The organism is Variovorax paradoxus (assembly GCA_016806145.1).
GTDB lineage: Bacteria > Pseudomonadota > Gammaproteobacteria > Burkholderiales > Burkholderiaceae_C > Variovorax.
Map to the genome: position 1 here is coordinate 222956 of CP063166.1, position 451386 is coordinate 674341.

The 451386-nt window shown below is 70.1% G+C and carries 434 protein-coding genes and 1 tRNA gene (2 of these 435 only partly in view); 282 read left to right on the forward strand and 153 right to left on the reverse strand.

Features of this window, described 5'->3' with window-relative positions:
- The 3 genes in view from INQ48_01085 to INQ48_01095 are tightly spaced (at most 19 nt apart) and all read right to left on the reverse strand, a layout consistent with a single transcriptional unit that may run on beyond the window.
- Positions 1-661 carry the 5' portion of an amidohydrolase family protein gene (locus INQ48_01085; GenBank protein ID QRF57889.1) on the reverse strand. Its footprint begins 539 nt before the window's first position, so the window shows 661 of its 1200 coding nt (coding positions 1-661); it begins with the start codon at positions 659-661; the stop codon falls past the left edge of the window.
- Positions 607-1377 carry a TetR family transcriptional regulator gene (locus tag INQ48_01090; GenBank protein QRF57890.1) on the reverse strand — a complete coding sequence of 257 codons (771 nt, stop codon included), beginning with the start codon at positions 1375-1377 and terminating at the stop codon, positions 607-609. The genes INQ48_01085 and INQ48_01090 overlap by 55 nt, the downstream gene beginning before the upstream one ends.
- 19 nt (positions 1378-1396) lie before the next feature.
- Positions 1397-2170, reverse strand: coding sequence for a ferredoxin--NADP reductase (locus INQ48_01095; protein ID QRF57891.1), 774 nt, complete (start codon positions 2168-2170; stop codon positions 1397-1399).
- Between the two features lie 305 nt (positions 2171-2475).
- Here INQ48_01095 and INQ48_01100 point away from each other — a divergent pair, with 305 nt between their 5' ends.
- The 28 genes from INQ48_01100 to INQ48_01235 all read left to right on the forward strand — a co-directional run bounded on the left by INQ48_01100 (position 2476) and on the right by INQ48_01235 (position 38143).
- Entirely contained in the window at positions 2476-4101 is a 1626-nt protein-coding gene (locus tag INQ48_01100) for a 6-hydroxynicotinate reductase (protein ID QRF57892.1), read from the forward strand.
- A 149-nt stretch (positions 4102-4250) separates the two neighbouring features.
- On the forward strand, positions 4251-5144 hold the full coding sequence (locus INQ48_01105; protein QRF57893.1) for a UPF0280 family protein: 894 nt from the start codon (positions 4251-4253) through the stop codon (positions 5142-5144).
- 21 nt (positions 5145-5165) lie between these two features.
- Positions 5166-5810 (forward strand): amino acid synthesis family protein, encoded by a 645-nt coding sequence (locus INQ48_01110; GenBank protein QRF57894.1) that lies wholly within the window; start codon positions 5166-5168, stop codon positions 5808-5810.
- 46 nt (positions 5811-5856) lie between these two features.
- On the forward strand, positions 5857-6441 hold the full coding sequence (locus INQ48_01115; protein QRF57895.1) for an amino acid synthesis family protein: 585 nt from the start codon (positions 5857-5859) through the stop codon (positions 6439-6441).
- Between the two features lie 75 nt (positions 6442-6516).
- The gene (locus INQ48_01120) at positions 6517-7722 is read left to right on the forward strand and encodes an ABC transporter substrate-binding protein (protein ID QRF57896.1); all 1206 of its coding nucleotides are present in this window, start codon (positions 6517-6519) and stop codon (positions 7720-7722) included.
- A gap of 202 nt (positions 7723-7924) precedes the next feature.
- The gene (locus INQ48_01125) at positions 7925-9853 is read left to right on the forward strand and encodes an ABC transporter permease (GenBank protein QRF57897.1); all 1929 of its coding nucleotides are present in this window, start codon (positions 7925-7927) and stop codon (positions 9851-9853) included.
- Between the two features lie 61 nt (positions 9854-9914).
- Positions 9915-10679: an ABC transporter ATP-binding protein gene (locus INQ48_01130; protein QRF57898.1), complete on the forward strand. Its 765-nt coding sequence runs from the start codon at positions 9915-9917 to the stop codon at positions 10677-10679.
- Positions 10676-11419 carry an ABC transporter ATP-binding protein gene (locus INQ48_01135; protein QRF57899.1) on the forward strand — a complete coding sequence of 248 codons (744 nt, stop codon included), beginning with the start codon at positions 10676-10678 and terminating at the stop codon, positions 11417-11419. Before INQ48_01130 ends, INQ48_01135 begins: the two co-directional genes overlap by 4 nt.
- 78 nt (positions 11420-11497) lie before the next feature.
- A complete protein-coding gene (gene pncA / locus INQ48_01140) occupies positions 11498-12223 on the forward strand; it encodes a bifunctional nicotinamidase/pyrazinamidase (protein ID QRF57900.1) in 726 nt (241 codons plus the stop codon).
- A gap of 79 nt (positions 12224-12302) precedes the next feature.
- Positions 12303-13463 carry an ABC transporter substrate-binding protein gene (locus INQ48_01145; protein ID QRF57901.1) on the forward strand — a complete coding sequence of 387 codons (1161 nt, stop codon included), beginning with the start codon at positions 12303-12305 and terminating at the stop codon, positions 13461-13463.
- The gene (locus INQ48_01150; protein ID QRF57902.1) at positions 13441-13947 is read left to right on the forward strand and encodes a (2Fe-2S)-binding protein; all 507 of its coding nucleotides are present in this window, start codon (positions 13441-13443) and stop codon (positions 13945-13947) included. The genes INQ48_01145 and INQ48_01150 overlap by 23 nt, the downstream gene beginning before the upstream one ends.
- The gene (locus INQ48_01155) at positions 13944-17693 is read left to right on the forward strand and encodes a molybdopterin-dependent oxidoreductase (GenBank protein QRF57903.1); all 3750 of its coding nucleotides are present in this window, start codon (positions 13944-13946) and stop codon (positions 17691-17693) included. The genes INQ48_01150 and INQ48_01155 overlap by 4 nt, the downstream gene beginning before the upstream one ends.
- Positions 17694-17898: 205 nt before the next feature.
- Entirely contained in the window at positions 17899-19089 is a 1191-nt protein-coding gene (locus tag INQ48_01160) for a fumarylacetoacetate hydrolase family protein (protein QRF57904.1), read from the forward strand.
- Positions 19090-19269: 180 nt separating this feature from the next.
- Positions 19270-20361 carry a type VI secretion system protein TssA gene (gene tssA, locus INQ48_01165; GenBank protein QRF57905.1) on the forward strand — a complete coding sequence of 364 codons (1092 nt, stop codon included), beginning with the start codon at positions 19270-19272 and terminating at the stop codon, positions 20359-20361.
- A gap of 61 nt (positions 20362-20422) precedes the next feature.
- Positions 20423-20992 carry a type VI secretion system contractile sheath small subunit gene (gene tssB / locus INQ48_01170; protein QRF57906.1) on the forward strand — a complete coding sequence of 190 codons (570 nt, stop codon included), beginning with the start codon at positions 20423-20425 and terminating at the stop codon, positions 20990-20992.
- A gap of 33 nt (positions 20993-21025) precedes the next feature.
- Positions 21026-22531 carry a type VI secretion system contractile sheath large subunit gene (gene tssC, locus INQ48_01175; GenBank protein QRF57907.1) on the forward strand — a complete coding sequence of 502 codons (1506 nt, stop codon included), beginning with the start codon at positions 21026-21028 and terminating at the stop codon, positions 22529-22531.
- A 45-nt stretch (positions 22532-22576) separates the two neighbouring features.
- Positions 22577-23059 carry a type VI secretion system tube protein Hcp gene (locus INQ48_01180; GenBank protein ID QRF57908.1) on the forward strand — a complete coding sequence of 161 codons (483 nt, stop codon included), beginning with the start codon at positions 22577-22579 and terminating at the stop codon, positions 23057-23059.
- 262 nt (positions 23060-23321) lie between these two features.
- Positions 23322-24188, forward strand: a complete 867-nt coding sequence (locus INQ48_01185) for a virulence protein SciE type (GenBank protein ID QRF57909.1) — start codon at positions 23322-23324, stop codon at positions 24186-24188.
- Positions 24188-24745 carry a type VI secretion system baseplate subunit TssE gene (gene tssE / locus INQ48_01190; GenBank protein QRF57910.1) on the forward strand — a complete coding sequence of 186 codons (558 nt, stop codon included), beginning with the start codon at positions 24188-24190 and terminating at the stop codon, positions 24743-24745. Before INQ48_01185 ends, tssE begins: the two co-directional genes overlap by 1 nt.
- Positions 24745-26625 carry a type VI secretion system baseplate subunit TssF gene (gene tssF / locus INQ48_01195; protein ID QRF57911.1) on the forward strand — a complete coding sequence of 627 codons (1881 nt, stop codon included), beginning with the start codon at positions 24745-24747 and terminating at the stop codon, positions 26623-26625. Before tssE ends, tssF begins: the two co-directional genes overlap by 1 nt.
- Positions 26622-27806: a type VI secretion system baseplate subunit TssG gene (gene tssG / locus INQ48_01200; protein ID QRF57912.1), complete on the forward strand. Its 1185-nt coding sequence runs from the start codon at positions 26622-26624 to the stop codon at positions 27804-27806. The genes tssF and tssG overlap by 4 nt, the downstream gene beginning before the upstream one ends.
- Positions 27803-30541 (forward strand): type VI secretion system ATPase TssH, encoded by a 2739-nt coding sequence (tssH, locus tag INQ48_01205; GenBank protein QRF57913.1) that lies wholly within the window; start codon positions 27803-27805, stop codon positions 30539-30541. Before tssG ends, tssH begins: the two co-directional genes overlap by 4 nt.
- A gap of 15 nt (positions 30542-30556) precedes the next feature.
- Positions 30557-32938, forward strand: a complete 2382-nt coding sequence (locus tag INQ48_01210) for a type VI secretion system tip protein VgrG (GenBank protein QRF57914.1) — start codon at positions 30557-30559, stop codon at positions 32936-32938.
- Positions 32939-32988: 50 nt separating this feature from the next.
- Positions 32989-33378, forward strand: coding sequence for a hypothetical protein (locus tag INQ48_01215; protein QRF57915.1), 390 nt, complete (start codon positions 32989-32991; stop codon positions 33376-33378).
- 13 nt (positions 33379-33391) lie between these two features.
- Positions 33392-35983, forward strand: coding sequence for a DUF2169 domain-containing protein (locus INQ48_01220; protein ID QRF57916.1), 2592 nt, complete (start codon positions 33392-33394; stop codon positions 35981-35983).
- The gene (locus INQ48_01225) at positions 35980-37029 is read left to right on the forward strand and encodes a pentapeptide repeat-containing protein (GenBank protein QRF57917.1); all 1050 of its coding nucleotides are present in this window, start codon (positions 35980-35982) and stop codon (positions 37027-37029) included. Before INQ48_01220 ends, INQ48_01225 begins: the two co-directional genes overlap by 4 nt.
- Positions 37030-37082: 53 nt before the next feature.
- The gene (locus INQ48_01230; protein QRF57918.1) at positions 37083-37748 is read left to right on the forward strand and encodes a DUF3540 domain-containing protein; all 666 of its coding nucleotides are present in this window, start codon (positions 37083-37085) and stop codon (positions 37746-37748) included.
- 14 nt (positions 37749-37762) lie between these two features.
- A complete protein-coding gene (locus tag INQ48_01235; GenBank protein QRF57919.1) occupies positions 37763-38143 on the forward strand; it encodes a DUF4150 domain-containing protein in 381 nt (126 codons plus the stop codon).
- A gap of 25 nt (positions 38144-38168) precedes the next feature.
- Here the strand turns inward: INQ48_01235 and INQ48_01240 are convergent, their stop codons facing one another.
- Genes INQ48_01240 through INQ48_01250 form a run of 3 tightly spaced genes read right to left on the reverse strand, consistent with a single transcriptional unit; the run spans position 38169 to position 41649 of the window.
- Complete coding sequence (locus INQ48_01240; GenBank protein ID QRF57920.1) at positions 38169-38999, reverse strand: serine/threonine-protein phosphatase; 831 nt, start codon at positions 38997-38999, stop codon at positions 38169-38171.
- A complete protein-coding gene (gene tagH, locus INQ48_01245; protein QRF57921.1) occupies positions 38992-41190 on the reverse strand; it encodes a type VI secretion system-associated FHA domain protein TagH in 2199 nt (732 codons plus the stop codon). Before tagH ends, INQ48_01240 begins: the two co-directional genes overlap by 8 nt.
- Before the next feature lie 45 nt (positions 41191-41235).
- The gene (locus tag INQ48_01250) at positions 41236-41649 is read right to left on the reverse strand and encodes a TssQ family T6SS-associated lipoprotein (protein ID QRF57922.1); all 414 of its coding nucleotides are present in this window, start codon (positions 41647-41649) and stop codon (positions 41236-41238) included.
- 125 nt (positions 41650-41774) lie between these two features.
- Here INQ48_01250 and tssJ point away from each other — a divergent pair, with 125 nt between their 5' ends.
- The 6 genes from tssJ to INQ48_01280 all read left to right on the forward strand — a co-directional run bounded on the left by tssJ (position 41775) and on the right by INQ48_01280 (position 51656).
- The gene (gene tssJ, locus INQ48_01255) at positions 41775-42290 is read left to right on the forward strand and encodes a type VI secretion system lipoprotein TssJ (protein QRF57923.1); all 516 of its coding nucleotides are present in this window, start codon (positions 41775-41777) and stop codon (positions 42288-42290) included.
- Positions 42291-42479: 189 nt separating this feature from the next.
- The gene (gene tssK, locus INQ48_01260; GenBank protein ID QRF57924.1) at positions 42480-43862 is read left to right on the forward strand and encodes a type VI secretion system baseplate subunit TssK; all 1383 of its coding nucleotides are present in this window, start codon (positions 42480-42482) and stop codon (positions 43860-43862) included.
- Positions 43863-43912: 50 nt separating this feature from the next.
- A complete protein-coding gene (locus tag INQ48_01265) occupies positions 43913-45220 on the forward strand; it encodes a DotU family type VI secretion system protein (GenBank protein QRF60567.1) in 1308 nt (435 codons plus the stop codon).
- A gap of 1 nt (position 45221) precedes the next feature.
- Entirely contained in the window at positions 45222-48902 is a 3681-nt protein-coding gene (tssM, locus tag INQ48_01270; GenBank protein QRF57925.1) for a type VI secretion system membrane subunit TssM, read from the forward strand.
- The gene (tagF, locus tag INQ48_01275) at positions 48899-49618 is read left to right on the forward strand and encodes a type VI secretion system-associated protein TagF (protein ID QRF57926.1); all 720 of its coding nucleotides are present in this window, start codon (positions 48899-48901) and stop codon (positions 49616-49618) included. Before tssM ends, tagF begins: the two co-directional genes overlap by 4 nt.
- A 28-nt stretch (positions 49619-49646) precedes the next feature.
- Positions 49647-51656, forward strand: a complete 2010-nt coding sequence (locus INQ48_01280; GenBank protein QRF57927.1) for a serine/threonine protein kinase — start codon at positions 49647-49649, stop codon at positions 51654-51656.
- Positions 51657-51744: 88 nt separating this feature from the next.
- Here INQ48_01280 and INQ48_01285 read toward each other — a convergent pair whose 3' ends face one another.
- On the reverse strand, positions 51745-53283 hold the full coding sequence (locus INQ48_01285; GenBank protein ID QRF57928.1) for a YifB family Mg chelatase-like AAA ATPase: 1539 nt from the start codon (positions 53281-53283) through the stop codon (positions 51745-51747).
- Positions 53284-53497: 214 nt separating this feature from the next.
- Here INQ48_01285 and INQ48_01290 point away from each other — a divergent pair, with 214 nt between their 5' ends.
- The 9 genes from INQ48_01290 (at position 53498) to glcF (ending at position 63186) form a co-directional block, all read left to right on the forward strand.
- Complete coding sequence (locus tag INQ48_01290; GenBank protein ID QRF57929.1) at positions 53498-54376, forward strand: hypothetical protein; 879 nt, start codon at positions 53498-53500, stop codon at positions 54374-54376.
- Between the two features lie 64 nt (positions 54377-54440).
- Complete coding sequence (gene glnK / locus INQ48_01295) at positions 54441-54779, forward strand: P-II family nitrogen regulator (protein ID QRF57930.1); 339 nt, start codon at positions 54441-54443, stop codon at positions 54777-54779.
- Positions 54780-54808: 29 nt separating this feature from the next.
- The gene (amt, locus tag INQ48_01300; GenBank protein ID QRF57931.1) at positions 54809-56236 is read left to right on the forward strand and encodes an ammonium transporter; all 1428 of its coding nucleotides are present in this window, start codon (positions 54809-54811) and stop codon (positions 56234-56236) included.
- 263 nt (positions 56237-56499) lie between these two features.
- Entirely contained in the window at positions 56500-57429 is a 930-nt protein-coding gene (locus tag INQ48_01305) for an SMP-30/gluconolactonase/LRE family protein (GenBank protein ID QRF57932.1), read from the forward strand.
- 14 nt (positions 57430-57443) lie between these two features.
- Positions 57444-58337: a LysR family transcriptional regulator gene (locus INQ48_01310; GenBank protein ID QRF57933.1), complete on the forward strand. Its 894-nt coding sequence runs from the start codon at positions 57444-57446 to the stop codon at positions 58335-58337.
- Positions 58338-58472: 135 nt separating this feature from the next.
- The gene (locus tag INQ48_01315; GenBank protein QRF57934.1) at positions 58473-59975 is read left to right on the forward strand and encodes an FAD-binding protein; all 1503 of its coding nucleotides are present in this window, start codon (positions 58473-58475) and stop codon (positions 59973-59975) included.
- A complete protein-coding gene (gene glcE, locus INQ48_01320) occupies positions 59975-61102 on the forward strand; it encodes a glycolate oxidase subunit GlcE (GenBank protein QRF57935.1) in 1128 nt (375 codons plus the stop codon). The genes INQ48_01315 and glcE overlap by 1 nt, the downstream gene beginning before the upstream one ends.
- 9 nt (positions 61103-61111) lie before the next feature.
- Positions 61112-61924 (forward strand): DUF1275 domain-containing protein, encoded by an 813-nt coding sequence (locus tag INQ48_01325; GenBank protein ID QRF57936.1) that lies wholly within the window; start codon positions 61112-61114, stop codon positions 61922-61924.
- 26 nt (positions 61925-61950) lie between these two features.
- The gene (gene glcF / locus INQ48_01330; protein QRF57937.1) at positions 61951-63186 is read left to right on the forward strand and encodes a glycolate oxidase subunit GlcF; all 1236 of its coding nucleotides are present in this window, start codon (positions 61951-61953) and stop codon (positions 63184-63186) included.
- Positions 63187-63190: 4 nt separating this feature from the next.
- On the opposite strand, the gene INQ48_01335 is transcribed toward glcF, so the two are convergent.
- Positions 63191-63418 carry a hypothetical protein gene (locus INQ48_01335; protein ID QRF57938.1) on the reverse strand — a complete coding sequence of 76 codons (228 nt, stop codon included), beginning with the start codon at positions 63416-63418 and terminating at the stop codon, positions 63191-63193.
- Between the two features lie 185 nt (positions 63419-63603).
- Between INQ48_01335 and INQ48_01340 the strand changes: the two genes are divergently transcribed.
- Complete coding sequence (locus INQ48_01340; protein QRF57939.1) at positions 63604-64026, forward strand: carboxypeptidase regulatory-like domain-containing protein; 423 nt, start codon at positions 63604-63606, stop codon at positions 64024-64026.
- 3 nt (positions 64027-64029) lie between these two features.
- Here the strand turns inward: INQ48_01340 and INQ48_01345 are convergent, their stop codons facing one another.
- The 3 genes from INQ48_01345 to lplT form a co-directional block, all read right to left on the reverse strand.
- Positions 64030-64521, reverse strand: coding sequence for a glutathione peroxidase (locus INQ48_01345; protein ID QRF57940.1), 492 nt, complete (start codon positions 64519-64521; stop codon positions 64030-64032).
- A 10-nt stretch (positions 64522-64531) separates the two neighbouring features.
- A complete protein-coding gene (locus tag INQ48_01350; protein QRF57941.1) occupies positions 64532-65422 on the reverse strand; it encodes a DMT family transporter in 891 nt (296 codons plus the stop codon).
- 126 nt (positions 65423-65548) lie between these two features.
- Positions 65549-66853, reverse strand: coding sequence for a lysophospholipid transporter LplT (gene lplT / locus INQ48_01355; GenBank protein QRF57942.1), 1305 nt, complete (start codon positions 66851-66853; stop codon positions 65549-65551).
- Between the two features lie 177 nt (positions 66854-67030).
- Here lplT and alr point away from each other — a divergent pair, with 177 nt between their 5' ends.
- Genes alr through INQ48_01385 form a run of 6 tightly spaced genes read left to right on the forward strand, consistent with a single transcriptional unit; the run spans position 67031 to position 73850 of the window.
- A complete protein-coding gene (gene alr / locus INQ48_01360; protein QRF57943.1) occupies positions 67031-68140 on the forward strand; it encodes an alanine racemase in 1110 nt (369 codons plus the stop codon).
- Positions 68137-68874 (forward strand): hypothetical protein, encoded by a 738-nt coding sequence (locus INQ48_01365; protein ID QRF57944.1) that lies wholly within the window; start codon positions 68137-68139, stop codon positions 68872-68874. Before alr ends, INQ48_01365 begins: the two co-directional genes overlap by 4 nt.
- A 16-nt stretch (positions 68875-68890) precedes the next feature.
- Complete coding sequence (locus INQ48_01370) at positions 68891-69883, forward strand: LysR family transcriptional regulator (protein ID QRF57945.1); 993 nt, start codon at positions 68891-68893, stop codon at positions 69881-69883.
- 40 nt (positions 69884-69923) lie between these two features.
- Positions 69924-71597, forward strand: a complete 1674-nt coding sequence (locus tag INQ48_01375) for an AMP-binding protein (protein ID QRF57946.1) — start codon at positions 69924-69926, stop codon at positions 71595-71597.
- Positions 71598-71611: 14 nt separating this feature from the next.
- A complete protein-coding gene (locus INQ48_01380; GenBank protein QRF57947.1) occupies positions 71612-72820 on the forward strand; it encodes an acyl-CoA dehydrogenase family protein in 1209 nt (402 codons plus the stop codon).
- Positions 72821-72854: 34 nt separating this feature from the next.
- Positions 72855-73850 carry a tripartite tricarboxylate transporter substrate binding protein gene (locus INQ48_01385; protein QRF57948.1) on the forward strand — a complete coding sequence of 332 codons (996 nt, stop codon included), beginning with the start codon at positions 72855-72857 and terminating at the stop codon, positions 73848-73850.
- Between the two features lie 123 nt (positions 73851-73973).
- Here the strand turns inward: INQ48_01385 and INQ48_01390 are convergent, their stop codons facing one another.
- Entirely contained in the window at positions 73974-74858 is an 885-nt protein-coding gene (locus tag INQ48_01390) for a LysR family transcriptional regulator (GenBank protein ID QRF60568.1), read from the reverse strand.
- Positions 74859-75006: 148 nt separating this feature from the next.
- On the opposite strand from INQ48_01390, the gene INQ48_01395 reads away from it, so the two are divergent.
- Together INQ48_01395 and INQ48_01400 are read left to right on the forward strand one after the other, a co-directional pair.
- Complete coding sequence (locus INQ48_01395) at positions 75007-75948, forward strand: DMT family transporter (GenBank protein ID QRF57949.1); 942 nt, start codon at positions 75007-75009, stop codon at positions 75946-75948.
- A 28-nt stretch (positions 75949-75976) separates the two neighbouring features.
- Positions 75977-76681, forward strand: coding sequence for an alpha/beta hydrolase (locus tag INQ48_01400; GenBank protein QRF57950.1), 705 nt, complete (start codon positions 75977-75979; stop codon positions 76679-76681).
- A gap of 12 nt (positions 76682-76693) precedes the next feature.
- Here the strand turns inward: INQ48_01400 and INQ48_01405 are convergent, their stop codons facing one another.
- The 18 genes from INQ48_01405 to INQ48_01490 all read right to left on the reverse strand — a co-directional run bounded on the left by INQ48_01405 (position 76694) and on the right by INQ48_01490 (position 93176).
- Entirely contained in the window at positions 76694-77671 is a 978-nt protein-coding gene (locus INQ48_01405; GenBank protein ID QRF57951.1) for a 2-dehydropantoate 2-reductase, read from the reverse strand.
- A gap of 26 nt (positions 77672-77697) precedes the next feature.
- Positions 77698-78498 carry a class II aldolase/adducin family protein gene (locus tag INQ48_01410; protein ID QRF57952.1) on the reverse strand — a complete coding sequence of 267 codons (801 nt, stop codon included), beginning with the start codon at positions 78496-78498 and terminating at the stop codon, positions 77698-77700.
- Positions 78499-78516: 18 nt separating this feature from the next.
- Positions 78517-79506, reverse strand: a complete 990-nt coding sequence (locus INQ48_01415) for a Bug family tripartite tricarboxylate transporter substrate binding protein (protein ID QRF57953.1) — start codon at positions 79504-79506, stop codon at positions 78517-78519.
- A 34-nt stretch (positions 79507-79540) separates the two neighbouring features.
- Positions 79541-81277, reverse strand: a complete 1737-nt coding sequence (locus INQ48_01420) for a dihydroxy-acid dehydratase (GenBank protein QRF57954.1) — start codon at positions 81275-81277, stop codon at positions 79541-79543.
- Positions 81278-81314: 37 nt separating this feature from the next.
- Positions 81315-81779 (reverse strand): ester cyclase, encoded by a 465-nt coding sequence (locus tag INQ48_01425; GenBank protein ID QRF57955.1) that lies wholly within the window; start codon positions 81777-81779, stop codon positions 81315-81317.
- Between the two features lie 19 nt (positions 81780-81798).
- Positions 81799-82629, reverse strand: a complete 831-nt coding sequence (hpaI, locus tag INQ48_01430; GenBank protein ID QRF57956.1) for a 4-hydroxy-2-oxoheptanedioate aldolase — start codon at positions 82627-82629, stop codon at positions 81799-81801.
- 17 nt (positions 82630-82646) lie between these two features.
- Positions 82647-83450, reverse strand: coding sequence for a 2-oxo-hepta-3-ene-1,7-dioic acid hydratase (gene hpaH / locus INQ48_01435; GenBank protein QRF57957.1), 804 nt, complete (start codon positions 83448-83450; stop codon positions 82647-82649).
- Positions 83451-83466: 16 nt separating this feature from the next.
- On the reverse strand, positions 83467-83874 hold the full coding sequence (locus INQ48_01440; protein QRF57958.1) for a 5-carboxymethyl-2-hydroxymuconate Delta-isomerase: 408 nt from the start codon (positions 83872-83874) through the stop codon (positions 83467-83469).
- Positions 83875-83887: 13 nt separating this feature from the next.
- On the reverse strand, positions 83888-84715 hold the full coding sequence (locus INQ48_01445) for an extradiol ring-cleavage dioxygenase (protein QRF57959.1): 828 nt from the start codon (positions 84713-84715) through the stop codon (positions 83888-83890).
- Entirely contained in the window at positions 84712-85047 is a 336-nt protein-coding gene (locus INQ48_01450; GenBank protein ID QRF57960.1) for an aromatic ring-opening dioxygenase subunit LigA, read from the reverse strand. Before INQ48_01450 ends, INQ48_01445 begins: the two co-directional genes overlap by 4 nt.
- 2 nt (positions 85048-85049) lie before the next feature.
- Positions 85050-86024 carry a tripartite tricarboxylate transporter substrate binding protein gene (locus tag INQ48_01455; protein ID QRF57961.1) on the reverse strand — a complete coding sequence of 325 codons (975 nt, stop codon included), beginning with the start codon at positions 86022-86024 and terminating at the stop codon, positions 85050-85052.
- Positions 86021-87487, reverse strand: a complete 1467-nt coding sequence (gene hpaE / locus INQ48_01460) for a 5-carboxymethyl-2-hydroxymuconate semialdehyde dehydrogenase (GenBank protein ID QRF57962.1) — start codon at positions 87485-87487, stop codon at positions 86021-86023. The genes INQ48_01455 and hpaE overlap by 4 nt, the downstream gene beginning before the upstream one ends.
- Before the next feature lie 13 nt (positions 87488-87500).
- Entirely contained in the window at positions 87501-88484 is a 984-nt protein-coding gene (locus INQ48_01465) for a tripartite tricarboxylate transporter substrate binding protein (protein QRF57963.1), read from the reverse strand.
- Positions 88485-88563: 79 nt separating this feature from the next.
- The gene (locus INQ48_01470) at positions 88564-89316 is read right to left on the reverse strand and encodes a fumarylacetoacetate hydrolase family protein (GenBank protein ID QRF57964.1); all 753 of its coding nucleotides are present in this window, start codon (positions 89314-89316) and stop codon (positions 88564-88566) included.
- On the reverse strand, positions 89313-89975 hold the full coding sequence (locus INQ48_01475; GenBank protein QRF57965.1) for a fumarylacetoacetate hydrolase family protein: 663 nt from the start codon (positions 89973-89975) through the stop codon (positions 89313-89315). The genes INQ48_01470 and INQ48_01475 overlap by 4 nt, the downstream gene beginning before the upstream one ends.
- Complete coding sequence (gene hpaR / locus INQ48_01480; protein ID QRF57966.1) at positions 89972-90403, reverse strand: homoprotocatechuate degradation operon regulator HpaR; 432 nt, start codon at positions 90401-90403, stop codon at positions 89972-89974. Before hpaR ends, INQ48_01475 begins: the two co-directional genes overlap by 4 nt.
- An 89-nt stretch (positions 90404-90492) precedes the next feature.
- Positions 90493-91479, reverse strand: coding sequence for a tripartite tricarboxylate transporter substrate binding protein (locus INQ48_01485; protein ID QRF57967.1), 987 nt, complete (start codon positions 91477-91479; stop codon positions 90493-90495).
- Positions 91476-93176, reverse strand: a complete 1701-nt coding sequence (locus INQ48_01490) for an FAD-dependent oxidoreductase (GenBank protein ID QRF57968.1) — start codon at positions 93174-93176, stop codon at positions 91476-91478. Before INQ48_01490 ends, INQ48_01485 begins: the two co-directional genes overlap by 4 nt.
- 74 nt (positions 93177-93250) lie before the next feature.
- Here INQ48_01490 and INQ48_01495 point away from each other — a divergent pair, with 74 nt between their 5' ends.
- Positions 93251-94177, forward strand: coding sequence for a LysR family transcriptional regulator (locus INQ48_01495; protein ID QRF57969.1), 927 nt, complete (start codon positions 93251-93253; stop codon positions 94175-94177).
- Between the two features lie 4 nt (positions 94178-94181).
- Here INQ48_01495 and INQ48_01500 read toward each other — a convergent pair whose 3' ends face one another.
- Positions 94182-95099 carry a LysR family transcriptional regulator gene (locus INQ48_01500; protein QRF57970.1) on the reverse strand — a complete coding sequence of 306 codons (918 nt, stop codon included), beginning with the start codon at positions 95097-95099 and terminating at the stop codon, positions 94182-94184.
- 112 nt (positions 95100-95211) lie between these two features.
- Between INQ48_01500 and INQ48_01505 the strand changes: the two genes are divergently transcribed.
- The 4 genes from INQ48_01505 to radA are packed head-to-tail and all read left to right on the forward strand — an operon-like array spanning position 95212 to position 99418.
- Positions 95212-95985: a class II aldolase/adducin family protein gene (locus INQ48_01505; GenBank protein ID QRF57971.1), complete on the forward strand. Its 774-nt coding sequence runs from the start codon at positions 95212-95214 to the stop codon at positions 95983-95985.
- A gap of 37 nt (positions 95986-96022) precedes the next feature.
- Positions 96023-97024, forward strand: a complete 1002-nt coding sequence (locus INQ48_01510; protein QRF57972.1) for a tripartite tricarboxylate transporter substrate binding protein — start codon at positions 96023-96025, stop codon at positions 97022-97024.
- On the forward strand, positions 97021-97974 hold the full coding sequence (locus tag INQ48_01515; protein ID QRF57973.1) for a D-2-hydroxyacid dehydrogenase: 954 nt from the start codon (positions 97021-97023) through the stop codon (positions 97972-97974). Before INQ48_01510 ends, INQ48_01515 begins: the two co-directional genes overlap by 4 nt.
- A 52-nt stretch (positions 97975-98026) precedes the next feature.
- Positions 98027-99418: a DNA repair protein RadA gene (radA, locus tag INQ48_01520; protein QRF57974.1), complete on the forward strand. Its 1392-nt coding sequence runs from the start codon at positions 98027-98029 to the stop codon at positions 99416-99418.
- Between the two features lie 86 nt (positions 99419-99504).
- Here the strand turns inward: radA and INQ48_01525 are convergent, their stop codons facing one another.
- Positions 99505-99732, reverse strand: coding sequence for a hypothetical protein (locus INQ48_01525; protein ID QRF57975.1), 228 nt, complete (start codon positions 99730-99732; stop codon positions 99505-99507).
- A gap of 147 nt (positions 99733-99879) precedes the next feature.
- On the opposite strand from INQ48_01525, the gene INQ48_01530 reads away from it, so the two are divergent.
- On the forward strand, positions 99880-100311 hold the full coding sequence (locus tag INQ48_01530; GenBank protein ID QRF57976.1) for a glycerate kinase: 432 nt from the start codon (positions 99880-99882) through the stop codon (positions 100309-100311).
- On the opposite strand, the gene INQ48_01535 is transcribed toward INQ48_01530, so the two are convergent.
- Positions 100308-101240 (reverse strand): LysR family transcriptional regulator, encoded by a 933-nt coding sequence (locus tag INQ48_01535; GenBank protein ID QRF57977.1) that lies wholly within the window; start codon positions 101238-101240, stop codon positions 100308-100310. The two genes, INQ48_01530 and INQ48_01535, sit on opposite strands and share 4 nt — an antisense overlap.
- A gap of 16 nt (positions 101241-101256) precedes the next feature.
- A complete protein-coding gene (locus INQ48_01540; protein ID QRF57978.1) occupies positions 101257-102315 on the reverse strand; it encodes an asparaginase in 1059 nt (352 codons plus the stop codon).
- Between the two features lie 284 nt (positions 102316-102599).
- Between INQ48_01540 and INQ48_01545 the strand changes: the two genes are divergently transcribed.
- On the forward strand, positions 102600-103913 hold the full coding sequence (locus INQ48_01545) for an MFS transporter (GenBank protein QRF57979.1): 1314 nt from the start codon (positions 102600-102602) through the stop codon (positions 103911-103913).
- A 45-nt stretch (positions 103914-103958) separates the two neighbouring features.
- Positions 103959-105170: an amidohydrolase gene (locus INQ48_01550; protein QRF57980.1), complete on the forward strand. Its 1212-nt coding sequence runs from the start codon at positions 103959-103961 to the stop codon at positions 105168-105170.
- A gap of 140 nt (positions 105171-105310) precedes the next feature.
- Here the strand turns inward: INQ48_01550 and INQ48_01555 are convergent, their stop codons facing one another.
- Positions 105311-106288 carry a recombination-associated protein RdgC gene (locus INQ48_01555; GenBank protein QRF57981.1) on the reverse strand — a complete coding sequence of 326 codons (978 nt, stop codon included), beginning with the start codon at positions 106286-106288 and terminating at the stop codon, positions 105311-105313.
- A gap of 214 nt (positions 106289-106502) precedes the next feature.
- On the opposite strand from INQ48_01555, the gene INQ48_01560 reads away from it, so the two are divergent.
- From INQ48_01560 to INQ48_01570, 3 genes are read left to right on the forward strand one after another with little or no spacing between them, the layout of a single operon-like run.
- Positions 106503-107456 carry a branched-chain amino acid transaminase gene (locus INQ48_01560; protein QRF57982.1) on the forward strand — a complete coding sequence of 318 codons (954 nt, stop codon included), beginning with the start codon at positions 106503-106505 and terminating at the stop codon, positions 107454-107456.
- Between the two features lie 5 nt (positions 107457-107461).
- Entirely contained in the window at positions 107462-107671 is a 210-nt protein-coding gene (locus tag INQ48_01565) for a zinc-finger domain-containing protein (protein ID QRF57983.1), read from the forward strand.
- 42 nt (positions 107672-107713) lie between these two features.
- On the forward strand, positions 107714-108838 hold the full coding sequence (locus INQ48_01570; GenBank protein ID QRF57984.1) for a DUF2827 domain-containing protein: 1125 nt from the start codon (positions 107714-107716) through the stop codon (positions 108836-108838).
- Here INQ48_01570 and INQ48_01575 read toward each other — a convergent pair.
- From INQ48_01575 to INQ48_01615, 9 genes are all read right to left on the reverse strand, one after another.
- The gene (locus tag INQ48_01575; GenBank protein QRF57985.1) at positions 108835-109872 is read right to left on the reverse strand and encodes an NADP-dependent oxidoreductase; all 1038 of its coding nucleotides are present in this window, start codon (positions 109870-109872) and stop codon (positions 108835-108837) included. The genes INQ48_01570 and INQ48_01575 overlap by 4 nt on opposite strands.
- A gap of 109 nt (positions 109873-109981) precedes the next feature.
- Positions 109982-110617: a TetR/AcrR family transcriptional regulator gene (locus INQ48_01580; GenBank protein ID QRF57986.1), complete on the reverse strand. Its 636-nt coding sequence runs from the start codon at positions 110615-110617 to the stop codon at positions 109982-109984.
- A 54-nt stretch (positions 110618-110671) separates the two neighbouring features.
- Positions 110672-111943, reverse strand: coding sequence for an O-antigen ligase family protein (locus INQ48_01585; protein QRF57987.1), 1272 nt, complete (start codon positions 111941-111943; stop codon positions 110672-110674).
- An 81-nt stretch (positions 111944-112024) separates the two neighbouring features.
- On the reverse strand, positions 112025-113209 hold the full coding sequence (locus tag INQ48_01590) for a HAMP domain-containing protein (GenBank protein QRF57988.1): 1185 nt from the start codon (positions 113207-113209) through the stop codon (positions 112025-112027).
- Positions 113210-113292: 83 nt separating this feature from the next.
- Positions 113293-114015, reverse strand: a complete 723-nt coding sequence (locus INQ48_01595) for a response regulator transcription factor (GenBank protein ID QRF57989.1) — start codon at positions 114013-114015, stop codon at positions 113293-113295.
- A gap of 66 nt (positions 114016-114081) precedes the next feature.
- Positions 114082-115731 carry an NAD(P)/FAD-dependent oxidoreductase gene (locus tag INQ48_01600; GenBank protein ID QRF57990.1) on the reverse strand — a complete coding sequence of 550 codons (1650 nt, stop codon included), beginning with the start codon at positions 115729-115731 and terminating at the stop codon, positions 114082-114084.
- Positions 115732-115744: 13 nt separating this feature from the next.
- Positions 115745-116566: a beta-ketoacyl synthase chain length factor gene (locus INQ48_01605; GenBank protein ID QRF57991.1), complete on the reverse strand. Its 822-nt coding sequence runs from the start codon at positions 116564-116566 to the stop codon at positions 115745-115747.
- Positions 116563-117768, reverse strand: coding sequence for a beta-ketoacyl-[acyl-carrier-protein] synthase family protein (locus INQ48_01610; GenBank protein ID QRF57992.1), 1206 nt, complete (start codon positions 117766-117768; stop codon positions 116563-116565). Before INQ48_01610 ends, INQ48_01605 begins: the two co-directional genes overlap by 4 nt.
- Positions 117769-117895: 127 nt before the next feature.
- Positions 117896-119293, reverse strand: coding sequence for an AmpG family muropeptide MFS transporter (locus INQ48_01615; GenBank protein QRF57993.1), 1398 nt, complete (start codon positions 119291-119293; stop codon positions 117896-117898).
- A gap of 71 nt (positions 119294-119364) precedes the next feature.
- Between INQ48_01615 and INQ48_01620 the strand changes: the two genes are divergently transcribed.
- From INQ48_01620 to INQ48_01695, 16 genes are all read left to right on the forward strand, one after another.
- Positions 119365-120219, forward strand: a complete 855-nt coding sequence (locus INQ48_01620) for a M48 family metallopeptidase (GenBank protein QRF57994.1) — start codon at positions 119365-119367, stop codon at positions 120217-120219.
- A gap of 230 nt (positions 120220-120449) precedes the next feature.
- On the forward strand, positions 120450-122177 hold the full coding sequence (gene atzF / locus INQ48_01625; protein QRF57995.1) for an allophanate hydrolase: 1728 nt from the start codon (positions 120450-120452) through the stop codon (positions 122175-122177).
- 38 nt (positions 122178-122215) lie between these two features.
- Positions 122216-123217: an ABC transporter substrate-binding protein gene (locus INQ48_01630; protein QRF57996.1), complete on the forward strand. Its 1002-nt coding sequence runs from the start codon at positions 122216-122218 to the stop codon at positions 123215-123217.
- 4 nt (positions 123218-123221) lie between these two features.
- The gene (locus INQ48_01635) at positions 123222-124052 is read left to right on the forward strand and encodes an ABC transporter permease (protein QRF57997.1); all 831 of its coding nucleotides are present in this window, start codon (positions 123222-123224) and stop codon (positions 124050-124052) included.
- Entirely contained in the window at positions 124049-124882 is an 834-nt protein-coding gene (locus INQ48_01640; GenBank protein ID QRF57998.1) for an ABC transporter ATP-binding protein, read from the forward strand. Before INQ48_01635 ends, INQ48_01640 begins: the two co-directional genes overlap by 4 nt.
- A 14-nt stretch (positions 124883-124896) precedes the next feature.
- Positions 124897-125112 carry a DUF4089 domain-containing protein gene (locus INQ48_01645; GenBank protein ID QRF57999.1) on the forward strand — a complete coding sequence of 72 codons (216 nt, stop codon included), beginning with the start codon at positions 124897-124899 and terminating at the stop codon, positions 125110-125112.
- Positions 125109-126536: an AtzE family amidohydrolase gene (locus INQ48_01650; GenBank protein QRF58000.1), complete on the forward strand. Its 1428-nt coding sequence runs from the start codon at positions 125109-125111 to the stop codon at positions 126534-126536. The genes INQ48_01645 and INQ48_01650 overlap by 4 nt, the downstream gene beginning before the upstream one ends.
- 22 nt (positions 126537-126558) lie before the next feature.
- Positions 126559-126945, forward strand: coding sequence for an oxalurate catabolism protein HpxZ (hpxZ, locus tag INQ48_01655; protein ID QRF58001.1), 387 nt, complete (start codon positions 126559-126561; stop codon positions 126943-126945).
- 63 nt (positions 126946-127008) lie between these two features.
- Positions 127009-128127, forward strand: a complete 1119-nt coding sequence (locus INQ48_01660; protein QRF58002.1) for a BMP family ABC transporter substrate-binding protein — start codon at positions 127009-127011, stop codon at positions 128125-128127.
- A gap of 25 nt (positions 128128-128152) precedes the next feature.
- Positions 128153-129229, forward strand: coding sequence for an ABC transporter permease (locus INQ48_01665; GenBank protein QRF58003.1), 1077 nt, complete (start codon positions 128153-128155; stop codon positions 129227-129229).
- Positions 129226-130149, forward strand: a complete 924-nt coding sequence (locus INQ48_01670; GenBank protein ID QRF58004.1) for an ABC transporter permease — start codon at positions 129226-129228, stop codon at positions 130147-130149. Before INQ48_01665 ends, INQ48_01670 begins: the two co-directional genes overlap by 4 nt.
- A gap of 43 nt (positions 130150-130192) precedes the next feature.
- Positions 130193-131194, forward strand: coding sequence for a formamidase (locus INQ48_01675; protein ID QRF58005.1), 1002 nt, complete (start codon positions 130193-130195; stop codon positions 131192-131194).
- Positions 131191-131901 carry a cysteine hydrolase gene (locus INQ48_01680; protein ID QRF58006.1) on the forward strand — a complete coding sequence of 237 codons (711 nt, stop codon included), beginning with the start codon at positions 131191-131193 and terminating at the stop codon, positions 131899-131901. Before INQ48_01675 ends, INQ48_01680 begins: the two co-directional genes overlap by 4 nt.
- Positions 131902-132235: 334 nt before the next feature.
- Positions 132236-133801 carry an ABC transporter ATP-binding protein gene (locus INQ48_01685; protein ID QRF58007.1) on the forward strand — a complete coding sequence of 522 codons (1566 nt, stop codon included), beginning with the start codon at positions 132236-132238 and terminating at the stop codon, positions 133799-133801.
- Between the two features lie 13 nt (positions 133802-133814).
- On the forward strand, positions 133815-134483 hold the full coding sequence (locus tag INQ48_01690; protein ID QRF58008.1) for a cysteine hydrolase: 669 nt from the start codon (positions 133815-133817) through the stop codon (positions 134481-134483).
- Positions 134484-134581: 98 nt separating this feature from the next.
- A complete protein-coding gene (locus tag INQ48_01695; protein ID QRF60569.1) occupies positions 134582-135283 on the forward strand; it encodes a GntR family transcriptional regulator in 702 nt (233 codons plus the stop codon).
- 21 nt (positions 135284-135304) lie between these two features.
- Here INQ48_01695 and INQ48_01700 read toward each other — a convergent pair whose 3' ends face one another.
- Positions 135305-136267 (reverse strand): tripartite tricarboxylate transporter substrate binding protein, encoded by a 963-nt coding sequence (locus tag INQ48_01700; protein ID QRF58009.1) that lies wholly within the window; start codon positions 136265-136267, stop codon positions 135305-135307.
- Positions 136268-136301: 34 nt separating this feature from the next.
- On the reverse strand, positions 136302-137552 hold the full coding sequence (locus INQ48_01705) for a flavin-dependent oxidoreductase (GenBank protein ID QRF58010.1): 1251 nt from the start codon (positions 137550-137552) through the stop codon (positions 136302-136304).
- Between the two features lie 72 nt (positions 137553-137624).
- On the opposite strand from INQ48_01705, the gene INQ48_01710 reads away from it, so the two are divergent.
- Positions 137625-138524 (forward strand): LysR family transcriptional regulator, encoded by a 900-nt coding sequence (locus INQ48_01710; GenBank protein ID QRF58011.1) that lies wholly within the window; start codon positions 137625-137627, stop codon positions 138522-138524.
- 229 nt (positions 138525-138753) lie between these two features.
- Here INQ48_01710 and INQ48_01715 read toward each other — a convergent pair whose 3' ends face one another.
- On the reverse strand, positions 138754-139647 hold the full coding sequence (locus INQ48_01715) for a LysR family transcriptional regulator (protein ID QRF58012.1): 894 nt from the start codon (positions 139645-139647) through the stop codon (positions 138754-138756).
- Between the two features lie 155 nt (positions 139648-139802).
- Between INQ48_01715 and INQ48_01720 the strand changes: the two genes are divergently transcribed.
- The 10 genes from INQ48_01720 to INQ48_01765 all read left to right on the forward strand — a co-directional run bounded on the left by INQ48_01720 (position 139803) and on the right by INQ48_01765 (position 149850).
- Entirely contained in the window at positions 139803-140648 is an 846-nt protein-coding gene (locus INQ48_01720) for an isochorismatase family protein (GenBank protein ID QRF58013.1), read from the forward strand.
- Between the two features lies 1 nt (position 140649).
- A complete protein-coding gene (locus INQ48_01725; protein ID QRF58014.1) occupies positions 140650-141690 on the forward strand; it encodes an ABC transporter substrate-binding protein in 1041 nt (346 codons plus the stop codon).
- A 40-nt stretch (positions 141691-141730) separates the two neighbouring features.
- Positions 141731-142522 carry an SDR family oxidoreductase gene (locus INQ48_01730; GenBank protein ID QRF58015.1) on the forward strand — a complete coding sequence of 264 codons (792 nt, stop codon included), beginning with the start codon at positions 141731-141733 and terminating at the stop codon, positions 142520-142522.
- Positions 142523-142538: 16 nt separating this feature from the next.
- Complete coding sequence (allB, locus tag INQ48_01735; protein ID QRF58016.1) at positions 142539-144008, forward strand: allantoinase AllB; 1470 nt, start codon at positions 142539-142541, stop codon at positions 144006-144008.
- Positions 144009-144019: 11 nt separating this feature from the next.
- Positions 144020-145159, forward strand: coding sequence for a ring-opening amidohydrolase (locus tag INQ48_01740; protein ID QRF60570.1), 1140 nt, complete (start codon positions 144020-144022; stop codon positions 145157-145159).
- An 8-nt stretch (positions 145160-145167) separates the two neighbouring features.
- Complete coding sequence (locus INQ48_01745; GenBank protein ID QRF58017.1) at positions 145168-146052, forward strand: ABC transporter ATP-binding protein; 885 nt, start codon at positions 145168-145170, stop codon at positions 146050-146052.
- On the forward strand, positions 146049-146831 hold the full coding sequence (locus INQ48_01750) for an ABC transporter permease (GenBank protein ID QRF58018.1): 783 nt from the start codon (positions 146049-146051) through the stop codon (positions 146829-146831). Before INQ48_01745 ends, INQ48_01750 begins: the two co-directional genes overlap by 4 nt.
- A 21-nt stretch (positions 146832-146852) precedes the next feature.
- Entirely contained in the window at positions 146853-147269 is a 417-nt protein-coding gene (locus tag INQ48_01755; protein QRF58019.1) for a DUF3830 family protein, read from the forward strand.
- Between the two features lie 26 nt (positions 147270-147295).
- Positions 147296-148339, forward strand: coding sequence for an ABC transporter substrate-binding protein (locus INQ48_01760; GenBank protein ID QRF58020.1), 1044 nt, complete (start codon positions 147296-147298; stop codon positions 148337-148339).
- A gap of 89 nt (positions 148340-148428) precedes the next feature.
- Positions 148429-149850, forward strand: coding sequence for an amidohydrolase family protein (locus INQ48_01765; GenBank protein ID QRF60571.1), 1422 nt, complete (start codon positions 148429-148431; stop codon positions 149848-149850).
- A 214-nt stretch (positions 149851-150064) separates the two neighbouring features.
- Here the strand turns inward: INQ48_01765 and xth are convergent, their stop codons facing one another.
- Positions 150065-150868 carry an exodeoxyribonuclease III gene (xth, locus tag INQ48_01770; GenBank protein QRF58021.1) on the reverse strand — a complete coding sequence of 268 codons (804 nt, stop codon included), beginning with the start codon at positions 150866-150868 and terminating at the stop codon, positions 150065-150067.
- Positions 150869-150879: 11 nt separating this feature from the next.
- Between xth and pyrE the strand changes: the two genes are divergently transcribed.
- On the forward strand, positions 150880-151563 hold the full coding sequence (gene pyrE, locus INQ48_01775; protein QRF58022.1) for an orotate phosphoribosyltransferase: 684 nt from the start codon (positions 150880-150882) through the stop codon (positions 151561-151563).
- A gap of 12 nt (positions 151564-151575) precedes the next feature.
- Positions 151576-152289, forward strand: a complete 714-nt coding sequence (locus INQ48_01780; GenBank protein QRF58023.1) for a DUF4124 domain-containing protein — start codon at positions 151576-151578, stop codon at positions 152287-152289.
- 79 nt (positions 152290-152368) lie between these two features.
- On the opposite strand, the gene gatB is transcribed toward INQ48_01780, so the two are convergent.
- From gatB to gatC, 3 genes are read right to left on the reverse strand one after another with little or no spacing between them, the layout of a single operon-like run.
- A complete protein-coding gene (gene gatB, locus INQ48_01785) occupies positions 152369-153883 on the reverse strand; it encodes an Asp-tRNA(Asn)/Glu-tRNA(Gln) amidotransferase subunit GatB (protein ID QRF58024.1) in 1515 nt (504 codons plus the stop codon).
- A 1-nt stretch (position 153884) separates the two neighbouring features.
- Positions 153885-155399: an Asp-tRNA(Asn)/Glu-tRNA(Gln) amidotransferase subunit GatA gene (gene gatA / locus INQ48_01790; protein ID QRF58025.1), complete on the reverse strand. Its 1515-nt coding sequence runs from the start codon at positions 155397-155399 to the stop codon at positions 153885-153887.
- The gene (gene gatC, locus INQ48_01795) at positions 155396-155695 is read right to left on the reverse strand and encodes an Asp-tRNA(Asn)/Glu-tRNA(Gln) amidotransferase subunit GatC (protein QRF58026.1); all 300 of its coding nucleotides are present in this window, start codon (positions 155693-155695) and stop codon (positions 155396-155398) included. Before gatC ends, gatA begins: the two co-directional genes overlap by 4 nt.
- Before the next feature lie 224 nt (positions 155696-155919).
- Here gatC and INQ48_01800 point away from each other — a divergent pair, with 224 nt between their 5' ends.
- The 10 genes from INQ48_01800 to INQ48_01845 all read left to right on the forward strand — a co-directional run bounded on the left by INQ48_01800 (position 155920) and on the right by INQ48_01845 (position 168482).
- A complete protein-coding gene (locus tag INQ48_01800) occupies positions 155920-156963 on the forward strand; it encodes a rod shape-determining protein (protein ID QRF58027.1) in 1044 nt (347 codons plus the stop codon).
- An 84-nt stretch (positions 156964-157047) separates the two neighbouring features.
- The gene (gene mreC, locus INQ48_01805; protein ID QRF58028.1) at positions 157048-158058 is read left to right on the forward strand and encodes a rod shape-determining protein MreC; all 1011 of its coding nucleotides are present in this window, start codon (positions 157048-157050) and stop codon (positions 158056-158058) included.
- On the forward strand, positions 158055-158576 hold the full coding sequence (gene mreD, locus INQ48_01810; protein QRF58029.1) for a rod shape-determining protein MreD: 522 nt from the start codon (positions 158055-158057) through the stop codon (positions 158574-158576). The genes mreC and mreD overlap by 4 nt, the downstream gene beginning before the upstream one ends.
- Positions 158573-159340, forward strand: coding sequence for a hypothetical protein (locus INQ48_01815; GenBank protein QRF58030.1), 768 nt, complete (start codon positions 158573-158575; stop codon positions 159338-159340). The genes mreD and INQ48_01815 overlap by 4 nt, the downstream gene beginning before the upstream one ends.
- Before the next feature lie 26 nt (positions 159341-159366).
- Positions 159367-161337, forward strand: a complete 1971-nt coding sequence (mrdA, locus tag INQ48_01820) for a penicillin-binding protein 2 (GenBank protein QRF58031.1) — start codon at positions 159367-159369, stop codon at positions 161335-161337.
- A gap of 232 nt (positions 161338-161569) precedes the next feature.
- A complete protein-coding gene (gene xylF, locus INQ48_01825; protein ID QRF58032.1) occupies positions 161570-162592 on the forward strand; it encodes a D-xylose ABC transporter substrate-binding protein in 1023 nt (340 codons plus the stop codon).
- 136 nt (positions 162593-162728) lie between these two features.
- Complete coding sequence (locus INQ48_01830) at positions 162729-163919, forward strand: ABC transporter permease (protein QRF58033.1); 1191 nt, start codon at positions 162729-162731, stop codon at positions 163917-163919.
- A gap of 2 nt (positions 163920-163921) precedes the next feature.
- Complete coding sequence (locus tag INQ48_01835) at positions 163922-164722, forward strand: sugar ABC transporter ATP-binding protein (protein QRF58034.1); 801 nt, start codon at positions 163922-163924, stop codon at positions 164720-164722.
- A 24-nt stretch (positions 164723-164746) separates the two neighbouring features.
- On the forward strand, positions 164747-165901 hold the full coding sequence (locus INQ48_01840) for an ROK family transcriptional regulator (GenBank protein QRF58035.1): 1155 nt from the start codon (positions 164747-164749) through the stop codon (positions 165899-165901).
- A gap of 175 nt (positions 165902-166076) precedes the next feature.
- Complete coding sequence (locus INQ48_01845) at positions 166077-168482, forward strand: membrane-bound PQQ-dependent dehydrogenase, glucose/quinate/shikimate family (protein QRF58036.1); 2406 nt, start codon at positions 166077-166079, stop codon at positions 168480-168482.
- Positions 168483-168486: 4 nt separating this feature from the next.
- On the opposite strand, the gene INQ48_01850 is transcribed toward INQ48_01845, so the two are convergent.
- The 4 genes from INQ48_01850 to INQ48_01865 all read right to left on the reverse strand — a co-directional run bounded on the left by INQ48_01850 (position 168487) and on the right by INQ48_01865 (position 172275).
- Positions 168487-169482, reverse strand: a complete 996-nt coding sequence (locus INQ48_01850; protein QRF58037.1) for a tripartite tricarboxylate transporter substrate binding protein — start codon at positions 169480-169482, stop codon at positions 168487-168489.
- 43 nt (positions 169483-169525) lie between these two features.
- Positions 169526-170398 carry an isocitrate lyase/PEP mutase family protein gene (locus INQ48_01855; protein ID QRF58038.1) on the reverse strand — a complete coding sequence of 291 codons (873 nt, stop codon included), beginning with the start codon at positions 170396-170398 and terminating at the stop codon, positions 169526-169528.
- Between the two features lie 81 nt (positions 170399-170479).
- Positions 170480-170995 (reverse strand): 3-isopropylmalate dehydratase, encoded by a 516-nt coding sequence (locus INQ48_01860; GenBank protein ID QRF58039.1) that lies wholly within the window; start codon positions 170993-170995, stop codon positions 170480-170482.
- Positions 170992-172275: a 3-isopropylmalate dehydratase gene (locus tag INQ48_01865; GenBank protein ID QRF58040.1), complete on the reverse strand. Its 1284-nt coding sequence runs from the start codon at positions 172273-172275 to the stop codon at positions 170992-170994. The genes INQ48_01860 and INQ48_01865 overlap by 4 nt, the downstream gene beginning before the upstream one ends.
- A 111-nt stretch (positions 172276-172386) precedes the next feature.
- Here INQ48_01865 and INQ48_01870 point away from each other — a divergent pair, with 111 nt between their 5' ends.
- Positions 172387-173235 carry an IclR family transcriptional regulator gene (locus tag INQ48_01870; protein ID QRF58041.1) on the forward strand — a complete coding sequence of 283 codons (849 nt, stop codon included), beginning with the start codon at positions 172387-172389 and terminating at the stop codon, positions 173233-173235.
- Position 173236: 1 nt separating this feature from the next.
- On the opposite strand, the gene INQ48_01875 is transcribed toward INQ48_01870, so the two are convergent.
- Positions 173237-174505 (reverse strand): helix-turn-helix domain-containing protein, encoded by a 1269-nt coding sequence (locus INQ48_01875; GenBank protein ID QRF58042.1) that lies wholly within the window; start codon positions 174503-174505, stop codon positions 173237-173239.
- Between the two features lie 142 nt (positions 174506-174647).
- Between INQ48_01875 and INQ48_01880 the strand changes: the two genes are divergently transcribed.
- Entirely contained in the window at positions 174648-176786 is a 2139-nt protein-coding gene (locus tag INQ48_01880; GenBank protein ID QRF58043.1) for a PQQ-dependent dehydrogenase, methanol/ethanol family, read from the forward strand.
- Positions 176787-177092: 306 nt separating this feature from the next.
- Here INQ48_01880 and INQ48_01885 read toward each other — a convergent pair whose 3' ends face one another.
- On the reverse strand, positions 177093-178076 hold the full coding sequence (locus tag INQ48_01885) for a helix-turn-helix transcriptional regulator (GenBank protein ID QRF58044.1): 984 nt from the start codon (positions 178074-178076) through the stop codon (positions 177093-177095).
- 186 nt (positions 178077-178262) lie between these two features.
- Between INQ48_01885 and INQ48_01890 the strand changes: the two genes are divergently transcribed.
- Positions 178263-180389 (forward strand): carboxypeptidase regulatory-like domain-containing protein, encoded by a 2127-nt coding sequence (locus INQ48_01890; GenBank protein QRF58045.1) that lies wholly within the window; start codon positions 178263-178265, stop codon positions 180387-180389.
- A gap of 84 nt (positions 180390-180473) precedes the next feature.
- On the opposite strand, the gene INQ48_01895 is transcribed toward INQ48_01890, so the two are convergent.
- Positions 180474-181451, reverse strand: coding sequence for a tripartite tricarboxylate transporter substrate binding protein BugD (locus INQ48_01895; protein QRF58046.1), 978 nt, complete (start codon positions 181449-181451; stop codon positions 180474-180476).
- A 263-nt stretch (positions 181452-181714) separates the two neighbouring features.
- On the opposite strand from INQ48_01895, the gene INQ48_01900 reads away from it, so the two are divergent.
- From INQ48_01900 to INQ48_01910, 3 genes are all read left to right on the forward strand, one after another.
- On the forward strand, positions 181715-182896 hold the full coding sequence (locus INQ48_01900; protein ID QRF58047.1) for a M48 family metalloprotease: 1182 nt from the start codon (positions 181715-181717) through the stop codon (positions 182894-182896).
- A gap of 116 nt (positions 182897-183012) precedes the next feature.
- Complete coding sequence (locus tag INQ48_01905) at positions 183013-184479, forward strand: NAD-dependent succinate-semialdehyde dehydrogenase (GenBank protein ID QRF58048.1); 1467 nt, start codon at positions 183013-183015, stop codon at positions 184477-184479.
- 125 nt (positions 184480-184604) lie between these two features.
- Positions 184605-185183: a type 1 glutamine amidotransferase gene (locus tag INQ48_01910; protein ID QRF58049.1), complete on the forward strand. Its 579-nt coding sequence runs from the start codon at positions 184605-184607 to the stop codon at positions 185181-185183.
- Positions 185184-185291: 108 nt separating this feature from the next.
- On the opposite strand, the gene INQ48_01915 is transcribed toward INQ48_01910, so the two are convergent.
- Positions 185292-186458, reverse strand: a complete 1167-nt coding sequence (locus tag INQ48_01915) for a citrate synthase (GenBank protein ID QRF58050.1) — start codon at positions 186456-186458, stop codon at positions 185292-185294.
- An 83-nt stretch (positions 186459-186541) separates the two neighbouring features.
- On the opposite strand from INQ48_01915, the gene INQ48_01920 reads away from it, so the two are divergent.
- Positions 186542-187654 (forward strand): citrate synthase/methylcitrate synthase, encoded by a 1113-nt coding sequence (locus INQ48_01920; protein QRF58051.1) that lies wholly within the window; start codon positions 186542-186544, stop codon positions 187652-187654.
- Between the two features lie 75 nt (positions 187655-187729).
- Entirely contained in the window at positions 187730-188755 is a 1026-nt protein-coding gene (locus INQ48_01925; GenBank protein ID QRF58052.1) for a hypothetical protein, read from the forward strand.
- On the opposite strand, the gene INQ48_01930 is transcribed toward INQ48_01925, so the two are convergent.
- The 7 genes from INQ48_01930 to INQ48_01960 form a co-directional block, all read right to left on the reverse strand.
- On the reverse strand, positions 188746-189993 hold the full coding sequence (locus INQ48_01930; protein QRF60572.1) for an AMP-binding protein: 1248 nt from the start codon (positions 189991-189993) through the stop codon (positions 188746-188748). The two genes, INQ48_01925 and INQ48_01930, sit on opposite strands and share 10 nt — an antisense overlap.
- Before the next feature lie 346 nt (positions 189994-190339).
- Positions 190340-191152: an ABC transporter ATP-binding protein gene (locus tag INQ48_01935; protein ID QRF58053.1), complete on the reverse strand. Its 813-nt coding sequence runs from the start codon at positions 191150-191152 to the stop codon at positions 190340-190342.
- A 150-nt stretch (positions 191153-191302) separates the two neighbouring features.
- Positions 191303-192634: an ABC transporter substrate-binding protein gene (locus tag INQ48_01940; GenBank protein ID QRF58054.1), complete on the reverse strand. Its 1332-nt coding sequence runs from the start codon at positions 192632-192634 to the stop codon at positions 191303-191305.
- Positions 192635-192698: 64 nt separating this feature from the next.
- Positions 192699-193763 (reverse strand): branched-chain amino acid ABC transporter permease, encoded by a 1065-nt coding sequence (locus tag INQ48_01945; protein ID QRF58055.1) that lies wholly within the window; start codon positions 193761-193763, stop codon positions 192699-192701.
- A gap of 3 nt (positions 193764-193766) precedes the next feature.
- Positions 193767-194696, reverse strand: coding sequence for a branched-chain amino acid ABC transporter permease (locus INQ48_01950; GenBank protein QRF58056.1), 930 nt, complete (start codon positions 194694-194696; stop codon positions 193767-193769).
- An 88-nt stretch (positions 194697-194784) separates the two neighbouring features.
- The gene (locus INQ48_01955) at positions 194785-195567 is read right to left on the reverse strand and encodes an ABC transporter ATP-binding protein (GenBank protein QRF58057.1); all 783 of its coding nucleotides are present in this window, start codon (positions 195565-195567) and stop codon (positions 194785-194787) included.
- Position 195568: 1 nt separating this feature from the next.
- Positions 195569-197542 (reverse strand): AMP-binding protein, encoded by a 1974-nt coding sequence (locus tag INQ48_01960; protein ID QRF58058.1) that lies wholly within the window; start codon positions 197540-197542, stop codon positions 195569-195571.
- 85 nt (positions 197543-197627) lie between these two features.
- Between INQ48_01960 and INQ48_01965 the strand changes: the two genes are divergently transcribed.
- Together INQ48_01965 and INQ48_01970 are read left to right on the forward strand one after the other, a co-directional pair.
- Entirely contained in the window at positions 197628-198416 is a 789-nt protein-coding gene (locus INQ48_01965) for a Crp/Fnr family transcriptional regulator (GenBank protein ID QRF58059.1), read from the forward strand.
- Positions 198413-198883: a hypothetical protein gene (locus INQ48_01970; protein QRF58060.1), complete on the forward strand. Its 471-nt coding sequence runs from the start codon at positions 198413-198415 to the stop codon at positions 198881-198883. The genes INQ48_01965 and INQ48_01970 overlap by 4 nt, the downstream gene beginning before the upstream one ends.
- Positions 198884-198895: 12 nt before the next feature.
- Here the strand turns inward: INQ48_01970 and INQ48_01975 are convergent, their stop codons facing one another.
- The gene (locus INQ48_01975; GenBank protein QRF58061.1) at positions 198896-200329 is read right to left on the reverse strand and encodes a sigma 54-interacting transcriptional regulator; all 1434 of its coding nucleotides are present in this window, start codon (positions 200327-200329) and stop codon (positions 198896-198898) included.
- A gap of 275 nt (positions 200330-200604) precedes the next feature.
- On the opposite strand from INQ48_01975, the gene INQ48_01980 reads away from it, so the two are divergent.
- The 11 genes from INQ48_01980 to INQ48_02030 all read left to right on the forward strand — a co-directional run bounded on the left by INQ48_01980 (position 200605) and on the right by INQ48_02030 (position 211536).
- Complete coding sequence (locus INQ48_01980) at positions 200605-201522, forward strand: 3-hydroxyacyl-CoA dehydrogenase family protein (GenBank protein QRF58062.1); 918 nt, start codon at positions 200605-200607, stop codon at positions 201520-201522.
- 92 nt (positions 201523-201614) lie between these two features.
- Positions 201615-203432, forward strand: a complete 1818-nt coding sequence (locus INQ48_01985) for a tannase/feruloyl esterase family alpha/beta hydrolase (GenBank protein QRF58063.1) — start codon at positions 201615-201617, stop codon at positions 203430-203432.
- Positions 203433-203478: 46 nt separating this feature from the next.
- Positions 203479-204249 (forward strand): ABC transporter ATP-binding protein, encoded by a 771-nt coding sequence (locus INQ48_01990; protein ID QRF58064.1) that lies wholly within the window; start codon positions 203479-203481, stop codon positions 204247-204249.
- Positions 204249-204956: an ABC transporter ATP-binding protein gene (locus tag INQ48_01995; protein QRF58065.1), complete on the forward strand. Its 708-nt coding sequence runs from the start codon at positions 204249-204251 to the stop codon at positions 204954-204956. Before INQ48_01990 ends, INQ48_01995 begins: the two co-directional genes overlap by 1 nt.
- 210 nt (positions 204957-205166) lie before the next feature.
- On the forward strand, positions 205167-206366 hold the full coding sequence (locus tag INQ48_02000) for an ABC transporter substrate-binding protein (GenBank protein QRF58066.1): 1200 nt from the start codon (positions 205167-205169) through the stop codon (positions 206364-206366).
- A 45-nt stretch (positions 206367-206411) separates the two neighbouring features.
- Positions 206412-207287: a branched-chain amino acid ABC transporter permease gene (locus INQ48_02005; GenBank protein QRF58067.1), complete on the forward strand. Its 876-nt coding sequence runs from the start codon at positions 206412-206414 to the stop codon at positions 207285-207287.
- Between the two features lie 11 nt (positions 207288-207298).
- Positions 207299-208288, forward strand: a complete 990-nt coding sequence (locus INQ48_02010) for a branched-chain amino acid ABC transporter permease (GenBank protein QRF58068.1) — start codon at positions 207299-207301, stop codon at positions 208286-208288.
- A gap of 98 nt (positions 208289-208386) precedes the next feature.
- A complete protein-coding gene (locus tag INQ48_02015) occupies positions 208387-209835 on the forward strand; it encodes a hypothetical protein (GenBank protein QRF58069.1) in 1449 nt (482 codons plus the stop codon).
- A 92-nt stretch (positions 209836-209927) separates the two neighbouring features.
- The gene (locus INQ48_02020) at positions 209928-210692 is read left to right on the forward strand and encodes an SDR family NAD(P)-dependent oxidoreductase (GenBank protein QRF58070.1); all 765 of its coding nucleotides are present in this window, start codon (positions 209928-209930) and stop codon (positions 210690-210692) included.
- 11 nt (positions 210693-210703) lie between these two features.
- Positions 210704-210961, forward strand: coding sequence for a hypothetical protein (locus INQ48_02025; GenBank protein ID QRF58071.1), 258 nt, complete (start codon positions 210704-210706; stop codon positions 210959-210961).
- A 95-nt stretch (positions 210962-211056) separates the two neighbouring features.
- Positions 211057-211536, forward strand: a complete 480-nt coding sequence (locus tag INQ48_02030; GenBank protein QRF58072.1) for a hypothetical protein — start codon at positions 211057-211059, stop codon at positions 211534-211536.
- 70 nt (positions 211537-211606) lie between these two features.
- Here INQ48_02030 and INQ48_02035 read toward each other — a convergent pair whose 3' ends face one another.
- Positions 211607-212590, reverse strand: a complete 984-nt coding sequence (locus tag INQ48_02035; protein ID QRF58073.1) for a tripartite tricarboxylate transporter substrate binding protein — start codon at positions 212588-212590, stop codon at positions 211607-211609.
- A gap of 347 nt (positions 212591-212937) precedes the next feature.
- Here INQ48_02035 and INQ48_02040 point away from each other — a divergent pair, with 347 nt between their 5' ends.
- From INQ48_02040 to speB, 8 genes are read left to right on the forward strand one after another with little or no spacing between them, the layout of a single operon-like run.
- Positions 212938-213771 carry a transporter substrate-binding domain-containing protein gene (locus INQ48_02040; protein ID QRF58074.1) on the forward strand — a complete coding sequence of 278 codons (834 nt, stop codon included), beginning with the start codon at positions 212938-212940 and terminating at the stop codon, positions 213769-213771.
- 50 nt (positions 213772-213821) lie between these two features.
- A complete protein-coding gene (locus tag INQ48_02045) occupies positions 213822-214487 on the forward strand; it encodes an amino acid ABC transporter permease (GenBank protein ID QRF58075.1) in 666 nt (221 codons plus the stop codon).
- Complete coding sequence (locus tag INQ48_02050; protein QRF58076.1) at positions 214484-215149, forward strand: amino acid ABC transporter permease; 666 nt, start codon at positions 214484-214486, stop codon at positions 215147-215149. The genes INQ48_02045 and INQ48_02050 overlap by 4 nt, the downstream gene beginning before the upstream one ends.
- 20 nt (positions 215150-215169) lie before the next feature.
- Complete coding sequence (locus INQ48_02055; GenBank protein QRF60573.1) at positions 215170-215964, forward strand: amino acid ABC transporter ATP-binding protein; 795 nt, start codon at positions 215170-215172, stop codon at positions 215962-215964.
- Entirely contained in the window at positions 215961-217298 is a 1338-nt protein-coding gene (locus tag INQ48_02060; GenBank protein ID QRF58077.1) for a M20 family metallo-hydrolase, read from the forward strand. The genes INQ48_02055 and INQ48_02060 overlap by 4 nt, the downstream gene beginning before the upstream one ends.
- Before the next feature lie 7 nt (positions 217299-217305).
- Positions 217306-218034 carry an urea carboxylase-associated family protein gene (locus tag INQ48_02065; protein QRF58078.1) on the forward strand — a complete coding sequence of 243 codons (729 nt, stop codon included), beginning with the start codon at positions 217306-217308 and terminating at the stop codon, positions 218032-218034.
- 40 nt (positions 218035-218074) lie between these two features.
- Positions 218075-218719, forward strand: a complete 645-nt coding sequence (locus tag INQ48_02070) for a cupin domain-containing protein (GenBank protein QRF58079.1) — start codon at positions 218075-218077, stop codon at positions 218717-218719.
- Positions 218720-218732: 13 nt separating this feature from the next.
- Positions 218733-219677 (forward strand): agmatinase, encoded by a 945-nt coding sequence (speB, locus tag INQ48_02075; protein QRF58080.1) that lies wholly within the window; start codon positions 218733-218735, stop codon positions 219675-219677.
- Positions 219678-219734: 57 nt separating this feature from the next.
- Here speB and INQ48_02080 read toward each other — a convergent pair whose 3' ends face one another.
- From INQ48_02080 to INQ48_02100, 5 genes are read right to left on the reverse strand one after another with little or no spacing between them, the layout of a single operon-like run.
- Complete coding sequence (locus INQ48_02080; protein QRF58081.1) at positions 219735-220316, reverse strand: superoxide dismutase [Fe]; 582 nt, start codon at positions 220314-220316, stop codon at positions 219735-219737.
- A 48-nt stretch (positions 220317-220364) separates the two neighbouring features.
- A complete protein-coding gene (locus tag INQ48_02085) occupies positions 220365-221051 on the reverse strand; it encodes a transcriptional regulator (protein ID QRF58082.1) in 687 nt (228 codons plus the stop codon).
- A gap of 50 nt (positions 221052-221101) precedes the next feature.
- Positions 221102-222550, reverse strand: a complete 1449-nt coding sequence (locus INQ48_02090) for an efflux transporter outer membrane subunit (protein QRF58083.1) — start codon at positions 222548-222550, stop codon at positions 221102-221104.
- A gap of 17 nt (positions 222551-222567) precedes the next feature.
- On the reverse strand, positions 222568-225678 hold the full coding sequence (gene mexI, locus INQ48_02095) for a MexW/MexI family multidrug efflux RND transporter permease subunit (protein QRF58084.1): 3111 nt from the start codon (positions 225676-225678) through the stop codon (positions 222568-222570).
- Positions 225675-226781: an efflux RND transporter periplasmic adaptor subunit gene (locus INQ48_02100; protein ID QRF58085.1), complete on the reverse strand. Its 1107-nt coding sequence runs from the start codon at positions 226779-226781 to the stop codon at positions 225675-225677. The genes mexI and INQ48_02100 overlap by 4 nt, the downstream gene beginning before the upstream one ends.
- Before the next feature lie 285 nt (positions 226782-227066).
- Here INQ48_02100 and INQ48_02105 point away from each other — a divergent pair, with 285 nt between their 5' ends.
- A complete protein-coding gene (locus tag INQ48_02105) occupies positions 227067-227393 on the forward strand; it encodes a helix-turn-helix transcriptional regulator (GenBank protein ID QRF58086.1) in 327 nt (108 codons plus the stop codon).
- Between the two features lie 22 nt (positions 227394-227415).
- Here INQ48_02105 and INQ48_02110 read toward each other — a convergent pair whose 3' ends face one another.
- On the reverse strand, positions 227416-227832 hold the full coding sequence (locus INQ48_02110) for a DsrE family protein (GenBank protein ID QRF58087.1): 417 nt from the start codon (positions 227830-227832) through the stop codon (positions 227416-227418).
- A 126-nt stretch (positions 227833-227958) separates the two neighbouring features.
- Between INQ48_02110 and INQ48_02115 the strand changes: the two genes are divergently transcribed.
- From INQ48_02115 to fusA (INQ48_02200), 18 genes are all read left to right on the forward strand, one after another.
- Positions 227959-228924 carry an MBL fold metallo-hydrolase gene (locus INQ48_02115; protein ID QRF58088.1) on the forward strand — a complete coding sequence of 322 codons (966 nt, stop codon included), beginning with the start codon at positions 227959-227961 and terminating at the stop codon, positions 228922-228924.
- Positions 228921-229391, forward strand: coding sequence for a hypothetical protein (locus INQ48_02120; protein ID QRF58089.1), 471 nt, complete (start codon positions 228921-228923; stop codon positions 229389-229391). Before INQ48_02115 ends, INQ48_02120 begins: the two co-directional genes overlap by 4 nt.
- A 155-nt stretch (positions 229392-229546) precedes the next feature.
- A complete protein-coding gene (locus INQ48_02125) occupies positions 229547-229858 on the forward strand; it encodes a c-type cytochrome (protein ID QRF58090.1) in 312 nt (103 codons plus the stop codon).
- A 19-nt stretch (positions 229859-229877) separates the two neighbouring features.
- The gene (soxC, locus tag INQ48_02130; GenBank protein ID QRF58091.1) at positions 229878-231221 is read left to right on the forward strand and encodes a sulfite dehydrogenase; all 1344 of its coding nucleotides are present in this window, start codon (positions 229878-229880) and stop codon (positions 231219-231221) included.
- The gene (locus INQ48_02135; protein QRF58092.1) at positions 231205-232263 is read left to right on the forward strand and encodes a c-type cytochrome; all 1059 of its coding nucleotides are present in this window, start codon (positions 231205-231207) and stop codon (positions 232261-232263) included. The genes soxC and INQ48_02135 overlap by 17 nt, the downstream gene beginning before the upstream one ends.
- 49 nt (positions 232264-232312) lie before the next feature.
- Positions 232313-232768 carry a thiosulfate oxidation carrier protein SoxY gene (gene soxY / locus INQ48_02140; protein QRF58093.1) on the forward strand — a complete coding sequence of 152 codons (456 nt, stop codon included), beginning with the start codon at positions 232313-232315 and terminating at the stop codon, positions 232766-232768.
- Positions 232769-232818: 50 nt separating this feature from the next.
- On the forward strand, positions 232819-233130 hold the full coding sequence (gene soxZ / locus INQ48_02145; protein QRF58094.1) for a thiosulfate oxidation carrier complex protein SoxZ: 312 nt from the start codon (positions 232819-232821) through the stop codon (positions 233128-233130).
- A gap of 9 nt (positions 233131-233139) precedes the next feature.
- Positions 233140-233943 carry a sulfur oxidation c-type cytochrome SoxA gene (gene soxA, locus INQ48_02150; GenBank protein ID QRF58095.1) on the forward strand — a complete coding sequence of 268 codons (804 nt, stop codon included), beginning with the start codon at positions 233140-233142 and terminating at the stop codon, positions 233941-233943.
- Positions 233944-233954: 11 nt separating this feature from the next.
- A complete protein-coding gene (soxX, locus tag INQ48_02155) occupies positions 233955-234620 on the forward strand; it encodes a sulfur oxidation c-type cytochrome SoxX (GenBank protein ID QRF58096.1) in 666 nt (221 codons plus the stop codon).
- Between the two features lie 22 nt (positions 234621-234642).
- Positions 234643-236370, forward strand: a complete 1728-nt coding sequence (soxB, locus tag INQ48_02160; protein QRF58097.1) for a thiosulfohydrolase SoxB — start codon at positions 234643-234645, stop codon at positions 236368-236370.
- A gap of 50 nt (positions 236371-236420) precedes the next feature.
- Positions 236421-237530 carry a YeeE/YedE family protein gene (locus INQ48_02165; GenBank protein ID QRF58098.1) on the forward strand — a complete coding sequence of 370 codons (1110 nt, stop codon included), beginning with the start codon at positions 236421-236423 and terminating at the stop codon, positions 237528-237530.
- Positions 237531-237546: 16 nt separating this feature from the next.
- The gene (locus INQ48_02170; protein QRF58099.1) at positions 237547-238653 is read left to right on the forward strand and encodes a MerR family transcriptional regulator; all 1107 of its coding nucleotides are present in this window, start codon (positions 237547-237549) and stop codon (positions 238651-238653) included.
- 50 nt (positions 238654-238703) lie between these two features.
- Positions 238704-239411, forward strand: a complete 708-nt coding sequence (locus INQ48_02175; GenBank protein QRF58100.1) for a phytanoyl-CoA dioxygenase family protein — start codon at positions 238704-238706, stop codon at positions 239409-239411.
- 61 nt (positions 239412-239472) lie between these two features.
- Positions 239473-239874 (forward strand): PaaI family thioesterase, encoded by a 402-nt coding sequence (locus INQ48_02180; GenBank protein QRF58101.1) that lies wholly within the window; start codon positions 239473-239475, stop codon positions 239872-239874.
- Positions 239875-240105: 231 nt separating this feature from the next.
- Entirely contained in the window at positions 240106-240243 is a 138-nt protein-coding gene (locus tag INQ48_02185) for a hypothetical protein (GenBank protein ID QRF58102.1), read from the forward strand.
- A gap of 25 nt (positions 240244-240268) precedes the next feature.
- Positions 240269-243028: a DUF4118 domain-containing protein gene (locus INQ48_02190; protein QRF58103.1), complete on the forward strand. Its 2760-nt coding sequence runs from the start codon at positions 240269-240271 to the stop codon at positions 243026-243028.
- 8 nt (positions 243029-243036) lie between these two features.
- On the forward strand, positions 243037-243729 hold the full coding sequence (gene kdpE, locus INQ48_02195; GenBank protein ID QRF58104.1) for a two-component system response regulator KdpE: 693 nt from the start codon (positions 243037-243039) through the stop codon (positions 243727-243729).
- A gap of 730 nt (positions 243730-244459) precedes the next feature.
- Entirely contained in the window at positions 244460-246448 is a 1989-nt protein-coding gene (gene fusA, locus INQ48_02200; GenBank protein QRF60574.1) for an elongation factor G, read from the forward strand.
- A gap of 46 nt (positions 246449-246494) precedes the next feature.
- Here the strand turns inward: fusA (INQ48_02200) and INQ48_02205 are convergent, their stop codons facing one another.
- From INQ48_02205 to INQ48_02230, 6 genes are all read right to left on the reverse strand, one after another.
- The gene (locus tag INQ48_02205) at positions 246495-247625 is read right to left on the reverse strand and encodes a zinc-binding dehydrogenase (GenBank protein QRF58105.1); all 1131 of its coding nucleotides are present in this window, start codon (positions 247623-247625) and stop codon (positions 246495-246497) included.
- A gap of 112 nt (positions 247626-247737) precedes the next feature.
- Positions 247738-248340 carry a dual specificity protein phosphatase family protein gene (locus tag INQ48_02210; GenBank protein ID QRF58106.1) on the reverse strand — a complete coding sequence of 201 codons (603 nt, stop codon included), beginning with the start codon at positions 248338-248340 and terminating at the stop codon, positions 247738-247740.
- Positions 248337-248828 carry a hypothetical protein gene (locus tag INQ48_02215; protein ID QRF58107.1) on the reverse strand — a complete coding sequence of 164 codons (492 nt, stop codon included), beginning with the start codon at positions 248826-248828 and terminating at the stop codon, positions 248337-248339. The genes INQ48_02210 and INQ48_02215 overlap by 4 nt, the downstream gene beginning before the upstream one ends.
- Positions 248825-249994 (reverse strand): galactosyldiacylglycerol synthase, encoded by a 1170-nt coding sequence (locus INQ48_02220; GenBank protein ID QRF58108.1) that lies wholly within the window; start codon positions 249992-249994, stop codon positions 248825-248827. The genes INQ48_02215 and INQ48_02220 overlap by 4 nt, the downstream gene beginning before the upstream one ends.
- Before the next feature lie 364 nt (positions 249995-250358).
- Positions 250359-251804, reverse strand: a complete 1446-nt coding sequence (locus tag INQ48_02225; GenBank protein QRF58109.1) for a nicotinate phosphoribosyltransferase — start codon at positions 251802-251804, stop codon at positions 250359-250361.
- Between the two features lie 71 nt (positions 251805-251875).
- Positions 251876-252949 (reverse strand): bifunctional nicotinamide-nucleotide adenylyltransferase/Nudix hydroxylase, encoded by a 1074-nt coding sequence (locus INQ48_02230; GenBank protein QRF58110.1) that lies wholly within the window; start codon positions 252947-252949, stop codon positions 251876-251878.
- Between the two features lie 206 nt (positions 252950-253155).
- Here INQ48_02230 and INQ48_02235 point away from each other — a divergent pair, with 206 nt between their 5' ends.
- The 6 genes from INQ48_02235 (at position 253156) to INQ48_02260 (ending at position 258295) form a co-directional block, all read left to right on the forward strand.
- The gene (locus tag INQ48_02235; protein ID QRF60575.1) at positions 253156-253956 is read left to right on the forward strand and encodes an rRNA pseudouridine synthase; all 801 of its coding nucleotides are present in this window, start codon (positions 253156-253158) and stop codon (positions 253954-253956) included.
- Between the two features lie 38 nt (positions 253957-253994).
- A complete protein-coding gene (locus tag INQ48_02240) occupies positions 253995-255056 on the forward strand; it encodes an AlkZ family DNA glycosylase (GenBank protein ID QRF60576.1) in 1062 nt (353 codons plus the stop codon).
- Between the two features lie 195 nt (positions 255057-255251).
- Entirely contained in the window at positions 255252-255908 is a 657-nt protein-coding gene (locus INQ48_02245) for a response regulator transcription factor (protein ID QRF58111.1), read from the forward strand.
- On the forward strand, positions 255905-257287 hold the full coding sequence (locus INQ48_02250) for a two-component sensor histidine kinase (GenBank protein QRF58112.1): 1383 nt from the start codon (positions 255905-255907) through the stop codon (positions 257285-257287). The genes INQ48_02245 and INQ48_02250 overlap by 4 nt, the downstream gene beginning before the upstream one ends.
- Positions 257288-257410: 123 nt before the next feature.
- Positions 257411-257749: a DUF4148 domain-containing protein gene (locus INQ48_02255; protein ID QRF58113.1), complete on the forward strand. Its 339-nt coding sequence runs from the start codon at positions 257411-257413 to the stop codon at positions 257747-257749.
- Between the two features lie 204 nt (positions 257750-257953).
- Positions 257954-258295 carry a hypothetical protein gene (locus INQ48_02260; GenBank protein ID QRF58114.1) on the forward strand — a complete coding sequence of 114 codons (342 nt, stop codon included), beginning with the start codon at positions 257954-257956 and terminating at the stop codon, positions 258293-258295.
- A gap of 75 nt (positions 258296-258370) precedes the next feature.
- Here the strand turns inward: INQ48_02260 and aqpZ are convergent, their stop codons facing one another.
- On the reverse strand, positions 258371-259111 hold the full coding sequence (aqpZ, locus tag INQ48_02265; protein ID QRF58115.1) for an aquaporin Z: 741 nt from the start codon (positions 259109-259111) through the stop codon (positions 258371-258373).
- 183 nt (positions 259112-259294) lie between these two features.
- Positions 259295-260302 carry an NAD(P)-dependent alcohol dehydrogenase gene (locus tag INQ48_02270; protein QRF58116.1) on the reverse strand — a complete coding sequence of 336 codons (1008 nt, stop codon included), beginning with the start codon at positions 260300-260302 and terminating at the stop codon, positions 259295-259297.
- Positions 260303-260400: 98 nt separating this feature from the next.
- On the opposite strand from INQ48_02270, the gene INQ48_02275 reads away from it, so the two are divergent.
- Positions 260401-261309: a LysR family transcriptional regulator gene (locus INQ48_02275; protein ID QRF58117.1), complete on the forward strand. Its 909-nt coding sequence runs from the start codon at positions 260401-260403 to the stop codon at positions 261307-261309.
- Between the two features lie 62 nt (positions 261310-261371).
- Positions 261372-262412, forward strand: coding sequence for an ABC transporter substrate-binding protein (locus INQ48_02280; GenBank protein ID QRF58118.1), 1041 nt, complete (start codon positions 261372-261374; stop codon positions 262410-262412).
- Positions 262413-262457: 45 nt separating this feature from the next.
- Here the strand turns inward: INQ48_02280 and INQ48_02285 are convergent, their stop codons facing one another.
- The 6 genes from INQ48_02285 to INQ48_02310 form a co-directional block, all read right to left on the reverse strand.
- Positions 262458-263099, reverse strand: a complete 642-nt coding sequence (locus INQ48_02285; GenBank protein ID QRF58119.1) for a hypothetical protein — start codon at positions 263097-263099, stop codon at positions 262458-262460.
- Positions 263096-263899, reverse strand: coding sequence for a hypothetical protein (locus INQ48_02290; GenBank protein ID QRF60577.1), 804 nt, complete (start codon positions 263897-263899; stop codon positions 263096-263098). The genes INQ48_02285 and INQ48_02290 overlap by 4 nt, the downstream gene beginning before the upstream one ends.
- Before the next feature lie 23 nt (positions 263900-263922).
- A complete protein-coding gene (locus tag INQ48_02295; protein QRF58120.1) occupies positions 263923-264402 on the reverse strand; it encodes a hypothetical protein in 480 nt (159 codons plus the stop codon).
- Positions 264403-264407: 5 nt separating this feature from the next.
- Complete coding sequence (locus tag INQ48_02300; GenBank protein ID QRF58121.1) at positions 264408-265031, reverse strand: hypothetical protein; 624 nt, start codon at positions 265029-265031, stop codon at positions 264408-264410.
- Positions 265031-265645 carry a hypothetical protein gene (locus tag INQ48_02305; protein QRF58122.1) on the reverse strand — a complete coding sequence of 205 codons (615 nt, stop codon included), beginning with the start codon at positions 265643-265645 and terminating at the stop codon, positions 265031-265033. The genes INQ48_02300 and INQ48_02305 overlap by 1 nt, the downstream gene beginning before the upstream one ends.
- A gap of 64 nt (positions 265646-265709) precedes the next feature.
- Positions 265710-267974 (reverse strand): hypothetical protein, encoded by a 2265-nt coding sequence (locus INQ48_02310; GenBank protein ID QRF58123.1) that lies wholly within the window; start codon positions 267972-267974, stop codon positions 265710-265712.
- A gap of 278 nt (positions 267975-268252) precedes the next feature.
- Here INQ48_02310 and htpG point away from each other — a divergent pair, with 278 nt between their 5' ends.
- The 4 genes from htpG (at position 268253) to INQ48_02330 (ending at position 273853) form a co-directional block, all read left to right on the forward strand.
- Complete coding sequence (htpG, locus tag INQ48_02315) at positions 268253-270289, forward strand: molecular chaperone HtpG (GenBank protein QRF58124.1); 2037 nt, start codon at positions 268253-268255, stop codon at positions 270287-270289.
- Positions 270286-270957 (forward strand): hypothetical protein, encoded by a 672-nt coding sequence (locus tag INQ48_02320; GenBank protein ID QRF58125.1) that lies wholly within the window; start codon positions 270286-270288, stop codon positions 270955-270957. Before htpG ends, INQ48_02320 begins: the two co-directional genes overlap by 4 nt.
- 4 nt (positions 270958-270961) lie before the next feature.
- Positions 270962-272005, forward strand: coding sequence for a tripartite tricarboxylate transporter substrate binding protein (locus tag INQ48_02325; GenBank protein ID QRF58126.1), 1044 nt, complete (start codon positions 270962-270964; stop codon positions 272003-272005).
- Positions 272006-272167: 162 nt separating this feature from the next.
- Positions 272168-273853 carry a hypothetical protein gene (locus INQ48_02330; GenBank protein QRF58127.1) on the forward strand — a complete coding sequence of 562 codons (1686 nt, stop codon included), beginning with the start codon at positions 272168-272170 and terminating at the stop codon, positions 273851-273853.
- Here INQ48_02330 and INQ48_02335 read toward each other — a convergent pair.
- From INQ48_02335 to INQ48_02350, 4 genes are read right to left on the reverse strand one after another with little or no spacing between them, the layout of a single operon-like run.
- A complete protein-coding gene (locus INQ48_02335; GenBank protein ID QRF58128.1) occupies positions 273826-274974 on the reverse strand; it encodes a hypothetical protein in 1149 nt (382 codons plus the stop codon). The genes INQ48_02330 and INQ48_02335 overlap by 28 nt on opposite strands.
- Positions 274975-274977: 3 nt before the next feature.
- The gene (locus tag INQ48_02340; GenBank protein QRF58129.1) at positions 274978-275742 is read right to left on the reverse strand and encodes a hypothetical protein; all 765 of its coding nucleotides are present in this window, start codon (positions 275740-275742) and stop codon (positions 274978-274980) included.
- Positions 275732-276718 carry a hypothetical protein gene (locus INQ48_02345; protein QRF58130.1) on the reverse strand — a complete coding sequence of 329 codons (987 nt, stop codon included), beginning with the start codon at positions 276716-276718 and terminating at the stop codon, positions 275732-275734. The genes INQ48_02340 and INQ48_02345 overlap by 11 nt, the downstream gene beginning before the upstream one ends.
- An 11-nt stretch (positions 276719-276729) precedes the next feature.
- Positions 276730-277752 (reverse strand): glycosyltransferase family 2 protein, encoded by a 1023-nt coding sequence (locus INQ48_02350; protein ID QRF58131.1) that lies wholly within the window; start codon positions 277750-277752, stop codon positions 276730-276732.
- A gap of 114 nt (positions 277753-277866) precedes the next feature.
- On the opposite strand from INQ48_02350, the gene INQ48_02355 reads away from it, so the two are divergent.
- A complete protein-coding gene (locus INQ48_02355; protein QRF58132.1) occupies positions 277867-279204 on the forward strand; it encodes a UDP-glucose/GDP-mannose dehydrogenase family protein in 1338 nt (445 codons plus the stop codon).
- On the opposite strand, the gene INQ48_02360 is transcribed toward INQ48_02355, so the two are convergent.
- From INQ48_02360 to INQ48_02370, 3 genes are all read right to left on the reverse strand, one after another.
- Positions 279187-280338, reverse strand: a complete 1152-nt coding sequence (locus INQ48_02360) for a CoA transferase (protein QRF58133.1) — start codon at positions 280336-280338, stop codon at positions 279187-279189. The genes INQ48_02355 and INQ48_02360 overlap by 18 nt on opposite strands.
- Before the next feature lie 317 nt (positions 280339-280655).
- Positions 280656-281642: a tripartite tricarboxylate transporter substrate binding protein gene (locus INQ48_02365; protein ID QRF58134.1), complete on the reverse strand. Its 987-nt coding sequence runs from the start codon at positions 281640-281642 to the stop codon at positions 280656-280658.
- A 42-nt stretch (positions 281643-281684) separates the two neighbouring features.
- Positions 281685-283364 carry an acyl-CoA dehydrogenase family protein gene (locus tag INQ48_02370; protein ID QRF58135.1) on the reverse strand — a complete coding sequence of 560 codons (1680 nt, stop codon included), beginning with the start codon at positions 283362-283364 and terminating at the stop codon, positions 281685-281687.
- Positions 283365-283454: 90 nt separating this feature from the next.
- On the opposite strand from INQ48_02370, the gene INQ48_02375 reads away from it, so the two are divergent.
- The 3 genes from INQ48_02375 (at position 283455) to INQ48_02385 (ending at position 285773) form a co-directional block, all read left to right on the forward strand.
- Positions 283455-284351, forward strand: a complete 897-nt coding sequence (locus INQ48_02375; GenBank protein ID QRF58136.1) for a LysR family transcriptional regulator — start codon at positions 283455-283457, stop codon at positions 284349-284351.
- A 257-nt stretch (positions 284352-284608) separates the two neighbouring features.
- On the forward strand, positions 284609-285322 hold the full coding sequence (locus tag INQ48_02380) for an AP2 domain-containing protein (GenBank protein ID QRF58137.1): 714 nt from the start codon (positions 284609-284611) through the stop codon (positions 285320-285322).
- 55 nt (positions 285323-285377) lie between these two features.
- Complete coding sequence (locus INQ48_02385; protein QRF58138.1) at positions 285378-285773, forward strand: hypothetical protein; 396 nt, start codon at positions 285378-285380, stop codon at positions 285771-285773.
- Here INQ48_02385 and INQ48_02390 read toward each other — a convergent pair.
- From INQ48_02390 to INQ48_02420, 7 genes are all read right to left on the reverse strand, one after another.
- Complete coding sequence (locus tag INQ48_02390; protein ID QRF58139.1) at positions 285764-286813, reverse strand: serine/threonine protein kinase; 1050 nt, start codon at positions 286811-286813, stop codon at positions 285764-285766. The genes INQ48_02385 and INQ48_02390 overlap by 10 nt on opposite strands.
- 35 nt (positions 286814-286848) lie before the next feature.
- The gene (locus INQ48_02395) at positions 286849-287967 is read right to left on the reverse strand and encodes a DUF2855 family protein (protein QRF58140.1); all 1119 of its coding nucleotides are present in this window, start codon (positions 287965-287967) and stop codon (positions 286849-286851) included.
- Between the two features lie 188 nt (positions 287968-288155).
- On the reverse strand, positions 288156-288581 hold the full coding sequence (locus INQ48_02400) for an organic hydroperoxide resistance protein (protein ID QRF58141.1): 426 nt from the start codon (positions 288579-288581) through the stop codon (positions 288156-288158).
- 106 nt (positions 288582-288687) lie between these two features.
- Complete coding sequence (locus INQ48_02405; protein ID QRF58142.1) at positions 288688-289137, reverse strand: MarR family transcriptional regulator; 450 nt, start codon at positions 289135-289137, stop codon at positions 288688-288690.
- A gap of 95 nt (positions 289138-289232) precedes the next feature.
- Positions 289233-290570, reverse strand: a complete 1338-nt coding sequence (locus INQ48_02410) for a serine hydrolase (protein ID QRF58143.1) — start codon at positions 290568-290570, stop codon at positions 289233-289235.
- Positions 290571-290606: 36 nt separating this feature from the next.
- Entirely contained in the window at positions 290607-291422 is an 816-nt protein-coding gene (locus tag INQ48_02415) for a crotonase/enoyl-CoA hydratase family protein (protein ID QRF58144.1), read from the reverse strand.
- Between the two features lie 31 nt (positions 291423-291453).
- Positions 291454-292302, reverse strand: a complete 849-nt coding sequence (locus INQ48_02420; GenBank protein ID QRF58145.1) for a 3-hydroxybutyryl-CoA dehydrogenase — start codon at positions 292300-292302, stop codon at positions 291454-291456.
- Positions 292303-292480: 178 nt separating this feature from the next.
- Here INQ48_02420 and purT point away from each other — a divergent pair, with 178 nt between their 5' ends.
- From purT to INQ48_02470, 10 genes are all read left to right on the forward strand, one after another.
- Positions 292481-293683 (forward strand): formate-dependent phosphoribosylglycinamide formyltransferase, encoded by a 1203-nt coding sequence (purT, locus tag INQ48_02425; GenBank protein QRF58146.1) that lies wholly within the window; start codon positions 292481-292483, stop codon positions 293681-293683.
- Between the two features lie 172 nt (positions 293684-293855).
- Positions 293856-294809: an alpha/beta hydrolase gene (locus INQ48_02430; protein QRF58147.1), complete on the forward strand. Its 954-nt coding sequence runs from the start codon at positions 293856-293858 to the stop codon at positions 294807-294809.
- Positions 294810-294931: 122 nt separating this feature from the next.
- On the forward strand, positions 294932-295807 hold the full coding sequence (locus INQ48_02435) for a helix-turn-helix transcriptional regulator (protein QRF58148.1): 876 nt from the start codon (positions 294932-294934) through the stop codon (positions 295805-295807).
- Between the two features lie 19 nt (positions 295808-295826).
- Positions 295827-296702 carry a branched-chain amino acid ABC transporter permease gene (locus INQ48_02440; GenBank protein ID QRF58149.1) on the forward strand — a complete coding sequence of 292 codons (876 nt, stop codon included), beginning with the start codon at positions 295827-295829 and terminating at the stop codon, positions 296700-296702.
- A 2-nt stretch (positions 296703-296704) separates the two neighbouring features.
- On the forward strand, positions 296705-297781 hold the full coding sequence (locus INQ48_02445; protein QRF58150.1) for a branched-chain amino acid ABC transporter permease: 1077 nt from the start codon (positions 296705-296707) through the stop codon (positions 297779-297781).
- Positions 297778-298599, forward strand: a complete 822-nt coding sequence (locus tag INQ48_02450) for an ABC transporter ATP-binding protein (GenBank protein QRF58151.1) — start codon at positions 297778-297780, stop codon at positions 298597-298599. Before INQ48_02445 ends, INQ48_02450 begins: the two co-directional genes overlap by 4 nt.
- Entirely contained in the window at positions 298596-299369 is a 774-nt protein-coding gene (locus tag INQ48_02455; GenBank protein ID QRF58152.1) for an ABC transporter ATP-binding protein, read from the forward strand. The genes INQ48_02450 and INQ48_02455 overlap by 4 nt, the downstream gene beginning before the upstream one ends.
- 5 nt (positions 299370-299374) lie before the next feature.
- Positions 299375-301258 carry a long-chain fatty acid--CoA ligase gene (locus INQ48_02460; GenBank protein ID QRF58153.1) on the forward strand — a complete coding sequence of 628 codons (1884 nt, stop codon included), beginning with the start codon at positions 299375-299377 and terminating at the stop codon, positions 301256-301258.
- A 62-nt stretch (positions 301259-301320) separates the two neighbouring features.
- Entirely contained in the window at positions 301321-302481 is a 1161-nt protein-coding gene (locus tag INQ48_02465; protein ID QRF58154.1) for an ABC transporter substrate-binding protein, read from the forward strand.
- A 72-nt stretch (positions 302482-302553) separates the two neighbouring features.
- Positions 302554-303015: an EVE domain-containing protein gene (locus INQ48_02470; protein ID QRF58155.1), complete on the forward strand. Its 462-nt coding sequence runs from the start codon at positions 302554-302556 to the stop codon at positions 303013-303015.
- Between the two features lie 9 nt (positions 303016-303024).
- Here INQ48_02470 and INQ48_02475 read toward each other — a convergent pair whose 3' ends face one another.
- Together INQ48_02475 and INQ48_02480 are read right to left on the reverse strand one after the other, a co-directional pair.
- Positions 303025-303660, reverse strand: coding sequence for an NAAT family transporter (locus INQ48_02475; GenBank protein ID QRF60578.1), 636 nt, complete (start codon positions 303658-303660; stop codon positions 303025-303027).
- 11 nt (positions 303661-303671) lie between these two features.
- On the reverse strand, positions 303672-304421 hold the full coding sequence (locus INQ48_02480) for an SDR family oxidoreductase (GenBank protein ID QRF58156.1): 750 nt from the start codon (positions 304419-304421) through the stop codon (positions 303672-303674).
- 139 nt (positions 304422-304560) lie between these two features.
- Between INQ48_02480 and INQ48_02485 the strand changes: the two genes are divergently transcribed.
- Entirely contained in the window at positions 304561-305172 is a 612-nt protein-coding gene (locus tag INQ48_02485) for a 2-hydroxychromene-2-carboxylate isomerase (GenBank protein ID QRF58157.1), read from the forward strand.
- Between the two features lie 77 nt (positions 305173-305249).
- The gene (locus INQ48_02490; protein ID QRF58158.1) at positions 305250-305933 is read left to right on the forward strand and encodes a dienelactone hydrolase family protein; all 684 of its coding nucleotides are present in this window, start codon (positions 305250-305252) and stop codon (positions 305931-305933) included.
- A 45-nt stretch (positions 305934-305978) separates the two neighbouring features.
- Here INQ48_02490 and INQ48_02495 read toward each other — a convergent pair whose 3' ends face one another.
- Positions 305979-306881, reverse strand: coding sequence for a LysR family transcriptional regulator (locus tag INQ48_02495; protein QRF58159.1), 903 nt, complete (start codon positions 306879-306881; stop codon positions 305979-305981).
- Positions 306882-306997: 116 nt separating this feature from the next.
- Between INQ48_02495 and INQ48_02500 the strand changes: the two genes are divergently transcribed.
- Together INQ48_02500 and INQ48_02505 are read left to right on the forward strand one after the other, a co-directional pair.
- Positions 306998-307372: an alpha/beta hydrolase gene (locus INQ48_02500; protein ID QRF58160.1), complete on the forward strand. Its 375-nt coding sequence runs from the start codon at positions 306998-307000 to the stop codon at positions 307370-307372.
- 206 nt (positions 307373-307578) lie between these two features.
- Positions 307579-307947: a DUF4148 domain-containing protein gene (locus tag INQ48_02505; GenBank protein ID QRF58161.1), complete on the forward strand. Its 369-nt coding sequence runs from the start codon at positions 307579-307581 to the stop codon at positions 307945-307947.
- A gap of 100 nt (positions 307948-308047) precedes the next feature.
- Here the strand turns inward: INQ48_02505 and INQ48_02510 are convergent, their stop codons facing one another.
- Both INQ48_02510 and hemB read right to left on the reverse strand, forming a co-directional pair.
- Positions 308048-309235 (reverse strand): magnesium transporter CorA family protein, encoded by a 1188-nt coding sequence (locus tag INQ48_02510; protein ID QRF58162.1) that lies wholly within the window; start codon positions 309233-309235, stop codon positions 308048-308050.
- Between the two features lie 59 nt (positions 309236-309294).
- Complete coding sequence (hemB, locus tag INQ48_02515; GenBank protein QRF58163.1) at positions 309295-310311, reverse strand: porphobilinogen synthase; 1017 nt, start codon at positions 310309-310311, stop codon at positions 309295-309297.
- 343 nt (positions 310312-310654) lie between these two features.
- On the opposite strand from hemB, the gene INQ48_02520 reads away from it, so the two are divergent.
- The 23 genes from INQ48_02520 to INQ48_02630 all read left to right on the forward strand — a co-directional run bounded on the left by INQ48_02520 (position 310655) and on the right by INQ48_02630 (position 327830).
- Positions 310655-311083: a CopD family protein gene (locus INQ48_02520; GenBank protein ID QRF58164.1), complete on the forward strand. Its 429-nt coding sequence runs from the start codon at positions 310655-310657 to the stop codon at positions 311081-311083.
- 5 nt (positions 311084-311088) lie between these two features.
- Positions 311089-312207, forward strand: coding sequence for a VanZ family protein (locus tag INQ48_02525; protein QRF58165.1), 1119 nt, complete (start codon positions 311089-311091; stop codon positions 312205-312207).
- Positions 312208-312258: 51 nt separating this feature from the next.
- A complete protein-coding gene (locus INQ48_02530; GenBank protein ID QRF58166.1) occupies positions 312259-312615 on the forward strand; it encodes a (2Fe-2S) ferredoxin domain-containing protein in 357 nt (118 codons plus the stop codon).
- Between the two features lie 86 nt (positions 312616-312701).
- Positions 312702-313340, forward strand: a complete 639-nt coding sequence (locus INQ48_02535; GenBank protein QRF58167.1) for an alpha/beta fold hydrolase — start codon at positions 312702-312704, stop codon at positions 313338-313340.
- A 45-nt stretch (positions 313341-313385) separates the two neighbouring features.
- The gene (locus INQ48_02540) at positions 313386-314555 is read left to right on the forward strand and encodes a D-alanyl-D-alanine carboxypeptidase (GenBank protein QRF58168.1); all 1170 of its coding nucleotides are present in this window, start codon (positions 313386-313388) and stop codon (positions 314553-314555) included.
- A 233-nt stretch (positions 314556-314788) separates the two neighbouring features.
- A complete protein-coding gene (gene rpsL / locus INQ48_02545) occupies positions 314789-315166 on the forward strand; it encodes a 30S ribosomal protein S12 (GenBank protein QRF58169.1) in 378 nt (125 codons plus the stop codon).
- A 155-nt stretch (positions 315167-315321) separates the two neighbouring features.
- Positions 315322-315795 carry a 30S ribosomal protein S7 gene (rpsG, locus tag INQ48_02550; protein ID QRF58170.1) on the forward strand — a complete coding sequence of 158 codons (474 nt, stop codon included), beginning with the start codon at positions 315322-315324 and terminating at the stop codon, positions 315793-315795.
- Positions 315796-315890: 95 nt separating this feature from the next.
- Complete coding sequence (fusA, locus tag INQ48_02555; GenBank protein ID QRF58171.1) at positions 315891-317990, forward strand: elongation factor G; 2100 nt, start codon at positions 315891-315893, stop codon at positions 317988-317990.
- A 142-nt stretch (positions 317991-318132) separates the two neighbouring features.
- On the forward strand, positions 318133-319326 hold the full coding sequence (tuf, locus tag INQ48_02560; GenBank protein QRF58172.1) for an elongation factor Tu: 1194 nt from the start codon (positions 318133-318135) through the stop codon (positions 319324-319326).
- Between the two features lie 21 nt (positions 319327-319347).
- Entirely contained in the window at positions 319348-319662 is a 315-nt protein-coding gene (gene rpsJ / locus INQ48_02565; GenBank protein ID QRF58173.1) for a 30S ribosomal protein S10, read from the forward strand.
- 161 nt (positions 319663-319823) lie between these two features.
- Entirely contained in the window at positions 319824-321386 is a 1563-nt protein-coding gene (locus tag INQ48_02570) for a hypothetical protein (GenBank protein ID QRF58174.1), read from the forward strand.
- A 14-nt stretch (positions 321387-321400) separates the two neighbouring features.
- Positions 321401-321934, forward strand: a complete 534-nt coding sequence (locus tag INQ48_02575; protein QRF58175.1) for a hypothetical protein — start codon at positions 321401-321403, stop codon at positions 321932-321934.
- Between the two features lie 247 nt (positions 321935-322181).
- Positions 322182-322862 carry a 50S ribosomal protein L3 gene (gene rplC / locus INQ48_02580; protein ID QRF58176.1) on the forward strand — a complete coding sequence of 227 codons (681 nt, stop codon included), beginning with the start codon at positions 322182-322184 and terminating at the stop codon, positions 322860-322862.
- Positions 322862-323482, forward strand: a complete 621-nt coding sequence (rplD, locus tag INQ48_02585) for a 50S ribosomal protein L4 (protein QRF58177.1) — start codon at positions 322862-322864, stop codon at positions 323480-323482. Before rplC ends, rplD begins: the two co-directional genes overlap by 1 nt.
- Positions 323479-323814, forward strand: a complete 336-nt coding sequence (gene rplW / locus INQ48_02590) for a 50S ribosomal protein L23 (protein ID QRF58178.1) — start codon at positions 323479-323481, stop codon at positions 323812-323814. The genes rplD and rplW overlap by 4 nt, the downstream gene beginning before the upstream one ends.
- A 2-nt stretch (positions 323815-323816) precedes the next feature.
- Positions 323817-324641: a 50S ribosomal protein L2 gene (gene rplB, locus INQ48_02595; protein QRF58179.1), complete on the forward strand. Its 825-nt coding sequence runs from the start codon at positions 323817-323819 to the stop codon at positions 324639-324641.
- Between the two features lie 10 nt (positions 324642-324651).
- Complete coding sequence (rpsS, locus tag INQ48_02600; protein ID QRF58180.1) at positions 324652-324930, forward strand: 30S ribosomal protein S19; 279 nt, start codon at positions 324652-324654, stop codon at positions 324928-324930.
- Positions 324931-324939: 9 nt separating this feature from the next.
- On the forward strand, positions 324940-325272 hold the full coding sequence (rplV, locus tag INQ48_02605) for a 50S ribosomal protein L22 (protein ID QRF58181.1): 333 nt from the start codon (positions 324940-324942) through the stop codon (positions 325270-325272).
- Between the two features lie 15 nt (positions 325273-325287).
- Entirely contained in the window at positions 325288-326199 is a 912-nt protein-coding gene (gene rpsC, locus INQ48_02610) for a 30S ribosomal protein S3 (GenBank protein ID QRF58182.1), read from the forward strand.
- Positions 326200-326265: 66 nt separating this feature from the next.
- On the forward strand, positions 326266-326682 hold the full coding sequence (gene rplP, locus INQ48_02615; GenBank protein QRF58183.1) for a 50S ribosomal protein L16: 417 nt from the start codon (positions 326266-326268) through the stop codon (positions 326680-326682).
- 55 nt (positions 326683-326737) lie between these two features.
- On the forward strand, positions 326738-326947 hold the full coding sequence (gene rpmC / locus INQ48_02620) for a 50S ribosomal protein L29 (protein ID QRF60579.1): 210 nt from the start codon (positions 326738-326740) through the stop codon (positions 326945-326947).
- Positions 326948-326956: 9 nt separating this feature from the next.
- The gene (gene rpsQ / locus INQ48_02625; GenBank protein ID QRF58184.1) at positions 326957-327226 is read left to right on the forward strand and encodes a 30S ribosomal protein S17; all 270 of its coding nucleotides are present in this window, start codon (positions 326957-326959) and stop codon (positions 327224-327226) included.
- Between the two features lie 97 nt (positions 327227-327323).
- On the forward strand, positions 327324-327830 hold the full coding sequence (locus INQ48_02630) for a peroxiredoxin (protein QRF58185.1): 507 nt from the start codon (positions 327324-327326) through the stop codon (positions 327828-327830).
- 46 nt (positions 327831-327876) lie between these two features.
- Here INQ48_02630 and INQ48_02635 read toward each other — a convergent pair whose 3' ends face one another.
- Positions 327877-328464, reverse strand: a complete 588-nt coding sequence (locus INQ48_02635; protein QRF58186.1) for a GNAT family N-acetyltransferase — start codon at positions 328462-328464, stop codon at positions 327877-327879.
- Complete coding sequence (locus tag INQ48_02640) at positions 328461-329147, reverse strand: cytochrome b/b6 domain-containing protein (GenBank protein QRF58187.1); 687 nt, start codon at positions 329145-329147, stop codon at positions 328461-328463. The genes INQ48_02635 and INQ48_02640 overlap by 4 nt, the downstream gene beginning before the upstream one ends.
- Positions 329148-329315: 168 nt before the next feature.
- Here INQ48_02640 and INQ48_02645 point away from each other — a divergent pair, with 168 nt between their 5' ends.
- Positions 329316-329762 (forward strand): cytochrome c, encoded by a 447-nt coding sequence (locus INQ48_02645; protein ID QRF58188.1) that lies wholly within the window; start codon positions 329316-329318, stop codon positions 329760-329762.
- A gap of 76 nt (positions 329763-329838) precedes the next feature.
- Here the strand turns inward: INQ48_02645 and INQ48_02650 are convergent, their stop codons facing one another.
- Entirely contained in the window at positions 329839-330336 is a 498-nt protein-coding gene (locus INQ48_02650; protein QRF58189.1) for a TlpA family protein disulfide reductase, read from the reverse strand.
- A 103-nt stretch (positions 330337-330439) separates the two neighbouring features.
- On the opposite strand from INQ48_02650, the gene INQ48_02655 reads away from it, so the two are divergent.
- From INQ48_02655 to INQ48_02730, 16 genes are all read left to right on the forward strand, one after another.
- Positions 330440-331003: a hypothetical protein gene (locus tag INQ48_02655; GenBank protein QRF58190.1), complete on the forward strand. Its 564-nt coding sequence runs from the start codon at positions 330440-330442 to the stop codon at positions 331001-331003.
- Positions 331004-331046: 43 nt separating this feature from the next.
- Positions 331047-332297 (forward strand): MFS transporter, encoded by a 1251-nt coding sequence (locus INQ48_02660; protein QRF58191.1) that lies wholly within the window; start codon positions 331047-331049, stop codon positions 332295-332297.
- Complete coding sequence (locus tag INQ48_02665; GenBank protein QRF58192.1) at positions 332294-332749, forward strand: PTS fructose transporter subunit IIA; 456 nt, start codon at positions 332294-332296, stop codon at positions 332747-332749. Before INQ48_02660 ends, INQ48_02665 begins: the two co-directional genes overlap by 4 nt.
- Entirely contained in the window at positions 332718-332987 is a 270-nt protein-coding gene (locus INQ48_02670) for an HPr family phosphocarrier protein (GenBank protein QRF58193.1), read from the forward strand. Before INQ48_02665 ends, INQ48_02670 begins: the two co-directional genes overlap by 32 nt.
- A gap of 12 nt (positions 332988-332999) precedes the next feature.
- On the forward strand, positions 333000-334796 hold the full coding sequence (ptsP, locus tag INQ48_02675; protein QRF58194.1) for a phosphoenolpyruvate--protein phosphotransferase: 1797 nt from the start codon (positions 333000-333002) through the stop codon (positions 334794-334796).
- Between the two features lie 123 nt (positions 334797-334919).
- Positions 334920-335288: a DUF4148 domain-containing protein gene (locus tag INQ48_02680; protein ID QRF58195.1), complete on the forward strand. Its 369-nt coding sequence runs from the start codon at positions 334920-334922 to the stop codon at positions 335286-335288.
- Positions 335289-335468: 180 nt separating this feature from the next.
- Positions 335469-335933: a Spy/CpxP family protein refolding chaperone gene (locus INQ48_02685; GenBank protein ID QRF58196.1), complete on the forward strand. Its 465-nt coding sequence runs from the start codon at positions 335469-335471 to the stop codon at positions 335931-335933.
- Between the two features lie 83 nt (positions 335934-336016).
- Entirely contained in the window at positions 336017-336490 is a 474-nt protein-coding gene (locus INQ48_02690; GenBank protein QRF58197.1) for a DUF4260 domain-containing protein, read from the forward strand.
- A complete protein-coding gene (locus INQ48_02695) occupies positions 336484-336885 on the forward strand; it encodes a hypothetical protein (GenBank protein ID QRF58198.1) in 402 nt (133 codons plus the stop codon). The genes INQ48_02690 and INQ48_02695 overlap by 7 nt, the downstream gene beginning before the upstream one ends.
- Before the next feature lie 38 nt (positions 336886-336923).
- A complete protein-coding gene (locus tag INQ48_02700) occupies positions 336924-337619 on the forward strand; it encodes a response regulator transcription factor (protein ID QRF58199.1) in 696 nt (231 codons plus the stop codon).
- The gene (locus INQ48_02705; protein QRF58200.1) at positions 337616-339022 is read left to right on the forward strand and encodes a HAMP domain-containing histidine kinase; all 1407 of its coding nucleotides are present in this window, start codon (positions 337616-337618) and stop codon (positions 339020-339022) included. Before INQ48_02700 ends, INQ48_02705 begins: the two co-directional genes overlap by 4 nt.
- A 117-nt stretch (positions 339023-339139) precedes the next feature.
- Positions 339140-340189 (forward strand): NADP-dependent oxidoreductase, encoded by a 1050-nt coding sequence (locus INQ48_02710; GenBank protein ID QRF58201.1) that lies wholly within the window; start codon positions 339140-339142, stop codon positions 340187-340189.
- A 198-nt stretch (positions 340190-340387) separates the two neighbouring features.
- A complete protein-coding gene (locus tag INQ48_02715) occupies positions 340388-340924 on the forward strand; it encodes a fimbrial protein (protein ID QRF58202.1) in 537 nt (178 codons plus the stop codon).
- A gap of 202 nt (positions 340925-341126) precedes the next feature.
- The gene (locus INQ48_02720) at positions 341127-341897 is read left to right on the forward strand and encodes a molecular chaperone (GenBank protein QRF58203.1); all 771 of its coding nucleotides are present in this window, start codon (positions 341127-341129) and stop codon (positions 341895-341897) included.
- 17 nt (positions 341898-341914) lie between these two features.
- A complete protein-coding gene (locus INQ48_02725; protein ID QRF58204.1) occupies positions 341915-344620 on the forward strand; it encodes a fimbrial biogenesis outer membrane usher protein in 2706 nt (901 codons plus the stop codon).
- Entirely contained in the window at positions 344617-345609 is a 993-nt protein-coding gene (locus INQ48_02730) for a type 1 fimbrial protein (GenBank protein ID QRF58205.1), read from the forward strand. The genes INQ48_02725 and INQ48_02730 overlap by 4 nt, the downstream gene beginning before the upstream one ends.
- 37 nt (positions 345610-345646) lie before the next feature.
- Here INQ48_02730 and INQ48_02735 read toward each other — a convergent pair whose 3' ends face one another.
- The 12 genes from INQ48_02735 to INQ48_02790 form a co-directional block, all read right to left on the reverse strand.
- On the reverse strand, positions 345647-345970 hold the full coding sequence (locus INQ48_02735) for a hypothetical protein (protein ID QRF58206.1): 324 nt from the start codon (positions 345968-345970) through the stop codon (positions 345647-345649).
- Positions 345971-346084: 114 nt separating this feature from the next.
- Positions 346085-347239, reverse strand: coding sequence for a citrate transporter (locus INQ48_02740; protein QRF58207.1), 1155 nt, complete (start codon positions 347237-347239; stop codon positions 346085-346087).
- Positions 347236-348480 carry an MFS transporter gene (locus INQ48_02745; GenBank protein QRF58208.1) on the reverse strand — a complete coding sequence of 415 codons (1245 nt, stop codon included), beginning with the start codon at positions 348478-348480 and terminating at the stop codon, positions 347236-347238. Before INQ48_02745 ends, INQ48_02740 begins: the two co-directional genes overlap by 4 nt.
- A gap of 19 nt (positions 348481-348499) precedes the next feature.
- Positions 348500-349255, reverse strand: a complete 756-nt coding sequence (locus INQ48_02750) for a hypothetical protein (GenBank protein QRF58209.1) — start codon at positions 349253-349255, stop codon at positions 348500-348502.
- 147 nt (positions 349256-349402) lie between these two features.
- Positions 349403-350761 (reverse strand): sigma-54-dependent Fis family transcriptional regulator, encoded by a 1359-nt coding sequence (locus INQ48_02755; GenBank protein QRF58210.1) that lies wholly within the window; start codon positions 350759-350761, stop codon positions 349403-349405.
- Positions 350746-352206: a HAMP domain-containing histidine kinase gene (locus tag INQ48_02760; GenBank protein ID QRF58211.1), complete on the reverse strand. Its 1461-nt coding sequence runs from the start codon at positions 352204-352206 to the stop codon at positions 350746-350748. The genes INQ48_02755 and INQ48_02760 overlap by 16 nt, the downstream gene beginning before the upstream one ends.
- A gap of 37 nt (positions 352207-352243) precedes the next feature.
- Positions 352244-353776 (reverse strand): acyl--CoA ligase, encoded by a 1533-nt coding sequence (locus INQ48_02765; GenBank protein ID QRF60580.1) that lies wholly within the window; start codon positions 353774-353776, stop codon positions 352244-352246.
- Positions 353777-353963: 187 nt separating this feature from the next.
- A complete protein-coding gene (gene lipA / locus INQ48_02770) occupies positions 353964-354947 on the reverse strand; it encodes a lipoyl synthase (GenBank protein ID QRF58212.1) in 984 nt (327 codons plus the stop codon).
- Positions 354948-354958: 11 nt separating this feature from the next.
- The gene (lipB, locus tag INQ48_02775) at positions 354959-355654 is read right to left on the reverse strand and encodes a lipoyl(octanoyl) transferase LipB (GenBank protein QRF58213.1); all 696 of its coding nucleotides are present in this window, start codon (positions 355652-355654) and stop codon (positions 354959-354961) included.
- The gene (locus INQ48_02780) at positions 355651-356883 is read right to left on the reverse strand and encodes an MBL fold metallo-hydrolase (GenBank protein ID QRF58214.1); all 1233 of its coding nucleotides are present in this window, start codon (positions 356881-356883) and stop codon (positions 355651-355653) included. Before INQ48_02780 ends, lipB begins: the two co-directional genes overlap by 4 nt.
- A gap of 13 nt (positions 356884-356896) precedes the next feature.
- Complete coding sequence (locus INQ48_02785; protein ID QRF58215.1) at positions 356897-357208, reverse strand: DUF493 family protein; 312 nt, start codon at positions 357206-357208, stop codon at positions 356897-356899.
- Positions 357205-358101: a D-amino acid aminotransferase gene (locus INQ48_02790; protein QRF58216.1), complete on the reverse strand. Its 897-nt coding sequence runs from the start codon at positions 358099-358101 to the stop codon at positions 357205-357207. Before INQ48_02790 ends, INQ48_02785 begins: the two co-directional genes overlap by 4 nt.
- A 127-nt stretch (positions 358102-358228) precedes the next feature.
- Here INQ48_02790 and INQ48_02795 point away from each other — a divergent pair, with 127 nt between their 5' ends.
- The 20 genes from INQ48_02795 (at position 358229) to INQ48_02890 (ending at position 379016) form a co-directional block, all read left to right on the forward strand.
- Positions 358229-358702 (forward strand): ATP synthase subunit I, encoded by a 474-nt coding sequence (locus INQ48_02795; protein ID QRF58217.1) that lies wholly within the window; start codon positions 358229-358231, stop codon positions 358700-358702.
- Positions 358703-358726: 24 nt separating this feature from the next.
- Complete coding sequence (gene atpB / locus INQ48_02800; GenBank protein QRF58218.1) at positions 358727-359623, forward strand: F0F1 ATP synthase subunit A; 897 nt, start codon at positions 358727-358729, stop codon at positions 359621-359623.
- Positions 359624-359684: 61 nt separating this feature from the next.
- A complete protein-coding gene (gene atpE, locus INQ48_02805; protein QRF58219.1) occupies positions 359685-359948 on the forward strand; it encodes a F0F1 ATP synthase subunit C in 264 nt (87 codons plus the stop codon).
- Between the two features lie 34 nt (positions 359949-359982).
- A complete protein-coding gene (locus tag INQ48_02810; GenBank protein ID QRF58220.1) occupies positions 359983-360453 on the forward strand; it encodes a F0F1 ATP synthase subunit B in 471 nt (156 codons plus the stop codon).
- Positions 360454-360460: 7 nt separating this feature from the next.
- A complete protein-coding gene (locus INQ48_02815; GenBank protein QRF58221.1) occupies positions 360461-360991 on the forward strand; it encodes a F0F1 ATP synthase subunit delta in 531 nt (176 codons plus the stop codon).
- Between the two features lie 50 nt (positions 360992-361041).
- Positions 361042-362595 (forward strand): F0F1 ATP synthase subunit alpha, encoded by a 1554-nt coding sequence (locus INQ48_02820; protein ID QRF58222.1) that lies wholly within the window; start codon positions 361042-361044, stop codon positions 362593-362595.
- Positions 362596-362616: 21 nt separating this feature from the next.
- Positions 362617-363492 carry a F0F1 ATP synthase subunit gamma gene (gene atpG / locus INQ48_02825; GenBank protein QRF58223.1) on the forward strand — a complete coding sequence of 292 codons (876 nt, stop codon included), beginning with the start codon at positions 362617-362619 and terminating at the stop codon, positions 363490-363492.
- A gap of 88 nt (positions 363493-363580) precedes the next feature.
- Positions 363581-363988: a hypothetical protein gene (locus INQ48_02830; GenBank protein QRF58224.1), complete on the forward strand. Its 408-nt coding sequence runs from the start codon at positions 363581-363583 to the stop codon at positions 363986-363988.
- Positions 363989-364141: 153 nt separating this feature from the next.
- Positions 364142-365542 carry a F0F1 ATP synthase subunit beta gene (gene atpD, locus INQ48_02835; protein ID QRF58225.1) on the forward strand — a complete coding sequence of 467 codons (1401 nt, stop codon included), beginning with the start codon at positions 364142-364144 and terminating at the stop codon, positions 365540-365542.
- A gap of 12 nt (positions 365543-365554) precedes the next feature.
- Entirely contained in the window at positions 365555-365974 is a 420-nt protein-coding gene (locus tag INQ48_02840; protein ID QRF58226.1) for a F0F1 ATP synthase subunit epsilon, read from the forward strand.
- Positions 365975-366226: 252 nt separating this feature from the next.
- Positions 366227-367396, forward strand: a complete 1170-nt coding sequence (locus tag INQ48_02845) for an ROK family protein (protein ID QRF60581.1) — start codon at positions 366227-366229, stop codon at positions 367394-367396.
- A complete protein-coding gene (locus INQ48_02850) occupies positions 367393-368910 on the forward strand; it encodes a sugar ABC transporter ATP-binding protein (GenBank protein ID QRF58227.1) in 1518 nt (505 codons plus the stop codon). Before INQ48_02845 ends, INQ48_02850 begins: the two co-directional genes overlap by 4 nt.
- Before the next feature lie 23 nt (positions 368911-368933).
- Positions 368934-369944: an ABC transporter permease gene (locus tag INQ48_02855; GenBank protein ID QRF58228.1), complete on the forward strand. Its 1011-nt coding sequence runs from the start codon at positions 368934-368936 to the stop codon at positions 369942-369944.
- Between the two features lie 70 nt (positions 369945-370014).
- Complete coding sequence (locus tag INQ48_02860; GenBank protein ID QRF58229.1) at positions 370015-370977, forward strand: substrate-binding domain-containing protein; 963 nt, start codon at positions 370015-370017, stop codon at positions 370975-370977.
- A gap of 84 nt (positions 370978-371061) precedes the next feature.
- Positions 371062-372225: a Gfo/Idh/MocA family oxidoreductase gene (locus INQ48_02865; GenBank protein ID QRF58230.1), complete on the forward strand. Its 1164-nt coding sequence runs from the start codon at positions 371062-371064 to the stop codon at positions 372223-372225.
- A 49-nt stretch (positions 372226-372274) separates the two neighbouring features.
- Positions 372275-372985: a phosphatase PAP2 family protein gene (locus tag INQ48_02870; protein ID QRF58231.1), complete on the forward strand. Its 711-nt coding sequence runs from the start codon at positions 372275-372277 to the stop codon at positions 372983-372985.
- An 88-nt stretch (positions 372986-373073) separates the two neighbouring features.
- Positions 373074-373619, forward strand: coding sequence for a DUF3617 family protein (locus INQ48_02875; protein QRF58232.1), 546 nt, complete (start codon positions 373074-373076; stop codon positions 373617-373619).
- A 98-nt stretch (positions 373620-373717) separates the two neighbouring features.
- Positions 373718-374764 (forward strand): ligase-associated DNA damage response exonuclease, encoded by a 1047-nt coding sequence (locus INQ48_02880; GenBank protein ID QRF58233.1) that lies wholly within the window; start codon positions 373718-373720, stop codon positions 374762-374764.
- Positions 374761-376416 carry an ATP-dependent DNA ligase gene (locus INQ48_02885; GenBank protein QRF58234.1) on the forward strand — a complete coding sequence of 552 codons (1656 nt, stop codon included), beginning with the start codon at positions 374761-374763 and terminating at the stop codon, positions 376414-376416. The genes INQ48_02880 and INQ48_02885 overlap by 4 nt, the downstream gene beginning before the upstream one ends.
- Positions 376413-379016, forward strand: coding sequence for a ligase-associated DNA damage response DEXH box helicase (locus INQ48_02890; protein ID QRF58235.1), 2604 nt, complete (start codon positions 376413-376415; stop codon positions 379014-379016). Before INQ48_02885 ends, INQ48_02890 begins: the two co-directional genes overlap by 4 nt.
- 4 nt (positions 379017-379020) lie before the next feature.
- Here the strand turns inward: INQ48_02890 and trxC are convergent, their stop codons facing one another.
- Entirely contained in the window at positions 379021-379470 is a 450-nt protein-coding gene (gene trxC / locus INQ48_02895) for a thioredoxin TrxC (protein ID QRF58236.1), read from the reverse strand.
- A 77-nt stretch (positions 379471-379547) separates the two neighbouring features.
- Here trxC and pdeM point away from each other — a divergent pair, with 77 nt between their 5' ends.
- Positions 379548-380264 carry a ligase-associated DNA damage response endonuclease PdeM gene (gene pdeM / locus INQ48_02900; GenBank protein ID QRF58237.1) on the forward strand — a complete coding sequence of 239 codons (717 nt, stop codon included), beginning with the start codon at positions 379548-379550 and terminating at the stop codon, positions 380262-380264.
- A gap of 9 nt (positions 380265-380273) precedes the next feature.
- Here the strand turns inward: pdeM and INQ48_02905 are convergent, their stop codons facing one another.
- Genes INQ48_02905 through INQ48_02915 form a run of 3 tightly spaced genes read right to left on the reverse strand, consistent with a single transcriptional unit; the run spans position 380274 to position 382327 of the window.
- Positions 380274-380792: a TPM domain-containing protein gene (locus INQ48_02905; protein QRF58238.1), complete on the reverse strand. Its 519-nt coding sequence runs from the start codon at positions 380790-380792 to the stop codon at positions 380274-380276.
- A 2-nt stretch (positions 380793-380794) separates the two neighbouring features.
- Complete coding sequence (locus tag INQ48_02910) at positions 380795-381718, reverse strand: TPM domain-containing protein (GenBank protein ID QRF58239.1); 924 nt, start codon at positions 381716-381718, stop codon at positions 380795-380797.
- A 15-nt stretch (positions 381719-381733) separates the two neighbouring features.
- Positions 381734-382327 (reverse strand): LemA family protein, encoded by a 594-nt coding sequence (locus INQ48_02915; protein ID QRF58240.1) that lies wholly within the window; start codon positions 382325-382327, stop codon positions 381734-381736.
- Between the two features lie 53 nt (positions 382328-382380).
- Here INQ48_02915 and INQ48_02920 point away from each other — a divergent pair, with 53 nt between their 5' ends.
- Positions 382381-383157: a hypothetical protein gene (locus INQ48_02920; GenBank protein ID QRF58241.1), complete on the forward strand. Its 777-nt coding sequence runs from the start codon at positions 382381-382383 to the stop codon at positions 383155-383157.
- Between the two features lie 4 nt (positions 383158-383161).
- Here INQ48_02920 and INQ48_02925 read toward each other — a convergent pair whose 3' ends face one another.
- The 7 genes from INQ48_02925 to INQ48_02955 form a co-directional block, all read right to left on the reverse strand.
- Complete coding sequence (locus tag INQ48_02925; protein QRF60582.1) at positions 383162-383836, reverse strand: cysteine hydrolase; 675 nt, start codon at positions 383834-383836, stop codon at positions 383162-383164.
- Between the two features lie 2 nt (positions 383837-383838).
- Positions 383839-384771 (reverse strand): ABC transporter permease, encoded by a 933-nt coding sequence (locus INQ48_02930; protein QRF58242.1) that lies wholly within the window; start codon positions 384769-384771, stop codon positions 383839-383841.
- Positions 384768-385901 carry an ABC transporter permease gene (locus tag INQ48_02935; protein QRF58243.1) on the reverse strand — a complete coding sequence of 378 codons (1134 nt, stop codon included), beginning with the start codon at positions 385899-385901 and terminating at the stop codon, positions 384768-384770. Before INQ48_02935 ends, INQ48_02930 begins: the two co-directional genes overlap by 4 nt.
- Positions 385894-387420 (reverse strand): ABC transporter ATP-binding protein, encoded by a 1527-nt coding sequence (locus INQ48_02940; GenBank protein ID QRF58244.1) that lies wholly within the window; start codon positions 387418-387420, stop codon positions 385894-385896. Before INQ48_02940 ends, INQ48_02935 begins: the two co-directional genes overlap by 8 nt.
- Before the next feature lie 20 nt (positions 387421-387440).
- Positions 387441-388538 (reverse strand): BMP family ABC transporter substrate-binding protein, encoded by a 1098-nt coding sequence (locus tag INQ48_02945; protein ID QRF58245.1) that lies wholly within the window; start codon positions 388536-388538, stop codon positions 387441-387443.
- A gap of 83 nt (positions 388539-388621) precedes the next feature.
- Positions 388622-389008 (reverse strand): VOC family protein, encoded by a 387-nt coding sequence (locus INQ48_02950; GenBank protein ID QRF58246.1) that lies wholly within the window; start codon positions 389006-389008, stop codon positions 388622-388624.
- Between the two features lie 5 nt (positions 389009-389013).
- On the reverse strand, positions 389014-390015 hold the full coding sequence (locus INQ48_02955; protein QRF58247.1) for an isopenicillin N synthase family oxygenase: 1002 nt from the start codon (positions 390013-390015) through the stop codon (positions 389014-389016).
- A gap of 216 nt (positions 390016-390231) precedes the next feature.
- Here INQ48_02955 and rutR point away from each other — a divergent pair, with 216 nt between their 5' ends.
- Positions 390232-390927, forward strand: a complete 696-nt coding sequence (rutR, locus tag INQ48_02960) for an HTH-type transcriptional regulator RutR (protein QRF58248.1) — start codon at positions 390232-390234, stop codon at positions 390925-390927.
- 10 nt (positions 390928-390937) lie between these two features.
- Here rutR and rutF read toward each other — a convergent pair whose 3' ends face one another.
- The 6 genes from rutF to rutA all read right to left on the reverse strand — a co-directional run bounded on the left by rutF (position 390938) and on the right by rutA (position 395226).
- Positions 390938-391474 (reverse strand): pyrimidine utilization flavin reductase protein F, encoded by a 537-nt coding sequence (gene rutF / locus INQ48_02965; protein QRF58249.1) that lies wholly within the window; start codon positions 391472-391474, stop codon positions 390938-390940.
- Between the two features lie 11 nt (positions 391475-391485).
- Positions 391486-392082: a malonic semialdehyde reductase gene (locus tag INQ48_02970; GenBank protein QRF58250.1), complete on the reverse strand. Its 597-nt coding sequence runs from the start codon at positions 392080-392082 to the stop codon at positions 391486-391488.
- Complete coding sequence (gene rutD, locus INQ48_02975) at positions 392079-392885, reverse strand: pyrimidine utilization protein D (GenBank protein ID QRF58251.1); 807 nt, start codon at positions 392883-392885, stop codon at positions 392079-392081. Before rutD ends, INQ48_02970 begins: the two co-directional genes overlap by 4 nt.
- A gap of 5 nt (positions 392886-392890) precedes the next feature.
- The gene (gene rutC, locus INQ48_02980; protein ID QRF58252.1) at positions 392891-393283 is read right to left on the reverse strand and encodes a pyrimidine utilization protein C; all 393 of its coding nucleotides are present in this window, start codon (positions 393281-393283) and stop codon (positions 392891-392893) included.
- Positions 393284-393308: 25 nt separating this feature from the next.
- Positions 393309-394019, reverse strand: coding sequence for a pyrimidine utilization protein B (gene rutB, locus INQ48_02985; GenBank protein QRF60583.1), 711 nt, complete (start codon positions 394017-394019; stop codon positions 393309-393311).
- A 94-nt stretch (positions 394020-394113) separates the two neighbouring features.
- A complete protein-coding gene (gene rutA, locus INQ48_02990; protein ID QRF58253.1) occupies positions 394114-395226 on the reverse strand; it encodes a pyrimidine utilization protein A in 1113 nt (370 codons plus the stop codon).
- A 218-nt stretch (positions 395227-395444) separates the two neighbouring features.
- Between rutA and INQ48_02995 the strand changes: the two genes are divergently transcribed.
- From INQ48_02995 to INQ48_03005, 3 genes are all read left to right on the forward strand, one after another.
- Positions 395445-395897, forward strand: coding sequence for a nuclear transport factor 2 family protein (locus tag INQ48_02995; protein ID QRF58254.1), 453 nt, complete (start codon positions 395445-395447; stop codon positions 395895-395897).
- An 89-nt stretch (positions 395898-395986) separates the two neighbouring features.
- Entirely contained in the window at positions 395987-397015 is a 1029-nt protein-coding gene (locus INQ48_03000; protein ID QRF60584.1) for an alpha/beta fold hydrolase, read from the forward strand.
- A gap of 4 nt (positions 397016-397019) precedes the next feature.
- Positions 397020-397556, forward strand: coding sequence for a DUF2946 family protein (locus INQ48_03005; GenBank protein ID QRF58255.1), 537 nt, complete (start codon positions 397020-397022; stop codon positions 397554-397556).
- Between the two features lie 99 nt (positions 397557-397655).
- Here INQ48_03005 and INQ48_03010 read toward each other — a convergent pair whose 3' ends face one another.
- The 4 genes from INQ48_03010 to INQ48_03025 form a co-directional block, all read right to left on the reverse strand.
- Positions 397656-398297: a cytochrome c5 family protein gene (locus tag INQ48_03010; GenBank protein QRF58256.1), complete on the reverse strand. Its 642-nt coding sequence runs from the start codon at positions 398295-398297 to the stop codon at positions 397656-397658.
- Between the two features lie 139 nt (positions 398298-398436).
- Positions 398437-399993: an efflux transporter outer membrane subunit gene (locus INQ48_03015; GenBank protein ID QRF58257.1), complete on the reverse strand. Its 1557-nt coding sequence runs from the start codon at positions 399991-399993 to the stop codon at positions 398437-398439.
- Positions 399980-403147 (reverse strand): efflux RND transporter permease subunit, encoded by a 3168-nt coding sequence (locus INQ48_03020; protein QRF58258.1) that lies wholly within the window; start codon positions 403145-403147, stop codon positions 399980-399982. The genes INQ48_03015 and INQ48_03020 overlap by 14 nt, the downstream gene beginning before the upstream one ends.
- 18 nt (positions 403148-403165) lie before the next feature.
- The gene (locus INQ48_03025; protein ID QRF58259.1) at positions 403166-404461 is read right to left on the reverse strand and encodes an efflux RND transporter periplasmic adaptor subunit; all 1296 of its coding nucleotides are present in this window, start codon (positions 404459-404461) and stop codon (positions 403166-403168) included.
- A 178-nt stretch (positions 404462-404639) separates the two neighbouring features.
- On the opposite strand from INQ48_03025, the gene INQ48_03030 reads away from it, so the two are divergent.
- The 4 genes from INQ48_03030 (at position 404640) to INQ48_03045 (ending at position 407805) form a co-directional block, all read left to right on the forward strand.
- Positions 404640-405311: a TetR family transcriptional regulator gene (locus INQ48_03030; protein QRF58260.1), complete on the forward strand. Its 672-nt coding sequence runs from the start codon at positions 404640-404642 to the stop codon at positions 405309-405311.
- 42 nt (positions 405312-405353) lie between these two features.
- Positions 405354-405428, forward strand: a tRNA-Arg gene (locus tag INQ48_03035).
- Positions 405429-405656: 228 nt separating this feature from the next.
- Positions 405657-407042, forward strand: coding sequence for a sensor histidine kinase efflux regulator BaeS (gene baeS / locus INQ48_03040; GenBank protein QRF58261.1), 1386 nt, complete (start codon positions 405657-405659; stop codon positions 407040-407042).
- Positions 407043-407109: 67 nt separating this feature from the next.
- Entirely contained in the window at positions 407110-407805 is a 696-nt protein-coding gene (locus INQ48_03045; protein QRF60585.1) for a response regulator, read from the forward strand.
- On the opposite strand, the gene INQ48_03050 is transcribed toward INQ48_03045, so the two are convergent.
- Complete coding sequence (locus INQ48_03050) at positions 407787-408572, reverse strand: helix-turn-helix transcriptional regulator (GenBank protein QRF58262.1); 786 nt, start codon at positions 408570-408572, stop codon at positions 407787-407789. The genes INQ48_03045 and INQ48_03050 overlap by 19 nt on opposite strands.
- Before the next feature lie 117 nt (positions 408573-408689).
- Between INQ48_03050 and INQ48_03055 the strand changes: the two genes are divergently transcribed.
- Complete coding sequence (locus INQ48_03055; protein QRF60586.1) at positions 408690-409508, forward strand: sulfite exporter TauE/SafE family protein; 819 nt, start codon at positions 408690-408692, stop codon at positions 409506-409508.
- Between the two features lie 94 nt (positions 409509-409602).
- Positions 409603-410331, forward strand: coding sequence for a glutathione S-transferase (locus INQ48_03060; GenBank protein QRF58263.1), 729 nt, complete (start codon positions 409603-409605; stop codon positions 410329-410331).
- A gap of 11 nt (positions 410332-410342) precedes the next feature.
- Here INQ48_03060 and INQ48_03065 read toward each other — a convergent pair whose 3' ends face one another.
- Positions 410343-410843: a hypothetical protein gene (locus INQ48_03065; GenBank protein QRF58264.1), complete on the reverse strand. Its 501-nt coding sequence runs from the start codon at positions 410841-410843 to the stop codon at positions 410343-410345.
- 95 nt (positions 410844-410938) lie between these two features.
- On the opposite strand from INQ48_03065, the gene INQ48_03070 reads away from it, so the two are divergent.
- Entirely contained in the window at positions 410939-411832 is an 894-nt protein-coding gene (locus tag INQ48_03070; GenBank protein QRF58265.1) for a LysR family transcriptional regulator, read from the forward strand.
- Positions 411829-412380, forward strand: a complete 552-nt coding sequence (locus INQ48_03075) for an RNA 2'-phosphotransferase (protein QRF58266.1) — start codon at positions 411829-411831, stop codon at positions 412378-412380. The genes INQ48_03070 and INQ48_03075 overlap by 4 nt, the downstream gene beginning before the upstream one ends.
- Position 412381: 1 nt before the next feature.
- Here INQ48_03075 and INQ48_03080 read toward each other — a convergent pair whose 3' ends face one another.
- A complete protein-coding gene (locus INQ48_03080; GenBank protein ID QRF58267.1) occupies positions 412382-412939 on the reverse strand; it encodes a MarR family transcriptional regulator in 558 nt (185 codons plus the stop codon).
- Positions 412940-413012: 73 nt separating this feature from the next.
- Positions 413013-415682, reverse strand: coding sequence for a pyruvate dehydrogenase (acetyl-transferring), homodimeric type (gene aceE / locus INQ48_03085; protein ID QRF58268.1), 2670 nt, complete (start codon positions 415680-415682; stop codon positions 413013-413015).
- A gap of 326 nt (positions 415683-416008) precedes the next feature.
- On the opposite strand from aceE, the gene INQ48_03090 reads away from it, so the two are divergent.
- The 4 genes from INQ48_03090 to INQ48_03105 all read left to right on the forward strand — a co-directional run bounded on the left by INQ48_03090 (position 416009) and on the right by INQ48_03105 (position 421267).
- Complete coding sequence (locus INQ48_03090) at positions 416009-417775, forward strand: 1-deoxy-D-xylulose-5-phosphate synthase (GenBank protein ID QRF58269.1); 1767 nt, start codon at positions 416009-416011, stop codon at positions 417773-417775.
- A gap of 242 nt (positions 417776-418017) precedes the next feature.
- Entirely contained in the window at positions 418018-419904 is a 1887-nt protein-coding gene (locus INQ48_03095; protein ID QRF60587.1) for a sensor histidine kinase, read from the forward strand.
- 33 nt (positions 419905-419937) lie between these two features.
- Complete coding sequence (locus INQ48_03100) at positions 419938-420681, forward strand: ABC transporter ATP-binding protein (protein ID QRF58270.1); 744 nt, start codon at positions 419938-419940, stop codon at positions 420679-420681.
- On the forward strand, positions 420674-421267 hold the full coding sequence (locus tag INQ48_03105) for an energy-coupling factor transporter transmembrane protein EcfT (protein QRF58271.1): 594 nt from the start codon (positions 420674-420676) through the stop codon (positions 421265-421267). Before INQ48_03100 ends, INQ48_03105 begins: the two co-directional genes overlap by 8 nt.
- Here the strand turns inward: INQ48_03105 and INQ48_03110 are convergent, their stop codons facing one another.
- Positions 421268-421753, reverse strand: a complete 486-nt coding sequence (locus tag INQ48_03110; protein QRF58272.1) for a hypothetical protein — start codon at positions 421751-421753, stop codon at positions 421268-421270.
- A gap of 286 nt (positions 421754-422039) precedes the next feature.
- On the opposite strand from INQ48_03110, the gene INQ48_03115 reads away from it, so the two are divergent.
- From INQ48_03115 to mnmA, 6 genes are all read left to right on the forward strand, one after another.
- Positions 422040-422420 carry a helicase SNF2 gene (locus INQ48_03115; protein QRF58273.1) on the forward strand — a complete coding sequence of 127 codons (381 nt, stop codon included), beginning with the start codon at positions 422040-422042 and terminating at the stop codon, positions 422418-422420.
- A gap of 538 nt (positions 422421-422958) precedes the next feature.
- Positions 422959-423564, forward strand: coding sequence for a hypothetical protein (locus INQ48_03120; protein QRF58274.1), 606 nt, complete (start codon positions 422959-422961; stop codon positions 423562-423564).
- Positions 423537-425405 (forward strand): VanW family protein, encoded by a 1869-nt coding sequence (locus tag INQ48_03125; GenBank protein ID QRF58275.1) that lies wholly within the window; start codon positions 423537-423539, stop codon positions 425403-425405. The genes INQ48_03120 and INQ48_03125 overlap by 28 nt, the downstream gene beginning before the upstream one ends.
- Positions 425402-427075: a TFIIB-type zinc ribbon-containing protein gene (locus INQ48_03130; protein QRF58276.1), complete on the forward strand. Its 1674-nt coding sequence runs from the start codon at positions 425402-425404 to the stop codon at positions 427073-427075. Before INQ48_03125 ends, INQ48_03130 begins: the two co-directional genes overlap by 4 nt.
- Before the next feature lie 44 nt (positions 427076-427119).
- Positions 427120-428112, forward strand: a complete 993-nt coding sequence (locus INQ48_03135) for an LLM class flavin-dependent oxidoreductase (protein ID QRF58277.1) — start codon at positions 427120-427122, stop codon at positions 428110-428112.
- A 64-nt stretch (positions 428113-428176) separates the two neighbouring features.
- The gene (gene mnmA, locus INQ48_03140; GenBank protein QRF58278.1) at positions 428177-429289 is read left to right on the forward strand and encodes a tRNA 2-thiouridine(34) synthase MnmA; all 1113 of its coding nucleotides are present in this window, start codon (positions 428177-428179) and stop codon (positions 429287-429289) included.
- A 6-nt stretch (positions 429290-429295) separates the two neighbouring features.
- On the opposite strand, the gene INQ48_03145 is transcribed toward mnmA, so the two are convergent.
- Both INQ48_03145 and INQ48_03150 read right to left on the reverse strand, forming a co-directional pair.
- Positions 429296-429778, reverse strand: coding sequence for an NUDIX hydrolase (locus INQ48_03145; protein QRF58279.1), 483 nt, complete (start codon positions 429776-429778; stop codon positions 429296-429298).
- Between the two features lie 103 nt (positions 429779-429881).
- Positions 429882-430607: a response regulator transcription factor gene (locus INQ48_03150; protein ID QRF58280.1), complete on the reverse strand. Its 726-nt coding sequence runs from the start codon at positions 430605-430607 to the stop codon at positions 429882-429884.
- A 448-nt stretch (positions 430608-431055) separates the two neighbouring features.
- On the opposite strand from INQ48_03150, the gene INQ48_03155 reads away from it, so the two are divergent.
- The 10 genes from INQ48_03155 to INQ48_03200 all read left to right on the forward strand — a co-directional run bounded on the left by INQ48_03155 (position 431056) and on the right by INQ48_03200 (position 442255).
- Positions 431056-432198, forward strand: a complete 1143-nt coding sequence (locus INQ48_03155; GenBank protein QRF58281.1) for a Re/Si-specific NAD(P)(+) transhydrogenase subunit alpha — start codon at positions 431056-431058, stop codon at positions 432196-432198.
- A gap of 24 nt (positions 432199-432222) precedes the next feature.
- Positions 432223-432552 carry an NAD(P) transhydrogenase subunit alpha gene (locus INQ48_03160; GenBank protein ID QRF58282.1) on the forward strand — a complete coding sequence of 110 codons (330 nt, stop codon included), beginning with the start codon at positions 432223-432225 and terminating at the stop codon, positions 432550-432552.
- Entirely contained in the window at positions 432549-433973 is a 1425-nt protein-coding gene (locus tag INQ48_03165) for an NAD(P)(+) transhydrogenase (Re/Si-specific) subunit beta (protein QRF58283.1), read from the forward strand. The genes INQ48_03160 and INQ48_03165 overlap by 4 nt, the downstream gene beginning before the upstream one ends.
- Positions 433974-434077: 104 nt before the next feature.
- Positions 434078-435757, forward strand: coding sequence for a long-chain-fatty-acid--CoA ligase (locus INQ48_03170; GenBank protein ID QRF58284.1), 1680 nt, complete (start codon positions 434078-434080; stop codon positions 435755-435757).
- 50 nt (positions 435758-435807) lie between these two features.
- Complete coding sequence (locus tag INQ48_03175; GenBank protein QRF58285.1) at positions 435808-436812, forward strand: ABC transporter permease subunit; 1005 nt, start codon at positions 435808-435810, stop codon at positions 436810-436812.
- A 4-nt stretch (positions 436813-436816) separates the two neighbouring features.
- Positions 436817-437725, forward strand: coding sequence for an ABC transporter permease subunit (locus INQ48_03180; protein QRF58286.1), 909 nt, complete (start codon positions 436817-436819; stop codon positions 437723-437725).
- Positions 437726-437742: 17 nt separating this feature from the next.
- Positions 437743-438771 carry an ABC transporter ATP-binding protein gene (locus INQ48_03185; GenBank protein ID QRF58287.1) on the forward strand — a complete coding sequence of 343 codons (1029 nt, stop codon included), beginning with the start codon at positions 437743-437745 and terminating at the stop codon, positions 438769-438771.
- Positions 438765-439805 (forward strand): ABC transporter ATP-binding protein, encoded by a 1041-nt coding sequence (locus tag INQ48_03190; protein ID QRF60588.1) that lies wholly within the window; start codon positions 438765-438767, stop codon positions 439803-439805. Before INQ48_03185 ends, INQ48_03190 begins: the two co-directional genes overlap by 7 nt.
- Before the next feature lie 44 nt (positions 439806-439849).
- Positions 439850-441481 carry an ABC transporter substrate-binding protein gene (locus tag INQ48_03195; protein QRF58288.1) on the forward strand — a complete coding sequence of 544 codons (1632 nt, stop codon included), beginning with the start codon at positions 439850-439852 and terminating at the stop codon, positions 441479-441481.
- A gap of 39 nt (positions 441482-441520) precedes the next feature.
- Positions 441521-442255, forward strand: coding sequence for a 5'-methylthioadenosine/adenosylhomocysteine nucleosidase (locus INQ48_03200; protein ID QRF60589.1), 735 nt, complete (start codon positions 441521-441523; stop codon positions 442253-442255).
- Here the strand turns inward: INQ48_03200 and corA are convergent.
- A complete protein-coding gene (corA, locus tag INQ48_03205) occupies positions 442248-443234 on the reverse strand; it encodes a magnesium/cobalt transporter CorA (GenBank protein QRF58289.1) in 987 nt (328 codons plus the stop codon). The genes INQ48_03200 and corA overlap by 8 nt on opposite strands.
- Before the next feature lie 231 nt (positions 443235-443465).
- Between corA and INQ48_03210 the strand changes: the two genes are divergently transcribed.
- The 4 genes from INQ48_03210 (at position 443466) to INQ48_03225 (ending at position 448021) form a co-directional block, all read left to right on the forward strand.
- Complete coding sequence (locus tag INQ48_03210; GenBank protein ID QRF58290.1) at positions 443466-445598, forward strand: ATP-dependent helicase; 2133 nt, start codon at positions 443466-443468, stop codon at positions 445596-445598.
- Positions 445599-445954: 356 nt separating this feature from the next.
- Positions 445955-446284 (forward strand): ribosome-associated translation inhibitor RaiA, encoded by a 330-nt coding sequence (gene raiA / locus INQ48_03215; GenBank protein QRF58291.1) that lies wholly within the window; start codon positions 445955-445957, stop codon positions 446282-446284.
- Positions 446285-446492: 208 nt separating this feature from the next.
- The gene (locus tag INQ48_03220; GenBank protein QRF58292.1) at positions 446493-446960 is read left to right on the forward strand and encodes a PTS sugar transporter subunit IIA; all 468 of its coding nucleotides are present in this window, start codon (positions 446493-446495) and stop codon (positions 446958-446960) included.
- A 101-nt stretch (positions 446961-447061) separates the two neighbouring features.
- Entirely contained in the window at positions 447062-448021 is a 960-nt protein-coding gene (locus tag INQ48_03225) for an HPr kinase/phosphorylase (GenBank protein ID QRF58293.1), read from the forward strand.
- Between the two features lies 1 nt (position 448022).
- On the opposite strand, the gene fur is transcribed toward INQ48_03225, so the two are convergent.
- Positions 448023-448442: a ferric iron uptake transcriptional regulator gene (fur, locus tag INQ48_03230; protein ID QRF58294.1), complete on the reverse strand. Its 420-nt coding sequence runs from the start codon at positions 448440-448442 to the stop codon at positions 448023-448025.
- Between the two features lie 87 nt (positions 448443-448529).
- Between fur and INQ48_03235 the strand changes: the two genes are divergently transcribed.
- From INQ48_03235 to INQ48_03250, 4 genes are all read left to right on the forward strand, one after another.
- Positions 448530-449093, forward strand: a complete 564-nt coding sequence (locus INQ48_03235; GenBank protein QRF58295.1) for an outer membrane protein assembly factor BamE — start codon at positions 448530-448532, stop codon at positions 449091-449093.
- Between the two features lie 106 nt (positions 449094-449199).
- On the forward strand, positions 449200-450045 hold the full coding sequence (gene dapB, locus INQ48_03240) for a 4-hydroxy-tetrahydrodipicolinate reductase (GenBank protein QRF60590.1): 846 nt from the start codon (positions 449200-449202) through the stop codon (positions 450043-450045).
- Between the two features lie 28 nt (positions 450046-450073).
- A complete protein-coding gene (locus tag INQ48_03245; protein QRF58296.1) occupies positions 450074-450781 on the forward strand; it encodes a MotA/TolQ/ExbB proton channel family protein in 708 nt (235 codons plus the stop codon).
- 13 nt (positions 450782-450794) lie between these two features.
- A complete protein-coding gene (locus INQ48_03250; GenBank protein ID QRF58297.1) occupies positions 450795-451262 on the forward strand; it encodes a biopolymer transporter ExbD in 468 nt (155 codons plus the stop codon).
- A gap of 18 nt (positions 451263-451280) precedes the next feature.
- Here the strand turns inward: INQ48_03250 and INQ48_03255 are convergent, their stop codons facing one another.
- On the reverse strand, positions 451281-451386 hold the end of the coding sequence (locus tag INQ48_03255) for a glycogen/starch/alpha-glucan phosphorylase (GenBank protein ID QRF58298.1). 2378 nt of this gene lie beyond the right edge of the window; the window shows 106 of its 2484 coding nt (coding positions 2379-2484); its start codon lies off the right edge, out of view — the gene reads right to left on this strand; it ends in the stop codon at positions 451281-451283.

The following is a 451386-nucleotide window of genomic DNA, read 5'->3' on the forward strand; positions in this document are numbered from 1 at the left end:
CGAGCACCACGTCCTTGTCGATCAGGCCCGAGCCCGGGATCGATGGGCCGCCGGTGTGGATCGTGCTCTGGATGCCGTACTTGCGCGCCCAGGCCACCATCTCCTTGGCCTCGTAGCCGGCCTTCACCGAACCCAGGCCGACCTCGCCGAGCAGGCCCACGCCGGCCTCGGCGAGCTCCTTGAAGTCGCTCTCGACCATGCCCTTCTCGATCACCGGCGCGCCGGCCAGCACCTTCACGCCGCCGGGGCGGAAGTTGTCGAAGGCGCGCTGTGCCGTGATGGCCAGGGCCTTCAGGCCCACGATGTCCTTGGGGCGGCCGGGCAGGTGCACTTCGCCGGCCGAGATCATGGTGGTCACGCCGCCGTGCATGGTGGAGTCGATCCAGCCGAGCTGGCCCTGGCGCGGCGTCCAGTCGCCGAACACCGGGTGCACGTGGCTGTCGATCAGGCCGGGCGCGACGCAGGTCAGGCGCGCGTCGATGACGGTCTTCGCGCCCTCGAGGTCGCAGTCCTTCTGCTTGCCGATGGCGACGATCAGGCCGTCGTTCACCACGATGGTGTCGGCGTCGAGGATGGGCTTGTCGATGTCGCCCGAGAGCAGCAGCCCTATGTTCTGGATGACGACCTTGCCCGACTTTCCGCTGCTCGCGATTTCTGCCATTTCGTGTTGTCCTCGTCGTGGGGGGGAGTGTTGTTGTCCTGCAGATCGTCCGCGCGCACGGTGCGCAGCACGGTCTCGATCACGAAGTCTTCCCAGTGCCGGATCGCGTCCGGCGACTCGAGCGGCTCGCCCAGGAAGGCCGTGAGCGTGTGGCGGTTGGAGGTGTAGAAATAGCCGGTGGACGCGATCAGCAGGTAGATGTCGCGCGCCACGAGGTCCTTGCGGAACAGCCCCTGGGCCGCGCCGCTCGCGAGGATCTCCGAGATGATCGCCACCGCCCGCGACGAATACTCGCGCGCGCGCAGCGACTTCGAGATGTGCCGGCCCTTGTGCAGGTTCTCGGTGTTGAGCAGCGTCACGAACTCGGGGTTCTTGCGGTAGTAGCCGAGCACGAAGCGGATCACTTCGGTGAGCGCCTCCACCGGGCGCGAGGCGTCGAGCGCGATCGCGGCCTCGGCGTCGTCCATGCGCTGGTAGATGCCCTCGAGCACCGCGATGAACAGGCCTTCCTTGCTGCCGAAGTAGTAGTAGATCATCCGGTCGTACGACTTGGCGGCCTTGGAGATCTTCTCCACGCTGCCGCCGTCGTAGCCGTACTTGGCGAACACCTTGGTCGCCGACTTGAGGATGCTGTCGCGCGTGGCCTGGGCCGCGGCCTCGCGCACGCCGGTGCGGCGCTGGGGCTTGGGCTTGGTGATGGAGCGGCTGTCGGCCATCGAGCGCGCGGCGTCCTGCTTACTTTTCCGCGAAGGCGCGTTCGACGACGAAGTCGCCCGGCGTCGAGGTGTTGCCTTCCTTGAAGCCGCGTGCCTCGAGGATGTGCTTGAGGTCGACCAGCAGGCCCGGGCTGCCGCACAGCATCACGCGGTCTTCGGCGGCGTTGATCGGCGGCATGCCGAGGTCGTCGGTGAGCTTGTTGCTCGAGATCAGGTCGGTGATGCGGCCCTGGTTGCGGAACTCCTCGCGCGTGACCGTGGGGTAGTACAGCAGCTGCTTGGCGACCATCTCGCCGAGGAACTCGTGCTTGGGCAGGTGGTCGGTCACGAGGTCGTGGTAGGCCAGCTCGTCGACCTGGCGCACGCCGTGCACCAGGATGACCTGCTCGAACTTCTCGTAGGTCTCGGGGTCGCGGATCACGCTCATGAACGGGGCCAGGCCGGTGCCGGTGCCGAACAGGTAGAGGCGCTTGCCGGGCAGCGTGTAGTCGATCAGCAGCGTGCCGGTGGGCTTGCGGCCCACGATGATGGTGTCGCCCACCTGGATGTGCTGCAGCCGCGAGGTCAGCGGGCCGTCTTCCACCTTGATGCTCAGGAACTCGAGATGCTCCTCGTAGTTCGGGCTCACGATGCTGTAGGCGCGCAGCAGCGGCTTCTCGTTGACGCGCAGGCCGATCATCGTGAAGTGGCCGTTGGAGAAACGCAGCGCCGGGTCGCGCGTGGTGGTGAAGGTGAACAGGCGGTCGGTCCAGTGGTGGACGCTCAGGACCTTCTCTTCGCTGAATGCACTCATACGGAACTCAATAGTGGTGAATGACGGGGGGTTGGCTGAGCCGGGATGCACGCCCTTGGGGCGCCAGGTGCCGGCCGGCTCCGAACCCTCCATTGTCGTTGGTCGGAAAAACCCCGATGAACATCGCGAGAAAACACCATTGCAAGCATCGGGCCCGTTTGCTACATTGACTCTCAATGTAGTGAATGCAACATGAAAGTGTAGGGGATGCTACACAAACGAAAGGCCCCGCACAAGCGCACATGCGGCACGTTTGTTGCAAACCCCGCCACAACGATTTGCAGCCAACAAGAGGTCGCCCCCCGATGACGGAACACACGAAGACAGACGGATTGCCGGGCATGGACGTGCCGGTGGTCGCCGAGGCCGGCCCCGGCGGTTTCGGCAAGGCGCCGTTGCGCAACGAGCGCATGAGCGCGGCCAAGGTCGAATGCAATGCCTGCCCGGTGTTGTGCCAGATCTCCGACGGGCGCACCGGCGCCTGCGACCGCTATGCCAACCGCGAGGGCGTGCTGGTGCGCGTCGATCCGGTGGTGCTGCTGCGCCGCCAGCTCGCGAGCGATGCGCCCGCGCTGGTGGCGTTCGACCGCACGGCGGCGGCCGAAGACGGCAGGGCCAAAGAGTCATCGCCCGACTGGAATGGCGACCTGCTGCATGCCGACGAGGTCTTCGTCACCGGCGTCGGTTCCTCCACCACCTATCCCGACTACAAGCCCGCGCCCTTCATCGTCGCCTCCAAGGCGCAGGGCGTGGACATGGTCACCGTGGTCACCGAGGGCATCTTCAGCTACTGCAGCTTCAAGGTGAAGATCGACACCGACCGCTTCCTCGGCGCCGAGCAGGCCAACGTGCGCTACCGCGGCGAGGTGGTGGGCCACGTCACCACGGCCGAGTACGGCTCGCAGATGCTGTCGCTGGGCGGCGTGCACCACCTCACGGGCGGCAGCAAGAAGGAAGGCCGCATGACGGCCGAGCTGATGCAGCTGCTGGGCAACAAGAAGGCCATCGAATGCACCATCGACGGCGGCGCCAGCCTGGTGATCCAGGCCGGCAAGGCGCCGATCGTCAACGGCGTGGAGGAGCAGCGCATGCGCGTGGGCTGCGGCTCCGCCGCGGTCGGCATCTTCGCGCGCCAGTTCGCGGGCGTGGCCGACGAGGTGGTGGTGGTCGACGACCACATCACCGGCGTGCTGACCGAGCACCAGGCCGGCCGCTGCCTCGACATGCCGCCCTCGGGCATCCAGATGCTGGGCCGCAAGTCGACGCCGGGGCGCTACTTCCAGGTCGCCAATCCGGGCAACGGCTGGGGCGGCACCGACATCGCCGATCCGCTGTCGATCATCGAGGGCTGGGAGGAGGGCGTGGCCAAGCCCGGCCTGCGCCTGCTCATGACCTCGACCACCGGCGAGCATGCGCAGTGGTACGTGCTCGACGACGCGCTGCAGCCCGTCGAGCAGCCGATGCCTCCCGAGGTGAAGCGCATCGTCGAGCGCATCGGCGAGAACTGCGAACCCTCGCTGTGCACCGTGCTGTTCCTCGGCGGTGCCGGCGGCAGCCTGCGCGCGGGCGTCACCGAAAACCCGGTGCTGCTCACGCGCGCCATCAAGCGCGCGCTGGTCAACGTCACCTGCGGCGGCGCGCCGGCCTATGTGTGGCCGGGCGGCGGCATCACGGTGATGGCCGACGTCATGCGCATGCCCGACAACAGCTTCGGCACCGTGCCCACGCCCGCGATCGTCGCGCCCATCGAGTTCAGCATGCGGCGCGCCGACTACGAGGCGCTCGGCGGCCACATGGAGCATGTCTTCCCGCTCGAGCAGGCGCTCGCGCGCGGTGCGTGGCAGGAAGACGGCGCACCGCTCGCGCGCCAATGGCTCGTCATCGACGAAGCCAACCCGTGGCCGCTGGGCCACGCGCCCATGCTGGGTTGAGCGATGCCTGTCTTGCAGCTGGCAGTGGCTCTTGCTCCTTCCCCCTCTGGCGGAAGGCCGGGATGGGGGCAGGCCCCGCGTCCCATGGAGGCGCCGCGTGCCCTCACCCCAACCCTCCCCCAGCGGGGGAGGGAGAAACACCCGCAGCCATGAGCGCCCAACGCACGGCGCTCGACGAGCACCGCTGGCACTTCAACCACGGCCCGATCGACATCGTGGCCGAGGCGCACGGCGACCGCTACGCGGTGGCGGCCGCGCACGATGCGGCCTGGGCGCGCTTCGCGCACGTGCTCGACGAACTGGTGCACGAGCTGCCGCTGCTGCGCCTGCCGGTCACCGACAAGATGCGCCCGCGCGGCGTGGTGGCGCGCCGCATGTGGGATGCCTGCGCGGCGTTCGCGCCGACCTTCATCACGCCGATGGCCGCGGTCGCGGGCTCGGTGGCGCAGGAACTGATCGCCTTCTACCAGCGCCCCGGCATCGAGCGTGCCTGGATCAACAACGGCGGCGACATCGCCGTGCATCTCGCGCCGGGCCAGACCGCGCGCGTGGGCGTCTACGCGGACCTCGCGCGCTTCGACTGGCGCGATGCCAATGGCCTCGTCGACACCGACGGCCAGTTCGAACTGCGCGCCGACCAGCCGGTGCGCGGCGTCGCCACCAGCGGCTGGCGCGGGCGCAGCTTCTCGCTCGGCATCGCCGACAGCGTGACGGTTCTGGCGGCCACCGCGGCGCAGGCCGATGCGGCCGCGACCGTGATCGCCAACGCGGTCGACGTCGACAGCGATGCGATCCGCCGCGTGCCCGCGAGCGAGCGCAAGGACAACAGCGACCTCGGCGACACGCTCGTCACCGTCGACGTGCCGCCACTGCCCCCCGCGCAGGTGCGCAGCGCACTCGATACGGGCGCGGTGTGCGCCCGCGTCCTGCAACAAGGCGGGCTCGCATGGGCCGCTCTGCTCGTTTGCCAGGGGCAGTGGCGGCTGGTCGAGCCCTTATGCTCGAAGCTAGGCTTCCGTGCAGTTGGTTCAGTAATTGCTTAACGAAAAGCAAGGTTCTTTTTCATGATCGATATCCGCCGAGTCTTCACCCAGGTCGAGCACATCCACCACGAGTTCGGGCCGCGTGCCCAGACGCCGCTGGTGCGTGGTGCCATCGCCGCCGTGCTGACCAATCCCTTCGCGGGCCGCTACGAGCCCGACATCCTGCCGATGATGAGCCTGCTCGATCCGGTGGGCCTCGAGATGGCGCACAAGCTGCACGCCGCGATGGACGTGCCGCTCGAGCAGCTCGCCACCTACGGCAAGGGCGCCATCGTCGGCGCCGCGGGCGAGCTCGAGCATGGCGCGCTGTGGCACGTGCCCGGCGGCTATGCGATGCGCGAGCTGCTCGGCTGGAAGGGCGACCGCGTCGCCTATGCCAAGGGCACCGTCGACGAGAAGAAGACCGGCCAGCCCGGCAATGCGCTGTCGATCGTGCCCTCGACCAAGAAGGTCGGCGCGCCCGGCGCCACGCTCGATGTGCCGCTGACCAACATCAACGCCAGCTACGTGCGCGGGCAGTTCGATGCGATCGAAGTGCGCGTGCCCGGCGCGCCCGCGGCCGACGAGATCGTGTTCATCCTCGCGATGAGCACCGGCTACCGCGTGCATGCGCGCGTCGGCGGCCTGCTCGCCGAGAACATCGCCAAGTGGGACGGCCTGCGCTGAGCCCGTGTACGAAGAGACAAGAAGAGAAGCCAAAGGAAATCCAGACATGACCGCCAACATCCGCAAGCTCGTCGTCCAGGTCGACGAAACCCGCAAGGAAATGGGCCGCGACATCGCGCCGCCCACGCGCCGCGCCGTCGCCATCGCCGTGATCGCCAACCCCTACGCGGGCCGCTACAGCGAGAACCTCGACGAGCTGATCGCGATCGGCGAGGAGCTCGGCGCGCTGCTGGGCCAGAAGGCCGTGAAGGCGCTGGGCATCGAGCCCGGCCAGGCGCAGAGCTACGGCAAGGCCGCGATCGTCGGCGAAGGCGGCGAGCTCGAGCATGCGGCCGCGATCCTGCATCCCAAGCTCGGCGCGCCGCTGCGCGTGGCGGTCGAGAAGGGCGCGGCGCTCGTGCCCTCGGCCAAGAAGCTCGGCACCCTCGGCACCGCCATCGACGTGCCACTGGGCCACAAGGACGCGGCCTTCGTGCGCAGCCATTTCGACGCCATCGAGGCCCGCGTGTCCGACGCCCCGCGCGCCGGCGAGATCGTGGTGGCCGTGGCGGTCACCGACAGTGGCCGCCCACTGCCGCGCATCGGCGGCCTGCAGGCCGGCGAGATCAAGGGCGAAGACGGCCTGCGCTGAGGCGACACTCCACCTTTCCACCGATTTCCTTCGTTCCCCTTTCCGTTTTTCTCGAACCCCACCAGGAGCTTCCCGATGATCCCCTTGCGCCATGTTTTCAGCGCGGCTTCCGTCCTGACCCTGACCTGCGCCCTCGTCCCCGCGCACGCCCAGGGCGTGATCAAGATCGGCGAGATCAACAGCTACAAGGCGCAGCCGGCCTTCCTCGAGCCCTACAAGAAGGGCATGGAACTCGCGGTCGACGAGATCAACGCCAAGGGCGGGGTCAATGGCCGGAAGATCGAACTGATCAGCCGCGACGACAACGCCAACCCCGGCGATGCGGTGCGCGTGGCCGAGGAGCTGATCTCGCGCGAGAAGGTCGACGTGCTCGCGGGCGCCTTCCTCTCGAACACCGGCCTGGCGCTGACCGACTTCGCGAAGCAGAAGAAGTTCTTCTATCTGGCCGCCGAGCCGCTGACCGACAAGATCGTCTGGAGCAACGGCAACCGCTACACCTACCGCCTGCGTCCCTCGACCTACATGCAGGTCGCGATGCTCGTGCCCGAGGCCGCCAAGCTCAAGAAGAAGCGCTGGGCCATCGTCTATCCCAACTACGAGTACGGCCAGTCCTCGGTCGCGACCTTCAAGACTCTGCTGAAGGCCGCGCAGCCCGACGTGGAGTTCGTCGCCGAGCAGGCGCCGCCGCTGGGCAAGGTCGATTCGGGCAGCGTGGTGCAGGCGCTCGCCGATGCCAAGCCCGACGCAATCTTCAACGTGCTGTTCGGCGCCGACCTCTCGAAGTTCGTGCGCGAGGGCAACACCCGCGGCCTGTTCAAGGACCGTGAAGTGGTCAGCGTGCTGACCGGCGAACCCGAGTACCTCGATCCGCTGAAGGACGAGGCACCCAATGGCTGGATCGTGACCGGCTATCCGTGGAACGGCATCAAGACGCCCGAGCACAAGGCCTTCCTCGACGCCTACCAGGCCAAGTTCAAGGACTACCCGCGCCTGGGCTCGGTGGTCGGCTACAGCGCCATCCACTCGATCGCGGCGGGCATCCAGAAGGCCGGCAGCACCGACACCGAGAAGCTGGTCGCGGCCTTCAAGGGCCTGCAGCTCGACAGCCCCTTCGGCAAGATCAGCTACCGCGCGCAGGACAACCAGTCGACCATGGGCGCCTACGTGGGCAAGACCAAGAACGACGGCGGCAAGGGCGTGATGGTCGATTACGTCTACCTCGACGGCGCCAAGTTCCAGCCGAGCGACGACGAAGTCAAGAAGATGCGCCCCGCCGACTGAGGTCGGAGCGCTTCCGGTTTTCGCCGGCAGACCGTTCACGCCGAGCTCGTCGAAGCGCCGCACCCCGGCTTCGACAGGCTCAGCCCGAACGGTTGACGTGGATCGCAGGCCATTCGATGCGAATGGCGCCTTGTCATCGTGGCCGAAGCGGTGCGCGACGCACTTCGACGCACCCCAGTTTCCAGTTCCTCGGGATCCTTGAATGAGCTTTTCAGGCTTCGTTGTTCAGTTGCTCAACGGGTTGGCCGGCGCCTCGTCGCTGTTCTTCGTGGCGGCCGGCCTCTCGTTGATCTTCGGCGTGACGCGCATCGTCAATTTCGCCCATGGGTCCTTCTTCATGGTCGGCATCTACCTCGCGTACACGCTGGTCGACAAGCTCGGCGCGAGCCTGGGCTTCTGGCCCGCGCTGCTGATCGCGGCGGTCGCGGTCGGCGTGCTCGGCGCGCTGATCGAGGTGCTGCTGCTGCGCCGCATCTACAAGGCGCCCGAGCTGTTCCAGCTGCTCGCCACCTTCGCGCTGGTGCTGGTCATCAAGGACGCGGTGCTGTGGCTCTGGGGCCCCGACGAGCTGCTGGGCCCGCGCGCGCCCGGCCTCAAGGGCTCGGTCGAGATCCTCGGGCGCCAGTTCCCCTCCTACGACCTGTTCCTGATCGTGGTCGGCCCGGTGGTGCTGGGCCTGGTCTGGCTGCTGCTCACGCGCACGCGCTTCGGCACGCTGGTGCGCGCCGCCACGCAGGACCGCGAGATGGTCAGTGCGCTGGGCGTGAACCAGGCGTGGCTGTTCACCGCGGTGTTCGCGCTCGGCGCGCTGCTCGCGGGCCTGGGCGGCGCGCTGCAGCTGCCGCGCGAGCCCGCCACGCTCGAGATGGACCTCAACACCATCGGCGCCGCCTTCGTGGTGGTGGTGGTCGGCGGCATGGGCTCGCTGCCCGGCGCCTACGTGGCCGCGCTGCTCATCGCCGAGATCAAGGCCGTGTGCATCTGGCTCGGCGTGGTGCAGATCTTCGGCATCGACGTGTCCTTCTCCAAGCTCACGCTGATGGTCGACTTCCTCGTGATGGCGGCCGTGCTGGTGTGGCGCCCGTGGGGCCTGTTCGGCCGCGCGCAGGCGCCGAGCCGCTACGTCGGCATGCAGGAGGAACCGCTGCGCCGCCCCGGCAACCTCTACCTGGCCGGCGCCGCGGTGCTTGCGCTGGTGCTCGCCGCGCTGCCCGTGCTCACGGCCGGTTCGCCCTACACGCTGGTGCTGATGATCGACCTGCTGATCGCGGCCCTTTTCGCCACCAGCCTGCACTTCATCATGGGCCCGGCCGGCATGCATTCGTTCGGCCATGCCGCCTACTTCGGCCTCGGGGCCTACGGCGCCGCGCTGCTCGCGCGTTCGCTGGGCCTGCCGATGGAACTCACGCTGGTGGTCGCGCCGCTGGTGGCCGCGCTCGGCGCCTTCGTCTACGGCTGGTTCGCGGTGCGGCTGTCGGGCGTGTACCTCGCGATGCTCACCCTGGCCTTCGCGCAGATCACCTGGGCCATCACCTACCAGTGGGACAGCTTCACGGGCGGCAGCAACGGCCTCACGGGCGTCTGGCCCTCGGCCTGGCTGTCGGACAAGCGCGCCTACTACTGGCTCACGCTGGTGCTGGTGTCGGCCGGCGTCTGGTGGCTGCGCCGCGTGCTGTATTCACCCTTCGGCTACACCCTGCGCGCGGGCCGCGACTCGGTGCTGCGCGCCGACGCCATCGGCATCGACGTCAAGCGCATGCAGTGGGCCGCTTTCGTCATCGCGGGCGCGGTGGCGGGCCTGGCCGGCGCGCTGTTCGCGTTCTCCAAGGGCAGCATCTCGCCCGAGACGCTGTCGGTCGGCAAGTCGGTCGACGGCCTCGTGATGGTGCTGCTCGGCGGCATCCAGACGCTCGCGGGCCCGGTGGTCGGCGCCGTCACCTTCACCTGGCTGCACGACACCGTGGCGCGCAACACCGACTACTGGCGCGCGATGCTCGGCGCCATCATCCTGATCCTGGTGCTGCTGTTCCCGCAGGGCATCGCGGGATCGATCAAGCAGCTCGTGGAGCGCCTGCGCGCGCCCAAGGAAGAGAAGGCCGCCGATGCCAAGCTCGAGGAGGTGAAGGCATGAGCGCCGCGCCGGGCCGTCCCAAGCAAGCTCGCACCGCAGTGCGAAGCACGGAGGTATTTCAATGAGCCTGCTCAAGGTCAACAACCTCGGCAAGTCCTTCGGCGGCGTGAAGGCCGTCGACGGCATCAGCTTCGAGCTGCCCCCGGGCGAACTGCTCGCGCTGATCGGCCCCAACGGCGCCGGCAAGTCCACCACCTTCAACATGGTCAACGGCCAGCTCAAGGCCGATCAGGGTTCGATCACGCTCGACGGCCAGGAGCTCGTGGGCCGCAGGCCGCGCGAGATCTGGCGCATGGGCGTGGGCCGCACCTTCCAGATCGCCGAGACCTTCGCCTCGCTCACCGTGGTCGAGAACGTGCAGATGGCGCTGCTCTCGCACGACCGCAAGCTGTTCTCGATGTGGCGCCGCGCCGCCGAGCACAAGCGCGACGAGGCGTTGGCGCTGCTCGACCAGGTCGGCATGAAGTCGCAGGCCGACCGGCCCTGCAGCGTGCTGGCCTATGGCGACGTCAAGCGCGTCGAGCTCGCGATCGCGATGGCCAACAGTCCCAAGCTGCTGCTGATGGACGAGCCCACGGCCGGCATGGCGCCGAAGGAACGCAACTCGCTGATGGCGCTGACCAAGCAGCTGGTCATCGACCGCGGCATGGCCGTGCTGTTCACCGAGCACAGCATGGACGTGGTGTTCGCCTATGCCGACCGCATGATCGTGCTGGCGCGCGGCCGCCTCATCGCGCAGGGCAAGCCGCTCGAGATCCGCGACCACCCGAAGGTGCAGGAGGTGTACTTCGGCAGCGGCAAGACCTTCGAGAAAGCAGCGGCATGAATACGACGAACGCCTCCGAACCCCTGCTCCAGGCCAAGGCCCTGTGCGCCTGGTACGGCGCCGCCCAGATCCTCTACGACGTCGACCTCGAGGTGCGGCGCGGCGAGGTGGTCGCGCTCATGGGCCGCAACGGCGCCGGCAAGTCGACCACGCTCAAGGCGCTGATCGGCATGCTCGGCAAGCGCCGCGGCGCGGTGCGCTTCCTGGGCCACGACATCTCGAAGAGCGAGCCGCACCACGCGGCGCGCCTGGGCCTGGGCTTCGTGCCCGAGGATCGGCGCGTGTTCACCGACCTCACGGTGATGGAGAACCTCGAGGTCGGCAAGCAGGCCGCGCGCCGCTGGGCCGACGGCAGCGAGGCGCCGCTGTGGACGCCCGAGCGGCTGTTCAAGCTGTTCCCCAACCTCGGCGAGATGCCGAACCGGCCCGGCGGGCGCATGAGCGGCGGCGAGCAGCAGATGCTGACCGTGGCGCGCACGCTGATGGGCAACCCCTACCTGGTGCTGCTCGACGAACCGTCCGAAGGCGTGGCGCCGGTCATCGTCGAGCAGATGGCGAACATGATCCTCGAGCTCAAGGCGCAGGGCGTGAGCATCCTGCTGTCGGAGCAGAACATGCACTTCGCGGAGCTGGTCTCCGACCGTGCCTACGTGCTCGAGAAGGGCCAGATCCGCTACCACGCCACCATGGCCGAGCTCGCGGCCAACGAGGAAGTGCGGCGCGCGTACCTGAGCGTCTAGTTGTACGAGTCGAATGCGTCCGCGGGCGCATTCCTTGCAGGGTTTCGTTTCCATCAACGCAAGCACGGAGCACAGACCATGAACGACACGCACCGCAGACGCTTCCTCCAATCCACGGCCGCCCTCGGCCTGCTCGGCGCCTCGGGCGCGCTCTTCGCCGCCGGCGCGAAGATCAAGCCCGGCGACAAGGCCGTGCTGATCGTGGTCGACGTGCAGAACTGCTTCATCGACGGCGGCACGCTGCCGGTCAAGGGCGGTGCCGACGTGGTGCCGGTCATCAACCAGCTGGCCGCCTCGTTCCAGAACATCGTGGTCACGCAGGACTGGCACACCCAGGGCCATGCCTCGTTCGCGAGCGCGCACGCGGGGCAGAAGCCCTTCAGCAGCATCAAGCTGAACTACGGCAACCAGGTGCTGTGGCCCGACCACTGCGTGCAGGGCACGGACGACGCGGCGCTGCACAAGGACCTCAAGCTGCCGACCGCGCAGCTGATCATCCGCAAGGGCTTCCACGCCGACGTCGACAGCTACTCGGCCTTCGAGGAGGCCGACCGCAAGACCTCGACCGGCCTGGCCGGCTATCTCAAGGCGCGCGGCATCAAGACCGTGTTCGTGACCGGCCTGGCGACCGACTTCTGCGTCGCCTGGACCGCGCTCGATGCACGCAAGGCCGGCTTCGATGCCTACGTGATCGAGGACGCCACGCGCGCCATCGACCTCAACGGCTCGCTGGCCGCGGCCTGGAAGCAGATGAGCGCCAAGGGCGTGAAGCGCATCCAGTCGGCCGACATCCAGGGCGCCTGAGAAGACGACAGGGACGCCCGGCGCTGCGCGGGCCCCCGCCGCGCATCGACACACCACAACTGCGAGACAAGACGACCCCATGACGATTTCCCTCTCCAGGCGCTCCCTGGTGGCCGGCGGCGCGGCCCTCGCGCTCGGCCCCGGCCTGCTGTCCGCCGCGCGCGCCGAGAACGGCGTGAGCGACGGCGCCATCCGCATCGGCCAGTCGGCCGTCTTCAGCGGCCCGGCCAAGGACTTCGGCATCGACTACCGCGCCGGCATCAAGCTGCACTTCGACCGCGTCAACAAGGGCGGCGGCATCAACGGGCGCCGGCTCGAGCTGGTGAGCTACGACGATGTCTACGAACCCGCGAAGACCGCACTCAACACCGCGAAGCTGATCGACGAGGACAAGGTGTTCGCGCTCACCGGCTACGTCGCCACCGGCAACCTCGCGGCCGCGATGCCGCTGGCCGAGAAGGCGGGCGTGCCGATGTTCGCGCCGCTGGTGGGCACCACCTCGTTCCGCACCAAGACCAACCGGCTGCTGTTCCACGTGCGCGCGGGCTACGACCTCGAGCTGCGCAAGATCATCAGCCACCTGTCGACCATCGGCATCCAGTCGATCGCGGTGGTGCACCAGGACAGCGCCTTCGGCAAGTCGAACCTCGCGACCTGCGAGGAACTCGCGGCCGACTACAAGGTGAAGGTGGTCAAGACCTTCCCGCTGGCGATCGCCGCCGAGGATGCGAAGCCGGTGGTCGCGGGCCTGGCCGAGGCCAGGCCGGGCGCGGTCGTGATGATCATGGCCGGGCGCCAGGTCGAGGTCTTCATGCGCGACTACCGCGCGAGCGCGGGCGGCGCGCCGCTGTACACGCTGTCGGTGGGCATCACCGACGCGGCCGGCTCGGCGCAGCGGCTCGAGGGCAAGCTCGCGGGCCTGGTCACGGCCAGCATCGTGCCGCCGCCGCAGGCCGTGCGCGTGCCCATCGTGGCCGAGTACCAGCGCGACCGCGCCGAGTTCGGCGAGAAGATCGACAGCTACACCGCGCTCGAGGGCTACATCGTCGCGCGCGTGATGGCCGAGGGCCTGCGCCGCGGCGGCAAGGCGCTCACGCGCGAGAGCTTCGTCGCGGGCCTCGAGAGCATCGGCAGCACGCGCTTCGGCGACTTCCCGATCGAGTACGGGCCGAGGAACCACAACGGCTCGAACTTCGTGGACCTGGAGATGTACACCCGTGACGGCCAGCTGCGGCGCTGAGGGCCGTGCCGAACCGCTGCAGCTGAGAGTCAACGGCCGCGCGCAGGCGCTCGCGGTGCCGCGCGAGGCCTCGCTGCTGCAGGTGCTGCGCAACGACCTCGGCCTCAACGGACCCAAGTACGGCTGCGGCCTCGGCCAGTGCGGCGCCTGCACGGTGCATGTCGACGGCATGGCCGCGCGCGCCTGCGTGATCCCCGCGCACGGCGTGGCGGGCCGCGCCATCACCACGCTCGAGGGCCTGGGCACGCGCGGCGACTGGCACCCGGTGCAGGCCGCCTTCGAGGAGGCGCAGGCCGCGCAGTGCGGCTACTGCCTCAACGGCATGGTGATGCAGGTGGCGGCATTGCTGGCGCGCGAGCCGGGCGCCAGCGAGGCGCGCATCCGCAGCGAGCTCTCGGGCAACCTGTGCCGTTGCGGCACGCACATCGAGATCCTCGACGCGGCGCAGCGCGCGGCCCGCCAGCTGCGGGCGACGCAGCCATGACACGGCGCGCCGACCTGCCGCGCACGCGCGCGGAGTTCCTCGCCGCCGAAGGCGTGCTGCTGGTGGTGCGCGAGACCCCGCCGGCGCCGCCGCCGGCCAAGGGCCAGCCGGCGTTCATCGCGGGCAATCCCGCCGAGGGCGACGAGGTGCTGCTCGCGGTGTGGGACGACGGCAGCGCCTCGGCGCTCAACGGCCACGTCGACCTCGGCACCGGCATCCAGACCGCGCTGGGCCAGATCGTGGCCGAGGAGCTCGAGCTCGGCATGCCCTGCGTGCGCGTGATGCTTGGCGACACCGCGCGCGCGCCCAACCAGGGCGCGACCATCGCGAGCGCCTCGATCCAGATCCACGCGCAGCCGCTGCGCCTCGCGGCCGCGCAGGCGCGCGCCTGGCTGCTCGCGCGCGCGTCCGAGCAATTGGGCGTGGCCGTCGAGGCATTGCAGGCGCGCAACGGCATCGTGCGCGTGGCCGAGTCGCCCGACCGGCACCTGAGCTATGCCGAACTGGTGGCGGGCCAGCGCACCGTGCTCAAGCTCGATGCGAAGGCGCAACCCAAGGACCCGGCCGACTACCGCGTGGTCGGCACGCGGCAGGCGCGCGTCGACATCCCGGCCAAGCTCGCGGGCGAACTGGTCTTCGTGCACGACATGCGCGTGCCGGGCATGCTGCACGGCCGCGTGGTGCGCCCGCCCTATGCGGGCGCCGACCACGGCGACTTCATCGGCAACACGCTCGAGTCGGTCGACGAATCGTCGATCGCCCACATTCCCGGCATCCGCGCGGTGGTGGTGATCCGCGACTTCGTCGGCATCGTGGCCGAGCGCGAGGAGCACGCCGAGCAGGCGCTGCGCGAACTGCGCGTGCGCTGGAAGCCCTGGCCCGGCATGCCCGGCCTCGACGACCTCGCGCAGGCGCTGCGCGACAACCCCTCGACGCAGCGCCTCTTGGTCGACGAGGGCGACGTCGACGGCGCGATCGCGCGCGCGGCGCATCCGATGCCGCGCACCTATGTCTGGCCCTACCAGATGCATGCCTCGATCGGGCCCTCGTGCGCGCTGGCCGAATGGCAGCCCGAGGACGGCAGCGGCATGCAATTGCGCTGCTGGGCCGGCACGCAGAACCCGCACGTGCTGCGCGCCGACCTCGCGAAGCTGCTCGGCGTGCGGGACCTGCAGGTCGACGTGGTGCGCATGGAAGCCGCGGGCTGCTATGGCCGCAACGGCGCCGACGACGTGGCCGCCGATGCCGCGCTGCTCGCGCGCGCCGTGGGCGCGCCGGTGCGCGTGCAGCTCACGCGCGAGCAGGAGCATGCGTGGGAGCCCAAGGGCGCCGCGCAACTGATGGAGATCGATGGCGGCCTCGCGGCCGATGGCAGCGTCGCGGCCTACGATTTCCAGACCTCCTATCCGTCGAACGGCGCGCCCACGCTCGCGCTGCTGCTCACGCGCGCCATCGAACCGGTGGCGCAGGCCTACGAGATGGGCGACCGCACCGCGCGCCCGCCCTACGGCTACGACAACCTGCGCGTGAAGGTCAACGACATGGCGCCGATCGTGCGCGCCTCGTGGCTGCGCGGCGTGTCGGCGCTGCCGAGCTCGTTCGCGCACGAGTCGTACATCGACGAGCTCGCGACCGCGGCCGGCGTCGACCCGGTGCAGTTCCGGCTGCGCCACCTCGAGGACCCGCGCGCGATCGAGCTGGTGGAGGCCACGGCGCAGAAGGCCGGCTGGCGGCTGCGCACCGGCCCGCAGGAGAACGCCGATGGCGGGCTCGGTGCCGGCGGCGACATCCTGTTCGGCCAGGGCTTCGCCTATGCGCGCTACGTGCACAGCAAGTGGCCCGGCTTCGGCGCCGCCTGGGCCGCCTGGGTGGCCGACGTCGAGGTCAACCGCCGAACCGGCGAGGTGCATGTGCGCCGCGTGGTGGTGGGGCACGACGCGGGCCTGCTGGTCAATCCCGCGGGCGTCGAGCACCAGGTGCACGGCAACGTGATCCAGACCACGAGCCGCGCGCTCAAGGAGCAGGTGCAGTTCGCGCCGCAGTCCGGGCCGGCCGAGGGCGGCGAACGACTGCCGGGCGTGCTGCCCTCGGGCGTGGTCGCGAGCCGCGAATGGGGCAGCTACCCGATCATCAACTTCCGCGAAGTGCCGGTGATCGAGGTGATGCACATGCCGCGCCCGGGCGAGCCGTCGCTGGGCGCGGGCGAGTCCTCGTCGGTGCCGGGCACGGCGGCGATCGCGAACGCGATCTTCGATGCGACGGGCGTGCGCTTCAGGGCGCCGCCGTTCACGCCGGAGACGGTGCTGGCGGAGTTGAATCGGGGGCTGTTGCCTTCCCCTGCGGGAGACGGCGGGGCGGGGGGGGCGTCGCGGGTCGATGGTGATGCCGCGGTGCCCCCATCCCGGCCTTCCCCCAGAGGGGGAAGGAGCAAGGCCATCTGGCCACGGGGCAAGGGTTTGTGGGCCACGGGCGCGGCGCTCGTGGTCGGCGGCATCGGCGTCGTCGCGGGCCTGCTCGGCTGGCGCTCGTCGATCGCGCCGGTGTCGCTCACCGCGCCGGTCTACAGCGAGGCCACCATCGAGCGCGGCCGCGTGCTCGCGGCGCTCGGCGACTGCGCGGTCTGCCACACCGCGCCGGGCGGCGCGCCCAACGCCGGCGGCCGCGCGATGGACACGCCCTTCGGCACGCTCTACACCACCAACCTCACGCCCGATGCCGAGACCGGCCTCGGCCGCTGGTCCTTCAGCGCCTTCCAGCGCGCGATGCGCGAGGGCGTGTCGCGCGACGGCCATCACCTCTATCCGGCCTTCCCCTACACCGCCTTCGCGAAGACCAGCGACGACGACCTGCAGGCGCTCTATGCCTACTTCATGGCGATGCCCGCGGTGCGCGCCGAAACGCCGAAGTCCGAACTCAAGTTCCCGTTCAGCCTGCGGCCGCTGATGGCCGGATGGAACGCGCTCTTCCACGATCCCGCGCCGCTCGCGCCCGTGGCCACGCAGAGCGCCGAGTGGAACCGCGGTGCCTACCTCGTCAACGGCCTCGGCCATTGCGGCGCCTGCCACACGCCGCGCAACGCACTCGGCGCGGAGCAGGGCGGCAGCGCCTTCCTGTCGGGCGCGATGGTCGATGGCTGGGAGGCGCCGTCGCTCACGATGCGCTCGAAGTCCGCCATGCCCTGGGATGCCGAGTCGCTCTACCGCTACCTGCGCGACGGTCATTCGCCGCGCCACGGCATCGCGGGCGGCCCGATGGCCGAGGTGGTGCGCGAGCTCGGCGCCGTGCCCGATGCCGACATCCGCGCGATGGCGACCTACCTCGTCTCGTTCAATCCCGAGCCCCTGCCCGAGGCCGCCGCGCAGGCCGAGGCGCGGCGCATCGTCGACACCGCGGCGCGCACGCAGGGCCGGCTGCTCGGTCCCGCGCAGCGCATGTTCGACAGCGCCTGCGCCGCCTGCCACCACGACGGCGACGGTCCCACGCTGCTGGGCGTGAACACGCCGCTCGCGCTCAACGGCAACCTCGCGAGCGCGAAGCCCGACAACCTGCTGCGCACCATCCTCGATGGCGTGCGCCATCCCGCGACGCGCGACATCGGCTTCATGCCGGCCTTCCGCGACGCGCTCGACGACCGCCAGATCGCCGAGCTCGCGGGCTACATGCGCGCGCGCTTCGCGCCGCAGGAGCCCGCCTGGCCCGACCTGCAGGCCGAGGTCGCGCGCGTGCGCGCGGCGCCGGGGCACTGACAGCCGAATACGGGCAGCCGAACGCAGAAGGAATACCAAAGGAGCGCAGAAGTCGCAGAAGAGCAAGCCAATTTTTCTGGCTGTTCTTCTGCGACTTCTGCGCAACCTTCGCGACCTCTGCGTTCGGCTGTCCGCATTTCGCCTGCGCCCGCACGGCGCTACGATGCCCGCGCATTCCTTCCAACCACCAGAGACAACCAACGCCATGCCACTCGATCTCCAGACCGCCACCAGCCTCCCGCAAGACGCCGACCGCGCCACCCTCGTTGGCCGTCTCTGGCAACCGGGCGTGGGCCCCGTGCTCGTGGCCGTGCAGGGTGACGGCCTGCACGATCTGTCGCGGCTCGCGCCCACGATGAGCGACCTGCTCGAGCGGCAGGAGCCGCCCGCCGAGGCCGTGCAGCGCTTGCTGCGCAGCGGCCAGGCACCGCGCATCGCCGCGCTGGCCGAGGTGCTCGCCAACAGCGACGGCGGCGCGCGCGACGAGGACCGGCCCTGGCTGCTCGCGCCCTGCGACCTGCAGGCCGTCAAGGCCAGCGGCGTGACCTTCGTCGCGAGCCTGCTCGAGCGCGTGATCGAGGAACAGGCGCGCGGCGACGCATCGAAGGCCGAGGCCACGCGCGCTGCGCTCGGCGGCGTGCTCGGCGACAACCTCGCCGACATCGTGCCGGGCTCGCCCGAGGCGATGAAGGCCAAGGAGGTGCTGATCGCGCAGGGCGCATGGTCGCAGTACCTCGAGGTCGGCATCGGGCCCGACGCGGAGATCTTCACCAAGGCGCCCGTGCTCTCGTCGGTGGGTACCGGTGCCGACATCGGCATCCACGCGGCCTCGGTGTGGAACAACCCCGAGCCCGAGGTCGTGCTCGCTGTCAACAGCCGCGGCGAGACCCTGGGCGCCGCGCTCGGCAACGACGTCAACCTGCGCGACTTCGAAGGCCGCAGCGCGCTGCTGCTGGGCAAGGCGAAGGACAACAACGCCTCGTGCGCGATCGGTCCGTTCATCCGGCTGTTCGATGCGCACTTCGGCATCGCGCAGGTGCGCCGCATCACGGTCGCGCTCGAGGTGCGCGGTCCCGAGGGCTTCGTGCTCGAGGGCTCGAGCTCGCTCGCGAAGATCAGCCGCGATCCGCTCGACCTCGTGGCGCAGGCCATCGGCATCCATCACGACTATCCCGACGGCCTCATGCTGTTCCTCGGCACGATGTTCGCGCCCACGCAGGACCGCCACGGTCCGGGCCAGGGCTTCACGCACACGGTCGGCGACATCGTGCGCATCGCGGCGCCCGAACTCGGCGCGCTCGTCAATCGCGTCGCGCATGCCGACAAGGCCCCGCGCTGGACCTTCGGCATCGGCGCGTTGATGCGCAACCTCGGCGCGCGCGGCCTCCTGCATTGAGTTCTGTCATGGTGCCGTCATGCACCGTTAAGCCGTACTGTGTAACGATCTTTGAAGATGTACTTCTTTGTGATTCATAGACGGCACGATGACCTCAGATGTAGTTGACCGGCTCCTCGCTTCCACTCAAGATAACTAAAGATTCGTTAATGTTTTGATTGGTTGAACGAGGGAGAACGGGTGTCGCAGGCAGAGATCGAGCTTTTGCAAAAGCCCGTCGAGGGTCCGCTTCCGTGTGGTGAGGATCTGGAATACGACGCCGATTTCATGGCGTTGCAGCAGGCGACGCTCGGCAAGCGCGAGCAGCAGTTCGGCAACACGATCATTCCGGCCGAACCGCCCGACTGGACCAAGGTCGAGCGCATCGCCAAGCAGCTGTGCGAGCGCACGCGCGACCTGCGCGTGCTGGTGCCGCTCACGCTCGCGTGGACCGAGAGCCGTGGACTGCCGGGCTACGTCGAAGGGCTGCAACTGGTCGACGTGGTGCTGCAGACCTTCTGGGACGACGTGCATCCGCGCGTGGTCGAGGGTGGCGACGAGGACCCGCTGCCGCGCATGAATGCACTGGCCGCGCTGGCCGAGAGCGAAGGCATCGGGCGCAGCGTGCGCGATGCGCGATTGCTCGACGACGGCGGCGTGACGATGACCTTGCGGCAGGTCGAGGCGCTGCTCGATTCGAGCAAGGCCGACCAGATCGACTACCCGGGCGGCGTGGGCCGCCTGCGCGAGGCCGCGCGCCGCGCGCACGACAACGACGCGCCGCCGATCGTCGCGCTGCGCGCCGCGCTCGCGCTGCTGCAGCGCATCCGCGAGACCTCGGAACGCGCGCTGGGCCAGAGCTGGGCCCCCGATTTCTCGCGACTCGAACGTTCGATGCGCACGGTGGCGCAGCTGCTGCCCGAGAAGGCATTGCAGTCCGTCGCCGAAGTGCCGCCGAGCGAACGCCAGAGCCCTTCGGCGAGCGATCCGGCCGCGCCGGCCGCGGCGCCCATGGCGGCGGCGACCGCTGCAAGTGGCGGTCCCGGCCTACGCGCGATCGGTATCAACGATATTGAAATAACGAGCCGCGAAGATGTGCAGGTGTTGTTGGAAAAGGCTTGCCGGTACCTGGAGCGCGCGGAGCCCAGCCATCCCGCGCCCCTGCTGATACGCAGGGCGCAGAAGCTGCTCGCGCTCAACTTCTTCCAGATCATCGAGGAGCTCATGCCCGAGGGACTGCAGAAGCTGGAAAGCCTGGCCGGACGGCCACCGGGGTCCGACGCATCGGAGTAGGCGCCGGCGACCGGCGCACGCGGTCCGCACGCATTCGATCGAAGAATCAAGAGGAAGCTTTATGGCAGACAACCGTGTCAGGAACAGTGGTCAGAAGTTCATCGCGCGCAACCGCGCGCCGCGCGTGCAGATCGAGTACGACGTCGAGATCTACGGCAGCGAACGCAAGATCCAGCTGCCCTTCGTGATGGGCGTGATCGCCGACCTCGCGGGCAAGCAGGTCGACCCGATGCCCGACCTCGCCGAGCGCGAGTTCATGGCGGTGGACATCGACAACTTCGACGACCGCATGAAGTCGATCAAGCCGCGCGTGGCCTTCCAGGTGCCCAACACGCTGACCGGCGACGGCCAGCTCAACGTCGACATCACCTTCGACAGCATGGACGACTTCTCGCCCGCGCGCATCGCGCGCCAGGTCGACGCGCTGCAGCAGCTGCTCGACGCGCGCACCGAGCTGTCGAACCTGCTGTCCTACATGGACGGCAAGAACGGTGCCGAGCAACTGATCGCGCAGGCGCTGCAGAACCCGGCGCTGCTGAAGTCGCTGGCCACCAGTCCGAACCCCGCGGTGGCCAGCGCCATCGACGCGGCCGCGGAGAAACCGGCGGGCACGCCGGGCACCGCCGAGTAAGCGCGAGCCGATCACGTCGACAGGACCATCACCATGAGTACCGTGCAAAAACAATCCGCGCGCGCCCAGCAGACCGTCGAGGCGCTCGAGCCGAACGAGTTCTCCGACCTGCTCCAGCGCGAGTTCAAGCCCAAGACCGACCAGGCGCGCGAGGCGGTGCAGAACGCCGTCAAGACGCTGGCGGTGCAGGCGCTCGAGAGCTCCGTCACCATCTCCAACGATGCCTATCGCACGGTGCAGGCCATCATCACGGAGATCGACCGCAAGCTCTCGGAGCAGATCAACCAGATCCTGCACCACGAGGACTTCCAGCAGCTCGAGGGTGCCTGGCGCGGCCTGCACTACCTCGTGAACAACACCGAGACCGACGAGCAGCTCAAGATCCGCGTGATGTGCGCCTCCAAGCGCGAAGTCGCGCGCTCGCTCAAGCGCCACAAGGGCATCGGCTGGGACCAGAGCCCGCTGTTCAAGAAGATCTACGAGGCCGAGTACGGCCAGTTCGGCGGCGAGCCCTTCGGCGCGCTGATCGGCGACTTCCACTTCGACCACAGCCCGCCCGACGTCGAGATGCTCGGCGAGATGGCGAAGATCGCCGCGGCCGCGCACTGCCCCTTCATCGCGGGCGCCTCGCCGACCGTGATGCAGATGGAGTCGTGGCAGGAACTCTCGAACCCGCGCGACCTGACGAAGATCTTCCACAACACCGAGCACACCGCGTGGCGTTCGCTGCGCGAGTCGGAGGATGCGCGCTACATCGGCCTGGCGATGCCGCGCTTCCTGGCACGCCTGCCCTACGGCGCGCGCACCAACCCGGTCGACGAGTTCGAGTTCGAGGAAGAGACCGACTCGGCCGCGCACAACCGCTACACCTGGGCCAACTCGGCCTATGCGATGGGCGTGAACATCAACCGCTCGTTCAAGCAGTACGGCTGGTGCACCTCGATCCGCGGCGTGGAATCGGGCGGCGCGGTCGAGAACCTGCCGACCCACACCTTCCCGACCGACGACGGCGGCGTGGACATGAAGTGCCCGACCGAGATCGCGATCAGCGACCGGCGCGAGGCCGAGCTCGCGAAGAACGGCTTCATGCCGCTGGTGCACCGCAAGAACTCCGACTTCGCGGCCTTCATCGGCGCGCAGTCGCTGCAGCAGCCGGCCGAGTACTACGACGCCGACGCCACGGCCAACGCGAACCTGGCGGCGCGCCTGCCCTACCTGTTCGCCTGCTGCCGCTTCGCGCATTACCTGAAGTGCATCGTCCGCGACAAGATCGGTTCGTTCCGCGAGCGCGAGGACATGGAGCGCTGGCTCAACGACTGGATCATGAACTACGTCGACGGCAGCCCCGGCACCTCGTCGCAGGACACCAAGGCGATGAAGCCGCTGGCCGCCGCCGAGGTCCAGGTGGAACCGATCGAGGACAACCCCGGCTACTACGCCGCCAAGTTTTTTCTCCGGCCGCACTACCAGCTCGAAGGGCTCACGGTGTCGTTGCGGCTGGTTTCGAAGCTGCCGTCCAACAAGAAGGACAGCAGCTAATTCAACAGTGCTCCGATGGGGCACGCACAACTCCGGGGGTTAATGATGGCAGTAGACATGTTCATGCGCGTCGAAGGCGCGAACGGCGAATCCAAGGACTCGAACCACAAGGACTGGACCGACATCAAGTCGTTCGCGTGGGGTGCGACGCAGCCTGGAAACATGGTGAGCGGCGGTGGCGGCGGCGTGGGCAAGGCCAGCTTCAACGACCTGCAGGTGCTCGCGCGCATCGACAAGGCGGCACCGTCCGTCATGAAGAACTGCGCCAGCGGCAAGCACCTGAGCAAGGTCGAGGTCTCGGTCTGCAAGGCCGGTGGCGGACAGATCGAATACACGCGCGTGACGCTCGAGGAAGTGCTGGTCACCTCGGTGCAGTACACGGCCGAGCAGGGCAGCGACGCGGTGTTCGTGCAGTACGCGTTCCAGGCCGCCAAGGTCAAGCAGCAGTACTGGGAACAGACCGACAAGGGCGGCAAGGGCGCCGAAACCCAGCTCGGCTGGAACATCAAGGAAAACAAGGAAGCCTGATCTTCCGCGGGCCCGGCCGGGCTCGCGGGCGGCGCCTCGGTGCCGCGGGCGAGCCGGTCTCCGGCTGACGGTCCTGGGGCCGCCAGCCGAAGGCCGAGCGGCGAAGGCGGTGCATGGCGCCGCCATCGCACGGTAAAGGCCACGGCCCCGCGAAGCGGGCGTCGGCAGGCCACGAGCGATATCCAACCACCGACCACGGCGGCGGCTCTGGCGTCACAGGGCCGGGACCGTGCATTGGCGAAACGACAGAGGAGGCTGCTTCATGGGCGATGCGTTTGCAGGGCTGGGCGAGCGCTCGGTGGCCGAGCACACCGAGGGGATACAGCGGCAGATCCGCGCCGATCCCCAGAACGCCAGCCTGCGCCTCGCGCTGTGCCACTTCCTCGCGCTGCGCGGCGAGTGGCAGCGCGCCGAGGACCAGCTCAAGGCAGCCGTCAAGTTCGATCCCTCTTTCACGCCCGCGAGCGCCACCTGCTCGATGGCGCTGGCCGGCGAACGCCAGCGCAGCGCCTTCTGGGCCGGCGATGCCGCGCGCGCGCCCGCCGTGCTCGGCGAAGGCGCGGACTGGGTCGATGCCCTGCTCGCGGCCGCCGCGCTGCCGGCCGACCAGGCCGACGAGGCGGCCCGGCTGCGCGAATCGGCGCGCGATGCCACGCCCGCGCTGCGCGGCCTGCTGCAGGCCGTGGACCGCTCGGGCGACGCGACGGGCGAGCCGGTCGACGGCGAGACGATCGAGCGCATCGACATCGACTGGCTCTGCGACGGCGACGCGCGCCTCGGTGCCGCGCTCGAAGTCATCACGCCCGCGGGCTATGGCTGGCTGCCGCTGCCCTCGGTGCGCCGCCTGACGTTCCAGCGGCCGCAGCACCTGGTCGACCTGCTGTGGTCGCCGGTGCAGGTCGAGCTGGCCGATGGCCGCGCGCTGGCCGTGCTGGTGCCGGTGCGCTATGCGGGCGATCTGGCCACGCTCGAGGACGGCCTCGCGCTTGCGCGCCGTACCGACTGGCTGCCGCTGGCCGGCGAGGCCGCGTTCGCGGGCGCGGGCCAGCGCACCTTGATCAGCGACGCGGGCGACCATGCGCTGCTCGAGCTGCGCGGCATCGAGTTCACCGCGGGGGAGGCCGCCTGATGGCCACGGCCGGCGCCTCCGCCTGGTCGGGGCTCGATGCCGAGGGCGAGCAGGAGAGCGTCGCGCGCGACCGGCTGCAGCCGGTGCTGCTCGACCGCCTCACCGACAAGCAGCCGAGCAACCGCCAGGAGCGCGCGGGCGCCTTCCTGATGAGCGGCAAGCTGCTGCGCGACTCGGTGCTGCGCGACCTGCAGTGGCTGCTGAACACCACCAACTTCGGCACCGCGCATTCGATCCAGAACCTGCCGCGCGCGCGCCGCTCGGTCGTCAACTACGGCGTGCGCGGCTGGGCCGGCGGGCGCATGTCGGAGGTCGACTTCGCCGACGTCGAGGCCGCGATCCGCACCGCCATCATCGACTTCGAGCCGCGCATCATGAAGGACAGCATCGACGTGCGCTGCGTGACCGACGCCACCGAGCTCGAGCACCACAACCTGCTCGCGCTCGAGATCCGCGGCACCCTGTGGTCGGTGCCCTACCCGATCGAGTTCATCCTGCGCTCGGAGCTCGATCTGGAAAGCGGCCACATGATGCTGCGCCCCACCGGAGGCCTCTGATGGACGCGCGGCTGCTCGACTACTACAACCGCGAACTCACCTACATGCACGAGCTCGGTGCCGAGTTCGCGCAGCGCTATCCGAAGATCGCGGGCCGCCTGGGCATGCGCGGCATCGAGGTCAGCGATCCCTACGTCGAGCGGCTGCTCGAAGGCTTCAGCTTCCTCACGGCGCGCATCCAGCTCAAGATGGATGCCGAGTTCCCGCGCTTCTCGCAGCGGCTGCTCGAGGTGGTCTATCCGAACTTCCTCGCGCCGCTGCCGGCCATGGGCGTGGTGCAGATCGACGGCAACCTCAACGAGGGCTCGCTGAAGGCCGGCTACGAGCTGCCGCGCCACACGATCCTGCGCGGCCGCATGATCAAGGGCGAGCAGACGGCCTGCGAGTTCCGCACCGGCCACGCGGTCACGCTGTGGCCGATCCGCATCGCCGAGGCCAGCCTCGGGCCGGTGCCGGCCGAGATCCTGCATGCGCTGCCGATCGTCGCGCGGCAGGCCAAAAGCGCGATCACGATCAAGCTCGAGGCCGTGGGCGGCGCGCGCTTCGCCGAGATGCCGCTCGATCGGCTCGAGTTCTTCCTCTCGGGCGCCGAGCTGCATGCGCTGCGCGTGCTCGAGCTGGCCGTGCACCACTCGATCGGCACCGTCTGCCGCAGCGGCCCCGGCACCGCGGGCCAGGGCACGCGCATCGTGCCGCTGGGCGAGGAGGCGATCCGCCACGAGGGCTTCGAGCCCGACCAGTCGCTGCTGCCCTACGACGCGCGCTCGTTCCAGGGCTACCGGCTGCTGCACGAGTACTTCGCCTTCCCCGAACGCTACCTGTTCTTCAGCGTCAACAAGCTGCGTGCCGCGGCCGCGGCGATGAGCGGCAACACGATGGAGATCGTGATCCTGCTCGACCGCGCCGACGGCGACCTCGAGCGGCTGGTCGACGCGCGCCAGTTCTCGCTGTTCTGTACGCCGATCGTCAACCTGGTGCCGCGCCGCAGCGACCGCATCCCGGTGGGCCCGGGCCAGCACGAGCACCATGCGGTGATCGACCGCACGCGGCCGCGCGACTTCGAGATCTTCACGGTCGAGCGCGTGGTCGGCCACATGAGCAACGGCTCCGAGGAGCGCGAGTTCCGGCCCTTCCTCGGCTCCTTCGCCTCCGACGACGGCGACTTCGGCGCCTACTTCTCGGTGCGGCGCGAACCGCGGCTGGTGTCGGACCGCGCACGCGCGCAGGGCACGCGCACCAGCTACACCGGCAGCGAGATCTACGTCTCGCTGGTGGACCAGCACGACGCGCCCTTTCCGCACAGCCTGCGCCACATCACGCTCGATGCGCTGTGCACCAACCGCGACCTGCCGCTGTTGTTGCCCACGGGCCTGGAGTCGGACTTCACGCTGCGCGTGTCGGCGCCGGTGCGCGCGATCCGCATCCTGCGCGGTCCCTCGCGGCCCTATCCGGCGCTGGCCGAGGGCGCGCTGACCTGGCGCCTCATCAGCCACCTGGGCCTGAACTACCTGAGCCTCACCGACGTCGATGCCGAGCAGGGCGCGGCCGCGCTGCGCGAGATGCTCGACCTCTACGGCAACCTCGCCGATCCCTCGGTGCGCCGGCAGATCCAGGGCGTGCGCTCGATGAAGCTGGCGCCGGTGTTCCGCCGCCTGCCCGAGCCGGGCCCGATCGTCTTCGGCCGCGGCGTGGAGATCGCGCTGAAGCTCGACGAGACCGCCTTCTCGGGCGCGAGCCCGTACCTCTTCGGCGCCGTGCTCGAGCAGTTCTTCAGCCGCCACGTGTCGCTCAACGCCTTCACCGAGTTCGCGCTGTCGAGCCTGCAGCGCGGCGACATCGCGCGCTGGACGCCGCGCATCGGACGCCGACCCGCCGTATGAACAGCACCACCGACCTCCGCGAGGACACGGGCGCCGCGCAGCAGGCGCCGGCGAGCGACGCGGCGGATCGGGAGCTCGACCACGAGGCGGGGGCCGCCGCCGCACCGCCGCCCGCGCGCGGCCTGCCGCAGGTCGATCCGGCGCTGTGGGCCGGCCTGGTCGAGCAGCCGTTCGAGCACGACCTCTTCATGCTGCTGCGTCGGCTCGACGCGCACGGCGACCATCCGCTGCTGGGCCGCGCGCCGCGCCCGCTCGACGAGCCGCTGCGCCTCGGCCAGGAGCCCTCGATGGCCTTCGCGCCCTCGAACGTCTCGGGCGTGGACGACAGCCGCGACGGCCCGCCGCAGATCTCGATCTACGGCTTCGGCCTGTTCGGCCCCAACGGTCCGCTGCCGCTGCACCTGACCGAGTACGCGCGCGAGCGCAAGCGACATCACAACGACCACACGCTCAGCGCCTTCGCCGACCTGTTCCACCACCGGCTGATCCTGCTGTTCTACCGCGCCTGGGCCGATGCCCAGTCGGTCAACAGCCTCGACCGGCCCGACGGCCACCGCTTCGTCGAGTACGTCGCGAGCCTCATGAACATGGGCCAGCCCGGGCTCAAGGAACGCGACCGCATCGCCGACCATGCGCGCACCCACATGGCGGGCCACCTGGTGCGCCAGACGCGCAATCCCGAGGGCCTGATCCAGATCCTGCGCCTGTACTTCGACCTGCCGGTGCGCATCGAGGAGTTCGTGAGCGACTGGGTGACCATCGACGAACCGCAGGTCAGCCGCATCGGCCTGTTCGGGCGCAACCACCGGCTCGGCGCCGGCGCGACCATCGGCCTGGCCGTGCGCGATGCGCAGAGCAAGTTCCGCCTCGAGCTCGGGCCGCTCACGCTCGAGCAGTACCGCGCCTTCCTGCCCGGCAGCCGGCGGCTGCAGCAGGTGGTCGACTGGGTGCGCCAGTACGTCGGCATCGAATTCGCGTGGGAGCTGCGGCTCGTGCTGCGCAAGGAGGAGGCCGGCGGCATGCAGCTCAGCGGCGGCCAGCGCCTGGGCTGGGGCAGCTGGCTCGGCACCCGCCTGTCCGACACCGATGCCGGCGACCTGGTGTTCGCGCCCGAGGCCCTGCATTCGCGTTCCGCATCCACCGCTTCCCACACCTCCGCTTCCTTCACCCAGGCCTCATGACCGACATCCGCCGCGTCTCGCTGTTCTCCAAGCTCAATCCGATGCTCTACAAGGCATTGGAGACCGCCACCGCCTTCGCCAAGCTGCGCGGCAATGCCTACGTCGAGCTCGTGCACTGGCTGCACCAGATCCTGCAGCTGCAGGACAGCGACCTGCTGCGCATCGTCAAGCGCGCCGGCCTCAACCTCGACGCGGTCGAGCAGGACCTGGTGCGCGCGCTCGACCGGCTGCCGCACGGCGCGACCTCGATCAGCGACATCTCCGAGCATGTCGACAGCGCGGTCGAGCGGGCCTGGGTCTATGCCAGCCTGCGCTTCGAGGCGACCTCGATCCGCGGCGCCTACCTGCTCGCGGGCATCGTCAAGACGCCGGGGCTGCGCCAGGTGCTCTCGGGCATCTCGCGCGAGTTCGACAAGCTGGTGCCCGACGTGCTGATCGCGCAGCTGCCGACCTGGACCGAGGGCTCGCCCGAGGACGACTACGACGTCGCGCCCGAACCCGTGGCCGGCGGCGCGCCGAACCCGGCCGGTGCCGCGCCGCAGGCCGCGGGCGGCTCGGCGCTCGCCAAGTACGCGAGCGACCTCACGGCCAAGGCGCGCGCGGGCGAGCTCGATCCGGTCTACGGCCGCGACGACGAGATCCGCCAGATCGTCGACATCCTGATGCGCCGGCGCCAGAACAACCCGCTGCTCACGGGGGAGGCCGGCGTCGGCAAGACCGCGGTGGTCGAGGGCCTGGCGCAGCGCCTGGCCGCGGGCGACGTGCCGCCCTCGCTGCGCGAGGTCTCGCTGTGGGTGCTCGATCCCACGCTGCTGCAGGCCGGCGCGGGCGTGAAGGGCGAGTTCGAGCAGCGGCTGCGGCAGGTGATCGACGAGGTCGAGAAGAGCCCGAAGCCGATCGTGCTGTTCGTCGACGAGGTCCACACGCTGGTGGGCGCGGGCGGCACCGCCGGCACCGGCGACGCCGCCAACCTGCTGAAGCCCGCGCTCGCGCGCGGCCGGCTGCGCACCATCGGCGCCACCACCTGGTCGGAGTACAAGAAGTACATCGAGAAGGACCCGGCGCTCACGCGGCGCTTCCAGACCATCCAGGTGCAGGAGCCGACCGAGCCCAAGGCCGTGATCATGCTGCGCGGCATCTCGGCCGAGCTCGAGAAGCACCACGGCGTGCTGATCCTCGACGCCGCGCTCGAGGCCGCCGTGAGCCTGTCGCACCGATACATTCCCGCGCGCCAGCTGCCCGACAAGGCCGTGAGCCTGCTCGACACCGCCTGCGCGCGCGTGGCGCTGAGCCAGCACGCGCTGCCGGCCGCGCTCGAGGACCTGCAGCGGCGCATCGAGGTGCTGGGCATCGAGTCGGGCATCGCGCAGCGCGAGGCCGCGATCGGTGTCGGCGAGGCGCAACGCGTGCAGGACATCGCGGCGCAGATCGATGCCGCCCAGGCCGAGCTCGCGACGCTCGAGCAAAGGCGCAGCGAGGAGCGCGAACTGGTCGAGCGCATCGTGGCGCTGCGCCGGCGGCTCTCGCCGGCAGCGGTGCCGGTGCAGGCCGAGGAGGTCGACGAGGATGGCGATGAAGAAGACAGCGCGGAGGCCGCACCGGCGCCCGTCGAGACCGAGCCCGAGCCCGAAGCCTCGCCCGAGCAGATGCGCGCCGAGCTCGACGCCGCGCAGCGCAAGCTTTCGCAGCTGCAGGGCGAATCGCCGCTGATCCTGGCCGCGGTCGACGCGCAGGCCGTGGCCACGGTGGTGGCCGACTGGACCGGCATCCCGATCGGGCGCATGGTGCGCGACGATGCGCAGTCGGTGCTGCGGCTCGGCGAGATCCTGTCGCAGCGCGTGGTCGCGCAGACCGATGCGCTCGACACCATCGCGCGGCGCATCCGCACCGCGCGCGCGCGGCTGGACAACCCCAACAAGCCGGTCGGCGTGTTCCTGCTGTGCGGCCCCTCGGGCGTGGGCAAGACCGAGACCGCGCTCGCGCTGTCGGAGGCGCTGTACGGCGGCGAGCAAAACCTCGTCACCATCAACATGAGCGAGTTCCAGGAGTCGCACACCGTCTCCACGCTCAAGGGCGCGCCGCCCGGCTACGTGGGCTACGGCGAGGGCGGCGTGTTGACCGAGGCGGTGCGCCGGCGGCCCTACAGCGTGGTGCTGCTCGACGAGATCGAGAAGGCCCATCCCGACGTGCACGAGATCTTCTTCCAGGTCTTCGACAAGGGCTGGATGGAGGACGGCGAGGGCCGCCACATCGACTTCCGCAACACCGTGATCATCATGACCTCGAACGTCGGCACCGACCTGGTCATGCAGCTGTGCGAGGACCCGGTGCTGCGTCCCGACCCCGAGCCGCTGGCGCAGGCGCTGCGCGAGCCGCTGCTCAAGGTGTTCGCGCCCGCGCTGCTCGGCCGGCTGGTGGTGGTGCCCTACTACCCGCTGCATGCCGACGCGCTGCACCGCATCATCCGGCTGCAGCTCGACCGCGTGGCCGCGCGTCTGCAGGCCAACCACGGCATTACCTTGGGTTACACCGACAGCGCCGTGGAGCTTGTGGCGCGCCGGTGTACGGCCATAGAGTCGGGTGGACGGATGATCGATGCGATCCTCACGCACACCATCCTGCCGCGATTGAGCGAGGAAGTCATCGGCGCCACGGTCAGCGGGCGCAAGCTCGCGGGCGTCGAGCTCTCGGCGCAGGGCGACGACTTCCACTACGCGTTTTCCGAAACCAGCTAAGCGAAGGGAGTCGTCATGGCCCGCGTCGTCACCGCCCACACACCGCTCGGGGAAGACCAGCTGCTCTTCCGCTCGATGCACGGCAGCGAGGGGCTGTCGCAGCTGTTCGAGTTCGAGGTCGACCTGCTGAGCCCGAACACCTCGGTCGACATGAAGGCCATGCTCGGCAAGCCGCTCACGCTCGAGATCAAGACCCTCACCGGCACGCCGCGCTACCTCAACGGCCAGATCACGCGCTTCACGCTGATCGGGCGCGACGCGGCCTCGTCGCGCTACATGGTGTATCGCGCCTCGGTGCGGCCGTGGCTGTGGTATCTCACGCGCACCAGCGACTGCAAGATCTTCCAGAACAAGTCGGTGGTCGAGATCCTCGAGGAGGTGCTCGGCGAGTACGGCTTCGCGCTCGAGAAGAAGCTCACGGCCTCGTACCGGCAGTGGGACTACTGCGTGCAGTACCAGGAGACCGACTTCGCGTTCGTGAGCCGTCTCATGGAGCACGAGGGCATCTACTACTTCTTCAAGCACGAGAAGAACCAGCACACGCTGGTGCTGGCCGACGACATGAGCGCGCACGAGACGCTGCCCGAGTACCCGAGGATCAGCTACGTCTCGACCGACCGCGTGGGCGACCCGGGCCGCGAGGCCATCGACCAGTGGGAGGTGACCGAGGAGATCCGCCCCGGCACCTACGTGGTCGACGACTTCGACTTCAAGAAGCCCAAGGCCGACCTGCTCACCACGCGCAGCCAGCCGCGCGGCAACGACCATGGCCAGTACGAGATGTACGAATGGCTCGGCGGCTACAGCGATGCCGGCCAGGGCGAGCACTACGCGCGCATCCGGCTCGAGGAGGCCCAGGCCCAGGCCGAGCTCGACATCGGCCACGCCACCGTGCGCGGCATGGCGCCCGGCTACCGCTTCACGATGCAGAACGCGCCGCGCGACGAGGACAACCGCGAGTACCTGATCGTCTCGGTGCTCTACAACCTGCGCGAGGGCGGCTACGCCTCGGGCAACGGCGATGGCGACTACGGCTTCCAGTTCGGCGTGCAGCCGACCTCGTTCCCCTACCGCGCGCCGCGCGTGACGCGCATCCCGACCACCAACGGGCCGCAGACCGCCACCGTGGTGGGACCGGCCGGCGAGGACATCTGGATCGACAAGTACGGCCGCGTGAAGGTGCAGTTCCGCTGGGACCGCTACGGCCAGCGCAACGAGGACAGCTCGTGCTGGGTACGCGTGTCGAGCGCCTGGGCCGGTTCGAACTTCGGCGCGGTCAACCATCCGCGCATCGGCCAGGAGGTGGTGGTCGACTTCATCGCCGGCTGCCCCGACCGGCCGCTGATCATCGGCCGCGTCTACAACGCCGACCAGATGCCGCCGCTGGAGCTGCCGGCCAAGGCCACGGTCAGCGGCTTCATCAGCCGCACCATCAAGGGCGACGGCGAGCTGGCCAACCACTTCGTGATCGACGACGACCCGAGCAACGAGTCGATCAAGATCCATGCGCAGAAGGACTTCGTCATCGAGGTCGAGAACGACGAGACCCACACGGTGGAGGGCAACCGCACCACCCACGTCCACAAGAACGACGAGCTCACGGTGGACGAGGCGCGCACCACCACGGTCAACAACGGGCTCGACCATGCGATCTACAAGTCGGGCTCCAAGCTCGAGGTGACGAAGAAGGCCGAGCACTTCTTCAACAACAGCATCGAGATCACGACCAAGGAAGGCGCCAAGGAAACGGTCGAGACCGGCATGTCCGAGGTCAACGTGCTGGCCGGGCTGCGCCACGAGACCTTCGACCAGGGACTGCTGGTCGAGGTGAAGAGCGGCATGACCGAGACGGTCAAGGGCGAGTCCAAGCTCACGGCCGTGGATGCGCTGCGCACCGAACGCTACAACGCCAACTGGGACCGGAAGGTCACGGGCACGGCGGTCGACCACATCACCTCGACGCTCACCGAGACCATCGACGGCACCCACACCTCGACCGTCACCGGCGGCGACTATGTCGGCTCGGCCAAGGCGGTGTCGATCACCTCCACCTCGGGCGACATCAAGATCACCGCGGCGGGCAACGTGATCGCCGAGGGCGAGCACGTCAAGCACATCAACCGCGCCACCAAGTGGGACACGGCGCCCTACCGGCTGACGGCGACCGGCGCCAACGTGGCATTCAACGGCGTCAACACCAGCACCTCGGGCCTGGCCAACTTCAACTCGCTGCTGCAGCTCAGCAGCAACGGCCTCAAGGGCGAGATCTTCGGCGTCGGCTACGCGATCGGCGCGTTCACCAGCACGCAGACCTCGGCGCAGGTCAGCAACAAGGCCCTCGACATCAAGATCGGCGGCCTCAAGACCTACCTGCAGCTGCTCTGGATGTGCATGTGAGCCTGCGTCCGCGCGGCGGCGAAGGCAACGAGAAAGGACCCGGAACAAAGATGGCGTTCGAAGGCTACCTCTGGATCGCGATACCGCTGGCGGTCCTCGCGCTGATCGTGCTCGGCGCCGTCGGGGTGCGCAGGATGCAGGCCTTCAACCTCGAGGTGCTCCTCGAGCGCGCGATGCCGGCGCGGGTGCTCGCCGAAGGCGTGCCCGCCACCGCGGTCGTGCGCGCGTCGACCGATGCCGAGATCCGCGTCGAGCGCATCTACATCCTCACCCGGCTGACGCTCGACATCCAGGCGAACGGCCCGGTGCCGGCCTTCGAGGCCGAGGTGCTCGCACCGATCTCGCCGGTCAAGCTGCCCGATTTCGCGACCGGCCGGCGCATCCGGGTGAAGGTCGATCCGGCGACCCGCCGCGTGGCCATCGACCAGGCGCTCAAGTAGGAACGGCGGCGCGGTGAAGACGGTCAAGCCCTTTCGTCTCAGCATCCTGACCCGGCCCTATCGCTGGCAGCGCAGGGACACGCTCGGGGTCAGCGTGCTCGCGATGTTCAGCCTCGGCGCCGACCCGAAGCTGATGCCCGAGCAGGAACTCTGGCAGGTCGCCAGCGAGGAACTCGATCCCGGATGCGTGCTCGACCTGGGCCTGCCCAAGCTCGCGCCCGAGATGCTCGCCAGCGGCTACTGCTACACCGCGCACCAGGACGACAAGACGCGCGCGGCCGCGGGGCTGCGCGTCGCGGGGCTCGAGCGCTCGCTGCTGGTCCATGGCGACCGCTACTGGCTCGATGGCCGCAGCACCAGTCCCCAGCCCTTCGACCGCATGCGCATGGATTGGCGGCATGCCTACGGCGGCGCCGACCTCGCCGACAACCCGATGGGCATCGGCCGCAGCGACGAGATCGTCAATGGCGTGCGCACGCGCCGCCTGCCGAACGTGGTGGTGCCGGGCCGGGACATGAGCGCGCCGGACCAGCCGGTCGCGCCGGCCAGCCTTGCCGGCATGCCGCCCGACTGGCCGCAGCGCATGAAGCTCATGGGCTCGGCCTATGGCAAGGGCTGGGTGGAGAACGACTTCCCGGGCCTGGCGAGCGACGTGGACTGGCACTTCCTCAACGCGGCGGCGCCCGAGCAGCGCTGGCCCGATGCCAGCGCGCTGCCGCTGGGCGCGCCCTACGAGATCACCAACATGCATCCGCGCGAGCCGGTGCTGCGCGGCTTCCTGCCCGACTGGACCGCGCGCTGCTTCGCGAGCTTTCGCCAGGACGGCGCGGAACTCGCGGAGATCGCGCTGCGGCCGACCACCGTGTGGTTCTTCCCGCATCTCGAGCGCGCCGTGCTCGTCTGGCATGGCGGCATGCCGATCGCCGAGGACGATGCGGCCGACGTGAAGCACATCATGCCGGCGCTCGAGCTGCCGGACGCACCGCGGCCGCTGGCGCACTACCAGGAGGTGCTCCGGCGCCGCATCGACCCGGCCCAGGCGATCCACGTGGTGCGCGACAGCGACCTGGTGCCGAAGTCGGTGCTCGGCGAGTGGGAGGCTGCGAAGCTCTTCGATCCCTGGAGCCGTCCGACCGCGCGCAACATGCGGGCCGGCCAGCAGCGCGAGTACGACACGCAGCGCGCGCAGCTGGTGGCGATGGGGCTGGAGCCCGACGACTACCTGCCGCGTCCGCCGGACGCCGAGATCCTGCCCGACCTCGACGACATGCCCGACTACACGCAGCGGGTGCAGGAGCGGATCGAGGACTCGGTGCGTTCGCGCAAGCAGCTCGAGGCCGACAACGAGGCGCGCCGGCAGGAGGCGGGCTTCGATGCCGGGCCGACGCCGGGGGCGCCCGCGAGCCGCTTCGATCCCGATGCCTTCATTCGCGAGATCGAGCGCGCCGACGACTTCGCGCGCGAAGCCGGCGGCGCGGCGGCGGCACCGATGTTCTCGGCGCAGCAGCGCGCGCAGATGATCGAGCGCGTGCATCGCAGCTACCTGCACGCGGCGCACCTGTCGGATCCCGCGCCCGCGCCCACCTCGTTCCGTGCCGCCAAGATCCGGCGCCGGCTCGAATCGGCGCCGCCCGGCGAGCGCCGCTTCGCGCGCATGAACCTCATCGGCGCGAACCTGTCGGGCATGGACCTGCGCGGGGCCGACTTCTCGGGCGCGATGCTCGAGGATGCGGACCTCTCGGGCGCGCGGCTCGATGGCTGCGATTTCTCGCAGGCGGTGCTGGCGCGCGCCAACCTGTCGGGCGCGATCGGGCCCGCCGCGCGCTTCGATGGCGCCAACCTGGGGGCCGCGCGCTGCGTCGGATCCGACTTCTCGGGGGCCAGCTTCGTCGAGGCGAACCTCGACAAGGCCATGCTCGAATCGAGCGTGTTCGCCGGCGCGACCTTCGAGCGCACCGGCTTCCACGAGAGCGTGCTGCGGCAATGCGACCTGCGCCGCACGCGCTGGATGCAGGTGCCCATGTTCAGGCTCCAGCTCGACCAGCTGGTGTTCGACGAGGCGGACTTCTCGCGCGTGGTCTGGCTCGAGTGCCGCATGGCGGACGTTTCGTTCGCGGGCGCGAAGCTGGTGCAGTGCGGCTTCGTATCGCTCGACGGCGGCGCGGGCATCGCCTTTTCCGAGGCGCGCCTGGAGGCCTGCAGCTTCGCCCACGGCAGCTCGCTTCCGGGCGCGCTCTTTCGCGCCGCCTCGCTGACCCATTGCGGCCTGCGCGGCGCCGGGCTCGCCGGCGCGGACTTCACGCAGGCCCGGCTCGACGGCTGCGACTTCTCCGCGTGCGATCTGCGCGGCGCGCGACTGGAACGCATGGCCGCGGGCGAGAGCCTGTTCGTGCGCGCCGACCTGTCGGGGGCCTCGCTGCGCGGCGCCAACCTCATCGATGCCAACCTCTCGAAGTCGAACCTGCTCGGCGCCGACCTCGCGCAGGCCAACCTGTTCCGTGCCGACGTCTCGCAGGCGCTGCTCGACGGCACCACGCACATGGACGGCGCCTACACCCAGCATGCCAAGGTCTGGCCCGCGCGCGGGACGGGAGGCGGCGCATGACGCGCGATGAGCTCGTCGACAAGGTGCGCCACGGCGTTCCGCTCATGGGCGCGCGCCTGTCCGGCGCCGACCTGTCGGGGCTCGATCTCTCGGGTGCCATCCTGGAAGGCGTCGATCTTTCCGGGGCGGCCCTGGCGGGTTGCAGCCTCGAGGACGCCACGCTGTCGAATTGCCAACTCGCCGGCGCCGATCTCTCGCAGGCCTGCCTCGAGGGCGCGCGCATTCACCGCTGCGACCTGAGCGAGGTACGCGCGCCCGGCGCGCGGATCGACGATGCCGCGTTCGTGGAGTCGCAGCTGGCGCGGGCGCTGTTCGAGACCGAGCGCATCGCCCGCGTGCAGTTCTTCCGCTGCGGCCTCGAGCAGGCCGTGCTGAAAGGGGCCTGGATCGAGCGCTCCACCTTCGCCGAATCGCGCATGGACGGCATGGACCTGTGCGGCGCGCGGCTGGAATTCGCGGTCTTCCACCGGGCCGACCTGCGCACCGTGGCATGGACCGGCGCGCGTTGCGAGAGCTCGGTCTTCATCGAGTGCGACCTCTCCGGCCAGCGCCTGGCCGGGCAGCGCTTCGCGCTGTGCCAGTTCACCGACAGCAGGCTCGACGAGGTCGACTTCACCGGGGCCGACCTGGTGCAGAGCAACTTCAAGGGCGCCTCGCTCGCAGGCGCGTGCTTCGCGGGCGTGGATGCCAGGCAGGCGCTGTTTCCCGAGGCCGATGCGCGCGGCGTGAACTTCCGCGCCGGCCGCTTCGAGCGATCGATCTGGGTCCGGGCCCGGCTTGATGGCGCGGACCTGCGCGAGGCCGACCTGTCGTTGAGCGTGTTCCAGCGCGCGCGCTGCGCCGGCGCGGACCTGCGCGGTGCGCGGCTCGACGATGCCGACCTGTCGTATGCCGACCTCGGCGGCGCCGACCTGCGCGACGCGCATTTCCTGCGCACCCGCCTGCACCGCGCGGAGCAGGCGGAAACCCGCTTCTCGACACGCGCCGGCATCATCGAGCACGACATCGAACTGCACAAGGCGCAGGCGTGGTCCGACGCGCCATGAGGCCGCGGACCGCGAGATTCGCAAAGCATCCGAAAGCACAAAGGAGTAACGAGATGAATGTCGTCGCATTGCGTTCGCCGGCCACCGCCGCTTCGGTTTCCATCCACCTGCTGGGCAAGGTCCTGGCCTGCGAGCCGCACGGGGCCATCCTCGTCGAGGACGAGGGCGGCGGCCAATGGACCTGCCGCCGCGCCGCCAGCTGCCTGCTGCAGCCCGCGCCTGGCGATACGGTGCTGTTCTCCGGGCCCGACGCGCAGCGCGTGTTCCTGATCGCCGTCGTCGAGCAGGCCGATCCACGGGCCAGCCGCATCGAGGTGCCCGGCGACCTGGTGCTGAGCGCACCGGGCGGGTCGATCGCCGTCGACAGCGCGACCGACCTCCGGCTGCACAGTGCCGGCAAGCTCGACATGGCGGGCGCGCAATGGCAGGTGCGGGCCGAGCAGGCCCAGCTCCAGGTCGCGGAGATGCGCTACGTCGGGCAGGCCGTCGATGCGACCGTCGGGCGCGTGCGGCTTCTTGGCAAGCTGTTCGAGACGATGGCGGACCGGCTGCTCAGCATGGCGCGCAGCACGCTGCGCGTGGTCGACGAGACCGAGCAGGTCCGCGTCGGCCACCTCGATTGCGAAGCCAGCCACGCGGTGCGCATCCATGGCCACCACACCGTCGTGACCGGCAAGGAACTTGTCAAGGTGGACGCGGCCCAGATCCACATGGGCTGAAGGAGGGACCGACGATGTTCGCCAACTGCCAGCTCATGGGAATGGATATCGCGTTTCCCGACGTGTGCCGCACGCCCGTGCCCTTTCCCTTTCCCAACATGGCGCTCGGGCCGATGGCCATTCCCAACGCCTGGAACATCCTGTTCATGGCCATGCCCGCGCACAACATGGCCACCTTCACGCCGATCACGCTGGGCGACCAGCCGGGCGTGCTCGGCGGCGTGATCTCGCAGACCTTCATGCAGCAGTCGCGCCACCTGACGGGCGCCTTCACCGTGCTGGTCAAGGGCACGCCGGTCACGCGCGTGACGAGCATCTCGCTGCAGAACCGCTGCAACATCGTGGGCATGCGGCTGGTGCCGAGCCAGTTCAAGATGCTGGTGCTGGCGCCCTGAGCCGCGCGAGGGGCGCGCCGCGCCTTCAGCCGGGATGGCGCGGGGGCTGCGCCGTCCCCGCCAGCGTCACCTGCTGCGGAAAGCCCACCCACACCGCGAGCGCCGAGAAGTTGTCGCGCGACTCGTCGGCCTTGGCCTCGGCCGCGCGGCGCAGCAGCGCGAGCCATTCCTCGGCGCTGTCGGCCAGTTGCAGCGAGCGCTCCATGACCTGCTGCGAGATCAGTTGCCACAGCCCGTCGGTGCACAGCAGGAAGGCATCGCCGTCGGCCAGCCGCTGCGTGCCCGAGACGGTGGCCTCGGCACGTTCGCGCGCGCCGAGCGCGCGGTAGAGCAGGTTGCTCTGGATCAGCGCCTGCGCGCCGTTGGCCGGCGCGGCCTCGCCGTGGGCCATGCCTTCGCGCGAGCGCTGCGACAGGCTGTGGTCCTCGGTGCGTTCCATCAGCACGCCGCGACGGAACCAGTAGAGGCGGCTGTCGCCCACATGGGCCCAGCGCGCCTGGCCGCTGCTGCGGTCGACGAACAGCGAGACGAAGGTCGCGCTCATCTTTCCCTGCTCGGCCTGCGCGCGCTGGCGCGCGAGGATCGCGTCGTTGGCGCGCGTCACGCACTGCTGGATGTCCTCCGCGGCCACCGAGGGGTTGGCGACGAAGGCGTTGAGCGCGGTGTCGACCGCGGTGCGCGCGGCCTGCTCGCCGCCGGCATTGCCGCCGACGCCGTCGCTCACGACGAAGCAGCCGAACCAGTCGTCGAGGTGGTAGCCGATCGCATCCTGGTTGCCGCTGCGCTCGCCCACGCAGGAGAACTGCGACGTGGACAGCGGGACGGCGAACGGGGTCGTGCGGGTCGCTTCAAGCACGGCGTGCCTCCTTCAATCGTTCCATTTCCCGGTCGTAGGCCTGCTGGAAGGCCCGGCCGAACACGGCCTGGAAATCGTCCTCGACGGCAGCCGTGGTCTCGGCGTGCAGCTGCTGCAGCTGGCGCCACAGGCGTGCGTCGCGGCCGCCGGGCAGCAGCTTTTCGCCGAGGCCGCCGTCGTGCGGCGTGTCCTTCTTGAGCGCCTCGGGATCGAAGCGCTGCAGCACCATCAGCAGCGCGGCGCGCATGCCCGCGACCATGCCGAGCTGGTGCGACTGCAGGTCGCCGAGCGCGTCGTGCACCGCGGCCTCGGGCGGCAGGAAGCCCGGCATGCGCGCGCCGAACATCTGCATCAGCACCGCGCGGCCGTTGGGCAGGATCTTGAACGGGTTGTTCTCCTCGTCCACGATCATCGTGATCTCGGCGCGCACCTCGCGCTTGAGCATCGCGCGCGAGGACAGCAGCTCGATGGTGCCGTCGGTGAAGGCGCGCATCAGCCGGCCGAGCCTGCGCATCATCTCGGCATCGAGCTGCTGCTGGCCCGCGACGTCGGGCACGCCGGCGCCATCGAGGAAGGCGCGGAACAGCGCCTCGCAGGAGGCCGCGGGCAGCGCGGGCGCGGTGTCGGTGGCGGGGCTCGAAGGGGCGGTGACGGCGACCGGTTCGGGGCTCGCCTTCGGCGCGACGACTTCGGCCGGCACCTCGACCGGCACTTCGATCGCGGCCGGCGCGGGCGCCACCACGGGCGTGGTCACCGGGGCCATGGTCGGCAGCGCCGCGGGCAGCGGTGCTTCGGCGGGCGTGGCGGGTGGGTGCGTCGGCATGGCCGCGAGCACGGCCTCGACGGGCGCGCTCTGCATCGATGCGGTGGGCGGCGCGGCGACCGGCGTCGCGGGTGCCGCCTCGCGTTCGGGCTCGGGCTCGACCATGCGCGCGGGCGGCTGCGCCACGGGCAGCGGCATCGGCGTCGGCGGACGGAACTGGCCCGACACCTCGTGCGCATGGTTGGGCTGGGTGTAGCCCGGCACCGCCGGCCGCTTCTCGAGCAGGTCCATCGCGGGATGCACGTCCTCGAGCGCGGGCGCATGCGTCAGCGCGGTGGGCCGCGGATCGGACAGCGGCGAAGGCGCGTCCCGGTCGGCCGCGAACAGCGACAGCGGATCGATGCCGCGCTTGAGCGCGAAGTCGGACACGTCGGTGGTGGCGCCGGGGTTCAGCTGCGCCAGCGGATCGGCCGGGTTCCTGCGCGCCTGCGAGGGCAGCTCGAAGGGCTCGTGCGCGAACGGGTCGGGCATGGGCTCGGGCGTGGTGTCGGCACGGCGCGGCGCGTTGGCGAGGATCGCATCCCAGTCGGCCGCGGTGGGCATCGACGAGCGCGCGGCCGGTGCGGGCGCGGGCGCCGCGGGGGGCGGCGGCACCGGCGATGCGAAGGCGGCGGGCGGCGGCGCGAATGCCGGCGATGCGGGCGCGAAGACCGGCGCGGCCACGGGCGCGGGCGGCCGTTGCGCCGGCGGCGGCACCGGTTGCGGCACGGGTTGCTGTAGGGGCGCCTCGCGCGGCGGCGCGGCATGCGTGTCGCCGATCGGCAGGGCGCCCGCGCCGAACAGGTCGGAGAACACGTCGGACACCGGTGCCTGCGGCAGCAGCGCATCGAGCGGCGCGGCCGCGGGTGGAGGCGCTGGCGGATAGGCCGGCGGCATCGAGGTCGGCAGCGATGCGGCCTGCGCACCGAAGTCCGGTGTCGATGCGAGGCGCGAGCTCACCGGTGCCGCGGCCAGGCGCGAGCTCGCGGACTCGACCGCGGGCGGCCACGCGACGGTGGGTTCGACAGCGGCCGGCGCGGGCGCGATGGCCGACGCCGCGCGGCTCGTGCCGGCATTCGCGGGCGTGGCCTCGAGCACGTAGCTGCCGATCGTCACGCGATCGCCCTCGGCGATCGGCGACTCCTGGTCGTGACGCAGCGTCTGTCCGTTCACGCTGATCGGCAGCACCGCGCTCATGTTGCGCAGCACCGCGCGGCCTTCGTCGTCGAAACGCACCGTGGCCTGCAGGCGCGAGATCTGCCGCTGTTCGTCGGGCAGCACGAGGTGGTTGTCGGGGCTGCGGCCGATGGTGCCGCCGGGCGCGGCGAGCAGGGCCGACGGACCCGCGGCCACCGGCCGGCCCGCATGTTCGATCACCGTCCAACGCATGGCATCTCCCAATTCATGACACGGGCTCCTGGCGTGGGAGGCCCGTCAGCGCTTCATCTTCTTGGCGGCTTCGAACGCGGGGCCCCACACGGGATGCTTGCGCTCGGCGATGCTGAGATCGAAGGAAGGGAAGGCATCGAGGATCTTGAGGAACTGCGTGCGGCACTCGGGCAGCTGGTTGGCCACGCAGTAGCTGAAGGCCTCGAGCTTCATCGCGGCGAGCCGCGTGTTGGGCTCGGCCGCATCGAACACCGACACGCCGCCGCTCTTGAGCGTGGAGATGGCCTTCGCGTAGTCGCCATCGTCGTAGGCCTGCTGCGCGCGTTCGAGCGTGGTGCGCGCGACCTGCTGGCTCAGGCGTTCGGGTTGCGGCGGTCCTGGATCGGTGGCCTTCGGGGTGGTGTCGCAGCCTGCGACCAGAAAGAGCGGGATCACCAGAGCGCACAGCAATGACTTCAATCTTCTCTCCTGCCTTGCAAAGTTAAGCCTGGATACTGTGCCGCATCGATATGACGGCACGTCGGCCGACATCGTCGCTGCATGACGTCTCGATACTATAGGCGCGAACTTCGATGGGAGAACCCATGCATCGACGAACCCTGCTGCGAAGCGCGATCGTGACCTCGCCGCTGCTCGCCGGACTCGGCGGCTGTGCATCGACGGCCAAGTCCATGCCCACGCCCTACGCGGTGTCGATCAAGGTCGACGACGGCGTCAACCCCGATGGCCGCGGACAGGCCGCGCCGATCCTCGTGAAGGTGTTCGAGCTCAAGTCCTCGGGCAACTTCGAGACCGCCGACTACTTCGCACTGCAGGACCGCGATCGCGAGACGCTCGCGGCCGAACTCGTGAATGCCGACCAGGCCATTCTTCGCAGCGGCGAAGAGCGCGTCTTCAAGCGCGAGGCCGGCCTCGATTCGCGCGCCATCGGCGTGATCGCGGGCTACCGCAAGCTCGAGAACGCACGCTGGCGCCTCGTGCTGCCGCTCAAGGAGCCCAAGCAGACGAACCTCTACAAGGTCTGGCAGTTCTCTCCGAGTGAACAAAAGGTTCGCATCGTGATCCGCAAGACCGGTATCGAACTGTTGCCGACTACGTGATTTCGTAGCACTTGCGCGCACGCCCTAATACGAAAGTGCGCTGCACGTAGGCCAAGGCCTCGACGCTGCAAAAACGGTGCAAAACGTAAACATCGCCGTGTAGCATCGACACGCAATGCGCCCATGCAGGGAGGGCATCTCGACGATGGACCGCCCGCAAGAGAGTGGCCGCACTCCAGGAGGTTTTCTTTGGTGACAGTTCGCAATCCGGGCGCCATCAGCAGAACAGGCGCCCATCCGCAGGCGTTGGCGAATCGCGTGGTGTGGTCCGAGGGCATGTACCTGCGGCCGCAGCATTTCCAGCAACTGGAGCGCTACGTCGAGCAGTACGTGACGCGCCGCACCGCGGGGCTGCAGGGTGCGTTCTGGGGCTGGCTGCACCTGGACATCGATCGCGACGCGCATGCGCTGGGCCGCGTCTCGCTGCTCGGCGGATCGGGCGTGATGCCCGACGGCACGCCGTTCTCCTTCGGCGTGGAGGACGCACCCGTTCCCTACGACGTGCCGAGCGACCTGACCGACGAACTGGTGGTGCTCGCATTGCCGCTGCGCCGGCCCGGCAGCGAGGAAGTCATCTTCGCGGAAGACACGACCTCGGCCGCGCGCTTCCACGTGGTCGAGCGCGAAGTCGCCGATGGCAACGCAGTTGCATTGGGCCCGGCGGTGCTGCAGCTCGCGGCGCCGCGGCTGCGGCTGGTGCGCGCCTCCTCGCTGACCGCGGAGTGGCAGGCGATCGGCGCGGTGCGCGTGATCGAGCGCCGCACCGACCACAAGCTGGTGATCGACGCCAACTACATCCCGCCGGTGCTCGACGTGTCGGCGCAGCCGATGCTGCGCAGCATGGTGGCCGAGCTGCACGGCCTGCTCACGCAGCGTTCCGAGGCGCTGGCCTCGCGCCTGTCGCAGCCGGGGCGCGGCGGCGTCAGCGAGGTCTCCGACTTCCTGCTGCTCGAGCTCGTGAACCGCTACCTCGCGCTCACCTGGCATGCGCAGCAGGCGGTGCAGGTGCATCCCGAGGAGCTGTTCATCGACTGGTTCAAGCTGGCCTGCCACCTCGCCACGCACACCTCGCCCACGCGGCGGCCCGTGGTGTGGCCGGTGTACGACCACGACAACCTCAACGAGAGCATCCGCCCGCTGATGGAGGAGCTGCGCCGCTCGCTGTCGGCCGTGCTCGAGCAGAGCGCGATCGCGATCGAGCTCGAGGAGCGCAGCCACGGCGTGCGCGTGGGTCGCATGCCCGACCCGGTGCTGGTGCGCAACGCGGGCTTCGTGCTCGCGGTGCATGCCGACCTGCCGGCCGACGCGATCCAGCAGCGTTTCCCCACGCAGGTGAAGATCGGCTCGGTCGAGCGCATCCGCGACCTGGTGCAGCTGCAGCTGCCGGGCGTGACCGTGCGGCCGCTGCCGGTGGCGCCGCGGCAGATTCCCTACAACGCGGGCTACCACTACTTCGAGCTCGACAAGAGCGGCGACATGTGGCGCCAGCTCGAGAAGTCGGGCGGCGTGGCCATGCACCTGGCCGGCGAGTTCCCCGGCCTGGCCATGGAGTTCTGGGCCATCCGTCCGTGAGCGATCGCATGAACGGCATCAACGACGTGGCCGTCGGGCCGGGCGGCTTCGTGCCGCCGAATCCGGGCGGCGGCACCAGCGGCGGCGCCCATGGCGGCAACAACCCGCTGAACGCCCCGCGCGGCCTCGGCGAGCAGCCGCAGGCCTTCACCGCCTTCCACGACACGCGGCGCCCGCATGCGGGCGACACCGCGCTGGCCGGCAACAACCCGCTGGTGGCCGCGGCCAACCCGCTACTCGACCTGATCCCGCAGATCCGCGCCACCGGCCACCACGACTCGCCCGCGCAGTTGCGCGAGCACCTGGTCGACGAGGTGCGCCGCTTCGAGACGCGCGCGCAGCAGAGCGGCATCTCGCCCGAGGTCATCATCGGCGCGCGCTACTGCCTTTGCACCGCCGTCGACGAGGCGGCCGCGCTCACGCCCTGGGGCGGCAGCATCTGGTCCTCGCAGAGCCTGCTGGTGATGTTCCACAACGAGACCTGGGGCGGCGAGAAGTTCTTCCAGCTGCTCTCGCGCCTGGTGCAGAACCCGCAGCAGCACCTGCACCTGATCGAGCTCATCTACTTCTGCCTCGCGATGGGCTTCGAGGGGCGCTTCCGCGTCATCGACAACGGCCGCTCGCAGCTCGAGACCCTCAAGCAGCGCCTGCTGCAGATCATCCGCCAGACGCGCGGCGAGATCGCGCAGCCGCTGTCGCCGCACTGGCAGGACACCAGCGCGCCCGTGCGCCGCACGCGCAACTGGCTGCCGGTGTGGGCCGTGGGCGCGGTGGCCGCGGTGCTCCTGATGATCGCCTTCGCGCTCCTGACCTTCAACCTCGGCGGCACCTCCGACGGCGCCTTCTCCGCGATCAACGCGGTGCGCCTGCCGCAGACGCAGCGCGCGGTGGCGCAGCCCGCGCCGCAGCCGCGGCTGCAGCGCTTCCTCGAGGCCGAGATCCGCGAGGGCCTGGTGAGCGTGCGCGACGAGGCCGACCGCAGCGTGGTGATCCTGCGCGGCGACGGCCTGTTCGCCTCGGGCGCCGACAAGGTGCTCGACCGCTACGTGCCGGTGCTCAACCGCGTGGCCGAGGCGCTCAACGCGGTCGAGGGCAGCGTGCTGATCAACGGCTACTCCGACGACCAGCCGATCCGCAGCGTGCGCTTCCCGTCGAACTGGCACCTGTCGCAGGCGCGGGCCGACTCGGTGCGCAAGATGATCGGCGCGCGCATGACGCGCCCCGACCGGCTGCGCGCCGAGGGCCGCGGCGATGCCGACCCGATCGTGCCGAACGACTCGCCGGCCAACCGCGCGCGCAACCGCCGTGTGGAAGTGACCTTGCTGGTCGCGCCGGTGGCACCGCAGGGAGGACGCTGAGATGCTGCGCGCGTTCTTCCGTTTCCTGATCAGCCGCGACCTCTGGGTCTTCTTCGGCCTGGTCGCGCTGGCCTTCCTGATCTGGATCATCGGCCCGGTGATCGCGGTCGGCCGCTACCGCCCGCTCGAGAGCGAGTTCGTGCGCATCGTCGTGATCGCGCTGATGTTCGCGATCTGGCTGGTGCGCGTGGCCTACCGCAAGTGGCGCGAGCGCCGCCTCAACGCGCAGCTGCTGAACCAGCTGCGCACGCCCTCCAGGAAGGAGAAGGAGGCCAAGCCCGAGGAGGCGCCCGAGATCAAGGAGCTGCAGACCGGCTTCAACGACGCCACCTCGATCCTGCGCAACATGCGCTTCGGACCGGGCGAGGAGGGCAAGGCCGCGGGCCGCTTCTCGATCTTCGACCGCCAGTACCTCTACCAGCTGCCCTGGTACATCTTCATCGGCGCGCCGGGCTCGGGCAAGACCACGGCGCTGGTCAACTCCGACCTCGACTTCCCGCTCGCCGACCAGCTCGGCAAGGCCGCGGTGCGCGGCATCGGCGGCACGCGCAACTGCGACTGGTGGTTCACCAACGACGCGGTGCTGATCGACACGGCGGGGCGCTACACCACGCACGAGAGCAACCGCGAGACCGACGAGGGCGAGTGGAAAGGCTTCCTCGAGCTGCTCAAGAAGTTCCGCCCGCGCCAGCCGATCAACGGCGCGATCCTCACCATCAGCATCGCCGACCTGCCGCTGGCCGACGACGCGCAGCGCGCGCGCCACGCGATGGCGCTGCGCAAGCGGCTGCTCGAGCTGCGCAACGACCTGGGCATCAACTTCCCGGTCTACGTGATGGTGACCAAGGCCGACCTGCTGGCCGGCTTCAACGAGTACTTCGGCGGCCTGAGCCGCGCCGAGCGCGCGCAGGTCTGGGGCTTCACCTTCCCGATCGATGCGAGCGCCGCCAGCGCCAAGCCCGCCAAGGGCGACAAGCGCGCGGGCACCGCCACCACGCTCGAGGGCAGCGACCTGCGCGAGCGCTTCCAGCAGGAGTACCGGCTGCTGCACCAGCGGCTCGACGAGCGCCTGCCCGAGCTGCTGGCCGCCGAGCCCGATCCGATGCGCCGCGCGCAGGCCTACCTGCTGCCGCAGCAGTTCGCGAGCTTCGAGGACATCCTCGGCACCTTCCTGGCCGACGTCTTCAATCCGTCGAAGTTCGAGACCGCGCCGATGCTGCGCGGCGTCTACTTCACCAGCGGCACGCAGGAGGGCACGGCCTTCGACCGCGTGATGGGCGCGATCAAGCGCTACCTGCAGGTCAACGCGCCGCCGGCGCCGCCGCCGGGACCGGGCAAGAGCTACTTCCTCAAGGAGCTGCTGCAGCAGGTGATCTTCCGCGACGCGGGCGTGGCCGGCACCAACCTGCGCTGGTACCGGCGCAAGCGCGCGGCCGACCTGGTGGGCTACAGCGTGATCGGCGTGCTGCTGGTGGCGCTGCTGGGCGCCTGCGTCAACAGCTGGCACAACAACAAGCAGTACGTGGCCGAGGTCGACGGCAACGCGAAGTCCTTCAACCGCGCCGCGGCGCGCGGCGAGCTGCCGACCGTGGTCGACTCGAGCGGCGACCTCGCGAGTTCGCTCTTGATCCTCGACCGGCTGCGCGACCTGCCGAAGTCGGAGAAGTTCGACATCGGCGATCCGCCCGTCAGCTACCGCTTCGGCCTCTACCAGGGCGAGAAGCTGCAGGCCGCGACCGACGGCGTCTACCAGCGCGCGCTCGAGAGCGTGCTGCTGCCGCAGGCGGCGCAGCGCGTGGAGCAGTCGCTGCGCGAGGCCTCGAAGAACAACCCCGAGTACAGCTACGAGGCGCTCAAGGCCTACCTGATGCTGTACGACGCCGAGCGCTACGACGCCGACTTCCTGCAGGCCTGGCTCTTGACCGACGTGGACCGCAAGGTCGGCGCCGCGCTCACGCGCGAGCAGCGCACCAACCTCGAGTCGCACCTGAAGGCGCTGTTCGGCGGCCGCGTCGTGAGCTCGCCGTTCGCCAAGGACGAGCGCCTGATCACCGAGACGCGCGAGCGCCTCGCGGGCGTGCCGCTGGCGCAGCGCTCGTACGCGCGGCTGCGCCGCATCCTGCTGCAGACCAGCCAGCCCAATGCCTTCACCATCGCCGAGGCCGGCGGCGCCGAATCGGCGCTGGTGGTGCGGCGCGCCAGCGGCAAGCCGCTGACCGACGGCATCCCCACGCTGTTCACCTACCGCGGCTACTGGGACATCTTCGACAAGCGCATGGCCGAGACCACGCTCGCGCTCGAGCAGGAGGACCGCTGGGTGCTGCAGATCCGCGCGCCCGGCATCACCGACATCACCTCGCGCGAGCTGCTGCTGCGCGAGGTGCGCCGGCTCTATCTCACCGACTACATCCGGGTCTGGGACGACTACCTGGCCGACATCCGGCTGGCCGACAGCCGCTCGCTGCTGCAGAGCATCCAGATGACGCGCGTGCTCTCGACCTCGGAGTCGCCGATGTCGCGCATCATCCGCGGCGCCGCGCGCGAGACCGACCTGCTGCGCAACCACGACGAGGCCGCGCGCAGCCTGCTCGACCAGGCGCAGAACCGCGTGCAGACCACGCGCGAGCGCATCGAGCAGCTGATCGGCCAGCCCGACGGCAGCCAGCGCCGCAACACCGTGCCCGACCGGCCCGAGTCGCTGGTGGACAACCACTTCGAGCCGCTGCGCCGCATGGTGACCGCGCCCAAGCAGGGCGGGCAGGCGCCGATCGATGCCACCGCCGCGCTGATCAACGAGCTCTACAACTACCTCACGGCCACCGACACCGCGCTGCGCAGCGGCAACATCCCGCCGACCAGCGACGCCGTGACCAAGGTGCAGGCCGAGGCCGGCCGCATGCCGGTGCCGTTCCAGGGCATGCTCAACGACCTCTCGGCCACCGCCTCGTCGAAGGCGGCCGCGGTCACGCGCCAGAACATCGGCCAGAACGCGGCCGCCACCATCGGCAACTTCTGCAACCAGGCGATCGCGGGGCGCTATCCGTTCTCGCGCGGCTCGAGCCGCGACGTGGCGGCGGGCGACTTCGCGAACCTGTTCGCGCCGGGCGGGATGATGGACGACTTCTTCCAGAAGAACCTCATGACGCAGGTCGACACCTCGAGCAACCCGTGGACCTGGAAGCGCGGCGTCGACGGCAGCGCCTCGGGCCGCTCGGCCTACCTCGATTCGTTCCAGAAGGCGCAGGCGATCCGCGACGTGTTCTTCACGGGCATGGCGGGCGGTCGCACGCCCTCGTTCTCGATCGACATCCGGCCCGAGGACATGGACGCCGGCCTCACGCAGATGACGCTGGACATCGATGGCCAGACGGTGCGCTACGCGCACGGGCCGCAGGCGCCCACCACCGTCAAGTGGCCCGGTCCGCGCAACAGCAACCAGGTGCGGCTGCAGGTCACGACCTCGAGCGGCACGCCGGCCGGCGGCATCGTCACCGAGGGCCCGTGGGCGCTGCACCGGCTGTTCGACAAGGCCTCGATCTCGCCGGGCGGCTCGAGCGAATCCTTCAATGCCAGCTTCGACCTGCAGGGCCGCAAGGTGGTGCTCAACGTGACCGCCAACAGCGTCTACAACCCGCTGCGGCTGTCGCAGATGAGCGGCTTCTCGTGCCCGGGGCGCTCGTGACGAACTCCGGCGCGGCGGCGCAGCCGGCCTGGGTGCCGGGCGACGAGCAGGTCGGCTGGTACGGCAAGCTGCCCGCGGCCGGCGACTTCCTGCACCGGCGCATGTCGCGCGAGCTGCAGGCCTGGTGGGACCGCTGGATGCAGAACGGCCTGGGCGCCTTCAAGCGCTGGCCCGATGCCATGACGCGCCACTACGCGGTGGCGCCGGTGTGGAACTTCGCGATCCCCGCCACCCAGGGCGTGAACGCCGTGCAATTCGGTTGCATCGCGCCGAGCTGCGACCGCGTGGGCCGCTACTACCCGGTGTGCGTGAGCCTGCAGGTGGATGCGCGCGCCTACCGACCCGCGGTGCTCGAGGGCGCGGCCGCCTGGTACTGGCGCTGCGGCAACGCCATGCTGCAGGCGATCCGCCATGGCGTGGCGCCCGAGCAGTTCGACGCGCAGGTGCTGGCCGCGGGCCATGGCGGCTTCCAGCCGGCCAGCGGCGGCTCGGACGACATTCTTTCGATCCTCGGGCCTACGTCGGCGGGCGAGGGTGCCCAGCAGCGGCTGGGCTGGCCGGAGCTTCCACTGTGCTTCGACGCGTTCGGAAGCACGAGCTACTGGTGGACCAACCAGGCCGACGGCTCGCCGCTGCGGACCGCGGCGCATGGTGGCGGGCTCAACACGCCGCTGTTCTCGAAGCTTTTTTCCCAGGGGCACGTGCCATGGACCTGAGAGTCCCGATGCAAGAGGAGGAACAAGAATGACGACGGAAGGACGCGCCGGCCCTCCGGTGGACGCCGACCCGCAGGAGCGGCCCCACCCGCTGGCCATCGGCCACCGGCTCGACGAGTTCGAGCTGCTCGAGGTGATCGGCGAAGGCGGCTTCGGCATCGTCTACCGGGCCTACGACCACTCGCTGCAGCGCGAGGTCGCGATCAAGGAGTACATGCCCTCGATGCTCGCGCGGCGCATTGGCGACGACAGTGTGCACGTGCGTTCCGACCGCCTCACGGCCACCTTCCAGGCCGGGCTGCGCAGCTTCATCAACGAGGCGCGCACGCTCGCGCAGTTCAGCCATCCCGCGCTGGTGCGCGTGCATCGCTTCTGGGAATCGAATTCGACCGCCTACATGGCGATCCAGCTCTACAAGGGCCGCACCCTGCGCCGGCTCGCCGACGAGGAGCCGGGCACCATCTCCGAGACGTGGCTGCTCGGCATGCTCGGGCCGCTGCTCGGCGCGCTCGAGACGCTGCACCGCAGCGGCTGCTTCCACCGCGACATCGCGCCCGACAACATCTTCATCCAGCAGGACGGCCTGCCGGTGCTGCTGGACTTCGGCGCCGCGCGCAAGTCGATCGCCGACCTGGTCGACGAGGTGGCGGTGATGGTGAAGTCGGGCTACTCGCCGATCGAGCAGTACGCCGACGACAACACGCTGCTGCAGGGCGCCTGGACCGATCTCTACGCGCTGGGCGCGGTGCTCTACCGCGCCGTCACCGGCCATCCGCCGCCCTCGGCCGTGGTGCGCAGCGTGCAGGACGCCTATGTGCCGCTCGCGAGCCTGAACCGGCCCGACCTGAGCCCGGCCTTCTGCGCCGCGGTCGACCACACGCTGGCGGTGCACAGCAAGGACCGCACGCAAACCGTGGCGGCCTTCGCGGCCGAGCTGGGCCTCACCAAGCTCGGCGACATCTACGTGAGCGGGCTCGCGGCGCCGGCGCCGGTGGTGCCCGCCGTGCCCGTGGCGTCCGTCGCGCCCGTCGCGCCGCCGGTCGAGCCCTATGTGCCGGTCTCGGCGCCCGCGCCCTTCGAGGCGCCGCCGCCGGTCGCGGCGGTGCCGCCGCCGGCCGCCGCGCCGCGCGCGCGCGCGGGCGCACGGCCGTCCGCGAAGAAGAAGTCCTCGCTGCCGCGCTGGGGCCTGGTCGGCGTGCTGGTGCTGGCGCTGATCGCCGTCGGCAGCTGGATCGGCCTGCGCATCACGCAGTCGCCGCCGCCCACTTCGACCGCGATGGTTCCGCCGGTGCCGCCGCCGGGCGCGCCGATGTCGAACCCGGCCTCGCCGCCGGCCGTGATGCCGCCGGCCGCCTCGGCCTCGGCCACGGTGGCGGCCGCCTCACAGCCGCCCGCGGCCGATGGCGGCGCCGCGGCCGCGCCCACCGGCGGCAATTCGCCGACCGCCGTGCCGCCGGCCACCGCGCCGGGCAGCAACGGCGCACTGAGCCCGCTCGACAACGTGCCCGTGACGCCCACGAGCCCGCCGCCCGAGCCCGCGCTGGCGATCAGCGAGGCCGAGGACTGGAACCTCGCGCAGGCCGAGAACACGCGCGAGGGCTACGAGGCCTACCTGCGCCGCTACCGCCGCGGCCCGCATGCGCGCGACGCGCGCAACGCCATCGCCGAACTCAACCGGCTCGCGCAGCCGGCCAGCACGCAACCGGTGCTGCAGGGCACCGTGCCACCGGGCACGGCCGGGGTGCCGGGCGCGCCAGGTGCGCCGGGCGCGGTGCCCCCGGTCGCGGGCGGCACGGCGGTTGCGCCCGTGCCGGGCGCCGCGGCCGGCATGGGCCGCGTCACGCTCAACATCCGGCCCTGGGGCCAGGTCTTCGTCGACGGCGCCGACCGCGGCGTGAGCCCGCCGCTCAAGTCGCTGTCGCTGCGCCCCGGCATCTACAACATCGAGGTGCGCAACGGCGACCTCGAGGTCTACCGGCAGCGCGTGACGGTGCAGGACAGCAAGTCGGCGCCGGTGGTGAGCCACGAGTTCAAGTAGGCGAGCGGCCGGTCGTCGTCGCCTGCCGGTGCGAGCAGGTGGTGGCGAACGGCCTGCGCCGTAGCCCATCCGCGCGTCGCGCGAGGCGCTACAGGCCCTTCTGCAGCGCCCGCCGGTACTGCACCGCCTCCGCCACATGCGCGGTCTCGATGACCTGTGACCCCGCGAGGTCGGCGATGGTGCGACCCACCTTCAGCGCGCGGTGCGTGCTGCGCGCCGACCAGCCGAGCCGGGCGGCGGCCGTGTGCATGAAGCGGCGCGCCTCGTCGCCCAGCGCCGCATGGCGGTCGATGTCGGCGCCCTGCAGCGCCTGGTTGGGCCGGCCCTGGCGCTCGATCGCGCGTTCGCGCGCGGCGACCACGCGCGCGCGGATGGCGGCGGTGGCTTCGCCCGCGGGCGCGTCGAGCAGCTGCGGCGCCGATATCGCGGGCACTTCGATGTGCAGGTCGATGCGGTCGAGCAGGGGGCCGCTGAGCTTGCGCTGGTAGCGCGCCACCTGGTCGGGCGTGCAGCGGCAGGCCTTCGCGGGGGCGCCCAAAAAGCCGCAGGGGCATGGATTCATGGCGGCCACGAGTTGAAAGCGCGCCGGAAAATCCGCCCGCCGCGCGGCCCGCGCGATGGTGATGGTGCCGGTCTCGAGCGGTTCGCGCAGCGCCTCGAGCGCGGCGCGCGAAAACTCGGGGAACTCGTCGAGGAACAGCACGCCGTGGTGCGCCATCGAGATCTCGCCGGGCCGCGGCGGCGAACCGCCGCCGACCAGCGCCACCGCGCTCGAGGTGTGGTGCGGCGACGCGGTCGGCCGGTGCATCCAGCGCTCGGTCGAGAAGCGTCCGCCGAGGCTCGCGATGGCCGCGCTCTCGAGCGCCTCGTCGATGCGCATCGGCGGCAGCAGGCCGGCGAAGCGCTGGCCCAGCATCGACTTGCCCGAGCCCGGCTCGCCCATCATCAGGAGGCTGTGGCCGCCGGCCGCGGCGATCTCGAGCGCGCGCTTGGCGCCGGCATGGCCCTTCACGTCGGCCATGTCGGCATAGGCGGGGGCGCTGGCTGGCGCCGACGCCCGGGCGCGCGACCAGCCGTCGTCCTCCGCGTCCTGGTCGGCCTGCGCATCGGCCGGCAGGAAGCGCCGCACCACGTCGAGCAGATGCCTGGCGCCATGGACCTCGGCGCCGGGCACCAGCGCGGCCTCGGCGGCGCTGGTCGCGGGCAGCACCAGCCGGGTGGCGATGCCGCGCGTGTGCAGCGCGAGCGCCATCGCGAGCGCGCCGCGCACCGGCCGCAGCTCGCCCGACAGCGAGAGCTCGCCCGCGAACTCGTGGCCCGCGAGCCGCGCGCCCTCGATCTGGCCGCTGGCCGCGAGGATGCCCAGCGCCATCGGCAGGTCGAAGCGGCCCGAGTCCTTGGGCAGGTCGGCCGGCGCGAGGTTCACGGTGATGCGCTTGTTGTGCGGGAACTCCAGCCCGGCGTTCTGGATGGCCGAGCGCACGCGCTCGCGCGCTTCCTTGACCTCGGTTTCGGCGAGCCCGACCAGCGTGAAGCTCGGCAGGCCGTTGGCCAGATGCACCTCGACCGTGACACTGGCCGCTTCCAGCCCGAGCAAGGCGCGGCTTTGCACCAAAGACAGACTCATTCCGTGCTTCCTCCCTATATTGGTGCGCCCGATTTCGGTCGTCGCGGGCGTCTTGTTCTTTTTTCAGTGCAAGCCACAAAGCATTGCGCTTGTAACTATTTTTGGCTGTCTTCCTGGGGTGCGCCGCAACCGGTCGCCGGGGGATGTGCACTTTGGCACGCTCCCTGCTTTGAGGGTCATCAGGTTCCACAACACTACTTGCGAGGAGTTCCCGATGACGCACCGTTCCGCCGCCCAGGCCCTGATCGTCCTGGCCACCGCCCTGACCACGTCGGGCGCCGCCCTGGCGCAGGCCACCCCAGACGCTGCGGCGGCGCCTGCCGCGGCACCCGCTGCTTCCCCGATCACGGCCAACATCTCGCTGACCACGAACTACAAGTTTCGCGGCCAGGACCAGGACATGATCGGCCGGGACGACTACGCCAAGACCCGCGGCCTCAAGCCCGCCATCCAGGGCGGCTTCGACTACGCCTTCGGCGAGAGCGGCTTCTACGTCGGCAACTGGAATTCCAGCGTCAACTGGCTCAAGGGCAACAGCGTCGAGGTCGACCTGTACGGCGGCTACAAGTTCAAGGCCGGCCCGCTGGACATGGACGTCGGTGCGCTGACCTACATCTACCCGGGCAACTCCGTGGGCAACACCACCGAGCTCTACGGCGCGGCCACCTATGCGAACGAAACCTTCGGCTCGTTCACGGCCAAGTACTCGCACACGGTGTCGAAGGACTACTTCGGCTACGCCGGCAACAAGCTGGGCTCGGGCCTCAAGGGCCGCAACACCGGCTACCTGAACCTGAGCTACAGCAAGGAGATCGTGCCCAAGGTCACGCTCAAGGCCGCCGTGGGCTTCACGCGCTTCTCGAGCGACATCCGCCACAACACGGCCGCCAAGAACTACGTCGACTACAACGTCGGCGCCACCTACGACTTCGGCGGCGGTCTCACGCTCACCGGCTCGGTGCAAGGCGCGAACAAGAAGGACGCGTTCAACGTCGCGGCCGGCCCGCTGTACGACTTCGGCTTCTACACCGTGCAGCAGGTCTACTCGCCCAACAAGCCGCGCTTCATCCTCACGCTGACGAAGACGCTGTAAGCGCAACACAACGAGGCGCGGCCCATGCTGCCGCGCGAATTCTTTCCATCCAAAGGAGCAACTCATGAAGCTGGTCACAGCCATCATCAAACCGTTCAAGCTCGACGAAGTGCGCGAAGCCCTCTCGGCCATCGGCGTGCAGGGGATCACCGTCACCGAGGTCAAGGGCTTCGGCCGCCAGAAGGGCCACACCGAGCTCTACCGCGGCGCGGAGTACGTCGTCGACTTCCTGCCCAAGGTCAAGATCGAGGCGGCCGTCTCGGATGACCTCGTCGAACGCGTGATCGAAGCCGTCGAGGGCGCCGCGCGCACCGGCAAGATCGGCGACGGCAAGATCTTTGTCTACAACCTCGAGCAGGTCGTGCGCATCCGCACCGGCGAAACGGGCCGCGAAGCCCTTTGATCGAGTCCAGGCCCGAAAGAACAACGTCCATGAAAAAACTGCTTGTCTCCCTCGCGCTCGGCTTGAGCGTGCTTGCCGCCGGCACCACCGGCTTCGCGCAGACGCCCGCGCCCGCCGCCGCCGCTTCGGCACCGGCCGCCGAGGCTCCGGCTGCCGCCGCGCCGGCCGCCGCAGCCGCGGCCGCACCGGCTGCTGCCGCTCCCGCCGCCGCGCCGGCCGCGGCCCCGGCACCCAAGGTCGATTCGGGCGACACCGCCTGGATGCTGACCTCCACGCTGCTCGTGATCCTGATGACCATCCCCGGCCTCGCGCTGTTCTACGGCGGCCTGGGCCGCTCGAAGAACATGCTGTCGGTGCTGATGCAGGTCTTCGTGATCTTCTCGCTGATCAGCATCCTGTGGGCCATCTACGGCTACAGCCTCGCCTTCACGGGTGAAGGAAGCTTCGTCGGTACCTTCGACAAGATCTTCCTCAAGGGCGTGTCGCAGGAGACCTTCGGCGCGCTCACGACGATCCCCGAGTACGTGTTCGTCGCGTTCCAGGGCACCTTCGCCGCCATCACCGTGGCGCTGATCGTCGGCGCCTTCGCCGAACGCGCCAAGTTCTCGGCCGTGCTGCTGTTCTCGGTGCTGTGGTTCACCTTCGCCTACGTGCCGATGGCCCACATCGTCTGGGGCGGCGGCCTGCTCGGCAAGGACGGCGCGCTCGACTTCGCGGGCGGCACCGTGGTGCACATCAACGCCGGTGTGGCCGGCCTGGTCGGTGCCTACATGGTCGGCAAGCGCGTGGGCTACGGCAAGGAAGCCTTCACGCCGCACTCGCTCACGCTCACCATGGTCGGCGCCTCGCTGCTGTGGGTCGGCTGGTTCGGCTTCAACGCCGGCTCGGCGGGTGCCGCCAACGCCGCCGCTGGCCTGGCCTTCGTGAACACGGTGCTCGCCACCGCCGCCGCCGCGCTGTCCTGGATCCTGGGCGAGAGCCTGCACAAGGGCAAGGCCTCGATGCTGGGTGCCGCTTCGGGCGCCGTCGCCGGCCTCGTCGCAGTGACCCCCGCCGCCGGCTTCGTCGGCCCGATGGGTTCGATCGTGCTGGGCCTGCTGGCCGGCCTGGTCTGCCTCTGGGGCGTGGGCGGTCTCAAGCGCATGCTCGGTGCCGACGACGCGTTCGACGTGTTCGGCGTCCACGGCGTGGGCGGTATCCTGGGTGCCATCCTGACCGGCGTGTTCGCGGCCCAGGGCCTCGGCGGCACCGGCGGCCTGACCCCCGACACCTTCTCGATGGGCGCCCAGGTCTGGATCCAGATCAAGAGCGTGCTGTTCACCATCGTCTGGTCCGGCGTCGTGGCGTTCATCGCCTTCAAGATCGCCGACCTGGTGCTCGGCCTGCGTGTGACCGAAGAGGAAGAGCGCGAAGGCCTCGACATCTCGTCGCACGGCGAAACCGCCTACAACCGCTGATCGGACAAGCTCCGACACGCGACAAGGACACCGCGGGTTCCTCGCTCCAGAGGAAGGGACCCGCGGTCCACCACCAGACCACCACCCTGTTTTTCCAAGGTCCTTCCAAGGTTTCCTGAAGCCCATTTTTTCAGCGAGAGTCTCCTTTGGATGTTCAGCCCGCAAGCACTCCGGTGCGAGCGGGCTTTTTTTTGTCCCCTGCCCGGCGTGGCCCGGTGCGGTCCGACAGCGGCGTACCGCGGCGCGGGGGCACAATCCCCGCCATGTGGACCCCCCTGGACAACAGCCTCAGCGCCCTCGGCGAATCGCCGTTCTGGCACCCGCAGGAACGCTCCCTGTACTGGCTCGACATTCCCGGCCGCGCGGTGCTGCGCACGCGCGGCGAGATCGGCGCCGGCAGCGCGGTCGAGCGCTGGGACCTGCCGACCGAGCCCGGCTGCATGGCGCCCGCGCGCAGCGGCGGCCTGGTGATCGCGCTGCGCGACGGCATCTACCGCGCGCGGGAATGGGGCGGCGCGCTGACCGCGATCGCGCGCGTGGAGCACGACGCGGCCACCATGCGCTTCAACGACGGCAAGTGCGACGCGTTCGGCCGCTTCTGGGCCGGCAGCATCAACGAGGCGAAGGACCGCGCCAATGCCGCGCTCTACTGCCTCGACGCGCGCCGCGACGGCGGCCAGTCGCCGATGCTCTCGCAGATGGCCGATGGCGTGACCACGGCCAACGGCCTCGCGTTCTCGCCCGATGCGCGCACGCTCTACTGGGCCGACACGCCGGCCCACGCGGTGCGCGCCTGGGACTGGGATGCGGCGCACAACACGCTCTCGCGCGCCCGCGTCTTCAAGCAGTTCGACGCCAAGCCCGAGGGCTGGTCGCCCGGCTCGGCACTGGCTTACGGCGGGCGGCCCGACGGCGCCACGGTCGATGCCGAAGGCCACTACTGGGTCGCGATGTTCGAGGGCGCGCAACTGCTGCGCCTCGCGCCCTCGGGCGAGGTCGTGGCGGCCTTCGCGCTGCCGGTGCAATGCCCGACCATGCCCTGCTTCGGCGGCGACGACCTGCGCACGCTGTTCGTCACCACCGCGCGCAAGGGCAGGCCCGAGGCCGAGCTGGCGCGCAAGCCCGCCTCGGGCATGGTGCTGTCGACGCGCGTCGAGACGCCGGGACTGCCGGTCCACTTCTTCGAGGATTGAACCCCGGCGTTCGCATGGCCCTGCAGCACATCCCGCCGATCCAGTGCCTCGTGACCTTCGAGGCGCTGGCGCGGCTGCGCCATGCGGGCCGCGCGGCCGACGAGCTCTGCGTGACCGCCAGCGCGGTCAGCCACCGCATCCGCCAGCTCGAGTCGCACGTGGGCTTCAAGCTGTTCGGCCGCGGCGACTTCAGCCTCACGGCCGACGGCGCGGCCTACCTCGCCAACGTGCGCACCGGCCTGGCCGCGCTGCAGGCGCATGCGGGCGGCGGCAACGCGGAGGTGGGCCAGCGCGCCGCCACGCGGCTGCGGCTCGCGGTCACGCCGACCTTCAGCCGCCAGTTCCTCATGCCGCGGCTCGAGCTGTTCCGCAACATCTATCCCGACATCGACCTGGTGCTGCAGGTGTCGATCCCGCTGCTCGACGTGACCGCCGAGCCGGCCGACCTCGAGGTGCGCTACGGCGGCGGCAACTACGCCGACTGCGAGCACCGTCCGCTGCTCGAGGAGCTGGTGGTGCCGGCCTGCAGCCCGAGCTACCTCAACGAGTTCGGCCCGTTCCACGGCTTCCGCACCGCGGCCGAGATCGCGGCCGCGCGGCTGATCCGCAGCCCGCTCGAGCCCTGGGGCACCTGGTTCGCGAGCTGCGGCATCGACCAGCCCGAGCCGCGGCTGGGCTCGCAGTTCAACGACCTGGGCCTGGTCTACGACGCGGCCGCCAGCGGCTTCGGCGTGGCGCTGGTGCGCCAGAAGATGGGCGCGGCCTGGTTCGAATCGGGCCGGCTGGTGGCGCTGTCGGAGCACGCGGTGCGCTCGCCGCACCGCCACACGCTGTGCTGGCAGCCGGGCGCGCTCGAGCGCTGGGAATGCGCGGCCTTCGCCGACTGGCTGGTGCAGGCGCTGCGCTGAGCCCGTGCGGCGCGGCGAAGATTCCTCAAGCCCGCCGCAAAAATCCTTCAACCCGGAGGCCGCGCATTTCCTTAGAGTGGGGGGGCCGGCCCCCGCCAGGCTTCCGCGGAAGAACACCGAGAAGAGACTTCGCCCATGAACGCGCCCCCGAGCCCGACGCAGCATGCGTCGCTCCAGAAGACAGAACGCCAGTCGCAGGTCGTGCGCGCGCTGCAGGCCCACCTGCCGGCGCATGCGCTGATCTGGCATGCCGAGGACACCACGCCCTACGAGTGCGACGGCCTCACGGCCTACCGCCAGCGGCCGCTGGTGGTGGCGCTGCCCGAGACCGAGGCGCAGGTGGCGGCCGTGCTGCGCACCTGCCACGCGCTGGGCGTGCCGGTGGTGGCGCGCGGCTCGGGCACGGGGCTGTCGGGCGGCGCCATGCCGCACGAGATGGGCGTGACGCTCTCGCTCGCCAAGTTCAACCGCATCCTGAAGATCGACCCGGTCGCGCGCACCGCGCTCGTGCAGTGCGGCGTGCGCAACCTCGCCATCAGCGAGGCGGCCGCGCCCTACAACCTCTACTACGCGCCCGATCCCTCGAGCCAGATCGCCTGCTCGATCGGCGGCAACGTGGCCGAGAACTCGGGCGGCGTGCACTGCCTCAAGTACGGCCTCACGCTGCACAACGTGCTCCAGGTGCGCGGCTTCACGGCCGAGGGCGAGCCGGTGACGTTCGGCGGCGAGGCGCTCGATGCCGCCGGCCTCGACCTGCTGGCGCTGGTGATCGGCAGCGAGGGCATGCTCGCGGTCACCACCGAGGTCACGGTGAAGCTGGTGCCCAAGCCGCAGCTGGCGCGCTGCATCATGGCCAGCTTCGACGACGTGCGCAAAGCCGGCGACGCGGTGGCCGCGGTGATCGCCGCGGGCATCATCCCCGCGGGGCTCGAGATGATGGACAAGCCCATGACCGCCGCCGTCGAGGACTTCGTGCATGCCGGCTACGACCTCGACGCGGCCGCCATCCTGCTGTGCGAATCCGACGGCACGCCCGAGGAGGTGGAAGAGGAGATCGGCCGCATGACGGCCGTGCTGCGCGGCTGCGGCGCCACCGCCATCGCGGTCAGCAACAGCGAGGACGAGCGCATGCGCTTCTGGAGCGGGCGCAAGAACGCCTTTCCGGCCTCGGGCCGCATCAGCCCCGACTACATGTGCCTCGACTCCACCATCCCGCGCAAGCGGCTGGCCGACATCCTGCTCGCGATCCAGGCGATGGAGCAGAAATACGGCCTGCGCTGCTGCAACGTGTTCCACGCGGGCGACGGCAACCTGCATCCGCTGGTGCTGTTCGATGCCAACGACCCCGACGAGCTGCACCGCTGCGAGCTGTTCGGCGCCGACATCCTCGAGACCAGCGTCGCGATGGGCGGCACCGTCTCGGGCGAGCACGGCGTGGGCGTCGAGAAGCTCAACAGCATGTGCGTGCAGTTCACGGCCGCCGAGAACGAGCAGATGTTCGGCGTCAAGCGCGCCTTCGATCCCGAAGGGATGCTGAACCCCGGCAAGGTGATCCCCACGCTGCAGCGCTGCGCCGAGTACGGCAAGCAGGTGGTGCGCGGCGGCCGGCTGCCGCATCCCGAGCTGCCGAGGTTCTGATGAGCGGCATCGACCACGCACTGGGCCAGGCCGTCGAGCGCATCCGCGCCGCGGCCGCCGACGGCACCGCGCTGCGCATCCGCGGCGGCGGCAGCAAGGATTTCTACGGCGAGGCGCCGCGCGGCGAGCTGCTCGACACGCGCGCGCTCGCGGGCATCGCGAGCTACGAACCCAGCGAGCTGGTCGTGACCGTGCGCGCGGGCACGCCGCTGGCCGAGCTCGAGGCGGCGCTGGCCGAGAAGGGCCAGTGCCTGGCCTTCGAGCCGCCGCACTTCGCGGCGGATGCGACCGTTGGCGGCATGGTCGCCGCGGGCCTCGCGGGCCCGTCGCGCGCCAGCGTGGGCAACGTGCGCGACTACGTGCTCGGCGCCATGCTGGTCAACGGGCGCGGCGAGGTGTTGAGCTTCGGCGGCCAGGTGATGAAGAACGTGGCGGGCTACGACGTCTCGCGCGTGCTCGCGGGTTCGCTCGGCACGCTGGGCCTGATCGCCGAGGTCAGCCTCAAGGTGCTGCCGGTGCCGCCGGCCGAGGCCACGCTGGAGTTCGCCTGCGACCAGGCCGATGCGCTGCGGCTGCTCAACGAATGGGGCGGGCGGCCGCTGCCGCTCAACGCGAGCTGCTGGTTCGACTACGCGGGTGCCGGCGCGCTCTACCTGCGGCTGCGCGGCGCGGTGGCGGCGGTCGAGGCCGCGTGCGCGCACCTCGGCGGCGAACGCAAGGACAAGGAGCGCGCCGCCGCCGACTGGCGGTCGCTGCGCGAGCAGAGCCTGCCGTGGTTCGACACCGCGGCCGGGCCCGACGCACTGTGGCGCCTGTCGGTGCCGCAGACCGCGCCGGTGCTGGGGCTCGAGGCATTCGGCGCGCCACTGGTCGAATGGCATGGCGGCCAGCGCTGGTACAAGGCACCGCCCACGCCGGTCGCGGCCGCGCGCATCCGCGAGGCCGCGCGCGCGGCCGGTGGGCATGCGACGCTGTTCCGCCTGCCCGCGAACGGCGAGGCGCACGAGGCCGCGGTGCCGCGCTTCGACCGGCTCGAGCCCGCGGTCGAGCGCATCCACCGCGCGCTGATGCGCGAGTTCGATCCGCACGCCGTGTTCGACCGCGGCCGGCTCCACGCCTTCGACTGAACGACCCCCATGCGGCGCCTGCGCTTCCTCACCGGCCGCCATCGCGCGCCCTCGACCAACCACATGCTCGGCCTGCTGCTCGCGTTCAACGCCGGCGCCGTCAATGCGGGCGGCTTCCTGGTGCTGCACATGTACACCTCGCACATGACCGGCTTCACCTCGCAGGTGGCCGACGGCCTGGTGCTCGGCAACACCACGCTGCTGCTCAATGCGCTGGGCGCGATCCTGGCCTTCGTGGCCGGCGCGGCGGTCTCGGCGCTGCTGGTCAACTGGGCGCGCCAGCACCACCTGCGCAGCGTCTACGCGCTGCCGCTGCTGCTCGAGTCGGCGCTGATGCTGCCCTTCGGCCTGATGGGCGCGATCACGCTGACCTGGCACACGCCCTTCGCGGTGCCGCTCACGGTGCTGCTGCTGTCCTTCATCATGGGCCTGCAGAACGCGGTGGGCTCCAAGACCTCGGGCGGCCGCATCCGCACCACCCACATGACCGGCAACCTCACCGACCTCGGCATCGAGCTCGGCAAGCTGCTGTACTGGAACCGCCGCGCGAAGCCCGGCGAAACCCCGGCGGGACCGGTGCGCCACAACGGCGCGCGGCTGCGGCTGTTCGCGGGGCTGGTCGGCATGTTCGTCACGGGCGGCATCGTCGGCGCGGCCGGCTTCACCTACGTCGGCTTCGTCTGCGTGGTGCCGCTCGCGGCGCTGCTGCTGGCGCTGTCGCTGCCGCCCTTCATCGAGGACGTGCGGCGCTCGGCCCACCTGCGCCAGCTGCTCGGCGCGATCCGCCCGCGGCGCAAGAACGACGCTTCCCCCGGCCCCTGAGACAACGACAAGAACCGATCCCCACGATGCAAACCGAGCTCGCTCCCGAATTCCGCGGCACCGACGACGGCCGCGAGGCCGAGGCCATCCTGCGCAAGTGCGTGCACTGCGGCTTCTGCACCGCCACCTGCCCGACCTATCAACTGCTCGGCGACGAGCTCGACGGCCCGCGCGGGCGCATCTACCTGATCAAGCAGGTGCTCGAGGGCCAGGCGCCCACGCGCAGCACGCAGCTGCACCTCGACCGCTGCCTGACCTGCCGCAACTGCGAGAGCACCTGCCCGAGCGGCGTGCAGTACGGCCACCTGGTCGACATCGGCCGGCGCATCGTCGACGAGAAGGTGCCGCGCCCCGCGATGGAATCGGCCACGCGCTGGGTGCTCAAGGAAGGCCTGCCCTCGCCGCTGTTCGGCCCCGCGATGAAGCTGGGCCAGTCGGTGCGCGGCCTGCTGCCCGCCGCGCTTCAGGCCAAGGTGCCCGCGAAGCAGGCGGCCGGTGCCTGGCCCACGGCCACGCATGCGCGCAAGGTGCTGATGCTCGCGGGCTGCGTGCAGCCGGCGATGATGCCGAACATCAACACCGCCACCGCGCGCGTGCTCGATGCGGGCGGCATCCAGGCCGTGCTCGCGCCCGAGGCCGGCTGCTGCGGCGCGGTGAAGTTCCACCTCAACGACCAGGAGGGCGGCAAGGCGCAGATGCGCGCCAACATCGACGCCTGGTGGCCGCTGGTCGAACGCGACGAGGTCGAGGCCATCGTGATGAACGCCTCGGGCTGCGGCGTCACCGTGCGCGAGTACGGCCATGTGCTGCGCAACGACCCGGCCTACGCGCTGAAGGCGGCGCGCATCAGCGAGCTCACGCGCGACCTCGGCGAGCTGCTGCCCGACCTGGTGCCGGTGCTCAAAGCCCGTGTGCGCGCCACGCCCGGCACCATCGCCTACCACCCGCCCTGCACCCTGCAGCACGGCCAGAAGCTGCGCGGCGGCATCGAGACCCATCTGCGCGCCCTGGGTTTCGACGTGCGCGTGGCGATGAACGAATCGCATCTGTGCTGCGGTTCGGCCGGCACCTACTCGGTGCTGCAGCCCGAGCTCGCCTACCCGCTGCGCGACCGCAAGCTGGGCCACCTGAAGCAGCTGCAGCCGGTGGCGATCGCGTCGGCCAACATCGGCTGCATCACGCACCTGCAAAGCGGCAGCGGCGAGCTGCCGGTGCGGCACTGGGTCGAGCTGCTCGACGCGGCGCTGCAGCCGGCTGCGTGACGGCTCAATCGCAGCGGTAGGTGACTTCGCCCTGCGGCGCGCGGCCCGTGGTCGGCGGCACGAAGCGCAGCGGCGCGCCGAAGTTGCGGCAGTAGGCCTCGGCCTCCTCGGGGCTCGGCGAACGCAGCACGCCGTCGCCGAGCATGGTCACGCGCGGCGCTGTGCGCGTCGCGCAGCCGGCGAGAACGGCCGCCAGGGCCAGGACGATGAGCGGGGCGGCGCGATGGCGCATGGCGTGAACGGCGCCGGGACGGCGGCGTGGAAGTGCGGGAGCCGCCGACTGTAGCGGGTCCGGGCTTGCCGACGCTGCCGGCCGCCTGCGCCCGCGCCGCACACGCTGCCGCGCCCTGGTCCGACTCGCCCGACTGTGGCGCCGCCGCATCATTTCGGCATCCACAGCGCCAAGGAGTACGTCCCATGTCCCGCTCTTCTCTCACCCGTGCCGCGCTCGCGGCCGCCTTCCTGTCGATCGGTGCCGGTGCCTTCACCAGCGCCCAGGCCCAGTCCGCCATGCCCGCCTGGAAGGGCGAGGGCGCCACGCGCTACGTCTGCGGCGGCATCGGCTCCGACGAGTCGAACGCCATGCGCGCCGCGATGAAGGAACATCCGCTGGCGTTGCTGTTCGCGCGCGCCGACGGTGCCTACCTGGCCGACCTGCAGGTCGAGATCAAGGGGGCGGATGGCGCCGCCGCGCTGTCGCTGCGCGCCTCGGGGCCGGTGTGCCTGGTCGACATTCCCGCGGGCCGCTACACGGTGGTCGCGACCACCCAGGGCGGCGAGTCGAAGAGCCAGGCCGTCACGGTCGGCAGCGGCTCGACGACCGCGAGCTTCAGGTATTGAGCGTCAGGCGGAGGCGGCCAGCGCCGCCTCGATGTCGCGCGAGAGCGAGGCCGGCGTGTCGAGCGGCGCATAGCGCTTGAGCACCTGGCCGTCGCGCCCGACCAGGAACTTGGTGAAGTTCCACTTGATGGCGGTGCTGCCCAGCAGGCCCGGCTTCTCCTTCACCAGCCATTGGTACAGCGGCGCGGCGGCGCTGCCGTTGACGTCGATCTTCTCCATCATCTGGAAGCTCACGCCGTAGTTCTTCATGCAGAAGGCGCCGATCTCCTCGTTGGTGCCCGGGTCCTGGCCGCCGAACTGGTTCGACGGGAAGCCCAGCACCGCGAGGCCCTGGTCCGCGTACTTCTCGTGCAACTGCTCGAGGCCCGCGAACTGCGGCGTGAAGCCGCACTTGCTCGCGGTGTTGACGATGAGCAGCACCTTGCCCTTGTAGGCGGAGAGATTCACCGGCTGGCCGTCGATCTGCCTGGCCTCGAAGTCGTAGACGCTGGTCATGGGGATGTCCTCAGGGGGTCGAAGGAGCGCGATCTTCGCTCGCGGCGGGCGTTCGCGCAAACGAGGACCAGACCGCGGCCGCCACGATCAGCGCGCCGCCCGCGAGGATGCGCGAGTTCATCGTGGCCGCGCCCAGCGCCACCGACGACACGCTCGCGAACAGCACCTCCGACAGCATGATCACCGCCGTGGCGCTGGCCGCCAGCCGCGCGGCGCCGTACTGCAGGCAGACGTTGGCGATCACGAAGCCGAAGCCCAGCAGCGCGGCCCAGCCGATCCAGCCCGGCGCTGCGGCGGTGGGCGGCGCGAAGGCGCCGAGCGCCGTGCCGGCCAGCGCGGTCGTGCCCGCCACCACCGCGCAGCCGCAGAACATCGCGAGCGCGCGCGATTCGCCGGGCGCCGCGCGCAGCTGGCGCAGCACGATGTTGGTGACCGCGAAGCCGAAGCCCGCCGCCACGCCGAGCCAGTCGGACAGGCTCGAGGGCACGGGCCAGTCGGTGCCCGGCGTCTTGAGCACCACCGCCACGCCGGCCAGCGCCAGCGCCACGCGCGCCAGCGATCCGCCCGTGGGCCGCTCGCCCAGCACCGCCCAGCCCAGCAGCACGCTCCACAGCGGCATCAGGTAGAACAGCAGCACCACGCGCACCACGTCGCCCTGCGTCACGGCCCAGTTGAAGCCCACGTTGGTGAAGCCGGCCGCGAGGCCCAGCAGCACCAGCATCGGATGGCCCGCGAAGCCGGCCCAGGCGCCGCGGCGCAGCAGGCCCACCACGGTGGCGATCGCGAGGTAGATCAGGCAGGTGGTCCACACCGGATGCAGGCCATGGCCTTCGATGTGGCGGAACGGAAACCACGACAGCCCCCAGACGAAGGCATTGAAGATCAGGGCGAAGGCGGGCATCGGGCGGGCAAACCGCCGAGCATAGCGGTCCCTCGGTGCGGCCGCCGCCGGGCCGCCCCAAGCCGGGCCGCGTCTCCCCCTCGGGGGTGGAGTTACACGACCGAAGGGCGTGAAAAGCCGGGGGGCTCAGTGATGCTTGTCGCTGCGGGCGATGGCCAGCAGGTGCTCGACTTCCTCGGGATACTTCTTGAGGTTGTTCTCGTGCCAGCGCTTGATGATCCACATGCAGCCCGCCACCACGAGGCCGAAGGCGCTGATCGCGCCATAGGCCGACAGGCCCAGCCCGGTGCACACGCTGTAGAAGCCGCCGAGCAGCAGGATGCAGGCCTGCTCGTTGAAGTTCTGCACCGCGATCGAGCGGCCGGCGCCCATCAGGTTGTGGCCGCGGTGCTGCAGCAGCGCATTCATCGGCACCACCAGGAAGCCGCCGAGCCCGCCCAGGATGATGAGGAAGGGCACCGCCAGCCACACGTTGCCGATGAAGTTCATGCAGATCACCATCAGCCCCATCGCGATGCCCATCGGGATCACGCGCGTGGCCATGTCCAGCCGCATGCGCATCGAGGCCACGATGGCGCCCACCGCGGTGCCGATGGTCACCACGCCCGTGAGGGCCGAGGCCTGCGTGGTGTTGTAGCCCAGCGCCAGCGAGGCCCAGGCCAGCACGATGTACTTGAGGTTGCCGCCCGCGCCCCAGAACAGGGTGGTGGTGGCCAGCGAGATCTGGCCGAGGCGGTCGCGCCACAGGCGCGCGTTGCAGTGCCAGAAGTCGGGCAGCAGGCCGACCAGGTTGCGCGCCAGGCTGTGCTCGGGGTTGGAGCGCATCGGGCGCATCTCGACGCCGGTGTGGGGGATGCGCGTGTTGAACCAGGCCGCGATCATGTAGACCACGATCAGCACCGTGAGCGCGGCCTCGGCCGGCGAGTCGATGCCGGTGTCGAAGAAGGGCATGTCGAAGGCCAGCAGCTTGCTCGACACCGTATGGCCCACCAGCGTGCCGCCGAGCACGATGCCCAGCAGGATCGAGGCGATCGTCAGGCCCTCGATCCAGCCGTTGGCCTTGACCAGCTGCGAAGCCGGCAGCAGCTCGGTGAGGATGCCGTACTTGGCCGGCGAGTAGGCCGCCGCGCCCAGCCCGACGATCGAATAGGACAGCAGCGGGTGCGAGCCGAACAGCATCATCAGGCAGCCGAACACCTTGATGGCGTTGCTGATGAACATCACCCGGCCCTTGGGCAACGCGTCGGCGAAGGCGCCCACCAGCGGCGCGAGCACCACGTAGAAGACCGCGAAGATCGGCACCAGCGCCGCGCGCTGCCATTCGGGCGCGCCGGCGCTTCGCATGAGATCGACCGCAACGACGAAGAGCGCTTGGTCGGCCAGCGACGAAAAGAACTGGGCCGACATGATCGTGTAGAAACCGCGCTTCATCGATGGGCTGGCTGGCCAGGGGGTCGCTGGCAGTAGTGAAAAAGTGTCGCCCGGAAGGCGAATGGGCGGTTATAGCATGGGGGTACGACAGCTCCTGCAGGCGGCTTCTGCGTATTCGACCCCATTCCCGAAGATGCTAAAACGTGGTCTGCAATTCGTTTTCAAAGACCCTTCGCCATGCCCCGCCCCATTCTCGCCACGGTTCACACCGACAGCTTGCGCCACAACCTCGAACGCGTGCGCCGCAATGCGCTCGATTCCCGCGTCTGGGCGGTGGTCAAGGCCAATGCCTACGGCCACGGCATCGAGCGTGTCTACGAGGGGCTGCGCGGCGCCGACGGCTTCGCGCTGCTCGACCTGGCCGAGGCGCAACGCGTGCGCGCGCTGGGCTGGCGCGGGCCGGTGCTGCTGCTCGAGGGCGTGTTCGAGGCGCGCGACCTCGAGCTGTGTTCGCGGCTCGACCTCTGGCACACGGTGCACTGCGACGAGCAGATCGACATGCTCGCCGCCCACAAGACCCTGCAGCCGCACCGCGTATTCCTCAAGATGAACTCGGGCATGAACCGCCTGGGCTTCACGCCCGAGCGCTTCGCCGCCGCCTGGACCCGCCTCAACGCGCTGACCCAGGTCGACGAGATCTCGCTGATGACCCACTTCAGCGACGCCGACGGCGAGCGCGGCATCGCGCACCAGGTCGAGGCCTTCGAGCGCGCCGCGCGCGACCTGCCCGGCGAGCGTTCCATTGCCAACAGCGCCGCCACCCTGCGCCATGCCGACAGCACGCGCGCCGACTGGGTGCGCCCCGGCATCGTGCTGTACGGCAGCGCGCCCGACTTCCCGGCCAACGATGCCGCCCACTGGCAGCTGCAGCCCACCATGACGCTGTCGACCAGGCTGATCGGCGTGCAGACCCTGCAACCGGGCGACACCATCGGCTACGGCTCGCGCTTCACGGCCGAGGCGCCGCTCAGGATCGGCATCGCGGCGGTCGGCTATGCCGACGGCTACCCGCGCCACTGCGACACCGGCACCCCGGTGCTGGTCAACGGCGTGCGCACGCGCATGGTCGGGCGCGTCAGCATGGACATGATCACGGTCGACCTCACGCCCGTGCCCGACGCGCAGTTCGGCTCCGAGGTGACGCTGTGGGGCCGCTCGGCCGCCAACGGCGCGGTGCTGCCCATCGACGAGGTGGCGCGGGCCGCGGGCACCGTGGGCTACGAGCTGATGTGCGCGGTGGCCCAGCGCGTGCCCTTCGCGCCCGAGGCCGTCGACCACGACCGATGAAGGTCCTCTCCAACTGGCGCTCGGTGCGCCTCTGGGAGACGCAGGTCGAGCGCGACCTGCACCGAAACCACAGCCTGCGCACGCACGGCATCCTGATCGGCAGCTTCACGCTGCTGCTGATGTGGGGCGTGTCGGCACTGCAGATGCACCTGCTGGGCGTGCAGTCGCTGGCGGTGCGCTACCTCATGACCCTGGGCGTGGGCTACCTCGGCTACCTGCTGGTGCTGCGCTGGTGGGCACAGCGGCTGGTGGAAGGGCGCCCCGACCTGGCCGACGCGGTCGATGCGGCCGATGCCGGCGAGCTGGCCCTCGACGCGGGCAGCGCGCTCGCGCGCTCGGGCGCCAGCGCGGACGGCGGCCTGCTGTCCGATGTCGCCAGCGGCGCGCTCGATGTCGCCGGCGGTGCCGACGAGGGCGCCGTGGTGGTCGTGCCGGTGGTCGCGATCTTCCTGATCTGCATCGCCGTCGTGCTCGGCGCCGGCTCGCTGGTGCTGCTGTATTTCAGCTGGGACGCGCTGCTGGCCGTGGCGATCGAGGTGGCGTTCTCGTACGTCTCGGCGCGCGCCGCGGTGCGCGTGGCGCGCGAGGGCTGGCTCATGGCGGCGGTGCGGCTGACCTGGAAGCCGCTGCTGGGCGCGGTCGCCTGCGCGGTGATCCTCGGCGCCGCTATCGACCACTTCCTGCCCGAGGCGCGCAGCCTGCCCGAGGCGGTGCGCATGCTGCTCGGGCGCTGAGGCCGGAGCCCGCGCCGTGGACCTGCGCACCCTGCGCTACTTCATCGCCGTGCTCGAGGCCGGCAGCCTCTCGCGCGCCGCGGGCACGCTCTACATCGCGCAGCCGGCGCTCACGGCGCAGATCAAGAAGCTCGAGGCCGAGCTCGGCGCGCAGCTGTTCGAGCGTTCGCACGCCGGCGTCACGCCCACGCCCGCGGGCCTGCAGCTCTACGAGGACGCGCGGCGCCTGCTGTCCGATGCCGATGCGGTGCGCGAGCGCATCCAGCGGCTGCCGCAAGGCCCCGAGGGCTCGGTCACGGTGGCCGTGCCCTTCCTGCTGGCCTCGCTGCTGCTCGGGCCGGTGCTGGCCGAGCTCAAGGCCTCGCATCCGCGCATCCGCGTGTTCGTGCTCGACGACCTGAGCCTGATGGTGAGGAAGGCCATGCTCGACCGCCGCGCCGACGTCGGCCTGCTGGTCGACACGCCGCAGGTCGAGGGCCTGGCCTGCCGCCCGCTCGCGCGCGAGGCCATCTTCGCCTGCGGCTTCGACCGCGACGGCAGCGTGGCGCCGCGCCTGCGCGCCGGCCGGCGCGGCAAGGCCCGGAGCGCGCCGCGGCCCGAGATCGATTTCGCCGACGCGGCCCGGCTGCCGCTGGTGCTGCAGTCGCGCCGCTTCGCGATCCGCCAGCGCGTGGAGGAGGCCGCGGCCACGCTCGGCGTGGCGCTCAACCTCGCGCACGAGCACGACTCGGCGCGCGTGATCCGCTCGCTCTACGTCTGCGGCGCCGGCTTCACCTTCACGCCGGCCTGCGCGCTGTCGGACAACCCGCCCGCGGGCGAAGGCTGGATCGCGGCGCGCGTGGTGCGGCCCGCGCTGCAGCGCAGCTACTTCATCGCCACGCCGGCCGACCGCGCGCCCGATCCCGCCGCGCGGGTGGTGGCGCGTTCGCTCGTGCGGCAGGCCGCGCGGCTGATCGCCGAGGGCCGCTGGGAGGCCGAGCTGCTGGCCGAGGTCGAGCCCGAGGCATAGCGCGACGCGTTTCTCGCGAGCCGGGCCATCAATGCGATTGATGGCTCGGCATCAGCAAACGGTATTTCCTGTGCCGGGCCGCTTTGGCGGACAGTGGCGCATCGCATGCACGAACGCATGCCTGCATCAGGAGACACCCTTGCCCCAGACCACCCCCCGGGTCGCCAACGTCGGCGAACTCGTTTCGCGCTGCGCGCGCCTGCACGGCCCGCGGATCGCGCTGCGCACCGAATCGCGCAGCCTCAGCTACGAGGCGCTCGACCGCCGGTCGAACCGGCTCGCCAACGCGCTGCTGGGGCTGGGCCTCGCGCGCGGCGACCGCGTCGGCATCTACCTGCCGAACTGCATCGAGATCGTCGAGGTCGAGCTGGCCTGCTACAAGGCCGCGCTGGTCAAGGCGCCGTTCAATGCGCGGCTCTCGCCCGCCGAGGTCGGCGAGATCGTCGCCAACAGCGGCGCCGCGCTGATCGTCACCACGGCCGAGCGTGCCGAAGCCTTCCTGCCGCACCTGAAGGGCGACGCGCGCCCGCTGCTGCTGTTCGTCGACGCGCCCGAAGGCGACGCCGCTTCCTACGAGGGCGCGCTCGGCCGCGCCAGCGACGCCTTCGAGGCCGCGCGCGTCGAGGCCGACGAGCTCGCGGTGCTGCACTACACCTCGGGCTCCTCGGGCGTGCTCAAGGCCGCGATGCAGACCTTCGGCAACCGGCTCGCGCAGCTGCGCAAGTTCCTCGTGCGTTCCGAGGGCATGCGCGAAGGCCACCTGCTGGGCCTGGTCGGCCCGGTCACCCATGCCTCGGGCATGCAGATCGTGCCCGCGCTGTGCAGCGGCGCCACCATCCGGCTGTTCGCGGGCTTCGAGCCCGGCCGCTTCCTCGCCGACATGAAGGCCGAGCGCGTGACCCACACCTTCATGGTGCCGACCATGATCAACATGCTGCTGGCCGAGCTCGAGGGCCGCTACCGCCCGCTGCCCGACCTGCAGCGCCTGGGCTACGGCGCCGCGCCGATGGCGCCCGCGCGCATCCTGCGCGCCATGGACGTGTTCGGCCCGGTGCTGTCGCAGGGCTACGGCGCGGGCGAGACCACCTCGGGCGTGTGCGGCCTCGGCGTGGAGGACCACCTGTTCGCGCGCGCCGCCGCGCCCGGGCGGCTGGCCTCGTGCGGCCGGCCCTTCCTCGAGTCGCTGGTGGAGATCGTCGACGACGCGGGCCAGCCCGTGGCGAGTGGCGAGATCGGCGAGATCGTGGTCAGCGGCCCCGACGTGTTCGCCGGCTACTGGCGCGCGCCCGAGCTCACGGCCGAGGTGCTGAAGAACGGCCGCTACCACACGGGCGACCTCGCGCGCGCCGACGACCAGGGCTTCGTCTACATCGTCGATCGCAAGAAGGACATGGTGATCAGCGGCGGCTTCAACGTCTATCCCTCGGAGGTCGAGGCCGTGCTCTACCAGCACGAGGCCGTCGCCGATGCCTGCGTGTTCGCCGTGCCCGACGACAAGTGGGGCGAGGCCGTGGCCGCGCACGTGGTGCTCAAGCCCGGCCACGCGCTCGACCTGGGCGCGCTCGATGCCTTCTGCGCCGAGCGGCTCGGCGGCTTCAAGCGGCCGCGCCGCGTGGAGTTCGTGGGCGCGCTGCCGAAGAACCCGAACGGCAAGGTCGCGCGCAAGGCGATCCAGGCGCCGTACTGGGCCGGCCAGAGCCGCATGGTCAACTGAAGGCGGGGACGGACATGAACGCATCCCTCCCGTCGTCCGGCGCCCATGCGCGCCCCTTCGAAGGCTCCGCGCGCGCGGCCGAGCTGATCGCGCGCATCGAGGACTTCCTGCACGGCGAGCTCGCCGACCTGGTGCGCGCGCACGGCATCGACCACGAGCACGGCGCGAGCCGCGAGCTGCTGCGGCAGGTCTGGCGCCGTTCGCAGACGCTGGGCTTCTACGGCATGACCCTGCCCGAAGCCATGGGCGGGCTCGGCCTCAGCGTGCTCGACCACGTGCTCGTCAAGGAAGCGATCTACGCGAGCGGCTCGCCGCTGGCGCCGCACGTGCTCGGCGAGCTCAGCGGCCCGCCGCGCGTGGGTGCGCTGGTGCGCAAGGCCACGCCGCACCACATGGAGCGCTTCATCGTGCCGGTGGCGCGCGCCGAGAAGGCGATCTGCTTCGCGCTGACCGAGGCCGAGGCCGGCTCCGACGCGGGCGCGGTGCAGACACGCGCCGTGCGCGAGGGCGAACACTTCGTGCTCAACGGCCGCAAGCGCTTCATCTCGGGCTCGCCCTTCGCCGACTTCGCGGTGCTGATGGCTTCCACCGCGAGCGACCCGGCGCAGCGCGAGGTCAGCGCCTTCTTCGTCGACCTCACGCAGCCCGGCGTGCGCGTGGAGGCCGGCTACAAGACCATGGCCGGCCAGTCGCACACCGGCGACATCGTGCTCGAGGACTGCCGCATCCCGGTGGCGAACCTCGTGGGCGAACCGGGCCGCGGCCTGGCGCTCGCGCTCGGGCGCATCACGGTCAATCGCCTGCTGCACTGCCCCGCGATGGTGGGGCTGGCTGCGGTGGCGCTGCGCGATGCCTGCGAGTACGCGGGCCAGCGGCGCCAGTTCGGCCGCGCCATCGGCCAGTTCCAGGCGATCCAGCACCTGCTCGCCGACATGGCGACCGAGCTGGCGGCCGCGCGCGCGCTGATGCTCGCGACCGCGCGCCAGATCGATGCCGGCTCGGAGGCGCGCGCCGAGGCCTCGATGGCCAAGCTGTTCTGCTCCGAGTCGGCCTTCCGCATCGCCGACCGCGCGGTGCAGATCCACGGCGGCGAGGGCATCGTGCAAGGCCGGCGCGTGGAGTTCCTGTTCCGCATGCTGCGCATGTACCGCGTGCTGACCGGCACCAGCGAGATCCAGCGCAACACCATCGCGCGCGAGCTGCTCGGCGAGCTCTCGAGCTGAACGCCTCGACCAAGAACGACAAGGAGACAACGACATGTGCTTCACGGATCGCCGCCGCTTCCTCGGCACCGCTTCCGCCGCGCTGGCCGCCTTCGCGCTGCCGGCCGCCTCGCGTGCCCGCGCGGCCGCCGCGGCCTGGCCCGAGCGCCCGATCAAGTGGGTCGTGCCCTACCTCGCGGGCACCGGCCCCGACATCACGGCACGCGTGCTCGCCGAGGCCGTGGGCCCGCTGCTGGGCCAGCCGGTGGTGATCGAGAACAAGGGCGGTGCCGGCGGCAACATCGGCGCGCGGCTGGTGGCGCGCGCGCCGGCCGACGGCTACACCTGGATCTACTCGGCCGCGCCGATGGCGGCCAACATGCGCATGTACCGCAGCCCCGGCTACGACGCGCTCAAGGACTTCCGCCACCTCATGCGGCTCACCACCTCCGACATCGTGCTGGTGGTGCATGCCGACGCGGGCATCGCGAGCCTGTCCGATCTGGCCGCGAAGGCGCGGGCCCAGCCCGGCAAGCTCGACTACGCCTCGGGCGGCGTCGGCACGCCCTCGCACCTCGGCGTGGAGCTGCTGCTGAGCGCGCTCGGCGCGCAGGCCACGCACGTGCCCTACAAGGGCGCTTCGGAACTGGTCAACGCGATCCTCGGCCGGCAGGTGGTGTTCGGCACGCCGATCCTGTCGGTGGCCTATCCGCAGATCCAGGCCGGCAAGCTCAGGGCGCTCGCGATCGCGGGCGCGCGTCGCAACCCCTCGCTGCCCGAAGTGCCCACCCTGGCCGAGCTCGGCGTGAAGGGCGTCGAGCTGACTTCCTGGGGCGGCATCTCGGTGCCGGCCGGCACGCCCGATGCGATCGCCGAGCGCATTCGCGTGGCCTTCGAGAAGGCGCTCGCGCAGCCCGCGGTGCAGGCCACGCTGGCCGAGAACGGCGGCCTGGCCAGCCCGCAGGGCGCCGTCGACTACACGCGCGGCTTCACGCAGGAGATGGCGCTGACCGAGGCGATGATGAAGCAGGCGGGCTTGCAGCCGCAGTGAAAGCGAACTTCCGGACGCAGAGGACGCGAAGGTTTCGCGAAAGACGCGAAAGAGAAGAAATTTCTGCGGTTTCTTTTGCGCTCTTTGCGAAACCTTCGCGTCCTCTGCGTCCGGTTCCCGCATTCAGCCCTCGGTCTCTAGCCGCGCTACCAAGTGGTCGATCAGCACCCGGCACTTGGGCACCGTGAAGCGGTTCGGCGGATAGAGGATCCACGCATGGCCGTGGTAGTTGCCGCGGAACTCCCAGTCGCCGAGCACGCGCGCCACGCGGCCGTCGCCCAGGGCCTGCTGCGCCGAGAAGGCCGGCACGCAGGCCACGCCCAGGCCGGCCGTCGCGGCCTCCATGCGCATCTCGCTGTGGTTGGCGATGTAGCGGCCGTGCACCGTCACTTCCACGTCGTCCTCGCCGGGGCGGCTGAAGCGCCAGTGGTTGTCGCGTTCGTGCTCGCCCAGCGACAGGCAGCTGTGGGCCGCGAGGTCGCGCGGGTGCGCGATGGCCGCGTGGCCCTCGAGGTACGCGGGCGCGGCCACCAGGATGTGCGCCACCGCCATCAGCCGGCGCGCCACCAGCCCCTCGGGCGGCTCGGTGGTGAGCCGCACCACGAGGTCCACGCCCTCGCGGATCGGATCGATGTCGCGGTCCTCCACGATCAGCTGCACGTCGACCGCGGGATGGCGCGCGAGGAAGTCCAGCACCAGCGGATGCAGCACCCGGCGCGCGAAGGCCTTGGGCGCGCTCAACCGCACCAGCCCGCGCGGCTCGGCCGAGAAGCGCTGCGCCAGCGCCATCGTGTCCTGCGCCGCGGCCGCCAGTTCGCGGCAGCGCTCGAAGGCCTCGGCGCCGGCCTCGGTCAGGCGCAGCTGGCGCGTCGTGCGCTGCAGCAGCTGCACGCCGATCTCCTTCTCGAGCCGCTTCACCTGCCGGCTCGCGGCCGAGGGCGTGATGCCCAGCAGGTCGGCCGCGGCCGAGAAGCTGCCGAGCTCGGCCACGCGCAGGAAGGCCACCATCTCGGGCAGTACCTTGAGGAATGAATTCGGTCCCACGGTGCAACAGTCCTGTTCCTGCGGATGGCTACCCGCCGCGATCGAGGCCCGGAACAATTCCGCCTCGGTCCCCGCGCATGGCGCGCGGGCATCGGCATCGAACAGGCGGAGTATGGATTCAAAGCGCGCGGGCGGCATCGCCCTCACCCCCGGCGGCATGCCGGCCCGGCCCGGCTTCGGCATGGCCGAACTCATGCTGCTGCTGGTGGCGGCGGTCTGGGGCGGCAGCTACGCGGTCGCCAAGCAGGCCACGCTGCAACTGCCGGTGCTCGAATTCATCGCGCTGCGCTTCGGCCTGACCTTCCTCGTGCTGCTGCCCGCGCTGCGCCCGCTGGTGGGGCCGCAGTGGCGGCAGGGGCTCGCGGTGGGCGGGCTGCTGGGCGCGAACCTGCTCGCGATCTTCGTCTGCGAGACCTTCGGCGTCTCGCTCACCAGCGCGAGCAACGCCGCCTTCCTGATCAGCCTGTGCGTGGCCTTCACGCCGCTGGCCGAATGGTGGCTGCTCGGCGAGCGGCCCGCGCCGCGCGTGTTCGCGGCCGCGGCGATCTCGCTCGCGGGCGCCGCGCTGCTGTCGCTGAGCGCGCATGCCTCGGCCAGCTCGGCCGGCCTGGGCTGGGGCGATGCGCTGATGGTCGCGGCCGCCGTGCTGCGCGCCCTCATGGTCTGCCTGACGCGCCGCCTCGCGGGCCGCCATGCGCTGCCGGCGCTCACGCTGACGGCGGTGCAGGCGGGCACCATGGCGCTGGGCGCGGCCGTGCTGGCGCTCGCGGTGTCGGGCGGTGCCTGGCATGTGCCGCCGGCCACGGCCTCGTTCTGGTGGGGCATGGCCTACCTCGTGCTGCTGTGCACCGTGTTCGCCTTCTTCGCGCAGAACCATGCGGCCTCGCGCACCAGCCCGAGCCGGGTGTCGCTGCTGATGGGCAGCGAGCCGGTGTTCGGCGCGCTGATCGCGGTCTGGGGCTTCGGCGAACGGGTCGGCCCCGGCGGCTGGATCGGCGGCGCGATGATCGTCGCGGCCGCGTGGTGGGTCACGCTGCCGCCGCGCCGAGCTTGAGCCGCCCGGCATGGCATCCTCGGCGCGCATGACCGATTTCTCCGTGGCCCATGGCCCCCACACCCTGCGGGGCTCGATCCTTCCGAATGCTTTGGGCGAGCCGCCCCGCGTGCTGGCGCTGCATGGCGGCGGCGTCCAGGCCTCGCGGCGCGGCATCCGCTACCTGCTCGACGGCCTGGTGCACGGCGGCGTGCCCTGCGCCTCCTTCGACTTCTGCGGCCATGGCGAGAGCGGCGGGCAGCTCGAGGGATCGAGCCTCGCGCACCGTGTGGCGCAGGCGCGGACCGTCGCCGAACGGGTGGCACCGGGCCGGCCGCTGTCGCTGATCGCCAGCAGCATGGGCGGCCACATCGCCTGCGCGCTGATCCCGGTGCTGAACCCGTCCGCGCTGGTGCTGTTCTGCCCGGCCGCCTACGTGGCCGAGGCCGAGGACGCGCCCTTCGGCCCGCGCTTCCAGGGCGTCCTGCGCGCGACCCGCGATGAGGACTACGCAGCCTCGCCGGCCTTCGCCGCGCTCGATCGCTTCGAGGGCCGGCTGCTGCTGGTGCTCGGCGGCGAGGACGCGGTCATTCCCGCCGCGGTGCTCGCGCAGTACACGCAGCGGGCGCGGCGCGCGAAGAGCGTGGAAGTGCTGCGGCTCGCGGGCGCGGGCCACAAGCTGCACGAATGGCTGCCCGCGCATCCGCGGGACCACGCGCGCGTGCTCGAGGCCGCGCTGCGCACGCTGGCGTAGCGCCGGCGCCGCTCAGTACAGGCCGAGCTGCCGCGTCTTCAGGCGCGCCAGGCCCAGCAGCGCATCGGTGAACGGCGTCGCCACGGCGGTCAGCTCGCCGAGCTCGCGCACCACGGTCACGAGGGCGTCGAGCTCGACCGAGCGGCCGGCCTCCACGTCCTGCAGCATCGAGGTCTTGAAGGCGCCGAGCTTGCGCGTGACCGCGTGGCGGTCTTCCGGGCTCTGCGCGATCTCGATGCCGATGCGCCGGCCGATCTCCTTGGCCTCGAGCATCACGGCCGAGATGAAGCCGCGCACGTAGTCGTCGCCCATGATCAGGTCGGTGGTGGCACCGGTCAGCGCGCTGATCGGGTTCACCGTCATGTTGCCCCAGAGCTTGAACCAGACGTCGCGCTGGATCTGCGGCGACAGCGTGGTCTCGATGCCCGTGGCCTGCAGCAGCTCGACCAGCTGCTTCACGCGCGGCGTGGCCTCGCCCGAGGGCTCGCCCACGATCAGGCCGTTGCCGAAGTGGTGCCGCACCACGCCGGGCGCGTCGAGCGAACAGCTGCAGTGCACCACGCCGCCGATCACGTTGGCCGCGGGAATGGCACGCGCGATCGCGCCGTCGGGATCGACCGCGCCGAGGCGGTGGCCCGCGATGGGGCCGCCGAAGCCGCCCTCGAGGAACCACCAGGGCACGCCGTTCATCGCGGTCAGCACCAGGGTGTCGGCGCCGATCAGCGGCGCGATGCGCTCGGCCACGCCGGCCAGCGCCGGCGCCTTGACGGCGATCACCACCAGGTCCTGCACGCCGAGTTCTTCCGGGTCGGCCACCGCGTTGACCGGCACGCGCGTGCGCACGTCGCCGCGCATCAGCGAGAGGCCGTCGCGCCGCAGCGCTTCGAGCGTGGCGCCGCGCGCCACCACGTTGAGGCGCTGGCCCGCTTGCGCGAGGCCGACGCCGATCCATCCGCCGATCGCGCCGGCGCCGTAAATGCAGATCTTCATGAGTCGATCGTAGTGGTCAGTCGCGCTCAGGCGCGGTAGGAAGGATCGATGCGGTCGACCTGGCGCACCAGGGCATTGAACACGTCCTGGCCGGCGCCGTGCGCGGGGCTGAACTGCAGCGCGTCGCGCGTGCAGCGGCTTGCGATCTCCTCGCTCACGGGGATCGCGGCGCCCATCGAGAAGGTCGCCATCTGGATCTCGCAGGCGCGCTGCAGGGTCCAGAGGATCGCGAAGGTCTGCGGCAGGGTCTGGCCCCAGGCCAGCAGGCCGTGGTTGCGCAGGATCACGGCGTTGCGGTCGCCGATGCTCTTGAGCAGGCGCGGGCCCTCGTCGGCGTGGATGGTGATGCCCTCGAACTCGTGGTAGGCCACCATGCCGTGCAGCTGCGCGGTATAGAAGTTGGTCTGCTGCAGGCCGCCCTGCAGGCAGGCCACGGCCACGCCCGCGGTGGTGTGCGTGTGCATCACGCAGTGCGCGCCCTCGAGGCCGTCGTGGATCGCGGCATGCACCGTGAAGCCGGCCGGGTTGACCGGGAAGGTCGAGCCGTCGAGCACGCGGCCCTGCAGGTCGATCTTCACCAGGTTGCTGGCCGTGACCTCGCTGTAGTGCAGGCCGAAGGGATTGATCAGGAACTGCTTCTCGCCACCGGTCACGCTGTCGGGCAGCCGCACCGTGATGTGGTTGTAGATCATCTCGGTCCAGCCCAGCATCGCGAAGATGCGGTAGCAGGCCGCGAGCTCCTCGCGCGCGGCGCGCTCGTCGGGATGGATCGAGGGATGGACCAGGGCCGACGCGGACGACGGCGTGGTGGTGGCGAGAGGGGTCATTGCAGTTCCTTCATGGGGTTAGCCTTCCGCGGTGAAGCCGACTTCCTTGACGATCGGCGCCCACTTGGCGGTGTCTTTCTTCAACAGTTCGGTCAGCTCGGCGGGCGTGGAGGACATGGCTTCCAGGCCGAAGGTGCCGAGGCCGTCGACCACGTCCTTCTGCGCGAGCGCATTCTTCATCGAGGCATTGAGCCTCGCGACCAGCTCGGGCGAGGCCTTGGCCGGCAGGAAGAAGGCGAACCACTCGCTGTGCGCCATGTCCTGGATGCCCTGCTCGCCGAAGGTCGGCACGTCGGGCGCGAAGCGGCTGCGCTTGGCGCCCGAGACGCCGAGGATGCGCACCTTGCCCGTGGGCAGGTGCTGCGTGATGTCGCCGATCGGGCCCGACACCGCCGAGATGTTGCCGCCCAGCAGGTCGAGCATGGCCGGCTGCGTGCCGCGGTAGGCCGCGTGCTTGAGCTCGACGCCGCCCTTCTTGCCGAGCAGCGCGCCGATGAAGTGCGGCGTGGAGCCGGCCGCCGGCGAGCCGTAGTTGGCGCCGGCCGGGTTGGCCTTGGCCCAGGCCAGGAATTCGGGCACGGTCTTCACGCTGGCCGGCACGGCCGGGCCGACCGCGAAACCGAAGTCGAAGATGCAGCCGATGGTCACGGGCGTGATGTCGACCATCGGGTCGTACGGCAGCTTCTTGTAGATGTGCGGGTAGATCGTGAGGATCGAGGTCGGCGTCTGCAGGATCGTGGTGCCGTCGGCCGGGCGGCCCTTGACGTAGCTGACCGCGATCTGGCCGCCCGCGCCGGTGCGGTTCTCCACCACCGCCGCGCGCGCGTAGTCGGGGCTCAGCTTGGTCGCGACCCGGCGGCAGATGGTGTCCGAGGTGCCGCCGGCCGCGAAGCCGGTGACGATGGTCGCGGTCTCGATGCCGGCCTGCGCGAAGGCGCGCTGGCCGATGCCGGCGAGCAGCGCGGAGGCGCCGGTGGACTGCAGCAGCTGGCGGCGGGTGAAGCTCATGATGGTTCTGTCTCCGGGTAACGGTGGTTGGGGGTCAGGACTCGTCGCGCAGCCAGGTGACCGCGCCCGAATGGGTCACCGCGCCCTGGTGGGCAGGACGCACGGTGAGCGCGTATTTTTCCAGCAAGCCACCGCGCGGGACCCCCGCGTTTACTCCACGTCCGGCGAGGCGCCGCGCGATCTCCTCGTCCGTCAGTTCCACCGAAATGGTGCGCGCCGCCGCGCGCGCGTCGATCGCGATCAGGTCGCCGTCGCGCAGCGCCGCGATCGGACCCCCGTCGGCCGCCTCGGGCCCGGCATAGCCGATGCACAGGCCGCGCGTGGCGCCCGAGAAGCGCCCGTCGGTCAGTAGCGCCACCTTGTCGCCCATGCCCTGGCCGTAGAGCAGGGCGGTGATGCCCAGCATCTCGCGCATGCCGGGGCTGCCCCGGGGGCCCTCGTTGCGGATCACGATCACGTCGCCCGCTTCGTACCGCCGGTTCTGCACCGCGGTCTGCGCCTCTTCCTCCGAATCGAACACCCGCGCCGGGCCGCGGTGCACCAGCGTCTGCAGGCCGGCGGTCTTGAGCAGCGCGCCATCGGGGCAGAGGTTGCCCTTGAGCACCGCCAGCCCGCCGTCGCGCGTGATCGGGTTGCCGGCCTCGCGCACCACGCGGCCGTCGGGCGCCAGGGCGTCGGCCAGTTCCTCGGCCATGGTGCGGCCGGTGAAGGTGAGCACGTCGCCATGCAGGAAGCCCTGCTCGAGCAGCGTGCGCAGGATCACGCCGGCGCCGCCGATGTAGAACACGTCGCGCGCGAGGTAGCGCCCGCCCGGGCGCAGGTCGGCGATGAGCGGCGTGCGCGCGAACACCTCGGCCACGTCGTCGAGGTGGAAGCGGATGCCGGCCTCGTGCGCGATCGCCGGCAGGTGCAGCGCGGCATTGGTCGAGCCGCCCGTGGCCGAGACCACGGCGCAGGCGTTCTCGAGCGCCTTGCGCGTGACGATGTCGCGCGGCAGCGGGCTGTCGCCCATCACCGCCTTCATCAGCGTCTTCGCGGCGCGGCGCATCAGCGGCGCGCGCTCGCTGAACACCGCCGGCACCATGCTCGAGCCGATCGGCGCGAGGCCCAGCGCCTCCGACACCATGCCCATGGTGTTGGCCGTGAACTGGCCCGCGCAGGCGCCGGCCGTGGGCAGGCAGGCGCGGCTCATGGCGTCGAGCTCATCGTGCGTGGCCGTGCCGGCCAGCACTTGGCCGATGGTCTCGTAGGTATCGACCACGTTGAGGTCGCGCCCGTCGGGCCCGGGCATCTGGCCCGGCAGTGCCGAGCCGCCGTGCACGAACACGCTCGGCACGTTGCAGCGCACCATGCCCATCATCAGGCCCGGCAGGTTCTTGTCGCAGGCGCCGATCGCGAAGATGCCGTCCCACTGGTGGCCGCGCACCGAGGCTTCCACGCTGTCGGCGATCAGCTCGCGCGAGATCAGCGAGAAGCGCATGCCCGAGTGCGCCATGGTCAGCCCGTCGCTGACCGACACCACCGGGCATTCGTGCGGCGTGCCGCCGCCCGCGTAGATGCCGGTCTTGGCGTGCTGCGCCTGCTCGCGCAGGTTCAGGTTGCACGGGCTCATCTCGCCGCCGGTGTGGAACACGCCGACGTGCGGGCGCTCGATGTCCTCGTCGTCCTGGCCCAGCGCATGCAGGAAGCTGCGCGTGGTCGCGCGGATCGTGCCCTCGCGGATGGTGGCGGAACGGAAGCGCGGCGGCTTGGGATCGGTGGGCGTGGTCATCGGCTGGCGGCGGGCTGGCTCGGGTGGGGGAAAAGGGTCAGAACATGCCGTTGCTGTTGGCGGCGGTCTCGGGCACCGGCTGGATCACGTCCCAGTGCTCGACGATCTTGCCGTTCTCGAGCTTGAAGATGTCGACGATCGCATTGCCGCGCGTGCCCGGTTCGCGCACCGCGTGCACGTGCAGGATCACGTAGTCGCCCTCGGCGAAGCTGCGCTTGATCTCGCTCTTCGAGTTCGGGAATTTCTCGCGCAGGAAGGCGATGAACTTGCGAAAGCCCTCGGGGCCGTCGGCCGCGGTCGGGTTGTGCTGCACGTAGCGGTTGCCCACGTACTTGAGGGCGGCCTCGGCGTCCTTCTGGTTCAGGCCCTTCTCGTAGAAGGCCAGCACGGCCTGGCGGTTGGCTTCCTGCTGGGCGGCGGGGCCGGGGGCGGGGAGTTGGGCGCAGGCCGCGAGGCCCAGCACGGCGGCGGCGACGATGAACTTGAGGGCGAGGCGGCGCATGCGGACTCCTGTCGTTGCTTCAGTAGCTGCTGGGAGCAGGCGCGGCCGGGGCGGCGCCGTTCCTGAACTTGGCGGCGAGCTGGCGCGCCGCCGCCGCCAGCACGATGGTGTCCACCCCCACGGCCACGAAGGTGGCGCCGGCCGCGAGCCACTTGCGTGCCTGCTCCTCGGTGGTCGAGAGGATGCCCGCGGCCTTGCCGGCCTTCTGGATGCGCGCGACCGCGTCGGCGATCACCGCCTGCACCTCGGGATGGTTGGGCTGGCCCACGAAGCCCATCGAGGCCGACAGGTCGGCCGGGCCGATGAACACGCCGTCGACGCCGGGCGTGGCCGCGATCGCGTCGAGGTTTTTCATCGCCTCCACCGTCTCGGCCTGCACCAGCAGGCAGGTCTGGGCATTGGCCTCGTGCAGGTAGTTCGGATAGGCCTGCCAGCGCGAGGCCCGCGCGAGCGCGCTGCCCATGCCGCGGATGCCCTCGGGCGGATAGCGCATGCCCTGCACCATGCGCGCGGCCTGCTCGGCGGTGTCGACCATCGGCACCAGCAGCGTCTGCGCGCCGATGTCGAGGTACTGCTTGAGCAGCGTGGTGTCGCCCACGGGCACGCGCACGATCGGCTGCGGCCGGGTCGCGCCCTCGGGCAGCGCCGACCAGGCGCTCGAGATGCCCTGCAGCTGCGCGAGCACCGAGCGCACGTCGTTGGGCGCGTGCTCGCCGTCGACCAGCAGCCAGTCGTAGCCGGTGCCGGCCAGGATCTCGGCCGCGTAGCCGTCGGCCAGGCCGACCCACAGGCCGATCTGGGCGCGCTTCTCGGCCATGGCCTTCTTGAACAGGTTGATGGGGGTGTGCATGGAGGATTCCGAAGAGGTCAGACGAGGCGGAACGACACGGCGCCCAGCGGGCCGTAGTCGGCATGGAAGGTGTCGCCGGGCAGCGCGGTGGTCGGGCGCGTGAACGAGCCGCCGAGAACGACCTCGCCGGCCTCCAGGTGTTCGTCCCAGGGCGCCAGCTTGTTCGCGAGCCAGGCCACGCCGGTGGCCGGATGGTTGAGCACCGCCGCGGCCACGCCCGATTCCTCGATCACGCCGTTCTTGTAGAGCAGCGCGCTGACCCAGCGCAGGTCGACCGCGTCGGGCTTCACGGGCCGCCCGCCGATCACGATGCCGGCATTGGCCGCGTTGTCGGCGATGGTGTCGAAGACCTTGCGCGGCGCCTTGGTGTGGCGGTCGAACTGCTCGATGCGCGCATCGATGATCTCGATCGCCGGCACCACGTAGTCGGTGGCCGCGAGCACGTCGAAGATGGTCACGCCCGGGCCCTTGAGCGGCTTGCCGAGGATGAAGGCCAGCTCGACCTCGATGCGCGGCGCGATGAAGCGCGCGAAGGGGATGTCGCTGCCCTGCTCGAAGAACATGTCGTCGAGCAGCGTGCCGTAGTCGGGCTCGGTGATCTGGCTCGACTGCTGCATCGCGCGCGAGGTCAGGCCGATCTTGTGGCCCTTGGCCACGCGGCCCTCGGCGATCTTCTGCTTGACCCATGCGCGCGAGATCGCATAGCCGTCCTCGATGGTCATCTCGGGAAAGCGCTTGGAGAAATGCTCGACCTGCACGCGCGAGCGTTCGCTCTCGTGCAGTTCGGCCGCGAGCCGGGCGATGGTGTCGGAAGAAAGCATGGCGGTGTGTGTGGGGTCAGCTCTTGTTGAACAGGGGATGCAGGTTGCTGTGCTTGCCGTCGTAGACCTGGCCGGGGCTCTCGTCGATCTGCAGCGTGATGCCGATGTGGCGTTGCGAGAAGACGGGCTCGAAGTGGCTTCGCACCCTGGCCAGCAGCGCGTCGCCGGCCTTCTTCTTCACCGCCTCGGAGCGGCCCGAGGCCATGCGCAGGTTGAGGTAGACGAAGGCGTAGTCGGCCTTGCCGTCGGCCACCGCGTAGTGCGCGGCCGGGTAGGCCAGCACGCGCGTGCCGCCGGTCGGGAACACCGGCTTGCCGGCTTCGTCGCGCTGCTCGAGCATGGTGTCGGCCAGCGTGCGGCACAGCGCCGACATGTCGGTCTCGGCCTCGATGTTGGGCGTGTAGAGGATCACCAGGTGCGGCATGGTCGTGCTCCGTTCAAACCACCGACATCGTCGCGGCCGTGCAGGTCACCGCGAAGATCGGAATGGCCTTCATGTGGAAGATCTCCCCCTGGCCGCGCGCGGCCGCGGCCACGCTGAGGAAGGTGCGGATCTCGAAGCCGCCCTGGCCGGCTTCGCGGTAGGTCGCCTCGTCGCCGTAGTCGTCGAGCGACAGCAGCGCCTCGCGGTCGTTGGCGCACCAGCGGCGCATGAACTCGGCGTCCCACTCGGCGTTGACCTTGCCCGAGTCGGGCGTGGCCGGCCAGTGCGAGATGCCGCCGGTGCCCACCAGCGCGATGCGCTCGGGCACCTTGTCGCAGGCGCGGCGCAGCGCTTCGCCGAAAGCCCAGGCGCGGTGCAGCGGCGTGAGCGGCGGGCCCTGGCAGTTGATGTTGACCGGGATGACCTTGGTGTCGAAGTCCGGCGTGAGGAAATTCAGCGGCACCATGATGCCGTGGTCGAACTTCCACTCCTCGGCATAGGCCACGTCCACCGTCTGCATCACCTCGCGGATCAGCCGCTGCGACAGCGCGGCATCGCCCGGGATGGTGTGCTTCTCGATGCCGAGCCACTTCGGATCCTCGATCGGGCCCTCGTAGCTGTCGGCCATGCCGATCGCATAGGCCGGCATGTTGTTCATGAAGAAGTTCGCGAAGTGCTCGGCCGCGATCACGATCACCGCGTCGGGCTTCGTCGCGCGCATGGCCTCGCCGAAGCGATGGAACTGCGCGTGGAACTCGTCCTTCACCGCCGGGTCGGCGAGATGCGCGCGGCCGGTGATGCCGGGGGCGTGGCTGCACACGCCTGCGAATACGAGACTCATACGCCCGCCACTTTCTCGTCGGTTCCGGTTGTCATTGCATAGATGCCGGCGCGCACCGGTCCGTACTTGCGCACGCCCTCGCGCATGGCTTCGAGGTAGTCGGCCCACGGGATGCCCAAGAGCGGCGCGAAGTGCATCAAGAGCTGCCCGTTGCAGCCCAGCACGTAGAGCTTGCCGACGTCGCCGCTGTCGATGGCCTCGCGCTCCTCGTCGCTGAGGTCGTAGCCGCCGAGCAGCGCCTTGCGCGTGTCGCCGCCTTCGGCATAGCGCCGCTGCACCTCGGCATCGCGGTTGAGCGCGAACAGGAATTTCTGCATCGCATAGAGGCTCATGATCAGCCCTCGATCTGGATGTTGGCCTTGCGGATCACGTCGCCGTACTTCGCGATCTCGCTCTGGACGAAGACCGCGAAGCGCTCGGGCGTGCCCGACAGCGACGCGATGCCGCCCTTGCGGAAGGCCTCGGTCACCACCGGTCCCGCGAGCGCGCGGTTGACCTCGGCGTTCACGCGCTGCACCACGGCGTCGGGCGTGCCGGCGGGCGCCAGCAGGCCGTTCCACGAATTGGACTCGATCGCCACGCCCTGTTCGGCCAGTGTGGGAATGTTCGGCGCGTACTGCGAGCGCTGCGCGGTCGCCATGCCCAGCGCCACCAGCTTGCCGCCCTCCACATGGCCGCGGAACTCGGGCCAGTTGCCGAACATCATCGTGACCTGGCCGCCGAGCAAGTCGGTCAGCGCCGGGCCCTGGCCCTTGTAGGGCACGTGCACGATGTCCAGGCCCATCTGCAGCTTGAGCATCTCGCCCGACAGGTGGGCCGAGGTGCCGTTGCCGAAGGAGGCGAAGCTCAGCGTGCCGGGCTTCGCCTTGGCCTGGTCGCGCAGGTCGGCCAGCGTCTTGAGGCCGCTGCCCGGATGGGTGGCGAGCACATGCTCCGACATGCCCATCAGCGCCACCGGGCGCAGGTCCTTCAGCGTGTCGTAGGGCAGCTTGCGCACCAGCGTTTGATTGGCCGCGAAGCTGTTGGCCACGCAGACGAAGCTGTAGCCGTCGGGCGCGGCCTTGGCGACCGTGTCGACGCCGATCACCGTGCCCGCGCCGGGCTTGTTCTCGATCACCACGGGCTGGCCCAGCGTCTTCGCGAGCTCGGTGCCGACCAGCCGCGCGACGAAGTCGGTGGTGCCGCCGGGCGGGAAGGGCACGACGATGCGCACCGGCCGGGCCGGCCACGCGGCCTGGGCGCGCGCCAGCATGGGCAGTGCCGCGAGCGCGGCCGTGCCTTGCAGCAGCGTGCGGCGACCCAGGCTCATGCCACGCCCCAGTGCGGGATGTGGTGCGAGCCCATCGACACCGCCACGTTCTTCGGTTCGCAGAACACCTCGTAGCTCCAGGTGCCGCCTTCGCGGCCCGTGCCCGAGGCCTTGGTGCCTCCGAAGGGCTGGCGCAGGTCGCGCACGTTCTGGCTGTTGACGAAGCACATGCCGGCTTCCACCGCGGCGGCCACGCGGTGCGCCTTGCCGATGTTCTCGGTCCAGACGTAGCTCGACAGGCCGTACTGGATGTCGTTGGCGAGCTCGATGGCATGTGCCTCGTCGCGGAACGGGATCAGGCAGGCGACGGGGCCGAAGATCTCGTCCTGCGCGATCTTCATGCGGTTGTCGACGTCGGCGAACACCGTGGGCACCACGTAGTTGCCCTTCTTCACGCGGTCGGGCAGGTTGCTCGGTGCTTCGAGGCCGCCGCACAGCAGTGTGGCGCCTTCCTTCGGGCCCAGCTCGATGTAGCTGCGCACCTTGGCCAGGTGGGCCTGCGAGATCATCGGGCCGACGATGGTCTTCTCGTCGAGCGGGTCGCCCACCGTGATGCGCCTGGCGCGCTCGGCGAACTTGGCGGCGAAGTCGGCGTAGATCGACTGCTGCACCAGGATGCGCGAGCCGGCCGTGCAGCGCTCGCCGTTGTTGCTGAAGATCATGAACACGGCCGCGTCGAGCGCGCGGTCGAGGTCGGCATCGTCGAAGATCACGAACGGGCTCTTGCCGCCGAGCTCCATGCTGAACTTCTTGAGGCCCGCGCTCTTCACGATGCGGTTGCCGGTGGCGGTGGAGCCGGTGAACGAGATCGCGCGCACGTCGGGGTGCGCCACCAGCGGCTCGCCCGCTTCCTTGCCGTAGCCGTGCACCAGGTTCAGCACGCCGGGCGGAATGCCGGCCTCGAGCGCCAGTTCGCCGAGGCGCGCGGCCGACAGCGGCGACAGCTCGCTCATCTTCAGCACGGCCGTGTTGCCGAAGGCCAGGCAGGGCGCGACCTTCCAGGTGGCGGTCATGAAGGGCACGTTCCACGGGCTGATCAGCGCGCACACGCCGACCGGGTGGAACAGCGTGTAGTTCAGGTGCGTGGGCGTGGGATAGGTGTGGCCGTCGACGCGCGTGCACATCTCGGCGAAGTAGTAGAAGTTGTCGGCCGCGCGCGGCACCAGCTGCTTGCCGGTCTGCGCGATGACCTGGCCGCAGTCGTTGGTCTCGGTCTGCGCGATCTCGGGCACGTTCTTCGCGATCAGGTCGCCGAGCTTGCGGATCAGCTTCGCGCGCTCGGGCGCGGGCATGCCGGCCCACTTGGGAAAGGCTTCCTTGGCGGCGGCCACGGCCGCGTTCACCTCGGCCTCGCCGCCGGAAGCGACTTCGGCCAGCACTTCCTGCGTGGCGGGGTTGACGGTCTCGAAGTAGTCCGAGCCCTTGACGGACTTGCCGCCGATGAGATGGTCGATCTGTTGCATGAGGGAATCCGGTTCAGTCCAGTTTGATGTCGCGTGCCTTGATCAAGGCATGCCATTTCTTGCGCTCCGCATCGGTGTAGCGCGTCATTTCGGTGGCGTCGGCGGGGCGGGCCTCCCAGCCGGCGTCGTAGAGCTTCTGGCGCACGCCGGCATCGGCCATGGCCTTCTGCAGCTCGGTGCCGAGCTTGGCCTGCACTTCCTTCGGCGTGGCCGCGGGCGCGACCAGGCCCTGCCAGGTGTAGGCCTCGACGTTGGCGAAGCCCAGCTCCCTGGCGGTGGGAATGTTCGGCAGCTGCGGCACGCGCTCGGCCGACATGGCGAGCAGCGGCACCACCTTGCCGGCCTTGACCGCGCTCACGCCGCTGGGCAGGTCGAGCATCATCAGCGCGACCTGGCCGCCCATCAGGTCCTGCAGCGCGGGCGCGCCGCCCTTGTAGGGCACGTGCAGCATCGACACGCCGGCTTCGCGCTGGAACAGTTCGTAGGCGAGGTGGTGCGGACTGCCGGTGCCCGGCGTCGCGATGCTGTACTTGCCGGGCGAGGCCTTGAGCGCGGCCAGCAGCGCCTTCGCGTCGGCAATGCCGGCATTGGGCGCGGCCGTGATGATCAGCGGCGAGCGGCCCATCATGCCGACCAGCGCGAAGTCCTTCTCGGCGTCGTAGGGCAGCTTCTTGTAGAGCGCGGGGTTGTAGACCAGCACGCCGTTGTCGGCCGAGAACACGGTGTAGCCGTCGCCGGCCGAGCGCGCCACGTTCTCCGACGCGATGATCGCGCCGGCGCCGGGCCGGTTGTCGACCAGCACCGGCTGGCCCAGCTGCTGCGACACCTGCGCGCCCACGGTGCGTGCGAGGAAGTCGGTGCCGCCGCCGGCCGGATAGCCGACCACCCAGCGCACCGGCTTGGCGGGATAGGCGGTCTGCGCGACGGCGAGGGCCGAGACGGCCAGTGCCATCGTTGCGGCCGCCACGGATTGGAGGAGCTTCTTGCCGGTGATCATGTCGTGTCGTCTCCGCTGATCTCTTGTGTGTACGAAGGGAAAAGGAAAGCGCGCCGTGCGGACGCGCGGGGGAAGGAAATCAGGCCGCCGCGATGGTGTTGACCAGCGCGCCGATACCCTCGATCTCGGTCACGACCTCGTCGCCGGGCTGGCAGTCGACCACGCCGTCGGGCGTGCCCGTGAGGATCAGGTCGCCGGGCGACAGCGTCATGAAGCGGCTGAAGTACTCGATCAGGAAGGGCGCGTCGAAGATCATGTCGCGCGTGTTGCCCTGCTGCGTGACCTGGCCGTTGACCGTGGTGCGCAGCGCGAGCGCCATCGGGTCGGCCACGTCCTTCGCATCGACCAGCCAGGGGCCGATCGGCGTGCAGGTGTCGCGGTTCTTCACGCGCAGATTGGGGCGGTACCAGTTCTCGAGGTAGTCGCGGATCGCGTAGTCGTTGGCCACGGTGTAGCCGCCGATGAAGTCGTAGGCATCGTCGCGCTTCACGTGGCGCGCGGTCTTGCCGATCACGATCGCGAGCTCGCACTCGTAGTGCATGAACTGCACGCCGGCCGGGCGGAAGGTCTTCTGGCGATGGCCGATCAGCGCGCTCTGGCCCTTGACGAAGACCAGCGGCTCCTCGGGCGCCTTGAACTCGAGTTCCTTCGCATGGTCGGCGTAGTTGAGGCCGAGCGCGAGGATGGTGCGCGGGCGCGGCGTGGGCGCGAGCGGCGGCAGCCAGTCGACGGCGTCGAAGCCGACCATGCGGCCATCGGCCAGCCGCAGCGCGCCGTCGTGTTCGACGGCCTCGTGCACGGCGTTCTCGTAGCGGATGCGTGCGTGCTTCATGCGGCGGCTCCCGTCTCTTCTGCAACCAGGGTGTTGGTGAGCGTCTCGAAGCCCGGCGCCGAGATCTCGATGCGGTCGCCCACGCGTGCCAGCGGCCGGCCCGCGCCGCAGCCGAGCATCAGCACGTCGCCGTGCGCCAGCGTCATGAATTCGCCGACCTCGGCCAGCAGCTGGCGCGCGGGGCGCACCAGCGTGGAGAAGTCCAGCGTCTGCTGAAGCTCGCCGTTGATGCGCACCTCGACGCGGAACGCCGCGGGATCGTCCACCTCCTGCGCGTCGCGCAGCGCGGGGCCGATGCCGAGGAAGCCGTCGAGGCATTTGAACTTGACCGGCGGGCGGAAGAAGCTCGCATGCGGCACCGACAGGTCGTTCATCGGCACGAAGCCTTCGATGTCGCCATCGGCGCCGACCACCATGCCGATGCTCGCGCCCACCTCGACCTCGGGCACGTTCGCCGGCACCGGAATCGCGGCGCCATGCGGGCTCCAGGTGTTGGCGGTCTTGACGTAGAGCACCGGCGCCTTGGGCGGCGCCTTGTAGGGCGGGGCGCTCATCTGCGGCGCGAGCGCCTCCACCTCGGCGCGGAAGTTGAGCAGCGTGCCGTAGACGGTGCCGGCGGGAAGGAAATGGGAAGGTGAAGGTGAAGAAGGGGGGCTCATGGCTGTTCCAGTGCGATCAGTTCGTCGAGCAGCTCGTAGAGCTGGCCGAGCTTGTCCTTGCCCAGGGATTGCTCCATCCACTGGTAGTGCGCCTCGATGCTCGAGGACAGCTTGGTCACCAGCTTCATGCCGCGCGGCGTGGCCTCGACCACGGTGCGGCGCTGGTCGGCCGGGTCGCGGCTGCGCGTGATCAGGTCGTCGCGCTCCATGCGTGCGAGCACGCCCGTGAGGCTGGGCCCGAGGATGAAGGCCTCGCGCGCCACGCGGCCGGTTTCGACCGCGCCGTGTTCGCCGAGCACGCGCAGCACGCGCCACTGCTGGTCCGACAGCGCATGCACGCGCAGGCTGGGCCGGGTGTGGGCCATGACGGCTTCGCGTGCCTGCAGCAGCAGGCGCGGAAGGTTGCGGTGGGTGAAGGCGGTGCTCATGTCGATCGATTTATTTAACATGTTAAATGATCGGCAAAAAAACACGGCTACGGGATAACCCTGGCCCGCGCGGGCCAGGGTGGCTTGCGTCAATCGACGGTCGCGCCCGAGGCGCGGATCACCTGGCCCCAGCGCTCCGATTCGCTGCGGATGTAGGCCGCGAGCTGCGCGGGCGTGCTCGAGCCGGGCTCGAAGCCGTCGTTCTCGAGCTTCTGGCGCAGCGCGGGCTGGGCGATCACCTTCGCGATCTCCTGGCTCAGCCGCTCGACCACCGGCGCCGGCGTGCCCGCGGGCGCGACGATGCTCTGCCAGGCCACGGCCTCGAAATCGGCCGTGCCCGGCAGCCGCGACTCGGCCACCGTCGGCACGTCGGGGAAGGTGGGCTGGCGCTTCTTCGAGGTCACGGCCAGCGCGCGCAGCTTGCCGCTGCGCACGTGCTGCAGCGCCGGCGCGATGTCGGTGAACATCAGCTGCAGCTGGCCGCCGAGCAGGTCGGTGAGCGCGAGCGCGCTGCCCTTGTAGGGCACGTGCGTCATCGCGGTGCCGGTGGCGAACTTGAACATCTCGGCGCCCAGGTGCTGCGGGCTGCCGTTGCCGGCCGAGCCGTAGCTCAGGCCCTCGGGTCTGGACTTGGCGAGCGCCACCAGTTCGGCCAGCGTGCGCGCGGGCACCGAGGGATGCACCACCACCATCAGCGGCACCGCGCCGATCAGGCCCACGGGCGCGAAGTCCTTCGCCGGGTCGTACGAGAGCTTCTTGTAGAGCCAGGGATTGATCGCGAGCGTGGTGCTGGTGGCCACCAGCAGGGTCGAGCCGTCGGGCGCCGAGCGCGCCACCTGCGAGGCGCCGATGGCGGTGCCCGCGCCGGGCTTGTTGTCGACGATCACGGTGCGGCCGAGCGCCGTGCCGAGCTGCTGCGCGATCAGCCGGCCGAGCATGTCGGTGGTGCCGCCGGGCGCGTAGGGCACGACGATGGTGATGGGCTTGTCGTTCTGCGCCAGCGCGGCGAGCGGGCCGGCGGCGCAGGCGGCGGCGGACAGGGCACCGAGCTGGCGCAGGGCGTGGCGGCGGTTCATGCGGATGTCTCTCTTTCTTCGTTGGATTCGGAAGCAGCGGCTGGCGTGGCGCCGCGCAGCAGGTCGACCAGCGCCTCGGGATCGGCCGGCACGGCATCGCCGCGCCAGGCCACGTGCTGGTCGGGGCGCGAGATCACGAGCGCGCGGTCGTAGAGCGCGGCGGCCTCGGGGCCGTCGATGTCGAGCACGCGCAGCGGCAGCCCGCGCGCGGCGGCGGCGGCCGCGAGCGGTGCCACATCGAGCGCCGGGTCGCGCCGCAGCAGCACGTAGCCCTCGCCGAGCGCGGCCATCGCGTCGTAGAGCGAGCGGCCGTCGGCCAGCCACAGGTGCGGAACGCGGCAGCCGGGCACGGTGGAGGGCTTGAAGTCGTACATGGTGTAGGCCGGCGCGGCCTCGCCGTCGTAGGCGATCAGCGGCGAGGCGTCGTAGAAGTAGCCGAAGTTCAGCCCGCCGCAGCAGTACTGCTGCACGTTGAGGTCGTACAGCGCCTGGCCGCGCGCGGCGCGCAGCGCGTCGCCCTCGGGGCCCGGTGCCTCGATGCCCTCGGGCACGCCCTCGCGCTGCTTCTGCAGGGCCAGCGCATGGTTCATCGCGAACTTCGAGACCTGCTCGGTGATCGGCTGGCGCTCGGCCTCGTGCGCGCCGAGCGCGGCCTCGGCGAGCCAGCCGCGCAGGTGGCCCGCGAGCAGCCACGACAGGTTCATCGCGTCGGCGATGCCGGCGTTCATGCCGTAGCCCGCCATCGGGATCCACAGATGGGCGGCGTCGCCGCAGATGAAGACGCGGCGGTCGCGGAAGCGCTCGGCCACCAGGCGGCGGCCGATCCAGTCCTCCTTCGAGATCACCTCGTACTCGAAGTCCGGGCCCACGCCGAGGATCTGGCGGATCGCCCAGTCGCGGTCGATCGATTCGAAGTCGGTCTCGTCGGCCAGCAGGTAGTTGTGCAGCAGCCAGGTCTCGCGCCCGTCGATCGCATAGACGTTGCCGCAGCGCCGCGGATTGAGCGCGAAGGTGGCCCAGGCCGGCTTGTTCTTCAGCAGGCCCAGCAGCGCGGGCGCGCGGAAGTAGGTCGACTGCACGCGGCCCACCACGTCGGTGCCGCGCAGGTTGGCGCCGATCTTCTTGCGCACCGTCGAGCGCCCGCCGTCGCAGCCGATCAGGTGGCTGCAGCGGATGCGCACCGCGCTGCCGTCGTCGAGGTCGACGCCGGTCGCCCACACGCCTTCGTCGTCCTGCTCGAAGTCGTCGATGCGCGTGCGGTTGCGGATGCGCAGGCCCGGCGTCGCCTCGGCATGTGCGAACAGCACCGGCTCGAGGAAGATCTGGTTGATGCGGTGCGGCGGTTCGGCCGTGGGCCACCAGGTGTCGGGCCCGCCGGTGGCGGTGTAGCGCTCGCGCCGCGCGGGGATCGGGATGCGCGAGAGCTCGGGGCCCGTCACCGTGGTGCGGTAGGCCACGTCGTTCGGATAGTCGGCCGGCAGGCCCGCGTCGCGCAGTGCCTGCGCCACGCCGAGCCGGCGGAAGATCTCCATCGAGCGCGCCGACACGTGGTTGCACTTCACGTTCGGCGGCTCGCCGCGGTGGCGGATCTCGGTGACCAGCACGTCGATGCCGCATTGCGCGAGGTCGATGGCCAGCGTGAGGCCGACCGGCCCGCCGCCGACGATCAGCACCTGCGCCTGCAGTGGTTCTGTCATGGGTTCGTTTGTCTCTCGTTGTGGACGGCGGCCATTACAGTGCCGAAGTGCCATCCGACAGAAGTGAAACTTTCATGGCCATTCATAAAAAGCCTTTATCAATGCGCGGCCTGCCCTCGGTGCGCCAGCTGCGCGCCTTCGCGGCCGTCTATCACAGCGGCCAGCTGTCGAGCGCCGCCGCGGCGCTGTCGCTCACCCAGCCGGCGGTCAGCGTGCTGCTGCGCGAGCTCGAGGACCGGCTCGGCGTGCGGCTGTTCGACCGCACCACGCGCAGCCTGCACCGCACCGCCGCGGCCGACGAGGCCATCGGCCATGCCGAGCGCGTGCTGGCCGAGCTCGACGCGCTGGGCAGCGGCATGGCCGAGCTCGCGGCCGGGCGGCGCGGCCGCCTGCGCATCGCCGTCACCTCCACCATCGCGCAGACGCTGATGCCGCGCGCGCTGCGCCGCTACACGCAGCAGCATCCGGATGTGAAGGTGGCGATCGACGACTGCGCGCCGAGCCAGTTCGTCGAGACCGTGCTCAGCGGCCAGGTCGATTTCGGCGTCGGCACCCTGCAGGCGCGCACGCCGGGCCTGGACGAGCGCGTGTTCGTGCACGACCACCTCGCGGTGATCGCCGACCGCGACCTGCCGCTGCCCGGCGGCGCCGCGGGCATCACCTGGCGCCAGCTCGCGGCGCTGCGGCTCATCACGGTCAAGCCGGGCTACGGCGTGCGCAACAGCATCGACGCCGCGGCCGCCGAGGCCGGCGTGCGGCTCGAGATCGCCTACGAGGTGACGCTGTTGACCACCGCGCTCGCGATGGCCGCGGGCGGGCTCGGGCCGGCGCTGCTGCCGGCGTCGATCCTCGCGCATGCCGATCCCTCGCGGCTGGTCGCGCGCCGGCTGATCCGGCCGACCGTGGCGCGCAACATCGCGGTGGTCACGCGGCAGGGCCGCTCGCTATCGCCGGCCGCGGCGGCCTTCGCCGACCTGCTGGCGGGCGAATTCGCGATCTGAGGTTTCAGGCGCGCGGCCGTGCCAGGTAGGCCTGCATGGTCTCGATGAAGGTCTTGGCCGCCACCGAGAGCGTGCGGTCGCGCTTGGCGACCACCGAGATGTTGCGCGTCACCACCGGCGCGTGGATCTTGCGCGCCACCAGCTCCTTGAAGCCGCACTGCGCCACCAGCTCGGCCGGCACGATCGACGCGCCCAGGCCCGAGGCGCTCATCGCGAGCGCGGTGGTCAACAGCGACACCTCCTGCTGGATGTCGAGCGCCACGTTGGCCGCGCGCGCGGTGCGGTCGATGGCATTGCGGATGCCGTAGCCGGCCTTCACCGTGATCAGCGCATGGCCCGCGAGGTCGCTCCAGCGCACCTGGCGGCGCCGCGCCAGCGGATGGCTGGGCAGGCACACCAGCGCGAGGTGGTCGTGGATCAGCGTGCGCTGGCTCAGCGCCGCCACCTCCTGGTCGGGCGAGCCGATGCCGAAGTCCACCTGCTCCGAGAGGATGCGCGGCACGAACTGCTCGGTCTCGCAGTCGACCAGCTGCACGCGCACGCCCGGATGCAGGTCGTTGAAATGCCGGATCACCGGCGGCACCAGCGTCAGCGCGATGGTCGGCGTGACCGCGATGCCGATGCGCCCGCTGGGCGTGGCCTGGCCGCGGAATCCGGTCTCGAGCGAGCGCACGTCGCGCAGGATGCGCTCCGCGATCGGCAGCATCTCGTGCGCGGCCTCGGTCGGGCTCAGCGAGCGCGTGGTGCGGTCGAACAGGCTGGTGCCGGTGGCGGCCTCGAGCTGGCGGACCAGCACGCTGACGGCCGAGTGCGTGAGGTAGAGCCGGTCGGCCGCGGCGCTGAGCTTGCGCCAGCGATAGACCTCCACGAAGGCGCGCAGCTGGCGCAGGCTGGTGCCGGGGATCGAGCCATCGTGATTCATGAATTTATTTCGACGCTTGCAAAATAAGTTTCGATTCTCTCGCGCTGCGTCCTCCGCTCCAATCGCGCCCATGTCCTGCATCCGGAGGGCGCCAACGACAACAGGAGACTCGATGAACGGCTCGGGCTTTTCATTCGCGCACACGCGCGCCGCCGTGTCCGACGCGGAGTGGCAGCAGCGCGTCGATCTGGCGGCGGCCTTCAGGCTGGCCGGCTACTACCGCATGACGGACCAGATCTACACCCACCTCACGGCCAAGGTGCCGGGCACGCAGGCGCATTTCCTCATCAACCCCTACGGCGTGCTGTTCGACGAGGTCACGGCCTCCTGCCTGGTCAAGGTCGACATCGACGGCGAGGTGGTGTTCGACCCGACCGGCATCGGCATCAATCCCGCGGGCTTCCTGATCCACAGCTGCATCCACCGCGCGCGCCCCGACCTGCATGCGGTGCTGCACACCCACACCGCCGCCGGCATCGCGGTGGCGGCGCAGCGGCGCGGGCTGCTCAACCTGTCGCAGCACGCCATGCGCTTCCATCGCCGCATCGGCTATCACGACTACGAAGGCGTGGCGCTCGACTTCAGCGAGCAGGACCGGCTGGTGCGCGACCTCGGCCCGCACAACGTGATGATCCTGCGCAACCACGGCCTGCTGGCCGCGGGCGACACCATCCGCGAGGCCTTCGAGCGCCTCTACTACCTCGAGCGTGCCTGCGAGGCGCAGGTGCGCGCGCAGTCGGGCGGCGCCGAGCTCATCGAATGCAGCGACGAGATCGCCGAGAAGGTGGCGCAGGCGCTCGACCGGCCGGGCCGCTCGGCGCGCGACAACGACTGGCCGGCGCTGCGACGGTTGCTGGACCGCATCGATCCGTCGTACGCGACCTGAAGCCTGCAGCCCCACCGAGAACGACAGGAGACACACGATGACGAAGAAGAAGACCGTTGGATGGCCGCGCCGCGCGGCCGCGCTGCTGGGCATGGCCGCCGTGGCCTTGCAACTGGCCGCGGGGTCCATGACCGCGAGCGCGCAGACCGCCTGGCCGAGCAAGCCGATCCGCTGGGTGGTGCCCTACACGCCCGGCGGCGGCACCGATCAGAGCTCGCGCATCATTGCCGAGAAGCTCTCGGTGGCGCTGGGCCAGCCGATCGTGATCGACAACCGGCCCGGCGGCAACACGGTGATCGGCGCGGCGGCCGCCGCCGCTGCCGCGCCCGATGGCTACACCGTGTTCTTCGCGGCGCTGTCGACCATGGCCGTGATCCCGAACCTCTACGACAAGCTGCCCTATGCGAGCGACGCGCTCACGCCGGTGACGCAGCTGGTGCACTTCCCGCTGTTCCTGATGGTCGAGGCCGGCGGGCCGCTCGACACCATGCCCAAGTTCCTCGCGGCGGCGCGCAGCCAGCCGCTGCTGTTCGCGATCGGCGGCAGCGGCAGCGGCGGCCACCTGGGCTCGGAGCTGATGAAGCGGCAGCTCAAGGCCGACATGACGGCGGTGCCGTTCAAGGCCATGGTGCAGGCCGCGCCCGAGGTCGCCACCGGCCGCGTGTCGTTCATGTTCGCCGACCTGCCGGCCGCGTTGCCGCACGTGCAGGGCGGCCGCGCGAAGATCATCGCGACCGCGGGCAAGACGCGCTCGTCGCTCTATCCCGACGCACCGACCCTGGCCGAGGCGGGCGTGGGCGAGATCGACTTCGACACCTGGGCCGGCCTGGCCGTGCCCAAGGGCACGCCGCAGCCCATCGTCGACCGGCTGGCGCTCGAGCTCAACAAGGTCATCGCCGATCCGGCCGTGCGCGCCAAGCTGGCACTCATCGGCGTCGAGCCCGCGCCGTCCTCGCAGGCCCGCTTCACCGAGTTCATCGCCTCGGAGAATGCCAAGTGGCGCGCCGTGATCCAGGCCGCCGGCATCAAGCTCGAATGACGGCGCCGCCGCTGCGCTCGCTGCTGGTCTTCAACGGCGAGGCCGGGTTCTATGCGCAGGCCCTGCGCGCGCGTTGCCCGGCGCTGGAAGTGCACGCCACCACCGAGCGCGCCGAGGCGCTGCGCCTGCTGGCCGAGGTCGAGGCGCTGGTGGTCTCGGGCCCGTGGGTCGACGACGCGATGCTCGCGGCCGGGCCCGCGCTGCGCTGGGTCCATGCGCTGACCTCGGGCACCGACACCATCACCGGCTCGCCCGCGCTGCGGCCCGGCACGCTCGTGACCTCGTCGCGCGGCGTGCATGGGCCGCAGATGTCCGAGCTCGCGCTGCTGATGATGATGGCGCTGGCGCGCGACCTGCCGCGCATGCTGCGCGACCAGCGCGAAGGCGCCTGGAACCGATGGGCCCAGCCGCTGCTGTGGCGCCGGCACGCGGTGCTCATCGGCACCGGCCACGTCGCGCGCGAGCTGGCGCGGCGCTGCCAGGCGATGGGGATGCGGGTCAGCGGCATCTCGGCCACGCCCGCGCCTATCGACGGCTTCGATGACGTGCAGGGGCGCGAGCGGCTGCCGCAGGTGGTGGCGCAGGCCGACTTCGTGGTGGTGCTGACCGCGCACGATGCGCGCACCCATCACCTGATCGATGCGCCGGTGCTCGCGGCGATGCCGGCGCATGCCTTCCTCGTCAACCTCTCGCGCGGCGGCGTGGTCGACGAGCACGCGCTGCTCGCGGCGCTCGAGAACGGGACCATCGCCGGCGCGGGGCTCGACGTCTACGAGACCGAGCCGCTCGCGGCCGATCATCCGCTGCGCCGGCTGCCGAACGTGATCGCCACGCCGCACATCGGCGGCCTCAGCGACGTCTATGCGCGGCAGGTGCTGCCGATGCTGCTCGACAACGCGGCGGCCCTGGCCGCGGGCGACGTGGGCGCGCTGGTCAACCGCGTGTGCTGAACGGGCGTCCCCGCGCCGCGGTGGCGCGGGGCCACGCCCTAAACTCCCGGCCATGGCCAAGGACAAATCCATCTACGTCTGCAGCGAATGCGGCGGCACCAGCGCCAAGTGGCTCGGCAAGTGCCCGAGCTGCGGCGCCTGGAACACACTGATCGAACAAGCGGCCGGCAGCGCGAACGCCCCGGCCAACAACCGCTTCGGCACGCAGTTCGCGTCGCTCGCCGGGGCCTCCGAACTCGCGGTGCTCTCGGAGATCGAGGCCAGCGACGTCGCGCGCACGCCCACCGGCCTCGACGAGCTCGACCGCGTGCTCGGCGGCGGCGTGGTGGCCGGCGGCGTCACGCTGATCGGCGGCGACCCGGGCATCGGCAAGTCGACCCTGCTGCTGCAGGCGGTCGATGCGCTGCAGCGCGCGGGGCAGAACGCGCTCTACGTCACGGGCGAGGAGAGCGGCGCGCAGGTGGCGCTGCGCTCCAAGCGGCTGGGCCTGGACCACTCGCAGGTGCAGGTGCTGGCCGAGATCCAGCTCGAGAAAATCATTGCCACGCTCGACGCCACGCGCCCGGCCATCGCGGTGATCGACTCGATCCAGACTGTCTACTCCGACCAGCTCACCTCGGCACCGGGCTCGGTGGCGCAGGTACGCGAATGCGCGGCGCACCTCACGCGCTTCGCCAAGACCAGCGGCACGGCCGTGGTGCTGGTGGGCCACGTCACGAAGGAGGGCGCGCTCGCGGGGCCGCGCGTGCTCGAGCACATGGTCGACACGGTGCTGTACTTCGAGGGCGACACGCACTCGAGCTTCCGTCTGGTGCGCGCGATCAAGAACCGCTTCGGCGCGGTCAACGAGATCGGCGTGTTCGCGATGACCGAGCGCGGCCTCAAGGGCGTGGCCAACCCGAGCGCGATCTTCCTGAGCCAGCACACCGAGCCGGTGCCCGGCAGCGTAGTGCTGGTCACGCTCGAGGGCACGCGGCCGATGCTGGTCGAGATCCAGGCGCTGGTCGACGACGGCGGGCCGAGCCCGCGCCGGCTGTCGGTGGGCCTGGACCGCGACCGGCTCGCGATGCTGCTGGCGGTGCTGCACCGCCATGCGGGCGTGGCCTGCATGGACCAGGACGTGTTCGTCAACGCGGTCGGCGGCGTGCGCATCAGCGAACCGGCGGCCGACCTCGCGGTGATGCTGGCCATCACCTCGAGCCTGCGCGGCAAGCCGCTGCCCAAGGGCTTCATCGCCTTCGGCGAAGTGGGCTTGGCGGGCGAGGTGCGGCCCGCGCCGCGCGGCCAGGAGCGGCTGCGCGAGGCCGCCAAGCTGGGCTACAGCATCGCGGTGGTGCCCAGGGCCAATGCGCCGCGCAAGGGCACGAAGGACATCGAGGGCCTGACGATCCACGCGGTGGACCGCATCGAGGAGGCGATGGACGTGGTGCGCGAGCTCGAGTGAGCGCCCAAAAAAAACGGGCCGTCATGGCCCGTTGAAAAAACGCCCGGCGCATCGGTGGCGGCGCGCCGGGCGGGCTCCCTGCCCTCCTACCCCCTGATTCGTGCGTCGATGCGCGGCGTGAACGCCGGTCCGCCGTCGCGCCGGCATTGGCCGCCGGGCGACGGGGCCGGGTTCATCGCGTTCCGGCCGTCGCCGACGGCCTCTCCCTGACAACGTGGGCCGCCGCGGCCACCTGGTTCGCGCCGGGTTTCGCCGGTGCCGCGCAGGGCGGCGAGGCTGAGCCGGACGAAGGTGACGGAGCGTGGAATGTTCATCTGCGGTGTCCGCGGGGCCCGGGCCGATGCCCGTGCGGCGAAATGTGCCCGCGATGGCCCGCGGCGCGCGCGGCTTTGTGGCCCGGTAGCGCGAGATGCGCCCGGCGGTAGCCAGGTCGGCTACCCCGCCGCGCCGGCGCGGCGACAATGCGGGCCATGAATTTCCAGAAGTTTCTCGTGCCCGTGGGGGCGCTCGTCGTGCTCGGCGTGGCCTGGCGCAGCTATGGCTGGGGCGGCGTGGCCCTGGCGGCCGGCGCGATCGTGATGTTCCTGCTGATGCATTTCAACCGCGTGATGCAGGTGCTCAAGCGCGCGGCCGACCGGCCCGTGGGCACGGTGGCCAGCTCGGTGATGCTCAACGCCAAGCTCAAGCCGGGCGTGACGCTGATGCACGTGGTCGCGATGACGCGCGCGCTCGGCGAACTGCGCTCGCCGCAGGACCAGCAGCCCGAGCACTACCGCTGGACCGATGCCGGCGGCTCGTACGTCGACACGGTGTTCAACGGCGGCCGGCTGCAGAGCTGGACGCTGACGCGGCCGCCGGCGCAGGACGACGAGGCCGAGACGCCCGCGGCCTAGGCGCCGCGCGGCGCGCGCCACGGCGGATTGATGCGCGCATGGTGGCGCGCCTCCTTCACGAACTCGGTGCACACGTGCGTCATCAGGTCGGCCGAGCGGTAGACCAGGTAGACCTCGAAGTCGGGCAGCTCGTCGGTGATCGGCAGCCGCTCGAGCGCGTCGCCGCTCAGCCGCAGCGGACCGGCGCCGTGGAACACCGCGTCCGACCACATGCTGACCAGGTCGGTCTGCGTGGCGAGCTGCAGGCCCAGCAGGTTCGAGGCGCTCTGCACCATGCGCCGCGGCATCTCCAGCCCGTGCAGGCGCATGGTGCTGACCAGCGGGCTGAACGGATCGTCGACCGGGTCGAGCACCAGCCAGTCGGCATCGAGCAGCGGCCGCAGCTTGCGCACGCGGCGCAGCGGATGGCCGGCGCGCACCGAGATGTGCATCGCCACCGAGAACAGCGGCTCCCACTGGAACACGTTCGAGCCCGGCCCGCTGCAGGTCGAGATCAGGCCGAGGTCGAGCCGGCCCTCGCGCAGGCCCTCGAGCATCTGCTGCGGCCGCATCTCGAAGGCGCGCAGCGCCACGTTCGGAAAGCGCTGGCGGAACGCGGCCATGGCCTCGGGCAGCGGGCCGTTCGAGGCCACCGCGGTGAAGCCGATGTCCAGCCGCGCCTCGTCGTGGCCGCGGATCGCCTCGATGTCCTCGAGCGCATGGCGCAGCTCCTGCTCGACCACGCTGGCGCGCTTGACCAGCGCCGCGCCGTAGGGCGTGAGGCTCACGCCGCGCGTGGAGCGCGACATCAGCGTCACGCCGAGCTCGCGCTCGAGCTCGGCGATCGCCTTCGACAGCGCCGGCTGGGTCGTGTGCAGGCCGCGCGCCGCCTCGTGGATGCTGCCGTGCTGCGCTACCGCGAGCAGCACGCGCAACTGCTGCAGCTTCATCGCGTGGAGGCAGGCATCAGCGGTCGAAGGCCGCCTGCAGGCCGGCCTTGTCGCTCACGCCCTGGTGCAGCTTGAGCATCAGCAGCAGGCGCGCCTTCTGCGGGCTCAGGTCGCCGGCCATCACGGCGCCGGCGTCGAAGGTGGTCTTGCCGCCGCCCACGAAGCCGTACAGCGGCATGGTGCGGCCGTTCGGCACGCGGGTGGCGATCACCACCGGCACGCCGCGCGACAGCGCGTACTTCACCGCCTCGTACATCGAGACGTTCATGTTGCCCATGCCCACGGCCTGCACCACGATGCCCTTCGCGCCCTGGTCCACCGCGTAGCGCAGCAGCGAGCCGTCGGCGCCGCCGAACATCGCGAGGATCTCCACGCGCGGCATCTCGGCGCTGCCGATGTCGATGTGCTGGCGGCGCAGCGCGGTGCGCGAGAACACCACCTTGTCGTCCCAGACCTCGCCGATGAAGCCGAAGTCGCCCGACTTGAAGGTCTCGACGTTGCCGGTGTGGGTCTTGGTCACCGCGCGCGCGGCATTGATCTGGTTGTTCATCGAGAGCATCACGCCCTGGCCCACGGCCTCGGGCGTGGTGGCGATGCGGATCGCGTTGAGCAGGTTGCGCGGGCCGTCGAAGTCGCTCGAGGAGGCATTGCGCTGCGCGCCGATCAGGATCACGGGCTTGTTCGACTTGACCGTGAGGTCGAGCCAGTAGGCCGTCTCCTCCATGGTGTCGGTGCCGTGCGCGATCACCACGCCCGCCACCTCGGGGCGCGCGAGCGCGTCGTCCACGGCCTTGGTCAGGCGCGTCCACCACTTGGGCTCGACGTAGTTGGCCGACATGGCCGAGAAGTTGTTGACCTCGATGGTGGCGTACTTGCCGGCATCGGGCACGGTCTGCATCAGGTCGTCGCCCGAGATCGCGGGCACCACGCCCTTGGTGACGGGGTCGACCTTCATCGCGATGGTGCCGCCGGTGGCGATGAACTGCACGACGGGCTTGGTGCCCTGGGCCGAGGCGGCCATCATGCAGCAGGGCGCGAGGGCCAGCATGCACAGGCAGTGGCGAATGAGCTTCATGGTGTTGTCCTTGTTCTGGAGGCGGCGGTGCGCCGACGCGCCATTGTGAAGGCCGCACGCACGCGAAAGGCGCGCAATGCGCCGTCTCGGTAGTTCCACCGATGGCTTCGCGGCCCCGCTTCTGCGGGGGATGCCTTTTGGTTATCGGCATGAAAATTTGTGATTCCTCGCCGCGGCGCTTTGCCTGAATACTCCGCCGCCACGGGTTCGGGGCGCCATTCGCCGCATGAAGTTCGCGCTTCGCGAATCCGTCGTCCGCACAACAACGCCCCTGTGGAGATCGAATGAGCGAAGCCGCCGTCCTGCCTGCCAGCCCCGTGCTGGCTTCTTCCCCGCCCGCCACCGCCACCAAGGGCGGCCAGAGCCAGTTCCGGCTGATCGCCGCCTGCTCGATCGGCAACGCGCTCGAGATGTACGACTTCACCGTCTACAGCTTCTTCGCGCTGCTGATCGGCAAGCTGTTCTTTCCCTCCGAGAGCGCCTTCGGTTCGCTGCTGCTCGCGGTCGCGACCTTCGGCATCGGCTTCGTGATGCGGCCGCTGGGCGGCGTGATCATCGGCAACTACGCCGACCGCAAGGGCCGCAAGGCCGCGATGACGCTGACCATCGCGCTGATGGTGGCCGGCACGCTGTGCATCGCGCTCGCGCCCACCTATGCCTCGGCCGGCGTGTTCGGCTCGCTGATGATCGTCGCGGGCCGGCTGCTGCAGGGCTTCTCGCTCGGCGGCGAGGTCGGCGCCGCGACCTCGATGCTGATGGAGGCCGGCGGCGTCAAGGGCCGCGGCTTCCGCGTCAGCTGGCAGCTCGCGAGCCAGGGCCTGTCGGCGCTGGCCGGCGCGCTCACCGGCGCGCTGCTGTATGCGCTGCTGCCGCAGGCCTCGCTCGAGAGTTGGGGCTGGCGCCTGCCCTTCCTGCTGGGGCTGCTGATCGCGCCGGTGGGCCTGTACATCCGCTCGCACCTCGAGGAAACGCACCAGGCCGAGAGCCATGAGTCGAGCCCGATCGGCCGGCTGCTGCGCGCCCATGGCGGCACCGTGTTCAAGGGCATCCTCGCGACCACCGCGGGCACGGCCACCATGTACCTGGTGGTGTTCTTCATGCCCACCTACATGATCCGCGTGCTCAAGATGCCGCCCTCGCTGTCGCTGCTGTCGGGCTGCGTCACCGGCATCACGCTGTTCGTGGTGTCGCTGGTGGCGGGCCGGCTGGCCGACCGGCTCGAGCGCCGCAAGCCGCTGGCGATCGGCTCGCTGCTGTTCAGCCTGGTCGCGGTGGGCCCGGTGTTCTGGCTCATCAGCCACCATCCGAGCGTGCCGCTGGTGCTGTGCCTGTCGGCGCTGCTGACCGCGAGCGTGAACATCGGCACCACGCCGATGTTCCTGATGCTGCTCGAGATGCTGCCGATCGGCGTGCGCGCCAGCGGCATCTCGGTGATCTACAGCGTGGGCGTCACGATCTTCGGCGGCTCCTCGCAGTTCATCGTGACCTGGCTGCTGGCCCAGACCGGCAACCCGCTCTCGCCGGCCTTCTACATGATGGCCTGCGGCGTGCTGAGCATCGGCGCGCTGCTGAGCCTGCGCGAACGGCGCGTCGGTTGAGCGCCGCCTTCCTCTCCCACCTTTTCCGCGAAACGACTTCCTTCCATGACCCGCGAACTCAGCCTCCAGACCACCAAGCTCCTGTCCCGCCTGCTGCCGCCGATCGAGATCGACACCGAGGCCTTCGTCGACATCCGGCGCCGGATCCATGCCGAGCCCGAACTCGGCTTCGAGGTGAGCGCGACCAGCGAACTGGTCGCGCGGCTCCTGCGCGAATGGGGCTACGAGGTGCACACGGGCATCGGCAAGACCGGCGTGGTGGGGCAGCTCAGGCTCGGCAGCGGCACGCGGCGCCTGGGCATCCGCGCCGACATGGACGCGCTGCCGATCGTCGAGGCCACGGGCCTGCCCTATGCGAGCCGGCAGCACGGCCGCATGCATGCCTGCGGCCACGACGGCCACACGGCGATCCTGCTCGCGGCGGCGAAGGCACTCGCCAAGAGCCGTGACTTCGACGGCACGCTGAACCTGATCTTCCAGCCCGACGAGGAGAACCTCTGCGGCGCGCGCGCGATGATCGCGGACGGCCTGTTCGAGCGCTTTCCCTGCGACGCCGTCTATGCGCTGCACAACGCGCCCGGCGTGCCGGCCGGCAGCTTTATCGTGCAAGCGGGGCCGGTCACGCTCTCGTCCGACGTGGCCGACGTGACGATCCAGGGCAAGGGCGGCCATGGTGCGATGCCGCACCGCGCGCAGGACCCGGTGGTGGCGGCCGCCGCCACCGTGACCGCGCTGCAGAGCGTGGTGGCGCGCAACGTCGCGCCCGACGACACGGCGGTGCTGTCGGTCGGCTTCATCCGCGGCGGCGCGACCCACAACGTCATTCCGCAATCGGTCGCGCTCGGGCTCAACGTGCGCGCGGCCCGGCCCGAGACGCGCGCGCTGGTCGAGTCGCGCATCCGCGAGATCGTCGCGCTGACCGCGCAGGCGCATGGAGTGGAGGCCAGCATCGATTACCGGCCGCTGGTGCCGCCGGTGGTCAACACCGAGGCCGAGAGCCGGCTGATGACCGAGGTGTGCGCCGCGCTGGTGGGCGCGGACAAGGTGGCGGCCACGGTGCCGCGCGGCTTCGCGGGCAGCGAGGACTTCGCCTGGATGCTGGCCGAGCTGCCCGGCTGCTACGTGCTGCTGGGCAACGGCGAAGGCGAGTTCGGCGGCTGCATGGTGCACAACCCCGGCTACGACTTCAACGACGAGGTGTTGCCGCTGGGCGCGGCCTGCTGGGTGCGGCTGGCACAGACCTACCTGGTGGCTTGAAAACGGGATCGGACAGCCGAACGCAGAAGGAAGCCAAGGAACGCGAAAGTCGCAGAAGCAGACTTCTGATTTTTCTTTGGCTGTCCTTCTGCGACCTCTGCGAAACCTTCGCGACTTCTGCGTTCGGCTGTCCGAATTCTTTAGAAGGGCGCGTCTTCCTCTTCGGCCGTGGCCACCGCCGCAGCGGCCTTCGGCGCTTCCTCGGCCGGCGCCGCGGTGAACGCCGCCTCGCCGCCGAGCGCGTCGAGCAGCGCCGGCACCAGCTGGCCCAGCTCGCCGGTGGCAATCGCCACGTCGGCGTCGAAGTTGTCTTCCTTCTTGCCGCCGCCGGCGCCTTCGTCGGTGCCCTCGAGGAACACGATCTTGCGGATCTGCAGGCCGTGCGTGAGCTCGAAGGACACGCGGTCGTCCCAGGTCAGCGCGAGGCGGGTCGGGCGCTTGCCGTCGGCGATGTGCTGCTTGACCTCGTCGATGTCGAGCGGGTGCTTGGCATAGCGCACCACGGCCTTCGATTCGTCGGTGGCCTTGAGCTCGCACTCGCGGTCGATGGTGAAGCCCGCGGGCGGCTCCTGCGAGGCCAGCCATTCGGACATGGCGGCGGCCGGCTCGATCTGGGTGTTGAGCTGCATCGTGCCGAAGCCGGTGAAGTTCTGCACCAGGCTGCTGACCACCTCGTCGGCGCGCGCCGCGTTGGAGCTGTTGACCACCAGCCTGCGCTCGGCCTGGTCGACCCACACCGTGACGCGCGCGGTGCGCGTGAAGGCCATCGGCAGCAGCTCGTGCGTGATGTCCTCCTTGAGGTCCTTCTTTTCCTTCTTGCCGGGCTTGCGGCCGGTGGTGGCCTCGATCTGCGCGCAGCGCTCGTCGAGCTTGCGGCGCACCACCGAGCCCGGCACCGACTTGCTCTCGATCATGTACTCGAGCAGCCACTGGCCGTCGATGGATTCCACCAGCGGGCCGTGGGCCTCGCCGCGCGGCTCGACCCAGCCGGCCGACTTCTCCTGCGAGGCGCCGCAGGGCTCGAAGCGCTGCTTGCCCAGGCCTTCCTCGGCCTTGGCCAGCGTTTGCGACCAGCCGGGCTCGATGCGGTAGACGATGACGTTCTTGAATACGGACACGGAGAATCTTTCCCTTCAATCGCTTGTTTGGCGGAACCGGCCATTGTCGCGGCCCCGGGCCGGTTCGCGCCACCGGCGGTGCATGGCCCGGGGCGCCGGTCAGGCAAGAGCGGCACGGCGCCGTAAAATCGGCGGCTTTGGCGGCCTTCAGGCCGCACCCCACAGCCTCCCCCCGCTGAAGGCTTTCTGCAAAAGCTCCCAAAGGAATCAGGAAATGAGCTCGATCCCCCCCTCGCTCGACGACCGTGACGGCAAGATCTGGATGGATGGCGAACTCGTGGACTGGCGCGACGCCAAGATCCACGTGCTGAGCCACACGCTGCACTACGGCTGCGGCGCCTTCGAGGGCGTGCGCGCCTACAAGACGGCCGACGGCGGCACCTCGATCTTCCGCCTGGCCGAGCACACGGAGCGCCTGTTCAACAGCGCCAAGATCCTGCGCATGAAGATTCCGTTCACGCAGGAACAACTCAACGAGGCCCAGAAGCAGGTCGTGCGCGAGAACAAGCTCGAGAGCTGCTACCTGCGCCCGCTGATCTGGATCGGCTCCGAGAAGCTCGGCGTGAGCCCCAAGGGCAACAAGATCCACGCCATGGTCGCGGCCTGGTCCTGGGGCGCCTACCTCGGCGAGGAAGGCATGAAGCGCGGCATCCGCGTGAAGACCTCGAGCTACACGCGCCACCACGTCAACATCACGATGACGCAGGCCAAGACGGTCAGCAACTACACCAACTCGATCCTCGCCAACATGGAAGCGCTGGACGACGGCTACGACGAGGCGCTGCTGCTCGACGCGAGCGGCTTCGTGTCCGAGGGCGCGGGCGAGAACGTGTTCGTGGTCAAGAACGGCGTGGTCTACACGCCCGACCTGTCGGCCGGCGCGCTCAACGGCATCACGCGCAACACCATCCTGCACGTGTGCAAGGACCTCGGTATCGAGCTGGTGCAAAAGCGCATCACGCGCGACGAGGTCTACATCGCCGACGAAGCCTTTTTCACCGGCACCGCGGCCGAAGTCACGCCGATCCGCGAACTCGACCGCGTCGAGATCGGCAACCGCGGCGACGGCGGCGCGCGCGGCCCGGTCACCGAGAAGATCCAGGCGGCCTTCTTCGACATCGTGAACGGCAAGAACCCCAAGTACGCCCACTGGCTCACGAAGGTCTGAAGAACATGTCCACCACTGCAGTCGTCGAACTCCTCGCGAAGGAGCTCAACCACCAGGGCGGCGTGTTCTGCCCCAGCCCCAAGGCCGACATGAAGCTCTGGAACAGCCACCCCAAGGTCTACCTGGACGTGGCGCGCACCGGCGAGGCCAGGTGCCCGTACTGCGGCACCACCTACCGGCTCAAGGCCGGCGAGGTGGTTTCCGCGCGGCACTGACGCGGCGATAGAAGAAGAGACCGGGGGAGGCCCGGAACATCCATGAAGATCAACGTCGCGATCACGATGGAGATCCGGGCCGATGTGCAGCAATCGATCTGGTTCAACGGCGCCAACCAGCACTGCGTGTACCTCTACATGCTGCTGAAGCGCTCGCCGCTGGTGGGCGAGGTCTGGCTGGTGCACGGCGATGGCGTCGCCGCCTATGCCGAGGGCATGATGCTCGGCGAGCTGGCCGGCGCGCTGCGGCCGCTCTCGGCGGTGGTCCACCAGACCGACCTGCTGATCGAGATGAACGCCTTCGTTCATCCGACGCATGTCGAGGCGGTGCGCCAGCGCGGCGGGCATTGCGTGTCCTACCGCTTCGGCAACGACTACGTGGTGGCGGTCGAGACCATCAACTTCCAGGCCAATCCCTGGCTGCCGAACCCGCACCGCGTGCAGTTCGACGAGCTCTGGACCAACCCGCAGCACGCCCACACCTGCAAGAGCTACTTCGAGGCCGTGTACCGCGCACCGGTGCATGTGCTGCCGCACGTGTGGTCGCCGTATTTCCTCGACCGGAGCCTGGCCGCCAACCCCGAACTCAAGGCACGCTTCGGCTACCGCAACCAGGGCCGGGCCAAGCGCATCGCCTTCTTCGAGCCGAACCTCAACGTGGTCAAGAGTTCGCTGATCCCGATGCTGGCGGCCAACGAATGCCATGTGCGGCGGCCCGAGCTCGTGCAGCACGTCTACATGACGAACACCTTCGACAAGAAGGAGAACACGGCCTTCAAGCACATCGCGCTGGGGCTGCGCATGGTGCAGGACGGCAAGGCCACGGCCGACCCGCGCGGGCCCTTCGTCGAATGGGCCGCGCACCACACCGACATCGTGGTCTCGCACCAGTGGGAGAACGGGCTCAACTACCTGCTGTACGAGGCGCTGTACGGCAACTACGCACTGGTGCACAACTCGCCGTTCCTGCGCGAGGTGGGCTACTACTACCCCGAGTTCGAGGTCTTCGAAGCGGCCGCCGCGATCGAGCGCGCGGCCGAGACGCACGATGCGCAGCTGGATGCGCAGGCGCAGGCCAACGCGGCCTTCCTGCGCACGCTGGCTCCGGCGCATGCGCCGAACATCGAGGCGCACGACGCGCGCATCCGCGCGCTGTTCGCCAACTAGCCCTCGTCGGCCACGCGCACCACGCGCTTGCCGAAGTTGCGCCCCTGCAGCAGGCCGATGAAGCCGGCCGGCGCGTGCTCCAGGCCCTCGACGACGTCTTCCATCGGCCGGACCTCGCCGCGTTCGATCCAGTCGTCCATCTCGCGGCGGAAGGCCTCGAAGCGATCGCCGTAGTGGTCGAGGATGACGAAGCCCTGCATGCGGATGCGCTTCTGCAGCAGCGACGCCATCAGCAGCGGCAGGCGGTTCGTCCCCTGGGTTTCGCCGTCGGCGTTGTAGTCGGCGATGTGGCCGCAGACCGGCACGCGCGCGCCGATGTTGAGCAGCGGTAGCACCGCGTCGAACACCGGTCCGCCGACGTTCTCGAAATAGACGTCGATGCCCTTGGGGCAGGCCGCGGCGAGGCGCTCGGCCAGCGCGGGATCGTGGCGGTCGAGGCAGGCGTCGAAGCCCAGCACCTCGACCGCGTGGCGGCACTTGTCCGCGCCGCCCGCGATGCCGACCACGCGCGCGCCCTTCAGCCGGGCGATCTGCCCGACCATCGCGCCGACCGCGCCGGTGGCCGCGGCCACGACCACGGTCTCGCCGGGCTTCGGCTGGCCGATGTCGAGCAGGCCCACGTGGGCGGTGAAGGCCGGCATGCCGAGCGCGCCGAGCGCGAGCGAAGGGCGCGCCATGTCGCCCAGCGGCATCAGGTCCTGGCCGTCGGACAGCGCATAGTCCTGCCAGCCGGCGTTGCCGAGCACGAGCTCGCCGGCGCGGAACTGCGGGTGCTTCGAGGCCACGACGCGGTTGACCGTGCCGCCCACCATCGGCTGGCCCAGCGGCACCGAGGCCGCGTAGATCGGCGCGACCTCGTCCATCAGCTGGCGCATGTAGGGGTCGAGCGAGAGGTACAGCGTGCGCAGCAGCACCTGGCCCTCGGCGGGCGCGGGCACGGCGCCCTCCTCGAGGCGGAAGTGCGCGGGCGTCGGCAGTCCGCGCGGGCGAGCGGCGAGGACGAGGCGGCGGTTGACGGTGTCGCTTTGGGGCATGGGCAGGAGCTCCTGGGTGGTGGAAGGGCGATGACCTGTCAGGTAATTAGACCGGTCGTCTAGAAATGGGCCGCAAAAAAGGCGGGAGCGACATCGGTCGTCCCGCCTCTCAGCCGACCGGGGTGGGAACGGGCGCCAGACCCAGCGCCTGCCGGGTGCCGGCCATGGTGCGGTCGAGCGGTGCGCGGTCGCGCGCGATCTTCGCGAGCAGGCTGGCGCCGAGCCAGCTCTGGTAGAGCGAAACGGCTTGGGTCTGGGCCTGGCTCTGCGCGGGATCGCCGGCCTCGGCGGCCGGCAGCGAGCCGTCGGCGCGGCCGGTCTCGATGCAGCGCGCGAGCCGGTCGGTGATCTGGCGGATGCCGCGGTCCAGCGCCGCGCGCATGGTCTCGGACAGGTCGCAGACCTCGGCGCCCAGCTTCACCACAAGGCAGCGGCTCTGGGCGTCGTCGCCGGTCTGCGAGTCGAGCCAGTCCTGGAAGTAGGCGACCAGCTGCTGCGCGCCCGTGCCCGACTCGGCCAGCAGGGCGTCGGTGCGCGCGAGGTAGTCGCTGAAATAGGCCTCGAGCACCGCTTCGCCGAAGGACTCCTTCGAGCCGAAGTAGTGATAGAACGAGCCCTTCGGCACCTTGGCCAGGCTCAGCACCTCGGCCAGCCCGACGGCCGTGAAGCCTTTGCGCAGCAACAGCGGATGCGCCACGTCGAGGATGTGGCGGCGAACGTCGGGAGGCGTGGCGACGGCAGTCATGGCGCCGGACTCTAGCGCCGATTAGACCAGTCGTCTAGTGCCGGGATTTCGTAGTCAGCCCGGTGCCGCCGCGCGCTTCGAGGCCTCGGATTCGCCGCCGATCCGCCGGCCCGGCCAGAGGTCGCGCCAGGGCTCGGGGTCCTGCCGCTCCTGCGCCAGCCGCAGGTAGACCATCGCGATCCACAGCAGCGCCAGCCCGATCTGGGCATCGCGCAGCGCCGAGTTCACGCAGGAGGCGATCAGCGCGATCAGGGTCGCGGCCAGCGCATAGCGGCCCGCGATGTCGGGCCGTTTCCAGGCCTGCCAGACGGCCGCGACCATGATCGCGAGCAGGCTCAGCAGCCCCGGCAGGCCGCCCTGCGCGCCCATCCAGAGGAAGTCGTTGTGCGGCATGTTCGAGTCGGCGAACAGCGCGGGGCCGCGCTGGTGCCACTGCTCGGTCCAGCCGCCGATGCCCCAGCCGGTGAGCGGCCGGTCGGCGATCATGCGGCCGGTGTCGCGGTACATGAAGTAGCGGATGACCATGCTGCCGTGGAAGATCTCGCCGGCCTGGGCCTTCTCGACTTCCTGGATGCCGACCTCGACCTTCTGCTGCAGCTGCGGCAACTGGTAGAGGCCCGCGCCGAGCACCACGGCGCCCACGATCAGCGCCGCCGACAGCGCCTTCAGGTGGCTGCGCCACTGGTGGATGCACACCAGCGGCAGCACCAGCATCAGCGCCAGCACCGAGGTGCGCGAGGTCAGCGGCAGCGCCACCACCGCGACCAGCAGCAGCACCAGCGCGAAGGCCGGCAGCGCGCGCAGCGGCCGGTGCGCGGCGATCCGCGACAGGCCCCAGACCGCCGCCGTCGCCGCCACCACGCTGAACAGCAGCGCATTGCTGATCGACTTGTTGCCGACCTCCATCACCACGCCGCGCAGCGGCGCCCAGATGTGGAAGCCGCCGACCGCGTAGAACACCACCACCAGCAGCAGGTTGAGCGCCGAGACCAGCAGGAAACCGCGCAGCGCCCACATCGCCTCGTCGCGCGCGAGCGCCATCGCCATCAGCAGCGTGGCTGCGATGCGCAGCCCGTGCACCAGGTTCGAGGGGGTCTCGGGATAGTGCGGCCGGATGGCCAGCACGATCAGGGTCCAGGCCACATAGGCCACGACCGGCCACCACAGCGGATTGGCGCGCAGCCGCGCGATGCGTTCGCGGCCGTTGCCCGCGACCAGCAGGGCGACCAGCAGCAGCAGGGCCGAGAGGTAGGTGACGCCGACCGGCATGTACACCGCGAGCCCCCAGAACATGGCCGCGGGCCGGACGATGTGCGATCTCTGCATAGGGCGCGAATTCTAGGGGGCCGGATTCCGGCGCAACCTGACTTCGGCCCGGGGCGCGCGGACTTCCGGCCGCGCCGGGCCTCAGCCGCGCGGCAGCCGGACCACGAAGCTCGCGCCGCCGCCGGGCCGGTCCTCGCAGCGCACCGTGCCGCCGTGGCGCTCGGTGATCGACTTGACCAGCGCCAGCCCGAGGCCGACGCCGCCGTTGCGCTCGCTCGCGCCCGGCAGCCGGTAGAACGGTTCGAAGATGCGCTCGCGCAGCGCGGCCGGCACGCCCGGGCCGCGGTCGTTCACGCGCACCGTGGCCTGGCCGTCGGCGCTGCCGAGCTCGACCGAGATCTCGCCGGCGCCGTAGCGGCGCGCGTTCTCGAGCAGGTTGCGGATCACGCGGCGCAGCAGCCGCGAGACGCCGGGCACGGTCAGCGCCGCGTTGTCGGTGCCCTCCACCAGGTCGAGTTCGGCGTCGACGCGCGCGCATTCCTCGGCGGCCAGGCCGGTCAGGTCGACCGCCTCGATGGTGCCCATGTCGGCCTCGCTGGCGTCGAGCCGGCTGGCCAGCAGGATCTCGTCGATCAGCTGGTCGAGCTCGGCGATGTTGCGCGAGATCTCGGCGCGCGCCGCGGGGCTCGGCTGGTCGCCCATGAGCTCCAGGCTCATGCGGATGCGGGTCAGCGGCGAGCGCAGCTCGTGCGAGGCATTCGCCAGCAGCGACTTGTGCGAGCGCACCAGCTGTTCGATGCGCACCGCCGATGCATTGAAGCGCTTGGAGAGATCGGCCACTTCGTCCTGCCCTTCCTCGGTGACGCGCACCGACAGATCGCCCTCGCCCCAGCGCTGTACGCCGCGCTGCAGCGTCTCGAGCCGCTTGGTGAGCCGGCGCACGATCGGATAGACGCCGAGCGCCACCGCCACGCCGACCAGCGCGATCATCCAGCCCAGGCCGAAGGGCGTGCGCCAGGGCGCGAAGCCGCTGGTGCCGGTGGCGCGCTCGCGCGGCGCCACGCGCAGCGTGATCTCCTTGCCGTCGCTCAGGGTCACGTCGAATTCCAGCCCCTGGCCTGGCACGCGCAGTGCCTTGCCGGCGCCGATCTGCTTGTCCTGCGCGTCGAGCACCACCACCTCGCGCGGCACCGGCGCCAGCCGTTCGCGCTCGGCCTCGGCCGCCACGCGCACGATCCAGTTGGCCATCAGCGTGAGGATCACCACGCCGCCGACCACCGCGAGCCAGATGCGCACGTAGAGATGGCGGGAGTACAGATTGATCATGGGGAGATGTGGGGCGGCGGCTTTCGGGCCGGCGCTTTTTGAAAGAGGTGCCGCAAGCGAGACGGAAATGACCCGTCGGCTGTTCAGTCCTGCTGCTTGGCGAACACGTAGCCCACGCCGCGCACCGTGAGGATGCGCTTGGGATTCTTGGCGTCGACCTCGATCGCCGCGCGGATGCGGCCCATGTGCACGTCGATCGAGCGGTCGAAGGCCTCGAGCTCGCGGCCGCGCACGGCTTCCATGATCTGGTCGCGCGTCAGCACGCGGCCCGCGCGCTCGGCCATCGCGACCAGCAGGTCGAACTGGTAGGAGGTGAGGTCGGCCACCTGGCCGGCCACCGAGACGGTGCGCGCGTTGCGGTCGATCTCGAGCGTGCCGAAACGCATCATCGACGCCGCCTCGGCCTCGGTGCTGCTCTCGCCGCGGCGGCGCAGCACGGCGCGGATGCGCGCCAGCAGCTCGCGCGGCTCGAAGGGCTTGGGCAGGTAGTCGTCGGCGCCGATCTCCAGGCCGATGATGCGGTCCATCGGGTCGCCCTTGGCGGTCAGCATCAGCACCGACACCTTGGAGATCGCGCCCGGCAGCGCACGGATGCGGCGGCAGACCTCGAGGCCGTCGGTGTCGGGCAGCATCAGGTCGAGGATGACGAGGTCGGGCGCGTGCTGCTGCAGCTGCTCGAGGCCGCTGGCGCCGTCGCCGGCATGGTTGAAACCGAAGCCCGACTGGGTGAGGTATTCGCCGACCATCTGCGCCAGGCGCTGGTCGTCTTCGATCATCAGGAGTTGAGGGGTGCTCATGCGCTTCATGGTGGTCCACCGGGAGCAAGCTGGCTTGAACGCTCCGTAAAGTTGCGTAAACCTCGTGCGGCCATGTCAACCGGCCGGCACGGCGAAGAGCATGGTCTCGTCTTCGCGCGGCGCCGCCGAAAGCCGCTCCGCGCCGCCGTAGTCGGGCTGCGCGAGCAGGGCCTCGAGCGCGGCGGCCTCGAGCGCCGGATCGCAGTCGCGCGCCCGCGCGAGGATCTCGCCGGCCAGCCGGCGCAGCTGCGCGGTCGAGGCGCGGATGCGTGCCTTGAAGGCCGCGTCGTCGAGCCGGTCGTTGAGGCTGCGGTTGAGCTCGGCGAACCACGGCATCGAGGCCTGGTCGAGCATCGCCGCGCGGTTGCGCTTCTCGCTCGCGCCCGACCAGGCGCGCAGCAGCGCCTGCACCGCGAGGTTGAGGCGCTGGCAGTGCTGCAGCTCGTCGCGCACGCTGCCCAGCAGCGCCAGGTCGGTGAGCCGGCCCTGGAAGAAGATCTGCGACAGCACGCCCCAGTAGTAGGCGTAGTCCCAGATCACCTTCACCGGCAGCACCTCGGGATCGCCGAACAGCGGGTACTGGTCCTGGTAGAGCGCCAGCGTGCTCTCGTAGAACGAGTGGTAGATCTGGTCGTAGAGCTGCGCGCGCGCCTCGATCGAGCGGCCGCGCCGGTCGTGCGCGATCAGGTCGGTGATGTAGGTGTTGCCGATGGCGATGAAGTCGCTGCCCGGCGAATAGAAGGGGTCGAGGAACAGGCCGGCCTCGCCGGTCAGCGCCCAGCGCCGGTCCGAGAACACCTGCTTGCAGCCGTACGAGAAGTGGCGCAGGAACGCGAAGTCCTGCAGCAGGTGGCGCTTGCCGTCGAGCGCCTCGTAGAGCCGCGGCTGGTAGGTGGCGAACCAGTCCATCGCCTTGTCGAAGGTGTCGATGGTGGCCAGCGGATGCAGCTTCTGGTCGGCCACGATGCCCACCGAATGCGAGCCCGAGGCCAGCGGGATCAGCCACACCCAGTAGCCCGCGCCCACCAGGTGGTTGGTCGACAGCCAGCGCGCCTGCGGGTCGCAGCGCGCGCGCCAGGCCTCGTCGTCGCTCCAGTGGTCGATGGTGATGCGCTCGCCGATGCGGAACCACACGGCGTTGACGTCGTGGTCGTTGGGCTGCGCCAGCCCCAGCTTGCGCTTGAGCAGGCCCGCGCGCCCGCAGGCGTCGATCAGCCAGCGCGCCTCGGTCTCGCGCGTTTCGCCGCCCTGGGTCCATTGCAGCCGGTGGTGGGTGGCGCCGTCCTCGGCCAGCTCGATGCGGCGCACGAAGGCGTCGTCGGCGAAGTGCACGCCGTGGCGCGCGGCCTCCTGCGCGAGATAGTTCTCGAGGATGCCGCGGTCGATCTGGTAGCTGGGCACCGCCAGGTAGCGGCTGGCGCCGATCTCGGTCACGCCGTCGATGTCGCGCCGGCCCTCGCTGAAGAAGAAGCGGAAGCCGAACTTGCGCAGCTGCTCGTTGTGGAAGTGCGGCTTCAGTCCCAGCACGGTGTCGAAGTAGTGGGCGCCGATCTCCACCGAGGATTCGCCCACCTTGTGCGCCGCGTGCGGCACCGGGTGCGCGCGGCGCTCGAGCACGAGCACCGAGATGTCCTCAAAGCGCTGGCGCAGCTGCAGCGCGAGCGTGAGCCCCGCCAGGCCGCCACCCATGATCACTGCGTCGTAGCGGGGGGCGGTCGGCTTCATCCGGTTTCCTTGGTCAGTGTCCGCCGGGCCGCAACTGCAGCTTCAGCGAGAGGGTGGGGGACAGCGGCAGCGCCACTTCGGCGCCGGCCGGGCCGTCGAGCCGCGCGAGCGCCTCGAACAGACCGAGCGCCTGCGCCATCGGGTTGAACTGCGCGAGCGTCTTCGCCGCGTCGGAAGTGGGCGCCGTGCCGGCCGGGTCGCCGCTGGCCAGCGACCAGTCGAGCGCCGCCACCGTGCGTTCGGTGGGCTCGGGCGCCAGCACCAGCGCCAGCGCGAGCTGGCCCTGGCTGCCCGTCACGGCCGCCAGCGGGCCGGAAGCGGGCGCGTCGTAGCCCACCAGCAGCACGGCTTCCCGGTCGGCCGCGCACTGCGCCGCGGCCTCGAGCAGGGCGGCGCCGAAGCTGCTGTCGTAGGCCGAGATCGAATTGCTCGCGGCCATGCAGCCGGTGCCGATGGTCCAGTAGCCCACGGCGGCGTTGTGCACCGAGTTGTGGAAGCGCGTGGGCGACAGCACCGACGGATCGGTGGCGAGCGTGCTGCACATGTAGTCGTTGATCGACAGGTCGCCGTGCGCCGAGACGAACACGCAGGGCAGGTCGACGGCCTGCCGGCCCGACCCCGCGATGGCAGCCGCCGCGACCTCGAGCGCCAGCGCCACGGTGTCGGGCGCGCGGCGGCGCTCGGCCGGGGCCAGCACCTGCGGCGACGGGCGCTTGGCCGGCGGATCGGTGAGCGCGCCCTCGCCGCGGAAGGCCGCGCGCGCGGCCTCCCAGCCGGGCAGGGTGGGGGTCCAGAAGGCCGGACCCTCGAGGTAGATCGTCGGCGTGGTGCTCATGCTCCCGCCGCCTTGCCGAACACCAGCGCGCAGTTGTTGCCGCCGAAGCCGAAGGAGTTGGAGAGCGCGTAGCGCACCTCGCCGTGCGCCGGCGCGAGCCGGATCTGCGGGCCGAAGCCCGGGTCCAGCGCGGCCGAGTTGACCGTGCCCGGCATCAGGCCGCGCTCGATCGCCAGCAGGCTGATCACCGCCTCGACGATGCCCGCGGCACCCAGCGTGTGGCCCGTGAAGCCCTTGGTCGAACTCGCATGCGTGCGCGCCGGGAAGCGGCGCGCCACCAGCGCGCCCTCGACCTCGTCGTTCTTCTGGCTCGCGGTGCCGTGCATGTTGATGTAGTCGATCGCCTCGGGCGCGAGGCCGGCGCGCGCCAGCGCCTCGTCGAGCGCGCGCTCGGCGCCCAGGCCCTCGGGATGCGGCGTCGACATGTGGTGCGCGTCGCTGGCCTCGCCATAGCCCAGCAGCTGCAATCCGGTGGCGGAAGCCGCGTCGGCGCGCTCGAGCAGCGCGAAGCCCGCGGCCTCGCCCAGGCTGATGCCGTCGCGCTCCGGATCGAAGGGCCGGCAGGGTCCGCCGGACACCAGCTCGAGCGAGTTGAAGCCGAACAGCACGCTGCCGCACAGCGTGTCGACGCCGCCGACCACGGCCGCGTCGACCAGGCCCAGGCGGATCAGCCGCTCAGCCGAGGCGAACACCTTGGCGCTCGACGAGCAGGCGGTGGAGATGGTCTCGCTCGGCCCCTCGAGGCCCAGCACTTCCTGGACGAACATCGCGAGCGAATGCGGCGTGTGGACCGCCGGGCGGCGCTGCGCGGGCGGGAAATGGCCGTCGGCGTCGAGCTGGGTGTAGGCCAGTTCGGTCTCGCCGATGCTCGAGGTCGAGGTGCCGAGGATCAGCGCGATGCGCGCCGCGCCATGGCGCTGGCGCGCCGCGGCCACCGCCTCGAGGAAGCCGTCGGCTTGCAGGCCGAGCCAGGCCAGCAGGTTGTTGCGGCAGTCCCAGTGCGCGAGGGCATCGGGCAGGCGGAGCTCTTCGAGGCCGTCGACGCGGCCGATCCAGGTCGGCAGCGGCGCGGGGCCGAAGTCGTTGGCGCGCAGGCCGCTGCGCGAATGTTCGAGCGCTTCGGCAAGCGGCTCCTTGCCGACGCCGACGGCCGAGGTGGCCGTGTAGGCGCTGATCTGGAGGGGGGGAATGCGGGCGGGCACGGTGTGGACGTGGCTGGGCGGTGACGCGGTTGGAGGAGTAGTTCTTGTGCTCGGGTCTGGGGAAAGCAGCGCAAAGCCTACCAGTTGCGGGGGTGGGGCCGTGTCGGCGGTTTCCTATGGGGCCGGGTCAGGATTTCCCGCTGTCCGCACGCGCGGCCAGCGTGCGCGAGGCCAGCGCCACCAGCACCAGCACCGGCACGCCGAGCAGGGCGGTGGCGCAGAAGAAGGTGCCGTAGCCGTAGGCGTCGACGAACACGCCCGAGTAGCCGGCGATGAACTTCGGCAGCAGCAGCATCAGCGAGCTGAACAGCGCGTACTGCGTGGCCGAGTAGCTGATGTTGGTGAGGCTCGAGAGGTAGGCGATGAAGGCCGCCGAGGCGATGCCGCCCGCGAGGTTGTCGGCCGAGACCACGGCGATCAGCGCCGTCAGGTCGTGGCCGCGCGAGGCCAGCCAGGCGAACAGCAGGTTGCTCGCCGCGCTGAGCACCGCGCCCAGCATCAGCACCCGCATCACGCCCAGGCGCATCGACAGCACGCCGCCGACGAAGGCGCCCACCAGCGTCATGACCACGCCGTAGATCTTGCTGACCGTGGCCACCTCGTCCTTGGTGAAGCCCATGTCGACGTAGAAGGGGTTGGCCATGATGCCCATCACCACGTCGCTGATGCGGTAGATCGCGATCAGCGACAGGATCAGCACCGCCTGCCACTTGTAGCGGCGGATGAAGTCGGCGAAGGGCTCGACCAGCACGTCGCGCAGCCATTCGGCGGCATTGCGCGGCGCCGACAGCGCGCGCTGCGCGGGTTCGGGCGACAGCAGCACCGTGAGCACGCCCACGATCATGGAGCCGGCCATCACGAGGTAGGCCGTCTTCCAGGCGCCGTTCTGGTAGGCCGCGCCAGCTGCCGCACCCGCCGCTGCCGCGACCGGTGCGACCTCGGCCCAGGCCGCCACCCACAGCACCCCGGCCCCGGCCCAGATCATCGCGAGCCGGTAGCCGGTCTGGTAAGCCGCGGCCAGCGCCGCCTGCTTGCGGGTTTCGGCCGACTCGATGCGGAAGGCGTCGAGCGCGATGTCCTGCGTGGCCGAGCCGAAGGCCACCAGCAGCGCGCACCAGATCATCGGCATGAGCCCCTGGCGCGGATCGTTGACCGCCATGCCGACCAGCCCCGCGATCACCATGCCCTGCGCCAGCAGCAGCCAGCCGCGCCGGCGCCCGAGCAGCGTGGTCAGCGGCGGCAGCGGCAGCCGGTCGACCAGCGGCGCCCAGACCCATTTGAAGCCGTAGGCCAGGCCGACCCAGCTCAGGTAGCCGATGGTGGCGCGGTCGATGCCGGCCTCGCGCAGCCGGAAGCTCAGCGTGCCCAGCACCAGCAGCAGCGGCAGCCCGGCCGAGAAGCCCAGCGCCAGCATGCGCAAGGTGGCGGGTTCGAGGTAGACCTTCAGGGCGTCGCGCCAGGGCGGGGAACCGGCGGCGGTGGATTCGGCGGGCGGGACGGAAGACATGTGGGGGCGATTGTCCATGAGCGCCGCGCCTGCAGGCCGCCGGGTCATCCACCAAGACGTCTTCATTTGTTCCTATCATCCGGCCCCATATGTGCACACGCTGCGATCGCTTTGCCCCGGTTCCCTCCCATGCCTCGGCCTGGCAGCCGAGGCGCGCCTTCCTGCTGGCCGCGGCCGGCGCGGTGCTCAGCGGGCCGGCGCTCGCGCAGGTCGACGTCGGCAATGCCTCGGTGGCGCGCAACCTGGTGCCGGCCGACCGCATCGAGGCCGCGGGCGGCCAGCAGTACGGCGAACTGCTGCAGCAGGCGCGCGCCAAGAACGCGCTCGCGGGCGACGGCAATCCGCAGCTGCAGCGGCTGCGCGCCATCGCCAACCGGCTGATCCCCTTCGCCACGCCCTGGAACAGCCGCGCGCGGCAATGGAAGTGGGAGGTCAACCTGATCGGCAGCAAGCAGATCAACGCCTTCTGCCTGCCGGGCGGCAAGATCGCCTTCTTCACCGGCATCCTCGACCAGCTCAAGCTCACCGACGACGAGGTCGCGATGGTGATGGGCCACGAGATGGCCCATGCGCTGCGCGAGCATGCGCGCGCCCGCATGGCCAAGAGCGCGGGCACCGGCGCCGCGCTCTCGATCGGTGCGCAGCTGCTCGGCCTGGGGCAGGTCGGCGACCTCGCCGCGCGCGCGGGCACCCAGCTGCTCACGCTCAAGTTCAGCCGCGGCGACGAGACCGAGGCCGACCTCGTCGGACTGGAACTCGCGGCGCGCGCCGGCTACGACCCGAAGGCCTCGGTGTCGCTGTGGAACAAGATGGCCACGGCCTCGAAGAACCAGGGCGGGCTGAGCTTTCTCTCGACCCACCCGAGCGGGCCGGACCGGATCGCCAAGCTGCAGGCGAATCTGCCGAAGGTGGAGAACCTGTACCGGGACGCCAAGAAGAGCTGAGGTCTTCCTCCTTCCCCCTCTGGGGGAAGGCCGGGATGGGGGCACCGGGCGGTGGACAAGGCCTGCAACGATGGCGAGGCCCGGTGCCCCCACCCCAACCCTCCCCCAGCGGGGGAGGGAGCCATACATAAATACCTGAGCGGCTGATGCCATAAGCGCGTCGGCAGCGGCGCGCGCACGCTGGCACGCCGCTTGCATCTCGACTTGTACACAAGTTTGGATGCCTGATCATGGTGCATGACGAGAAAGACCCGGCCGCCGCGGCGTGGATCCTGCGTTTCGCGCAGCCGCTGACGCGCGAGAACGACGACACGCGGGAAGCCACGCCCGCTTCCGCCCCCGCCCCGCTCGCGGGCCTGCGCTTCGCCGTCAAGGACAACATCGACGTCGCCGGCGTCCCCACCACCGCCGCCTGCCCGGCCTTTGATCGCCTGCCGGCCGTCCATGCGGCCGTGGTGCAGCGGCTGCTCGATGCCGGTGCGTCGCTGCTCGGCAAGACCAACCTCGACCAGTTCGCCTGCGGCCTCAACGGCACGCGCTCGCCCTATGGCGAGGTCGGCAATGCCTTCGATGCACGCTATGTCTCGGGCGGCTCGAGCTCGGGCTCGGCGCGCGTGGTCGCCACCGGCGAGGCCGACTTCGCGCTCGGCACCGACACCGCCGGTTCGGGCCGCGTGCCCGCGGGCCTCAACAACATCGTCGGCCTCAAGCCCTCGCGCGGGTTGCTGAGCACCGCCGGCGTGGTGCCGGCCGCGCAGAGCGTCGACTGCGTCTCGATCTTCGCGCGCACGGTCGCGCTCGCGGTCGAGGTGCTGCAGGCCGCGCTCGGCTTCGATGCGCGCGACCCCTATTCGCGCGACATCGCGCTCGATGCCAAGCCCTTCCCCGCCGCGTTCCGCTTCGGCGTGCCCGACCGCCTCGCCTTCTTCGGCGACACGCTCGCCGAGGCCGCCTTCGCCGATGCGCGCCGGCGCCTCGAGGCGCTGGGCGGCACGGCCGTCGCCGTGCCCTTCGCGCCGCTGGCCGAGGCCGCCGCGCTGCTCTACGACAGCGCGCTGGTGGCCGAGCGCTATGCCGCGGTGCGCGCCTTCTTCGATCGCCACGAGGCCGAGGTGGTCGAGCCCGTGCGCGGCATCCTCGCGCAGGGCCGCGGCTACAACGCCGCCGACGTGTTCGAGGCCCAGACCCGGCTGCGCGCGCTCGCGCAGCAGGCCGAGCCGATGTGGCGCGACATCGACGTGCTGCTGGTGCCCACCGCGCCCACGCACTACACGCGCGACGCGATGCGCGCCGACCCGGTGGCGCTCAACCGCAACCTCGGCGCCTACACCAACTTCGTCAACCTGCTCGACTACGCCGCGCTCTCGGTGCCCAGCAGCCTGCGGCCCGACGGCCTGCCCTTCGGCATCACGCTGATCGGCCGCTGCGGCAGAGATCTCGCGCTGGCCGAGCTGGGCCAGCGCTACCACCATGCCACCGGCCTCGCGCAGGGCGCGACCGGCGAACCGCTGCCCGCGCCGCGGCCGATCCGTGGCCCCATCCATGGCCTCGTGCCGGCGCAGGCCGCCACGCTGCCGATCGCCGTGGTCGGCGCGCACCTCAGCGGCATGCCGCTCAACGGCCAGCTCACCGAGCGCGGCGCCGTGCTGCGCGAGGCCATCCAGACCGCGCCGCGCTACCGCCTGTACGCACTGCCCGGCACCGTGCCGCCCAAGCCCGGCCTGCAGCGCAGTGCCGAGGGCGGCGCCGCGATCGCGCTCGAGGTGTGGGACCTGCCGCTGGCCGAGGTCGGCGGCTTCCTCGCGCTGATCCCCGCGCCGCTGGGCCTGGGCAGCGTCGAGCTGGCCGACGGTCGCTGGGTGCACGGCTTCATCTGCGAGGGCCATGCGCTGGCCGGCGCCGAAGAGGTCACGCGCCATGGCGGCTGGCGCGCCTACCTCGCGAGCCGCGCCGCCTGAATCCCTGTTGTCTTCGAACCCCGACCGAGGAGTCTTCCATGTCCATCTCCGACCTTCCTTCCTCCGCCTCGCGCCGACAGGTGCTGCAGGCCGGCGCCGCCGGCCTCGCGGTGCTCGCCGCGCCGGCGATCGTGCGCGCCCAGGCGACACCGAAGATCCGCGTCGGCTTCTGGCCGGTGGCCGCGGGCCTGCCCTTCTTCGCAGCGGTCGAGCGCGGCTTCTTCAAGGAAGCGGGGCTCGACGTGGAACCGCAGAAGTTCGCGGGCGCCCAGCAGGTGATGGAAGCCATGCTCGCGGGCCGCTGCGACGGCAGCGCCAACGGCACCGGCTCGGCCAACCTCGCGATCGGCGAGATCGCGCAGCCGGGCCTGTTCAAGATCTTCTGCACCAACCCGAGCAACGCCAAGTTCGTGCTCGACGAGTTCATCGTCGCCAAGGACAGCCCGATCAAGGCCATGGCCGAGCTCGCGGGCAAGAAGGTGGCCTCGGGCCCGGGCATCCAGAACGTCACGCTGTGCAAGACCATGCTCGAGCGCGCGGGCGCCAAGGGCGTGTCGGTCAGCGAGCTGCCGATCGGCCAGCACGTGGCCGCGCTGGTGGCGGGGCAGGTCGATGCCTGCTACACGCTCGAGCCCACCGGCACCGTGGGCCGCATGAACGGCACCACGCGCGTGCTCGAGGCCGGCGTGGTCGCGCGCTACATCCTCGGCGACCCGATGGCGCCGTGGCATGGCGGCGCCGCCAGCCTCACGACCGAGTTCCTCAAGAAGAACCCCGACGCCGCGAAGAAGTACATCGCCGCCTATGCGCGCGGCGTGGAGCTGGTGCGCAGCCAGCCCGACGAGGCGCGCCAGTACATGAAGGGCTACACCGCCATCGAGGGCAAGCTCACGGCCGAGGTGCCGCTGGCCTCGTACATGCTCTACAACGAGTTCAAGCCCAGCGACGTCGCCTACTTCCAGAAGTTCTACGACCTGTTCACCGAGAAGGGGATCTTCGAGAAGAAGGTCCTGGTGGACAGCCTGCTCTACAAGGCCTGACGCCATGGCCGACAGCAGCACCACCGCCTCCCCGTGGGCGCCGCCCGCGGGCAACGCCGCCGCCTCTGCGGCACCGAAGGCGCCCGCCTGGGAGCGCTGGCTGCCGGCCATCGGGCCGGTCGTCCTGTTCATCGTCTGGGACCTGGTGGTGCGGCTCGGCTTCATCAAGCCGATCCTGCTGCCTTCGCCGGCCGACACCGTGGCCGCGCTCATCACCGGCCTGGCGGGCGGGCCGCTGCTGCTCGACTTCGCCGTCACCGTGTGGCGCACCGTGCAGGCCTTCGCGATCGCCGCCATCGTCGGCATGCCGCTGGGCGTGCTGCTGGGCAGCAACGAGCGCGCCTACCGCAGCGTCGAGTTCCTGATCGACTTCTTCCGCTCCACGCCCTCGTCGGCGCTGATCCCGCTGTTCCTCTTGATCTTCGGCGTGTCCGACATCAACAAGGTGGCGATCGCGGCCTTCGGCGCGCTGCTGATCGTGGTGTTCAACAGCGCCTACGGCGTGATCAATGCGCGCAAGCAGCGCGTGATGGCGGCGCGCGTGATGGGCGCCTCGCGCTGGCAGATCTTCAAGGACGTGCTGGTGTGGGAGAGCCTGCAGCCCAGCTTCGTGGGCCTGCGCTCGGCGGTCTCGATGGCGCTGGTGATCGTGATCGTGGCCGAGATGTTCATCGGCTCCGACAACGGCCTGGGCCACCGCATCATCGACGCGCAGCAGGTGCTCAACGTCAAGAGCATGTATGCGGCCATCCTCGCGGCCGGCGCGCTGGGCTACGTGCTCAACATCCTCTTCCTCGTGGCCGAGCGCCGCATCGTTCACTGGAGCGGCCGATGAAAGCCACGCCCGACATCGTCGTCAACGGTCCGGTGTATGCCGACGTGCCCAAGCCGGTGTTCAAGCCCGGCCCGGCCGGCACCCACATCACCATCCGCGGCCTCACCAAGTACTTCGCGGGCTGGCCGCTGTACGAGAACTTCGACCTCGACATCCCCAAGCACCGCATCGTCTCGGTGTTCGGTCCCAACGGCTGCGGCAAGTCCACGCTGATCAACATGATCGCGGGGCTGATCCCCATCGACAGCGGCGAGATCCTGTTCGACGGGAAACAGCGCAAGGACACCAAGATCGGCTACGTGTTCCAGAACTACCGCGAGGCGATGTTCCCGTGGATGCGCACCATCGACAACATCGCCTATCCGCTGAAGCTGGAAGGCCGCAGCAAGGCCGAGGTCGATCGCCGCATGGAGGAGCTGGTCGCCTCCTTCGACGTCAAGTTCGACCTCAAGCGCTTTCCCTACGAGCTCTCGGGCGGCCAGCAGCAGACCGCGTCGATCATGCGCGCGCTCGCGCCGAACCCCGAGGTGCTGTTCCTCGACGAGCCCTTCTCGGCGCTCGACTTCGAGATGACGCTGTTCATCCGCGAGAAGCTGCAGGAGGTGTTCATGCAGACCGGCACCACCATGCTGCTGGTCTCGCACGACCTCGAGGAGGCCGTGTACCTGGCCGACGAGGTGCTGCTGCTGACCAAACGCCCGACCAAGGTGGCCGAGATCCTGCGCTATGGCGATGCGCGCCCGCGCACGGTCGAGACCCTGAGCACCGAGAGCTTCGTCGCGATGAAGAAGCTCAGCCTCGACATCTTCCAGCGCGAAGTGCGCCGTTGAAAGGGGACGACGCCATGACGCCCGAACAGATCGAACGCCACGTCGACGCGGCCGCGGCCGCGCTCGGCCTGCCGCTCTCGCCCGCCCACCGCGAGGGCGTGCTGCGCTACTTCGCGCTCGCGGCCGGCTTCGCGGCCACCGTCGAGGCGGTGCCGCTGTCGGTGCACGACGAGGCCGCGGTGCAGTTCGTGCCCGTGGCACCGGCTTCGCCCTCGGAGGCCGGCCGATGAACGCCGCCAGCCTGATCGCCAGCGACGCGAGCGCCATGGCCGAGGCGGTGCGCCGCGGCGAGGTCAGCGCGAGCGCGCTGGCCGAAGCCAGTCTCGCGCGCATCGAGGCCACCGACGGCCGCGTCAACGCCTTCACCGCCGTGCTGCGCGAACGCGCGCTGCGCCGTGCCGCGCAGGTCGATGCCTCGCTGGCTTCGACCACGGCCGAGCGCACGCGCGAACTGCCGCTGCTCGGCGTGCCCTTCGCGGTCAAGAACCTGTTCGACATCGCGGGCATCGCCACCCTGGCCGGCTCGAAGATCGAGCGCGAGGCCGCGCCCGCGAATGCCGACGCGCTGCTGGTGCGCCGGCTCGAGCGCGCGGGCGCGGTGCTGGTCGGTGCGCTCAACATGGACGAGTACGCCTACGGCTTCACCACCGAGAACAGCCACGAGGGCCCGACGCGCAATCCGCACGACCTCTCGTGCATCGCGGGCGGTTCCTCGGGCGGTTCGGGCGCGGCCGTGGCCGCGGGGCAGGTCGCGCTCACGCTGGGCTCGGACACCAACGGCTCGATCCGCGTGCCGGCCTCGCTGTGCGGCGTGTTCGGCCTCAAGCCCACCTTCGGGCGGCTGCCGCGCAGCGGCAGCTATCCCTTCGTCTCGAGCCTCGATCACCTCGGGCCCTTCGCGCGCTCGGCGCGCGACCTCGCGCTGGCCTACGACGCGATGCAGGGGCCGGAGGATCCCGCCGGCCGGCGCGACCCCGGTTGCACGCAGCGCGCGGTCGAACCGGTGGCGCCGCTGCTGGTGCGCGGCACGCAGGGTTTGCGCATCGGCGTGCTCGGCGGCTACTTCCGCGCCAACGCCGGCGCCGAGGCCAACGCCGCGGTCGACCGCGTGGCCGATGCGCTGGCCGCGCACGCCAGCGTCGAGCTGCCGCTGGTCGAGGCCGGCCGCGCGGCTGCCTTCCTGATCACCAACGCCGAAGGCGCGGCGCTGCACCTCGACGACCTGCGCCGCCGCGCGCACGACTTCGAGCCGCTGTCGCGCGACCGCTTCCTCGCGGGCGCGCTGCTGCCCGCCGCCTGGATCGCGCGCGCCCAGCGCGTGCGCCGCGCCTATGCCGAGGCGGTGGCGCGCGTGTTCGGCCGCTTCGACGTGCTGCTCGCGCCCGCCACGCCGAGCGCCGCCACGCCGGTGGGCGCCGAGCGCTTCGAGATCAACGGCCAGAGCCTGCCGGTGCGGCCCAACATGGGGCTGCTCACCCAGCCGATCTCGTGCATCGGCCTGCCGGTGTGCAGCGTGCCGGTGTGGGGCGCGCATGCGCGGCTGCCGATCGGCGTGCAACTGATCGCCGCGCCCTGGCGCGAAGACCTCGCGCTGCGCGTGGCCGCGGCGCTCGAGGACGCGGGCGTGGCGCGCGCGCCCGTGGCCACCCTTTGACGACCGACGGACACCCAGCTTCATGACCACTCCCGAGATCAACCTGCCCGACGTGCTCGCCGAAGTCGAGGCCGTGTTCGCGCGCTACGAGCACGCGCTGGTGAACAACGAGGTCGAGGTGCTCGACGAACTGTTCTGGGCCAGCCCGACCACGCTGCGCTACGGCGCGACCGAGAACCTCTACGGCTACGAGGCGATCCAGGCCTTCCGCGCTTCGCGCCCCGCGCAGGGGCTCGCGCGCGAGCTGCTGCGCGTCGTCGTCACCACCTACGGCCGCGACTTCGCGACCGCCAACTGCGAGTTCCGCCGCGAAGGCAGCGAACGCACCGGCCGCCAGAGCCAGACCTGGATGCGCACGGCCGATGGCTGGCGCGTGGTCGCCGCGCACGTGAGCCTGCTCGGCGCCTGAGAGCACGTTCCGACGCAGGGCCCATTTCTTGCACCCCCACCTCCACCCTCCCGAAAGCACAGCATGACGAGCCAACCCAATCGCCGCGATTCCCTCAAGACCCTGGCCGCCCTCGGCGCGGCCGGCACCCTCGGTGCGCTGAGCCCCTTCGCTCGCGCGCAGGCCAAGCCGCTCACCGTCGGCGTGATCTACGTCGGCGCGCGCGACGACTACGGCTACAACCAGGCACACGCGCAGGCCGCGGCCGAGATCAGGAAGCTGCCCGGCATCAAGCTGGTGGAAGAGGAGAACGTGCCCGAGACCGCGGCCGTGCAGAAGACCATGTCGGGCATGATCGCGCAGGACGGCGCCAAGCTGCTGTTCCCGACCTCCTTCGGCTACTTCGATCCGCACATCCTGGCCGTGGCGCCCAAGAACCCCGACGTGCGCTTCTCGCACTGCGGCGGCCTCTGGACCGAGGGCAAGCATCCGAAGAACGTCGGCAGCTTCTTCGGCTACATCGACGAGTGCCAGTTCCTCAACGGCGTGATCGCCGCCCACATGACGAAGAGCAACAAGATCGCCTTCGTCGCGGCCAAGCCGATCCCACAGGTGCTGCGCAACATCAACGCCTTCACGCTGGGCGCGCGTTCGGTCAAGCCGAACATCACCTGCAGCGTGATCTTCACGGGCGACTGGTCGATGGCCGTGAAGGAGGCCGAGGCCACCAACAGCCTGGCCGACCAGGGCTGCGACGTGTTCACCATGCACGTGGACGGCCCCAAGGTGGTGGTCGAGACGGCCGCCAAGCGCGGCAAGATGGTCTGCGGCTACCACGCGAGCCAGGCCAAGCTCGCGCCGAACGCCTACCTCACGGGCGCCGAGTGGAACTGGCTCACCGCCTACAAGACCGCGATCGAGGCCGCTCAGACCGGCAAGCCGCATCCCAACTTCCTGCGCGGCGGCCTCAAGGAAGGCTACGTGAAGATGTCGGCCTACGGCCCGATGGTGCCGGACGCCGCGAAGAAGCAGGCCGACGACATCAAGGCGAAGATGATCGCGGGCACCTTCGACATCTTCAAGGACGGCATCAAGGACAACAAGGGCGCGGTCGTGGTGCCCGCGGGCAAGGTGCTCAAGCAGACCGACCTCGAGCTCGAGAAGATGAACTACCTGGTCGAAGGCGTGCTCGGCTCCGTCTGAGCGCAGCGCCGTCCATCGCATCGCCATGCGCAACGCGCTCAAGGAATTCGCCCTCCCGGTCTTCGCCATCGCGGCGGCGCTGCTGGTCTTCGGCCTGGTCGTCGCCTTCGCGGGCGTCGATCCGGTGGAGGTCTGGACCACGCTGTTCAAGGGCGCCTTCGGCGACTGGTTCTCGTGGCAGAACACGCTGCAGCGCGCGGCGCCGCTGATGCTCACGGCCCTGTGCGTGGCGCTGCCCGCGCGCGCCGGGCTGATCGTGATCGGCGGCGAGGGCGCGCTGGTGTTCGGCGGCCTGGCCTGCGCGGCGCTCGCGCATGCGCTGCCGCTGCCCTCGGGCGTGATCGGCATCACGCTGCTGTGCATCGCGGGCGCGGCGGTCGGCGCGCTGTGGATCATGCTGGCGGGCTGGCTGCGCCAGTACCGCGGCATCAACGAGACCATCAGCAGCCTGCTCCTGGCCTACATCGCGATCGGCATCTTCAAGCACCTGGTCGAAGGGCCGCTGCGCGATCCCGCGAGCCTCAACAAGCCCTCGACCCACACCCTGCCCGACGGCCTCTTGATCGGCGGCATCGGCGGTTCCGACGTGCACTGGGGCCTGGTGGTCGGCATCGTCGCCTGCCTGGGCCTCGCGGCCTGGCTGCGCGCCACGCCCTCGGGCTTCTCGGTGCGCGTGGTGGGCGGCAACCCGCGCACCGCGCAGCTCGTGGGGCTGCCGGCCACGCGGCTGATCCTCGGCGCCTGCGGCCTCGGCGGCGCCTGCGCGGGCGTGGCCGGCGCGATCGAGGTGGCGGCGGTGCACACCAACGCCAACGCCTCGCTGATCGCGGGCTACGGCTACGCGGGCATCCTCGTTTCCTTCATCGCGCGCCACAACCCCGCGGCCATCGTGCCGGTGGCGATCCTGTTCGGCGGCTTCGGCGCCGCGGGCAGCCTGCTGCAGCGGCGCGTCGGCCTGCCCGATGCCTCGGTGCTGGTGCTGCAGGGCATCGCCTTCGTGCTGATCCTCGCGAGCGAGGGACTGCGCACGGTCAACTGGAAGAAGTTCGGCGACCGCATGCTGCCCGAAGCGAAGAGCTACGACAGGAGTTCCGTTGCATGACCGCCGACCAGTGGATCGCACTCGTGGCCGGCATCGTCGGCGGCGCGCTGCGCGTGGGCGCGCCTTTCCTGTTCGTGAGCCTGGGCGAATGCCTCACCGAGAAGTCGGGCCGCATCAACCTCGGCCTCGAGGGCGTGCTGGTGCTGTCGGCCATGGCGGCCTTCGGCGGCGCGTACCTCACCGACTCGGCCTGGCTCGGCGTGCTGATCGGCGCGACGGCGGGCGCGGCGCTCGCGCTGCTGCACGGCCTCTTGTGTTCGCTCGACCGCGTCAACGACGTGGCCACCGGCATCGCGCTGATGCTGTTGGGCACCGGGCTCGCGTTCTACCTCGGCAAGCCGCTGATCCAGCCGCAGGCGCCGCAGATTCCCGCGATCCCGCTGGGCTTCTGGAGCGACAACCCGGTGGTGCGCTCGGCGCTGCAGCTCAACGCGCTGGTGCCGGTGGGCTTGGCGCTCGCGCTGCTGCTGTGGTGGGGCTTCGCGCGCACGCGCATCGGCCTCTTGGTGCGCATGGCCGGCGATTCGGCGCAGGCCACGCGCGCGCTCGGCTATTCGGTCTCGGGCCTGCGCATCGCGGCCACCACCGCGGGCGGCTTCATCGCGGGGCTCGGCGGCGCCTCGCTCACACTGTTCTATCCGGGCAGCTGGAACGAGGGCATCTCGAGCGGCCAGGGCCTGATCGCGGTGGCGCTGGTGATCTTCGCGCGCTGGAGCCCGCTGCGCTGCGTGGGCGCGGCCTTCCTCTTCGGCGGCGCGGGCGCCATCGGCCCGGCGCTGCAGTCGATCGGCATCGGCTGGGGCTACCACCTCTTCAACACCGTGCCCTACGTGCTCACGCTGGCGATCCTGGTGCTGACCTGCCGTCCCGGCAGCGCGGCCGCGGGCAGCCCCGGCGAGCTGTCGGCCACCAGGAACTGAGCTTCGACATGACCACAGAACCCATCACACAAGGACATCGCCCATGAGCGGCCTCGGCGGACTCAACAAATCGGCCAACGGCGTCGTCGTCGGCCTGGTGCAGCTGCAGCTGCCGAACGTGAAGACGCGCGCCGAGCTCGCGGCCCAGACCGCGCGCATCTGCGCGCTGGTGGGCAAGGCGCGCCGCAACCAGTCGACCATGGACCTGGTGGTGTTTCCCGAGTACGCGCTGCACGGCCTCTCGATGGACACCAATCCCGAGATCATGTGCACGCTCGACGGCCCCGAGGTCGCGGCCTTCAAGCGGGCCTGCATCGAGCACCGCATCTGGGGCTGCTTCTCGATCATGGAAGCCAACCCGCGCGGCAACCCCTACAACAGCGGGCTGATCGTCGACGACCAGGGCGAGATCCGGCTCTACTACCGCAAGCTGCATCCGTGGGTGCCGGTCGAGCCCTGGGAGCCCGGCAACCTCGGCGTGCCGGTGTGCGACGGCCCCAACGGCAGCAAGCTCGCGCTGATCATCTGCCACGACGGCATGTTCCCCGAGATGGCGCGCGAGGCCGCGTACAAGGGCGCCGAGATCATCCTGCGCACGGCCGGCTACACCGCGCCGATCCGCCATGCCTGGAAGATCACCAACCAGGCCAACGCCTTCTGCAACCTCGCCTACACGGCCAGCGTGTGCCTCAGCGGCAGCGACGGCAGCTTCGACTCGATGGGAGAGGGCATGTTCTGCAACTTCGACGGCACGGTGCTGGTCGAGGGCGGCGGCCGCGTCGACGAGATCGTCACGGCCGAGCTGCGGCCCGACCTGGTGCGCGAGGCGCGTACCGGCTGGGGCGTGGAGAACAACATCTACCAGCTCTACCACCGCGGCTACGTGGCGGTGAAGGGCGGAGCGCAGGACTGTCCCTACACCTACATGCGCGACATGGCCGCGGGCACCTACCGCCTGCCCTGGAGCGCCGAGGTGAAGGTGACCGACGGCACGCCTTGCGGCTTCGCGCCGCCCGAACGCAGCTACGCAGGACCCGAGCAATGAGCACCACCGACACCGCCGCCGTGCAGCGCCACGTCGCGGCCGAACCCTATGCCTGGCCCTACAACGGCGCGCTTCGGCCCGACAACACGGCGCTGATCGTGATCGACATGCAGACCGACTTCTGCGGCAAGGGCGGCTATGTCGACGTGATGGGCTACGACCTGTCGCTGGTGCAGGCGCCGATCCAGCCGATCGCGCGCACGCTCGCGGCGCTGCGGCCGCTGGGCTATCACGTGATCCACACGCGCGAGGGCCACCGGCCCGACCTCGCCGACCTGCCGGCCAACAAGCGCTGGCGCTCGCGCCAGATCGGCGCCAACGGCGTGGGCATCGGCGATGACGGTCCCTGCGGGCGCATCCTGGTGCGCGGCGAACCGGGTTGGGAAATCATCCCCGAGCTCGCGCCGCTGCCCGGCGAGACCGTGATCGACAAGCCCGGCAAGGGCTCGTTCTATGCCACCGATCTCGAGCTGATCCTGCGCACGCGCGGCATCGAGAACCTGATCCTCTCGGGCATCACCACCGACGTCTGCGTGCACACCACCATGCGCGACGCCAACGACCGCGGTTTCGAATGCCTGTTGCTGTCGGACTGCACTGCGGCGACCGACCATGGCAACCATCTCGCGGCGCTCAAGATGATCACTATGCAGGGCGGGGTGTTCGGGGCGCATGCTTCGTCGCAGGCTTTGCTGGCGGCGTTATGAGGACGGGTTATTCGGTTCGTGTCATGGGGACTGGCTTTCGACGGCCGGGGCGCGATCACGCCACTGGGGTGCCTTGCTCCGCGAATGTCCCCCGGCCTTCGGCCTCCTCCTTGATTTCGCTGCGCAAGGCACCCCAGCGACGTGATCGAGGGGCGCACGGGTCGAACCGGCCGCACCACCGCAGCGCTCCTCGTGCACAGGGCGTCGGGTACTCCCCGCAGCGAAATCAGGGAGGAGCCGAAGGCGGGGGACATTCGCGGAGGGGAGTACCCGGCGGCCTGTGCACGCGCCCCGAACGAAGCCTCTCGGGCGTCAAAGAAGCTGGAGCACGGACATGAGCACCCACGCCATCGGCGGCCTCCCCCCAGGCACCGGCGCCCTCGCGCTCGACACCTACCGCCTCACCAAGCGCTTCGGCGCCTTCACCGCGATGGACAGCGTGACCCTGCGCGTGGAACCCGGCAGCGTGCATGCGCTGCTCGGCGAGAACGGCGCGGGCAAGAGCACGCTGGTGAAATGCGTGGCCGGCTTCCAGCGCGCGGAAGAGGGCAGCATCCTGATCGACGGCCGCGAGCAGGACATCGCCAACCCGATCGTCGCGCGCGCGCTCGGCATCGGCATGGTCTACCAGCACTTCACGCTGGCGCCGGGCATGACCGTGGCCGAGAACCTGCTGCTGGCCGGCGGCCGCACGCCTGCGGTGATCGACTGGAGGGCCAAGCGCGCCGAGCTCGACGCCTTCCTGGCCACCACGCCGTTCCGCCTCGACCTCGATGCGCGGCCGTCCGAACTGGCCGCGGGCGAGAAGCAGAAGCTCGAGCTGCTCAAGCAGCTCTACCTGAAGCCGCGCCTCCTGATCCTCGACGAGCCCACCTCGGTGCTCACGCCGCAGGAGGCCGACGAGGTGCTGGGCCATGTGCGCGAGTTCGCGCGCAGCGGGCTGTGCACCGTGCTGATCATCACGCACAAGTTCCGCGAGGTCATGGCCTATGCCGACGGCGTGACGGTGCTGCGGCGCGGCAAGGCCGTGCACCACGGCCGCGTGGCCGACACCAGCCCGGCGCTGCTCGCCGCGACCATGATGGGCGCGCAGCAGACTGCCGCGGCCCCGGCGCAGGCCGCTGCCTCCACGCGCCGCGCGCCGGCCGCCGATGCACCCGTCGCGCTCGAGGTCGAGGGCCTGCGCGTGCTCGGCGACCGCGGCACGCTCGCGCTGCACGACCTGAGCCTGTCGGTGCGCGCGGGCGAGATCCTCGGCGTGGCGGGCGTCTCGGGCAACGGCCAGCGCGAACTGGTCGAGGCACTGGTCGGCCAGCGCCCGCGGCTCGCGGGCCGGGTGCGCGTGATGGGCACGCCCTACCGCGCGAGCCGCGCCGAGAACCGCGAACTCAAGGTGCGCAGCCTGCCCGAGGAACCGCTGCGCAATGCCTGCGTGGGCGACTTGAGCGTGGCCGAGAACATGGCGCTGCGCGACTTCGACCGTCCGCCGCTCGCGGCCGGCGGCCTGCTGCGCTTCTCGCGCTGGCGTGCGCGGGCGCGTGAATGGATCGCCGAGTACGGCGTCAAGACGCAGGGCGAAGGCGCCCCCATCCGCAGCCTCTCGGGCGGCAACGTGCAGCGCGCCGTGCTCGCGCGCGAGCTCGCGGGCGACATCAACGTGCTGATCGCGGCCAACCCCGTGTTCGGCCTCGACTTCGCGGCCGTGGCCGAGATCCACGCGCGCATCGTGCAGGTGCGCGAGAAGGGCGGGGCGGTGCTGCTGGTCAGCGAGGACCTCGACGAGCTGCTCGAGCTGTCGGACCGCATCGTCGTCATGAGCGAGGGCCGCGTGGTCCACGAGACCGCCGCCGCGGGTGCCGAGCGGCACGTGATCGGGGCGCACATGGGCGGCGGCCACTAGAAGGACATCCAACATGCAGATCGCGCAGGCCCTGCCTTTCCCCTACGACTTCGACCCGAAGACCACCGCGCTCGTGCTGATCGACATGCAGCGCGACTTCATCGAGCCCGGTGGCTTCGGCGAGACCCTGGGCAACGACGTCTCGCTGCTCGAGGCCATCGTGCCGGCCACGCAGCGCGTGCTCGCCGCCTGGCGCGCGGCCGGCGGCCTCGTCGTCCACACGCGCGAGGCGCACCGGCCCGATCTCTCGGACTGCCCGCCGGCCAAGCGCAACCGCGGCAATCCCACGCTGCGCATCGGCGACGAGGGGCCGATGGGCCGCATCCTCGTGGCCGGCGAGCCCGGCAACCAGATCATCGAGGCGCTCGCGCCCGTGGCCGGCGAGATCGTGATCGACAAGCCCGGCAAGGGGGCCTTCTACGCCACCGAGCTGCACGAGCTGTTGCAGGCGCGCGGCATCACCCACCTGCTGTTCGGCGGCGTCACCACCGAGGTCTGCGTGCAGACCAGCATGCGCGAGGCCAACGACCGCGGCTACGACGGTCTGCTGCTCGAGGACTGCACCGAGAGCTACTTCCCGGCCTTCAAGGCCGCCACCGTCGAGATGGTGCGCGCCCAGGGCGGCATCGTCGGCTGGACCGCGACCGGCGGCCAGCTCATCGAAGCGCTCGGCGGCGCATGAAGCGCGCCGCAGCGACTACCATTCGCCCCGTGTCGACCATCGCCCGTCCCCGCCCCGGCACCGAAGCCGCCGAACCCACCGCGCCCGCGTCCACGCCCGTGGCCGCCGACGCGGTCGTGTTCCGCACGCGCGCCGACGAGGTCTATGCGCAGCTCAAGCGCGACGTGGCCGAGTTCATCCTCGTGCCGGGCGACCGCTTCACCGAGAACGAGATCAGCGACCGCCTCGGCGTCTCGCGCACGCCGGTGCGCCAGGCGCTGTTCCGGCTGCAGCAGGAGGGCTTCGTCGAGGTGCTGTTTCGCAGCGGCTGGCGCGTGCTGCCCTTCGACTTCGAGCAGTTCGAGCAGCTCTACGACCTGCGCATGATCCTGGAGACATCGGCCGTGCACCGCCTGTGCGAGGCCGACCGCCGCGTCGACCGCAGCCTGCTCGACGAGCTCGCGGCCATCTGGCTGGTGCCCGCCGCGCAGCGCAGCACCGACATGGCGCAGGTCGCGGCCTGGGACGAGAACTTCCACTGCTCGCTGGTCGCTGCCGCGGGCAATGCCGAGATGGCGCGCGTGCATCGCGACGTCACCGACCGCATCCGCATCATCCGCCGCCTCGACTTCACGCAGCAGCCGCGCATCGACGCCACCTACGACGAGCACGCCAAGATCCTCAAGGCCGTGCGCGCCAACCGCGGCGACCAGGCCGCGATGCTGCTGCGCGCCCACATCGAGACCAGCCAGGCCGAGGTGCGCAAGATCACGCTGCACCAGGTGCACCTGGCGCGGCACGCGGGGCGCGCGCCGCGCTGAGGGCGCTTTCGGGGCGCCGGCTCAATCCGCCGTGATGTTCCCCTTCTTCACCACCGCCGCCCAGCGCTGCGCGTCCTTCTGGATCAGCGTGCCGAACTCCGCCGGCGTCGAGCTCGCGGGCACCATGCCCTGCGACTCGAAGGACTTCGCCACCTCGGGCGACTTCAGCACCGCGGCGATCTCCTTGTTGAGTCGCGCCACCACGTCGGCCGGCGTGCCCTTGGGTGCGAGCACGCCGTACCACATGTCGACGTTGTCGGCAGTCACGCCGGCCTCGGCCAGGGTGGGCACGTCGGGCAGCTGCGGCAGGCGATGGCTGCTGCCGGTGGCGAGCGCCTTGAGCTTGCCGGCCTGGATGTGCTGCAGCGCGACGTGCACCGGCAGGAACATCGCGTCGATGCGCCCGCCGAGCAGGTCGGTGACGGCGCCCGCGGTGCCCTTGTAGGGCACGTGCAGCAGCTCGGTGCCGGTGCCCTGCATCAAGAGCGCCATCGACAGGTGGTGCGGCGTGCCGACGCCGGGCGTGGCGTAGGTCAACTGGCCCGGATGCGACCTGGCCGCGGCCACGAGCTGCGCGAGCGTGGTGGCCTTCTGCGTGTTCGGGTTGGTCACCAGCAGCAGCGTGCCCCAGGAGGTCAGCGACACCGGCGTGAAGTCGGCCACCGGGTCGTAGGCCAGCGTCTTGTAGAGGCTCTTGTTCATCACCAGCGTGTTGACCTGCACCATCAGCGTGTAGCCGTCGGGCTTGGCGCGCGCCACCTTCTCGCTGCCGATGTTGCCGCTGGCGCCGGCCACGTTCTCCACCACCACGGGCTGGCCCAGCGCCGCGGGCAGCCGGGCCGAGAGCTGGCGCGCGATCAGGTCGATGCCGGTGCCGGGCGTGTAGGGCACGACCAGCGTCACGGCCTGGTCGGGCCAGGCATGGGCGGCCATGGCGCTGGCGGCGGTGAGCAGGGTGGCGAGGGTCTTGGTCAGAAGGCGCATGGTGTCTCCGTGGGCATGTTCTTGTGGGACGGGTTCAAAGGTACGAGGCGCGCTGCTTGAGCGCGGCCGGGTCGTAGCCGGCCACGCGCTTGTAGTGGTCCGAGATCGCCTGCAGCTCCTGCTGCGTCACGATCTCGTCGAGCCTGTCGAAGCGCTTGCCGCCCGAGCGCTCGAACACCTCGCGCAGGATGGTGTCGGGCGGATTGCTGCGGTTGGTCAGCACCACCTCGGTGGTGGCCTTCACGCGCACCCGGTCGTAGCTCTCGAGCGCGGCCTGGCCGACGCCCTCGCGCTTCATCGCACCCGCGAGAAAACGCGCGTCGATGATCGCCTGGCCCGCGCCGTTGGAGCCGCGCGGCACCATCGGGTGCGCGGCGTCGCCCAAGAGCGTGAGGCGGCCGTGGGTCCAGCGCGGCAGCGGGTCCTGGTCGACCATCGGGTACTCGAGGATGGTGTCGGAGGCCTGGATCAGCGCCGGCACGTCGAGCCAGTCGAAGTGCCAGTCGGCGAAGGCGGGCAGGAAGTCCTCGAGCCGGCCGGCGCGGCTCCAGTCGCGCATCGCGGGCTGTGGCGCGTGGATCTCGGCCACCCAGTTCACGAGCTGGCGGCCCTGCGCGTCGATGTCGTTGCGGATCGGGTAGATCACCATCTTGCCGACCGTGAGCCAGCCCGCGCGCACCATGCTGCCGCCCGAAAGGAACGGCTGCCACGCGGCCGTGCCGCGCCACATGTTGATGCCCGAATAGCGCGGCGCGCCCTCGTTGGGATAGAGCTGCTTGCGCAGCGCCGAGTGGATGCCGTCGCAGCCGATCGCCACCGCGCCGCGCACCGGCGCGCGGCCGTCGGCGAGATGCACCGTCACGCCCGCGTCGTCCTGCTCGACGCCGGTGCAGCGGTGGCCGCAGCGCACGCTGTCGGGGCCGAGACGCTTCAGCGTCTCCTCGAGCAGCACGGTCTGCAGGTCGCCGCGGTGGATCGAGTATTGCGGCCAGTCGTAGCCCGCATGCCGGCCCGCGGGTTCGCGGAACACCAGCTGGCCGTGCTCGGTGAAGAACACCGCCTCCTGCGTGCGCACGCCGACCCGGTCGAGCGCCTCGAGCAGGCCGAGCTCGGACAGCTCGCGCACCGCGTGCGGCAGCAGGTTGATGCCCACGCCCAGCGGGCGCAGCTCGGGCACGGCCTCGTAGACGCGGCAGGCGATGCCGGCCTGGTGCAGGCTCAGCGCGAGGGTCAGGCCGCCGATGCCGGCGCCCAGGATGATGACTTCGTTGGATGCGGTGCTCATGGGGGCCGTATTGGGACCTGAAACGAGCCATAGGGGAAATTTAGATGTGATATGGATTTATCATGAATCCTTATGAACCTGAGCACGCGCCAGATGCGCGCCTTCCTGCAGGTGGCGCGCATCGGCAACTTCACGCGCGCGGCGGAGCAGGCGCACATCACCCAGGCCGGCCTGAGCATCCTGATCCGCGAGATGGAGAAGCAGCTCGGCTGCCGCCTGTTCGACCGCACCACGCGCATGGTGAGCCTCACGCCGGCCGGCCGGCGCCTGCTGCCGGTGGTGGAGCGGCTGCTGACCGACCTCGACGACGTGGCGGCCGAGCTCGGCGCCGAGGGCGACGCGGCACGTCAGACCCTGCGCATCGCGGCCACGCCGCTGGTGTCGTCGCACCTGCTGCCCTGGGTCTTCGCGAGCTTTCGCGAAGCGCATCCGCAGGTCGCGCTGCGGCTGTTCGATGCCGACCTGCGCGACGTCGAGGCGATGGTGGAGGCGGGCGATGCCGACCTCGGCCTGGGCTTCTTCTTCAGGGCCGCGCCCGACCTCGACCGCACGCCCGTGGGCCGCTTCGAGCTGATGCGCGTGACGCAGGCCGCGGCCGACGGCGAGCCGGTCGGCAGCGCGCCCTGGTCGGCGCTGCGCGGCGCCGCGCTGATCGGCCTGCCGCCCGGCAACCCGATCCAGAAGGTCATCGACCGCCAGCTCGGCGAGATGGGCCTGGCCGACGCGCAGCGGCCCGCCTTCAACTTCTTCGGCACGCTGATCTCGATGGTCGAGGCCGGCTTCGGCACCGCCGTGATGCCCACCTTCGCGCTCGCGGCCTGTCGCCGCCACCGCGTGCAAACCGACGTGCTCGTGAAGCCGCGCGTGGGCATGGATTTCTTCCGCGTGACCAAGCGCGGCGCGCACGAGACCGAGGCGTTGCGGGCCTTCAGCGAGACTTTGGAGAGGGCGTTGCCGGCGTTGTCGCGTTAGGCTGCGAATACCAACAGCCGGACGCAGAGGACGCGAAGGTTTCGCGAAGGACGCGAAAAAGAAATCTCAAAAGGTGGGCTGCGCTTGAGCGGCCGGCGCGCTCCTCTGGAAACGATGCCCGACCCGGAGCGCGGAGGTCGTCCTAGCGCGACCCACATCATTTCGGCTGCTCTTTCGCGTCCTTCGCGAAACCTTCGCGTCCTCTGCGTCCGGCTGCCCGCTCCCGAAGTCAATCCAGCTCAGCCAGCCGCTTCCCCAGGAACTCCGCGAACGCATAGGCGATCACCGGCAGCTGCCGTCCGCGCAGGTTCGCGAGCACCAGTTCGCCGCGCGGGAAGCCGCGGTCCTCGATCTCGCGCACCACCACCTCGCGGTCGTCGGGCAGCGCGCCGATCGCCATCTGGAACGAGATCGAGCGCCGGTCGTAGACGCAGCCGCGCAGGAACTCGAAGCTGTTGCTCTCCACCATCGCGTCGATGCGTGTCGAGCTGCGCGCGAGGAAGCGTTCGATCAGCTGGCGCCCGCCGGTGTCGCGGTTGGGCAGCACCACCGGGTATTCGGCGCAGTCGCGCAGCCGCACGCCGGTGGCGATGGCCAGCGGATGGCGCGCATGCATCAGCGCCATGAGCCGCTGCTCGACCGAGGTCAGGCGCTCGATGTCGCTCTCGGGCGCGAGGTTGAACACCAGCGCGAGGTCGGTGCCGAAGCTGCGCAGCGCCTCGGCGGCCTGCACGTGGTCGCCGATGCGCACCTCGAAGGCCACCAGCGGATGGCTTTGGCGGAAGTCGTGGATCGCCGCGGGCAGGAAGCGCGGCGCCAGCGCCTGGCTCGCCACCACCCGCACCGTGCCGCGGCGCAGCCCCTTGAGCTCCTCGATCTCGGAGCGCACGCGCTCGAGGTCGGCCGCGCGCCCGCGCACGTAGCGCATGAACAGCTCGCCCGCGGTGGTCAGCCGCATGCCGCGCGGCAGCCGCTCGAAGATCGGCGTGCCGAGTTCTTCCTCGATGTCCTGGATGCGGCGGTTGACGGCCGAGGGCGCGACATGCAGCCGTTCGGCGGCCTGGCGGATCGAGCCCGCACGGGCGACCTCGTCGGCATAGCGCAGGAAGCGCAGGTGGTTCATGGCGGATCGTCGTGTGGAGGGTGTGGCCGCGGGCGATTGCACGATCCGGGCCAATGGCGGCACAGGAGGTGCGTTGCCGTTGCGGCAACGCAGGGTCCGCGAAACGGTACGGATTCGGAGCACCTTCTGGCACGGTGACTGCGTGGTGGTCGGGCATGAAACGCTCATCGCCGTCCCCACGCACCAAAGACGAACAGCCGGCGCGCTTCGGCCCCGCCGCGCACAACGCCTGGACGCTCGACGCGCAGGGCGTGAGCCTGGTGCGCGCACCAAGGCGGCCCGTTCCGGTGCGCATCGATGCGCAGCCGCAGCCGGTGCAGTTCGACCTCGCGCGCAGCGCGCTCGTGGTGGTCGACATGCAGAACGACTTCTGCCATCCCGAGGGCTGGTTCGCGCAGAAGGGCCTGGGCACGAAGGCCGCGCGCAAGCCCATTCCCGTCATCGCGCGCCTCCTGCCCGCCTGGCGCGCGGCCGGCGGCGCGGTGGTGTGGCTCAACTGGGGCATCCGCGCCGATGCGCGCAACCTCAGCCCGACCATCCACTTCAAGGGCAAGCGCAGCGCCGACGGCGTGGGCTATGCCGAGCGATCGCCGATCGACCACGGCCCCTCGCTGGTGCGCGGTGAGTGGGGCGCGCGCGTGGTCGACGAACTCGAGGTCGCCGCCTCCGACATCACCGTGCACAAGCACCGCCTGAGCGGTTTCTGGGACAACGAGTTCGACAGCCTGCTGCGCCAGCAGGGCATCACCACCTTGCTGTTCGCGGGCATCAACACCGACCGCTGCGTGTTCTCCACGCTGCAGGACGCGGCCTTCCTCGGCTACGACTGCGTGCTGCTGAAGGACGCCTGCAACACGCCGTCACCGGCCTACGTCACGCGCGGCATCCATTTCATCGTGCAGCAGCTGCACGGCTTCGTCGCCACGGCCGAAGCGCTCATGGCCTCGCTGCCGAAGCGTTCGCGCCGCACCGCATCCACCCCGTCCCACCAGGAGTCCTGACATGTCCCTCTTCCGCCGCCCCATGCCCGCGCTGCTCTCGGCCTGCGCGCTCGCGCTGGCCGCCACCGGCGCCGCCGCCCAGACCTCGGTCAAGATGGTCCTCAACTGGAAGTACGAAGGCGCGCAGGCCTGGTTCTTCACCGCGCAGGACAAGGGCTACTTCAAGGCCGAGGGCCTCGATGTCGAGATCGACCAGGGCGAGGGCTCGGCCGCCTCGATCCCGAAGGTGGCTGCCGGCGCCTACCAGGCCGGCTTCGGCGACGTCAACGCGCTGATCGACCTGGCCTCCAAGCGCCCGGCCGATGCGCCGGTGGCGGTCTACATGCTCTACAACACGCCGCCCTTCACGCTGGTGGTGAAGCAGGACAGCCCGATCCGCGCGCCCAAGGACCTCGAGGGCAAGACCATCGGCGGCCCGGCCAACGACGGCGCGCTCAAGCTGTTCCCGGCCTTCGCGAAGATCGCGAACGTCGACGCCGCCAAGGTCAACATCACCAACATGGCGCCGAACCTGCGCGAGCAGATGTTGAGCCGCGGCCAGATCGACGCTGCCTTCGGCTACGTGACCACCGTGAGCTTCAGCGCCAAGGCCATGGGCCTCGATCCCGCGAAGGACCGGCGCTTCATCCGCTACGGCGACCACGGCATGGACCTCTATTCGAACGCCGTGTTCTTCTCGCGCGCCTTCGTGAAGGACAACCCGAAGGCGGTGCAGGGCTTCGTGAAGGCGCTCAACCGCGCGATCAAGGACGTGATCGCCGATCCCGATGCCGGCGTGGCCGCGGTGATGAAGCGCGAGCCGCTGCTCAAGCGCGAGGTCGAGAAGGAGAAGCTGCTCGCCACCCTGCGCAACGACATGAGCCATCCCGAGATCGCGCGCATCGGCCTGGGTGACATCGACGAGGCGCGCATGCAGCGCGCGATCGAGATCGTGGCCGATGCCAACAAGCTGCCGCGCAAGCCCACGGTGGCCGAGGTCTTCGACCGCGGCTTTCTGCCCGCGCGCGCCGAGCGGCCCTCGAGCCTGGACCGCCAACCCTGAACCCCGCCACAACGACAAACGAACAGAGAAAGACACGAACATGGACCTGCAACTCAAGGACAAGGTGGCGCTCATCACCGGCCCCGCCAAGGGCATGGGGCGCGCCGTGACGCTGGCCTTCGCGCGCGAAGGCGCGAAGCTGGTGCTTGCCGGCCGCGACACCGCCGCCATCGAGCCCGTGGCCGCCGAAGCGCGCGCGCTCGGCGTGGCCGCCATCGTGGTGCCCTGCGACCTCACGAAGAGCGCCCAGACCGAGGCGCTGGCCGCGCATGCGCTCGAGGCCTTCGGCCGCATCGACATCCTGGTCAACGTGGCCGGCGGCTCGGGCCCGATCGGCAAGACCGGCTGGGAGACCACGAGCGAGGAGTTCGACGAGATCGTGCAGCTCAACATGACGGGCTGCTTCAACACCATGCACGCGGTGCTGCCCTCGATGATCGAGCGCAAGAGCGGCAAGGTGGTCAACGTCGGCGGCACCTTCGGCATGCGCGGGCGCGCCGGCCGGCTCGCCTACTCGGCCTCGAAGTGGGGACTGCGCGGCATCACCAAGAGCTTCGCGCTCGAGGCCGGCCCGCACGGCATCAACGTCAACTGCGTCGCGCCGGGCATGGTCGACGGGCCGCGCTTTCGCGAGAAGGTGTGCGCCAACATGGCCGAGAAGCTGGGCATCACGCTCGAGGAGGCGATGACGCGCCATGCGGCCGACTACGCGCTGCGCCGCGTCTCCACCGACGCCGACGTGGCCAACGCCTGCCTGTTCATGGCCAGCGATGTCTCGCGCCAGATCACCGGCGTCGACCTGCCGGTCGATGGCGGCTGGGCCATGCTCTGAACGCGAGGAACGAACCATGAAGGAAGTCGACCTCGTCATCCGCGGCGCCCAGGTGGTGTCGCCGGACCGCATCTTCGAAGCCGCCGTCGCGATCGCCGGCGAGCGCATCGTGGCCGTGGGCCACGACGACACCATGCCGAGCGCGCGCGAGGAGATGCGCGCCGACGGCCTGCACCTGTTGCCGGGCGCCATCGACAGCCACGTGCATTTCCGCGATCCCGGCTATCCGAACAAGGAGACCTGGAAGACCGGCTCGGCGGCCGCGGCGCTCGGCGGCGTGACCACCGTGTTCGAGATGCCCAACACCAACCCGCCGACCGGCACCGTCGAGGCGCTGCGCTTGAAGCAGAAAGCGGCCGAGTCCTCGTACGTGGACTTCGGCATCCACGGCCTGCTCGGCGACGACACCGTCGAGCGGCTCGAGGAACTGCTCGACGCCGGCGTGACCAGCTTCAAGGCCTTCGTCGGCAACACCTTCGGCAACCTGCCCGCGCCCACCGACGGCGCGCTGCTCGAGGGCTTCGAGAAGCTCGCGCCGCTGGGCATCCGCACCGTGGTGCATGCCGAGAACTCCTCGATCCTGTTCCGGCGCCAGAAGAAGATGCAGGCGGCCGGGCGCATCGACGCGATGGCGCACCTGGCGGCGCGGCCCGCGGTGGCCGAGATCGAGGCCATCGGCCGCGTGCTCACCCTGGCCGAATGGACCGGCGCGCGCGTGCACATCGCGCATCACAGCGCGGCCGATTCGCTCCACCTGCTGCGCGCGGCGCGCGCGCGCGGCGTCGACGTGACGGCCGAGACCTGCCCGCAGTACCTGCTGCTCAACACCGACCACATGCGCACGCTCGGCGGCGTGATGCGGCTGAATCCGCCGATCCGCGAGCCGCGCCACAACCAGCCGCTGTGGGACGCCTTGATGGACGGCACGCTCGACATGATCGCCACCGACCATGCGCCGCACGCGCCCGAGGAGAAGACGCGCGAGAGCATCTGGGACTGCGACTGCGGCTTCCCGGGCGTGGAGACGCAGATGCCGCTGATGCTGACCGAGGTCAACCGCGGCCGCGCCTCGCTGATGGACTACGTGCGCTGGAGTTCGGTCAACCCGGCCAAGGCCTGGGGCCTGTACGGCACCAAGGGCGTGATCGCGCCGGGCGCGCATGCCGACATCGCCTTCGTCGACATGAACCGCGCGGGCGTGCTGTCGCAGAACAAGCTGCAGAGCATCAGCAAGATCTCGCCCTGGAACGGGCGCGCGGTGCGCGGCTATCCGCTGCACACCCTGCTGCGCGGACGCTTCGTGATGCGCGACGGCCGGCTGGTGGCCGAGGCCGCGGGCTGGGGCCGCTCGGTGAAGGGCGTGCAGCGCATGCCGGTGGCCAAGCCGCGCAACACCGAGCACTACAGCAGCGCGATCCTCGAGACGCCGCCGGGCGTGCCCGCGAATGCGGTGCCGGTGGGCGAGATCGACTGGAACGCGGCATGAGCGGTACTCGCATCCAGGAAGTGCGCGTCTGGCGCATCCCGTGCAGCGGGCCCGGCGACCTGCGCGGCGCGCGGGCATTGATCGAGGCGGGCGAACTCGTGCCGTCCGAGATCGTCGCGGTGATGGGCAAGACCGAGGGCAACGGTTGCGTCAACGACTTCACGCGCGAATACGCCTCCGCGGCCTGGTGCCAGCTGCTCGCGGGCGCGCTCGGCTGCACGCCCGAGGCCGTGCACCGCCAGGTGGCGCTCGTGATGTCGGGCGGCACCGAGGGCGTGCTCTCGCCGCACTTCACCGTGTTCGCGCGGCGCTGGCGCGACGAGGCCGTGCCCACGCATGGCGAGAAGCGGCTGGTGGTGGGCGTCGCGCACACGCGCGATTTCCTGCCCGAGGAGATGGGTCGCGCTGCGCAGATCGACGCCACCGCCGAGGCCGTGGCCGCGGCGATGCGCGACGCGGGCATCGACGGCACGCACGACGTGCACTTCGTGCAGGTCAAGTGCCCGCTCTTGACCTCGGCCAAGGTGGCGGCCGCGCTCGCGCGCGGTGCCGCGCCGGTCACGCACGACAGCTACGAGTCGATGGGCTACTCGCGCGGCGCCTCGGCGCTCGGCGTGGCGGTGGCGCTCGGCGAGGTGGCGCGCGCGGGGATCGGCGACGCCAGCGTGATGGCCGACTGGAGCGCCTATTCGGCGCGCGCCTCGGCCTCGGCCGGCATCGAGCTCGAGGGCAACGTGGTCATCGTGCTCGGCGAGGCGCGCGCCAGCGCCTCGGCGCTGCGCATCGCCCACGGCGTGATGCGCGACGCGATCGACGGCCACAGCGTGCGCGCGCTGCTGCGCGATGCCTTCGGCCTCGATGCCGAGCGCGATGCGCAGGCCGTCTCGCGCCGGCTCGTGAACCTGCTCGCCAAGGCCGAGGCCAGCCCCGACGGCCGGGTGCGCGGCGAGCGCCACACCATGCTCAACGACTCCGACATCCACGCCACGCGCCATGCGCGCGCGGTGGTCGGCGGCGTGCTGGCCTCGCTGGCCGGCCACACCGCGCTCTATGTCTCGGGCGGCGCGGAGCACCAGGGGCCCGCGGGCGGCGGTCCGGTGGCCGCGATCGTGCGCGTCGAGGACGCGCACGCGTCCTCTCCTTCTTCCTGAAAGCGACCATGGAACGAGCCTTCATCCAACTGTCGGACGTGATGCTGCGCTACGGCGGCGGCACCATCGCGCTGGACCACACCACGCTGGGCATCGACAAGGGCGACTTCGTCGCGCTGGTCGGCCCCAGCGGCTGCGGCAAGTCGACCATCCTCAAGCTGGTGGCCGGGCTGCTGCGGCCCAGCGCCGGCGCGGTGATCGCGGGCGGGCGCGAGGTGGGCGCCGTGGGCGTGCGCACGCCCGCGGGCAGCCATGCCTCGGCCGCGCCGCGGCTGCGCATCGGCCTCGCGTTCCAGAACCCGACCATGCTGCCCTGGCTCACGATCCGCGAGAACGTGATGATCCCGCTGAAGATCGTCGAGCCGTTTCGCCAGGACTACCGGCGCAAGAAGCGCGGCGAGTACGCCGACCGCGCCGACGCGCTGCTGGCCCAGGTCGGCTTGAAGGGCTTCGGCGACAAACGGCCCTGGCAGCTCTCGGGCGGCATGCTGCAGCGCGCCTCGCTGTGCCGCGCGCTGGTGCACGAGCCCGAGCTGCTGCTGCTCGACGAGCCCTTCGGCGCGCTCGACCAGTTCACGCGCGAGGAGCTGTGGGACATCATGCAGTCGCTGTGGATCGCGCGCCGGCCCACGGTGCTGCTGGTGACGCATGACCTGCGCGAGTCGGCCTACCTGGCCAACCGCATCTGCGTGATGAGCGCGCGGCCGGGCCGCATCCTCGAGACGCGCGAGGTCGGCTTCGCGCGGCCGCGCACGCTCGAGAGCAGCTACGCGAGCGAGTTCGCGGCGCTGGTCCAGCAGCTGCGCATGCGCATCGCGCAGGCGCGCCGCGGCGGCGACGCGGTGTCCGAAGGTGCGGCGGCCGAGCCGCTGGTCGCGGAGGTGGCGGCATGAACGCGATCTCCCCCGTGCTGCGCCAGCGCCTGCTGTCGACCGGCGCGCTGCTCGGCTTCTTCGTGCTGTGGGAGCTGGCCTGCCTGGCCGGCGGCATCTCCGACCTGGTGCTGCCGCGGCCGAGCCAGATCGTCCATGTGCTGCTCGAGAAGATGCCGCTCTTGTGGCCGCACACCGTGCAGACGCTCTACACCACGCTCGCGGGCTTCGTGCTGGGCGTGGCCGCGGGCGTGCTGATCGGCGTGGCCATCGGTTCGTCGAAGCTGGCCTACGACGTGACCTATCCGCTGCTGGTGGGCTTCTCGAGCATCCCGAAGGTGGCGGTGGTGCCGCTGTTCGTGGTGTGGTTCGGGGCCGGCACCGTGCCCGCGATCCTGACCTCGATGGTGATCAGCATCTTCCCGGTGGTGGTCAACGTGGCCACCGGCCTCGCGAGCACCGAGCCCGAGCTCGAGGACGTGCTGCGCGTGCTCGGCGCGCGCAAGCGCGACATCCTCTGGAACGTGGGCCTGCCGCGCACGCTGCCCTACCTGTTCGCCTCGCTCAAGATCGCCATCACGCTGGCCTTCGTGGGCACGGTGCTCAGCGAGACCGTGGCGGCCAACAAGGGCATCGGCACCGTGATGATGATCGCCAGCGGCAACTTCGACGTGCCGATGGTGTTCGCGGGCCTGTTCCTGCTCGCGGCGATGGGCGTGCTGCTGTATGCGGTGTCGGCCCTCGTAGAGCGGCGCATGACGGGCTGGGCCCAGCGCAAGACCGACATGGCCATGGCCTGACTCCCCCACGACGAGACCGACATGACTTCCACACGCATCCTCATCACCGCGGGCGACCTGCGCTTCGTGGCCCAGACCCATCCCGACGCGCCGCTCACCGTGGCCGCGTTCTCGAAGCTCCTGCCCTACCGGCAGAAGCTGATCCACGTGCGCTGGAGCGGCGAGGGCTGCTGGGTGCCGCTGGGCGACTTCCAGCTCGGCGTGGGCTTCGAGAACCACACCAGCCATCCCTCGGTGGGCGACATCCTGTTCTATCCGGGCGGCTACAGCGAGACCGAGATCATCCTGGCCTACGGCGCCTGCAGCTTCTCGAGCCGCATGGGCCAGCTCGCGGGCAACCACTTCCTGAGCATCGTCGAGGGGCGCGAGCAGTTGCGCGAACTCGGCCGGCGGGTGCTGTGGGAGGGCGCGCAGGACGTGCGCTTCGAGGCCGCCTGAACTTCACGCAAGACCAAGGAGCTCCCATGCTGCAAACCCTCTCGCGCCGCGGCGCGCTCGCGGCCCTGCCCGCGCTGGCGGCCGCGCTCGGCGCGCCGCGTGCCTTCGCGCAGGCGCCCACGCCGATCAAGTTCGTGCTCGACTGGAAGCTGCAGGGCATCCATGCCTGGTACTACCTCGCGCAGGACCGCGGCTACTTCGCGGCCGAGAAGCTGGCCGTGAGCATCGACCAGGGCGACGGCTCGGCGGCCGCCGTCACCAAGGTGATGAACGGCGCCTACCAGGCGGCCTTCGGCGACATGAACGCCATCGTGCAGAACGCCGCCACGCGGCCCGCCGACGCGCCCGTGATGGTCTACATGCTCTACGACCGCGCGCCCTTCGCGCTGATCGTGAAGGCGTCGGGACCGATCAAGACGCTCAAGGACCTCGAGGGCCGCACGCTCGGCAGCCCGGCCGGCGGCGCCGCGGCGCGCATGTTCCCGGTGATCGCGGCGCGCGCGGGCATCGATCCCGCCAAGGTCCAGTGGACCGGCATGGCGCCCAACCTGCAGGAGCAGATGCTGCTCAAGGACCACGTCGACGGCTCGGCCGTGTTCTCGGTCACCAGCTACATGAACCTGGTGGCGCAGGGCGTCGACCCCGACCGCGACATCCGCTGGTTCCACTACGCCGACCATGGCGTGGACCTTTATGGCAACGGCGTGATGGTGTCGCGCGCGCTGCTGCGCGACAGGCCCGAGGCCGTGGCCGGGCTGGTGCGCGCGATCCACCGCGCGGTGCTCGACACGATCGCCGATCCCGACGCGGCCATCGCCGCGCTCGCCAAGCGCGAGCCGCTGCTCGATGCCGCGCTCGAGAAGCGGCGCCTGCTCTACACGCTGCGCACCGTGATGCTGACGCCCGCGGTCGCGCAGGCCGGCATCGGCGATGTCGACGACGCGCGCATGGGCCGCGCCATCGCGCAGCTGCGCACCGCCTTCGAGTTGCCGCGCGCGCCCGCGCCCGGCGAGGTGTTCGACCGGCGCTTCCTGCCGCCCGCGGCCGCGCGCCGGGTGGTGGCGAGCTGAGGCGTCGCATGAGCCTCGCCCCGCACCCCGACGCCATCGATTGCGCCTGGCTGCTGGCCGAGCCCGGCCTGCGGCCCGCGCAGGCCGGCATGCGCATCGAATTCGACGGCGAGCGCTTCGGCGCGATCGCGCCGCGCGATGCCACCGGCCCCGCGCCGCGGCTGCTCGCGCTGCCGGCGCTGGCCAATGCGCACGACCATGCGCGCACCTTCCGCAGCGCCACGCTCGGCGCCTTCGGCCAGCCGCTCGAGAGCTGGCTGCCCTTCCTGGGCACGGTGCCGGGCATGGATCCGTACCTCTGCGCCGCCACCTCGTTCGCGCGCTCGCTGCGCCATGGCGTGACGAACCTGATGGCCCACTACACGCGCGTGCAGGGCGGCATGGACTACGTCGACGAGGCGCGGGCGGTGGCGCGGGCCGCGCGCGACGTCGGCGTGCGCATCGGCTTCGCGGTCGCGATGCGCGACCGCCACGGCATCGCCTACGACGACGATGCCGCCGTGCTGGCCCTGCTGCGCCCCGGCATCCGCGACGCGGTCGCGCGGCGCCTCACGGTGCAGCCGGTCGAGCCCGCGCGCCAGCTCGCGCAGGTCGATGCCGTGGCGCGCATGGTCGAGGAGGAGGGCCTGGGCGCGCACGTCACCGTGCAGTACGGCCCGACCGCGGTCCAGTGGTGCGGCACGCCGCTGCTCGAGGCCATCGCGCGCGCCTCGGCCGACACCGGCCGGCCGGTCCACATGCACCTGCTCGAGACGCGCTACCAGCGCGACTGGGCCGACGCCCATCATCCGGGCGGCATCGTGCGCTTCCTCGATGCGATCGGCCTCTTGAGCCCGCGTCTCACGCTCGCCCACTGCACCTGGGCGCGGCCCGACGAGCTCGCGCTGATCGCCGAGCGCGGCGCCACCATCGCCGTCAACACCAGCTCGAACCTCGGCCTCCAGTCGGGCATCGCGCCGCTGGCCGAGATGCTGCGCCAGGGCTGCCGCGTGGCCATGGGGCTGGACGGCATGGCCTTCGACGAGGACGACGATGCCCTGCGCGAGATGCGCCTGGCCTACGCGCTGCACCGCGGCTGGGGCTACGAGCGCGCCATGACCCCGGCCCAGCTCTGGTCCTTCGCCGCCGGCCACGGCCCGCGCAGCGTGGGCGGCGCGCTGGTGTCGGGCGGCCGCATCGCGACCGGCGCCCCGGCCGACCTGGTGCTGCTGGACCTCGAGGCGCTCGACGACGATGCGCTGTTCGACGACATCGATCCGCTCGAGCTGGTGCTCGCGCGCGCCAGTGGCCGCCATGTGGCGAAGGTGCTGGTCGGCGGGCGGCTCGCGGTCGATGCCGGGCGCGTGCTGGGCATCGACGAGCCCGCCCTGCGCGCCGAGCTGCTGGCGCGCATGCGCGCGGCGCTGGCGGCCGACCCCTCGCATGCGCAATGGCGCCGCACGCTGGGGGCGCTGGCGGAGGACCTGGGGCCGCTGTACCGCGAGGGGCGGATCGGGCGATGCTGCGGTTGAAAGCGGACAGCCGGACGCAGAGGACGCGAAGATTTCGCGAAGAGCGCGAAAGAAAACCTTCAAAAAGGAGCCGCGATCTGCGACGGTAGCGGCCTTGCATGGCTCCTCGGGGCGCAACCGCCACAAGCGTGCAACCCACACCCTTTTGGCTGCTCTTTCGCGTCCTTCGCGAAATCTTCGCGTCCTCTGCGTACGGCTGTCCGCTCCCGATTTCCTAGAGCGTGAAGTCGTACTCCAGCGTGATCGGCGCGTGGTCGCTGAACTTGATGGTCTTGAAGATCTGCTCGGTGCGCGCGAGCGCGGCGGTCTTCGGCGTGGCGAGGTGGTAGTCGAGCCGCCATCCCACGTTGTTGGCATAGGCCTGGCCGCGGTTGCTCCACCAGGTGTAGGCCTCGCCGGTGGTGTCGGGCTTGAGCATGCGGTAGACGTCGACCAGCCCCGCGCCCTCGGCGCCGGCGTCGAGCAGCTTCGTCATCCAGGCGCGTTCCTCGGGCAGGAAGCCGCTGTTCTTCTGGTTGCCGCGCCAGTTCTTGAGGTCGATCTCCTTGTGGGCGATGTTGATGTCGCCGCACAGCACGAACTCGCGCTGCTTCTTCAGCGCCACCAGGTGCGGGAAGAAGCCCTTGAGGAAGCGGAACTTGGCCTGCTGGCGCTCCTCGCCCGAGCTGCCGCTCGGGAAATAGCAGCTGATGACCGAGAACTTGCGCTTCGGGGTGTCGAAGCGCAGCTCGAGGTAGCGGCCCTCGGCGTCGAATTCGGCGTCGCCCCAGCCCACCACCACCTCGCTGGGCGCGTGTTTGGTGTAGATCGCGGTGCCCGCGTAGCCCTTCTTCTCGGCAAAATGGAAGTGGCCCTTGAGGCCGGCCATCTCCTCGAAGCGGCCTTCGATGTCGCTGGCCTGGACCCGGATCTCCTGCATGCAAATACAATCCGGCGCCAATTCGGCCACCCAGTCGGCAACGCCCTTGGTGGCGGCCGAACGCAGGCCATTGAGATTGAGACTGGTCAGTTTGAACACAAGGAATTCCGATGGCTGTAGATGGTGAGAAAAGCAGTGCGGTGGCGCAGGACTTCGTCCAGTTCGCGCTCGACGCGGGCGTGTTGCGCTTCGGCGAGTTCAAGACCAAGGCCGGCCGCATGAGTCCCTATTTCTTCAATTCGGGCCTCTTCGACGACGGCGCCAAGATCGCGCGGCTCGCGGGATTCTATGCAGACCGCCTGATCGAGAGCGGGCTCGAGTTCGACATGATCTTCGGCCCGGCCTACAAGGGCATCCCGCTGGGCGCCACGGTGGCGGCCGAGCTCGCGCGGCGCGGGCGCAACGTGCCCTTCGCCTACAACCGCAAGGAAGCCAAGGCGCACGGCGAGGGCGGCAACCTGGTCGGCGCGCCGCTCAAGGGCCGGGTGCTGATCGTCGACGACGTGATGTCCGCGGGCACCGCGGTGCGCGAGTCGATCGCCGCGATCCAGGCCGCGGGCGCCGTGCCGCACGCGGTGGCGATCGCGCTCGACCGGCAGGAGAAGGCGACCGAGAACGGCGTCGACGTGGACCACAGCGCCGTGCAGTACGTGCGCAACCAGCTCGGCCTGCAGGTGGTGGCGATCGCCACCCTCGACGACCTGCTGAGCTACCTCTCGGGCGGCGCGGCCGCCGACCTCGGCACCCACCGCGAGCGCGTGCTCGCCTACCGCACGCGCTACGGCGCCCACTGAAGGACACGCCCGATGCACCGCCTGCCGCGCCGCCCCGGCCACAGCCGATTCCGCGCCATCGGAAACGCCCGTGCCGCGCTGGCCGCGGTGCTCGCCGCCGGCTGCACGCTGGCGCTGGCCCAGGCGCAGAAGGGCGTGCCCGGGGTGCCCAGCGCCGCGGGCATCTATTCGTGCGTCGATGCCAAGGGCCGCACCCTGACCGCCGACCGGCCGATCGCCGAATGCGCCGACCGCGAGCAGCGCGAGCTGAGCCCGAGCGGCATGACGCGGCGCCGGCTCGAGCCCACCTACACGGCGCGCGAGCAGGCCGAACGCGAGGACCGCGCGCGCGAGGCCGCGGTACAGGCCGCGCGCATCGCCGACGAGCGCCGGCGCGAGCGCGCGCTGCTGATCCGCTATCCGAACGCCGCCGCCCACGAGCGCGAGCGCGGCGAGGCGCTGGTGCAGGTCGACGCGGTGATCCAGGCGGCGAGGAAGCGGCTGTCCGAACTGGCCGACGACCGCAAGAAGATCGACGAGGAGCTCGAGTTCTACAAGGGCGACGCGAGCAAGGCACCGGGCGTGCTGCGGCGCCGGCTCGACGACAACGCCAAGAGCGCGGCGGTGCAGAACCGCTTCATCGGCGAGCAGGAAGACGAGAAGAAGCGCGTCAATGCACGCTTCGACGAGGAACGCGTGCGGCTCAAGCAGCTGTGGTCGGGCGAGACCGCGACCACCTCGCGCTGAGCGGCATCCCCCAAAGAAAAAACGGTGAAGCGGCCCGCGCGGGGCCCGCTTCACCGTCGTATCGGGCCGAAACCCTGGCTCAGGCCAGCTTGGCCTTCAGCAGCTCCGTGACCTGCGCGGGGTTGGCCTTGCCGCCGCTGGCCTTCATGACCTGGCCCACGAGGCCGTTGAGCGCCTTCTCCTTGCCGCCGCGGTACTCTTCGACGTTCTTGGCGTTCTTCGCGATCACCTCGTCGAGGATCGCGTCGAGCGCGCCGGCGTCGTTCATCGGCTTCAGGTCCTTGGCCTCGATGATCGCGTCGACGTCGCTGCCTTCGCCGGTCCACAGCGCCTCGAAGACCTGGCGCGCGGCATTGTTCGGCAGGGTGCCGTCGGCGATGCGCTTCACGAGCTGGCCGAGCTGCGACGCGCTGACCGGCGCGGCCTCGATGCCGATCTCCTGGGCATTGAGGCGGCGCGCGATCTCGCCGGTGATCCAGTTGCTCGCGAGCTTGGGCGTGGCGCCGGCCTTCACCGCGTCGTCGAAGTAGCGCGCGAGCGCGGGGCCCTGCGTGAGCTGCGCGGCGTCGTAGGCCGACAGGCCATGGTCGCGCACGTAGCGCTCGGCCATCACGCGCGGCAGCTCGGGCATCTCGGCCTTCACGCGCTCGATCCAGTCGGCGGCGATCACCAGCGGCGGCAGGTCGGGATCGGGGAAGTAGCGGTAGTCGGCCGAGTCCTCCTTGGCGCGCATCGCGCGCGTCTCGCCGGTGTCGGGATTGAACAGCACCGTGGCCTGCTCGATCTTGCCGCCGTCCTCGAGCGTGTCGATCTGCCAGCTGATCTCGTAGTCGATCGCCTGCTGCATGAACTTGAAGCTGTTCAGGTTCTTGATCTCGCGGCGCGTGCCGAGCTTCTCGCCGGGGCGGCGCACCGAGACGTTGGCGTCGCAGCGGAAGCTGCCTTCCTGCATGTTGCCGTCGCAGATGCCGATCCAGGTCACGATCTTGTGCAGCTCCTTCGCATAGGCCACGGCCTCGGCGGTGGAGCGCATGTCGGGCTCGGTCACTATCTCGAGCAGCGGCGTGCCGGCGCGGTTCAGGTCGATGCCGCTCTGGCCCACGAAGTCCTCGTGCAGCGACTTGCCTGCGTCCTCTTCGAGGTGGGCGCGCACCAGGCGCACGGTCTTCTGTTCTTCAGCCTGTCCTGAGCCTGTCGAAGGGCCGACGAAGAAGCTCACCGAGCCGCCCTGCACCACGGGAATCTCGAACTGGCTGATCTGGTAGCCCTTGGGCAGGTCGGGGTAGAAGTAGTTCTTGCGCGCGAACACGCTGCGCGGCGCGATGTGCGAGCCGAGCGCGAGGCCGAGCCGGATCGCGCGTTCGACGGCGCCCTTGTTCATCACGGGCAGGGTGCCGGGCAGCGCGAGGTCGACCGCGCAGGCCTGCGTGTTGGGCTCGGCGCCGAAGGCCGTGGAGGCGCGGCTGAAGATCTTGCTCGCGGTCGAGAGCTGGGCGTGGGTCTCGAAGCCGATGATGACTTCATAGCCGCGCACCAGCGGGCCGGTCGGGCGGCCCTGTTGCTGTGCTTCGAAGGTGTTCACTGTCTCGCTCATGTCAGAAGCCCTCCGGCGTGCGCGCGTGCCAGTCGGTGGCCAGCTGGAAGCGGTGCGCCGCGTTGAGCAGCTTCGCTTCGCCGAAGTAGTTGCCGATCAGCTGCAGGCCCACGGGCATGCCGCCGTCGAAGCCCACCGGCAGGCTCATGCCGGGCAGGCCGGCCAGCGAGGCCGGCAAGGTGAAGATGTCGGCCAGGTAGTCGGCCACGGGGTCGTCGCCGTGCTCGCCGATCTTCCAGGCGGTGGTCGGCGCGGCGGGGCCGGCGATCACGTCGCACTGCGCGAAGGCCTGCTGGAAGTCGTCGGCGATCATGCGGCGCACCTTCTGCGCCTGCAGGTAGTAGGCGTCGTAGTAGCCGTGCGAGAGCACGTAGGTGCCGATCATGATGCGGCGCTTGACCTCGTCGCCGAAGCCTTCGGCGCGCGTGCGCTCGTACATCTGCGTGAGCGCGGTCTTCTTGCTGGCCGGGTCGATGAAGTCCTTGGCGCGATGGCCGAACTTCACGCCGTCGAAGCGGCTCAGGTTGCTCGAGGCCTCGGCCGCGGCAATGATGTAGTAGACGGGAATCGACAGCTCGGTGCGCGGCAGCGAGACCTCGACGCGCTTCGCGCCGAGCTTCTCGTACTGCAACAGCGCTGCATCGATGGCGGCGCGCACGCCGGGCGCCACGCCCTCGCCGAAGAACTCCTTCGGCACGCCGATGCGCAGGCCCTCGAGCGAGTCGTTCAAGGTGCGGCCGAAGTTCTCGGCCGGGCGGTCGAGCGAGGTCGAGTCGCGGTCGAGGTCGGGGCCGCAGAAGGCCGACAGCAGCAGCGCGCAGTCCTCGGCCGAGCGGGCCATCGGGCCGGCTTGGTCGAGGCTGGAGGCGAAGGCCACCATGCCGTAGCGCGAGGCGCGGCCGTAGGTGGGCTTGATGCCGGTCACGCCGCAGAACGAGGCCGGCTGGCGGATCGAGCCGCCGGTGTCGGTGCCGGTGGCGGCCGGCGCGAGGCGCGCGGCCACGGCGGCCGCGCTGGCGCCCGAGGAGCCGCCCGGGATGCGCTCGAGGTTCCAGGGGTTGCGCACCGGCACGGCCCGGTCGTGGCCCACGGCGGGCACGGCCACGTTCTCGTTGGCCGAGCCCATCGCGAACTCGTCGCAGCTGAGCTTGCCGAGCGTGACGGTGCCGGCCTCGGCGAGGCGGCGCACCACGGTGGCGTCGAAGGGCGAGCGGTAGCCCGCGAGCATCTTCGAGCCCGCGGTGGTGGCGAAGTCGGTGGTGGCGAAGATGTCCTTGTGCGCGATCGGCACGCCGGCCAGCGCCGGGGCGTTGCCGGCCGCGATCGACGCGTCGGCCGCGCGGGCCTGGGCCAGCGTGGCGTCCTCGTTCACTTCGACGAAGCTGCCGAGCGCCTGGTGCGCCTTCATGCGGCCGAGAAAGTGCTGCGCGGCCTCGACGGCCGAGACTTCGCGTCCGGCCAGCGCCTTCGCGAGCGCGGCCACCCCGAGTTGGTGCAGGTCCTTGGCGCCGCTCATTCGATCACCTTGGGCACGAGGAACAGGCCGGCTTCGACGGCGGGGGCGCTGCGCTGGTTGGCTTCGCGGTTGTCGGGCTCGCTCACGACGTCCTCGCGCAGGCGCAGGACGATGTCCTCGATGGCGGCCACGGGGTGGGCCAGGGGCTCGACGCCGGTGGTGTCGACCGAGCGCATGCGCTCGACCACGTCGAAAAAGCCGTTGAGCTGGCTGAGCATGCGCTCGCTTTCGTCGGGGGCGAGCTGCAGCCGCGCCAGGGAGGCGATGCGGACGATATCGGAAGCGGAAAGGGACATGGTGGAACCGGCCGAAAAACCGGAGGTAAATAGCGCGCCGCAAGGGCCGCCAACACGGGATTCAGAGGGGATTCGGGTATTATCCCGCCTTTGCCGCAACCCCCGCGAACGCGCCGGCTTTTGCTGCAAAAACGATCAAATTCACCCTTCCAGCACCCCCAAAACACCCATAGAGTGAGCGACGTTCTGCCGATGCGCAGCCCGTGCTCCAGAGGATTCCGCACATGTTTGGAGCTTTCCGTCGGTATTTCTCCACCGACCTCGCGATCGACCTAGGCACCGCCAACACGCTCATCTTCGCCCGCAACAAGGGCATCGTGCTGGACGAACCGTCGGTCGTCGCCATCCGCCACGAAGGCGGTCCGCATGGCAAGAAGGTGATCCAGGCCGTCGGCCGCGAAGCCAAGGCCATGCTCGGCAAGGTGCCGGGCAACATCGAAGCCATCCGCCCGATGAAGGACGGCGTGATCGCCGACTTCGTGATCACCGAGCAGATGATCAAGCAGTTCATCAAGATGGTGCACCCGCGCACGCTGCTCACGCCGAGCCCGCGCATCATCATCTGCGTGCCCTGCGGTTCCACCCAGGTCGAGCGCCGCGCCATCAAGGACGCGGCCGAGGCCGCGGGCGCGACCTCGGTCTACCTGATCGAGGAACCCATGGCCGCGGCCATCGGCGCCGGCCTGCCCGTGAGCGAAGCCTCGGGCTCGATGGTGGTCGACATCGGCGGCGGCACCACCGAGGTGGGCGTCATCAGCCTCGGCGGCATGGTCTACAAGGGCTCGGTGCGCGTCGGCGGCGACCGCTTCGACGAGGCCATCATCAACTACATCCGCCGCAACTACGGCATGCTGATCGGCGAGCCCACGGCCGAGGTCATCAAGAAGAGCATCGGCTCGGCCTTCCCGGGCTCCGAGGTCAAGGAAATGGAAGTCAAGGGCCGCAACCTCTCCGAGGGCGTGCCGCGCAGCTTCACCATCAGCAGCAACGAAGTGCTGGAAGCCCTGACCGACCCGCTCAACAACATCGTCTCGGCCGTCAAGAACGCGCTCGAGCAGACCCCGCCCGAACTCGGCGCCGACATCGCCGAGCGCGGCATGATGCTCACCGGCGGCGGCGCGCTGCTGCGCGACCTCGATCGCCTGCTGGCCGAGGAAACCGGCCTGCCGGTGCTGGTCGCCGAGGACCCGCTGACCTGCGTGGTGCGCGGCTGCGGCATCGCCCTCGAGCGCATGGACCGGCTGGGAAGCATCTTCACGAGCGAGTGAATGCAGCGCCGCCTCCATCGGCCGGCCCCCGCTTGCGCGGGCCGGCCTTTTGTCATCTGATGCCGCAGCACCCGACCTGATCCCATGCCCCTGGGCACGCTCGACCGCACCGCGCCACCCCTGTTCAACCAGGGGCCATCGGCGCTGAGCAAGCTGATCTTCTTCAGCACGCTCGCGCTTTTCCTGATGGTGGCCGACGCCCGCTTCCACATCGTGCAGCCGGTGCGCCAGGCCATCGCGGCCGTGCTCTACCCGGTGCAATGGGTGGCGCTCAAGCCCGTGCAGTTCGTGGTGGGCGCCGGCGGCTACCTCGAGGACCTGCAGACCGCGCAGAAGAACGAGGCCGACGCGCGCAAGGCGCTGATGCTGCAGGCCGAGCGCGCGAGCCAGGCCGACACGCTGGCGCAGGACAACGCGCGGCTGCGCGCGCTGCTCGAGCTGCGCCAGCTGCAGCAGACGCCGGGCCGCGCGGCCGAGGTGCTGTACGACGCGGCTGATCCCTACACGCGCAAGATCGTCATCGACCAGGGCCTGGCCCAGGGCGTGGCGCCGGGCTCGCCGGTGATCGACGCGCAGGGCGTGCTCGGCCAGGTGACGGCGGTGCAGCCCTTCACGAGCGAGGTCACTCTGGTGATCGACCGCGACCTCTCCATTCCCGTGCAGAACACCCGCACCGGCGTGCGCAGCGTGGCCTTCGGCGATGCCTCGGCGCATGGCGGCGGGCTCGAGCTGCGCTTCATGGCCGCCAACGCCGACCTGCAGGAGGGCGACCTGCTGTCGACCAGCGGCGTCGACGGCATCTATCCCGCCGGCCTGCCGGTGGCGAAGATCGAGCGCATCGAGCGCCGCGCCGACTCGGCCTTCGCGCGCATCTACTGCGTGCCGCTCGCGCACGTGACGGCCGCGCGCTACGTGCTGGTGCTGCAGCCCACGGGCGCGCCCTCGGCACCGCCGCCGGCGGCCGCGGCCGCGCCGGCACCGCGCCCGAAGAAGGCCGAGGGCAAGGCGGGCGCGGCCGTCAAGGGCGCGGAGAAGGCATCCGAGAAGAACGGCGCCGCCGCCGCTGCCAAGAAACCCGCGGAGGCCGCGCGATGATCAAGCGACCCGGCCAGCAGCAGCTGTTGCTGCCCGTCAGCCCCGTGTTCATGTGGGGCAGCCTGGTGGTGGCCCTGCTGATCAACATGGTGCCGATCGGCCGCGCCGCCTGGATGCCCGACCTGCTCGCGCTGGCGATCGTGTTCTGGGGCGTGCACCAGCCGATGCGCGTGGGCATCGGCGCCGCCTTCGTCTTCGGCCTGCTGATGGACGTGCACCAGGCCTCGATGCTCGGCCAGCATGCGCTGTCCTACACCACGCTGGGCTTCTTCGCGATCACCATCCACCGCCGCCTGCTCTGGTATCCGGTGCTGTCGCAGGCGCTGCAGGTGCTGCCGCTGTTCGCGTTGTCGCAGCTGATCGAGATCGTCACGCGCATCCTCGGCGGCGGGGTGTTCCCGGGCTGGTCGGTGCTGATCTCGCCGGCGGTCGAGGCCGCGCTGTGGCCGCTGGCCACCTTCGTGCTGCTGGCGCCGCAGCGACGCACGCCCGAGCCCGACGAAAACCGTCCCTTGTGAGCATGTCCGTCGCCGGGCCTTCCCTGCCGCCGTCCGTGCGGGCCTTCGTGGATGCCGCCATCGTGGTCGGCGACCTCGGGCTGCCGCAGTGGTATCCCGAGCCCGGCGGCATCGAGGCCTTCCAGGTCGGCTACCGCTCGCACGGCCACACCGGCGAGGACCTGAGCGGCGATGCGCCGGGCCAGTGGCATCCCGCCTGGCTCGCGGTGGCGGCCAACTACTTTCGCGATCCCTACTTCATCGATCTGCGCGAGGCCGACGCCGGCTATCCGGTCTGGTGGGCGCCGGCCTCGGCCGGCCGCTGGACGCCGTCGCCCGTGGCCGCGTCGATCGAGGGCTTCGGCGCGCTGCTGCGCGCGCTGGCGGCGCTGGGCGACGACCCGGGCGCGATGCTCGCGCGCATCGAGCGCGAGCCCGGCACCGAGGGCGCGCCCTGGCGCGAGATCCGCGCCAACCTCGCCGAGGCCATGGACGCGCCCGACGAGGACGAAGAGGAAGAATCGTTGGCCCCGGTCGACCCCGCGCACTGGACGCGCGGTGCGCTGTTGCTGCGCGACGCGGGCGCGCGCCGCGTCGAGGTCGCGCAATGCGTGGTGCGGCTGCTCGGTGTCGCGCCGGCACGCGCGCTCGCGCTGCTCAAGGCACTGCCGCTGGAACTGTGCAGCGGTTTCCAAACTCATCTGGAGGCCGACCTGCGCAGCCTGCGCGCGCTCGGCGCCACGGTGGACTTCGTGCCGGTTGCCTCGGCACCGCATGAAGCCTAAGCTCATCCATTGACCGTTCGCCGCCCATGACCGAAATCCGCAACGTCGCCGCCGACCTCGCGCGCTTCAAGCGCCGCGTGATCGTGATCGGCCTCACGGTGCTGTTCGCCTTCGGGCTGCTGTCGTCGCGGCTGATCTACCTGCAGGTCACGCGCCACGAGGACCTGGCCGAGCAGGCCGAGAGCAACCGCACGGCCGTGGTGCCGGTGGTGCCCAACCGCGGGCTGATCCTCGATCGCAACGGCATCATCCTGGCCTCCAACTACTCGGCCTACACGCTCGAGATCACGCCCTCGAAGGTGGGCGACGTGGAGCAGACCATCGACGACCTGACGCAGGTGGTCGAGGTCTCGCCGCGCGACCGGCGCCGCTTCAAGCGCCTGCGCGAGGACTCGCGCAGCTTCGACTCGATCCCGATCCGCACCCGCCTGAGCGACGAGGAGGTCGCGCGCTTCGCGGCCCAGCGCTACCGCTTTCCGGGGGTGGAGATCAAGGCGCGGCTGTTCCGCAACTATCCGCAGGGCGAGCTGGGCTCGCACGTGCTCGGCTACATCGGCCGCATCAACCAGCGCGAGAAGATCGCGATGGAGGACTGGGACGAGGAAGAGCAGGCCAACTACAAGGGCACCGACTACATCGGCAAGCTCGGCATCGAGCAGAGCTACGAGAAGACGCTGCACGGCCAGACCGGCGTCGAGCAGATGGAGACCTCGGCCGGCGGCCGCGCGGTGCGCCGGCTCGCGAGCCATCCGGCCACGCCGGGCAACACCGTCATGCTGTCGATCGACATCAAGCTGCAGAAGCTGGTCGAGGAGATGTACGGCGACCGCCGCGGCGCGCTGGTGGCGATCGATCCCAAGACCGGCGAGGTGCTGGCCTTCGTGAGCAAGCCCACCTTCGACCCCAACCTGTTCGTCGAGGGCATCGACACCGAGAGCTGGCAGGCGCTGACCGAGTCGATCGACAAGCCGCTGCTCAACCGCGCGCTGCGCGGCACCTACCCGCCCGGCTCCACCTACAAGCCCTTCATGGCGCTGGCCGCGCTGCAGACCGGCAAGCGCGGCGCCAGCGTGGTGGTCAACGACCCCGGCTACTTCAACTTCGGCGGCCACCGCTTCGGCAGCCCCGAGGGCAACCTCGGCGGCGTCGACATGCGCCGCTCGATCCAGCTGTCGAGCAACATCTACTACTACTCGCTGGCCAACGAGATGGGCGTGGACATGATCCACGACTTCATGAAGCCGCTGGGCTTCGGCCAGATCACCGGCATCGACCTCGGCGGCGAGGTGCGCGGCGTGCTGCCGAGCACCGAGTGGAAGCGCAACACCTACAAGCGGCCCGAGCAGAAGAAGTGGTACGCGGGCGAGACCATCTCGCTGGGCATCGGCCAGGGCTACAACACCTTCACCATGCTGCAACTCGCGCAGGCCACCGCGATCGTGGCCAACGGCGGCATCAAGCACAAGCCGCACCTCGCGCTCGCCACGCGCGACACCGTCAGCGGCCAGGTGGTGCCGCTGCCGCAGCCGCCGGGCGTGAACCTGGGCCTCACGGCGGCCAACATCGCGGTCATCCGCGAGGGCCTGACCAGCGTGGTCACCAGCGGCACCGCGCGCAGCGTGTTCGCGGGCGCGGGCTACCAGGCGGCCGGCAAGACCGGCACGGCGCAGGCCGTGACGCAGGCGCAGAACACCAAGTACAACGCCCGCGCGCTCGAGGAGCACCAGCGCGACCACGCGCTGTTCATGGCCTTCGCGCCGGTCAACGATCCCAAGATCGCGCTCGCCGTGATCGTCGAGAACGCCGGCTGGGGCGCCGGCGCCGCCGCCCCGATCGCGCGCCGCGTGTTCGACTACTGGCTCTCGGACCAGTACCCGAGCGAGGCCGACATGGCGGCCGTGCGCATCGGCAAGGCCGGCGCGCCGATGGGCAAGCCGCGCGTGGCCAGCGAGGTCGCCTGGCCGGCCCCCGCGCCGGCGAACGCACCCGCGCCCTGAGCCGGGGCGCCTCCTTTCCCCCTTCCGTCCGATCCGCTCGGGGAATTCCCCGATGCCCCCGCCACGCCTGCGATGGGATAGTTAGTTCGCCAGCCAAACTAAGTAGCGCCAAGGTTCTCAATCGGGTCTGCGGCGAACAACAGGCGTGGCCTGGGGCGGGTTCCGGCCTTCTCGCGCCGGTCCCGAAGCACAGGCCGCCTGCACCGGGCGACTCAACACTGGAGAGACATCGATGCAACTGAAACACACCCTGGCCGCCATGGCTTTCGGTCTGACGGCCGTGGGCGCCATGGCCCAGACCGTGGTCGGCGTGAGCTGGTCCAACTTCCAGGAAGAACGCTGGAAGACCGACGAGGCCGCGATCAAGGCGCAGCTCGAGAAGCTGGGCGCCAAGTACATCAGTGCCGATGCGGGCGGCTCGCCCGAGAAGCAGCTCGGCGACATCGAGGGCCTGATGGCCAAGGGCGCGAAGGCGCTGATCGTGCTGGCGATGGACAAGGACGCGATCCTGCCCGCCGTGACCAAGGCCACGCGCCAGAAGGTGCCCGTGGTGGCCTACGACCGCCTGATCGAGGCGCCCGGCGTGTTCTACATCACCTTCGACAACGTCGAGGTCGGCCGCATGGAAGCGCGCGAGGTGCTCAAGGTCAAGCCCAAGGGCAACTACGTGATCATCAAGGGCTCGCCGAGCGACCCGAACGCCGACTTCCTGCGCGCGGGCCAGCAGGAAGTGCTGGCCGACGCCATCAAGAAGGGCGACATCAAGATCGTCGGCGACGAATACACCGAAGGCTGGAAGCCCGAGGTGGCGCAGAAGAACATGGAGCAGATCCTTACCAAGAACGGCAACAAGGTCGATGCCGTGGTGGCCGCCAACGACGGCACGGCCGGCGGCGCGGTGGCCGCGCTCACGGCCAAGGGCCTGCGCGGCATCCCGGTGTCGGGCCAGGACGCCGACTTCGCGGCGCTCAACCGCATCGCGCTGGGCACGCAGACCGCCACCATCTTCAAGGACTCGCGCGAGCTCGGCCGCGAGGCCGCCAGCGCCGCGCTGGCGCTGTCGCAGGGCAAGCCGGTCGAGAAGGCCGGCACCTGGAACTCGGGCCCGAAGAAGGTCTCGCTGTCCTCGCGCCTGCTGACGCCGGTGCCGGTCACGCGCGACAACCTCGACGTGGTCGTCAAGGCCGGCTGGATCAAGAAGGACGAACTCTGCAAGGGCGTCTCGGGTGCGAACGCGCCGGCGGCCTGCAAGTAAGAACAGGGCAGGGGGACGCACCGCGCGGTGCGTCCCGCCGCGCCGCGCGCGATCCGCGGCAGGGCGCGGGCCCCGTCCCCGAGGGGCCGGCCGTGACCGCCGCCGCCCATCCCGTTTTCTCCGAGGGAGTCCTCCAATGAGCAATCCAACCCCAGGCTGGTGGCGCCGCACCGGCATCGACCTGCGGCTCGTGCTGATGTGCGTGCTGCTGGCGGTGCTGGCGATCGCCTTCAACCTCATGTCGGGCGGCGTGTTCCTCACGCCCGAGAACCTCTACAACGTGGCCCAGCAGACGGCCGTGGTCGGCATCGTCTCGACCGTGATGGTGCTGATCATCGTGGCGCGCCACATCGACCTGTCGGTCGGTTCGGTGATGGGCTTCGTGGGCGTGCTGATCGCCTACCTGCAGTACACCTCGGGCTGGTCCTGGCCCACGGCCTGCCTCGCGGGGCTCGCGGTGGCGCTGCTGGTGGCCATCTACCAGGGCTGGCTCACGGCGGTGCTCGGCGTGCCCTCGTTCGTGGTCACGCTCGGCGGCCTGATGTCGTTCCGCGGCGCAGCCTTCCTGGTGGCCGACGGCAAGACCCAGCCGGTCAACGACGAGTTCTTCCAGCGCCTGGGCGGCGGCTACGACGGCGGCATCGGCGTCACGGCCAGCTGGGCGATCGCGGGGCTGGTGGCGGTGGTGCTGTTCGCGCGCATGGTGCAGAAGCGCCGCGCGCGCACGCGCCACGAGATGCCCAACGAGCCGCTGTGGATCGAGCTGCTGCTGACCGCGGTGCCGGCGGCCGTGGTGCTGCTGTTCGCGGCCGTGATGAACCACTACAAGATCGACTCGAAGGACGCGCCGCAGGGCATCCCGATCCCGGTGCTGATCTGGGCCGTGGTGGCGATCGTGCTGTCGTTCATCGTGCACCGCACGCGCTTCGGCCGCTACGTCTTCGCGATGGGCGGCAATCCCGACGCGGCGGCGCTGGTGGGCATTCCGGTCAAGCGCGTCACGCTGATGCTGTTCGCGCTGCTCGCGGTGCTGGTGACCATCGCGGCCATCGTCTCGATCGCGCGGCTGAACGCCGGCACCAACTCGCTGGGCACCGGCATGGAGCTCTACGTGATCGCCGCGGCCGTCATCGGCGGCACCGCGCTGGCCGGCGGCAGCGGCTCGATCTTCGGCTCGGTGCTGGGCGCGCTGATCATGCAGTCGCTCGACAGCGGCATGCTGCTGCTCGACGTGCCGATCGGCAAGCGCATGGTGATCATCGGCCAGGTGCTGATCGTGGCCGTGGTGTTCGACGTGCTCTATCGCCGCAAATTCGGGGAGAACTGAAGATGGCCGAGATCGACAAGACCCGGCCGCTGGTCGAACTGCAGGAGATCCGCAAGGCCTTCGGCGGCGTGAAGGCGGTCGACGGCGTGAGCGTCAACCTCTATCCGGGCGAGGTGGTGGCGCTGCTGGGCCACAACGGCGCCGGCAAGTCCACGCTGATGAAGATGCTCGCGGGCGCCTACCCGATCGACTCGGGCGAGGTGCGCATCGCGGGCGACAGGGTCAACATCCGCACCCCGGCCGAGGCGCAGGCGCAGGGCATCGAGACCATCTACCAGACGCTGGCGCTGGCCGACAACCTCGACGCGGTGGCCAACCTGTTCCTGGGCCGAGAGAAGATGACGGCCTGGAACACGCTCGACGACCACTTCATGGAAGTGCAGGCGCGCAAGGTGTTCCAGCGCCTGAACAAGAACTTCACCAACATCCGCATCCCGGTGCGCCGCCTCTCGGGCGGCCAGCGCCAGGTGGTGGCGATCTCGCGCGCGCTCTACTTCAACGCGCGCATCCTGATCATGGACGAGCCCTGCGCCGCGCTCGGTCCCGAAGAAACGGCGATGGTCGGCCGGCTCGTGAAGCAGCTCAAGGACGACGGTGTGGGCATCTTCCTGATCACCCACGACATGCCCGACGTGTTCTCGCTGAGCGACCGGCTCGCGGTGATGAAGAACGGCAAGCTGGTCGGCACCTACCGCACCGCCGACGTCACCGAGGACGAGGTGCTCGGCATGATCATCGCAGGCAAGCGGCCCGAGGGCCGCGAGCAGGCGCCGCACGCGGCGACGGCGGTGGCCGCGGCCTGAGGCTTCTCCACCCGGCCCCCGCGCATGAAGACCATCGGCGACCAGCAGCTGCTCAAGCGCATGAACCGCAGCGTGCTGCTGCGGCTCCTGCGCGCTCAGCCGGGGCTGTCGCGCGCGCGGCTCGCGAGCGAGAGCGGCCTCACCAAGTCGACCGTGAGCCTGCTGGTGCGCGAGCTGCTCGACGAGGGCTGGCTCAGCGAATCGGGCGCCGCGGTGGCCGACGGGCTCGGGCGGCCCTCGACCCCGCTGCAGATCAATGTCGGCGTGCGCGCGCTCATGGGCATCGAGATCGCGGTCGACACGGCGCGGCTGGCCTGCGTCTCGCTGCAGGGCGAGGTGCTGCATTCGGACGAGCAGGCGCTGGCCGACAGCGCGCCGGCCGGCACCTGCGCCCAGGTCGCGCGCATGGCCGCGGCCGCGCACCGTCGCCTGGCCGAGCGCGGGCTGCGGCTGTCGAGCATCGGCGTGTGCGTGCCGGGCGCGGTCGACGACTGCACCGGCGAGGTCCGCTTCGCGCCCAACCTCGGCTGGCGCAACGTGCGCCTGCTGCCGCTGCTCGAGGACGCGCTGGCCGCGGCCGGCCTCACGGGCGTGACGGTGCAGCTGCAGAACGATGCCGACGCCGCCGCGCTCGGCGAGTACGAGTTCGCCGCGGGCGAGGGCGAGGACCCGCTGATCTTCGTCAACTGCGACGTGGGCGTGGGCGCGGGCGTGGTGCTCAACGACCGCCTGTTCACGGGCGCCCAGGGCATGGCCGGCGAGATCGGCCACACCATCCTCGCGCTCGACGGTCCGCCGTGCTCGTGCGGCCGGCGCGGCTGCGCCGAGGCCTTCTTCGGCGCCCGCGTGCTGGCGCGCGAGGGCGTGGACATGCAGCGCGCCGCCGCGCTGTTCGGCGTGCTGCTGCAGAACCTCTGGGTCACCTTCAATCCGCGCGCCATCGTGCTCGGCGGCAAGTCCTGCGCCGAGCACCGCGGCTTCGCGCAGGCCGCCTTCGCGAGCGTCAAGCAGCATGCCGACGGCGCCGGCATGCCCGCGCCCGAGCTGCGCACCGCGCGCTACGACGCGCTCGCGCCCGCGGTGGGCGCGGCCGCGCTCGCGCTGCACGAGTACCTGCGGCCGCTGCAGCCCGATGCGCGGGCGCGGCGGGCGAGGGCGGCGCTGGGCGCGCGGGCCTGAGCTACCGGGACTCGCGAGTACCTTCGTCCACGCCGCGCCCGCGCGCTGCATACCTTGGTGCCCGTGCGCGCGATCTGCCGCGCCGCGCCGGGAGGCACATGCGCGAACCGCCTACGCCGACAGGGCGCGCACGGGACTACGGTGGGCGCTTGCCCGCCGTTCCGGAGTCCCCGTCATGCCCTCGTCCACCCGTCCCCGCGCCAGCGCGCTGCTCCTCGTCCTCGCGCTGCTGATCGGACTGGCCGGCCTGGGGCTCGTCGTGGCGGGCGGCTGGCTGGTCGCGCTCGGCGGCTCCTGGTACTACCTGCTCGCGGGCCTGGGCCTCATTGCCACCGCGGCGCTGCTGCCGCGCGGCGGCGGGCGCGGCCTGATGGTCTATGCGCTGGTGGTCGCGTTCACGCTGGCCTGGGCGCTGTGGGAGGTGGGGCTCGCATGGTGGCCGATGGCCGCGCGCGGCGACCTGTTCTTCCTGCTCGGCCTGCTGCTGCTCACGCCCTGGGTCGCGCGTGCGCTCGCGCGGCGCGATGGCGCCGGTGTCGTGGCCTCGCGCCGTGCGCTGAGCCTGGTGCTCGCGGCCTTCGCGGTGGCGGCCGTGCTGTCGTGGGTGCGCGGCGACGAGCGCCTCGAGGGCATCGCGCCGCAGGCCGATCCACCCTTCACCAGCGAGGCGCTGCCGCCCGCCGGCGCCGACTGGACGGCCTACGGCGGCACCGCCATGGGCCAGCGCTATTCGACGCTGGGCCAGATCACGCCGGTCAACGTGTCGCAGCTCCAGGAGGCCTGGCACTACCGCACCGGCGACGTGCGCGGCCAGCCCGGCGATCCAGAGGAGACCACCTTCGAGGTCACGCCGCTGAAGGTCGGCGAGCGGCTGTTCCTCTGCACGCCGCACCAGTCGGTGGTGGCGCTCAACGCGACCACGGGTCAGGAGCTGTGGCGCCACACGCCGAAGATCGCGCCCTCGCTCGCGCTGCAGCATCTCACCTGCCGCGGCCTCTCGTACCAGCCGCCGCCGGCCGCGGCGCCGTCGCCCAACCTCTCGGCCGACGGCGCCTGCGCCGCCAAGCTGTTCATGCCCACGGCCGACGGCCGCGTGCTCGCGCTCGATCCCGAGAGCGGCAAGCCCTGCATGCGCTTCGGCGGCGGCAGCGGCCAGATCGACCTGTGGAAGAACATGCCCAACGTGAAGCCGGGCTCGTACTACGCGACCTCGCCGGTGGTCGTCACGCGCTCGCTGATCGTGGTGGGCGGCACCGTGCTCGACAACGTCTCGACGCAGGAGACCTCGGGCGTGATCCGCGCCTTCGACATCGAGACCGGCGCGCTGGTGTGGAACTGGGATTCGGGCCGGCCCGAGGACACGGCGCCGATCGGCCCGGGCCGGACCTATTCCGTCAACTCGCCCAACAGCTGGTCGATCTCGAGCGTGGACGAGAAGCTCGGCATGGTCTACGTGCCCATGGGCAACCAGCCGCCCGACCAGTGGGGCGGCAAGCGCACCGAGGGCGCGGAGCGCTACGCATCGTCGCTGGTCGCGCTCGACCTCGCGACCGGCCGCGTGCGCTGGCATTTCCAGACCGTGCACCACGACCTCTGGGACTACGACGTGCCCGCGCAGCCCAGCCTGGTCGACCTGCGCGTGGGCAGTGTGCGCGTGCCGGCGCTGGTGCAGCCGACCAAGCAGGGCGAGCTGTTCGTGCTCGACCGCCGCACCGGCCAGCCGGTGGTGCCGGTGCGCGAGCAGGCCGCGCCGCAGGGCGCCGCGCAGGGCGACCGCACGGCGCCGACGCAGCCGGTGTCGGGCCTGTCCTTCGATCCGCCCGCGCTGCGGCCGGCCGACATGTGGGGCGCCACCGTGTTCGACCAGCTGGCCTGCCGGATCGCCTTCCACCGGCTGCGCTACGAGGGCCGCTTCACGCCGCCGTCGACGCAGGGCTCGCTGATCTATCCGGGCAACTTCGGCGTCTTCAACTGGGGTGGCGTGGCGGTCGATCCGCAGCGCCAGATCGCGTTCGCCACGCCGGCCTCGCTGGCCTTCGTCTCCACCTTGATCCCGCGCACCGACGACAGCACGCTCTACGTGCAGGGCGGCAAGCCGCCCGAAGGCAGCCTGCCGGCGCTCAACGAGAACTTCGGCGCGCCCTTCGCGGTGAAGCTCAAGCCCTTCACCTCGGCGCTCGGCCTGCCGTGCCAGGCGCCGCCCTGGGGCCACGTGGCCGCCGCCGACCTGCGCAGCGGCCAGATCCTCTGGAAGCACAAGAACGGCACCGTGCGCGACAGCTCGCCGCTGCCGCTGCCGCTGCCCTTCGCGATGGGCGTGCCCAGCCTCGGCGGTCCGATCCTCACGGGCGGCGGCGTGGCCTTCCTCTCGGGCACGCTCGACTACTACCTGCGCGCCTACGACGTGAACAGCGGCCGCGAGATCTGGCGCAGCCGCCTGCCCGCGGGCGGCCAGGCCACGCCGATGACCTACGAGGGCGCGGACGGCCGCCAGTACGTGGTGGTGGCCGCGGGCGGCCATGGCTCGCTGGGCACGCGCACCGGCGACCACGTGATCGCTTACGCGCTGCCCAAGCGCTAGGAACTCAATCGAGCTGCAGGCCCGCGTCCTGCGCCGCCTTCGGCAGGATCGCCAGTTCGCGCTTGAGCACCTCGGCGAAGGCCTCGGGCGTGTTGCCGGTCGCGGGCGCCACGCCGCCCAGGTCGTTGAGCCGCTTGCGGAAGGCCGGCTCGGCCGTGATCTTGGCGATCTTCTCGCCGAGCAGCTTGACCACCGCGGGCGGCGTCTTCGCGGGCGCGACCACGCCGAACCAGACGTCGAAGTCCACGCCGCCGGGCACGCCCTGCTCGGTCAGGGTCGGCACCTCGGGCCACAGCTCGGAGCGGCCGTTGCGCAGCTGGCCGATGGCCTTGAGCTTGCCCGACTGGATGAAGCTGCGCACGTCGCCCGTGCCCAGCAGGCCCCAGCTCACCTCGTTGGCCATCAGCGCCTGCACCAGCGGCGCGCCGCCCTTGTAGGGCACGTGCGTGAAGTTGCCGTCGGCGTTGGCGTTGAAGGCTTCCGACGCCAGGTGCGAGAGCCCGCCCGCGCCGGCCGAGCCGTAGGGCATGCCGCCCTTGCCGGCCTTCTTGCCCGCGGCCAGCAGTTCCTGCACGTTCTTGTACGGCGACTTCTCGGGCACCACCAGCAGCAGCGGCGCCAGCGACACGCGCGCGACCGGCACGAAGTCGGAAGCCTGGAAGCCCGCCTTCTTGTAGATGACCGGGTTGATCGACAGCATGCCCGTGAGCGTCACCGCCAGCGTGTAGCCGTCGGGCGGGCTCTGCACCACGTTGACCATGGCGATGTTGCCGCCCGCGCCGGGCCGGTTGTCGACCAGCACGGTCTGGCCCAGCTCCTCCTGCAGGCGCGGGCCCAGCATGCGCGCGGCCACGTCGGTGGCGCCGCCCGGCGGGTAGGGAACGACCAGGCGGATCGGCTTGGTCGGATAGGCCGCGTCCTGCGCCAGGGCGGCGCCGCCCAGGCCCAGGGCCAGGGATCCCGCCGTGACGACACGGCCGATGAGGGTGAGGGTACGCACGTGTGCTCCTGATTCTTCTGATGGGAAAACGGGTGAGGCCGGCTCAGCGGACCTCGTAGTGCGCCTGCCGTTCCTCGAGCGCATGCCAGCCGATGATGTGCTTGAAGTCGGCCATCGAGGTCTGCGCGAAGGGCAGGTCGGCGAAATCGCCCGAGCGGCGGCGCGCCAGTTCGCGCAGGTTGGCCTGCACCGTGTGCACGGTGGTCAGCAGGCCCGCGATCGGATAGCTCGCGAAGGCCGCCACGCTCTCGATCTGTTCGCGCGTCAGCGCCGTCATCCAGGTGCCGGCCATCAGCATCAGCGACAGCCGCCGGCCGCAGGCCTCGCGCAGCTGCGCCAGCTGCTCGTAGCGCTCGAAGGTGCGCGAGATCGGCTGGATCAGGTCGGCGCCGGCCTCGGCATAGCGCGCGGCGCGCTCGAGCGCCTCGCCCGGGTCCTGGGCATCGGTGCGCGCGACGATCAGCAGGTCGGGGTCGAGGCGCGCATCGAGCGCGGCCTTGATGCGCGCCACCGCGTCGTCGATGGACACCAGCGTGGAGGGCGCCGCGGCGGCCGGGCAGCGCTTGGGGCTGACCTGGTCCTCGAGCTGCAGCGCCGCGGCGCCGGCCTTCTCGAATTCGCGCACGGCCCGGCCCACGTTGAGCACGCTGCCGTAGCCGGTATCGGCGTCGACGAAGATCGGCTTGCGCACCACGTTCGCCATGCGGTTCACGGTGGCGACGTTCTCGCTTAGCGTGTAGAGCTCCATGTCGGGCTGGCCCAGCAGCGCGGCCGAGACGCCGAAGCCGGTGCTGAAGATGCCGTCGAACTCGGACTGGTCGACCAGCAGGGCCGACAGCGCGTCCTGCGCGCCGCCGAACCAGAGCGTCGGGCCGTGGGTGATGCGCTGGCGCAGGGCCTGGCGGGATGAAGTCATCGTGTGTCTCCAGAAAAAGGGCGTGGCGACCCGACATGGGCGCTGCGCCATGAACTCACTGCAAGGGAAAGGAAGAAGGGCTCAGCTCGCGGGAACCACGCGGCGCTTCAGGTAGGGAATGAGTCCGCCCGCGTCGAGCATGCCGCGCTCGGATTCGGAGAAGGGCTGCAGCATCAAGGTCTGGCCCGAGCGCAGGTTCCTCACTTCGTTCGTGTCCCAGTCGACCGTCAGTGCGTCGCCGCGCGCCGTGGCCGCGCGGATGCCCGGGCAGCTCACGAGCGGAAAGCCCATGCTGGTCTCGCCGCGGAAGAAGCCCGGCGAGAAGGATTCGGCGATCACCGCCGCGATGCCCAGGTGCCGCATGGCGCGCATGGCCGGATAGTGCGGATGGCCGTAGCCGAAGTTGTGGCCGCCGATCAGCAGATCGCCCTTCTGTACGCCGGCCGCGAAGTCGGGCAGGTAGTCGGCCATGGCCAGCGCGGCCAGTTCCTTCACGTCGGTGATCTTGATGTTGCGCACGCCGACGATCAGGTCGATGTCGTAGTCGTCTTCCTCGAAGACCCAGGCCGCGCGGCCGCGCAGGTTCACGAGGCTCATGCCGCGACTCCTTCGCGCGCCGCCGCCAGGTAGGGCCGCGGATCGGCGATGCGGCCCTCGAGCGCCGAGGCCGCGACCACGGCCGCGTTGCAGATGTAGATCTCCGAATCCACGCTACCCATGCGCCCGGGCGTGTTGAGCGTGCCGGTGGACACGGCGCGCTGGCCGTCGCTCATGGTGGCGATGCGGCCGAAGCAGTAGTCGCAGCTCGGCGAGCTGATGAAGGCGCCGGCCTCGACCAGCACCTCGATCAGTCCCTCGCGCGCGGCCGCCGCCATGATGGCCTTGGAGGTCGGCACCACGTGCAGCTGGAAGCCCGGCTGGATGCGGCGCCCGCGCAGCACCTCGGCCGCGATGCGCAGGTCCTCGAGCCGGCCGCTGGCGCACGAGCCCAGGTAGCCGGTGTGCACCTCCACGCCGGTGTAGTCCTTGAGATCGCGCGTGTTGGCGGGGCTCGGCGGAATCACGACGATGGGCTCCAGCGTCGAGACGTCGATTGTCACCACGCTGTCGTAGCTCGCATCGGCATCGGGATAGACCGGGTCGAGCGCGATCTTCGAGCGGCCCCGCACATAGTCCAGGGTCTTCGCATCGGGCGCGATCAGCATCGTGGTCGCGCCCAGGAACATGGCCTGGCCGCAAAGGGTCTGGCGGCCCTCGATGCTCATGGCGTCGATCACCGGGCCGCAGAGTTCCACCACCTTGAAGCGGCAGGAGGCCGGGCCCATCACGCGCACCATGTGATGGAACACGTCGCGCGCCATCACGCCGGGCTGCAGCGTGCCCGTGAGCTCGACCTTCACGGTCGCGGGCACGGTCAAGGTCAGCGTCTCGGTCACGAAAGACTCGAGCACGCCCTTGCGCGCGCCGAAGGCGAAGGTGCCGAAGGCGCCGAGCTGGCTCACGTGGCCGTCGAAGTGCACGGCGAAGGCGCCCGGCGTGGCGTAGCCGAGCTCGGCCGCGACCTGGTGGCCGATGCCCTCGCGCTCGTGCACCGGCACGCCCTGTTCCTTGCCCCAGGCGCGGGTGATCTTGTGCAGTTCCTCTTCCTTCGGCGCGGTGGCCGGCACCATGTGGTCGATGAACAGCACGAAGCGCTCGGGGCTCGACACCTTCTCGATGCCGAAGTCCTCGCGCGTCTCCTTGAAGAACACGTCGGTGTAGCCCGGGAAGTCGTAGGCGATCACGAAATCGGGCCGCGCCGTGATCTCCTCGCCGGGCACCACGCGCGGCCTGCCGGCGGCGCGGGCCAGGATCTTCTCGGTCATCGTCTGGGGCATCTTGTTCGGCTTTCGACTTCCACGATGTGGCAGTCATTGGTTTTCGATCCACCGATTACAGTCGAGCCAACATCCCTCCCATTGGGGAGCAACCCGAATTACTGCCGCATCGTGGAAACTAAACGCCGAACCACCGCCAAGACCGCTTCGCCACCGACCGCCGGCGGCGCGCGCTCGGGCACGCAGAGCATCGAGCGCGTGGTGGGCATGCTGCGCGTGGTGGCCTCGCGCGGGCGGCGCGGCATGCGCATCGCCGACGTCGTGAGCCTCAGCGGCCTGCCGATGTCGACCTGCTTTCGCATGCTGCAGCGGCTCGAGGTCGAGGGCCTGCTGGTGCGCGACCTGCTCACGCGCAAGTACCACCTGGGTCCACTGCTGCACGAGCTCGGCATGCTGGCCCAGCCGCGCTACCACCTGAGCGAGCTGTGCGAGCCGGCGCTGCGCACCATCGCCGAACTCACGCAGGACACGGTCTACCTCAGCGAGCGGCGCGGCCCCGAATCGATCTGCACCAGCCGCGCGCTCGGTGCCTATCCGATCAAGGCGCTGACGCTCGACGTCGGCATCCGCCGGCCGATGGGCGTGGGCGCCGGTGGCCTCGCGATCCTCAGCGCGCTGCCCGAGGCCGAAGCCGAACTGATCGTGGCCTCCAACGAGGCGCGCTATGCGAAGTTCGGCGCCGCCTTCGCGCCGGGATTCCTGCGCGAAGCCATCGCGCAGACGCGCGCGCAGGGCCACTCCTTCCTCGACAGCGCGGCCACGCCGGGCGCGGCGGCCATCGGCGTCGCCTTTCCGCCCGACAACCCGATCGCGGCCGTGAGCGTGGCCGCGATCTCCAGCCGCATGGGACCGGCGCGCCGCGCCGAGGTGGCGAAGATCATCGAGCAGCAGGTGCGCGCGATCTGCGTGCTGCTCGAATCGCAGCCGGTGGAGGCGGGCTCGGGCCGCGAGGGCGAGTGAGCTAGCTTTCTCCCGGCTCGTCGCTCCCTTGCTCCCAGCCGCGCAGGCGCCGGTACAGCGTGCCGCGCGACACGCGCAATTGCCGCGCCGCCTGCGACACGTTGCCGCCGTGCGCGGCCAGCGTGTCCTCGATCAGCTTGCGGCTGTGCTCGCGCAGCGTACCGGCCTGCGGCAGGGCCGGCGCATCGGCGGACTGCAACACCGTTGCGTCTTCCTGCTGCATCTGCTGCTGCGGTTCCTGTGCCGGCGTCGGCGCTTGCACCTCGACGCGCTGCGGCAGCGCCACCGCATGCCCGAAGTCGATGCCGTCGGCCCCCTGCAGCCGCGCCTGCACCCACACGCCGAGCCCGCTGGCCAGCCGCAGCGGCTGCGCCGATTCGCGCCGGCCCAGCCGCAGCAGGCTCGCGAGGTCGTGGCCCAGCAGGCATTCGACGCCGCGCGCATCGGGCTGCTCGGGCAGGTGGCCGATGAGCCGCGCGCCCGCGCCGTTGAGCCAGGCGATGGTGCCGTCGGCGGCGATGCCCGCGAGTCCCTCGAGCGGCGTGCCCAGCAGCGTGGGGCTGGCCTGGAAGCGCAGGATCAGCTGTTCGCGCGACTGCGCCTGCAGCAGGCGGTTCTCGATCGTGGTCGCATAGAGCGCCACCATCGAGGCGGCATCGAAGCCGAAGCGCTGCGCCTCCACCGTGAGGTCGAGCACGCCCGCGAGCCGCCCGTCGACACCGCGGATCGGCGCCGCGGCGCATTGCATCTCGCGCAGCACGTCGAAGTAGTGCTCGGCGCCGTCGACCGTGCAGGCCAGCCCGGTGCTCGCGACGATGCCCGGCGCGGTGGTGCCCACCATGCGCTCGGAGATGTTCACGCCCACGCGCGCGGTCTTGCGCAGCACCGGCTGGTGCGCGGGCGCGGACTCCTGCGTGACGTGCACCACCACGCCGTCGCGGTCGGTGAGGATCACGCGGCAGTCGGTGCCCGCGAGCGAATGCTCCATGGTCGCGAGCTCCTGGCGCGCCACCTCGAGCAGCTCGCGGTTGCGCGCCAGCGTGGCATGCAGCCGACTCGGCGTCACGGGGTCGAAGGGCACGATGCGCTGGCGGTCGCTGTGGGTGCGGCTGCAGCGCATCCACGACTGCAGCACCGCCTCGCCGACGAGGCCCGAGGGCCGCACGCCTTCTTCGAAGAACTGCTGCCGCGCGAGCGCCACGCGCTGTGCCGGCGTGGTGGCGAAGAGTTGGCGCGGCGCGTTCGCCGTGCCCAGCCTGTCGAGGGTCATGTGCCATCGCCTCCGTGGGGGGATCGGGGACCGGGGACCAGCATCGAATGTGTTCCGCAATGGAACAGCACCGGATCGGGGAAATCCCGAAGGTGAACGCGCGCGCCGCCCGGACGATTCTCTGGGCACAAGGAGACCCACGATGACGAGAAGAAGGAATTCCTCCGCGCTCGCGGTACTGGGGGCGCTGGCCGCCGCGTGGCTGCTCGCGGCCGCATCGATCGCCTCGGCGCAGGGCGGCGGGCCCACGCCGCAGGACCGTGCCGCCGCCGCCGCCAAGCGCGTCGACGGCAGCTTCATCCGCGCCAACGCGGCGCAGAAGCAGACGCCCGACTGGCCCAGCATCGGCCTGGACTACGCCGAGACCCGCTTCAGCAAGCTCGACCAGGTCAACGCGGGCAACGTGAAGCAGCTGGGCCTGGTCTGGTCCTACGACCTGCAGTCCACGCGCGGCGTCGAGGCCACGCCGCTGGTGGTCGACGGCATCATGTACGTCACGGCTTCGTGGAGCGTGGTGCATGCGATCGACACGCGCACCGGCCAGAAGCTGTGGACCTTCGATCCCGAGGTCGACAAGTCCAAAGGCTTCAGGGGCTGCTGCGACGTGGTGAACCGAGGCGTTGCGTTGTACGAGGGCAAGGTCTACGTGGGCGCCTACGACGGCCGCCTGATCGCGCTCGATGCCGCTTCCGGCCGCAAGCTCTGGGAGAAGAACACCATCGAGGGCCAGAAGGGCAGCTACACCATCACCGGCGCGCCGCGCGTGTTCAAGGGCAAGGTGATCATCGGCAACGGCGGCGCCGAGTACGGCGTGCGCGGCTACATCACGGCCTACGACGCGGCCAGCGGCGAGCAGAAGTGGCGCTGGTTCACCGTGCCCGGCGATCCCGCCAAGCCCTTCGAGAACGAGGCCATGGCGCGCGCCGCCAAGACCTGGGACCCCGACGGCAAGTACTGGGAGGCCGGCGGCGGCGGCACCGTGTGGGACTCGATGGCCTTCGATCCCGAGCTCAACCTGATGTACATCGGCACCGGCAACGGCTCGCCCTGGGCCCACAAGGCGCGCAGCCCCAAGGGCGGCGACAACCTCTACCTGGGCTCGGTGGTCGCGCTCAATCCCGACACCGGCAAGTACGTCTGGCACTACCAGGAGACGCCCGGCGACAACTGGGACTACACCTCCACGCAGCCGATGATCCTGGCCAACATCAAGGTCGACGGCAAGCAGCGCAAGGTGGTGCTGCATGCGCCGAAGAACGGCTTCTTCTTCGTCATCGACCGCACCAACGGCAAGTTCATCTCGGCGAAGAACTTCGTCGAGGTCAACTGGGCCACGGGCTACGACAAGAACGGCCGCCCGATCGAGATCGCCGCCGCGCGCCAGAACGAGAAGCCCGGCGACAGCATCCCCGGCCCCTTCGGCGCGCACAACTGGCACCCGATGTCCTTCAATCCGCAGACCGGCCTGGCCTACCTGCCCGCGCAGCACGTGCCGCTGAACCTGATGGACGACAAGGACTGGAAGTTCGACCAGAACGCGCCGGGCCGTCCGCATGCCGCGCTGGGCTGGAACACCGGCAAGTTCGCCAACGTCGAGCCGCCCACGAGCAAGCCCTTCGGCCGCCTCGTGGCCTGGGACCCGGTCAAGCAGAAGGAGGCCTGGGGCGTGGACTATGCGTCGCCCTGGAACGGCGGCACCCTGACCACCGCGGGCAACCTGGTGTTCCAGGGCACGGCCGACGGCCGGCTCGTGGCCTACGACGCGCGCAACGGCGACAGGCTCTGGGAGACCCCCACCGGCACCGGCGTGGTCGCCGCGCCCGCCACCTACATGGTCGACGGCAAGCAGTACGTGTCGGTGGCCGTGGGCTGGGGCGGCGTCTACGGCCTCGCGCAGCGCGCCACCGAACGGCAGGGTCCGGGCACCGTCTACACCTTCGCGGTCGGCGGCACGGCCAAGATGCCGGACTTCGTGCAGTACCGCATGAGCAAGCTGGTGCAGGGCGTGAAGTACGACCCCGCCAAGGTCCAGGCCGGCACCATGCTCTACGTCAGCAACTGCGTCTTCTGCCACGGCGTGCCGGGCGTGGACCGCGGCGGCAACATCCCGAACCTCGGCTACCTCGATTCCGCGTACATCGAGAACCTCGACAAGTTCGTGCTCAAGGGCCCGGCGATGGCGCGCGGCATGCCCGACTTCACGGGCAAGCTCTCGGCCGACGACATCGAGAGCATCAAGGCCTTCATCCAGGGGACGGCGGACGCGATTCGTCCGAAGTAGGGGGCTTCGGTTGTCGGGGGCTTTTGTTCGGGGCGCGTGCACAGGGCATCGGGTACTTCCCTCCGCGAATGTCCCCCGGCCTTCGGCCTCCTCCTTGATTTCGCTGCGGGAAGCACCCGATACCCTGTGCACGGAGGCGCAGCGGTGGTGCGGACGGGTCAACAACGATTGCGTCCCGGCTCACGTCGATGGGGTACTCCCCGCAGCGAAATCAAGGAGGAGCCGAAGGCGGGGGACATTCGCGGAGGGGAGTACCCCGTCGGCGTGAGCCCGTCACGGCCCGTGGATGCACCTCGTACCGAACACTCACCCTCCCGCGCGTCCCAGCTCCTGGATCAACCCCGCCACGTTCCCGACCTCGAGCTTCTCGTAGATCGACTGGATGTGGTTGCGCACCGTGGCCGGCGCGCGGTGCAGCATGGCCGCGATCTCCTTGTGCGTGTTGCCGCGCGCCAGCAGCTGCGCGATGGTGTGCTCGCGCGGCGTCAGGTCGTCGGCGCGGCAACGCGCGCGGCCCTTGAGGAACAGCAGCCGCTGCTCGACGTGGTGGCTCGCGACGATGGCGCGGCCCAGGTAGCGCGGGCTGCCGTGCAGGAAGGCCTCGAGCATCGCGCCGGGCAGCGTGCGGCCGTGCCAGCCCGGCCATTCGCGGCGCAGCAGTTCCTCGAAGGCGCTGTCGGCGTGATAGAGCACGCCGTGCAGGTCGCCGATGGCCGAGCCGCCGGGCGCGCTGCCCAGCGGGGCGTCGAGGCGGTCGAGGTGCACGATGCGGTTGAGCGACAGCGCCTGCATCGCATGCGGCGCCAGTGCCGACAGCAGCTGCGTCTCCTCGGGCGTGCCATGGGCCTCGGCATCGGCGCGGAACAGCGTGATCCAGTGCACCAGCCCGGTTGCGGCATTCACGTCCGAGGTGATGAAGAAGTTGGCCTGCTCGTGGCGCCGGCCGTGCTCGCGCAGCGCGCCCTGGTGCCTGGACGAGAACCACATGTCGGCGTTGAAGGCCAGCGTGGTGCGCGGACGGCGCGCCACCTCGGCGGCCGCGGTGTCGAGGTGCTTCACGCGCTCGTAGCTCTCGATCATCTCCATCGACTGGTTGTGCAGGTGCAGCGTGTGGATGTCGATGCCGGCCGTGCCGCGCGAGGCCGTGCCCCACATGCAGGAGTCGAAGGGCAGCACCGGCTTGATGAGACGCAGCGCGGCGTCCTGGAACTCGTCGATCGGGAGTTCGTGCGCGTGGCGGTAGAGCCGCAACAACAGGTCGCTGAAGTTCTGTAACCCGGGAGTACTCATCGGTCCCGATCTTGCGAAAGCGCCGCCGATGGCGCCATCACTCGTTCGGGGGAGGGACGCGCGCTGGGAATGGTGCATTTGCACCATTCGGAGTTCCGCAAACGAAAGATATCGTTTCCGCAGCCTCCGATTCGCGGAGACGACCCGTCCCAACCCCCGACACAACGAAGAGTGAGGAGCTCGACCATGCCCCGTAGCGCAAGAAGAATTCCCCTGGCCCTGTCCGCGATGACCCTCGCGCTGCTCGCCGCCTGCGGCGGCGGTGGCGGGGGTGGAGGCGGCTTCCCCTTCATCCCGCCGGCCTCTTCCGGCGGCGACACCACGCCTCCGCCCGCGGCCGGCACCACGCTCAGCGGCACGGCCGCCACCGGCGCGCCCTTCGCGGGCGCCACGCTCACCGTGTTCGACCGGACCGGCGCCAAGGTCTGCGAGGTCCGCACGGGAGACGACGGCAGCTACAGCTGCACGCTGCCGGCCGGCACCCAGGCGCCGCTCGTGATCCAGGCGGTGCGCGACGACCTCGTGCTCTACAGCACCACCGCCAGCAGCGCCACCGGCACCGCCAACGTCACGCCGCTGACCACCGTGGTGGTGTCGCGGCTCGCGCCCGGCGGCGATCCCGCGAAGCTGCTCGAGGCGGTGCAGGCGAATGCCGGCACGGTCACGGCAAGCACCATCGGCGCGCAGGTCAAGCAGCTGCTCGATGCGCTGCAGCCGTTGCTGAGCGCGCTGGGCACCACCATCGATCCGATCGGCGGCGCCTTCCGCGCCGACGGCACCGGCCAGGACCGCGTGCTCGACACGCTCAGCGTCTCGGTGCGCCCCGACGGCAGCGCCGCCAGCATCGAGATCACCGTCAAGTCGCTGCCCGCCGGCGACGACAGCGCGCCGGTGTCGCTGGTGTTCCGCAGCGGCGACGCGCAGATCGCGCCCCTGCCCGCGATCCCCGCCGAGGCCGTGCAGCCGCCGCCCACGCCGCAGATGGTGCAGGCGCTGCTCGAGCGCCTCAACGCCTGCTATGCGGTGCCGCTCGCGCAGCGCGTGAACAGCACCATCAACGGCGACGGCAATGCCTACGGCGACGCCTCGAACGTGGTCGCGCCGGCCTGCCGCACGCTGTTCGTCGGCGACGACCCGGCCAACTTCGTCTCGTTCGGCGCGCGCATCGGCCGCGTCGAGAGCGGCGCGCGCCGTTCCTTCGAGAGCCTGTTCCGCGCCGGCCCGACCAACCTCAAGCACGACCGCGGCAACTTCGAGTACTTCTACGCCAACGGCGACATCGCGCTCACCTACCGCTGGACCGACGTGCTCGGCAACACCGACAACGACGTCTTCAACGCACGCATCGTCGATGGCGCGCTCAAGCTGGTCGGCAACGAGAACGCCTACCGTGCCAGCGTGCGGCCGCACCTGGACATGAAGGACTTCCTCAAGCACCAGAACCTGGTGTTCCATTCGGTCGGCTACACCATCAGCGTCGACAACCGGCGCGACGCCGAAGGCAGCCCGCTGTTCTCGAAGGTGGTGGCGACCTCGACCGCGCTGCCGGGCCGCGCGCTGGTGCTGGTGCCCAACGGCAACGTGACCTCGCTGGTGCTCACGGCCGACGGCACGGCCAGCGGTGCACCGCTGGCCTCGCCGGTGTGGCGCATGGCGGCGCAGTACCGCGATGCCGCGCAGGCCGGCAGCCCGTCCGACATCGACAGCGGCAACCTGTTCGCCGCGCCGGCCTTCACCGACGCGCAACTCGCCGCGCTGCCCGACCAGGCCGTCTGGCGTCTCGAGTTCTTCCATGCCAACAGCGAGCGGCCCAACGTGGTCCAGTACGCGCGCACCTTCTCGCGCGTGCCGACGATCGCCGAGGCGCGCGCCGCCGCGCTGGTCGAGCTCACGCCGGCGTTGCGCGCCGAACTGCTCGAGGAGACCCGCAACACCGGCCGCGGCCTGGTGTTCCCGGCCATCGATCCCAACGACCCCTCGTCGAACAACGTGGACTTCAGCGCCGCCGGCAACACCGACGGCTGGAGCGTGCCCTCCGGTGCCTATGCGCCGATCTCGCTGGGCATCTTCGGCCGCTCGCCAGGCGGCACCGCGCGCTACAGCGAGAGCGTGACGCTGCGCTCCAACCTGCGCAAGGTCATCGCCTACTGCCAGCCCTCGGGCGCCCAGGACACCCACTGCGCGCCGGGCACCGGCAGCAACCGCCAGTACGCGCAGGGCACGTCGATCAGCAACTTCGTGTTCACCGCGCGCACGCCGCGGCTGGTCGACCAGCGCCGCAGCTTCGAGCTCTGGACCGTGACCCAGCCCTGAGCCGGCGCGCGAGCGCCCATGAAAAAGCCGCCTGGCCCCGCGAAGGGCCAGGCGGCTTTTCTTTCGATGCGAAGCGATCGGTGCTCAGTCGGCGTAGACGCCGGCGGCCTTGATGATCGGGCTCCACTTGGCGATCTCGGCCTGCACGAACTTCTTGTGGCCATCGGGCTCGATGCGGCCGTCGACCGCGACCACGGCGCCCAGCGCTTCTTCCTTCTTCAGGAAGTCGGGGTCCTTGAGCGCGACCTTCAGCGCGTCGTTGATCTTCTTGAGCACCGGTGCCGGCGTGCCCTTGGGCGCGTACAGGCCGTGCCAGATCGTGACCTGGAAGTCCTTCAGGCCCGACTCCTGCAGCGTGGGCAGGTCCTTGAGCAGCGGCACCGTCAGGCGCTTGGGCGTGGTCACGGCATAGGCCTTGACCTTCTTGCCCTCGATCTGCGGCGAGGTGTTGGTGGTCTGGTCGCACAAGAGGTCGATCTGGCCGCCGATCAGGTCGGTGATGGCGGGGGCCGTTCCCTTGTAGGGCACGGGCGTCATCTCGGTCTTCATCGCGCTCTGGTAGAGCAGGCCGCACAGGTGCGAGGCCGAGCCCACGCCCGCGTTGCCGAGGTTGATCTTGCCCTTGTTGGCGCCGATCCAGTCGGTCAGTTCCTTGTAGTTGTTGGCCGGCAGGCTGGGCTTGGCGATCAGCGTCATCGGCACGTCGTTGATGATGCCCAGGTACTCGAAGTCGCTCTCGACCTTGAACGGCACGTTGCGCACCAGCGTCGGGATGGTCGACATCGCGATGTGGTTGAGCAGCAGCGTGTAGCCGTCCGGTGCCGCGCGCGCCACCTTGGCCGCGCCGATCGAGCTGCCCGCGCCGGGCACGTTGTCGATCACCACGCTGGCGCCGCCGAGCGGCTTGCGCAGCGCCTCGGCCAGGTCGCGCGCGACGCGGTCGGTCGGGCCGCCGGCGGCAAAGGGCACCACGATGCTGATGGGCTTGCCGCTCGGGTAGTCCTGGGCGTGGGCGCCGATGGCGACAGCGGCGATCGCCGTCAGGGCTAGCAGTTTTTTCATGGAGAGGACCCCCGGAAGAGGAAAAAGAAATGAAGGGAAATTGAAAGCGGGCGCGATCTTAAAGGCTGACCATGCGCTGACGAATCCCCACAAGCCCTAGTCCACACGGCGCGGCCGGCCGCGGCTCCTGCGGAAGGAGGAGCGCCACCGTCGCGCCGCGCGGCTCGGGCATGATGTTTCCCTGGGAGACGCGCCATGGGGGGCGCGCATGCCGCAACGACGGTGCGGCCCGACGGGCCGCGACAAAAGAAGGGAAAACACACATGGATCCTCTGGTCTATCCGCGCGAGCGCACGCTCGGCGCGATCACGCTCGTGCTCGGCCTGCTGGTCTGGCTGGCCCTCCTGGTGGGCACGTTCGGCTTCCTGCTGCTCTACCTGCTGATGGGTTTCATCGGCTACTGCTTCGCGCACTCGGCGCTGATCGCCTGGATCAAGGGCACCGGCGTGAAGCTCTCGCCGACCCAGCTGCCCGAGCTGCATGCGCGCTTCGAGGCCTGCTGCGCCCGGCTCGGCATCGCCACGCCGCCCGAGGCCTACCTGCTTCACGGCGACGGCATGTTCAACGCCTTCGCCACCCGCTTCCTCGGCCGCGACTTCGTGATCCTGCTGTCGGACGTGGTCGACGCCATGGAGCCGCAGCCCGACGGCATCAACTTCTACATCGGCCACGAGCTCGGCCACATCCGGCGCAAGCACCTCACGGGCCATTTCTGGCGCGCGCCGGTGCTGTGGCTGCCGCTGCTGGGCGCGGCCTATGCGCGCGCCAAGGAATACACCTGCGACCTGCACGGCGCCGCCTGCTGCGAGCAGCTCGATTCCGCGCCGCGCGCGCTGCTCGCGCTGGCCGCCGGCGCGCACCAGTGGCGCAACGTCGACATGAACGCCTACGCGGCGCAGTCGCGCGCCAATGCCGGCTTCTGGGGCTCGTTCCACGAAGTGGTCGGCGGCTATCCCTGGCTCACCAAGCGCGTGGCGCGCGCCATCGATCCGGCCGCGCGGCTGCCCGAGCGCAACCCCGCGGCCTACCTGCTGGGCCTGTTCGTGCCGTACGCGGGCCGCGCCGGTGGCGGCGCGCTCGGCATCCTGGTGACGGTGGCCGTGATCGGCATCCTGGCCGCGGTGGCGATTCCCGCCTACCAGGACTACCAGTCGCGCGCGGTGGTCGCGCAGGCCTGGGCCAGCGGCGCGCCGGTGCGGCTCGCGCTCGCCGAGTACTACCGCGAGAAGGAGGAGATCCCCGAGAGCCTCGAGGCCGCGGGCGTGCGCGAGACCCTGCCCGACGGCACCGCGCTGCGGCTCGACAGCGACACCATGGTGGTCGAGGTGCAGACCGCGAGTGGCACGCTGCTGATGGAGCCCGCGCCCTCGGGCGACGGCCTGCGCTGGACCTGCGGCGCCGGCGAGGGCCTGGCCGAGAAGGCCCTGCCCGCGAGCTGCAAGTAGGCCTGCAAACCCGAGCCGCACGCGCGGATTTGGCGCGCGCGGCTTGCGGCCCGGGCCCGGGCGTGGTCCCCTCGTCGTTTCCCCTTTCAGCAACGACGACCCGGAGACCCTGCCCGATGCCCGCCCTTCGACTCAAAGACCCGACCCTGCTGCGCCAGCAGGCCTATGTTGCCGGCGCCTGGATCGATGCCGACGACGGCACCACCGTCGCCGTGACCAACCCCGCCAGCGGCGAGACCATCGGCACCGTGCCGATGTGCGGTACGGCCGAGACCGAGCGCGCCATCGCGGCCGCCGAGAAGGCCCAGAAGGGCTGGGCCCGGCTGCCCGCCAAGGAGCGCTCGGCGATCCTGCGCAAGCTCAACGACCTGATGCTGGCCAATGTCGACGACCTCGCGCTGATCATGACCACCGAGCAGGGCAAGCCGCTGGCCGAGAGCCGCGGCGAGATCGCCTACGCCGCCTCGTTCATCGAGTGGTTCGCCGAGGAGGCGCGCCGCGTCTACGGCGACACCATTCCCGCGCCGCAGGCCGACCGCCGCATCCTCGCGCTCAAGCAGCCCGTGGGCGTGACGGCCGCGATCACGCCCTGGAACTTCCCGGCCGCCATGCTCACGCGCAAGGCCGGTCCCGCGCTGGCCGCGGGTTGCGCGATGGTGGTCAAGCCCGCCACGCAGACGCCGTACTCGGCGCTGGCCTTCGCCGAACTGGCCGAGCGCGCGGGCGTGCCCAAGGGCCTGCTGTCGGTGCTCACCGGCTCGGCCAGCAAGATCGGCGGCGAGATGACGCGCAGCCCGATCGTGCGCAAGCTCACCTTCACCGGCTCCACCGAGGTCGGCCGCACGCTGATGAAGCAGTCGGCCGACACCATCAAGAAGCTCTCGCTCGAGCTCGGCGGCAACGCGCCCTTCATCGTGTTCGACGATGCCGACATCGACGCGGCCGTCGAGGGCGCGATGGTCTCGAAGTACCGCAACACCGGCCAGACCTGCGTCTGCGCCAACCGCCTCTACGTGCAGCGCGGCGTGCTCGAGGCCTTCACCCAGAAGCTGGTGGCCAAGGTCCAGGCGCTCAAGGTCGGCGACGGCACCGAGGCCGGCGTCAATCAGGGCCCGCTGATCGATGCCAAGGCGGTCGAGAAGATCGAGGAGCACGTGGCCGACGCCGTGGCCAAGGGCGGCCAGGTGCTGGCCGGCGGCAAGCGCCATGCGCTCGGCGGCCTGTTCTACGAACCCACCGTGATCGGCGGCGCCACCGCCGACATGCTGTTCGCGCGCGAGGAGACCTTCGGCCCGCTGGCGCCGATCTTCGCCTTCGACACCGAGGAGGAGGCCGTCGCCGCGGCCAACGACACCGAGTTCGGCCTCGCCGCGTACTTCTACAGTCGCGACATCGGCCGCATCATGCGCGTGGCCGAGTCGCTGGAGTCGGGCATCGTCGGCGTCAACACCGGCCTGGTGTCGACCGCCGAGGCGCCGTTCGGCGGCGTCAAGCAGTCGGGACTCGGGCGCGAGGGTTCGAAGTACGGGCTCGACGACTTCCTCGAGGTCAAGTACGTCTGTCTCGCCGGTCTCGACAAGTAAGCGGAGGTTGCCGGCCGTCGAACTGTCCGACAAGGGTGGCCGGCGCCGGCCGATGCGGCATGCGCGGCACGGGCCTAGGGTGAAGTTTCATTGCCTCGAGAAACCCACCCAAGGAGTGATTCACCATGCCCACCATCACCACCTCTTCACTGGACGGAATGACGGTCGCGATCCTCGTCTCGGACGGCTTCGAGCAGGTCGAGATGACCGAGCCGCGCAAGGCGCTGGAGGCCGCGGGCGCGAAGACGCAGGTCGTCTCGCCGCTCGACGGCAGCGTGCGCGGCTGGAACCATCACGACCCGGCCGACACCTTCGAGGTCGACGTGCCGCTGAAGACCGCGAACCCCGACGACTTCGATGCGCTGCTGTTGCCCGGCGGCGTCGTCAATCCCGATGCGCTGCGCATCGACGAGAAGGCGGTCGCGTTCGTGCGCGCCTTCGTCGACGCGGGCAAGCCGATCGCGGCGATCTGCCACGGGCCCTGGACCCTGATCGATGCCGGCGGCGTGAAGGACCGGCGCATGACTTCGTGGCCCTCGCTGCGTGCCGACCTGCGCAACGCGGGCGCGAAGTGGAGCGACCGGGAGGTCGTGGTCGACCACGAGCTCGTGACCAGCCGCAAGCCCGACGACCTGCCGGCCTTCAATCGCGAAATGGTGCGGTTGTTCGAGCTGGCGAATGAGGCGGCGCTGCAGCACCACTGAGTCGGACAACTACCGTTCGGGCTGCGCCCGGCCTGTCCTGAGCATGTCGAAGGATCGAAGCCTCGCGCGGCGCTTCGACAGGCCCAGCGTGAACGGGTCGGAGGGGCTTCAGTCGATTGAGACCGCAGGCCCCGTGTAGCGCGCCCTTGGCCGTATCAGGTGCCCCGTGGCCGCCTGCTCGAGCACATGCGCGGTCCAGCCCACGCTGCGCGCGAGCGCGAACAGCACCAGCGGCGCGTCGGCCGGCAGTTTGTGCACGGCCGCGAGCGCGGCCAGCGCGAAGTCGATGTTGACGGGCTCGCCCACCAGGCGCTCGCCGGCCTCGCGCAGGTCCGCGAAGGCCGGCGGCAGTTCGATGCCTTCGAGCAGCGCGGCGCAGCGCACATCGCCGGCCGGATAGAGCGGATGGCCGAAGGCCGCGAGCGGCCGGTCGTGCGCGAGCCATTCGCGCGCGGCCGTGTCGGCGCTCGACTGCTCGGCTTGCCGCACCAGCGCCTGCACCGCGCGCGCCGCGCCGCCATGCAGCGGGCCGGTCAGCGTTGCAAGGCCGGTCAGCAGGCAGGCCGCGATCGAGGCGCCGGTGGAGGCCGTCACGCGCGCCGCGAAGGTCGAGGCATTGAGTTCGTGGTCGGCCAGCAGCACCAGCGCGCGACGCAGTTGCGCAGCCGCGCGCGGCCGGCGCCAGGCCGCGGCGAGGCGCGCATGCAGCGGCTGCGCGGCGGCATTCGCGGGCACCTTGCCGATCAGCGCGTCGGCGAGCGTGCCCACCACTTCGGCGGCCTCGGCGCGCAGGGCCTGCGGCGAGCGGCCGCGCGAGGGCGGGTCGACCGCCGCGCGCATGGCGAGCGCGCGCAGGCCCGCCTGCAGCGGCGGCATGCCGTCGCGCGCGGTGGCTTCATCGGAAGAAAGGCGCGGCGGCGCGCACTCCCACAGCAGGCCCGCGACGTCCTCGAGCGTGGCCTCGATCGACAGCGCGCAGGCGTCCTGCCCGCGGTACCAGAGCCGCCCGCCGGCCACGGTCGACACGGCCGAGGGCAGCACCGGCTCGCCCCACTGGATCGCCTCGCTCGCCACCGCCTCGCTGCTGCGCCGCCCCTGCGCGCGCGCCGCGAGCCGCTGCACGTCGTCGCGGTGGTAGAGGCTGCGCCGCGGGTCGGCGGCATCGGGCTTGGCGCGGATGCGGCCGCGGCTCACGCCGGCGTAGAGGGTCTGGGGCCGCACCTGCATCAGGGCGAGCGCTTCGGCGGCGGGAAGCCAGGGCGAGGAGCGGGTCATGTTGATGGAATGGATCAAGATTGACGTCAATGTTAGCGGCGCCAGAATCGTCCGCATCGTGAACACAGATGGAGCATGAAACGATGAACGACGATGGACTCGAAGGCGTGGTGGCGGCGCACACCGTGCTGTCGGAGGTGGATGGCGCGGCGGGCCGGCTGGTGATCCGCGGCCACACGCTCGACGAGATCGCGCGGCGCTGGCAGTTCGAGGACGTGGCGGCCGCGCTGTTCGAGGGCTTCTTCGAACGCGCGCCCGATGCCGCGAGCCTGCGCATCGCGCTGGGGTGCGCGCGGCGCGAGGCCTTCGAACGGCTGCAGCCCGGCGACGAGGCGCAGCTGCGCCGGCTGCCGGCGATCGAGGCGGTGCGCGCGCTGCTCGCGCGGTTGCCCGACGGCGACGACCTCGCGACCGCGCTGCGCCTGCTGGCGGGCCCGGCGGTCTACACCGGCGCCGTGATGCGCTGGCGGCTCGGCGTGCCGGCGCTCGCGCCCGACGAAGGCCTGGGCCACGCGGCCGACATGCTGCGCATGCTGCATGGCCGCGCGCCCACGGCCGCGCAGGCGGCGGCGCTCGACACCTACCTCGTCACCGTCTGCGACCACGGCCTCAATGCCTCGACCTTCGCGGCGCGCGTGGTGGCCTCCACGGGCGCGGGCCTGGCCTCGGCGGTGCTCGCGGGCATCAGCGCGCTCAAGGGGCCGCTGCATGGCGGCGCGCCCGGGCCGGTGCTCGATGCGCTCGACGCCATCGGCAGCGCGGATCGCGCGCGGGCCTGGCTCGAGGCGGCCGTGGCCGAGGGCCAGCGCCTGATGGGCTTCGGCCATCGCATCTACCGCGTGCGCGATCCGCGCGCCGATGCGCTCAAGGGCGCGCTGAAGCGGCTCAGCGCCGAGGGCGGGGGCGATGCCGCGCGCTTCGCGCTGGCGGAGGCCGCGGAGCAGGCCGCGCTCGCGATCCTGCGCGAGAAGAAGCCCGACCGGCCGCTCGAGACCAACGTCGAGTTCTACACGGCGCTGCTGCTCGAGGCACTGGGCTTCGGCCGCGAGAGCTTCACCTGCGTGTTCGCGGCCGGTCGCACCGCGGGCTGGCTCGCGCATGCGCGCGAGCAGGTGCAGAAGGGGCGGCTGATCCGGCCGCAGTCGGTCTACGTGGGCCCCGAACCCGCCGCGCGGGAGCCCGCACTCGCGCACTGAGCCTACACGGCGGTCCCGCCGTCCTCCGATACGCTCGTGTCGACTGCCATTTCCAGCGACACGACGTACCGACCGATGACGACCGCCGACCCCGCCCATGCCCGCGCGCTGCGCCTGCCGCGCGACTTCGCGCTGATCGCGGTCGGCCTCGATGCCGTGCTGCTCGCGATCAACCTGGCGATGCTGCTGCTGCCGGGCACCGACGATGCGGCGCAGATCCGCCGCGCCTATGCGCAGGCCGGCGTGTGGATCCTGCTGGTCGCGAGCACGGCGATGTCGTGGGCCTTGATCGGCGGCCTGGCCTGGAGCCATGGCCGCCAGGCGCTCGAACGGCTCGGCGTGCCGCGGGTGGCGCTATCGGGCGGTGCGCGGCTGCGTTTCGGCGGTGCCTGGCTGCTGGTGCTGGTGCTCAACCACCTCGCGCTCACGCCGCTGTTCTACGAGCTGCAGCTGATGTTCATGCCGGGCGGGCGCTACGCCGAGGCCATGCCGCGCCTGAGCCTGGGGCTGGCGGCGCTGCTGCAGTCGCTGGTGCAGCTCGCGGTGCTGGTGCTGGGCCTCTGGCTCGCGGCCCGCTTCGCGCTGCGCCGCAGCCGCTCGGCGGCCGCCGAGGCGCTCGATGCGCGCGCGCCCGATGAAGTCTCGACGGTACCGGCCGGTGCCTCGCCGCGCGCTGCGGTGGCGCTGCTGGTGGGTGCGCTGTTCGCGTCGCTGCAGGTCTGGAGCGCGCTCGCCGTGGCGCGCTGGGCCGGTGCCTCGCAGGATGGCGGGCCCTGGGCGCTGCTGCTGACCTGGGCCCTGCCGCCGGTCGTGGTCTGCGCGCTCGCGGTCTGGGGCGGCTGGCTGGGCACGCGTCCGGGCCTGTGGCCGGTGCGCCCGTTCCGCGCGGTGTCGGCCGCGGTGCTGAGCTTCGTGCTGGTGCAGCTCGGCTGCATCGTCTTCGCGTTCCTGTGGTTCGCGCTCGCGGTGGGCACGATCAAGGCGCTGCAGGGTGTCGGCGCGATGGCCGGCTTCATGGTCGTGCTGATCGCGCTCTATGCGGCGCTCACGGTGCTGCTGGCGCGCGCCATGACACGCCGGCTGTACCGGCGCTACTTGTAGCTGCGCGCGTCCTCGATCACCTTGCCGTCGTTCGGCAGGCTGCCGGGCGCCACCAGCTCGATGGTGCCGCGCAGCTTGGTCACTTCACGCACTGCCTCGGCGATGCGCACCACCAGGCCCTCGGGCGCGCCCGCGCACTCGAGCCGGAAGTTCATCTGGTCGTCGCCCATCTCGCCCGACACGACGAGCCGCGCGCGCTGGATCTCGGGAAAGCGCCGCACGATGTCGGCCACCTGCGAGGGATGCACGAACATGCCGCGCACCTTGGTGGTCTGGTCGGCGCGGCCGAGCCAGCCCTTGATGCGCTTGTTGGTGCGGCCGGTGGGGCAGGTGCCCGCGAGCACGGCCGAGAGGTCGCCGGTGCCGAAGCGCACCAGCGGATAGTCGGGGTTGAAGGTGGTCACGACGATCTCGCCGACCTCGCCGTCGGGCACGGGATCGCCGGTGCCGGGGCGCACGATCTCGACCAGCACGCCCTCGTCGAGCACCAGGCCTTCGCGCGCGCTGGTCTCGTAGGCGATGAGGCCGAGGTCGGCGGTGGCGTAGCACTGGGTGCCCTTCACGCCGCGCGCGGCGATCCAGTCGTGCAGGCTCGGCGGAAAGGCCTCGCCCGAGACCAGGGCCTTGGTGAGCCAGGGCAGCTTCTGGCCCTTCTCCTCGGCCTTCTCGAGCAGGATCTTGAGGAAGCTCGGCGTGCCGGCATACCCTTCGGGCTTGAGGTCGACCATGGCCTCGAGCTGCTGTTCGGTCTGGCCGGTGCCGCCCGCGAACACGGTACAACCGACGGCGCGCGCGCCGCTCTCCATGATGGAGCCGGCCGGTGTCATGTGATAGCTGAAGCTGTTGTGGATCAGCTCGCCGCTGCGAAAGCCCGCGGCATGCAGCGCGCGCGCGGTGCGCCAGTAGTCGCGCGCCTCGCCCTCGGGTTCGTAGATGGTGCCGGGGCTCGCGAACACGCGCGGCATGCGGGTGCCGCGCGCAATGGCCGAGAAGCCGCCGAAGGGATCGTTCTCGCGGCCTTGCTTCTGCAGCTCGAGCAGTTCCGACTTGCGCGTGACCGGCAGCTTCGCGAGGGCCTCGCGCGTGGTGACGTCGGCGGCCTGGATGCCGTCGAGGATCTTCGAGAGGGCGGGCGCGGCGGTCTGGGCCTGGGTGATCTGTCGGGGCAGCGCGGCCAGCAGGTCGCGTTCGCGTTCGGCAGGGTCGCGGATCTCTAGTGCGTCGTAGTGGTCGGTCATGTCCGTACCCTTCATCTGTTCAGTTCGTTTTTCCGCTGGCTTGCCTTGGGGGCCTGTTCGGGGAGCCGCTGTTCGGGGCGCGTGCACAGGACAGCGGGTACTTCCCTCCGCGAATGTCCCCCGGCCTTCGGCCTCCTCCTTAATTTCGCTGCGGGAAGCACCCACTGCCCTGTGCACGGAAGCGCTCGGGTTGTGCCGGCCGATCGAGCGCAGCGCATCTGGCGCGCGCCGATGGGGTACTCCCCGCAGCGAAATAAAGGAGGAGCCGAAGGCGGGGGACATTCGCGGAGGGGAGTACCCCGTCGGCGCGCGCCCGTCCCCACACGCAAGCAGTAGGCAAACAACATCAAGCCAGCCACCTCTTGCGCCGCTTGTAGCTCTTCACATCCCGGAAGCTCTTGCGATCCGCCCCACCCACGCCGAGGTAGAACTCCTTCACGTCCTCGTTCTCGCGCAGGCTCTGCGCCGCGCCGTCCATCACGATGCGGCCGTTCTCGAGGATGTAGCCGTAGTCGGCGTAGCGCAGCGCCATGTTGGTGTTCTGCTCGGCCAGCAGGAAGGTCACGCGTTCCTTGGTGTTGAGGTCCTTCACGATCTCGAACACCTCCTCCACGATCTGCGGCGCCAGGCCCATCGAGGGCTCGTCGAGCAACACCATCGTCGGGTTGGCCATCAGTGCGCGGCCGATCGCGCACATCTGCTGCTCGCCGCCCGAGGTGTAGGCCGCCTGCGAGGTGCGCCGCGTCTTCAGGCGCGGGAAGTAGGCATAGACCTTCTCGAGCGTCTGCTGCACCGCGGCCTTGCCGTCGGTGCGCGTGTAGGCGCCGGTCATCAGGTTCTCCTCGATGGTCAGGTGCGCGAAGCAGTGGCGGCCTTCCATCACCTGGATCAGCCCGCGCTTCACCAGCTCGGCCGGCGACAGCGCCTCGATGCGCTCGCCGCGCAATTCGATCGTGCCCTTGGTGACCGCGCCGCGCTCGCCCGCGAGCAGGTTGCTCACCGCGCGCAGCGTCGTCGTCTTGCCCGCGCCGTTGCCGCCCAGCAGCGCCACGATCCCGCCCTCGGGCACGCTCAGCGACACGCCCTTGAGCACCAGGATCACGTGGTTGTAGATGACCTCGATGCCGTTGACGTCGAGAAGGATGTTGGGTTGGCTCATGGTGTTCTTTCGGACATCCGCAAAGACATGCATCTAAGAAGCGATGCCTTTGCGGATATCGCCTCCCGTGAAGGGGAGGCAGGCCCCCTTCCGCCTGGCGGGAGGGGGTAGGGGGAGGGTGCCGTCAGTCCCTGGCACCCTGCCGGAGCGTCAGCTCTGGCAGTCGGCGGCGTCGCGACGCGTCAGCTTCTTCTCGGTCGCGTACTTGTCGGCCGCGGCCTTCGCCATCGGCTTGATGATCTGCTCGTCGGCCTGGTACCAGTCCGACATGCCCCCCCACTGCGCGCCGTCCCAGGTGTGGACACGGGCCCAGGTCGAGCCGATGTGGTCCTGGCACGAGGTGCTCACCGGACGCATCACGCCCGAGAAGCCCAGCGCGTCGAGCTTCTTCTGGTCGAGCGCCAGGTTCTCGAAGCCCCAGCGCACCTGTTCGCCCGTCATGACCTTGCCCTTGCCGAAGCGCTCCTGCGCGCGGCGCACGGCCTCGACCGACAGCATCTGGATGATCACGCCGCGCGTGTAGAGCACCGAGCCCACCTCGTCCTTCGGACCCGTGCCCTGGCCCTTCTCGTGCACCTGCTTGAGGATGTCCTGGATCACCTTGGGCTGCGTGCCCGAGGTGTTGAGCGCCAGCGCGTTGTAGCCCTTGGCGTTCGCGCCCACGTCCTTCACGTCGGGCTCGGCGCCGGCCCACCACACGCCGTACATCTTCTCGCGCGGGTAGCCCGTGGCCACGGCCTCCTTGAGCGCGGTGGAGTTCATCACGCCCCAGCCCCACAGCAGCACGAAGTCGGGACGCTGCTGGCGCACCTGCAGCCAGGCCGACTTCTGTTCCACGCCGGGCGCGGTCACGGGGATCAGCGAGAGCTCGAAGCCGTTCTGCTTCGCGCGTTCCTGCAGCAGCGGGATCGGTTCCTTGCCGAACGGCGAGTCGTGATAGACCAGCGCGATCTTCTTGCCCTTGAGCTTGTCGAGGCCGCCTTCCTTCTTGCCGATGTGCTGGATCAGGATGTCGGCCGCGGTCCAGTAGCTGCCCATCAGCGGGAAGTTCCACTTGAACACGCCGCCGTCCTGCGAGGCCGCGAGGCCGTAGCCCAGCGTGATCAGCGGGATCTTGTCGGTCGGCACCTTGTCGGTCAGCGCGAAGGTGATGCCGGTGGCCTGCGGGTCGAACAGCGCGACGCCCGGGCGGCCCTTGAGGCGCTCGTAGCATTCGACGCCCTTGTCGGTGGCGTAGCCGGTCTCGCATTCCTCGTAGGCGATCTTCACGCCGTTGATGCCGCCTTGCGCATTGACCAGCTTGATGTAGTCCTGCTTGCCGTTGGCCCAGGGCGTGCCGTTGGGCGCGTAGGGGCCGGTGCGATAGACCAGCAGCGGGAAGAACTGCTCCTTGGCCTGTGCCTGCGCGAGCGAGGGCGCCAGCGCGGTGCCGAGGGTGCCGGCCACCAGGGCGGCGGTCAGAGCGAGCGATTTCAGTTTCATGCCTGTCTCCTTTTTGGGGGCACCACGGTGCCGGGTTGTCAACGCCGAAAAAAACCTGGAAAGCTCAATGGGGGAAGGGCCAGAGGCGCAGCTTCTCCTTGGCCGTGGACCACAGCCGCGCGAGGCCGTGCGGTTCCACGATCAGGAAGAACACGATGAGCGCGCCGAAGATCATGTATTCGAGGTGCGAGGCCAGCGCGGTCGAGATCGAGAAGCCGAGCCAGCCCGGCAGCTGGTTCAGCAGCAGCGGCAGCAGCACGATGAAGGCGGCGCCGAAGAAGCTGCCCATGATCGAGCCGAGGCCGCCGATGATCACCATGAACAGCAGCTGGAACGAACGGTCGATGCTGAAGGCCGCGGGCTCCCAGGCACCGAGGTGCACGAAGCCCCACAGCGCGCCGGCCACGCCGACGATGAAGCTGCTGACCGCGAAGGCCGTGAGCTTGGCGTAGACCGGGCGGATGCCGATCACCGCGGCCGCCACGTCCATGTCGCGCATCGCCATCCATTCGCGGCCGATCGCGCTGCGCACCAGGTTCTTCGCGAGCAGCGCGAAGATCACCACCAGCGCGAGGCAGAACAGGTACTTCTGCACCGGCGACTCGATCGGGATGCCGAACACGTTGAGGCCCGCCACGCTGACCGAACCCGACGACGAGTTGTTGGTGAACCACTGGATGCGCAGGAAGGCCCAGTCGGTGAAGAACTGCGCCGCCAGCGTGGCGACCGCGAGGTACAGCCCCTTGATGCGCAGGCTCGGGATGCCGAACAGCACGCCGATCACCGTGGCGCACAGGCCGCCCAGCAGCAGCGAGGCGATCAGCGGCATGCCGTCGATGCGCACGTGGAAGTTGTAGGCCGCGTAGGCGCCCACCGCCATGAAGGCGCCGGTGCCCAGCGAGATCTGGCCGCAGTAGCCCACCAGCACGTTGAGTCCGATGGCCGCGAGCGACAGGATCAGGAAGGGCGTGAGGATGGCGCGCATCCAGTAGTCGGAGACGCCGAGCGGCACCGCAACGAAGGCCACCGCGAGCAGTGCCAGGATCGCCACGCGGTCCTGAACGATCGGAAAGATCTGCTGGTCGGCCCGGTAGGTCGACTTGAACTGGCCGTTTTCTCTGTAAAACATCTCTCAGACCCGATCAATGATCTTCTCGCCGAACAACCCCTGCGGCCGCACCAGCAGGAACACGAGCGCCAGCACATAGGCGAACCAGATCTCGATGCCGCCGCCGAGCATCGGCCCGAGGTAGATCTCCGAGAGCTTCTCGCCCACGCCGATCAGGAGGCCGCCGATGATCGCGCCGGGGATCGAGGTCAGGCCGCCGAGGATCACCACGGGCAGCGCCTTGAGCGCCACCAGCGAGAGCGAGAACTGCACGCCGAGCTTGGAGCCCCAGATGATCCCGGCCACCAGTGCCGAGAAGCCGGCCACCGACCACACGATCACCCAGATGCGGTTGAGCGGGATGCCGATCGACTGCGCCGCCTGGTGGTCGTCGGCCACGGCGCGCAGCGCGCGGCCGGTGGCGGTCTTCTGGAAGAAGATCGCGAGCACCACCACCAGCGCCGCCGCCACCAGCGCCGCGATCAGGTCCTCCTGGCTCAGCAGCAGGCCGCCCTGGAAGGTGCTCTCGAGCACCATCAGCGGTTCCTTCGGCATGCCGACGTCGATCTTGTAGATGTCGTTGCCGAACAGCGTCTGGCCCAGGCCGTCGAGGAAGTAGGCGATGCCCAGCGTGGCCATCAAGAGCGTGATGCCTTCCTGGTTCACCAGCTTGCTGAGCGCGAGGCGCTCGATCAGCCAGGCCACCACCACCATGACCGCCATCGCGGCGACGAAGGCCAGGATGTTCGCGAGGATCAGGCTCTGGAAGCCCAGCAACCGCGGGATCCATTCGGCGAAGCGCGCCATCGCGAGCGCCGCGAACAGCACCATCGCGCCCTGCGCGAAATTGAACACGCCCGAGGCCTTGTAGATCAGCACGAAGCCGATCGCTATCAGCGAATAGAGCATGCCGACCATCAGGCCGCCGAAGAGGGTTTCTAGGAAAAAGCCCATTCAAGCCTCCCGTAGGGCCGCCCCAAGGGAGGCTTGCGCCCCCTTGGGGGGCAGTGAATACACAAAGTGATGAGCGTGGGGGCACATATCAATGCTCCACGCCCAGGTATGCCCGGATCACGTCTTCGTTGTTGCGCACTTCGTCGGGCGTGCCGTCGCCGATCTTCTTGCCGTAGTCGAGCACCACCACGCGGTCGGAGATGTCCATCACCACGCCCATGTCGTGCTCGATCAGCACGATGGTGGTGCCGAACTCGTCGTTCACGTCGAGGATGAAGCGGCTCATGTCCTGCTTCTCCTCCACGTTCATGCCGGCCATCGGCTCGTCGAGCAGCAGCACCTGCGGCTCCATCGCGAGCGCGCGGCCCAGGTCCACGCGCTTCTGCAGGCCGTAGGGCAGGCGGCCCACCGGCGTCTTGCGGTGCGCCTGGATCTCGAGGAAGTCGACGATGTGCTCGACGAACTCGCGCTGCTTGAGCTCCTCGCGCTCGGCCGGGCCCCAGCGTAGCGCCTGCGCGAGCAGGCCGCTCTTCATCTTGAGGTTGCGCCCCGTCATGATGTTGTCGAGCACGCTCATGCCCTTGAACAGTGCCAGGTTCTGGAAGGTGCGCGCCACGCCCATCTCGGCCACCTGGCGCGAGTTCATGTGCTTGAAGGTCTGGCCGCGGAAGGTGATCGAGCCCTGCTGGGGCCAGTACACGCCGTTGATGCAGTTGAGCATCGAGCTCTTGCCCGCGCCGTTGGGGCCGATGATGGCCCGCACCTCGTGCTCGCGCACGTTGAAGCTGATGTCCGTCAGCGCCTTCACGCCGCCGAAGCTCAGGGAGATGTTCTGCACGTCCAGGATGACGTCGCCGGTTTTTCTTGCCATGTCAGGCCGCCTTTGCCATGCCGGCGAAGCGCTTCGCCTCGACGATCTTCAGGGTCGCGCTCACGGTGCCCGTGCGGCCGTCCTCGAACTTCACCTGGGTCTCGATGAACTGCTCGGTCTTGCCGGCGTACAGCGCCTCGACCAGCACCGCGTATTTCTCGGCGATGAAGCCGCGGCGCACCTTGCGCGTGCGGGTCAGCTCGTCGTCGTCGGGATCGAGCTCCTTGTGCAGCACCAGGAAGCGCGCGATCTGCGTCTCGCCCATGCCGGCCTCGGCCGCCAGGTCGGCATTGACCTTGCCCAGGCACTCGGCGATCAGTGCCAGCACCTCGGGCTTGCCGGCCAGGTCGACGTAGCCGCCGTAGGCCAGGCCGCGGCGCTCGGCCCAGTTGCCCACGGCCTCGAAGTCGATGTTGATGAAGGCGCAGACTTCCTCGCGCGCATGGCCGAAGCACACGGCTTCCTTGATCTGCGGGAAGAACTTGAGCTTGTTCTCGATGTAGTTGGGCGCGAACATCGCGCCGCCCGCGAGCCGGCCCACGTCCTTCGCGCGATCGATGATGCGCAGGTGGCCCTCGCTGTCGAGCACGCCGGCGTCGCCGGTATGGAAGTAGCCGTTGGCATCGAGCACCTCGGCCGTGGCGTCGGGGCGCTTGTAGTACTCCTTGAGCACCGAGACGCCGCGCACCAGCACCTCGCCGTCGTCGGCGATCTTGATTTCGATGCCCGGCGCGGCCGTGCCCACGGTCTGCAGCTTGACCTTGCCGTCCTGCTGCAGGCAGACGTAGGCGCAGGTCTCGGTCTGGCCGTAGAACTGCTTGAGGTTGACGCCGATCGAGCGGTAGAAGCGGAACAGGTCGGGCCCGATCGCCGCGCCCGCGGTGTAGGCCACGCGGATGCGGCTCATGCCCAGCACGTTGCGCAGCGGCCCGTAGACCAGCAGGTTGCCCAGGCCGTACAGCAGCCGGTCGCCGGCGCCCACGGGCTGGCCGTTGAGGATGTCGGCGCCCACGCGCTGCGCGAGCGCCATGAACTTCGCATAGAGCCAGCGCTTCGGAGCGGCCGCGTCCTCCATGCGGATCGACACCGCGGTGAGCAGGCCCTCGAAGGTGCGCGGCGGGCCGAAGTAGTAGCTCGGGCCGATCTCGCGCATGTCGTTCATCACCGTGGCGGCCGACTCGGGGCAGTTGAGCGTGAAGCCGCCCACCAGCCACTGCGCCACCGAGAACAGGTGGTCGCCGACCCAGGCCATCGGCAGGTAGCTCATGATGTTGTCGCCGGGGCCGAGCCTGTCGGTCTCCACGCCGCCGCGGCCCGCCGCGATGAAGCTCGCATGCGTCTGGCACACGCCCTTGGGACGGCCGGTGGTGCCCGAGGTGTAGAGGATCACACCGACGTCGGTGGCTTCGCCGCTGGCGACCGCGGCGTCGAACACGCCGGGGTGCGCCTGGTCGTAGGCGCGGCCGAGTTCGCGCAGGCGGTCGTAGCTGATCAGGCCGGGCTGGTCGTAGTGGCGCAGGCCCTTCGGGTCGTCGTAGACGATGTGGCGGATGCCCTGGCGGCCCTCGCCGCGCGCCACGCGCTCGGCCTGCAGGTCGCGGCACTCGAGCAGCTTGTCGACCTGCTCCTGGTCCTCGACCACCACGAAGTCGATGGCCGCGTCGTCGAGCATGAACACCATCTCGTTGGCCACCGCGTCCTGGTACAGCGGCACCGGCACGCCGCGCAGGCTCTGCGCCGCGACCACCGCCATGTAGAGATGCGGGCGGTTGGCGCCGACGATCGCAAGGTTGTCGAAGGACTGGAAGCCCAGGCTCGCGAGGCCGCACGCGATCTCGCGCACTTCCTGCGCCACGGCGCGCCAGGTCCAGGTCTGCCAGATGCCGAGGTCCTTCTCCCGCACCGCGGGCGACTCGGGCTGCGCTTGCGCATGCGCAAGCAGCAGGCGGGGAAAGGTGAGGGCGTTTGTTTGCACGGTGCGCGGATCGTAGGGCCGCACTTTGACGTCCAGTTGTCGTTCCAACGACAATCCTAGGGACACTACTCCCCGGAGTTTCCCGATGCCGACCGGCAGCCCCTCGCTCAACCTCCCCCTCGCCGCGGGCAGTTCGATCAAGGACCGCGTGCGTCCGCCCAATGCCGCCGAGCTCGACGGCATCCCCTGGCTGCTCACGCTCACCGCGCCCGAGCGCCGCCGTGCCGAGGCCGCGCTGGTGGTCGGCGAGGCCGAGGTCGGCGACCTCGTGTGCCGCGTGGGGCGCTCGCCCACCTACTGGTTCGGCGTGGTCGAGGGCCTGCTCAAGATGAGCAACGACAACGCCGACGGCGGCTCGGTCACCTACACCGGCGTGCCGCCCGGCGGATGGTTCGGCGAAGGCACGGTGATGAAGCGCGAGCCCTACCGCTACAACATCCAGGCACTGCGGCGCAGCCTCGTCGCGGGCCTGCCGATCGAGAGCTTCCATTGGCTGCTCGACCATTCGATCGGCTTCAATCGCTTCGTGATGAACCAGCTCAACGAGCGCCTGGGCCAGTTCATCGCCGCGCTCGAGATCGACCGCCTCAACAACCCCGACGCGCGCGTGGCGCGCAACCTGGTCTCGCTGTTCAACCCCGTGCTCTATCCGGGCGTGGGCGAGGTCCTGCGCATCACGCAGCAGGAACTCGCCTACCTCGTGGGACTGTCGCGCCAGCGCGTGAACGAGGCGCTCAACGGGCTGTCGGCGCAGGGCCTGATCCGCGTCGAATACGGCGGCCTGCGCGTGCTCGACCTGCCGGGCCTGCGCGCGACGGCGATGACGAGCCGCAAGACCTCTTCCACTGACACCGGCCACGGAAAGAAATCATGAGCCTGCAAGACCAACTCCAGATCGTTCCCGCCGATGCCAACGTGGCCGGCTTCGTGCCACCGCCGCCGCCCGCGCCCAAGGCGGCGGAGCCGGGGGCCACGCCCGAGCAGCTGGCCGAGCGCAATGCCGCGCTGAGCGAGCGGCTCGAGGCCATGGACGAGCTGCTCGCCAAGCCGCTCAAGGACATCCTCGCCGAGCACGAGAAGGCCGGCGAGTCCGCGCTCGCGTGGGACCGCTTCGGCGCGATGTGGATGCTGTCGCAGCGCGCGATGCGGCGCGTGGCGCTGGACCTGGGCGCGCAGCTCGGCGTGAGCGAACAGGAGATCGTGGCGCGCGCGCTCGCGCATGCGAACGCGGTGCTCAACGGCGCGGACGAGAACGACCTGGGCGGCACGATCGCGCCCGCGCAGCTGGGGCACATCGCGCGGCACCGCAACTTCCTGCGCGGGCAGTTCCGCGGCGGCTGAGCGCGTGGGTCGCTAACGCTCGAGCGCCATCTGCTTGAGCTTGTTGTAGAGCGTCGAGCGGCTGATGCCGAGCAGGCGGGCCGCGAGCAGCTTGTTGCCCTTGGTCTCCTGCAGCGCGTTGAGCAGGGCCTTCTGCTCGGTTTCGTTCACGGCGGCGTGCAGGTCGTGGCGCGCCGCGGCCACCGATGCCGTCGTTGCAGGCACCGCGGCCGGCCGCGCGCCGACGTTGAGCAGCATGTGCTCGGCCCGCAGCTCCGATGCATCGCCGGCCACCACGCAGGCCCGCTCGAGCACGTTGCGCAGCTCGCGCACGTTGCCGGGCCAGCCGAACGTCGCGAGCAGCGCCAGCGCGTCGGGCGCGATGTCCTTCTCGCGCATGCCGAGCGTGGCGCAGAGTTCGGCCAGCAACAGGTCGACCAGCTCGGGCAGGTCCTCGAGCCGCTCGCGCAGCGGCGGGATCTGGATCGGCACCACGCTCAGGCGGTAATAGAGGTCGGCGCGGAACTGGCCGGTCTCGACCAGCTGCCGCAGGTCGCGGCTGGTGGCCGCGATCACGCGCAGGTCGAGCGGGATCACGGTGTTGCCGCCGATCGGCTCGATCTCGCGCTCCTGCAGCGCGCGCAGCAGCTTGACCTGGATGCGCATCGGCATGTCGCCGATCTCGTCGAGGAACAAGGTGCCCTTGTCGGCCAGCATCATCTTGCCGGTGCGGCCCTTGGGATGGGCGCCGGTGTAGGCGCCCGGCGCCGAGCCGAAGAACTCGGCTTCCATCAGCTCCTCGGGAATGGCCGCCACGTTGACGCCGATGAAGTTCTGCCGCGCGCGCCGCGAGGCCGCGTGGATGCCCTGCGCGACCAGCTCCTTGCCCGTGCCGGTCTCGCCGAGCAGCAGCACCGTCGAGTCGGTGGCCGCGACCTGCCGCGCGCTGCGCCGCACCTGCGCGGCCTGCGGGCTCGAGCCGACGAAGTGGCTGAACTCGTACTTGGTGCGGCGCAGCTGGTTGAGCTTCGAGCGCGTGCGCTCGAGCTCGCTCTGCAGCTGCTGGATGCGCGCGAGCATCGGCCGCAGCGGATCGATCTCGTCGAACAGCACGAAGCAGAAGCCGCCGATGACTTCCTGCGCGTCGTTCTTGATCGGGAAGCGCGACACCACGGCCCAGCGGTTGTTGACCTCGATCACGTCGAACGGAATCGAGCGGCCGGTCTCGACCACCTCGGGCATGCGGGTCGTCGGCACCACCGTCGAGATGTGCTGGCCGACCACCGGGCGGTCGGGCTCCAGGCCGATGAAGGTGAGGTAGCGCGCATTGGCCCAGATGACCTTGCTGTCGCGGTCGATCACGAAGGCGCCCTCGGCGAGCTGGCCGAACAGCTCGAAGAAGGACTGCAGGGCCTGGCCCCGGATGCTCGCCAGGTCGAAGGCCTGGTCTCCCTTGATCTGCAGCATGGCTGACTCCCTTGGTTCGCGGTGGCGCGCGCAGGGTCGTGACTGTAGTCGGTTCGAATCGATGTCCAGTTGTTGGACGTCGTGTGCAATGGCCTGGACAGTATTGGACATCGCCTGCACAGCGTCGCGTGCGCTCGCGGCATTCGGGTTTACGCGGAGCGCCCGAATGAGAAATGTGCGCGCCGCCACGGCCGAGATCGACGGGCACGCTTTCTGCAAAACCAGCGCCAAGGGCCGAGCGATTTCGGCGCCACAAGATGCTGGAGACAAGTTGCATGAACGAGATCAATCGACGCGTGGCCGTGGTGGGAGCGGGCCTCATGGGCGTGGGCATCGCGAGCTGCCTGGCACTCGCCGGTGAAGCGGTCGACGTGTTCGATCTCAGCGAGGCGCGGCGCGCCGAGCTGCCCGCGCTGGCGGAAAAAATCTTCGAGGAATTGATGGCCGCGGGCCGCATCGTTGAGGCCGAGCGCGACGCGGCCCGCGCGCGCATTCGCGTCGTGGCCGACCTTGCGGCGCTGGCCGATGCATCGCTCGTGTTCGAGGCCGTCGTCGAGCGGCTCGAGGTCAAGCATGCGCTCTATGCCGAGCTCGAGGCCGTGCTGCCCTCCTATGCCTTGATCGCGAGCAACACCAGCGGCTTCATGCCGGATGTGCTGTGCGAGCGCATGGCGCATCCCGAGCGCTTTCTCGTCGCGCACTTCTGGAATCCGCCGCATGTCATCCCGTTCGTCGAACTCGTTCCGGCGCGAGCCACCGTGCCCGAGGCCTGCGCGGCCCTTCGCGGCCGGCTCGAAAGCGCGGGCTTCGAGGCGGTGCTGCTGAGCAAGGCGGCGCCCGGCTTCGTCGGCAACCGGATCCAGTTCGCGGTGCTGCGCGAAGCGCTCCACCTGGTGCAAAGCGGCGTGGCCGACGCGGCCACGGTCGATGCGGTCGTGCGCGCCTGCATCGGCAAGCGCTATGCGTCCTTCGGTCCGCTCGAGACGGCCGATCTCGGCGGCCTCCACACCTTCCTCGACATCGGCGGCCACCTGATGCCGCAGCTCGAGAAGAGCGAGTCGGTGCTGAAACTGCTGCAGTCCCTGGTGGCGGCCGGCCGATGCGGCGCGACCACCGGTCACGGCTTCTACGAATGGACGGACGCGCGCAGGCAGTCGGTGCGCGAACGCCGGCGGCGCATGTTGGCGCGGTAGCGCCCACCGTATCGATCGGCGCCCGTCGCCGTGAATCCCGCAGGCCATGCACGCATGGCGATTTCTCGACTCCACCACAAAGAGAGACAAGCATGAACAGAAGCATCGAGTTTTCATTGCAACGCCGCGCGACGAGCGCCGTGCCACGCATCTCCTTCGCCGCGACGCTCGCCGCCGCGGCCTTGCTGGGCGCCTGCGGCGGGAGCGGCGATGGCGTGGCCTTCGTCCCGCAGGCGGCGGTGCCAACGCCAGCACCGGCCCCGGCACCCGCGCCGGCCGCGGCCACGCCGCTGAACTGCGAACAGATGGCGACGCTCACCGTTCCCGCATCGGCGATCGCGCTCGCCACCGGCGGCGCCAGGGTGACGGCGGCCACGCTGGTGCCCGCGGGCGGCAAGGCGCCGAAGAGCTACGGCGAGCATTGCAAGCTCAGCGCCGAGATCGCGCCGGTCGATCCCGCCGCGCCGCCGATCAAGCTGACGCTGCTGCTGCCTACCGAGTGGAACCGCAAGGCCATGATGTACGGCGGTGGCGGCTACGACGGCAGCATTCCCGCTGTCGCCGGCAACGTGCCCGCCGGTCCCGTCGACGCACTCGATCCGATCGGGCGAGGCTATGCGGTGTTCGCAAGCGACTCGGGCCACGATGCGAACACGGACGCCAAGAACCCCGGGGCCTTCGCACTCAACACGGAAGCGCTGCGCAATTTCTCGTTCGAAGCGCTCAAGAAGACGCGCGACGCGGCCGTGTTCCTGATCGAGCAGCGCTATGCCCAGCGTCCGCAACGCAGCTACTTCGCGGGCGGCTCGTCGGGCGGCCGCGAGGCGCTCGCGGTGGTGCAGAAATGGCCGACCGATTTCAACGGCGCCATCGTGCTCTACCCGGCCTTCAACGCGGCCAGCCTCGACCTGCAGTTCGGCCGCATCACGCGCGCGCTGGCCCAACCCGGTGCCTACCCCAGCCTCGCGAAGCGCGGCGCGCTGTTCGATGCGGCGATGCAGGCCTGCGATGCCATCGACGGCGTGAAGGACGGAGTGATCGGCAACCAGAACGCCTGCAACCAGCGCTTCGATCCCGTGACCGCGCTGCTCGACGGACGACCGTTGCGCTGCCCGGGCGGCGCCGACACCGCGGACGACTGCCTGTCGGATGCGCAGATCGCCGCCTTCAAGGTGATCGACACGCCGGCCGTCTTCAACTATCCGCTCGGCAGCGGAGAGAACCAGTATCCGGGCTTCAATGCCTGGGGCGCCGAGTTCGGTCGGTCCGGTGCCGATCCGAGCCAGGTGACCGTCGCCTACCTGGGCCTGGGAGCGCAGCCGCCCGCCTCGCCGATGCCCGCGTTCGCGCCCTTCCACTCGAACTTCTGGGACCAGTGGGTGCGCTTCTTCGTGACGAAGAACCCCGCCTTCGATTCGCTGACGCTCGATCCCGAGAATCCCGGCCCCTGGCAGGCACGCATCGCCGAGCTCACGGGGTTGCAGGACATCAACCAGGCCGACCTGTCGGCGTTCGCCGCAAACGGCGGCAAGCTGCTGATGGCGCATGGCACCGCCGATCAACTGGTCAGCACGCGCGCTACCGACCAGTACTTCAACCGGGTGCGCGCCACCATGGGTGCGGAGCGCGTGAAGGGCTTCATGCGCTACTACCAGATCCCGGGCTACGCGCATGCCGTCGGCACGGTGTTCAACGCCAGCTGGGATTCGCTGAGCGCGCTCGAGAACTGGGTGGAGAAGGACGCGGCACCGACCGCGCCGATCGTGACCGACGCCCCGATCGACCCCGTGACCATGACCGCGAGCGTGCCCCGCCGCACCCGGCCGCTTTGCGACTACCCGGCCTGGCCCAGGTACAAGGGCAGCGGCGACGTCGATGTGGCGGCGAGCTTCTCGTGCGTCAACGAATGAACGAGGCGCGCATGAACCAGACCACGCCGCGCGAAGAGGTCCGTCGATGAGCGGCTGCATTCTCGAAACACGCCAGCTCACCAAGGAGTTCAAGGGCTTCACTGCTGTCAGTAAGGTCGATCTCTCGGTCGTGCGCGGTTCGATCCACGCGCTCATCGGACCCAACGGCGCGGGCAAGACGACCTGCTTCAACCTGCTCACGAAGTTCCTCGAACCCACCAGCGGCACGATCCTCTTCAACGGCCAGGACATCACGGGCGAGCGCCCCGCGCAGATCGCGCGGCGCGGCATCATCCGCTCGTTCCAGATCTCGGCCGTGTTCCCGCACCTCACGCTGCTGGAGAACGTGCGCCTCGGGCTGCAGCGCAGGCTCGGCACTTCGTACCACTTCTGGAAGAGCGAGAAGTCGCTCGAGCCGCTCAACGCCCGGGCGCGCGAGCTGCTCGCGGAGGTCGGCCTGGAGGATCTCGCCGAAGAGCAGACCGTGAACCTGCCTTACGGCCGCAAGCGCGCGCTGGAGATCGCGACCACGCTCGCGATGGAGCCCGAGCTGATGCTGCTCGACGAGCCCACGCAGGGCATGGGCCATGAGGACGTGCACCGCGTGGCCGAGCTGATCAAGCGCGTGTCGGCAGGCCGCACCATCCTGATGGTCGAACACAACATGAGCGTGGTCTCGACCATCGCCGACACCATCACCGTGCTGCAGCGTGGCGCCGTGCTGGCCGAAGGCCCCTACGCGGAAGTCTCGAAGAACCCGCAGGTCATGGAGGCCTACATGGGCACCACGGACGGCCAACTGCAAGGGGCTCACTGATGACCGCCGCACTCGAGATCAAGGGCCTGCAAGCCTGGTACGGCGAATCGCATGTGCTGCATGGCGTCGACATGGTCGTGCAGCCCGGTGAGGTCGTGACGCTGCTGGGCCGCAATGGCGCGGGCCGCACCACCACGCTGCGCGCGATCATGGGCCTGACCGGCGCGCGCAAGGGCAGCATCGAGGTCAATGGCCGGGAGACGATCGCGATGCCCACGCACCGCATCGCGCACCTGGGCATCGGCTACTGCCCCGAGGAACGCGGCATCTTCGCGAGCCTGTCGTGCGAGGAGAACCTGATGCTGCCGCCGGAGCTGAAAGGCGCGGGGCAGGGCATGTCGGTCGAGGAGATCTACGCGATGTTTCCGAACCTGGCGGAGCGTCGCCACAGTCAGGGCACGCGGCTGTCGGGCGGCGAGCAGCAGATGCTGGCGGTGGCGCGCATCCTGCGCACGGGCGCCAAGCTGCTGCTGCTCGACGAGATATCCGAAGGCTTGGCGCCGGTGATCGTGCAGGCGCTCGCACGAATGATCACGACCTTGCGTTCCAAGGGCTACACCATCGTGATGGTGGAGCAGAACTTCCGCTTCGCGGCGCCGCTGGCCGATCGCTTCTATGTGATGGAGCACGGCCGCATCGCGCTGAAGTTCGGCGCCGACGAGCTCGAAGCCCGCATGCCCGTGCTCACCGAGCTGCTCGGCGTCTAGGCCGCAGGACATGAAGAACATCCGGAACGTCGTGCGCAGATCGGGGCGACCGCCGCCCCGCGAGAGCGCCGCGTTGCCGGCGCGCAGAGCCCTCGACGGCTGGCGGCTCAGGCGGCGCGACACCGGCGTTGCCCTCTCGATCTGGCCGCACATCCTGAGCGAGACCTCCGTGTCCGCCATTCCTTTTCATTCACCCAGGAGACATTCATCATGAACACCAGGCATCCCCTTCTGTCGCTCGGCTTCGGCCTGCTCGCCCTCGGAGGCCTCGGCGCGGCACAGGCGCAGGAGAAGGTCAAGATCGGCTTCATCACCGACATGTCCGGTCTCTATGCCGACCTCGAGGGCAAGAACGCCGCGATGGCGATCCAGATGGCGATCGACGACTTCGGCGGCAAGGTCAACGGCCAGCCCGTGGAGCTGCTGACGGCCGATCATCAGAACAAGGCCGACATCGCCGCGTCGAAGGCGCGCGAATGGATCGACACGCAGGGCCTGAGCATGGTGTTCAGCGGCACCAACTCCGGCACCGCGCTCGCCACCGCGAAGGTGGCCACCGAGAAGAAGCGCGTGCACTTCAACAACGGCGCCGCGTCCTCCGCGCTCACCAACGAGCAGTGCAGCCCCTACACCGTGCACTACGCCTACGACACGGTCGCGCTGGCCAAGGGAACGGGCGCGGCGGTGGTCGACCGCGGCGGCAAGAGCTGGTTCTTCCTGACGGCCGACTACGCTTTCGGCGCCGCGCTCGAGGCCGACACCACCACGGTGATCAAGGAGAAGGGCGGCACGGTGGTGGGCGGCGTCAAGCATCCGCTCAACGCCTCCGACTTCTCGTCCTTCCTGCTGCAGGCGCAGAACTCCAAGGCGCAGATCCTCGGGCTGGCCAACGCCGGCGGCGACACCATCAATTCGATCAAGGCCGCCAGGGAGTTCGGCATCAACAAGACCATGAAGACCGCCGGCCTGCTGGTGTTCATCACCGACATCCACAGCCTGGGCCTGAAGAACACCGAAGGCCTGCTGCATACCACGAGCTGGTACTGGGACCTCAACGACGACACGCGCAAGTTCGCCAACCGCTTCTTCGAGAAGACCAAGCGCATGCCGACCGACGTGCAGGCCGCCGACTACTCGGCCACGATGACCTACCTGAAGGCGGTGCAGGCGGCCAGGACCACCGACGCCGACAAGGTGATGGCGCAGCTCAAGAGCATGAAGATCGACGACTTCTACGGCAAGGGCCAGATCCGTGCCGACGGCAGCTTCATCCACGACATGTACCTGGTGGAAGCGAAGTCGCCGTCCGAGTCCAAGAAGCCCTGGGACTACCTGAAGGTGCTCAAGACGCTGCCGGGCGACCAGATCTTCACGACCAAGGCCGAGAGCAAGTGCGCGCTCTGGAAGTGATCGACCCCCGCGGGCCCGTCCGGGCCCGCGCCTGCTGAACCCCCTATGACCATTTCCCTTCCCGCCTTGTTGAGCCAGCTCCTCCTGGGGCTGGTCAACGGCTCCTTCTATGCCATCCTGAGCCTCGGGCTGGCCGTCATCTTCGGCCTGCTCAACGTCATCAACTTCGCGCACGGCGCGCTGTTCATGCTCGGCGCGGTGCTCACCTGGATGGCGATGGAATATTTCGGCATCAACTACTGGGTGATGCTGATCGCCGCGCCCATCGTCATCGGCCTGTTCGGCGTGCTGATCGAGCGGCTGCTGCTGCGCTGGATCTACAAGCTCGACCACCTCTACGGCCTGTTGCTCACGCTGGGCCTCACGCTGCTCATCGAGGGCGTGTTCCGCTCCATCTACGGCGTCTCGGGCCTGGCCTACGACGCGCCCGAGGCGCTGTCGAGCGCCACCGACCTGGGCTTCATGGTGCTGCCCAACTACCGCGCCTGGGTGGTCGTGGCCTCGCTGGTCGTGTGCATCGCCACCTGGTTCGTGATCGAGAAGACCCGCATCGGCGCCTACCTGCGCGCGGGCACCGAGAACCCGCGCCTGGTCGAGGCCTTCGGCGTCAACGTGCCGCTGATGATCACGCTGACCTATGCCTTCGGCGCGGGCCTCGCGGCCTTCGCGGGCGTGCTGGCCGCGCCGGTGATCCAGGTCTCGCCGCTGATGGGCCAGAACCTGATCATCGTGGTGTTCGCCGTCGTCGTGATCGGCGGCATGGGCTCGATCATGGGCGCCATCCTCACCGGGCTGGGGCTGGGCGTGATCGAGGGCTTCACCAAGGTCTTCTACCCCGAGGCCTCGTCCACCGTCGTGTTCGTCATCATGGTCATCGTGCTGCTGGTGCGTCCTGCCGGCCTGTTCGGCAAAGAGAAGTGAGAGCAGGCGGCATGAACATGAAAAAGATCTCCACCGTCTTCTACGGCCTGCTGCTCGTCGCGCTGGTGCTGGCGCCGTTCTTCGGCGCCTACCCGGTGTTCGTGATGAAGCTCCTGTGCTTCGCGCTGTTCGCCTCGGCCTTCAACCTGCTGCTGGGCTTCACCGGGCTCCTGTCCTTCGGCCATGCGGCCTTCCTCGGCGGCTCGGCCTACGTGGCCGGCCATGCGATCAAGGTCTGGGGCCTCACGCCCGAGCTGGGCCTGATCGCGGGCACGCTGGTGGGCGCGCTGCTGGGCTGGCTGTTCGGCGTGCTGGCCATCCGCCGCCAGGGCATCTACTTCGCGATGATCACGCTGGCGCTCGCGCAGATGATGTTCTTCGTCGCGCTGCAGGCGAGGTTCACCGGCGGCGAGGACGGCCTGCAGGGCGTGCCGCGCGGCAAGCTGTTCGGCCTCATCGACCTGAGCAACGACCTGACGATGTACTACGTCGCGCTGGCGATCGTGGCGGCTGCCTTCCTGCTGATCGTGCGCACCATCCACTCGCCGTTCGGGCAGGTGCTCAAGGGCATCAAGGAGAACGAGCCGCGCGCGCTGTCGCTGGGCTACGACGTGGCGCGCTTCAAGCTGCTGGCCTTCGTGATCTCGGCGGCGCTGTCGGGGCTGGCGGGTTCGCTCAAGACGCTGGTGCTGGGCTTCGCGACCCTGTCGGACGTGCACTGGACCGCTTCGGGCCAGGTGATCCTGATGACGCTGGTGGGTGGCCTGGGCACCCTGTCGGGGCCGCTGGTGGGCTCGGCCGTGGTGGTGCTGCTGGAGAACAAGATCGGCGAGCTGGGCAACCTGCTCGCGCGCATCACCACCATCGACTGGTTCAACACGCTGGGCGAGTCGGTGACCATGGTCACAGGCCTGATCTTCGTGATCTGCGTGCTGGCCTTCCGCAAGGGGATCATGGGCGAGGTCATCGCGTTCATCGACCGGCGCCGGGAGAAGAAGTGATGGCGCGTTGATCGCCGCCCTTCGACCTTCACCAGCAGCGAGGCATCCCACCCCAGAAGTCATCTCAACCCGGGCAACCGGACACCCAAGGAGGCATCATGAAGAAAGCACTCGAAGCAGTGTGGGCAGGCCAGCGTTCTTTCGAGAAGGCTTGGCGCCGGATGCTGGCGGCCCTGGCCGTCGGCTTGTTGACGGCATGCGGCGGTGGCGGAGACAGCAATGTGGAGGTCGATGCCGCGGCGATCGCCGCCGCCAACGCCGTGGCACCGTCCGTCACTCCGCCCGCGGTCGCACCGCCCGAGGAGCCGCCACCGACCGTGCCGTCCGAGAAGAAGACCCGATGGGCCACGACTTGGCAGTCCGCCATGTATGCCAACCGGCTGCAGAACAATGACTCGGACACGGTCCGCGTGCGCATCCGCACCAGCGTGGGCGGCGAGGGCGTCCGGGTGCGGCTGTCCAACGTGTTCGGCAGCACCACCCTGCGCGTCGATCATGCGAGCGTGGCACTGCCCGATGCCTCGCAGCCCTCCGATCCAACCGCCATCGATCCAGCCACGCGCCGGGTCCTGACCTTCGATGGCGGCAAGACGCTGGCCGAGGTGCCCGCCGGCGAGGAGCTGCTGAGCGACCCCGTGGCGATGGCGGTGCCCAAGCTCTCGGACCTGATGATCAGCCTGCACTTCCAGGGCAAGGTGCAGTACGCCGACATGCACATGAACGCCGCCGTTCCGCTGCCCGGCTTCTACGTGGTGAGGAACCGCGACGTGGCGGCCGAAGCCTCGCTGTCGGCGGTCGCGCCGGAGTACGAGACCTACAACGGCGTGTTCAACCTGAGCGAGGTCAAGGTGCTCGCGCCCGAGGCAACGCGCGTGGTCGTGGCCGTGGGCGAATCGATCACGGCCGGCTACAGCGCCGTGGGCATCCAGAGCCCGTGGCCCGCCGTGCTGTCGAAGCTGGCCAACACCAATGACGAGCCGCTCGGCGTGGGCAATGCCGGCATCAGCGGCAACGCCATGTTCAACTCGAACAACGGGCCCTCGCTGTTTGACCGCTTCCTGCGCGACGTGCTATCCCGCGACCCGACGGACATCATCATCCTCGCAGGCGACAACGACCTTTCGAAGTCCTCCGCGGCCGACATCATCGAACGCTACAAGTACTTCGTGGATCTGGCGCGCTTCCGCAAGATCAGGATCCATGGCGGCGTGAACACGCCGATCGGCGACATCGTCGGCATCGATGGCAATCTGGTGCCGACCGGCTACTACTCGGCGTCCAGCGACCTCAAGTGGCGGCAGATCAACGACTGGATCAAGACCTCGGGCTATTTCGACAGCGTCATCGATTTCGCCACCGTCGTCGGCAATCCGGATCGAGCGCCGCTGGGGATCGCGACCGCCTGCTACGACCCCAGGAGCCCCATCCACCTGAACACGCGGGGCCTCGAGGTGATGGGCACCCTGGCCTACGACGTGCTCTACGGAAAGTTGGTGCAGCCGGCCGAGCCCTGCAACGCGCTGGCGTTTCCGCCGCCGCCGAATTGAGTTCTCGGGTGGGGATGGGCGGCCGGCTGAACGAAGGCCGGGCGGAAGACCCTGGCGCTGCCGTTTCCGGGCGCTTCACTATCATCGCCCCCATGCCCACCTCCCACCTCTACCTCATCACCGGCGCATCGCGCGGCCTCGGCCGCGCCATGGCCGAACAGCTGCTGCAACCCGGCCACGTCCTGCTGTGCATCTCGCGCCGCCAGAGCCCCGAGCTCGCCGAACAGGCGAAGGCGGCCGGCGTCGAGCTCGTGCAATGGGAACAGGACCTGTCCGACCCCGTCGCCTCGGCCGCGCGCCTGCGCGAATGGCTGGCCGCGCAGGACGCGCAGCGCTTCGACGGCGTCACGCTGATCAACAACGCGGGCACGGTCGGCAATCCCGCGCCGCTCGCTTCCGCGGTCGATGGCGAGCTGTCGCAGGCGCTGCGCATCGGGCTCGAAGCGCCGCTGCTGCTGACGGCGGCCTTTCTCGGCGGCACGCGCGACTGGCGCGGCGCGCGCAAGGTGCTCAACATCTCCTCGGGCCTGGGCCGCAACGCCATGGGCAGCCAGGCGCCGTACTGCGCGGCCAAGGCCGGCATGGACCACTACTCGCGCGCGGTCGCGCTCGAGGAAGCGAACCTGCCGAACGGCGCGCGCATCGTGTCGCTGGCGCCCGGCGTGATCGACACCGACATGCAGGTGCAACTGCGTGGCGCATCGGCCGAGAACTTCCCCGACCGCACGCGCTTCGAGAAGCTCAAGAGCGAGGGCCTGCTCGACAGCCCCGCGAGCGCGGCCGCGAAGGTGCTCAAGTACCTCGCGCGCGCGGACTTCGGCGCCAAGCCGGTGGCCGACGTGCGCGATCCGGACTGAGCACCCGCGCCATGGCCACTGCCCAGGGCATCGACACCGGCGAGTACAAGCTCTTTCCCTCGCCGAGGAACCAGCACCGCATCGTCTTCACGCACCAGGTCTTCGTGCCGTATCCGTACGCGCTGATCGTGATGGACGAATTCGGCTTCCAGGGCCGCCACAGCCTGTTCGCGGCCTGCCGCCTGAGCGACGGCAAGATGGGCCAGCTCGCGGCCTTCGAGCTGGAGTCGGACGTGGCGGTGTTCAACCGCAAGTTCGTGCCGGACTGAGCCGGGCCTCGGATGACGAGAACGTAACCGGGCGGATAAGTCCGCGTTCGTTTGCGTTTCTAGTGTGTGGGCGTGGAGAGATCGACGCCCCGCGCATGGCCAGCCAGAACGGATCGCCGCCTGTCTCCACCCCCGCGCCCGACATCCAGCGCGGGGAACATCCCAAGGAGATATGCATGTCGAACACAAGAATCGCCGCGCTCGCGGCCGCCTCCGCCATCGCCGGCTTCATGCCGCTCATGGCCTCCGCCCAGCAAAGCGTGCAGCACGTCGACGCGCCTTCGCATTTCGCGGCCAATGAAACCGGGGTCAAGACCCATGCCGAACTGTCCGGCGCGGGCAAGTCGGCGGGCCAGGTCGATCGCGAGCTGGCGGCGGCGCAGGACGATCCGAAATGGAAGGACTTCCTGGCCTATGGCGCGCCGGTTCCGGTGACCAATGCCAGGCCGAAGACCCGCGCCGAAGTGACGGCCGAGCTGGAGCGCGCGCAGCGGCACCCCGGCTGGGACCGGGCGTCGCGCTCGGGCGCATCGCTGGTGCTGCCCGCCGCGCCGATGCCCGTGTCGGCGCGTTGAAGAAGCGCCGTCCACCAACGAAAAGAGGGCGCAGCGCGCCCTCCTTCTTCGTTCGCGGGCGGTTGCGCGCTTACTCGATGGTCGCGCCCGAGGCCTGCACGATGCCCTTCCACTTCTCGTAGTCGGTCTTGAGCAGCGCGCCGAACTGCTCGGGCGTCATGCTCTGCGGCTCGGCGCCCTGCGCGATGATCGCGGCCTGCATCTCGGGCGTGGCCAGCAGCTTGTTGACCTCGGCGTTCAGGGTGGCGATCACGTCCTTGGGCGTCTTGGCCGGCACGAACAGGCCATACCAGGTGCTCACGTCGAAGCCCTTGTAGCCGAGCTCGGCCACGGTGGGCGTGTCGGGCAGCGAGCTGCTGCGCTTGGCCGAGGTCACGGCCAGCGGGCGCAGCTTGCCGGCCTTGATCTGGGCCATGGCCGAGGGCACCGACGACACCATCAGGTCGACGTTGCCCGCGAGCACGTCCATCATGGCCGCGTTCGAGCCCTTGTAGGGCACGTGGCGCATCTTGATCTTGGCCGCGCCGTTGAAGATCTCGCCGGCCAGGTGGATGGTGGTGCCGTTGCCGGGCGAGCCGTAGGTGATGGTGTCGGGCGCGGCGCGCGCGGCCTTCACCACGTCGTCGAGCGACTTGTACTTGGAGTTGGCCTGCGTGACGATCACCACGGGCGTGAAGGCCACGTGGGCCACCGCGGTCAGGTCCTTGGTCGGCTCGTAGCTGAGGTTCTTGTAGAGCCAGGGCGCGACGACCATGTTGTCCTTCTGGCCCATCACGATGTCGTAGCCCGTGGGCGCGGCACGCGCGGCCTCGGCGATGCCGATGGTGCCGCCGGCGCCCGCGCGGTTGTCGGGCACCACGGTCCAGTGGTTGGTCTCGGTGAGCTTCTGGGCCACCAGGCGCGCCAGGATGTCGGTGCCGCCGCCGGGCGGGAAGGGCACGATCATGCGGATCGGCTTGGCGGGATAGGTCTGGGCCTGGGCGGTGGAGGCGGCGCCGAAGGCCAGCGGAAGTGCCAGCGCGAGGGCCAGCGGGCGGATGAGTTGTCGGATCATGGGTTTGTCTCTGTATCTGGACGGATCGGGTTGCAGCCTGGAAGCCATCGCATCGCTGCACCAGGGTGCAGTGTGCCGGAACGACCCCGAACGGGATTTCGCGGTTCGCGATGGCCGTCTTCTCCAGGCGTGGCGGCGTCCCCCGATTTTGCACTCCCTGCACTCCCTTAGTGCGCCTCGCGCCGTCCCTTGTCCCTTTGGCGCCGCTGTCGGCACCACGGCCGTGCCGCCAACGCGATTTCGGCTGGCATGGAACTTGTGTGTTCTAAGCAAGTGACTTGCATGAATGCAAGTTGCTTGCTGAATCTCTACGCACCTGCTTCAATCCACACCCGAGGGCCCCGCTCATGCTGTTCCATCGCGCAATCGCCGGCGTTCTTTCCCTGTTCCTGCTCGGTGCCGCGCACGGCGCCGACATGCTGGAGACGGTGAAGAACAAGAAAGAAATCGTCATCGGTACCGAGGCGCAGTTCGCGCCCTTCGAATACCTGCAGGACGGCAAGATCGTGGGCTACGGCCCCGACCTGATGCGCCTGATCCTGGCCGACCTGCCCGAGGTCAAGGTCAAGCAGTTCGACGTGCCGTTCCAGGGCATCCTGCCGGGCCTGGCGACCCGGCGCTTCGACTTCGTCGTGACCTCGGTCACGCTCACCAAGGAGCGCGCCGACAAGTTCGCGTTCACCGTGCCGATCGCCGACGCCACGACGGCGCTGGTCAAGCGCAAGGACGACGCCGCGCTCACCGACCCCGCGGGCATCGCGGGCAAGACGGTGGGCTCGCAGGCCGGCTCGGCCCAGCTGCGCGCGCTGCAGGACTATGCGAAGAAGCTGCAGGCCGAGGGCAAGCCGGCGGTCACCATCCGCGAGTACGTGAGCTTCGACGAGGCCTATGCCGACCTGGCCGCCGGCCGGCTGGTGGCGGTGGCGCAGTCGCTCTCCAACCTGGCGACGCTGGTGAAGACGCGCGGCGACATCTACGCGGTGATGCCCGCGCCCATCGGCCCCAAGACCTACTTCGGCTGGGTCGGCCGCAAGGACGCCGACAGCGCGCCGCTGGTCAAGTTCTTCAGCGACGGCATCGCGCGTGCGCAGAAGAGCGGCCAGCTCAAGGAGCTGCAGATGAAGTGGTTCGGCTTCGCGATGGAGGTGCCCACCGACGCGGTGCCGGCGCCGCAGATGTGAGCGGGCCTGCTCCACACGACGCCTCCTGACTCCGCACCACCGCGCTCCCAATGAACGCAACCACCCTTCTCGAGCGGCTGGCCGCCTACCTGCCCGTGCTGCTGCAGGGCGCCGTCACCACGCTGAGCGTGGCGGTCGCCGCCATCCTGCTGGGCTTCGCCTGGGGCGCGGTGCTGCTGGGCCTGTCGCTGCGGCGCGGCGGCCGGGGCCTGCTGCCGGCCGCGGTGCGCACCTACCTGAGCTTCTTTCGCGGCACGCCGCTGCTGGTGCAGCTGCTCATGCTCTTCTACCTGCCCAGCGCCTACGGCCTCGACCTGCCGCCGCTGCTGGTGGCCATCGTCGCGCTGGGCCTGAACTCCGCCGCGTTCCAGTGCGAGATCCTGCGCGCCGGGCTGGTGGCGGTGCCGGCCGGGCAGATCGAGGCCGCGGCCTCGTTCGGCATGCCGCCCGCGCGCATCTTCCGCCACGTGCAGCTGCCGCAGCTCGCGCGGGCCGTGTGGCCGGCCGTGGTGTCGGAGGGCGTCGACGTGGTGAAGAGTTCGGCCATCGTCTCGGTGATCTCGGTGGCCGACCTGGCGCGCGGCGGGCGGCAGATCGTGGCGGCCAACTTCAGGCCGCTCGAGGTCTATGTCTCGGTGGGCCTGTGCTACCTGCTGATGACCGGCGCGGTGCTGTGGCTCGGCCACTGGCTGCGCGGCCGGATGGAGCGGCCATGATCGACACGGCGCTGCTGGGCCAGCTGCTGCCCGCGTTCGGCGCGGCCGCGCTGCGCACCGTGCTGCTCACGCTGACGGGCCTGGCGGGCGGCCTGGTCGTGGGCTTCGCCTTCCACGCGCTGCGCGAAACCGGCTGGCGCGCGGCGCGCTGGCTCTACACCGCCTACACCGCGGTGTGGCGCGGCGTGCCGTTCCTGATCCACCTGTTCATCGTCTACTTCGGCCTGCCGAGCGCGGGCCTGTCGCTCGATCCCTTCGCCGCCGCCGGCCTCACGCTCGCGGTCTACGGCGGCGCCTACTTCGCCGAGATCTTCCGCGCCTGCTGGCAGAGCATTCCGCGCGGCCAGATCGAGGCCGCGCGCTGCATGGGCCTGTCCTCGCGCCAGATCTTCGCCACCATCGAATGCCCGCAGGCCCTGCGCGCCAGCCTGCCGCTGATCGCGAGCCAGACCATCCTGCTGATGAAGGAGTCCGCGCTGGCTTCGGTCATCACCTATCCCGAACTGACGATGACCGCCGGCAAGGTGGTGTCGGAGCAGTTCGTCTACGTCGAGCCCTACCTGCTGCTGGCGCTGAGCTACTGGGGCCTGTCGCTGCTCGTCAACCGCGCGGCCGGCACGCTGCGCGCCTGGGCCGCCCTTCGAGAAACCTCCCGTCCATGAATGCTCCCGTGACCGTTCCCATCGTCTCCCTGCGCGGCGTCGGCAAGTCCTTCGGCCCGCAGCGCGTGCTGTCGGACATCGACCTGGACATCCGCAAGGGCGAGGTCCTGTCGCTGATCGGCCCCTCGGGCTCGGGCAAGACCACGCTGCTGCGCTGCATGAACTTTCTCGAGGCCTACGACGAGGGCGAGGTCCGCATCCGCGGCGCGCTGCTCGGCTACCGCCGCAGCGCGGCCGGCGCGTTGGTCCGCGAGAGCGAGCGCGTCGTCGCCGAGGTGCGCGCGCCGGTGGCCATGGTGTTCCAGCAGTTCAACCTGTGGCCGCACATGACGGTGCTGGCCAACGTGATGGCGCCGCTCACGCTGGCCAAGGGGCTGCGCGCGGACCAGGCCCGTGCCGTGGCCGGCGAGGCGCTGGCGCGCGTGGGCATGTCGGCCAAGGCCGATGCGCGGCCGCCCCAGCTCAGCGGCGGCCAGCAGCAGCGCGTGGGCATCGCGCGCGCGCTCGCGGTCGGGCCCGAGGTGATGCTGCTCGACGAGCCGACCTCCGCGCTCGATCCCGAGCTGGTCGACGAGGTGCTCGAGGTGATCAAGTCGTTGTCGCGCGGCGGCATGACCATGATCATGGTCACGCACGAGATGAGCTTCGCGGCCGAGGTGTCGGACCGGATCGTGTTCATGGAGAAGGGCCGCATCGTGACGATCGGCACGCCGCGCGAGGTGATCCACGCGCCGGCCCATCCGCGCATCCAGGCCTTCCTGCAGCCGTGGATCCGCCGCAGCCTCGGCCATCCCGCGGCGGGAGCGCTCGCATGAACGCGCTCGACGAGATGCGGGACGCGGCCCTGGCGGGCGACGTGGCGCGCGCGGTCGGCACCGCGAGCCTCGAGGCCCGGCTGCGTGGCCTGGCGGCGCATGGTGCCGCGGGTGCATGCACCGGCGGCGGCGTGGCGCGCCAGGCGCTGTGCGCGCACGAGCTGGCCGCGCGGCGGTGGCTGGTGCAGCCGTTCGCGCGCCGGCCCGGCTACCGCGTCGGCATCGACGCCGCCGCCAACGTGTTCGTCCGGCGCGACGGGCAGGACCCGACGCTGTCGCCAGCCATGACCGGCAGCCACATCGACACCCAGCCCCTGGGCGGCTGGCTCGACGGCGCCTTCGGCGTCGCGGCGGGCCTGGAGGTGTTCGATGCGCTCGACCGTCTCGGCCTGCGCACCCGCCGGCCGATCGACGTCGCCATGTGGACCAACGAGGAGGGCTCGCGCTTCGCGCCCGGGCTGATGGGCTCGGTCGCCTTCACCGCGCCGCAGCGGCTCGAGGCCTTCCTCGGCGTGCGCGACGGCGACGGCCTGCGCTTCGAGGCCGCGCGCGATGCCGCCGTGGACGACCTGCGCGCGGAAGCACTGCGCCAGGGTTGGAACTGGATGGACACACCGCTCGCGCGCCCGGTGCATGGCTACATCGAGGCGCACATCGAACAGGGTCCGGTGCTGGAGGCCGAGGGCCTGCAGGTCGGCTGCGTGAGCGCGATCCAGGGTGTGCGCTGGTTCCGCATCACCGTGCCGGGGCGCAGCGCGCACGCGGGCACCACGCCGCTGGCCGCGCGCGACGATGCGCAGGCCAAGGCCGTGCGCATGGCCCATGCGCTGCTCGAACATGCGGCGCGGTGCGGCGACGACCGGCTGCGCCTCACCATCGGCCGCTGGGAGTGCAGCCCCGGGTCGATCAACACCATTGCCGAACGCGTCGTCTTCACCGTCGATGCGCGCCATCCCGAGGCCGCCGCGCTCGACGCGGTGCGCGCGCTCGTCGACGCGGCGCTGCCGGCCGGCGGCCAGATCGAGGTGCTGCAGGACAAGCCCACCGTGCGCTTCGACGCCGCGCTCGCGGGCCTGGCGCGCGCGGCCTGCGCCGCGCTGCGGCTGAGCCACCGCGAGATGCTCTCGGGCGCCTTCCACGACGCCATGCCGCTGGCCGGCTTCTGCCCCAGCGCGATGCTGTTCGCGCCCAGCCGCGGCGGCGTGAGCCACCACCCCGACGAAGACACCCCCATCGACGACCTCGCGGCCTGCACGCGCGCCCTGGCCTGGTGCCTCGCGCGGCTGGCCGGGCCGCTCGTTTCCTCCACCCCTCCCGAAGCATCAAAGGACTAGCCAGACCATGGACGACCAAGCCACTTCCTCTTTCCACACGGACACCCACACCCATGCCCACGTGGCCGACAACGGCGAACCCGTCGGCGCCAACCGCACGCTGCGCGAGCCCGTATCCGCCGACGGCACGCCCGAACTCGGCAAGCGCTACGAAGTGCCCGCGCGCAACGGCCGCGCCGTGCGGCTCGCCAAGGGCCAGGTGATCCGCGTCGTCAACACGCACGGCAGCCAGGTGTGCGACTTCTGGGCCTTCAAGGCCGACGACCTCAGCGAGTTCATGTCGATGGAGCATGCGCGCGCGGTCATCGACCGCATCATGCCCAAGGCCGGCGATCCGCTCGCCACCAACCGCCGCCGTCCCATCATGACGCTCGTGGCCGACACCTCGCCCGGCGTGCACGACACGCTCATGGCCGCCTGCGACGCCTACCGCTACCAGAACCTCGGCGTGACCGAGTACCACGACAACTGCGCCGACAACATGCGCATGGCGCTCAAGGCCATCGGCCTGCGCGCGCGCGAGGTGCCGCAGCCGCTCAACCTGTGGATGAACATCCCGGTGGGCGCGGGCGGCGGCGTAGACTGGCTGCCGCCCGTCTCCAAGGCCGGCGACCATGTGGATCTGCGCGCCGAGATGGACTGCGTGGTCGTCATGTCGGCCTGCCCGCAGGACATCGTTCCCATCAACGACAACCGCCCGGTCGAAGTGCACTTCACCGTGCTGGCGGATGCCTGAGCTTCCCGGCGCGCCGCCGGCCCACTGACGACTCGACGCCATGCGCACTGCCAAGAAGACCACCGCCGTTCCCGCTGCCGCTGCCGCCTCGCCGGCACCGGTGGAGGCCGACCCGGACCTCGCGCTGTCGGCGCTGGGCCCGCGGCTCAAGCATGCGCGCATGGTGCGAAGTCTCACGCTGAAGGCGCTCGCCGATGCCGCCGGCTGTTCCGAAAGCCTGCTGTCGCGCGTGGAGCGCGGCCAGGTCATGCCCTCGCTGGCCAACCTGCACCGCCTCGCGCGTGCGCTCGACACCAACGTCGCCGAGCTCACGGCCTCGTTCGCGCCGCCCATGTCGCCGGTGACGCGCGCCTCCGAACGCCCCGTGATCGAGTTCACCGGCCTGCGCGGCAAGAAGCGCGGCGTGAAGCTCGAGCGCGTGATCGTGCCGATCCGCGGCCAGCTGCTGCAGGCCGACATCCACGTGCTCGAGCCCAAGGCCGAGAGCCTGGAGCAGATCGCGCACGTCGGCGAGGAGATGGGCTACGTGATCGAGGGCGAGTTCGAGCTGCGCCTGGGCGACGAGGTCTACCGGCTGTCGGCCGGCGACTCCTTCTATTTCTCCAGCGACGTGCCGCACAGCTACCGCAATCCCGGCAAGACCCAGACCCGGGTGCTGTGGACCAACACCCCGGCCACGTTCTGAACCCGTTCCCGCCATGCACACAGACACCGCCATGCAGACGCTGCCGCGCTACAGCGGCATCCCGACCTTCATGCGCGTGCCCTTCGCGCAGCGCCTCGAGGACTTCGACATCGCCCTGGCCGGCGTGCCCTTCGACGGCGGCGTGACGGCGCGTCCCGGCGCGCGCTACGGTCCGCGCGAGATCCGCAACATGTCGTCGATGACGCGCGCCATCCACCACGTCACCGGCTTCAATCCCTTCGAGGCCTGCCGCGTGGCCGACGTGGGCGACGTGCCGTTCACCGACGTGTTCCACCTCGAGCGTTCGCACGAGGACATCCGCCGCTTCTTCGAGCCCTTGTTCGCGGCCGGCAAGACGGTGCTGGCCGCGGGCGGCGACCACTCGATCACCTTCCCGGTGTTCCAGGCGATGCAGCCGCGCCGGCCGCTCGGCATGGTGCACATCGATGCGCACACCGACACCTGGGACGACTTCCTCGGTTCCAAGTTCAGCCATGGCTCGCCGTTCCGCCGCGCGGTCGAGGCCGGGCTGCTCGATCCGAAGCGCACCATCCAGATCGGCATCCGCGGCGCACAGAATTCCGACCAGGGCTGGCGCTATTCGCTCGACAGCGGCATGCGCGTGGTCTTCATCGAGGAGTTCGAGGCCAGGGGCGTCGAGGCGATCGTGCAGGAGGCGCGGCGCATCGTCGGCGACGGGCCCACCTACCTGTCGCTCGACGTCGATGGCCTGGACCCGGTGTTCGCGCCGGGCACCGGCACGCCCGAGATCGGCGGCATGACCACGCGCGAGACGCTGGGCCTGCTGCGCGGCCTCGACGGGCTGGACTTCGTGGGCGGGGACGTGGTCGAGGTGTCGCCGCCCTACGACCCCTCGGGCAGCACGGCGCTGCTCGGTGCCACGCTGATGTACGAGATCCTCTGCCTGCTGGCGCGCAGCGTGGCCTCGAGGCGCTGAGGCAGGGGTTCGGGTGCCCTCGCGGGCAGGCCCCGAACCCGATCGACCACGGGTCGATCAGCCGAAGTTCTTCTCGGCGAAGTCCCAGTTGACCAGCTTGGCCAGGAAGGTCTCGACGAACTTGGGACGCAGGTTGCGGTAGTCGATGTAGTAGGCGTGTTCCCAGACGTCGACCGTCAAGAGCGCCGTGTCGGCGGTCGTCAGCGGCGTGCCGGCGGCGCCGGTGTTCACGATGTCCACGCTGCCGTCGGGCTTCTTCACCAGCCAGGTCCAGCCCGAGCCGAAGTTGCCCACGGCCGACTTCACGAAGGCTTCCTTGAAGGCGTCGAAGCTGCCCCACTTGGCATCGATGGCCTTGGCCAACGCGCCGCTGGGAGCGCCGCCGCCTTGCGGCTTCATGCAGTTCCAGAAGAAGGTGTGGTTCCAGATCTGGGCGGCGTTGTTGTAGATGCCGCCGCTGGACTTCTTGACGATCTCTTCGAGCGTGAGCGACTCGAACTCGGTGCCCTTCTGCAGGTTGTTGAGGTTCACCACATAGGCGTTGTGGTGCTTGCCGTAGTGGTACTCGAGGGTCTCCTTCGAGTACTCGGGTGCCAGCGCGTCGAGGGCGTACGGCAGGGGAGGCAGGGTGTGTTCCATCGTGGGGTCCTTCTGGTTGATAAAAACAAAATGAAGCGGGCCGGGCGCTCAGCCGGCGCCCTTGCCCGTCTTGGGAACGACGCGGTACGCGCAGCGCCGCGCGCCCGCGAGCACGTGCTCGACGCGGCTCACGGCGACGTCGGGTCCGAGCACTTCGTCGAAGAGCTGCAGCTCGCTGCGGCAAAAGCCCGTGCAGGCGCGCGCCGCGGTGCAGATCGGGCAGTGGTTCTCGATGAAGAGGAAGCCCTCGCCCTCGTCGTCGGCGCGGTACTCGGCCATGTAGCCCTCGCGGCTGCGCACCTCGGCCAGTCGCTCCAGCCGCGCCGCGATGCCGCGCGCGCCGCGCAGGGCCTCGCGGTAGCTGGCGCGCATGGCCTCCTCGCGCGCGCCGATCAGCTGGTCCATGCCCTTCTCGCCGAACACCTGGATCACGGCGCTGATCATCTGCACCGTCATCTCGGCATGCGTGTCGGGAAAGCGCGCGTGGCCCTGCGCCGTGAGCCGCCAGATCTGCGTCGGCCGGCCACGCCCGGCGCTGCGGCTCTCGGCGTCGACCAGGCCCTCGGCCTGCAGCTTGGCCATCTGCTGGCGCACCGCCTCCACCGTGACCTGCAGCACCTTGGCGATGTCGGGAATGCCGAGCGCGCCGCGGGTCTTGAGCGTCGAGAGGATGCGGTCGGCCGGCTGGTGCGGGGTCCAGGCGGGCTTGGCGTCGGCGGTGTCGTTGGCGGACATGGCGCGGTCTTCGTGGGGAGCGGAACGTAAAGGCGGCAACCCGTGCATTGTCAGGTGCTTGGGGCGTCCTTCGCGGAAACGCCCGAAAGCCCCTGGGCATCGGGCGCCTGCCATCCGCCGCCCACGGCCTTGTAGAGCGCGACCAGGCTGGTGTACGAGGCGGTCTCGGCCTCGGCCACCGCATCCTGCGCGCGCAGCAGCGTGCGCTGCGCATCGAGCACCGACAGATAGGGCGCGGCGCCTTCGCGGTAGCGCACCTCGGCCAGCTCGGCCGCGCGCGCGCTCTGTTCCGAGGCCAGCACCAAGCTTTGCAGCCGCTGCTGGTTCTGGCCGTAGCCGGTGAGCGCGTTCTCCACGTCCTCGATGGCGCGCAGCACGGTCTGCTCGTAGGCCGCGCGTTCGCCCTGTGCGCGGGCCTGCGCGCCGCGCAGTTGCGCGCGCACCGAGCCCAGCCGCAGCGCGGGCCAGCTCAGGCCCGGCGTGAGGCTGAAGGCGCGGCTCGAGCCGCTGCCCAGGTCCGAGCCGCGCAGCGCGACGAAGCCGAGGAAGCCGCCGATGTCGAGCCGCGGATACAGCGCGGCCGTGGCCGCGCCCACGTCGGCCGTGCTCGCGGCCAGGCCGCGCTCGGCGCGCCGCACGTCGGGCCGGCGGCGCAGCAGGTCGCCGAGGTCGCCCACCGGCAGCCGCTTGGCCAGCACCTGCAGCGGCCGCGGCGCGAGCATCGGCTCGAGCTCGGCCGGCTGCAGCGCCGCGAGCACCGCCACGCGGTGCGCGGCCTGGCGGCCCGCGGTCTCGAACAGCGGCAGCTGGCTCTCGGTGCTCGCGAGGTTGGCGCGCGCGCTCGCGAGGTCGCCCGCGAGGCCGCGGCCGATGCCGACCTGGGCCTCGGTCACGCGCAGGCTGTCGCGCAGGCTCTGCAGCGTGCGCTGCGTCACCGCGAGCCGCTGCTCGGCGCCGCGCATCTCGTAGTAGTTGCGCGCGAGCTCGGCCACCACCACGATGCGCGCCTGCTCGAGGTCGGCGGCCTGCGCCTCGGCGCGCGCGCTGGCTGCTTCGTCGAGCCGGCGCAGGCGGCCGAACAGGTCGATCTCCCAGCCGGCGTCGAAGCCCAGGCGGCTGCTCTCGGCGAGCGTGCGCGCCTCGGCCGGCACGCCGTTGCCCTGCGCGATGCTTCGGGTCTTGCTAGCACCCACCGTCACGGTGGGCCAGCGGTCGAGCTCGGCCTCGTCCTGCACGGCGCGCGCTTCGAGCAGCCGCGCCTGCGCGATGCGGATGTCGTGGTTGGCGGCCAGCGCGCGCTCGATCAGCGCATCGAGTTGCGCGTCCTCGAGCTGGCGCCACCAGTCGCGCTGCACCGCGTCGGGCGCGAACAGGTGGCGCTCGGGCGCGGCGATCGCCACCGGCGAGGTCTCGGGCGCCGCGTAGCGCGGGCCGACCGCGCAGCCGGCCAGCAGCAGCGCCGTGGCCAGCGTCGACAGGGAAAGGGTCAAGGCCTTCATGGTCGTTCTCCGGTGCGTCATGCGTGGCCGCCCGCCGTGGCCGGCGCGGCGGGGCCGTCCTCCAGCGCCTCGAGCTCGGCCGCGCGCTTCGACTGCCCCGCGGCGCGGTGGTCACGCGCCAGCAGCGTGTACATCGTGGGCAGCACGAACAGCGTGAACAGCGTGCCCACCAGCATGCCGACCACGATCACCAGCCCGATGCTGAAGCGGCTGTTGGCACCGGCACCGCTCGCGAACAGCAGCGGCACCAAGCCGACCACCATCGCGGCCGTGGTCATCAGGATCGGCCGCAGGCGGATGCGCGCGGCCTCCTCGATCGAGGCGCGGCGGTCGAGGCCCTTGCGCGTCTGGATCTCGTTGGCGAACTCCACCATCAGGATGCCGTGCTTGCTGATCAGCCCGATCAGCGTCACCAGCCCGATCTGGGTGTAGATGTTGATGGTCGCGAAGCCCAGCGCCAGCGGCACCAGCGCGCCGCAGATCGACATCGGCACGCTGACCAGGATGATCAGCGGGTCGCGCAGGCTCTCGTACTGCGCGGCCAGCACCAGGTAGATCACGACGATCGCGAACACGAAGGCCAGCACCAGCGCCGAGCCCTCCTGCGTGAACTGGCGCGCGTCGGACTGCCAGTCGTAGCTGAAGCCGGCCGGCAGCTTCTTCGCCTCGGCGCTCAGGAAGGCCACCGCGTCGCCCATGGTCACGCCGGGCATCGGAATGGCCTGGAAGGTGGCGGCATTGAGCTGGTTGAACTGCGTGAGCTTGTTCGGGCCCACGCTGGTCGACAGCTGAACCAGGTTGGCCAGCGGCACCGGCTGGCCGCTCGCGCTCTTCACGAAGTAGCGCGACAGCGCCTCGGCCGTCAGCCGCTGCTCGCGCGGCGTCTGCGGGATCACGTCGTAGGAGCGGCCGTCCATGCCGAAGCGGTTGACGTAGTTCTCGCCCACCAGCACGGCCAGCGTGTCGCCGATGGCCTTCATGGTCACGCCCAGGCTGTTGGCCTTGGCGCGGTCCACGCGCACCTCGACCACCGGGTTGTTGAACTCGAGGTCGCTGTCGACCACGGCGAACTTGCCGCTCTCGCGCGCCGCCTTCTTGAGCGCCTCCATGGCCTCGAACACGCTGCGGTGGTCGCCCGGGCTGCGGATCACCATCTGCACCGGCAGCCCGCCGGTGGAGCCCGGCAGCGAGGGCAGCTGGAAGGCGAAGATGTTGCTGCCTTCCACCGCGCCCATGCTGCCCTGCACCTCGTGCTGGATCTGGTCGGCGTTGCGCTGGCGGTCCTTCCAGTCCGACAGCTGCACGCCGCCGATCGAGTTCGACACGCCGTCGGAGCCGTTGATCAGCCAGCGGCCGGTGTTCTCGGGCAGCGCGGCGAACACGTCGTCCCACTTCTTGCCGAACTTCTCGACGTAGTCGATGTTGGCATGCTGCGGCGACTTGATCGCGGTCAGCACCATGGCCTGGTCCTCGCCGGGCGCGAGCTCGCGCTGCGCGGCGTTGTAGAGGAAGGGCAGGCTCGCCAGCACCACCGCGGCCAGCGCGCCCGTCACCCAGCGGTGGCGCAGCGACACGTCGAGCACGCGGCCGTAGCCGGTGGCCAGGCGGTGGAAGAAGCCCTCGGCCAGCCGCGCCATGCGCGTGCCGGTGGCGTCCTGCGGCAGCAGGAAGGAGCTCATCACCGGCGACAGCGTGAGCGCGATCACGCCCGACACCACCACCGCGCCCGCGAGCGTGAAGGCGAATTCCTTGAACAGCGAACCGGTGAGCCCGCCCATCAGGCCGATGGGCGCATAGACCGCGGCCAGCGTGAGCGTCATCGCGATCACCGGGCCGGCCACCTCGCGCGCGCCGATCAGCGCGGCCTGCACGCGCGACTTGCCTTCCTCGATGTGGCGGTGCACGTTCTCCACCACCACGATCGCGTCGTCCACCACCAGCCCGATCGCCAGCACCATCGCCAGCAGCGTGAGCAGGTTGATCGAGAAGCCGAATACCAGCATCAGCGCCGCGGCGCCCAGCATCGACAGCGGAATGGTCACCACCGGGATCAGCACCGCGCGCACCGAGCCCAGGCACAGGAAGATCACCAGCACCACGATCACCACGGCTTCGAGCAGCGTCTGGCGCACCTCGTCGATCGAGGCCTCGATGAAGCGCGCGAGCTCGAACGGCAGCTGCACCTCCACGCCCGCGGGCAGGTTCTGCTTGATGCCGGGCAGCAGTTCGCGGATGCGCTTCACGATCACCAGCGGGTTGCCGTTGGGCGCGGCCTGCAGGCCGAGGTAGATGGCCTTGTCGCCGTCCATCATCGCGCTGACGTCGGCGCTCGCCGCGCCCAGCTCGACCGTGGCCACGTCGCCCAGGCGCACCAGCGCATCGCCGTCGCGCTTGATCACCATGTCGCGGAACTCGGCCACGTTCACCAGGTCGGTGTTGACGCGGATGTTCGACACCACGTACAGGCCCTTGACCTGCCCGGGCGCCGCCTGCACGTTGTTCTGGCGCAGCGCGTCGGCCAGCTCGCCGGCCGAGATGCCGCGCGCGGCCATGCGGTTGGCGTCGAGCCACACGCGCATCGCCAGCGTCTGGCCGCCCGAGACCTCCACGCCCGACACGCCCTCGATCGACGCGAACTGCGGCTGCACCACGCGCGAGAGGTAGTCGGTGAGCGCGGGCACGCCCATGGTCTTGCTCGAGAAGCCCACGTAGGCCACCGCCGTGGCCTCGCCCGATGACTTGAGGATCACCGGGTCGAAGGCTTCCTGCGGCAGCCGGTACTTGACCTGGCTCACCTGCGCCATCGCCTGCGTGAGCGCCTGGTTGGCGTCGGCGTTGAGCTTCATGCGCACGGTGATCACGCTGCGGCCCAGCGTGGACGAGGACGACAGGTAGTCGACGTTCTCGATCGTGGCCACCGCCTGCGCGATCGGTTGCGTCACGAATCCCTGCATCAGCTCGGGCGAGGCGCCCGGGTACTGGGTGGTGATGGTCAGCGTGGTGCTCTCGGTCAGCGGGTACTGGCGCACCGGCAGCGAGCCGAGGGCGCGCGCACCCAGCAGCAGGATCAGCGTGCTCACCACCAGCGCCAGCACGGGCCGGCGCACGAACAGGTCGGTGAACCTCATGACTTGCGCTCCTGCGCGGCCAGCGTGTCCTTGTCCATCGGCTGCACCGCGGCGCCGCCGTACAGGCGCAGCTGGCCCGAGGTCACGACGCGCTCGCCGGCCTGGAGGCCCTTCTCGATCACCACCTGGCCGTCCTGCCGGTCGCCGGCCGTCACGAACAGCTGCTGCACCACGAAGCCCTCGCCCTTGTCGGCCGGGCGCACCACGTAGACCGAGTCGCCGTGCGTGCTGTAGGTGAGGGCGGTCTCCGGCACGGTGATGGCGTCGGCGCGCGTCGGCAGCGCCACGCGCGCGCTCACGTACATGCCGGGCGCGAGCGCGCCGTCGGCGTTGTCGATCGCGGCCTGCAGCCGCACGGTGCGCGTGTCGCTGCCGATCTGCGGCTCGATCGCGCTGAGCCGCGCCTGGAAGGCGCGGCCGGGCCAGGCGTCGACGTTGAGCAGCACCTGCTGGTTGCGCTGTAGCGCAGGCAAGGCGGCCTCGGGCAGGGTGATGGTCGCGAGCAAGGTGCGGGCGTCGGTCAGCGAGACCAGCGCGTCGCCGGCCCGCACGAACTGCCCGAGGTTGACCTTGCGCAGGCCCAGCCGGCCGTCGAAGGGCGCCACGATGCGCTTCTGGGCGATCTGCGCCTGCAGCCGCCGCAGCTCGCCGCTGGCCTGGTCGTAGCCGGCCTGCGCCTGGTCGAGCTGCTCCTGCGTGGCGGCCTGTTGCGGCAGCAGCCGGCGCGTGCGCTCGAGCAGCGCCCTGGCATTGGCGCGCTGCGCCTGCAGCCGTTCGAGGTCGCCCTGCTCGGGCGCGTCGTTGAGCTGCACCAGCAGCTGGCCCGCGCGCACCTCGGCACCCGCGGTGAAGAGGATCTTCGCGATCCGCCCCTCCGCCTCCGCCGGCACCTCGACCTGCCGGTTCGCTTCGAGCGTGCCGATGCCGCCGAGGAAGCGCGGCAGTTCGGTCTGCCGCGCGACGGCCACCGCCACCTGCGCCGGCGGCATGCCGCCACCGCCGCCGTCGGCCGCCTTCGATGTGGCCACGAGGCCGTAGCCGGCCCCTCCCACCACCACTGCCGCGAGGCCGGCGCCGAGCCAGGCCCTTGATCGTGCGTTCATGATCTTACCGTTATTAATCAAAGAAAGTGCTTGGATTATTGGCGGGCTCGCGCGGGCCTGTCGAATAAAGGAAAGCAATGCCCCCGATGAAGGCGGGCTATCCGGGTCGTGTCGTGCATGAGGGAATCTCCGAAAGTCGAGCGGCACATGCCGCTGCTTCGAAGACGGGCCACGGGGGCGGTTTGTGACGCGCGCGGCGCGCGCGATTCACCGGCGCGGCGGCCGTGCATTGCGCGCGGAGCCGGGGGCCGATGTACATTGCGGCCTGCTCAAGAATCTTTCAGCATGGCCACCAAGTCCCGAAAAAAGCCCGCGGCCGTCACCGAGGACGAGGTCTTCGACATCGCTGCCGAGCTGTTCCGGGCCATGGCCGCGCCCATGCGGCTGAAGATCGTCAGCCTGCTGTGCAACGGCGAGAAGAACGTGAGCGAGCTGCTGGCCGAGATCGACACCACGCAGCCCAACATGTCGCAGCACCTCAACACCCTCTACCAGGCGGGCGTGCTCGCGCGGCGCCGCGAGGGCGTGAGCATCTACTACAGCATCGCGAACGAGACCGTGGTGGCGCTGTGCCGCAGCATCTGCGTGCAGATCGCCATCGAGCAGGCCTGAGGCCCGTGCCGGGCCGCCGCCCTCAGGGCTTCAGGTAGACGTAGCCTTCCTGCGCCTGCAGCCGTGCCACCTCGGCCACGCCCGAGGGCACCACCTTCGCTTCCATCAGCAGCCGGCCCGCGTCGATGTTGCGTGTGCTCAGCGTGTTGTTGCAGACGTCGAACACCACGCCGCGCGCGGCCAGCGCGCTCACCGGGCCGCTGAACTCGCGGCCCTTGCTGTCCTTCGCGTCGCTCAGGAGGAAGTCGATGCCGGGGCCGTGCGTGACCACCACGATCTTCGCCTTCGGGTCGGCGTTGAGGTGGTTCGTGATGTTGGCGAGGATGGCCGCGCTGGTCTCGACGCCGGTGTTGACGTGATAGACCGCCTTGACCACCTGCTGCGCGCCGGCGAACGAAGCCGCGATGGCGAGAAGGAACGCGATGAATGCCTGTCTCATTGGGAAACCCTCGGTTGTTGTTGTAGCCCTCAAAATATCATCTTCTACTTATATTTACAGCCGGGCAAGTCCGGAGTCGCGCGGCGATGCATCGCGCGACGATGAAAAAAAGAGAGAGACGCCACGATGTTCCCGCTCCTTCTTCGCGCGCCTCTTCGCGCGCTTCTTCGCGCGCTGTGGCCGCTGGCCTTCGGCCTCTTCATGGCGAGCGCGCTCGCCGCGCCCGACATCGCGCCGCGCGCCGTCGCACCCGATGTCTACTACGTGCAGGGCGTGCCGGCGTTGGGTTCGGCCGAGAACCAGAACTTCATCTCGAACGCGGGCTTCGTCGTCACGCGCGACAGCGTGGTGCTGATCGATGCGCTCGGCTCGCCCGCCGCGGCCGAGCGGCTGGTGCGGGAGATCCGCCGCATCACGCCCAAGCCGATCAGCCATGTGATCCTCACGCACTACCACGCCGACCACATCTACGGCCTGCAGGTGTTCAAGGCGCTGGGCGCGCAGGTGATCGCGCATGCGCTGGCCAAGAGCTACCTGTACTCCGATGCGGCGCGGCTGCGCCTGGAGGCCTCGCGCAAGGACCTCGCGCCGTGGATCGACGAGAGCACGCGGTTGGTGCCGGCCGATGTCTGGCTCGAGGGCCGCACCGAGATGACCATCGGCGGCACGCGCTTCGTGATCCAGCCCGCGGGCCCGGCCCACACGCCCGAGGACCTCGCGATCTACCTGCCGCAACAGCAGGTGCTGTTCTCGGGCGACGTGGTGTTCCGCAACCGCATTCCCTACGTGGGCACGGCCGACAGCCGTCACTGGATCGCGGCGCTCGATGCGCTGCTCGCGCTCGATGCGCGCACCATCGTGCCGGGCCACGGGCCGGCCTCCTCCGATCCGAAGCAGGACCTGCAGCTCACGCGCGACTACCTCGTGTTCCTGCGCGAGGCCATGCGCAAGGCCGCGGCCGACATGACGCCCTTCGACGAGGCCTATGCGGCCACCGACTGGTCGCGCTACGAGGCCATGCCGCTGTTCAAGGCCGCGAACCGCATGAATGCCTACAACACCTACCTGCTGATGGAGCAGGAGACACGATGAACGCGCGTGGCCCGACGCGACGCCTGGCCCTCGCGGGCATCGCGCTGTCGTGCGCCTGGCCCGTGGCGCATGCGGCCGAATCCGCGTTGCCCGCGCCGGACTCGCTCGCCGATGCGCTCGCCGCCGCGCTCGCGCGTTCGCAGCCGCTGGTCGTGATGGCCAGCCTGCGCGGCTGTCCCTTCTGCCGCATCGTGCGCGAGCACTACCTGATGCCCGAGCTGGCGACGGGCCTGCCCGTGGTGCAGATCGACCTGCGCGACCGCCGCATGGTGCGCGACTTCGACGGCGCGCCGCGCACGCACGAGGCCATGCTCGCGGCCTGGGGCATCGCGGTCGCGCCCACGCTGCTGTTCTTCGGCCGCGGCGCGCGCGAGGTCGCCGAGCGGCTCGCGGGCGGGGCCTCGGATTTCTATGGCGCCTACCTCGAGCAGCGGTTGAATCAGGCCCGCGCGGCCGTGCGCGCATGAGGCCACGGCTTCGTTATGCATTTGCATGACGAGCGGGTTTCCCCCAGGCACGAAGCCCTTCCCATCGACGCCCGGACTCCTAAAATCAATACATAACGATTTACTTATTTAACGATGAAACTGGCAGCTTCGATGCGAGTTTCGAGGAGACGAAATTGAAGTTGTTGCCGTCGCTCGCGGTCGCCGCCGCATTGCTGATCTGCGTCCAGGCGCATGCGAGCAAGGAGCTGGCCCAGAAGAACGCCTGCCTCGCCTGCCACGCGACCGACAAGAAGCTCGTGGGCCCCGCCTACCAGGACGTCGCGAAGAAGTACGCGGGCCAGTCCGATGCGCTGGCCGTGCTCACCGCGAGCATCCAGAAGGGCAGCAGCGGCAAGTGGGGCCCGGTGCCGATGCCGGGCCAGCCCGCGCTGAGCGAGGCCGACGCCAAGTCGCTGGCCGCGTGGGTGCTGGGCGGCGCCAAGTAGGCGGTTGCGAAGGCCTGCGATGAGCAACATCCAGCAGCCCGGCCAGGTGCGCAAGGCGCCCGAGAACTTCGTCGACGCGCAGGGCGTGCGCACCGTGTTCTCGGAAGCGCGCAAGGGCCGGCGCGATTTCATCCGCGGCGCCTTCGCGGCCGCCGTCGCGGGCGGCGCGGCGGCTTCGGCACTCGCGCAGTCCGATGGCGATCCCGCGATCCTCCAGCTGCCCGCGCACAGCACCGGCCTCGGCCAGCCCGTGGTCACCGACGGCTACGGCAAGCCCTCGAAGTACGAGGGCAACGTGCAGCGCCGCCAGAGCCCCGGCCTCACGCCGACCGCGCAGGCCTCGGTCTCGTTCGCGCCGCTGCAGTCGCTGTTCGGCATCGTCACGCCCAGCGGCCTGCACTTCGAGCGCCATCACCAGGGCTGGTGGGACATCGACCCGTCGAAGCACCGCCTGATGATCAACGGCCTCGTGAAGGCCGCGAAGGTCTTCACGCTCGACGAGCTGATGCGGCTGCCCTCGGTCTCGCGCTTCCACTTCATCGAATGCGGCGCCAACACCGGCATGGAATGGGGCAACGTCGCCGTGCCCACCGCGCAGTACACGCACGGCATGCTGTCGTGCAGCGAGTTCACGGGCGTGCCGCTGATCACGCTGCTCGAGATGGCCGGCGCCGACCTCAAGGGCGAGCGCTTCGTGTTGGCCGAGGGCGCGGACGGCTCCTCGATGACGCGCACCATCCCGATGAGCCTGGTGCGCTCGGGCGAGGTGTTGGTGGCCTACGGCCAGAACGGCGAGATGCTGCGGCCCGAGCAGGGCTATCCGCTGCGGCTGGTGGTGCCGGGCGTGCAGGGCGTGAGCTGGGTCAAGTACCTGCGCCGCATCGAGCTTGGCGACATGCCCTACGGCACCAAGGACGAGACGGTGCACTACGTCGACCTGATGCCCGACGGCCAGCATCGCCAGTACACCAGCGTGCAGGAATGCAAGAGCGTGGTGACCACGCCCTCGGGCGGGCAGACGCTGCTGGACAAGGGCTTCTACAACATCACCGGCCTGGCCTGGTCGGGGCGCGGCAAGGTGAAGCGCGTCGACGTCAGCGTGGACGGCGGGCGCAACTGGCGCAGCGCGCGGCTCGAGTCGCCGGTGCTCTCGAAGTGCCTCACGCGCTTCAACATCGACTGGGCGTGGGACGGTTCGCCCGCGATCATCCAGAGCCGCGCGATGGACGACACCGGCTACGTGCAGCCCGGCTACCGCCAGCTGCGCGCGGTGCGCGGCACGCGCTCGATCTATCACAACAACGCGATCCAGTCCTGGCAGGTGCAGGCGAACGGGGAGGTGGCGAATGTCCAGCTCGGCTAGCCGCATCGTGCTGCGCGCGCTGCTGGCGCTCGCGGGCTGCGGCGTCTGCATCGCCGCCTGGGCGCAGCCGAAGGCCGCCTACCCGGGCATCGGGCGCGACGCCACGCCGAAGGAAGTGGCGGCCTGGGACATCGACGTGCGCCCCGACTTCAAGGGCCTGCCCCAGGGCTCGGGCTCGGTCGCGCGTGGCCAGGACATCTGGGAGGGCAAGTGCGCCTCGTGCCACGGCGTGTTCGGCGAATCGAACCAGGTGTTCAGCCCCATCGTCGGCGGCACCACGGCCGAGGACATCAAGACCGGCCATGTCGCGCGGCTCAAGGACCCGGCCTTCCCGGGCCGCACCACGCTGATGAAGGTGGCGAGCCTCTCGACCGTCTGGGACTACGTCTACCGCGCCATGCCGTGGAACCAGCCCAAGTCGCTGACGCCCGACGACGTGTTCGCCGTCACCGCCTACATGCTGAACCTCGGCGGCATCGTGCCCGACGACTTCACGCTGTCGGACCGCAACATCCGCGAGGTGCAGGCGCGCATGCCGAACCGCAACGGCACCACCACCGCGCACGCGATGTGGCCCGGCAACGAGTTCGGCCGCGCGGTGAAACCCGACGTGGCGGCGGTCGCCTGCATGCGCGACTGCGTGCCGGCCACGCAGACCGTGTCGCAGCTGCCGCCGCATGCGCGCGGCAGCCACGGCAACCTCGCCGAGCAGAACCGGCTGGTGGGCCCGCAGCGCGGCATCGACACCGCGCCGGCCACGAAGACCGGCGCCCCCGCCGCGGCGGCACCGGCCTCGAAGGCCCCGCTCGCCGTGCTCGAGAAGAACAGTTGCGTCGCCTGCCACGGCATGACGCAGAAGCTCGTCGGCCCCGCCTTCTCCGACATCGCGAAGAAATACCCGGGCCAGGTCGACCACCTGCTCGAGAAGATCAAGAGCGGCGGCAGCGGCGTATGGGGTGCGATCCCGATGCCGCCGCAGACCATCGGCGACGACGATGCCAGGGCCGTGGCGCGCTGGCTCGCCGAAAGCGCCGGGCCATGACATTGCAACGGCGCACCCGGCCCACCATCGATTCGACAGGAGACAAGCCATGAAGAACCGCAGACAGATCCTCCAGCAGTCCGCCGCGCTCGCGGGCCTCGCCGCCACCGGCGCCTGGCTGCCGGCCAGCGCGCTGGCCTATACCAAGGAAGCCTTCGAGGCCAAGAGCGTGGCCGATGCGCTCAAGGCCATCGGCGCGGGCACGCCCACCGAGAGCAAGGAGGTCACGATCACCGGCCCCGACATCGCCGAGAACGGCGCCGTGGTGCCGCTCAGTGTCGCGACCTCGCTGGCCGGCGTGAAGCAGCTGATGCTGCTGGTCGAGAAGAACCCGAACGCGGTGGTCGCGATCTTCAACACCTCGGAGTTCGTCGAGGCGAACTTCACCACGCGCGCCAAGCTGGGCCAGTCCTCCGACGTGTACGCGATCGCCGTCATGAACGACGGCAAGGCGCTGTTCGCGAAGAAGGAAGTCAAGGTCACGCTGGGCGGCTGCGGCGGCTGACGCCGGCACCAGTCCCCCCACGAAGAAACAACGAGAGAAGGAGACCCACCATGGCAGATCCCATGCGCATCCGCGCCCAGGCCGCGGGCGACAAGACGACCGTTCGCATCCTGATGGCGCACGAGATGGAAACCGGCCAGCGCAAGGACGCCGCGGGCAAGACCATCCCGGCCTGGTTCATCCAGGAGGTCACGGCCTCGCTCAACGGCAAGACCGTGCTCACGGCCGACTGGGGCCCCGCGGTCTCGAAGAATCCGTTCATGCAGTTCACGCTCAAGGGCGCGAAGGCGGGCGACAAGATCTCGGTGACCTGGAAGGACAACCGCGGCGACACCCGCACCGACGAAGCCACCGTCAGCTAGGCGGTCGCCATGCGCAAGATCCCACTTTCGTGCCTGCTGCTGCTGGCGGGCAGCCTGTCGCTGCACGCCGCCGCGCAGAAGACCACCGCCGAAGGCATCGCCGAGTACCGCGCGCTGCTGCAGGACGGCAACCCGGCCGAGCTGTTCGAGGCCAAGGGCGAGGACCTCTGGAAGCAGAAGCGCGGGCCCAAGGGCGCCTCGCTCGAGAAGTGCGACCTCGGCAAGGGCCCGGGCGTGGTCAAGGGCGCGTTCGCCGAGCTGCCGCGCCACTTCGCCGACACCGGCCGCGTGCAGGACATGGAGTCGCGCCTGTTGACCTGCATGCAGACCCTGCAGGGCTTCGATGCCGCCGAGATCGCGAAGACGCCGTTCGGCAGCGGCGAGCAGAAGAACCTCGAGGCGCTGGTGGCGTGGATCTCGGCCGAGTCGAAGGGCATGGCGCTGAACCTGCCGCAGTCGCATGCGAGCGAGCGCCGCGCCTACGAGGTGGGCAAGCGCCTGTTCTTCCTGCGCGCCGGCCCGCACGACTTCGCCTGCGCCACCTGCCACGGCGCCGACGACAAGCGCATCCGGCTGCAGGACCTGCCGAACCTCACGAAGAGCCCCGGCGCCGGCGACGGCTTCGGTGCCTGGCCGGCCTACCGCGTGTCCTCGGGCGAGCTCTGGGGCATGCAGCGGCGGCTCAACGACTGCTTCCGCCAGCAGCGCTTTCCCTACCCGGGCTATGCCAGCGACGTGACCATCGCGCTGGCCGTGTACATGGGCGTCAACGGCAAGGGCGTGAAGACCACGGCCCCGGCCATCAAGCGCTGAAGGAACGCGACATGAATGCCGACCACATCCTGGGCGCCGTCGCGGTCGCCTGCGCGCTGGCCCTGTTCGGCTGCGCGAGCGCCGACAGCGCGGCCGACATCGACCGCTACACGGCCGAGGCCCTCAAGAGTTCGTTCCGCGACCAGGGCATCGCCAAGGTCGACCGCCTCGTGCAGGACCCGGCCAACCGCGCCTGCAGCGAGGCCGACGCCAGCGGCAAGCCGCTCGACGAGAAGACCGCCAGGGACATCGAGGCGGCCAACATGAAGACCATCCGCTGGCCCGCCGACGGCCGGTTCGTCGGCGACTGGCGCGAGGGCGAGAAGATCGCGCAGAACGGGCGCGGCCTGACCTGGACCGATGCGGCCGCCTCCGCCAAGGGCCCGGCCAACGGCGGCAACTGCTACAACTGCCACCAGATGTCGAAGGAGGAGATCTCCTTCGGCACCCTCGGCCCGAGCCTCTACCAGTACGGCAAGCTGCGCGGCGTGAGCGACCCCGCGGCCGCGGCCTCGAAGCCGATCGTCGACTACACCTGGGGCAAGCTCTGGAACGCGCGCGCCTACAACGCCTGCTCGAACATGCCGCGCGTCGGCCATTCGGGCATCCTCGACGAAGCGCAGATCCGCGACGTGATGGGGCTGCTGCTCGATCCGCAGTCGCCGGTCAACCGATAGACGCAGAGGGCCCACCGCTTCCATGAACCTTTCCAAGCGCGAGTTCCTGCAACTGCTGGGCGCCGGCAGCGTGGCCGGCCTGGGCCTGGGGCGCCACGACGGCGCCAGTGCGGCCGGTGCCGTCGATGCGATGTACGCGCTGCCGCGCTTCGGCAACGTGTCGCTGCTGCACATGACCGACTGCCATGCGCAGCTCAAGCCGCTGTACTTCCGCGAACCGAGCGTGAACATCGGCCTGGGCAGCATGCGCGGCAAGGTGCCGCACCTGGTCGGCGAGCAGCTGCTCAAGGCCGCGGGCGTGGCGCCCGGCACGCGCGTGGCGCATGCGCTCACGCACCTCGACTTCGACCGTGCGGCGCAGCGCTACGGCAAGGTCGGCGGCTTCGCGCACCTCGCCACCCTGGTGAAGCAGCTCAAGGCCAACCGGCCCGGTGCGCTGCTGCTCGACGGCGGCGACACCTGGCAGGGCTCGGCCACCTCGCTGTGGACCCAGGCGCAGGACATGGTCGATGCCTGCAAGCTGCTCGGCGTCGACGTGATGACAGGCCACTGGGAGTTCACCTACGGCATGGAGCGCGTGAAGGAGATCATCGACAAGGACTTCGCGGGCCGCGTCGAGTTCGTCGCGCAGAACGTCAAGACCGCCGACTTCGGCGATCCGGTCTTCAAGCCCTACGTCATGCGCGAGATCAACGGCGTGCCCTGCGCCATCGTGGGCCAGGCCTTTCCCTACACGCCGATCGCCAACCCGCGCTACATGGTGGCCGACTGGACCTTCGGCATCCAGGACGACAACCTGCAGCGCGTCGTGGACGAAGCGCGCGCCAAGGGCGCGCAGGTGGTGGTCGTGCTCTCGCACAACGGCATGGACGTGGACCTCAAGATGGCCAGCCGCGTGCGCGGCGTCGACGCCATCCTCGGCGGCCACACGCACGACGGCACGCCCATGCCCACGCTGGTGAGCAACGCCGGCGGAAAGACCATCGTGGTCAACGGCGGCTCCAACGGCAAGTTCCTCGGCGTGCTCGATTTCGAGGTCAAGGGCAAGAAGGTCAGCGACTTCCGCTATCGCCTGCTGCCGGTGTTCTCCGACCTGATCCCGGCCGACCGCGAGATGGACGCGCTGATCACGCGCATCCGCGCGCCCTACGAAGCGAAGCTGTCCGAAACCCTGGCCCACACCGACGGCACGCTGTACCGGCGCGGCAACTTCAACGGCACCGGCGACCAGCTGCTGCTCGACGCGCTGATGGAGGTGCAGGACGCGCCGATCGCCTTCTCGCCGGGCTTCCGCTGGGGCACCTCGCTGCTGCCGGGCCAGCCCATCACGCGCGAATGGCTGATGGACATGACCGCCACCACCTACTCGTACGCCACCGTCACGCCGATGAGCGGCGAGATGCTCAAGACCGTGCTCGAGGACGTCTGCGACAACCTGTTCAACCCCGACCCCTACTACCAGCAGGGCGGCGACATGGTGCGCGTGGGCGGCCTGCAGTACGCCTGCGATCCCACGGCCGCGATGGGCCAGCGCATCCAGGACATGCGCCTGGACGGCAAGCCCATCGAGGCCGGCCGCACCTACAAGGTGGCGGGCTGGGCGCCGGTCAGCGAGGAGGCGCGCAGCGCCGGCAACAAGCCGGTGTGGGAGGTGATCGAGCCCTGGCTGAAGTCGCGCAAGGTGGTGGCCGCGCGCGCGCCCGAGGCGCCGGTGCTGAAGAACGTCGTGCCCAATCCGGGGCTGGCCTGACGGCCGCCGGCGGGCGCGTGGCCGCGCGCCGCGCTCCCTAGAATCGCCGCATGTCTGTCGAACAGGTCTCCCTCCTCACCTCGTTCGCGCTCGCGGCGGCCTTCGCGCTCTCGGCCGTGTTCGGCGCCGTCGCGCGCGCCACGCGCTTCTGCACCATGGGCGCCATCAGCGACGTGGTCAACCTCGGCGACTGGACGCGCGTGCGGCAATGGGCCGCGGCCGGCGGCGTCGCGCTGATCGGTTTCTCGGCGCTGGTGTTCGCGGGCTGGGTCGATGCCGACCGCACGCTCTATGCATCGAACCGCATCCTCTGGCTCTCGGCGCTGGTCGGCGGCCTGCTGTTCGGCTTCGGCATGGTGCTGGCCTCGGGCTGCGGCAACAAGACGCTGGTGCGCGTCGGCGGCGGCAGCCTCAAGGCGCTGGTCGTGCTGCTGGTGATGGGCATCGCGGCCTTCGCCACGCTCAAGGGCATCACCGCCGTGCTGCGCGTGGCCACCGTCGACGCGGTGCACCTGGAGCTGGCCGTCAATGCCTCGCTGCCCGAGGTGCTGGCCGGCGCGCTGCGCATACAGGCCGCGCCGCTGCGGCTCGCGATCGGCCTGGTCGCGGGTGGCGCGCTGATCGCCTGGGCCGCCTGGGGCCGGCGCGATGCGCGCAGCCTCGCGGGCGGGCTCGCCATCGGCGCGCTGGTGGTGGCCGCCTGGTGGCTCAGCGGCCACTGGGCCGTGGTCGAGGAGCATCCGCTCACGCTCGAGCACGTGTTCCTCGCCACCAACTCCGGCCGCGCCGAGGCGCTGAGCTTCGTCACGCCCGTGGCCTATGCGCTCGACTGGCTGATGTTCTACAGCGACGCCAACAAGCTGCTGACCCTGGGCATCGCCTCGGTAGCCGGCGTGATCGTGGGGGCCGCCGCGCAGGCGCTGTGGACGCGCGAGTTCCGCTGGGAAGGCTTCGCCGGCAGCGGCGACCTCGCGCACCACCTGGGCGGCGCCGTGCTGATGGGCATCGGCGGCGTCACCGCCATGGGCTGCACCATCGGCCAGGGCCTGAGCGCGCTCTCCACGCTGAGCCTCGCAAGCCTGCCGGCGATCGCCGGCATCGTCGCGGGCGCGGTGGCGAGCCTCAAGTACCAGGCCTGGCAGCTGCAGCGCGATCTTTGATCGCGTCGGGTGCGCCATGCTTGACCCGGCCCCTGCGGCCACCTCGATAAAGACGGCATCGCAGCAACACCGAGGTGATTCCGTGACCCCTTCTTCCCGTTTCCTGAACCCGGCCGAGGCCGCGCGCCGGCTCGGCGTGTCCGCCAAGGCCCTGCGGCTGTACGAGCAGCGCGGCCTGCTGGTGCCGGCGCGCACCGCAGCCGGCTGGCGTTCCTATGGTCCCGCCGAGATGGCGCGTGCCGCCGAGATCGTCGCGCTGCGCGCGCTGGGCCTGAGCCTCGCGCAGATGGCGCGCGTGCTCCAGGGCGATGCGCAAGGCCTGGCACCGGCGCTGGCCGCGCACCAGGCAGCGCTCGAAGCCAAGGCGCGAGAGCTCGATGCCACGCTGGACAGGGTGCGCGGCCTGCGCGACGAACTCGCGCGCGGACGCCTGCCCGCGCCCGGCGAACTCGCGCGTCTGCTGCAGCCCGCCGGTCGACTCGCGCTCGAGTTCGAACTGCCCTGGCCCTGGGGCGGCGAGCGCTTCGCGCTCAACGACATCCGGCCCATCAACCACATCGTCGGCCCGCTGGGCAGCGGCAAGACGCGGCTTGCGCTGCGCATCGCCGAGCGGCTGCCGGGCGCGGTCTTCCTGCCGCTCGACCGCGCCGAGGGCGATGCCACCGCCACGCGGTTGCGCGAGGACGCCGGCCTGCGATCGCGCGTCGATGCCGCGCTGGCCTGGCTCGTGGAGGACGGTGCGACCGGATCCGAGGCCCTGACCGCGCTGCTGGCCGGCTTCGAAGCCGAAGGCCCCGCCGCCCTCGTCGTCGACATGGTGGAGCAGGGCCTCGACCACGCGACCCAGGAAGCGCTGATCGCCCACCTGCGCCGCCGCGGCGCCGAGGCGCGGCCGCTGTTCCTGCTCACGCGCTCGAGCGCCTTCCTCGATCTCGCGGCGGTCGGCGCGCACGAGTCGATCCTGCTGTGCCCGGCCAACCACAGCCCGCCGACCTATGTCGCGCCGTTCGAAGGCGCACCCGGCTACGAGGCTGTTGCCACCTGCCTCGCGACACCCGAGGTGCGCGCGCGCACGCAGGGCGTGATCGCGTGGCGGCCGAAGGTGGTGGATTCGGCTGACTGACGCCGGGCCGCCGGCGTGTTCCACTGTCGGCAGTTGTTCCCAATGCTTCCATGAACCCGACGCAGATCGATCAATTCAGGACCCACGGCTGTCTCCACCTCGAAGGCTTCCACCCGAAGCCCCGCATGGCTCCGCTGCGCCAGAAGCTGCGCGACGAACTCAAGCGCCTGGCCGGCGCCAAGGGCGGGATGAGCGCGGTGCAGCGCCTGCCGCTGTTCCAGCAGATCGGCAAGCTCTCGGCGCTGGTGAATGTCCCGGGCCTGCATGAAGCCCTGGTCACGCCGGCGCTGCTCGATCTCGTTGGCCAGCTCGGCGGCCTCGCGTCGCCGCCCGCGGCGGGCCCGCAAGGCACGCAGCTGTTGCTGTCGCCGCCGCAGCAAGGCGACTGGAGCCTGCAGGGCCTGAACTGGCATGTGGACCTCGCGGCCCGGCCTCAGGACCCGCTACCCGGCGTGCAGGCCTTCTTCCTGATCGACGACCTGGCGCCCCATGGCGGCGCCACGCTCGCGCTCGCGGGCTCGCACCGTATCGACACGCGGCGGCCGGCTTCGGATTCGCAACCCGCGCTGCGCGAGCTGCTCAAGGATCCGGTGGACCTGGAACGCCGCCTGGGCCAGCAGGGCGTGGCCATCGTCGAGATGTGCGGCCGCGCCGGCGACGTGTTCCTGATGGACATGCGCGTGCTGCACACGCCCTCGGTCAACGCAACGAAGCAGCCGCGGATGATGGCGACCGCGCGCTGCATCTTCCAGCGCTGACGCGCCAGCGGGAGACGCCGAGGCGTCACGGCCGCGCGCACGGCCACGCGAAAATCCCCGCATGGACACCGAAAAATTCCCGAGCGCGCTGATGCACACCATCGGCTTTTCGCAGCTGCTGCACAGCGATGCCGAGGCCGGCGCCGCGCGCGTGCGCTTCATCGCGCGGCCCGAGTTCGCGCACAGCGAGGGCACGGTGGTGCAAGGGGGCCTGGTCACCGCATGGCTCGATTGCGCGATGGCCTTCGCGGTGAACGCGAAGGACGCCGCGGCCAGCCTCGCGAGCCTCGAGCTCAAGATCTCGTTCCTCGACCGGGCCGACGTCGCGACCTTCGAGGCCGAGGCGCGCATCCTGCGCTGGGGCCGCAGCGTGGTGTTCCTCGAAGCGGACCTGTGGTCGGTCGATGGCCGGCTGATCGCGCGCGCCTCGTCCACGGGCAAGCTGCTGCGGCGCGGCGGCTGAACGCCTGGACCGCGAAGGCGCTCCGGCGCGGGCGTTTTTACGCTTTCTTTACGGCCCGCCCCCGACTCTTTCCCCCGTTTTGACACGCATCTGCCGAGACTGCGATCCGTCTTCTTGATGGATCGCAGGAGTGATGCATGGACATCGTCGTGATGAGCGCCTTGCTGGCGCTGTGGGTCGTGGTGGCCGCCGCGGTGCTCGGGCTGAACCGGCTCGATGACGGAGCGCGCCATGGCCACTGACTGGCTCCATGCGCTGCTCGCGCTGGCGGCGCTGTTCGTGCCGCTGGGCTTCGCCTGGCTGGTGCTGTCGCGCACCGCGCGGCGCCACGAGCATCGCGCGCGGCGCAGGGACGGTTCCGCGCGGTGAATCGATGCGCTAACCTGCGCTTTGCATGAGCGACCTGTCCCGCCCCGACCCCGACGCGCTGCTCGCCCAGCTGCGCAGCGACGAGGCACGTGCGCGGCGCGGCAAGCTGCGCATCTACTTCGGCGCCAGCGCCGGCGTGGGCAAGACCTGGGCCATGCTGAGCGCCGCGCAGCGCGAGCGCAAGGCCGGGCGCGACCTGCTGATCGGCGTGGTCGAGACCCACGGCCGCGGCGAGACCGCCGCGCTGCTGGCGGGGCTCGATGCGCTGCCGCTGCGCGAGATCGCCTACCGCGGCCGCACGCTGGCCGAGTTCGACCTCGATGCCGCGCTGGCGCGCCGGCCCGCGGTGCTGCTGGTCGACGAGCTGGCCCACACCAACGCGCCCGGCTCGCGCCATGCCAAGCGCTGGCAGGACGTGCAGGAGCTGCTGGCCGCGGGCATCGAGGTCTGGTCGGCGCTCAACGTGCAGCATCTCGAGAGCCTCAACGGAACGGTTGGCGCGATCACCGGTGTGCGGGTGCACGAGACGGTGCCCGACTCGGTGCTCGACGAGGCCGACGAGGTGGTGCTGGTCGACGTCACGCCCGACGAGCTCACGGCGCGGCTCGCGGCCGGCAAGGTCTACCTGCCGCAGCAGGCCGAGCGCGCGGCGCAGAACTTCTTCCGCAAGGGCAACCTGATCGCTCTGCGCGAGATCGCACTGCGCCGCACCGCCGAGCACGTGGAGGACGACGTGCGCGGCTGGCGCATCGAGCAGTCGGGCCCGGGCGCCGGCGGCAACGGCAAGGGCACCGGCCTGCAGGCCTGGAACACCTCGGGCGCGATCCTCGCGTGCGTGGGTCCGCACGAGGGCGCGGCGCAGACGGTGCGCACCGCCGCGCGGCTCGCGGGCCAGCTCAACGTGCGCTGGCATGCGGTGTATGTCGAGACCCCGCGGCTGCAGCGGCTGGCCGCGGCCGAGCGCGACCGCATCCTCGCGGTGCTGAAGCTGGCCGAGGAACTGGGTGCTGCCACCGCGGTGCTCACCGGCTCCGACGTGGCCGAGCAGCTCGCCGAGCAGGCGCGCCGGCTCAACTGCGCGACGCTGGTGCTCGGGCGCGCCGAGGCCGCCATCGGCTGGCGCCGCCTGTGGCTGGCGGCGCAGGTGCCGCTGGCGCGCGCGCTCGCGCAGCTGGCGCCGGCGCTCGACATCCTCGAGGTGGGCCGCGCCGACAGCGCGCGCCGGCTGTCGCGCTCGCCGCTGGGCGTGGCGGGGGCGCGCATCGACAGCGACGACCACGAGAAGGCGCCGATCCACTGGCCCGGCTATGCCTGGGCCGCGGCCACCAGCGTGGCGCTCACGCTGCTGTGCACGCCGCTGACCGGGGTGCTCGAGCTGTCGAACATCGTGATGCTGTTCCTGCTCGGCGTGGTGGGCGTGGCGATGCGCTTCGGGCGCGGGCCCTCGGCACTGGCGGCGCTGCTCAACGTCGCGGCCTTCGACTATTTCTTCGTGCCGCCGCGGCTGTCGTTCGCGGTCAGCGACGTGCAGTACGTGCTGACCTTCGCGATCATGCTGGGCGTGGGCCTGCTGGTGGGCCAGCTCACGGCCGGGCTGCGCTTCGCGGCCGGCGTGTCGACCAGCCGCGAGCGCCGCGCGCGCTCGCTGTTCGAGCTCACGCGCGAACTCTCGGCCGCGCTCGAGAGCACGCAGGTGGTCACGCTCGGCGCGGCCGCGGTGCAGGGCCACTTCGGCGGCCATGCGCTGGTGCTGGTGACCGATGCCGCCGACCAGCTGGTGGCGCCGGCCGATCCGCCGCCGGGCTTCGACGCGCAGGTGGCCGACTGGGCCTTCCGCCACGGCCAGAGCGCGGGCCTCGCCACCGCCACGCTGGCCGCGCAGCCCTGGCATTACGTGCCGCTGCAGGCGCCGATGCGCGTGCGCGGCGTGCTCGCGCTCGAGCCGGCGCAGCCGCGCTGGCTGCTGATCCCCGAACAGGCGCAGCAGCTCGACACGCTGGCGCGGCAGATCGCGATCGCGCTCGAGCGCGTGCACTACGTGGAGGTGGCGCAGCAGGCGGTGGTCGAGATCGAATCGGAGCGGCTGCGCAACGCGCTGCTGGGCGCGATCTCGCACGACGTGCGCACGCCGCTGACCGCGCTGATCGCGCTGGCCGAATCGCTGCAGACGCTGCCGGCGGAAGAGCACGCCGAGGCGGCGCGCGCGATCGTCGCGCAGGCGCACGAGCTGCATGCGCTGGTCAACAACCTCCTCGACATGGCGCGGCTCGAGAGCGGCATCGCGGGCGGCGCGGTCAACCTGCGGCGCGACTGGCAGTCGGTCGAGGAGGTGGTGGGCTCGGCCATCCGCGCGGCGCGCACGGCGCTCGGCACCACCGTGGTCCAGACCGCACTCGATGCCGGGCTGCCGCTGGTCGAGTTCGACGCGGTGCTGATCGAGCGCGTGCTGGTGAACCTGCTCGAGAACGCCACCAAGTACGGCGCGCCGCCGATCGTGGTCGGCGCGCGCGCCGAGCCCGGCACGCTGGTGCTGAGCGTGCGCGACCACGGCCCGGGCCTGCCGGCGGCGCTGCTGGGCCACGAGCAGAAGCTGTTCGACAAGTTCACGCGCGGCGAGGTCGAGTCGGCCACGCCGGGCGTGGGGCTGGGCCTGGCGATCTGCAAGGCGGTGGTGAGCGCCCATGGCGGCGAGATCGTGGCCGCCAACGCGCGCGGCGGCGGTGCAGAATTCACGGTCACGCTCCCGCGCCGGGAGCCGCCCGAACCGGCCGAAGCCCCTCTCTGACCCAACCCATGCCAGTGCCCACCGCCATCGTGATCGAGGACGAGCCGCAGATCCGCCGCTTCGTGCGCGGCGCGCTCGAGGCCGAGGGCTGGGTGGTGCACGAGGCCGGCACGCTGCGCGAGGGCCTGGCCGCGGCCGGCACGCGCCAGCCCGACCTGCTGGTGCTCGACCTGGGCCTGCCCGACGGCGACGGCACCTCGCTGATCCGCGACGTGCGCGGCTGGTCGGCGGTGCCGATCATCGTGCTGTCGGCGCGCAGCGACGAGTCCGACAAGATCGCCGCGCTCGACGCCGGCGCCGACGACTACCTGACCAAGCCCTTCGGCACCGGCGAGCTGCTCGCACGCGTGCGCGCCAACCTGCGCCGCCCGCGCGCGGCCAGCAGCGAGGAGGCGCCCGAGGCGCTGTTCCGCTTCGGCGAGATCGAACTCGACCGCGCCGCGCGCATCGTGCGCCGCGCGGGCGCGGAGGTGCATCTCACGCCGACCGAGTACCGGCTGCTGTCGGTGCTGGCCTCGAACGCGGGACGCGTGCTGACGCAGCGCCAGTTGCTGCGCGAGGTCTGGGGACCGTCGCACACGGACCAGAGCCACTACCTGCGGATCTACATGGGGCACCTGCGGCAGAAGCTCGAGGACGATCCGGCGCAGCCGCGGCATCTGCTGACGGAAACTGCGGTGGGGTATCGGCTGGTCGTGTAGCTCTTTGTCGATGACGGGTGGGGGCGCGTGCACAGGACAGCGGGTACTTCCCTCCGCGAATGTCCCCCGCCTTCGGCTCCTCCTTTATTTCGCTGCGGGAAGCACCCGCTGCCCTGTGCACGGAGGCGCTCGGATGGTGCCGGCCGATCAGGCGCTGCGCGTCTGGCGCGCGTCGATGGGGTGCTCCCCGCAGCGAAATAAAGGAGGAGGCCGAAGGCCGGGGGACATTCGCGGAGGGGAGTACCCCGTCGGCGCGTGCCCGCCCCAGCCCGTAGTGGCTTCTTCCCAACAAGCACACGACAAGCCTTGTCTTCCCAACCAGCCACACCCACAATCCGCCCCACCATGAAATTCACCCAAGCCATCGAAGCCGGCCTCACCGCCACCTGACATCGCCTTCGATCGCGTTCGGAAGGCGCTGCGCCTTCCGGTACTGAAAACCCCGGCAGGCCCGTCCTCCGGGGTTTTGTCTTTTCCGCCTCTCACTTCTTCATCGCCATGCGTACCTACGACAAGCTGATCGCCACGATTCGCCTCCGCCGGAGCGTGGCTTCCGTGCGCCCGGGCTCCGGCCGCCGCATCAGCAGATTGCACGACACCGTTCGTCGCTAGCCCTCAGGCGAATCCTTTTCGCCTGGGGGCCGGCACATGCCCACCAGGCTCTCGAAGCCGTGCTTCGAGACAGAGAAAGAAAGATTCGCCATGACCCACACACCCAGAAACCTGCAACATCGGCATCATTGCCCACGTCGACGCCGGCAAGACCACCACCACCGAACGCATCCTGTTCTACGCCGGCGAGAGCCATCGCATCGGCGACGTGAGCCGCGGCACCGCGCGCATGGACTTCGATGCGCAGGAGCGCAAGCGCGGCATCACCATCAGCAGCGCCGCCACCACGTTGCAGTGGAACGCGACCCAGATCAACCTGATCGACACGCCCGGCCACATCGATTTCAACATCGAGGTGAACCGCTCGCTGCGCGTGCTCGACGGGGCCGTGGTCGTGTTCGACGGCGTGGCCGGCGTGGAGCCGCAGACCGAGACCAATTGGCGCCTCGCGGACCACTATCGCGTGCCGCGCATCGCCTTCGTCAACAAGCTCGACCGCCTGGGCGCCGACTTCGCGCGCGTGGTCGCGATGATGGAGGAACGCCTGGGCGTGAAGGCCGTGGCGGTGCAGTGGCCGATCGGCGCGGAAGGCGACTTTCGCGGCGTGGTCGACCTGCTGGGCCTGCGCGCGCTGGTCTGGGACCTCGACGATGCGAGCCAACCGTACCGCGTGACCGAGGTGCCCGCCGAGCTGATGGCCACCGTGTTGCAACAGCGCGCGCGGCTGGTGGAACTCGCCGTCGAGCAGGACGAGGCCGCGATGGGGGCCTACCTGAACGGCGAGGCGCTCCCGGCCGAGGTGCTGCGCGACTGCATCCGCAAGGGCGTGCTGGCCGGTGCCTTCGTGCCCGTGCTCGCGGGCTCGGCCTTCCGCAACCGCGGCGTGGAACCGCTGCTCGACGCCATCGTCGACTGGCTGCCGAAGCCCGGCGAGGTGGCGTTGCCCTGCGACCCGCAGGCGCCGTTCGCGGCGCTGGCGTTCAAGGTGGCCAGCGACGACCATGGCGCGATGGTGTTCGTGCGTGTCTACAGCGGCCGGCTGCGGCGCGGCGACAGCATGCTCGACGCCACCACCGGCCGCATCGAACGCGCGGCGCGGCTGTACGAGGTGCAGGCGGGCGACCGCATCGAACGCGACGAACTGGTGGCCGGCGACATCGCCGGCATCGTCGGGCTGAAGGACACGCTGACCGGCCACACGCTGTGCGACCGGAATCATCCGGTGCAGCTCGAACAGATCGGCGTGCCCGAGCCCGTGCTCCACGTCGCGATCGAGCCCAAGGCGCGTGCCGACCAGCAGGCGCTGTCGAAGGCGTTGCAGGTGCTGCTGCGGGAAGACCCGAGCCTGCGGCTGCGGCAGGACGCCGAGTCGGGCCAGACCATCGTGTCGGGCATGGGCGAGCTGCAGCTCGAGGTCTCGATCGAGAAGCTGCGCGAACGCTTCGGCGTCGAAGTGTCGGTGGGACGGCCCCAGGTCGCCTGCCGCGAAACGGTATCGAAGGAAAAGGAGGTGCACCATGTGCACAGGAAACAGAACGGCGGCCTCGGCCAGTTCGCGGAGTTGACGCTGCGCATCGCCCCGCGCGTGCGCGGCGAGGGCATCGCGTTCGAGAACCGGGTGGTGGGCGGCGCGATCCCGCGCGAGTTCATCCCCGCGATCGAGGCCGGCATCCGCCGTGCCGCGCAGTCGGGCGTGCTGGCCGGCTATCCCTGCGTGGACTTCGTGGCCACGCTGCTGGACGGCAGCCACCATGAGCGCGACTCGACGGCGATGGTTTTCGAACTCGCGGCCGCCGCGGCCTTCCGCGAGGCGGCGGCGCAGGCCGGACCGCAGTTGCTCGAGCCGGTGATGGCCGTGGAAGTGACCACGCCCGCCGAATACGTGGGCGACTGCATCGGTGACCTGCACCGGCGGCGCGGCATGGTGCGCGGTCAGGCGATGCGCGGCAACGCGATCGTGGTCGACGCCCATGTGCCGCTGGCGCGGATGTTCGGCTACATCGGCAACCTGCGCGCGCTGTCCTCGGGCCGCGCGCAGTACGCGATGCAGTTCGACCACTACGCCGTGGCGCCCGCGGGCGAGATGGCCGGGCTCGTGAAGAGCTGACGGCCCCGGAGGGCGACCCGCGAGGGTCGCCCTTTTTTTGTCTATCTCAGGCCGCGATGCCCTTGTTGGGTTTGAGCAGGAACTTCTCGCCCGTCGCCTGCTTGCCGTAGACGCCGATCGCATCGAGCTGCAGCGCCTCGGTCAGCGAGACCTCGCGCGTGTAGCGGCTCGCGAAGGTGGTCTTGAGCTCGGCCACCACGCGTGCGCGCAGGCGCTGCGTGCCTTCGGCGCCGAGCTTCTGCAGGAACGGGAACAGCAGCCAGCCGCCCATGCCCCAGGCCATGCCGAAGTTGCGCACGAACTCGGTCGGGCCGCGGTCGAGGCCGCCGTAGATGTAGACCTGCTTGTGCGTGGTCGAGCCGTAGCGGCTGTATTCCTTGGCGGTGCGGTTGAGCGCCGCTTCCATGCAGCCGAGGATCTGGCCCGCGAGCTTGCCGCCGCCGGTGGCGTCGAAGGCCAGGGTGGCGCCGGTCTCGACCAGGGCCTGCGTGAGATCCTCGAGGAAGGTGGGCGAGGCGGCGTTGCAGACGTACTTCGCGCCGAGGCCGCGCAGCAGTGCTTCCTGTTCGGGCTTGCGCACGATGTTGACGAGCGCGATGCCGTCCTTCTGGCAGATCTTGTGGAGCATCTGGCCGAGGTTGGAGGCGGCGGCCGTGTGGACCAGCGCGGTGTGGCCTTCGCGCTTCATGGTCTCGACCATGCCGAGCGAGGTCAGCGGATTGACGAAGCACGAAGCGCCATCGGCCAGCGCGGTGCCCTCGGGCAGCTCGAGGCATTGCGCGACGGCCACCGCGCGGTACTGCGAGTACATGGCGCCCCCGATCGCGGCCACGGTCTTGCCGAGCAGGGCCTGTGCCTCGGGCGACGAACCGGCCTTCACGACCGTGCCCGCGCCCTCGTTGCCCACGGGCATCGACTGGTCGAGCCGGCCCGCCATCGCGGGGCGCGCGCGTTCGGGCACGGTCGCGGTGACGACCGGGCGCTCGGCGCTGCCCGAGGCCTTGGCGGTCGCCATGTCGGCGGCACCGAACAGCAGGCCGAGGTCCGAGGGGTTCATCGGCGAAGCCTCGACGCGGATCACGACCTCGTGGGCCTGCGGTTCGGGGATGGGTTCGTCGTGCAGCGAGAGTTCGAGTTCGCCGTTCGAACGGACGAGCGAGCGCAGTTGGAGTGCCATGGCGGATGCCCCTTGTGAAGCGGATGAAGCGTGTGCGGAAGGTGGGTGCGACCGGCCGCCCGGGGCCGGCGCGGGCCAGTATAGGAGCGGGCCGCGAAGCCTGCTGGCGCCTTCAGGACAGCCCTGGAATCGTCGGCACGGCCGGTGCCTGAGCCAGCGCGTGGCGCATCTTCTCGGGGTCCACGCGCTCGATGTAGCGCGGGATGTTGCGCCACAGCGTGTGGTAGCCGTAGCCGCCGCGCAGCATCTCCTGGCGCGCGGCCTCCTTGTCCCAGCCCTGCAGCGCCATGCGGTAGACGGCGGAGACGACGCCGGTGCGGTCGGCGCCGTGCATGCAGTGGATCAGCACCGGCCCGTCGTGCTCGGCCGCGAGGATCGCGCGCAGCGCGCGCTGCACCTTCGCGTCGTCGATGTCCCAGGTGTTGATCGGCACGCGCACCAGCCGCATGCCATGGCCCGCGAACACCTTGCGGTCGTCGTTGAAGGAACGCAGACTGACCACGGTGCGGATGCCGAGCGACTGCAGCGCCGCCACGTCCTTCGCGCGCGGCTGGGCGCTGCGGTAGAGCGTGGGCGTGAGGCGGTGCAGGTTCTCCACGCCCAGCGCTTCGAGCGGATCGGCCCAGTGGCCGGGACGTTCCACGGGCGCGGCCTGCGCCTCGCGCTGCGCCCGCCGGGCCTCGCGCACGCGGCGCACGATGTTCGCGCGGCTCATCGCCGCGGCCAGTGCCGGCGCACCAGGATCAGCGCGGCGACCGCGAGGCCGCCCCAGTAGTCGACCGGCGCGCCCCACACCCAGTGCTTGTGCCAGAAGGCCTTGGTGGGGTTGAAGTTGTCCCAGCCGAAGGCGGGGTTGATGAGGAACCAGAGGAAGTCCTCGCAGACCCAGAACAGGATCAGGCCCGCGAGCGCGAGGCCCCAGTCGCGCAGCTTCCAGCGGCCCGAGAAGGCCAGCGGCGAGAAGAACACCAGCGCCATGAAGGTGAAGACCCAGGCGTGGTAGCCGGTCATCGCGCGGCCACCCCAGAAGATGTCGAGCCAGATGCTGTTCTCGATGCGCCAGGTCGGCAGCGAGGTGGCCCAGCCGGCGCCGCCCTCGATCTGGATCTCGGCGTTGGCGAAGAAGAAGGCCATGGTGACGACCCAGGCCAGGTACACGAGCGTGCGGCCCACGGTGGGCTTGTCTTCGTTTCTCCAGCTCATGCCGAGGGCCCCAGCACGCGATCGAGCACCGCGCGCGCGGCCCGTGGCTTGCCCAGCGCCTTGCTGCGCTGGGCCATGTGGGCGAGCTTGGCCGGATCGGCCATCAGCCGCGCGACCTTGTACTCGAGGCCGATGGCGTCGTAGGCGAGCCAGCCCGCGCCTTCCTCCATCAGGAAGCCGGCGTTGTGTTCCTCCTGGCCGGGGATCGGCGAGATCAGCAGCATGGGCTTGCCGAGCGCGAGGCATTCGGAGACCGTGAGGCCGCCGGGCTTGGTGACGACGAGGTCGGACGCGGCCATGAGCTTGTGCATCTCGTTGGTGAAACCCACGGCCACGACGCGGCCCGGGTGGCGCGCGGCGAGGGCCTGCAGCCGGCCGTGCATCTCGGCATTGCGGCCGGCCACGGCGATCACCTGGAAGCGGCCGCCGGGTTCGTCGCCGTCGCCGAGCGCGAGCACGCGCTCGACCATGCTCGAGAGGTCGCCTACGCCGGCGCCGCCCGAGACCATCAGCAGCACGGGTCGCGCGGGATCGAGGCCGAGCGCGGCGGCGCAGGCGTCGCGTTCCAGCGCATCGGGTTCGGAGAAGGCGGGCATGACGGGAATGCCGGTGACGTGGATGCGCTCGGGCGGGATGCCGCGCGCGCGCAGCCTGAACGCGACCTCCTCGGTGGCGGCGAGGTAGCCGGTCATGCCCGGCACCAGCCACATGTTGTGCAGGTCGTAGTCGGTGACCTGCAGCCACACCGGATACTCGATGCGCCCGCGATTGCGCTCGCGCATCAGCAGCTCGGCCGGCAGGAAGTGGGTGCAGATCACCGCATCGGGCTGCTCGCGCCGGATCTCGCGCACCAGCGCCACGGTGCTCAGCCGCTCGATGCCGCGGCGCATGCGCTGCGAGGGCGCGTGGTGCGGCGTGGTGTCGGTGCGCTGGTGCAGGTACGACCAGAGCTCGGGCGCGCGGTTCACGAGCTGGATGTACCAGTCGGTGTAGACCTTGCGAAAGCCCGCGGGCACGTGGGCCATGGCGTCGATGTGGACCGCCGGGCAGGGCGGGTCGAGGGATTGGGCGGTGGCGGCAAGGGCCTGGGCGGTGGCGGCAAGGGCCTGGGCGGCCCGCACGTGGCCGTTGCCCGCGCTCACGCTGAGGATCAGGAGTTTGGTCATGTGTTCGGCGGTCTGCGCGGATTATGGCTAGGGCTTGTGGCAGTGCGGGAATCGGATTCGAGGCGTTGGGGGAGGGCTCACTGACGGGCGTTCCACGGTTCGGGGCGGGCTCACGTCGATGGGGTACTCCCCTCCGCGAATGTCCCCCGGCCTTCGGCCTCCTCCTTTATTTCGCTGCGGGGAGTACCCCATCGACGTGAGCCTGGACGCAATGGTCGTTGAACCGCCCGCACCCCCGCTGCGCCTCCGTGCACAGGGTGTCGGGTGCTTCCCGCAGCGAAATAAAGGAGGAGCCCGAAGGGCGGGGGACATTCGCGGAGGGAAGTGCCCGATGCCCTGTGCACGCGCCCCCGGCCCAAAAACCTCAGAGCGGCGCCCGAGAAGTCACCAACCTTCCAACGCCAGAAGCGGCAAGTCCACGTATCCCTTCGAAACTGCTTTCACGAACGATCCGCCCGTTCTCATACACAGTCTCGAGCAGATCGACCTGCCCAGGCTCCAGAACTTGCTCGGCACGTTGCGTACGCACTTCGCCATCGACGGAAGAAGCCAGCACCAGCCGCCCCTTCTTCGAGGTCTTGCTCGTGTCGCCCACGGGCGCCTTGTAGACGTCGCGCCATTCGCCATCGACCTGCATCGCCGAGCACTTCATCGCCCATTGCATGGTGTCGCGGTTCACCTGCTGCAGCAGCCCGCCACCCATGCCGAAGGCGATGTTCTCGGCCGAGAAGCCGTTGTGGAAGAAGTTCGAGAGACACAGCCGCAACGAATCGAGTGTCACCCCGTCGCCCTGGATGATGCGCACGTTGTTCAGCACCCGGAAACCCTTGGCATTGGTGGTCGTGCCGAAGCGCTCGGCCAGGATCTGCGCCACCTTCAGCGTCGTCTCGGCCGGGTCGCCCGAGTCGGGGCGCACCACCAGCGTCGCGCCCGAGCGGATCACTTCCTCGCGCAGCGCATCGCCCCACAGGCGGGCGCAGGCGTTGAAGATGTCGTAGCTGTCGCTCACCACCGCGAAGATCGCGCCCGGCTTGCCGAACTGCGCCACCATGTTGCGGTAGGCATCGGCCTCGTGCTCGCGGCCCCAGCCCGTGATGGTGCTGTGCTCGGCCGCGGGAATCGAGAAGCCCGCCACGTCGCAGTCGTAGTAGCGGCGCGCGGCCAGCAACGCGCTCAGCGTGTCGGTGCCCATGAAGTTGACCAGGTGCGCCATCCCTCCGAGCGCCGCCGATTCGAGGCTCGAGACCCCGCGCGCGCCGAAGTCGTGCAGCTTGAACGCGATCTGGCCCTGCGGATCGTCGCAGGTGGCCTCGAGGTAGCGCAGCAGGGTGGTCTTGGCCGCGGCCGATACCGTCGCCACTGTGGTCGGGTACCAGATCGCGCGCAGCAGCTCGGTCTCGAGGAAGCTCGTGACCCAGAAGAACTCGGGGTCGGTGTTCTCGATCGTCGCGAGCACGTTGTGCACCGGCAGCACGCTGCCCTCGGGCACCGCGCGGATGCGCACCGGCATCAGCCCGCCGTGCTTCTCGATCAGCCGCAGCCAGCCTTCGCGGTTGAAGGGCTCGCCGTGCACCGCCATCAGCGCGGCGGCTTCGTCCACGTCGTCGCGCGTCACCGGCGTCTGCAGGTATTCGCGCAGATAGGCCTGCAGCCCGAAGAACAGCGAATGGCTGAAGAGCCCGCCGCGCGACTCGATGTAGCTGAACACCGTCTGCGTGCCGGGCGGATATTGCATCCAGTGCGACACCTTGTAGGAGTCGGTGCGCAGCAGCAGGTTGCTGCCGAGGGAGGGAGAGAGCGCGCGGTTCATGTGAAAGCTCCTTTCACGATGGCACCCGTCAACCGGGGCCGTACTTGCAGACAAGGCGCGGGCCAGTTCTCTCAGGACTTGCCCAGGCCACCCAGGAAATGATTGGCGATGAAGAAGTGGTCTTCGTAGACCCGCTCCTGCATGCCGAGGAATTCGGCGATCGGCACCCAGCGCACCGCGGCCGCGTCGTCGTCGGCGCGCACGTCCGACAGGCCGGTCCACTGGTTGTGCGCGAGCTCGAAGAAGAAGCCGTGCGTGATCGTGCGGCCGCGCTGCGAGCGCTCGGGCGCGTCGAACACATGGCTGCCCTTCATGCTGCCGTGGAGCACGGGCACCGGCACCTTGAGGCGGGTTTCCTCCCTGAGTTCGCGCACCGCCGCATCGAGCAGCCGCTCCTGCTGGCCCACGAAGCCGCCGGGCAGCGCCCAGGTGCCGCGCCCCGGATGGAACTTGCGCTGCACCATCAGGATGTGGCCGGCCTCGACCACCACCGCGTCGACCGTGGTGTAGATCGGCGGGAAGTCGCTGCCCGCGTAGCGGTACTTGTCGCGGTAGTCGGCGAGGAAGGCGCGCTCCTCGCAGAGCTCGGCATAGTCGGCCGTCGATGCGAAGCGTTCGAGAAAGGCCGCGCTGCCCTCGGGCAGATCGGCGCGCGCGAGCTGGCCGCGGTTCTCGGGATCGAAGTAGAGCTTTCGCACGTCGGTGGCGTTGAGGCTCTCGACGTTGTGCTGGCCCACGAACTCCCAGTGCGGGAACAGCTTGAGGTAGTAGCTCGAGGCGTCCTTGAGATGCCCCACCAGCGCCACCCTGGCCTGCGCGGGCGCGAGGCCGTCCTGCACGATCAGCCGCTCGACCGCCGACTGGATCGACGCGATCCACAGCTGGTCGTTGTAGGGCGAGTCGCCGACACCGACCACGCTCACGCGCATCTGGTCGCCGCCGCGCAGGCAGGCGCGCACCATGCGCTCGCGTTCGTCGAAGGTGAAGGGGTTCTTGACGCTGCGCGGCGTGCGGTCGGAGCCGACCACCACGATCACGCGATCGGCCGCGCGGGCGGCTTCCTCGATGAGTCTCTGGTGACCGAAGTGGACGGGCTGGAAGCGCCCGATGACGATGGCGTAGTGGTATTTGCGTGTGGTGCTCATTTGGGAATCCCCCAAAAAGGGCGCGATCAACTCGCGCTTGCCGCCACGATAGCACCAGCCTCGCAGGCGGCGCAAGCCGGACAAAAGGCTTACGACTTGCGCGCTGGCGATAATCGGCCATGCCCGCGCCTCCTCCTTCCAACGGTCCGTCCTCCTTTCGCCGCGCACCCGCGCCGCAGTCCGCGCAGGCCTCGGCCGACGGCCCCATGCGGCTCAACAAGCGCATGGCCGAACTCAAGATCTGCTCGCGCCGCGAGGCCGACGAATGGATCGCCAACGGCTGGGTCAAGGTCAACGGCAAGCCGGCCGAGATGGGCGTCAAGGTCACGCCCGCCGACCGCATCGAGATCGACAAGGCGGCCAAGGGCCAGCAGGCCAACCAGGTCACCATCCTCATCAACAAGCCCATCGGCTACGTCAGCAGCCAGGCCGAGGACGGCCACGAGCCCGCGGTCACGCTGTTCACGCCCGCCAACCGCTGGGCCGAGGACAACGCGCGCTTCTTCTTCAACCCGCAGCAGCTGCGCGGCCTCGCGCCCTGCGGCCGGCTCGACATCGATTCCATCGGCCTGCTGGTGATGACGCAGGACGGCCGCGTCGCGCGCCAGCTGATCGGCGAGGACTCGACGATGGAGAAGGAGTACCTGGTGCGCGTGGCCTACCACGGCCTGGGCCAGCCCGCGCCCACCGGCCAGCTGGTGCGCATGGACGACGACGACCCGGTCACGACCAATGTGCAGGCCGTGTTCCCGCCCGCGATGCTCGCCAAGCTGCGCCATGGCCTGAGCCTCGACGGCCAGGCGCTCAAGCCCGCGCGCGTCGAATGGCAGAACCCCGAGCAGCTGCGCTTCGTGCTGACCGAAGGCAAGAAGCGCCAGATCCGCCGCATGTGCGAGCTGGTCGGCCTCAAGGTGGTGGGGCTCAAGCGCGTGCGCATCGGCAAGGTCATGCTCGGCAACCTGCCGCTGGGTCAATGGCGCTATCTGGCACCGCACGAGAAGTTCTGAGCCTGCGCGCGCTGAACCGCGCCACGCTGGCGCGGCAGATGTTGCTGGCGCGCCAGCGCCTGCCGGTGGCGCAGGCCATCGAGCGCCTCGCGGGGCTGCAGGCGCAGGCACCCAATCCGCCCTACGTCGGCCTCTGGAGCCGGCTCGAGGAGTTCCCGCGCGAAGCCCTGACCGAGGCGCTGCGCCGGCGCCGCGTGGTGCGCCTGTCGATGATGCGCGCGACCCTGCACCTGGTGAGCGCGCGCGATGCGCTGGCCTGGCGGCCGCTGCTCGATGCGGCGCATCAGCGCGGCCTGCTGGGCAATCACAAGCGCGCGCTCGAAGGCGTCGACCGTGCGCAGGCGCTGGCCATGGGCCGCGCACTGCTCGACGAGCGCGCACGCACCAGCACCGAGCTCGGCCAGGCCTTGCTCGAACGCTGGCCGCGCAGCGAGCCGGCCTCGCTCGCCGGCCTGATCCGCAACAACCTGCCGCTGGTGCACCTGCCGCCCGCGGGCAGCTGGAATTCGCACCAGAACGCGCTGCTGCAGCGCCTCGGCAGCTGGCTCGGCAAGAACGAGGAAGAAGAGGGCAGTGCCACGCAGAACGACCTGCTGCTGCGCTACCTCGCCGCCTTAGGTCCCGCGACCTTGGCCGATGCCGGCGCATGGTCGGGCCTCACGGGCTGGAAGGCCGTGGCCGAGCGGCTTGGTGCGCGGTTGCGCCGCTTCGAGGGCCCGCACGGCGAAACCCTGTTCGACCTGCCGCGCGCGCCGCGTCCCGACGAAGCGACGCCCGCGCCGCCGCGCCTGCTCGCCGAATGGGACAACCTGCTGCTCGCGCACGACGACCGCGCTCGCGTGCTCGACGAGGCGCATCGCCCGCGCGTGTTCACCGTCAACGGCATCGTGCGCGGCACGGTGCTGATCGACGGCTTCGTCGCGGGCACCTGGAAGATCGAGCGTGCGAAGGGCGCCGCCACCGCCGTGCTCGAACCCTTCGCGCGCTGGCCCAGGGCAGGGCGCGAGGGCGCCGAGCAGGAGGCGCTGCGCCTGCTGGCCTTCGCGGCCGAGGCGCCCGGCGAACGCCATGCGGTGCGCGTCGCGCGGCCCGTTGCCTGAGCGGCGCCTGACCCCTTCGGCGCGCCCGGCGCCTAAGCACCGTCTAAGTATTCGCCCTTAGTCTGCGCCGCGGCGCAGGCACTACCGATCATCCCGTTCGCGTGCTACCTTGCGGCCCGGACCCGATGCCCCCTGGCGCACGGCCGTGCCGCGGGGCGGTGCGGCGCTTTCTGCGTGAAATGAGGAGTCGCTGCGATGCGCGTTCTGCTGGTGGAAGACGATGAAATGATCGGGCGCAGCCTGAAACAGGCGCTCGAGGGCGCGGGCTGGTCGGCCGACTGGGTGCGCGACGGCGAGCTCGCGCAGAGCGCGCTCGGCGACGGCGGCTACACCTGCGTGCTGCTCGACCTGGGCCTGCCGCGCCAGGACGGCACCGAGGTGCTGCGCCGCGCGCGCGAACGCGGCGATGCCACGCCGGTGCTGGTGCTCACGGCGCGCGATGGCCTCGACGACCGCATCCACAGCCTCGACCTCGGCGCTGACGACTACCTGCTCAAGCCCTTCGAATTCCGCGAGCTGCTCGCGCGCATGCGCGCCATCGTGCGCCGCCGCGACGGCGCCGCGCATTCGCTCGTGGGCAGCGGCGCGCTGCAGCTCGACCTCACGACGCGCGAGGTGGTGGTCAACGGCAACCGCGAGGCGCTGACCGCGCGCGAGTTCGCGCTGCTGCATGCGCTGCTCGAACGCCCGGGCGCGATCCTCTCGCGCGAGCAGCTCGAGAACCGCATCTACGGCTGGGGCGAGGAGGTCACGAGCAACGCGATCGACGTGCTGATCCACGGCATGCGCCGCAAGCTCGGCGCCGAGTCGATCCGCAACGTGCGCGGGCTCGGCTGGCGCGTGGCCGCGTGAGCGCCGGCACGGGCGGCTGGCGCCGGCCGCGCTCGCTGCGCACCCAGCTGCTGCTGTGGCTCATCACGCTGCACCTCGCGGCGGCGGTGCTCACGGCCTGGTTCTCGTTCCTGGCCTACGGCAACCTGGTGCACAACGCGCTCGACGACCAGATGCGGCTGGTGGCCGAGTCGTACGCGGGCGGCGACCAGTCGCGCACGCCGCGCCTGCTGAACAGCGAGGCCGTGCTCGAGCGCGGCGCCTTCGTGGTGCAGATCTGGAGCCCCGACGGCAGCCGGCTGCTCAGCAGCTCCTGGCCCGACCTGCCGATGCCGCTGCAGCCGCGCCCGGGCTTCGGCGACCTGCGCACCGGGCCGCAGGCCTGGGCCCACTGGCGCGCCTTCACCGCCGAGCCCGGCACGCATGCCGACCAGCGGCGCGTGCAGGTGCTGCAGAACGAGGACTACCGGCGCCGGCGTGCCCTGCGCCGCGCGCTGCTCGAGGGCCTGCCGATCACGCTGCTGCTGCCGGTGGCGCTGCTCGCGCTGTGGCTGATCGTCTCGGCCGCCTCGCGCTCGCTGCGCGCGGTGGCGCGCGACGTGGCCTCGCAGGACGAGCGCAGTCCCACCGACCTGCCGCTGGCGCGCGTGCCCGACGAGATCGCGCCGCTGGTCGCCTCCTTCAACCACCTGCTGGGCCGCGTGCGCAGCGCCTTCGCCACGCAGCGCCGCTTCGTGCAGGACGCCGCGCACGAGCTGCGCACGCCGATGGCCGCGATCGGCCTGCAGATCGAGAACCTGCGCGCCCACATCCCGGCCGGCGAGGCCACCGAGCGCTTCGTGCAGCTCGAGGCCGGCGTGACGCGCGCGCAGCACCTGATCGAGCAGCTGCTGAGCCTCTCGCGCCAGGACGCGCCGCGCCGCGCGACGGCGCGCGAGGCGGTCGACATCGAGGTGCTGCTGCGCGAGAGCGTGAGCCAGCTCATGGTGCTGGCCGATGCGCGCCGGGTCGACGTGGGCTTCGAGGGCAGCATCGCGCCGGTGGTGTTCGCGCCCGCGGCCGAGCTGCGCAGCGTGTTCGACAACCTGATCGACAACGCGCTGCGCTATGCGCCCGAAGGCGGCGTGGTCGACGTGAAGCTGCACGCGGTCGACGGCCATGGCGTGGTGGACGTGCTCGACAACGGGCCGGGCATTCCGGACGATGCGATGGCGCGCGTGTTCGACCGCTTCTTCCGCGTGCCGGGCGCGGCCGCCGGCGGCAGCGGCCTGGGGCTCGCGATCGCGCGCACCGCGGCCGAGCGCAACGGGCTGCGCATCGAGCTCAGCAACCGCGAGCACGGGCGCGGCCTGCGCGCGCGCGTGCACCTGCCGGCCGAGCCCGAGGCGGACAAGCCGTAGCGGGCCCTCACGCGCCGCGAAGTTTTTGCTCAGCCCCTGCTGAGACTCGCGGCCTAGAGTGATCTCCAGGGCCGAGGGGCCGCATGTCGCGGCCATCGCGAGCCCGCATTCAAGGAGTTCGCCATGCAGATCGCATTCTTTTCTTCGCGTCGGTTCGCCCTCATCGCGGCCGCCGGCGCCGTGGTGGCGCTGGCACCGATGGTGGCCGCGCAGGCCGACGAGGCCGACGGTTCCGAGCACGCGCTGCAGTTCCAGTCGCAGCGCTCGCGCGCCGACTTCGCGCGCGACGCCGCCCAGGCCACGCAGACCGCGACCGCCTCGCCGATGCTGTCGCAGGAGACCGCGCCGCCGATGGAGCGCGCGCAGCCGGGGCTCACGCGCGACAGCGTCAGCGCGCTCGCGGCGCAGGCCGAGCGCGAGGGGCGCATTCCGTACGGCGAGGTGGGCGCGGCCGGCGAATGAATGAATGCCTTCGTGCCAGCCGGCGCGGAGCGATGTCAGAAATTCGTTGAACGTCGGCGAAGCGGCGCGCAACGCCCGCTAAGGCTCGCGTAACTCTTTACTCACGCTGCCCTCAGTCGGCCTGCATAGAGTGCGTCCAGGCCTGCCGCGCGCCCGTCGGCGCCGGCACGAGGCCGGGGACAACCTGTGACCAGGAGAACACGCATGCGCACTTCTTTCAAGCTTCTCGCCGTCGCCTCCTTCGCCGCGTTCGCGGCGACGGGCGCCATCACCGCATCGGCCCAGGAAAAGATGGACGGTTCGGACTACCACCCGCTGCAGATGAACTCGCCCGCCAGCGCCGACATCCAGGCAGCGGCCATGGCCGCCGCGCGTCCGAGCGGCACCGAGTCCATCGGCCAGTCGACCAGCGCGCCCGCGATGAATTCGGTGACGCCGGTGTCGGACATCCAGGCCGGCGCCTATGCGGCCTCGCATCCGAGCGGCACCGAGTCGATCGGCCAGTCGACCTCGGCGCCGCTGGTGAAGTCGGCCACCGGCAGCTGAGCGACCCGCGCCTCGGCGCCATGAGAAAAGGGGAGGCAGCGATGCCTCCCCTTTCGTCGTTTGCGCGCCGCGCGTTCAGTGCGTGCTGTCGCCGCTTCCGCTGCCGCCGTTGCCGCGCAGCCGCAGCCCGCGGTAGATCAGCGCGCCGATCAGGGCGCCCACGATCGGCGCCAGCCAGAACAGCCACAGCTGCTCGATCGCATAGACCGGGCCGAACAGCGCCACGCCGGTGCTGCGCGCGGGGTTCACCGAGGTGTTGGTGACGGGGATCGAGACCAGGTGGATCAGCGTGAGGCACAGGCCGATGGTCAGGCCCGCGAAGTTCTGCGCCGCGCGGCGGCCGGTGGCGCCGAGGATCACGACCAGGAAAACGGCCGTGAGCACCACCTCGATCAGCAGCGCCGACATCAGGTTGTAGCCGCCGGGCGAATGCTCGCCGTAGCCGTTGGTGGCGAAGCCGCCGAGCTGCGCGCCGGCCTTGCCGCTGGCGATCAGGTAGAGCAGGCCGCCGGCGGCGATCGCGCCCAGCAGCTGCGCCACGATGTAGGCCGCGAGCTGCGCCGGGTGGAAGCGCCCGGCCGCGGCGAGGCCGATCGAGACCGCGGGGTTGAAGTGCCCGCCCGAGATCGGGCCGAGCGCGTAGGCGCCGGTCAGCACCGTGAGGCCGAAGGCCAGCGCGACGCCCGCGAAGCCGATGCCCAGTTCCGGAAAGCCCGCCGCGAGCACCGCGCTGCCGCAGCCGCCGAAGGTGAGCCAGAAGGTGCCGATGAATTCGGCGGTCCATTTCTGCGGTGCACTGAAGTCCCTGCGTTCCATGTTCGATTTCCTCTCTTTTGATGTTCTGGATGCCAACGAAAACGCCGGGGAGACCCGGCGCGCGCGGATTCTGAAACGGGAAAGGAAGAGGAAGGCGTCGGGTGCCCGCACCGGATCGGGCAAGGCGGGCAACTGTTCACGAAAACGCCGCGGTTTTCCGCGCGGCGCCGGGGCCGCGCGGCTTCAGGGCGTCACGACGATCTTGCCGAAGGCGCCGCGCGCGAGGTGGTCGAGCGCCCGCGGCAGCGCGTCGAAGCCGTAGCTGGCGGCGATCGCGGGGCGCAGGCCGTTGGCGTCGACGGCGCGCACGAGGTCCTCGAGCGCGCGCCGGTGGCCCACGCCGATGCCCTGCACCGTGACGCGGCCCAGCACGAGGCCGTAGAACGAGGCGTCGAGCGTCGTGCCCTCGAGCATGCCGATGACCGACACCCGCGCGCCCTGGGCGCAGGCCTGCAGCGAGCGGTCGAGGTTGGGCCCGCTCGCGAGCTCGAGCACGTGCTCGGCGCCGCGCCCGCCGGTCAGGCGCCGCACCTCGGCGGGCCAGTCGCTGTCGCGCGCCAGCACGTGGCTGGCGCCGAGGGCGCGCGCGGCCTCGTGCTTGTCGGCGCTGCCCGACACCACGATGGCCCGCGCCCCATGCAGCCGCGCGATCTGCAGCCCGAACAGCGCCACGCCGCCGGTGCCGTGGATCAGCACCGTCTGGCCCGCGCGCAGCGCGCCGAGCTCGGCCAGCGCGAACCAGGCCGTGAGCCCGGCGCAGGGCAGGGTGCTGGCCTCGGCCAGCGAGAGCGACGCGGGCGCGGCCACGGCCGCCTCGGCGTCGATGACCACGTGCGAGGCCAGCATGCCCGGCCCGGGGCCGCCCGCGGGCACGGCATGGGCGGGCCAGTGGTGGTCGATCCAGCCGTTCCAGAAGGTGTTGATCACGCGCTCGCCGGGCACGAAGCGGCGCACGCCGTCGCCGACCGCCTCGACCGTGCCCGCCATGTCCGAGCCCGGCGTGAACGGCAGCGCGAGCGGCATGCCCATGCCGTCCTCGGTCATCAGCAGGTCGCGGTAGTTGAGCGCGACCGCGCCGACGCGCACCAGGATCTGGCCGGGGCCGGGCGCGGGCAAGGGCGCCCGGACCTGTTCGAGATGGGCGCGGCCGTAGGCGGGAAGTTGCCAGCGGCGCAGGGTGGTTTCGGGCATGAAGGGCCTCCGCGAAAAGAAGAAGGCCTGATGCTATTGACGCTCATCAGGCGTCGGTGGTGGATAATTTTCCGAGATTTGTTGCCTGAAATTCGCCAATGAGCCAGCGCCTGCAAGGGATCGAGGAATTCGTCGCTGCCGTCGAGGCCGGCAGCTTCGCGCTCGCCGCACAGCGCCTGCACGTCACGCGCTCGGCGGTCGCCAAGAGCATCGCGCGGCTCGAGGCGCGGCTGCACACGCGGCTGTTCCTGCGCACCACGCGCAGCCAGAGCCTCACCCAGGAGGGCCATGGCTACTACGAGCGCTGCCGCAATGCGCTGGCCGAGCTCGAGGCCGCCGAGGCCCTGGCCGACGCGGCGCGCAGCACGGCCTCGGGCGTGGTGCGGGTCAGCATGCCGGCCATGCTCGGGCGGCTCAAGATCGGGCCGCTGCTGCTGGCGCTGGCGCGCCGGCATCCGCGGCTCTCGCTCGAACTGGGCTTCAGCGACCGCCTCGTCGACCTCGCGGAGGAGGGGCTCGATCTCGCGATCCGCAGTGGCGATCTCGGCGACAGCACGGCGCTGGTCGCGCGCCTCGTGGGCATGCAGTGGATGGTGCTGTGCGCCGCGCCGTCCTACCTGGCCGAGCGCGGCCGTCCGCAAGGCATCGAGGACCTGAAGCCGCCGCACGAGGCGGTGCTCTATGCGCGCGACGGCGCGGCCTCGGCCTGGCGCTTCCATGCCGGCGATCGCGTCGCCGAGGTGCTGCTGCCGGCGCGGTTGCGCTGCGACAGCGCCGAGGTGCTGCTCGAGGCCGCCATCGGCGGCATGGGGCTCGCGCGGCTGCCGGCCTGGCTCGCGGCCGAGGCGCTGGCGGCCGGCACCCTGGTGCGGGTGTTCGACGAGCCGCGGCCCTTCGGCTTCGCGCTGCACGTGATCCGCGCGCGCAGCCGCTACCTGCCGCTGAAGACGCGCGTGGTGATCGACTGGCTGGCCGAGCATCTTCCGCCGCTGCTGGCAACCGACTGAACCCTGTCGGCGCCCGCGCGCGCCGGCGCTATCCTGGGCGCCAGCCCCCGAGGAGATCCCCCATGCGCCCCTTCGCCCTCACCCGCACCTTCGCCGCGCTCGGCGCGGCCGCCGCCCTGCTGGCCTTCGCGTCGCACGCGGGAGCGCAGGGCACGGTCAACGCGCTGTGCAGCACCGACGCCGGCTGGTGCGAGGCCGCGGCGGCCGCCTTCACGCGCGAGACCGGCATCAAGGTGCTGCAGGCCCACAAGGGCACGGGCGAGATCGGCGCCCAGCTGCGCGCCGAGGCCGCCAATCCCAAGACCGACATCTGGTGGGGCGGCACCGGCGATCCCTTCCTGCAGGCGGCCGAGCAGGGCCTGCTCGAGCCCTACCGCCCGGCCTACATCAACGACCTGCACGACTGGGCCGTGCGCCAGTACGCGCTGTCGCAGAACATGGTCGGCGGCTTCTACACCAGCGCGATGGGCTTCGGCTTCAACACCGAGCTGCTGAAGAAAAAGAAGCTGCCCGAGCCGCGTTGCTGGGCCGACCTCGTGAAGCCCGGCTACAAGGGCGAGATCGAGATCTCGCACCCGGCCACCAGCGGCACGGCCTACACCATCATCGCGGGCCTCGTGCAGCAGATGGGCGAGGACGCGGCCTTCGACTACCTCAAGCAGCTGCACCGCAACGTCACCAGCTACACGCGCAGCGGCCAGGCCCAGGCGCCCAACGTCGCCAAGGGGGAAGTGGCGGTCGGCGTGAGCTTCATCTTCGGCTTCGAGCGCTGGCGCCACGACGGCTTTCCGGTCAAGACCGCCGCGCCCTGCGAGGGCACGGGCTACGAGATCGGCGGCATCGCGCTGGTGAAGGGCGCGCGCAACAAGGAGAACGCGAAGCGCTACTACGACTGGCTCATGAGCCCCGCGGGCCAGTCCATCGGTGCCAAGGCCGGCAGCCTGCAGTCGCCGGCCAACAAGACCTTCAAGCCCGATCCGCGCATTCCCTCGATGGACGGCGTGAAGCTCATCAAGTACGACTTCCAGAAGTACGGCCAGGCGGCCGAGCGCAAGCGGCTGATCGACCGCTGGACGCGCGAAGTAGAAGCGCTGCCGCGCTGAGGCCCGCGTTCAGGGCCGCGTTCAGGGCCGCGTTCAGGGCCGCGTTCAGGGCGTGCTGGCCGTGAACCGCAGCACGCCGCTGTAGCTGCCCGCGCTGCGGCTCGCGCTGTTGGCATAGCCGAAGGTCCAGCTGGCCTTCTGCAGCGTCACGAGATTCGAGAAGCTCGTGCCCGCGACGATCGCGGCGCCGCCGATGCCGCTGGCGGGCACCGGCGGCGCGGGCAGGCCGGGGTTGCTCGAGGCGATGGTGATCTCCGACATCGGGATGGTGTGGCTGCCGTTGGACAGCGGCGTGCTCGCCTCGGCGCGGATGGCGATGGGACCGGCATTGCTGCGCACCTCGACGGGCAGCACGTGGTCCGAGGCCGTGACCGCGAAGACCGGCGCGCCGCCGGGCCAGTCCACGGCCCTGCGGCTGCCGGCCACGGGCGCGACGCCGGCCGGCGGGATCGACGGCGCGAGCACGAAGCGCACGGTGCCGACGGCGTTGCTCTGCGCCGGCCAGGGACTGGCGCCGACGCCGAAGAACAGGAACTTCTGGATCGAGAGGCTGAAGTCCAGCCTGGCCGTCGCGCGGCGCGGCACGTCGAAGCCGGACGCCGAGGTGGCCGTCTCGGCCCGCGCGGAAGCGACGAGCGCGAGGCACGCCGCCGCCATCGTGCCGCGCAGGGCCATGTGCGCCGTCATTCGAGCGTCGCCTCCACCTTGAAGCTGCCGCCCTCCCAGTCCAGCGTGCCGCCGGCCTTCACCGGATAGGCGGGCTGCGGCGCGGCGCGGCCGTCTTCGCCCTGGGGCACCAGCGCCAGCGTGCGGGTCTGGCCCGGCAGGATCGGCGTGCCCTCGGGCACCAGCGCGAAGGCACGGCCCCGACTGTCGACGGCCTCGAGGCTGCCTTCGAGGCGACCGTGCGCGTCGCCGCTGTTGGCCACGGTGATGGCGATGCGGCGCTGGCCGCCGCTGTCGCTGCTGGCGATCCGTTGCAGGTCGAGCCGCGGCTCGGCGCCGTCGAGCGCGAGGTACACGGCCACCGCGATGCGCCCCGTCACCGGCAGGCTCAGGCTGGCGCCGCCGCCCTGGATCAGCGCCTGCTGCGCGGGCTCGCTGCCTTCGATCGCGATCATGAAGCGGCACTCGCCGCGCGGCGAACCCGCGGGCGGCTCGATCTGGAAACGGTAGGCCCGGCTGCCGCGCGCGGGCAGCCGCACGCTGCGCCGCTCGAGCGCCACCCAGGGCCGGCAGCTGCCGGGCTGCAGGTCGTCGTGGTAGCTGATCCGGCCCTCGGCCGAGTAGTGCCAGTCGATGGTGCGCACCGTCACCTCGGTCGCGACCGGCGCGAGGTTGTGGAGCTCCAGCGACTGGCCCAGGCGCGTGCCGCCGCGGCCCGACAGCTCGAAGCGCGAGGGTGAGACCGCGATCTCGAACGGCGCGGCCGTCGCGCCGCCGGCGCCGGCCAGCAGCAGGACGAAGGTGGCGGCGCGCCGCCGCAGCGCGTGGGTGGGGCAAGGCTGGGTCATGGCAGGGTCTCGATTTCGAAGATCGATTCGAAGCGCAGCGCAGCCCCCGGCGGCAGCCGCAGTTCGCGCGGATCGAGGCGCAGCGTGAGCTCGAAGCTCTCGTTCATCCAGGCGGTGGCGACGGTGCCGGTCCAGACCGGCACGCGGTCGCCCGGCCGGCCGCCGGCACTCGCGAAGGCGCCGTGGCTGCGCCATTGCAGCTGCATGCCCGCGGGCGAGCGCAGGCCGGGGATGGCGGCGGGGATCACGTAGAAGATGCGCGCGCGCCGGCCGACGTAGGGCGCGGTCGCGAGCCGGTAGTCGATGCGTCCGAACGGCAGGTCGAAGCGGATGCCATCGACCGGTTGCGCGCGGCGGAAGTCGGTGTCGACCCGCGCGCGCGGCGAGGCCGAGTCGTCCAGCCGTGCGACGCTCGCGCCGGCCGGCGGCGTCAGCGCCAGCAGCAGCGCGGCGCATGGGACGATCGATGCCCGCATGCGCTTCACTCCATCGACGCCGTGAAGCGCACGGTGCCGCGGTAGTTGCCCGCGGGATAGAGGACGTCGTTGTCGTAGCTGAACTGCATTCGCGTCGCGCTGATCGCGTTCGAGCGGTAGGTGTAGCCCAGGCACAGCAGCAGCACCGGCGCCGAGCAGAAGGTCGCGTTGGCGTTGAAGCTCGCGATCTGCTGGTTGGCGCCGCCGTCGAAGCGGCCGCTCTGGATGTCGCCCGTGGCGGCGGCGCCGTTGTTGCTGGCGGTCCAGGCGATCTGGCTGAACGGGATGAGGGTGGCGCCGCAGCCGCCCGACTGGCAGGCCAGGCCGGGCGTCGAGTCGACGCGCAGCGTCACCGGCCGCGCCGTGGACGACGAATTCGCGGGCCGGAACGGCGTGACCGACACCTCGATGACCGGCGAGCCCGCCACCGGCGCCGGCGCCAGGCCGACGTTGTTGCCGGCGACGTGGAAGGCCACCGTGTCGACGCCGCTGACCGCGCCCACGCGCACCGAGATCGCATAGACCAGGCCGACGTCGGTCACCGTCGTGACGACGGCCTCCGCGGGCGCGGCGAGGCCTGCGGCCAGCAGCGCGGCAGCGAGCGGAGCCTGGGCCGGGCGGGGGCGCATCAGATGCCTTGCGCGGTGTAGGTGATGGTGTTGGTGTACGTGTTGGCGCGCCAGCCGGCCGGCGCGCCGCCCAGCGAGTAGGTCCAGGTGCCCGTGGCCACCGTGTTGGACGGGAACGCGGTCGAGGCGCAGGCGCCCAGGTTCGCGCCCGGGTGCGGCAGCGTGCCCTCGGCGGTGACCGTGAAGTTGGCGTCGGCCGGGCCGCCCGTGGCGTTCCAGGCGCCGAGCGCGCAATGGATGGTGCCGGTGCCGGCATTGGTCCAGGCGTAGACGGTGAGCGTGTCGGCGCCGGCCGCGGTGGCGACGCTCGCGGCCGGTGCCGCGCCGTTCCAGTCCACGCCGGTGTTGGTGGCGTCGGCCAGGGCCGGCGTGGGAACGGCGGGGATCTCCAGCGCCGAGCTCCAGCGCAGCGTGTCGACGGCGGTGTTGGCCGCGCCCACGCGCAGCAGGATGAGCTTGGGCACCGTCACGCTGAGGTTGACCTTGGCCTGGGCCGTGATGGTGCCGGTGCCCGCGCCGTACTGGCTTTCGGCGCGGGCCGCGCCGCCGGCGGTCAGGCAGAGGGCCGCCACGCAGAGGGCGAGCAGGCGATGGGGAAGGGCGCTGGGTTTCATGAGGGGCCTCGATGGATGAAGAAGAGCAGCGGTGGGCGGGAAAGGACCGGGTGGGGCGCGCTGCTCATTCGCCCACCCGGGTCACGGGAATCTCGGCACCGACCCGGCCGCGCAGCGGAACGCTGACCTCCACGCCGCGGTCGCCGGCCGCGCCCCAGGGCAGCGGCACGCTGTCGAGCGCCAGGCTCAGCCGGTGGCGGCCGGTCGTCACGAGCGGAAATTCGAAGCGGCCGTCGCGGTCGGTGGTGGCGCGGTAGCGGCCGTCGAGCAGGACCTCCACCTGGGCGGCGCCGCCTTCGTCGGGCTGTCGCGCGCCGTCGCGGTTGGCGTCGAAGAACACGCGCCCGGCCACGCTGCCGACGCCGGCGCCCGCGTCGGCGTCGCGCACGCCGGCGGTCTGGAAGGCCGTGCCCGCGCTGCCGTCCCAGCGCAGGTAGACGTAGGCGCTGCGGTCGTTGCTGCGGTACAGCCGTGGGCCGAGGCTCGCGGTGGGCGCCACGGCGGCGCGCGCCTGGTTGAACGAGGCCGCGAAGCCGAGGCGCCAGCCGCGGGCGAGCGCCTTCTCGGCCGTGAGCGAGCCCGACAGCCCGCGGCTGGTGTGCAGGCCGCCGCTTTGCGAGGTGTAGCGCAGGTTGCCGCCGATGTGGACGCCGCTGTCGATCCAGCACAGGAACTGCACGCCGGCCGTGGGGTAGTTGCGCGGCACGCCGCCGCTGCGGTCGCGCGCGTAGCCGAGCGTGGTGGTGAATTCGGGGCGCAGCGTCTCGCGGCCCGCGCCGATCCAGTCCTGCTCCCACTGCCATTCGTGGCCGGTGGCGGCCTGGTCGCCGAGCACGATCAGTTCGTTGCGCCGCACGGTCAGGCTGAAGCGGCTGCGCAGGCCGTCGAGGATGCGCCGCTGGTGGAAGACGCTGGCGTGGAGGCTGCGCGAGTCGCTGCCGGCGATGGTGGCGTCCGCGCTTCCGTCGTAGCGCGTGCGCTGCAGGCCCAGGCTGCCGCCGACCGAGGCATGGCGGTCGAACTGGTAGAGGAAGTTGCCGTTCGCGCCACCGCGGCTGGAGCCCGCGAGCCCGAAGGCGGCGTCGGCCCGCGTGCGTTCGTGCTCGAGTCCGGCGCCCCAGTGCAGGCGGCTGCCGCCGCGGTCCACGCGCCAGTAGGCGCCGCGCGTGCCGTCGGCCACGAGCTGGTCGCCGAAGAAGAGGTTCGGCCCGGCCGCGTGCGCGCCGAACTCGTGGCGGTAGGCCCCCAGGCGCGCGCCGGCCTCGACGAACAGGCCGCGCGAAACGCCGATGGCGACGCCCGGCGTCGGCGAGCGCGTGCGGCTGCCGATCAGCGTGGCGCGGGCCCGGAAGTCGCCGTCGCGCTCCACCTCGCCGCCCCAGCCCAGCGCGCCGGCCCCGCTCTCGACATGCCGCGATCCAACGCCCTGGCCGGTGAACGGGTCGAGGGTCCAGGTCGGGAGGTCGCGCGCCCGGCTCAGTTGCGCGGCGACGAAGCCGCTCCCGCCCACGCGCTGCGTCAGGCCGAGCCAGCCGAGCGTGCCCTGGCTGCGCTCGAAGCCCGGATAGGGTCCGCCCCGGAGGTCGCCGCGCGCGCCGAAGCCTGCGCGCCAGTCGCTATCGGCGTCGTACACACGCAGCGCGGCGCCGCGCACCGTGCTGCTGCCGAGCGAGAGCCGGTAGTGGCGCGCCAGGCCCGCGGTGAGCTCGCTGTGGAGGTCGCCCAGCGCGCTGTCGGCGAAGGTCCTGGGCGTCAGCGGAAAGGCGAGGTTGCGCAGCGTGAGGCGGCCGCTGCCCGCATCCTGCGCGTAGCCCAGCATGCCGATGCCGCCGCCCTGTGCCTCGCTGTCGCCGGTCCAGCGGCGGCCGTCGGCCTGCAGCAGCCACTCGCCGTGGTTGAGCGTCTCGCGGCGGTAGTCGATGCGCTGGCCGAACTCCAGCGCGCGCCGGCGTCCGGCGCCGGAACTGCTCGCCTCGCCGAAGCCGACGCGGCTTTCGATCGACCAGGCGCGAAAGCCCTGGGGCTGCGCGGAGGTCGCTTCGATGTCGTCCGCGAGCGCGGCGCCGGCTTCGTCGGTGCTCATGAACCGGTCCTGGTAGGCCTGCGGCGCCGCCTCGACGAGGGCCCTCAGCCGCGCCTGCTGCGCCTGCGCCCGGTCCATCGGCTCGATGCGGGCCTCGGCGGCCACGGCGGGCGGCGCGGTCTGCGCGTCGGCCGCGAGGCAGGCCAGCGCCGCCAGGCAGCCGACGCCCGGGCGGCCCCGCGGCGCCACGGCATTCCGGGCCAACCAGCGGCAGGCCACGGCAACTCCCTGGTCATCCAACAACATCGCCGTCCCTTTGGGCCCCGAGGGCCCCGGTTGAGTTGAATCGCTGCATGCGCAGCGGAGGCGATGATTGTGGTTTTTGGTAACTTTTGCTGACCAAAAACGAGGGCTTCCGGGGTGTTGCCGAATTTTTCGTAGTAAACCGTGATGGAGTGCTTGAAAACTCGGTTGCGAGCGTTGATTTTTAAAACCGTTTGCCCCAGGTAGAAAAGCTGTGTCCGGGCCGAGCCCGGACCGCCGCGCCGACATAGAATTTTTTCGATCCGACCTTTCTTTTTTCCATGGCTGATTCCTCCAACACCAAACTCCCGTTCCAGGCCGAAGTCGCGCAACTGCTGCACCTCGTCACGCATGCGCTGTACTCGAACAAGGAAATCTTCCTGCGCGAGCTGATCTCGAACGCATCGGACGCCTGCGACAAGCTGCGCTTCGAGGCCATCGACCATCCCGAGCTCTACGAAGGCCAGTCCGAACTCGACGTGCGCATCAGCTTCGACAAGGCCGCGCGCACCATCACCATCGCCGACAAGGGCATCGGCCTGTCGCGCCAGGAGGCGATCGACAACCTCGGCACCATCGCCAAGAGCGGCACCAAGGACTTCGTGAGCAAGCTCAGCGGCGACCAGAAGGCCGACGCCCAGCTCATCGGCCAGTTCGGCGTGGGCTTCTACTCGGGCTTCATCGTGGCCGACCGCATCACCGTCGAATCGCGCCGCGCGGGCCTGCCCGCCGAGCAGGGCGTGCGCTGGGCCAGCGGCGGCGCCGGCGACTTCGAGGTGGCCGACATCACGCGTGCCGAGCGCGGCACCAGCATCACGCTGCACCTGCGCGAGGATGCCGACGAATACCTCAACGCCTGGAAGATCAAGCAGATCGTCGGCAAGTACTCCGACCACATCTCGCTGCCGATCCTCATGGAGAAGGAGGAGTGGAAGGAAGGCGAGAACGACCAGCCCGGCGACATGGTGAAGACCGGCGAATGGGAAACGGTCAACAAGGCCAACGCGCTGTGGAGCCGTCCCAAGAAGGACGTCACGACCGAGCAGTACGAAGAGTTCTACAAGAGCATCAGCCACGACTTCGAGGCGCCGCTGGCCTGGAGCCACAACCGCGTCGAGGGCAGCACCGAGTACACGCAGCTGCTCTACATCCCCGCCAAGGCGCCGTTCGACCTCTGGAACCGCGAGAAGAGTGCGGGCGTCAAGCTCTACGTGAAGCGCGTCTTCATCATGGACGACGCCGAGGCGCTGATGCCCAGCTACCTGCGCTTCGTCAAGGGCGTGATCGACTCGGCCGACCTGCCGCTCAACGTGAGCCGCGAGCTGCTGCAGGAAAGCCGCGACGTGAAGGCGATCCGCGAAGGCAGCACCAAGCGCGTGCTCGGCATGCTCGAGGACCTGGCGAAGAAGCAGAAGACCGGCCCCGAGAGCGGCGAGGGCCGCATCGACGTGGGCTCGGGCGAATCGGTGCCCACGCCCGAGCCGACCGAGGCCGTGACGGACGTGGTCGACAAGAACGCGCCGACCGCGGCCGAGACCGCCGCCGCGGCGGCCGACGACGCGGGCAAGTACGCCAAGTTCTACGCCGAGTTCGGCGCCGTGCTCAAGGAAGGCCTGGGCGAGGACTTCGGCAACCGCGAGCGCATCGCCAAGCTGCTGCGCTATGCCTCGACCACCACCGATGCCGTGAGCGTGAGCTTCGCCGACTACAAGGCGCGCATGAAGGACGGCCAGGACGCGATCTACTACATCACGGCCGACACGCTGGCCGCCGCCAAGAACAGCCCGCAGCTCGAGGTCTTCAAGAAGAAGGGCATCGAGGTGCTGCTGATGACCGACCGCGTCGACGAGTGGGCGCTCAACTACCTCAACGAGTTCGACGGCACGCCGCTGCAGAGCGTGGCCAAGGGCGCGGTCGACCTCGGCAAGCTGCAGGACGAGGACGAGAAGAAGGCCGCCGAGGAGGCCGCCGAATCGTTCAAGCCGCTGCTCGAGAAGCTCAAGGAAGCGCTCAAGGACAAGGCCGAGGACGTGCGCGTGACCACGCGCCTGGTCGACTCGCCGGCCTGCCTCGTGGTGCAGGACGGCGGCATGAGCACGCAGCTCGCGCGCATGCTCAAGCAGGCCGGCCAGCCCGCGCCCGAGCTCAAGCCGGTGCTCGAGGTCAACGCCGAGCACGCGCTGGTCAAGAAGCTCGAGGGCTCGGCCCACTTCGATGACCTCGCGAACATCCTGTTCGACCAGGCGCTGCTCGCCGAAGGCGGCCTGCCGGCCGATCCCGCGGCCTACGTGCGGCGCGTGAACGCGCTCCTGGTGTGAACACGCGGCCGCGCACCCGCCTCGCGGCCGCCGGCCTTCCGGCCGGCGTGCTGCTCGCGCTGCTGGTGAGCGGCTGCTCCCACTACCAGATCGGCATCCCGATCGTGCCGGGCCTCTCGCTGGGGCTCGGCGCCACCCGGGACGGCAACTTCTCGGTCGGCCTCAACACCGGCTTCGGCCCGCTCGGCGCGGGCGTCGCGGTCAGCAACAGCGGCGCGGTCGCGGGTTCGGTCGGCATGGGCCTGGGCGTCGGCCCGGTCGGTGCCGGCGTGGGCCAGACCGTGGTGCTGCACGACCCCAACGCGGGCAAGCCCAATGCCGTGCAGCCGGGTCCGGTGACCAGCGTTGGGGCCGGTGTCGGCGGCAGCGCGGGGGGCTTCGGCGTCGCGGCCGAGCTGCCGCCCACGGGCGGTGCGCAAGCCGCGCAACCCGCGCCGGCCCCGGCGCCCGCCGCCGCGCCGGTGTCGGCCGCGCCGCGCGTCAACAAGGCCCGCGCGCCGGGCGTGCTGGTGCGCAGGAACGATCCCGCGCGCCAGGCGGCGTCCGTCCCGCCGGCACCACCCGCCGCCGCCCCCGTGCAGGTCACCTACCGCGCCCCCGAGGCCGCGGCGCCCGCGCGCGTCGGCACCAACGCGCTCGGCTCGCCGGGCAATCCGATCGCGCCCTGAGACGATGGCGACGGCACGCGTGGCAACGGTGGCATCGGCGCAGGCGGATCCATCGGCCGCCTCGCCTGATCGCCGCGCCTGGCTCGCGGGTGCCGCCGGCCTGGCCGGCGCGCTGCTGCTCGGCGCCGCACCCGCACGGGCCCAGCGCGAATTTCCCAACCGGCCGATCCGCTGGATCGTGCCCTACCCCGCGGGCGGCGGCTCCGACTTCCTCACGCGCATCGTCGGCAACCAGCTCGCGATCGACACCGGCCAGCCGGTGGTGGTCGAGAACCGCACCGGCGGCAACACCTCGCTCGGCGCCGCCGAGGTCCTGCGCGCGCCGGCCGACGGCTACAGCGTGCTGTCGGCCGACAACGGCACGCTGGTGTTCAACCCCGTGCTCTACCGCAACCTCGGCTACAACCCGCAGCGCGACTTCGCGCCGGTCACGCTGATGGGCCGCTTCCCGCTGGTGCTGCTGGTCGGACCGGCCAGCGGCGTGCGCGACGCGCGCGCCTTCCTCGAGGACGCGCGCGCCTATCCCGGCAAGATCAGCTATGCCTCGGCCGGCACCGGCAGTCCGCACCACCTCGCGATGGAACTGCTGCAGCGCCAGGCCCGGCTGCGCATGCTGCACGTGCCATACCGCGGCGCCGCCAACGCGGTGGCCGACGTGGCCGGCGGCCAGCTGCAGGCCATGATGTGCGACCTCGCCGCGTGCCTGGGCTTCATCCGCAGCGGCCGCGTGCGCGCGCTCGCGATCGCCGACCGCGTGCGCCTGCCGCAGCTGCCCGATGTGCCGACCTTCGCCGAGCTCGGCATCGACGGCGTCGAGGCGGCCGCGCTGGTGGGCGTGGTGGCGCCGGCGCGCACGCCGCCCGAGATCGTGGCGCGGCTGCAGCAGGCGATCGCAAGCGCGATCCACAATCCCTCGGTGCACCGCAAGCTCGCGGCCTATGGCGTCGAACCGGTCGGCGGCACGCCCGCGCAATTCGCCACGCTGTTGCATCAGGAGTCCGAGCGCTGGGACGGCCTGATCCGCGGGCTCAACCTGACGCTGGACTGAGCGCCGCCTTCCGGCGCCGCAACTTTGCCTGCCGTTCACACGCGGCACGCGCTTCGCCTGCTGCTTTGCACGAACTTTGCGCGCGCCTGGCGCGGGACTCACCGGCCGCTAAGAGTGCGCTTCTAGATTGGCGGCTCCCTCAGCCAACGACCGTCCACCGCCATGCCCGCACGCCGGTTCCACCAGGTCCTCTTCGTCGACGACTTCTTCCGTTCGTCCGACAACGGGCTGCACTACGTCCCCGCCAACCGGCGCTTCCTGCAGGGCTTCTTCGGCTCGGCGCTCGGCCGGCTCGGCCTGCCGATGCGCGAGATCGCGCCGCGCTCGCATGGCGGCACGATCGACGTCGCGCGCGCGATGGCGCTGCTGGGCCTGCCGGCCACGCCGGCCGGCTGGGCCCGCGCCTGCGTCGCCGACCTCGCGCCGCTGCGCGGGCTCGAGGGCCTGCCGGCCTTCGGCCCGGGCTGCCTGGTGATCGGCTGGGGCCTGACGCCGGCGCTGCAGCACTGCATCGACCGCGGCGGCGCGAGCTACCTCGACATCGAGATCGACCCGCGCCGCTTCACCGAGCACCTTCACTTCTGCGCCCGCACCAACGACGCGCGCATCCGCGCCGCGCTCGAGGCGCGCGCCATCGACGAGGAGCTGTTCTGGAACCACGCGGCCGCGATCCGCGGCCGTTTCGCGCGCCGCGGCGCAGGCGCGCTGTTCGATCCGCGGCTGCGCGTGGGCCTGTTCTTCGGCCAGAGCCTGGTCGACCTCTCGCTGGTGAGCGGCGGGCGCAGCCAGCATCCGTCGGCCGTGATCGGCGCGCTGCGCACGCTGGCGCAGGAGGTCGACCTGCTGGTCGTGAAGCCCCATCCCTACGAGCCCGCGCTGCACGACCTCGCGCCGATCGCGCGCGCCATTCCCAACGTCGCCTGGACGCGCGAGAACACCTATGCGCTGTTGTCGGCCGAGAACCTGCGCTTCGTCGCGGGGCTGTCCTCGAGCGTGCTGACCGAGGCACGCTACTTCCTGCAGCCCGTGCGCGCGCTGATCCGCGCCGACCGCAACGCGCCCGAGTGCCTGCCCGCGGCCTGCTCGCCCTGGCTGCCGGTGGGGCCCGAGCTCGGCGCGCTCGACTTCATGCTCGATGCCTGCAGCGCGCCCGGCGAGGAGGCCGCGGCCCCGCCGGCCGGCGCCGGCGCATGGCCCGCCGACGCGATCGCGCGCGCCTTCTCCACGCGCTGGGGCCTCGATGACCGCGACCCGGGCCTGCAGGCGCTGCCCGAACTCGTGCTCGGTCGCGACTACGCCTTTCGCACCGGCAATCCGGCCACGGCGTGGCTGGCCCATGGCTGGTCGGAGCCCGACGACGTCGACACCTGGAGCGAGGGCTCGCTGGCCTGCCTGGTGATCCCGCTGCCGCCCGCGGCCGTGTTCGCGCATCCGCTGCAGGGCCAGGCGCCGGCGCAGCGGCTGCGCGTGCGCATCGACTACCGCTGCGAGGCGCAGAGCACGCGCGTGGTCGCGCTGCTCGACGGCGCCATGCTGCCAGGCCAGCGCACTTCGGGCGCGTGGCGGCGCAGCCTGGTGTTCGAGCTCGTGCCCTCGCCGCAGCGCAAGTGCCTGGTGCTGCAGTTCTTCGTGGGCGAGGCGGCCGACGCGGAGGTGGCCGAGGGCGCGGACGAACCGGTCGTGCGCTCGGGCTTCACCTTGCGCCGGCTGCGCGTGTCGATGAGCCCGGCGGGCGCGGGCGATGTCGCGGCGCTGCCGCAGCCCGACACCACGACGGCACCGACCGAGCGCGCGCTCGACCGGATGCTGCGCCTGTTCGTTCAGTCGGCGCGGCGCGCGGCCGGGTAGGCCGCGTCGGCACCGGCCGCCGCCGGTTGCGCCGCGAGGCGCAGCAGCAACTGGCTCCAGGGCTGCAGCCGCTCGAGCGCCGCCTCGCGGCCCTGCGCGGCCGTGGCCTCGGTGCTCGTGCCCAGCTCGCGCGCCGCGGCCGCCACGTCGCTCGCGAACGCGGCCGCGTCGCCGCGCCACACCACCACGCGATGGTGCAGCCCGAGCTGCGCGGCGCGCTCGGCATTGCTCGCCTGCTCGGGCTGGTCGGTCAGCAGCAGCAGGATCGGCTTGCGGTAGACCTGGGCCACCGACAGCGCCGCCATGCCGGGGGCCGAGACGATGAAGGCGCTGCGCGCCGCGGTGTCGATCCAGTGGGCGTCCTGCGGCTGCCAGCCCGCGCGCCCGGCATAGCCTTCGCCCACGCAATGCGCGCCCAGGCCCGCGGCGGCCAGGCCGCGCTCGAGGCCGTCGGCCAGCGCCTCGTCCTTGAAGTGCGGGTTGAGGTAGACCGCGGCCCGCGAAGCAACGGCCGCAACGTCGTCGTTCGAGGCCACCGCCACCGGCGTCGCGAGCCGGTGCGTGCCGCGGCCATCGTGCGCCGGTGCCTCCTGCGCGAAATCGTGCGCGATGCGCGCGCGGCTGCGCCCGATCTGCCAGGCCACGATGCGGCCGAAGGCACGCGCCGTCCAGCCCGGCAGCCGGCCGCTGAAATTGCCTTCGAGCGCGCGCCGCAGGCTCGCGCCGTACACGTGCACCACCTTGTGCCGCCACGGCGGCAGCGCGCCCATGAACAGCAGCGCGGGATGGAAGGAGTCGTTGACCACCAGGTCGGCCTCGCGCAGCAGGCCGTGCAGCCGCGCGATGTCGCGCAGCATGCGCCCGGGCCGGAACACGTAGTGCGCCACGTTGCGGTCGGTCTCGCGGCGCAGCATGTTCTGCCGCGCGTCGAACTGCACCGCGTAGTGGCGCGAGAGCACGGGCGCGTCGATGCCGAAGCCCGCGAGGAAGCGCGCGCCCTCGTCGGAGGTGGTCAGCACCTGCACCTGCGCGCCGGCCGCGCGCAGCGCGTGCGCGAGCAGCTGCGAGCGCATCAGGTGGCCGCGGGCGTCGGCGGTCGCGAGGTAGAGGATGCGCGGCATGGCTCAGCCCGCGTGCGACGCGAGCCGCAGCGCCGCGCCCGCGCACCACATGCCGAGCGCGCCCGTGATGCCGAAGCCACGCTCGATGGCGCGCACCTCGTCCATCAGCTGCGCGAGCCGCGCGCGCTCGTGCGGCGCCACGCAGCGCTGCAGCGTGTGGCTGCACAGCCGCACGTGGCGCTGCTCGTCGGCCCACACGCGCGCGAGCAGCGGATGCAGCGCATGCGCGGGCCCGATCAGCGCGCAGTGGCGCTCGAGGATGCGCGAGGCCATCTGCTCGGCCGCGAGGCCGATCGCATAGGCCGGCACCAGGCCGCCGTGCGCGAAGTGCGGCGCGTGGCGGCGGATCAGCGCCTGCCAGCGCGCGAGCTTGCGCCGGCTGAACCAGTCGGGGCGCGGCTGCTTGCCGTCGACGGCACCGGCCCGTGCGCGCCCGCCGCGCTCGGCGATGGCCTCGGCGAACAGCCGCGCATGCAACTGCTCGTCGGCCAGGTGCTGGTCGAGCTGGCGCTCGAGCCAGTCGGGCGCGGCGGCGCGCAGTTCGCGCTGCAGCGCCTGCTCCGACGATTCCTCGCCAACGAGGTAGAGGCGCAGCAGCAATGCCTCGCCCGCGCGGCTCGCATGCAGCTGGCGCAGCGCGGCGCGCTTCACGCGGTGCACCAGCGCGGCCTGCAGCGCGGGCCAGCCGTGCAGCAACGGCGGCGCGAGGCTCTCGAAGCCCGGGGCCTCGGCATCGGCCTCGGCCCGCGCGTACAGCTCAGCGGCCATTCGAGCCGGCCTTCGCATCGAGCGCCACGGGCTGCAGCTGCTGTTGCTGCCAGCCGAGCACCAGCCCGAGGAAGCTGCCCTGCAGGAAGCCGCGCGCCGTGGCGTCGGCGCCGGCGAACTCGCGCTGCTGCCCGTCGTAGCGCACGAAGCCCTTGCCGCCGGCGGCGCCGATCGTGAGCTTCTCGTTCTTGCGGAAGCCGCGCTGCAGCAGCGGTTGCAGCAGCGACTGCGATTCGAGTCCGTAGAGGAACAGGTCGCGCTGCACCACCTGGCGCGGGATCTGGCCGCTGAGCGCCTGCAGCTCGAGCGACCAGTTGCCCTCGCGCATCGCCTCGGCCAGCGGCCGGTTGCGCGTCGTGACGAAGCGCGTGCGTGCCACCCACTTGACGGCCTTCGACACGCCGAGCCCGACCGTGATGTCGGCGTCGCGCGCGGCGTTCTCGCGGTTGTCGCGCACCTGCACCAGCTCGTCGGCCAGGCGCGCCGTCAGCGAGGGCTTGGCGAGCGCCTCCACGACCTGCGCGCTGCTGAACAGCACGCGCTCGCCGCCGGCCTCGCCGACCACGAGCTGCCAGGGATCGATGCGGATCTCGGAGAACTCGCCGCGCACCGGCGCATGCGCATGGCTGCTGAACGACCAGTCGTTGCCCGAGCGGCTCAGCAGCGCATGGAAGCTCAGCGGCACGCGCTGGCCGTCGGCCGTGCGGCCCGAGCCCTGCAGCACCACGTCGCCCACGATGCGCTTGCCGTCGTAGCCGCGGTCATTGGCGAAGCGCAGCGTGTGCGTGGCCTCGTCGAGCGTGGCACGGGTGTGCTCGTCATCGAGCGCGAGCCGGTTGCAGTCCTCGCCGCCCGTGGCGATGGGGCAGCCGCTGCCCGAGCGGAAGGCGAAGACGCCGCGGCCCGAGAACTCGGCCGAGGCCGCGAGTCCGGGGGCGAGCAGCGCGAGGGCGGCGAGAACGAGCAGGCGTGCCATGGTCGCGGGCCTCAGGGACGGTGGTACGAGAGCGCCTGCGCATCGGCATGCGCGCGGCCCGTGGTGTGCAGGCCGATGCCGCGCGCGAAGGCGCCGAGCATGTCGACGGCCGAGAAGCCCAGGATCAGCAGCACGCCGAGCACCCAGCGCGCGCCGCGCAGCGGCGGCAGGTCCTGCCGGTTGAGCGCGCGCAGGCTGAAGCCCAGCCGCGTGACGAGCACGCACAGCGGGCCGATCGGTCCGCTCTTCGCGAGCCACTGCCAGCGCGGCGACACGTAGCTGCGCAGCAGGTGCGGCGTGAGCGAATACGTGTCCTGCCCGCGCATCCAGCGCAGCTTGAGCGCCTCGCGCCGCGTGTCGGGCAGGCGGTGCTCGGTGTGGGCGCGCGCCGCGTAGTGCAGCGCAATGCCGGCCGCGCGCAGCCGCATGCCGAGCACCTGGCAGTGGGCGCGGTACACGCCGTCGAGCGCCTGGTAACTGTGGGTGTCGAAGACCTCGCGCCGGAACGCCACGTTGTTCGCGTAGAAGTTGCTCGTCGCGCCCGCGTGCTCGTTCGGAAAGTACATGAAGTCGATGGTGGTGAGCGCGGTGCCCACCACGTTGGCCGCGTAGCTGGTGCGGCCCGCCACCACGGCCGGCGCGTCGGCGCGCGCGAAGGGCGCGAGCAGCTCGCGCAGCCAGTCCTCGTCGGGCAGGCAGTCGGCATCGGCGAACACCACCCAGTCGCAGCGCGCCGCGTCGGTGGCCGCGAAGCCGGTGTTCTTGGCGTCGTAGTAGCCGGTCCTGGCGTCGATGCGCACGAAGTCGACGGGCCGCCCGGCCAGGCGCTGCACTTCCTCGCAGGTGGCGGCCTCGAGGCCGTCGTGCGTGATGACCACCTGGGCCAGCGTGGACAGCGGCTGCTTCTGCCGTGCCAGCAGCGCGATCAGCCGCAGCAGGCTGGCGGCGGCCCTGGCCTGCGCATCGGCGCCGCCGCGCAGGTTGTTGGTCTCGAGGACCAGCGCGGTGCGCGCCGCCACTTGATCGGGCATCATCGATTTTTCCTGTCCGGACGTCGTTGGGAAGGCATGCATGCCGCTTTTATCGCACAACCCTCGCGGTTGCCAGTGCCATCGCTCATGGGCGCGGCCCGCCGCGGGGTCGCTGTCTTGAAGCTCGCGGTCTTCGGCGCGGGCTACGTGGGCCTGAGCTTCGCGGCCTGCATGGCCGAGGCCGGACACGCGGTGCTGTGCGCCGACACCGACGCGCCGCGCATCGCGGGCCTGCGCGCGGGCCGCATGCCGCTGCACGAACCGGGGCTCGGCGCGCTGGTGGCGCAGGAAACGGCGGCCGGCCGGTTGCGCTTCACCGACGATGCCGGCGAGGCCGCGCGGCATGGCGACATCCTCTTCATCGTGGTCAATGCGCCGGCCGACGCCGCGGGCGCGGTCGACCTCGAGGCGGTGTTCGAGGTGGCGCGCGCCGTGGGGCGCCACCGCGGCCGCGACGGCCTGCTGGTCTGCAAGTCGACCTTGCCGGCGGGCACGGCTGACCGGGTCGAGGCGGTGGTGCGGGACGCGCTGGCGCGGCGCGGTGCGACGCACCGGATCGCGGTGGCGGTCAACCCCGAGTTCCTGCGCGAAGGCTCGGCGGTGCACGACAGCCGCGCGCCCGACCGCATCGTGGTCGGGTCCTCCGATGCCGAGGCGATTGCGCTGCTGGCCCAGCTCTATCGGCCGTTCCTGCGCGACCCCGCGCGCCAGTGGCTGGTGATGGACCGCCGCTCGGCCGAGCTGGCGAAGTACGCCGCCAACGCGATGCTTGCCACCCGCATCAGCTTCATGAACGAGATGGCGCGCGTGGCCGAGCAGGCGGGCGCCGACATCGAGAGCGTGCGCCGCGCGATCGGCGCCGATGCGCGCATCGGTCCCGCCTTCCTGCAGGCCGGCGCGGGCTATGGCGGCTCCTGCCTCGCGAAGGACCTGCGCGCGCTGCGGCATGTGGGCGAGGGCGCCGCGCTGCGGCTGCTGCCCGCGGTGGCGGCGGTGAACGAGGCGCAGAAGTCGCGGCTCTTCGAACTGGTGGCCGGCCATTTCGGCGCCACGCTCGCGGGGCGCACGCTGGCCGTGTGGGGCCTGGCCTTCAAGCCCGACACCGACGACATGCGCGATGCGCCGAGCCTGGTGCTGATCGAGCGGCTGCTGGCCGCCGGCGCTCGGCTGCGGCTGCACGACCCGGCCGCGATGCCGAATGCGCGCGCGCTGCTCGGCGAGCGCGAAGGCATCGCCTGGTGCGATGCGCCCGAGGCCGCGCTCGATGGGGCCGATGCGCTCGTGCTCGTCACCGAATGGGCGGCCTATCGTCGGCCCGACTTCACGCGCATGGCCGTGCTGCTGTCGGCGCGCGCCGTGTTCGACGGCCGCAATGTCTACGACTCGGCCGAGGTCGAGGCGGCCGGTATCGCCTGCTACGGCATCGGCCGCGGGCGTTCAGTGCGCCGCGTTTGACGCAGCCTCTTCCTCCGCGCGCGGCAGGAACGCATCGCCCGGCGTCAGCGGCGCATGCCGGTAGCTCGCGGGCGTGCGGCCCAGTTTCACGGGCGCGCCGATGCCGCGGTAGCCCTCCATCTCGACCACCATGCCGCGATGCGCCGTGTGCGGATGCTCGAGCGCTGCCGCCACAGGCAGCACGGGCGCGGCCGGCACGCCCGCGGCCATGAGCTGCTCGACCAGCACGCGGCCGTCGAAGGCGGCCATGGCGGCCTCGAGCCGTTGCTTGAGCGCGTCGCGGTTCACCGAGCGCGCACCCGCGGTGGCGAAGTTCGGATCGGTGGCGAGCGCGGGCAGGTCGATGCAGCCGCACAGGCTCGCGAACTGGCGGTCGTTGCCGACGGCGACGAACACGGGGTCGGTGCCGGTGGCGAGGGCGTCGTAGGGATAGATGTTGGGATGGGCGTTGCCGGTGCGGCGCGGCGCGCTGCCGTCCATGAACCAGTTGGCGGCGTGCGGATGCAAGAGCGAGATGCCGCTGTCGTAGAGCGCAGCCTCGACGAACTGGCCGCGTCCGCTGCGCTGGCGTTCCTGCAGCGCGAGCAGCACGCCGATGACGGCATTGAGGCCGGTCACCATGTCGACCACGGGCAGGCCCACGCGCAGCGGCCCGCCCTCGGCCTCGCCATTGACGCTCATGATGCCGGTCATGGCCTGCACGGCGGCGTCGTAGCCGGGCAGCGCACCGAGTGGCCCGTCGGCGCCGAAGCCCGAGACGCGGCACCAGACCAGGCGCGGAAAGCGCTGCGACAGGGTCTCGTAGCCGATCCCCCATCGCTCCATGGTCCCGGTCTTGAAGTTCTCGATCAGCACGTCGGCCTCGGCCACCAGCGCGAGCAGGGCGGCGCGGCCTTCCTCGGTCGAGAAGTCGAGGTGCTGCACGCGCTTGTTGCGGTTGAGGCCGTGGTAGTAGGAAGCGACGCCATCCTTGAACGGCGGGCCCCAGGTGCGCGTGTCGTCGCCTTGCGGCGGCTCGATCTTGAGCACGTCGGCGCCATGGTCGCCGAGGATCTGACCGCAGTAGGGGCCGCCGAGGATGCGGGAGATGTCGAGGACGCGGATGCCCGCGAGTGCGCCTGGAGTGGATGTCATTTGCGTGCCTTCATGTTTTGGGTTGATTTGTCCGGGGGGAAGGCCCGGGGAGAAGGTCCGGGGCGCGTGCGGAGGACATCGGGTACTCCCCTCCGCGAATGTCCCCCGGCCTGCGGCCTCCTCCTTGATTTCGCTGCGTGGAGTACCCGATGCCCTCCGCACGAGAGGCGCTCCGGTCGTGCCGGCGGCTCGAGCGCGGCGCTCATCGATCACGACGATGGGGTGCCTTGCGCAGCGAAATAAAGGAGGAGGCCGCAGGCCGGGGGACATTCGCGGAGCAAGGTACCCCATCGTCGTGATCGCGCCCCGGACCAGCCTCAATCGAGCTGCGCCCCCGACTTCTTGACCACGTCCTTCCACTTCGCCGACTCGCTCGCGATGAACTGGCCGAGCTTCGGCGGCGAGGTGTCGGCGCTGGCCTCCAGGCCCTGGGCCGCGAACATCTGCTTGACCTTGGGCGAGTTCAGCACCTCGGCGAAGGCATGGTTGAGCTTCGCCACGCGATCGGCGGGCGTGCCGGCGGGCGCGACGATGCCGAAGAACACGCTCACGTCGTAGCCCTTGTAGCCCTGCTCCGAGATCGTCGGCACCTCGGGCAGCGCCTGCGAGCGCGCCAGGGTGGCCACGCCGAGCGCGCGCAGCTTGCCGGCCTTGACGTAGGGCAGCGCGGTGAGGATGTCGGTGAAGGTCATGCTGACCTGGCCGCCCAGCAGGTCGTTGAGCGCGGGGCCGGTGCCCTTGTAGGGGATGTGCTGGAAGTCGGTGCCGGCGATCGAATTGAACAGCACGCCCGCCAGGTGCGAGGAGGCGCCGTTGCCCGAGGAGGCATAGCTGAGCTTGCCGGGGTTGGCCTTGGCATGGGCGACGAGCTCGGGCACCGTCTTCACCGGCAGCGCGGGATTCACCACCAGGATGTTCGGCAGGTAGCCGACCTGGATCACGGGCGCGAAGCTCTTCACCGGGTCGTAGTTGATCTTGCGGTAGAGGCTGGCGTTGATCGCGAGCGGGCCCGAGGTGCCGAACAGCAGCACATGGCCGTCGGCCTCGGCGCGCGCCACGTACTCGGCGCCGATGTTGCCGCCCGCGCCCGCGCGGTTCTCCACGATCATCGGCTGGCCCATGCGGTCCTTCATCTCGGCCGCGAGCGTGCGCGCCATCGCGTCGGTGGGACCGCCGGGCGGGAAGGGCACGACCAGCGTCATCGGCTTGGAAGGGAAGGCGGTGTCGGCCTGCGCGGCGGGGGCCGCGGCCAGCAGGCCGGCGCAGGCGGTGGCCAGCGCGAGGAGGGAAGCGAGGTGTTTCAAGAGGAGGTCTCCGTTCTTTGTTCGAGTGTTCGGGGGCAGGGCTCAGGCCGCGGTCCAGTCCGCGGGCAGCGCATCGGGCGCGAGCGGATCGCGCGGCAGCACGCGGTGCAGCAGCGCGAGCTGCGACCAGCGCAGCCGCGCGGCCGAGCCGGTGCGCGTGGCCTCCCACGCCATCGCGCTCGCGCTGGTGCAGTGGTAGAGCGCCGAGGCGGCCTGGCGCGCGAGCACGTCGCCGCCCTCGCGCGCGGCCGTCTCGGCCAGCGCGGCGGCGCGCGCCAGCGCATCGCGCAACGCCTGGGCGAAGGCCGGGGCCAGTTCGGCTTCGGCGATCAGCTTTTCGCAATGGGCGCGCAGCACCGGCAGCGAGCCCTCGCGCTTGACGGCGCGGATCACGTCGAGCGCGACGATGTTGCTGGTGCCCTCCCAGATCGAGCCCAGGTGGGCATCGCGCACCAGCCGCGGATCGCTCCATTCCTCGATGTAGCCGCAGCCGCCGCGCACCTCCATCGCATCGCCCGTGACCTTGCGCGCATCGCGGCAGGCGCGGAACTTGATGAGCGGCGTGAGGATGCGCAGCAGCGCGTAGGCATCGGCTTCGCCGGCGTCGGAGCGCGCCAGCGCCAGCGCGGTCTGGCAGACCATGGTGCGCGCCTGCTCGGCGGGCACGCGCAGCTTGTCGAGCTGGCGCTGCATCAGCGGCATCTTGTCGAGCGTGCGGCCGAAGGCCTGGCGCTCGGCGGCGATGTACTCGGCCTCGGCCACCGCGCGGCGCATCAGGCCGGCGGCGCGCACGCCGTTCGACAGCCGCGAGTTGTTGACCATGTCGGCCATCTGCACGAAGCCGCGGCCTTCCTCGCCGACCAGGTAGGCGTGCGCGCCCTCGAGCCGGATCTCGCCGCTGGCCATCGAGCGCGTGCCGAGCTTGTCCTTGAGCCGGATGATCCGGTAGCGGTTGAGGCTGCCGTCGTCGAGCCGGCGCGGCAGCAGGAACAGCGACACGCCCTTCATGCCGGCGACACCGTCCTCGGCGCGCGCGAGCACCATCGCGAAGTCGGCGTCGGGGTTCGAGCAGAACCACTTGTCGCCGGTGAGGCGCCAGCTGCCGTCGGCCTCGCGCCGCGCCAGCGTGGCGGTGGCGGCGATGTCGGAGCCCGCGGCCTGCTCGGTCATGAACATCGCGCCCTGCGCGAGTTCGTCGAAGTCGAGCGAGGTCAGGCGCGGCAGGTACTTGGCCACCAGCTCGGGCGCGCCGAACTTCTTGAGCGTGCGCGTGAGCGAATCGGTCATCGACACCGGGCAGCACAGGCCGAACTCGGCCTGCACGAACAGGTAGGTCAGCGCGTATTTCACGAGCGGCGGCATGCGGCCCTTCCAGCCCAGCGTCTCGTCGCGGTGCGAGATCGCGGCCAGGCCGAATTCGCTGAGCGCGAGGCGTTCCATCTCGACGTAGGCCGGGTGCTTGATCACCTGCTGCTCGTCGAGCCCGGTGCGCGTGCGCTGCTTCAGGGTGGGCGGGTTGCGGTCGGCGGTGCCGGCCAGCTCGTCGAGCGTGCCGCCCGCGAGGCCGCCGAGGCGCTCGAGCTGCGGCCGCAGGTGGCGCAACAGGTCCTCGGGCAGGTAGAGCGCGAGCAGCGACTGCAGCTCGGTGTCGACGCTGTAGAGGTTCTGGCCGTGGCGGTCGGGAATGGGGTGAACGGCGGGCGCGGCAGGCGTCTCTGGCATGGCTTGTCTCCTGGATTCGCGCCATTGTTCAAGCCGTGACGATCCGTGTCTAATATCGTTTGGGTCTTGCTCGATTCGATTTGCCTATTCATGGAACTGCGTCATCTGCGCTATTTCTCCGTGCTCGCGGAAGAGCTGCACTTCGGGCGCGCGGCGCGCCGGCTCTCGATCTCGCAGCCGCCGCTGTCGGTGGCGATCCGCCAGCTCGAGGACACGGTGGGCGCGCGCCTGTTCGAGCGCAACAGCAAGGAGGTGCGGCTCACGCCCGCGGGCGACGCGCTGCGCGTGTCGGCGCGCCGGCTGCTGCAGCAGGCCGACGAGGCCGCGCTCGAGGCGCGCGACATCGCGCAGGGTTCGGCCGGCCGGCTGCGCATCGGCTTCGTCGGCGCGATGCTCTACCGCGGCCTGCCGCAGGCGCTGCGCGCGTTCCAGGCCAAACATCCGGCGGTGCGCATCACGCTGGCCGAACTCAACTCGGGCGTGCAGATCGCCGAGCTGATGCACGACCGGCTCGACCTCGGCTTCGTCCACACCGCGCGCATGCCGCCCGAGCTGCAGCACCGGCTGCTGCTGACCGAGCCCTTCGTCTGCTGCCTGCCCGCGGGCCATGCGCTGGCGCGACGGCGCGCGCTCGCGCCGGCCGAGCTGCGCGGCGAGCCCTTCGTGCTGTTCTCGCGCGAGGCCTCGCCCGACTACCACGAGCGCATCCTCTCGATCTGCGCCGACGCGGGCTTCCATCCCGAGGTGCGGCACGAGGTGCGGCACTGGCTCGCGGTGGTCTCGCTGGTGTCGCAGGGCATGGGCGTGGCGCTGGTGCCGCAGGCGATGCGGCACTCGGCGCTCAGCGGCGCGGTGTTCCGCCCGCTCGACCGCGAGGTCACGCCCTCGGAGGCCTACGGCGTGTGGCGCGCGGGGCCGCCGAACATGCTGGTGCAGCGGCTGCTCGACGGGCTCGCGAAGAGCCTGCGCGAGAGCGCGAAGCGCTGAACGCTGAACGAGAAACGCGCCTGCACCGTCTTCATGGCACCGCCATGACCATCCGTTGCATCGACCCCGCACCGCGCCGGGCTACCGATACCGGTGATGCCCAAGGCCTTGCGAAGGCTTTAGTATTCCCGCCAACCTCGCCATGGCCCTGGCCTTCAAGAACACGCCAGAAAGAAGGGGTGTCGCCAGGGGGTTCAGATCAACGACACGGCCGAGTCGACGCCAGCATGCCAAAAGGTATCCCCAATTCCGCCGCCATGTACGGCATCTTCACCCGGCCCTGGGGCTACGAGGTCTCCGTCATGCGCAACGGAACCCGCCACTATCGGCAGTTCGGCCGGGCCAGCTACGGCGGCGCCGAACAGGCGCTGCTGCACGCGCAGGACTGGCGCGACGCCATCGTGCGGCAACATCCGCCGATCGCACGCCGCGCGCGCGCCGAGCAGCCGCGCGCCAACAACAGCACCGGCGCGCCCGGCGTCTTCAGCCGCGTCGCGCCCGACGGCCGCGTGCGCGCCTGGCTCGCCAAGACCTACATCGCCGAAGACCGGATCCTGCAGACCTATTTCTCGGTCGACGGCGCCGACCGCGCGGCCCATGCGGCGGCGCTGGCCGAGCGCGCGCGCCAGCTCGCGCAGATGACCGGCCTGGCGCACGTGCATCCGGCCGAGGAGTCGATCCGCCGCGAGACCGCCGCCGCGCCGCGCGCGCGCACGCCGCGGCTCTCGCGCGCGGAGATCGTGCGGCGCAACAACTCGAGCGGCATCAGCGGCGTGCAGTTCAAGTCGCCGCGGCCCGACCATCCGGGCTACTGGATGGCGATCACCTTCATCGCCGGGCGTGGCACGGTCAGCAAGGCCTTCTCGGTGAAGACCCATGGCGAGCAGGCGGCCAAGCGGCTCGCGATCGCCGAGCGCGAGACGCAGCTCACGCTCAAGCGGCAGCTCGACGGCGCGGAGCTCGCGTCCTGATGGCGGCGCGAGAGTGCAGGGCCGGCCCCGCGGGCACGGCCGGGGCGGTGTCGCGATGAGCCTGAAGTCGCTGAACCGGCTGCTGCGCGTGGCCTCGCACCTGCTCGACCAGGCCGCGGCCGACGTGCGCGCCTGCGGCCTCGAGCCGGCCACCGAGCAGGTGCACCGCATCGGCCGCGCGATGGTCGAGCTGATCGAGGTGCAGCGCCGGATCTATGCCGCGCAGCCCGACCTGCAGCCGCGCACGCTCGCGGCCTCGCGCCGCGAGGCCGATGCCAATCGGCTGTTCACGCAGTTGATGGTGGAGGCGCTGGACCTCGAGGACGCGGGCAACGTCGCGGCCGCACTCGAGAAGTACACGCAGTTCATCGGCCTGTCGCCCTCGCACCATCACCGCGAGATCGTGCGCGAGGAGATCCGCCGGCTGTCGGCGCCGACGGTTCAGGCGTAGATCGGGTCCTCGGCCATCGCCTCGCACTGGTCCTGCAGCATCTGGACCTGGCCCTTCCAGTAGTCGCTGCTGCCGAACCAGGGGAAGTTGATCGGGAAGATCGGGTCTTCCCAGCGCCGCGCGAGCCAGGCGCTGTAGTGGATCAGGCGCAGCGTGCGCAGCGGCTCGATCAGCGCGAGCTCGCGGCGGTCGAATTCGCGGAACTGCTCGTAGCCGTCGAGCAGGCCCGAGAGCTGCGCGGTGCGCTGGGCGCGCTCGCCCGACAGCAGCATCCACAGGTCCTGCACCGCGAAGCCGGTGCGCGCATCGTCGAGGTCGACGAAGTGCGGGCCGCCGTGGGGTCTATCGGTCGGGGTCCAGAGGATGTTGCCGGGGTGCACGTCGCCATGCAGGCGCAGCTTGCGCGGGCCGTCGCCGGTGGCCGCAGAGCCCGAAAGCGGGGTCGCGGCGATCATCTCGAGCGCCTCGTTGCAGGCCTTCTCCCAGTCGCGCTGCACGTCGAGCGGCAGCTTGTCGTTCGCCAGCAGCCAGTCGCGCGAGGCGGTGCCGAAGTTCTGCAGGTCGAGCGCGGGCCGCGCCTCGAACGGGCGCGCGGCGCCCACGGTGTGGATGCGCGCGAGAAAGCGCCCGACCCATTCGAGCACCTCGAAGTCGTCGAGCTCGGGCGCGCGGCCGCCGCGGTAGGGGCTCACGCTGAAAGCGAAGCCGGCATGGCGGTGCAAGGTGGCGCCGCCGAAGGCCAGCGGCGGCACGGCCGGCACCTCGGCCGCGGCGAGTTCGAGCGAGAAGGCATGTTCCTCGAGGATCTCGGCCTCGCTCCAGCGGCCGGGCCGGTAGAACTTGACCACCACGGCCGGATGCGGCTGCGGGTCCTCGAGGTGCACCTGGTAGACCCGGTTCTCGTAGGAGTTGAGCCCGGTGAGCCGGCCGTCGCCGTGCAGGCCGAGGCCCGCGAGCGCGTCGAGCACCACGTCGGGCGTGAGGCTCTCGTAGGGATGGGCAGGGTGGCCGGCGGGCGCCGCGGGGGAATCGGGAATCATGCGGCGATTGTCGTCGCCCGCACCCCGCGCGCTTTTCAGAGGCCGCCGGGGTGCGCGTGCAGCGACAGGATGTGGCCGGTGCGCGGATCGCCCTTGCCGGCCAGCACCTGGGCATAGGCCGCCTGCGCGGCCGCGCCGCCGCGGTGGTGCTCGGCGCGCAGCCAGGGGCTGGCGGCATCGGTGGCGCGCGCGGTGAAGGCCTGCCAGGCCGCCACCATGCGGCGGCTGAATTCCTCGGCGCTCCATTCGGCGGTGCGCTTCTTGATCTGCGCGGGCGCGAAGAACAGCGTGGCGCGCGGGCCCGCGAGTTCGCGGGTGGCGCCCTTGGCGGCCAGTTCGTCGACGTGCGTGCCGCCGATCGCGCAGCTGTAGCGCAGGCCGGTGAAGCGCGCATGGATCGACTCGCGCAGCGCGCCGTTGCCCGCGAAGTCGATGTAGACGCAGGGCGTGTCGGCCGGCAGTGCGTCGAGCGCGTCGTAGCGCAGCACGCGGTGGTAGCAGCCCAGGCTCTCGCAGTAGCCGACGTTGCCGGCCGAGGTCAGGCCGACCACCTCGATGCCTTCGCGCTGGTGCAGCTGGAACGCGGTGCCGTAGGCCGTCTTGCTCGAGGCGCTCGACAGCAGCATGGTGCGCGCGCCGAAGAAGTCGTTGTCGGCCATGAAGTCGTCGATCAGCCAGGAGGTGATGAACAGCGGGCGCAGCAGCGCCTGCGTGTCCTCGCTGTCGGCGGTGTAGAGCGGATCGGCATTGCAGCGGAAGTACTGGTTGTAGACCACCGGCAGCTCGGCGCGGTGCGCGGCGCCGTCGGCGAAGCGCTCGGGCGACAGCCGCGTGGGGCTCAGCACCGCGCTCGTGGCCATCGGCCAGTAGCCGTAGAGGCGCTCGCCCACGGCCACGCCCGGATGCAGCGACTGCACCACGCTCGCGAAGCCCCACACGGGGATGTTGCCCCAGGCCTCGTCGCCGGTCGGGAAGAAGCGCCAGTAGCTCATGGCCTCGCCGAAGGCGGCGTAGGTGATGTTGTTCGAGGTCAGCGCGAAGCTGTCGATGCGCACGCGCACCTGGCCGTCGGCCAGTGGCGTGTCGGTGCGGTCGTCGAGGCGGGTGTCGCCCAGTTGGCTCTTGCGGATCTGCAGGCTGAGGGTGGTGCTCATGACGTGTCGAGGCTCCGTGGCTGCGCGGCGTTCCGGCCGCTGGGGTGGCAAGGGGTGCGTCGACGCGACATTAGCCAAGCTTCGTGAAAGGCGCCATCGCGCCGGCGCCGCGCGCGTCGCACGCGGGACAAGCGCGCGCACGCGAAAAAGCCCCGCGAGCGGGGCTTCGGCGTGGAGCGCAAGGGGGCTCAGGCGATCGTCAGTTCGACGTCGATGTTGCCGCGCGTGGCGTTCGAGTACGGGCAGACCTGGTGGGCCGTGTCGACCAGCTTCTGCTTCTGTTCGGCGTCGAGGCCGGGCAGCGTGATCGCGAGCTTGACCGCGATGCCGTAGGCGGCGCCGCCATTCGTCGGGCCGAGGGAGACGCTGGAGTCGATCGCCACGTCGTCCGGCACCTTGACGCCGATCTTCGGGCCCACGGCCTTCATCGCGCCGATGAAGCAGGCGGCGTAGCCGACCGCGAACAGCTGTTCGGGGTTGGTGCCGGGCTTGCCCGAACCGGGCGAGCTCAGCTGGACGTCGATCGCGCCGTCGCTGGATTTGCCGGCGCCGTCGCGGCCGCCCGTGGTGTGGGCCTGGGCGGTGTAGAGCACTTTGTCGAGCTTGGTGGTCATGGTGTTTCCTTGGTCGAAGTGGAAGGGTGGTTGAAGAAAGCCGTCGTGGTCCGCGAGGGCACGCAGCGGGAGAAACCTGTTGTAGTGATTGAAATGGCTTGCTTGCTCAGGCGGCCTTGCGGATGCGGTCGCGCAGCGCTTGAATCTGGTGGGTGAGGTCCACGAGCTCGGGCACCGAGCATTCGGAGGCCGCGAGCAGGCATTCGGGCACATGGCCCGCGCGCGCCTTGAGGCGGCGGCCCGCGGCCGTGAGCGTGATGTGCACGCGGCGCTCGTCGGCCACGTCGCGCACACGGGCCACGAAGCCGTTGGCCTCGAGGCGCTTGAGCAGCGGGGTGAGCGTGCCCGAGTCGAGCGAGACGCGCTCGCCGAGTTCGGAGACCATGGGGCCGTCTTTCTCCCACAAGGCGAGCATCACCAGGTACTGCGGGTAGGTGAGACCGAGCTTGTCGAGCAGGGGCTTGTACAGGCGGGTCATGGCCAGCGAGGCGGAGTACATGGCGAAGCAGAGCTGGTTGTCCAGCTTCAGGAGTTCGTCTTGCGTGAGGGAGGGCATGGGCTGAATTATGGCACTCAATTAAATTGTGTGCAAAGTATTTTGTGCGGCAGGGTTTTCGGATGCCCTCTCCCGGCGGGAGAGGGCAGGAAAACTCAGGGTCGCTTCATCAGTGCATCGGCCACCGCGGCGAAGCCCGGCAGCGTCAGCGGATCGTTGCCCGCGTTCGCCGCCACCGGATGCGCCGCGTAGCGCACGATCACCATCTGCGCCGCCGGGTCCACGTAGATGCTCTGGCCGTGGATGCCGCGCGCCATGTAGGCGCCGTGCGCGTTGTTCGACACCCACCACATGTCGCGGTACGACCAGCCCGGCAGCAGGCCGTAGCCGGCCTTCGCGAACTTCGCGGTGTCGCCGCCGCGGCGGATGTCGTCGACCACCGCCTTCGGGAACACCTGCTGCCCGTTGGGCGCGCGGCCGCCGTTGCGCAGGGTTTCGCCGAAGCGCGCGAGGTCGCGCAGCGTGGTGTTGAGGCCGCCGCCGCCCGACTCGGTGCCGATGCTGTCGACCATGAAGTAGGCGTCCTGCTCGGCGCCGATGCGGCGCCAGATCTTCTCGCTCAGCAGGTCGGCCAGCGACTGGTTGCTGGCGCGGCGCAGGATCCAGGCCAGCACCTCGGCATTGATGGTCTTGTAGCCGAAGGCCTCGTCGTGCGCGCCTTCCTTCTGCTGCAGCGCGAGGAACTCGTAGAAGGTCTTCGGGCCGTTGTAGCCGGGCGCGCGCGGAATGAAGCCGCCGGCGCGCGAGTAGTCCCAGATCTCGGCCTTGGGATCGGCGTAGTTCTCGGAGTAGCGCACGCCGATGGTCATGTCCATCACCTGGCGCACGGTGGCGTCGCCGTAGGCGCTGTCCTTGAGCTCGGGCACGTATTTGGTGACGGGCGCCGCGGGGTCGAGCCTGCCCTCGTCGGCGAGGATGGCCGCGAGCGTGCCGACGAAGGACTTGGTGACCGACATCGCGAGGTGCGGCCGCTCGGGCGTGAGCGCGCCGAAGTACTTCTCGTACACCACCTGCCCGCGATGCAGCACCAGGATGCCGTCGGTGTAGGTGTTGGCGATCATCTGGGCGACGGTGCTGTCCTCGCCCGACAGCGACTTGAAGCGGATGCCCTCGATCTGCTGGGGCGTCACGCCCGTGGCGGCCGGCAGCGGGCTCGCGGCGCCGCTGCCGCGCCACACGTTGGCGGTGGGCACGACCTCGCGCACGTGCGAGAAGGTCCAGCGGTTGCGCGGGAAGGCGTTGCCGGCGGGGTTCTCGAAGGTGATCTGTTTGTCGGGCGGCGGCGGGAAGCCGCGCATCCAGCCGAGCGCGTCGACGGAGGTGGCCGCGGGATCGGGCAGGGCCGCGGGCGCTGCCGGTGCCTGGGCGTGGAGGGAGGTGTTCACGGCGGAGAGGGTCAGGGCGGCCAGGGCCGCGCGCAGTCGCAGGGTCATGGTGAGGGATGGAGGAGGGGGCGGGAGGGGCGTTCGTCAGCGCCCGCTGAAGCGCGCGGGCCGGCGCTCGATGAAGGAGCGCACGCCCTCGGCCGCGTCCTCGCTGTTCGACAGCCGCTTCTGCGTCTCGATGAACTCGCCGACCGCGGCCAGCGGCCCGTGCTCGATCGCCTTGAGCACGTTGAGGCGCGTGGCCACCACCGCCAGCGGCGCCTGCGCGGCGATGCGCTGCGCGATCGCGAGCGCCTCGTCGAGCTCCTGGCCCGCGGGCACGACCTTCTGCACGAAGTTCAGCCGATAGGCCTCGGCGCTGCCGAACTCGTCGGCCGTCAGCAGGTGCAGCATCGCGTTGCCGAGGCCGGCGCGCTCGGCCATGCGCAAGGTGGCGCCGCCCGTGGCCATGATGCCGCGCTGCACCTCCATCTGCGAGAAGCGGCAGTTGTCGGCCGCCACCACGATGTCGGCGCCGAGCATCAGCTCGATGCCCACCGTGAAGCAGATGCCCTTGACCGCCACCACCATCGGTTTGGTGCGCCGGCGGTAGCCCTCGAGGCCGAAGTCGTGCGGCTCCACCAGGCCCTGCGGGATCGCCTTCTCGCCGCGCTTCATGTAGTCGGCCACCGCGGGCAGGTCGAGGCCGGCCGTGAAGTGGTCGCCGAAGGCATGCAGCACGCCCACGCGCAGGTTCGGGTCGTCGTCCAGGCGCGTGTAGGCCTCGGCGAGCTGGCGGAACATCGGCGGCGTCCAGCCGTTGCGCTTGGCGGGCCGGTTGATGCCGATCAGCAGCACATGGTCGAGCACCTGGGTGTCGATGCAGCCTTCGGTCGGCGGGGTGGTGGGCGTGGCGGTCATGGCGTTCCCTGTCTCCTCGTTCTTCGGCGCGTCAGTAGGTGTAGACGCCGCGGCCGGTCTTGCGGCCCAGTTGGCCGGCGGCGACCATTTCCTTCAGCAGCGGGCAGGGGCGGTACTTGGAGTCGCCGAACTGGTCGAGGTAGACCTCCATCACCGCGAGGCAGACGTCCAGGCCGATCATGTCGGCCAGCGCCAGCGGGCCGATCGGCTGGTTGCAGCCGAGCTTCATGCCGGCGTCGATGTCCTCGGCGGTCGCGATGCCCTCGGACAGCACGAAGAAGGCCTCGTTGATCATCGGCACCAGGATGCGGTTGACCACGAAGCCCGGCGCGTTCTTCACCGTGATCGGCGACTTGCCCAGGCGCTCGGCCAGTTCCTTCACCGTGTCGTGGGTGGCGTCGCTCGTGAGGTAGCCGCGGATCAGCTCGACCAGCGCCATCATCGGCACCGGGTTGAAGAAGTGCATGCCGATGAAGCGGTCGGCGCGCGAGGTGGCGGCGGCCAGCTGCGTGATCGAGATCGAGGAGGTGTTCGAGGCGATGATGACCTCGGGCCCCACGAGCTCGTCGACCTGCTTGAGGATCTTGAGCTTGAGCGCGTGGTTCTCGGTCGCGGCCTCGATCACGAGCTGCGCGCCCTTGAGGTCCTCGTAATTCGTCGAGCCCTGGATCAGCGCCAGCGCCGCGGCCTTCTGCTCGGCCGTGAGCTTCTCCTTCTTGATCAGCCGGTCGAGGCTGCCCGAGACGGTGGCCAGGCCCTTGTCGACCGCCGCCTGCGCGACGTCGACCATCACCACCTTGACGCCCGCCACCGCACAGGCCTGCGCAATGCCGTTGCCCATCGTGCCGGCGCCGATGATGCCGACGGTCTGAATCGCCATGAGAAATGCTCCTTGAGAAAACGAAAGGGGAAGAAAAAGAGGGCGGGCCAGCCGCCGTGTCGTCCATTGTGGATCAGCCCCGTGCCAGCGTCGTTGCCGTGGGCGACACGGGTGGCTTACAGTGCGCGCTCGCGCTTTTCCCCTCTTTTTCCTTTCTCCCGAACCGACAGAAGCCGCCATGACCACCCTCGGCACCCCCCTCTCCCCCTCGGCAACCCGCGTGATGCTCCTCGGCTCCGGCGAACTCGGCAAGGAGGTGCTGATCGCCCTGCAGCGCCTGGGCGTCGAGACCATCGCCGTCGACCGCTACGAGAACGCGCCCGGCCAGCAGGTGGCCCACCATGCGCGCACCATCGTGATGAGCGACCCCGCGCAGCTGCAGGCGTTGATCGAGGCCGAGAAGCCGCAGCTCGTGGTGCCCGAGATCGAGGCCATCGCCACGCCGATGCTGCAGCAGCTCGAGGACGCGGGCACGGTGCGCGTGATCCCCACGGCCCGCGCCGCCCGCCTCACGATGGACCGCGAAGGCATCCGCCGCCTGGCCGCCGAGACCCTGGGCGTGCCCACCAGCCCCTACAAGTTCTGCGACTCGCTCGCCGAGCTGCAGGCCGCGATCGACGGCGGCATCGGCTACCCCTGCATCGTGAAGCCCGTGATGAGCAGCTCCGGCAAGGGCCAGAGCAAGATCGACGGCCCGGCCGATGTGCGCAAGGCCTGGGACTACGCCATGGCCGGCGGCCGCGTGAGCCATGGGCGCGTGATCGTCGAGGGCTTCATCGACTTCGACTACGAGATCACGCTGCTGACCGTGCGCGCCAAGGAGGCCGGCGGCGCCGTGAGCACCCGGTTCTGCGAGCCCATCGGCCATGTGCAGGTCAGCGGCGACTACGTCGAGAGCTGGCAACCGCACCCGATGGCGCCGGCCGCGCTGCAGAAGGCGCAGCAGATCGCCGAGGCGGTCACGGCCGACCTCGGCGGCCAGGGCCTGTTCGGCGTCGAGCTGTTCGTCAAGGGCGACCAGGTCTGGTTCAGCGAGGTCAGCCCGCGCCCGCACGACACCGGCATGGTCACCATGGCCACGCAATGGCAGAACGAGTTCGAGCTGCATGCGCGCGCGATCCTCGGCCTGCCGGTGGACACCACGCTCAAGAGCCCGGGCGCCAGCGCGGTGATCTACGGCGGCGTCGATGCCCAGGGCATCGCCTTCGACGGCGTGGCCGAGGCGCTGCAGGTGCCGGGCGTGGACCTGCGCCTGTTCGGCAAGCCCGAGAGCTTCGTCAAGCGCCGCATGGGCGTGGCGCTGGCGCATGCGGCCGACGTGGAGACCGCGCGCGCCAACGCCAAGGAAGCCGCCTCGCGCGTGAAGCCGCGCCAGGCCTGATCGCTTCGGCCGACGGCCGTAGCCAGTTTTCGCAAGCCGCGCCGCGCAGGCGCAGGCATGGTGCCGGGGCTGACGAAAGACGCCGGCCCGGGAGGGATGCGGGTGCATGCGGATTCCGTCCGCGCGCGCCGCGCTCCACACTGGGTCGATCGATCGATCCACCGGAGACACCATGCTGCATCCCCAGGCCCGCGCGCTGCTCGACTTCATCGAGGCGCGCGGCATCCCGCCGACCCACACGCTGTCGCCCGCCGACGCGCGCGCCTTCTACCGCGAACGCCGCGCCGCCACCCAGCCGCTGCCGGCCGAAGTGGCCGAGGTGCGCGACCTCGCTGCCGACGGCCCGCACGGCCCTGTCCCCGTGCGCGTCTACCGGCCGCTGGCCTCGGGCGCCGGCCCGCTGCCGGTGCTGGTGTACTACCACGGCGGCGGCTGGGTCATCGGCGATCTCGACACGCACGACGTGCTGTGCCGCGAGCTGGCCAACGGCGCCGGCTGCGCGGTGGTCGCGGTCGACTACCGCATGGGGCCCGAGCACCGCTTCCCGGCCGCGGTCGACGACGTGCTGGCCGCCACGCGCTGGGTGCGGCGCGAGGCCGCGGCGCTGGGCGTGGACGCGAGCCGCATGGCGGTGGGCGGCGACAGTGCCGGCGGCAATCTCGCGGCGGTGGTGGCGATCGCCGCGCGCGAGAGCGCCGACCTGCCGCTCGTGTTCCAGCTGCTGATCTATCCGGCCACCGACATGCGGCGTGGCCATCCGTCGCACCAGGCCAATGGCCAGGGCTATCTGCTGACGCGCGACACGATGGCCTACTTCCACGACCACTACATCACCGATGCGAAGCACGACCTCGACTGGCGCGCTTCGCCGCTGCTGCACGACGACCTCTCGCGGCTGCCGCCGGCGCTGGTGCTCACGGCCGGCTACGACCCGCTGCGCGACGAAGGCCTGGCCTATGCCGAGGCGCTGACCGCGGCCGGCAACAGCGCGAACTACGTCTGCTTCGAGCGCCAGATCCATGGCTTCGTGACCATGGGCAAGGTGCTCGACGAGGCCAACACCGCGGTCGCGCTTTGCGCCACCGAGTTGCGTCGCGCGTTCGCGGCCGCGAAGCCGCAGGCCTAGGGAAAGTCCCCGCGCAAATGGGCCCCGCGCCGCGCGCGTGCCCCGCTACGATCAGCCCCACAACGACGCCGACCCAGGGCCCGCGCCCTGGTCCAGGCCCCCGAATGCAGGAGACAGACACCATGCAGGGAACGAGGATGGCGCCGTCGACGCAAGGCGGTGCCCGCGAGGGTCGCGGCCAGGGCGAACGCCTGATGTGGCTCACCACGCAGCGCGTGTTCTACGCCGGCCTGCTGGGCCGTGCCGCCGAGCGCACCATGGGCGGCCATGGCGTCTATGTCTCGCCCGCGGGCGCGCCGCCCAACCGCCTGCGCGTGGGTGGCGGTGCCTGGCAGAGCGGCGAGCTGCTGGTGGTGCCGCCGCAGGTGCCGCACGAGATCGAGAGCGCGCATCCGCTGATCCTCAACCTGCTGATCGAATCCGAGTCGGTCGATCCTGCCGGCATGCCCGAGTGGCTGCAGCACTGCGGCCCGGTGCGGGCGCCGGCCTTCGTGCAGCGCGTGCGCGAGAGCCATGCCCAACTGCTCGCCGCCTCGGCGCGCGGCCAGCGCTTCGACGGCCTGGACTTCGACCGCCAGTTCTTCGGCGCGCCGCTCGCGCCGCGCGCGCTCGATGCGCGCATCCGCAAGGTCATCGACACGATCAACGCCGACCCCGCGGCCGCCACCTCGGCCGAGGAATGCGCGGCCTCGGTGCACCTCTCGTTCTCGCGCTTCCTGCACCTGTTCAAGCAGGAGACCGGCATGGCCTTTCGCGCGTTTCGCGCCTGGAAGCGCGCGCGCAGCCTGCTGCGCTACGTGCGCCAGACCGCCACCCTGACCGACATCGCGCTCGAGGCCGGCTATCCCGACTCCACCCATTTCAGCCATTCGATCCGCCAGGTCTACGGCCTGAAGCCCAGCGACATCCTGGCCGGCTCGCGGCGCCTCGCGCTGCACGACGCGGCCGGCGCGGCCTACCGCCCCTTCACCTCTCCGTTCCGTCACCTGCGCCAGTAAGGCCAAGGAGGTTCCCGTCGTGCAGATCCTCCAGCTCCTGCTGTCGGGCATCGCGCAAGGCTGCATCTACGGCCTGATCGCGCTCGGCTTCGTGCTGATCTACAAGGCCACCGAGACGGTGAGCTTCGCGCAGGGCGACCTGATGATGCTCGGCGCCTTCGCCGCGTTCGCGGGCATGTCGCTGTTCGGCATGCCGTTCTGGCTCGCGGCCGTGCTCGCCATCGTGGCGATGGCGGCCTTCGGCGTGCTGCTCGAGCTGGTGGTGATCCGCCCGATCCTCGGCCAGCCGCAGTTCTCGATCGTGATGCTCACCATCGGCATCGCCTACGTGGCGCGCGGCCTGGTCACCATGGTGCCGGGCATCGGCACCGAGACCCATGCGCTGGCCGTGCCCTACAAGGACCGGATCTGGAAGCTCGGCGAGCTGGTGGTGAACCTCGAGCAGCTCGTGATCATCGTCGCCACCGCGATCCTCTGCGGCCTGCTGTTCGCGATGTTCCGCTACAGCAAGCTCGGCATCGCGATGCAGGCCTCGTCGCAGAACCAGCTCGCGGCCTACTACATGGGCATTCCGGTCAAGCGGCTCAACGGGCTGGTGTGGGGGCTGGCGGCCGCGGTCGCGGCGATCGCCGGCATGCTGCTCGCGCCGATCACCTTCGTGCACGCCAACATGGGCTTCATCGGGCTCAAGGCCTTTCCGGCGGCGGTGGTCGGCGGCTTCGGCAGCCTGCCGGGCGCGATCGTCGGCGGGCTGGTGATCGGCATCGTCGAGTCGTTCGCGGGCTTCTACCTGCCCGACGGCTTCAAGGACACGGCGCCGTACATCGTGGTGCTGCTGATGCTGATGATCAAGCCCAACGGCCTGTTCGGCGAGAAGCTGCGCAAGAAAGTCTGAGCATGCGCTACATCTTCAAGACTTCCTACGACCAGGACATCCGCCTCGCCAAGCATGGCGGCCAGGTCTTCTGGTGCGGCCTCTTGTGCGCCTTCCTGCTGGCCGCGCCCTGGATCATCGACGAGTACTGGCTCGCGCAGCTGACCTTCGTGCTGATCTACGGCATCGTCGGCCTGGGCCTGATGCTGCTCGCGGGCTTCACGGGCCAGTTCTCGATCGGCCACGCGGCCTTCCTCGGCACCGGTGCCTACACGCAGGGCGTGCTGACCAACCTCGGCGTGCCGTTCCCGCTCGCGCTGGTCGCGGCCGCGGCGCTGTCGGCCGGCGTGGGCGTGGTGGTGGCGCTGCCGGCGCTGCGCGTGAAGGGCATCTACCTGGGCATCGCGACGCTCTCGTTCGGCTTCATCGTCGAGGAGGTGTTCGCGCGCTGGGAGCGCGTGACCGGCGGCAACGCGGGGCTGCACGTGAAGTCGCCGCAGCTCTTCGGCTGGTCGCTGGGCTCGGGCGACGGCTTCTACTTCCTGTGCCTGGCGGTGGCGGTGCTCAGCACGCTGGGCATCCTGAACCTGCTGCGCTCGCCGACCGGCCGCGCCTTCGTGGCGATCCGCGACTCGGAGATCTCGGCGCAGAGCATGGGCATCCACCTCGCGCGCTACAAGACGATGTCGTTCGCGATCTCGGCCGCGCTCGCGGGGCTCGGCGGCGCGCTCTACGCGCACAAGCTGAGCTTCATCTCGCCCGACCAGTTCAACATCCTGCAGTCGATCGACCTGCTGCTGATGGTGGTGATCGGCGGACTCGGCTCGGTGCACGGCGCCTTCCTCGGCGCGATCTTCCTGATCGCGATGCCGCAGCTGATCTCGATGGGCAAGGACTGGCTGCCCGCGGTGGTCGGCCAGGCGCCGGGCCTGCAGGGCTTCGTCTACGGCGTGGTGCTGATCGTGTTCGTGCTGTTCGAGCCGCTGGGGCTGTACGGGCGCTGGCTCAAGGTGCGCACCTACCTGCAGCTGTTTCCGTTCTACCGCAAGGGCCTGTTCAAGCGGCAGAAGTCCTTCACCAAGTCGGATCGCCTGAGATGAGCGGCGGCGACATCCTTCTCTCGGCCCGGGACCTGAGCGTGCGCTTCGGCGGCGTGCTCGCGGTCAACAAGGTCAGCTTCGACGTGCGGCGCGGCGAGGTGTTCACGCTGATCGGGCCGAACGGCGCGGGCAAGACCACGGTGTTCAACCTGATCAGCCGCATCTACACGCCGACCTCGGGCCAGATCACCTGGCATGGCGAGGCCGGCGGCGCGGTGGCGCTGACCAGCCAGGCGCCGCACGCGATCGCGGCGCTCGGCATCGCGCGCACCTTCCAGAACATCGAACTGTTCGAGCATGCGACGGTGCTGCACAACCTGCTGATCGGTCGCCACACGCACCGGCGCAGCGGCTTCTGGCGCGAGCTGTTCTTCACGCCGGCCACGCGGCGCGCCGAGATCGAGGCGCGCGAGAAGGTCGAGCAGGTGATCGAGCTGCTCGACCTGCAGCACCACCGCGACGCGATGGTGGCGGGCCTGCCCTACGGCGTGCGCAAGGTGGTGGAGCTGGCGCGCGCGCTGTGCACCGAACCCAAGCTGCTGCTGCTCGACGAACCCTCGTCGGGCCTCAACGTGGAGGAGACGGCCGACATGGCGTTCTGGATCCAGGACATCCAGCACGAGCTCGGCGTATCGGTGCTGATGGTGGAGCACGACATGTCGCTGGTGTCGAAGGTGTCGGACCGCGTGCTCGCGATGAACCAGGGCGAGGTGCTGGCCACGGGCTCGCCGCGCGAGGTGCAGGCCGATGCGCGCGTGGTGGAGGCCTACCTCGGCACGGTCGACGACGTGAGCAGCCTGCGGAGGGTTCGAGCATGAGCGACGTGGTGCTTCAGTTGCTCAACGTCGAGAGCGCCTATGGCCCGATCAAGGCCATCCGCGGCGTGAGCCTCCAGGTGCGCCAGGGCGAGATCGCGACCGTGCTGGGCTCCAACGGCGCCGGCAAGACCACCATCCTCAAGACCATCTCGGGGATCATCGATCCGCGCAAGGGCAGCATCGAGTTCCAGGGCCGCGACATCACGGCCAAGGACCCGGCCCACATCGTGCAGCAGGGCCTGAGCCACGTGCCCGAGGGCCGCGAGGTGTTCCCGCTGCTGTCGGTGCGCGACAACCTGCTGATGGGCGCCTACACGCGCCAGGACCGCGACGGCGTGGCGCGCGACATCGAGACCGTGTTCGGCTACTTCCCGATCCTGCGCGAGCGCGCCACGCAGGACGCCGGCCTGCTCTCGGGCGGCCAGCAGCAGATGCTCGCGATCTCGCGCGCCATCATGGCCGCGCCGCAGCTGATCCTGCTCGACGAGCCCAGCCTCGGCCTGAGCCCCAAGCTCACCAAGGAGATCTTCGAGATCGTGGTGCGCATCAACCGCGAGCGCGGCACCACCATCCTGCTGGTGGAGCAGAACGCCAACATGGCGCTCAACGCGGCCGACCACGGCTACGTGCTCGAGAACGGCCGCATCGTGATGGAGGACAGCTGCGAGCGGCTGCGCGAGAAGGAGGACATCAAGGAGTTCTACCTCGGCGTGAAGGACGAGGGCGTGCGCGGCGAGCGGCGCTGGAAGAAAAAGAAGACGTGGAGGTAGCACCGATGAGCAGCACCCTTGCACTGCGCGCGCCGGCCGGCCTCTGGGACCTGGCGCACCTGCAGCCCCGCACCGAGGTGGTGGTGCCGGGCGACACCATCCCGGCCGTGTTCTGGAGAGCGGTCGAGTTGCGCCGCGACAAGGTCTGGATGCGGCAGAAGGAATTCGGCATCTGGCGCAGCTGGACCTGGGGCCAGACCGCCGAGGCGGTGCGCGAGATCGCGGGCGGCCTGATGGCGCTGGGCTTCGCGGCCGGCGAGTGCGCCTCGGTGCTGTCGAACACCGTCATCGAATGGGTGCTGGCCGACGTGGCCGTGCTCAGCTGCGGCGGCGTCTCCAACGGCATCTACCCGACCGACGCGGCCTCGCAGGTGCGCTACCTGTGCGAGGACTCGCGCACCACGGTGCTGTTCGTCGAGGACGACGAGCAGCTCGACAAGGCGCTCGAGGTGCGCGCCGCGCTGCCGCTGCTGCGAAAGGTGGTGGTGTTCGACATGGAGGGCCTGCGCGAGCTCGACGACCCCGACGTGCTGAGCCTGGAGGCACTGCGTGCCCTGGGCCGCGCGCACCTGGCCGCGCATCCGCGGGCGCTCGAGGAGCGCGTGGCCGCCTGCCGCGCCGAGGACCTCGCGATCCTGGTCTACACCTCGGGCACCACCGGCAAGCCCAAGGGCGCGATGCACAGCCACGGCGGGCTGGTCTACACCATGCGCGGCTACAACACGCTGCTGGCGCAGGACGAGAGCGACGAGCGCATGTGCTTCCTGCCGCTGTGCCACATCGCCGAACGCATGGGCGGCGAGTACTTCGCGATGTACACCGGCTCGATCCTCAACTTCGTCGAGAACCCCGAGACCGTGCCCGAGAACGTGCGCGAGATCGCGCCCACCGTCTTCACGGCCGTGCCGCGCGTGTGGGAGAAGTTCTATTCGGGCGTGATGATCGCGCTCAAGGAGGCCAGCCGGCTGCAGCAGGCGGCCTACGGCTGGAGCATCGGCGTGGGCCAGCAGATCGCGCAGCGGGTGCTCGAGGGCCGGCCGGTGGGCGCCGGGCTGCGGCTGAAGTTCCGCATCGCGCGCTGGCTCGCGCTCGACAACGTGCGCAAGCTGATCGGCATCCACCGCGCGCGCTTCCTCGTGACCGGTGCCGCGCCGATCTCGCCCGAGCTGGTGCGCTGGTACCTCGCGCTGGGCGTGCCGATGCTCGAGGTCTGGGGCATGACGGAGTCGTGCGGCGCCTCCACCGGCGTGCCGCCCGCGCGCATCATGCCGGGCTCGATCGGCCCGGCCACCGGCTACAACGAGGTGCGCCTCGATCCGCAGACCGGCGAGATCCTGGTGCGCGGCCCGAACGTCTTCATGGGCTACCTGAACCTGCCCGAGAAGACCGCCGAGACCATCGACGCCGAGGGCTGGCTGCACACCGGCGACGTCGGCACGGTCGACGCGGAAGGGTATTTCCGCATCACCGACCGCATGAAGGACATCATCATCACGGCAGGTGGCAAGAACATCACGCCGAGCGAACTCGAGAACGAACTCAAGTTCAGCCCCTACGTCACCGACGCGGTGGTGATCGGCGACAAGAGGCCCTACCTGACGGTGATCGTGATGATCGACCAGGAGAACGTCGAGAAATTCGCGCAGGACAACGACGTGCCGTTCAGCAACTACGAAAGCCTCACGCGCGCGCAGGAGGTGCTCGACCTGATCCAGGGCGAGATCGACCGCGTCAACGCGAAGTTCGCGCGCGTGGAGCAGATCAAGAAGTTCTTCCTGCTCGAGACGCAACTGAGCGCCGAGGACGAGGAGCTGACGCCGACCATGAAGCTCAAGCGCAAGCTGGTGCAGACCAAGTACGCGCAGCGCATCGAGGCCATGTACCGCTGAGCGCATCGAAAAAACGTCCCGATCGCCACCCGATTCTTTCGCCAACCCGAGGAGACAAGCGCATGAAGCTCAAGACACCGACGATGCTGGCCGTGCTGGGCCTGGCCGCGACGCTCGCGTCCGCGCAGCAGGGCGTGACCAAGGACGAGATCCGCATCGGCACGATCCAGGATCTCTCGGGGCCGCTCGCCGGCTTCGGCAAGCAGGCGCGCAACGGCATGCAGCTGCGCGTGGACGAGCTCAACGAGCAGGGCGACGTCAACGGCCGCAAGCTCAGGCTCTACGTCGAGGACTCGGGCTACGACCCGAAGAAGGCCGTGCTGGCGGCGCAGAAGCTGGTGAACCAGGAGAAGATCTTCATCATGGCCGGCCACATCGGCACGGCGCAGAACATGGCGGCGATGCCGGTGCAGTTCGACAAGAACGTCGTCAACTACATGCCGATCACCGCGGCGCGCGAGATGTACGAGCCGCTCAACCGCCTCAAGTACTCGTTCGCCGCCACCTACTACGACCAGATCCGACTGGCGCTGCCGAAGATGGTGAAGGACAAGGGCGCGAAGAAGGTCTGCACCATCTACCAGGACGACGAGTTCGGCCTCGAGGTGCAGCGCGGCGCCGAGGCCGGGCTCAAGGCCGTGAACATGGAGCTGGCCGAGAAGACCTCGTTCAAGCGCGGCGCCACCGACTTCAGCTCGCAGGTCGCGAAGATGAAGGCCGCCAACTGCGACCTGGTGGTGCTCGGCACCATCATCCGCGAGACCATCGGCACCGTGGGCGAGGCGCGCAAGACCGGCTTCAACCCGACCTTCCTGGGCTCGAGCGCGGCCTACACCGACCTGATCCACAAGCTCGGCGGCAAGGCCATGGACGGCATCTACGCGACCATGACGGTGCAGAACCCCTACACCGACGAGCAGTCGCAGCCGCTGCGCTTCTGGGCCAACAAGTACAAGACCAAGTTCAACGAGGACCCGACCGTGTTCTCGGTCTACGGCTACGTGATCGTCGACTCGTTCATCAAGGCGGCGCAGAAGGCCGGCCCGAACCTCACGACCGACAGCTTCATCAAGGCCATGGACAGCATCACCTTCGAGCCCGACATGTTCGGCAGCCCGAAGAGCACCTACACCGCCACCAAGCGCCTGGGCAACGACCAGTCGCGGCTGTCGCAGATCAAGGACGGCAAGTGGGCGGTGGTCTCGGACTACGTGGCGCCCTGAAGCCGCGCCCCGGTGCCGGGGTGCCGGGGTGGGCGGCTATATTGCGCGGCATCCCATCCTCGCGAGAACGCCATGCCCCAGTACTGGCTGATGAAATCCGAGCCCGACGAGGTCTCGATCGACGATGCGCTGGCCGCGCCCGACGCCACCGTGGCGTGGACCGGCGTGCGCAACTACCAGGCCCGCAACTTCATGCGCGACGGCATGAAGGTCGGCGACGGCGTGCTGTTCTATCACTCGAGCTGCCCCGAGCCCGGCATCGCCGGCTTGGCGCGCGTGGCCTCGGCGATCAAGCCCGATCCCACGCAGTTCGACCCGAAGTCGCCGTACTACGACCCGGCCTCGAAGAAGGACGATCCGCGCTGGCTGCTGGTGGACGTGCAGGCGCTGCGCAAGACGCGCCTGCTGGCACTGCCCGAGCTGCGCGCCAAGCCCGAGCTGGCCGAGCTCACGATCCTGCGCAAGGGCAACCGGCTGTCGATCACGCCGGTGGAGCCGGCGCACTGGAAGATCATCGAGAAGATGCTGGGCTGAGCGCCCTCGTCATTTCGCGAGGATCGGGAACAGCTTGCCCAGGCCGTCGGTCATCACCTCGACCGCCAGCGCCGCGAGGATCAGGCCCATGAGCCGGGTCATGATGTTGATGCCGGTCTTGCCGAGCACGCGCGCGATCGGCTGCGCGAGCGAGAAGGCGATGGCCGTGGCCAGCGCCACCACCACGCCGTAGCCCACGAGCACCGCGAGCTCCCACAGGTGCTTGGCCTTGTCGGCGTAGATCACCACGGTGGAGATGGTGGCCGGGCCGGTGAGCAGCGGGATGGTCAGCGGCACCACCGCGATCGAGGCGCCCATCGAGGCCTTGACCTCGGTGGCGCGCAACTCCTCGACGTTGGTCTTGCTCTCGGCCGGCTGCGCGTTGAGCATCGACAGCGAACTCATCAAGAGCAGCAGGCCGCCGCCGACCTGGAAGCTCGCGATCGAGATGCCGAAGAAGGACAGCAGCTGCAGCCCGATCAGCGCGCTGACCGCGATCACCACGAAGGCGCTGAAGGCCGACATGCGCACCGTGCGGCGGCGCTGCGCGTCGGAATAGCCCTGCGTGTAGTGGATGAAGAAGGGCACGATGGCCAGCGGGTTGACGATCGCCACCAAGGTGACCAGCGGTTTGATCAGGTCCATCGAGGTGCTCATCAGCGTCCTCCCGAGACGTCGAGCAGGGCCATGGTGGCGTAGCTGGCCTCGTCGGACAGCAGCCACACGATCGCGTTCGCCACCTCCTCGGCGCTGCCGGTGCGCTTCATCGGCACCGAGGGCGCGAGCTGCGCGGCGCGATCGGGCATGCCGCCCGAGGCGTGGATCTCGGTGTCGATCAGGCCCGGGCGCACCGCGTTGACGCGGATGCCCTCGTCGGCCACTTCCTTGGCGAGGCCGAGCGTGAAGGTGTCGATCGCGCCCTTGCTCGCGGCGTAGTCCACGTACTGCTCGGGCGAGCCCAGCCGCGAGGCGGCGCTCGAGAGATTGACGATCGCGCCGCCCGCGCCGCCGTGGCGCGTGCTCATGCGGCGCACCGCCTCGCGCGCGCAGACGAAGCTGCCGATCACGTTGATGCGGAACATGCGTTCCAGCCGCGCCGCGCTCATCTCGTCGACGCGCGCGCGCACGTCGACCACGCCGGCGCTGTTGACCAGCGCCGTGAGCCGGCCGAGCCTGGCATCGACCTGCTCGAACATGGCCATCACCTGTGTTTCATCGCCGACGTCGGCCTGCACCGCGATCGCCTTGCCGCCCGCGGCGCGGATCGCGCGCACCACCTCGTCGGCAGCGAGCGAGTTGCTCGCGTAGTTGACCGCCACGGTATAGCCGCGCCGCGCCGCCAGCAAGGCGGTGGCGGCGCCGATGCCGCGTCCGCCCCCCGTGACCAAGAGCACCTGCTGGTTCAATTCCGATCTCCTGCACAAAAGCTGCGCGTCAGTTAAAACCGTCGGTCCGGATTACATCACCGAGGGTGGCTCGCAAGTTGCGGGCCTTACCCGCAGTACCGCGATGTTTCGGCGGCGCTTCGTGCGCGGAGGCGAATTCATGAGCAAGACCATCGACTACTACTTCCCCCCCCAAAGCCCCTGGACCTACCTGGGCCATGCCCGCTTCGCCGCGATCGCGGCGGCGGCCGGCGCCACGGTGCGCGTGCGTCCGGTGGACATGGGCAGCATCTTCCCGGTCTCGGGCGGGCTGCCGCTGGGCAAGCGCGCGCCGCAGCGGCAGGCCTACCGGCTGGTCGAGCTGGAGCGCTTCTCGAAGCACCTGGGGATTCCGCTGCATCCGAAGCCGAAGTTCTTCCCGGTCGCGGGCGACGACGCGGCGCGACTGATCATCGCGGTCGACCTCAACGACGGCTGCGAGGCCGCGATGCGCATGTGCGCGGCGGTGTTCGCCGCGGTGTGGGCGCAGGAGCGCAACATCGGCGACCCCAAGGTGCTCGAGGCGCTGGTGGCCGAATGCGGCCTGCCGGCCAAGCGAGCCGACCAGGCGCAGAGCCAGGCGGTGCAGGAGCAGTACGAGGCCTACACGCAGGAAGCCATCGACATCCAGGTCTTCGGCGCGCCGAGCTACGTGATCGATGGCGAGATCTTCTGGGGCCAGGACCGGCTCGATTTCGTCGAACGCGCGCTGCGCGCGGGGCCGGCGGGCTGAGCGCCGCCGCACGCACCGGACACGCACCGGACACGCATCCTCTCCATCCTTCCCATTGCCATCAAAGGAGCAACATCATGGGTCAATTCATCGATCTCACCGCCAAGGACGGCTTCAGCTTTCCCGCCTACGTGGCCGAACCCGCCGGCACGCCGCGCGGCGCCGTCGTCGTGGTGCAGGAGATCTTCGGCATCAACTCGCACATCCGCTCGGTGGCCGACGGCTACGCGGCCGAGGGCTACCTGGCCGTCGCGCCCGCGACCTTCCACCGCGTGAAGCCCGGCGTCGAGCTGGGCTACAGCGAGGACGACATGAAGGCGGGCTTCGGCCTCAAGACGGCCGTCGAGGCGCTGCCCGCGCCCGGCGTGCTGCAGGACATCGAGGCCGCCGTGGCCTATGCGGCCAAGGCCGGCAAGGTCGGCATCGTCGGCTACTGCTGGGGCGGCCTGCTGACCTGGCGCGCGGCCGCGCTGGTGCCCGGCCTCTCGGCCGCCGCACCCTACTACGGCGGCGGCATGACCTCGCCCGAGGAAACCGCGCGCCAGCCCAAGGTGCCGGTGCAGGCCCACTTCGGCAACCAGGACCACTGGATTCCGCTCGACACCATCGAGAGCTTCAAGAAGGCCCATCCCGAGGTCGAGGTGCACGTGTACCCGGTGGGCCACGGCTTCAACTGCGACCAGCGCGGTTCGTACGACGCCGACGCGGCCAAGCTGGCGCGCGAGCGCGTGCTGGCCTTCTTCGCGCAGCACATCGGCTAAGCACGTTCGCTTCGTCGCATGGGAGCCCGGCGCCGCCGGGCTTTTTCATTTCCTGAGGCCGGGCTTGTCGCCCACGCGGGTCTCGAGGAAGTCGAGCAGCGCGCGCAGCGCGGCGCTGTTGTGGCGCCGCTGCAGGTAGACGGCCGACAGCCACATGTCCTTGCGCGCATAGTCCTGCAGCACCGGGACCAGCTCGCCCTGGTCGATGTGCGACTGCACCAGGATCGATGGCAGGTAGATCACGCCGAAGCCGCGCATCGCGATGCGGATCAGCGGCGCGCCCTCGGTGCAGTCCATGCGGCTCTTGACGTGCACGTCGAGCGGCTCGCCGCCGACGTCGAAGCGCCAGACCGGCTGGGCGCCGAGCAGCGAATGGGTCAGCGCCTCGTGGTCGGCCAGGTCGCGCGGATGCTCGGGCTTGCCGTGCTTCTTCCAGTAGACCGGCGAGGCGCACACCACCATGTTCATGAGCCGCAGCTTGCGCATGATCAGGTTGGCGTCCTCCACCGGGCCGCTGCGGATGTCGACGTCGATACCTTCCTCGGCGAGATCGACCGTGCGGTTGGTCAGCTGCAGGCTGATGCGCACGTCGGGGTAGTAGCGCATGAAGTCGGCCAGCAGGTTCGGGAATTCGCCGTTGCCCATGCCGTGCGGCGCCGAGATGCGCAGCCGGCCGCCGGGCTGGCTCGCGCGCTCCTGCAGCTCGGCCTGCGTCAGCTCGACCATCTCGAGCACCGGCGTGCTGCGCTCCAGCAGCAGCTGGCCGGCGTCGGTCAGGCTCACCGAGCGCGTGGAGCGGTTGAGCAGGCGCACGCCGAAGCGGGTTTCGAGTTCGGCGACATACTTGCTGACCGTGGCCTTGGACATGTCGAGCCGCTTGGCGGCCTGCGAGAAGCTGCCATGCGACGCGACTTCGCGAAAGGTTCTGATCAGGTCGAGGCTGTCCATGGATGTCGTGCCGGTAGCGCTGGGCGATGGCGCGATTCTCAAGGGTTTTTCTTAGCAAGGCCGCGCGGCACTTTCGTGACGCGCCGCGACTCGCAAGCAGGCAGAGGATGCATTCGATGACACGCACTTTTCGATTTCATGCGGCCCTCGCGCCGTGGCTGCTGGCACTGGCGGCCCTGTGGCTGCCGGCCGGCGCGGCGCTGGCCCAGGCCTTCGATCCGATCCGGCCGATGGGGCCCGGCGCCGACCGCGCCGCGCTGGCCGCCGAAGCCGCCGCGGCCGCGCGCGCCGGCAATGTGTATGGCGACGTGGAGGCCGAGCCGCCGCTCGCCGCGCCGCGCACCGGCGGGCGCGACCGCGCGGCGGTGCGCGCCGAGGCGGTAGCGACCTCGCACGACCCGAGCCTGAACCTCGACCGCCGCGCCTTCGTCAACAGCGAGATCCCGCCGCAGATCAAGGCCGTGCCGGGCACGCCGCGCACCGCGCGCTGAGCATCCGACGCGGCCGAATGGCGCGCCGCGCACCGAGGTTAATGACTGAACGGTCGACCTGACATTGTTTCAATAGCGGAAACACCGTGTCTCTGAACCGGGTGTTTTCCCGAGGGATTTCGCCTTGAAACTCGCCGCACAGGCGAGCCGATCCGTGCACGCCTGGTGGCTAAACCCTCCGACGTACCGTATCAAGGACCAACGAAATGAAGACCTCGCACATCATCGCCGCCGCCGCTCTGACCCTGGTTGCCGCCATGGGCGCCCAAGCCGAGACCTATGAAGGCGTGACCCAGGCCGTCTCGAGCAAGAGCCGCGACGAAGTCAACACCGAAGCCGTGCGCGCCGCCGCCGCTCCGAACCAGAACGTGACCCGCGGCTCGCGCGGCCCGGAAACGGTCGCCGTGTCGAAGGACCGCGCCCTGGTCGAAGCCGAAGCGATCCGCACCGCTGCCGCTCCCGACCAGAACGTGACCTCGGGTTCGCGCGTGAACAGCAAGGTCATCTCGACCATGCAGCACCCGCTCGACGCACGCGTCCAGGCCCAGCAAGGCACCGGCGCCACCGCCAAGTAAGCTGTCGCACGGCACCGGGCGGCCTTCGGGCCGTTCGCATCCGGACGAAAAAAAGCCACGCGGAGATCGCTCCGCGTGGCTTTTTTTCATGCGCGCTCGTTCAGCGCGTGCGCGCGAGATAGCGCTTGCGCCAGAAGATCAGCACCAGCAGCACCGCGATCGCGAGCATCGAGCCCATGGCGATCCAGAAGCCGTCGGCCTTGTGCACCAGCGGGATGAACTCGAAGTTCATGCCGAAGATGCCGGCGATGAGGTTCAGCGGCAGGAACACGGCGGTGAGCACCGTCAGCACCCGCATGATGTCGTTGGCCCGGTGGCCCTGCACGCTGAAATGCATCTGCACCGCGGTCTCGGCGTTCTGCTCGAGCCGGCGCACGTGGTGCACCACGCGCTCGATGTGCTCGAGCACGTCGCGGCTGCGGATCATCACCAGTTCGCGCTCGCGCCCCTCGGCCGCGTCCCTCGGCGGCGGCAGGGTCTCGAGGTTGTCGAGCCAGTCCTGCATGGCGGCGCGCTGGTCCTCGCAGATCTCGTCGAGGTGGTGCAGCGACTGGCGCGACTCCATCAGCGCGCCCCAGTTGGTGAAGCGGCTGCGCGGGTCGATGAGCTCGGCCTGCCAGTGGTCGAGCTGCTTCGTGAGCTCGCGCCGCAGGTCGAGGTAGCCGTCGACGATCTGGTTGATGACGCGCAGCATCAGGTCGGCCGGGCTGGTGGGCACGCGGTTCGTGACCGCGCGCACGTCGAGCGCCGGCGTGCCGCGGTCGCCGGGCGCGGCGGCCGCCAGCAGGCGCGCGGCGAAGACGTCGCGCACCGCGCCGTCTTCGGGATGCACCGACAGCAGCACGCGGTCGAACACGGCGAAGCCGACCGGGCGGGTGTCGATGCGGCGCAGCACGGGCGGGCCGCCGCGCGGGCGCGGGGCCGGGGGCGTGGGTGCGGCGGCAGCGGGTGCGGCGGCAGCGGGTGCGGCGGCAGCGGGTGCGGCGGTCGGCGCCGGCTGGCCGTTGCCGCTCGCGAGCCGGCGGAACACCAGCACGTCGTACTGCGAGGTGTAGTCGCTGTGCGAGGGCAGCTGGTCGTTCAGCAGGTCGGCCACGTGCAGGTCGACCAACTGGGTCTGGCACAGCGTCTGCAGGATCTGCTGCACCTCGGGCAGCGAGGCGCGGAATTCGTCGCGCGTGAGCGAGATCCAGAGATAGCTGGCGGCGCTGCAGGAGCCGGGCAGGGCCAGCGGCGCCAGCGCGGCATGCTCACTGACCTGCGAGGTGTTGATTTCGAAGATTCGCATCGCGCGCCCCCGTGCTTGCTCAAGATGGCCCGGACCGAAGGCCGGGCGGACCCATTGTGCTACTTAGTTTGTAGCAGGCGGGCGGCGTCGAGCGCGAAGTAGGTGAGGATGCCGTCGGCGCCCGCGCGCTTGAAGGCCAGCAGGCTCTCGAGCACCACGGCGTCGTGGTCGAGCCAGCCGTTCTGGGCCGCGGCCTTGAGCATCGCGTACTCGCCGCTGACCTGGTAGGCGAAGGTCGGCACGCGGAACTCGTCCTTCACGCGGCGCACGATGTCCAGGTAGGGCATGCCGGGCTTCACCATCACCATGTCGGCGCCCTCGGCGATATCGATCGCCACTTCGCGCAGCGCCTCGTCGCTGTTGCCCGGGTCCATCTGGTAGACCTTCTTGTTGCTCTTGCCGAGGTTGGCGGCCGAGCCGACGGCATCGCGGAACGGGCCGTAGAAGGCGCTCGCGTACTTGGCGCTGTAGGCCATGATCCGCGTGTGCACGTCGCCGCGCGCTTCGAGCGCCTGGCGGATCGCGCCGATGCGCCCGTCCATCATGTCGCTGGGCGCCACGATGTCCACGCCGGCTTGCGACTGTGTGAGCGCCTGCTTCACCAGCACCTCGACGGTCGGGTCGTTGAGGATGTAGCCGCTGTCGTCGAGCAGGCCGTCCTGGCCGTGGCTGGTGTAGGGGTCGAGCGCGACGTCGGTCATCACGCCCAGTTCGGGAAAGCGCGACTTGAGCGCCGCCACCACGCGCGGGATCAGGCCGTCGGGATTGAAGGCCTCGTCGCCGGCCGGCGTCTTGAGGCTCGCGTCGATCACCGGGAACAGCGCCATCACCGGGATGCCGGCCGCCACGCACTGCTCGGCCACCGGCAGCAGCAGGTCGAGGCTCAGGCGCTCCACGCCGGGCATCGACGCCACCGCGTCACGCCGGCCGCTGCCCTCCTGCACGAACACCGGGTAGATCAGGTCGTGCGCGGTCAGAGCGTTTTCCCGCACCAGGTTGCGCGTGAAGGCGTCGCGGCGAAGGCGGCGCGGACGCCCGGCGGGGAAGGCGGCGAAGGAGGAAAGGGAGGAGCTCATGCGGAAAATTGTGCCCGAACTAAAGTTCCCGAACTTTTGGCGCGGTTGCGCTGAGTTGTCTGACAACCACGGAATTTAGTAGTGCCAAAGTAGTAAATTTTTACCCTAGATTGTTAATTAAAGCGCAGCAGTCGCTTGAAACCTTGTTTCGTCTTTGTTAAATTCTGCCCCGGACGGCTTGCCGTCCCCCGCTTTTCCTCCCTGAGCGGGTGCCTTGATGTGTGACAGCAAAAGGGCTTCCCAGCCCGACGTGAAGACGTCGGGCTTTTTTTTGTCCGTCGCTTTCGTGGGGGCCGATGAAAGCGGGTGCATGCGCCGGGGGCCGGCCACTAAACTGACCGCCATGCTCTGGGTCAAGTCCTTCCACATCGTCTTCATCGCCAGCTGGTTCGCCGGCCTGTTCTACCTCCCCCGGATCTTCGTCAACCTCGCGATGGTGCCGAGCGACTCGGTCGCCGAGCGCGAGCGCCTGCTGCTGATGGCGCGCAAGCTGCTGCGCTTCACCACCTTGCTGGCCGTGCCGGCGCTGGGTTTCGGTCTCTGGCTGTGGCTGGGCTACGGCATCGGGCGCGGCCCGGGCAACGGCTGGATGCACGCCAAGCTGGCGCTGGTGCTGGTGGCGATCGGCTATCACCACGGCTGCGCGGTGCTGCTGCGCCGCTTCGTTGCCGGCGAGAACCGGCGCAACCACGGCTGGTACCGCTGGTTCAACGAGCTGCCGGTGCTGCTGCTGCTGGCGATCGTGATCCTGGTCGTGGTCAAGCCCTTCTGACGGCGGTGGCGACGCAGCACAAGTCCGCCGCGCTGCCCCTTGCGCTGGCCTATGCGGCGCTGATCGTCTATGCCAGCCTCTATCCGTTCGCGGACTGGCGCGACCAGGGCATCGCGCCCTGGGCCTACCTGTGGGCGCCCTGGCCCAAGTACTGGACCGGCTTCGACTTCGCGGTCAATGTCGCGGGCTACGTGCCCTTCGGTTTCCTCTGCGCGCTGTCGGTGCTGCGCACCCGCAGCACCGCGAGCAGCGGCCGCGCGGTGCTGCGCGCCACGCTGGCGGGCGTGGCGGTGTCCTTCGCGATGGAGACGCTGCAGAGCTACCTGCCGGTGCGCATCCCCTCGAACGTCGACCTGGGCCTGAACAGCACCGGCGCGCTGCTGGGCGCGGTGCTGGCGGTGGCGCTCGAGCGCTTCGGCGCGGTCGCCCACTGGGGGCGGGCCCGCGCGCAGTGGTTCGTCGACGAGGCGCGCGGCGCACTGGTGCTGCTGGCGCTGTGGCCGTTCGCGCTGCTGTTCCCGGCCGCCGTGACCTTCGGGCTGGGCCAGGTGTTCGAGCGGCTCGAGGCGGCGATCTCCGAGTGGCTGCTCGACACCCCGTTCATCGACTGGCTGCCGGTGCGCCAGTTCGAGCTCGAGCCGCTGGTGCCGGCGGTCGAGCTGCTGTGCGTGATGCTGGGCGCGCTGGTGCCCTGCCTGCTGGGCTACCTCGTGGCGCGCACCGTGGTGCAGCGCGCGGTGCTGCTGCCGCTGATCCTGCTGACGGGCGTGGTGGCCTCGGGGCTGTCGGCGGCGCTGAGCTACGGTCCCGACCACGCCTGGGCCTGGCTCGGGCTGCCGGCGCAGGTCGGCATCGCGGCGGCGCTGTTCGCGGCGTTGGCGCTGCTGTTCGCGCCGCGGCGCCTCTGCGGCGCGCTGTTGCTGGTGGCGCTGGTGCTGCAGCTGAGCCTGCTGAACCAGGCGCCCGAGAGCGCCTATTTCGCGCAGACGCTGGCGACCTGGGAGCAGGGGCGCTTCATCCGCTTCCACGGGCTGGCCCAGTGGCTGGGCTGGCTCTGGCCCTTCGGTGTGCTGGCCTACGTGATCTTCCTGCTGTCGCGGCGCAGCCGGCCGCCGGCCGCCTGAAGCGCCGGGTATACGCGCCGGCTACGCGGACGGCGGTCCTAGAATCCGCCGATGCCCACCCCCGCCAGCTCCGCCGTGCCTTCGGGCTATTACGGCCGCCACATCTTCTTCTGCCTCAACGAACGCAAGAACGGCGAGGATTCCTGTGCCATGCACAACGCCCAGCAGGGCTTCGACCGCTGCAAGGCCAGGGTCAAGGAAGAGGGGCTCTCGGGGCCCGGCAAGGTGCGCGTCAACAAGGCCGGCTGCCTCGACCGCTGCGCCGGCGGGCCGGTCGCCGTGGTCTATCCCGAGGCGGTCTGGTACACCTTCGTCGATGCCGACGACATCGACGAGATCGTCGACTCGCACCTGAAGAAGGGCGAGATCGTCGAGCGCCTGCTGCTGCCGCTCGACGTCGGGCGCTGAACTTTCAGTCGGGCCTGCGCTCGTACCGTGCTCGCCGCAGGCACCCCTCCACCGTCGGCCTGCCGGCCCGTTCCCATCCGAGCCTCATGAATTCCCAGACCGAAAAGATCAGCCTCCAGGGCGCCGCCGGCGTCATCGAGGTGCAGCGCGACCAGCCGGCCGATGCCGCGCGCGGCATCGCCGTCATCGCCCATCCCCATCCGCTGTTCGGCGGCACCATGGACAACAAGGTGGTGCAGACCCTGGCGCGTGCCTTCATCGCCTGCGGCTGGACCGCGGTGCGCTTCAACTTCCGCGGCGTCGGCGCGAGCGAAGGCGTGCACGACGAGGGCCGCGGCGAGCTCGACGACATGCTGAACGTCGTCGGCCAGCTCGCGCCCGAGGGCCCATTGGCGATCGCCGGCTTCTCCTTCGGCGCTTTCGTCGCGAGCGGCGCGGTCGAGAGGCTCTGGGCCGCGCGCGACGTGCGGCAGATCGTGCTCGTCGGCACGGCAGCCGCGCGCAACACGGTGGCCGTGCTGCCGCCCGAGGCCCACGAGCGCACGCTGGTGGTCCACGGCGAGTCCGACGACACGGTGGCGCTGTCGGCGGTCATGGACTGGGCGCGGCCGCAGTCACTTCCTGTCACAGTCGTCCCCGGGGGCGGCCATTTCTTTCACGGACAATTGCCGCTGCTCAAGAGCCTGGTCGCGCGCCATCTGCGCGCGGACAACCCGGCCGCCTGAAAGCCTGGCTTGCAGGCACGTCTTCGTTTCTTTCCCATCGCTCCCATGAATCGCTTCTTCCACGGTGCCCGCGCGCTGTTGCTCGCCGCCGCCGCTTCCGTCTGCCTGATCGCCGCCGCCCAGGTGCCGGCACCGCCCGAGATCGCCGCGCGCAGCTACCTGCTGCTCGACGTGACGGCCAACCAGATCCTGGCGCAGAAGGACATCGACAGCCCGGTCGAGCCCGCGTCGCTGACCAAGCTGATGTCGGCCTACATCGTGTTCGACGCGCTGCGCGCCAAGAAGATCACCCTGACGCAGACCCTGCCGGTCAGCCCGCGTGCCTGGAAGATGCCCGGCTCGCGCATGTTCATCGACCCGAAGATGCAGGTGCCGGTGGAAGACCTGATCAAGGGCCTGATCGTCCAGTCGGGCAACGACGCCACCGTGGCGCTGGCCGAGGGCGTGGGCGGCACGGTCGAGCACTTCGTCGAGCTGATGAACGCCCAGGCCAAGGTGCTGGGCATGAAGAACACCACCTACAAGAATCCCGAGGGCCTGACCGCGCCCGGCCACACCACCACCGCGCGCGACCTCAGCATCCTGGCGACTCGCCTGGTGCGCGACTTCCCCGAGGAAGCCAAGTACTACGCGATCAAGAAGTACCGCTACCCGGGCACGCCCTCGACCAACGACACCAATCGCAACCTGCTGCTGTTCCGCGACCCGACCGTGGACGGCCTGAAGACCGGCCATACCGAGGCGGCCGGCTACTGCATGATCGCCACCGCCAAGCGCGACTTCCCGAACCTGACCGGCGGCCGCCGCCTGCTGTCGATCGTGCTCGGCACCTCGGGCGAAACCGTGCGCGCCAACGAATCGCAGAAGCTGCTGAACTGGGGCTACACCGCCTACGACGCCGTGCGCCTGTTCGACGGCGGCCAGCCCGCGGCCACGCCGGCGGTCTGGAAGGGCAAGCAGAACGTGCTCAAGCTCGGCCGTCCCGAGCCGATCGTGGTCGCCGTGCCCGCGGGCAGCGCCAGCAAGCTCAAGACCCAGATCGCGCGCCCCGACCCGCTGGTGGCGCCGTTCACCAAGTACCAGCCCGTGGGCACGCTCAAGGTCACGCTCGACGACCAGCCCGTGGCCGAGGTGCCGCTGGTGGCGCTGGAGCCGGTCGAACAGGCCGGCATGCTGGGTCGCGCCTGGGACGCCGTCCGGCTCTGGATCAAGTGATCGGCGGGGCAGGGAGCCGGCGCTTTCAGGCCGGCGGCAGGGGTCGGAAGGCCTCCAAAGCCGCCTGACTTTGCCGTTTCACGAGCCCGCTGCTATACTCGTGGGCTTTTCGGAAAATTCCGAAGGGATTCACGTTTGCGTCATCTCCCGGTTCCTGGATTCCTGGGTCACGACCAGACCAGGGCGCCGCAAGGCACCACCGGGGTATTTCTCGTTTTGGGACTAATTCATTCATGCCAACCATCAATCAACTGGTGCGTCAGGGCCGGACGGTCGAAAAGATCAAGTCCAAGAGCCCTGCCATGCAGAACTCGCCGCAACGTCGCGGTGTCTGCACCCGGGTCTACACCACGACCCCCAAGAAGCCGAACTCGGCACTTCGTAAGGTTGCCAAGGTCCGCCTGACCAACGGCTTCGAAGTCATTTCCTACATCGGCGGCGAAGGCCACAACCTGCAGGAACACAGCGTCGTGCTGGTTCGCGGCGGTCGTGTCAAGGACTTGCCCGGTGTGCGTTACCACATCGTGCGCGGTTCGCTCGACCTGCAAGGCGTGAAAGACCGCAAGCAGTCGCGTTCCAAGTACGGCGCGAAGCGTCCCAAGAAGGCCTGATCGGGTTCTTCTTTCGGTAGTTGTTTCATCGGTGTTCGAGTGCCTTGGCGGGCATGTCGAGCGTAGTGACCCGAAGTTGGGTCGAGTAAGTGAGGGTCCGAGTCGACTCTCGCGGTGCCGGAAGCGGTGCCAACTGAAGCAAAGAGGTTAAGAAAATGCCACGTCGTCGCGAAGTCCCCAAACGTGAAATCCTGCCGGATCCCAAGTACGGCAATGTCGAGCTGTCGAAGTTCATGAACGTGATCATGGAAGGCGGCAAGAAGGCTGTTGCCGAGCGCATCATTTATGGCGCGCTCGACTTCATCGAGAAGAAGAACCCGGACAAGGACCCCCTCGAAGCGTTCACCGTTGCCATCAACAACGTGAAGCCGATGGTCGAAGTGAAGTCGCGCCGCGTCGGCGGTGCGAACTATCAAGTGCCGGTCGAAGTCCGCCCCGTCCGCCGCCTCGCCCTGTCGATGCGCTGGATCAAGGAAGCCGCCCGCAAGCGCGGCGAGAAGTCGATGGCCCTGCGTCTGGCCAACGAACTGATGGAAGCCACGGAAGGCCGTGGCGGCGCGATGAAGAAGCGCGACGAAGTGCACCGCATGGCGGAAGCCAACCGGGCGTTCAGCCACTTCCGCTTCTAAAAACCAAACTTCGCTTGGGCGTTGGGTGTCGGGTGTCGGGCGTATAGCCCGCCCCGGGGCCCAGCGCTCAACGCATTTCAACCCGAAAGTAAATCATGTCCCGCAAGACCCCCATCGAGCGCTACCGCAACATCGGCATCTCCGCGCACATCGACGCTGGCAAGACCACGACGACGGAACGTATCCTGTTCTACACCGGTGTGAACCACAAGATCGGTGAAGTGCACGACGGTGCCGCCACGATGGACTGGATGGAGCAGGAACAAGAGCGCGGCATCACGATCACCTCGGCTGCCACGACCTGCTTCTGGAAGGGCATGGCCCAGAATTTCGCCGAGCACCGCATCAACATCATCGACACCCCCGGTCACGTGGACTTCACCATCGAGGTGGAGCGTTCGATGCGCGTGCTGGACGGCGCCGTGATGGTCTATGACGCCGTCGGCGGCGTGCAGCCCCAGTCGGAAACCGTCTGGCGCCAGGCCAACAAGTACAAGGTTCCCCGCCTCGCGTTCGTCAACAAGATGGACCGCACCGGCGCGAACTTCCTGCGCGTTCGCCAGATGATGATCGACCGCCTGAAGGCCAACCCCGTCGTGATCCAGATCCCGATCGGCGCCGAAGACAAGTTCCAGGGCATCGTCGACCTCGTGAAGATGAAGGCCATCATCTGGGACGAGGACAAGGGCGTGACCTTCACCTACGGTGAGATCCCGGCCGACCTGGTCGACGTCTGCAACGAGTACCACGAGAAGCTGGTCGAAGCGGCCGCCGAAGCGAGCGAAGAGCTCATGAACAAGTACCTCGAAGGCGAGAAGCTCTCCGAAGAGGAAATCAAGAAGGCCCTGCGCCAGCGCACCATCGCCGGCGAGATCCAGCCGATGCTGTGCGGCTCGGCCTTCAAGAATAAGGGCGTGCAGGCGATGCTCGACGCCGTGATCGAGTACATGCCCGCTCCGACGGACATCCCCCCGGTCGCCGGCACCGACGAGAACGAAGCACCGGTGGTGCGCCAGGCCGACGACGAGGAGAAGTTCTCGGCGCTCGCATTCAAGCTGATGACCGACCCGTTCGTGGGCCAGCTGACCTTCGTGCGCGTCTATTCGGGCGTGCTCTCGAAGGGCGACAGCGTCTACAACCCGGTGCGCGGCAAGAAGGAACGCATCGGCCGTATCGTTCAGATGCACGCGAACAACCGCGAGGAAGTCAGCGAAATCCGCGCCGGCGACATCGCCGCCTGCGTGGGCCTGAAGGAAGTGACCACCGGCGAGACGCTGTGCGATCCGGATTCGGTCGTGACCCTCGAGCGCATGGTGTTCCCGGAATCGGTGATCTCGCAGGCCGTCGAGCCCAAGACCAAGGCCGACCAGGAAAAGATGGGCATCGCCCTGCAGCGTCTCGCGCAGGAAGACCCGTCGTTCCGCGTCAAGACCGACGAGGAATCGGGCCAGACCATCATTTCGGGCATGGGCGAGCTCCACCTCGAAATCATCGTGGACCGCATGAAGCGCGAATTCGGCGTGGAAGCCAACGTGGGCAAGCCGCAGGTGGCCTACCGCGAAACGATCCGCAAGACCGTCGAAGAAGCCGAAGGCAAGTTCGTTCGCCAGTCGGGCGGCAAGGGCCAGTACGGCCACGTCGTGCTGAAGATCGAACCCCAGGAAGCCGGCAAGGGCTTCGAGTTCGTCGACGCCATCAAGGGCGGTGTGGTTCCTCGCGAATACATCCCCGCGGTGGAAAAGGGCGTCGTGGAAGCGCTGACGCAAGGCGTGCTGGCGGGCTACCCCGTCGTGGACGTCAAGGTCACGCTGCACTTCGGTTCGTACCACGACGTGGACTCGAACGAAATGGCGTTCAAGATGGCCGCGATCTTCGGTTTCAAGGAAGGTGCCCGCAAGGCCAACCCCGTGATCCTCGAGCCGATGATGGCCGTGGAAGTCGAGACGCCCGAAGACTACGCCGGCAACGTGATGGGCGACCTGTCGTCCCGCCGCGGCATGGTGCAGGGCATGGACGACATGGTCGGTGGCGGCAAGGCCATCAAGGCCGAAGTGCCGCTGTCGGAAATGTTCGGCTACTCGACCACGCTGCGCTCGATGTCGCAAGGCCGTGCCACGTACACGATGGAGTTCAAGCACTACGCCGAAGCTCCGCGTAACGTCGCCGAAGCCATCGTGGCTGCCCGCGCGAAGTAAGCGTTTCAGGAATGCAGGGCCGCGCAGTGCGCGGCCCTTCTTGTCTGCGATCCGGTGCCGTCTCGTTCCCGTGCGAGGCGATCCAGCAATCGGATGCAGACATAAAACCAATACACGGGACTGCTCTTTCAAGGATTGAAAAATGGCAAAAGGTAAATTCACCCGCACGAAGCCGCACGTGAACGTGGGCACGATCGGTCACGTTGACCATGGCAAGACGACGCTGACGGCCGCGATCGCGACGGTGCTGTCGTCGAAGTTCGGCGGCGAAGCGAAGGCCTACGACCAGATCGACGCTGCGCCCGAAGAAAAGGCCCGCGGCATCACGATCAACACCGCGCACGTCGAGTACGAAACGGCCAACCGCCACTACGCACACGTCGACTGCCCCGGCCACGCCGACTACGTGAAGAACATGATCACCGGCGCTGCCCAGATGGACGGCGCGATCCTGGTGTGCTCGGCCGCCGACGGCCCGATGCCCCAGACGCGTGAGCACATCCTGCTGGCTCGCCAGGTGGGCGTGGGCTACATCATCGTGTTCCTGAACAAGTGCGACATGGTCGACGACAAGGAACTGCTCGAGCTGGTCGAAATGGAAGTTCGCGAACTCCTCGACAAGTACGAATTCCCCGGCGACGACACCCCGATCATCCACGGCTCGGCGAAGCTGGCCCTGGAAGGCGACAAGGGCGAACTCGGCGAAGGTGCGATCATGAAGCTGGCCGAAGCCCTGGACACGTACATCCCGACGCCCGAGCGCGCCGTGGACGGCACGTTCCTGATGCCCGTGGAAGACGTGTTCTCGATCTCGGGTCGCGGCACCGTGGTGACCGGCGCCGTCGAGCGCGGCGTGATCAAGGTCGGTGAAGAAATCGAAATCGTGGGCATCCGCCCGACGGTCAAGACCACCTGCACCGGCGTGGAAATGTTCCGCAAGCTGCTGGACCAAGGTCAAGCCGGCGACAACGTGGGCGTGCTGCTGCGCGGCACGAAGCGCGAAGAAGTCGAGCGCGGCCAAGTGCTGTGCAAGCCTGGTTCGATCAAGCCGCACACGCACTTCACCGCCGAGGTGTACGTGCTGTCGAAGGACGAAGGCGGCCGTCACACGCCGTTCTTTAACAACTATCGCCCGCAGTTCTACTTCCGCACGACGGACGTGACCGGCGCGATCGAGCTGCCGAAGGACAAGGAAATGGTCATGCCTGGCGACAACGTCAGCATCACCGTGAAGCTGATCAACCCGATCGCGATGGAAGAAGGCCTGCGCTTCGCCATCCGCGAAGGCGGCCGTACCGTGGGTTCGGGCGTCGTGGCCAAGATCCTCGACATCTAAGCCGAACGCAAAGGAATCACCATGGCAACCAAGCAAAAAATCCGCATCCGCCTGAAGGCGTTCGACTACAAGCTGATCGACCAATCGGCCGCCGAGATCGTTGACACCGCGAAGCGCACCGGCGCGATCGTCAAGGGCCCGGTGCCCCTGCCGACCCGCCTGAAGCGTTTCGACATCCTGCGCTCGCCGCACGTCAACAAGACCAGCCGCGACCAGCTCGAGATCCGCACGCACCAACGCCTGATGGACATCGTCGACCCCACCGACAAGACCGTGGACGCGCTGATGAAGCTCGACCTGCCGGCCGGCGTCGACGTCGAGATCAAGCTGCAGTAAGCACGCAACACGAGCCCGCCCGCGCTTCGTGCGCGGCGTCGCTTCGAGGCCCGTTCGCAGAAATGTGAACGGGCCTTTGTCATTTGCGCGTCGTCTGTGGCATCCTCGCGCACCACCGGCCGCGCGACGCTGGCCGGAGCTGAATGAGGGCAGCACAAGCTATGAGCCACAGGATTCTTTCTGGTATCGGTTCGGCGCTGATTGCCGCGGCACTCCTCGCAGGTTGCGGTGGAGGCGGCGGCGGTGGCGGCGGTGGAATCCCGATCGGTTTTCCGCCCCCGGTAATCGGTGGGGTCACTCTCAGCGGCAAGGCCACCTACGACTCGGTGCCCAACAACAGCGGCCCGCTGGTCTATTCGGCCACCGTCGCGAAGCCGGTGCGCGGGGCCTTCGTCGAGGTGCTCGATGCCCTGTCGAACCAGATCGCGGTGACGGCCACCGACGGCAACGGCAACTACTCGGTGTCGGTGCCGGCGAACAGCACGGTCATCGTCCGCGTGCGCGCCCAGATCCAGACCTCCGCCTGGGACGTCAGCGTGCGCGACAACACCGGCGCCAACACGCCGCTCTATTCGATGCAGTCGGCGGCCTTCGCGACGGGTTCGGTCGCGCTGACGCGCGACCTGCGCGCCGATTCGGGATGGGGCGGCTCGAGCTACACCGGGCGCCGCGTGTCGGCGCCGTTCGCGGTGCTCGATACGGTCTACACCTCGATGCTGAAGGTGCTGTCGGTGGCGCCCGCGACCACCTTCCCGCCGCTCAAGGTGTTCTGGAGCCCGAACAACGTGCCGACCAGCGGCAGCCTCGCGCTCGGGCAGATCGGCAACACCTTCTTCACCAACCGCAGCACCGGCCGCGAGATCTACGTGCTCGGCAAGGAGAACGTGGACACCGACGAATTCGATGCGCCGGTGGTTGCGCACGAATGGGGCCACTACTACCAGTCCTCGTTCAGCCGGGACGACTCGGTCGGCGGGTCGCACGACCTGAGCGACCGGCTCGATCGCCGCGTGGCCTTCTCCGAAGGCTGGGGCAACGGCTGGTCGGGCATCGCGCTCGGCCGCAGCAACTACGTCGATTCGCGCGGCGAAGGGCAGGTCGCCACCGACGTCAGCGTGTCGGTCAACCTGACCGTGGGGCCGAGCACCAATCCTGGCTGGTTCCGCGAGCGTTCGATCCACTCGATCTTCTGGAACCTCAACCAGCAGGTGGGCTTCAAGCCGATCCACGATGCGATGACCAGCGCGCAGTTCCGGGGCGGCGCCGCCGTGACCTCGATCCATCCGTTCACCGCGGCCCTGAATGCCGTGGCGCCCGGCAGCGCGTCGGCATTGGCGGGCCTGTTGAGCGCGCAGAACATCAGCGCCGGCGGCAACGATCCCTTCGGCGCAGCCGAGACCAACGCCGGCAATGTGCCGATATCGCTGCCCATGTACGGCAGCGCGACGGTAGGCGTGCCCACCTCCACGTGCGTCACGAACGTCGCGGGCGGTGGCAACAAGCTGGGCAACTACGCCTACCTGCGCTTCGTGGCGCCGACGACGCGCGACTACCAGATCTCGGTGGCGGCGGCAGCACCCGTGAACCCCGACTTCGCCGTGTTTCGCGCCGGCCAGATCCCGCGCTCGGGCAACAAGCTCAGCCTGCCGGCCGGCGAGTACGTGCTGGCGGTCACCGATCTCAACAGTTCGGGCGCGAACTGCATCAGCGTCTCGATCCAGTAAGAGGAATGATGGCCATGACGATTCGCTCGAACACACGGACCGCCGTCGCGGCGCTCTCGCTGGCGGCGCTCGCGAGCTGGGCCCTGGCCGACGGCGTGCCGGACGCGCGCGCGCACAAGCGCTCGCAGCACAAGACGGCGCCCGCGCCCATGGCCACGGCCGTGCAGAAGTCCAACGACTCGGGCGTCGTGGTGCAGTACCGCGTCGACGGCGCGCCCCAGGCGGGCCGCGCCACGTCGGTCGCGCTGCAGTTCGACGGCGTGACCGATCCGCAGGGCGCGTCGGTGCGCTTCACCGCGGACCCCGGCCTGACGCTGCGCAATGGCGGTCCGCTGACGCTCTCGACGGGACAACGCGGCAGCGCGACCGTGTCGGTCGTCAGCGAGTCGGACGGGCTGCGCTACCTGAACGTGTTCGTGACCCAGGGCGGAGCCAGCAGCGCCATCTCGATCCCGATCCAGGCCGGGACCGCGCCCCTGATGAAGTCGCAGGGCGACATCCAGGGCACCAAGGAAGGCGACAGCATCATCACGATGCCCGCCAAATAGGCGGAAAACGGCCCCCGCCGGCCGTTGCGGGCACCCCGAAACGGGCCCATTTCCAGCGCTTGCACCTCACCCGCGCCGCGGGCTATAATCGCTGGCTCTGCCCTTGTTGCGTCCGCAAGGTACGTGCAGGTCGGAGATTTATCAACCTTCCCCCGTTGCCGCGAGTCGGTCATACGACTTCGGTCAAACGCTGTCGCCAATTGAAGTGGCAGCGGCGGGAGAAGCTTCCATTTTTTGGAGAAAACACATGAGTCTGAGCAACTCCCTCGGGTTGCTGGGCCGCAAGGTGGGGATGATGCGTCTCTTCACCGATGACGGGGATGCAGTTCCTGTCACGGTGGTGGATGTTTCGAACAACCGCGTGACCCAGATCAAGTCGCAAGAGACCGATGGCTACGTCGCACTGCAAGTGACGTTCGGTTCGCGCAAAGCATCGCGCGTGACCAAGCCGGAAGCCGGCCACCTCGCCAAGGCGGGTGTCGAAGCTGGCGAAATCATCCAGGAATTCCGCGTCACCGCAGATACCGCAGGTCAGCACCAGGCTGGCGGCGTGATCGCGGCCGGCAGCGTGTTCTCCGTGGGCCAGAAGGTGGACGTGCAAGGCACCTCCATCGGCAAGGGCTACGCCGGCACGATCAAGCGTCACAACATGAGCTCGCAGCGCGCGTCGCACGGTAACAGCCGTTCGCACAACGTGCCCGGCTCGATCGGCATGGCACAGGACCCCGGTCGCGTGTTCCCCGGCAAGCGCATGACGGGCCACCTCGGCGACGTCACCCGCACGACGCAGAACCTCTCGGTGTTCCGCATCGACGAAGCGCGTCAACTGCTGCTCATCAAGGGCGCGATCCCGGGTTCGAAGGGTGGCTTCGTCACCGTGCGTCCCGCCGTCAAGGCCAAGCCGCAAGCGGCTGAAGGAGCGAAGTAATGGAACTCGAACTCCTGAACGAGCAAGGTCAGGCCGCGTCGAAGTACGACGCCCCCGAAACCGTGTTCGGCCGTGACTACAACGAAGACCTGGTGCACCAGATCGTCGTCGCGTTCCAGGCCAACGCCCGCCAAGGCACGCGCGCCCAGAAGGACCGCGAACAGGTCAAGCACTCGACCAAGAAGCCTTTCAAGCAAAAGGGAACGGGCCGCGCCCGTGCCGGTATGACGTCCTCGCCGCTGTGGCGCGGGGGTGGCCGGATCTTCCCGAACATGCCTGACGAAAACTTCTCGCAGAAGATCAACAAGAAGATGTACCGCGCCGGCATGGCGTCCATCTTCTCGCAGCTCGCTCGCGAAGGCCGTCTGGCCGTGGTGGATTCGCTGACCGTGGATTCGCCCAAGACGAAGCCGCTGGCAGCCCGTTTCAAGGCGATGAATCTCGAGTCCGTGCTCGTGATCGCCGAAGAAGTCGACGAAAACCTGTACCTTGCCTCGCGCAATCTGGTCAACATCCTCGTGGTCGAACCCCGTTACGCCGATCCGGTGTCGCTGGTCCACTACAAGAAGGTGCTGGTCACCAAGGGTGCCGTCGACAAGCTCAAGGAGATGTTCGCATGAGCCGCGTGAACCCCACCCCTGCTCAACGTCAGTTCGACGAAGGCCGTCTCATGAACGTGCTGGTCGCCCCGATCGTGTCCGAAAAGGCCACGATGGTCGGCGAGAAGTCGAACGCTGTCACTTTCAAGGTGTTGCAAGACGCCACCAAGCCCGAGATCAAGGCCGCCGTCGAACTGATGTTCAAGGTCGAAGTCAAGGGCGTGTCGGTTGCCAACATCAAGGGCAAGACCAAGCGCTTCGGCAAGTCCGTCGGCCGCCGCGACCACGTTCGCAAGGCCTACGTCACGCTGAAGGCCGGTCAAGAGCTCAACCTCGTCGGGGAAGGCGCTTAATCATGGCCGTCATCAAGATGAAACCCACTTCGCCGGGCCAACGCGGCGCGGTGAAGATCTCGCGTGACCACCTGTTCAAGGGTGCTCCTCACGCCCCCCTGCTGGAACCCCAGTTCCAGAAGGCCGGCCGCAACAACAACGGCCACATCACGATCCGTCATCGTGGCGGCGGTGCCAAGCACCACTACCGCGTCGTCGACTTCGTGCGCAACAAGGACGGCATCCCGGCCAAGGTCGAACGCATCGAGTACGACCCGAACCGCACCGCCCACATCGCGCTGATCTGCTACGCCGACGGCGAGCGCCGCTACATCATCGCCCCGCGCGGTCTGGAAGCCGGTGCAACGCTGCTGTCGGGTTCGGAAGCTCCGATCCGCGCCGGCAACACCCTGCCGATCCGCAACATCCCCGTGGGTTCGACGATCCACTGCATCGAACTGCAGCCCGGCAAGGGCGCGCAGATCGCACGTTCGGCCGGTACCTCGGCCACGCTGCTGGCCCGTGAAGGCGTCTACGCCCAGGTCCGCATGCGTTCGGGCGAAGTTCGCCGCATTCACATCGAATGCCGCGCGACCATCGGTGAAGTTGCCAACGAAGAACACAGCCTGCGCCAGCTCGGCAAGGCCGGTGTGAAGCGTCACATGGGTATCCGCCCGACCGTTCGCGGCGTGGTGATGAACCCGGTCGACCACCCGCACGGTGGTGGCGAAGGCAAGACCGGCGAAGGCCGTCACCCTGTCGACCCGTGGGGCAACCTGACCAAGGGTTACCGTACCCGTAACAACAAGCGCACGCAGGTCTTCATCGTGTCGCGCCGCAAGAAGTAAGGGATAGCAAATGACTCGCTCTCTCAAAAAGGGTCCGTTTGTTGACCATCACCTCGTTGCCAAGGCCGACAAGGCCGTGACGACGAAGGACAAGAAGCCGATCAAGACCTGGTCGCGCCGCTCGATGGTCCTGCCCGAGTTCATCGGCCTGACCATTGCAGTGCACAACGGCAAGCAGCACGTGCCTGTCTACATCACCGACCAGATGGTCGGCCACAAGCTCGGCGAATTTGCGCTCACGCGCACGTTCAAGGGGCACCCCGCGGACAAGAAAGTCCAGAAGAAGTAAGGAACGACCATGTCTGAAACACGTGCAGTCCTCCGCGGTGTACGCCTCTCGGTCGACAAGGGCCGTCTGGTCGCCGACCTGATCCGCGGCAAGAAGGTCGATCAAGCGCTCAACGTTCTGCAGTTCACGCAGAAGAAGGCCGCTGTGATCATCAAGAAGGTGCTCGAGTCGGCCATCGCCAACGCGGAGCACAACGACGGTGCCGACATCGACGAACTGAAGGTCAAGACCATCTACGTCGAACAGGGCGCCACGCTCAAGCGCTTCACGGCGCGCGCCAAGGGTCGCGGCAATCGCATCAGCAAGCCCACGTGCCATGTGTACGTGACGGTTGGCAACTAAGAGCCTGGAAGAAATATGGGACAGAAAATCCATCCGACCGGCTTCCGTCTGGCGGTTACCCGTAACTGGTCCAGCCGCTGGTACGCCAGTGACCGCGATTTCGCGGGCATGCTGGCCGAAGACATCAAGGTTCGCGAATACCTGAAGAAGAAGCTGAAGAACGCTTCGGTGTCGCGCGTCCTGATCGAGCGTCCCGCCAAGAACGCCCGCATCACGATCTACTCGGCTCGTCCGGGCGTCGTGATCGGCAAGAAGGGCGAAGACATCGAGAACCTCAAGCGCGAACTGGGCCGCCAGCTCGGCGTGCCGGTGGCAGTGAACATCGAGGAAGTGCGCAAGCCCGAAATCGATGCCCAGCTGATCGCCGACAGCATCACGCAGCAGCTCGAAAAGCGGATCATGTTCCGCCGCGCCATGAAGCGCGCCATGCAGAACGCCATGCGTCTGGGTGCCCAGGGCATCAAGATCATGTCGGCTGGCCGCCTGAACGGCATCGAAATCGCTCGTACCGAGTGGTACCGCGAAGGTCGCGTGCCGCTTCACACGCTGCGCGCCGACATCGACTACGGCACCTCGGAAGCCAAGACCACCTACGGCGTCATCGGCGTCAAGGTGTGGGTCTACAAGGGCGACACCCTGGGCCGCAACGACCTGCCCGCCGTCGAGACCCCGCGTCCCGAGGAAGAGCGTCGTCCGCGTGGTCCGCGCCGTGATGGCCGCCCTGGTGGCGACCGTCCAGGCGGTGACCGCCGCGGTGGCCCGCGTGCCGGTGCCCGTGGCCCGATCGGTGGCAACACCGCTCCCGCCGACGGCAGCGACAAGCCCGCAGAAGCAACCGGCGGTGCCGGTGCAGACTCGAAACCCGCCGTTAAGCGCGTCCGCAAAGCCGCGCCCGCTGCAGCAGCGGACGGTGCCAAGACCGAGTAATCGGTCTCAGCCCCGGGTGTGCATTCGCACAGGAAGCCCGGGGCAGTCCTCACGGAGTAACAAGACATGCTGCAACCTGCACGCAGAAAGTTCCGCAAGGAACAAAAGGGCCGCAACACCGGCGTCGCCACCCGGGGCAACTCGGTGGCCTTCGGTGACTTCGGTCTGAAATGCACCGACCGCGGCCGCCTCACGGCGCGCCAGATCGAAGCCGCTCGCCGCGCGATTTCGCGTCACGTGAAGCGCGGTGGCCGTATCTGGATCCGCGTGTTCCCCGACAAGCCGATCTCGACCAAGCCCGCAGAAGTGCGGATGGGTAACGGCAAGGGCAACCCCGAGTACTACGTCGCCGAGATCCAGCCCGGCAAGATCGTGTTCGAGATCGTCGGCGTGCCCGAAGAACTCGCCCGCGAAGCCTTCCGCCTGGCCGCTGCCAAGCTGCCGCTGCGCACGACGTTCGTCTCGCGCCAGCTCGGCGCCTGAGAGGAGAACATCCATGGCAACACGTAAGAAGAAAGAAGCCGCGGCTCCGGCCAAGGTGAGCAAGGCAGCAGCACTGCGCGAGAAGGACGTCGCCGGTCTGCAAGCCGAAATCAAGGATCTGCAGAAGGCCCATTTCGGCCTGCGCATGCAGAAAGCCACGCAACAGCTGTCGAACACCTCGACGCTGCGCGTGACGCGTCGCGACATCGCGCGCGCCAAGACCGTTCTTGCTCAGAAGCAGCAAGAAACCCAAGCCGCCAAGTAAGGAGTGAACATGACGGAAGCTAAAAAATCCCTCAAGCGCACCTTGATCGGCAAGGTGGTCAGCGACAAGCGTGCCAAGACCGTGACCGTGCTGGTCGAGCGCCGTGTGAAGCACGAGCTCTACGGCAAGATCGTGGCGAAGACGAGCAAGTACCACGCCCATGACGAAAACGGCGAGTACAAGCTGGGCGACACCATCGAGATCACGGAAAGCCGTCCGATCTCGAAGACCAAGAACTGGGTCGTGACCCGTCTGGTCGAGAAGGCCGTCCTGGTCTGATCCCCCTCGGGTCCGCCGGCTCCGCAAGGCAGTCGGCAGTCCATCGCGAAACGGCCCACAATGTGGGCCGTTTTTCTTTTTCCAGGAGCACTTTCAAATGATCAAAGTCGGCGACACCCTTCCCTCGGCCACCCTGCAGGAGTACTCGGAAGTCGAGGGCGAAGGCTGCAGCATCGGCCCGAACCCCGTCGACGTGAGCAAGGCAACGGCTGGCAAGACCATCGCGCTGTTCGCGCTGCCGGGCGCCTTCACGCCCACCTGCTCGGCCAAGCACGTGCCCGGCTACGTGCAGCACTTCGACGACTTCAAGGCCGCGGGCGTGGACGAGATCTGGTGCGTGAGCGTGAACGACGCCTTCGTGATGGGCGCCTGGGCGCGCGACCAGAAGACCGGCGCCAAGGTGCGCATGCTGGCCGACGGCAGCGCCGATTTCGCCAAGGCCACGGGCCTCACGCTGGACCTCACGGGCCGCGGCATGGGCTTGCGCAGCAACCGCTACTCGATGCTCGTGAAGGACGGCAAGGTCGCGACGCTCAACGTGGAGGCACCGGGCAAGTTCGAAGTCAGCAACGCCGAGACGCTGCTGGCGCAAGCCAAGGGCTGAGCGGCAGGTCCGACGAGAACGGCCCGCCCCGCGGACCGTTCCTCGCCTACAGGTCCACCTTCAGGTAGTGCGCCCCCGCAATGGGGTTGTGATAGAAGGGCGGCACCTCGGCGAAGCCCAGGTCCTCATAGAGGGCGCGCGCCGACTCCATCTCGTCGAGCGTGTCGAGCAGCACGCAGCCGTAGCCCGCGCCACGCGCCGCGTCGAGGATCGCCTCGGCGAGCTGGCGGCCCAATCCGAGGCCGCGAAAGCCCGGGCGCACGTACAGGCGCTTCATCTCCGCCGCATTCACATAGTCCGCGCTGTCGAGCGGCCGCAGCGCGCAGCAGCCCGCCACGTGCGCGATCCGGCCATCGGCGCGCAGCAGCGTCGGCGTGGCGCGACCCACCTCGTCCTTGACGTGCGCCGGATCGACCAGCGCCAGCAGCAGCGTGCCGCGCGGCTCGGCGTACTCGCCCGGCAGCGCGGCCAGTTCCTGCTCGAAATTCTGGAATTCGAGATCGATGCCCAGCGAGGCGGCGTAGTCGCGGAAGATGACGCGCGCGGCCTCGAGTTCATGGACCTCGTCGGGCGTGAGCAGCACGACGGCCGGCGTGTCCGACAGCGGCAGGGGGCGTGAGACGGATGAGCTCATGCGCGCAACGACGAAACCCAGTACGCGACGCCCGCGCACAGCAGCGCGAGCACCAGCGCGAAGCCGCGCGATGCCGCGTCGTCGCGGCTGCCGGCGGCGGCGATGTCCTTGTCGCCCGACAGCATCGGCGCGACCATCCGGTGGCGCTTCACCAGCACGTAGAACAGCACCGCGAGCACGTGCAGGCTCGCGAGCGCGATCACGATCCACTTGCCCTGCGTGCTGTGCCAGCCCGTGGCCAGGCTCACGAGATCGCCCGAGACGAAGCGCGTGAGCGGCCCGGCGGCCGAGATCTCGTCGTCGGCCACGAGGCCGGTGGCCACCTGCAGCGCGAGGATGGCCAGCAGCGCGAACACCGACAGCGCGCCCAGCGGCGTGTGGCCGATCAGGTCATCGGGATGGGCGCGGCCGCGCAGGTAGGCGAGGAGCGAGCCCGGCGCATAGACGAAGGCCGCGAAGCGCGACCAGCGCCCGCCGACGAAGCCCCAGACCAGCCGGAACAGCAGCAGCGCGAGCACCGTGTAGCCGAGGCGGAAATGCCATTCCATGATGCCGCCGAGGCCGGTGGCGATCAGCCCGATCACGGCGGCGGCCAGGGCCCAGTGGAACAGCCGGGTCGGCAGGTCCCAGACGCGTGTTCGGGTGGCCTGGCGGGACGCCGCGGCCGCGGGGGAGTCGGTCATCGAAGGAGGGGGGAGCGCATGGCTGCGGAAGGCGCAGATTAGCAAAGTCCGGGCCGCTCGCTCCATCGGGTTGTTGCTATGCGCGCCGGCCGGCCTGCCCCTACACTGCCGCGCAGGTGCCGCGCTCGACGGCATCACCCACGATTCCCACACGTCAGAAGGACCACGATGATCCGACTCGCCACCTTCGCGCTGGCTGCAGCCTGCGCCGCCACCACCCTGCCGGCCGCGGCCCAGTTCGCGAAGCCTGAAGACGCCATCAAGTACCGCCAGAGCGCGCTGTTCGTCATGTCGCAGCACTTCGGCCGCCTGGGCGCCATGGCCAACGGCCGCGCGCCCTACGACGCCGCCGCCGCCGCGGCCAATGCCGAGGTGGTGGCCGACATGGCGAAGCTGCCCTGGGCCGGCTTCGGCGCCGGCACCGAGGGCGGCAAGGCCAAGCCCGAGGTCTGGAAGGAAGCGCCCAAGTTCAAGGAGCACCAGGACAAGCTGATCGCCGAGACCGGCAAGCTGCTGGTGGCCGCCAAGGCCGGCAACATCGATGCGCTCAAGACCCAGTTCGGCCCCACCGCCGCGAGCTGCAAGGCCTGCCACGACACCTTCCGCGATCGCTGATCCGCCACTCGCTTGCCCCAACGAAAAAGGCGCTGTCCGGTCACGGGCAGCGCCTTTTTGATGGCTGGGGAAGGGCTCAGGCCTCGGCCAGCAGCTTCTCGATCAGCTTGTGCAGCTCGGCGAAATCGGGCTCGCCCACATAGCGCTTGACGATCTGGCCCTGCTTGTTCACGAGGTAGGTGGTCGGCGTGAGCTTCACGTCGCCCCAGGCCTGCGCCACGCTGCCGGTGTTGTCGATCGCCACCTTGAACGGCAGCTTGCGGGTTTCGGCGAAATTGACGACGTAGCTCGGCGGGTCGTAGCTCATGGCCACCGCCAGCGTGTCGTAGCCTTGCGACTTGTACTTGTCGTAGGTGGCGATCACCTTGGGCATCTCGCCGACGCAGGTCACGCAGCTCGTGGCCCAGAAGTTGACCAGCGTGACCTTGCCCTTGAGGTCCTCGGTGCTCTTCTTCGTGCCGTCGAGCAGCACGAAGGTCGAGGCGGGCGCCGCGGTGGCCCCCGAGCCGAGGTACACACCCACGCCAGTGGCCAGGGCGACGGCAACGGCGGCTGCGATAACGTACTTTTTCATGGCTGCTGACTGAGTGGGGCGGCGCGATTCTAGTTCCGCAGGTTCGAACCTGCTGGCGCGCGCAACAGTGCCCGTGGAACGGTGGATCGATAATCCGATCCCCATGCCGCAGCCCACCTCCCGTCCTCGCCGCCGCGCGCGCGCCTCCTGCGCCGCCGCCGCGGTCCTCGTGCTCGCGGCCTGCAGCCCGACCTTCAACTGGCGCGAGGTCCCGGTGGCCGAGGCCGGCCTGGTCGCGCTGCTGCCCTGCAAGGCCGACCGCGCCACGCGCGCGCAGCCGCTGGGCGCCGAATCGGTCCAGGTCGACATGGCCGGCTGCGAGGCCGGCGGCGCCACCTTCGCGATCGCGCATGCCACCGCCGCCAACGCCGCCCAGGCCGAGAGCTGGCTGCGCGCCTGGCAGCTCGCCACGCGCGAGCAGCTGCAGGGCGCGGCCACCACCGAGGCGCCGGCCACGGTGCCGCGCGCCGCCGCCACGCCCGCGCCGCTGCGGCTCGATGCGCCGGCCACGCCCACGGGCCAGCCACTGCAGGTACTGTGGTTCGCCCAGACCGAGACCCGCTCGACACCGCCCGGCGCCGTGTCGCTCTACCAGGCGATGGTGCTCGGCCGGCCGTCGTCGGGCGAGGCCGCCAAGACCTTCTTCGAAGGCCTGCGGCTGCCATGAGCCGCCCCCGCGATCTCGGCGCGGCGCTCCGGGCGGCCGCGCGATGAGCGACGGCACCCTCGGCGGTCGGCGCCGCGTCGCCGGCGTCTTCCTGGCCTTCGCCTTCGCGTACTTCCTCTCGACGCTGGTGCGCGCGATCACCGCCACCCTGTCGCCCACGCTCACCGACGAGTTCGACCTCGAATCGCGCGACCTCGGCCTGCTCGCGGGCGGCTACTTCCTCGGCTTCGCGTTCACGCAACTGCCCATGGGCGCCTGGCTGGACCGCCACGGTCCCAAGCGCGTGGTGGTGGCTTTCCTCGGCGTGGCGGTGGCCGGCTGCCTGCTGTTCTCGGTCGCCACGCATTTCTCGCTGCTGCTGGCCGCGCGCGTGCTCACCGGCGTGGGCGTCAGCGCCTGCCTGATGGCGCCGCTCACCGGCTACAGGCGCTGGCTCTCGCCCGCGATGCAGCTGCGCAGCAACTCGTGGATGCTGATGGTCGAGTCCTTCGGGCTGGTCGGCGCGACGCTGCCGGTGCAATGGCTGGTGCCGCTGGTCGGCTGGCGCGCGCTGTTCTGGTTGCTGGGCGCGGGCGTGATCGTCTCGATGCTGCTGATCGCCTGGGTCGCGCCGTCGTGGCGCCAGGCACCCGCCGCGACGGTGGCGGCTGTCGACGACGGCGGCAGCTACGCCGCCGTCTGGCGCGATCCCTTCTTCCGCAAGCTCGCGCCGATCGGCTTCTTCCACTACGGCGGCTTCATCGCGATGCAGTCGTTGTGGGCCGTGCCCTGGCTCACGCGGGTGTCGGGCTACACGCCGCTGCGCGCGGCCGAGGCGCTGTTCGCCATCAGCCTGGTGCTGCTCGCCACCTACTGGCTCTGGGGCGTGGCCAATCCCAGGCTCGCGCAGCGCGGCATTCCGGCGGAACGGCTCATGGCCTGGGGCCTGCCGCTCTCGCTGCTGCTCATGGCTATTGTTTTGATAGCGGGTCCACGCGCGGGCACGGGCACCTGGGCGGTGTTTCTCTGTTTCTCCACGGTGGTCACGCTGGCCCAGCCGGCCGTCGCGATGGCGCTGCCGCCGGCGCTCGCGGGCCGCGCGCTGTCGGCCTACAACCTCGTGATCTTCGTCGGCGTGTTCGTGGTGCAGTGGGGCGTGGGCCTGCTGATCGACCTGTTCGTGCGCGCCGGCCTCGACACCGTGGACGCTTTCCGTGGCGCAATGGCCATCCTCCTGGGGTGCTGCGTTATGTCGTATATCTACTTCCTCCGGGCGCCCCCGCATAATCGACGCGCCGTCCCCCGAGCCGCATGAACAGCATCCTCATCATTGCCCATTCGCCGTTCGCACAAGCGTTGCGGAAGTGCGCGCTGCATGTGTTCCCCGACAGCGAGAACGCCATCGTCGCGCTCGACGTGCTGCCCAACGTGCCGCCCGAGGAAACCCTGGCGGCCGCGCGCATCACGCTCGCGCAGCAGCTCAACGGGCCGCGCGTGCAGGTGCTGGTGCTGGCCGACGTGTTCGGCGCCACGCCCTGCAACGTGGCGCAGAAGCTGGTGGACGGCGTGCGCTCGCGGCTCGTGGCGGGCGTCAATCTTCCGATGCTGCTGCGTGCCGTGACCTACCGGCACGAGCCGCTCGACGTGCTCGTGCAGCGCGCCATCGCCGGCGGCACCGCGGGCGTGATGCAAGTGGCGGTGGCGGCACCGCAGAACCAGGCCAAGAGAAAGCACAGTGATCAAGAAATCCGTGACCATCAGCAATAAGCTGGGACTGCATGCACGCGCATCGGCCAAGCTGACCAAGCTCGCAGGCAGCTTTCCCTGCGAGGTGTGGCTCTCGCGCGGCGACCGCCGCATCAACGCCAAGAGCATCATGGGCGTGATGATGCTGGCCGCCGGGCTCGGCTCGACCGTCGAGCTCGAGACCAACGGCCCGCAGGAAGAAGAAGCGATGAACGCCATCGTCCAGCTCATGGACGACAAGTTCGGCGAAGGCGAATAAGGACCACTCCGCATGACCTTCGCAGTCCACGGCCTTCCCGTCGCCCGTGGCATCGCCATCGGCCGCGCGGTGCTGGTGGTGTCGAGCCGCATCGACGTGGCCCACTACTTCATCAAGCCCGAGGAGATCGAGACCGAGATCGATCGCGTGCGCACCGCGCGCAACGCCGTGGCCGAGGAGCTGGCCAAGCTGCAGACCAACGTCGCGCAGATGGGTCCGAACGACGCGCCGCACGAACTCGCGGCGCTGCTCGAGGTGCACCAGATGCTGCTGCAGGACGAGGCCCTGAGCGGCGGCGTCAAGCACTGGATCAGCGAGCGGCTCTACAACGCCGAATGGGCGCTGACCACGCAGCTCGAGGTCATCGCGCGCCAGTTCGACGAGATGGAGGACGAGTACCTGCGCGAGCGCAAGGCCGACCTCGAGCAGGTGGTGGAGCGGCTGCTGCACCGCATGAAGGGCACGGCCGCGGTGCTGGCGCCGAGCCCGCCGCGGCGCAAGCGCGCCTCGTCCGACGAGGACGACGACCTCACCGCGGGCGACGGCATCGACGTGCCGCTGGTGCTGATCGCGCACGATCTCTCGCCGGCCGACATGCTGCAGTTCAAGAAGAGCGTGTTCGCCGGCTTCGTCACCGACGTCGGCGGGCGCACCTCGCACACCGCGATCGTGGCGCGCAGCATGGACGTGCCGGCCGTGGTCGGCGCGCGCACCGCGAGCCAGCTGGTGCGGCAGGACGACTGGGTCATCATCGACGGCGATGCCGGCGTGATGATCATCGATCCCTCGCCGATCATCCTGGCCGAGTACGGCTTCAAGCAGCGCCAGGGCGATCTCGAGCGCGGGCGCCTCGCGCGGCTGCGCCACAAGCCGGCCGTCACGCTCGACGGCCAGCGCGTCGAGCTGCTCGCCAACATCGAGATGCCCGAGGACACGGTGGGCGCGATGAAGGCCGGCGCGGTCGGCGTGGGCCTGTTCCGCAGCGAGTTCCTGTTCATGGGCCGCGAGTCGTCGGCGCGCCAGACCCGGCTGCCCGACGAAGAGGAGCAGTACCAGGCCTACAAGCGCGCGGTCGAGGGCATGCAGGGCATGCCGGTCACCATCCGCACCATCGACGTGGGCGCCGACAAGCCGCTGGACAACAAGTCCGCCAACAAGCAGGAGCACCTGAATCCCGCGCTCGGCCTGCGCGCGATCCGCTGGAGCCTGGCCGATCCCGCGATGTTCCTCACGCAACTGCGCGCCATCCTGCGCGCGGCCGCGCACGGCGAGATCCACCTGCTGATTCCGATGCTCGCGCATGCGAGCGAGATCCGCCAGACGCTGGCGCTGCTCGCGCTCGCGCGCACCGAGCTCGACAACCGCGGCGCGGTGCACGGCCAGGTGAAGCTCGGCGCCATGATCGAGATCCCGGCCGCGGCGCTCACGCTGCGTACCTTCCTGAAGCACTTCGACTTCCTCTCGATCGGCACCAACGACCTGATCCAGTACACGCTGGCGATCGACCGCGCCGACGAGTCGGTGGCGCACCTCTACGACCCGGCCCATCCGGCGGTGCTGAAGCTGGTGGCCGACACCATCGCTGAGTGCCGGCGCCAGGGCAAGGCCGTGGCGGTGTGCGGCGAGATGGCGGGCGACGTGGCCTTCACGCGGCTGCTGCTGGGCCTGGGGCTGCGCAGCTTCTCGATGCATCCCTCGCGCATCCTCGCGGTCAAGCAGGAAGTGCTGCGCGCCGACACGAGCAAGCTCGAGACCTGGGCGCGCTCGGTGGTCGACTCGGACGATCCCGGCGCCATGCTCGCGGGCTGAGCGCCGCGCGCTTCAAGCCCGGCGCAATAAAACGAAACACGCCGAAACCGCGGCGAAAGGACTTGCCGCGCGCCGGCAAGCACGATCAGGCCTTCTCTTCACCAACCCTGAAAGGCCCGATCCATGAAGCTCTCCCTGACCCAGGCTGTCGCCGTCGCCTCCTTCGCCATGCTCGCCGCCGCGGGCGCCAAGGCCGAAAGCTATGACGGCGTGCACCAGGCCGTGTCGGCCAAGACCCGCGCCGAGATCAACGACGAAGCCGTGCGCGCCGCCGCGGCGCCGAACCAGAACGTGACGCGCGGTTCGCGTGGCCCCGAGACCGTGGCGCGCTCGACCGACCGCGCCAGCGTGGTCGCCGAGGCCGTGCGCACCGCGGCCGCGCCCGACCAGAACGTGGGCTCGGGCTCGCGCGTCAACAGCAAGGTGATCTCGACGCTGCAGAACCCAGTGGACGCACGCGCCGCCGCCTCGCGCGACGCCAGCAAGCTCTGAGCGACGCGTTCTCCCGCAGCCCCCCGAAACGAGCGACGCACCCGGCGTCGCTTTTTCGTTTCGGCCGCTCGAACATCGCGTCGCAATAAAACGAAACACGCCGATACCGCGGCGAAAGGACGCCAGGCTGCCCCGAAAGCACCATCGAGCTTCCTCCTCCAACACACACAAGGACCCGTCATGAAACACTGGATCAAACGCACGCTCTTCGGTTTTGCCGGGCTCGCCGTGGTGGCCGGCAGCGTCGCCGGCTGCGCCGGTCATCGCCACGGCTGGAACGGCGACAGCGCCGAGTTCCGCGCCAAGATGGTCGAGCGCGTGGGCAGCAAGCTCGACCTCGATACCGCGCAGAAGCAGAAGCTCACCGTGCTGGCCGAGAAGCTGCAGGCGCAGCGTCAGGCCCTGCGCGGCGCCGACGGCGCGGGCGATCCGCGCTCGCAGTTCCGCGCCCTGTTCGCGGGCAACAAGCTCGACCAGGCCGGCGCCACCCGCCTGGTCGACGAGAAGACCGCGGCGCTGCGCAATGGCAGCCCCGAGATCATTGCCGCGGCGGCCGACTTCTTCGACCACCTGAACCCCGCGCAGCAGCAGAAGGTGCGCGAGTTCATGGAGCGCGGCGGACGCCGCTGGAGCCGCCAAGGCTGATGCACCGGCGGCCCCGTCCCGCGGGCGGGGCCGCCTTCCGTTCCTTTCGGGGCCCGGCGCCCTCCACCTGATGCGAGCACACCATGAAGACCATCGAACCGAACCTGGGCGACCTGATCGCGCTGCGGCGCCAGGCCGCGCGCCGCGCGAGCGATGCCGCGACCGAGATGCGGGAAGGCGCCGCGACCGGCGGCGTGCGCACCACGCTGCGGCTCGAGTCGCTGGCCGTGCTGGCGGGCGCGCTGATCGCCTACGACCGCACCGGCGGCGGCTGGGGCCTGTTCGCGCTGCTGTTCCTGCTGCCCGACCTGTCGATGCTCGGCTACCTGGCGGGGCCGCGCATCGGCGCGCGGGTCTACAACCTCGCGCACTCGTACCTGGTGCCGCTGGGCATCGGCGCGCTGGGCCTGCTGGTGGCGTTGCCCTTCGCGCTGCCGCTGGCGCTGATCTGGGCCGCGCACATCGCGTTCGATCGCGCGCTGGGCTTCGGCCTCAAGTACGACGCGGGCTTCGGCTTCACGCACCTGGGCCGCGTCGGAAGGCAGGACCCATGGTGAGCGAAGCGATCCACGCCGATGCCGAGCGCCCGGTGCTGCGCCCCGCCGCGGCGCGCACCTGGCTGCTGGCCGAGGCGCTCGCGCTCGGCACCGCCTCGGCCGTGCACGCGGGCCGGCTGATCCCCGGCTTCGCGCATGCGCAGGCACGCACGGCCGAGGCCGTGATCGCGCTGGTGCTGGTGGGCGCGGCGATCGCGAGCTGGCTGCGCCCGGCCTGGACGCGCTGGTTCGCGATCCGCGCCCAGGGCTTCGCGCTGCTCGGCACGCTGGTCGGCTTGTTCACCATCGCGATCGGCATCGGGCCGCAGACCGTGCCCGATGTCGCCTATCACCTGGTCCTGCTCGCCGCGCTCGCGGCCGGCCTCGTCGTGGCGGTGCGATGCCGGGCGGGTTGATCATCAGCCAGCTCCTGGCCAGAAGGCACAATCCGCCCATGCCGCGCATCCTGCTGATCGACGACGACGAGCACCTCGGCGCGCCGCTGGCGAGCTATTTCGCGCGCTTCGGCTGCACCCTCGAGAGCGCGGTGCGGCCCAGCGAAGGCCTGGCGCGGCTGCGCGCCGAGAGCTTCGACGCCGCCATCCTCGACGTCATGCTGCCCGAGATGGACGGCTTCGCGCTGTGCCGCGAGATCCGCAAGGAGAGCGACATCCCGATCGTGATGCTGACCGCGCGCGGCGAGGTGATGGACCGCGTGGTCGGCCTCGAGCTCGGCGCCGACGACTACGTGCCCAAGCCCTTCGAGCCGCGCGAACTCGTGGCGCGCGTGCAGACCATCCTGCGGCGCCAGCGCGTCGCGCCGCCCGCGGCCGCCTCGTCGCAGCAGCGCGTGTTCGACGGCCTGGCGATCGACCTCGACCGGCGCCTGGTGCTGCGCCAGGGCGAGCGCGTCGACCTCACGGGCACCGAGTTCGAGCTGCTGGCGCTGCTGGCGGCCGAGCCCGGCAAGGTGTTCAGCCGCGACGACATCCTCAACCGGCTGCGCGGCCACGAGGCCGAGCTCTACACGCGCGCGGTCGACATCGTGGTGAGCCGCCTGCGCAAGAAGCTCGAGCCGCTGGACTGCATCAAGACCTTGCGCAACGCGGGCTACGCGCTGGCCGTGGCGCCCGGCGAGCCTTCTTCATGAACTTCCGCCGCCGGGAACGCCGCGATCGCGAGGGCGCGTGGCACGCCTTCGCCTGCCGCCGCGACGAGCTGCACCGGCAGTGGCATGCGCAGTGGCACGAGAAGGTGCAGGGCAAGCGCCGCTGGCGCCGCTCGCTGCGCATCCGGCTGGTGATGATGTTCGTGCTGCTCGCGGTGGTCATGACCGGCGTGTTCCTCGCGGGCATGAAGAAGTCCTTCTCCACCGGCTGGGCCGAGTCCGCGCAGCCGATGCTGGTCGACTACGCCGACCGGCTGGTGGCCGAGCTCGGCACGCCGCCCGACGTGTCGCGCGCGCAGGCGCTGGTCGACCGCCTGCCGATCACCATCCGCATCGTCGGGCCGACGGTCAACTGGGATTCGAACCCCGGCGAACACGGCACGCGCGGCGGCTGGATGCGCGACCACGACGAATCGACATGGGGCGACAAGTGGTTCATCCGACCCACGGCCGACGGCCACCGCGTGATCTTCGGCTGGGCGCCGCGGCTGTGGCAGATCGCGCCGCGCGCGGCCGGCTGGGCCACGCTGAGCCTGCTGCTGCTGCTCGTGGTGCTGGGCTATGCCTACGTGAGCCGGCTGCTGCGGCCGCTGATCGACATCCGCGAGGGCGCGCAGCGCTTCGGCCGCGGCGACTTCGAGCGGCCGATCCCGGTGCGGCGCAACGACGACATCGGCGATCTCGCGGAGCACATCAACACCATGGCCCACGACATCCAGGCCATGCTCGATGCCAAGCGCGGCCTGCTGCTGGCGCTGAGCCACGAGCTGCGCTCGCCGCTCACGCGCGCGCGGCTCAATGCCGAACTGCTGCCGGCCACGGCCGAGGGCCGGGCCGAGCGCGAGGCGCTGCTGCGCGACCTCAACGAGATGCGCGACCTGATCAGCGACCTGCTCGAGAGCGAACGGCTCGCGAGCCCGCATGCGGCGCTGCAGCGCGAGCGCATCGACCTCGCGGCGCTGGTGCGTGAGACCGTGGCCGAGATGCCGGCCGCGCGCGAGGTCCACCTCGACCTCGCCGAGGGCCTGCCCGCGCATTCGGTCGACCGCATGCGCATCCGCCTGCTGGTGCGCAACCTGCTGGACAACGCGCTGCGCTACAGCACCGAGGCGCCGCGTCCGCCCAGCGTGTCGGTGCGCGCGGTGCTCGAGGGCCAGGCGCAGGGCGTGGAGATCGAGGTGCGCGATTTCGGTCCGGGCGTGGACGAGGCGCAGCTCGAGCGGCTGACCGAGGCCTTCTACCGCACCGACGGCGCACGCCAGCGCGCCACCGGCGGCGTCGGCCTGGGCATGTACCTGTGCCGGCTGATCGCCGAGGCGCATGGCGGCAGCCTGCGGGTGCGCAATGCGTCGCCGGGTCTGCAGATCGTGGTGCGGCTGGGCTGACGGGCTCCCGAGCGGGAAGGCCGGGCTGTCGCCTGCGCTACGCGCGGCCCCGCGCCGCGCGGCTAGCATGCGCCGCTCAGCCACACCGGGGCGCGGCCCCATCTCAGGAGACGCTTCATGACCGACACCACCGCACTCGTCAACCACCAGGTCCGCCTCGCCAAGCGTCCCGAGGGCGCCGCCACGCGCGAGCACTGGCGCTTCGGCAGCGAGCCCGTGGCCGAGCCGGCCGAGGGCGGCGTGCTGGTCAAGACGCTGTCGCTGTCGCTCGACCCGGCCATGCGCGGCTGGCTCAACGATGCCAAGAGCTACATCCCGCCGGTCGAGATCGGCGCCGTGATGCGCGCGGGCGGCGTCGGCCGCGTCATCGCTTCGAAGAACCCGCAGTTCGCGGTCGGCGACACCGTCTACGGCACGCTCAACGTGCAGGAATACATGCTGATCCCGCAAGAGGAGATCAAGCGCAACGGCTTGGTGAAGATCGACCTGCGCGTGGGCAGCATCACCCAGTGGCTCAACGTGCTGGGCATGCCCGGCATGACCGGCTACTTCGGCCTGATGGACGTGGGGCAGCCCAAGGCCGGCGAGACCGTCGTGATCTCGGGCGCCGCCGGCGCGGTCGGCCAGACCGTGGGCCAGCTGGCCAAGATCAAGGGCTGCCGCGTGGTCGGCATCGCGGGCGGCGAGGCCAAGTGCGACTGGGTGGTCAAGGAGCTGGGCTTCGACGCCTGCATCGACTACAAGGCCGGCGCCGCCGCCGTGCGCGACGGCCTCAAGCAGCACTGCCCCAAGGGCGTGGACATCTACTTCGACAACGTCGGCGGCGAGATCCTCGACCTCGTGCTCGCGCGCATCGCGCGCAAGGCCCGCATCATCATCTGCGGCGCCATCAGCCAGTACAACAACGCCAACAGCATGCCCGCGGCCGGCCCGCGCAACTACCTGAGCCTGCTGGTGAACCGGGCGCGCATGGAAGGCATCGTGGTGTTCGACTACGCCGACCGCTATCCCGTGGCCATCGCCGAGCTGGCGGGTTACCTGAAGGAGGGGCGCATGAAGAGCAAGGAAGACATCGTGCAGGGCCTCGATACCTTCCCCGAGGCCCTGAACCGGCTGTTCAGCGGCGCGAACTTCGGCAAGCTGGTGCTGCAGGTGGCGACCGAGTGAAGGCAGCTCGGTAGTATTTGGCAAAACTTTCGTATCGAAAAGTTTGCATTTGGCTTTAGTTCACAAACGGTTGATTAACAATGTCAACCACTGTCAACTGAGGCCAAAACGTCTTCTTCTCCTAGGAATTGGTTAATAGACTGCGCGCTGCCTTGTCAAGGCATTAGTCTTTTTGTTAACAATCCCCAGGGAATCCAGATGCGTAAATTCTTCAAGCTGGCGGCGCTGGCCGCTGTTGCCGGTGCGCTGTCGCAAGGCGCGATGGCTGCCGACGGCACCATCAACTTCACGGGCGAAATCGTCGATGCGCCTTGCTCGATCTCGCCGAACAGCCAGAACATGACCGTGCCGCTGGGCAAGGTCGCTCGCACGGTGCTCGACGGCGGCAAGGGCAAGAAGGCCACGCCGTCGAAGTTCACCATCGACCTGCTCGGCTGCGGCGCCACCGCCAAGGGCGCGACCGTGTCGTTCACCGGCACGCCCGACCTCGACGACGCCACCAACCTGCGCCTGGCGAATGCCGGCCAGGTCGGCGTGACCACGGCTTCGGGCGTGGCCATCGAGCTCGGTGACTCGGCCGCCACCAAGATTCCGCTCGGCTCGGAATCGGCGCAGTACGTGCTGGGCCAGGGCGACAACGCCCTGAAGTTCCAGGCCGTGTACGTGTCGACCAAGGACACCGTGACGGTCGGTCCGGCCAACTCGGTGGCCCAGTTCACGGTCAACTACAAGTAAGCCGCCCTCGCGGAAATCCGGCCCCTGCCCGTTGGCGGCAGGCCTTGCCGGATGGCCGCACCGAACCGACGCGGCCGCCTCGCGTGGCGCGCCGCTTCGGCCGGTTTTTCCATCACCCGTTTTTTCCGCCGGTGCGCCGCGTGCGCCGCCGTGCGGGGGTGCGCCCGGACGCCAGCGTCCGCCGTGCCGAGGAACCCGTCGTATGTGCAGCAAGAATCGAATTCGTTGGACCCTGGGCATCGTGGCGATGCTGTGCCTCCAGTGGCCGGCCGCGGCGGGCGTGATGCTCGGCGGCACGCGCGTCATCCTGGGCGAGAAGGACCGCGAAGCCTCGATCCCGGTGAAGAACACCGGCACCTCGCCTTACGTGGTCCAGGCCTGGATCGACGCCGGCGAGGGCAGGAACAAGACCCCGATGCTGGTCACGCCGCCGCTGTCGCGGCTCGATCCCGGCATGGAGAACATCCTGCGCATCATGCGCGTGGCGGGCGAACTGCCGGCCGACCGCGAATCGGTGTTCTGGCTCAACGTGAAGGAGATTCCCGAGCGTTCGAAGGACGAGAACGTGCTGCAGATCGCGGTGCGCAGCCGCATCAAGCTGTTCTACCGGCCGAGCGGCCTGGGCGGCAAGTCCGAGGAGGCCCGCGCGCAACTGCAGTGGGCGGTGGCCGGCGGCGCGCAGGGCGCGGTGCTTCGAATCGGTAACCCGACGCCCTACCACGTGACCTTCACCGGTCTCAGGATCAATGGCGGCCAGCAGGACATCAACGCCGACATGGTGCCGCCCTTCGGCGAGTCGCTGTATCCGCTGACCGCGGTGAAGGCACCGCAGGCGATCCAGGTCAACTTCACCACGCTCAACGACTACGGCGGCGAAACCCCCGAGGAGCTGGTGCGCGTGCCCGCGGGCGATGCGCCAGTGGCCGTGAAGGCCGAGCTGGTGCCTGTCGCGGCGGACGCCGCGAAGCGCTGAGGAAGGCGAGCCGAGCCATGCGCCGCCGCGTGCCCACCTTCCCCGCGCTGCGTCGCGCGCCGGTCGCCGCCGCGCTGCTCGCGGGACTCGGCATGCACGGCGCCCATGCCGCACCCGCGCCGCAGAAGCAGCAGCTCGCCGCTTCGAGCTTCAACGAGGAATTCCTCGGCATCGGCGGCGACCAGCCGAATGCCGACCTCTCGCTGTTCTCCTTCGGCAACCGCGTGCTCGCGGGCAAGTACACCGTCGACGTCTCGCTCAACGAGCGCGGCGTGGGCCAGAGCGAGGTCCGCTTCGAGGACAGGGAAGGCACCAACGACGCCGTGGCCTGCCTCACGCGCGGCCTGCTCGACGGCTGGGGCGTGAACGTCGCCGTGTTCCCGGCGATCGCCGCTGCCGCCGACGAAGTCTGCATCGACCTCGCCGGCGCCATTCCCGAATCGAAGCTCAGCTACGACGCCGGCCGCCAGCGCCTGTTCCTGAGCATTCCGCAGGCCGCGCTCAAGCGCAGCGCGCGCGGCGCCGTGGGCCCCGAGAAGTGGGACAGGGGCATCACCGCCTTCATGCTGGACTACCAGCTCAACCACTCGCGCTTCAGCGGCAGCGACTACCGCAACGACAACCCGCTGACCAACCCGCAGCTCAACGTCTTCGATGCCGCCGATCCGTTCAACCGCAACCGCAACACGCTCCAGCGCAACACCTTCTTCGCGGGCGTGCGCGCGGGCTTCAACTGGGGCGACTGGCGCTTTCGCCACTACTCGACCTACAACCGCGGCCTGGACGGCCAGAGCCGCTGGCAGGGCGTCACCAGCTACGCCCAGCGCGACCTGGCCCCGATCAACGGCCAGCTGCTGATCGGCGACGGCAACACGCCCGGCAACTTCTTCGACAGCCTGCCGTTCCGCGGCGTGCAGCTGTCCTCCGACGACGCCATGCTGCCCGACAGCCTGCAGGGCTACGCGCCCACCATCCGCGGCATCGCCCAGACCAATGCGCGCGTCACCGTGCGGCAGAACGGCTACATCGTCTACAGCACCTTCGTGGCGCCCGGGCCCTTCGTGCTCGACGACCTCTATCCCACCGCCTCGAGCGGCGACCTCGAGGTGACGATCACCGAGGCCGATGGCCGCCAGACCAGGTACACCCAGGCCTTCTCGGCCGTGCCCACCCTGCTGCGCGAGGGCACCTGGCGCTACTCGGCCACCGTGGGCAAGTACCGCAACGGTTACGACAGCGTGAACGCCAACCCGCTGCTGCCGAGCCAGGCGCCGGCCGAGCCGGTGTTCCTGCAGGCGACCCTGGCGCGCGGCCTGCCCGACGAGTACTCGGTGTACGGCGGCCTGATCGCCGCGCGCAAGTACCAGTCGGGCCTGGTGGGCGTGGGCAAGAACATGCGCGCCTTCGGCGCCGTCTCGTTCGACCTCTCGGCCGCGCGCACCGTCGACCGCTTCGACAAGACCTACAACGGCCAGTCGCTGCGCTTCCTCTATTCGAAGGCCTTCGTCGACTCGGGCACCAACTTCCGCGTGGCCGGCTACCGCTACTCGACCAGCGGCTACCGCACCTTCCAGGAAGCGGCGCAGATGCAGGGCCTGCTGCTGCCCGACAACTTCAACAGCCGTCGCAACGAGCTGCGCTTCGAGCTCTCGCAGCAGATCGGCAGCTGGGGCTCGGTGTTCGCCTCGGCGCGCCAGCAGACCTACTGGGGCACGCCCGCCAAGGACCGGCTGGTGCAGGTCGGCTGGTCGGGCAACTACAAGCAGTTCGGCTACAGCGTCTTCTACAACCACAGCACCAACAACGGCGGCATCAACAGCTTCGGCGCCGGCACGGCCCGCCCGGTCAACCGGCAACTGATGGTGATGGTCAGCATCCCGCTGGGCGACACGCGCGCCAGCGCGCAGTACACCGTGAGCCGCGACAGCGACGGGCGCCTCAACCAGCAGGCCAGCGTCTACGGCAGCGCCTTCGAGGACAGCCGGCTCAACTACAACGTCACCGCGGGCCACTCGAACGTCGAGGGCCAGGGCTCCAACGGCAGCGCCAGCGCGAGCTACCTGTCGCCCGTGGGCCGCTTCGATGTCGGCCATTCGCAGGGCAAGGGCTACGGCCAGACCACCTTCGGCATGTCGGGCGGCCTGCTGGCGCACGGCGGCGGCCTCACCCTGTCGCAGCCGCTGGGCGAGACCATCGCGCTGGTGCAGGCGCCCAAGGCCGGCGGCGTGGGCTTCGAGTCGCAGCCGGGCGTGGCGACCGACAGCGCGGGCAATGCCGTCATCCCGAACCTGAGCCCGTACCGGCTCAACCGCCTCGCGCTGCGCACCGGCGACCTCGGCGACACCGTCGAGGTGAAGAACGCGGCGATGGAGGTGGTGCCCACGCGCGGCGCCGTGGTGGTCGCGAAGTTCGAGACCTCGGTGGGCTTCCGCCTGCTGATGACGCTGAGCGACGCGAAGGGCCGCGCCTTGCCGCTGGGTTCGAAGATCGAGAACGAGGCCGGCCAGGAGGTCGGCATCGTCGGCCCCGACGGCCAGGCCTTCGTGACCGGCGCGGGCCAGAGCGGCCATCTCACGGTGCGCTGGGGACAGGGCGCCAACGACCAGTGCACGGTGGCCTACAGCCTGCCCGAGGACGCCAACCCGCCGCCGATCCGCGAACTGGCGGGGCAGTGCAGCGGCCCCACGTCCGTGCCGTTCGCGACATTGAAAGGAGCGCGATGAGCGCCAGCACGCCGTCCCGTTTCATCCTCCCCGCGCTCGCGCTGCTGTTCGGCGCGCAGGGCGCCTGGGCCGAGTGCCGGGTGACACCGGGCTACATCGAGAAGACGGTCAACATGGCGATGGGCCGGGTGGTCATTCCGAACGATGCCGCGGTCGGCACCATCTTCAAGAAGCAGCTGTTCCCACTGCCCCTGACGGGCACCACCAACAAGCCGTGGACCTGCACCGGCGGCGGCAGCGTGAAGGGCGTGATGCTGCAGGGCACGGCGGTGCCCGGGTACGACCACGTGTACACGACCGCCGTACCCGGCGTGGGCATCCGGCTGTCGCGCTACTTCAGCGACACCGAGGTCAGCTACTACCCGCACGACCGCTCGACCACCACCGACTTCGGCGAGTTCAACGCGGCCTCGCGCTTCCAGGTGGAGCTGTTCAAGATCGCGACGGTCACCGGCAACGGGCCGCTGGCGCAGGGCACCTACACCCAGTACTACGCGGTGGGATCGGACAACCGCTCGGTGCTCACGACCTACCTGCTGGGCGAGGGCATCACCATCATCACGCCCTCGTGCACGGTGGACACGGGCTCGCGCAACATCTCGGTCCAGTTCGGCAAGGTGCCGCAGAGCAACTTCAAGGGCAGGGGCACCACCACGGGCGACCGCAACTTCAATATCAAGCTGAACTGCAGGGCGGGCCAGAACGCGCAGAACACGGTGTACCTGCGCATGGATGCGACCAAGGACCCGGCGGGCGACGATGGGGTGATCCGCATCACCCAGGGCGGCGCCGGCACCGCGACCGGCGTGGGCATCCAGGTGATCGACGGACAGAAGGTGCCCGTCAAGTACGGCGAGGAGGCGCTGGTGGGGCCGTCGAAGGACGGCGACTACGTGCTGCCGTACACGGCGCGCTACTTCCAGACCGGCAATGCGGTGACGCCGGGGCGCGCCGACGGCACGGCGACTTTCACGCTCGACTACAAATAGCCGGATCGGCCCGGCGCGTGCCGGGCCGGGACCGCATTCAGTCCACGTCCGGCCGCATCGGGATGTCGCCCATCGCGTCGTCCTCGCGCAGCCCGCGCGCGGCCTTCAGCAGCTCGATCGACAGTCCGTCGCCGTGGCCCGCGAAGCCCTGCGCGATGCCCTCCAGCGCGGTCGAGAGGCCGAGTTCGCCGTCGGCGCGCGCATCCATGCTGATGTTGAGCACGCGGGCCGCCATCTGGCGGTAGGTGACGGCGCCCGCGCCCTCCAGCGCCGCGACCAGGTCGAGGTACAGCGCCAGGTTCATGTCGAACACGAGCTTGGGGGTGATCTCGAAATCCTCGTTGTTGTTCTTCTTGTCCATGCGGTGACTCCTTTCTTCGGGAGTCACCACTCTAGCCACAAAAAGCGCGCGCGCCCGTCGGACACGGGCGATGTTGCGCCGCACGCACGCATCCGGTGCCGCCACTGCGCGCCGTCACCCCAGCCGCAGCAGCAGCGCCGAGGCCGCGCACACCAAGAGGAAGGGCACGCTCAGGCGATGGAACTCGCGCAGCCCGTTGGGCAGCTTCGCGAGCCGCAGCGCGATCAGGTTGGCGAGCGAACCCAGCACGCAGCCGAAGCCGCCCACGCTCACGCCGGCGGCCAGCGCCGGCAGGTCGTGCACGTAGCGGTCGAGCAGGATGGTGGCCGGCACGTTGCTGATGAACTGCGAGCTCACGATCGCCGCCAGGTAGGCGCGCCAGCCCTCGGCGATCGGCCATTGCGTCATCAGCGCGGCGATGAAGGGCAGCTCGGCGAGCTGGCGCAGGTCGACGAACATCAGCGCGATGATCGCGAGCAGCGCCCAGTCGACGTCGCGCAGCACGCGGCGCTGGAACAGCAGGTAGGCGCCGAACACCACCGCCAGGCCCGCGGCCAGCCAGTGCCGGTCGAGCGCGACCACGAAGCCCACGAACAGCAGGCCCGACAGCGCCAGCAGCCGCGGCTGCACCGGCGCGCTGTCGGCCGCGGGCTTGAGCGCGATGGCGGTGCGCGGCACCAGCAGCCAGACGGCGGCGAACAGCCAGAACAGCATCACGCCCACGGTCGGCGCCATCATCCCCATGAAGCCCGCGAAGCTCTCGCCGCTGCGGTGCCACAGGTAGAGGTTCTGCGGATTGCCGATCGGCGTGAGCGCCGAGCCCGCGTTGACCGCCAGCGCCTCCAGCACCACCAGCCGCGCCAGCGGCAGGTGCGCCTGGGTGGCGAGCACGCGCGTGAGCGGCACCAGCAGGAACAGGCTGACGTCGTTGGTGACCAGCGCCGACAGCACGGCGGCGCTGGCCACGAGCAGCAATGCGAGCTGGCGCAGGTTGGTGGTGCGCGCCAGCAGGCGCTGCGCGGCCGACTGCAGCACGCCGCTCTTCTCCACGCCCTGCGTGATCGCGAGCAGGCCCGCGAGCGCGCCCACGGTCTGCCAGTCGATCAGCTGGAGCCAGTCGAGCGGCGCGCGCGGCCGCACGAAGGCGAACAGCACCGCCACCGCCACCAGCACCCACAGCAGGCCGTTGCCGCCGCCCTCGTGCGGCGGGGCGGTGTCCGCGGCGGCGGTGGCGGGGGGCAGGGCGGACGCGGCGGTGTCTTTGGTCATGGAGCGGCGGTGGTCAGGGCGGCGGGAGCGTGCGCGGTGCGCGCGTCCCGCCCCCGAGTTTCGGGCATGGCGAGCGCGAACAGCGCGAGCGCGGCGGCGGCGATGGCCGCGAGCACGACGAAGGCGGTGCCGTAGCCGGCCGCGTGCGCGATGCTGCCCGCCAGCAGGTTGCTGAGCGCCGCGCCCAGCCCGACGCAGGCCGCGCCCAGGCCGAGCGCGAAGTTGAAGTGGCCGCTGCCGCGCGTGAGGTCGCCGATCATCAGCGTCAGCATCACGCCGAAGATGCCCGCGCCGATGCCGTCGAGCACCTGCAGCGCGAGCAGCGCGGCGGGGCTGTCGGCCAGCAGGTAGAGCAGCCCGCGCACCGGCAGCACCGCGAAGCCGACCAGGAACACCGGCTTGCGCGCGAGCCGCGGCGCCCAGCGTCCGACCGCCATCGCGATCGGGATGGTCACCAGCTGCGTGACGATCACGCCGGCCGACAGCCACAGCGTGGCCGCGGCGCCGGTGCGCGAACCGACCTTCTGCGCCACCAGCGTCAGCATCGCGGCATTGGCTAGGTGGAACAGGAAGGCGCAGGCCAGCAGCACGACGAGGCGGCGGTCGTGCCAGCGGACGGTGCCCGGGGTGAGGTCATCGGATGGCGCGTCGGCGCCGCGCGCCAGCCGCGGGTCGACGTCGCGGTCGCGGATCAGCAGCGCCGCCGCGATGGTCGGCAGCGCCATCGCCACCGCATAGAAGAACATCGCGCGCGGCCCGAAGGCATGGCCGACCCAGCCGGTGCCCAGCGCCCACAGCACCGTGCCGGCCGCGGTGATCGCGGCATTGCGGCCGATGCGCGCGTCGAGGCCGGCGCGGCCCACCATGCCGAGGCTGGTGGCCGCGAGGGCGGGCGCGACCAGCGTGCCCGCGGCGCCGATCAGCGACTGGCCCGCGAGGATGGTGCCGTAGAGCGGCCACTGGGCCATCGCCACCAGGCACAAGGCGATCAGCGCGACCGCGCCCGCGATCCAGCGCGGCTTGCGGCGCACGCTGTCGATCAGCGCGCCGGCCGGCGCCTGCACCGCCAGCCCGACCAGCGCCGAGACGAACATCACGCTGCCGATGCGTTGCGGATCCCAGGCCAAGGTGCCGGCCATGAAGACCACCAGGAACGGGCCGACGCCGCCCTGGATGTCGGGTGCGAAGAAGGCCAGCGCATCGAGGGCGCGCAGGCTGCGGCGGGAGGGCGCGGTCGTCATGGCGGGGCGGGGCCTAAGCTCAGGAAGCCGGGCCGCGCGGGGCGGGGCGCGGACCCGGGCCCACGCCAGGACCTGCGCCCGGCCCTGCGCCAGGACGCGGACCGCGCAGCACCTCGGCGACCGTGTCCGCCGTCGGGCCCAGGCCGGTGGCCTCGAGCGCCGTGCCCTGCGCGCCGCGCGTGCCCCAGCCGCGCGCATGGAGCTCGGCGCCCGGCTTCAGCTGGTCGCGATACATCGCGCCCACGTGCGGCGGGAAGCGCACGATGGTCTGGTCGGCCAGCAGCACGCCGCGCACGTCGCCGCGGTCGGTGTAGAGCAGGCGCTCGATGCGGCCCTGCGCGCTCAGCGCATCGAGCGCGCCCGGATCGCGCAGCGGCCGCGGCGGCGCCATGCCGGGCGCGGGCGGGGTGTCGACCAGGCTGCGGCCCTTGGCTTCGAGCGAGCGCATGCGCAGCACCGGCACGCCGGGCGCGCGCCAGCCGCCGACCTGCACCGTGTCGCCGGGCTGCAGCAGTTGCATCGCGTCGGCCGACAGGTGCGGCGGGAACGCGACCTGGGTGCCGTCGGCCAGCAGCAGGCCGTCGGCCTCGCCGCCGGGATTGAGCAGGAAGCGCTGCACGCGGCCGGTGACGACCGTGCCGGCCTCGGGCGCGGCGGCCGCGGCCACGGGGCCGGCGGCGGCAGGGGCGCCGGGCGGCGGGGGCGGCAGCTGGGCGAAGGCCGAGCCGCCCGCGAGCAGGAAGGCGGCGGCGAGGAAGGGGGTGCGGACTGTCATGGGAAGCTCCTTGCGGGTGAATGTCCCCAGGACATCTCACGCAACGTGCCAGCACCGAAACCCTTTGAAATCAACGACTTGCGAGCGCCGCCGCGGCGGCATCCGGATGATCCGGGGACAGCGGGCGTCCGCTTTCCGGACACCGCGTCACTCGAGGCCGTACTGCGTCAGCTTGCGATAGAGCAACTGGCGGTGGATGCCGAGCCGGCGCGCCGCCTCGGCCCGGTTGCCCTGCGCCTGCGCGAGCGCATGCGCGATCAGCAGCCGCTCCAGCCTCTCGACGGCCACCGGCAGCTCGCCCTCGAGCCAGTCCGCGGGCAGCGCCGGCGCGGCATCGGCGGCCGGCGCGGCACCCAGCGCGGCGGCCAGGTCGGCCTCGCCGATCAGGCGGTGCCGCACCAGCGCCTGGCAGCGCTCCATCGCGTTGCGCAGCTCGCGCACGTTGCCGGGCCAGGGGTGGCCGAGCAGGCGCCGGGCCGCCTCGGCCGACAGCGACTTCGGCGGCTCGGTCGCATCGCGCGGAACCGCGCGGCGCAGGAAGTGCTCGGCCAGCGGGATGATGTCGGCCAGCCGCTCGCGCAGCGGCGGCAGGCGGATCGACAGCACGTCGAGCCGGTACAGCAGGTCCTCGCGAAAGCGCCCTTCGCGCACGGCCATGCGCAGGTCGCGATGGGTCGCGGCGACCACGCGCACGTCGACCTTCACCGTGCGGTGCCAGCCCAGCGGCGTCACCTCGCCTTCCTGCAGCGCGCGCAGCATCTTGGCCTGCACGTCGAGCGCCATGTCGCCGATCTCGTCGAGCAGCAGCACGCCGCCGTCGGCCGCGCGGAAGCAGCCGAGCCGCTCGCCGGTGGCGCCGGTGAAGGCGCCGCGCACATGGCCGAACAGCTCGCTCTCGAGCAGCTCCTTCGGGATGGCCGAGCAGTTGATGGCCACGAAGGGCCCGCCGGCGCGCGCCGAATGGCGGTGCAGCGCGCGCGCCACCATCTCCTTGCCGGTGCCCGTCTCGCCGAGCACCAGCACCGGCATCGCGCTGGCAGCGGCCAGGCCGATGCGCTTGTGCACCTCGCGCATGGCTTCGCTCGGGCCGATCAGTTCGGAGTCGTCCGCGTCGTCGGGCGCGGCCGAGGGGGCAGTCGCCGTGCGCTGCTGCAGCGCGCGCTCGAGCACCTCGCGCACCGCCTCGCGGCCGATCGGCTTGGCCAGGTGGTCGAAGGCGCCCAGGCGCATCGCCTCGATGGTGTTGCCCGCGCTCGAGAACGCGGTCAGCACGATCACCGGCGGGAGCCTGCCCGCGCGGGCGCGCAGCGCCGAGAGCGTCTGCAGGCCGTCCATGCCGGGCATGCGGTGGTCGAGGAACACGGCGTCGAAGCGCGTGCGCGCGAGCGCCTCGATGGCCTCGGCGCCGCCGGCCACGGCCGTCACGTCGTGGCCCAGGCCCTCGAGGGTTTCGGCCAGCGTGTCGCGGAAGGCGTCGTCGTCGTCGACGATCAGGAGGTGCGCCATGGAAGCTCCAGTTCGAAACGGGTGCCCGGCGCCAGCGGCAGGTGGCGCAGCTCGCCGCCATGCGCCAGCGCCACCTCGCGTGCCAGCGCCAGGCCCAGGCCGGTGCCGTCGGCGCGGCCGGTGGCGAAGGGCTCGAACAGGCTGGCCTGCAGCGACTCGGGCACGCCCGCGCCGTCGTCATCGACGCGCAGCGCCAGCGTGCGCGCATCGGGCTGCGCGGCCGCGAGCACGACCTCGCCGCCGCGCGGCGCATGGCGCACGGCGTTGTCGAGCAGGTTGTCGATGGCGCGCGCCAGGTGCACGGGGTCGAACACGGCGCTGTCGGGCGCCTCGTGCCGCAGCACGAGCCGCACGCCCGCGGCCTCGGCCTTCGGCGCCACGGCCGCCAGCCGCTCCTCGAGCCAGCGCGCGAGCGGCACCGGCACCGGCGCCAGCGTCACCGGCTGCACCAGCGCCAGCAGGCTCTGCACCAGAGCGTCGAGCCGGTCGATCTGGCCGACGATGGCCTGCAGCGCCGGGCCTTGCCGTTCGGGCGAGGCGGCCAGTGCGTTCTCGGCCTTCAGCCGCATGGTGGCGATGGGGTTGCGGATCTCGTGCGCGATGCCGCCCGTCATGCGGCCCAGCGCGGCCAGCCGCTGGTCGCGGCTGCGCTGCTGGGCGGCCGCGCGCAGGTGGGCGCGCGCCTCCTCGAAGCGCAGCCGATAGCGGTTGAAGCCGTCGACGATGCGGTCGAGCTCGCGCACGCCGGTGCGCGGCAGCTCGGGCATGGCGTCGCCGTCGGCGTCGGCCTGGGCCAGCCGGCCCTCGAGGCGCTGCACGTGGCGCAGCCCGCGCAGCAGGATCGAGCCCAGCCACAGGCCCGAGGCCAGCACCAGCAACAGCAGCACGCCGAGCCCGGTGCGCAGGCTGTCCTGGGCCGCGAGCGCGCCGCCGTTGGTGCGCGTCATGGTCCAGGCGGCGAGGTCGTCGGCCGGTGCGGGCAGCGGGCAGGCCGAGACGATCAGCGCCTCGCGGCTGCCGCGCACCACGTCGGTCTGCGGTTGGCGGGTGCGCGCCGCGAGCTGCGCCAGCTGGGCGATCAGCGGCTGCTCGGCCGCGGGCACGTCGCGCTTGACGCCGCTGCCCTCGTAGGTCGGGTAGGCGTAGGCCAGCGGGCCGTCGACCGCATGCCAGACGCCGCCCTCGACATGCGGCGCCTCGATCAGCACGAGCTGCAGCAGCACGCGCAGCAGGTCGACCTCGGGCCGCGGCGGCGCGGGCGCGGCGATCGACTTGGCGTAGCGCGCCGCGATCGCGCGGCAGGACTGTTCGGTGGCGGCGCGCCCGGCCGCCACCTGGGCGCCCGCGCTGCTGCGGTAGAGCGTGAACATCACGACCGCGAGCGCGGCGCACATGCCGAGCAGCAGCACCCAGAAGAAGACCAGTTGACCGCGCAGCGATTTCATCTGCCGCGATCCTGCCCGGTCTTCGGTGCGCGGCGCGTCAGCCGCGAACGCGTTCTCGCAGCTCGCGCTTGAGCACCTTGCCGATCGCGCTGCGCGGCAGCTCGTCGATCAGTTCCAGGCCCGCGAGCCGCTGCGTCTTGCCGACCTGGGCATTGGCCCATTGCAGCAGCGCCTCGGCGGCGGTGGCATCGCCCTCGCGGCGCACCACGAAGGCCATCGGCGTCTCGCCCCATTGCTCGGAGGGCACGCCGACCACCGCCACGTCGGCCACGGCCGCATGGCAGCGCAGCACCGCCTCGAGATCGCTCGGGTAGATGTTGAAGCCGCCGCTGATGATCATGTCCTTCTTGCGGTCGAACAGCGTGAGGAAGCCGTCGGCATCGAAGCGGCCCACGTCGCCGGTGCGGATGAAACGCTTGCCCGTCGCGTCGAACCATTCGGCCTCGCGCGTCTTCTCGGGCTGGCGGTGGTAGCCGGTCATCATGCCGGCCGAGTGGCCGACCACCTCGCCGGCCACCTCGGTGTTGCCGGCCGGCAGCTCGCGGCCTTCCTCGTCGATCAGCCGGATGTCGCTGCCCGGCGCCGGCTGGCCCACGGTGTGCAGCTTGGTCGGATGCAGGTGGGCCTCGAGGATGCAGGTGCCGCCGCCCTCGGTCATGCCGTAGAACTCGATCAGCCCTCCGGGCCAGCGCGCGAGCACGTCGGCCTTGAGCGCCGCATTGAAGGGCGCGCTGGTGCTGAACTTGAAGCGGTAGGCCGAGAGGTCGTGCGCGTCGAAGCGGGGATGCGCCATCAGCCGCTGGTACTGCACCGGCACCAGCATGGTGTGGGTCACGCGGTGCCGTTCGGCCAGCTGCAGGTAGCCGAGCGCGTCGAACTTCGGCATCAGCACCACGCAGCCGCCGAAGGCCAGCGTGGGGAAGAACACGACCAGCGTGGTGTTCGAGTACAGCGGCGTCGACAGCAGCGTGACGGTCTGGCTGTCGTACGCGTACTTGGCGCCGCGCTGCACGTGGGCCCAGCGCATGCCGTGGCCCTGCACGATGCCCTTGGGCTCGCCCGTGGTGCCCGAGGAATAGATGATGTTGAAGGCCGTGCCGGGCTGTACGTCGGCCGCCTCGGGCGTGGCGCCTTCGGGCGCGAGCCAGTCGGCCAGCGAGCGGCCGATGGCCGAGCCGTCGAGCGCCACGCGCGCGATGCCGCCGGGCTGCGCCGCACCGATCACCTCGGCCGCGCCCGCGTCGGCGAAGAGGAGGCGCGCATCGGCGTCGGAGATCATGCGCGCCAGGCTGGCCGGCGTGGAGCCCGGGGCCAGCGGCGCCACCGCCACGCCCGCGCGCAGCGCGCCGAGGAACACGGCCGCGTAGTTCACCGACGAGGCGGCGCAGACCGCGATCGCGTCGCCGGCGCGCAGGCCGTCGCGCTGCAGGCTGGCGGCGATGCGGTCCATCAGCGCGTCGAGCGCGCGGTAGTCGAGCTGCTGCGCGGCGTCGGCGAGCGCGGGGCGCTCGGGGGTGTTGTGCGCGTGGAAGCGGATCAGGTCGGCGATCACGCCGAAGTCGCGTTCCATCATGGCCTGAAAGGAAGCGTCGGAAGAAGCGGGAGAGGCGGAAGCGGATTGCTGCAAGGTCGGATCCTCGGTCGTTGCCGGCCGTGCAGGATAGCGAAGATGCCCCGCGCCCGGTGAGCCCGAGGCGACGGGCCGCGCCATGAAAAAAGCGGCCCGGAGGCCGCTCGTTGCAGGGGGCTCGCGCGGCTCAGACGCCGGCCGCGTGCGCCTGCTGGTCCGCGTGGTAGCTCGAGCGCACCATCGCGCCGACGGCCGCGTGCGAGAAGCCCATCTTGTAGGCCTCTTCCTCGAACATCTTGAAGGTGTCGGGATGCACGTAGCGGCGCACCGGCAGGTGCGAGCCCGACGGCGACAGGTACTGGCCAATGGTCAGCATGTCGATGTCGTGGGCGCGCATGTCGCGCATCACCTGCAGGATCTCCTCGTCGGTCTCGCCGAGGCCGACCATGATGCCGCTCTTGGTCGGCACCTCGGGGTGCAGCGCCTTGAACTTCTTCAGCAGGTTGAGGCTGAACTGGTAGTCGCTGCCCGGGCGCGCTTCCTTGTACAGGCGCGGCGCGGTCTCGAGGTTGTGGTTCATCACGTCGGGCGGCGCGGCCTTGAGGATCTCGAGCGCGCGGTCGTCGCGGCCGCGGAAGTCGGGCACCAGGATCTCGATCTGCGTCATCGGCGAGAGCTCGCGGATGTTGCGGATGCAGTCGACGAAGTGCTGGCTGCCGCCGTCGCGCAGGTCGTCGCGGTCGACGCTGGTGATCACCACGTACTTCAGGCGCAGCTTGGCGATGGTCTTCGCGAGGTTCAGCGGCTCGTCCTTGTCGAGCGGATCGGGGCGGCCGTGGCCCACGTCGCAGAACGGGCAGCGCCGCGTGCACTTGTCGCCCATGATCATGAAGGTGGCGGTGCCGTTGCCGAAGCATTCGCCGATGTTCGGGCACGACGCCTCTTCGCAGACCGTGTGCAGGTTGCTCTCGCGCAGGATCTGCTTGATCTCGTAGAAGCGCGTGGTCGGGCTGCCGGCCTTGACGCGGATCCACTCGGGCTTCTTGAGCACCTCGCCCTGCTGGATCACCTTGACGGGGATGCGCGAGAGCTTGGCCGCGGCCTTCTGCTTGGCCAGCGGGTTGTAGGTTTCGGCGCTCTGGGCGTCGCGGACGACTTCGGTGGTGCTCATTGGAGTTCTCGTCAAGGCGCCAGGAAAGTACCGAGCTTGCGGCCCAGCACGGCGGCGGCTTCTTCCCATGTGGATTGGACGCCGATTGTAGAAAGGTCGACCGTTTGCAGCCCGGCGTAGCCGCAAGGGTTGATTCGCGAGAAGGGTTCGAGGTCCATCGCGACGTTGAGCGCCACGCCGTGGTAGGTGGCGTGGCGGCTGACCTTGATGCCCAGCGCGGCGATCTTGCCGAGGCCGCGGAACGGGTCGTGCGCGGGCCGCGGGCCGGTGAGGGCGGCATGCGAGAACGGGTCGTCCAGCCGCACGTAGATGCCGGGCGCGCCGGCCACGCGGTGGCCGGTGACGCCGAAATGCGACAGCGTGCGCAGCACCGCTTCCTCGAGCCGGTAGACGTATTCCTTGACGAAGTAGCCCGCGCGGCGCAGGTCGATCAGCGGATAGGCCACCACCTGGCCCGGACCGTGGAAGGTGACCTGGCCGCCGCGGTCGGTCTGCACCACGGGGATCTCGCCGGGGTTGAGGATGTGGTCCTGGCGGCCCGCGATGCCCTGCGTGAAGACCGGCGCGTGCTCGCAAATCCATAGCGCGTCGTGCGTGTCGGGCGTGCGTTCCAGCGTGAACTGCTTCATCGCGGCGAAGGTGGCGGCGTAGTCGACGCGGCCTTGCCAGTCGAGGGCGATGGGGGGCGCTGCGGTGTCGGTGCTCATCGTGGGGTCTGCCGCTCGGGCAGGGTGCGGGTCTCGCCGATGGCGAGCGTGAAGAAATCGTCGGCGGCCACGCCCTGGGCCTGGCGCGCGGCGGCGAGGTCGCGCGGCGGCTGGTCGAGCACCTCGTCGGTCAGCGCGAAGGTGCCCCAGTGCACGCCCAGGCTGCGCTTGGCGCCGAGTTCGCGGTGGATGCACACGCTCTCCTCGGGATTCACGTGCTGGTCCTTCATGAACCAGCGTGGCTCGTAGGCGCCCACGGGCAGCAGCGCGAGGTCGAAGCCGCCGCCCTGGGCCGGGCCCTGGCGCGGCGCGAAGCGGGCCTGGATGTCGGCGAAGTCGCGCGAATAGCCGGTGTCGCCCGAATAGAAGAGCTGCAGCTTCGGCGACAGCACGGCGAAACCGCCCCACAGCGTCTTGAGGCGGTCGCCGAGGCCGCGCGCGCTCCAGTGCTGGGCGGGCGTGAGGAAGACCTGGGTGGCGTCCGTCGCGGTCGCGAGGCCCGCGCCGTTGCGCTGGATGCGCACCTGCGAAGCCTGCGGCGGGGCGCTGCCGGTGCCGGTGCCGGTCGGCAGCTCGAGGCTGTCCCACCAGTCGAGCTCGACCGCGTTGGCGATGCCGCGCTCGGCCAGCCAGGGGGCGATGCCCAGCGGCACCACGAACAGCGGCGATCCGCCGGCCTGCGCGGCGAGCGCCTTCACGCTGGCCTCGTCGAGGTGGTCGTAGTGGTTGTGGCTGATCAGCACCAGGTCGATGCGCGGCAGCTCGGCCAGCGCCAGGCCCGGCGGCTGGAAGCGCTTCGGGCCCGCGAACGAGACCGGCGAAGCGCGCTCGCCGAACACCGGGTCGGTCAGCACGTGGAGGCCGCCGTTCGCGGTCGGCAGCTGCACCAGCACGGTGGCATGGCCGATGAAGGTGGCGGTGGGGCGCATCGGCTGCGCCGTGGCGTTGGCGCGCAGCAGCGCGAGCTCGGGCTTGACCACCGGCGGCGGCGCATCGGGCGCCTTCGGCAGGCCCTTGAACCACGACGGGATCTGCCAGCGCACCAGCACGTCGATGAAGAAGTTCTTGGGCTGGAACTCGACGTAGTTGTCCTGGAAACCGTCAGGCCGGTGGTGCGGGCGGCTCGCGTCGTAGTAGGGATTGGGGGCGGTGGAGCAGGCCACCGCCAGTCCGCCCGCGCACAGCGCGGCCGCGAGGTGCCGCCAGCGTGTCAGCGCACAACGCGGCATCGCTCGCCCGTGCTCAGAGCACGACCTTGACCATCGGGTGCGAGGACAGGGCGCGGTAGATGTCGTCGAGCTGCTCGCGGCTGGTGGCGGTCACGGTGATCGTCACGCCGAGGTAGTTGCCGGCCTTGCTGTCGCGCAGCTCGACGGTGGTGGCGTCGAAGCTCGGGTCGAAGCGCTCGGCGATCTGGGTGATCGCGTGCACGAAGCCGTCGACCTTCGCACCCATCACCTTGATCGGGAACTGCGAGGGGTACTCGATCAGCGAATCCTTGCGCGGATCGGTGACGGCGTCGGTGGCGGGCGTGTCGGGACGGTCGGTGCTCATGCGGATACTCCTCGTGGCGGCTGCTGCGCCTGTGCGTTGTGTCGCTTGGCCTCCTGGTAGGCCGCGTACAAGCTCTGGTAGATGGGGCCGGGTCGGCCATTGCCAATGGGCTGGTCGTCGAGCAGCGTCACCGGCAGCACCTCCTTCGTGGCCGAGGAGATCATCAGCTCGTCGGCCGCGAACACCTCCTCGCGCGCGATGCGCCGCAGCACGAACGGGATGCCGCGCTCGGCGCACAGGCGCTCGAGCAGGCCGTAGCGGATGCCGGTCAGCACCAGGTTGTCGCGCGGCGGGCCGAACACGGTGCCGTCCTTGACCACCCAGACGTTGCTCGAGGCCGCCTCGCTGAGCCATTCGTCGCGGAACATCACGGTCTCGGTCGCGCCCGCGTCGACGCCGATCTGGCGCGCGATCACCGCGCCCAGCAGGCTGGTACTCTTGATGTGCGCCTTGGCCCAGCGGAACTCGTCGGCCGTCACGCATTTCACGCCGTTCGTGCGCGCCGCTTCGTTCGGCAGGGTGAGCCGATTGACCATCGCGAAGACGGTGGGCGCGATGCCCTGGACCATCGCGTGGTCGCGCGGTGCGACCCCGCGCGTGACCTGGATGTAGACTGAAACGGTCGCCTCGTTCGCGGCCGAGTCCACGAGCCGCTGCGCCAGGGCGCGCCAACCCTCGCGGTCGTGCGGGTTCGCAATGCGGACCTCGGCGAGCGAACGCTCGAGCCGGGCCAGGTGCTCGTCGAGGCAGAACAGGTGGCCGTCGTAGGCCGGGATCACTTCGTAGATGCCGTCGCCGAAGATGAAGCCGCGATCGAGGACGCTGATCTTCGCGTCGCGCAGCGGAAGGTAGTCGCCATCGAGATGGCACAGGGTGGCGGGCAGGGCTTGCATGGCGCAAATTATGAGCGCCGTCCCCAATGTGTCGCTTGTGCGCCCAAGATGTCCGGATCGGGGCGGGTTTGTCCTTATAATCAGAGGCTTTGTAGAATTCTCGGCAGGCAAGGGGTTCGCATTCCAAATGACAACCAGGACCCCCGAAGCCGAACCCGAGGTCGAAATCTCTGATTTCGAGCCGCTCACGTCCGAAGAGGCGCGGCGGCTGCGCGAGCAAAATCCCGAACTGTCGCCCTGGTGGGTGATCGGGGCCCAGGTGGCCTTGGGAGTGATCGTGGCGGGAGTTGCATGGGTGTGGACGGGACTGTCGTCGGCCGCCGTGTCGGGGCTCTACGGAGCGATCGCGGTGGCCTTGCCGGCGGCGCTGTTCGTTCGAGGCGTACGGCGCGGAACGGGAGCAGTGTCACAGTCCGCTGCCATGCTGAGGTTTTTTGTGTGGGAGTCGATCAAGATCGTGCTGACCGTGGCCATGCTGGTTGCGGCGCCGTGGCTGGTCGGAGGGCTGAACTGGCTGGCGCTGGTCGCTGGCGTGATCGCCGCCCTGAAGACGTACTGGATCGCACTCGTGGTGCGGCCCAGGTTGTTGAACCGGATTTGACTTGTTTAAAAAGAGACGCTGAAGATGGCCGCCGAAGGACACGCACCGACTGCGAGTGAGTACATCGTTCACCACCTCCAACATTGGCAGGTCGACTGGAATCTCAATCCCGTGGTGCAGAAGTCGATCGTCGACTTCAACATCATCAATCTCGACTCGATCCTGTATGCGCTGATCATCGGCGCGCTGGGTTGCTTCGTGCTGTGGCTGGCCGCGCGCAAGGCCTCGTCGGGCGTGCCGGGCCGCTTCCAGGCCGCGGTCGAGATCCTGGTCGAGATGGTCGACAACCAGACCAAGGCCAACATCCACAACGCCAAGAGCCGCAAGTTCATTGCGCCGCTCGCGCTCACGGTGTTCGTCTGGATCTTCCTGCTCAACGCGATGGACATGCTGCCGGTGGATCTGCTGCCGGCCATCTGGGCGAAGCTGCATGAAGTTGCCGGCCACGATCCGCACCACGCGTACATGCGCGCCGTGCCCACGGCCGACCTGTCCACCACGCTGGGCCTGTCGACCTCCGTGCTGCTGCTGTGCCTGCTCTACAGCATCAAGATCAAGGGCGCCGGCGGCTGGGCGCACGAACTGGTGACCGCGCCGTTCGGCACCAGCAAGAACCCCGTGTTTGCCGTGATCCTCGGCATCGTCAACCTGCTCATGCAGATCATCGAGTACGTGGCCAAGACCGTGTCGCATGGCATGCGGCTGTTCGGCAACATGTACGCGGGCGAACTCGTTTTCATGCTGATCGCGCTCATGGGTGGTGCGATGGCTGCGTCGTTCTCGGGAGTGCTGTTGCCAGTGGGCCACGTCATTGCCGGTACTGTCTGGGCGATCTTCCACATTCTGGTGATCACGCTCCAGGCATTCATTTTCATGATGCTGACGCTCATTTATCTGGGCCAGGCTCATGAGGCCCACTGAGGCTCGGTTCCCTTTCGTTCTTTTTCTTTTGCATTCATCCAGTTAAATCTAAGGAGTCATCATGGAAGCATCCAACGTTCTCGGTCTCGTTGCCCTCGCCTGTGGTCTGATCGTCGGTCTCGGCGCTATCGGTGCATCGATCGGTATCGCCCTGATGGGTGGCAAGTTTCTGGAATCGTCGGCCCGTCAGCCCGAGCTGATGAACGACCTGCAGACCAAGATGTTCATCTTGGCCGGTCTGATCGACGCGGCCTTCCTGATCGGCGTGGCCATCGCCCTGCTGTTCGCGTTCGCCAACCCCTTCCTGTCCGCCCTGCCGAAGTAATCCGGTTTCAACGCCACTCTAGAAAGGTGTTGCCGTGAGTATCAACGCGACCCTGTTCGTTCAGGCCATCGTCTTCCTGTTGCTCGTGCTGTTCACGATGAGATTCGTGTGGCCGCCGATCGCGAAGGCTTTGGATGACCGGGCACAAAAGATCGCCGCGGGCCTGGCGGCCGCCGACAAGGCCAAGGCCGAACTGCAGTCCGCCAACCAGCGCGTCGAACAGGAACTGTCGGCGTCTCGCACCGAGACCGCCAGCCGTCTTGCCGACGCCGAGCGCCGCGCCCAGCAGATCATCGAGGAAGCCAAGGGCCGTGCGAACGAAGAGGCCAACAAGATCGTCGCGGCTGCCCGCGACGAGGCCGAGCAGCAGACCGTGCGCGCCCGCGAAGCGCTGCGCGAGCAGGTTGCCGCGCTGGCCGTCAAGGGTGCCGAGCAGATCCTCCGCAAGGAAGTCGATGCCGGCGTCCATGCCGACCTGCTCCAGCGCCTGAAGACCGAGCTCTGAGGACGACATGGCCGAACTCGCGACCATTGCCCGTCCCTACGCTGAAGCGCTGTTCCAGGCCAGTGCCGGCAACCTCGACGCCACCACCGGCTGGATCGACCAGCTGGCCGCGGTCGTCGGGAACCCGCAGCTGCTGCAGTTCGCGGCCAATCCCAAGGTCGCGCCCGAGCAGGTCGTCGGCCTGGTCGCCGGCCTGTTGTCCCAGCCGCTGCCGGACCTCGGCACGAACTTCCTGCGCACCGTCCTCGACAACGGCCGCCTCGCGGCCGTTCCCGAGGTGGCGGTCCAGTTCCGTGCCCTCAAGAACGCCAGCAGCGGTTCGTCCGATGCGGTGATCTACAGCGCCTTCCCGATCGAAGGCGCCGCGCTGCAGGACATCGAGGCGGCGCTCGTGCGCCGTTTCGGTCGCAAGCTCAAGACGAGCGTCGCGATCGATCCCGAGCTGATCGGCGGCATCCGTGCCGTGGTCGGCGACGAGGTGCTCGACATGTCCGTCAAGGCCCGGCTCGAACAAATGAAAGCTGCGCTCACCGCCTGAGGCGGTCTGTCGCCGCGGTAAGCCCTATTTATTGAAAGAAGGAAAGAGTCATGCAACTCAATCCCGCAGAAATTTCCGAGCTGATCAAGAGCCGCATCGAAGGGCTTGGCGTCAGCGCAGACATCCGTAACCAGGGCACCGTGGTGTCGGTGACCGACGGCATCGTGCGCGTGCACGGCCTGTCGGACGCGATGCAGGGCGAAATGCTCGAGTTCCCGCCCACGGCCGACGGCGTCCCGTCGTACGGCCTGGCGCTGAACCTCGAGCGCGATTCCGTCGGCGCCGTGATTCTGGGCGAGTACGAGCACATCTCCGAAGGCGACACCGTCAAGTGCACGGGCCGCATCCTGGAAGTGCCGGTGGGCCCCGAGCTCATCGGCCGCGTGGTCAACGCGCTGGGCCAGCCGATCGACGGCAAGGGTCCGATCAACGCCAAGATGACCGACGTGATCGAGAAGGTCGCACCGGGCGTGATCGCACGGAAGTCCGTCGACCAGCCGATGCAGACCGGCCTCAAGTCGATCGACTCGATGGTGCCCGTCGGCCGTGGCCAGCGCGAGCTGATCATCGGCGACCGCCAGACCGGCAAGACCGCCGTGGCGATCGACGCGATCATCAACCAGAAGGGTCAGAACATGACCTGCGTCTACGTCGCGATCGGCCAGAAGGCTTCGTCGATCAAGAACGTGGTGCGCTCCCTCGAACAAGCCGGCGCGATGGACTACACCATCGTGGTGGCCGCATCGGCGTCGGAATCGGCCGCCATGCAGTACGTGTCGGCCTACTCGGGCTGCACGATGGGCGAATACTTCCGCGACCGCGGCCAGGACGCCCTGATCGTCTATGACGACCTGTCGAAGCAGGCCGTGGCCTACCGTCAGGTGTCGCTGCTGCTGCGCCGCCCGCCGGGCCGCGAAGCCTACCCCGGCGACGTGTTCTATCTCCACAGCCGCCTGCTCGAGCGCGCGGCCCGCGTGAACGCCGACTACGTCGAAGCCTTCACCAAGGGTGAAGTCAAGGGCAAGACCGGTTCGCTGACCGCGCTGCCGATCATCGAAACGCAAGCCGGCGACGTGTCCGCCTTCGTTCCGACCAACGTGATCTCGATCACCGACGGCCAGATCTTCCTGGAAACCAGCCTGTTCAACGCCGGCATCCGTCCCGCCATCAACGCCGGTATCTCGGTGTCGCGCGTGGGTTCGTCGGCACAGACCAAGGCGATCAAGGGCCTGTCGGGCGGTATCCGTACCGACCTCGCGCAGTACCGTGAACTGGCTGCGTTCGCGCAGTTCGCTTCCGACCTCGACGAAGCCACCCGCAAGCAGCTCGACCGCGGTGCCCGCGTGACCGAACTGCTGAAGCAGGCCCAGTACAGCCCGCTGTCCATCTCGCTGATGAGCGCGTCGCTGTTCGCGGTCAACAAGGGCTTCATGGACGATCTCGACGTCAAGAAGGTCCTGGCCTTCGAGCACGGCCTGCACCAGTTCCTCAAGACCAGCCACGCGGCCCTGCTCGACAAGGTCGAACAGGCCAAGGCGATCGACAAGGACTCGGAAGCCGAACTGCACGCGGCGATCACCTCGTTCAAGAAGTCGTTCGCCTGATCGACCCCCAAAGGAATCCTCATGGCAGCTGGTAAGGAAATCCGCGGCAAGATCAAATCGGTGGAGAACACCAAGAAGATCACCAAGGCCATGGAAATGGTGGCCGCGTCGAAGATGCGCAAGGCGCAGGAACGCATGCGCGCCGCCCGCCCCTACAGCGAGAAGATCCGCAACATCGCGGCCAACCTCGGCCAGGCGAATCCGGAGTACACGCACGCGTTCATGAAGGAGAACGAGGCCAAGGCCGCGGGCTTCATCGTCGTCACGACCGACAAGGGTCTGTGCGGCGGCATGAACACCAACGTGCTGCGCGCCGTGACCGCCAAGCTGCGCGAGCAGCAGTCGGCCGGCAACGCGGTCGAGGCGGTCGCCATCGGCAACAAGGGCCTGGGCTTCCTCAACCGGATCGGCGCCCGCGTGGTGTCGCATGTCACCCAGCTGGGCGACACGCCGCACCTCGACAAGCTGATCGGCCCGGTCAAGGTGCTGCTCGACGCGTACGCCGAGGGCAAGCTGAGCGCCGTGTACCTGTGCTACACGAAGTTCATCAACACGATGCGCCAGGAATCGGTGGTCGAACAGCTGCTGCCGCTCGCCTCCGAGACGCTGCAGGTCGAGAGCGGCCAGCACGCCTGGGACTACATCTACGAGCCCGATGCGCAGAGCGTCATCGACGAGCTGCTGGTGCGCTACGTGGAGTCGCTGGTCTACCAGGCCGTGGCCGAGAACATGGCGTCCGAGCAATCGGCGCGCATGGTCGCGATGAAGGCCGCCACCGACAACGCGGGCAACGTGATCAGCGAACTGAAGCTGGTCTACAACAAGACCCGCCAGGCCGGCATCACGAAGGAGCTTTCGGAAATCGTGTCGGGCGCGGCCGCAGCGGCGGGCGTCTGATCGAGGCAGTGCACAGGGCCACATTGCCCACGGGTTCGTACGCGGACCGGTGACAACGGCCCAGCTCATAACAAGGGGACCCGACTCAATGAAGAAACTTCTCGCCCTGGTAGCCGTGGCTGCCGCTCTGACCGCCTGTTCCAAGAAGGAAGAGGCACCGGCACCCGCGCCCGCTCCGGCGGCCGCACCGGCGCCGGCGCCTGCTCCCGCTGCATCGGCTCCCGCCGCGGCACCGGCAGCGCCCGCTTCGGCACCGGCTGCAGCAGCACCGACGGCTTCGGCCGCCGACCTGCCGCAAGAGTGCAACGACTACCTGACGAAGGTCAGCGCCTGCGTCAGCTCGCAAAGCGGTGCCGCCGCCGACGCGATGAAGGCCAGCCTCGACCAGACCAAGGCGACCTGGGCTTCGATGGGTGCCGACAAGGCCGCCCTGGGCCAGGCCTGCAAGGCGGCGTCGGACGCTTTCGCCGCGCAAGCCACGGCGATGAAGTGCTGAGCACGGCGAGCGTAGAGATCCGAACGCATCGTCATTGACCTCGAGGATGCCGGCCCGGCCGGCATTCTTGCAAAAGCGGCCCGCATTGGCACCAGGACGCTTCTGCAAGAACCTGTCGCAAATTTATTGAGAATCCATCCAGAAGGAAACGCCATGGCTGAAGGAAAAATTGTCCAATGTATCGGCGCCGTGGTCGACGTGGAGTTCCCGCGTGACCAGATGCCCAAGGTGTACGACGCCTTGAAGTTCGAAGGCAGCGCGCTGACCCTCGAAGTGCAGCAACAGCTCGGTGATGGCGTGGTGCGTACGATTGCACTGGGCTCGTCGGACGGCCTGCGCCGCGGCCTCATCGTGACCAACACCGGCGCACCCATCACGGTGCCGGTCGGCAAGGCCACCCTCGGCCGCATCATGGACGTGCTGGGCGCGCCCATCGACGAGCGCGGTCCCGTCAGCCAGGAACTGACCGCCCCCATCCACCGCAAGGCGCCCGCGTACGACGAACTGTCGCCCTCGCAAGACCTGCTGGAAACCGGCATCAAGGTGATCGACCTGGTGTGCCCGTTCGCCAAGGGCGGCAAGGTGGGCCTGTTCGGCGGCGCCGGCGTGGGCAAGACCGTGAACATGATGGAACTCATCAACAACATCGCGAAGGCCCACTCGGGTCTGTCGGTGTTCGCCGGCGTGGGTGAACGTACCCGCGAAGGCAACGACTTCTATCATGAAATGTCGGACGCCAAGGTGGTGGACCTCGACGACCTGCCGAACTCGAAGGTGTCGATGGTCTACGGCCAGATGAACGAACCCCCGGGCAACCGTCTGCGCGTGGCGCTGACCGGCCTGACCATCGCCGAGTCGTTCCGCGACGAAGGCCGTGACGTTCTGTTCTTCGTCGACAACATCTACCGCTACACGCTGGCCGGTACCGAAGTGTCGGCACTGCTGGGCCGCATGCCTTCCGCCGTGGGCTACCAGCCGACGCTGGCCGAGGAAATGGGCCGCCTGCAAGAGCGGATCACCTCGACCAAGGTCGGCTCGATCACCTCGATCCAGGCCGTGTACGTGCCCGCCGACGACTTGACCGACCCGTCGCCCGCCACCACCTTCGCCCACCTGGACTCGACCGTGGTGCTGTCGCGCGACATCGCTTCGCTCGGTATCTACCCCGCCGTGGACCCGCTGGACTCGACCTCGCGCCAGCTCGACCCGAACGTGGTCGGCGAAGAGCACTACAACGTGGCCCGCTCGGTGCAAGGCACGCTGCAGCGCTACAAGGAACTGCGCGACATCATCGCGATCCTGGGCATGGACGAACTGGCGCCCGACGACAAGCTCGCCGTGGCCCGCGCCCGCAAGATCCAGCGTTTCCTGTCGCAGCCCTTCCACGTGGCCGAAGTGTTCACGGGCTCGCCCGGCAAGTACGTGCCGCTGTCGGAAACCATCCGCGGCTTCAAGATGATCGTGAACGGCGAAGCCGACCACCTGCCGGAACAAGCGTTCTACATGGTGGGCAGCATCGACGAAGCGTTCGAGAAGGCCAAGAAGGTCGCTTAAGAAGGAATCACCATGGCAGGCACCATTCATGTGGACGTGGTCAGCGCGGAAGAGTCGATCTTCTCGGGCGAAGCCAGGTTCGTCGCGCTGCCCGGTGAAGCCGGTGAGCTCGGCATCTATCCGCGCCACACCCCGCTGATCACGCGCATCCGCCCCGGCGCCGTGCGCATCGAAACGGCCGACGGCAACGAGGAGTTCGTCTTCGTCGCCGGCGGCATCCTCGAAGTGCAGCCGAACGCCGTGACCGTGCTGTCGGACACCGCGATCCGCGGCAAGGACCTCGACGACGAGAAGGCCAACCAGGCCAAGGCCGTTGCCGAGGAAGCGCTGAAGAACGCCAAGAGCGACATCGACATCGCGATGGCGCAATCGGAACTGGCCGTGATGGCCGCGCAGATCGCAGCGCTGCGCAAGTACCGCCAGAAGAAGTAAGCCCGCGGGCTTGCTCCTCGAAAAAGCCGCTCACTGAGGCGGCTTTTTTTCGTCCCGCCCCGGCGAGAGGCGGGGGCCTCAGGATCGAATCGAGCCACCTTCGATCCAAATATGGTCGAAGTTAAGCCTTGCCCGGCTGAAGCCGGCCTCCTAGTATTCGCCTTCGCCCGCCGGCCTCGATGCCGCCGGGTCACCACAAAGAACCGGAGACAAGCGCGCGTGGCACCCTGGAGCGGCATCACTGCGGACGAAATGCGTTTGCTGGAGACCACCTTCTGGTCGGCCGGCGGTTCGCGCCATGCCATGGCCGAGGAGCTCGGCTTCTCCAAGAGCAAGGCCAATGCGCTCATCGCCGGGCTGCTCGAGCAGGGCCTCCTGGCCGAAGCCGGCCTGCAGCGCTCCTCGGGCGGGCGCCGTCCCGAGAACCTCCAGCTCCATGCCGACCTCGGCGTGCTCGTGGGCGTCGACATCGGCGCCACCAGCCTCGGCGTCGCCGTGCTGCAGCCCGACCTCACGGTGCTCGCGCAGCACGAGGAAGCGGCCGACGTGCGCGACGGCCCCGCGGTGGTGCTGGCGCGCGTGCGCGCGCTGATGCGCGAACTGCTGGGCCGCTGCGGCCGCACGGCGCGCGACGTGTTCGGCATCGGCATCGGCGTGCCCGGGCCGGTCAACTTCGAGATCGGCCAGCTCGTCAATCCGCCGCTGATGCCGGCCTGGGACAGCTTCTCGATCCGCGACTACCTGCGCGAGGATTACGCCGCGCCGGTGTTCGTCGACAACGACGTCAACCTGATGGCCCTCGGCGAACTCTGGCGCCTCAAGCGCTCGCTCTCGAACTTCCTCGTCATCAAGATCGGCACCGGCATCGGCTGCGGCATCGTCTGCCACGGCGAGGTCTACCGCGGCGCCGCCGGCTCGGCCGGCGACGTGGGCCACATCTGCGTCGACCAGGAAGGGCCGCGCTGCCATTGCGGCAACCTGGGCTGCGTCGAGGCGATGGCGGCCGGTCCCGCGATCACGCGCATGGCGGTGCAGGCGGCCGAGGCCGGCGAGAGCGCCGTGCTGGCCGAGGTGCTGCGCAGCCAGGGCCGCATCGAGGCCCTCGACGTGGGCCAGGCCAGCCGCGCCGGCGATCCCGCGGCCAACGCCATCGTGCAGCGCGCGGGCAACCTCATCGGCCAGATGCTGGCTTCGGTCGTCAACTTCTTCAATCCGTCGCATGTGTTCATCGGCGGCGGCATCACGCGCATCGGCCCGCTGTTCCTCGCGGCCGTGCGGCAGAGCGTCTACCAGCGCTCGCTCGCGCTGTCGACGCGCCACCTCGAGATCCAGTACACGCCGCTGGCCGCGCAGGGTGGCCTGATCGGCGCCGGCGTGCTCGCGATGCAGCAGAGCCTCAAGGCGAGGGGGATCGCGCCATGAGCGAAGTGCAGGACAAGACTAGCGTCGCGGTCGAATTCGACGGCGTGCGGAAGTCCTTCGGCCCGGTGCAGGTGCTGCACGGCGTGAGCTTCGCGCTCGCGCCCGGCAAGGTCTACGGCCTGCTCGGCGAGAACGGCGCGGGCAAGTCCACGCTGATGAAGATCCTCTCGGGCTACGAGGGCCTCACGGGCGGCGCGCTGCGCATCAACGGCCAGCCGCAGCAGTTCGCCGGCTCGCGCGATGCCGAGGCGCTGGGCATCGTGCTGATCCACCAGGAGTTCAACCTCGCCGAGGACCTGAGCATCGCGCAGAACATCTTCCTCGGCCACGAGAAGAAGAAGGGCCTGTTCCTCGACGACGCCGCGATGGAGCGCGAGTCGTCGGCCGCGCTGGCGGCAGTGGGCCTGCAGGCCGATCCGCGCACCAAGGTGCGCCGGCTCATCGTGGCCGAGAAGCAGCTGGTGGAGATCGCCAAGGCCATCGCGCGCCGCGCGCGCCTCTTGGTGATGGACGAGCCCACCGCCACGCTCACGCCCGGCGAGACCGAGCGCCTGTTCAAGCTGATCGCGCAGCTGCGCGCCGACGGCGTGACCATCGTCTACATCTCGCACAAGCTCGACGAGGTCGAGCGCGTGACCGACGAGGTGATCGTGATGCGCGACGGCCGCTTCGTCGCGCGCTCGCCCACGGCCGAGGTCACGCGCCAGCAGATGGCCAACCTGATGGTGGGCCGCGAGCTGGCCGACCTCTATCCGCCGCGCGATCCGGTGTCGGCAGCGCAGGCGCCCGCGATGCGCGTGCAGGGCTTCAGCGTGCCCGGCTGGGCACGGGACGCGAGCTTCGAGGTGCGCCCCGGCGAGATCCTCGGCTTCGCGGGCCTGGTCGGCGCCGGCCGCACCGAGCTGTTCGAAGGCCTGCTGGGCCTGCGGCCCGCCGCCGGCAGCGTCGAGATGCTCGGGCGCGCGGTGCCCGGCGGCAAGGGCTGGCGCAGCCCGCGCGATGCCGCGAAGCACGGCCTCACCTACCTGAGCGAGGACCGCAAGGGCAAGGGCCTGCACGTGCATTTCGGCCTGCGCCAGAACCTCACGCTGATGGCGCTCGAGCGCTACGCCACGCCCTGGCTCAAGCCCGAGGCCGAGCGCGGCGCGCTGGCCGAGGCGGTCAAGGACTACGGCATCCGTGCCGGCTCGCTCGAGGTCAAGGCCTCGTCGCTGTCGGGCGGCAACCAGCAGAAGCTCGCGCTCGCCAAGGTGCTGCAGCCGCGCCCGCGCGTGGTGGTGCTCGACGAGCCCACGCGCGGCGTCGACGTCGGCGCCAAGCGCGACATCTACTTCCTGGTCCAGCGCCTGGCGCGCGAGGGCCTGGCCGTGATCGTCATCTCGTCCGAGCTCATGGAGCTGATCGGCCTGTGCCACCGCGTCGCGGTGATGCGCGCGGGCCGGCTGGTCGCCACGCTCGACGCCGACCACCTGAGCGAAGAAGCGCTCATCGCCCACGCCACCGGCGCGCACTGAGACACGACCCACACCCGGCCCCCATGAACAACAGCCCCGAACCCACCGCCGACACCCACCGCGCCCAGCCCAAGGCGCGCTGGACCGAGCACCTGCACGGCCTCGGCCCCGTCATCGGCCTGGTGCTGCTGTGCATCGCCGGCACCCTGCTCAACGGCGACTTCGCCACCGTCGACAACGCGATGAACGTGCTCACGCGCACCGCCTTCATCGGCATCATCGCGGTCGGCATGTGCTTCGTGATCATCTCGGGCGGCATCGACCTGTCGGTGGGCTCGATGGCCGCGCTGATCGCGGGCAGCGTGATCATGTTCATCAACTGGGCCGGCCCCGCCACCGGCTCGCCGCTGATGGCGGTGATGCTCGGCGCCGTGCTCGCGGTGGTGCTGGGCGCGCTGTTCGGCCTCGCGCACGGCCTGCTCATCACCAAGGGCCGCATCGAGCCCTTCATCGTCACGCTGGGCACGCTGGGCATCTTCCGCGCCTACCTCACCTACTTCGCCGACGGCGGCGCGCTCACGCTCGACAACGACCTGTCGGACCTCTACGCGCCGGTCTACTACGCGAGCCTCGCGGGCATCCCGGTGCCGGTGTGGGTGTTCGTCATCGTCGCCATCGTCGGCGGCGTGATCCTCAATCGCACCGCCTACGGCCGCTACGTGCAGGCCATCGGCTCCAACGAGCAGGTGGCGCGCTACGCCGCAGTCGACGTCGACCGCGTGAAGATCCTGACCTACGTGCTGCTCGGCGTGTGCGTGGGCATCGCCACGCTGCTGTACGTACCGCGCCTGGGCTCGGCCTCGCCGACCACGGGCCTCTTGTGGGAGCTCGAGGCGATCGCCGCGGTGATCGTCGGCGGCACCGCGCTCAAGGGCGGCGCGGGCAGCATCACCGGCACCGTGGTGGGCGCGATCCTGCTCTCGGTCATCAGCAACATCCTGAACCTCACCAGCATCATCAGCGTGTACCTGAATGCCGCGGTGCAGGGCTTCGTGATCATCATCGTGGCCTTCCTCCAGCGAGGAAAGCGATGACGCCGTTGGGCGTGGCCACACCTGGTTCCTTCCCGTTGTTCCGTTCCATCCACCAAGAGGAGACATCAGCATGACCCGTTTCACCCGACGCATCGCGCTCACGGCCGTGGCCGCCGCGGCATTCGCCAGCCTGCCCGCGCTCGCCGCGGACAAGGTCAACCTCGGCGTTTCGATCCCCGCCGCCACCCACAGCTTCATGGGCGGCATCAACTACTGGGCCAACCAGGCGAAGAAGGATCTCGAGAAGGAACACAAGGACCTGAAGATCACGATCAAGACCGCCGCCAACGCGCCCGAGCAGGCCAACCAGCTGCAGGACCTGTCGACGGTCACCAAGATCAACGCGCTGGTCGTGTTCCCGTTCGAATCGGCCGCGCTGACCCAGCCGGTCGCGCAGGTCAAGGCCAAGGGTGCCTACGTCACCGTGGTCGACCGCGGCCTGACCGACACCAGCGCGCAGGACGCCTACGTGGCCGGCGACAACACCGCCTTCGGCCGCATCCCGGCCGAGTACATCGTCAAGCAGCTCGGTGGCAAGGGCAACGTGGTGGCATTGCGCGGCATCGCGACCACGCTCGACAACGAGCGCATGGACGCCTTCAACGCGGTGCTCAAGAACAGCCCCGACGTGAAGCTGCTCGACGCCAAGTACGCCAACTGGAACCGCGACGACGCCTTCAAGGTCACGCAGGACTACCTCACGCGCTTCAAGCAGATCGACGCCATCTGGGCCGCCGACGACGACATGGCCGTGGGCGTGCTCAAGGCGATCGAACAAGCCAAGCGCGACGACATCAAGATCGTGTTCGGCGGCGCCGGCGCCAAGGGCATGGTCAAGACCATCATGGACGCCAAGGACAAGCGCATCACGGCCGACGTGAGCTACTCGCCGAAGTTCATCTACGACGCCATCAAGCTCACGGCCGAGGCGCGCCTGAAGGGCGACAAGCTGCCCGCGACCACGATCATCCCGTCGGTGCTGATCACCAAGGACAACGCGAAGGACTTCTACCACCCGAACTCGCCGTTCTGAACGGGATCGGCCGGCCGGCCGATCGCTTCGCTCCCTCTCCCCGCGGGGAGGGGGAACCCCGTCTCTGGAACCTCAAGGAGTTGGATGACCGACACCCCCCATCGCAAGCTGCGCTACGCCATGGTCGGCGGCGGCCGCGATGCCTTCATCGGCGGCGTGCACCGCAAGGCCATCGCGCTCGACGCCCGGATCGAGCTCGTGGCCGGCGCGCTGTCCTCCGATCCCGCCAAGGCGCGCGCCTCGGGCGCCGACCTCGGCCTGACCGACGCGCGCAACCATGGCGACTGGCAGGCCCTGCTGGCCGATGAACTGAAGCGGCCCGCCGACGAGCGCATCGACTTCGTCTCGATCGTCACGCCCAACCACGTGCACTACCCGGTGGCGCGGGCCTTCGTCGAGGCCGGCTTCCACGTGGTGTGCGACAAGCCGCTGGTCCACACGCGCGAACAGGCCGATGCACTGGTCGCCAGCGTGGCGGCGCGGGGCACGGTCTTCGGCGTCACCTACAACTACACCGGCTACCCCATGGTGCGCCAGGCGCGCGCGATGATCCGCGCGGGCGAGCTCGGCACGCTGCGCAAGGTGGTCGTGGAATACAACCAGGGCTGGCTCGCGAGCCAGCTCGAGGGCACCGGCAACAAGCAGGCCGACTGGCGCACCGACCCCGCGCGCAGCGGCGCGGCCGGCGCCATCGGCGACATCGGCTCGCATGCCGAGAACCTCGTCGCCACGCTGACCGGCCTCGAGATCGAGAGCCTGTGCGCCGACCTCACGGCGCACGTCGCCGGCCGCCAGCTCGACGACGACGGCAGCCTGCTGCTGCGCTACCAGGGCGGCGCGCGCGGCGTGCTCATCGCCTCGCAGATCAGCACCGGCCTCGAGAACGACCTGCGCGTGCGCATCTCGGGCACCCTGGGCACGCTCGAGTGGCACCAGCAGCAGCCGAGCCGGCTGCTGCACCTGCCGCACGACGGGCCGCAGCGCGTGCTCACGCGCGGTGCTCCCTGGCTGCACGAATCGGCGCGCCGCGCGAGCCGCCTGCCCGCGGGCCATCCCGAGGGCTTCATCGAGGCCTTCGCCAACGTCTACGCGGGCGTCGCCGCCGACATCCGCGCGCGCCTCGAAGGCCGGCGCGCCGATCCGCTCGAGGCCGACTATCCGCGCGTGGAGGACGGCGCGCGCGGCGTGCGCTTCATCGAACGCACGGTGGCCTCGGCCCGAAGCGATTTAAAGTGGACGCCCTGGTGATGCCGCGGCCCCGCACCCGCGGGGCCCGCGCGCATCGCCTCCGGCGCCCATGACCTCCTTTCCCGACCCCACGCCCGTCGCCACGCCGACGCCCTGGGCCCGCGCCCTGGGCCGGCGCGCGCTCGCGCTGTGGCCGCTCAAGCTGATCGGCAACACCCTCGCCACCATCGGCTTCTTCCCGCTGTACTTCTGGGTCATGCGGCACTCGGGCGAGGCCTGGGTGCTGCCGCTCACGCCGATCGACCGGCTCGTCGCCTTCTGGCCCGCGCTGCTGCCGGTGTACCTGTCGCTGTGGCTCTACATCGCGCTGCCTGTGCTGTTCTCGCGCGACCGGCGCGAGCTGTTCGCGTTCTCGCTGGCCTGCGCGCTGATGACGAGCATCGCGCTCGTCGTGTTCTGGTTCATGCCCACGGCGATCCCCAACTTCACCATCGACACCAGCCCCGGCACCACGCTGCACTTCCTCAAGACCAAGGACTCGGCGGGCAATGCCTTTCCCTCGCTGCACGTGTCGTTCTCGGTGTTCGCCTGCGTGGTGCTCGCGCGCCAGCTGCGCGACGCGGGCGCGCCCGCCTGGCTGCGCGGCCTCAACATCGCGTGGGCCGCGGGCATCGTCTACTCGACCATGGCGGTGCGCCAGCACGTGCTGATCGACGTGGGTGGCGGCTTCGTGCTGGGCGTGGTGTTCGGGCTGGCCACGCGCGTGCGCGCGGCGGCGAGCGGTGCACGTGGCATCGCCGGGGCCGGCCGCGCGGCGTAGACCGATCGCGGTATTCCGCGCCGCGGGGGCGCCCTGTACAAACCGGGGCATCGTCGAGCCCTCGACACGCCGCGCCCGGAGCCGCCCCATGAAGACCCTGCCCCTCGTCCTGGCCTTCCTCGCCGCCTGCGCCGCGGTGCTGCCCTGCGCCGTGCTCGCCGGGCCGGCGGTGGCGATCGACTATCCGGCGCGCAAGCCCGGCCTGTGGGAGATGCGCAGCGACGACGGCAGCGGCGCGAAGGAGGGCAGCCACACCATGCAGCAGTGCATCGACGCGGCCACCGACAAGGCCCTGCGCGAGATGGGCCAGGGCATGGGCCGCAGCCTGTGCTCGAAGCAGGACCTGCGCGCCGAGGGCGGCAAGCTGGTGATCGACTCGGTCTGCAAGATCGGGAGCACCACCGCCACCTCGCGCGCCGTGATGAGCGGCGACTTCGGTTCCGCCTACCGCGTGGAGAGCAAATCGAGCTACAGCCCGCCGCTGATGGGCCGCAGCGAAGGCATGGCCGTCGTCGAGGCGAAATGGGTCGGCCCCTGCAAGGCCGGCCAGAAGCCCGGCGACATGGTGATGGCCAACGGCATGAAGATGAACGTGCTCGAGATGACGGCCGCGCGCCGCGGCAAGCAGCCCTGAGCACCGCGGACGGGCGCCGCGGGTAGGCGCCGGCCCACGGCGCCTCGCGACATCCGGGCGGGGGCGCCGCGGGCCGCGAGCGCCTACGATCGCATGCCATGCCCGCGCAGCCAGAAGATCTCGTCGTCGCGCGCCCCGAGGGCCTGTACTGCCCGCCGGGCGATTTCTACATCGACCCCTGGCGGCCGGTCGCGCGCGCCGTCATCACGCATGCGCATTCGGACCATGCGCGCACCGGCCACGGCCACTACCTCGCCCACACCGACAGCGCCGGCACCTTGCGCGCGCGCCTGGGCGCCGACATCGCGCTGCAGACGCTGCCCTACGGCGAGGCGATCGAGCACCACGGCGTGCGCGTGTCGCTGCATCCGGCCGGCCACGTGCTGGGCTCGGCGCAGGTGCGGCTCGAACACGGCGGCCGGGTGTGGGTGGCCTCGGGCGACTACAAGACCGCGCCCGACGGCACCTGCGCGCCCTTCGAGCCGGTGCCCTGCGACACCTTCATCACCGAGTCCACCTTCGGCCTGCCGATCTACCGCTGGCCCTCGCAGGCGCAGCTCATCGCGGAGATCGACGCCTGGTGGCGCGCCAACGCCGAGGCCGGCCGCGCCTCGGTGCTGTTCTGCTATGCCTTCGGCAAGGCGCAGCGCATCCTGCATGGGGTCGATGCCTCGATCGGGCCGATCGTCGTGCACGGCGCGGTCGAGCCGCTCAATGCCGTCTACCGTGCCGCGGGCGTGGCGCTGCCGGCCACCTTGCGCGTGACCGATCCCGGCGTCGACGCGGCACTGCTGAAGCGCGCGCTGGTGCTGGCGCCGCCCTCGGCGCAGGGCACGCCGTGGATGAAGCGCTTCGGCGCCTATGTCGATGCCTTCGCGAGCGGCTGGATGCAGCTGCGCGGCACGCGGCGCCGGCGCGGCGTCGACCGCGGCTTCGTGATGTCGGACCATGCGGACTGGCCCGGGCTGCAGCAGGCGATCGCGGGCACGGGCGCCGAGCGCGTGTTCGTCACCCATGGCAGCGTGCAGGTGATGGTGCGCTGGCTGTCGGAGAACGGGCTCGACGCGCAGGGCTTCAAGACCGAGTACGGCGACGAGGACGACCAGGAAGCGCCACCGCCCGCCGGGGAGGCGGCGCCGGCATGAAGGACTTCGCCGCGCTCTACCGCGAGCTCGATGCCAGCACCTCGAGCCTCGCGAAGCAGGCCGCGCTGCAGCGCTACCTGCGCGCGGCCGATCCGGCCGATGCCGCCTGGGCCGTCTACTTCCTCGCGGGCGGCAAGCCGCGCCAGTTGGTGCCGACCAAGCTGCTGCGCCTGCTCGCGCATGAGGCCGCGGGCCTGCCCGAGTGGCTGTTCGACGAGAGCTACGAGGCCGTCGGCGACCTCGCCGAAACGATCGCGCTGCTGCTGCCGGCGCCGAGCGAAACGCACGAGCTCGGGCTCGCGGCCTGGGTCGAGCAGCACCTCCTGCCGCTGCGCGAGGCCGCGAGGGCGGCGCCCGATGAACTGGCCGACCGGCTGCGCGCGCAGTGGCGCCGGCTCGCGGCCGAGGAGCGGCTGGTCTACTTCAAGCTCATCACCGGCGCCTTCCGCGTCGGCGTGTCGAAGCTGCAGGTCACGCAGGCGCTCGCGGCCGTGGGCGGCATCGATGCCAAGCGCGTCGCGCAGCGGCTCATGGGCTACACCCACATCGGCGCGCGGCCGCGGGCCGACGACTACGGCACGCTGATCGCGCCCGAATCGGACGCTGAGCAGGTGCAGAAGACCAGTGGGCAGCCCTATCCCTTCTTCCTCGCGCATCCGTTCAACCTGCCGCTCGAGCAGTTCGACGCGGCGCTCGGCCCGCCCTCGGACTGGATCGTCGAGTGGAAGTGGGACGGCATCCGCGCGCAGCTCGTGAAGCGCGCGGGCGTGGCGTGGCTGTGGTCGCGTGGCGAGGAACTGGTGACCGAGCGCTTCCCCGAACTCGCGGCGCTCGGCGAGGCGCTGCCCGACGGCACGGTGGTCGACGGCGAGATCGCCGTGTGGCGCGACGGCCGGGTGCAACCCTTCGCCGAGCTGCAGAAGCGCATCGGCCGCAAGACGCTGGGGCCGAAGCTGCTGCGCGAGATTCCGGTGGTGCTGCTGGCCTACGACCTGCTCGAGTGGGAGGGCCGCGACCTGCGCGCGCTGCCGCAGGCCGAGCGCCGCGCGCTGCTCGACGAGCTGGTCGCGCGCCTCGCGCATCCGCTGCTGCTGCCGAGCCCGATGCTCGAGGGCGCCGACTGGGCCGATCTGGCGCGCCAGCGCGAGGCGGCGCGCAGCATGGGCGTCGAAGGGATGATGCTCAAGCGCCGCAGCGCGCAGTACGGCGTGGGCCGCACCAAGGACGTGGGCGTGTGGTGGAAGTGGAAGATCGATCCGCTGAGCATCGACGCGGTGCTGGTCTATGCGCAGCGCGGCCATGGCCGCCGCGCCAGCCTGTACAGCGACTACACCTTCGCCGTGTGGGACGGCCCGCCCGAACAGGCCGAGCGCAAGCTCGTGCCCTTCGCCAAGGCCTACTCGGGCCTCACCGATGCCGAGATGGCGCGCGTCGACGCGGTCATCCGCAGGACCACCATCGAGAGCTTCGGGCCGGTGAAGAGCGTCAAGCCCACGCTGGTGTTCGAGCTGGGCTTCGAGGGCATCGCGCGCAGCGCGCGCCACAAGAGCGGCATCGCGGTGCGCTTTCCGCGCATGCTGCGCTGGCGCGAGGACAAGCCGGTGCAGGAAGCCGACACGCTGCAGACGCTGGCCGCGCTGCTGCCGTCATGAGCAAGGCGGTCAAGGCGGCGCTCGACGCCTGGTTCGACGCGCGCGGCTGGAAGCCCTTCAAGTTCCAGCGCGACGTATGGAAGGCCGTGGCGCAGGGCCGTTCGGGCCTGCTGCATGCGACCACCGGCGCGGGCAAGACCTATGCCGTGTGGCTCGGCGCGCTGCTGGCCCATGCGCAGGCCGCGCGGCCGCGCAAGGAGGGCGCGCGGCCGGCACCGCCGCCGCCGCTCACCGTGCTGTGGCTCACGCCGATGCGCGCGCTCGCGGCCGACACCCTGCGCGCGCTCCAGCAGCCGCTGGAGGCGCTCGGCGCCGGGGTGCAGCCCTGGAGCGCGGGCGCGCGCAGCGGCGACACCTCCTCGGCCGAGCGCAGCGCGCAGAACACGCGCCTGCCCACGGTGCTGGTCACCACGCCCGAGAGCCTGTCGCTGCTGCTCGCGCGCGCCGACGCCAGCGAGGTGCTGGGCCAGGTGAGGATGGTGGTGGTCGACGAGTGGCACGAGCTGCTCGGCAACAAGCGCGGCGTGCAGGTGCAGCTCGCGCTCGCGCGGCTGCGGCGCTGGAACGCGGGGCTCGCGGTCTGGGGCATGTCGGCCACGCTCGGCAACCTGCACGAGGCGATGCATGCCTTGCTGGGTCATGACGACGGCGTGCTGGTGCAGGGCCAGGTGCCGAAGAAGCTGGTCATCGATTCGCTGCTGCCGGGCCGCGCCGAGCGCTTTCCCTGGGGCGGCCACCTGGGCCTCACCATGCTGCCGCAGGTGCTCGAGGAGATCGCGGCCAGCAGCACCACGCTGGTCTTCACCAACACGCGCTCGCAGTCGGAGATCTGGTACCAGGCGATGCTCGAGGCGCGGCCCGAATGGGCCGGCACCATCGCGCTGCACCACGGCTCGCTCGACCGAGAGGTGCGCGAATGGGTCGAGCTGGGCCTGAAGAGCGGCGAGCTCAAGGCCGTGGTCTGCACCTCGAGCCTGGACCTCGGCGTCGACTTCCTGCCGGTGGAGCGCGTGCTGCAGATCGGCTCGCCCAAGGGCGTGGCGCGGCTGCTGCAGCGCGCGGGCCGCTCGGGCCATGCGCCGGGTCGGCCCTCGCGCATCACGCTCGTGCCCACGCACAGCATCGAGATGGTCGAGGGCGCGGCGGCGCGCGCCGCCATCGCCGAGGGCCACATCGAGGCGCGCCATACGCCCGACCAGCCGCTCGACGTGCTGGTGCAGCACCTCGTGACCGTGGCGCTCGGCGGCGGCTTCGTGCCCGACGATCTCTACGAGGAGGTGCGCGGCACGGCCGCCTACGCCGGGCTCACGCGCGAGCACTGGGCCTGGTGCCTGGACTTCGTCGTGCAGGGCGGCGCCTCGCTCGCGGCCTATCCCGACTACAAGCGCGTGGTGCCCGATGCCGACGGCGTATGGCGCGTGCCCGATGCGCGGCTCGCGCGGCGCCACCGCATGAACATCGGCACCATCGTGAGCGACGCGAGCATGTCGGTGCAGTACCTCGGCGGCGCGAGGATCGGCAGCGTGGAGGAGGGCTTCGTCGCGCGCATGAAGCCCGGCGACTGCTTCCTGTTCGGCGGCCGGCTGCTCGAGCTGGTGCGCATCCACGACATGACGGCCTGGGTGCGGCGCGCCAGCGGCCAGCGGCCCGCGGTGCCGCGCTGGAATGGCGGGCGCATGCCGCTGTCGAACACGCTGGCCGACGCGGTGGTGCAGCAGCTCGCGCTGGCCGACCAGGGCCGGTGGGAGTCGCCCGAGCTGCGCTGCGTGCGGCCGCTGCTCGAGCTGCAGCAGCAGTGGTCGGCGCTGCCCACGCCTGGCACGCTGCTGGCCGAGACGCTGAAGACGCGCGAGGGCTGGCACCTGTTCCTCTATCCGTTCGCGGGCCGCCACGTGCACCTGGGGCTCGCGAGCCTGCTGGCCTGGCGCGTGGCGCAGCACGAGGCGCGCACCTTCTCGATCGCGGTCAACGACTACGGCTTCGAGCTGCTGAGCGCGAGCGAGGTCGACTGGCCCGCGCGGCTGCCCGAGGTGCTCGGCATGCCGGCGGGCGACGCGGCACAGGCGCACGAGGCGCTGCTGCACGAGGTGCTGGCCTCGCTCAACGCGGGCGAGCTCGCGCAGCGGCGCTTTCGCGAGATCGCGCGCGTGTCGGGGCTGATCTTCCAGGGCTATCCGGGCGAGAAGCGCAGCAGCCGCCAGCTGCAGGCCTCGTCCTCGCTGTTCTGGGAGGTGTTCCGCAAGTACGACCCCGACAACGCGCTGCTCGCGCAGGCCGAGCGCGAACTGCTGTCGCAGGAGCTCGAGATCGGCCGCCTTGCCGCCAGCCTCGCGCGCATGGGCACGCAGCAGCTGGTGCTGCGCGCGCTCGAACGGCCGACGCCGTTCTCGTTTCCGCTGATGGTCGAGCTGTTCCGCGAGAAGCTGTCGAACGAGAACGTGGCCGACCGCATCGCGCGCATGGTCGAGCAGCTCGAGAAAGCGGCCGGCGGGGCCGTGACCGCGGGCGGTGCCGAGCGGGTGCGCGGCTCGCTGGCCTTCGGGCAGGAGGGCGCCGCCCGGCCGCCGGCGCCGCGGCGCGAACGCCGGCGGCGGCCTTAGCGCTTCAGCCCGCGCCGTGGGCCCTGGCCCAGCGCACGATGTCGGCCGCGCCCATCGCGCCGGCCTGGCGCGCGACCTCGCGACCGCCCTTGAACAGCGCCAGGGTCGGAATGCTGCGGATGTTGAAGCGCGCGGCCAGCGCGGGCACGGCCTCGGTGTCGACCTTGGCGACGCGCACGCGCGGTTCGAGCTGCGCCGCGGCCTGCTCGTAGGCCGGCGCCATCTGGCGGCAGGGGCCGCACCACGGGGCCCAGAAGTCGACCAGCACCGGGATCTCGTTGCGCGCGATGTGGCGGTCGAAGCTCGCCACGTCGGGCAGCGCGGCCGAGTGGGCGCCGAACAGCGGCTGGTGGCAGCTGCCGCAGTCGGGCGCGCTGGCCAGTTGGGCCTCGCGCACCCGGTTGGTGGTGTGGCAGTGCGGGCAGACGATGTGCAGCGTGGGCGATTCGGTCATCCGGCAAAGCTAGGGGCGGCGCGGGTGAATTGCAAGTCGGACGCGGCCGCACGGCGCTTTTGCGACACTGGTCGGCGATGCGTTCCCTTTCCTCCTTTTCATCCTCTTCCGCCTCGACGCCGCTGCCGCTCCAATGGGCGGGCGAAGCGGTGCAGTTGCTGCCCGAGCGCGCGCTCTGGTGGCCGGCCGGGCAGGCGCTGTTCGTCGCCGACCTGCACCTGGGCAAGGCCGCCACCTTCCGCGCGCTGGGCCTGCCGGTGCCGGGCGGCACCACGCTCGAGAACCTCGCGCGGCTCGATCTGCTGATCGCGCGCCATGCGCCGGAGCGCCTGGTGTTCCTCGGCGACTTCCTGCATGCGGCGCCCGCGCGCGCCGTGCTGCCCGTGGTGCGGGAATGGCGCGAGCAGCATGCGGCGCTCGCGATGACGCTGGTGCGCGGCAACCACGACAGCCGCGCGGGCGATCCGCCGCCCGCGCTCGGCATCGAGGTGGTCGACGAGCCCTGGCTGCTCGGCCCCTTCGCCTGCTGCCACCATCCGCAGTCGCATCCCACGCACTTCGTGCTCGCGGGCCACCTGCACCCGGCGCGCCGGCTGCACGGGCCGGGGCGCGACAGCGTGCGGCTGCCGTGCTTCGTGCACGAGGAAGGGCAAGGGCAAGCACAAGGGCAAGGTCAGGCCGTGCTGCCCGCCTTCGGCGAGTTCACGGGCGGCTGGACGATGGAGTCGGCGCCGGGGCGGCGCTTCTATGCGGTGGGTGGATCGGCCGTGTGGGCGCTGCCCGCGGCCGAGTGAGCAAGAGGCTCAGAGCACCACGGGTTCGTCGGGCAGCTCGTTGCGGTCGGGCTCGTCGTCGCGCAGCGGGAAGTGCTCGACCAGCAGCGCCGACATCTCCTCGAGCGCCTGCGTGAGCCCGTCCTCGAAGCGGCCTTCGCGAAAGGCCGCGCCCATGCGCTGCGCCATCGCGCGCCAGTCGTCGTCGCTCACCCGTGCATCGATGCCGCGGTCGGCCACGATCTCGATCGCGTGCTCGGCCAGCAGCAGGTAGATCAGCACGCCGTTGTTGTGCTCGGTGTCCCACACGCGCAGCTTGCCGAACAGCGTGACCGCGCGCTGCCGCGCCGGTGCCTCGCGGCGCAGGTAGGACATCGGCAGGCCGGCCTCGATGCAGATGCGGATCTCGCCGCTGTGGCGCCGCTCGCTCGCGCCCACGCGCGCGGCCAGCCGCGCGAGCGCGTCGGCCGGCAGCACGCGGCGCACCGCGGCCTCGTCGATCCAGCGATGGCGCCACATGCGGCCGAGTTTGGAGAAGAGGGTTGCCATGCTCACCAGTCTCCCGAGGCGCCGCCGCCGCCGAAATTGCCGCCACCGCCCGAGCTGAAGCCGCCGCCGCCCCCACTGCGGCCACCGCCGCCGCCCCAGCCGCCACCCCCGCCGCCACTCCAGCCACCGCCGCCGCCCCCGCTGCTCCAGCCGCCACCGCCGAAGCGCGCGAGGCCCGAGGCCAGCGAGACCACGAGCGCGACCATGCCCGCGAGCACCGCGATCACGAGGCTGGTGGTGAGGAAGAACGCGACCACGCCGATGCCGCCGCCCATGACCACCGAGCCCAGGGTCTTGCCGAGGATCGCGCGCACGATCGGCGCGCCGATGAAGACGCCGACGAACAGGAAGATCGCGAGGTTCTCCCAGTCGAAGCCCTGGCTGCCGCCATTGCCGCCGTCGCGCGCGGGCTCGGGCAGCGGCTCGCCGTCGACCAGGCCGATCAGCCGGTCGACCGCGGCGTTGATGCCGCCCGCGAAGTCGCCGTTGCGAAAGCGCGGCTTCATCTCCTCGTCGACGATGCGCGCCGCCGCGAGGTCGGGCACCGCGCCCTCGAGCGCCTTGGCGGGGGCGATGCGCATCCGGCGGTCGTCCTTGGCGACGATCACGAGCAGGCCGTCGCCCACGTCCTTGCGGCCGATCTTCCAGGCATCGCCCACGCGCTGGGTGTAGCTCTCGATGTCCTCGGGCTGCGTGGTCGGCACCATCAGCACCGCGATCTGCGAACCCTTGCGCTGCTCGAAGGCCGCGAGCTTGGTCTCGAGGCCGGCGCGCTGCGCGGCGTCGAGCGTGCCGGTCTGGTCGATCACGCGCGCCGTGAGCGCGGGCACCGGCAGCGGCGCCTGCGCGAAGGCCGGCAGCGCAGCCCAGCCGAGCGCCACGGCGAGCAGCGCGGCCAGCAGGCGGCGGATCAGGGCTGCGGCCATCGGCGCAGCTTTGCCTTACTTCTTCGGCGCGCCGAAGTCGACCGTCGGCGGCACCGAGATCTGGGCTTCGTTCTGCACCGAGAAGTTGGGCTTGGGCGCGTAGCCGAAGACCTTGGCCGTGAGGTTGGTCGGGAAGCTGCGCGCGAGCACGTTGTACTCCTGCACGCTCTCAATGTAGCGGTTGCGCGCCACGGTGATGCGGTTCTCGGTGCCCTCGAGCGTCACGCGCAGGTCGCGGAACGCCTGGTTGGCCTTGAGGTCGGGGTAGCGCTCCGACACCACCATCAGCCGCGACAGCGCCGAGGACAGCTCGCCCTGCGCCTGCTGGAACTTGTTGAAGGCCTCGGGGTTGTTGAGCGTCTCGGGCGTGACCTGGATCGAGGTCGCCTTGGCGCGCGCCTCGATCACCTTGGTCAGCGTGTCCTGCTCGAAGGCGGCTTCGCCCTTCACGGTGGCGACGATGTTGGGCACCAGGTCGGCGCGCCGCTGGTACTGGTTGAGCACCTCGCTCCAGGCCGACTTGCTGGCCTCGTCGAGCGACTGGAACTGGTTGTAGCCGCATCCGCTGAGGGACAGGACCGCCGCGAGGATCAGGAGCCAGCGCTTCATCATCATTTGCATTACCTCCACAGAATGGGGCCGAAGTTAGCATAGGTGCTCCTATGTCCCTCGATCCGCTCCAAGCCCTGCGCGGCGCGAACCACCCGGCGGTGCCCATCCCCGACGCCTCCGCCGCCTTCGGCACGCTGCTCATTGCCGGCGCCACCGGCGCGCTGGGGCAGGAGCTGCTGCACCGCCTCGCGGGCAGCCACCGCCATGCGCATGTGCGCGTGCTCGTGAGCGAGCCCATGCACGACGGGCTGCCCGGCGTCGAGTCCTGCCTGTGCCCGCCGCTGCCCATCGAGCAGTGGCCGCCGACCTCGGCCCGGGCCGCGATCGTGGCCTTCGACGCGCCGCGCCTGTACCACGGCCGCGAGCGCGCGCTGTGGCTGCCCGACCCCGCGCAGCTGCCGGCGCTCGCGCGCTGGCTGCGCGCCTGCGGCGTGCAGACCCTCGTCATCGTGCAGCCGCACGACCAGGGCCGGCTGCCCGAGGCGCTCAAGCGCGGCCTCGCGAACCTCGACGAGCAGGCCGTGGTGGCCTGCGGCTTCGAGCGCCTGCTGATCCTGCGGTCGGCGCGCAAGCCGGCCGCGGCGCAGCGCGCGAGCCGTCCCGAGCGGCTGGCGGCCTGGATGCTCGGAACGCTGAGCTACATGGTGCCCAGCAGCGAGCAGCCGGTGCGGCCGTCGAAGCTGGCCGAGCTGGTCGACCTCGCGCTGCGCATCGCGCCGGCGGGCGTGCACATCGCGGCGCCCGAGGTGGTGTGGCGCGCGGCGCAACCCGGGGCGATGCAGGCGGTGGCGCGCGAGTGGCTCGGCGCGCCGGCCGAGGCTGCCTAGCCGCTCAGCCGCGCCACTGACGCAGCAGCTCCCGCGACTCCATCACCAGCCCGAGGTGCAGCGAGACCATCGCGAGCGCCGCGCTCTCGAGCCGCGTGTCGGTGCCGCGCACCAGGTCGCGCAGCACGATCACGCGGTAGTTGTGGTTGTTGGCGTCGAAGGCCGTGTTGAGCACGCAGCAGTCGGTGAAGCCGCCGTCGAGCACGACGGTCTCGATGCGCTGGTTGCGCAGCAGGAAGTCGAGGTCGGTGGGATAGAAGGCCGAGAGGCGCCGCTTGCTGTCCACGCGCAGGTCGCCGGGTTCCACGCGCGTGACCCACTCGGTCCACTTCGAGCCCTCGAGGGCATGCGCGTCGGCATTCGGGATCTCGCCCACGTGCAGCGGGAAGGTGCGCCGCCAGGCGGCCGGAATGCCGCGCAGGTCGTCGCTGCCGTCGGGCCGCAGCACCGACTTCACGTGCACGATGCGCACGCCGAGCGCGCGCGCTTCGTCGTGGAAGCCGTCGATCGGCGCCACCACCTCGCGCGCGCGCGGCGCCGGGCACGGGCAGGCGGGATCGTCGTCGAGGTGGCCGCGGTGCATGTCGATCGAGACCACCGCGGTGGTCCTCGGATCGAGGTAGTCGGCGAAGTTCGCCGCGTCGAGCTCGCGCGGCTCGTCGTAGACCCAGGCCTTCAGCGTCATCTTCTTTCCTCCCGCACATAGGCCTGGCCGAGGGCGCCGGGCTCCTCGTCGGCGCCGCGCCGCGACAGCGCCACCCAGACCATCACGCCGAGCGTCACCGCGTAGGGCGTCATCATCACGAAGTACTGCGGCAGCCGAACGCCGGCCGCGGCCAGCTGCGGGATCAGCGCCTCGATGCAGCCGAACAGCAGCGCGCCCACCAGCGCCTTCCACGGCGACCAGCGCGCGAAGATCACCAGGCCCACCGCGATCCAGCCGCGCCCGCCGGTCATGCCCGCGATCCACAGCTTGGTGCTGACCACCGAGATGTAGGCGCCCGCCAGGCCCACCAGCGCCGAGCCCGCGAGCACCGCCGCGAAGCGCCAGGCCGGCACGCGGATGCCGGCCGCGTCGGCCGCCTGCGGGTTCTCGCCCACGGCACGCAGCCGCAGGCCGGTGGCGGTGCGCGCGAAGAACCAGGCCACCGCGCCGAACAGCGGCAGCGTGAGCCACACCATCGCGTTCTGCTCGAACAGCCGGCCCACGCCCGGCAGCAGCGACAGCGGCCACAGCCCCATCGCGCCGATGCCCTCGGTGGCATGGTTGGTCCAGCCGGCCAGGCTGCCGACCAGCGCCGTGAGCCCCTGGCAGAAGAACACCAGCGCCAACCCCGCGATCACCTGGTTCACGCGCAGCCAGATCACCATGACCGCGAACAGCACCGACACCGTGGCCGCCGCCAGCATCGCGAGCGCCAGCGACACCGCGGGCTGGCCGATCGCGATCTGCGCACCGATGCCGGCCAGCGCGCCCACCAGCATCAGCCCCTCGGCGCCGAGCGAGAGCACGCCCGCGCGCTCGCTGAGGATCAGGCCGAGGGCGGCCAGCGCATAGGGCACCGCGAAGTCGGGCGTGCTCGCGAGCCAGTTGAGGATCACGCCGCCGTTCATGGCGCGGCCTCCGTGCCGACGCGGCGCAGCCGGTGGCGGATGAAGAAGTCGCTCGAGGCGACGCACACCACGATGATGGCCTGGATCAGCTGCACCATCGAGAACGGCACCTGGTAGAACACCTGCAGGCTGCGCCCGGTGACGAACAGCGCCGCCACCAGCAGCGCCACCACCGTGGCCGCGAGCGGGTTGTTGCGCGCGAGGAAGGCGATCAGGATGCCCGAGAAGCCGTAGCCCTGGTAGAAGGCCTGCGTGAGCCGGCCCTCCTGGCCCGCGGCGACCGCGAAGCCCGCGAGCCCGGCCATCGCGCCCGACAGCAGCACCGCGCCGTAGATCGTGCGCCGCACCGGCACGCCGTTGGCATGCGCCACGCGCGGGTTGGCATCGACGAAGCGCAGGTACAGGCCCGCGCGGCTCACGCCCACCAGCCACCAGGCCAGCAGCGCGACGATGCCCGCGAGCAGGATCGCGCTGCCGATGCCGGCCCCGAGCTCAGGCAGCCGCTCGAAGACGCGGAACTGCGGCGAGTAGGGGAAGCTGTCCTTCGGATCCTTCCAGGCACCGTAGACCAGGTGCAGCAGGAAGTTGGCCGCCATGTAGTTGAGCATCAGGGTCGAGATGATCTCGTTCACGCCCAGCCTGAGCTTGAGCCAGGCGGGCCCGAGCACCCACAGCAGGCCGCAGCCGATGGCGGCCGCGAACATCAGCGGCAGGCGCAGCGGCTCGGGGCCGAGCTGCCAGATCGAGACGGCGGTCGCGCCGATGGCGCCCCAGATCATCTGGCCCTCGAGCCCGAGGTTCCAGAAGCGCGCGCGAAAGGCCAGCGAGCCCGCGAGGCCGACCAGGATCATCGGCGCGGCCTGGAACAGCACGGCGCGGAAGTTCTGGCCGTCGAGGAAGGTCTGGGTCACGAACTCGTTGGCGAGCTCGTCGGCCGGCACGCCCGCGGCCACGAGGATCGCGGCCGAGATCGCGAAGCCCGCGGCCAGCGCGGCCGCGAGGATCAGCGCCTGCCAGCGCCAGGCCATGTGCTGGCGGATCTCGAGCGCGTAGCGGCGGCGTGCCAGCGGCTGCACGCGATGCGGTGCCGCGCCGCGCGCGGTGTCGGGGGCGAGCGCGGCCTCAGCCATGGTCCACCATCGCCTGCCCGATGGCCTGGCGGTCGGCCGGCTGCGCGAACTCGCCCGCGATGCGGCCGCGCGTCATCACGCCCACGCGGTCGGCCAGCTGCAGTACCTCGTCGAGGTCCTCGCTGATCAGCAGCACCGCGGCGCCGCCATCGCGCGCCGCGCGCAGCCGCGCATGCACCTCGGCGCTGGCGCGCACGTCGAGCCCGCGGCTCGGGCTGTGCGCGAGCACCAGCGTGGGCGACTTGCCGAACTCGCGCGCCAGCACCAGCTTCTGCGCATTGCCGCCCGACAGCAGCGCGGCCTTCTGCGCCACCGAGCGCACGCCCTGCACGTCGAAGGCGCGCACCGCCTCCTGCGTGTCGGCCTGGATGCGGCCGCGCCGCAGCCGCCACACCGGGCCGTAGCGGCCCGTGTGCACGCGGCCGATGGCGTAGTTCTCGGCCACCGACAGGCCGCCCGCGAGCGCGAGCCCGTAGCGGTCGGCCGGGATCGCCGCGATGCCGAGCGCGCGCCGCGCCGAAGCGGCCATCGTCTTCAGGTCGCCCTGGCCCTCGAGCCGGATCTCGCCCTCGACGGCTTCGCCCGGCAGGCCGAGGATCGCGCCGGCCAGCTCGCCCTGGCCGTTGCCGCCGACGCCGGCCAGGCCGTAGATCTCGCCCGCATGCAGTTCGAGGTCGACGCCGTCGAGCACGCGGCGTCCTTCGGGCGAGGCGGTGGTGCGCAGGCCGCGCACCGACAGGCGCACCGCGCCGCGTGCCGAGGGCGCGGGCCGGAAGGCCGAGGCCGCGACCGCCTCGCCCACCGTGAGCTTCACGAGCTCGGCGGCCGATGCATCCTGCGGGCGCAGCGTGGCCACGGTACGGCCGCCGCGCATGACGGTCACGCGGTCGGCATAGGTCTTCACGTCGGCCATCTTGTGCGTGACCAGCACCACCGCGGCGCCGCCGCGCGCGAGCCCCTGCACGGTCTGCAGCAGCCGCGCGGCCTCCTGGTCGGTCAGCACGGCGGTGGGCTCGTCGAGGATCAGGATGCGCGCGCCCGCGAGCAGCACCTTGAGGATCTCCACGCGCTGCTGCTCGGCGATCGAGAGCGTGTCGACGCGGCGCATCGGATCGATGTCGAAGCCCAGCGCCGAGGCCTTGTTGCGGATGTCGCGCGCGATGTCGCGCAGCCGCTCGCCATGGCTTCGGAACTCGGCCGAAGGCGGGGCGGTCAGCAGGATGTTCTGCGCCACGGTGAAGGGCCGCACCAGCTTGAAATGCTGGTGGACCATGCCGATGCGCTGGCGTGCCGCATCGCGCGGGCCGGCGAAGCGCACCGCGTTGTCGTCGACCAGCAGCTGGCCCGCCTCGGGCGCATAGAGGCCGGCCGCGATGTTCATCAGCGAGGACTTGCCCGCGCCGTTCTCGCCGAGCAGCGCATGCACCTCGCCCCAGCGCGCGGCGAAGTGCGCGTCGGTCAGTGCCGCGAAGCCGTCGAAGGATTTGCGGATGCCGGTGAGTTCGAGCGCGTTGGGCATGGGAGCGGAATTCCTCGCGGCTACTTCTGCGTGACCACGCCCTTGACGAACCAGTCCATCTTCCAGAGGTCGGCGTCGGACAGCACGGCGCCCTTGGCCACGCGCTCCTTGCCGTCGCGGTCGGCCAGCGGGCCGGCGTAGATCTGCTTGCCCTTCATGAGCGCGTCGCGCTCGGCCGTGATCAGCGCGGCCTTGTCCTTGGGCACGGCCGGGCCGAAGCCCGCGATGTCGGTGCCGCCGTCCTTCATCGAAATGAAGGCGCCGTACTCGGCGGGCTTCCAGTTGCCGGCCATGATCTTCTTGAGCTCGGGCGTCAGGAAGCGGTCCCACACCCAGACCGAGGAGCACAGCGTGGCCTTGGGCGCGAACTGGCGCAGGTCGCGGTGGTGGCCGGTGCCGTAGACGCCGCGCTCCTGCGCGACGATCTGCGGCGTCGGGCTGTCGACGTGCTGGCCGATCACGTCGGCGCCCTGGTCGATCAGCGCGGCGGCGGCGGCGCGTTCCTTCACGGGGTCGTTCCACGCGCCGGTGTAGATCACGTTGACGGTGGCGTTGGGGTTCATCTTCTGCGCGCCGAGCGCGAAGGCGTTGATGGTCCAGTTCACCACGCCGAAGGGATTGGCCGCGACGAAGCCCAGCTTGCCGCTCCTGGAGGCCGCGCCCGCGGCCATGCCGCACAGGTACTGGCTCTCGTAGGTGCGGCCGTAGAAGGACTCGAGGTTGCGGCCGTTGGTGGTGCCCGAACCGTTGAGGAAGGCGACGTCGGGGTACTTGGCGGCCAGGTCCTTGAAGCTGTCGGAGTAGCCGAAAGCCGTGCCGATGACGATGTTGGCGCCGCGCTGGATGAACTTCTCGGCCGCGGGCTTGATGGCCGAGGCGTCCTCGGGCACGTTCTCGACGAACTGGATCTTCTGGCCGAGTTCCTTCTCGATCTTCACGCGCGCCTCGTCGAAGGCCTGGGTCCAGCCGCCGTCGTTCTTGGGGCCGAAGTAGAGCATCGCGATCTTGGGCTTGTCCTTGAGCGTGAAGCCGTCGGCGGCGGCCGCGGGCAGCGCCGCGAGGGACGCCGCGCCCGCCGCGAAGGCCAGGGCGAGGCAGGAAACGGGAGTGCGCGACATGGAGCGACCTTTCGAGAGAGGCATGGCGGAAGGGGGCGGAAAGAAGAAGGAAAGCGAGCAGGCGCGGGGACGCCGCGTTCGCGTCACAGCATGAAGTTGATGCGGAACACGTTGCCCTCGGGATCGAGCAGCACCGACTGGTACCAGTCGTAGTAGGTGCGATAGGGCGCCTTGACGAGCGTGGCGCCGGCCTCGAGCGCGACCGGCACCATCCGGTCGACCTCGTCCTGGCTGTCGACGTCGATGTTGAGCAGGAACTTCACGCCGCGCGTGTCGGAGAACTCGGCGAGCTGCAGCAGTTCGTAGGCATCGAGGGCGTTGAAGCCGAGGCTCGACTTGCCGGTGTCGAGGCCGCGGAAGATCGGCGAGCGGATCGCCTCGATCTCGGGGAAACCGAACACGCGCTGGTAGAAGCCGCTGAGCGCGACCACGTCCTTCGCGAAGACGTTGACGTAGGACAGGTGGGCCATGTGCTCTATGCCGTCACCTTGGTGCCGCCGAAGGTCGTCTGCTTGACGAACTTCGAGGTCAGGTGGTCGCCCGAGGAGATCGGCGCGTACTTCGGCTGTTCGCCGGGCGCGAGGCAGCTCGGCAGGCACTCGACCATCGCGTCGTAGTTGGGCTGGTGGAAGAACACCAGCGACTGCCGTCGGTTGGTGCTCGCCACCTCGAAGGGCGGGTTGATCACGCGGTGCAGCGTCGACACCCACTGGTCGTTGGTCCACTGCATCATCAGGTCGGCGATGTTGACGACCAGGCCGCCCTCGACCTGCGGCACGTCGACCCACTGGCCGGCCTTGTTGAACACCTGCAGGCCCTTGTCGTCGGGCAGCACGATCGTGAGGCTGCCGTAGTCGCTGTGCGCGCCCGCGCGCAGCTGGCCCGGCAGCGGCTGCTCGCGCTGCGGCGGATAGCTCAGCACGCGGAACATGCTGATGTGGCGGTCGATCTTGTCGTCGAAGAAGCGCTCGGGCAGCGCGAGGCCGAGCGCGAACACGCGCATCAGCGAGCGCGAGAGATCGCTCATCGCCTCGAAGTAGCCCTCGTAGGCTTCGCGGAAGCCCTCGATCGGCGGCCAGCTGTTGGGCTCGAAGTGCGGGCCTGCGGCGGGACCGCGGTGGTAGTCGTCGTCGGGCACGTTCGAGGGGCCGATCGAGAACGACTCCTTGAGGTCGCCCGGTGCCGCTTCCTCGAGGCTGTACGAGAGGCCTTCCTCGCCGACCGCGCTGTAGCCGCGCACCGCGTCCTCGCGCGGGCGGTCGACCTTGCGCTTGTCGGCCAGGGGCAGCTCGAAGAAGCGCCGTGAGAGCGAGGCCACGCGCGCGATCAGCTCGGGCGCGATGCCGTGGTTGGTGATCACGAGGAAGCCGATGCTGCGGCAGGCTTCGTCGACTTTGTGCGCGACCTCGGCCTTGCCTTCGGCGGTGCCGGCGAAGTACGGCGCGAGATCGATGATGGGAACGGACAGCAGGGTCATGGCGAAAGGCTCCATGGGCTTGGCATGCCTTTCGCCATGCAACGTCTGTGCCAGTTGGACCAAATGGACAAATCGCTTTCGTCGCGTCAGCATGGTGCGCCGTGGGGCCTGGTCAACACCGGCGCGGCGCGGTGCGATGCATCGCGGCCTTACAGTGGTGCGCGTTCCGAACCCATGACCGACGACGATCGACGAACAAAGAAAGAGCGAGGGAAGATGCCGAAGACCAAGGCGCTGGCCGCGGCCAGCCACAGCGAGAAGCCGAGCCGCAAGCCCGCCGTGCGCAGCGCGTCGGCGGTGAACCGGCGGCTGCGCCAGATCGAGAACAAGCGCAGCGCGATCCTGGGCGCGGCGCTCGGATTGTTCTCGCGTTTCGGGCTGCACGGCACCTCGATCGACCAGGTGGCCGCGCGCGCCGACGTGTCGAAGAGCAACCTGCTGTACTACTTCGCGAACAAGGAGGAGCTCTACGTCAACGTGCTGCGCGACCTGCTCGCGCTGTGGCTCGAGCCGCTGCGCGGCTTCAGTGCCGAGCAGGATCCGCGCGAGGCGATCGGCGACTACATCCGCCGCAAGCTCGTGATCTCGCGCGACCGGCCCGATGCCTCGCGCCTGTTCTGCCTCGAGATGATCCAGGGCGCGCCACTGCTGCGTGACGAACTCGATCGCGAGCTGCGCACGCTGGTGGAGAAGAAATCCGAAGTGATCCGCGCCTGGGTCGAGGCCGGCAAGCTCGCGCCGGTCGATCCGCCGCACCTGATCTTCGCGCTGTGGGCGATCACGCAGCACTACGCCGACTTCGGCGTGCAGGTGCAGGCGCTGTCGGGTCACACGCTCGACGACGAGGGCTTCTTCGAGCGCACGGTGGAGAACGTGCAGCGCATCGTGCTGCAGGGTATCGAGCCGCGTTGAGACCGCGGCTTCAGTGCGGCGGCGCCGCGATCTCGTGATAGCGCCGGTCGAAGTAGATCAGTCCCTGTGCCGCGCCGCCGATGGCGATGGCCACGGCTTCGCAGAACAGCACGTCGTGCGTGCCCGCGCTGGTGGCGTGCATCACGCGGCAGTCGAAGGAGACGGCCGCGTCCTCGAGCATCGGCGAGCCGGTGGCGTCGCGGCGCCAGCGACCGGCGGCGAAGCGCTCGTCCATCGGCGTGCGGCCGCCGAACAGCGCGGACAGCGACTGGTGGCCCGCGGCCAGCACGTTCACGCACAGCACGCCATTGGCCTTGAAGGCCGGGTACACCGAGGCCGAGCGGTTGAGGCACACGAGCAGGGTCGGCGGCTCGTCGGTCACGCTGCAGACGGCCGAGGCCGTGAAGCCGGCGCGGCCCGCGGGACCGTCGGTGGTGATGATGTTGACGGCCGCGCCCAGTCGCGCCATTGCGTTGCGATAGTCGCTTTTCTGCAGGCCGGGCGGCAACCCGGCGGGCGTCGGAATGGAGGCCATGGCGTGTTGCATGCCAGGTGCTTTCAGGCCAGCACGCAGGCCTCGTCGAAGCCCAGGCGCGGCAGGCGCCCGAACAGCTTCGACGCGTCGCCGTGGCCGAGGTTGATGAGGAAGTTGACGGTCCAGTCGCTGCCCTCGAAGAAGGCGGCGTCGACCTTGGCCTTGTCGAAGCCCGACATCGGGCCCGCGTCGAGCCCGAGCGCGCGCGCCGCCAGCAGCAGGTAGCCGGCCTGCAGGCTGGCGTTGCGGAAGGCCGTCTCGTGCGCGGCCTCGGGGCTGCCGGTGAACCAGCTGCGCGCATCGGCATGCGGGAAGAGGGTGGGCAGCCGGTCGTAGAACCTGCGGTCCCAGGCGGCGATGACGGTGACGGGTGCGCTCATGGTCTTGTCGAGGTTGCCCTTGGACAGCGCGGGCGCGAGCCGGGCCTTGCCCTCGGGCGTGCGCACGAACACGAAGCGCGCGGGCGAGCAGTTGGCCGAGGTCGGCCCGAGGCTGGCGAGCGCGTGCAGCTGGCGCAGCTGGGCGTCGGACACCGGTTCGTCGGTCCAGCCGTTGTGGCTGCGCGCGGCGGTGAAGAGCAGCGCGAGCGCCGCGTCGTCGAGCGAAGTGGAAGTGGTCATGCGATGGCGGCGGGTGCGGCGACCCGCGAGAGGAAATCGAGCAGTCCGCGGTTGAAGGCCTCGGCCTCGGTCACGCTGTGGGCATGGCCGCCGTGCGCGACGAAGTCGAGCGTGACGTCGCGCAGGCCGTCGGCCAGGTGCTGCGAGCAGGTCCAGGGCACGAGCACGTCGTCCTTGGCGGCCGCGATCAGCGCGGGCGCGGCGATCTCGCCGAGGCGCGCGGCGACGTCGAAGGCGCGCAGCGCGCCGATGCGCGCGCGCATGTTGGCCTCGCCCGGGAAGTGCGCGAACGCGTGGTCGACCTCGTCGGCCACGCGCTGCGCATGCTCGGCGGCCCAGGCCGCGGGGTACAGGAAGATCGGCTGCGCCTCGACATAGGCGCGCGCGCCGCAGGCGCCGAGCAGCGCGAGCCGCGCGTCGAAGCAGCGCGCCGAATGCGGATTGGGTCGCGCCCACGCGTTGACGAGCACCAGGCTCGCGATGCGCGCGGGTGCGTCGAGCGCGAGCTGCAGGCCCACGAGGCCGCCGAGCGCATGGCCCGCGAAGTGGCATCGCGCGGTGCCGGTGGCATCGAGGATCTCGAGCACGTCGCGCGCCATGTCGGCGATCGCATAGGCCTCGGGCAGCGCGGCGGGGCTGCGGCCGGTGCCGCGCTGGTCGTAGGCGATGACGCGGTGGCCGGCGGCGACCAGCGCGCCGAGCTGCGGCTGCCAGAAGCCGGCCGAGCCGCCGAGGCCCGACGACAGCAGCACGGTGGCCGCGGCCTCCGAAGGGCCATGCACCTCGTAGTGCAGGGGGCTCATCGAGCTCAGGCCTTTTGGCCCACATGCGCGATCGAGGCGATCTCGATCAGCGCGTCGGGCTTCACCAGGCCGCACTGGATGCAGAAGCGCGCCGGCTTGGTGCCCGGGAAGAACTCGGCATAGACCGCGTTGATCTTCGCGTAGTCGGCCCAGTCCTTGATCATGATCTGGTTGAAGGTCACGTCGTCCATGGTGCCGCCCGCGGCCTCGACCACGCCCTGGATGGTGGCGAGCACATGGCGCGCCTGCGCGGCGGCGTCGCCGACATGGACCACGTTGTTGTCCTTGTCGAAGGGCAGCGTGCCCGAGACGTAGAGCACGCCGTCGGCGAGCGTGCCGGGCACGTAGGGGGCGAGCGGCACGCCGGTGCCGGGCGGGATGATGGCTTGCTTGGGCATGGAAAGACTCCTGGAGAAAAGAGGATCAGGCGGTGGCCGTTTCGGCCGGAGTGGGTTGCGACAGCGCGGCCGGCGCGAAGCTGCGGCAGAAGTGGTCGACCGAGGAGACCCAGCCGAAGAAGGTCTCGACGTTGTAGACCGAGGCCTGCTGGATCGCGGGCCCGCCGAGCTCGTGCGTGGCGTCCTCGAGCATCACGGCGAAGTACTCGAGGTGGAAGGCGTCGCGCAGCGTGGACTCGACGCAGACATTGGTCGCGATGCCGGTGAACACGAGGTGGCGGATGCCGCGCGAGCGCAGCGTGCTGTCGAGCGTGCTGTTGAAGAAGCCGCTGTAGCGCGTCTTGGGCACGACGATGTCGCCGGGCTGCGGCTTCATCTCGTCGATGAGTTCGTAGTCCCAGCCGCCCTTGGCGAGGAAGCGGCCCTGCAGCTCGGGCCGTGCGCGCATGGTCTTGAGCGCGTTCGACTTGTGCCAGTTGGGCGAGCCGGGGCCGCCGGCCTCGACATAGCCGGCGTCCCAGCCGTTCTGCAGGAACACCACCAGCATGCCGGCCGCGCGCGCCGCGGCGATGGCGCGCACGATGCCGGCGATGGTGCCCTGCGCGCCCGAGATGTCGAAGCCGGCCGAATCGACGTAGCCGCCGAGCGAGGCATAGGCGTTCTGCATGTCGACCACGACGAGCGCGGTGTCGCTTGCATGCAGCGCGAGCGGCTCGGGGCGCGCGGGCAGGATCAGCGGGGCGGGGGCGCCCGCGGCGCGCGGCGCGCCGACGGGCGTGGTCGAGGTGAGGGTGGCGTTGCGGGCCGGTGCGTTCATGGCGTGCTCCGGTTCAGGCCGCGAGGCGTTCGGGTTCGGCGCGCGAGGGCACCGGGCTCGCCACGTGCGCGCGGCTCTTCATCAGCGGCTGGATGCGCTCGCCGAAGGCCTCGACGCCTGCGAGGAAGTCGTCGAAGGTCAGCAGCACGCCCTCGGTGCCGGGCACCTCGGCCACCTCGTCGAGCAGGCGCGCCACGGTCTCGTAGGAGCCCACGAGCGTGCCCATGTTGATGTTCACGGCCGAGGTCGGGTCGGCCATCTGGCGCACGTTGGTGTCGGCGCCCGATCTGGTGTCGGCCGCGCCCTGCGCGCCGAGCCAGGCGATGGCCTCGCTGTCGGCGCCGGCCTTGTAGTGCTCCCACTTGGCGCGCGCGGCCTCGTCGGTCGCGTCGGCGATCACCATCATCAGCACGTAGCTGGTGACGTGGCGGCCCGTGGCGGCGCTGGCCTCGATCAGCTTCTCGGCCGCGGGCGCGAAGGCGCGCGGCGTGTTCACGCCCTTGCCGAAGCAGAAGTTGTAGTCGGCGTACCTGGCCGAGAACGCCATGCCGGCGTCGCTCTGGCCGGCGCAGATCACCTTCATGTCGGCCTGCGGGCGCGGGCTCAGACGGCAGTCGTCCATCTGGAAGTGCGCGCCCTTGAAGTCGCAGCGGCCCGTGCCCCAGAGGTCGCGCAGCACCTGGATGTATTCGGACAGGTATTCGTAGCGCGTGCCGAAGAACTGGTCGCCGGGCCACATGCCCATCTGCGAGTACTCGGGGCGCTGCCAGCCGGTGACGAGGTTGAGGCCGAAGCGGCCGTTGGAGATCGAGTCGATGGTCGAGGCCATGCGCGCGACGATGGCCGGCGGCATGACCAGCGAGGCGGCGGTGGCGAACAGCTTGATCTTCGTGGTGACGGCCGCGAGCCCGGCCATGAGCGTGAAGGACTCGAGGTTGTGGTCCCAGAACTCCGTCTTGCCGCCGAAGCCGCGCAGCTTGATCATCGACAGCGCGAAGTCGAGGCCGTAGTGCTCGGCCTTCAGCGTGATCGCCTTGTTGAGCTCGAAGCTGGGCTTGTACTGCGGGGCGTTCTCGGACAGCAGCCAGCCGTTGTTGCCGATGGGGATGAAGATGCCGACGTTCATGGAAGGGCTCCGGTTGCGGGATGGCGAGGCTCCTTGCATGCGGCGTGCCAGTCGAAAAAATCCTTGTGAATCAATGGCTTGATGATTTTTCAGGCCGTTGTTTTGTCCAAATGGTCCAAAGTGGAACGGTCGATCGCCCGAAGCTGCGGCGGCGCGGTGCGCGCCGTGCCAAAGCAGTGCAGCGCCCGCGTCATGCACGGCGCGGCAGAATCACGCCCATGCCCAAGTCCCCACTTCGCACCGCCGCGGCCATCGGCGGCACCGCCGACGACATCGAGGCCGCCTTCTACGAGGCGCTGCAGCGCGGCGACATCGACGCGCTGATGGCCTGCTGGGCCGACGAGGACGAGGTGTTCTGCGTCCACCCGGGGGGCCCGCGGCTGGTGGGCTCGGCGGCGATCCGCGCGGCCTTCGAGCAGATGTTCGGCAACGGCGCGATCCACGCCACGCCCGCGCACGTGCGCAAGATTGACTCGATCGCGAGCGCGGTCCACAACGTGCTCGAGCGCATCGAGGTGCTCACGGTCGAGGGCCCGCGCCATGCCTTCGTGCTGGCGACCAACGTCTATCACAAGACCGCGCAGGGCTGGCGTATGGTGGCGCACCATGCGAGCCCGGGCAGCGCGCGCGAGCCCGACGACGCGAACGAGCTGCCGCAGATGCTGCACTGAGCGCCGGCGTTCTCTTCCTTCGTTCGATGTCCGCGTTCCTTCCTTCTTCCTTTCCCTCCGGCACGCCCGATGCGCCGTCGCCATCCGCGATGGATTACCTGGCGCCGCGCTGGCTGCCCGGCGGCAACCTGCAGACGATCTGGGGCGCGCTCTATGCGCGCCGCTTCGAGGGCGCGGCACCGGTCTACCGGCGCGAACGCTGGGCCGCGCCCGACGGCGACTTCGTCGACGTGGACTTCGCCGATGCGCCCGGTTCGCAGGGCGAGCCCGGCGAGCGACCGCTGCTGGTGCTGTTCCACGGCCTCGAGGGCTCCTCGCGCAGCCATTACGCCGAGGCCTTCGCCGACTTCGCCGCCGCGCGCGGCATGGACTTCGCCGTGCCGCATTTCCGCGGCTGCAGCGGCGAGATGAACCTCGCGCCGCGCGCCTACCATTCGGGCGACTTCGAGGAGATCGGCTGGATCCTCGCGCGCATGCGCGCGAGCCGCAAGGACGGCGCGCCGGTGCTCGCGGCCGGCGTCTCGCTCGGCGGCAATGCGCTGATGCGCTGGGCCGGCGAGGCCGGCGAGAGCGCCTCGCGGGTGGTGAGCGCGGTCGCCTCGGTGTGCTCGCCGCTCGATCTCGCGGCGGGCGGCGATGCCATCGGCCGCGGCTTCAACCGGCTGGTCTACACCCGCATGTTCCTCGCGACCATGAAGCCCAAGGCGCTGGCCAAGCTGGCGCAGTTCCCGGGGCTGTTCGACGGCGCCCGGCTCGCGGCCGCGCGCGACCTGCGGACCTTCGACGACGTCTTCACCGCGCCGCTGCACGGCTTCGTCGACGCGGACGACTACTGGCGGCGCGGCTCGGCCAAGCCGCACCTGGGCGCGATCCGCGTGCCCGCGCTGGCGGTGAATGCGCGCAACGATCCCTTCATTCCCGCGGCCAGCCTGCCGCGGCCTGGCGAGGTCGGCCGCCACGTCACGCTGTGGCAGCCCGCGCACGGCGGCCACGTGGGCTTTCCGATGGGGCGGCCGCCTGGCCATGTGCGCGGCATGCCCGAGCAGGTCGGGCGCTGGCTCTGCCGCCAGGCCGGCGTGCCGGCCGACGCGGTGCGCGCCGCTGCGCGGGGACAATGAGGCCATGGACGACATCGTCAGACAGGCCCTGGCCAAGTGGCCCAACGTTCCGCACTGCTACGGCTGGCTCGGCCTCGACGCGCGCGGCAACTGGTACATGCGCGACGACCGCACCCAGGCCCAGGGGCCGTTTCCGGCCGCCAAGGGCTCGATGCTGCGGCACGACAAGCTGATCGACTTCATCCACCGCAACTACGAGCACGACGACGACGGCCAGTGGTTCTTCCAGAACGGGCCGCAGCGCGTCTACGTGGAACTGGAGGCGGCGCCGCTGGTCTGGCGCATCGCCGAGACCGGCTTCGCGGTGACGGCGCACACGGGGCAGGCCGCCGAGGTCAGGGGCTGCCTGCTCGACGAGCACGGGCACCTCTATCTGTCGGCGGACCTCGGGCTGGGACTGGTCCACACGCAGGACGTGGGCCTGGCGGCCGATGCGATCGAGCAGGGGTTGTGGACGCCCGAGACGGTGACGGCGGCGGAACTGCCGGCGCGCTTCGGGCATGTGCTGAGCCCGGCCGAACGCCATGCCACGCAGGCCTGAGTTGCTATCTAAAACGTAGCAAGCGAACACAAAAAAGCCGGCGCGAAGCCGGCTTTTTGCTGGGCGGACGCGGCGCGCGGGCCGCGATCCCCTCCTGAATTACTTGCTGGCGCTGGCCGCCGGAGCGGCAGGCGCCGCGCCAGAAGCCGCGGGTGCCGCGGCCGCCGAAGCGCCATCGGCCGGGGCTGCCGCCGCCGGACGGTCGGGCACCGGGAACTTGGCGCCGCCGGCATTGGCCATGTAGACCACGGCACGGCCGATCTCCAGGTCCTCGAAGTCGCCGCCGCCCTGGGCCGGCATCGCGCCCTTGCCCTTGAGCGCATGCTCGAGCAGCGTGGCGTAGCCCTGGCCGATGCGCGGGCCCCAGGCGGCCGCGTCGTTCAGGTGCGGTGCGCCGGGAATGCCGGGCGCGCCGTGGCAGGCGACGCACTGGGCCTTGAACACCGCTTCGCCGGCCGCCAGCGGGCGGTTGGCATCGCGGATCTCAATCGCGCCGATCTTCTTCAGGCGCTCGCCGACCTCGCGGTCGCGCGCTTCCTTGGTGACGCCGTAGAGCGCCATGTTGTCGCCCTCGGCGGTACCGGCCGGCTTGTTGCCGGACACCACATAGGCCACGAGGCCCACGATGATGAAGATGGGTGCGAGGAAGGAGAAAAAGACCGCCAGCAGCAGTTGCTTGGGATTCTTGATCGGACCGGTGTGGGCTTCTTCGGTGGCCTGGTAATGCGGGTCTGCGCTCATGGCGTCCTCAAAATCGGGGGCTCGTCGGGGGGCGTTTTTCGAATCAACCGACGATTATAGAGAGGCCCTTCGCCGCAAGGCGAAGGGCCGGTCGCATGAGCGTGCGCGGATTTGCGCGCAAACAACCGTCGAGGCGGCTTCAGCCCTTGCGACGGATGACGACGGCGGGCGGCGTTTCGGCCGTGCCGGTGGTCGCGGCGGGCGCCGCGGGCGCCGCGCCGGTGGCCGCCGCGCCCGGCTTGGCGCCCGTCGCCTGCCCGGTGGTCGTGGCACCGGCGGCGTCGCGCGAGGCCCAGCCGCCGCCCAGCGTCTTGTACAGCGTGACCTGGTTCTGCAGCAGTTGCAGCTGCGTGGTCACGGCCGACTGCTGCGCCGTGAACAGCGAGCGCTGCGCGTCGAGCAGGTCGAGCGCGCTGGCCACGCCGTTGCGGTAGCGCAGGTCCGAGAGCTTGAAGCGCACCGCCTCGGCATCGGCCTGCGCCCGCTGCGCGCGCGCCTGCTCGCCGAAGGTGGCGCGGCCCGCGAGCGCATCGGCCACTTCGCGGAACGCGGTCTGGATCGACTTCTCGTACTGAGCCACCGCGATCTCGCGCCCGGCCTTGGCCGAGTCGAGGCCCGCGATGTTGCGGCCCGCGTCGAACAGCGGCAGCGTGACCGAGGGCGCGAAGCTCCAGGCCTTGGTGCCGCGGTCGAACAGGTTCGAGAACTCGCTGCTCGCGGTGCCGATCGAGGTGGTCAGCGAGACGCGCGGGAAGAAGTTCGCGCGCGCCGCGCCGATGTTGGCGTTGGCGCCGATCAGCTGCTGCTCGGCCGCGCGGATGTCGGGCCGCTCGGCCAGCAGGTCGGAGGGCAGGCCCGCGGGCACGTCGGGGATCGGGCGGATGCCGCCCAGGCCCTTGGCGCCCTCGAAGGCGCTCGCCGGCACCGGCGCGCCCAGCAGCAGCGCGAGCGCGTTCTCGTCCTGCTGGCGCGTGCGCAGCTGCTGCGCATAGGCGGCGCGCGCGGTCTCGGCCAGCGAGTTGGCGGCCTGGAAATCGAGCTCCGACGACACGCCGTTGTCGAAGCGCAGCTTGGTCAGCCGCACCGATTCCTCGCGCGTGCTGAGGGTCTGGCGCGTGATCTCGAGCAGCTCGTCGTCGGCCAGCACCGTGAGCCAGCCGTTGGCGACCGCGGCGATCAGGCTGATCTGCGCGGCCTTGCGCGTTTCGTCGGTGGCGAGGTATTGCGCCAGCGCCTGGTCCTTCAGCGCGCGGATGCGGCCGAAGAAGTCGATCTCCCAGGCGGTGATGCCGAGGTTGACCGAGTACTGCGAACTCACGCTGCCCTGGCTGCTGTCGATCGCCTGGTAGACGTTGGGGCTCGAGCGCGAGCCGTTGCCCGACAGGCCCAGCGCCGGGAACAGGTCGGCGCGCTGGATCTGGAACTGCGCGCGCGCCTGCTCGATGTTGAGCACCGAGACGCGCAGGTCGCGGTTGTTCGCCAGCGCGGTCTGGATCAGGCCCGCGAGGCGCGGGTCGGTGAAGAAGTCCTGCCAGGGCATGGAGGACGCCGCCGGCCCGGCCGGCTGCGTTGGGTCGCCCGGGTAGGTGGTGGGCACCGGCGCCGCCGGACGCTCGTAGGTCGGGATCAGCGAGCAGCCGGCCAGCAGCAGCGAGGCCGCCAGCGCGGTGGGAATCAGTTTGTTATTGAGGTTCATGTTTTTCCTCCGAGATGCCGGCGGCTTGCGCATGCCGCTTGTCGGCCTCGCGCTGGCGCGCGCTGCCCTTGAACAGCGTGCGCACCACCACGAAGAAGACCGGCACGAAGATCACCGCGAGCAGGGTGCCCGTCACCATGCCGCCGAGCACGCCGGTGCCGATCGCGCGCTGGCTCGCCGAGCCGGCGCCCGAGGCCGTGAACAGCGGCACCACGCCGAGGCCGAAGGCCAGCGAGGTCATGATGATCGGCCGGAACCGCAGGTGCGCGGCCTCCAGCGCCGACTCGATCACGCCGCGGCCCTGCGCCTGCAGGTCCTTGGCGAACTCGATGATCAGGATCGCGTTCTTCGCCGACAGGCCGATGATCGTGATCAGGCCCACCTGGAAGTACACGTCGTTCGAGTACGAACGCAGCAGCGTCGCGAGCAGCACGCCGATCACGCCCAGCGGCACCACCAGGATCACCGACAGCGGGATCGACCAGCTCTCGTACAGCGCGGCCAGGCAGAGGAACACCGCCAGGATCGCGAAGCCGTAGAGGATCATGGCCTGCGAGCCGGCGAGCTTTTCCTCGCGCGACTGGCCGGTCCATTCGAAGCCGAAGCCTTGCGGCAGCTGCGAGGCGAGCTTCTCCATCTCGGCCATCGCGGCACCGGTGCTGTAGCCGGCCGCCGCGTCGCCGCTGATGCGCATCGCGGGGTAGCCGTTGTAGCGCACGGTCTGCGTCGCGCCGGTCACCCACTTGGTGGTCGCGAACGCGCCCAGCGGAACCGGCTGGCCCTGCGCGTTGGTCGCGTTGAGCTTGAGCATGTCGTCGGGCTGCATCCGCGCCGGGGCGTCGGCCTGCACCACCACGCGCTGCAGGCGGCCGCGGTTCGGGAAGTCGTTGATGTAGCTCGAACCCAGCGCGGTCGACAGCGCGCCATTGATCGCGTCGAAGCTCACGCCCAGGGCGTTGGCCTTGTCGCGGTCGATGTCGATCTGCAACTGCGGTGCGTCTTCCAGGCCGTCGGGACGGACCTGCGACAGGATCTTGCTTTGCGCGGCCATGCCCAGCAGCTGGTTGCGCGCGTTGACGAGCGCGTCGTGGCCCGCGCCCGCGCGGTCCTGCAGCCGGAAGCTGAAGCCGCTGGCGTTGCCCAGTTCGGGAATCGGCGGCGGGCTCAGCGGATAGATGAAGGCGTCGCGGATGCCCGAGAGCGCGCCGAAGGCCCGGCCGGCGAGCGCGCTGGCCGAGTTGCCCGGGTCCTTGCGCTCCTCCCAGTCCTTGAGCGTCACGAAGGCGAGGCCCGCGTTCTGGCCCTGGCCCGAGAAGCTGAAGCCCATCACGCTCACGATGCTCTGCACTTCGGGCTGCTTCATGATGAAGCCTTCGACCTGCTGCATCACCGACAGCGCGCGCTCCTGCGTCGCGCCCGGCGGCAGCTGCACGTTCACGATGATGTTGCCCTGGTCTTCCTGCGGCAGAAACGAGCTCGGCAGATGGGTATAGAAGTACACCACCGCGCCGATGATCGCCGCGTAGATGATCAGGTAGCGCGCGGCGCGGCGCAGGATGCGCGCGACGATGCTTTCATAGCCCTTGGCGGTGCGCGAGAAGCCGCGGTTGAACCAGCCGAAGAAGCCGCGCTTCTCGTGGTGGTGGCCGGCTTCCACCGGCTTGAGCAGCGTGGCGCACAGCGCCGGCGTGAGCGACAGGGCCATGAAGGCCGAGAAGCCGATCGAGGCCACCATCACCGCCGAGAACTGGCGGTAGATGTTGCCGGTCGAACCCGCGAAGAAGGCCAGCGGCACGAACACCGAGATCAGCACCACGGTCACGCCGATGATGGCGCCCGAGATCTGCTGCATCGCCTTGCGGGTGGCGTCCAGCGGCGACAGCCCTTCCTCGCTCATGATGCGTTCGACGTTCTCCACCACCACGATCGCATCGTCCACCACGATGCCGATCACCAGCACCATGCCGAACATGGTCAGCACGTTGATCGAGAAGCCCAAAGCGAGCAGGGTGGCGAAGGTACCGAGCAGCGCGATCGGCACCACGATGGTCGGGATGATCGTGTAGCGCCAGTTCTGCAGGAACAGGAACATCACGAGGAACACCAGCGCGACGGCTTCGAACAGCGTCTTCACCACTTCGGTGATCGAGATCTGCACGAAGCGCGAGCTGTCGTAGGGGATGTCCCATTTCACGCCCTTGGGGAAGTAGCGCTGGAGTTCGGCCATCTTCGCGCGCACGGCCTTGGCCGAGCGCAGCGCGTTGCCGGTCGGCGTGGGCTGCACGCCGACGCCCACCGCGGGCACGCCGTTCAGGCGCGCCGAGGTGGCATAGCTCTGGCCGCCGAGCTCGACGCGCGCCACGTCCTTCAGGCGCACGGTCGAGCCGTCGGTGTTGGCGCGCAGCACGATCTCGCGGAACTGCTCGACGCTGGTGAGCTGGCCGTTGACCGTCACCGTGGCGGCGATGGCCTGGCCCGGCACGTTCGGCAGGTCGCCGAGCGTGCCCGAGGCCACCTGGGCGTTCTGGGCGCGGATCGCGTTGTTGACGTCGGCCGGCGACAGGTTGAAGCCCTGCAGCTTGGCCGGGTCGATCCAGATGCGCATCGCGTTCTCGGAGCCGAACAGCTGCACCTTGCCCACGCCCTCGATGCGCTGCAGCTCGGGCACGATGTTGCGCGCGACGTAGTCGCCGAGCGCCACCGGGTCGACGTCGGGGTTGTCCGACGAGAGCAACGCGAACAGCAGGAAGTTGTCGCGCGACTTGTCGACCTGCACGCCCTGCTGCGTCACCGCCGAGGGCAGCCGCGGCGTGGCGCGCGAGAGCCGGTTCTGCACGTCGACCTGCGCGAGGTCTTCATTGGTGCCGGGCTCGAAGCTGATGGTGATCGCGCCGGTACCGTCGGCCTGCGCCACCGATTCCATGTAGATCAGGCCGGGCGAGCCATTCATTTCGCGCTCGATCACGGACAGCACGCTGTCCTCGAGCGTCTGGGCCGAGGCGCCCGGATAGGCCACGTTGATCACGATGGCGGGCGGCGCCACCGGCGGGTACTGGGCGATCGGCAACTGCGTGATGGACACGCCGCCGAGAACGATGACGAACAGTGCGATCACCCACGCGAAGATGGGTCGATCGATGAAGAATTTGGCCATTGCGGGCGCGCTCCTTGATTACTTCTTCTCGGCCGGAGCCGAGGCTGCCTTCTGGGGGGCGGGTGCCGCGCCAGAGGCTGCCGGCGCGGCGGTGGGCGCCGCACCGTTGGGATTCGGTTTCGTCCACGGGACGGCCTTCACGGGCGTGCCCGGCGGCATCATCTGCAGGCGCTGGAAGCCGTCGACCATCACCTGTTCGCCGGCCTTCAGGCCTTCGAGCACCACCCACTGGTTGTCCTTGGCGGCGCTGATCTTCACCGTGCGCTGGCTCAGCTTGCCGTCCGCGCCCACCACCGTCAGGTGGTCACCCTGCTGGGTGCGCGTGACCGCCTGCTGCGGCACCGTGATCGCGTTGCTGACCTGCGCCTGCTCGAGCTTCACGCGCACGTAGAGGCCGGGCAGCAGCTCGCCCTTGGGGTTGGGAATCTCGGCGCGCAGCGTGACCTGGCCGGTGGTGGCGTCGACCGTGAGGTCGGAGAACAGCAGCTTGCCGTCCTGGCCGTAGTCGGTGCCGTCCTCGAGCACCAGACGGATGCTCGCGGCGTCTTCGCCGCCGGCGCGCTTGTACTGGCCCGCGGCGACCGCGCGACGCAGCTTGAGCACGTCGGAAGCCGACTGCGTGAAGTTCACGTACAGCGGATTGATCTGCTGCACCACGGCGAGCTCGGTGGCATCGCCCTGGCCGACCAGCGCGCCCTCGGTGACCAGCGCGCGGCCGATGCGGCCCGAGATCGGCGAGGTCACGTCGGCATAGCCCTGGTTGATCTTCGCGGTCTGCAGCGCGGCGCGGCTGGCGGCCACGTCGGCCTCGGCGGTCTTCTGCGAAGCCACCGCGTTGACGTATTCCTGCTTGCTCACCGCATTGGCCTCGACCAGCGGCTTGTAGCGGTCGGCCAGGGCCTTGGCCTGCGCGGCATTGGCTTCGGAGCGGGCCAGCGCGGCCTGCGCGTTCTGCGTGGCGGCCACCAGCGGTGCCGGGTCGATGCGGAACAGCAGCTGGCCGGCCTTCACGTCGCTGCCTTCGCGGAACTCGCGCTTGAGCAGGATGCCGGCGGCACGCGCACGCACCTGGGCCACGCGCGAGGCCTCGAGGCGGCCCGGCAGTTCGGTCACCAGGCCGACGTCGCCCGGGGTCGCGACGATCACGCCCACTTCGGGAGCGGGACGGGCGCCGCCGCCACCGCCGCCACCCGCGCCGGCACCGGCGGGGGCATCGTTCTTCGAACAACCAGCGATGACCAGCAACACGACGGCAGCCACGGTCGCGAGGCGCGGCGAAAGAAACGATGGGCGCGAAACATGCAGGAGAGGCATGCGATTCCTTTGAAGCGAAGACGGGAGACGGCGATTTCTGCGGCCGTGCCGGAAAGCCAGCACGGCCAGGTGGGCCATCGGGAAGGGCGACAGTTTACATACATTCATGGATGTATAGTGACATCCACGCAATGGCCCCACGATATGCAAAGGGCGTTGCCTATACAAATCAGGAGACTTGGTGGCACGTCGTACGAAGGAAGAAGCACTGGCGACGCGGAATCGACTGCTCGATGCCGCGGAGCTGCTGTTTCAGGCGCAGGGGGTCTCCCAGACCACGCTGCAGCAGATCGCGCAGCAGGCCGGGGCGACGCGGGGCGCCATCTATTGGCACTTCAAGGACAAGGCCGATCTCTTCAACGCGATGATGGAGCGGGTCATCCTTCCGCTCGAGGCGCCGCCCAAGGCCGCGGCCCTGAGCCACGACGACCCGCTGGCCGAGATCGAGGAGGGCATGGTGCACGCGCTGACCCTCATGACCACCGACCCGCAGGTGCGCCGCGTGTTCGACGTGGCGACCCACAAGGTCGAATACACCCACGACATGGCCTCGGTGCAGCAGCGCCACCTCGACGCGCGCAACGCCTGCGTGGTCGATTTCGAGAAGGCCCTGCGGCTGGCCGCGCGGCGCGCCCGCATCAAGCTGCCGGTGCCCGGCAGCGTTGCGGCGCAGGGGCTGCATGCGCTGATCAGCGGACTGATCCAGAACTGGCTGCTCGATCCCGCGGCCTTCGACCTCGTGCCCACGGGCCGGCGCACCTTCCGCGTGTACCTCGCGGGCCTCGGTTTCACGCGGCAGACGGGGGCGAATGGCGCGGCCGTGCACGAAGCCGAAACAGCGGCCGCGTGATAGGCGATAATGTGAGGCTGCGGTTTCACCGGAAACCCATTTCTCGCTGTATTTCAACGGATAGAATTCGGCCCTCCGAAGGCTGAGATCCAGGTTCGATTCCTGGCGGCGGGACCAGACACACGGCAAAAAGGCCGGAAGCTCCAAGGGGCTTCCGGCCTTTTTCATGGGGGTGCTCATTGGGGTGGGCGGCGGGTGGTCGGCCCCGATCTGCCCCGCGCCGCGGTCCGCGAAAACTGCCATCGCGCCGATGTTGCGGGCGCAATGTGGAGCAACTGTGAAGATCGCACCGCCCGCATGGCCTTGCTTGCGTTTGCCGGCCGCGCGGCATCATCGGTGTCCATCATGAGAATCGGCATCCGGACCAAGCTCTTCTTCTTCGTGCTGGTGGCTTGCGCCGCCGTGGTGGTGGTTCAGGCCGGCGCGATGCGCTTCGTGTTCGCGCGCGGCTTCCTCGGCTACCTCAACCAGCAGGGTCGCGCGCATGTCGAGGAGATGGTGCCGCGCGTGGCCGCGGCCTATGCGGCGCATGGCGACTGGCAGTTCCTGCGGCAGGATTTCCGCAACTGGATGGAGCTGGTGCTGCCGATCGCGCGCGAGCCCGGCGTGGATCCGGCGCCGCAGCTCGCCTCGTCCGACCAGACCGGCGCTCTCGCGCGCATCGGCCTGCTCGACGCGCAGCTGCGCCGCGTGGTCGGCAATCCCTCGGTCGGGCCGGACTCGATCCGGCTGCCGGTGACGGTCGACGGGCGCATCGTCGGCTGGGTGGCGATGGTGCCCTTCGAGGACGTGCTGCCCAAGGACGACGCGCGCTTCCTCGAGCGGCAGTTCAAGGCGCTGACGCTGATCGGCCTGGGCTCGATCGCGGTGGCGGCGCTGCTGACCTTCGTGCTGTCGCGCGCGCTGCTGCGTCGTGTGCGCGGCATGGCCGGCGCCACGCAGCGGCTGGCGGCCGGCGACTACGCCTCGCGCATCGAGGTCGGTTCGAACGACGAGCTCGGCCATCTCGCGAAGGACTTCAACCGCATGGCGCAAACGCTCGAGCACACCGAGCGCGCGCGCCGCACCTTCATGGCCGACATCTCGCACGAACTCCGCACGCCGCTGGCGGTGCTGCGCGCCGAGCTCGAGGCAATCCAGGACGGCATCCGCTCGACCACCGCGCAGTCGGTCGACGCGATGCATGCCGAGGTCGGCCGGCTGGGCAAGCTGGTCGACGACCTGCACGATCTTTCGCTGACCGACATCGGCGCGATGACCTACCGGCGCACGCCGATCGACGTCGCGACCGTGCTGCGCGCGGCGGTCGGCAGCATGCAGGGCCGGCTCGAGGCCGAGGGCCTCGAGCTGCGCGTGCATATGGCGCCGACACCGCTGTCCCTCAGCGGCGACGAGCGGCGGCTGCAGCAGCTGATCGCGAACCTGCTCGAGAACTCGCTGCGCTACACCGACCGCGGCGGCGTGGTGCAGCTGCGCGCCGATCGTCATGAGAGCGGCGTGCGCATCGTGGTCGAGGACAGCGCGCCCGGCGTGCCGCTCGACAAGCTCGAGAAGCTGTTCGAGCGCTTCTACCGCGTCGAGGGCTCGCGCAACCGAGCGAGCGGCGGCAGCGGTCTGGGCCTCGCGATCTGCCGCAACATCGTCGAGGCGCACGAGGGCCGCATCGAGGCGCAGGCCTCGCCGTTCGGCGGGCTGCGCATCGTCATCGACCTGCCGGGGATCGATGCATGAGCGCCGCGCCGGGCCGTCCCAAGCAAGCTCGCACCGCAGTGCGAAGCACGAAGGTCTTTCAATGAGCATGGGCCTTCAGACCCCGGGCCATGTGCTCGTCGTCGAGGACGAGCCACGGCTGGCGGCCGTGCTCGGCGACTACCTCGCGGCCGCGGGCTACACGCACCACTGGGTGGCCGACGGCAACGCCGCGCTGCCGGCCTTCCACGCGCAGCGGCCCGACCTGGTGCTGCTCGACCTGATGCTGCCCGGGCGCGACGGCGTGGAGATCTGCCGCGACCTGCGCCGCATCGGCGCGGTGCCGGTGATCATGGTCACCGCGCGCGTCGAGGAGGTCGATCGCCTGCTGGGGCTGGAGATCGGCGCCGACGACTACGTGTGCAAACCCTTCAGTCCGCGCGAGGTGGTGGCGCGCGTGGGCGCGGTGCTGCGGCGGCATCGAACCGCGAGCGCCAGCCCCCTGGCCGCGCCGGCGCCGGTGCCGCTGCGGGTCGACGAAGCCACGGGCCGCGCCAGCGTGCGCGGCCGCGAACTCGACCTCACGCCGGTCGAGTTCCGCCTGCTGGCCGTGCTGCATGGCGCGCTGGGCCGTGCCTTCTCGCGCGACCAGCTACTGGGCCGCATCTACGACGACCGGCGCGTGGTCACCGACCGCACCATCGACAGCCACGTCAAGAACCTGCGCCGCAAGCTCGCCGAGGCTGGCGGCTCGGAGGACTGGATCAAGTCGATCTACAGCGTCGGCTATCGCATGGAGCTCTGAGCGCCCGCTTCGGCGAAGTGCGAGGGCGGTCGGCCCAGCGTGCGGCGAAACATGGTGGAGAAGGCGGCGGGGCTGTCGTAGCCCAGGTCGAGTGCCACCGTCGTCACCGCTTCGCCGGACGCCAGTCGCGACAGCGCCAGCAGCACGCAGGCGCGCTGACGCCACTGGCCGAAGGCCATGCCGGTCTCGCGGCCGAAGCGGCGGCTGAAGGTGCGTTCGCTCACATGCAGCCGTGCCGCCCATTGCGCGGGCGTGGCATGGATGTCGGGCGCGCGCAGGAAGTCCAGGCACAGCGCGGCCAGCGCCGGCTCGCGCGGCAGCGGCAGATGCAGCGGCAATGCCTCGGCGCGCGCCAGTTCGTGCAGCGCGAGCCGCATCAGCAGGGCGTCGCGGCCCTGGCGCTCGTACTCGGCGGGCACCTCGACGGCCGCCATCAGCAGCTGGCGCAGCAGCGGCGACACCTCGAGCACCTCGCACTGGCGGCCAGGGCGCGGCGCCTCGCGCGGCTCGATGTAGAGGCTGCGCGTGCTCACGCCGAGCATGCGCACGCGATGCGGCTGGCCCGCCGGTATCCATACGCCGCGCTGCGGCGGCACCACCCAGGCGCCGTCGTCGGTGCCGACCTCCATCACGCCGGTCGCGCCGTAGAGGAACTGCGCGCGCCGATGGCTGTGCGTGGGCAGCAGCTGGCCCGGCGGGTAGTCGGTGCCGATCGCGAGCACCGGGCGGGCGATGGCGTCGACGGCATCGATCGGGACATTGCGCATGGGGAGAAAGGGTTGGCCGGAACGAAAACATCATTGTCCGGCTTGCGCGGGCGCGCCGCGCGGCACCGGCCTATCGTCGAGGCCTGTTTTCGTTCTCCTGGAGTGCCTCTCGTGTGGATCTATCTCGTGCTCGCGGTCTTCGGCGGCCTCGCGGGCGTCACCACCGTGCTGTTCGGTTTCGGTGGCGGCTTCGTCGTGGTGCCGCTGCTCTACCGCGTGCTGCTGCTCGCGCATGGCGAGCACAGCGAAACCGGCCACGCGGCCATGCACATCGCCGTGGCCACCTCGACCTGCGTGATGATCGTGAGCGCGATGCTCGCCACGCGACGTCACCAGCGCGCCGGCACCATCGACTGGCCGCTGATCCGCCCGCTGCTCGGCTTCATCGGCCTGGGCGCCATCGTCGGTGCCGCGGCCGCCGTGCGGGCCGATGGCGAATTCGTGCGGCTGGCCTTCATCGTCTACCTGGGTATCACCATCCTCGACTGCCTGCTGCGGCCGGGCTTCATCGTGCGCAGCGTCACCGCCTCGGCGGTCGGCGAGCCGCTGTCGCGCGGCATCGCCACCGCGGGCAGCTTCGTCATCGGCCTGATCGCCGCCTTCCTCGGCGTGGGCGGCAGCGTGATGACCGTGCCGCTGATGCGCCGCCGCGGCATCGACATGACGCGTGCCACCGCCATGGCCAACCCGCTGTCGCTGCCCATCGCGCTGGCCGGCACGGCCACCTACATGGCGCTGGCCTGGCGCTCGGGCGCGGCGCTCGAGGGCTGGCACCTCGGCTACGTGGACCTGCCGGCCTTCGCCGCGCTGGTCGCGGGATCGCTGCTGGGCGTGCGCGCCGCCGCGCCGCTGATCGGCCGCCTGCCCGACCGCGTGCATGCCTGGGGCTACCTCGCGCTGCTGGTGGCGGTGCTGCTGGGCATGCTGCTGCGCTGAGCCGGTTCGCGAAACGCGCGCGTCCTTGTCATCGAAGTTCGACAGTTGGACGCCGGCGGTTGCGGCGCCGAGCGGGGCCTGCCACCATGGCCGCATGCCTTACCAACTCCATTACTGGCCCACCATCCAGGGCCGCGGCGAATTCGTGCGGCTCGCGCTCGAGGCCGCCGGTGCCGACTATGTCGACGTGGCGCGCGAGCGCGAGGACCAGGGCGGCGGCGAAAGCGCCCTCGGCCGCCGGCTCGCCGATCCGCTGCAGACGCGGCCGCCGTTCGCGCCGCCCTTCCTCGTCGACGGCGACATCGTCGTCGGCCAGACCGCCGCGATCCTGCTCTACCTGGGGCCGCGCCTGGGCCTGGCCGGCGTCGGCGAATCCGACGGTCTGTGGACGCACCAGCTGCAGCTCACCATCGCCGACGCGGTGGCCGAGGCGCACGACACGCACCATCCGATCTCGACCGGCGACTACTACGAGGACCAGCGCGACGCCGCGCTGGCGCGCGCGAAGGCCTTCCGCGAGCAGCGCATTCCGAAGTTCCTGAACTGGTTCGAGCGCGTGCTGCAGCGCAATCCCTCGGGCGACCTGCACCTGGTGGGCGATGTGCTGACCTATGCCGACCTCTCGCTGTTCCAGCTGGTCGACGGGTTGCAGTACGCCTTTCCCAAGGCCACCGCGCATGCGCTCGCGAAGACGCCGGCGGTGGCGAAGCTGCATGCCAACGTCCGGCGCCGCCAGCGCGTGCAGGCGTATCTGCAGAGCCCGCGCCGCATCGCCTTCAACGAGAACGGCATCTTCCGGCGCTATCCCGAGCTGGACGCCTGACAAGGCGTGAGTCAACGCACCAGCGCCGCCGCATCGCGCCATGCCGGCAGCGGCACCAGGCCGGCCATGGCCACGGGCCTGGCCTGCGGGCCGAACAGGTAGCGGTTCGGCACGATGCCTTCGAGATGGTCCAGCACGTCGCTGCGGTCGTCGATGAAATGCGTGATGCCCAGTTCGCGGCAGTGGTCGGCCTTCTGCGGACGCTTCAGGCAGAAGCGCAGGTTGCCGCGCGCCATGCCCGTGCGTTCGAAGAAACGGTGGTGCGCGAGCCAGGCGCGGCTCTTGGCCTGCACGCTCGGTCCGCACTTCGAGACCAGCCAGACGCGGCCCTCGAAGCGATCGACCAGCGGCGCGACGGCCTCGAACATGCCTTCGTAGGGCGGCGTGTCGAGCGCGTCCTGCAGCGAGCCGCCGATGAAGGCGGTGTCGCCGCCGTCGGCCCGCTCGGCCGCGATCAGCACGCGGCCGATGTCGATGCCCAGGCGCGGGAGATGTTGCGATGCGTTCCTCATGTCGTGTTCCTTTCTTGTTCGTGCGGTGAATCGTAGGAACGAAGGTCATCACCAGGAACTACCGATATGCGATGGGCTATCCATAGAATGGATAGGTGGACATCCCCCGCACCAACCTCGACGCGCTGCAATCCTTCGCCGTGTTCGCCGACACGCTGAACTTCAGCGAGTCGGCGCGCCTGCTGCACATCAGCCAGCCGGCCCTGCATGCGAAGGTGCGCAAGCTCTCGGAGCAGCTCGACGCCAGGCTCTACCTGCGCGTGGGCAGCGCGCTGCAACTCACCAGCGCAGGCGAGCAGGTGGCACGCCATGCGCGCGAGCTGCTGCTGCTCAACCAGCGCTTCGTGAAGGGGCTCGCGCAGGGGCAGGAGCAGGCGGTGGTGAGCCTCGCGGCCGGCGAGGGCGCCTACCTCTACCTGCTCGGCAAGGCGCTGTCGCAGTTCTCGGGGCCGGGTGCGTCGCTGCACCTGCAACTGCTCACGCGCAACCGCGACGCGGCGGTGCAGGCGGTGCGCGGCGGCCAGGCGCAACTGGGCATCGCGCCGCTGGGCGGCGTGCCGGCCGACCTGCATGCGGTGCGGCTCACGGTGGTCGGTCAGGTGCTGGTGCTGCCGCGCGCGCACGCGCTGGCCTCGCGCCGTTCGGTGCGACTGCGCGACCTGCAGGGTGCGAACCTGATCGTGCCGCCCGCGGGCCGGCCGCACCGCGAGCTGCTCGGCCGGCTGTTGCAGGCCGAGTCGGTGTCGTGGCAGCCCTCGCTCGAAGCCGATGGCTGGGAGCTGATGCTGCGCTTCGCCCAGCTGGGCTTCGGGCTGACGGTGGTGAATGCCTGCTGCCGCATTCCCAAGGGCCTGGTGGCGGTGCCGCTGCAGGGCTATCCGCCGCTCGAGTACCACCTGTTCCGCGCGGCCGACCGTCCGCCGTCCGTGCATGCGCAGCGCCTGTGGAATGCGCTGCTCGCGCAGGCCGACCACTGGAAGAACGCATGACGCCCGAGGACGCGAGCCGGTTCATCGCCTATGTGCTGCGGCATGCGCCCGAGTCCATCGGGCTGGCGCTCGATGCCGAGGGCTGGGCCGAGATCGATGCGCTGCTGGCCGGCGCGGTGGCCGCGGGCCGCGCGCTCACGCATGCGCAGGTCGTGCAGGCGGTCGATGCCGGCGCGAAGAAGCGCTACGCGTTGTCGGCCGACGGCCGGTGCATCCGCGCGCTGCAGGGCCATTCGACGCCGCAGGTCCGCCGCAGCTTCGAACCGGCGGAGCCACCGGCCGTGCTGTTCCACGGCACGGCCACGCGCTTCCTCGCATCGATCCGCGCCGAAGGCCTGCGGCCCGGCACGCGGCAGCATGTGCATCTGTCGGTCGACGAGGCGACCGCCGTGCAGGTCGGGCAGCGACATGGCAAGGCGCATGTGCTGCGCGTCGACGCGCTCGGCATGAGGGCGCTGGGCCATGCCTTCCATCGCGCGGAAAACGGGGTCTGGCTCACGGAGGCGGTGCCGCCGCGCTTCCTGTCGGGCTGGCCTTCGTCCGCCTGAGCTACGCGCCCGAGCGCTGGGTGGCCGAGCGCGAACGCGAGCGCTTGCGGGTGGTTCGCGGTTCGGCGGCGGGCTGCGCCGCGGCGCTGCGCAGGTCCTGGTTGCGCTGGTGCGCGCCCGCGATCACGCGGCGCAGGCCGCGCTCCATCGATTCGAGCTCCGAAGCCGTCATGTGCTCGTTGAACATCTCGTGGATCAGCTTCTGATAGGGCGGCCACATCTTGCGGCGCAGCGCGCGGCCCTGTTCGGTCAGCACCGCGACGCGGCCGCGCCCGTCGGTCTCGTCGACCTCGCGCACCACCAGGCCCTCGGCCTCGAGCGTGGTGACGATGCGCGAGATGAAGCTGCGGCTGTAGACCGCGCGCTCCGCGAGTTCGTGCATGCGCATGCGGCCGTTCGGCGACGCATCGAGCAGCCACAGCACGTCGTACCAGGTCAGCGGCGGCAGGCCTTCCTTGCGGAAGCTGTCCTCCATGAAGTCGAGCACCAGCACGTAGGCGCTGATGAAGGAGGCCCAGGTGGAGGTGCCGCGCACGGCGGTGGAACGGGGCGTTGCCATACGGGTGGAGAGCGCTTTCGGGAGTGATCCTCGATTCTCTCTCCGCCGCGGCCGGCCACCCGGGCGCGCACCGCTAAGGGAGTGCCGCGTACCTGGCCTCGGGGTCGATGCCGTAGAGCGACAGGGCGCGTGCCGGCAGTTCCGCGTCGACCGCGCCGTCGTCGGCCAGCGCCTTCAGTGCCGCGAGCGCGACGTGATGGCGGTCGACCTCGAAGAAGGCGCGCAGCGCTTCGCGCGTGTCGGAGCGGCCGAAGCCGTCGGTGCCCAGGGTCACGAAGCGGCGATCGCCGACGAAGGGCCGGATCTGGTCGGGCACGATCTTCATGTAGTCGGTGGCGGCGATCGCCGGTCCGTCCTCGCCGGCCAGGCAGTGCGCGACATACGAAGCGCGCGGTGCCTGCGCCTGATGCAGGCGGTTCCAGCGCTCGGCTTCGAGGCCGTCGCGGCGCAGCTCCGAAAAGCTGGTCACGCTCCAGATGTCGGCGCTCACGCCGAAGTCGCGCTGCAGCAGCGCGGCGGCCGCGATCACCTCGGAGAGGATCGCGCCGCTGCCCATCAGCTGCACGTGCGGCGCGCCGGCGGTCCGGGCGCCGCGCTTCAGGCGGTACATGCCTTTCACGATGCCTTCCTCGGCACCCTCGGGCATCGCCGGATGCGCGGTTTTCTCGTTGAGCAGCGTGAGGTAGTAGAAGACGTCCTCCTGCGGCTCGCCGTACATCCTGCGCAGCCCGTCCTGCACGATGACCGCGATCTCGTACGCGTAGGCGGGGTCGTAGGACACACAGGACGGGATCACCGACGACAGCACGTGGCTGTGGCCGTCGTCGTGCTGCAGGCCCTCGCCCTCGAGCGTGGTGCGGCCCGAGGTCGCGCCCAGCAGGAAGCCGCGCGCGCGGATGTCGCCGGCGGCCCAGGCCAGGTCGCCCACGCGCTGGAAGCCGAACATCGAATAGAAGATGTAGAACGGGATGGTGGCGACGCCGTGTGTGCTGTGCGCGGTCGCCGCCGCGATCCAGGACGACATCGCGCCCGATTCGTTGATGCCCTCCTGCAGGATCTGCCCCTGGCGGTCCTCCTTGTAGAAGCTCAGCTGGTCCGCGTCCTGCGGCGTGTAGAGCTGGCCCACGTGCGAGTAGATGCCGACCTGGCGGAACATGCCGTCCATGCCGAAGGTGCGCGACTCGTCGGGCACGATCGGCACCACGCGCGGGCCCAGCACCGGGTCCTTGAGCAGTTGCGCGAGGATGCGCACGAAGGCCATGGTGGTCGCGTACTCGCGCTCGCCGCTGCTCTGCAGGTGGCTCGCGAAGGCCGCGAGCGCGGGCGTCGCCAGCGGGCCCGGTCCGCGCGAGCGCGACGGCAGCAGTCCGCCGGCGCGCTTCAGCCCGGCCTCGAGGCAGGCGGCCTCGGGGCTGCCGGGCGCGGGCTTGATGTACGGAATCTCCTCGAGACGTTCGTCGGGCACCGGGATCGCGAAGCGGTCGCGGAAGGCGCGCACGGCCGGGTCGCCCATCTTCTTCAGCTGGTGGTTGATGTTGGCCGCTTCGCCGGCCGCGCCCATGCCGTAGCCCTTCACCGTCTTGGCGAGGATCACGGTCGGCTGGCCTTGGTGGCGCACGGCGGCGGCATAGGCCGCGTGCACTTTCAAGGGATCGTGGCCGCCGCGGGCGAGGGCGCCGATCTGCGCGTCGCTCAGGTGCGCGACCCGCTGAAGCAGCTCGGGGTCCTTGCCGAAGAAGTGTTCGCGCACGTAGACGCCGCCGTGCGCCTTGAAAGCCTGGTACTCGCCGTCGACGCATTCCATCATGCGCCGTTGCAGCCGGCCGTCGTGGTCCTGCGCCAGCAGTTCGTCCCAGCCGCTGCCCCAGACGACCTTGATCACGTTCCAGCCCGCGCCGCGGTAGACGCTCTCGAGCTCCTGGATGATCTTGGCGTTGCCGCGCACCGGGCCGTCGAGGCGCTGCAGGTTGCAGTTCACCACGAAGATCAGGTTGTCGAGCTTCTCGCGGCCCGCCATCGCGACCGCGGCCAGGGTCTCGGGCTGGTCCTGCTCGCCGTCGCCGAGAAAGGCCCAGACCTTGCGGCCCTGCGCCGGGATCAGTCCGCGGTCCTCGAGGTAGCGCATGTAGCGCCCCTGGTAGGCCGCCATCAGCGGGCCCAGGCCCATCGAGACGGTCGGGAACTGCCAGAAGTCCGGCATCGTGCGCGGATGCGGATAGGAGGCGAGGCCGCCGCCGATCTCGCGCCGGAAGCGGTCCATCTGCTGCTCCGACAGGCGTCCCTCGAGGTAGGCGCGCGCATAGATGCCGGGCGAGGAATGGCCCTGGATGTAGAGCATGTCGCCGAGGAACCCGGGCGTGGCGGCGCGGAAGAAGTGCCGGTAGCCGGTCTCGTAGAGCGTGGTGGCCGAGGCATAGGTCGCGATGTGGCCGCCGACGCCCGAGTGCTTGCCCGCGCGCAGCACCAGCGCCATCGCGTTCCAGCGCAGGTAGGCATCGAGCCGCAGCTCGATGTCCACGTCGCCCGGAAAGGCCGGCTGCTCGGCGACCGGCACCGTGTTCACGTAGGGCGTGGTGCGCGGCGCGGTGTAGCGGCCCGAAGCCGCGTGGTCCTGCCCGATCAACCGGTCCAGCAGGTAGTGGGCCCTGTCGCGGCCTTCGTGGATCACCACGGCGCGCATGGCGTCGAGCCATTCGCGCGTCTCTTGCGGATCGATGTCGTCCGCGCTCGCCAAGTCGTTCATTCGTTGCTCCTTCGTTGTGCGGTTCGTTGTTCGAACGTCGTTCGCATCTCACTGAATTTCATTATGTGAATATTAATCGTACGATGCGCAACGGCAATGTATCCCCAGTTCATTGCAAATGCAATTAGTTGTGCTGTAACCTGCTAGACGCCGAGCGAGGTGATGCATCAGGAGAAGAAGGCTTGAAAGCCACGATTCGCCGCCATGACCTCGATCGCAACGGATATGTCTACGTGCGATAGCAACTATTTGCGTGACCGATCCGTCCCCATGCCCATGGCGCCTGCCGGGGCCGAAGACAACCCCTCGAGAACCCTGAGGCATCCATGCCGCCCTCCGACCCGTCATCCAGCTTTCCCACGCCCGCGCAGTTGCGCGACCTCGATCCCGCGGACCTCGCCGCGGTGGCCACCGATCTCCGACGCGCGCTGTTGCGCAGCGTGTCGCGAACCGGCGGCCATCTCGCCTCGAACCTCGGCGTGGTCGAGCTCACGCTCGCCTTGCACCACGCCTTCGACACGCCGCGCGATGCGCTGGTCTGGGACGTCGGCCACCAGTGCTATGCGCACAAGATCCTCACGGGCCGCGGCCCGGCCATGGCCACCCTGCGCAAGGTCGGCGGCCTGTCGGGCTTCGCCGCGAGGGACGAATCGCCCTACGATCCCTTCGGCGCCGGCCATGCAGGCACGGCCGTCTCGGCGGCGGTGGGCCTGGCGATGGGCATGCGCGACGATGGCCGGCATGCCGTCGCGATCGTCGGCGACGGCGCGCTGTCGGCGGGCATGAGCTTCGAGGCACTCAACCATGCGGGCAGCTTCGCGACCTTGCCGCTCGTCGTGGTGCTCAACGACAACGGGATGTCGATCTCGCCCGCGCTGGGCGCGCTGCATCGGCACCTGCGCGGCCTGGTCGAGCGCGGCCCTGACCACCGCTCGCTGTTCGAGCTGCTCGGCCTGCGCTACACCGGCCCCATCGACGGCCACGACGTCGAGGCGCTCGTGGCCGCGTTGCGCGCCGCGAAGCGCTCGCGCGCGCCGCAGGTCATCCACGTCGTCACGCGAAAAGGCCGCGGCTACGCGCCGGCCGAGGCGGACCCGACCACCTACCACGGGCCCGGCCCTTTCGATCTCGCCGTGGGCGTGGTCGCCAAGGCCGCGAGCCGCCCGACCTTCAGCCAGGTCTTCGGCGAATGGGTGTGCGATGCGGCGGCCGACGATCCCGCGGTCGTCGCGATCACGCCCGCGATGCGCGAGGGCTCCTGCCTGGTCGATTTCGAGCGGCGGTTTCCGTCGCGCTTCGTGGATGCCGCCATCGCGGAGCAGCATGCGGTGACGCTGGCCGCGGGGCTCGCGGCGGCCGGCCTGCGGCCGATCGTGGCGATCTACTCGACCTTCCTGCAGCGCGGCTACGACCAGCTCATCCACGACGTCTGCCTGCAGAAGCTGCCGGTGCTGTTCGCGATCGACCGCGCGGGGATCGCGGGCGGCGACGGCGCCACGCACCTGGGCGCCTTCGACGTGGCGGCGCTGCGCTGCATTCCGAATCTGCTGCTGATGACGCCGGCCGACGGGCCCGAGTGCCGGCGGATGCTCGCGCTGGGACTGGGCCACGACGGACCGTCGGCGGTGCGCTACCCGCGGGCCGTCGTGCCCGCGGACGGCGGCGTTCGCACCGACCCGCCCCTCGCAATCGGCCGCGGCGTGGTCGTGCGCCGGTCGACGAAGACCAAGGCCGCCAGGGTCGCGCTGCTCGTCTTCGGCCCCTTGCTCCACGCCGCGATGGAGGCCGCCGAAACGCTCGACGCGACCGTCGCCAACATGCGCTTCGTCAAGCCGCTCGACGAGGACCTGCTGCTCGAGCTGGCCGCGACGCACGAGCTGCTCGTCACGCTCGAGGAGGCCACGGTCATCGGCGGCGCGGGCGCGGCCTGCGCGGAGCGCCTCGCGATGGAGGGGCTGCCGGTGCGGCTGCTGCGCCTGGGCCTGCCCGATGCCTTCGTCGGGCACGGGGACCGGAGCGAACTGCTCACGCTGCAGGGCCTCGATGCGGCGGGCATCCTCGCGTCGATCCGGCGCTTCGTCGAGATGCACTGACGGCCCGCGCAACGCGCGGGTGTAGGGCAAACCCGCCTCTTGCCCCGCCGGCATGGCGCGGCGCCAGAGGTCTCGCCGACAATTCGCGCCCGATCCTCCGCATCCGGCGCGCCTTGTTCTCCAGAAACGCTTCCACCGACATCCGCCGCGAAGGCGAGGGCCCGCTGGCCCGGGCGCGGGCGCGCCTGCCGTCGCCGATCGCCTGCGTGGTGTTCGTGCTGTCGGTGGCGTTGCTGGTGGCGATGGGGGCCTTCTTCGGCGACAACGCCGCAGGCAAGTACCCGCCGGGCGCGACGCTGCACATCACGCGGGCCGACTGGCAGGTGCAGCGCGCGAACGGTTTCATGGCGCCGCCGCTGATCTTCGCCAGTCAGCAACTGCCCGATACCTGGCAACCGGTCGAGCTGCCGCTGGCGCTGCCGATCGCGTTGCTGGCGCAGGCCGACGCCAACACGATCTCGGACCCGGGCAAGCAGACGCGCACCACCTGGCTGCGCCTGAAAGTGCCGCCGCATCCCGGTCTGCGCGGTCCGCTCGCGCTCTACGGCTCGCGCGTGAAGACCGACGGCACGATCGCGATCTATGCCGATGGCCGGCTGGTGCACCGCGCGCAGGAGCTCGGGCCGCTGTGGAACAGCACCCGCACGCCGCTGTGGGTGGTGTTCGAGCAGCGCGACGACGGCTCGGCCGCGCGGCCGGCCGAAATCCTGATCCGGCTCGAGCACACGCGCGCCGCGCAGGTCGGCATCGCCTCGCTGTGGCTGGGTCCGGCCGACGCGCTCAAGGGCCGCTACCAGATGCGCCAGTGGCTGCAGCAGGAGCTGCCCGCGATGCTGAGCGCGGCCTTCATGGCGGTGGGCGTGTTCGCGCTGTTCGTGTGGCTGTCGCGCCGCCACGAGACCGGCTACCTGCTGTTCTTCAACCTCGCGACCACCTCGTACCTGCGCGGGCTGCACTTCTACGTGTCGCTGCCGATCGCCAACGACTGGTTCGCATGGCTCACGGTGAATGCGCTGTTCTGGCTGGTGGCGGTGGTGCACTACGCGCTGCGGCAGCTGCACGAGCGGCCGCTCACGCTGCTGACCTGGGCCGTGACGACGATCACGGTGCTGGTCAGCGTGCTGACCCTGCCGGGCATCGCGCTGCTGCCGAACACGCCGCAGGTCACGCCGCTGATCTACCTGGTGGTGGCGGTCATGGCCACGGTGGTGGGGCTGGTGGGCGGCATCAGCGCGTGGCGCCGTTCGCCCGAGGGGCGGCTGGTGGCGGCCGGCATCGGCGTGTGCGTGCTGCTCGGCGCCACCGACTGGCTGGTGCAGAACAACCTCGTGAGCCCCGAGGGCTGGTACCTGGGCGCCTACACCAATGCCGTCACCTTCGCCGTCTTCGGCATCCTGCTGTACCGGCGCTACGTGCATGCGATCGGCGAGGTGGAGCGCGTCAACGCCAGCCTCGCGCAGCGGCTGCAGGCGCGCGAGAGCGAACTCGACCTGAGCCACCGCCGGCTGCGCGAGGCCGAGCGCCAGAAGACCATCAGCGACGAACGCCAGCGGTTGATGCAGGACATGCACGACGGGCTGGGCTCCTCGCTGATCAGCGCGATCCGTTCGGTGGAGGAGGGGCGCCTGAGCGACCAGAAGGTGTCGCAGATCCTCCAGGGCTGCCTCGACGACCTGAAGCTCACCATCGATTCGATGGAGCCGATCGACGCCGACCTGCTGCTGCTGCTCGCCACCTTGCGCTACCGGCTCGGCCCGCGGCTCGAGGGCATGGGCGTGTCGCTGACCTGGGAGGTGCAGGAGATCCCGCCGCTGCCGTGGCTCGATCCGTCGAGCGCGCTGCACGTGCTGCGCATCGTGCAGGAGAGCATCTCCAACACCCTGCGCCACACGCGCGCCACCACCATCCGGGTGGCGACCGGCACGGATGCCGCGCACGTGTGGGTGCGCATCGAGGACAACGGCCAGGGCTTCGACGTCGAGCAGGCCCTGACCGGCGGCCGCGGCCGCGGCCTGCAGAACATGCAGCGCCGCGCGCTCGCGGTGCAGGGCCACGTGGCGTGGGAGTCGGATGCCGCGGGCACGCGCTTTCTGCTGTGGCTGCCGCTGGTGCGGGCCGAGCGGTCATAGAGGGCATGGGCCGTCGGGTACAGTGACGGCCCCTTGCCGCCGCACACCGAACCCTCTTCCTCCGCCGACCACGGCATCCGTCTCGAATCCGTCGTGCTGGAGCGCGGCGCGCAGCGCGTGTTCGATGGCCTTTCGCTCGCGCTGCGCGAGCCGCGCATCGGCGTGATCGGCGACAACGGCGCCGGCAAGAGCAGCCTGTTCCGTCTCGTCAGCGGACTGGAGCAACCGCTCGAGGGCCGGGTGCGCGTGCATGGCTGCGACACGGTGGCCGATCGGCGCCGGCTCTCGCAGCATGTCGGCCTGATGTTCCAGAACCCCGACGACCAGATCATCTTCCCGACCGTGGCGGAGGAGCTGGCCTTCAGCCTCACGGCGCGCGGCGAATCGCGCACCGAGGCGCGCCGGCAGGCACGCGACTTTCTCGCACGGCGCGGCCTCGCGGCCTGGGCCGAGCGCGCCATCGGCGAACTGAGCCAGGGCCAGCGCCAGCAGGTGTGCCTGCTGGCCTTGCTGATCAGCCGGCCCGCCACCTTGCTGCTCGACGAGCCCTTCGCGAGCCTCGACCTGCTGAGTCAGGCCCGGCTGTCGGCGCAGCTCGCCGCCAGCGACCAGCAGGTGCTGGTGTCGACGCATGTGCTCGAGCACGTGCACGACTTCGAGCGCGTGCTGTGGCTGGCGCAGGGTCGGGTGCAGGCCGACGGTCCGGGTCGCGAGGTCTGCGAGGCTTACGCGCAGGACGTGCGGCGCCGCGCGGCGACGGACCCGACGCATGCGTAGCCTCTACCTCGATCGCCGCACCTGGATGCACGCGGTGCCGGCGTGGCTCAAGCTCGCGCTGCTGTCGGCCGGCGGCACCGCGCTCGTGCTGACGGACCGGCCGATGGTGCTGGGCGCGGCCTGCGGATTGGCGCTCGCGCTGTTCGCTTCGCTCGGGCGGCCTGCGTGGGGCCGGGTGCGCACGCTGTTCGGCATCGCGATCGCCTGCGCGCTCATCGTCGGCTTCCATGCGCTGCTCGGCACCACCCTGCTCGGCGTGGCGAGCGCGCTGCGCATCGCCACCGCCGCGGTGCTCGCGCTGATGCTCACGCTGACCACGCGCTTCGAGGACCTGCTCGTGGTGCTCGAGACGCTGCTGCATCCACTGCGCCGCCTCGGCGTGCCCACCGACCGCATCGCGCTCGGCCTCGGGCTCACGCTGCGCTTCGCCGAGAACTTCCACGTACAGTGGCAGCGCCTCGACGACGCGCATCGCGCGCGCGCCGGCCGCGGCGGCGGACTGCGGCTGCTGGCGCCGCTGACCATCCGCACGCTGCAGACGGCGGAGCGCGTGGCCGATGCGCTCGCGGCGCGGCTCGGGCGCTGATCAGGCGGCGCTGAAGCGCGTGAGGCTCACGTAGTCCTTGCGCGGGCCGCGCACGATGTGGCGCAGCGTGAAGCCGCCGTCGGTCAGGAAGCGGTAGTGGCTGTCGTAGAGGTCGGCGGCGCATTGGTGCGCGGCGGTGCCGGTCCAGGCGGTGCCGTCGGCGTCGCCCGTCTGCAGCGCAATCTCGTGGAACAGGCGGGGCGGCCGTTCGGCGAACAGCACCGCGAAGCCGTTGGGACGTCGCTGGTACAGGTACTCGCGATGCGCGTCGAAGGCGCGGCCGTCGAGCAGGCGCAGCCGGCCTTCCTCGCGGTAGTGCAGGGTGTCGTGCGCCGCGCCCGGCATGGAGCAGAAGGTGGCCGTGCCGTGCATCGAGGCCTGGCCCTCGATCGTGCGCTCGAAGGACCAGTCGCCCGCGAGCCGGCGCCAGAGCTCGTCGGCCTCGCCCCATGGCGAGAGCGAAAGGGAGGGGCCGGGCTCGGACATGGCGGCGACTCTATCTCCAGGCGGAATGTCCCTCCATGTCGGACGGAGGCGATTGATTGTTTCCTTCCCGTGAACGCCGCGGTTCCATTTGCCTAGGGTTTTTACCTAGATTCGAGGCGCACAATTCATCTCACGGACCAGCCGCCGGCTCCAAGACAAGTAGAAGGCAGCGACTGATCTGGGTGAACAGGCACTAGCGAGGTGGCCGCCCCCTTCACGGACGGCGCCCCCCAAGACCGGTTCGAATCATCCAAAGTCAAGTCACAAGAATTGAAGGAATACTCAAATGAACGCCTCGAAGCTCCTCTCCGCCGTTGCCCTCTCCCTGCTCGCCGCTGCCGGTGCAGCCCATGCAGAAACCTATGAGGGTGTGCATCCCCTGACCTCGGCCGCCAGCCGCGCCGAAGTCGCCGGCCAGGCCGTCATCGCGGCCCGCAGCGCCGACCCCTATGCCGAAGGCGCCAACGCCGGCCCGGCCCAAGTGGTCGCTTCGGACACCAGCCGCGCCGCCGTCCGTGCCGAAGCCGTCGCCGCTGCACACAGCGCCGACCCGTACGCCGAAGGCGCTTCGGCTGGCGTGGCTCCGCTGGTCGCCAGCACCGTGGACCGCAATGCGGTGCGCGCTCAAGCCCGCGCCGCTGCCCGCGGCGACGCGCTGCCGCTGTAATCGGCACCCAGAACTCGGTCGCATCGCGGGGCTCGTTCCCGCGCTGAGTCGAGAGGTTTAGCCACCCGGAGGCCGGCCCTTGCGAAAGCAGGGGCCGGCCTTTCGCTTGATGGCCGGTTAATCCAAAGCATTAATTGCCGATGCAGTGCGGCTCGCGGCCGATGCGGCCGTGAAGCCGGGGCTGTCGCGCGAATCGCACAGACCCATGCAGCGCATCGAGCGCTTTCGGCTCTCCTGCCATCACGCGCGAACCCTGCGTGGTCGCTGGAGCACCGCGGGACGCCACTGCAACGTTGCACCGCCGCGGTGCGTTTCGTTCTCCCCATCGGCCGATCGCACGAGCCGTCGTCCGCCGAATGGCGCATTGCCATGCTGCAATGCATGATCGATGATGTGGCTCGCGGCTCGATGGACCGCACAACGTCATGCTTTCGACCTACAGCGCCATTGTGGTGCGGGCACGCGAAAATGTACGGGCGCTTCTGCCACGACAAAAGCAAGCACGACCCCGCCGCCGAGCGCGGCTGACCCATTACGCATGGCCCTCACTCTCGACACCGAAGACACGCGACAAAGGATCCACGACCTCGTGTGGTCAGGCTTTCATCACGACGCCGACGTCGAATGGATGATCACCGACGAGTACCTCGATCCCGACGAACTGTCTTCCGAGGACCGGGCCTGGGTCAAGGCCGAGACCGCGCGCGCCTGCGCCGCCAAGCATGCGGCCGAGGCCGCGTGGCCCGCGCAGACCGAATACGACCGCCTCGAGACCGCGTTCGCGCAACTGCGCGCAGAGAAGATCATCGCGCTGCACCGCGCGGGCAACACGCTGGCCGACGGCCAGGACGACGTGCGCGAAGCCTGGCGCGCCGCGGGCCGCGACGCCTCGGGCATCGTGGGTTGCTGCTTCTATCACGCGCAGGACCTCGAGCGCGCGGTGCGCACCGGCCGGCTGCACCTGGCTTTCAGCGGCGGCCTGATCCCCGAGATTTCGCGGCGCGAGGCCAACACCGTGGCGGTCGGGCAGCGCATCGCCGCGCTGCTCCAGGGCGTCGGTTTCGCCGTGCACTGGAGCGGCAACATCGACGAACGCATCGAGGTCGACCTCGGCCAGTGGCGCAAGCGAGGTCCATCGGCGTGAGCGTGCAGGCCTGGCAGCCGCCGCGCCGCATCGATGCGATCGATTTCTGGCTGCGCTCCCGGTTGCTGGCCACCGCGCACGGGTTGCGCGAGACCTTGCGTCCTTCCGCGCGGCGCTGGTCCGTGGCCGATGCGCTGGCCGATGCGCCGGTGCTGGCGCGCTTCAGCAGCCCGCTGTGGACTGATGGCCGCGACGACGAATTCGCGCTGGTTGCCGGCAAGGTGCAGAACCTGCGCGTGGCGCGCGCCGCCTTCGATGCCATCGAGGTGCCCGCGGGCGAGGTGCTGAGCTTCTGGCGCCAGCTCGGCCGGCCCGGCGCATCGCGCGGCTTCGTGCAGGGCCGCGAGCTGCGCGGCGGCTGCGTGGTGCCGACCTTGGCGGGCGGGCTCTGCCAGCTCTCGAATGCACTGGCCACGGTCGGCGCTCGCGCGGGGCTCGAACTGGTCGAGCGCCACGCGCACACCGCGCGCATCGAGCAGGCCGCGGCCATGCCCGACGATGCGGTCGACGCGACCGTGTTCTGGAACTACGTCGATCTCAAGCTGCGCGCGCGCCATGCGTGGCGGCTCGAGGTCGAGCTCACGGCCACCGAGCTGGTGCTGCGCATCCGCGCGCATGTGCCGCGGGCCGCGCCGCCGGTCGCGCCGCGCGTGATGTGGCGCGCGCCGCACGACGCCGGCGTCGATGCGGCATGGCCGCCCGTGGCGCGCGGCTGCCTGAGCTGCGAGCGCAACGACTGCTTCCGTCACCGGCCCGCGCTGCCGGTCGCGGCGCAGGGGCGGACCGCCGTGCTGCTCGATGCATGGACGCCCGAATTCGCGCGCTACCTCGAGGCCCATCATCCCGGCGCCGATCGCATGCAGCGCGCGCCCGTGCGGCTGGCGTTCTGGCGGCCGATGACGGACTGGCGCGGCGGCGAGGCGCCGGTGCATCGCCCCTGGCTGGCCAGCGTTCGCGGCGCGTTGTGGCGCCGACTGTGGGCGCGTCACGAGGGCGGGCGGCGGCAGGCCGGCGTGATCGATGCGCAGCGCTGGCTCGCGCGGGCCTTCGCGGCACGGCTGCTGCCCGAGCACACGCAGCTGGTGGTCGACCAGGCGCTGCTGCCGCATCTGCAGCGCCTCGGCGCGCTCGACGGACGCGCGTTCACCGTGCTGGCCGGCGCGCTGCCGATGGCCGGGATCGAGGCCCGTCTCGATGCGGCCGCGGCGCGCTGGCCCGACGACGCCACGCTGCGCGACTTCCGCGCCGCGCCGTCGATGGTGCGTGCCGACGCCCAGGCATTCGCGCGCGCGGCCACGGTGGTCACGCCGCATGCGGCGGTGGCGGCCGCGATGGCCGGCGCGGCGCCGCAGGCCACGCTCGAGCGGCTCGAATGGGTGCTCCCCGGCATGTCGCCGCGCACGAACCGAATGCTGGACCACGGCGCACCGCTGGTCGTGCTGCCCGCCAGCGCCCTCGCGCGCAAGGGCGCGCGCGAGCTGGCCGCGGCACTGCGCGGCAGCGGATGGCGCCTGCGCGTGCTCGGCACGCCATCGGCCGATGCCTCGCTCTGGCAGGGCATCGCGCTGGACACGGCCCGCGATCCGCGCGGCGACTGGCTCGAGGGCGCCAGCGTGGTGGCGCTGCCCGCGCATGTGGAGCACGCACCGCGCGCCGCGCTGCGCGCGCTCGCGGCCGGCGTGCCGGTGGTGGCCTCCACCGCCTGCGGCCTCGCGGGCCTGCGGGGCGTGCGCGAGCTGAGCGCGGGCGACATCGAAGGCCTGCGCGCCGCGCTGCGCGAGGCGATCGACGACGCGGGCCATTCCAACGAACAAGACGACAACGACCAGCGCTTCCCATGACCATCGATCTCCAGACGCTCAAGTGCGGCGAATGCGGCAGCAGCGTGCTCAAGCGCACCGGCCTCAACGAATTCACCTGCCAGCACTGCGGCTCCGTCACGCTGGTGGAGGACGACATCTCCGACCGCCTCGACCGCGTGCTCGACCAGGTCAAGGATGCGGCCGTGCGCCGCCTCGCCGACGAGCAGGCGGCGCGGCAGAAGGTGGCGATGCGCACCGCGGGCTTCGCGGTCGCGGCGGTGGTCGGCATCACCGTGCTCGTGACGGTGGTGCAGATGTTCACGCGCAAGGACGCGCCCGAGGTCGGCCGCCGCGCCGCGGTCGCCTCGGTGGTCGATCGCAACATCCCCTCCGACGGCCTCAAGCTCGGCGAGCCGCGCCAGGTGCTGGTGGGCAGCGGCAGCTCGGCACGGCCCAAGCTGCTGGTGGTGGCGCGCAACGAGACCGGCAAGCCGCTCGAGCGCGTGAGCGTCAAGGCCACCTACTACGACGGCGAGACCCGGCTCGAGGAGCGCGGCGAGTCGCTGCCGATCTCGGTGCTCGAGCCCGGCGAGAGCGCGCCGCTGCTGATCGACCTGCCGAGCGGCAAGAACGTCACGCGCCAGGAGCTGCAGGTGCAGCGCCTTTCGGCGCCCTACCGCTCGGCCGACGGCCCGCGGCTCGCGTTCTCGCGCCTGCGGCTGGTGCAGCAGGGCGACCGCGTGCGGCTGGTGGGGCGCGTGGTCAACGAGCGCAAGGACGCGGCGATCGGTGGCGTCGAGGCGCTCGCCACGCTCTACGACGATGCCGGCAACGTGATCGGCTTCGGCCGCGGCTATGCGCAGGGCAACGACATCCCGCCCGGCGCGCGCAGCGCGATCGACGTCGACATCGCGCGCTTCGGCCGCGCCGCGCAGGTCGCGGCCTGGGACTACCGCATCGCCTACAGCACCATCGACTCCGGCGGCTCGCGCAGCGCGGTGCGCGGTGCCGACCGCGTGATCCGCACCGTGGGCGCGCCCGAGGTCTTCCATGCCGACCTGCGCCTGAGCACCGAGGACCTGCTGGCCGAGGACAGCGAACGCTTCGATCTCAAGGAGCTCGAGCTGCTGCCGCTGGTGGCGGGCCGCAGCAACATCCAGCGGCCGCTGTTCCTCACCGAGCTCGTGAACCGCAGCAAGGAGGCGGTGGTGCTCGCGCCCGGCGGCGTGATCTCGCGCTTCGGCGGCAGCAAGGCCGACGGCGCCACCGTCATCCAGGGCCTGGCCTACCTCTACCCGGGCGAGCGCTTCCCGATCCTGCTGGAGCCGCGCGATGTCGACCGCATCACCCAGACCCGCGTCGAATGGAAGCCGATGCGCCGTGCGGCGCTGCCCGGTCCGCGCACGCCGCTCGAGGTGCAGGTGACCGGCACCAAGGCCGAGACCGGCAGCGTGCTGCTCAACTTCAGCCAGCGCTTCCTCTACAAGAGCGTGCAGGTCACGGGCAAGGTGAGCAATCCGGGCACGACCATCGTCGGCAAGGTGCGGCTGTGGGTGAGCCTGCGCGACCGCGATGGGCAGCTCAGCGGCTTCAAGCTGGTCGACAACCTGCCGGCCATCGCGCCCGGCGAGAGCGTGCCGTTCCAGGTGAACGTGGAGCAGAACGGCCGTGACTTCGCGAGCGTCGGCACGCTATACCAAACCGAATAGCCCCGCAGCCAGCGTTTGCGGGCGCTTCGCGCCATGATCGGCGGATGACCGATTTCTCGATCCTCGACCTCTCCCCGATCGTCGAAGGCAGCGATGCCGCGCAGTCCTTTCGCAACTCGCTGTCGTTGGCGCAGCACGGCGAAAAGCTCGGCTACCGCCGCTACTGGCTCGCCGAGCACCATGGCATGCCGGGCATCGCGAGCGCAGCCACCGCGGTGTTGCTGTCGCATGTGGGCGCGGGCACCTCGACGATCCGCATCGGCGCCGGCGGCGTGATGCTGCCCAACCATTCGCCGCTGGTCATCGCCGAGCAGTTCGGCACCCTTGAGTCGCTCTACCCGGGCCGCGTCGACCTGGGCCTGGGCCGTGCGCCCGGTTCCGACCAGCGCACCGCGCGCGCTTTGCGCCGCAACCTCGAATCGGACGCCGACCAGTTCCCGCAGGACGTGATCGAGCTGATGGACTTCATGTCGAAGAACCCGCAGCAGGCGGTGCGCGCCGTGCCGGGCGCGGGGCTCGAGGTGCCGGTGTGGATCCTCGGCTCGAGCACCTTCGGCGCGCAGTTGGCCGCCCACCTGGGCCTGCCCTATGCCTTCGCCTCGCACTTCGCGCCGCAGCAGATGATGCAGGCGATCCAGATCTACCGCGAGACCTTCAAGCCATCGGCGCAGCTCGCCAAGCCCTACGTGATGCTGGGCTTCAACGTGTTCGCGGCCGACACCGACGCCGAGGCCGAATTCCGCGCCACCTCGTGGCAACAGGCCTTCGTCAACCTGCGCAGCGGCCGGCCCGGCCGGCTGCCGCCGCCGGTCGAGGGCTACCGGCGGAAGGTCGGCCCGGCCGAGAACGCGCTGCTCGACTCGGTGCTGTCGTGCTCGGCCGTGGGCTCGCCCGACACCGTGCGCGCGGGCGTCGAGGCCTTCATCGAGCGCACCGGCGCCGACGAGCTGATGATCACCTCGCAGGTCTTCGACCATGACTCGCGGCTGCGCTCCTACGAGCTGCTGGCCCGCATCCGCGACAGCCTGCGCGCCTGAGCGGGCGCCCCCGATTTCCCCCACGCCGACCCCGCCTCGCCGGGGCTGGGACAATGTCGCCCCTATGGCAAAGCAACGGATCGTGGTGGGGCTGAGCGGCGGTGTGGATTCCGCGGTGACCGCGCACCTGCTCAAGCAGCAGGGGCACGAGGTGGTCGGCATCTTCATGAAGAACTGGGAAGACGACGACGACAGCGAGTACTGCTCGTCGAACATCGACTTCGTGGATGCCGCCAGCGTGGCCGACGTGCTGGGCATCGAGATCGAGCACGTGAACTTCGCGGCCGACTACAAGGACCGCGTGTTCGCCGAGTTCCTGCGCGAGTACAAGGCCGGCCGCACGCCCAATCCCGACGTGCTGTGCAATGCCGAGATCAAGTTCAAGGCCTTCCTCGACCATGCGATGCGGCTGGGCGCCGAGAAGATCGCCACCGGCCACTATGCGCGCGTGCGCCTGAACGAGGCCACGGGCCGGCACGAGCTGCTCAAGGGGCTCGATCCCTCGAAGGACCAGAGCTACTTCCTGCACCGCCTGAACCAGGCGCAGCTGTCGAAGACGCTGTTCCCGGTCGGCGAGCTGCACAAGACCGAGGTGCGCCGCATCGCCGAGGAGATCGGTCTGCCGAACGCGAAGAAGAAGGACTCGACCGGCATCTGCTTCATCGGCGAGCGGCCGTTCCGCGAGTTCCTCAACCGCTACATCTCGAAGGAACCGGGCCCGATCAAGGACGACCGCGGCCGCAAGCTCGGCGAGCACCAGGGCCTGAGCTTCTACACGCTGGGCCAGCGCCAGGGCCTGGGCATCGGCGGCGTGAAGGAGAAGGGTGCGCAGCGCGGCGCGGGCGATCACTCGCCGTGGTTCGTCGCGCGCAAGGACGTCGAGAACAACACGCTGTGGGTGGTGCAGGGCCACGACCATCCCTGGCTGCTGTCGACCTCGCTGCGCGCCGACGATGCGAGCTGGGTCGCGGGCGAGTCGCCGGTGCCCGGGGCCTATGGCGCCAAGTCGCGCTACCGGCAGGCCGACGCGGCCTGCGAGATGGTGGAGGGCGATGAGGCCCCGCGCGGCGATGCCTTCGCATTGCGCTTCGGCCAGACGCAGTGGGCGGTGACGCCGGGCCAGTCGGCGGTGCTGTACGACGGCGAACGCTGCCTGGGCGGCGGCGTCATCGTCTGAGTCTCTTCAGCGCGGCTTCTGCCGCACCGAATCGTCGACGTGGATCAGGTCCAGCGGATGCCGCTGGCCGGCCAGGTGGTCTTCGATGCACTGCAGCAGCAGCGGGCTGCGATGCCGCGCCACGCTGGCGCGGATCTCGTCGGCCGTCATCCAGAGCGTGCGCACGATGCCGGTGTCGAGCGCCCGGCCTGCCTCGCGTTCGCCGAGCTCGCCGCTGAAGGCGAAGCGCATGTAGGTCACGGCGGGGTCGTCGGCCGAACGCGCGAGGTAGATGCCGATCAGCGCGGTCGGCGTGAAGGCATGGGCGGTCTCCTCGAGCGCCTCGCGCGCGCAGCCTTCGGCCGGGGATTCGCCGGGGTCGAGGTGGCCGGCCGGGGTGTTGAGCCGAAGGCCCTGCTCGGTGTGCTCCTCGACCAGCAGGAAGCGGCCCTCGCGTTCGATCACCGCGGCGACGGTGACGTTGGGTTTCCAGCGGACGGTGGTGTTCATGGGGATGGCTTCCTTCTGCGGTCGCGCGCGGGCGGCGGGCCATGGGCCGGCCCGCCGCCCGCGCGGAATCATCCCCGTATTGGACGCGAAGCGCCGGGAAGACTCAGGAGCCGCGCAGCTCGGGCCCGCGAACGCCGAGCTGGCCGGCCTCGACCGTTTCGAGCCGGTAGCCGAGCCCGTAGATCGCCAGCAGCAGGAAGCCGTTGGAGGGCCGCAGGTCGAGCTTGGTGCGAAGGCGCGAGATGTGGGTGTCGAGCGAGCGAGAGAGCGCCTCGACGCCCAGGCCCCAGACGGCTTCGTGCAGGTGCTCGCGCGACAGCAGGCGGCCGAGGTTCTGGAACAGGAACAGCGCCAGTTCGTACTCGCGGTTCTTGAGCTCGACCGGCATGCCGCGCACCTTGAGCGTTCGCGAGGGCGGATAGAAGTGGTAGGGGCCGAAGACCAACTCGGTCTCGTGCTGTGCGGGGTAGGAGCGCCGCAGCAGGGCATTGACGCGCGCCTCGAGCTCGGTGGCCTGGATCGGCTTGCTCATGAAGTCGTCGGCCCCCGCGTTGAGCCCGGCGACCATGTCGGCGTCGTCGTGCTTGGCCGTGACGAACAGCACCGGCAGGCGGCTCTTGAGGTCGTGGCGAATGGTCTTCACCACGTCGAGGCCTCGGATGTCGGGCAACTGCCAGTCGAGAAGCAGCAGATCGAAGGTCTGTCGTCGCATGGAGTGCAACAGCGACTTTCCATCTGCGTACTCATGGCACTCGTGCCCGAGCGACGCCATGGTCTGATGAATCAGTTTTCTCTGATGGGCCTCGTGGTCGAGGACAGCAATGCGCATTTTTATTACCCCCTTACTTCCTCCCGTGGGTCGTCTCTGTGTGCGACTCCAAGTGAGGCGAAGTGTATCTATCTGCGTCTAAGGTAAGCAATCTGCCCTGCAACTAATGCACATGAACCGTTCTTTTAAATCGATCAATGGAAGAATGATTACAAAGGCCTACATCTTTGTCCTGTAGATGACACGAAGTTCGTGCAGGCGCCGTCGTTGTTTTTGCGCCGCACGACGCATGCCGCGCAGGCGCCGCCTGAGACCGGTTTCCTTACAGCGCGCCAGAGGGAGCACCGCCGATCCATCACTAATAAGCTATCAAATGGATAGCTAGATTTTCAGCAACCACGGACGTTGGAGCATGGATACTTCGCCCCTTGCGCGACAGATCGGGCCGAATGTCTTGCTGTAAGCTTCGCCCGCATTTCGCGCTGCACCTTGCCCTGAGGAGAACTCTATGCTGATAGGCGTGCCTGCCGAGACAACGACAGGCGAAACCCGAGTGGCCGTGACCCCGGAGACGGCGAAGAAACTGGTGGCGTTGGGGCACACGGTGCGTGTGCAGAGCGGCGCGGGCGTGGCGGCCAGCGTGACCGACGCGGCCTATCAAGCGGCCGGTGCCGAGATCACCGACCAGGCCGGCGCCTTCGGTGCCGACATCGTGCTCAAGGTGCGCGCGCCGAGCGACGCCGAGTGCGCGCTCGCCAAATCCGGCAGCGTGCTCGTGGGCATGCTCAACCCCTTCGACGCCGCCGGCCTGCAGCGCGTGGCCGCGGCCGGCCTCACCGGCTTCGCGCTCGAGGCAGCCCCGCGCACGACGCGTGCCCAGAGCATGGACGTGCTCAGCTCCCAGGCCAACATCGCCGGCTACAAGGCCGTGATGATCGCCGCCGACAAGTACCAGCGCTTCTTCCCGATGCTGATGACCGCCGCCGGCACCGTGAAGGCCGCGCGGGTGGTCATCCTCGGCGTGGGCGTCGCGGGCCTGCAGGCCATCGCCACGGCCAAGCGCCTGGGCGCGGTCATCGAGGCCTCGGACGTGCGGCCCAGCGTCAAGGAACAGATCGAATCGCTGGGCGGCAAGTTCATCGACGTGCCGTACGAGACGCAGGAAGAGAAGGACGCCGCCGAGGGCGTGGGCGGCTATGCGCGCCCCATGCCCGCGAGCTGGCTCACGCGCCAGCAGGCCGAGGTCGCCAAGCGCGTGGCGCTGGCCGACGTCGTCATCAGCACCGCGCTGATCCCGGGGCGTGCCGCGCCGACCCTGATCACCGAGGACATGGTCAAGTCGATGAAGCCGGGTTCGGTCATCGTCGACATCGCCGCAGGTAAAGGCCCGGTCAATCCAGATGGAGGGGTGGGCGGCAACTGCCCGCTCTCGGAGGCCGACAAGACGGTCGTCAAGCACGGCGTGACCATCGTCGGCGAGACGAACCTCGCCGCGCTGGTGGCGGCCGACGCGTCGGCGCTGTACGCGCGCAACGTGCTCGACTTCCTCAAGCTCGTCCTGACCAAGGAGGGCACGCTGAAGATCGACCTCGAGGACGACATCGTCGCCGCCTGCCGCGTCACGCAGGACGGCCAGGTCACGAAGAAGTAAGCGAACACGCGAGGAGAAGAAACCATGGACATCGTCTCTCACACCGTCATCAACCTCATCATCTTCGTGCTGGCCATCTACGTGGGCTACCACGTCGTGTGGACCGTCACGCCCGCGCTGCACACGCCGCTGATGGCCGTGACCAACGCCATCTCGGCGATCGTCATCGTGGGCGCCATGCTGGCCGCGGCGCTCACCGAGACCGGCCTGGGCAAGACCATGGGCGTGCTGGCCGTCGCGCTGGCGGCGGTCAACGTCTTCGGTGGCTTCCTGGTCACGCGGCGCATGCTGGAGATGTTCAAGAAGAAGGAGCGCAAGGCCGCGCCCGCAGCCGCCGAGGGAGCTTCCAAGTGAGCATGAACCTCGTCACCCTGCTGTACCTGCTGGCCAGCATCTGCTTCATCCAGGCGCTCAAGGGCCTGAGCCATCCCACCACCTCGATCCGCGGCAACGTCTTCGGCATGACCGGCATGGCGATCGCCGTGCTGACCACCGGCGCGCTGATCTGGAAGCTGGCCAACGGCAACCCGGCCGGCCTGGGCTACGTGCTGGTCGCGCTGGTCGTGGGCGGTGGCCTCGGGGCCTACATGGCCAACAAGGTCGAGATGACCAAGATGCCCGAGCTGGTGGCCTTCATGCACAGCATGATCGGCCTCGCTGCCGTGTTCATCGCGGTGGCCGCCGTGGCCGAGCCGCATGCCTTCAACATCGCGCTCAAGGGCGATCCGATCCCCGCGGGCAACCGCCTGGAGCTGTTCCTGGGCGCGGCCATCGGCGCCATCACCTTCAGCGGCTCGGTGATCGCCTTCGGCAAGCTCTCGGGCAAGTACAAGTTCCGCCTGTTCCAGGGCGCGCCGGTGCAGTTCGCGGGCCAGCACATGCTCAACCTCGTGCTGGGCCTGGCGACCGTGGGCCTGGGGCTGGTGTTCATGGCCACGGAGAACTGGACCGCGTTCTTCGCGATGCTCGCGCTGGCCTTCGTGATGGGCGTGCTGATCATCATCCCGATCGGCGGCGCGGACATGCCGGTGGTGGTGTCGATGCTCAACAGCTACTCGGGCTGGGCGGCCGCGGGCATCGGCTTCAGCCTGAACAACGCGATGCTGATCGTGGCGGGCTCGCTGGTGGGCAGCTCGGGCGCGATCCTGAGCTACATCATGTGCAAGGCGATGAACCGCTCGTTCTTCAACGTGATCCTGGGCGGCTTCGGCGGCGACGCGGCCGCGGCCACGGGCGGCGCGAAGGAGCAGCGCCCGGTCAAGAGCGGCAGCGCCGACGACGCGGCCTTCGTGCTGGGCAATGCCGAGACGGTGGTGATCGTGCCGGGCTACGGCCTAGCCGTCGCTCGCGCGCAGCACGCGGTCAAGGAACTCGCGGCCAAGCTCACCGAGAAGGGCATCACGGTGAAGTACGCGATCCATCCGGTGGCCGGGCGCATGCCGGGGCACATGAACGTGCTGCTGGCCGAGGCCGAGGTGCCGTACGACCAGGTGTTCGAGATGGAGGACATCAACGGCGAGTTCGGCCAGGCCGACGTGGCGATCATCCTGGGCGCCAACGACGTGGTGAACCCGGCCGCGCACACCAAGGGCAGCCCGATCTACGGCATGCCGATCCTGGAGGCCTACAAGGCCAAGACGGTGATCGTGAACAAGCGCTCCATGGCCGCCGGCTACGCAGGGCTGGACAACGAACTCTTCTACATGGACAAGACCATGATGGTCTTTGGCGATGCCAAAAAAGTAGTGGAAGATATGGGCAAGGCCATCGAATAGGCCGAGGTTCCGTCCCGGCCCGCGCTCTGCGGGCAAACCCTTACGGCGCCGCTCAGGCGCCGTTTTCGTTTTCATCCCAATCCGACTCCGGAGGAGACACATCCATGACCGATCGTCCCTGGCTCAGCAGTTACCCGCAAGGCGTGCCTGCCGACATCGACCCATCGCAGTACCCCTCGCTGGTCGGTCTCATGGAAGAGAGCTTCTCGAAGTACGCCGACCGCACGGCCTACAGCTTCATGGGCAAGGACGTGAGCTATGCGGAGACCGACAAGCTCAGCAAGGCCTTCGCGGCCTACCTGCAGGGGCTGGGCCTGGCCAAGGGCGACCGCGTCGCGGCCATGATGCCCAACTGCCCGCAGTACCCGATCGCGGTGGCCGGCATCCTGCGCGCGGGCCTGATCCTGGTGAACGTGAATCCGCTGTACACGCCGCGCGAACTCGAGCACCAGCTCAAGGACTCGGGCGCGAAGGCGATCGTCATCATGGAAAACTTCGGCGTCACGCTGCAGCAGTGCATCGCGGCCACGCCGATCAAGCACATCGTGCTGGCCTCGATGGGCGACCGGCTCGGCTTCCTCAAGGGCGCGCTCGTCAACTACGTGGTGCGCAACGTCAAGAAGCTGGTGCCGGCCTTCAACCTGCCGGGCGCGGTGCGCTTCAACGATGCGCTTGACCAGGGCGCGGGCCGCAAGCTGCAGACGCCGGCCATCGGCGCCGACGACGTCGCGGTGCTGCAGTACACCGGCGGCACCACGGGCGTGTCGAAGGGCGCGGTGCTGCTGCATCGCAACGTGATCGCCAACGTGCTGCAGTCCGAGGCCTGGAACGAACCGGTGATGCGCAAGGTGCCCGCGGGCCAGCAACCCACGAGCGTGTGCGCGCTGCCGCTCTATCACATCTTCGCGTTCACGGTCGGCATGATGCTGAGCATGCGCACGGGCGGCAAGCTGATCCTGATCCCGAATCCGCGCGACCTGCCCGCGGTCCTCAAGGAACTGTCGAAGCACACGATCCACAGCTTCCCCGCGGTCAACACGCTGTTCAACGGCCTGGCCAACCATCCCGACTTCAACACCGTCGACTGGTCCAACCTCAAGGTCTCGGTGGGCGGCGGCATGGCGGTGCAGGCCGCGGTCGCGAAGCTCTGGCTCGAGAAGACCGGCTGCCCGATCTGCGAGGGCTACGGCCTGTCCGAGACCTCGCCCTCGACCACCTGCAACCCGACCGACAGCAAGGCCTACACCGGCACCATCGGCGTGCCGCTGCCGAGCACCTGGCTCAAGCTGCTCGACGACAACGGCAACGAGGTTGCACTCGGCGAGCCCGGCGAGATCGCGATCAAGGGACCGCAGGTGATGGCCGGCTACTGGCAGCGCCCCGACGAGACCGCGAAGGTCATGACCAGCGACGGCTACTTCAAGAGCGGCGACATCGGCGTGGTCGACGAACGCGGCTACTTCAAGGTGGTCGATCGCAAGAAGGACATGATCCTGGTGTCGGGCTTCAACGTGTACCCGAACGAGATCGAGGACGTGGTCGCACAGATTCCGGGCGTGCTCGAATGCGCGGCCGTGGGCGTGAACGACGAGAAGACCGGCGAGGCCGTGAAGCTCGTGATCGTGAAGAAGGACGAGTCGCTCACCGAGGCGCAGGTGCGCGAATACTGCAGAGCAAACCTTACGGGTTACAAGCAACCGCGAATCGTAGAGTTTCGCACTGACCTGCCGAAGACACCGGTCGGAAAGATCCTGCGCAGAGAGTTGCGCGACGCCAAAAAGTAAGGGTTCGGCCCGGGTGGGGCCGCGGCATCGATCTTGCATATTGCGGGTCGATGTTTCGCTTCCTCCTCACGCGCGTGAGCTTGCTGGTGCCGACCTTCTTCGGCATGACGCTGCTTGCCTTCTTCCTCATCCGGCTGGTGCCGGGCGACCCCATTGAAACCATGGCCGGCGAGCGCGGGATCGACCCCGCGCGCCATGCCGAGCTGCTCACCGCCTACGGCCTCGACAAGCCGGTGATCGTGCAGTACGGCATCTACATCGCGCGCGTGCTGCACGGCGACCTCGGCAAGTCGCTGATCACGCAGGAATCGGTGATCAACGAGTTCCTCGCGCTGTTCCCCGCCACCATCGAGCTCGGCGTCTGCGCGATCGTGTTCGCGCTGCTGCTCGGGCTGCCCGCGGGCATCCTCGCGGCGGTGCGGCGCAACTCGATCTTCGATCACGGCGTGATGGCGACCTCGCTCACCGGCTACTCGATGCCGATCTTCTGGTGGGGCCTGCTGCTCATCCTCTTCTTCTCGGTGCAGCTCGGCTGGACGCCGGTCTCGGGCCGCATCGCGGTGCAGTACTACGTCGAGCCCGACACCGGCTTCCTGCTGCTCGATGCACTGCGCGCCGGCGAGATCGATGCCTTCTGGTCGGCGCTGCATCACCTCGTGCTGCCGGCCGTGGTGCTGGGCACGGTGCCGCTCGCGGTGATCGCGCGCATGACGCGCTCGGCCATGCTCGAGGTGCTCGGCGAGGACTACATCCGCACCGCGCGCGCCAAGGGCCTGTCGCCCTTTCGCGTGGTGGGCCTGCATGCGCTGCGCAACGCGCTGATCCCGGTCGTCACCGTGATCGGCCTGCAGGTGGGCGTGCTGTTCACCGGCGCCATCCTCACCGAGACCATCTTCTCGTGGCCCGGCGTCGGCAAGTGGCTGATCGAGGCCATCGGCCGGCGCGACTACCCGGTGCTGCAGGGCGGCATGCTGCTGCTCGGCGGCATCGTCATGCTGGTCAACCTGCTGGTCGACCTGACCTACGGCGTCATCAACCCCCGCATCCGGCGCTGAATCCATGGCATCGACCCACACCCTTCCCAGCGCCACCTCCGGTGCCACGGCGCCGCCCGGACCCTGGCGCGAATTCTGGAGCGCTTTCTCCGCCAACCGCGGCGCGGTGATCGGCCTGGTCACCATCGCCGTGCTGCTGCTGGTTGCGCTGCTCGCGCCGTGGATCGCGCCGCATGCGCCGAACCAGACCAACAGCGCCGTGTTCCTGCAGCCGCCGGCCTGGCAGCAGGGGGGCTCGCTGACCTACCTGCTGGGCACCGATGCCATCGGCCGCGACATCCTCTCGCGCCTCATGTACGGCGCGCGCCTGTCGCTCTCGATCGGCGTCGCGGTGGTTGCGATCTCGGTGGTGGTGGGCGTGGTGCTCGGCCTGGTCGCGGGCTTCTTCCGCGGCGTGCTCGAGATCGCGATCATGCGGCTGATGGACATCATCCTCACGCTGCCGAGCCTGCTGCTCGCGATCGTGATCGTGGCCATCCTCGGGCCCGGCCTCATCAACGCGATGCTCGCCGTGGCCATCGTCGTGCTGCCGCACTACGTGCGCATCACGCGCGCGGCCGTCATCGCCGAGGTCTCGCGCGACTACGTGACCGCGGCGCGCGTCAGCGGCGCCGGCACCCTGCGCCTGATGTTCCGCGAGGTGCTGCCGAACTGCGCGGCGCCGCTGATCGTGCAGGCCTCGCTGGGCATCTCCACCGCCATCCTCGACGCGGCAGCGCTCGGCTTCCTCGGCCTCGGCGCGCAGCCGCCCTCGCCCGAGTGGGGCACCATGCTGGCCGATGCGCGCGAGTTCGTGCTGCGCGCCTGGTGGGTCGTGACCTTCCCCGGCCTCGCGATCCTCGCGGCGGTGCTGGCCTTCAACCTGCTGGGCGACGGTCTGCGCGACGCGCTCGATCCGAAGCTCAAGCGCTGAAGCAAGGGAACGCGTCGATGCCTTTGCTCGATATCCAGGATCTGCACGTCGAATTCCCGACCCAGGGCGGCGTGATGCATGCGGTCGACGGCGTGAGCCTCTCGCTCGAGGAGGGCGAGGTGCTCGGCATCGTCGGCGAGTCGGGCTCGGGCAAGAGCGTGACCATGATGGCGCTGATGGGGCTGATCGGCTTCCCGGGCCGCGTGCGCGCCGACCACATGCGCTTCGCGGGCCGCGACCTGCTCGGCATCTCCGACAAGGCGCGCCGCGCGCTGGTGGGCAAGGAGGTCGCGATGATCTTCCAGGAGCCCACCACCAGCCTCAACCCCTGCTTCACCATCGGCTTCCAGCTGATGGAGACGCTGCGCCTGCACCTCGGGCTCGACCGGCGCGCGGCGAAGAAGCGTGCCACCGAACTGCTCGAGCAGGTCGGCATCCCGGCCGCGTCGTCGCGCCTCTCGAGCTATCCGCACCAGCTCTCGGGCGGCATGAACCAGCGCGTGATGATCGCGATGGCGATCGCCTGCAACCCGCGCCTCTTGATCGCCGACGAGCCGACCACGGCGCTCGACGTGACGATCCAGGCGCAGATCCTCGACCTGCTGCGCGACCTGCAGAAGGAGCGCGGCATGGCGCTGGTGCTGATCACGCACAACATGGGCGTGGTCAGCGAGATGGCGCAGCGCATCGCCGTGATGTATGCGGGCCAGGTGATGGAGCAGCAGCGCGTGGACCGGCTGTTCGCGACGCCGCAGCATCCCTACACCGAGGCGCTGCTGGCCGCGCTGCCCGAGCGCGCGCCGCCCGACGGCCGGCTCGCCACCATCGCGGGCGTGGTGCCCGGCGTTCACGACCGGCCCGCGGGCTGCCTGTTCGCGCCGCGCTGCGGCTACGTGACGACACGCGCCTGCCAGGTGCGCCCGGCCCTGCGCGGCGTCGAGGCGCTGCCCGGCGCGCAGGTGCGCTGCCATTTCCCGCTCGGCGAACCGGGGTGCATGGCCGCGATCGAGCAGGACCGGCCGCAGGTCGCGGAGGCCGCATCGTGAGCGCCGCGGAGATCGTCGTCGAGGCGAAGAACCTGCAGCGCATCTACGAGGTGCGCCGCGGCCTGTTCCGACCGAACGCGCAACTGCGCGCGGTGGGCGACATCTCGTTCCGGCTCGAGCGCGGCCGCACGCTCGCGGTGGTCGGCGAATCGGGCTGCGGCAAGTCGACGCTCGCGCGCATGGTCGCGCTGATCGAGAAGCCGACGGCGGGCCAGCTCACGCTGGTCGGCCACGATGCCGTGAACCCGCCGTCCGAACGCCGTCGCGAACTGCGCCAGGCCGTGCAGCTGGTGTTCCAGAACCCCTACGGCTCGCTCAATCCGCGCAAGAAGGTCGCGGCGGTGCTCGAGGACCCGCTCGCGATCAACACCACGCTCGGCAAGGCGGAACGTGCCGCGAAGGCGCGCGAGATGCTCGCGCGCGTAGGCCTGCGGCCAGAGCATGCCAACCGCTATCCGCACATGTTCTCGGGCGGCCAGCGCCAGCGCATCGCGATCGCGCGCGCGCTGATGCTCGAGCCGCGGCTGGTGGTGGCGGACGAGCCGGTGTCGGCGCTCGACGTGTCGATCCAGGCCCAGGTGCTGAACCTGCTGGCCGACCTGCAGGCCGAGCTCGGCCTGGCCTACCTGTTCATCTCGCACGACCTCGGCGTGGTGCGCCACATCGCGCACGACGTGCTCGTGATGTACCTCGGCCACGCGGTGGAGCAGGGCCCGAAGGCGCGCATCTTCGAGCGTCCTCTGCATCCCTACACGCAGGCGCTGCTGGCCTCCACGCCGGGCCTCAGCAGCCAGCGCATCGTGCTCAAGGGCGAGCTGCCGTCGCCGCTGTCGCCGCCCACGGGCTGCGTCTTCAGCACGCGCTGCCCGCATGTCACGCAGCGCTGCCGCGACGAGCGGCCCGCGCTGCGCGAGCTCGACGAGCGGCAGGTTGCCTGCCACTACGCCGAGCGTTTTCTCGAAGGCGCGCCGGTGGTGCGCGCCGATTTGCCGTCGGCACCGCCGTTCGTCGCGCCCGTCGCGATGAATCCCTGAAACCCGCTTTCCGTTTTCTCCAACCCGTGTCTCAAGGAGTCCCCATGACCAACCGTTCCTTCCTCCCGCGCCGCGCACGACAGCTGGCGCTGCTGGCACCCGTGGCGATCGCGGCGCTGACCCTGGCCTGCGGCGCGGTGTCGGCCAAGACGCTGGTCTACTGTTCCGAGGGCAGCCCCGAGAATTTCTATCCGGGCATGAACACCACCGGCACCTCGTTCGACGTGACCACGCAGGTCTACAACACCATCGTCGAGTTCGAGCGCGGCGGCACCAAGGTCGTGCCGGGCCTGGCCGAGAAGTGGGACATCTCGGCCGACGGCACGGTCTACACCTTCCACCTGCGCAAGGGCGTGAAGTGGCACACCACGAGCAAGAGCTTCAAGCCCACGCGCGACTTCAACGCCGACGACTTCATCTTCATGATCGACCGCCAGTGGAAGGAGAGCGATCCCTTCTTCAAGGTCACGAGCCAGAACCACTCCTACTTCAACGACATGGGCATGCCCAAGCTGCTGAAGTCGGTGGACCGCATCGACGACTACACGGTGAAGATCACGCTCAACCAGGCCGAGGCGCCGTTCCTCGCCAACCTCGCGATGCAGTACGCGGGCATCCAGTCGAAGGAGTACGCGATCGCGATGCTCAAGGCCGGCACGCCCGAGAAGGTCGACCAGGACCCGATCGGCACCGGCCCGTTCTACCTCGTGCAGTACCAGAAGGACGCGGTCATCCGCTTCAAGGCCTTCCCGCAGTACTGGGGCGGCAAGGCCAAGATCGACGACCTCGTGTTCGCGATCACGCCCGATGCCTCGGTGCGCTGGGCCAAGCTGCAGAAGGGCGAGTGCCACGTCATGCCGTACCCGAACCCGGCCGACCTCGACGCGATCCGCAAGGACCCGAACGTGCAGGTGCTCGAGCAGCCGGGCCTGAACGTCGGCTACCTCTCATACAACACGACCAAGAAGCCCTTCGACGACGTGCGCGTGCGCAAGGCCATCAACATGGCGATCAACAAGAAGGCGATCATCGACGGCGTGTACCTCTCGACCGGCGTGGCCGCGAAGAACCCGATCCCGCCGACCATGTGGTCCTACAACGATGCGGTGAAGGACGATCCCTACGATCCCGAGGCCGCGAAGAAGCTGCTGGCGCAGGCCGGCTTCCCCGACGGCTTCTCGACCGACCTGTGGGCCATGCCGGTGCAGCGGCCCTACAACCCGAACGCCAAGCGCATCGCCGAGCTGATGCAGGCCGATCTCGCCAAGATCAACGTCAAGGCCGAGATCAAGAGCTTCGAATGGGGCGAGTACCGCAAGCGGCTGCAGGCCGGCGAGCACCAGATGGGCATGCTGGGCTGGACCGGCGACAACGGCGACCCCGACAACTTCCTCTACACGCTGCTGGGCTGCGCCTCGGCCAAGTCGGCGAGCGGCAGCAACATCTCGAAGTTCTGCTACCAGCCCTACGAGGACCTCGTGCTGAAGGCCAAGAGCACGACCAAGCAGGCCGAGCGCGACGCGCTCTACAAGAAGGCGCAGCTGATCTTCAAGGAGCAGGCGCCGTGGTTCACCATCGCGCACGCGGTGCAGCTCAAGCCGGTGCGCAAGGAAGTGATCGACTTCAAGCTCAGCCCCTTCGGCCGCCACACCTTCTACGGCGTGGACATCAAGTAAGCGGTGGGCGCCACCGCACCGATCGCCATCGTCGCGGCGATGCACGAGGAGCTCAAGGCGCTCCTCGCGCTGATGCCCGACGAGCAGCGCGTGCGCGTCGCCGGCCGCGACTTCTGGGTCGGCCACCTGCAGGGCCAGCCCGTGGTCGCGGTGCTGTCGCGCATCGGCAAGGTCGCCGCGGCGGTGACGGCCACGCTGCTGCTCGAGCGCTTCGGCGTGCGCGCCATCGTGTTCAGCGGCGTCGCGGGCGGGCTCGCGCCGGGCGTCAAGGTCGGCGACGTGGTGGTGGCGACCGAACTGCTGCAGCACGACATGGATGCCTCGCCGCTCTTTCAAAAATACGAAGTGCCCTTGATGGGCCTGGCGCGTTTCAAGGCCGATGCGGCGATCGGCGATGCGCTGGCGGACGTGGCCGAAGCGACCCTGCGCGATCTCGTGGCCCTGGTGGGGCAGGGCGCCGTCGACGAATTCGGCCTGCGTTCGCCGACCGTGCATCGCGGCCTGCTGATCAGCGGCGACCGCTTCGTCGCGACCGCGGCCGAAAGCGAGGCGCTGCGCCGCGCGCTGCCCGATGCGCTGGCGGTGGAGATGGAAGGCGCCGCGGTGGCGCAGGTGTGCCACGACTACGGCGTGCCCTTCGCCGCGATGCGCACGATCTCGGACCGCGCCGACGAGGAGGCCCATGGCGACTTCGCGCGCTTCGTCGCCGAGGTCGCGAGCCGCTACAGCCTCGCGCTGGTCGGCGCCTGGCTGGCTGCCGAGTCGACTACTTGAGCCAGCCGCGCCGGCGGAAGTACCACATCGGCACCAGCGCGCTCGCGGCCATCAGCACGATGGCGTAGGGATAGCCCATGGCCCAGTCGAGCTCTGGCATGAACTTGAAGTTCATGCCGTAGATGCTCGCGATCAAGGTCGGCGGCAGCAGCGCGACGCTGGCCACCGAGAAGATCTTGATCGTCTTGTTCTGGTTGATGTTGATGAAACCGACGGTCGCATCCATCAGGAAGTTGATCTTGTCGAACAGGAAGGCCGTGTGGTTGTCGAGCGATTCGATGTCGCGCAGGATCTGCCGCGCCTCCTCGAACTGCTCGGCATTGAGCATCTTGCTGCGCATCATGAAGCTGACCGCGCGGCGCGTGTCCATCACGTTGCGGCGGATGCGCCCGTTCAGGTCTTCCTGGCGCGCGATGGCGCCCAGCACCTCGCCCGCGAGCTCGTCGCTGACGTTGCCCGAGAGCACCTTCTTGCTGGCGGCCTCGAGCTCGTCGTAGATGTTCTCGAGCGAGTCGGCCGAGTACTCGGCGTCGGCGTCGAAGAGCTTGAGCATCACTTCCTTCGCGTCCTCGATCAGCCCCGGTGCGCGGCGCGCGCGCATGCGCAGCAGGCGGAACACGGGCACGTCCTCGTCGTGGATCGAGAACAGCACGCCGCGGCTGCGCAGGTCGGTGTTGTGCTGGTTGAGGATGAACGCGACGCGCACCGCGCGCGGGGCTTCGTCGTCGTCGATCAGGAAGTCGCTGCGGATGTGGAGTTCGCCGTTGTCCTCTTCATAGAAGCGCGCCGATTCCTCGATGTCCTCGTCCATCGCGTCCTCGGGGATCGAGAGGCCGTAGTACTGCTTGATCCAGCGCTTCTCCTCGAGCGTGGGCGATTCGAGGTCGACCCAGATCGGCTGGAAGCGGGAGAGCTCCTCGAGGGCCTCGATCTCTTCCTGGACGAGGCGGCCGTTGGCGAGCGTGAAGATATTGAGCATGGCTCACTCCCGTGAAATGGCTGGGGCGATGGGGCGGACGGGCGGGGGGACGAGAAAGGGGGCGCTTTCAAATCCCGGACCCGGTCGGCCGGGCTCAGCCGGGAGTTGAAAGCTGCCGAGACGGGGCGGTTTCCACGATGCGGTCTCCTGTTGCAGCGAGGCGCGATTATGTCATCGGCGAATGAGCGCAGAGTTGGCTGGACTGGACGAACATCCAGTAGAGTGGCGCCCATGCCGAGCGCCGCGTCCCCCGTCCTTTCCAGTCCGCCGGCGACCCAGGCCGAGCGCCTCGCGGCCGCCCTCGCCAGCCTCAACGACGAGCAGCGCGCGGCGGTCGAGCACGGGGTGGAGGCGCTGGCCGGTGGCGCTCCCGATACGGCCGACGCGGGCCCGCTGCTCGTCATCGCCGGCGCCGGCTCGGGCAAGACAAGCACGCTGGCGCACCGGGTGGCGCACCTGATCGCGCGCGGGGTCGATCCGCAGCGCCTGCTGCTTCTGACCTTCTCGCGCCGCGCCGCGCAGGAAATGGCGCAGCGCGCCGGCCAGGTGCTCGCACGCGTGCTGGGGTTGCAGGCCCACACCGCGCCCGCGCTGCCCTGGGCCGGCACCTTCCACGGCATCGGCGCGCGGCTGCTGCGCGAGTACGCCGCGCAGATCGGGCTGGACGACAACTTCACCATCCACGACCGCGGCGATGCCGAGGACCTGATGGGGCTGGCGCGGCACGAACTCGGCTTCTCCTCGAGCGCGCGCCGCTTTCCGCACAAGGGCACCTGCCTCTCGATCTATTCGCGCTGCGTGAACACGCGCGCGCCGCTCGAGTCGGTGCTCAGGCAGTCCTTTCCGTGGTGCGCCGAATGGGGCGTCGAGCTGCAGCAGCTGTTCGGCGCCTACGTCGAGGCCAAGCAGCAGCAGAACGTGCTCGACTACGACGACCTGCTGCTCTATTGGGCCGGCATGATGGAGGAGCCCACGCTGGCGCAGCACCTGGGCGCGCGCTTCGACCACGTGCTGGTCGACGAGTACCAGGACACCAACCTGCTGCAGGCCGCGATCCTGCTCGCGCTCAAGCCCGACGGCCGGGGCGTGACCGTGGTGGGCGACGACGCGCAGTCGATCTACTCGTTCCGCGGCGCGACGGTGCGCAACATCCTCGACTTCCCCTCGCAGTTCTCGCGGCCGGCGCGCGTGGTCACGCTGGAGCGCAACTACCGCTCCACCCAGCCGATCCTCGACGTGTCGAATGCATGCATCGCGCACGCGGCCGAGCGCCATGCCAAGACGCTGTGGACCGACAAGCCCTCGGCCGGGCGGCCGCAGATCGTGCGCGTGCCCGACGAATCGCAGCAGGCCTGCTGGGTGGCCGACCAGGTGCTCGCGCACCGCGAGGGCGGGCTCGCGCTCAAGTCGCAGGCGGTGCTGTTCCGCACCTCGAGCCACAGCGCGCCGCTCGAGCTCGAGCTGGCGCGCCGCAACATCCCGTTCGTGAAGTACGGCGGGCTCAAGTTCCTCGAGGCCTCGCACGTGAAGGACCTGCTCGCGGTGCTGCGTTTCGCGCAGAACCCGCGCGGGCGCATGGCGGGCTTTCGCGTCACGCAGCTGATCCCGGGCATCGGGCCGGCGACCAGCGCGAAGCTGCTCGACGCGATGGACCAGGCGGCCGATCCGGCCGTCGCGTTGCGCGACTTCGTGCCGCCGAGCGCCGCGCGCGCCGAATGGGCCGCGTTCGCCGAGGCCTATGCCGCGCTGCGTGCGCCGTCGCTGGCCTGGCCGGCCGACGTGGGCATCGCGATGGACTGGTACCTGCCGCACCTCGAGCGGCTCTACGACGACACCGCGGGCACGCGCCGCGGCGACGTCGAGCAGCTGGTGCACATGGCCTCGGGCTACGCCTCGCGCGAACGCTTCCTCACCGAGCTCACGCTCGACCCGCCCGAAGCCACCAGCGACCGGCCGGGGCCGCCGCTGCTCGACGAGGACTACCTGATCCTCTCGACCATCCATTCGGCCAAGGGGCAGGAGTGGAACTCGGTCCACGTGCTCAACGTGGTCGACGGCTGCATACCGGCCGACGTGGCGCAGAGCGCGCAGGAACTCGAGGAGGAACGGCGGCTGCTCTACGTGGCCATGACCCGGGCCCGCGACCACCTGCACCTGCTGGTGCCGCAGCGCTTCTACATCCCGCAGCAGGCCGCGCGCGGCGACCGGCATCTCTATGCCAACCGCAGCCGCTTCATTCCCGATGCCGACCTCGCGCGCTTCGAGTCCCGCACCTGGCCGCCCCCGCCACCGCGCGCGCCGGCGGTGCCGCCACCGGCCGCGGTGATCGACCTGCGCAACCGCATGCGCGCCGCCTGGCGTTGAAGAGGCCCTGGAGAGGCCCGGCCCTTTCCCCAGCAGGGTCATGCGCGGGCCGCGGCGAAGGATGGCCCGCCCCTCAACAGATCGGGAAACGGCCCGCAGCCTGCGGCGCCGCCGGGGCCTGCTATGGAAGAAATAGCTGAGCATGCGATGCGGTCCTCCGGTGCGTCATCCGGGCATCCCCCGGTATTGCAATACCGTGACAGCTTGGGCATAGTGAATCGACCTTCTCCTCTCCCGCACCCCTCTCTCTTTCCCTCTCTCCCCCTTTCTTCTCCCAGTCCCCAACCGTTTTCGCCGGCCGCGCTGCATCCGCAGCGATGGTCATTTCCCCAACCGTCAATTCCAGGAGGTCATTCATGAATTTGACGATCAGCGGTCATCACCTCGACGTCACCCCTGCCTTGCGCACCTACGTCACGAGCAAGCTGGACCGGGTCATCCGGCATTTCGACCAGGTGGTCGATGTGAAGGTGATCCTCACGGTGGAAAAGCAGAAGGAAAAGGAACGTCGGCAACGCGCCGAGTGCAACATCCACGTCAAGGGCAATGACATGTTCGCGGAGTCGAGCCACGCTGATCTCTATGCCGCGGTCGATGAACTGGTCGACAAGCTCGATCGCCAGGTGGTGCGCCACAAGGACCGCCTGCAGGACCATCACCACAGCGCGCCCAAGCGCCTGATGTAAGACGAAGCGGTTTCCGGCTGTCGCGCCGGAGACTCTCGAAGCCGCCTCAGGGCGGCTTTTTCATGCGCTTTTCCGACTGCCCATCAAGGGTTTGAAGGGCCTCTGTCGAGGGAAGCGAGGCCTGCGGGCAACATGTAACCAGAAAGTAGATAAGCGGAGTGGGGGTTTTTACCAAGCAGGTGCATAATCGCCCCCGCTCTGACCCACCATGAATCGTCTCGCGTCCATCCTGCCGCCCGCTCAAGTGCTTGTGAGCGTTGACGCCACCAGCAAGAAGCGTGCTTTCGAGGAAGCCGGCTTGCTGTTCGAAAGCCTTCACGGGCTGGGCCGCGCCCTGATCACCGACAGCCTCTTCGCGCGCGAGCGCCTCGGCTCCACCGGCCTCGGTCATGGCGTCGCCATTCCGCATGGCCGCATCAAGGGCCTCAAGGCCCCGATGGCCGCGGTGTTCCAGCTCGCGAACCCGATCGGCTTCGATGCACCCGACGAGCAACCGGTCGGCCTGCTGATCTTCCTGCTGGTGCCCGAAGCCGCCACGCAGAAGCACCTCGAAATCCTCTCCGAGATCGCCGAACTGCTGAGCGACGCCGGCCTGCGCGAGCAGATCAAGTCGAGCACCGACGCGGCCGCGCTGCACGGCCTGATCGCCGGCTGGCACTCCACGCAAGTCGCCTGAGCCCATGGCTCGCGGGGCGTGGCTGCTGCTAAGCTGCGCTGCCTTTCCTCCCGTTCCCCTCACTTCCGAAGAAGCGGTGCCGCGCGCCGCGCCCTGAACGCATGAAGCCGACCGTCATCAGCGCCGATGCCATGTTCGAGGAGTTCCGCGGCTCGCTGCGCTGGGAATGGCTCGCGGGACTCGGCGCGTCCGAGCGCCAGTTCGATCCCGAGGTCATCAGCCGCGCCCAGTCGGCCGCCGACCTGGTCGGCTACCTCAACTACATCCACCCGTACCGCGTGCAGATCCTCGGCGCGCGCGAGGTCGCCTACCTGACGCGCGGCAGTCCCGAGGACACCGCGCGGCGCATCGCCCGCATCGTCACGCTCGAGCCGCCGATGCTGGTGCTGGCCGACGGCCAGGCCGCGCCCGACGAACTGCTGTCGATCTGCGAGCGCGCGCAGCTGCCGCTGTTCGCCACGCGCGAATCCTCGGCCTTCGTGATCGACCTGCTGCGCGCCTACCTGTCCAAGCATTTCGCCGAGCGGACCTCGATGCACGGCGTGTTCATGGACATCCTGGGCATGGGCGTGATGATCACGGGCGAATCAGGCCTCGGGAAGAGCGAGCTCGGCCTCGAGCTGATCTCGCGCGGCAACGGCCTGGTGGCCGACGACGCGGTCGACCTCTACCGCATCAACCAGAACACCATCGAGGGCCGCTGCCCCGACCTGCTGCTCAACCTGCTGGAAGTGCGCGGCATCGGCCTGCTCGACATCCGCGCGATCTTCGGCGAGACGGCGGTGCGGCGGAAGATGCGGCTCAAGCTCATCGTGCACCTGGTGCGGCGCGACAGCTTCGAGCGCGACTACGAGCGCATGCCCTCGACGCCGCTCACGCAGGACGTGCTGGGCATCCCGGTGCGCAAGGTCATCATCCAGGTGGTGGCGGGCCGCAACATCGCCGTGCTGGTCGAGGCCGCGGTGCGCAATTCGATCCTGCAGCTACGCGGCATCGACACCTATGCCGATTTCGTGGCGCGCCACCACAAGGCGATGGAAAGCGCGCGCGACGCGGACTAGCTCAGCGCTTCTTGACGCAGTCGCCGCACAGGCCGTAGAGCGACATGGCGTGGTCCTGCAGGATCCAGCCCTTGTCCTTGGCCACCAGCTGCTGGCGGCGCTCGATCTCGGCGTCGTAGAACTCCTCGACCTTGCCGCAGGCGGTGCAGATCAGGTGGTCGTGGTGCGTGCCTTCGTTGAGTTCGTAGACGGCCTTGCCGCTCTCGAAATGGCTGCGCTCGAGGATGCCGGCCTGCTCGAACTGGGTGAGCACCCGGTAGACGGTGGCCAGGCCGATGTCGGAATGCTCGTTGAGCAGCACCCGGAACACGTCCTCGGCGGTCATGTGGCGTTGGCCGCCGGTCTGGAAGATTTCCAGAATCTTCAGCCGCGGCAGGGTGGCCTTGAGGCCGGTGTTCTTGAGTTCGTCGATGTTGGCCATGATGGTTCCTGCGCCCTGGACGGCCAAAGGCCCCGGAGGGGGCAGCCGCTACAATGGTCGATCATATCGCTACCCCCTTTCCCCCCCATGCCTGCCATTTTCCAACGCCGTCCCTGGCTGCTGGCTGCGGCCGTTGCCGTCACCCTGGGCCTCGGTGCCTGCAGCGGTTTCAGCGAGCGCTCGCGTGGCGCGCTGTCGGCCGTCACTCCCTACAAGGTCGAGGTGGTCCAGGGCAATTTCGTGTCCAAGGAACAGGTTGCGGCGCTCAAGACCGGCATGTCGCGCCAGCAGGTGCGCGAGATCCTCGGCACCTCGCTGCTCACCGACATCTTCCATTCGAACCGCTGGGATTACGTCTTCACGATCCGGCGCCAGGGCGTGGAGCCGCAGGAGCGCCGCTTCACCGTCTTCTTCAACGGCGAGCAGCTCGAGCGCTGGGAAGGCGGCGAGATGCCGAGCGAGGAAGAGTTCGTCGCCACGCTCGACACCCGCAAGAAGACCGGCAAGGTGCCGCCGCTCGAGGCCACGGAAGAAGAACTCAAGAAGTTCGATCCCAAGGGCGACCGGAAAGCCTCCGACACCGAGAGCAAGGCACCCGCCACGCTGCCTCCGCTGCCGGCCGCCTACCCGCCGCTCGAGGCCGCGCGCTAACAGCGGCGCCCGGCCGGCGCGCCGAACCTGGCTTGGCGGGGCGGCGCGGTTTCCCCACCCATCGTCTCCTCCGTCCCCATCGTCCATCGATGGCAAGCAAGCCCGAATCCGCGTGACCGACTCCAACACCACCACCTCCTCCACGCCGGCCGCGCGCCGGGTTGCCGTCGCCGGCGCGTCGGGCCGCATGGGCCGCATGCTGATCGAGGCGGTTCGCAACGCCCCCGACTGCCGCCTGGCCGGCGCGCTCGACGTGGCCGCCAGCCCCGCCATCGGCAGCGATGCGGGCGCCTTCCTCGGCTTCGCCAGCGGCGTGGCCATCGCCGCCGACCTGCGCGCGGGCCTGCAGGACGCCCAGGTGCTGATCGACTTCACCCGCCCCGAGGGCACGATGGCCCACCTGGCCGTCTGCCGCGAACTCGGCGTGCAGGCCGTGATCGGCACCACCGGCTTCAGCGACGCGCAGAAGGCCGAGATCGCCGAGATCGCCAAGGACATCGCGATCGTCATGGCGCCCAACATGAGCGTGGGCGTCAACGTCACCTTCAAGCTGCTCGAGATGGCGGCCAAGGCGCTGTCCACCGGCTACGACATCGAGATCGTCGAGGCCCACCACCGCCACAAGATCGACGCCCCGTCGGGCACCGCGCTCAAGATGGGCGAGGTCATCGCCGACGCGCTGGGCCGCGACCTCAAGGAATGCGCGGTCTACGGCCGCGAAGGCGTGACCGGCGAGCGCGACCCCTCGACCATCGGCTTCGCCACCGTGCGCGGCGGCGACATCGTCGGCGACCACACGGTGCTGTTCGCCGGCACCGGCGAGCGCATCGAGATCGCCCACAAGTCCTCGAGCCGCGCCAACTACGCGCAGGGCAGCCTGCGCGCGGTGCGCTTCCTGGCCGACCAGCGCGCCGGCCTGTTCGACATGTTCGACGTGCTCGGCCTGCGCTGAGACGGATCCTCCTTCGCCATCCCCGACGATGAGCGTCCTCGAACTGCTGACCCACGGCGACGGCGTCAGCCGCTCGGTGGCCGCGCTGCTGCTCGCGATGTCGATCTCGAGCTGGGTCGTGATCCTCTGGAAGAGTTGGCTGCTGCGCGGCGGCACGCGCGAGGTGCTGCGCAGCATCGCGGCCTTCTGGCAGTCGACCAGCCTCACCGAGGCGGAACAACGGCTGCGGGCCTTCGACCGTTCGGCGCTGGTGCTGCCCACGGTCGCGGCGCTGCGCCAGGCCGCGGCCTCCCAGGCGCAAGACGCCGCCACCCTCGGCGCCGCGGGCGACCGCAACCAGCGCCTCACGCGCGTGCTGCGCGAGGCGCTGCACGGCGCGCTGCGCCGGCTGCAGGCCGGTCAGATCCTGCTCGCCACGGTCGGCGCCACCGCGCCCTTCGTCGGCCTGCTCGGCACGGTCTGGGGCATCTACGGCGCGCTCGTGGGCATCGCGGGCCAAGCCGGCGGTTTCACCATCGACAAGGTGGCCGGCCCGGTCGGCGAGGCGCTCGTGATGACCGCCTTCGGCCTCGCGGTGGCGATCCCGGCCGTGCTGGCCTACAACGTCTTCGGCCGTGTCATCGGCCGCATCGAGGCCGAGCTCGAAGGCTTCGCCCACGACCTGCTCGGCAGCTTCGGCGAAGTGCCCGCGGCGGTGCCGGCACCGCCGCCGCCCGCGCGGCCGATGCCGGTCTGAACCGCGTCGCCCCATGGCCTTCGGACGCACCTCGCTCGGCAGCGGCTCCGCCGGCGGCGGCCGTGCCACCGGTGCCGGCGGCCAGCGGCCGCTGTCCGACATCAACGTCACGCCGCTGGTCGACGTGATGCTGGTGCTGCTGGTGATCTTCATCATCACGGCGCCGCTGATGGCCAGCTCGATCAAGCTCGACCTGCCGCAGACCGATGCCGGCCAGCCCAACGACACGCCGAAGTTCGTGAGCCTGTCGGTCGACCCGGCGGGCAAGGTCTTCCTCAACGACCGGCCCGTGACCGACGAGGAACTCGCTGCTGGACTCGCGAAGGCCGCGGCCGACAGCAAGGACACCGAAGTGCAGCTGCGCGCCGACCAGACCGTGCCCTATGGCCGCGTCGTGGCCCTGATGGGTATCGCCAACAAGGCGGGCCTGAGCCGCATCGGCTTCGTCACCGAGGCGCCGCCGCCGACGACGCTGCGCTGACGCCGGCCGGCGCCGGGCTCAGCCCAGCACCACCGGCTTGGTCTGCCAGATGTCGTGCGCGTACTGGGCGATCGTGCGGTCCGACGAGAAGGCGCCCATGCCCGCGACGTTGAGGATCGCGGTG

Bases quoted from the DNA above. Each gene is read 5' to 3' on its own strand.
- INQ48_01090 (QRF57890.1), bottom strand. From the start codon at position 1,377: ATGGCCGACAGCCGCTCCATCACCAAGCCCAAGCCCCAGCGCCGCACC.
- INQ48_01095 (QRF57891.1), bottom strand. From the start codon at position 2,170: ATGAGTGCATTCAGCGAAGAGAAGGTCCTGAGCGTCCACCACTGGACC.
- INQ48_01100 (QRF57892.1), top strand. From the start codon at position 2,476: ATGACGGAACACACGAAGACAGACGGATTGCCGGGCATGGACGTGCCG.
- INQ48_01105 (QRF57893.1), top strand. From the start codon at position 4,251: ATGAGCGCCCAACGCACGGCGCTCGACGAGCACCGCTGGCACTTCAAC.
- INQ48_01110 (QRF57894.1), top strand. From the start codon at position 5,166: ATGATCGATATCCGCCGAGTCTTCACCCAGGTCGAGCACATCCACCAC.
- INQ48_01115 (QRF57895.1), top strand. From the start codon at position 5,857: ATGACCGCCAACATCCGCAAGCTCGTCGTCCAGGTCGACGAAACCCGC.
- INQ48_01120 (QRF57896.1), top strand. From the start codon at position 6,517: ATGATCCCCTTGCGCCATGTTTTCAGCGCGGCTTCCGTCCTGACCCTG.
- INQ48_01125 (QRF57897.1), top strand. From the start codon at position 7,925: ATGAGCTTTTCAGGCTTCGTTGTTCAGTTGCTCAACGGGTTGGCCGGC.
- INQ48_01130 (QRF57898.1), top strand. From the start codon at position 9,915: ATGAGCCTGCTCAAGGTCAACAACCTCGGCAAGTCCTTCGGCGGCGTG.
- INQ48_01135 (QRF57899.1), top strand. From the start codon at position 10,676: ATGAATACGACGAACGCCTCCGAACCCCTGCTCCAGGCCAAGGCCCTG.
- pncA (QRF57900.1), top strand. From the start codon at position 11,498: ATGAACGACACGCACCGCAGACGCTTCCTCCAATCCACGGCCGCCCTC.
- INQ48_01145 (QRF57901.1), top strand. From the start codon at position 12,303: ATGACGATTTCCCTCTCCAGGCGCTCCCTGGTGGCCGGCGGCGCGGCC.
- INQ48_01155 (QRF57903.1), top strand. From the start codon at position 13,944: ATGACACGGCGCGCCGACCTGCCGCGCACGCGCGCGGAGTTCCTCGCC.
- INQ48_01160 (QRF57904.1), top strand. From the start codon at position 17,899: ATGCCACTCGATCTCCAGACCGCCACCAGCCTCCCGCAAGACGCCGAC.
- tssB (QRF57906.1), top strand. From the start codon at position 20,423: ATGGCAGACAACCGTGTCAGGAACAGTGGTCAGAAGTTCATCGCGCGC.
- tssC (QRF57907.1), top strand. From the start codon at position 21,026: ATGAGTACCGTGCAAAAACAATCCGCGCGCGCCCAGCAGACCGTCGAG.
- INQ48_01180 (QRF57908.1), top strand. From the start codon at position 22,577: ATGGCAGTAGACATGTTCATGCGCGTCGAAGGCGCGAACGGCGAATCC.
- INQ48_01185 (QRF57909.1), top strand. From the start codon at position 23,322: ATGGGCGATGCGTTTGCAGGGCTGGGCGAGCGCTCGGTGGCCGAGCAC.
- tssE (QRF57910.1), top strand. From the start codon at position 24,188: ATGGCCACGGCCGGCGCCTCCGCCTGGTCGGGGCTCGATGCCGAGGGC.
- tssF (QRF57911.1), top strand. From the start codon at position 24,745: ATGGACGCGCGGCTGCTCGACTACTACAACCGCGAACTCACCTACATG.
- tssG (QRF57912.1), top strand. From the start codon at position 26,622: ATGAACAGCACCACCGACCTCCGCGAGGACACGGGCGCCGCGCAGCAG.
- tssH (QRF57913.1), top strand. From the start codon at position 27,803: ATGACCGACATCCGCCGCGTCTCGCTGTTCTCCAAGCTCAATCCGATG.
- INQ48_01210 (QRF57914.1), top strand. From the start codon at position 30,557: ATGGCCCGCGTCGTCACCGCCCACACACCGCTCGGGGAAGACCAGCTG.
- INQ48_01215 (QRF57915.1), top strand. From the start codon at position 32,989: ATGGCGTTCGAAGGCTACCTCTGGATCGCGATACCGCTGGCGGTCCTC.
- INQ48_01225 (QRF57917.1), top strand. From the start codon at position 35,980: ATGACGCGCGATGAGCTCGTCGACAAGGTGCGCCACGGCGTTCCGCTC.
- INQ48_01230 (QRF57918.1), top strand. From the start codon at position 37,083: ATGAATGTCGTCGCATTGCGTTCGCCGGCCACCGCCGCTTCGGTTTCC.
- INQ48_01235 (QRF57919.1), top strand. From the start codon at position 37,763: ATGTTCGCCAACTGCCAGCTCATGGGAATGGATATCGCGTTTCCCGAC.
- tagH (QRF57921.1), bottom strand. From the start codon at position 41,190: ATGCGTTGGACGGTGATCGAACATGCGGGCCGGCCGGTGGCCGCGGGT.
- tssJ (QRF57923.1), top strand. From the start codon at position 41,775: ATGCATCGACGAACCCTGCTGCGAAGCGCGATCGTGACCTCGCCGCTG.
- tssM (QRF57925.1), top strand. From the start codon at position 45,222: ATGCTGCGCGCGTTCTTCCGTTTCCTGATCAGCCGCGACCTCTGGGTC.
- INQ48_01280 (QRF57927.1), top strand. From the start codon at position 49,647: ATGACGACGGAAGGACGCGCCGGCCCTCCGGTGGACGCCGACCCGCAG.
- INQ48_01285 (QRF57928.1), bottom strand. From the start codon at position 53,283: ATGAGTCTGTCTTTGGTGCAAAGCCGCGCCTTGCTCGGGCTGGAAGCG.
- INQ48_01290 (QRF57929.1), top strand. From the start codon at position 53,498: ATGACGCACCGTTCCGCCGCCCAGGCCCTGATCGTCCTGGCCACCGCC.
- glnK (QRF57930.1), top strand. From the start codon at position 54,441: ATGAAGCTGGTCACAGCCATCATCAAACCGTTCAAGCTCGACGAAGTG.
- amt (QRF57931.1), top strand. From the start codon at position 54,809: ATGAAAAAACTGCTTGTCTCCCTCGCGCTCGGCTTGAGCGTGCTTGCC.
- INQ48_01305 (QRF57932.1), top strand. From the start codon at position 56,500: ATGTGGACCCCCCTGGACAACAGCCTCAGCGCCCTCGGCGAATCGCCG.
- INQ48_01310 (QRF57933.1), top strand. From the start codon at position 57,444: ATGGCCCTGCAGCACATCCCGCCGATCCAGTGCCTCGTGACCTTCGAG.
- INQ48_01315 (QRF57934.1), top strand. From the start codon at position 58,473: ATGAACGCGCCCCCGAGCCCGACGCAGCATGCGTCGCTCCAGAAGACA.
- glcE (QRF57935.1), top strand. From the start codon at position 59,975: ATGAGCGGCATCGACCACGCACTGGGCCAGGCCGTCGAGCGCATCCGC.
- INQ48_01325 (QRF57936.1), top strand. From the start codon at position 61,112: ATGCGGCGCCTGCGCTTCCTCACCGGCCGCCATCGCGCGCCCTCGACC.
- glcF (QRF57937.1), top strand. From the start codon at position 61,951: ATGCAAACCGAGCTCGCTCCCGAATTCCGCGGCACCGACGACGGCCGC.
- INQ48_01335 (QRF57938.1), bottom strand. From the start codon at position 63,418: ATGCGCCATCGCGCCGCCCCGCTCATCGTCCTGGCCCTGGCGGCCGTT.
- INQ48_01340 (QRF57939.1), top strand. From the start codon at position 63,604: ATGTCCCGCTCTTCTCTCACCCGTGCCGCGCTCGCGGCCGCCTTCCTG.
- INQ48_01345 (QRF57940.1), bottom strand. From the start codon at position 64,521: ATGACCAGCGTCTACGACTTCGAGGCCAGGCAGATCGACGGCCAGCCG.
- INQ48_01350 (QRF57941.1), bottom strand. From the start codon at position 65,422: ATGCCCGCCTTCGCCCTGATCTTCAATGCCTTCGTCTGGGGGCTGTCG.
- lplT (QRF57942.1), bottom strand. From the start codon at position 66,853: ATGAAGCGCGGTTTCTACACGATCATGTCGGCCCAGTTCTTTTCGTCG.
- alr (QRF57943.1), top strand. From the start codon at position 67,031: ATGCCCCGCCCCATTCTCGCCACGGTTCACACCGACAGCTTGCGCCAC.
- INQ48_01365 (QRF57944.1), top strand. From the start codon at position 68,137: ATGAAGGTCCTCTCCAACTGGCGCTCGGTGCGCCTCTGGGAGACGCAG.
- INQ48_01375 (QRF57946.1), top strand. From the start codon at position 69,924: ATGGCTCGGCATCAGCAAACGGTATTTCCTGTGCCGGGCCGCTTTGGC.
- INQ48_01380 (QRF57947.1), top strand. From the start codon at position 71,612: ATGAACGCATCCCTCCCGTCGTCCGGCGCCCATGCGCGCCCCTTCGAA.
- INQ48_01385 (QRF57948.1), top strand. From the start codon at position 72,855: ATGTGCTTCACGGATCGCCGCCGCTTCCTCGGCACCGCTTCCGCCGCG.
- INQ48_01390 (QRF60568.1), bottom strand. From the start codon at position 74,858: ATGGTGGCCTTCCTGCGCGTGGCCGAGCTCGGCAGCTTCTCGGCCGCG.
- INQ48_01395 (QRF57949.1), top strand. From the start codon at position 75,007: ATGGATTCAAAGCGCGCGGGCGGCATCGCCCTCACCCCCGGCGGCATG.
- INQ48_01400 (QRF57950.1), top strand. From the start codon at position 75,977: ATGACCGATTTCTCCGTGGCCCATGGCCCCCACACCCTGCGGGGCTCG.
- INQ48_01405 (QRF57951.1), bottom strand. From the start codon at position 77,671: ATGAAGATCTGCATTTACGGCGCCGGCGCGATCGGCGGATGGATCGGC.
- INQ48_01410 (QRF57952.1), bottom strand. From the start codon at position 78,498: ATGACCCCTCTCGCCACCACCACGCCGTCGTCCGCGTCGGCCCTGGTC.
- INQ48_01415 (QRF57953.1), bottom strand. From the start codon at position 79,506: ATGAGCTTCACCCGCCGCCAGCTGCTGCAGTCCACCGGCGCCTCCGCG.
- INQ48_01420 (QRF57954.1), bottom strand. From the start codon at position 81,277: ATGACCACGCCCACCGATCCCAAGCCGCCGCGCTTCCGTTCCGCCACC.
- INQ48_01425 (QRF57955.1), bottom strand. From the start codon at position 81,779: ATGCGCCGCCTCGCCCTCAAGTTCATCGTCGCCGCCGCCGTGCTGGGC.
- hpaI (QRF57956.1), bottom strand. From the start codon at position 82,629: ATGCACACCCCCATCAACCTGTTCAAGAAGGCCATGGCCGAGAAGCGC.
- hpaH (QRF57957.1), bottom strand. From the start codon at position 83,450: ATGCTTTCTTCCGACACCATCGCCCGGCTCGCGGCCGAACTGCACGAG.
- INQ48_01440 (QRF57958.1), bottom strand. From the start codon at position 83,874: ATGCCGCACCTGGTGATCCTCTACACGCCCAACATCGAGGCCGAGACC.
- INQ48_01445 (QRF57959.1), bottom strand. From the start codon at position 84,715: ATGAGTCTCGTATTCGCAGGCGTGTGCAGCCACGCCCCCGGCATCACC.
- INQ48_01450 (QRF57960.1), bottom strand. From the start codon at position 85,047: ATGAGCCTCTATGCGATGCAGAAATTCCTGTTCGCGCTCAACCGCGAT.
- INQ48_01455 (QRF57961.1), bottom strand. From the start codon at position 86,024: ATGAGCCTGGGTCGCCGCACGCTGCTGCAAGGCACGGCCGCGCTCGCG.
- hpaE (QRF57962.1), bottom strand. From the start codon at position 87,487: ATGCAACAGATCGACCATCTCATCGGCGGCAAGTCCGTCAAGGGCTCG.
- INQ48_01465 (QRF57963.1), bottom strand. From the start codon at position 88,484: ATGATCACCGGCAAGAAGCTCCTCCAATCCGTGGCGGCCGCAACGATG.
- INQ48_01470 (QRF57964.1), bottom strand. From the start codon at position 89,316: ATGAAGCACGCACGCATCCGCTACGAGAACGCCGTGCACGAGGCCGTC.
- INQ48_01475 (QRF57965.1), bottom strand. From the start codon at position 89,975: ATGAGCCCCCCTTCTTCACCTTCACCTTCCCATTTCCTTCCCGCCGGC.
- hpaR (QRF57966.1), bottom strand. From the start codon at position 90,403: ATGAGCACCGCCTTCACCCACCGCAACCTTCCGCGCCTGCTGCTGCAG.
- INQ48_01485 (QRF57967.1), bottom strand. From the start codon at position 91,479: ATGAACCGCCGCCACGCCCTGCGCCAGCTCGGTGCCCTGTCCGCCGCC.
- INQ48_01490 (QRF57968.1), bottom strand. From the start codon at position 93,176: ATGACAGAACCACTGCAGGCGCAGGTGCTGATCGTCGGCGGCGGGCCG.
- INQ48_01495 (QRF57969.1), top strand. From the start codon at position 93,251: ATGGCCATTCATAAAAAGCCTTTATCAATGCGCGGCCTGCCCTCGGTG.
- INQ48_01500 (QRF57970.1), bottom strand. From the start codon at position 95,099: ATGAATCACGATGGCTCGATCCCCGGCACCAGCCTGCGCCAGCTGCGC.
- INQ48_01505 (QRF57971.1), top strand. From the start codon at position 95,212: ATGAACGGCTCGGGCTTTTCATTCGCGCACACGCGCGCCGCCGTGTCC.
- INQ48_01510 (QRF57972.1), top strand. From the start codon at position 96,023: ATGACGAAGAAGAAGACCGTTGGATGGCCGCGCCGCGCGGCCGCGCTG.
- INQ48_01515 (QRF57973.1), top strand. From the start codon at position 97,021: ATGACGGCGCCGCCGCTGCGCTCGCTGCTGGTCTTCAACGGCGAGGCC.
- radA (QRF57974.1), top strand. From the start codon at position 98,027: ATGGCCAAGGACAAATCCATCTACGTCTGCAGCGAATGCGGCGGCACC.
- INQ48_01525 (QRF57975.1), bottom strand. From the start codon at position 99,732: ATGAACATTCCACGCTCCGTCACCTTCGTCCGGCTCAGCCTCGCCGCC.
- INQ48_01530 (QRF57976.1), top strand. From the start codon at position 99,880: ATGCGGGCCATGAATTTCCAGAAGTTTCTCGTGCCCGTGGGGGCGCTC.
- INQ48_01535 (QRF57977.1), bottom strand. From the start codon at position 101,240: ATGAAGCTGCAGCAGTTGCGCGTGCTGCTCGCGGTAGCGCAGCACGGC.
- INQ48_01540 (QRF57978.1), bottom strand. From the start codon at position 102,315: ATGAAGCTCATTCGCCACTGCCTGTGCATGCTGGCCCTCGCGCCCTGC.
- INQ48_01545 (QRF57979.1), top strand. From the start codon at position 102,600: ATGAGCGAAGCCGCCGTCCTGCCTGCCAGCCCCGTGCTGGCTTCTTCC.
- INQ48_01550 (QRF57980.1), top strand. From the start codon at position 103,959: ATGACCCGCGAACTCAGCCTCCAGACCACCAAGCTCCTGTCCCGCCTG.
- INQ48_01560 (QRF57982.1), top strand. From the start codon at position 106,503: ATGAGCTCGATCCCCCCCTCGCTCGACGACCGTGACGGCAAGATCTGG.
- INQ48_01565 (QRF57983.1), top strand. From the start codon at position 107,462: ATGTCCACCACTGCAGTCGTCGAACTCCTCGCGAAGGAGCTCAACCAC.
- INQ48_01570 (QRF57984.1), top strand. From the start codon at position 107,714: ATGAAGATCAACGTCGCGATCACGATGGAGATCCGGGCCGATGTGCAG.
- INQ48_01575 (QRF57985.1), bottom strand. From the start codon at position 109,872: ATGCCCCAAAGCGACACCGTCAACCGCCGCCTCGTCCTCGCCGCTCGC.
- INQ48_01580 (QRF57986.1), bottom strand. From the start codon at position 110,617: ATGACTGCCGTCGCCACGCCTCCCGACGTTCGCCGCCACATCCTCGAC.
- INQ48_01585 (QRF57987.1), bottom strand. From the start codon at position 111,943: ATGCAGAGATCGCACATCGTCCGGCCCGCGGCCATGTTCTGGGGGCTC.
- INQ48_01590 (QRF57988.1), bottom strand. From the start codon at position 113,209: ATGATCAATCTGTACTCCCGCCATCTCTACGTGCGCATCTGGCTCGCG.
- INQ48_01595 (QRF57989.1), bottom strand. From the start codon at position 114,015: ATGAAGCGCATGAGCACCCCTCAACTCCTGATGATCGAAGACGACCAG.
- INQ48_01600 (QRF57990.1), bottom strand. From the start codon at position 115,731: ATGAAGCCGACCGCCCCCCGCTACGACGCAGTGATCATGGGTGGCGGC.
- INQ48_01605 (QRF57991.1), bottom strand. From the start codon at position 116,566: ATGAGCACCACGCCGACGATCTACCTCGAGGGTCCGGCCTTCTGGACC.
- INQ48_01615 (QRF57993.1), bottom strand. From the start codon at position 119,293: ATGGACAATCGCCCCCACATGTCTTCCGTCCCGCCCGCCGAATCCACC.
- INQ48_01620 (QRF57994.1), top strand. From the start codon at position 119,365: ATGTGCACACGCTGCGATCGCTTTGCCCCGGTTCCCTCCCATGCCTCG.
- atzF (QRF57995.1), top strand. From the start codon at position 120,450: ATGGTGCATGACGAGAAAGACCCGGCCGCCGCGGCGTGGATCCTGCGT.
- INQ48_01630 (QRF57996.1), top strand. From the start codon at position 122,216: ATGTCCATCTCCGACCTTCCTTCCTCCGCCTCGCGCCGACAGGTGCTG.
- INQ48_01635 (QRF57997.1), top strand. From the start codon at position 123,222: ATGGCCGACAGCAGCACCACCGCCTCCCCGTGGGCGCCGCCCGCGGGC.
- INQ48_01640 (QRF57998.1), top strand. From the start codon at position 124,049: ATGAAAGCCACGCCCGACATCGTCGTCAACGGTCCGGTGTATGCCGAC.
- INQ48_01645 (QRF57999.1), top strand. From the start codon at position 124,897: ATGACGCCCGAACAGATCGAACGCCACGTCGACGCGGCCGCGGCCGCG.
- INQ48_01650 (QRF58000.1), top strand. From the start codon at position 125,109: ATGAACGCCGCCAGCCTGATCGCCAGCGACGCGAGCGCCATGGCCGAG.
- hpxZ (QRF58001.1), top strand. From the start codon at position 126,559: ATGACCACTCCCGAGATCAACCTGCCCGACGTGCTCGCCGAAGTCGAG.
- INQ48_01660 (QRF58002.1), top strand. From the start codon at position 127,009: ATGACGAGCCAACCCAATCGCCGCGATTCCCTCAAGACCCTGGCCGCC.
- INQ48_01665 (QRF58003.1), top strand. From the start codon at position 128,153: ATGCGCAACGCGCTCAAGGAATTCGCCCTCCCGGTCTTCGCCATCGCG.
- INQ48_01670 (QRF58004.1), top strand. From the start codon at position 129,226: ATGACCGCCGACCAGTGGATCGCACTCGTGGCCGGCATCGTCGGCGGC.
- INQ48_01675 (QRF58005.1), top strand. From the start codon at position 130,193: ATGAGCGGCCTCGGCGGACTCAACAAATCGGCCAACGGCGTCGTCGTC.
- INQ48_01680 (QRF58006.1), top strand. From the start codon at position 131,191: ATGAGCACCACCGACACCGCCGCCGTGCAGCGCCACGTCGCGGCCGAA.
- INQ48_01685 (QRF58007.1), top strand. From the start codon at position 132,236: ATGAGCACCCACGCCATCGGCGGCCTCCCCCCAGGCACCGGCGCCCTC.
- INQ48_01690 (QRF58008.1), top strand. From the start codon at position 133,815: ATGCAGATCGCGCAGGCCCTGCCTTTCCCCTACGACTTCGACCCGAAG.
- INQ48_01700 (QRF58009.1), bottom strand. From the start codon at position 136,267: ATGCGCCTTCTGACCAAGACCCTCGCCACCCTGCTCACCGCCGCCAGC.
- INQ48_01705 (QRF58010.1), bottom strand. From the start codon at position 137,552: ATGAGCACCGCATCCAACGAAGTCATCATCCTGGGCGCCGGCATCGGC.
- INQ48_01710 (QRF58011.1), top strand. From the start codon at position 137,625: ATGAACCTGAGCACGCGCCAGATGCGCGCCTTCCTGCAGGTGGCGCGC.
- INQ48_01715 (QRF58012.1), bottom strand. From the start codon at position 139,647: ATGAACCACCTGCGCTTCCTGCGCTATGCCGACGAGGTCGCCCGTGCG.
- INQ48_01720 (QRF58013.1), top strand. From the start codon at position 139,803: ATGAAACGCTCATCGCCGTCCCCACGCACCAAAGACGAACAGCCGGCG.
- INQ48_01725 (QRF58014.1), top strand. From the start codon at position 140,650: ATGTCCCTCTTCCGCCGCCCCATGCCCGCGCTGCTCTCGGCCTGCGCG.
- INQ48_01730 (QRF58015.1), top strand. From the start codon at position 141,731: ATGGACCTGCAACTCAAGGACAAGGTGGCGCTCATCACCGGCCCCGCC.
- allB (QRF58016.1), top strand. From the start codon at position 142,539: ATGAAGGAAGTCGACCTCGTCATCCGCGGCGCCCAGGTGGTGTCGCCG.
- INQ48_01745 (QRF58017.1), top strand. From the start codon at position 145,168: ATGGAACGAGCCTTCATCCAACTGTCGGACGTGATGCTGCGCTACGGC.
- INQ48_01750 (QRF58018.1), top strand. From the start codon at position 146,049: ATGAACGCGATCTCCCCCGTGCTGCGCCAGCGCCTGCTGTCGACCGGC.
- INQ48_01755 (QRF58019.1), top strand. From the start codon at position 146,853: ATGACTTCCACACGCATCCTCATCACCGCGGGCGACCTGCGCTTCGTG.
- INQ48_01760 (QRF58020.1), top strand. From the start codon at position 147,296: ATGCTGCAAACCCTCTCGCGCCGCGGCGCGCTCGCGGCCCTGCCCGCG.
- INQ48_01765 (QRF60571.1), top strand. From the start codon at position 148,429: ATGCGCATCGAATTCGACGGCGAGCGCTTCGGCGCGATCGCGCCGCGC.
- pyrE (QRF58022.1), top strand. From the start codon at position 150,880: ATGGCTGTAGATGGTGAGAAAAGCAGTGCGGTGGCGCAGGACTTCGTC.
- INQ48_01780 (QRF58023.1), top strand. From the start codon at position 151,576: ATGCACCGCCTGCCGCGCCGCCCCGGCCACAGCCGATTCCGCGCCATC.
- gatB (QRF58024.1), bottom strand. From the start codon at position 153,883: ATGAGCGAGACAGTGAACACCTTCGAAGCACAGCAACAGGGCCGCCCG.
- gatA (QRF58025.1), bottom strand. From the start codon at position 155,399: ATGAGCGGCGCCAAGGACCTGCACCAACTCGGGGTGGCCGCGCTCGCG.
- gatC (QRF58026.1), bottom strand. From the start codon at position 155,695: ATGTCCCTTTCCGCTTCCGATATCGTCCGCATCGCCTCCCTGGCGCGG.
- INQ48_01800 (QRF58027.1), top strand. From the start codon at position 155,920: ATGTTTGGAGCTTTCCGTCGGTATTTCTCCACCGACCTCGCGATCGAC.
- mreC (QRF58028.1), top strand. From the start codon at position 157,048: ATGCCCCTGGGCACGCTCGACCGCACCGCGCCACCCCTGTTCAACCAG.
- mreD (QRF58029.1), top strand. From the start codon at position 158,055: ATGATCAAGCGACCCGGCCAGCAGCAGCTGTTGCTGCCCGTCAGCCCC.
- mrdA (QRF58031.1), top strand. From the start codon at position 159,367: ATGACCGAAATCCGCAACGTCGCCGCCGACCTCGCGCGCTTCAAGCGC.
- xylF (QRF58032.1), top strand. From the start codon at position 161,570: ATGCAACTGAAACACACCCTGGCCGCCATGGCTTTCGGTCTGACGGCC.
- INQ48_01830 (QRF58033.1), top strand. From the start codon at position 162,729: ATGAGCAATCCAACCCCAGGCTGGTGGCGCCGCACCGGCATCGACCTG.
- INQ48_01835 (QRF58034.1), top strand. From the start codon at position 163,922: ATGGCCGAGATCGACAAGACCCGGCCGCTGGTCGAACTGCAGGAGATC.
- INQ48_01840 (QRF58035.1), top strand. From the start codon at position 164,747: ATGAAGACCATCGGCGACCAGCAGCTGCTCAAGCGCATGAACCGCAGC.
- INQ48_01845 (QRF58036.1), top strand. From the start codon at position 166,077: ATGCCCTCGTCCACCCGTCCCCGCGCCAGCGCGCTGCTCCTCGTCCTC.
- INQ48_01855 (QRF58038.1), bottom strand. From the start codon at position 170,398: ATGACTTCATCCCGCCAGGCCCTGCGCCAGCGCATCACCCACGGCCCG.
- INQ48_01860 (QRF58039.1), bottom strand. From the start codon at position 170,995: ATGAGCCTCGTGAACCTGCGCGGCCGCGCGGCCTGGGTCTTCGAGGAA.
- INQ48_01865 (QRF58040.1), bottom strand. From the start codon at position 172,275: ATGCCCCAGACGATGACCGAGAAGATCCTGGCCCGCGCCGCCGGCAGG.
- INQ48_01875 (QRF58042.1), bottom strand. From the start codon at position 174,505: ATGACCCTCGACAGGCTGGGCACGGCGAACGCGCCGCGCCAACTCTTC.
- INQ48_01880 (QRF58043.1), top strand. From the start codon at position 174,648: ATGACGAGAAGAAGGAATTCCTCCGCGCTCGCGGTACTGGGGGCGCTG.
- INQ48_01885 (QRF58044.1), bottom strand. From the start codon at position 178,076: ATGAGTACTCCCGGGTTACAGAACTTCAGCGACCTGTTGTTGCGGCTC.
- INQ48_01890 (QRF58045.1), top strand. From the start codon at position 178,263: ATGCCCCGTAGCGCAAGAAGAATTCCCCTGGCCCTGTCCGCGATGACC.
- INQ48_01895 (QRF58046.1), bottom strand. From the start codon at position 181,451: ATGAAAAAACTGCTAGCCCTGACGGCGATCGCCGCTGTCGCCATCGGC.
- INQ48_01900 (QRF58047.1), top strand. From the start codon at position 181,715: ATGGATCCTCTGGTCTATCCGCGCGAGCGCACGCTCGGCGCGATCACG.
- INQ48_01905 (QRF58048.1), top strand. From the start codon at position 183,013: ATGCCCGCCCTTCGACTCAAAGACCCGACCCTGCTGCGCCAGCAGGCC.
- INQ48_01910 (QRF58049.1), top strand. From the start codon at position 184,605: ATGCCCACCATCACCACCTCTTCACTGGACGGAATGACGGTCGCGATC.
- INQ48_01915 (QRF58050.1), bottom strand. From the start codon at position 186,458: ATGACCCGCTCCTCGCCCTGGCTTCCCGCCGCCGAAGCGCTCGCCCTG.
- INQ48_01920 (QRF58051.1), top strand. From the start codon at position 186,542: ATGAACGACGATGGACTCGAAGGCGTGGTGGCGGCGCACACCGTGCTG.
- INQ48_01925 (QRF58052.1), top strand. From the start codon at position 187,730: ATGACGACCGCCGACCCCGCCCATGCCCGCGCGCTGCGCCTGCCGCGC.
- INQ48_01930 (QRF60572.1), bottom strand. From the start codon at position 189,993: ATGACCGACCACTACGACGCACTAGAGATCCGCGACCCTGCCGAACGC.
- INQ48_01935 (QRF58053.1), bottom strand. From the start codon at position 191,152: ATGAGCCAACCCAACATCCTTCTCGACGTCAACGGCATCGAGGTCATC.
- INQ48_01940 (QRF58054.1), bottom strand. From the start codon at position 192,634: ATGAAACTGAAATCGCTCGCTCTGACCGCCGCCCTGGTGGCCGGCACC.
- INQ48_01945 (QRF58055.1), bottom strand. From the start codon at position 193,763: ATGTTTTACAGAGAAAACGGCCAGTTCAAGTCGACCTACCGGGCCGAC.
- INQ48_01950 (QRF58056.1), bottom strand. From the start codon at position 194,696: ATGGGCTTTTTCCTAGAAACCCTCTTCGGCGGCCTGATGGTCGGCATG.
- INQ48_01955 (QRF58057.1), bottom strand. From the start codon at position 195,567: ATGGCAAGAAAAACCGGCGACGTCATCCTGGACGTGCAGAACATCTCC.
- INQ48_01965 (QRF58059.1), top strand. From the start codon at position 197,628: ATGCCGACCGGCAGCCCCTCGCTCAACCTCCCCCTCGCCGCGGGCAGT.
- INQ48_01970 (QRF58060.1), top strand. From the start codon at position 198,413: ATGAGCCTGCAAGACCAACTCCAGATCGTTCCCGCCGATGCCAACGTG.
- INQ48_01975 (QRF58061.1), bottom strand. From the start codon at position 200,329: ATGCTGCAGATCAAGGGAGACCAGGCCTTCGACCTGGCGAGCATCCGG.
- INQ48_01980 (QRF58062.1), top strand. From the start codon at position 200,605: ATGAACGAGATCAATCGACGCGTGGCCGTGGTGGGAGCGGGCCTCATG.
- INQ48_01985 (QRF58063.1), top strand. From the start codon at position 201,615: ATGAACAGAAGCATCGAGTTTTCATTGCAACGCCGCGCGACGAGCGCC.
- INQ48_01990 (QRF58064.1), top strand. From the start codon at position 203,479: ATGAGCGGCTGCATTCTCGAAACACGCCAGCTCACCAAGGAGTTCAAG.
- INQ48_01995 (QRF58065.1), top strand. From the start codon at position 204,249: ATGACCGCCGCACTCGAGATCAAGGGCCTGCAAGCCTGGTACGGCGAA.
- INQ48_02000 (QRF58066.1), top strand. From the start codon at position 205,167: ATGAACACCAGGCATCCCCTTCTGTCGCTCGGCTTCGGCCTGCTCGCC.
- INQ48_02005 (QRF58067.1), top strand. From the start codon at position 206,412: ATGACCATTTCCCTTCCCGCCTTGTTGAGCCAGCTCCTCCTGGGGCTG.
- INQ48_02010 (QRF58068.1), top strand. From the start codon at position 207,299: ATGAACATGAAAAAGATCTCCACCGTCTTCTACGGCCTGCTGCTCGTC.
- INQ48_02015 (QRF58069.1), top strand. From the start codon at position 208,387: ATGAAGAAAGCACTCGAAGCAGTGTGGGCAGGCCAGCGTTCTTTCGAG.
- INQ48_02020 (QRF58070.1), top strand. From the start codon at position 209,928: ATGCCCACCTCCCACCTCTACCTCATCACCGGCGCATCGCGCGGCCTC.
- INQ48_02025 (QRF58071.1), top strand. From the start codon at position 210,704: ATGGCCACTGCCCAGGGCATCGACACCGGCGAGTACAAGCTCTTTCCC.
- INQ48_02030 (QRF58072.1), top strand. From the start codon at position 211,057: ATGGCCAGCCAGAACGGATCGCCGCCTGTCTCCACCCCCGCGCCCGAC.
- INQ48_02035 (QRF58073.1), bottom strand. From the start codon at position 212,590: ATGATCCGACAACTCATCCGCCCGCTGGCCCTCGCGCTGGCACTTCCG.
- INQ48_02040 (QRF58074.1), top strand. From the start codon at position 212,938: ATGCTGTTCCATCGCGCAATCGCCGGCGTTCTTTCCCTGTTCCTGCTC.
- INQ48_02045 (QRF58075.1), top strand. From the start codon at position 213,822: ATGAACGCAACCACCCTTCTCGAGCGGCTGGCCGCCTACCTGCCCGTG.
- INQ48_02050 (QRF58076.1), top strand. From the start codon at position 214,484: ATGATCGACACGGCGCTGCTGGGCCAGCTGCTGCCCGCGTTCGGCGCG.
- INQ48_02060 (QRF58077.1), top strand. From the start codon at position 215,961: ATGAACGCGCTCGACGAGATGCGGGACGCGGCCCTGGCGGGCGACGTG.
- INQ48_02065 (QRF58078.1), top strand. From the start codon at position 217,306: ATGGACGACCAAGCCACTTCCTCTTTCCACACGGACACCCACACCCAT.
- INQ48_02070 (QRF58079.1), top strand. From the start codon at position 218,075: ATGCGCACTGCCAAGAAGACCACCGCCGTTCCCGCTGCCGCTGCCGCC.
- speB (QRF58080.1), top strand. From the start codon at position 218,733: ATGCACACAGACACCGCCATGCAGACGCTGCCGCGCTACAGCGGCATC.
- INQ48_02080 (QRF58081.1), bottom strand. From the start codon at position 220,316: ATGGAACACACCCTGCCTCCCCTGCCGTACGCCCTCGACGCGCTGGCA.
- INQ48_02085 (QRF58082.1), bottom strand. From the start codon at position 221,051: ATGTCCGCCAACGACACCGCCGACGCCAAGCCCGCCTGGACCCCGCAC.
- INQ48_02090 (QRF58083.1), bottom strand. From the start codon at position 222,550: ATGAAGGCCTTGACCCTTTCCCTGTCGACGCTGGCCACGGCGCTGCTG.
- mexI (QRF58084.1), bottom strand. From the start codon at position 225,678: ATGAGGTTCACCGACCTGTTCGTGCGCCGGCCCGTGCTGGCGCTGGTG.
- INQ48_02100 (QRF58085.1), bottom strand. From the start codon at position 226,781: ATGAACGCACGATCAAGGGCCTGGCTCGGCGCCGGCCTCGCGGCAGTG.
- INQ48_02105 (QRF58086.1), top strand. From the start codon at position 227,067: ATGGCCACCAAGTCCCGAAAAAAGCCCGCGGCCGTCACCGAGGACGAG.
- INQ48_02110 (QRF58087.1), bottom strand. From the start codon at position 227,832: ATGAGACAGGCATTCATCGCGTTCCTTCTCGCCATCGCGGCTTCGTTC.
- INQ48_02115 (QRF58088.1), top strand. From the start codon at position 227,959: ATGTTCCCGCTCCTTCTTCGCGCGCCTCTTCGCGCGCTTCTTCGCGCG.
- INQ48_02120 (QRF58089.1), top strand. From the start codon at position 228,921: ATGAACGCGCGTGGCCCGACGCGACGCCTGGCCCTCGCGGGCATCGCG.
- soxC (QRF58091.1), top strand. From the start codon at position 229,878: ATGAGCAACATCCAGCAGCCCGGCCAGGTGCGCAAGGCGCCCGAGAAC.
- INQ48_02135 (QRF58092.1), top strand. From the start codon at position 231,205: ATGTCCAGCTCGGCTAGCCGCATCGTGCTGCGCGCGCTGCTGGCGCTC.
- soxY (QRF58093.1), top strand. From the start codon at position 232,313: ATGAAGAACCGCAGACAGATCCTCCAGCAGTCCGCCGCGCTCGCGGGC.
- soxZ (QRF58094.1), top strand. From the start codon at position 232,819: ATGGCAGATCCCATGCGCATCCGCGCCCAGGCCGCGGGCGACAAGACG.
- soxA (QRF58095.1), top strand. From the start codon at position 233,140: ATGCGCAAGATCCCACTTTCGTGCCTGCTGCTGCTGGCGGGCAGCCTG.
- soxX (QRF58096.1), top strand. From the start codon at position 233,955: ATGAATGCCGACCACATCCTGGGCGCCGTCGCGGTCGCCTGCGCGCTG.
- soxB (QRF58097.1), top strand. From the start codon at position 234,643: ATGAACCTTTCCAAGCGCGAGTTCCTGCAACTGCTGGGCGCCGGCAGC.
- INQ48_02165 (QRF58098.1), top strand. From the start codon at position 236,421: ATGTCTGTCGAACAGGTCTCCCTCCTCACCTCGTTCGCGCTCGCGGCG.
- INQ48_02170 (QRF58099.1), top strand. From the start codon at position 237,547: ATGCTTGACCCGGCCCCTGCGGCCACCTCGATAAAGACGGCATCGCAG.
- INQ48_02175 (QRF58100.1), top strand. From the start codon at position 238,704: ATGAACCCGACGCAGATCGATCAATTCAGGACCCACGGCTGTCTCCAC.
- INQ48_02180 (QRF58101.1), top strand. From the start codon at position 239,473: ATGGACACCGAAAAATTCCCGAGCGCGCTGATGCACACCATCGGCTTT.
- INQ48_02185 (QRF58102.1), top strand. From the start codon at position 240,106: ATGGCCACTGACTGGCTCCATGCGCTGCTCGCGCTGGCGGCGCTGTTC.
- INQ48_02190 (QRF58103.1), top strand. From the start codon at position 240,269: ATGAGCGACCTGTCCCGCCCCGACCCCGACGCGCTGCTCGCCCAGCTG.
- kdpE (QRF58104.1), top strand. From the start codon at position 243,037: ATGCCAGTGCCCACCGCCATCGTGATCGAGGACGAGCCGCAGATCCGC.
- INQ48_02205 (QRF58105.1), bottom strand. From the start codon at position 247,625: ATGGCACTCCAACTGCGCTCGCTCGTCCGTTCGAACGGCGAACTCGAA.
- INQ48_02210 (QRF58106.1), bottom strand. From the start codon at position 248,340: ATGAGCCGCGCGAACATCGTGCGCCGCGTGCGCGAGGCCCGGCGGGCG.
- INQ48_02215 (QRF58107.1), bottom strand. From the start codon at position 248,828: ATGAGCTGGAGAAACGAAGACAAGCCCACCGTGGGCCGCACGCTCGTG.
- INQ48_02220 (QRF58108.1), bottom strand. From the start codon at position 249,994: ATGACCAAACTCCTGATCCTCAGCGTGAGCGCGGGCAACGGCCACGTG.
- INQ48_02225 (QRF58109.1), bottom strand. From the start codon at position 251,804: ATGAACCGCGCGCTCTCTCCCTCCCTCGGCAGCAACCTGCTGCTGCGC.
- INQ48_02230 (QRF58110.1), bottom strand. From the start codon at position 252,949: ATGAGCACCACACGCAAATACCACTACGCCATCGTCATCGGGCGCTTC.
- INQ48_02235 (QRF60575.1), top strand. From the start codon at position 253,156: ATGCGGCTCAACAAGCGCATGGCCGAACTCAAGATCTGCTCGCGCCGC.
- INQ48_02240 (QRF60576.1), top strand. From the start codon at position 253,995: ATGTTGCTGGCGCGCCAGCGCCTGCCGGTGGCGCAGGCCATCGAGCGC.
- INQ48_02245 (QRF58111.1), top strand. From the start codon at position 255,252: ATGCGCGTTCTGCTGGTGGAAGACGATGAAATGATCGGGCGCAGCCTG.
- INQ48_02255 (QRF58113.1), top strand. From the start codon at position 257,411: ATGCAGATCGCATTCTTTTCTTCGCGTCGGTTCGCCCTCATCGCGGCC.
- INQ48_02260 (QRF58114.1), top strand. From the start codon at position 257,954: ATGCGCACTTCTTTCAAGCTTCTCGCCGTCGCCTCCTTCGCCGCGTTC.
- aqpZ (QRF58115.1), bottom strand. From the start codon at position 259,111: ATGGAACGCAGGGACTTCAGTGCACCGCAGAAATGGACCGCCGAATTC.
- INQ48_02270 (QRF58116.1), bottom strand. From the start codon at position 260,302: ATGCCCGAAACCACCCTGCGCCGCTGGCAACTTCCCGCCTACGGCCGC.
- INQ48_02275 (QRF58117.1), top strand. From the start codon at position 260,401: ATGAGCCAGCGCCTGCAAGGGATCGAGGAATTCGTCGCTGCCGTCGAG.
- INQ48_02280 (QRF58118.1), top strand. From the start codon at position 261,372: ATGCGCCCCTTCGCCCTCACCCGCACCTTCGCCGCGCTCGGCGCGGCC.
- INQ48_02285 (QRF58119.1), bottom strand. From the start codon at position 263,099: ATGACGGCGCACATGGCCCTGCGCGGCACGATGGCGGCGGCGTGCCTC.
- INQ48_02295 (QRF58120.1), bottom strand. From the start codon at position 264,402: ATGCGGGCATCGATCGTCCCATGCGCCGCGCTGCTGCTGGCGCTGACG.
- INQ48_02300 (QRF58121.1), bottom strand. From the start codon at position 265,031: ATGCGCCCCCGCCCGGCCCAGGCTCCGCTCGCTGCCGCGCTGCTGGCC.
- INQ48_02305 (QRF58122.1), bottom strand. From the start codon at position 265,645: ATGAAACCCAGCGCCCTTCCCCATCGCCTGCTCGCCCTCTGCGTGGCG.
- INQ48_02310 (QRF58123.1), bottom strand. From the start codon at position 267,974: ATGTTGTTGGATGACCAGGGAGTTGCCGTGGCCTGCCGCTGGTTGGCC.
- htpG (QRF58124.1), top strand. From the start codon at position 268,253: ATGGCTGATTCCTCCAACACCAAACTCCCGTTCCAGGCCGAAGTCGCG.
- INQ48_02325 (QRF58126.1), top strand. From the start codon at position 270,962: ATGGCGACGGCACGCGTGGCAACGGTGGCATCGGCGCAGGCGGATCCA.
- INQ48_02330 (QRF58127.1), top strand. From the start codon at position 272,168: ATGCCCGCACGCCGGTTCCACCAGGTCCTCTTCGTCGACGACTTCTTC.
- INQ48_02335 (QRF58128.1), bottom strand. From the start codon at position 274,974: ATGCCGCGCATCCTCTACCTCGCGACCGCCGACGCCCGCGGCCACCTG.
- INQ48_02340 (QRF58129.1), bottom strand. From the start codon at position 275,742: ATGGCCGCTGAGCTGTACGCGCGGGCCGAGGCCGATGCCGAGGCCCCG.
- INQ48_02345 (QRF58130.1), bottom strand. From the start codon at position 276,718: ATGGCACGCCTGCTCGTTCTCGCCGCCCTCGCGCTGCTCGCCCCCGGA.
- INQ48_02350 (QRF58131.1), bottom strand. From the start codon at position 277,752: ATGATGCCCGATCAAGTGGCGGCGCGCACCGCGCTGGTCCTCGAGACC.
- INQ48_02360 (QRF58133.1), bottom strand. From the start codon at position 280,338: ATGACATCCACTCCAGGCGCACTCGCGGGCATCCGCGTCCTCGACATC.
- INQ48_02370 (QRF58135.1), bottom strand. From the start codon at position 283,364: ATGCCAGAGACGCCTGCCGCGCCCGCCGTTCACCCCATTCCCGACCGC.
- INQ48_02375 (QRF58136.1), top strand. From the start codon at position 283,455: ATGGAACTGCGTCATCTGCGCTATTTCTCCGTGCTCGCGGAAGAGCTG.
- INQ48_02380 (QRF58137.1), top strand. From the start codon at position 284,609: ATGTACGGCATCTTCACCCGGCCCTGGGGCTACGAGGTCTCCGTCATG.
- INQ48_02385 (QRF58138.1), top strand. From the start codon at position 285,378: ATGAGCCTGAAGTCGCTGAACCGGCTGCTGCGCGTGGCCTCGCACCTG.
- INQ48_02390 (QRF58139.1), bottom strand. From the start codon at position 286,813: ATGATTCCCGATTCCCCCGCGGCGCCCGCCGGCCACCCTGCCCATCCC.
- INQ48_02395 (QRF58140.1), bottom strand. From the start codon at position 287,967: ATGAGCACCACCCTCAGCCTGCAGATCCGCAAGAGCCAACTGGGCGAC.
- INQ48_02400 (QRF58141.1), bottom strand. From the start codon at position 288,581: ATGACCACCAAGCTCGACAAAGTGCTCTACACCGCCCAGGCCCACACC.
- INQ48_02405 (QRF58142.1), bottom strand. From the start codon at position 289,137: ATGCCCTCCCTCACGCAAGACGAACTCCTGAAGCTGGACAACCAGCTC.
- INQ48_02410 (QRF58143.1), bottom strand. From the start codon at position 290,570: ATGACCCTGCGACTGCGCGCGGCCCTGGCCGCCCTGACCCTCTCCGCC.
- INQ48_02415 (QRF58144.1), bottom strand. From the start codon at position 291,422: ATGACCGCCACGCCCACCACCCCGCCGACCGAAGGCTGCATCGACACC.
- INQ48_02420 (QRF58145.1), bottom strand. From the start codon at position 292,302: ATGGCGATTCAGACCGTCGGCATCATCGGCGCCGGCACGATGGGCAAC.
- purT (QRF58146.1), top strand. From the start codon at position 292,481: ATGACCACCCTCGGCACCCCCCTCTCCCCCTCGGCAACCCGCGTGATG.
- INQ48_02430 (QRF58147.1), top strand. From the start codon at position 293,856: ATGCTGCATCCCCAGGCCCGCGCGCTGCTCGACTTCATCGAGGCGCGC.
- INQ48_02435 (QRF58148.1), top strand. From the start codon at position 294,932: ATGCAGGGAACGAGGATGGCGCCGTCGACGCAAGGCGGTGCCCGCGAG.
- INQ48_02445 (QRF58150.1), top strand. From the start codon at position 296,705: ATGCGCTACATCTTCAAGACTTCCTACGACCAGGACATCCGCCTCGCC.
- INQ48_02450 (QRF58151.1), top strand. From the start codon at position 297,778: ATGAGCGGCGGCGACATCCTTCTCTCGGCCCGGGACCTGAGCGTGCGC.
- INQ48_02455 (QRF58152.1), top strand. From the start codon at position 298,596: ATGAGCGACGTGGTGCTTCAGTTGCTCAACGTCGAGAGCGCCTATGGC.
- INQ48_02460 (QRF58153.1), top strand. From the start codon at position 299,375: ATGAGCAGCACCCTTGCACTGCGCGCGCCGGCCGGCCTCTGGGACCTG.
- INQ48_02465 (QRF58154.1), top strand. From the start codon at position 301,321: ATGAAGCTCAAGACACCGACGATGCTGGCCGTGCTGGGCCTGGCCGCG.
- INQ48_02470 (QRF58155.1), top strand. From the start codon at position 302,554: ATGCCCCAGTACTGGCTGATGAAATCCGAGCCCGACGAGGTCTCGATC.
- INQ48_02475 (QRF60578.1), bottom strand. From the start codon at position 303,660: ATGGACCTGATCAAACCGCTGGTCACCTTGGTGGCGATCGTCAACCCG.
- INQ48_02485 (QRF58157.1), top strand. From the start codon at position 304,561: ATGAGCAAGACCATCGACTACTACTTCCCCCCCCAAAGCCCCTGGACC.
- INQ48_02490 (QRF58158.1), top strand. From the start codon at position 305,250: ATGGGTCAATTCATCGATCTCACCGCCAAGGACGGCTTCAGCTTTCCC.
- INQ48_02495 (QRF58159.1), bottom strand. From the start codon at position 306,881: ATGGACAGCCTCGACCTGATCAGAACCTTTCGCGAAGTCGCGTCGCAT.
- INQ48_02500 (QRF58160.1), top strand. From the start codon at position 306,998: ATGACACGCACTTTTCGATTTCATGCGGCCCTCGCGCCGTGGCTGCTG.
- INQ48_02505 (QRF58161.1), top strand. From the start codon at position 307,579: ATGAAGACCTCGCACATCATCGCCGCCGCCGCTCTGACCCTGGTTGCC.
- INQ48_02510 (QRF58162.1), bottom strand. From the start codon at position 309,235: ATGCGAATCTTCGAAATCAACACCTCGCAGGTCAGTGAGCATGCCGCG.
- hemB (QRF58163.1), bottom strand. From the start codon at position 310,311: ATGAGCTCCTCCCTTTCCTCCTTCGCCGCCTTCCCCGCCGGGCGTCCG.
- INQ48_02520 (QRF58164.1), top strand. From the start codon at position 310,655: ATGCTCTGGGTCAAGTCCTTCCACATCGTCTTCATCGCCAGCTGGTTC.
- INQ48_02530 (QRF58166.1), top strand. From the start codon at position 312,259: ATGCCCACCCCCGCCAGCTCCGCCGTGCCTTCGGGCTATTACGGCCGC.
- INQ48_02535 (QRF58167.1), top strand. From the start codon at position 312,702: ATGAATTCCCAGACCGAAAAGATCAGCCTCCAGGGCGCCGCCGGCGTC.
- INQ48_02540 (QRF58168.1), top strand. From the start codon at position 313,386: ATGAATCGCTTCTTCCACGGTGCCCGCGCGCTGTTGCTCGCCGCCGCC.
- rpsL (QRF58169.1), top strand. From the start codon at position 314,789: ATGCCAACCATCAATCAACTGGTGCGTCAGGGCCGGACGGTCGAAAAG.
- rpsG (QRF58170.1), top strand. From the start codon at position 315,322: ATGCCACGTCGTCGCGAAGTCCCCAAACGTGAAATCCTGCCGGATCCC.
- fusA (QRF58171.1), top strand. From the start codon at position 315,891: ATGTCCCGCAAGACCCCCATCGAGCGCTACCGCAACATCGGCATCTCC.
- tuf (QRF58172.1), top strand. From the start codon at position 318,133: ATGGCAAAAGGTAAATTCACCCGCACGAAGCCGCACGTGAACGTGGGC.
- rpsJ (QRF58173.1), top strand. From the start codon at position 319,348: ATGGCAACCAAGCAAAAAATCCGCATCCGCCTGAAGGCGTTCGACTAC.
- INQ48_02570 (QRF58174.1), top strand. From the start codon at position 319,824: ATGAGCCACAGGATTCTTTCTGGTATCGGTTCGGCGCTGATTGCCGCG.
- INQ48_02575 (QRF58175.1), top strand. From the start codon at position 321,401: ATGACGATTCGCTCGAACACACGGACCGCCGTCGCGGCGCTCTCGCTG.
- rplC (QRF58176.1), top strand. From the start codon at position 322,182: ATGAGTCTGAGCAACTCCCTCGGGTTGCTGGGCCGCAAGGTGGGGATG.
- rplD (QRF58177.1), top strand. From the start codon at position 322,862: ATGGAACTCGAACTCCTGAACGAGCAAGGTCAGGCCGCGTCGAAGTAC.
- rplW (QRF58178.1), top strand. From the start codon at position 323,479: ATGAGCCGCGTGAACCCCACCCCTGCTCAACGTCAGTTCGACGAAGGC.
- rplB (QRF58179.1), top strand. From the start codon at position 323,817: ATGGCCGTCATCAAGATGAAACCCACTTCGCCGGGCCAACGCGGCGCG.
- rpsS (QRF58180.1), top strand. From the start codon at position 324,652: ATGACTCGCTCTCTCAAAAAGGGTCCGTTTGTTGACCATCACCTCGTT.
- rplV (QRF58181.1), top strand. From the start codon at position 324,940: ATGTCTGAAACACGTGCAGTCCTCCGCGGTGTACGCCTCTCGGTCGAC.
- rpsC (QRF58182.1), top strand. From the start codon at position 325,288: ATGGGACAGAAAATCCATCCGACCGGCTTCCGTCTGGCGGTTACCCGT.
- rplP (QRF58183.1), top strand. From the start codon at position 326,266: ATGCTGCAACCTGCACGCAGAAAGTTCCGCAAGGAACAAAAGGGCCGC.
- rpsQ (QRF58184.1), top strand. From the start codon at position 326,957: ATGACGGAAGCTAAAAAATCCCTCAAGCGCACCTTGATCGGCAAGGTG.
- INQ48_02630 (QRF58185.1), top strand. From the start codon at position 327,324: ATGATCAAAGTCGGCGACACCCTTCCCTCGGCCACCCTGCAGGAGTAC.
- INQ48_02635 (QRF58186.1), bottom strand. From the start codon at position 328,464: ATGAGCTCATCCGTCTCACGCCCCCTGCCGCTGTCGGACACGCCGGCC.
- INQ48_02640 (QRF58187.1), bottom strand. From the start codon at position 329,147: ATGACCGACTCCCCCGCGGCCGCGGCGTCCCGCCAGGCCACCCGAACA.
- INQ48_02645 (QRF58188.1), top strand. From the start codon at position 329,316: ATGATCCGACTCGCCACCTTCGCGCTGGCTGCAGCCTGCGCCGCCACC.
- INQ48_02650 (QRF58189.1), bottom strand. From the start codon at position 330,336: ATGAAAAAGTACGTTATCGCAGCCGCCGTTGCCGTCGCCCTGGCCACT.
- INQ48_02655 (QRF58190.1), top strand. From the start codon at position 330,440: ATGCCGCAGCCCACCTCCCGTCCTCGCCGCCGCGCGCGCGCCTCCTGC.
- INQ48_02660 (QRF58191.1), top strand. From the start codon at position 331,047: ATGAGCGACGGCACCCTCGGCGGTCGGCGCCGCGTCGCCGGCGTCTTC.
- INQ48_02665 (QRF58192.1), top strand. From the start codon at position 332,294: ATGAACAGCATCCTCATCATTGCCCATTCGCCGTTCGCACAAGCGTTG.
- ptsP (QRF58194.1), top strand. From the start codon at position 333,000: ATGACCTTCGCAGTCCACGGCCTTCCCGTCGCCCGTGGCATCGCCATC.
- INQ48_02680 (QRF58195.1), top strand. From the start codon at position 334,920: ATGAAGCTCTCCCTGACCCAGGCTGTCGCCGTCGCCTCCTTCGCCATG.
- INQ48_02685 (QRF58196.1), top strand. From the start codon at position 335,469: ATGAAACACTGGATCAAACGCACGCTCTTCGGTTTTGCCGGGCTCGCC.
- INQ48_02690 (QRF58197.1), top strand. From the start codon at position 336,017: ATGAAGACCATCGAACCGAACCTGGGCGACCTGATCGCGCTGCGGCGC.
- INQ48_02695 (QRF58198.1), top strand. From the start codon at position 336,484: ATGGTGAGCGAAGCGATCCACGCCGATGCCGAGCGCCCGGTGCTGCGC.
- INQ48_02700 (QRF58199.1), top strand. From the start codon at position 336,924: ATGCCGCGCATCCTGCTGATCGACGACGACGAGCACCTCGGCGCGCCG.
- INQ48_02705 (QRF58200.1), top strand. From the start codon at position 337,616: ATGAACTTCCGCCGCCGGGAACGCCGCGATCGCGAGGGCGCGTGGCAC.
- INQ48_02710 (QRF58201.1), top strand. From the start codon at position 339,140: ATGACCGACACCACCGCACTCGTCAACCACCAGGTCCGCCTCGCCAAG.
- INQ48_02715 (QRF58202.1), top strand. From the start codon at position 340,388: ATGCGTAAATTCTTCAAGCTGGCGGCGCTGGCCGCTGTTGCCGGTGCG.
- INQ48_02720 (QRF58203.1), top strand. From the start codon at position 341,127: ATGTGCAGCAAGAATCGAATTCGTTGGACCCTGGGCATCGTGGCGATG.
- INQ48_02725 (QRF58204.1), top strand. From the start codon at position 341,915: ATGCGCCGCCGCGTGCCCACCTTCCCCGCGCTGCGTCGCGCGCCGGTC.
- INQ48_02730 (QRF58205.1), top strand. From the start codon at position 344,617: ATGAGCGCCAGCACGCCGTCCCGTTTCATCCTCCCCGCGCTCGCGCTG.
- INQ48_02735 (QRF58206.1), bottom strand. From the start codon at position 345,970: ATGGACAAGAAGAACAACAACGAGGATTTCGAGATCACCCCCAAGCTC.
- INQ48_02740 (QRF58207.1), bottom strand. From the start codon at position 347,239: ATGACCAAAGACACCGCCGCGTCCGCCCTGCCCCCCGCCACCGCCGCC.
- INQ48_02745 (QRF58208.1), bottom strand. From the start codon at position 348,480: ATGACGACCGCGCCCTCCCGCCGCAGCCTGCGCGCCCTCGATGCGCTG.
- INQ48_02750 (QRF58209.1), bottom strand. From the start codon at position 349,255: ATGACAGTCCGCACCCCCTTCCTCGCCGCCGCCTTCCTGCTCGCGGGC.
- INQ48_02755 (QRF58210.1), bottom strand. From the start codon at position 350,761: ATGGCGCACCTCCTGATCGTCGACGACGACGACGCCTTCCGCGACACG.
- INQ48_02760 (QRF58211.1), bottom strand. From the start codon at position 352,206: ATGAAATCGCTGCGCGGTCAACTGGTCTTCTTCTGGGTGCTGCTGCTC.
- INQ48_02765 (QRF60580.1), bottom strand. From the start codon at position 353,776: ATGGAACGCGACTTCGGCGTGATCGCCGACCTGATCCGCTTCCACGCG.
- lipA (QRF58212.1), bottom strand. From the start codon at position 354,947: ATGAGCACCACCGAAGTCGTCCGCGACGCCCAGAGCGCCGAAACCTAC.
- lipB (QRF58213.1), bottom strand. From the start codon at position 355,654: ATGAGCACCGACACCGCAGCGCCCCCCATCGCCCTCGACTGGCAAGGC.
- INQ48_02780 (QRF58214.1), bottom strand. From the start codon at position 356,883: ATGCCGCGTTGTGCGCTGACACGCTGGCGGCACCTCGCGGCCGCGCTG.
- INQ48_02785 (QRF58215.1), bottom strand. From the start codon at position 357,208: ATGAGCACCGACCGTCCCGACACGCCCGCCACCGACGCCGTCACCGAT.
- INQ48_02790 (QRF58216.1), bottom strand. From the start codon at position 358,101: ATGCAAGCCCTGCCCGCCACCCTGTGCCATCTCGATGGCGACTACCTT.
- INQ48_02795 (QRF58217.1), top strand. From the start codon at position 358,229: ATGACAACCAGGACCCCCGAAGCCGAACCCGAGGTCGAAATCTCTGAT.
- atpB (QRF58218.1), top strand. From the start codon at position 358,727: ATGGCCGCCGAAGGACACGCACCGACTGCGAGTGAGTACATCGTTCAC.
- atpE (QRF58219.1), top strand. From the start codon at position 359,685: ATGGAAGCATCCAACGTTCTCGGTCTCGTTGCCCTCGCCTGTGGTCTG.
- INQ48_02815 (QRF58221.1), top strand. From the start codon at position 360,461: ATGGCCGAACTCGCGACCATTGCCCGTCCCTACGCTGAAGCGCTGTTC.
- INQ48_02820 (QRF58222.1), top strand. From the start codon at position 361,042: ATGCAACTCAATCCCGCAGAAATTTCCGAGCTGATCAAGAGCCGCATC.
- atpG (QRF58223.1), top strand. From the start codon at position 362,617: ATGGCAGCTGGTAAGGAAATCCGCGGCAAGATCAAATCGGTGGAGAAC.
- INQ48_02830 (QRF58224.1), top strand. From the start codon at position 363,581: ATGAAGAAACTTCTCGCCCTGGTAGCCGTGGCTGCCGCTCTGACCGCC.
- atpD (QRF58225.1), top strand. From the start codon at position 364,142: ATGGCTGAAGGAAAAATTGTCCAATGTATCGGCGCCGTGGTCGACGTG.
- INQ48_02840 (QRF58226.1), top strand. From the start codon at position 365,555: ATGGCAGGCACCATTCATGTGGACGTGGTCAGCGCGGAAGAGTCGATC.
- INQ48_02845 (QRF60581.1), top strand. From the start codon at position 366,227: ATGCGTTTGCTGGAGACCACCTTCTGGTCGGCCGGCGGTTCGCGCCAT.
- INQ48_02850 (QRF58227.1), top strand. From the start codon at position 367,393: ATGAGCGAAGTGCAGGACAAGACTAGCGTCGCGGTCGAATTCGACGGC.
- INQ48_02855 (QRF58228.1), top strand. From the start codon at position 368,934: ATGAACAACAGCCCCGAACCCACCGCCGACACCCACCGCGCCCAGCCC.
- INQ48_02860 (QRF58229.1), top strand. From the start codon at position 370,015: ATGACCCGTTTCACCCGACGCATCGCGCTCACGGCCGTGGCCGCCGCG.
- INQ48_02865 (QRF58230.1), top strand. From the start codon at position 371,062: ATGACCGACACCCCCCATCGCAAGCTGCGCTACGCCATGGTCGGCGGC.
- INQ48_02870 (QRF58231.1), top strand. From the start codon at position 372,275: ATGACCTCCTTTCCCGACCCCACGCCCGTCGCCACGCCGACGCCCTGG.
- INQ48_02875 (QRF58232.1), top strand. From the start codon at position 373,074: ATGAAGACCCTGCCCCTCGTCCTGGCCTTCCTCGCCGCCTGCGCCGCG.
- INQ48_02880 (QRF58233.1), top strand. From the start codon at position 373,718: ATGCCCGCGCAGCCAGAAGATCTCGTCGTCGCGCGCCCCGAGGGCCTG.
- INQ48_02885 (QRF58234.1), top strand. From the start codon at position 374,761: ATGAAGGACTTCGCCGCGCTCTACCGCGAGCTCGATGCCAGCACCTCG.
- INQ48_02890 (QRF58235.1), top strand. From the start codon at position 376,413: ATGAGCAAGGCGGTCAAGGCGGCGCTCGACGCCTGGTTCGACGCGCGC.
- trxC (QRF58236.1), bottom strand. From the start codon at position 379,470: ATGACCGAATCGCCCACGCTGCACATCGTCTGCCCGCACTGCCACACC.
- pdeM (QRF58237.1), top strand. From the start codon at position 379,548: ATGCGTTCCCTTTCCTCCTTTTCATCCTCTTCCGCCTCGACGCCGCTG.
- INQ48_02905 (QRF58238.1), bottom strand. From the start codon at position 380,792: ATGGCAACCCTCTTCTCCAAACTCGGCCGCATGTGGCGCCATCGCTGG.
- INQ48_02910 (QRF58239.1), bottom strand. From the start codon at position 381,718: ATGGCCGCAGCCCTGATCCGCCGCCTGCTGGCCGCGCTGCTCGCCGTG.
- INQ48_02915 (QRF58240.1), bottom strand. From the start codon at position 382,327: ATGAAGCGCTGGCTCCTGATCCTCGCGGCGGTCCTGTCCCTCAGCGGA.
- INQ48_02920 (QRF58241.1), top strand. From the start codon at position 382,381: ATGTCCCTCGATCCGCTCCAAGCCCTGCGCGGCGCGAACCACCCGGCG.
- INQ48_02930 (QRF58242.1), bottom strand. From the start codon at position 384,771: ATGAACGGCGGCGTGATCCTCAACTGGCTCGCGAGCACGCCCGACTTC.
- INQ48_02935 (QRF58243.1), bottom strand. From the start codon at position 385,901: ATGGCTGAGGCCGCGCTCGCCCCCGACACCGCGCGCGGCGCGGCACCG.
- INQ48_02940 (QRF58244.1), bottom strand. From the start codon at position 387,420: ATGCCCAACGCGCTCGAACTCACCGGCATCCGCAAATCCTTCGACGGC.
- INQ48_02945 (QRF58245.1), bottom strand. From the start codon at position 388,538: ATGTCGCGCACTCCCGTTTCCTGCCTCGCCCTGGCCTTCGCGGCGGGC.
- INQ48_02950 (QRF58246.1), bottom strand. From the start codon at position 389,008: ATGGCCCACCTGTCCTACGTCAACGTCTTCGCGAAGGACGTGGTCGCG.
- INQ48_02955 (QRF58247.1), bottom strand. From the start codon at position 390,015: ATGACCCTGCTGTCCGTTCCCATCATCGATCTCGCGCCGTACTTCGCC.
- rutR (QRF58248.1), top strand. From the start codon at position 390,232: ATGCCGAAGACCAAGGCGCTGGCCGCGGCCAGCCACAGCGAGAAGCCG.
- rutF (QRF58249.1), bottom strand. From the start codon at position 391,474: ATGCAACACGCCATGGCCTCCATTCCGACGCCCGCCGGGTTGCCGCCC.
- INQ48_02970 (QRF58250.1), bottom strand. From the start codon at position 392,082: ATGACCACTTCCACTTCGCTCGACGACGCGGCGCTCGCGCTGCTCTTC.
- rutD (QRF58251.1), bottom strand. From the start codon at position 392,885: ATGAGCCCCCTGCACTACGAGGTGCATGGCCCTTCGGAGGCCGCGGCC.
- rutC (QRF58252.1), bottom strand. From the start codon at position 393,283: ATGCCCAAGCAAGCCATCATCCCGCCCGGCACCGGCGTGCCGCTCGCC.
- rutA (QRF58253.1), bottom strand. From the start codon at position 395,226: ATGAACGTCGGCATCTTCATCCCCATCGGCAACAACGGCTGGCTGCTG.
- INQ48_02995 (QRF58254.1), top strand. From the start codon at position 395,445: ATGCCCAAGTCCCCACTTCGCACCGCCGCGGCCATCGGCGGCACCGCC.
- INQ48_03000 (QRF60584.1), top strand. From the start codon at position 395,987: ATGGATTACCTGGCGCCGCGCTGGCTGCCCGGCGGCAACCTGCAGACG.
- INQ48_03005 (QRF58255.1), top strand. From the start codon at position 397,020: ATGGACGACATCGTCAGACAGGCCCTGGCCAAGTGGCCCAACGTTCCG.
- INQ48_03010 (QRF58256.1), bottom strand. From the start codon at position 398,297: ATGAGCGCAGACCCGCATTACCAGGCCACCGAAGAAGCCCACACCGGT.
- INQ48_03015 (QRF58257.1), bottom strand. From the start codon at position 399,993: ATGAACCTCAATAACAAACTGATTCCCACCGCGCTGGCGGCCTCGCTG.
- INQ48_03020 (QRF58258.1), bottom strand. From the start codon at position 403,147: ATGGCCAAATTCTTCATCGATCGACCCATCTTCGCGTGGGTGATCGCA.
- INQ48_03025 (QRF58259.1), bottom strand. From the start codon at position 404,461: ATGCCTCTCCTGCATGTTTCGCGCCCATCGTTTCTTTCGCCGCGCCTC.
- baeS (QRF58261.1), top strand. From the start codon at position 405,657: ATGAGAATCGGCATCCGGACCAAGCTCTTCTTCTTCGTGCTGGTGGCT.
- INQ48_03045 (QRF60585.1), top strand. From the start codon at position 407,110: ATGGGCCTTCAGACCCCGGGCCATGTGCTCGTCGTCGAGGACGAGCCA.
- INQ48_03050 (QRF58262.1), bottom strand. From the start codon at position 408,572: ATGCGCAATGTCCCGATCGATGCCGTCGACGCCATCGCCCGCCCGGTG.
- INQ48_03060 (QRF58263.1), top strand. From the start codon at position 409,603: ATGCCTTACCAACTCCATTACTGGCCCACCATCCAGGGCCGCGGCGAA.
- INQ48_03065 (QRF58264.1), bottom strand. From the start codon at position 410,843: ATGAGGAACGCATCGCAACATCTCCCGCGCCTGGGCATCGACATCGGC.
- INQ48_03075 (QRF58266.1), top strand. From the start codon at position 411,829: ATGACGCCCGAGGACGCGAGCCGGTTCATCGCCTATGTGCTGCGGCAT.
- INQ48_03080 (QRF58267.1), bottom strand. From the start codon at position 412,939: ATGGCAACGCCCCGTTCCACCGCCGTGCGCGGCACCTCCACCTGGGCC.
- aceE (QRF58268.1), bottom strand. From the start codon at position 415,682: ATGAACGACTTGGCGAGCGCGGACGACATCGATCCGCAAGAGACGCGC.
- INQ48_03090 (QRF58269.1), top strand. From the start codon at position 416,009: ATGCCGCCCTCCGACCCGTCATCCAGCTTTCCCACGCCCGCGCAGTTG.
- INQ48_03095 (QRF60587.1), top strand. From the start codon at position 418,018: ATGGGGGCCTTCTTCGGCGACAACGCCGCAGGCAAGTACCCGCCGGGC.
- INQ48_03105 (QRF58271.1), top strand. From the start codon at position 420,674: ATGCGTAGCCTCTACCTCGATCGCCGCACCTGGATGCACGCGGTGCCG.
- INQ48_03110 (QRF58272.1), bottom strand. From the start codon at position 421,753: ATGTCCGAGCCCGGCCCCTCCCTTTCGCTCTCGCCATGGGGCGAGGCC.
- INQ48_03115 (QRF58273.1), top strand. From the start codon at position 422,040: ATGAACGCCTCGAAGCTCCTCTCCGCCGTTGCCCTCTCCCTGCTCGCC.
- INQ48_03120 (QRF58274.1), top strand. From the start codon at position 422,959: ATGGCCCTCACTCTCGACACCGAAGACACGCGACAAAGGATCCACGAC.
- INQ48_03130 (QRF58276.1), top strand. From the start codon at position 425,402: ATGACCATCGATCTCCAGACGCTCAAGTGCGGCGAATGCGGCAGCAGC.
- INQ48_03135 (QRF58277.1), top strand. From the start codon at position 427,120: ATGACCGATTTCTCGATCCTCGACCTCTCCCCGATCGTCGAAGGCAGC.
- mnmA (QRF58278.1), top strand. From the start codon at position 428,177: ATGGCAAAGCAACGGATCGTGGTGGGGCTGAGCGGCGGTGTGGATTCC.
- INQ48_03145 (QRF58279.1), bottom strand. From the start codon at position 429,778: ATGAACACCACCGTCCGCTGGAAACCCAACGTCACCGTCGCCGCGGTG.
- INQ48_03150 (QRF58280.1), bottom strand. From the start codon at position 430,607: ATGCGCATTGCTGTCCTCGACCACGAGGCCCATCAGAGAAAACTGATT.
- INQ48_03155 (QRF58281.1), top strand. From the start codon at position 431,056: ATGCTGATAGGCGTGCCTGCCGAGACAACGACAGGCGAAACCCGAGTG.
- INQ48_03160 (QRF58282.1), top strand. From the start codon at position 432,223: ATGGACATCGTCTCTCACACCGTCATCAACCTCATCATCTTCGTGCTG.
- INQ48_03170 (QRF58284.1), top strand. From the start codon at position 434,078: ATGACCGATCGTCCCTGGCTCAGCAGTTACCCGCAAGGCGTGCCTGCC.
- INQ48_03175 (QRF58285.1), top strand. From the start codon at position 435,808: ATGTTTCGCTTCCTCCTCACGCGCGTGAGCTTGCTGGTGCCGACCTTC.
- INQ48_03180 (QRF58286.1), top strand. From the start codon at position 436,817: ATGGCATCGACCCACACCCTTCCCAGCGCCACCTCCGGTGCCACGGCG.
- INQ48_03185 (QRF58287.1), top strand. From the start codon at position 437,743: ATGCCTTTGCTCGATATCCAGGATCTGCACGTCGAATTCCCGACCCAG.
- INQ48_03195 (QRF58288.1), top strand. From the start codon at position 439,850: ATGACCAACCGTTCCTTCCTCCCGCGCCGCGCACGACAGCTGGCGCTG.
- INQ48_03200 (QRF60589.1), top strand. From the start codon at position 441,521: ATGCACGAGGAGCTCAAGGCGCTCCTCGCGCTGATGCCCGACGAGCAG.
- corA (QRF58289.1), bottom strand. From the start codon at position 443,234: ATGCTCAATATCTTCACGCTCGCCAACGGCCGCCTCGTCCAGGAAGAG.
- INQ48_03210 (QRF58290.1), top strand. From the start codon at position 443,466: ATGCCGAGCGCCGCGTCCCCCGTCCTTTCCAGTCCGCCGGCGACCCAG.
- raiA (QRF58291.1), top strand. From the start codon at position 445,955: ATGAATTTGACGATCAGCGGTCATCACCTCGACGTCACCCCTGCCTTG.
- INQ48_03220 (QRF58292.1), top strand. From the start codon at position 446,493: ATGAATCGTCTCGCGTCCATCCTGCCGCCCGCTCAAGTGCTTGTGAGC.
- INQ48_03225 (QRF58293.1), top strand. From the start codon at position 447,062: ATGAAGCCGACCGTCATCAGCGCCGATGCCATGTTCGAGGAGTTCCGC.
- fur (QRF58294.1), bottom strand. From the start codon at position 448,442: ATGGCCAACATCGACGAACTCAAGAACACCGGCCTCAAGGCCACCCTG.
- INQ48_03235 (QRF58295.1), top strand. From the start codon at position 448,530: ATGCCTGCCATTTTCCAACGCCGTCCCTGGCTGCTGGCTGCGGCCGTT.
- INQ48_03245 (QRF58296.1), top strand. From the start codon at position 450,074: ATGAGCGTCCTCGAACTGCTGACCCACGGCGACGGCGTCAGCCGCTCG.
- INQ48_03250 (QRF58297.1), top strand. From the start codon at position 450,795: ATGGCCTTCGGACGCACCTCGCTCGGCAGCGGCTCCGCCGGCGGCGGC.